Here is a 453,350-nt window from a genome sequence, read left to right on the forward strand (position 1 = left end):
GGAGCCACTGCCGGTGCCGCCAGCCAGGCCGCAGACGACGTGGATGGTGACGCCGGTCTTGCCCTGCGCTTGCAGGTCATGCACACGCTCCTCGATCGCCTTGACGAACTTCGGTGCATTTTGCGCGAAGACCATGCGTCCCAGCTTGCGCCGCTGCGCCGCACCGGCGATACCGGGCTTGACGAAATCGAAGATCGCACGCGGCTCGATCCAGCCTTTCATGCCGGGGAACGAACCGGGATCGTCGAGCACCGGGCGGATATTGCTGGCGGTATTGATGGCCACCTGGCCGCGATCGAGTTCGATATCCTTGCCCAGCACCTTCCACTCATCGCGCTTGTCTAGCTCGTCGCTGGAGGTGTCGATATAAAGAAAATCGAAACGCGCATCGGACACGCTGACGCCATCGGCGTCCTTGTTGCGTTCGATGGTTTTCTTGATCTGGCGAATGATCTTGCCGCCCGTACCGCCGAGACCGACGATCAGATGATTATTTGACATGGGATTCTATGGAATAGGTAATCGAAGTTATTGATGCGACAGCTGAAGCTTCAAGTACAGCCCGTCTTCCTTGCTGGTCAGGTTCTTCACGATATAGGCCGCCACATGGCCACCGGTATCGGGTTGGACATCTTCGCTGAAGACGATCGCTTTCGAAGCATAGCCCTGGCCGCTTGCCGGCACTGCGGCGCACTCGCTGTCCTGGGCAAACACGATGCTCTTGGCGCTGTAGCCGGCATCGGCCAGACGCGGCTGCGACTCATCGACGGTTTTCCATTCGGTGGCGGTAACGGCAGGCTGCGGGCAGGCAGGGCCGGAAGGATTGCTCACGCCGCCGCTGCTGGCCACCAGGTCGGGCTGCATGCCGTCGATCTTCGCCGTGGCAGCAACCTCGAGCGGCTTGGCCGACAGATACACCAGCAATTGCTCGGTGCCCGGCGGCCCTTCGAATTCAAAGGCGCCGCGCGCTGGCAAGAACACCGTGCCCATGGCGTCGATGAAATTATCCTTGCCTGGCTGCGGATAAATCTGCGTCACCTTGCCATCCGGCGCCTGGTTCAACACATAGACGTAGGACGGACGATTGACCTTGACGCCCAACTGGAATTTATCTCCGGTCGAAAATTTGCGGCTGGCCAGCACATCGCGCGTCGTACCGTCGATATTCTTGATACGGATAAAGTAACTGGTGCCGATCTGCGCCGCAGGTTTGGCTTTCGCTGCCGAGGCAACCACAGTCTTCTTGACGGCGGCTTTCTTCTTTGCCGTCTGCACCGGTTCGGCCGGTGCCGGGACCGCAGCCGGCGCCGGGACCGGGGCCGGCGTGCCCGTATTGGCCGTCGAGACGGCGCCGTCTTCGGCGAAAAACAGCGACTTGGCGCTATAGCCCTCCTGGGCCGAAACACCGCTCATCAACAGCGCGAGGGAGAGTGCAATGATGGTTCTTTGCATGATTTGCTTTCCAGGGATGGGCGGGCCGCTCCAGGCGGACCGCTGGGGTTCACAGATACAAATTGTCCTGCTTGACGGGGAAGGTGCTGTACTTGCGTGGCACCTGCTGTTTTTCGCCATCAGTAAGCACAGTGGCCTTGGCGGAGGTAAACTCGCGGGCCCGCTCGAAAGCCGGCTCGATCTCGCCTTGGCTTTGTTCCAGATAAGCAAAGAAAGCCTGCGTGAAGAACGATCCCCTGAGTTTTTGAGAAGGCGCGACCGGGCTGTCGAACACGCCGACATCATGTTTCGGCCCCAGTGCCTCCTGCCCTTCGCTGGTAGCGGTGATCACGGTATAGCCGCTGCGGCTGCGGTCGAGTTTCTGCGGCACGCCCTGGCGTTTCGCCTTGTCGCTGGCGGCCACTTCCTCGGGGCTGAAGACAATTGCCTTGGAGGTAAATTTTTCACCACTCCAGGCTGCCATCGAAATGCCTTCGCTTTCGGGTCGGCCATTGTTGGCTTTCAGAATGAAGGCGGTCGATTCATCCTTGATGTCGTTCAGCATCTCGCCGCTGTAACAGGTGTCGATGAAGACGCGCGTTTCGCGGCTGGACTTTTGTGCCAGTTGCTGTACCAGGGTGTCGGACACCGAGGTTTCCTGCAGATGCAGCAAGTAATCCGTCTTTCCACGCTTGCGGCCATCGACACTGCCTGAATCGACGGCAATAATGGACATGCGTCGCTGATCGATACCGGCCGGCGACGGAACGGGCGGCGTGCCGTGGCTCGATACATAGATGAACAGGCTGTCATTGGCGCGCAGGCTATCGCCCACTTCGGCGATCTTCGATTCGATATTGGCCTTGGTGGCTTGCTCGCCGAACAACGACGTTACCTGGTACCCGGCGCGGCGCAGGCGCTCGGCAACGACTTTCGCATCATCTTCGCCCTGAATCGGCTTCAGGCTGGCGCTGTCGCGGAAAGTATTGATGCCGACCACCAGTGCACGCTTCTGCGGCACCGTCAGCACCGCCAGCTTGCGTGCACTACGTTGCTTGAAGAAATCGTCGCTGGCCTGCCGCGCGTCGATTTCCCAGCGCTTGACCTTGATATTTTCCGGATAGATCGGCGAGGTCGATTTCAAGCCGACGATGGATTGGGCAATGATGAACGCCCGCTCGACTTGCTGTTCATCGTCGTAATTGCCAGCCAAGCGTACCCGGCCAACGCCATCGCGCACCACCGACGCTTGCGTCAATCCATGCTGCTTGAATTTGACCGCAATTTTCTGCAGCAATTCGGGCGGAATATCGTATGAATAATAAACATGCTGATAGCCCGGCAATTGATTGGCGGCACAACCGCTGAGCAACAACACCGCGAGGACCATCAGGCCGCGCCAGATCGATTTCATCATGAAAGTGACTTGAAGAGAGAAATGAACATGGCACACCGGCCACCGCGTCATTTACGGTTCCGGGCGCCACCGATAACATCGAGTTTTTTTCAGATAATTGAGACGGTTTTGGTTGCAGCCACCACCGCAGTGGTTGCGGTTTTGATCTGAATTTCGTAGCGCAGCTGCATGCCAGGCTTGAAATTCGAGCTCAATTCATAATTCACCGTGTCGGTATGCTGCGCCGGTTCAAACGTCTTGGTTTCCGACGGACTGCCGGCAGTAAATGGCATGAGTTCTTCCTTACCATCTTCGATAACGTAGACTTTCCGTACGATTTCTACCTGCATTTCAGCATCATCCGGCGTCAACACATTAAACACCGTATTCATGGGAATACTCGCGGTGCCGCTTTTGACCGACTCGGGCATGTCGATCTTGACGATGCCGGTCACGATGCCCTGGCTCGGCTTGTATTTGGCGTCTTTCTTTGCCTGCGCCAGCGTGGCGGAGCGGGTGATATTGGAAGCAGGAACCCAGCTCGGATTCTTCTTGTAGCAGATATTGGTAGCCTCGTAATAAGCTTTGACGAAACCGATGCCGCCGCCGGCGACCGCACCGAGTGCCGTGGCCTTGATTGCGTCTTTTTTCTTCATGCCGCCAAGGAAGGAGGCCCCCAAACCTGCCAGCGCACCGACTGCGGCGCCCTTGGCCGTTGCCGTCAATTGCTCCGACTGTACGCATGAATTCAGGTCGGCATATGCCGATTCCTGCGCGGACGCATTCGCCGACAGGAGTGCGAGGGCGCATACCATCGCAGCGTTGAGTTTTGACGATGAGAAAATCAGATTCATGATTGTAGATTTCATTTCAAGTAAAAAGACGGGATGGATTTTTCTTGGCCCCGGCAATACAACCGCGGCCCCGCATGAATACTGGCTTGACAGGTAACTCATCAGCGATAGCACGACATTTTTTGAAAAACAATCAAGTGACCAACCCTCGATTGCGGCGATAAATCATCACCGACAATCGGCAGAAAAAATCCCACCATTGAAGATAATCAGAACTCGTGTTTCCATGCGGAATCATTGTAGCTCAATTTCAAATCAATGGAAATATACTTAAACGCCAATTAATAATTATTGACAATAAATTATTTTTTATGAATGAAATAAATTTTATTACCTTGATAATTCAATCGAACTTGTTACTATTGAATAGAATTCAATGAGTGAATTTAATGTAGGAAGATGATGCGGATCGCGGCGGACGGAAAACCAGGAAGTTTCCCTGTCATGGCAGAAGGCATGCGGGACGATGAAGCGCGGGAGCAAAAGAATATCCGACGACGCGGATGGCAGAACAGGCCGACACGATGATGCCCGCGCCGCAGGGCTGCGGCACGAGGAGATGGCAGGTGGCGCCGACGGTGAATGCCGACGCCAGAAAGAAAACTTAGCTGACGGCTGCTTTGACCGACGACAACTGGCTCGCGTGCAAGCGCGCATAGGCGCCGCCGCTGGCCAGCAGGGCCGCATGGCTGCCGGACTCGACCAGTTGCCCGCCCTGCATCACGACAATGCGGTCGGCGCTTTCGATCGTCGACAGCCGGTGGGCGATGACGATGGTGGTGCGGTTGCGCATCAGCACTTCGAGCGCGGCCTGCACCTGCCGTTCCGATTCCGTGTCCAGCGCGCTGGTCGCTTCGTCCAGCAGCAGGATCGGCGCGTCCTTGTACAGCGCGCGCGCGATCGCCAGGCGCTGGCGCTGGCCGCCGGAAAAGCGCGAACCGTTCTGGCCGGCCGGCGTCGCATAACCCTGCGGCATCTGCATGATGAAGTCGTGCGCATAGGCGGCGCGCGCGGCCGCCTCGATGCGCGCCTGGTCGGGCGCCGGGTCGCCATAGGCGATATTGGCCGCCACCGTGTCGTTGAACAGGATCACGTCCTGGCTGACCAGGGCAAACTGCTGGCGCAGGGCCAGCAGCTGGTAATCGCGCAGATCGACGCCGTCGAGCAGGATCTGGCCGCCGCTGACGTCATAGAAGCGCGGCAGCAGGCCCAGCAAGGTGGTCTTGCCGCCACCCGAGCCGCCCACCAGCGCCACCGTTTCACCGGCCCTGATATCGAGCGAAACATGCTTCAATGCGGTCGGCGCATCGGGGTCGTCCGTGTTGTAGCGGAAGTGTACGTTCTGCAGCGACAGATTGCCCTGCACCGCCACCGGTGCGGCCTGGCCCGGATCGGGCTCCAGCTCCGTGTCGATCAGGCCGAATACGGACTCGGCCGCGGCCAGGCCCCGCTGCAGCGGTTCATTGATCTTGGTCAGGTTCTTGATCGGCGACTGCATCGCCATCAGGGCGCCCATGAAGGCAACAAAGGCGCCCGGCGTGATGGCGCCGCTCTGCGCGCGCAGCAACGCAAAATAGATTACCGACGACAAGGTAATACCCACCAGCATCATGATGATGCCGGAGTTCATGGCCGAGGTGGCCGCATGCTTGACGGCCAGCTGGCGGTTGCGCTTGACCACGTCGGCAAAGCGCGCCTGCTCGTAATCCTGTCCGCCAAAAATTTTGACCACGCGCTGGCCGCCGATGCTCTCGTCCAGCACCGAAGTCAGCTCGCCCACCGCCTGCTGCGAACTCTTGCTCAGGTGGCGCATGCGGCGCCCGGCCAGGGTCACGATGACGGCGATGATGGGCATGGTGGCCATGCAGAACAGCGCCAGCTTGACGTCTATGCTGAACAGCAACACCAGGTAGCCGATGGTGGCCACCGAATCGCGCACCGCCACGTTGAGCACGTTCAGACCCGCCTGCGACACCTGGCTGGCGTCGAACGCCACGCGCGACTGCGTCAGGCTGGTGGTGGTGGTGTCAAAGAAACGGCTGGGCAGGCGCATGATGGTGGCGAACATCTGCTCGCGCAAATCGGCCTGCACCCGGCTCGACAGCCAGACGGAACCGTAGTCGCCGGCAAAGCTCGACACCATGCGCATCACCGCCAGGCCCAGGATGGTGGCCGGGATCACCCACAGGTCGACCTGCCCCGCCTGCGCCGGCAGGAAACGGTCGACCCAGCCCTGCAGCAGGCCCATGATGCCGGTGGTGGCCGGCGCCACGTGCTCGCTGGCCGTGGCGCGCATGGCGTCGACCACATTCTGCAACTGGCGTATCAGCAGCACATCGGTGGCCGAGGCCACACCCACGGCCAGCAGGGTGAAGGCGACGATCGCGCCATAACGGCGAAATTGGCTGGCCAGGCGGAAAAACAGTTGGCGGCTTTGCTGCATGTGGATGGGGAAATAAAAGGGAAAGCGTGATTCTAACGCGTGCGGGAGCTTGCCACGGAGAATGCAGCGCCTATCTGCGGCGGTAATTGCTGTTGCAGACAAGAACCCGGGCCTGTGGCGGCCCGGGTCCGGATGAAACGATGGTGCCTGCTTACAGGCTGCCGAACCCTGCGGCCGTGGCCACCACCAGCGCGGTCAGCGCCAGCACGGTCAGGATTTTCTTGGTTGGTGTGTGCATGTTGTACTCCTTGGGGGGGTGAATGAAGACAAACACAGGTAAATCAAACGCGGTGCTCGGGCGCCGTCTGTTGTATTCATTCATTGTACATTTCGTATTGCAAATTGCACGTCCGGTTACGTTTCGTTGTAATCACGCACAAATCACTTTCCGTGAAGCATAATTGCGCCATGTTCAAACTGACTTTTCTCGGCACCTCGTCCGGCGTGCCCACCCGCTACCGCAACGTCACTTCGCTGGCCGTGCAAACCACCCTGGGACGCGACTGGTGGATGGTCGATTGCGGCGAAGCCACCCAGCACCGTTTGCAACGCCTTCCTTTGTCGGTGCATGACCTGGCCGGCATCTGCATCACCCATGTGCATGGCGACCACAGCTATGGCTTGCCGGGCCTGCTGGCCAGCGCCTCGATGACGGGGCGCAAGCGGCCCCTGCTCATTATCGCGCCACCGGCCATCCGCGCCTGGCTGGACGCCACCTTGCTGCATACGGAACTGTTTCTCACCTATCCGCTGATCCATATCGACGTCAACAGCGCGCACGTCGTCCACCAGGAAGCGGGGCTGACGATCACCCGGCACCCGCTGTCGCACCGCGCGGCCAGCGTGGGTTTTCGTTTTGCGCTGGAAACGCATAAATGGAAACTCGACAAGGCGGCGCTGCTGGCCCAGGGCGTGCCGTCCGGCCCCGTCTGGGGGCAGTTGCAAACAGGCCAGGATGTGCTGCTCGACGACGGCCGGCAGCTGCGCAGCGCCGACTTCCGTATCACGAAAACAGACCAGGCCGCCATCGTGGTGGGCGGCGACAACGACACGCCAGCCCTGCTGCAGGAGGCTTGCCAGGGTGCGCAACTGCTGGTGCATGAGGCCACCTACACGGAAGCGATGCTGCAAAAGGCGGGGCCGGGGCCGACCCATAGTTCGGTGCAGCGGGTGGCCCGATTTGCCGCCAGCTGCGGCATGCCGAATTTGATCTTGACGCACTTCAGCGCGCGCTACCACCATCGCGACGGCATGGCCGAGCTGGAAGCGGAAGCGCGCCTGGACTATGCGGGCACCTTGTTTTTGGCGAATGATTTCGACAGCTATGCGCTCGATGCTACTGGCGTGCTGAGCAAGGTCGACGCGCGCAAGCCAGACTGATCAATGATCAGTAGGGATCGCTGCCGTACAGGCCGGCATATTCGGCCGCCAGCGCCCTGGCTTCCTCCAGCTGGGCCGGGGTGAGGATTTCCAGCAACTGGTCGCGGTTCTTGATCGCCTGCTCGTCGCCCGCTGCGGCCGGCATGGCGATCCAGGCATACGCCTCCACATAATCGAGTTCCACACCCTGGCCTTGCGCATACAGCAAGCCGTACTCATTCTGCGCAGACAAGGAACCGGACTGTGCCGCCGTCTTGTACCAGTAGGCGGCCTGCTCGAAATCCTGGGCGATATCGACGCCGCGCCGATACGCCTGGGCCAGGTTGAATTGCGACTGCCCATCGCCGGCCTCGGCCGCCTGGCGTCCAAACACCAGCGCCTGCTGCACGTCTTGCTGCACGCCATCGCCGCTGGCATACATCAGCGCCAGGTTGGCCAGCGATGGCGGATAGCCGGCCTCGCCCGCTTCCGTAAACAGCGCCACCGCCTTCGCCAGGTCTTGCGTCACGCCCTGGCCTTGGTAGTACAGGCTGGCCAGGAAATGCTTGCCGGCCGCGTGGCCGGTGCTGGCCGACGCATGAAACTGCTTGTAGGCCTCGGCGTAGTTGTCATCATTATAGGCGTCGATACCGGCTTCGTTGAGGGATTCTGCGGATAAGGTCATGCAAGCTCCTTGTCTGGTGGCGTTTGGTGGATGGCGACCATTCTAAGACGCAGGCGCGAGGGTTGAGTGTTCTGTTGAAGACGGGTACAGTTGCGCGCATAACAAGCAAGAGACCTCATGACGACACCGACACCATTCCCCATCCTGGTCTCTCAAGCGGCCCTGGCGCAAGACGCCGCCGCCTTTATCACCGTGCGCGGCCAGACCCGGCAAAACGCCGTGTCAGCCGAACGCCTGGCCGAGTTCGGCATTACGGCAGAGTCCTGGGCCGAGCTGATGCGTTCCGGCAAGCTGCCTGGCCATGCCTGCCACGCGAATGGCGTGCTGGCCGGCTATTGTTTTGGCGACCTGGACACGGGCGAAATCATCGTGCTGGCCCTGCTGCCGGAAGTGGAAGGCATGGGTGCCGGCAAGACCTTGCTGGAACTGGTCATGACCGACTTGCGCGCGCATGGACATCAGCGGCTGTTTCTCGGCTGCTCCAGCGATCCCGCCTCGCGCTCGTACGGCTTTTACCGCCACCTGGGCTGGACATCGACCGGCCAGACGGATGCGCATGGCGATGAAGTACTGGAATTTTTCTTCAAGCCGTAATCAGCCGGATCGCTGCGCATCCCACAGCCGCATCAGCTCGCTGATGGCCCCGTCAAACACCCCATGGCCGACGCCATCGCGCGCCATGATGGAGACGCCCGACAAAAAACCGTCGAAGACGGCGCCCAGTGCGCTGGCGTCGGTATCGGCAGGCAACTGCCCTTGCGCCACGCCACGCTCGACGCAGCGCACGAAGCCGGCGCGGGTGCGCGCGCGCGAGGCGGTCAATGGCGCGGCCACGGACGCATGTTCCGCCGTCGGCGCGCTCATGCAGCCCAGCGCCACCATGCAGCCGGGCGGATGCCCCGCGTCGGACTGCATCCGCGCCGACTGGCGCAGGGCCAACTCGACCGCGTCGCGCGGCGCCAGGGCATCATCCCACAGGCAGTGCGTCACCCGCGCATACGTGTCCAGGTAGCATTGCGCCGCTTCGCGGAACAGCGCTTCCTTGGAGCCGAAAGCCGCATAAAAGCTGGGCGCTGAAATGCCGCCGCCGAGGGCCGCCTTGAGCTGGCTCAAGGAAGTCGATTCATACCCCTGCTGCCAGAATAAAAACATGGCTTGCTCGACCGCTGCCTGCCGGTCAAACGTGCGCGGCCTTCCCATTTGTGCCATCTGATCCTCCTGATTTCAACTACATAAATACTACTCGATACAGAAGTCGTTGACAACGCAAGCTGCATTCGCCTATATTTATACCGATCGATATATATGTATCGCCCTTGGCGTGCTTGCACCGCTGCGCCCAACCTGATCAAGGATCCACATGAACTCCCCTGCCGTAACTGCCGCCGCCAGCCCCGTGCTGGACGACCGCCTGCCCGTCTCCGGCCTGCTGGCCCTGGCCATGACGGGCTTTATCTGCATCGTCACCGAAACCTTGCCCGCCGGCTTGTTGCCGCAGATCAGCGCCGGCCTCGCCATCAGCCAGGCCATGGCCGGGCAAATGGTCACCGCCTATGCCCTGGGTTCCCTGCTGGCGGCGATTCCACTGACCATCGCCACGCGCGGCTGGCGGCGCCGCAAGGTACTGCTGCTGACCATAATCGGCTTTCTTGTCTTCAATTCGGTCACGGCCCTGTCTTCCCATTATGGGCTGACCCTGGTGGCGCGTTTCCTGGCCGGCGTCGCGGCAGGCCTGGCGTGGAGCTTGCTGGCCGGCTATGCGCGGCGCATGGTGGCGGAACGGCAGCAGGGCCGCGCGCTGGCATTGGCCATGGTCGGCACGCCGGTCGCCCTGTCGCTGGGGGTACCGCTGGGCACCCTGCTCGGCTCGACGGTCGGCTGGCGCATGGCGTTCTGGATTATTTCCGCACTGACCTTGGTGCTGATCGCCTGGGTGCTGGCGAAAGTGCCCGACTATCCGGGCCAGTCGGCGCATGAACGCATGCCGCTGCGCCGGGTCTTCACCACGCCGGGCGTGCGCCCCGTGCTGGCCGTGGTGATCACCTGGATGCTGGCGCACAATATTCTGTATACCTATATCGCCCCGTTTGTTGCCCCGGCCGGTCTGGCTGCCAGGGTCGACCTGGTGCTGCTGGTGTTTGGCGCGGCGGCGATTGCCGGCATCTGGATCACGGGCAAGCTGGTCGAGCGCCATTTGCGTATCACCGTGCTGGCCAGCCTGGCCGCGTTCGCTGCCACGGCCGTCCTGCTGGGCCTGGGGTCGCAGTTGCCCGCCGTTATCTACCTCGGCATGGCCGTCTGGGGCCTGAGCTTCGGCGGCGCGGCCACCCTGCTGCAAACGGCCCTGGCCGACACGGCCGGCAGCGGCGCCGACGTGGCGCTATCGATGAATGTGGTGGCCTGGAATGGCGCGATTGCGGCGGCAGGCGTGCTTGGGGGAAGCTTGCTGGAAACCTGGGGAACGGGCGCCTTCCCCTGGGCCATGGTCGTTTTGCTGATACTGGCCATGGCGATCGCCTGGTCGGCGCGCACGCACGGCTTCAGGCCGGGCCGCCGCAACGGCAGCACCCCGGTGGCGGGGCATTGACCAACGTCCAATCAGGATAGTGCGGGCACCTCGACCACACGCGGCACATGGCCCGTATGCGCAAGAAAAGCCACCAAAGTGGCATGCGATATCGCCACCGTGGCCGTATTACGCAAGGGATGAGCCTGCACTTGCGGCGCATCCCATACGGCCTGGTCCAGCACCAGTTCCACCGCATGCCCGGTGTCTTGCATCAGGGCCAGCACGCTGACGGAACCCGGCGTCACGCCCAAGTGCCGCAGCAATCGATCGGGTGAAGCAAAACCGAGCCTGCTTGTCTGCAGCAACAGTCCCAGCGCCAGCAGGTCGATGCGTTTATCGCAGGGCACGATCACCAGCACATGCCGCTTGCCTTTGGCGTCACGCACAAAGATGTTCTTGCACATCAGGCCTGGCAAAGCCGGCGCGCACGACAGGGCTTCATCGATAGTGTGCACGGCAGGGTGTTCGGCAAAGTGATAATCGTGGCCGGCTGAGTCCAGCCAGTGCAATAGCGTGGTTTGCATGGGTAGCGAAAGAAAGTTCAGGCGATGTATTGTAACGGCCGCCCGGAACTTCCTGAACTGCCTGTGCCTACGGCGTTTTCTTGGCGTTGTCCTGCTGCTCCGGCGCACTCAGGCCCCATTCATTCCAGCCCTCGCCGAAAAGTTCAATCGGATGCTGGGTACGCTCCGAGCCATTGCCGCAGGCCATGGCGTCCGGTGAGCAATATTTATCGCAACCCCAGCAGATGCGTTCGGGGTTCTTCGGATTGACGGGAAAGGGCTTGGCCATGATGGGGCACCGGGCTGGAGGCGACAGCAATCACTGTAGGCCTGCCGTGGCGCAGGGTCAAACGACGTCTCTTGCTCGCCTTGAGTCAGGTAAAGGATATCAAACTATGCCGGCCTGATGCGGCTCCAGCCACCTGGCGGCCGTCGTCACGATGGCGTCATTGAGCGTCCTGGTCAGCGGCGTCTGGATATTCCAGCGGTGCCAGTACAGGGCCACGTCCACCTGCGTGCCTGGCGCCAGATCGACCAGCCGGCCGTCAGCGAGTTCCTCGCGCACCTGGATCAGGGGCGCCATGCCGTAGCCGAGGCCGGCCTGGATAAAGGCCACGAAGCCTTCCGAGCTGGGAAAGTAGTTGTGCGGCACATTCTCGTCCAGCCCCATCTGCGCCAGGTAGCGCGCGTGCAGGGTGTCGCTGCGGTTGTAGATCACGGCCGGCGCCCTGGCGGCCGACTGCGGGTTCAGTCCTTCCGGAAACCAGCGCCGCGCAAACGCCGGCGTGGCCACGCAGCGGTACGACATGATGCCCAGCGCCACCACCGAGGTGCCGGCCACGGCGTCCGGCGCGCTGGCGATGCAGCCGACCACCCTGCCTTCACGCAGCAGGCGCAAGGTCTGGTCCTGGTCGTCGAGCAGCAATTCCACGCGGCAAGCGGGTTCTTCCAGCACGGACGCCAGCGCTTCCAGCAGCCAGGTGGCGGCGCTGTCGGCATTCGAGGCGATGGCCAGCTGCGGCAGGGCGGCCGGCTCGGGCGCCTCCGCGTCCAAGCCCGCTTCCAGCAGCAGCACCTGCCGGTAATGGGCGATCAGGCGGTGGCCGCGCGCGGTCGCTTGCGGCGGCTGGCTGCGGATCACCAGCAACTCGCCGGTCGCCTCTTCCAGCGCGCGCAAGCGGTGCGACACGGCCGACTGCGTAATCGACAAGGCGACCGCGGCGCGCTCGAAACTGCCTTGCTCCACCACCGCATCGAGGGCCGCCAGGCCCCGGTAATCCAGCACGCTCATCAACACCACCACATGAATTTTTCGAATCAATCACGAATAACATTCATTATACTAATCTACCGTCATCTTCTATGCTGGCATCCTTTTGCAGGGGAACAGCAATGTTGAGCAGCAGTTTTTTCAAGGGCATGGCCATGGGTGGCGGACTCATCATCGCCATCGGCGCGCAGAACGCGTTTTTATTGCGGCAGGGAATACAACGCCGGCACGTGCTGCTGTGCGCCGCCGCCTGCATCGTGGGCGACATCCTGCTGATCGGCCTGGGCGCCGGCAGCGTCGGCCGCCTGGTTGCCTCCACGCCATGGCTGCTGGGCGCGATCCGCATCGGCGGCGCGCTGTTCCTGCTCGAATACGGGCGCCGCGCCGCCTGGTCCGCCTGGCGCGGCCAGGATCAGGTACTGCAGGCGGCCAGCAGCGCCGTCAACGAAGCTGGCCCGGCCCTGCGCGCGGCGATTGCGCTCAGCCTGCTCAATCCCCATGCCTGGCTCGATACCGTGGTGCTGCTGGGAACCATCGGCGCGCAACAGCCCGAACACGGCCGCGCCTGGTTCTCGGCCGGCGCCATGACCGCCTCCCTGCTGTGGTTCAGCGCACTGGCGATGGGCGCGCGCCTGCTGGCGCCCGTGTTTGCCAATCCGCGGGCCTGGCGCGTGCTCGACGGCCTGATCGCCGTCACCATGTGGGCAATCGCCGCCTCGCTTTTCATCCATTAAGGAAAACAATGAACACCGAACTGCACAGCATCACCCTGGAACAGGCGGCGGGCGAATACGCCGTCAGCCGCCTCGACGCCAGCTCCCCCTTCCCTGCCTGGGCCGATGGCGACGGTTTTGTCAGCATCAGCCGGTCACAGCATGAATTGTCGATCGTCTGCGCAGCGGCGCGCGTGCCGCCGGGAACGGTATCGGAAGCGGGATGGAGCTGCTGGCGCTTCGTGGGGCCGTTTGCCTTCGGCGCCACCGGCATCGTGCTGTCGGTGGTGCGGCCCTTGTCGCTGGGCGGCCTGGGCGTGTTCGTGGTCTCCACTTACGATGGCGACCACCTGCTGCTCAAGACGCGGGACCTGCCGGCCGCCGTCCAGCTGCTGAACGACGCCGGCCACGTTTTACTTAACTGATCAGCCGTTCCTGCGAAATTCAACATGCTGGGAGATCACGGCCTGGGTGACAAAATCGGCGTCAAACGGAATCGGCTCGCGAAAGAATGGCTGCTGAAACAGTGGGACGCAGTCGAATTTCTTCGGGCGCGAAAAGCCGCCGTGCTTGCGCATTTCGCTATAGCGCTCACCCTTGAACTGGCGGCCGACCGAGGTAAATGGCAGCAGATTTTCCGCCAGGTCGCCATCATTCAAATCAGGCTGGCGCGCCTTGAATTGCTCGAACACGTCGAACTGATCGCTGCAAATGACCTGGATCGCCGTTTCCGGAAACTGGTAGCGCTCGCTCCACATCACATGCCAGCCGGACTCGATACCGTTGATGAAATCGGCCAGGCGCGGGCTCAAGATATACGCGTCCGATTCGAGATGAATGATCTTGTCGGCGCCCAGCTCCCTGGCCAGGGTTAGCGAATGCAGAAAGCTGCGCCACCAGCCCGGGTAAGCCGACAGGCTTTGCCGCCCCAGGTTATTGTCAAAGCGAACGATCACCTTGTCGTCATTGAACAGCGACAGCGGCGCCATATTGGTCACCGTCTTGATGATGTCCGGCGGCGGCAAATACGGCGAGCCGTCGTCGATCATGATCTTCTTGGCCGCCGCTATCGGGCCATCCTGGTAGTAATCCAGCCAGCGCTGATAGCGCTCCTGCCACGCCTGTTCATTCTTGATATAACTGGTACAAAATAAAATCGATTTCATGGGCTGGGATATGAGGATGTTTTAGTCAGGCAAGCTGACGATTTTATTATATGAGGCAACGGGCAGCCGCCAGGGCCAGTGCGCCACTTGATGGCGGCAATCGTGGTTAAATGGCCCTTCGTCAACACGAAGATCCACTTCCATGATCCGATTTCACCTGATGTTCGCCCTGCCCTGTTTGTTCGTCATCGCGCGTTTCCTGTGGCCGCTGCCATGGTCCCTGCGTACCAGATTGGCCGCTGCCCTTGTCCTGCTGCTCGCCTCGCAATATCACCTGTACAGCCGCCTGTCGTCCGGCAGCGTGTTTTCGCCCGAATTCCCAAGAGAAATAGTTATCGCCTTCAACTGGGCCTTCAGCGCCATTCTGCTGCTGGCCCTGCTGCAACTGGCGCTCGACGTGGTGATGCTCGTCGCCAGCCTGGTACGCTGGCGCCGCCTGTCGATCCCACCCAAGCTGCGCTACGGCCTGGCGGCTGCCGCCATGGCGCTGGCCGCCATCGGCGTGCACCAGGCCATCCGCGTGCCACCGCTGAAGGATGTCGAGATCCATATCGCCAAGCTGCCACCGCAGTTCGACGGCTACCGCATCGTGCAACTGACCGACATTCATATCAGCCGCCTGTTCGACGCGCCCTGGACGCGAGCCGTGGTCGCAAACACCAACGCGCTGGACGCCGACCTGATCGTCGTCACGGGCGACATGATCGATGGCGCCATCAAGGACCGCGCGGCGGACGTGGCGCCGCTGCGCGGCCTGCATGCCAAAGATGGCGTGTATGTGATTCCCGGCAACCACGAATATTTCTTTGGCCACGATGCCTGGATGCAGTATTTTTCCGGCTTGGGCATGACCGCCCTCGACAACAGCCACGCCGTCATCGAACGCGGCGGCGCGCAACTGGTGCTGGCCGGCGTGACCGACGTCACCGCCCCCAACACCGGCTTGCCCGCGCCCGACGTGGCGCAAGCGCTCAAGGGCGCACCAACGAACACGGCGGTAGTATTGCTGGATCATCAACCGAGAAACGCACGCCACGCCGCCACGCTGGGCGCCAGCCTGCAACTGTCCGGCCATACCCACGGCGGCCTGATCGCCGGCCTGGACCGCTTGTTCGCGCTGGCCAACGGCGGCTTCGTGTCCGGGCTGTATGAGGTGGACAGCATGCAGCTCTACGTCAATAACGGCACGGCCTTGTGGCCCGGACTGGCGTTGCGCCTGGGGCGCCCGTCCGAGCTGACGCGCATTACGCTGCGCAAATCCAACTAGCGCGGCCGTGGCCGTTCCAGCAGCTTGATCGCCATCTCTTCGATCTCGTCGCGCATGGCCAGCGGCGCCAGCCAGGCTGGCGGGATCGCTGCCACGCCGTAATATGCGCCGGCGATCTGGCCGGTGATGGCGGCGGTGGTATCGGCATCGTCCCCAAGGTTGGCGGCGCGCAGCACGGCTACTTCAAAACTGTCCGTATTAAAGAAGCACCATAGCGATGCTTCCAGCGAGTCGACGCAGTAGCCGGTGCCGCGGATCTGTGCTTCCTCCTTGGCGATAAAATTGCCGGTGGCCAGCTCTGTCAATTTTGGCTCGCTTGGCTGGTAGCTGATGCTGGCCAGCAGCTCTTGCTTGCTGGTTCCCGCCAGCGCGCTGCACAGCAGGGCCGCAAACAGCTGGCAGCTTTCCACCGCTTCCGGTGCGCCATGGGTGGTGCGGGAGCTGTCGGCGGCCAGACGGATCGCGTCTTCCACATCGGGATAGGCAAACAGCACCACTGGCGCCAGGCGCATCAGCGAGCCGTTGCCGGCCGTGTTCGGCGAGGTGTCGCCGCTATACGGGTTGCCCGTGTCGGCGAATTTGTCGAGCGCGGTGCGCACCGTCATGCCGATGTCGAAGCAGGTGCCGGTCGAGCTCAGGTAACCCCATTGCCACCAGTTCAGGTAGCGCGCCATCTGGTCGGCCGGGTTGAAGGCGTTTTTGGTGATCAGGCTTTCGGCCAGGCACAGGGCCATGGAAGTGTCGTCGGTCCACTGGCCGGGCTTCAAATTGAAAGGGCCGGCGCCGGTCATGGTGGTGACTGGTGGAAAGCTGCCGCGGGGGGAGAATTCGACCGTGGTGCCGAGGGCGTCACCGGTGGCGAGGCCCAGGAGGGTGCCGAGGTAGCGGGATGTCAAGGTCATTTCAGGCATGGCGGGACGTTTCTCAGCGGGAGGAAGCGCCGATTATAAGAGGCCAGAGCAATTGGCAGAGCACGCTTGCTGGCCGATGCTGTGCGCAAGGCAACAGCATCGTCAACCCCATGCGGGAGATAATTTGTGCAACAAAGTTGCCGCAAATTACTTTATGATCATGGCCACCGCCACCGCCGCTGCCAGCGGCGGGCACACGGAGCGCAACGGTTTGGAACAACACGACAAGGAACGCCCGGCACACATCGCGGCGATCGATTACCAGGACTTGCTGATGGACGCCATCTGCTTCGTCGACGTCAATGCCAATTGCATCAAAGTCAGCGGCGCCTGCGAACGGATCTTTGGCTACACGCCGGCAGAAATGGTCGGCAAGAACATGATGGACCTGGTCCATCCGGACGACCTGCAACGCACGCTGGAATCGATCCAGCGTGTCATGGGCGGCTACCAGCAAAGCTATTTCGAGAACCGCTACGTGCGCAAGGATGGCAGCGTGGTGTCGATCAGCTGGTCGGCTGCCTGGTCGGAGCAATACCAGATGCGGGTCGGCGTGGCGCGCGACATCACCCGGCGCGAGCTGGACGACAACGCCCTGGTGGCGCCGCAATTGCTGCCCGAGCCGACGCCCAGCTGGCGCCTGTCGGCTTCGCCGCGCACCCTGCTGGCGCCCGATGGCGTCAGCATCGCGCTGTCGGTGCAGGATCACGCCGTGCTGCAGGCGATGATGCGCGACAGCGGCGTGGTCACGCGCCGCGCCATCATTGAAACCCTGGGCGAAGAATATTTTACCTACGACCAGCGCCGCCTCGACACGCAGATCCGCCGGCTGCGCCGCAAGGTGGCGCAGGCCTGCACGCATCCGCTGCCGGTCAACACCTTGCGCGCGGTCGGCTTCCAGTTTTACCAGAAAGCAACAGTTCAGCGCTGATTCTCAGAATCGCTCAGGAACGGCATGGCGGCGACTTCCTATACTGCTTGCTTTACAGCCACTTCCTTTCGCCATGACACTCGCCAGGCTTGCCGCCCCCCGCTTACACCGCTCCGCGCTCGCGCTGGCAGCCGCCCTGTGCCTGTCGCCAGCGGCATGGGCCGCGCCGGCCGAACCATCGTTCACGGCGATGGTCGGCAAGTTCATGCTGCTGCCGAGCGGCCAGCCGGAAACCGAAACCCTGGCCAAGGCCACTGCCGCCGTGAAATTCATCCAGCGCGGCGAGCTGCCGCAGGCCAGTCGCGCCATCAATGAAGCGCTGCAAATGGCGCCCGGCAATTCGCAACTGCACTTTCTGAACGCCTTTGTCTATCACCTGCAGGCCAAACAGGGTGATACACAAAAGAACGAGATGGCCATAGAGGGCTACCAGCAAGCGCTGCGCATCGATCCGGCCAACTGGATCGCCCGCGAGTTTCTCGGACTCGCCTTTCTCGATCACGGCCGCTACGCCGACGCCAAGGCGCAATTGACGGAAGTGCTGATGATGACGCCGGACAGCCAGGTGGCGATCAATGGCCTGATGACGGCGTCCTACCTGACCGGCGACGCCGTCACGGCCTGCCTGATGGCCGATCAGCTGAGCGCCGGCGCCGCGCCGCCGAACCCCGCCATGCTGCGCTCGGCGGTGGCGGTGTACGCCTCGTGTGGCGCCTTCGACAAGGCGCAGAACGTGCGCGGCAAACTGGCCGCCGCGCCGGCCGAGGCCGACCGGCTCGACCGCCGCGTCGCCCAATGGAAATCGTTTTACGACAAGCAGCCGGCGCTGTCCGGCGGCGCCGTGGTGCAGCACGCCAATCTGGGCGCGGCCAGCGCCAGGGCCGCCATCGTGCCGACCCAGGCGTTCACGATGCCGAAAGTGCCGCCACCGCGGCCGGTCGCGTCGGCGCCGGTGGCGGCTGCCGCGCCAGCCGCAGCGACCGCTCCAGACGACGCGCCGGCCTTCCCGCTTGCCCCGCCGCCCGCCATCGCCGCCGACGCCACCGGTCCGCGCATGGTGTTGGTCGACGTCGTGCTGGTATCCATGCAGGACCAGGTCAGCACCTCGAAAGGGGTGAATCTGCTCAGCGCCCTGACCTTGCAGCTGGGTTCGAGCGCCGGCAACCTGGCGGCGTTTTCGCGCGCCATTTCGTCGGTGGCGACGGGCGGCGCGCCCGGCAGCACCACCACCACGATCACGCGCGCGGTGACGGTGCCGGCGCTGTCGTATTCGCTCAATATCGCCAACGCCAGCAACGCCATCAACGAAGTGCTGGCGCGGCCGACCCTGGCGGCCATCGAAGGGATGCCGTCGGAGTTTTTTTCCGGCACAAATTTGAGCGCAGGCATTGTGTCGGCCAGCACCCAGGGCGGCACCACCATCGTGCCGCTGGAAAAACGCTTCGGCATCAAGCTGGCCGTCACGCCCGTGTTTCTGGCCAACGACAAGGTGCAACTGAAAGTCGAGGCGCAGCGCACCTCGCTGACCGCCTCGATCGACAACCCGAAAGTGGCGTACCAGATCGAGTCCGGCGAAATTACCGCGAACGCCAACGTCGTCATGACGCTGGGCGACACCCTGGTGCTGTCGGGCCTGACCGAAAAATCCTCCACGCAAACGCGCGACGGCGTGCCGGTGCTGCAGGACCTGCCTGGCGTGCAATACCTGTTTTCCAAAAAGCAGAGCAACGACTTGCAGCGCTCGGTATTGATGCTGATTACGCCGCGCACGCCAGCCTACACGGCGAGAAACGGCGTCGAGCAGGCTGCCGGGCTCGACCCTGCCGTCAAGGCCCTGCGCGAAAAATTCGGTTTCAAGGGCGACACGCCGGCCAACACCGACAGCGTGCTCAGCCAATTGAACGGCAACCTCATGTTCCGCGAATTTCGCCAGGGCGATGTCGTCATCGAACGCTGGGAACGCATGGACAGCACCGGCGAGCGCCTGCGCCAGGCGCTGGAATTTTTGTACTACTGAGACAGCAGTCCGATGGCCCGATACGCCAGCCGGAGCGCTGGCGTTTTTCATTGCTGTGCTGTGTTGCAACAGTCGTAGCAAGCTCAGATTTGCTCAGCAACAACATCGTGACGGCTACCTATACTAGTTGCTCACAGTCACTTTCTGCCAAGAACCCGAATGTTATCCATGAAAAAACTGTTATCGATGGCGGCCTTTGCCGTTCTGAATGTCGTGATCCTTGTTCCGCTTGCCAGCGCCGACAACGGGCCGCAAATTTCTCCCACCCTGAAAAAAATGCTGGGCGGCCTGCCGATCGCCGGCATGAAGGATGAAGTCAACCAACTGGTCGGCACCCTGAAAAAAACCGCGTGCGGCAGCGGCCTGAGCGGCTGTTATGCCACCAAGTCCGGCCCCTTGCAGCTGTACTTTTTCACCAGCGGCACCCAGCAACAGACTTTCCTGCTGGTGTTGAATAAAACCATGGCGCTGCCGACCCTGCTCAAACCGAATGTCCAGAAAGTATTTGGCCAGACGGCGGTGAAAGACCCCATCATTTCGATCTCCACCACCGACTACGATCTGGACATCGCCAAGATGCCGGCCGACTTGCAGCAGATCGTGCGCGACAGCTATTTCAATGTGCAAAGCCTGAGCTTTACGGCCGGCGTGCAACTGGCCGCGCGGGCCAACATCGGCGGCGCGCTGATGACCAGCCTGGCCGCGCTCGGTGTGCCGGCCAACCAGCTGACCCTGCGCGCCGGCGTGGTGATGCCGATTCCGACCGACCTGGCCGGCGGCGCCGGCACCGGCGCCGGTCTTGCCAGCGCCCTGCACGATGGCGACACCATGAAAAAGGCCGGCGCCGACGCCCTGCACCCGGGTGCCTTTGTCGAATTGCAGACCGCGCCGGGGATGAAAATCCAGATGCTGGCGCCGGCACTGGTGTTGACCGACGCCACCTACTTCATCGATAACGAACTGGTGTTCGGCTACAAGGGCAACGCCCGCTTCGAAAACACGTCCAAGGACCTCCTGCTGCAATTCCAGACGCCGTTGACGCCCGAAGGCGCCATGGACCTTGTTGACTTTTCTTTCCGCATGGCCACGCCGCAGACACTGAGCCTGCTCGACAACGCCTGGATCGCCATCGACATGATCCTGCCGCAGGCGGCCATCGCCAAATCGGCCACCACCACCGCGCTCGACAGATTCGGCGGCGGCTACGTCAGCAACATCAAGGCCTATGCGCAGCCACTCAAATCGATGTCGAAAGCCTTGTCCGTGTTCCAGCTGAAAAACCCCAACCCGCCCGGTCCGTACCGGTTCGGCGACCCTACCCGCCCCTTCCCGCAAGACGACAAGCCGTTCAATCTGCTGGTGCTGGGCCCACTCGCCGATGGCGGACCGCGCATGTACAGCGCCGGCGAGGTGCGTGTCCTCGGCCAGACCATGGGCCGCATGGAAGTGTCGGTGGGCAAGGCAGGCTTCCAGGGCACGGCGCAGGCGGATCTGTCTCTCAAACTGGGGCCGCTAGGCAACACCAAAATCAAGATGAAGGCCATCGCCGACGTCAGCGACAAGCGCCAGGAAGTGAGCGTCATCGGCAACCTGGCCGGCCAAAAACTGGCGCTGGGCTTGTCCGGCGACACCATGTCGGTGGAGTTTTCAGCCAGTTGCGTCAATCCCTTCGAGATCAAGACCAAGGTATCGATCACGCCGAGCCTGGACATCGCCGACATCCTGAACGGCCAGGGCGGCGTCAGCGTCGATCCGTCGAAACTGGAGAACTGCATCGGCAAGGAACTGGAAAAGGCGCTCAACAAGGTGGCCAACGAATACAAGTCGCTGGAAGGGTTTGGCGCCAAGAACGCGATGGCGGCCCTGAAACAGATCGACGATACCGCCAAGCAAGCCGAAAAAGTCGCCAAGCAGGCGTACGACCAGACCAAGAACACCGCCCGCAAAACCGCCAGCACCGTGTCGAACGGCGCCACGCATGCGTTCAATGATGCCGGCAACGCCTTCAAGGGCATCGGCAAGAAAAAGAAACACAAGAAGGGCCCGGATCCGCACTTCGCTGCCTCCGTGTTCGACTGGGACTTCTATTACGACAACAATCCTGATGTCGTCAAAGCCGGCGTGGACCTGCCCACGCACTGGAAAGACCATGGTTACAAGGAAGGCCGCCAGGGCTCGCCGGAATTTTCCGCCACCTTTTATCGGGCCCGCTATCTCGACGTGCAGCAGCGCTGCGGCGCCGCCGACCTGGACTGCGTGCTGCAACACTGGCTCGACGAGGGCATCGAAGAAGGCCGCCAAGGCAGCGCGCAGGTTGCCGTGTCCAGTTACCTGCAGCGTTACCCCGACCTGCAAAGCGCCTTCGGCAAGGACAACTATCCGGACGCGCTCGACCACTGGCTCAACTCGGGCGAAGGCGAAGGCCGCGATCCAGGCCCGTCTTCCAGCGTGGCAGGGCCCATCTACGGTTCGCAACTTGTGGGCGGCGACGGCGGCGGCGCCTGGAGTGATGGCAATACCTGCAACGGTCAGCACGTCACCGGCTTCCGCCTGAAATGGGGCGACCAGGTCGGCGCCGTGCAGTTCCAGTACGGTGCGAATGGCTGGGCCACCATGCAGGGCAACCATGACAAAGGCTGGCGCAGCGAGGTCATCCTGCCGGGCGACGAATACATCACCCGTGTGGAATATCGTGGCGGCAACGTGGTCGACTCCCTGACCTTCATCAGCAACAAGGGCCGCCGCTTTGGCCCGTACGGTACTGGCGGCGGCGGTGGCGCCGGCAGCTACCAGGCGTCGCCGGGGCAAATGCTCGGTTGCGTGTCGGGACGGGCGGGCAAGCAGATCGACAAGCTGATTTTTTCGTCGACCGGGCCGCGCTGAAGCGGTGTGACGAAAGCGGCGGGCGCGGCAAGCCGGCGCCCGCCATCGATTCTGGCGCGGTGCAATTGAGCGCGCTTATCCGCCAACCCACCTCATCCAATCATCGTGAAGCGAGGGACGGGGCCGCCATTCCGACACGCCTTGGCTGCGCAGTGACCGGCAAAGGCTGAGATCACATATAAATGCTGGATCGGACACCGGCCTTGGAGACGGCCAAGGCTGAGATCGTGTACGAACGACGGTATCTGATCCCGACTTTCCGCACCGTCATGCCGGTATCGAAACAGGTGCTGGTGAAACTCAGGTCACGACTGGGCTTCTAAGTCGGGATGAAGCGCTCATCATAAAAGGCCTGCGCAATCGACTGAGCACGCCAGGCTGCGCGCTTCACGCTCATCGGCTGACACCCCCGATTGCTTTGCGGTAAAAATCCTGGCGGTAACCGAGCAGCGACTGCCGCGATGGTGCCAAGCGCGCGCGCCGGCACGCTGTCGATCACGTCTCGCAGACACGATGGCATCGGCGATATCCTCGGCTTGGCCGCAACGCTACCAAGGTGATCCCCCCAAGCGCCCAAGCGGATAAAGCCAAATGTTTCCCGAAGTCATGATCTTGTCATGCTGAAGAGCAATACTTTCGCTTTGCAACGTCTGCGCTGAACCCGTTCCTCGTATATGACCAGCGTATCCCCGAAAATGATTCGCTTTGGAAAACACATGACCATCCGTCTACGCATCACCTTATTTGTCATCCTCACCTTTTTCTCCATCTCATTGATTGGCGGTTACGCCGTCTATCAATCGCGCAAAGGCGCCGTCGAGGTGCGCCTGGTTACCGAGGGCGTGATGCCGACGGTGCTGGCGTCGTCCGATTTGATGGCCCAGCTCAAACAATTGCAATTGTCGGCCTTGACCATGGTGTACGAGCAGGACCTCGCCATTGCCCAGCAGGACAACGACAAGTTGAAAGTGGCCCAGACCGCGCTGCAGCAGGCACTCGCCTTCCAGATGAAGCGTGTCGATTCTGCCGCCCAGCGCGGCCTGGTCACCCAGGCCACCGAGAGCCTGGATAATTACGTTTCCGCCATCGACGAGACAGTGAAATACAAGCTCGCTGGCAAGAACGACATCGCCCAGGCGACTTTTTTCGGCAACGCCCTGCAGTACCAGGAGGAACTGTCACAAATCGTCGAGACGCTGCGCATCGAAAAAAACCGCAGCAAGGACACGGCAATCACGGTGCTCAACGCCAATCTGGCGACCACCACCCGCATCATCTTGATCGTCACGCTGCTGGCCAGCGCCTTCCTGACAGGCATCGGCTATTTGCTGTATCGCCAGATCGTGGTGCCCATCAGCCGCATGCAGACCACCATGAGCGAGATCGCTTCCAGCCAGGATTTCAGCCGCAACGTCCCGATCGGACGTAACGACGAAATCGGCCAGTCGATCGTTGCCTTCAACGGCATGATCGCCACCATCCAGCGGGCCTCCGGCCAGTTGCAGCAAAAGACCGCCGACATGCAGACCATGCTGCAAAATATCCCGCAGGGCATCCTCACCATCACCGAAGGCAACCGGGTGCACCACGAGTATTCGGCTTTCCTGGAAACCGTGTTCGAGACCCGCGACATCGCCGGGCGCGACGTGATGGAGCTGGTGTTTTCGGGGACCGACCTGGGCGCCGACGCCTTGTCGCAGACGGTCGCCGTGGGTAGCGCCTGCATCGGCGAGGACGTGATGAATTTCACCTTCAACGAGCATCTGATGGTTGGTGAAATCAACAAGACCATGGCCGACGGCAGCACCAAAATCCTCGACCTGAGCTGGTCCCCCATTACCGACGGCGCCGACACCATTTTGCGCCTGATGCTGTGCGTGCGCGACGTGACCGAATTGCGCGCGCTGGCGGCCGAAGCCAACGAGCAAAAGCGCGAGCTGGAGATCATTGGCGAGATCCTGGCCGTGGCCAGCGACAAGTTCCGTGCCTTCCTGGTCGATGCCACCATGCTGCTCAAGGAAAACGAGACGGTGATCCGCCACAACCCGACCATGACGACCTTCGCCATCGGCAAGCTGTTCCGTAACATGCATACCATCAAAGGCAATGCGCGCACCTATGGCTTGCTGCACCTGGCCAACAGCGTGCACGGCGTCGAAGAGCATTACGACGACCTGCGCCATTCCGAGCGCGGCGTCGAATGGGACCAGGCCGCGCTGCTGGCCCAGTTGCTGGCGGCGGAGAGCGTGCTGGAACGCTACCGCCGTATCAACGACGTGACGCTGGGGCGCCAGGCCGGGCCACAGCTTGAGCAAGCCGAACACCAGTTGACCATCGACCGCAAGCACATCCAGGATAGCCTGTCCCGCCTGGAGTCGGTGAACACCGCCAACATCCACGAGCTGGTGGCGGCGCGCAACAGCGTGCGCAAGACGCTACGCTTGCTCGGTACTGAAACAATCGCCACCACGCTCGACAGCATCACGGCTTCCCTGCCTGCGTTGGCGAAGGATTTGGGCAAGCCGATGCCGCACGTCGCGCTGCATGACAACGGTTACGTGGTGCATAGCCAGGCCGCGCCCATGCTCAAGAATGTGTTCATGCATCTGATCCGCAACGCCATGGACCATGGCCTGGAAACGCCGGACGTGCGCCTGGCCAAAGGCAAGGCGGAAGCCGGCACCATACGCCTGGAGATGAGCGTGCTCAACGGCATGCTGCAGTTTGCCCTGTCCGACGACGGCGCCGGCCTGGCGCTGGCGCGCATTCGCGACGTCGCCATCGCGCGCGGCCTGATCGACCCGGCATCGGCCATCAGCGACGAGGCTGCCGCGCAACTGATCTTGCGGCCCGGCTTCTCGACCCGCCAGCAGGTATCGGACGTGTCCGGCCGCGGCGTCGGCATGGATGCGGTGCGCGACTACGTCACGGCCGCCGCCGGCAGCGTCGCCGTGGTCTTCACCGATGCCGCCGAGGGCGCCGATTTCCGCGCCTTCCAGGTGCTTGTCAGCTTTCCGGACACTATGGCGGTGGAAGTCGACGGTATCGACACGCCCTGGACCGCACCGCAGGACAGCGTGGCCGACGACCTGCCGGCGCTGGACAGCCAACCGCAGGTCGCCTGATTGCACCACCCTGGTTGGCCGGCGCCACGCGCCGGCCGTTGATTCCATCTCGATTGAAACGGATGTTATGCCTATCGTTTTTTTTATTTTCGGTGCTGTTTTCTGCGCGCTGCCGTGCGCCTGGATGATACGGCGCTTGCGGCGCCAGCTGGCCGGCATGGTCGACCGGGAGGAGCTGAACGCACTGCAGACCGAATTGCAAGCGCTCGTCGCGGCGCAGCAACGGCAAGAGGACCTGCAAGCCGACCTGCTCCAGCAGGCCAGCCGCACTGGCGATGAGCAATTGCAGGAGTTGCGACACATCACCGAACAACAGATCGCCGAATTGCAGCAACGCATGGCGCAGGACAAGGCCGAGGCGCTCGGCAGTTGCAGCCGTTCCGAGGACACCATCACCAGGCTGATGGGCCTGGTACGCACCTTCGAGCGCTGGCACCATGACATGGCCGTCCTGATCAGGCACAACCGCGACATGCATAGCAAGAACGACGAATTCGCCGTGATCGTCAACCAGATCGTCATCGTCGCCATCAACGCGTCCATCGAAGCGGCGCGCGCCGGCCCGCACGGGCGTGGTTTCGCCGTGGTCGCCGCGGAAGTGCGCGAACTGGCGCAGCGCTCCGACAAACTGTCGAAGAGCTATCGCAGCAGCCTGTACCAGAACGACCTGATCACCACCGCCACCTTCCAGGACTTGCAAGCTGGCGGCAAGATGATCGTCGGCGCGGTGGTCGGCCTTGACCAGATCAATAAACAGTCGCGTCTCGCGCTGGCCGCCTGATGCGGCCCGCCTGCGCCATTCACTGTGTGGACTACCCATGATTAGCGAACCAGCACAAGCTGCGCTCGACCATCTGCTGTCGCGCGCCCTGTTGAGCGGTATCGGCACGGCCGACAATGCCGCAATCGAGGTCGGCGTGGTCGATACCGCGCTGCACTTCCCGGAAACCCACGTGGTGGCGCTGACCATCTCGTCCTATCTGGTCAAGATGATGGTGATGATTTATTTCACGCCGGAACATGCCTCCGAGGATGCGATCGGCGAATCAGCCAACCTGTGTTGCGGCATTCTGAACCGCGATCTGGGGAAGTTCTTTCCGCACCTCGGAATGTCCACGCCGAACATTTTATTCAAGCAAAGCGCCTTGCACCTGCAGTCGCTGCCCTACAACTATTTGCAGCATTTTCGGGTCAGCATGGCGGCCGGCGGAGCGGTTCACGCCAGCCTGTGTGTATTCGCCTATGAAGCAATGGATTTCACTGTCGACCCCGACCAGCAGCCCGAAGAAACGGGCGAGCTGGAGCTGTTTTAACTTATCAATCAGGAACTCACATGGCACAAATTCTGGTAGTGGACGATTCAAGCACCGTACGCAACGAAGTCGGCGATTTTCTGAAAAAGAACGGCCTGGAAGTACTGCTGGCCGTGGACGGCGCCGACGGCCTGGCCAAGCTGAAAAGCGACCGCGGCATCAAGCTGGTGGTGTCGGACGTGAACATGCCAGTCATGGACGGCCTCACCATGGTGGAAAAGATCCGCGGCGAACTGGGCAACACCAGCGTCAGCATCATCATGCTGACCACGGAAAACTCGCCGATCATGAAGGAACGCGGCAAGGCGGCCGGCATCAAGGGCTGGATCGTCAAGCCGTTCAAGGGCGAAGCGGTGCTGGCGACCTTCAAGAAACTGGTGGCCTGACAAGGCAGGCGCTGTCCTGTATCCGGTCAGAATGGTGTTGCAGTGACGGGAACGGCTTGCTGCGAAATAAAGAAATATAAATTGTGTGCCGCGTGAATTTTTTGCCAAGAGTCGGCGAGGTCGCACTGGCTTATTTCTTGCCATTCCGCATTCCGGTCGCCACATCTGGCCATTCGACAGTGACAGGCGGCATTACAATGACCGTGTCGAGGCCGGCGCACCGTAGACCGATGCTGGCGTTAGCGAATAGATCGCTTTTCGAATTTCATGCTGTCGGACCATACACCAAAGTCTGAGATTTCACACATATGGGTGGAAAAATTAGGGACGCCCCTGTTGTTGTACGATTTATTCAACACTATATCCCTTGTCTCACTCGACAAATTTGTGTCCATTTACTAAAAAGGAATGTCATCATCGAACTCATCCTTAGCTGGAGCGGATAAAAATGGACTACCGTCAGCCAAATGAACAGCTGGATTTTCCTCGTCCGTCAGTTGCTTTAACTCTTCAGCCAACTCCATTTGCCAGTCGACCGGATATGAGAGCACTGCACCGATTAAATTCGAACGGACATTCGCGTCGTCGTCGTCCACTGCGGAAACAATTGCCCGAATACACCTTGTTTTCTGAGAAGCTGTACTCATTACTTCCGGCAAATTTCGCATAAAGTATTTTGCCACGTAATGCCTAGCATCAGGATCTTGATCATCTAATCTGCTGATCAGGGCATTCGCTGTTTCTGACCTTGTAGTAAATGCCTTCAAAAAAGTATTCGACCAAGTTGCCAAGGGCTGAGTCGTTTTCCCTGATGCTAATACTTCTCCTTGCCTTATGCCTTGAACAAGTTTGTTTTCGATTCTAAGACGAGGCAACTCTGAAATACTAGGCCAAACCTCAGCCGTGAGCATCTGCAGGGACGTACGGATAGTTGGATCATCTGTAGCTGTGCGCAATTCTTCGGATACTACGTTCAGGTAAGCCGCGAGCTGCGGCGGAGTCAACGCGCTCAATAGAGCTGGGATAAGGTGACGTAGCTTTCTCAGCTCGATCTTCTTGCGCTCGCGGTAAACTTTGATCAAGCAATCTGAAAGGCGAAGCTTCGGCACTTCAGCCACGAGTAATTCGGCGTAGCGAACGGACTCAACAAACTCACTGTCTAGGACGCGAGCTAGGAAGCCGTCGATTGTAAACTCCGCTTTTGACGAATTTAGGCGCTTAATGATATAGCCCAAAAAGTGAATGATCGCGTCTGCGGTCTCTTTGTCATCAGTAGTTTGCTCGTGACTACGAGGATTTCTTATCCCTAAGTAAATCCCTCGCAACATTTGCTCAAATCCCTTCTGCTCGTTTCTTTCGGATTCAGACTGAAAGGCATTTAGTTTTAGCTTCGGATCATCTCCAGCTAGCGCCTGCCCTACTAGAGAAGCCCCATCGCCATCAACGCCAGCGCGCTCGCGGAGAACGCCGCTTATGAGGTATGTGGCCTCCAATATTGCATGAGAGTAATTTTCTGCTTCATAAGCGCTTTGGACTGCGTTCCATAGTGCTGAAGGGATTGTTGGCTGTAGATTCATTGTGAACGTTAACTAGCACCAATGGGATATTGGGATAATGGTGGAGGCTCATAAGCCAAATGGCCGCCCCTGTGGAAGCGGCTCCTTTTTTGCATTAACGTCGCACGGAGGGACGACGCGTTAAATTATGTCTAAGCGTGTCGTATCCTTGCCCGATCCATACCATTTTAATTATCGAGTTGCGTACGCCAAAAAATTTCTTAAATAATACTGAAAAATTCTATTTATTGATAGCAAAAATATCCATGACTAAAATGATTTTACCACCTTATTCGCCGACAGGAACACTTGGTCACCAACCAAATGGTGACGTTTGGCCCACGCCGTTATACACAAGTCCGGGGGGACGAGGGGAACGAGGGAACGAGGGCAGGTCCGCCATTCCCGAGGGAACGAGGGTCAGGTCCGCCATTCCGACATAGCCTCAGCTGTGCAGAAACCGAAAAGGCTGAGATCACATGTAAATGGCGGATCTGACAACGGCCTTGGAAATGGCCAAGGCTGAGATCGTGTACGAATGACGGACCTGACCCCCGATTTCTGGCCCACGACTTCAAATGGTGTAATAGAAGTGAACTCAGTCGAAACCTGATTGGAACCACAAACGCGCGCCCGCGGCGCGCGAAGCTGCCGCGCAGCGGCAGCAGGTGGAGGATTCGGCCGGCGTGCGCCTGCAGGCGTAAGGCCTTCGAATCTCACACGCAGGGCGCGCAGGTTCCCTGCTCGCTTCCGCCAGGCAATAAAGAAACCGCCTCGAAGGCGGTTTCTTTATTGCCTGGCGGAAGCGGTGTAATGCAAATAACTCCGTTACATAGAGCTTTCAAGCAGTATATGAAAAATGTACCTACTAATCTTATATTCGTACAAGTTATAGGCCTGACTAACGACCTTTAGTTTACCCCTGTGCGGCACCGTTTAGAACACGGCAAGGCAATTTCGAGTTCACCGCGCGCCTCATAAAAAGATCACAAACTGGATGCTTCATAGCCTTGCCATATTTTTTCTCAAATTGACACGCAAATCCAAAAAGCATATTTGCCACTCCCATTGTAGCCTGACTAATTTATAGAAATCCACGCCGAAGAAAAATATATAAATTTACTTGTTTTTTTTCATCACAAGCCAATCTTTATATGATAAAAGATCTTCTTGGTCGAGAAAAGGATTGGATACATATCCACAGTATTTTTCAGCCAAACTAAATTTACCTTCTTCCGGCATAAAGTTCACTCCATTCTTCAACAGTATGCTAAATGTATCATCTTGATAAGGGGATTTTATTAAGTTTCTTCTAAACAATTGATATAACAAAATCCAATATTTATCTTTTTCAAAATTACCTTTTTTAAGAATCATCTTTGCAAAATCAACAACAGCATCATTAGCACTGCCGATAAAATGCAGCACACATAAAGCAATGCAATCTTCAGATTCAACAACTTTAGAAACAGCCTCGTCGGTAATTTTTAATTTATGTTTCCATATCAAATACAAAGGCCATGCCATACCATCTGAGCGCTTATTTTTTGCATTTTCAATAATTAAATCATTTATTCTATCTTGATATAACAAAGGATCGATGTCACTTTTCTCCATCATAAAATACAAATATGGAAAAATGGTAGGGAAATGCCAGCACAAATTTATAATATACTCAAGCATTGATGGAAGGGTTTGATCATTAATGCAGGGAAAAATAAGTCCAATAGCATATCTTAATACAGCACCATCCGAAGTGTGCTTATTTAAAACTATAGCAAAATCGAGAAATTGCATTAATTCATGCAAATACATGTCTTTCATTCCACCTTCATCTTTAAAACGATTTGGTAGGGCACTGACAAGTTTTGAAACCCAACCATCATTTGCAGGAGCTGGCAATGCAACAATAGATGTTTTTGCCAAACTTAAATTAAGTTTGTATTTTCTTAGCTCGCCTCCTAAAACTTGAATAAAATTCTTTGAATCATCTTCATTTTTACAAAAACAAACATAATCATCAATATACCTATGAAATTTATAGCCATCATCTAGTAGTTTTTTATCAATCTCCCCAAGGATCAGTTCAACAACAATGCTAGAAGTCGCGGGGCCAATAGCTATACCTAATGTCTCATTCCGTTTAGAACGTCTTATATAGAAATCTAACTTTTCACTCCAATGATTTCCGAAGTCTGGCTTTCCAACACGTTCCTTTGCTGCATCAATTCCTAATATTGCCCAAGATATAGAATGACTATAAATACTGCCAAAACAACCGGATATATCAGTATTTACCCTATAATTACAACCAAAACTTTCTCTAAGTGTTTTAATCACCCTATCTTCTGGAGCGTCATAATTCATAACAAACATTCGTCCATCCAAATAGATACTTGGCTTAATCATGCTTTTTTCATTACGTTCAATTTCTGATATCCTTCCCCAATTTTCAAAAATAATTTTTGCCAATGGTGCGTAAGCCGCAGGATGAATAATTCCTAGTGTTCTAGGTACGTTATTATGCCTAGTAGCATGATATTCAACATGATCATATCCACCACTCCTATCCTTAGGTATAGATCGGGCTGAAAGTATTTCCGCGATCTCAGGAGTAAAACCTCTAGTTGAAAAGCACGGTGGCAATTCTTGGATAATTTTCTGATTTGGAAAATAATTATGTCTTGTCAAGGCTTCATAAGTATGTCGTAAATCTCTATTAATCAATCTCATCCCCTTAGAATATATGCACTTCAATTTCCCAACACTCTATATGGAAAATTAAAAAAAATACAGCATAGATTGATAACATCAGAACAGCACATAGCTACACAACCATGCTGATTGCCAAATTATTCGAATAGCATCACTTCATCACAGAACTAAATCGTGGCGCGGATTCGCGGCAACTTGCCGCACTACTGGCCACGTTGAGTAAGCATGATCTGCTGGGCTGCAATCCGTCTCCGACACACCTTTAAAACAATACGGCCCCTCCCCCGTCACACCATAAGCATCAAAAACCGCTCAAAGTGCGTCAAAATGCGTCAAATCGCATACCCCTCTTTGCCCCGCCCCGCCAGTCCTCATGCGCATTCGGCCTTGGCGCAAATTGAGTCAAAAGCCCCCTATGTAGCGGGCAGGTGTGGAGGGAGGACAACTGCGCGCGCCGGGTCGAAAAGGGGATTTTTCTAGCTTTTGATGCAATCCGCGATGATGGGACGTGAAAAAGCCGCCTCGTGGGCGGCCTGTGGGGTGGCTGGGGCGGCGCGGCTCTGTCGAACTATGCCCGACGGCCCCATCAACTACCGCAGTGTGGTGATCATCCTGAGCGGTCGGCGCGGGTTTTTACCGCCAGCTCTTTTTCGTAATCGTCGCGACACTCGATGTTGCAGAAGCGCAGGCCCGGTGCCAACGGCTCGTCGCAGAAATGGCAGGGCCCATGCTCTTCCAGACCTGTGCCGCGCTGCACGGCTGCCAGGCCTCGCGCCACATTGGCGTAGATGATGCTGTCGGTCTTGTCGATGTGATCGCTCATGCTGCGCCCTCCCCGCTTGTGGCCAGGTCATACGGGGCGAAGCGCACCACTTGCACGCCGGCCCACTCGTTGATGGCCTCGGGACGCGGAAAGACGCGAGGGTCAGGTCCGCCATTCAGACAAGAACTGATGCGAAGGACGCCTTAGAAGCGAGCTCAGTCGAAACCTGATTAGAACCACGAACGCGCGCCCACGGCGCGCGAAGCTGCCGCGCAGCGGCAGCAGGTGGCGGATTCGGGGCGGGCTGGGCAGGTACGCCCAGCCCTTCGAATCTCACACGCAGGGCGCGCAGGCGCCCTGCTCGCTTCCGCCAGGAAATAAAAAAAGCCACCCGAGGGTGGCTAGTTTTTATTTCCTGGCGGAAGCGGTGAGATTCGAACTCACGAACAGTTTAACCCGTCGCTAGTTTTCAAGACTAGTGCCTTCAACCACTCGGCCACGCTTCCAGAGCCTGCATTATACATAAAGCTTGCGGGCTTACCAATGGCTGCGCTGAAGTTGGCGCGATTGTTGCCGTGTTCTTTACAAGTCCCAGTTCAGCCGCAACACGCGCTCGAACTCTTCCGCTGCCAGCGGGCGCGAGAACAGGTAGCCTTGCACTTCGTCGCAGCCCGAACTCTTCAGGAAGGCCATCTGCTCGGCCGTTTCCACGCCTTCCGCGATCACCTTGTGGTGCAGTTGCTGGGCGATGCTGATGATGGTGGTGGCAATCGCGCAGTCGCTGGCGTCCGACGGAATGCCGGTGGTGAAGGATCGGTCGATCTTTAATGTGTCGATCGGGAAGCGTTTCAGGTACGACAGGCTGGAATAGCCGGTGCCGAAGTCGTCCAGCGATAGCGCCACGCCCAGCGCGGTGATGCGGTCCATGATGCCGATCACGCGCTCGATGTTGTGCATCAGGGTGCTTTCGGTGATTTCCAGTTCCAGCCAGGCCGCTTCCAGGCCGTAGCGCTCCAGCATGGCGGCGACTCTGGTCGGCAGGGCCGAGGTGAATTCGCGGGCGGAGACGTTCACCGCAATGCGGATCGGCGGCAGGCCGGCCTGTTTCCATGCTTGCGCCTGGGCGCAGGCCGCTTCCAGTACCCATTCGCCCACTTGCACCACCAGGCCGGTCGATTCGGCCAGCGGGATGAAGTCGGCGGGCGGGATCATGCCGTGCACGGGGTGGCGCCAGCGGACCAGGGCTTCGGCGCCGATCATGCGGCCGCTGCCGAGCTCGTATTTCGGCTGGTAGTGCAGCAGCAATTGATGTTCCGCCAGGGCGTGGCGCAGGCCGGTTTCCAGGCGCATGCGCGCTTGCATGCCCAGGTTCATGTCCTGGCTGTAGAAGGCCACGCTTTCGGCGTCGCCGCCGCCGTCCTGCTTGGCCCGGTACATGGCGATGTCGGCCAGGCGCAGCAGGGTTTCGGCGTCGTGGCCGTCTTGCGGATAGACGCTGATGCCGATGCTGGCGCCCACGCGCAGGTCGTGGCCTTCGATCAGGAACGGCTCCACCAGCGAGGCCAGCAACTTTTGCGCCACCGTGCTCGCTTCGAAATGCTGGCTGATGTCGAACAGGCCGACGGCGAATTCATCGCCGCTCAGGCGGGCCACCAGGTCCTGGTCGCGCAGCACCTGGCGGAAACGCACGGAAACCTGGCGCAGCAGTTCGTCGCCGACGCGCCGGCCCAGGGTGTCGTTGATCAGCTTGAAACGGTTCAGGTCGATGAACAGCATGCAGCCGAGCATTTTGCTGCGCTGGGCTACGGAGAGGGCCTGGTCCACCAGCTTGGTCAGCAGGGTGCGGTTCGGCAGGCTGGTCAGCGCGTCGTAATAGGCCAGGTGGTGCAGCCGCTCTTCGGCCAGCTTGCGTTCGGTGATGTCGGTCAGGTAGGCGATCAGGCCGACCGGGCGCTCGTCCAAATCGCGCAGCGGCGACAGCGACAGGCTGGCCCAGAAGATCTCGCCGGATTTTTTGCGGCGCCGCACTTCCATCAGGCGCCCGCCCTGCTCCAGGAAGGCGTCGTGGAAACCGGTGTCTTCGTCGTCATATAAAAACAGGATGTTGCGCCCCACCGCTTCCACCGACGAGTAGCCGAACAGGCGTTCGGCGCCCTTGTTCCAGCTGGTGATGTAGCCGGTCAGGTCCATCGTCAGCACCGATTCGTGCAGCTGGTCGAGGATCTGCGTCTGCTGTGCCAGCAGGGCTTCCACCTGCGCAAACGCGTGCGTCGAGCGTTGTGCCAGCGAATGCACCTGCAGCACGCCGGCCGTCAATGACGCCAGGCTGGACAGCTGGCGGCGGTCGGTGTCGTCATAGCGATGCTTGCCGGCCACCCGGTAGTGGCCGAAGCAATGGCCGTCGAAACTGATTTCCTGCAGCAGTCCTGAGTCCGCATGGGCGATCAGCGTGTCGCCGCTGGCCGACGGCAGGAACTCGCCGTGCGCGCTGGCCATCACGCTGCCGGCGATGCGGCCCAGTTCCGTCACCAGGGCCGCGCCGCGCAGGCGTACCACGGCGTCGCACAGGGCGGCGCTGTCACTGAGAGAGTCCGACACCGGCAGCATGGTCATGCTAGATGTTCCGGCTGACCGTGATGGCCCACTGGTAGGCTTGCAGCAGGCTGCGCCAATATGTTTCACCGTCGATGCCGGCGCGCGCCAGGCTGGCGGCTGGCGGCGTGGTACCGCTTTCGGCCAGCGCCAGCATGGCGCCCAGTTCGCCGCTGCGGTCCAGCAAGGCGCCGCTGACGGCCGGGTCCAGGTTGAGGGTGGCGATAATGTCGGGCATATCCATGCCCAGCAAGGTGTCGAGCAGGGAAAACACGCCGGTCATGAAGGCCAGGTCCTGCGCCGCGCGGTCGCCGCCGCGCAACTGGCACAGCGACTCCATCTGCGCCGCGCGCACGGCCGCCAGCGGCAGCAGCGGATTGATCTTGCCATCGTCCTGCTGGCGCGCATACAGCAGCAATTGCAGCCAGCGCTGCAGCTGGCGCCGGCCCAGCAGGGTGATGGCCTGGTTAAAACTGGTGATGGTCGCCGTGAAACCGAAGGCGGCCGAGTTGACCAGTTTGAGCAGATGATAGGCCAGCGCCGGATCCTGCTTGAGCGGCACTTCGAGTTCCTGCACGTCGGCGTCGCGCGCCAGCAGGCCCAGCAGCGCCAGCAGGCGGCGGCGCGAGGTGCCCTCTTCCGCTTCGCTGTGGCGGCGCGCGCTGCGCAGCGCGTAGTCGCCGGCAAACCAGCTGGCGCCCAGCGCCGCCACGGCGGCCAGGCTGTCGGTATCGGCAATATTGTAGGCCAGGTGGGGACCGGGCAAGGTCATCAGCTGATGCAGGCCCGGCAGTTCGCCGGCCGCATCGATGCCCAGCGCGCGCGCGTCGACATATGCTGCCGTGACGGGACCGGCGCCCGGGCCGTCGAGCACGATGCGGTAGCCGGCCTCGCGCCAATGCAAGCAGGTTTTCTGGACTTGTTTATTCGCGGCCGCGGCGGCGGGCAGGCGGAAGATGGTGCGCTGTGGCACGAGGTGCGGCAGGAGCTGGGACAGCAACGCTTCGTCCGCGCCATGCGGGTCGCTGACGGGAATGATGCAATCGAGCGGCGCCAGGTGGGCGTAGACATCGGCCACCGCCAGCGCGGCCAGCAGTGCGCCCGTTTGCTGCGGAACATGAAAGCTGACCGCCACCCACTCGTTATGCGCGTTGGCAACTGCTTGTAATCCCACCAAAGGAAACAGGTTTGATTCAGACGTTGACATCGATCATCTCGTAGGGGGTAAGGCAAAAATAGTCAATAAACCTGGTATCGCCGGCAAGCTGGCCAAAGCGGGCATGACAGTTCGACAGCAAGAATCATTCTATCCGAATCTCACGCGCACAACAGTTTAATATTGGCAATAAATGTTCAAAAAAAACATTCTATCAAGAAACTAACCTCGCACGCGCACTGCTCCTGTCACGCCGCACCGGCATCGAATTGCGCGTGCTCGACCGCGTATTTGATCAGTTCGGCCTGTCCTTCGATGCCCAGCTTGCGCTTGATGTTCAGGCGGTGGGTCTCGACCGTGCGCACGCTCAGGTCCAGGTCGCGCGCGATCTGCTTGTTCGACTGGCCGCCCGCGATATGCTGCAGCACCTGCTGTTCGCGCAGGGTCAGGAAAGTGTCTTGCACTTGCGGGCGTGACAGCTGCCTGGCCAGCGCCGCGCTGTAATAAATACCGCCGGACATCACCGTCTCGATGGCGAAGACGATATCCTTGCCGGGCGCATCTTTCAGCACGTAGCCGCGCGCGCCGGCGGCAATCGCCTGCGACACGTATTCGAGCTTGTCGTGCATGGACAGGATCAGCACGGCGATCTGCGGAAACGCCTGCTTGAACAGGCCGGTCGCTTCGATGCCATTGGTGCCGCGCATATTGATGTCCATCAGCACCAGGTCCACCTGGTGCGCGCGCGCCTGCTGCAGCGCTTCGTCCGCGCCGCCGGCCTCGGCCACCACGTCGAAATGCGGCACCGCCTCCAGGCGCGCGCGCAAGCCGTCGCGCACCAGCGGGTGATCGTCGACCAGCAAAATGCGTATGGTTTCAGTCATGAGTCTGTTCAGTCATCGTTGTGGATTGAAGGGCAGGCGCGCCAGCACCACCGTGCCGCCGGGCGCCGAGGCGATATGCAGGCTGCCGCCGATGGCTTCCATGCGTTCCGTCATGTTGCGCAGGCCGATGCCGCGCTGCGGGTGCAGGGCGATGCCGTCGGCGTCGAAGCCGCCGCCATTGTCCTCGATGCGCAGCTCGACCACGCCGTGTGCTTCGCGCAGGCCGACCAGCACTTCGCTGGCATTGGCATGACGCTCGCTGTTGGTCAGCGCTTCCTGGGCGATACGGAACAGCACCGTATTGACCATGTCGGGCAAGCCTTCGCCGGCATCAGGCGGGCTGGCCGCAAAGCTGGCCTGGGCGCTGCTGCTGTCATTGTATTCGTGCACCAGGTGGTCGAGCGCGGCGCCCAGGCCCAGGTCGTCGAGGATGGCCGGGCGCAGATTGTGCGAAATGCGGCGCACTTCGCCGAGCACCTTGTTCAGTTGCTCGGCGGCCCGTTCGAACGTGGCCGGCGCCTTCGCCTGCTGTTCGGCATTGCCGGACAGGCGCGCGATGCCGGCCTCGATCTGCAGCTTGATCGACACCAGCCACTGGCTGATGCCGTCATGCAGATCGCGCGACAGCCGCGCCCGCTCCTCCTCCTGCGACTCGACCACCCGCTGCGCCAGCACTTTCAGCTTGGCGTCGGCCACGCGCAGTTCGCGGATATTGAGCACCAGACCGCAGCCGGCCACCACCAGCGCACCGAGAATGGCGATGGCCGCGATCCACAGCATGGTCGAGCGGATATTGGCGAACTGCTGGGCGCCGACCTTGGCCAGCGCCTGGTCCACATCGTCCATATAGATGCCGGTGCCCATCATCCAGCCCCATTCCGGCATCAGGATCACATAGCCCAGCTTTGGCGCCGACTTATTGCTGGACGGCTTGACCCAGTTGTAGCGCTCGAAGCCGCCGCCGCTCCTGGCACGCTGCAGCAGGCGCTGGATGGTCAGATTGCCGTTCGCGTCGCGCAGCTCCCACAAATTCTGCCCCACCAGTTCGGGCTGGCGCGGATGCATCAGCGAATTGCCTTGCAAATCGTAGATAAAGAAATAGCCGTCGTCGCCATAGCTGAGCGCGGCCAGGATGCGCTTGGCCTCCTCTTGCGTGGCGGCATCCTTGCGGCCCGACTTGACCAGCTTGGCAATCGAGTGGCTGGCCAGGGTCACATAGTGCCGCAGTTCCGACTCCTTGCTGGCCAGGTAGGCCTGCTCGATGGTGGCGCGCTGCTGCTCGGCCAGGATCAAGGCCTGGTGGCGCACCGCAAAGGCGATCGCGCACATGGCCAGGATCAGCGGCGTGATGGCCAGGAAGATGACTTTCTGTCGTAGTTTCATGACCTGGCGCAATGGTGGTGGATGGTAGTGGATTGAAGCGTCGAGACTGCGATTTTACGCGGCTGCCTGCCGCCCGGCCTGCGTAGTAATACTGAGCGTTACTGCGTAGTGCTGCGCTTGCCAGCATTATACGGTTGGTGAATACTCGGCATAAGCTGCGCATACTGAACAAACTGGCAACGACCAGGGCACGACAGGGTAACCAATACAGGGTGCAGCGCCCGTCAAATTTCTGGAGGAAGCATGAACCGCATTTTCAAACAGCTCGGCTGGGCAGCGCTTGCGCTGGCCGGCGCGGCGTCACTGGGCGTGGTCGCCCTGCAACGCGGCGAACCGATCAGCGCCATCTGGATCGTGATCGCCGCCGTCTGCGTCTATCTGATCGCCTACCGTTTCTACAGCCTGTTTATCGCCGACAAGGTCCTCGGCCTGGACGCGCGCCGCATGACCCCGGCCTTCAAGCACAACGATGGCCTGGACCACGTTCCCACCAATAAATACGTGCTGTTTGGCCACCATTTCGCGGCGATTGCCGGCGCCGGCCCGCTGGTCGGCCCGGTGCTGGCCGCGCAAATGGGCTACCTGCCCGGCATGCTGTGGATTTTGGCCGGCGTGGTGTTTGCCGGCGCGGTGCAGGACTTTATCGTGCTGTTCATTTCCATGCGCCGCGACGGCCGCTCGCTGGGCGACCTGATCAAGGCCGAGCTGGGCGAGATTCCCGGCATGATCGCCCTGCTGGGCTGCTTCATGATCATGGTGATTATTTTGGCCGTGCTGGCCCTGATCGTCGTCAAGGCGCTGACCGGCTCGCCATGGGGCAGCTTTACCGTGATGGCGACGATACCGATCGCCCTGTTCATGGGCGTGTACTCACGCTTTATCCGCGTGGGACGTATCGGCGAAGTGTCGATCATCGGTTTCATCCTGCTGATGCTGGCCATTATCGGCGGCCAGTATGTGCAGGAACACGCCGTGCTGGGCGCGATGTTCACCTTTACCGGCACCGAGCTGACCTGGATGCTGATCGGCTACGGCTTTGTCGCTTCCGTGCTGCCCGTGTGGCTGCTGCTGGCGCCGCGCGATTACCTGTCCACTTTCCTGAAAATCGGCACCATCGTCGGCCTGGCGGTCGGCATCATCGTCGTCGCGCCTTACCTGAAAATGCCGGCCATGACCAAGTTCATCGACGGCTCCGGCCCGGTCTGGTCGGGCAATCTGTTCCCCTTCCTGTTCATCACGATTGCTTGCGGCGCCGTGTCCGGCTTCCATGCCCTGATTTCGTCGGGCACCACGCCGAAGATGATTGAAAACGAAAGCCATGCCCGCTTTATCGGCTATGGCGCCATGCTGATGGAATCGTTTGTCGCCATCATGGCCCTGGTGGCCGCCTCGACCATCGAGCCGGGCATCTATTTCGCCATGAACAGCCCGGCCGCGCTGATCGGCACCACCGCCGAGTCGGCCGCGCAGGCGATCTCGCAATGGGGCTTTTATGTGACGCCTGAAATGCTGACGCAAACGGCCAAGGACGTGGGCGAGCACACCATTATCTCGCGCGCCGGCGGCGCACCGACCCTGGCGGTCGGCATGGCGCAGATTCTGTCCGGCGCCATCGGCGGCAAGGCCATGATGGCGTTCTGGTACCACTTCGCCATCCTGTTCGAAGCGCTGTTCATCCTGACCGCCGTCGACGCGGGCACCCGCGCCGGCCGCTTCATGCTGCAGGACTTGCTGGGCAGTTTCGTGCCAGCGCTGAAACAGACGGAAAACGTGATCGCCAACCTGCTGGCCACGGGCCTGTGCGTGGCGGCCTGGGGCTACTTCCTGTACCAGGGCGTGGTCGATCCGCTGGGCGGCATCAACACCTTGTGGCCGCTGTTCGGCATCGCCAACCAGATGCTGGCGGCGATTGCGCTGATCCTCGGTACCTGCGTGCTGTTCAAGATGAAGCGCGGCCAGTACGCATGGGTAACGATTACGCCCACCATCTGGCTGCTGCTGTGCACCCTGACGGCCGGCTGGCAAAAGATTTTCGACGCCAATCCGCGCGTCGGTTTCCTGGCCCATGCCGACAAGTACTCGGCGGCGCTCGATGCGGGTCAGTTGCTGGCGCCGGCCAAGTCGGTGGCGCAGATGCAGCAGATCATCTTCAACGACTACCTGGACGCGGGCCTGGCCGGCTTCTTCGTGATCGTGGTGATCAGCGTGCTGTTCTTCGGCATCCGCACCATCCTGAAGGCGCGCGCCGACAGCAAGCCCAGCACCAGGGAAACGCCGTACCAGGCCATGCCGACGGTGCCATAATGATCGATGAAATCCTCAAGGCAGGCCGCTATCTCGGGCAAAGCATGCGGCTGATGTGCGGCCTGCCCGAGTACGATACCTATGTGGCGCACCGGGAAATCACCCATCCCGGCGAGCCGATGATGACGTACGAGGAATTCTTCCGCGAACGCCAGGAAGCGCGCTACGGCGGCGCTGGCAAGCGCGGCGGTTGTTGCTGATGACGCTACGCTGATCTTTTCTTTATCTCACTCCGCATCAGAAGGCTGGGGTCAGACGGGGACGCCAAGTCCCGACGGGTCTGACCCCTTTTTTTGTTTGGTTCCCCTCCCCTCTGTCCCCTTCCCTATCTTTAGACCCACATCAACATCCGGGTCAGCCATCACGCTTATATTTTTCCTATGGGAATTAATTAAAAAATAGCAATATTGCCCGGAGGATGTCCGTCCCATGTTCAACTTTCAACGCGCCAGCATCAGCCAGAAACTGACCATGATCTCGGTGTTGTCCTCCGGCAGTGCGCTGCTGCTGGTGTTCGTGGCGTTTGCCGCCACGGCCGTGCTCAGCCACAAGGAAGACGAGAGCCGCCAGTTGCTGTCGCTGGCCGGCGTGATCGGCGCGGCCGGCGCGGCGCCCATGCTCGCGGGCAAGACGGGCCAGGCGCAGCAGTTGCTGGCCGCCCTGCAGGCGCGCGACGAGATCGTGCAGGCGGCCCTGTATGACCGCCGCGGCAAGGTGTTTGCCGTGTATCGCGCCGCGCAGCCACGGCTGGAAAGCGCACCGGCCGAGGCGATGGCGCCGGAGCGTTTGTCCGAACTGCTGGCCGCGCCCGTGACGCCCGGTGCGCGCGCCGCGCTGGCGCGCTCGATGCGGCTGTACCGCCCCGTGCTGCACCACGACGAAGTGGTCGGCGCGATCATGATCGAAACCGATCTGTACCAGATGTGGCGCGATATCGTGCGCCACTTGGGCGCCATCAGCGGCGCCACCATGCTGTCGTTCCTGGTGGCGCTGATACTGGCCGGGCGCTTCAAGAGCCTGATCGCCGAGCCGATTACCAAGCTGATCGATACGGCAAAAAAAGTGTCGAGCAGCCAGACCTACAGCCACCGCATCGCCCACCAGCGCAGCGACGAGCTGGGCGTGCTGATCGACAGCTTCAACGACATGCTGGCGCAGATCGACAGCCGCGACAGCACCCTGGCCAGTTACCGCGACCAGTTGGAGCGCCAGGTGAGCGTGCGCACCGAGCAGCTGGAAAAGGCCAAGGACGCGGCCGAGGCCGCCAGCCAGGCGAAAAGCGCATTTCTCGCCACCATGAGCCATGAAATCCGCACCCCCATGAATGGCGTGCTGGGCATGACGGAACTGCTGCTGGCCAGCGCGCTCACGCCGCAGCAGCGCCACTACACCAGCATGGTCCAGCGGTCCGGGCAGAATTTGCTAGTGATCATCAACGACATCCTCGACTTTTCCAAGATCGAGGCGGGCAAGCTCAGCGTCGAATATATCCGCTTCAATTTCCGCGAGCTGCTCGACGATATAGAACATGTGTTCACGCCCCAGGCGGAAGCGAAAAATATCCGCCTGGAATTCGATATCGCCAATGATATTCCGATCGCCATCTGCGGCGACCCGAACCGGCTGCGCCAGATCATCGTCAACCTGCTGGGCAACGCCATCAAGTTCACCGAAACCGGCAAGGTCACGGTGAAGGTGGAAGTGTGCCGCGAGGACAACCCCAGCGTGGGCCTGCGCTTCGAGGTACACGACACGGGCATCGGCGTATCGAGCGAGGCACGCTCGCGCATCTTCGATTCGTTTTCGCAGGCCGACGGTTCCACCACGCGCAAGCATGGCGGCACCGGCCTGGGCCTGACGATTTCGAAGCAGCTGGTGGAGCTGATGGGCGGGAAAATCGGTGTCGATAATGCTTTAACGCAAGGCTCCATCTTCTGGTTCGACGTAAATTTCGATAAGCGGCGCGTCGACAGTGACGATCCATCTTTCAATCTGAACAGCACGCGGGGGATACGCGCCTTGATCGTCGACCACACACCTGCCAGCCGCGCCGTGCTTGAACGCCAGATGGCCAGCTGGCACATCGCCAGCGACAGCGCCAGCTCGGCCGGCGACTGCCTGGCCAGGCTGCGCGCCGCGGTCGATGCCGGCCAACCCTACACGGTGGCCCTGCTCGACATGGAACTGCCGCGCACCAGCGGCCTGGCGCTGGCCGCCACCATCAAGAGCGACCCGCAGCTGGCCGAACTGAAACTGCTGCTGCTGAGCACCGAACGGGGCGCGGCCGACCCGGTCCAGCGGCGCGAAGCGGGGGTCGCCTTCCAGCTGATCAAGCCGGCGCGCGAATGCGACCTGTTCGACTGCATCGTCACCGCGCCGCGCGCCAGCGAAAGCCTGCGCATCCATCCGCCGCATGCTGCCCGGCAAACTAGCCGCCGGCAACGGCGCCGCGTGCTGCTGGCCGAAGACAATCCCGTCAATGTCGAAGTGGCGCTGGCCATGCTCGACAGCCTGGGGCTGGACGTGGTGTGCGCCCACAACGGCGAGGAAGCGCTGCACGCGGCCCGCGCCGAAGAGTTCGACCTGGTGCTGATGGATTGCCAGATGCCGGTGATGGACGGCTTTGCGGCCACCGCGGAAATCCGCCGCCATGAACAGCACGCCAGCCACGCGCGCATGCTGCCGATCGTGGCGATCACCGCCAACGCGCTGCAGGGCGACCGCGAATCGTGCCTGGCGGCCGGCATGGATGATTACCTGAGCAAACCTTTTACCCAGCAGGAACTGGCCAACACCCTGGCGCGCTGGATCGCCCTGCCGCGCGCGGCCACCGTGCACCATGCGGACGAGGTCATCGATACGCCGCCGGCCAGGCCGCAAGCGGTGAACTTGCCTGCGGTGGAACCGTCGGCCGAACTGAATCTGCAGGCGCTGGACAATATCCGCGCCCTGTCCGGCACGGGAGGTGAGGTTTTGCTGGAAAAAGTCATCAACGCATTTACCGGCGACACGCCGCGCCAGCTGGCCAGCTTGCGGGTGGCGATTGCCGCGCAGGATACCGAGGCCATGCGCAGGGTGGCGCACAGCCTCAAGTCCGGCAGCGCCAACGTCGGCGCCGACGCGCTGGCGCTGCAGTGCAAGGAGATGGAAAAACTGGGTCGCGCCGGCAGCACCGACGGCGCGGCCAGGCTGCTGCACAGCATGGATCAGCAATTCCTGGCGGTGCGCGACGCCTTGGGCAGACTCCTCGTGAAGGAACATTGACATGACAGCGCCTATCTCTCCCAAACGCGGCCTGGTGCTGGTGGCCGACGACGACCCCGTGATGCGCCTGCTGATGCGGCAAATGCTGACGCAAGTGGGCCTGGACGTGATCGAAGCCGAAGACGGCGTGCAGGCGCTGGCCAGCTACAAGCTCAAGGGTCCCGACCTGGTCATGCTCGACGTCGACATGCCGGCCATGGACGGCTTTGGCGTGTGCCGCGAAATCCGCCGCCAGGAAGGCAATGTCACCGTGCCCATCATCATGGTCACGGGCGGCGACGAAATCGAGGCCGTCACGCACGCCTATGAAGTGGGCGCCACCGATTTCATTTCCAAGCCGATCAACTGGCCGATCCTGGGCCACCGCGTGCTCTACGTGCTGCGCGCCAGTGACGCCATCGCCCGCCTGCGAATTGCCGACGCACACAACCGCGCCGTGCTGGCGGCGATTCCCGACACCTTCTTTCGCCTGAACCGCGACGGCTATTATCTCGACTACGAACAGGGCCACGACGCCAGCGCAGGCTTTTCCATAGAGAACTGCGTCGGCAGCCATATCAGCGACGTGCTGCCGGCCGAAATCGCCGCGCGCCTGGTCGACCAGATGCACAAGGTGCTGGCGACCCAGCATATCCGCTCGGTCGACTACACACTCACGCATGCCGACAGCACGCGCCACTTCGAGGCGCGGCTGGTGTCGACAGGCCCCGACGAAGTGCTGGGGCTGGTGCGCGATATCAGCGAACGCAAGCGCACGGAAGAACAGATACGGCGCCTGGCGTATTGCGACAGCCTGACCGGCATCCCGAACCGGCAGGCGTTCCTGGAAACCCTGGAACGCGAACTGGTGCGCTCGAAAGAGCACGACAAGAAATTTGCCGTGCTGTTCATGGATCTCGACGCCTTCAAGCGCGTCAATGACACCCTGGGCCATGACGTCGGCGACCATCTGCTGAAAATCGTCTCGGAACGGCTGCGTGAAACCATCCGTCCCAGCGACCTGGTGCTGCGCGCCGAACATGAACTCGACGGCCAGTCGGGCGGCAGCAACCTGGCGCGCCTCGGCGGCGACGAATTCACCATCCTGATCCCCGACCTGGAACGGGTGGAGGACGCGCTGAACGTGGCGCACCGGGTCAAGGAAGCCATGCGCCGGCCCTTCATGATCGCCACGCATGAAATCTTCGTCACCGCCAGCATCGGCATTTCGCTGTACCCGGAAGACGGCGAAGACTGCAATTCCCTGCTGAAATATGCCGACACGGCCATGTACCACGCCAAGAGCTGCGGCAAGAACAACGCCAAGCTCTACAGTTCTTCGCTGACGATGGAAATCATGAGCCACGTCAAGATGGAAGTGGGCCTGAGGAAAGCCCTGCAAAACAACGAGCTGTATTTGCTGTACCAGCCGCAGATCGACGTGCCCAGCACCCAGATCGTCGGCGTGGAAGCGCTGGTGCGCTGGCGCCATCCGGAACGGGGCATCATCTCGCCCACCGAGTTCATTCCGCTGGCCGAGGAAACCGGGCTGATCGTGCCGATCGGCGAATGGGTGCTGCGCACGGCCTGCAGCCAAGCCAAGGCGTGGCAGCGCGGCGGCCAACAGGCGATACGGATGGCGGTCAACCTGTCGGCCAAGCAGTTCAAGGATGAAAACCTGATGCAGATCGTGCTGTCGGCGCTGGCCGATACGGGCCTGGACGCGCGCCTGCTGGAACTGGAATTGACGGAAGGCACGCTGATGGATGACGCGCTCGCCACCATGGTGACCCTGGAGCAACTGCGCGGCATCGGCGTCTACCTGTCGATCGACGACTTCGGCACCGGCTATTCGTCGATGAATTACCTGAAACGCTTCGACGTGCGGGCCTTGAAGATCGACCGCAGCTTTATCGCCGGCCTGCCGCAGGATGCGGAAAACGCGGCCATCACGCGCGCCATCATCGCCATGGCGCATGGCCTGAAAATGGTGGTGGTGGCCGAAGGCGTGGAAACGGACGAGCAGTTGCTGATGCTGGAAGAGTACGGCTGCGACATGGCCCAGGGCTACTTTCTGGGCCACCCGTCGCCGCACGATGCGATCTCGGCCATGCTGGCCCGGCAGGCGCACCCGCCCGCCAGCACGGCTGGCGTTACAAGACTTCGAAGACGAGGAGTTGCGTGACTTGCTGGGGGTTGAAATTATCGTCCGACACCATCACCAGGCTGCGCCGGCCATTGGCCAGGCGCGGCCCCCAGGCGATGCCTTCCAGGTTGTCCACGCGCGGCAAACCGATCTTTTCCAGGTCCAGCAGCAGGCGCTTGCGCGCCGGCACGTACCGCGCCCCTTTCAGTGCCGGCAGGTCCTTGATATCGGTGGCGCCGGCCACATCCATTTCATAGAGACGCACATGATTCGCATACAGGCCGTCGGCATCCTCCACGCCGGCCCGTTCCACGATCAGCAGGCGGTGGTCATCGATGGCCAGGATTTCCGACACGCCATTGTCGGCATTGCGCCCCGGCGCCGGCGTGGATGCGATCGGCTCGATGTCATACGCGTATTGCGCCAGCACCTTGCCTGCACGGTCCAGTTGGGTGATGCGCACCACGGAGCCGCGCTCGGGCGTGGCCAGCGGGCCGTCCTGGTAGATAGGCGCTTCCATGCCCAGCCACAGGCTGTTGCCATCGGCTGAGAACGACAGCCCTTCGAAGGTCATGTTGTTGCGCGAACCGAGTTCCTGCTGGCTGACCTTGAACATGGGGGGCGTGGGCAAGGTCGCCAGAAACCGGCCGTCGCGGCTGGCGTGCGCGACAAACGGATCGAGGCCCACCTTGCGGTTGCCTTCGCTGCCATACCAGAGGCTGCCATCGACCGGATCGACACGGATGGTTTCGATATCGGGTACCTGGTCGCCACGGTCAAGCCTGGCGTGCGCCAGGTTCGGGTAATTGCCGCCAGCGGCCTGCTTGAAGAAATGCACGCTGTTCAGGGTCACGCCGGAAAAACCGTTGCTGTCGTAGTTCAGGCTGGCGCGGTAGAAACGGGCTGGATTGAATTCCGAGCGGTCATCGCTTTCCAGCACCCAGTCGCCGCTGGCCGCATCGTAGTCGATGCCGGACAGGCCGCCGACCAGGGTGCCATTGAACGGCTGCTTCAAGGCGATGCGCTGTTCGCCGATCAGGCGCAGGCTGGTGATAGGACTGTCGGCGGAGACCGTGGCGCAGGCGGAGAGCAATACGATGGCCGATGCCACGGCGGAAATGGCGCGCAAGGGGAGAAAATTCACGATATTCCTAAGTGCGTAGGTCGAATTAGCGTGGCGTAGCCACGCGTAATCCGACAACATTGTTGGCGGTAAATGTCGGATTACGCGCCATGCGCTAATCCGACCTACCATTTCGTTGGTCACACCACGCCATCAGCCTTGAGCCTGGCAATCGCCACCGCATCAAACCCCAGCGACGCCAGCACCTCGTCGTTGTGCTGCCCCAGGGTCGGTCCCAGCCATTGCGTCTTGCCCGGCGTGGCCGACAGCTTCGGCGTGATGGCCGGCAGCTTGACGGGGGTGCCGTCGGCGAACTGGTGCTGTTCGAACATGTCGCGCGCCAGGAATTGCGGGTCGCTCATCATGTCGCGCACGGAATAGATTTTGCCGGCGGGGACATCGGCCGCCTTCAGCACGGCCATTGCGCTATCGATGGTATGGGTGGCGCACCAGGCGCCGATGGCCTCGTCGATTTCCCCGGTGCGCGCGACGCGCCCATCGTTGCGGGCCAGTTGCGGGTCGCCCGCCATGTCGATGCGGCCCATGGCCAGCATCAATCGCTTGAAGATGGCGTCGCCATTGCCTGCGATCACGATATTCTCGCCGTCGCCGGTGGTATAGGTATTCGACGGCACGATGCCGGGCAAGGAGCCGCCCGTGCGTTCGCGCACCACGCCGGCCTGGTCGTATTCGGGCACCAGGGACTCCATCATGTTGAACACGGCTTCATACAGCGCCACGTCGACCATCTGCCCTTCGCCGCTTTCCTTGCCACCGGTGACGTCGCGATGGCGCAGCGCCATCATGGCGCCGATCACGCCATGCAGGGCCGCCACCGAGTCGCCGATTGACACGCCCACGCGCACGGGTGGGCGGTCGGCAAAGCCGGACACATAGCGCAGGCCGCCCATCGATTCGCCGATGGCGCCAAAGCCGGGCAAGTCCTTCATCGGCCCCGTCTGGCCGAAGCCGGACAGGCGCACCATGATCAGGGAGGGTTTGTCTTTCTTCAGTTGCTCGTAGCCGAGATCCCACTTTTCCAGCACGCCGGGGCGGTAGTTCTCGATGATGATGTCCGCTTCCAGCGCCAGCTGGCGCGCGATGGCGCGGCCCTCGGGCGCCTTCAGGTTCAGGGTCAGGCTTTTCTTGTTGCGCGCCTGCACCGACCACCACAGCGAGGTGCCGTCTTTCAGCACGCGCCAGGAACGGATCGGATCACCGCCATCGGGCGACTCGATCTTGATCACATCGGCGCCGAATTCGGCCAGCATGCGGGCGCAGAATGGCCCGGCGATCAAGGTGCCCAGTTCCAGCACCTTGATGCCGGCCAGTGGTCCAGTGGAAGTGGTTTTTTCCATGTCTTAGGTTGCCCTGCGGTCCAGCATCGCGCGCGCAATCGTGCCCGCGTCGACATATTCCAGTTCGCCGCCCACCGGCACGCCGCGCGCCAGGCGGCTCACGCGCAAGCCGCGCGCCTTCAGCATTTCGCTGATGTAATGGGCGGTCGCTTCGCCTTCATTCGTGAAATTGGTGGCCAGCACCACTTCCGTGACCACGCCATCGTTGGCGCGGCCCAGCAGTTTTTCAAGATGGATGTCTTTCGGGCCGATGCCGTCCAGCGGCGAAAGCCGCCCCATCAGCACGAAATACAGGCCCTTGTAGGTCAGCGTCTGCTCGATCATCAGCTGGTCGGCCGGTGTTTCCACCACGCACAGCAGCCGCTTGTCGCGGTCGTCGTCGAGACAGTTCTCGCAAATCTCGTGTTCGGTAAAAGTGTTGCACAGGGCACAGTGATGCACGGCATCAACGGCCTGGAACAGGGCGCGCGACAGCATGGCCGCGCCTTCCCGGTCGTGCTGCAACAAGTGAAACGCCATGCGCTGCGCCGACTTGGGGCCGACGCCGGGCAGGCGCCGCAGTGCCTCGGTCAGGAATTCCAGCGACTTGGACATGGATCAGTCCACTCCGGCCGCGGTGATCGGGCGCATGCGGCAGGTCATCAGAATGGCATTTTGAAGCCGGCTGGCAAGTTCATGCCGCCAGTCAGGCCTGCCATTTTTTCGGCGGAGGTCGCTTCGGCCTTGCGCACGGCGTCGTTGAAGGCGGCGGCCACCAGGTCTTCCAGCATGTCCTTGTCATCGGCCAGCAGCGACGGGTCGATCGACACGCGCTTGACGTCGTTCTTGCAGGTCATGACGATTTTTACCAGGCCGGCGCCGGACTGGCCTTCCACTTCCACCAGCGCCAGTTGTTCCTGGGCTTTTTTCATATTGTCCTGCATTGCTTGTGCCTGCTTCATCAGGCCAGCCAGTTGATTTTTCATCATGGGAAATGCTCCGTATTATTTATCAAGTTAATCAATGCAGGGTCGGCGCAGTGCCGGCCGGTGCAGGTGTAATCGTCCCCGGCACCACGAAGGCGTCGAATGTACGCTTCATATCGAGCACAAAGGGGTCGGTTTCAATGGTTTCTTCGGCTTGCCGCTGGCAGGCCTCGCGGTGGGCCTGCGCTTCGGCGCTGGCCGTGTACCAGACGGCGCCCAATTCCGTATCGACATTGACCTTGCGGCCAAAGCGTTCGGCCAGGGCCGCCGCCAGTTTTTCCACGTTGGCCGGGCTGCGCCAGGTATCGATCGGCACGCGCAGGCGGAAGGTGGTGCTGTGGCCATCGTGCAGGCATTCGATCAGCTCGGCTTGCACGGCCAGCTGCTGGGCCACGCCGCGCAGCGGCAGCACGGCCGCCACGGCCGGCCAGTTGCCGTCCCAGTCCAGGCCCGGCACGGGCGTGATCACATACGGCGCGCTGGGCGCGGCCTGCTTGGGCGCGCGCTGCGGCATCACCACGGCCGGCTGCTCGCCGCTGGCCTGGGCTGGCGCACTCTGCACGGCGGCCGAGGCGCTGTCGTCGGAAAATTCGGTGACCCAGGGCGGCAGGTCGTCGTCAGGCTCGGATTGCGGCGGCGGCGCCTGGCGCGCGGGAGGAGGTACTGGCGCAGCTACCGGCGCCGCCTCGATCACGGCCACGTCCGGGACCGGGCTATCGTCCCACGGCGCGGGCGACCTGGCGGCGGCCGGGGCTGGCGGCGTGGCGCGCACCGGTGCGGGGGCGGCAGGCGCGGCGGCCACCGGCGCTGGTGCAGGTGCCGGCGCTTTCGGTGCCGAAGCCGGCGCCGACGGTGCGCTGCCCGGACGGCCTTTCGAGGCGGCGCGGGCCGCTTCCAGCGCCGCATTGATGGCGGCGCGGGCCGAGCTGACCGGCGCGGCGGAGGCGGCCGGCGCCGGTGCGGGCGCGGCGGCGGTCGGGGGTGGTGGTTCGCTGCGCGCCATGGTCGCGGCGGCGGCGGCCACCACCGCCGGTGGCGGAGTCGGCGTCACGGCCGCATGGCTGGCCACGCTGTGCGCGGCGGCCCGTGCCGGCGGCGCAGGCTGGGCGGCGGGGCGCGCGGCGGCGGGACGGTTCACCGGGGCGCTGGCGGGCGCGGCGGCCGGCAAGCCTTCGGCGCCACCCATGCCGGGACGAAACGCCAGCATGCGCAGCAAGGTCATGGAAAAGCCCGCGTACTCATCGGGCGCCAGGCCCAGTTCATTGCGGCCATGCACGGCGATCTGGTAGAACAGCTGCACTTCCTGCGCGTCAAAGGCGGACGCCAGGCGATTGATGTCGGCGTATTCCGGCAAATCCTGCGGCACGGCGGCCGGCACGCTTTGCGCCAGCGCGATCCGGTGCAGCAAGGTGCCCAGGTCTTGCAGGGCATTGTTGTACGACAGGCTGCGCGAGGCCATCTCGTCGGCCACGGCCAGCAAGTCCGCACCGTCCTGTTTCGCCAGTGCATCCAGCAGGCGCACCAGGTAGGACTGGTCGAGCGCGCCCAGCATGCCTTGCACGGCATCGAGCGTCACTTCGCCGGCCGCATAGGCGATCGCCTGGTCGGTCAGCGACAAGGCATCACGCATGGAGCCGTGCGCACCCTGGGCCAGCAGGCGCAAGGCCGGCTGCTCGAAGGCGATGCCCTCCTGCCCCAGGATATTGTCGAGGTGGCTGATGATATGGCCGGGCGGCATCTGCTTGAGGTTGAACTGCAGGCAGCGCGACAGCACGGTGACGGGAATCTTTTGCGGGTCGGTGGTGGCCAGGATGAACTTCACGTGCTCCGGCGGCTCTTCCAGCGTTTTCAGCATGGAATTGAACGCATGATTGGTCAGCATGTGCACCTCATCGATCATATAGACCTTGAAGCGTGCATTGCTCGGCGCATACACCGCCTGCTCCAGCAGCTGCGCCATTTCATCGACGCCGCGGTTCGACGCCGCATCCATCTCTATATAGTCAACGAAGCGTCCCGCGTCGATCGCCGTGCACGCTTCGCACTGGCCGCAAGGCTGGGCCGTGATGCCGCCCGTGCCATCCGGGCCGATGCAATTGAGCGACTTGGCCAGGATGCGCGACAAGGTGGTCTTGCCGACGCCGCGCGTGCCCGTGAACAGATAGGCGTGATGCAAGCGGCCACTGTGCAGCGCGTGCGTGAGCGCGCGCACGACGTGCTCCTGGCCGACGAGCGTCTCGAAATTCTTGGGGCGGTATTTACGGGCGAGGACTTGATAGGACATGCTGAGATTTTACCATGCGATGTTGCGGTGATCCTGCGCGGCGGGCGCAAGCCTCATGGCCGGGCCAGCCAAGGCGGCAATTGTATCGCATGACCAGAATCCCTCGCCAAAACAAAAAAGCTGCCCTGGGGCAGCTTTGCGATTGTTTCCCGAAGGAGGCGAGCCTGATCTGCGGCACTCATGGTTAATAGCCGTGGCTGCTTCGTTCCCGACCTGACCAGGTTAGCCATGCCACGATGCGCAGGGGCCCGCCGGGGGTAATTATAACCGGTCTGGAGGCAATTGGGGAAGCAAGCTGAAATCCGGGGTCAGCCCCCCTCGCCCGTTCGCTCCAGCCTCAGAGTTTGCGGCATTGAGGGTCTGACCCCAGCCCTTCTACAGCCCCAGTTCCTGCCAGATACCATCCACCCTGGCCTTGACCTCCGGCGTCATGGCGATCACCGTGCCCCACTCGCGCGTGGTTTCACCGGGCCATTTATTGGTGGCATCGATGCCCATCTTGCTGCCCAGGCCGCTGATCGGCGACGCAAAATCAAGGTAGTCGATCGGCGTATTGTCGACCAGCGTCGTGTCGCGGATCGGATCGACGCGGGTGGTAATGGCCCAGATGACCTCCTTCCAGTCACGGATATTGACGTCTTCGTCGACCACCACGATGAACTTGGTATACATGAACTGGCGCAGGAAGCTCCACACGCCGAACATCACGCGCTTGGCGTGGCCCGCGTACTGCTTCTTGATCTGCACCACGGCCATGCGGTAGCTGCAGCCTTCCGGCGGCAAATAGAAATCGGTGATTTCGCTGAACTGCTTTTGCAGCAGCGGCACGAACACTTCGTTCAGCGCCAGGCCCAGCACGGCCGGCTCGTCCGGCGGCTTGCCGGTGTAAGTGGAGTGGTAGATCGGGTCGCGCCGCATGGTGATGCGGTCGATGGTAAATACCGGAAAACTGTCCTGCTCATTATAGTAGCCGGTATGGTCGCCATACGGCCCTTCCAGCGCGTGCTCGTAGCCGCTCGGATGGTTTGCGTCAGGATAGATATGGCCTTCCAGCACGATCTCGGCCGAGGCCGGCACGCGCAGTTCGCTGCCGATGGCTTTTACCAGCTCCGTGCGGCTGCCGCGCAGCAGGCCCGCGAACTGGTATTCGGACAGGCTGTCGGGCACCGGCGTCACCGCTCCTAATATGGTCGCGGGGTCGGCGCCGAGCGCGACGGCGATCGGATACGGCTTGCCACGGGTCTGCAGCGCGTGTTCGCGGAAGTCCAGCGCGCCGCCCCGGTGCGCCAGCCAGCGCATAATGACCTTGTTACGGCCCAACACCTGCTGGCGGTAGATGCCCAGGTTCTGGCGCTTCTTGTTCGGACCCTTGGTGATCACCAGGCCCCAGGTTATCAGGGGCGCGACATCGCCGGGCCAGCAATGCTGGATCGGCAGGCGCGCCAGGTCGACATCATTGCCTTCCCAGACGATTTCCTGGCACTTGGCGCCACGCAGTTCTTTCGGCGACATGTCCCACACCGATTTCACCAGCGAACCCAGGCCCAGCAGATCCTTGAAATCCTTAGGCGGCTCCGGCTCCTTCAGGCGCGCCAGCACATGGCCGATCTTGCGCAATTCGCTGACATCCTCGGCGCCCATGCCGAGTGCCACCCTGCGTGGAGTACCGAACAGATTGGCCAGCACCGGCATGTTATGGTTGGTCGGATGGTTGAACAGCAAGGCCGGTCCGCCCGCGCGCAAAGTGCGGTCGCAGACCTCCGTCATCTCCAAATAGGGGGAAACTGGCGTCGAAATGGCCTTAAGTTCGTCCATTTGTTGCAACTGAGAAATAAAATCTCGCAAATCTGAATATTTCATGTGTTTTTAAATTTTTTTGACGTGGGACGCCGTTGCTGAAGGAACTATGCCAAGTAATTGATTTTATTGGCTTTTGGCACAATGCAAGACAAAAAGTAAGACATAAAAGTAATAAAGAATGAATTCGTTAGTATTGACTTGATATAAAACGGCTCTTACAATTCGCCCAACTTGAACGAGGACGCCGGCCCAGAGCTTGATTTTAGCGTCTCTCATTCATTCACGGAGTCGGGGCTCCACATGACATTTTAAGGAGTGTTTTCAAAAGGCGTCTGCCTTACCCCCGGTAAAAGTTGTATTGCAACTGATCCAATACCACAGGGACCGATCAGCTCAAGCAAGCAATGACGGCGTCTCTCGCGCGCATCCATACGCGGCGACAGACGATGATATTTCTGATGCACGGCATTGGCAGCACCCATCACCGCGAGACAGCGGAGGGACTGCCTGTTGACGCGACATTTCGGGGAAACTCTATGACTCATCGTAGCACTGAAGCAGCCTTGCCTGTTTCAACCGTGGCTGGCCAGCCAGCGTTGGCGCGTTTGCGCGCGCGCGCAACGGCAATCTCGGCACGTGGCGTGCTGACCACCGCCCAGCACACACTGACCGTGTTCGGCATTTCCGCTCTTGCACTGATCGCCTTGCTGATGTTCCGCCCTGACCTGGGCAAGCAACTGACGCACAGCCTGTTCCCGCTGCCAATGACGGAAGCGCAAGCCGTCGAAGCACCGGCCCTGTCGGCACTGATGGCAGCGCCCGCTTCCGTACAGACCGTCACAGCCGCCGACACCGCGCTCACCAAGGAAGAAAAAGCCTTGCTGGGCACGCAAAAGCAGCAGCAGTGGGTCACCACCTGGCTGTCCAAGCGCTACCGCGTGGCCAACGACGCAACCAATATGCTGGTCTCGACGGCCTATCTGACGGCGCGTGAAATCAAGCTCGACCCGCTGTTGATCCTGGCCGTGATGGCCATCGAATCGGGCCTGAACCCGTTCGCGGAAAGCCCGGTCGGCGCGCAAGGCCTGATGCAAGTCATGTCGAAAGTCCATCATGAGCGCTTCCAGGAAATGGGCGGCGTGCAAGCGGCCTTGAATCCGGTCGCCAATATCCGCGTCGGCTCGCTGATCCTGAAGGATTACGTCACCCGTGGCGGTTCGGTCGAAGCCGGCCTGAAAACCTATGTCGGCGCCGCCAACTTCGCCACCGATTCGGGCTACGGCTCGCGCGTGCTGGCCGAATACCGGCGCCTGAAGCAAGTGTCGGCCGGTCAGCGCGTGCCGACCAGCAATGCCGTGATGGCCTCGAATACGCCAGCGCCAGCCAAAGCCGCGACAGCCATGCCTGTCGCGGAAACCGGCAGCCTTACCATCAAAGTAGTACCTCACAACGAGATCGCCGGTCTGTGACCCCTTGAAGGCGCTCCTGGCGCCCTCCAGTAAAAAAGCCACCGGTACTTGCGTACGGTGGCTTTTTTCATGTCCTGCGGCATCAACCGCCGGACATGCACTATATATATAGTGTGCGCGGATTACTTGCGCTTGCTGGCGACTTCGTCCTCGCGGAACTTCGCTGCCAGTTTGTCCAGCACGCCATTGACATACTTGTGGCCGTCGATGCCGCCAAACGACTTGGCCAGCTCCACCGCTTCATTGATGACGACGCGGTAAGGAATCTCCACGTTGTTTTTCAGTTCGAATGCGCCGATCAGCAGGATGCCGTGTTCGATCGGCGACAGTTCGGCGATATTGCGGTCGATCAGCGGCGCCATGCTTTCGCGCAGCGCTTGCGAATCCTTGATGGCGCCGTACAGCAGCACCGTGAAATGATCGCCGTCCGCTTTGTCGAAGCCGTGCGCCGCGCGAATATTGTTCACGACGGTGGTCGCATCTTCATTGTTCAGCAGCCACTGGTACAGCCCCTGCAAGGCAAACTCGCGCGCGCGGTGACGCGGCGTGCGGTTTTTGCTGGGATTGGCGAGCAAATTTTTCTCAGTCATGATTGTTACCTGTTCTAAATACTTCTTACTGCAAATAGTGACGTATACCGCAGGGCATCCTGACAATGCCGCCGCGGCGCAAGCACGATTTAATCTTCGTCTGTGTCTTGCAACTCTTCCAGCGCTTGCGCCAGATTGGCCATTTCCACTGCCACGCGTGCCGCTTCCGCACCCTTGACCAGCATGCGTACTTCGGCCTGCTCGTCGTTTTCGGTCGTCAACACGGCGTTGGCGATCGGGATGCCGTAATCGAGACCGATGCGCGTGATGCCTGCGCCCGATTCGTTCGATACCAGCTCGAAGTGATAGGTTTCACCGCGTATCACGGCGCCCAGTGCGATCAGGGCGTCGAATTGCTCGGTTTCCGCCATCTTCTGCAGAATCAGTGGAATTTCCAGGGCGCCCGGCACGGTCACGTGCAGGATATCTTCATCGGCCACGCCCAGCTTGCTCAACTCTTCCAGGCATGCCGACAGCAAGCCACCACCGACGATTTCATTGAATCGTGCCTGGACGATACCGACGCGCAAACCTTCGCCGGCAAAATTGGTTTCATAAGTTCCTACAGTCATCTTGTGCCTCTTTATCAGTTGGCCGGCGGCGGCGCGATTGCGCCAGGCCGCCGGATGCTTCAATCAGTTCAATCAGGTGCTGCTCTGGCCAGGGTGGCACTGAAAACCCGTTACCTCCAGGTCGAAACCGACCATCGACGGCATCTTGCGCGGGCTGGCCAGCAATTGCATCTTGCTCACGCCCAGGTCGCGCAGGATTTGCGCACCGATGCCGTAGCTGCGCAGATCCATGCTGGCGGCACGGCCTTTCGGCTTGGCTTGCGGCGTGTCGAGCGCGGCGAACTGGGCAAACAGCTCGCCTGACGTTTCGCCACAGTTCAGCAATACCATCACGCCCCGCTCGGACTGCTTGATGGCGGCCATCGAGGCTGCCACGGTCCAGGAGTGGGTGGTCGCTTCGCTTTCCAGCACGTCCAGCAGCGACACCGGCTGGTGCACGCGCACCAGCGTTTCCAGGCCGGCGGCCAGGTCGCCATGCACCAGCGCCAAGTGGGCCGACGCGCTGGGCTTGTCGCGGAAGGCGATCATGCGGAACTCGCCGTGGGCGGTGCGCAAGGTACGCTCGGCAACGCGCTCGACCAGCGATTCGGTCTGGCTGCGGTAATGGATCAGATCGGCAATCGTGCCGATCTTCAGGCCATGCTGCTCGGCAAACACCAGCAGGTCCGGCAGGCGCGCCATGGTGCCGTCATCCTTCATGATTTCGCAGATCACCGACGCGGGCGTCAGGCCGGCCATGGCCGTCAGGTCGCAACCGGCTTCGGTATGGCCTGCGCGCATCAGCACGCCGCCCTTTTGCGCTTTCAGCGGGAAGATATGGCCAGGCTGGACGATATCGGTCGGCTGCGTGCCCTTGTTGACGGCCACCTGGATGGTCCTGGCGCGGTCGGCGGCGGAAATACCGGTGGTCACGCCTTCGGCCGCTTCGATCGACACCGTGAAATTGGTGCCATAGGCGGTGCCGTTGCGCGACGTCATCATCGACAGGTTCAGCTCGTCGCAACGCTCTTCGGTCAGGGTCAGGCACACCAGGCCGCGGGCATGGGTGATCATGAAATTGATTGCTTCAGGCGTCACGAAATCGGCAGCAAGCACCAGATCGCCTTCATTTTCCCGGTCTTCTTCATCGACCAGTATCACCATGCGGCCGGCGCGCAATTCAGCGACGATCTCTTCGGTGCTGGAAATAGACATCTTCATCCTCTTGGTAAACTGAAACATCGAGAGCGAACATTCCACGATTTTCCGGGAATTTTCTTGGAGCCTGCTATTTTAAAGGATTTACGTGTTTCAGACCTGAAATAAGAACAAGCGGCGGCCATCTGCGCCCGCACAACACCCGGTCACATGGCAGGCGACACCCGGCTTGCAAATCACATAAGATCGATGGTGGCCCGCATCAGGGCCGGCAAGCCGCGCAGGCTCCGCCCGCGCATCTCCCCATTTTCTGCACACTCACAGGAGCGTTACCATGAAAACAAGCGGTTCAGCCGTCTGGTCAGGCGGCATCAAGGATGGCAAGGGCGCCATCAGCACCAAAAGCGGCGCGCTGCAAGCGTATCCCTACGGCTTTGCCAGCCGCTTCGAAGGCAAGCCCGGCACCAATCCGGAAGAGTTGATCGGCGCCGCCCACGCGGGCTGCTTCACCATGGCGCTGTCGCTGATCCTCGGCGAAGCGGGTTTGACGGCCGAGCAAATGGACACCACCGCCGAAGTGACCCTGGACAAGCAGGACGACGGCTTTGCGATTACCGCCGTGCACCTGGTGCTGAAAGCGAAGATTCCGGGCGCCGACCAGGCCAAATTCGAGGAACTGACCGCCAAGGCCAAAGCCGGCTGCCCCGTGTCGAAACTGCTGAACGCGCAAATCACCTTGGACGCTACACTCCTGGCTTGATATTTTTAATCGGCGTCACGGGCGCAGCCTGCGTCACGGGCGCCACCAGTGGCCGCTGCGATTCGGCGGCGGTGATTGGCCGCCCCATCAGGCCCGGATTCAAGGCGGCGTTGTTAATGTTATAGGCGGCAATCGCCGCCGCCACCGCCGGATCTTGCGAAGAAGGCTGTTGCACGGCCTGGGCGGCATTCTGCGCCGCCTGCTGCTGGGCTTGCGCATTTTGCTGCGCCTGCTGGGCTTGCGCCGTGGTGACCAGACCCGCATCCAGCTGCACCTGCGCTTCGCGCGCCACGGTTTGCGCGCGCTCGGTCGCTGCCTGGGCCGCCCGCTGCGCTTCGCTGGCGGCCAGTTGCGCCTTCGCCGCGTCGTCGGCCGCCTGTTGCACCTGCTGCTGCAATTGCGCCTGGAGCGTCTGCTCGGTCTGCGCCTCGTCCACGCGCTCGTCTTCCACCCGCGCCGCATCCTGCTGCCGCAGGGCAGTTTCCTGCGCCACCCGCTGCGTTTCCAGGTCTTCGCGCTGGACCCGCTCGGTCTGCAAACGATCCTGCTCGCCATCAAGCTGCTGGGCCGGCACTGCCGGGTTGCCGCGCTGCGCTTGTTGAGCCAGCTGAGTCTGCTGTAATTGCTGGGCCGCCTGCAAGGTGCCCGCCTGGTCCAGCTGCGCCTGGCTGGCCTGGGCCGCTTGCAAGGTGGCATTTTGCTGCAACTGCTGTTGCTGGCGCAGTTCCTGCAAACCCTGGGTCAGGTCTTCCGTTTCCAGCTGCTGCTGCACTTCCAGCTGGCGTTGGGCGAGTTGCTGCTGCTGGACAATCTCCTGCTGCTGGGCCAATGCTTGCGCTTGTTCCGCCTGCTCGGGCTGCACAGCCGGCTCCGGCTGCGCGGCTTGCGCCACGGTGGCGGCATTCAAGTCGGTGGCATTGATATCGGCCGGCACGGCTTGCGGCTGGAAGGCCAACGGGTCCTGGCCTGCCACCTCATCCTGCAAGGGAAAGGCCAAGGGCGTCTGCGCCACGCTTTGTTGGGCTTGTTGCACTTGCTCGGCTTGGGTTTGCGGTGGCAGCGGCGCGTTCAAGTCGTCCACCGCCTGCGCGGTGGCAGGCACGCCCTGCTGCAGGCTCAGCGCGGCGCCCACTTCGGCCAGCACGTCGCTTCCCTGCTGCAAGACGCTCAACGTGCCAACCCGGTCGCTTTCGAAGGCCGCCTGCAGGGCGGCCACGTCGACAGGGCGATTGTTTTGCAGGTCGATGCCGATGCGCGCCAGGTCAGCTTGCGTCAAGGCATCGGTATTTTGCGCCAGCGCCTCGGAAGCGCCCGGGGTGACCTGGCCGCTCAGCAAGGCAAAGCGCTGCGCCAGGTCGTCCTGCGAGCCGGCCGTCATGGCCAGTTGCCCCGCATCTATGCCGCTTGCGCGCAGCTGGGCAAACGAGTCGCTCAACTGCTGGGCCAGCGCCACCAGGGCGTCGTCGGCCACCACCGCCGGGTTGGCCGCACGCGCCGCCTCATCATCGATCCCCTGCAAGACAAGCAATTGCCGGCGCGACAAGGCGACGCCGGACAAATATTGCCCCAGCGGCGAGATATCGACCTGGGTCGACGAAACAAGAGGATTAACGAGCGCCGCATTGGTCAGGATGGCGGCCGAGGCCGGCGTGACCGCAGCGGCGGTGCCGATGCGGGTAGAGGCTGGCACCACATTGGCCAGCGTCGCGGACGAGACGGGATCCATGGCATTCCTTCGCAGCGCAAAGCACCATTATGCGCGCTTGCTGGAAAAGGAACATACGGTTGAGAGCCGCTATTGATTGACAAGTGTCAGAAACAGGATCACACTTCTGACTTGACAGGAGCTTCCGCCATGCAAACCATTGCCAATAAAATATTGAAACATGCGACCAGCTTATCGGAGGGTACCCCTTTGGTGGCGAAGGAGTTGCTGCATTTGGGCGGCAGGGCTGCCATTGACCAGGCACTGTCCCGCCTGGTCAAGCGCGGGCTTTTGCTCAGGGCCTCGCGCGGCATTTACGTCTTGCCAGTCACCAGCCGTTTCGGCACGCGCGCGCCGTCGAGCAGCAAAGTAGCGGAAGGAATCGCGATGTTGCGCGGTGAGACGATCGTGCAGCATGGCGCCGCCGCCGCCAATGCCCTCGGCCTGACGACCCAAGTGCCGATAAAATCGATCTACCTGACGTCCGGCCCCAACCGGCGCCTGCGTCTCGGTGCGCAGACGGTTGAGTTTCGACACGCTCCCGTCTGGCAACTGGCCCTTGCCGGGCGTCCGGCAGGCGAGGTGGTGCGTGCACTGGCCTGGCTTGGACCGACGAAAGCCGGTACGGCATTACGCAAGCTGCGTCCCACACTGCAGTCATCCGAACTGGCGGAAGTCGCATCGATACGCGCGCGCGTTCCTGGCTGGATGGCACGTGAGCTGAGCAGCCTGCTTGTCCATGGCTGAATTTTTTACGCTGCCGCCGGCCGAACGCCTGGAGGCACTCAATACTGCAGCCAGTGCGTCCGGCCGCCAGCCACACCTGCTGGAAAAAGATATCTGGGTCGTCTGGGCATTGCAGCATCTGTTCTCTGGTCCGCACGCAGCGCACCTGGTATTCAAGGGTGGCACTTCCCTGTCGAAGGCATACGGCGTCATTCAGCGATTCTCGGAAGACGTCGACTTGACCTATGACATCAGGGCCATCGCCGCAGATCTGATCGGAACGGCTGAATCGCCTTTACCGGCCAGCAAAAGCCAGGAAAAGAAATGGAGCAAGGAAATCCGTGCACGCCTGGCAGGATGGGTGGCCGGCGAAATCGTCCCCCGCCTCACACTGGAACTGACAAGGCAGTCGCTACCGGCAACCGCCCGAGCTGACGCCGAGAAGGTTTTTATTGACTATATCCCATTGTCCGCCGGCACCGGGTATGTCGCGCCGGCCGTGATGCTGGAATTTGGCGCCCGCTCCACGGGGGAACCAAGTGAGCCACGGCCCGTCACCTGCGATGCGGCTGCCTACTTGCCCATGCTGGCGTTCCCTGAAGCTGTGCCGCAAGTAATGCGTGCCGAACGGACTTTCTGGGAAAAAGCAACCGCCATTCATGTCTTTTGCGCGCAAGGATCCTTCCGTGGTGGCGAGCGGTTCGCCCGGCATTGGCACGACGTGACACGGCTTGACACCGCCGGGCATGTGGACAATGCAATCGCTGACAACGCGCTAGGCCAGGCGGTTGCCGAGCACAAGAGCATTTTCTTCGCCGAGAGGACAGCGCAGGGCGAGGTGATCGATTACCTGGCCGCCGTTTCAGGAAACCTGCAACTGGTACCCGCTGCGGACGCACTGGCCATATTGGCTGCGGACTACCAGCACATGGTCGACGATGGCCTGTTCCTGGATGATGCGGAGTCTTTTGACCTGCTGATGGCGCGCTGCCAGGCCATTCAGGACAAGGCCAACCTGCAGCGGCCGGGGCGCCAAGCAGCACCCCTCCTTTAACGAAATCGTTATTTGGATAGCGACAGCATGCGCTCGACATAGCGCGCGATCAGGTCGATTTCCAGGTTGACCTTGGCGCCCACCGTCAGGTGTTTCAGGGTCGTCATGGCGATGGTGTGGGGAATCAGGTTGATCGAGAAACGGCAGCCGTCGACGGCCCCCGCGCCCAGGTCTTCCACCCGGTTGACCGTCAACGAAACGCCATTGACGACGACGGAGCCCTTGAAGGCCAGGTATTTCGCCAGGTCCTGCCGGGCTTCGATCACCAGCTCCCACGATTCGCCCACGGCTTCGAACTTGCGCACCACGCCCAGGCCGTCGACGTGGCCCGAGACCAGGTGGCCGCCGAGGCGCTCGGCCAGGGTCAGCGCTTTTTCCAGGTTGACTTCGGTAGTGGTGTCCAGGCCCACGGTGCAATTGAGGCTTTCGCGCGAGACGTCGACCACAAAGTCCGTGTCGGATTTTTCCACCACCGTCATGCAGGCGCCGTTGATGGCGATCGAGTCGCCCAGCGCCACGTCGGCCAGCGGTAGGCCGCCCGCGTGGATGGACAGGCGTACGCCTGCGTCGAGGCCGCCTTCGAGTGGCTGCACGGTGTCGATTTTGCCGATGGCGGCAACAATTCCTGTAAACATGATGGACCTGTCAGTAAGTATTAATTAACGTTATTGAAACGGGCGAGGATACGCAGATCGTCGCCCACTTGTTGAATTTCATGGAAGCGCAAGCGATATTGATGATCGAGGTCCAGTAGGGCCGGCAGGCCGAACATGCCTTGCGCGTCGCCGATCAGGGCGGGCGCCAGGTACAGCAGCAATTCGTCGACGCAGCCTTCGCGTATCAGCGAGCCGTTCAGCTTGGAGCCGGCCTCGACATGCAGCTCATTGATCTGCCGCCGGCCCAGTTCCAGCATCAGCGCCGGCAGGTCGACCTTGCCTGCGCTGTTCGGCAGCAGTATCACTTCGGCGCCCAGCGCGCGCAGTTGCGCTTCCTTTTCAGGGTTGGCCACGGCCGCCACGATCCAGGTCCCGCCGCCTTGCAGGATGCGTGCGTCCAGGCTGATCTCGAGCCGGCTGTCGACGACGATGCGGCGCGGCTGGCGCGGCGTGTCGACCGCGCGCACATTCAGTTGCGGGTCGTCCGTCTTCACCGTGCCGATGCCGGTCAGGATGGCGCAGGCGCGCGCGCGCCAGGCGTGGCCGTCGTCGCGCGCCGCCTGCCCCGTGATCCACTGGCTGCGGCCATTGTGCAAGGCCGTCATGCCGTCCAGGCTGGCGGCAGACTTCATGCGCACCCATGGTTTGCCGCGCTCCATGCGCGAGAAAAAGCCGATATTCATTTCACGCGCTTCGCCGGCCAACAGATCAGTGGCGACCTCGATGCCGGCCGCCGCCAGCTTGGCCAGGCCCTGGCCCGCCACCAGCGGGTTCGGGTCGGTCATGGCCGCCACCACGCGGCCCAGGCCGGCGCGCACCAGCGCATCGGAGCACGGTGGCGTGCGGCCGTGGTGGTTGCACGGTTCCAAAGTGACATACGCGGTGGCGCCGCGCACGTCATTGCCGCGCGCGGCGGCATCGGCCAGCGCCTGCACTTCCGCATGGTTCTGGCCGGCCGCCTGGGTCACGCCGGCGCCGATCACCTGGCCGCCGGCGACGATCACGCAGCCGATGCGGGGATTGGGCGAGGTGGTATACAGCCCCTTCTGCGCCCATGCCAGTGCCAGGCGCATGCCGTCTACATCATTGAGTATTTCCACAGGCTTCTACAATTCGATCATGGTTGACGGGAAATCAGGATGCGGCAAACGTCAGCCTTCGCCAACGCCACTGCAATTGACCGTATCGCGCTGCGGATCACACACACGCACGCGGCCCAGCATATTGATTTTAATATGTCGTGCTTGATTTCCCAAAATCAAGGACAGCGTACCCCAGCGCGCCGCCAGGGCATTGGTCGCGCTGCAGCTGCGCCCTGCGCCATTGTAGGCGATATACAAGGGCTTCGCGCCCGAGGTAAAGCCGAAGCGCACCTCGATGCCGCCCGCCAGCGGTCCCTGGCGGAACAACAATTCATCGCCCGCATCGTAGGCCAGATTGCCATTGCTGTCGACAAAGACCAGCCAGCCCAGGCGCCAGTCGAGACCACCGCTGCCGGCCGGCATCAGCAGCACGCGCCGGCCACGCGCCATCGCCAGCGCGCGCGTCAGTTCGATCGCTGAAAACAAGTCGTTCGACGCCGCCAGCAAGCGCTGGCGCGCCAGCATGTCTTGCAAGCTGGGCAAGGCGGCTGCCGCCAGCAGAATGGTGATCGCCAGCACGGCCAGCATTTCGAGCAGGGTATGACCACGCTGCTCATGCAGGCTTTGAGCGGCCATGGCGCGCGCCCTCACGGCCAGCACCGCGCGGCAGGGCCACTGCTGCCACGCTCGCCGGTGCTGCTGAGGGTCAGGGTGCCGCAATCGGCGTCCGTGAAATGCCGGTCGACCCGGGCCGTGCCCGGCCTGGCGCGCAGCAGCACGCATTGCGCCAGCGTCGCCTCCGGGCACGCTGTGGCGTCGATTTCATACGCGCTGCGCACGGCGCCCTCTTCCGCCTCCTCGCCGGACCACCATTGGAACTGCTTGCCCTGCGCGCCTTCCGACGCCGCCGAGAACGCCAGATAGCGGTTGTTTTGCGAGTAATACCGCTCCTGCTGCTGCATCAGCTTCAACAGGGCGGCCTGCCCCTGTACCCGTTTCGCGCGCACGACCTGGCCGTGGTAGACGGGCAAGGCCAGCGCCAGCAGCAGGGCCACAATGACCATGACAGCCATCAGTTCGATCAGGCTGAAGCCGAACGCGCGGCGGCGCATCGATATGCTCACGGACATGGCTAAGCTTTCCTTCCCTTGGCGCGGCTATTTTTTCGCCGCCTCATGCAGTTCTCTCCAGTTCGCCACCTCGCGCCAGCCCAGGCGTTTGGCCGGCAGCGGTCCGCTGGACACCTTGACGGCGGCCGCGCCGACCATGCCGGACTGCACCACGGCAAACTGCTTGCGTCCTTCGGCGCGCCCGGTCGCACCCGCCACACCGACCTGGCTGCCCACTTCCAGCAATTGCGGCGGCGCGCGCGCCAGGCCGTCCAGCAGCTTGCCGGTTTCCTCGCCCGCCTGCACCGTGCCGACGGCATCGGCCGCAAAACCGCTCAGCACATCGAGCACATACAGGCGCGTTGCCGGCCTGCTGCAAGGATCGCGGCCCGGCAGCACGGTATTGAACACCACCTTGCCTGCCGCCAGCACGGCGGCGTGCACGCTGCGCTCGCCGGTTTTTTCCGTGCCGACAAAATCCAGGTACCAGCCATGCCTGGCGCCACCGCCCGTGTAGTGCAATGACTTGCCATCGATGGCCAGGCTGCCGGTGTCCGCCACCACGCCCACCTTGCGGACGGCGAGATCGTCGCGGCCGCGCGTCGGCGTTTGTTCGTTCAGGTCGTCATGCACGGCGTAGAACGATTGCGGCAGCAAGGCGGCCGGCCAGGTGTCCCCGGTTTCCACCAGCTTGCCGGTGCCGAACAGCAGCAGATAGCCGCCGCCCGGCGCATACGCCACCTTCAATTGCTGCGTCACGGCCTGGCGCCGGCCCTGCGCATCGCGTGCGACAAACACCAGCTTGCGCCCCACCTCATCCTTCCAGGGTGGCCCGGTGGCCATGTCGATGCGCCAGATATTGCCTTGCAGGTCGCCCGCATACAGATAGCTCAGCGCGCCGTCATTGCCTGCCACCAAGGCCGGCGGCGCCAAAGCATAGGCTCCCACTGCGCCTTCGTCATCGCGCACGGGTACTTTCAGCCGGTGGTAATTGCTGCCCAGCAGCCACGGCGCGCCGGCCGGCTTGTCCAGCGCCAGCAGGAAGATGGCGGCCACCGGGCTGGCGGCGGACGTATCCTTGCCATCGTCCTGCGTGTTGTTATAGCCACTGGACACCACCACCATGTCGCGGTACGCCGGCCTGCCCTGCTTGCCGCCCATGTTCAGCCGCGCAAAGCCCGGTGGCGCGCGCAAGTTGCCGATGATGGCATCGTCGCGGTCGCCAAATTCCCATAGCGCGCCCTCCTGCGCAAAGCGCGCCGGGTCCGTGATGTCGAGCGCAAACAGGCCTTGCGCGCCGGCGCCCATGCTTGACGCCAGCACGGTTTTCCAGCGGCCCGCCACCAGCACCTCCGCGCTGGCCGCCGCGCCGTCGAGCAAGGGTCCGGCTTCGTCACCGGTGCCGCCGGCCAGCGCCGCCCTGGCCAGCAAGGCTTGCGGCAAATACGCAAACAATTCGCTGCCGCTGCCGGCGTCCACGCCATGCAGCAGGCCGTCACCGGTGCCCAGGTAGAGCATCTTGCGCCGCTGCTGGCCGCGCTGGCGGTGCTGCAAATAATCCAAGCCAGGCAAGCCCAGCGCTGGCGTGCCGACATGGACCAGATTGCCATGCGGGGAAACCGCCAGGCCGCCCGCACGTCGCCGTAAAAAGCCGCCGGGCCGGCCCACCTCGTGCGTGCGCTCGCCCAGCAGATAGTCGAGCCGCGCTGGTCCCAGGCCGTCGCCGCGCGGATCAAACATGCGCCGCTGTTCCGTATCAAGGCGATCCCAGGCCAGCGGCGTCAAGCCGCCCTGCGCATCGAGCGTATGGATGGGCCGATTCGGCACCCTGCCACCGATCTGCCATACCGGCTTGCCGGCCACCACGCCGCCGTCAGCGCCCAAGTGAAAAGCGTTGCGCGACACGCGCATGGCGCCATCGGCCAGGTTGATCTGCGACTGGAACCAGTAGGCCTGCTCCGCGCCATTGGCCAGCGCCATCAGCGACGGCCCGGCAATGGTGGCGGCCTCCGTGGCGCGGCCCGCCTGGACAAAGGCGGCGCGCAACAGCGCGATCAGGGCCTGCGGATCGCCGCCAGGCAGATAGTGGCTGGGCCAGCGGCCATCCACGCTCCATTCGGCGTAAAAGTCGCCCGCCATGGCGCGAAACGGATTGCCATCGCCATTCTCGTCGACAAAGCCGCCATACTTGGCTGCCAGCAGCAGCGGCGACGGAGAAATGTAACCCTCGCCCTTGGCTGCCATGGCCAGCAGCTCGCCCGCATAATGGTCGACCGGCCCGCCTCCCAGCCGCAGCGCGTGGCGATGCGACCAGTAGGCCAGGCCGGCCGCATAAAAGCTGCCACCGTGTACGCCATGATCGAGTCTGTCGAGCGCCGCCAGGCCCGGCAGCGGCTGGGGATTGCCGCCAGCGCCATCGCTTTCCAGTGCCCCGACGGCCCGCGTCCAGGCCATTACATCCAGCGGCGGCGTGACATAGGCATCCACGCCACGCGCACGCTCACTTGAGTTTGCCGCTGGAATATGGCCGGGCACATAGCGGTCCAGGACGGCACCGGCGTCGCCCAACGTCATCACCACTTGGCGCTGGCAACTGGCCTGTTGCGGATCGGTCCACGATGTCGTCCCGGCCGCTGCGCTGGCCTGGCGTCCCTGCAGATAGCGCAGCGATTCGTACAGCAATTCGGCTTGCGGCGCGGCCGCCGCGTACGCACCGAGGTGCGCGTCGTCACTGCGTCCCTGCGTGTTGATATGGGCGATCACTGCGTTGGCGCCCGCATACACGCCCGTCACCGGATGCCACTCGGTATCGGGATTGTCTTGCGGCAGGAAATCGGGCGCCGCCCAGCGTTGCGCGCCAGCATAAGACAGCGGCGCCTGCAGCACGCCGCCATACGCCGCCTCCCCGCTCGCATGGCCGAAAACGCCAACACGCAGGCGGCCACCATGGCGCTGCAGCGCGCCCGCCGGCTTGACATTTTTACCGTAAGCCAGGCACAGGTCGGGGCGCGACAAGCCTTCGGTAACGTCGCATACCTGCACCCGCGCCAGGAAAGCGCCGAGCGCACCGGCCTTGCCAGGCGCATCGCAACTGCCGTCAAGTGGCTGGGCACCGTCGCCGAACAGCAGCTTGTTGCGGCACGAGACGATCGCCAGTTGCCCGACCGTAAACGGCGTGGCCTCGCGCACGCCTGCGCGCAAGATCTTGCGGGGAAAATGATCAGGGTGGGCGTAAAAGTCGACGCCAAACTGGCCGTCCGGCAGATAGGCCCGTTGCAACACCGTCTTGCGCACTTCATCGATCACGCGGTCGCCGCCAGTCAAGGCGTAGCGCACGATATCGAGCAGGCTGGCGCCGGCCCAGTTTAAAAAATTGCCGCTGAAGCTATCGCCACCGCAGCCATGCCGCGCATCGGCCGCCTTGCTCACGGAAAAGTAGGCGGTGGACAAGCGCCAGTCCGGCACAGTGACGCCATCGCTGCTGCGGTAGGGATAGCCGTAGCACATGCGCGCATCGAAATAGCCGGCATAGGCGTAGCCGGGATCGTAATCGCCTTCGTAGGCGGCGCCGGCTGAAGCGTGGGACAAGGAGAGATTGAGCAGCAGGTTAGGCGGTACCCTCGCGCCATGGAGCCCCGTGTCCGCGCGCGACAAATCGACCAGCGGCGATGCGGCAAATACCTGAGCACCGGCCACCAGCCACAGCAGCAGAACAAGCAGGCAGCGCACCATCATGGCGTTTCCCCCGGCGCCTGCTTCCTGTAATAAGTTTGCAGCACCACCTGCGTATCCTCCTGCGCGCCGAAGCCGATGGCGGTGACGCGGTACAGATAACCCGCGCCGGACGGCAGGCCGACCGGTGCGCCAGCGGGCGTGCCGGCCTCTTCGCCGGGCGGGTGAAACGGCAGCAATTCGATCATGTAGCGCGGCTTTTTAAAGGGCAGGAAGCCCTGCCCCGTCTGCATCGCCGCGCCCGTGAACTGGCCGTAGGCCACCGTGCCGGACTCCGCCACGCCCAGGTCGGTACTGAGCCAGACGGGCGGCGCGCCGCTGGCGGCCGGCAGGCACAAGCCTGGTTCGCCCTTGCAAGCGGACGCAAAGCCGGCCGCGCTGCTTGGTGCAAACAGCGTGCTGCGGCCAGGCAGCCCGGGCAAGCCTTCGATATCATGCTGTGCATCCATCAATGCCTCCTCGGCGGCCTGGAAAGCGATATGCCGGTCGCGCTCGCCACGCGCCGCCTTTTCTCCGTGCAAGGCCATCTGCGCGGCCGACACGCCCAGCAGCAAAATGGCGACCAGCAGGCATAGCGCGAACACCAGGGTCGCGCCGCGCTGACGCGCCCAAAAGTATTCAGGCGGGGCCATTGCGCAGCATGATGGTCGCTTGCACCAGCTGGCGCAAACGGCCGCGCTGGGCGGGCGGCAAGCCGGCCGGCACGATGCGTACGCCGGGGTCTTGCGCGCCGTGCGCGTCCGCATACGCCGGGCCGAACAGGTCGAATTGCGCCGGGCCGGATTGCGCGCCCACATTGCCGCCACCGTGCAGCAGCAGGGCCACGCGCACGCTGGCGACACGCTTCCAGTGCGTGCGGCGCTGGAAATCACGCTCGCGCTCGGCTTCGCTGGCGCCCACCAGCACCAGCGCCGCGTCGCGCGCGTCGAGGCTGCTCGCGTTCACATACTGGTTGGCCACGCCATCGGGCGGCGTATCGGTATCGAGGCCGTACAGCACCTGGAAACTGTCGACGCCACGGATCAGCGCGTCGGCGCCCCAGCCACTACCGCTGGCACTGCGATACTTGCAGCGCAGTTCCGCTTCGCCGTCGCCGCCTTCGTCCTGCGCCACATAGAAAATGCTCCAGCCGCGCTGCGCCTCGGTACTCGCAGCGCCGACGCCAAAGCCGGCACAATTGAGCACCGCGCCATCGCCACCTGCTCCCTCGCCGGTGCCGTAAAAACGCAGCGCCAGCACGTCGCTGCCGTTGACGCTGCCCGCCAGGGGCGCGGCGATGCCGTCAGTATTCTTGCCCAGGCCGCGCGCGTCCAGGCCGGCGATATTGGCGCTGTCGTGCGCCGCATGCATCAAGGGTGCGGCGCTGGCGTCCCAGTTCACCCACGCCGTCTGGCGCAGCGCCCGCGCGATGGCGTCAAAGGCATAGCGGCCATTGTCGGCCAGGCGCGCCGACTCCACCTGGTCCATATAGCTGCGGCTGCTTGACAGCAGCACCGCGCTCGAGGCCAGCATCAACATGGCGCCCAGGCCCAGCGCCACCAGCAATTCGACCAGGGTCATGCCGGCCTGGCGCGGCGCATGGTCCCTCATGGCGCACCCGCCGCCAGTTGCATGGCGATTTTCGGCATGGCAGGCTCCTGCGCGGCCCGGCCCTGGGCCTGCCGGCCGCGCCAGCCCAGCTTGATGACGACCGGTGCGCCGCTGCCGCCACTGCAGCTCCATTGCAATCCCTGCGCGGCCGCATCCCAGGCCAGTGCATCGCGGCAGATGCGCAGCCGTGCGCCAGGCAAGTCCTTGCGCAGTTGCTGTTTCCATTCGGCGATATCGAATTGCGCCAGTTGCGCGGCGCTGCAGGCGGTGTCACCGAGACAGGCCGGCGCGCCGCCAGGCTCATCAAGTGACCCCGCCTGGTAGTCGAGGCCCAGGTAGGGATTGTCGGCATCGGGCAATCGCAGCTGGGCGCTGTTGGCGCGCATGCGCTCGGCCATGCTGGCCGCCAGTTGCATGGCCGTCGACAGCAGGGCCGATTCATGGCGCGCGCGCAGGGACGACAATTGCATCGCGCTGCCGCCCAGCAGGCCCACGGCCAGCAGCAACAGCGCGACCAGCACTTCGACCAGGGTAGTGCCTTGGGTATGAACAAGATGGCGCATGCATGCCTCCCGCTTTCAGGGAAAGGAAGAGTAGCGGCCAGGATCAACCGGCCCTGCTACACGATAGGCGTGGCGGCGGGGTCAGGCATGAGACAGCGCAAGGCTGTGCGGGAATAGGGAAAAAGAGGTAAAAAAAGCGGCCACTGGATTGATCAGGCCGCTTGCTGGAAGAAAACAACTGTGGTGCTTGAGCTTGACACTTAAACCTTGCGCGGCTGGCCCACTTCGGCGATCGCATCCTGGAACTCGGCCAGGTCTTCGAAATTCTTGTAGACGGAGGCGAAGCGGATATACGCGATCTTGTCGAGGCGCTTGAGTTCCTGCATCACCAGTTCGCCGATATAGCCGGAATCGACTTCGCGCTTGCCGCTGGTCAGCAGCTTTTCTTCAATGGTGGCGATCGCCATGTCCAGCGAGGCGGCCGCGACGGGGCGCTTGCGCAAGGCCAGCATCAGGCTGCCGCGCAACTTATCCGCAGCGAACTCCGTCCGGCTGCCGTTCTTTTTGACTACGGCCGGCATGATCAGTTCAATCCGTTCATAAGTGGTAAAACGCTTGTCGCATTTGCCGCAACGGCGCCGGCGGCGGATGGCGTCGCCTTCCTCGGATACGCGCGTATCGAGGACCTGGGTCTCGTCATGGTGGCAGAATGGACATTTCATGGGCAGCGGCACAGCCTTTTAGTTCAACAAATGGAGCGCGGGCGCCCGGATACACTCAGGGCGCCCGCGGGCACGGCTGGAATGTGTCATCCAGAATCTTACTCTGGAAGACACATACTGGACAAATAATTATGCAGCGTAGACCGGATTGGCATCGGCCAGCACCTTCACGGCCGCTTTCACGCGCTCGATGGTGGCGGCGTCATGCGGGTTGTCCAGCACGTCGGCGATCAGGTTACCCACTTGCACCGCTTCGGCTTCCTTGAAACCGCGCGTCGTCATCGCCGGGCTGCCCAGGCGAATGCCCGAGGTGACGAATGGTTTTTGCGGGTCGTTCGGGATGCCGTTCTTGTTGCAGGTGATGTGCGCGGAACCGAGGATGGCTTCGGCTTCCTTGCCCGTCAGGTTCTTGGCGCGCAGGTCGACCAGCATCACGTGCGATTCGGTGCCGCCGGACACGATGCGCAGGCCGCGCGAGATCAGCGTCTTGGCCAGCGCGTCGGCGTTCTTCACGACCTGCTTCTGGTATTCGACGAATTCAGGGCTCAGTGCTTCCTTGAAGGCAACCGCCTTGCCGGCGATCACGTGCATCAGCGGGCCGCCCTGGATGCCGGGGAAGATGGCCGAGTTGATGGCTTTTTCGTGCTCGGCCTTCATCAGGATGATGCCGCCGCGTGGGCCGCGCAGCGACTTGTGCGTGGTCGAGGTGACGAAGTCGGCGAACGGCACCGGGTTCGGGTACAGGCCGGCGGCGATCAGGCCGGCGTAGTGGGCCATGTCGACCATGAAGTACGCGCCCACTTCTTTCGCCACTTTCGAGAAGCGTTCGAAGTCGATCTTTTTCGAGAACGCCGAGGCGCCGGCGATGATCAGTTTGGGCTTGCGTTCACGGGCCAGGCGTTCCATGGCTTCGTAGTCGATATCTTCCTCGGCCGTCAGGCCGTAGGAGACCACGTCAAACCATTTGCCGGACATGTTCAGCGGCATGCCGTGGGTCAGGTGGCCGCCTTCGGCCAGCGACATGCCCATGATCAGGTCGCCCGGTTTCAGCATGGCGAAAAACACGCCCTGGTTCGCTTGCGAGCCCGAGTTCGGCTGTACGTTGGCCGCTTCGGCGCCGAACAGTTGCTTGACACGGTCGATGGCCAACTGCTCGGCCACGTCGACGTATTCGCAGCCGCCGTAGTAGCGCTTGCCTGGATAGCCTTCGGCATACTTGTTGGTCAGCTGCGAGCCTTGCGCTTCCATTACGGCTGGCGAGGTGTAGTTCTCGGACGCGATCAGTTCGATATGGTCGTGCTGGCGCGTGTTTTCTTTTTGAATAACGGCGAACAGTTCAGGATCGACGTTGGCGAGGTTGTGATCTTTTGCAAACATGTAAAAACTCCAAAGATGTGGGTGCTTTGTACTGGCAGGGATCGAATGAGGGGAGCCGGCGTTAACTGAATAACAACAACGGAAAGGCAGCCTCTTCGCGCAATTCCATCGGTGGGCTGCCCAGGCGAACGGCTGATGAAATCTCACGTTTCCCGGTGGATGTCCACCTTTCGCCGGCAATGATCGCACCAAAATGGGGATAATTGCAGCTTTTCGCCAGTCACGTGAGACGTAATGGAAGCCAAATTGTAAGTTAAGTACCCAAATTGAGCAAGGAAAGCAGCGCAGCCGCCGCGCTGCGGCTATAATCGCCGCGCATAAAACCGCGACAGCCGATGACAGGCCACTCTGCGGGGAAAAGTTGCTATTGCTTAAGCTGCGCTTAAACCTGGCAAGGCCATGTAAGCGTATGTTACGGGGCTTGTCTTTGTACTCAGGCAACTGGGATTATGCTGCGGTGCAATGTCAAGTACTATTCACATGGCTTTTCGGCAAGCGCTTTCCGTCATGATAAGAAAAATCGCGTAAAATGTTGCTCAATCTTACTACTGGCGCCATGAACATGCCTTCAGTCTTTAACTGGGACGTCCGGGTCTATTATGAAGACACCGACGCCGGTGGCATCGTCTACTACGCCAATTACCTGAAGTTTTTCGAACGCGCGCGCACGGAATGGCTGCGCAGCATCGGCGTTGGCCAGCAAGAATTGCTGGAACAGCACGACGCGCTGTTCGTGGTCAAAAGCGTCAGCGCCGACTATCATGCGCCAGCCAAACTCGATGACACGGTAAGATTGACTTTAAGCATAGCCAAAATGGGACGCGCTTCCATCGTTTTCCTGCAGCAAGCCTGGCGTGGCGAGACCCTGCTCAATACCGCCCAGGTCAAGATCGGCTGCGTCGACTCAAGCATGCGCCCGCGCGCCGTACCTGACGCCGTGGCCGAGCGCATGCGCGCCGCCTGAACCGCCCCGCCACTCCCGGATAATTCACCACAGACTGCCTGCCAATGAACGTTACACAAGATCTTTCTTTCCTCGCGCTCATCACCAATGCCCACCTGATCGTGCAACTGATCATGGCCCTGCTGCTGCTGATCTCCCTGACCAGCTGGACCTATATCTTCCGCAAGATGTTCGCCGTGCGCGCCGCGCGCAAGCAGACCATCGAATTCGAACGCAGCTTCTGGGCCGGCGGCAACCTGCATGCGCTGCACCAGAGCGCCAGCGGCAACCGCGACCAGAGCGGCGCGCTGGCCCGCATCTTTGACGCCGGCATGGGCGAATTCATCAAGGGCAAGGCCTCCTACGGTTCGCGCGAAGCGCTGGACGTCGGCGCCGTGCTCGACGGCGCCCGCCGCGCCATGCGCGCCGCCTTCCAGCGCGAGATGGACGTGCTCGAATCGCACCTGGCCTTTTTGGCGTCGGTCGGTTCCGTCTCGCCCTACATCGGCCTGCTCGGCACCGTCTGGGGCATCATGAACGCCTTCCGCGGGCTGGCCAACGTGCAGCAAGCCACCCTGGCAGCCGTCGCACCGGGGATTGCCGAAGCGCTGATCGCCACCGCCATCGGCCTGTTCGCGGCCATCCCTGCGGTAGTCGCCTACAACCGCTTTTCGCACGATATCGACCGCCTGGCGATCCGCTTCGAAAGCTTCGTCGAAGAATTCTCCAACATCTTGCAGCGCCAGTCGCGCTAACAGGAAGGACTGCTGATGGGTTCCTCATTCAATAGCGGCGGCATGCGGGGCGGCCGCGGCCGCAAGTTCAAGTCGGAAATCAACGTCGTGCCGTATATCGACGTGATGCTGGTGCTCCTGATCATCTTCATGGTGATGCCGTCGTCCAACAACCCCAGCGTGGTGGACTTGCCGAACGCGGAAAAGACCACCAAACCGCCCGATGACTATATCCAGATCGTGCTGAAACCGAACGGTTCGCTGTCGATCGGCGTGATCGGCAAGGAACAGCTGGCGCCGGAAACCGAACCGAACCGCGACGCCCTGCTGCGCAATCTGCGCGGCCTGCATGAAAGCAATCCGGACTATCCGGTGCTGATCGCCGGCGACAAGGAAAGCAAGTATGACGATGTGATCCAGCTGATTTCGGAAGCGAAAAAGATGGGCATCAACCGCGTCGGCCTGGCCACCAAGTAAGCGCAAGCGCAACCACGAACCTGACGTTTTAAAGACCGAACTTTGCAGACGAAACCTACCGACCATGTACTCGGCGTCCCTTACCGGGTGCCGCGCGAACGCAGCCGCTGGCCCTCGCTGGGCCTGGCGCTGGCGATGCATCTTGGCCTGCTCTTTTTCCTGTGGGTCGGCGTACACTGGCAAAATACGGAACCGGTGGCGGTGGAAGCGGAAGTGTGGGACCTGAAAGTGCAGGATGCCGCGCCGCCGCCGGAAGTGACGACGGCCCCCGAGCCGACGCCTGCGCCGACACCAACCCCGCCTCCCGAGCCGGAAGTGGAAACGCCGCCACCACCGCCGCCACCGGTGGCCGCACCCGAGCCGAAGGTCGACCCGCGCGAGGCGGAAATTGCGCTCGAGCGCAAGAAGGCCAAGCTGAAGGAAGAGAAGGAAAAAGCCGCCGCCGAAGAGCGCCGCAAGCAGGAAGCGAAGGAACGCGAGGAAGAAAAACGCGAACTGGACAAACAGAAGCAGAAAGAAAAAGACAAGGCCGAAAAGCTGGAAAAAGAGAAAGAAAAAGAGAAAGCCGACAAGCTGGAAAAGGCGAAGAAGGACAAGGCCGACAAGGAAAAAGCCGAGAAGGCGGAAAAAGCGGCGGAAGAAAAAGCCGAGAAGGAAGCGGCCATTAAAAAGGCCGCGGCCGAAAAAGCGGCCAAGGAAAAGAAAGCGGCGGCTGAAAAAGCCGTGGCCGACAAGGCGCGTGCCGACGAAATGCGCCGCATCACGGGCGCGGCAGGCAATGGCACCACGGGCACGGCCGAGAAAGCGACCGCGCCACGCAAGGACAGCGGCTATGTCGCTGCCCTGACGAGCAAGATCAAGGGCAATATCGCGTACAGCGGTAGCACCGACGTGCCGGGCAACCCGCGCGCCGTGTTCAAGATCGAGCAACTGCCAACTGGGGAAATTATTTCTGTCCGAAAGATCAAGAGCAGCGGACTGCCGGCGTATGACAGCTCGGTGGAAAATGCCATTAAAAAATCGTCTCCCCTGCCGAAGAAAAAAGACGGCACGGTGGAACGCGAAATTGAACTCATATTCGAGATGAAGGAATAGCCAATGATGATCATGAAAAAAATGAGTTACGTGGTGCTGTGCGCCGGCCTGCTGCTGGGAGCGTCAAGCGCCCAGGCCCAGCTGCGCGTGGAAATTACCGGTATCGGCAGCAACCAGATCCCGGTCGCCATCGCCAACTTCGCCAACGAATCGGCGGCGCCGCAATCGCTGTCCGGCATCATCAAGGCCGACCTGGCGCGCAGCGGCGTGTTCAAGATTATCGATGGCGCGGAAATGTCGGAAACGGCGCCCGTCAGCTACGACCAGTGGAAGTCGCGCGGCGCCGACGCGCTGGCGGCCGGCAGCGTGCAGGCCCTGGCCGATGGCCGCCTGGACGTGCGCTACAAGCTGTATGACACAGTCAAGAGCGCCCAGCTGTCGAGCATGAACAATGCGGCCGCGCCGCAGTTCAACCGCTTGCTGGCGCACAAGATCGCCGACGATATCTATGAAAAGCTGACCGGCACCAAGGGCGCCTTCGCCACCCGCATCGCCTACGTGACGCAAACCGGCCGCGAATACCGCCTGGAAGTGGCCGACGCCGACGGCGAAGGCATCCAGGTCGCGCTGCGCTCGAACGAGCCGATCATTTCGCCGTCGTGGTCGCCGGACGGCACCAAGGTCGCCTATGTGTCGTTCGAAAAGAAAAAACCGATCGTCTACGTGCAGAACCTGGTGACGCGCCAGCGCACCATCGTTTCGAATGAAAAAGGCAGCAACTCGGCGCCAAGCTGGAGCCCGGACGGCTCGCGCCTGGCCGTGGCCCTGTCGCGCGACGGCCACACCCAGGTGTACACCGTCAATGCCGATGGCAGCGGCCTGCGCCGCGTCAGCAACAGCAGCGGCATCGATACCGAGCCGCAATTCTCGGCCGATGGCCAGAGCATTTACTTCACCAGCGATCGCAGCGGCGGACCACAGATCTACCGCATGTCGACCAGCGGCGGCGAAGCCAAGCGCGTGACGTTTGGCGGCTCCTACAACATCAGCCCGCGGATCTCGTCCGACGGGAAGACACTTGCTTATATTTCCCGTCGCGACGGCAATTTCCAGCTCTACGCGCTCGACCTGGCTAGTGGCCAGGAACTGCGCCTGTCGGACACCGCCAACGACGAATCACCGAGCTTTTCGCCCAACGGGAAATATATCATGTACGCGACCGAATCCGGACGACGCAAGTCGCTGGCAGTGGTATCGGTGGATGGCCGCGTCAAACAGCGTTTGACTACGCAAGCTGGCAATATCAAGGAGCCCACCTGGGGTCCTTTCATGAAGTAAATGCTGTACAGTTGCACCTTTAACCATTGACCCGGAGAATATAAAAATGAGTAACTTCAAAAGCCTGGCATTCATCGCCGCCGCCGCTACCCTGCTGTCCGCTTGCAGCACCCCAGTGAAACTGGCAGAAACCCCGGTCGTCGAGCGCGCTCCTGAAAAAGCCGCCCCGGCACCAGTTGACACCCGTCAAGTTCAGCCAGTGACGACCGGTTCGGTCGATCCGCTGGACGATCCAAAAGGCGTGCTGGCCAACCGTAGCGTCTACTTCGACTTCGACAAATACGTCGTGCGCGAAGCCGACACCGCCGTGGTACAAAACCACGCCGGCTACCTGGTGAAAACCCCAGCCCGCAAGATCCTGATCCAAGGTAACACCGATGAACGCGGCGGCGCAGAGTACAACCTGGCCCTGGGCCAGAAACGTGCTGAAGCCGTGCGCAAGTCGCTGTCGGCCCTGGGCGTGTCGGAAGGCCAGATGGAAGCCGTATCGCTGGGCAAGGAAAAGCCTAAAGCACAAGGCAGCAACGAAGCAGCATGGGCTGAAAACCGCCGCGCTGACATCGTTTATTGATCGTTTGCCAGCTGACCGGCCAGGCGCGGCAAGCTTGTCGCTTGCCTGGCGCCAGTCACAGGCATAATAATGGGGCGCTGCGCGGAATTCCGCCCGGCGCCCTGTTTGCATGTATGCGTAACTTTTGAAAGCCCGACCCATGATGACATTCTCGAAAGCCGGCCTCGCCGCCGCCTTGATGGCCGCATTCGCCTATCTGCCCCTGCACGCCAACGCAGCCCTGTTCGACGACGACGAAGCCCGCAAGGCCATCCTGGAGCTGCGCAGCAAGGTCGATGCGCTGGCACGTGACCTGACCGAGCGTCTCGACGCCAAGGCCGACAAGACCAGCACCCTGTCCCTGATCAACCAGCACGACCAGACCATGCAGGAGATCGCCCGCCTGCGCGGCCAGATCGAAGTGCTGGGCAATGAACTGGCCAACACGCAAAAACGCCAGAAAGATTTCTATACCGACCTCGACGCCCGCCTGCGCAAGCTCGAGCCGCGCCAGGTCACCATCGACGGCCAGGAAGCGGCCGTCGGCGTGTCCGAGCAAACCTCGTACGACACCGCCTTCGGCGTGTTCAAGTCGGGCGACTACAAGGCTGCCGCCACCGCGCTCGACGCCTTCGTGAAACGCTATCCGGAATCGGCCTACGCGGCCAATGCGCAATACTGGCTGGGCAACGCCTATTACGCCCAGCGCGACTGCAAGAGCGCCATCAGCGCCCAGCAGGTGGTGCTGAAGAACTACCCGGACAGCCCGAAGGCGCCCGACGCCATGCTCAACATCGCCAGCTGCTACACCGAGCTGAAAGACAAGGCCAACGCCACCAAGACCCTGAACGCCCTGATCGCGCGCTACCCCGACTCCAGCGCCGCCCAGACGGCCAAGGAACGCGGCGGCAAGAAGTAAGTTGAGATGCAATCGGGGGAAAAAGTTGCCGGCAGCGTTTGACAGAATCCCGGCCACCCCCTATAATCTTTCTTCTTCGGGTCGTTAGCTCAGCTGGTAGAGCAGCGGACTTTTAATCCGTTGGTCGCAGGTTCGAATCCCGCACGGCCTACCACGAATACGCAGTCCTGATCTGCTTGCAGAAGTTATCGCAAGCATTTTTTTACTGTACAGTGTTACCGAAGTTGTTGTAAAAAGTTTTTGGGTCGTTAGCTCAGCTGGTAGAGCAGCGGACTTTTAATCCGTTGGTCGCAGGTTCGAATCCCGCACGGCCTACCAAATACTACAGAGAAGCCAACCGTTCGCGGTTGGCTTTTTTGTTTTCTGAAGCTGATTTGCAAACGTGGCAGCTTCTCCCACGCTGCCGAAATTTCAAACAGAAAGAATCACAAAATTGCTTGCCTCGTTAACGTGTTGCGATTCTATATAAAAGTGCGAATACTATCGGCAGTCCCGCACATAAGACAATCGCGGACATGATGACAACGATGAGTCCATCACGATCACGCGCCTTCATCAGGCGCCAAAAATATCCGACATCACCACGATGATATCGATCGTCCCTGAGATGCCGATAGTCGATATATCGCGCCACACTCCCCGCAGAAAAAACAACCAGCATTAAAAGTCCGCTATTTTCAAGTATCCAGCTAGCCATGGCTAATCCGTCCAATCCATATTCTGCCATTTGACACCTACGCTCACTCCACCCCCGGTATATCGGTATTGTGGAACTTGCTCATCCCCACCACCCGCGTATTGCTGTCCGAGTAGCTCAGCTCGACCTTGTCGCCGGGCTTGGTCAGCACCAGTTCTTCCGACAAATCCGAGCTGCCGGTAAAGATGGTGCCGAGCGTCTTGTCGCCGGTATTGAGGGTAATGTAGTACATGGTCTGGTTGTTGCGGAATTCGGCGGCGATGCGCACTACCGCGCCTTTCACGGCCACTTCGCGCGCTTCGGTGCCGATGTCGGCGGCGACGCGGTTGCTCGAGCGCTTGGACTGGTAGCTGCGCAGGGTCGCGTTCAGGGTGTCGGCCACGCCGATGATCTGGTTGTTGCGCATGTCGACCATGCCGAAAGCGCGCGAGACGCCCTGGACGTCGCGCAGCGCCATCACGTAGGTCGGTGCGCCGTTGACCAGGAAGGGCAGCGGATTGGTGGCCTTGTAGTGTTTTTCGGGATTGACGTTTTCCACCGCGTGGGCGGCGGTGTCCTGCGACACGGACGGCACCTTGAACCAGCGGACCACCTTGGTGCGCGAGTCGACAAAGTAAAAGCCGGACAGGCCGTTGTTCTTGCCTTTCGAGGTCATGCCGCCGACCCAGTACGGGCGCTGGTCCGAACCGTACACCAGGTCCAGCACGCCATCGACGCGCAGGCGTCCTTCGTTGTTCAGGTTGATATAGCCGTGCACGTATTCGCCGCGGTCCTGCATCTGCTCGAGGATGAATTCCTCTGCCTGGATGCGGTCCACCCAGGCCGGTTCCGCGCCCATCTTGTAGCGCTTGACCTCGCCGCTCACGGCATTGACGGTGATGATGCCGCTCGACTCGCTGCCTGAAAAGCCCACCTTGTGCTCGTACACGGTGCCGACGTAATACGGCACGCCGTTGTCATCGATTTCCGGTTCGAAGTCGGTCAGGCCGACGGTGGTATTGCCCGACAAATAGGCGTGCCGCTCGACGTAGTCGCCGAAATAGGCCGACTGCAGATAGCGTAGCTTCAAGGGCTTGCCATCGAGCTCCATCACCAGCTTCACATCCGCCGGGTCATGCGCCGACACCACCAGGTAGCCCGGCGTGGCGCCATCCGCAAACCATTTGAAGAAGCCGCTGTGTTCGAGGAAGGCCACCCACACCAGCTTGTCTTTCACCAGTTGTTTCACCGGCGTGCCGACCGCGACTTGCGATCCGAGCGAGGCGATTTCCGACAGGCGCTTTTGCATGGCCTGCAAGGCCATGTCCTGCGACACCAGCGGCGCCTGCTCGATATCGATCGGCGGCAAGGCGTCGTGGAAATTGGCCGGCGTTTCCGTGCCCAGCATCTTGTAATAGGCGTTCGCATGCAGGATCGGCGCGCTGGTCAGGAACACGACCGCGCCGAACAGCACGGCCAGGAACAGCCACAGCGCGGCGATACTCTTGCGGCCCATCAGGGCGACCGCCGGCAAGGCCGCGATCAGCACGACGACATAGATGCCGGCAAAGTCGAAGCCCAGGGTCGGCGCCCGGAAATAGCCCAGCACCAGCAGCAGCAACAAGGACAGCACCAGGCCGGCGATGGGGAAGGGACGGACGTATGAAGGGCGACTTCTTGTAATCATTTTTTATCGATGAAGGGGTGATGGAGCGGACTGGCTTGTTGTCTTATTCTACAGCATGGCATCTTGCTCACTATTAACATTAACACCAACATCAACACCAACATCAACCGCAGGCCATGGCCGATTGCGCCAGCTCGGCCAGCAGCCAGTCCTTGAACTGCCGCAGCGCCGCATGCTGCTGCTGGCGTTTCGGATACACCAGGTAGTGGCCCACGTAGCGCACGGAAGTGCTCTGCCCGCGCAAGGGCGCCACCAGCTTGCCGGAAGCGAGTTCGCGCTCGGCCAGCAGGGTCGATTCCAGCACCACGCCCAGGCCGTCAACGGCGGCGGCGATGCACATCGAGGTGCGGTCGAACGCCAGCGCGAAGTCGGCCGGCGTGGCCAGGTTGTTGGCGCTGAACCAGCCGCCCCAGCGCACCGACTGGCCGTCGCTCTGGATCAGCGGATTCGCATACAGGTCCTGCACCGAATGGATACGCTGCGCCAGCGCGGGGCTGCACAAGGGCGTCAGTTCTTCGATGATCAGGGGGATTTTTTCGTGCCGCGCGGAAGCCGGCTCGCCATACACCAAGTCGATGTCGTAGTCGTCGTTGTCGAACTGGGCGTACCTGGTGTCGGCCGACAGGCGCAGGTTGATGCCCGGGTGTTCCGCCACGAAGCGCGCCAGCCTGGGCATCAGCCATTGCGTGGCGAACGACGGCGCCGTGTGCAGCCGCAGGGGTTTGACTGTCTGCTCGGGAAACGCCAGCTGGAAGCCGCGCTGCATTTCCTCGAAGCCGCGCTGCACATGTTCCAGCAGCAAGCGCCCTTCGCGCGTCAGCGCGATGGTGCGCGTGCCGCGTGTAAACAGCGTGATGTCGGCACTCTCCTCGAGCTTGCGGATGGCGTGGCTGACGGCGCTGGGCGACAGGTCCAGCTCGCCGGCGGCGGCGGCAAACGAGCCGGTGCGGCCCGCCGCCTCGAACACCCGCAAGGCCGTCAGGGGCAGCCGGCGCAGCTGCGCTATGGATGAAATAAATTCACCATTTGGTGCAAAAATGCCTTTTGTCGTGGCCATTTATTTGAATGAAAATCGCAGAAGTTTATAGAAGGCGCATACAGGTGAATATTTTGCATCAAAGCGCTACATTTTTCACGGCAATATTGGAGGAGACATGACAGAAGCAGACAGCGGGCAGTTTGCCGCGACCGTTTTCGACACATTACATACCCATGCCTGGCGCGTGCGCCGCTACGCACTGCGCATGGGCGAGGTACAGGGCCAGGGCTACGTGGGCCAGGCACTGGGCTGGGCCGATGTGCTGGCCGTGGCCTATTGCCACGCCATGCAGATCCGCCCCGCCGAACCGGAATGGGAAGGCCGCGACCGTTTCCTGTTGTCGCATGGCCACTACGCCATCGCGCTGTACGCGGCGCTGCTGGAAGCGGGCGTGCTGGCGGAAGACGAGCTGGAAACCTATGGCGCCGACGACAGCCGCCTGCCGATGTCGGGCATGGCCACCTACACGCCCGGCATGGAAATTTCGGGCGGCTCGCTGGGCCAGGGCCTGGCGATCGCCGTCGGCCAGGCACTGGGCCTGCGCATGAAGGGCAGCAGCTCCTTTGTCTACAATTCCATGTCCGATGGCGAACTGGACGAAGGCGCCGTATGGGAAGCGGCCATGTCGGCCTCGCATCATCAGCTCGGCAACCTGATCAACCTGGTCGACATCAACCGCCAGCAGGCCGACGGCCCCTCGCACGAGATCCTGCAGTTCGAACCGCTGGTCGACAAATGGCAGGCGTTCGGCTGGCATGTGCAGCGCGTCGACGGCAATGATTTGCAGGCAGTGATCGCGGCGTTTGACGCGGCCCGCGCCGCGCCCGGCAGCCAGCCACGCGTGATCCTGTTCGATACCCTGATGGGCAAGGGCGTGCCCTTCCTGGAACAGCGCGAAAAAAACCATTTCATACGCGTCGAGGCGGAAGAATGGCAGCAAGCCATCGCCGATCTCGATGCAACTTATGCAGCAGGGAGAGCAGCATGAACAGCAGCACCACCAGCAAACCACGGCTGACCACGTCCTCGATGATGGCCTCGATCGCGGCCGAAGGCCAGCGCACCGAGCCGGCGCCGTTCGGCCACGCGCTGGTCGCGGCGGCCAAGGCGGACCCGCGCATCGTCGGCATGACGGCCGACCTGGGCAAGTACACCGACCTGCATATCTTTGCACGCGAGTATCCGCAGCGCTTCCTGCAGATGGGCATGGCCGAGCAGCTGCTGATGGCGGCCGCCGGCGGCATGGCCAAGGAAGGTTTTATTCCGTTCGCCACCACCTACGCCGTGTTCGCCACGCGCCGCGCATACGACTTCATCCACCAGGTGATCGCCGAAGAAAACCTGAACGTCAAGATCTGCGCCGCCCTGCCCGGCCTGACCACCGGCTACGGTCCCAGCCACCAGGCCACCGAAGACCTGGCCATGATGCGGGCGATTCCCGGCCTGACCGTGATCGACCCGTGCGACGCGCTGGAAACGGCACAGTGCGTGGCGGCCATCGCCCGATTCGACGGCCCGGTCTACATGCGCTTGCCGCGCGGCAGGGTGCCGCTGGTGCTCGACGAGTACGACTACCAGTTCGAGATCGGCAAGGCCAAATTGCTGCGCGACGGCAAGGACGTGCTGATCATTTCCACCGGCCTGATGACCATGCGCGCGCTGGAAGTGGCCGACGCGCTGGTGGCCAGCGATATCGAGGTGGGCGTGCTGCACGTGGCCACCATCAAGCCGCTCGACGTCGACACCATCGTCGCGCAGTGCCGCCGCGAAGGCCGGCTGGTGGTGATCGCCGAAAACCACAGCCAGATCGGCGGCCTCGGCGAAGCGATCGCCATGGCGCTGCTGCAGGCGCGCGTGCAGCCGGTGCTGCGCCACGTCGCCCTGCCCGACCGCTATCTCGATGCGGGCGCCCTGCCAACCTTGCACGACCGCTACGGCATTTCAACCGAGGTCATGGCCGCCAATATCCGGCTGTGGCTGAAGTAAAGCAGTAGCTTGCCATGGCCCCGCCAGGCCATGGCACATAAAAATACCTACACAATACGGAGACAAGCATGGACCACACAGTGGCACTGACACCAAAGCAGGCAATCGGCCAAAGGAAGCGGATCTGGATCTACGTCTTCCTGTTTACGCTGACCCTGATCAACTACGTCGACCGGGTCTCGCTCTCGGTCGCCTCGCACGCCCTCAAGGCGGAGTTCGACATTTCGCCGATCGCCATGGGCTATCTGTTCTCGTCCTTCGTCTGGCTATACTTTATCGCCCTGATCCCGATGGGCTACCTGGTCGGCCGCTACGGCCCCAAGACGGTCAACAGCTACGGCATCGGCGTGTGGTCAATCGCCACCGTCTGCACGGCGTTCAGTACCGGCTTCATTTCGCTGATCAGCTGCCGCCTGATCATGGGCGCCGGCGAAGCCACCACCTACCCGGCGGGCGCGCGCGTGGTGCGCGACTGGATGCCGGTCAAGGAACGCGGCATGGCCACCGCCGTGTTCCATAGCGGCAGCCTGGTCGGGCCGGCCGTGGGCGCCATCGGCTTCGGCTGGCTGATCACCAGTTTCGGCTGGCGCATCGCCTTCGTGGTGGCCGGCGCCATCGGTTTTATCTGGCTGGCGGCATGGCTCAAGTGGTACCAGCATCCATCGAAAGCGCCATGGCTGAGCGCGGCCGAACTGGCGGAAATCACGGCCGACTCAGACGCCGCCAGCGCACGAGCGCCAGCCGTGCCCGCCATGGGCTTTGCCGGCCTGGTTCGTTCGCGCACCATGTGGGCCATCGGCCTGTCGCACGGCTGCGCCGTGTACGCCACCTATTTCTTCCTGACCTGGCTGCCCACTTACCTGCAGACCGAAAAAGGCCTGACGGTAATGACCAGCAGTTTTTATACCGCCATCCCCTACCTGGGCGCGGCCGTGCTGGCCGTGGTGATCGGCCGCTTCAGCGACATGGTGGTGCCGCCGCCGGCCGCCGCCGCCGGCAAGCGCCGCTTCGTGGTCGGCGCCGTGCTGGTGGCCTCGTCCGTGATTTTCCTGGTGCCGCTGCTGTCGGGCACGTGGGCGATTTTGCTGGTGATCACCCTGTCGCTGGCCACCTGCGCCTCGGCCATCTCGCTCAACCTGTCGCTGATCAACGACCTGGTGCGTTCCGGCGAGGACGTCGGCACGGCGGCCGGCTTCATCACGGCGGTCGGCAATCTGTTCGGCCTGCTGGCGCCGATCGCCACCGGCTATTTCGTGGCCAGCACGGGCGGCTTTGCGATGGCCTTTACGGTCGTCGGCGCCCTGCTGATCGTCGGCGCGGTGCTGTCGGTGTTCGGTGCGACCCGCCCGGTGCAATAAGCGCAGCGAGGCAAATTGGTGGGAAGCCGCAAGGTTTCTCTTTACGGGGGAAGCAATTCCCCTTTTTTTGTTGAGAATCGAGTTTCATGAGCACGACACAAAAACAAGCCGCCCTGCCCTGGCGTATCGCGGCGACAGCCTTTCCCTTGTTTATCGGCGCGTTCGCACTGGCCATGGCCTTCGGCGGCATCTGGCTGATCGCCGTCGGCGGCAGCTGGTATTACGGCCTGGCCGGGCTGGCCATGCTGCTGGCGACGGTGCTGCTGCTGCGCCGCAAGCGCGCCGGACAAACCCTGATGGCCGTGGTCTGGGCCGCCTCGCTGGCCTGGGCGCTGTGGGAAGTGGGCTTCGACGGCTGGGGCCTGGTGCCGCGCGTGGTCGGCGTCACCGTGCTGTTCATGCTGGCACTGCTGGTGTCGCCCGTCATCAATGCCGCCACAGGCCGGCGGCGCCGCTTCGATGCGCCGCAGACGGGCGGCCTGGCGCTGTCCGTGCTGACGCTGGTCGGCCTGGGCCTGATCGTCGCCAACGATGCGCCGTCGCAATTCGGACCGATGCCGGCGCCAGACGACGCCGCCAGCGCGACCGGCGCCGGCGCCGACTGGGCGGCCTATGGCGGTGACGACAAGGCCCAGCGCTACACCACCTTGAAGCAGATCACGCCGGCCAATGTCGGCAAGCTCCAACGCGCCTTCGTGTTCCACACGGGCGACCTGCCCAAGCCGGGCGAGCGCTATTCGCCGGCCAACACGCCGCTGAAAATCGGCAACGACCTGATCATGTGCTCGGCGAAGAATATCCTGATCTCGGTCGACGCCGCCACCGGCCGCGAAAAATGGCGCTTCGATCCGAAGGTGCCCAGCGAAGCGATTCCGCACGCGGCCGTCTGCCGCGGCGTGGTCACCTACACCGCGCCGCAGCTGAGCGAGAACGCCGCCTGCAAGACGCGCGTGATCGGCACCACGCTGGACGCGCGCATGGTGGCGGTCGACCTGCGCGACGGCAAGCCGTGCGCGGACTTCGGCGTCAACGGCCAGGTCGACCTGTGGCAGGATATCGGCAAAAAGGTGCCGGGCTGGTACGCCCCCACCAATACGCCGACCCTGGTGCGTGACGTGGTCGTCACCGGCGCGCAAGTGCGCGACGGCCAGCACACCGATGCGCCGTCTGGCGTGATCCGCGGCTTCAACGCCGTCACCGGCCAGATGGCCTGGGCCTGGGACCTGGGCAACCAGGACAATGTGCACGGTCCCAAACCGGGCCAGACCTATACGCGCGGCACGCCGAACATGTGGGCCGCCGCCGTCGGCGACGACAAGCTGGGGCTGGTCTACCTGCCGGTCGCCAACGCCTCGATCGACTATGTCGGTTCGCACCGTACCGAACTGGAGAAGAAATACGCCGACTCGCTGGTGGCGGTCGATGTGAGCACCGGCCGCGACGTCTGGCACTTCCAGGCGCTGCGCCACGACCTGTGGGACTATGACCTGGGCAGCCAGCCGACCCTGCTCGACTACCCGGGCGCGGACGGCAAGCCGGTGGCCGCCATCCTGCTGCCGACCAAGCAGGGCGACATCTACATCTTTGATCGCGCCACCGGCAAGCCATTGACCCCGGTCGGTTCGGTCAATGGCTCGAAGCTCGGTTCGGTGGAACCGGATTTTGTCGCCGCCACCCAGCCGACCTCGGGCTGGCACTCGCTGCGCAAGCGGCCGAAGACCGAAGCCGACATGTGGGGCTTCTCGCCGGTCGACCAGCTGATGTGCCGCATCCAGTTCCGCAACTCGAACTACGACGGCTACCTGACGCCGCCGTCGGTCGACAAACCGTGGATACAGTATCCGGGCTATAACGGCGGTTCGGACTGGGGTTCGGTCGCCATCGACCCGGTGCGCCGCGTGCTGATCGCCAACTACAACGACGTGCCGAACCGCAACCAGCTGGTGCCGCGCGCCCAGGCCGACGCCATGGGCGTGCAACCGATCTACGCCAGCAAGGATGCCAACGCCAAGGCCGCCGGCAAGGGCGAAGGCGGCGCTTCGGTGTATCCGCAGGTCAAGGCCGCCTACGCCATCAGCGTCAACTCGGGCTGGCGCAATATCGGCACCGGCGTGCCGTGCACGGCGCCACCCTACGGCGGCATCCGCGCCATCAACCTCGATACCGGCAAGACCTTGTGGGACGGCCCGCTGGGCACGGCGCGCCGCAACGGCCCGTTCGGCATTGCCTCCGGCATCCCGTTCAATATCGGCCTGCCGAACAACGGCGGCTCGGTGGTGACGGCCGGCGGCCTGGTGTTCATCGCCGCCGCCACCGACAACCTGTTCCGCGCGATCGACATCAAGAGCGGCAAGACGCTGTGGCAGGACGTGCTGCCGGCCGGCGGCCAGGCCAACCCGATTTCGTATGAAATCAATGGCGAGCAGTACGTGCTGATCGCGGCCACCGGCCATGCCTTCATGGAGACCGGCAACAGCGACGCCATCATCGCCTACAAGCTGCGCAAGTAGGTGGCAACAAGGCCAGTCCGACAGGGCTGGCCTTTTTCTTTTACAGCATCCAACAAGGAGCTTCACATGGATTTGGGATTGAACGGAAAACGGGTATTGGTCAGCGGCGGCTCGCGCGGCATCGGGCGCGCCATCGTCGCATGCTTTTTGGCCGAAGGCGCGCAAGTGGCGTTTTGCGCGCGCAACCACGATGGCGTGGCCAGCGCCAGCACCGCTTTTGGCGCAGGCGCGTTCGGTGCCGCCGTCGATGTGACCGATGCGGCGCAGGTCGGCGCATGGGTACAGGAAGCCGCCGGGCGGATGGGCGGGATCGATATCGTCGTGCCGAACGTCAGCGCGCTGGCCGGCGGCGACGACCTGGCCACCTGGCGGCGCGCCTTCGAGACCGACCTGCTGGGCACGGCGGCGATGGTGAAAGCGGCCCTGCCGCTGCTGCGCGCGTCGGACGCGGCCGCCATCGTGCTCATTTCCAGCGTGTCCGGGCGCGAAGTCGACATGTTCGCCGAACCGTATGGCGTGCTCAAGGCGGCCTTGAGCCACTACAGCAAGACCTTGTCGGCGCGCCATGCCGGCGAGGGCATCCGCGTCAATACGGTTTCACCGGGCAATGTCTATTTTGCCGATGGCGTCTGGGGCGATATCGAGCGCAATGATCCCGCGACGTTTGCCGGCTGCCTGGCGGCCAATCCGATGGGCCGCATGGCCACGCCGCAGGAGGTGGCGCGCGCCACCGTGTTCCTGGCCAGCCCCGCCGCCAGTTTTATCACCGGCACCAATCTGCTGATCGACGGCGGCCTGACGCGCGGCGTGCAGTTCTGAGCATTATCCGGCCACCGCCGCCTCGATCGCGGCCACGTCGATCCTGCGCATGCCCATCATCGCCGCGAAGGCGCGCCGGGCGACTTCGCCGCCTTGCGCCATGGCGTCCGTCAGCACGCGCGGCGTGATCTGCCACGATATGCCCCACTTGTCCTTGCACCAGCCGCATTCGCTTTCCGCGCCGCCATGCCCGACGATGGCGTTCCAGTAGCGGTCGGTTTCTTCCTGGTCATCGGTGGCGATCTGGAACGAGAAGGCTTCGTTATGCTTGAAGGCGGCGCCGCCATTGAGGCCGATGCAGGCGACACCGCAGACGGTGAATTCGACCACCAGCGCGGTGCCGGCCTTGCCGCCCGGGTAGTCGGACGGCGCACGGTGGATCGCGCCGACGGCGCTATCTGGAAAGGTGCGGGCGTAAAAGTTCGCGGCCTCTTGCGCGTCATGGTCGTACCAGAGGCAGATCGTGTTCTTTGCCATCATGATTCTCCTTGAAGGTGACCATAATGTACAAGACCAGCGCCGCGCGTGCCTGCACCTTACGGACAAGCAAGCGTGCGCCGTTCAAGCCGCGCTCAAACCGATACCGGCCGCACCAGCACCTTGCCCACCAGCGACTGCACCACCCTGCCCAGCGGCACTTCCACCCGGCGGTGGAAGGCGGCGCCGGCGCCCAGGCTGGCGGCCCAGGCCGTCAGCATGCCCAGCGCCTGCCATTCCGGCTGCAGCGGCGCGAAGCGGATAAACGCCGTGTTGACCAGCAGGCTGACGGGAAAGTGGATCAGGAACACGGCATACGAGATACGGCCCAGGCCATTGATCAGGGGCCAGGCACGTTCGCCGGACGCGACTTGCATGCGCCCGCACAGGAACAGCACGCATGCCACCGCCAATGCCAGTTCGATGCGGCTGCGAAACTCCACCGCCAGCGCCAGCCAGGCCGGCACCACCAGCAGCAGCATCAGCACCAACACGGCGCCGGCCTTGCGGCGCGGGTCGCCGGCCCACCAGGCCAGCATGCCCAGCCCATAGCTGCCGAAGAAATACGGCGCCCAGTTGTCCCAGTCCGCGTCCAGGTTGAAGTACAGCAGCGACGCCGCCACGCCGCAGGCAACGATGGCCGGCACCAGCCATGGCAGGCGCCGCTCGCCGGCAATGCGGCCCGCGCCCCAGAACACCAGCGCGGCCAGCGCATACAGCTGGAAGTCGATCGCCACATACCAGGCGCCGGCCGACAGCGATTCATAACCGAGCACGCCATGCAGCAGCAGCGCATGGGCGACGATCTGGCCGACACTGGCCGGCGCCGAAATCGAATCGTGCAGCATCACGCCGGAGGCGAGCGCATTGGCCAGCGCCGCGATCAGGGTGGCGGCGATAAAGGGCGGCGCCAGCTTGGCATAGCGGCGCCAGATCGCCGACAGGGGCGACGGCGCCAATCCGGGCAAGCCGCCGGGCGCCAATGACTTGGCGGCCAGGAAGCCGCCGATCACCAGGAACACCTGCACGGCGATGCGCGCACTGTCGCCCAGCCAGTCGATCAGCGCCGGCCACATGGGCTGCACCAGATCCGACATCGGTCCGTAAAACGCCAGGTGGTGCAATACGATCAGTTGCGCCGCGCCCGCCTTTAACACATTGATCCAGCCAAACTGCGGACGATGGTCTGGGTCCGCTTGAACTGCCTTTGCTGCCGTCATGCCCTATCCTTGCCTTGCCAGGTACTTCTCGCCGCCAGCCGCGCGAACTGGCGCGGGGACGATGATTTTCCCGAGAGGCCGACATGATAGCCGAGCTGAACGATGAGGTGACGCGCGGTTGCTTGCTGGAACTAATCTTTGCGCGAAAAATCGGCCCACATCAGGGTCTGGATCATGCTGCCGCCCTGCTCGTTGGCACGCACCGCCACCGCCATGCCCTGCATCACGAACACCACGCCCTGCTGCGGCTCCAGGGTGTTGAGCAGCTGTTCGAGCCCGCGCGCCAGCGATGTGGGGCGCTGCAGTTTTTCCGCCAGCTGCGCCGCGCACTTGTCGTCATTGCCGCTGCGGGGCGGACATTGATCGACACGCACGAAGGGGATCTTGCTGTCCTGCAGGCGCGCGGACAATTGCGCGACGATGGCTGCCGGTGGCGCAGTAAGATACAGATGATAGGAAGCCGCGCTGCAGCAATTATTCGACAGCAGCAACAGGCTGACCGGCGCGCCAAAGGCCATGGTGTCCGCTGACGGCACATAGGCAAACGGCGGCGCATGGGCCGCGTCGCTGGAATACGTCTTGCGCAGCTCGGCAGCGCTGGCGGCGCGCCAGCCCGGCAGGCAGGCGGCGTTGGCGGCGGCGAAGCAGGTGCGATAGCCTGACTGCTCATCGATAAACAATTGCTCGACCACCTTGCGCCCGCCCGCCGCGCCGGAGATCATATCCTTGGGCAACACATCCCAGCTGCCGGCACCATTCTTGCGCCAGGCAAGCGCCGTACGCGACCAGGCCCATAACGGTTCGTAGGGGTTGGCTTCCTCGTCGGCTTGCCGGGCCAGGTAAGTCCGCGGCAAGGCTATCGGTTCGCGCCGCTTGCCATCGCCATCGATCACCATCACGACCGATGGCGCGGCTTCATCGTCAACATAGGCAAACGACTTGCCATCGGGCGATACCGACGCCAGCGCACGCAGTTGCAGGCTCTCGCCATCATCGAGCGCACGCGGCAAGACGATGGTCTGGACCGGAAAAGCGCTGACGAGGAAGCCGGGCAACTGCTGGCCGGGAAAGTAGCGGCTGCTTTTCGACCAGGGAAAGCCGTGCGGATACTTTGCGGTGCCCCGGTAGCCGTCTATGGAGGGAGCAATTTTTTCGACCACCGGCTTGCCGTCCCGTTCGCGCACCAGCGCCAGCACGCCGGACTCGTCTTGTAATTTGGCAAAATAGACGGGTATGTGGAAGTCGGTCCAGCGTTCGATGGCGTCGGTATGCTTGACAAGCACTTGCGCGCCATGGATCAGACGCATCGAGTGCTGCTCGGTGGACATCAGCGAGCCGCCGCCCTGGCGGTATTCGATCGACAAGACCGTGAACTCGTCGTACGGCAAGGCCATGGTGACCTTTTCGCCGCGTTCCAGCACATCGGCGTAGCGGCCCGTGGGCGGCTCCGTAAACGGATTGCAGCCGGCCAGGACCAGCAGTGCGGCGCCCCACCAGTACAACCGTGCGCGCATTTTCATGTGGTGTCAGCCTTCGGATGATTGCTGCAGGATCGCCGCCAGCAAGCCCGGAAAGCGGCTGTCCATGTCGGCCCGTCGCAGCTTGTTCATATGGGTGGTGCCGGTGTTTTCGGTCCACACCAGCCCCGCTTCGCGCAGCACCTTGAAGTGATGCGAGACAGTCGACTTGGGCCGGCCGCCGTCGAGGTCGCCACAGGCGGCGGCCTCCACGCAGGCCAGGTGCTGCACGATGCCCAGGCGGATCGAATCGCTGAGCGCGTACAGCACGCGTTCGAGCACGAATTCGCTGGCGGCAGGATGTTTGTGTGGTCGCATGAGCGGAATCATACACCATGCGCTATACTCCTTCCATTCTTCGAAAACTTTCGAAGTACCGAACCACCCAACATTTTTTCGCAAAGGCCACCATGTCCGCCCTGTTCCAGCCCTACCACCTGAAAGATATTACCCTGCGCAACCGTATCGCCGTGCCGCCGATGTGTCAGTACATGGCCATCGACGGCCTGGCCAATGACTGGCATCTGTCACACTACGCCGGCATGGCGCGTGGCGGCGCCGGCCTGGTGATCGTCGAAGCGACGGCCGTCTCGCCGGAAGGCCGCATCACCCCCGGCTGCACCGGCATCTGGAGCGACGCGCTGGCACAAGGTTTTGCGCCGATCGTCAAGGAAATCAAGAAAGCCGGCGCCGTGCCCGGCATCCAGATCGGCCACGCCGGCCGCAAGGCCAGCGCCAACCGCCCATGGGAAGGCGACGACCATATCGCCGAAGGTGATCCGCGCGGCTGGCCAACCATCGCGCCGTCCGCCATCGCGTTTGGCGGCGGCCTGGGCAAGGTGCCGCGCGCCATGACCCTGGACGATATCGCCCGCGTGCGCCAGGACTTCGTCGATGCCGCCCTGCGCGCGCGCGAAGTCGGCTTCGAATGGCTGGAGCTGCATTTCGCCCACGGCTACCTGGGCCAGAGCTTCTTTTCGGCCCATTCCAACCAGCGCGACGACATCTATGGCGGCAGCCTGGAAAACCGCAGCCGCTTCCTGCTCGAAACCCTGAAGGCCGTGCGCGAGGTATGGCCCGAGCACCTGCCGCTGACGATCCGTTTCGGCGTGATCGAATTCGACGGCCGCGACGAGGAAACGCTGCTCGAATCGATAGGCCTGGTGCGCCAGTTCAAGGACGCCGGCATGGACATGATCAGCGTCAGCATGGGCTTCACCATTCCCGACACGACGATCCCCTGGGGCCCGGCCTTCATGGGCCCGATCGCCGAACGCGTGCGCAAGGAAGCCGGCGTACCGGTATCGTCGGCCTGGGGCTTCGGCACGCCGGCCATCGCCGAGCAAGTGGTGAAGGATGAACAGCTGGACGTGGTCATGGTCGGCAAGGCCCACCTGGCCAACCCGCACTGGACGTATTTCGCGGCCAAGGAACTGGGCCTGCCACGCGCCTCGTGGACCATGCCGGCGCCGTACGCGCACTGGCTGGAACGCTACTGACCCTCGTTCGCCTTGCCCTTGGCCTCGAATCCCTCCAGCGGCAATTCCGGCAGGAACAGCAAGGCGAACAGTCCCACCAGCAGCAGCACCGCGCCGGCGCCAAACACGCTGGCGATCGCATGGCGGTACACCTCGACGGTCTGCGCCGCCGCGTGCGCCCCCAGCGCCGACACCGCCTCCACGCCATGCGCATGCAGCTGGCGCGCGAGGATGGCGCCGGACGCCGTCACGCCCAGCAGTCCCCCGAGCGAGCGGAAGAAGGCCAGCATGGCGGTGCCGACCCCGCGCCGCGACAAGGGCAAGGCATTTTGCACCGCAATCGTCATGTTCGGCATCACCAGGCCGAGACCCGCGCCGAGGAAAAAGATGGCCGGCTCGATCACCCAGTAACCCTGCGCCGTTTCCATCGCCCAGGCCAGCACGCCGAAGGCGGCCACCGCCACGCCCAGGCCCACCACCTGCACCATCTTGTACTTGCCCGAACGCGACAGCACGCGGCCGTTCAGCAGCGACGACAGCACCAGCCCCACCATCATCGCCACCGTCATCACGCCCGATTCGGCCGGACTGGTCCCCATCACCAGCTGGAAAAACAGCGGAAAGAACACGCTGGCACCCATCAGGCCCATGAAGGTCATGGCCATGACCAGGCTGGCGATGTTGAAAGTGCGGTTCAGGAACAGATCGGGCGGCAGCACCGGCTCGTCGACCCGGCGCACATGCAGCAGCAGCCAGGCCGCCATCAGCACGGCCAGGCCGGCGCTGAGCTTGACCGCCAGGCCATCCCACGGCCACTCGGTGCCGCCCAGCGCCAGCACCAGCAAGGCGGCCGTGATGGCGCCGGTCAGCAGCACCGAACCCAGGTAATCGATCTTGTGCGCGTGCGCCTTGACCGGTTTGCGCATCGCCTTGGCGATAATATAAAAGGCCACCGCGCCGACCGGCAGGTTCACATAGAAAATCCAGTGCCACGAGAGCGCATCGGTAATCACGCCGCCCAGCACCGGCCCCAGCACGCTGGTGACGGCAAACACGATCGGCACCATGCCCTGCCGCTTGCCCCGCTCGGCCGGCGGCACGATGTCGCCGATAATGATCTGCGCCAGCGGCATGAAGCCGCCCGCCCCCAGGCCCTGGATCGCGCGGAAGATGATCAGTTCGGTCATGTTCTGCGCCAGCCCGCATAGCACGGAACCGAGCAAAAAGGTCAGCAGCGCGGTGAAAATCATGGGACGGCGGCCATACTGGTCGGCCAGCTTGCCATACAGCGGCATGGTGGCGGTCGACGCCAGCACATAGGCAGTCACCACCCACGACAAGTGCGCCATGCCGCCCAGATCATCGACGATGCGCGGCAGGGCCGTAGCAACGATGCTCTGATCCAGCGCGCCCAGGCCCAGCACGGCCATCAGGCCAATGTACACGGCGCGCACTTCGCGCTCGGTGACGGGGGCGGCGGTATGTTTGCTTGTATCGTTCATGGTTGTTCCGATTCGAATAGGCCAGGTTTGGCGGGAAACCTGAAAGCCTCGACAAAGGCCGAAAATGCGGGTGACGCCTGGCGCCGGTTCGGGTAGTACAAATGAAAGCCCTGGAAACGCGGACACCAGTCCGGCAGGATCTCCCGCAGCCGGCCATCGGCCAGGTAGGGCGCGACCAGTTCTTCCGGCACATAGGCCAGGCCGATGCCGTCGAGCGCCGCATTGAGCACATGCATGGTGCTGTTGAACACCAGCTGACCTTCCACTTTCACGCTGAAGGCCTGGCCATCCTTTTCGAATTCCCAGGCGTAGATGGCGCCAGCTGGCCGGTGCCGGATATTCACGCAGGCGTGGCCCGTCAACGCATATGGCGTCGCGGGCGCTCGATTGCGCTCGAAATAGGCCGGCGAGCCGACCACCATCAGGCGCCAGTCAGGGCCGATCCGGGTGGCGATCATGTCCTTGCTGACCGCTTCTCCCATCCGTATGCCGGCGTCGAAGCGCTGCTCGACCACATTCGTAAAACCGTAGTCGACATGGAGCTCCAGCGTGATGTCCGGGTAGTGGTTCAGGAACGCAGCGAGCTTCGGGCGCAAACATAGCTCGATCTGATCGTCGGTACAGGAAACGCGGATGGTGCCGCTGGGCTTGTCGCGCAACTCGCCCAGCGCTTCCAGTTCCGCCGTGATCTGCTCGAACAGCGGCGCAATCGAGCGCATCAACCGCTCGCCTGCCTGCGTCGGCGCCACATTGCGCGTGGTGCGGGCCAGCAGCCGCACCCCCAGCCGCGCTTCCAGCGCACGCATGGCATGGCTGAGCGCGGACGGGCTCACGCCCAGCCGGGCCGCCGCCTTGGTAAAGCTCTGGTCCTGCGCGACCGCCAGGAAGGCTTGCAGATCATGGATTTTGGTAAGCGACATTACTGAATTTTTTTCACAATAACATCCGGATTGTACCTACTAATCAAAGTACATCGATTGCTGCACCATATCGCCCTGAACCTTCAAGGAGTAGCGACAAATGACCGTACAAATTTCCGGCATCGCCGCGAGCGATCACGCCACGGCAGGCGACGCCGTGCAGCAACCGGCCCGATGGAGCGGCATCTTCGCGATGACCCTGTGCGTGTTCGCGCTGGTGGCGTCGGAATTCCTGCCCGTCAGCCTGCTGACGCCGATCGCCGGCGACCTTGGCGTCAGCGAAGGCCTGGCTGGCTACGGCATCGCCATTTCCGGCGCGTTTGCCGTGCTGGCCAGCCTGAGCATTGCCAGGCTGGCCGGCAATATGGACCGCAAGCTGCTGCTGTTGCTGCTGACCGGTTTGATGGGCGTGTCCGGCCTGATCGTGGGCCTGGCGCCCAACTACCCGGCCTACCTGCTCGGGCGCGCGCTGATCGGCGTGGTGGTCGGTGGCTTCTGGTCGATGTCGGCCGCCGTCGCCATGCGGCTGGTGCCAGCGGCGAGCGTGGCCAGGGCGCTGGCGGTGTTCAATGGCGGCAACGCACTGGCGACCGTCGTCGCGGCGCCTCTGGGCAGCTACCTGGGCGGCACCGTCGGCTGGCGCGGCGCCTTTCTGTGCCTGGTACCGGTGTCGCTGCTGGCGCTGGCCTGGCAATGGATCAGCCTGCCAGCCATGAAGACCGCGCCGCGCCCAGCGGCTGGCGGCCAAGTCTTCAGCCTGCTGAAACAGCCCCTGGTGGTCAGCGGCATGCTGGCTGTCGGCATGTTTTTCATGGGGCAGTTCATGCTGTTCACCTATGTGCGCCCATTCCTCGAAACGGTGACGCGCGTCGATTTTTCCACCCTGTCGATGGTGCTGCTGGTGACCGGCATCGCCGGCTTGCTGGGCACCATGCTGATCGGCACTTTGCTGCAATGGAGCATGTACCGCACGCTGGTGCTGACCCCGCTATTGATGGCCGTCATCGCACTGGCGCTGACGGTTGCCGGTGGCTGGCTGCCCGCGGCATTCGTGCTGCTGGGCCTGTGGGGCCTGATGGCGACGGCGGCGCCCACCGGCTGGTGGTCGTGGCTGGCCAAAGCCTTGCCCCGCGACGCGGAGGCAGGCGGCGGGCTGATGGTGGCAACCGTGCAGCTGTGCATTGCGCTCGGCTCCGTCATCGGCGGCATGCTGTTCGACGGCATCGGCTACCGCGCCACCCTGATCGCCAGCGCCGCGCTGTTGCTGCTGGCAGCGCTGCTGGCCTGGCGCACGGCGCGCCTGCAAGCTCGTTGAAGCAGACCCGGCATGCAATCACTGTTTCCACTTGATCGCGCGGCACGGCGATTGCACGCTTCGGCTACAATTTATGCCTCTGCTCTTACTTTTTCCAGGACACACGATGATCGTCTTTATTACCGGCGCCACCGCCGGCTTTGGCGCCGCCATGGCACGCACTTTCGTTCGCAACGGCCACCGGGTGATCATCAGCGGCCGCCGCGCCGACCGTCTGCAGGCGCTGGCCGCCGAACTGGGCGAGGCTGCCTTGCCGCTGCTGCTGGACGTGACCGACAAGGTCTCGATCAACACCGCGCTCGACAGCATTCCCGCCGCCTGGCAAGCCATCGACGTGCTGATCAACAATGCCGGCCTGGCGCTGAACGTGGCGCCGGCGCACGAGGCGTCGCTGGAGGACTGGGACACCATGATCGCCACCAATATCAGCGGCCTGGTCGCCATGACGCGCGCGCTGCTGCCGGCTATGGTGGCGCGCAACAGCGGCACCATCATCAACCTCGGTTCGGTGGCCGGCGACACGCCCTACCCCGGCGGCAATGTGTACGGCGCCACCAAGGCCTTCGTCGAACAGTTCACCCTGAACCTGCGCGCCGACCTGGCCGGCACCGGCGTGCGCGCCACCAACCTGGCGCCGGGCCTGTGCGGCGGCACCGAGTTTTCGAACGTGCGCCTGAAGGGCGACGATGCGGCGGCGGCCAAGGTCTACGAGGGCACCCAGCCCTTGACGGCCGAAGACATCGCCGAAACCGCCTACTGGATCGCCACCCTGCCGCCGCACGTCAATATCAACCGTATCGAGATGATGCCGACCTGCCAGGGCTATGGACCGTTGAATATCAAGCGCACGGTGGCGCCATAAGCGAAGAATTACGCGGCATGCCTTGCAAAATTGCCCGGCGCCGGTCATAATAGCCGCCCTTGGGTCGTTAGCTCAGCTGGTAGAGCAGCGGACTTTTAATCCGTTGGTCGCAGGTTCGAATCCCGCACGGCCTACCAAGAATTTGCTTGATGTAAAAGCCAACCCTCACCGGTTGGCTTTTTGCATTTCAGCACGCATGTTCTATCATGCTGGCATTCAAGTCGAACTCAAGCCCATGCCCTTCACTATCGCCGCCCCCGTCCACAGCGAACTGATCATCAAGAAAAGCCGTTTTATCGGTTGCGTGCAGCCGATGACGGACCGCGCCAGCGCGCAACAGATCGTCAACGGCTTGAAAGCCCGGCATCCGGGCGCGGTGCACGTGTGCTGGGCGCTGCTGGCGGGCGGGCAGTCGGCGGCCGTCGATGATGGCGAACCGAGCGGCACCGCCGGGCGGCCCATGCTGGACGTGCTGCGCCACCAGGACCTGGAAGGGGTGCTGGCGACGGTGGTGCGCTATTGGGGCGGCGTGAAACTGGGCGCGGGCGGGCTGGTGCGGGCCTACACCGACAGCGTGGCGCAGGCGCTGCTGCAGGCGGAAAAGACGGCCATCGTGCGCCAGCGGCGGCTAGCCTGCACGGTGCCGTATGCGATGGAAGGCATGCTGCGGCGCGAACTCGATGCGGCGGGCGCCACCTTGCTGGCGGTGGCGCACAGCGACGCGGTGCTGTTCGATTTCAGCCTGGCCGAGGGCGCCGCCAGCGCCTTGCTGGCGCATCTGGACGAGGCGGGCAACGGGCGCATCGCGTGGCTGGAACAGCAGGACTAAAAAGGCAAGAAAAAGGAATCCAGACTTGCCCGCCTGGTGTTGAATTCGGCAACCTGCTGCGCATCAAGCTTGAGTTCCACCTCGGTCCAGGAGCCTGAAACATCGCTGACATGGCTCCAGATGCGCCGCACCGACAAGGTCGATCCGTGCAAGTCGGCGTCCAGCAGGCTGATCCTGATCGCGCCGTTATCGCGAAACGCATATTTGCCGCTCGGCGCGGTGGACAAGGCGTGCGTCCAGCTTTGCAGTTGCGCGGTCGAGGCTGGCCACAGATCGATCCTGAAGAATGCCCTGATGGTCTCGGTCAGCGGCAGGATGTCGTTCAACAGCTTGTGCACGCGCTCATCGCCGGTATCACGCAGCGCCTTGGAATTGGCGGCGTAACTGAACTCCAGGATGACTTCATGCATGTCGCGGGCGGTGGCGGCCCGGTCGAAATGTTGCGTCAGATAATTGGGTTCGAGCCAGTCCAGTGCATGGACCAGCTCGGCAAGCGAGGCCAGCGTATCGGCAACATTACTCACATTACTGCACCCGCCGCACTTTCGGCGAGTTATTCGTGCCGTCGATCTTCAGGAAGTAGGTGCCGATGACATTACGCTCGACCTTGACCCTGGCATCGGTCATCGGCGACAGCACGGCGGAGCTGCCGTCGACGATGCGCCATACCTGGCCATTGGCCAGCCTGACCAATTCATTGCCGCTCCAGCCATCAAAACGGCCGGCGATGGTCGAGCTGATCGAATTGTCCTGTTCGGGTATGACCGACTTGGGCGCCTTGACGGTCGCCATGCCGAACGCCTGTTCGCGCTGCTGCGGCGTGGGTGCGGCAGCGGCGGCGGCGACAGGGGCGGCCAGCGGCGCGGCCGCGCCGACGGGAATCGCGTCATAGCAGGCCACGCGGGCGGGCACTTCGGCGATCGCCCGGCATTGCAGCATGGCGGCGTCATCCGCCAGGGCGCTACCGGCTACGAACAGCAATACAAACAGAGCTTGCATCGATACTCTTTCAAAATGAAGGGCTTGTGCCTGGTGTGACAGGAACTCGGTGACAAATTATAGCCTCAGCCGCGCGGCCGCCTTGCCTGCAGCAAAATAAAATGCAGCCAGGCCAATGCCGGCAGCACCACCAGCACCAGCGCCAGTCCGGCCGGCATGGCCGGCAGGAAATGCACGCCGGCGGCCAGGAAGCCGGCGACGGCGGCCCAGAAACGCCAGTCGAAGGCATACGCCTTGCGCGCCACGGTGGCCAGCGCGATGCGCCAGAATTCCACCAGCGCCCACAGGCTGGCGGCCAGCAGCAGCGCCGTCACGGTATTGGCTTCGGGCGCGTCCGAATACGTCCGCACCAGGTTGTACAGCAGGACGGGAAAGCCGCCGGCGATGGCGACGGTGGCTGGCCCGGCCGCGACAATGGCTTCCACCAGCCAGCCTTTGGAACGATGATCCATGGCCCGCCCTTACGCGACGACGCCGGAATGGGCGGCGATCACTTGCAGGGAACCATCCACCGCCTGCGCCCACACGCGCGTAAAGCGGAAGTCGCCATGCGTTTCGGCATCGTGGTAAGTGCCTGTCAGCCGCATGCGTACCGAGACCACCGCCACATTGCCCTGGAGGCGGACCTGCTGCTCGGAGACTTGCAGCTCGGTAATCGTCAGCAAGCGCTGTTCATGCGCGGCCAGGTCGGCCTGTTTGCTGAGCAGATGGCCCAGGTGATTGGTGAACAGCAAATCGTCGGCCAGCAGCAGATTCAGTTGCGCCACGTCGGAATCCATCATGGCCAGGCGCAGCCGCTCTTCCGCGTTCAGGACCTGTGCTTCATTCAGTTGGTTCATGTTTTCCTGGTCAAGTAATGTTCCTGTTATGCATCAGGCAAGCGTGCCATGCTGACACAAGTCATGCATCAATGCCCGCATTCTACTATCCACCCGATGGCTTATAACAGGCGCACATATTCATATAGCGTAATATTCGCAGCCGGTTCGGCCAGTACGCCCCCATAGTACGGTAGAGTGCCTGCCCTTCGGCACCAGAGCAGGTGCCATGTTCCATGCAGCAAAGTTCTATAAAATGCCGTAAGTAAATCAAAACCAAGAAAGTCAGGATAAGGCCCCTCTATGGCAATTACCATCATTCTCAATCTGATCGTCGCACTGATCGTGTTCGCCTTCATGTTCCGCCAGCAAAGCCGCCACGCCACGTTTACCGTGCGCGTGTTTACCGGCCTGGGCCTGGGCGTACTGCTGGGCGCGGCCGCGCAAGCCATCTATGGCGCCGATGCGGCGGCCATTGCCGGCACCAATGACTACCTGGCCATCGTCGGCAGCGGCTATGTGAAACTGCTGCAGATGATCATCATGCCGTTGATCATGGTGTCCATCATCTCGGCCATTTTGAAACTCAAGGACGCCAGTTCACTGGGCAAGATCAGCGTGTTGACCATCGGCATCCTGTTGATCACCACCACGGTGGCGGCCGCCATCGGCATCCTGATGGCGAAACTGTTCGGCCTGACCGCCGTCGGGCTCACTTCCAGCGCGGCCGAAGTGGCGCGCGGCGTGCAGCTGCAGGGCTCGCTGGAAACGGCCAAGGCCTTGTCGCTGCCGAAACTGCTGATCAGCTTCGTGCCGGCCAACCCCTTCCTCGACATGACGGGCGCGCGCAAGACCTCGACCATCGCGGTGGTCGTGTTCGCCATCTTCATCGGCATTTCGGCCACCGGCATCGCCGCGAAAAAGCCCGAGATCTTTGCCTCGTTCGAACAGTTCATGAAAGTGGCGCACGCCATCGTCATGCGCATGGTCACGCTGGTGCTGCGCCTGACGCCGTATGGCGTGTTTGCGCTGATGTTCGAGGTGGTATCGAGTTCGAGCTACACCGACATATTGAAACTGATCAATTTCGTGGTGGCCTCGTACAGCGCCCTGATCTTGATGTTCCTGGTGCACCTGGCGATCATCGCCGGCACCGGGCTGAACCCGCTGCGCTTCGTGAAGAAAGTGTTCCCCGTGCTGGCGTTTGCGTTCACCTCGCGCACCAGCGCCGGGTCGATCCCGATGAGCGTGCAGACCCAGACCAAGCGCCTGGGCACGCCGGAAGGCATCGCCAACTTCGCCGCGTCGTTCGGCTCGACCATCGGCCAGAACGGCTGCGCCGGCATTTATCCCGCCATGCTGGCCGTGATGATCGCGCCCACCGTCGGCGTCGATCCGTTTACCGTCAGTTTCCTGCTGCCCTTGCTGGCCATCGTCACCATCGGTTCGATCGGCGTGGCCGGCGTCGGCGGCGGCGCCACCTTTGCCGCGCTGATCGTGCTGTCGGCGATGGACCTGCCGGTGGCCCTGGCCGGCTTGCTGATTTCCGTGGAACCCTTGATCGACATGGGCCGCACCGCGCTCAACGTCAGCGGCTCGATCACGGCCGGCACCGTCACCAGCCGCGTCATGGGGCAGACCGACCTGGCCGTCTACAACAGCGAGACGGCAGCCGACCTGGACGAGGTCGAGCACGCCGTCTGAGCGCCACCGTTTGCCGCTTTCGTCTATATTGATAATTAATTGATATGGATGAAAGAGGCAGGCGATGGAACAGAAATGGCCGCAACAAATCTGGATCGTGCGTCATGGCCAGAGCGCCGGCAACGTGGCGCGCGATACGGCCGAAGCGGAAAAACAGCTGTTGATCAGCATTGCCGAGCGCGATGTCGACGTGCCCCTGTCCACCTTGGGCGAACAGCAGGCCCAGGCGCTGGGCGACTGGTTTGTCTCCCTTCCCCCCGAACAACAACCGACCGTGGTGCTGTATTCGCCGTATGTACGTGCGCGTGAAACGGCGCAGGCGGTGCTGGGCAAACTCGACAAATCCTCGCTCGTCTCGGTGGTGGCCGACGAGCGCCTGCGCGAAAAGGAGTTCGGCATTCTCGACCGGCTCACCGTGCACGGCATCGCCAGCAAATATCCCGAACTGCACGAGCAGCGCCAGCACGTGGGCAAGTTTTATTTCCGCCCACCCGGTGGCGAAAGCTGGTGCGACGTGATCTTGCGCCTGCGCAGCGTGCTCGACACGGTCACGCGCGAATACCGCGGCGAGCGCGTGCTGATCGTCGGCCACCAGGTGATCGTCAACTGCTTCCGCTACCTGCTGGAGCGCTGCGACGAGCAGGCCATCCTGGCGATCGACAAGGCGGCCGACGTGCCCAACTGCGGCGTCACCTCGTATGCCTTCAATGCTGCCTTGGGCAAGCACGGCAAGCTGCAACTGGACCTGTGCAATTTTGTCGCGCCACTGGAAGACTCGGGCACGCCCGTCACCGACCAGCCCGACATGCCGGCCGCGCCCAAGGCCTGACAAGGAGAGCGGATGAACGCCACCGCCATCACCGCCGCCCTGCTGCGCGGCTGGCCGCTGCCGATGCCCACACCCGACGGCGACAAGGAAGTGCGCGGCCACCTCTTGATTATCGGCGGCTCGCGCGAAATGCCGGGCGCCATCTTGCTGGCCGCCACTGCGGCCTTGCGCGCGGGCGCAGGCAAGCTGACCCTGGCCACGGCCGCCAGCGTGGCGCCGCAGGTGGCGATCGCCATGCCGGAAGCGAAGGTGATCGCGCTGGAAGAAACGGCGCACGGCGGTTTCCGGCGCGAAGCGAAAGAGCGGCTGGCGCCGCTGGCCGGCAAGGTCAGCGCGGTGCTGGTCGGACCCGGCATGAGCGATGACGCGGCCAGTTGCGAACTGATGCGCTGCCTCTTGCCCGTGTTTGCCGGCAGCCGCATGATTATCGACGCCTGCGCCATGAAGGTGGTCTGCAACTCCGGCAATTTCCGCTTTGCCCAGCCGGTACTGCTGACGCCGCACGCGGGCGAAATGGCGCACCTGACGCGCCAGTCCAAGGAAGCCATCCTGGCCGACCCGCAAGGCGCGGCGCTGGAGGCGGCGCAGCGCTGGAATGCGGTGGTGGCGCTGAAAGGCGCGCTCACCATCATCGCCACGCCCGGCGGCCAGTGCTGGTCGCATGAAGGCGGCAATGTGGGCCTGGCCATTTCCGGTTCGGGCGACACCCTGGCCGGCATCATCACGGGCCTGGCCGCGCGCGGTGCGCCACTGGAACAAGCATGTTCCTGGGGCATTGCCCTGCATGCGCTGGCCGGCGACCAGCTGGCCTTGCGCTTCGGCCTGCTCGGCTACCTGGCGCGCGAGATTCCGGCCGAAGTGCCGGCGCTATTGCGGCATCTGGCTGCCTGACGTGCGAACGTAAAAACAACAGCATAAGCATATCCGGAAAGAATCGTTAGCCCCGCCGCTGCCCTCCCTTAAGCTTCGATCAACAGTTTCCATATGATCAAGCTTAAAGGACCGCCGTGCCATCTCGCCATTTTTCCGTTCCTTCTACCCCGCTGCGCACCATCGTCATCGCCTGCGCCATGCTGTCAGCACCGGCATGGGCGCAAGATACGACAGACGCCAACCTTGAGACCGCCAGCATCGACCAGGTCACCGTGGTCGGTTCGCGCGTGCGCAACCGCACCGTGTTCGACAGCACGGTGCCGATCGACCGCTTCGGCGCACGCGAAGTGAGCAACGCCCTGTCCACCGGCGATGTCGGCGCGGCCCTGCAAAACCTGTCGCCATCGATCAATTTTCCGCGCATCGAATCGAGCGGCGCGTCGGATTCCGTGCGCGGCATCCAGCTGCGCGGCCTGGCGCCGGACCAGGTGCTGGTGCTGATCAACGGCAAGCGCCGCCATACCAGCGCCGTGCTGGACACGGAAAGCAGCTTTTCGGGCACGGTGCCGGTCGACATCAATGCGATCCCACCGGGCGCGATCGACCATATCGAGATCCTGCGCGACGGCGCCGGCGCCCAGTACGGCAGCGACGCGGTGGCCGGCGTGATCAATATCGTGCTGAAAAAAGCCCGCACGGGCGGTTCGGCCTCGGTCAGCTACGGCGCCAACCATACCAGGTTCGACCCGACGGACCAGACCCTGACGGACGGCCAGACCACCATCGTCAACGCCGACTACGGCGTGCCGCTGGGCGACGCAGGCTATTTCCGCTTCGGCGCGGAAACGCGGCGCCGCTCGCCCACCGAGCGTGCCGGCCCCAGTGACGCGGGCTGGACCTCGTACAATTTCACGCCGGCCGACCAGGCGCTGGACGGCAAGGTGGTATTCAAGTCGGGCGACTCGCGCCAGCACAACAACTATGCCTTCTATAACGCGCTGTTGCCGCTTGAAAATGGCCTGGACCTGTATTCGTTTGCCACCGTCAACGACCGCAAGTCCGACGGCAGCGCCTACTTCCGCTATCCGGGCGACCCGTCGAACGTGCTGGCGCTGTACCCGAACGGCTACCGCCCCGTCACCAATGGCGACAAGCGCGACGTCAGCCTGGTGGCCGGCCTGCGCGGCACCACGGCCAGCTGGAGCTGGGACCTGAGCGCGCGCCACGGCGGCGACCGCTTCGACTACGGCGTCAGCCACTCCGTCAACGCCTCGCTGGGCGCGGCCAGCCCCACCAGTTTCCACCTGGCCAGCTTCGATTTCCGCCAGAACGCGCTGAACCTGGACGCCACGCGCAACATCGAGATCGGCCTGCCGGCCGCCCTGAGCCTGGCCGTCGGCGCCGAATGGATGCGCGAAACCTACCAGAGTTCCGCCGGCGACCCGGCCTCGTATGCGGCAGGCAGCCTCACCGACGCGCCACCGGGTGCGCAAGCGGGCCCGGGCCTGCGTCCGTCCGACACGTATGACGGCAGCCGCCAGATCCGCTCGGTATATCTCGACGCGGAAACCGATCTCACGCCGCGCCTGCTGGTGGGCGCCGCCGCCCGCTATTCCGACTACAGCGACTTCGGCAGCGCCAGCACGGGCAAATTGTCGACGCGTTTTAAAGTCACGGACGACTTCCTGCTGCGCGGTTCGCTGTCGAACAGTTTTCGCGCGCCGGCGCTGGTGCAGACGGGTTTCCGCTTCGCCACCCTGAACTTCAATGCGGACGGCACGGCGCTGCAGACGTCGGCCCTGCTGCCGGCCAGCGACAGCCTGGCCCGCAGCTTCGGCGCGCAGGATCTGAAACCGGAAAAATCGACCAATCTGTCGCTGGGCCTGGCCTGGAAACCGGCCAAGGCCACCAGCCTGACGGTGGACGCCTATGTGATCCGCATCCGCGACCGCATCACGCGTTCCAGCGATTTGCAAAGCGATGCCGTCACCGCCTACCTGGCGCGACAAGGGCGCAGCGATATCCAGTCGGTGGCCTACCTGGCCAACCTGCTCGACACGCGCACCAAAGGCCTGGACGTGGTGCTGAACCATGACCTGGCGGTATCTGGTGGCAAGCTGAACCTGAACGCGGCGCTCAATCTGAACAAGACCAGCCTCGACAAAGTACGCCAGAGTTCCGGCGCGCTGGCCGCCATCGATCCCGAGCTGACCCTGCTGACCGACACCAGCCTGTTCCGCATCAGGAACGCCTCGCCGAAAAGCAAGCTGATCCTGGGCGCCGACTGGCAGGGAGCGAACTGGGGCGTGCAGGCGCGCGCCACCCGTTTTGGCGAGCTGAAGGATTTCTCGTATGACAGCGAGGCACCGCTGATCGACGGCATTCCGGCGCAGCGCTTCGGCGCCGTCTGGTCGCTGGACCTGGAAGGCCAGTTGAAACTTTCCAAACAACTGACGGTGAGCGTGGGCGGCAACAATATCCTGGACCGCTATCCGCAGCGCGTGCGCGAGACCAATAACGCCACCTACGGCGGCGCCCTGCCCTACAATTTCATCAACCCGATCGGCGTGAACGGCGCATACTTTTACGCCAAGCTGAGCTATACGTTTTAACCAGGACTACACATGATCATCAAGAAACTCTCCCGACTCGTCGCCGGCGCCTGCCTGGGCGCGCTGCTGCTGTCCACCCAGGCGCAAGCGGCCACGCCGCTGGTGCTGATGACCGATTTCGGCACCGCCGACGGCGCTGTCTCGGCCATGCATGGCGTGGCCTATGGCGTCGATCCCAAGCTCACCATTTCCGACCTGACGCACCAGATACCCGACTACGATATCTGGCTCGGCGCCTACCGCCTGTACCAGACGGCCAATTACTGGCCCGAGGGCACGGTATTCGTTTCCGTGATCGATCCGGGCGTGGGCACCCAGCGCAAGTCGGTGGTCTTGAAAACGAAAAACGGCCGCTATTTCGTCGGTCCCGACAATGGCTTGTTTACCCTGATCGCCGAGCGCGACGGCGTGGCCGAACTGCGCGAGATCGATGAAAAGGTCAACCGCCTGGCCGGCTCCGCCGAGTCGTATACCTTCCATGGCCGCGACGTCTACGCCTATGTCGGTGCGCGCCTGGCCTCGGGCGCCATCACGTATGAACAGGTGGGCCCGCAGTTGCCGAGCGAGTCGGTGGTGAAGATCGCCTACCAGCACGCCGTACGCGACGGTAATACCATCCGCGGCATCGTGCCGGTGCTGGACGTCAAGTATGGCAATGTGTGGACGAATATCCCGAAAGCACTGCTCGATGAACTGGGCGTCCAACCGCACGACCCGCTGCAAGTGCGCATTTTGCACAAGGGCAAGCAGGTGGCGAAAGTCACGGCGCCGTTCGAACACACGTTTGGCGGCGTGGCCAAGGGCAAGCCACTGGTCTACCTGAACAGCTTGCTGGACGTGGCCGTGGCCATCAGCCAGGGCGACTTTGCGGCCAAACACCATATCGAGTCGGGCGTGGACTGGCAAGTCGAAGTGAGCAAAGTCAATAACAAGTAAGGCCAAACGGCCAGGACGTTCTGTCCTGGCCTTCTGCTTTGAGTCCCGCGCTTGCGCCTCACGCTTGCGTCTCGCGCTTGCGCAGGCGCAAACAAAACTGCCGCCGCTCCCCGGCAATCTGTGTCGATTTGTAAATCGCGTGAACCTGCGGCCGTCTGCCCACTCTAATTTTGGCAAGCGATGCCAGCCTTGTTCTGAACCGGCAAGGAATCCGACAACAGGTTGTTAACCGAAAGGGAAAATCATGACGGCACCACTGATTACCACCAGCAAAATTGTCTTCGGCAGCGCGATTGTGTGCGCGCTGCTGGCCGGCTGCAACAAGCGCGAGGATACGGCGGCCACCACGCCGCCAGCCACCACTGTGACGCCAGCCACGCCGCCGGCCGATACGGCGCCCGCCCCGACCACGCCACCGCCAGACACCACCACCCCGCCACCGGCCGGCACCACCCCACCGGACGGCACGACAACGCCGCCGGGAGGTACCACGCCGCCGGGCGGCACGACGCCACCACCGCCAAGCGGCAGCTAAGCCCGGCGACCGCAAAAAAAAGAGCCTTCCGAAGAAGGCTCCCTGTTTTTCCGTGATTACTTGCAGTAATCAGCTTGCGGTTTACTTGTGCAAGTTGACCGTGGCCGCAGGCGCGCGGCGTCCCATCAGGAACAGCACGGCCAGTTTCAGCATGCGGTAAATGAAGCGGATCAGCAGCAAGGTCAGCACGCACTCGATCAGGGTCAGGATCAGGGCGAACGCCACGTTCATGCGCCCGGCGCGCCAGTGGAACTTGGCCACGGCGCCATCGCGGGAGATCTCGATGCTGTCGTAGAAGGTCGGCACCACCAGCAAGGTCAGAATGGTCGAGGTAATCGTGCCACCGATAATCGCGATCGCCAGCGGACGGTAAAACTCGCCGCCCTCGCCCAGGCCCAGCGCGACCGGGAACATGCCGGCGATCAGGGCAAACGTGGTCATCAGGATAGGACGCAGACGCATGCGTCCGGCCTCCATCAGTGCGTCCTCGCGGCCATAGCCTTCCTCTTCGCGCTTGCGCGCCGCGTCCAGCAGCAGGATGGCGTTCTTGGCGACCAGCCCCATCAGCATGATGATGCCGATAAAGCTCATCAGGTTGAGGGTGTTATTCGTGATCACCAGCGCCACCACCACGCCGATCAAACTGAGCGGCAGCGACATCATCACCGCGATCGGCGCCGTAAAGGAGTTGAACTGCATCACCAGGATCAGATACATCAGGCCGATCCCCATCACCAGCGCGATCACCATCTGGGTAAACAGTTCCTGCTGGTCCTGGCCGGCGCCGCCCAAGGCCAGGCCGTAGCCGGGCGGGAAGTCGATCGACTTGGCCAGGTTCATCGCATCGGTGGTCACTTCGCCGTTCGAACGGCCCTGGGCATTGGCCGAGACGGTAATCGTGCGCTTGCCGTTTTTATGCTCGATGCCGGACGGGCCCTTGCCCATGGTAATGCTGGCGATCTGGTCCAGCGGCACCATCTGGCTGGTCCCCGTCACGCTGATCGGCAGGCGTTCGATATTTTCGGACGCCACGCGGTCGTCGGGGTGCAGGCGCACGGCCACGTCGCGCGTCTCGCCGGTCGGGTCGACCCAGTCGCCCACTTCCACGCCGGCAAACGCCACGCGCAAGGACTGCGCCGCATCGTTGACGGAAATGCCCATCGAGTTGGCCAGGCCTCGGTTCAGTTCGATCTTCAGTTCGTTCTTCGGATCCTGTTCCGACAGGCCCACGTCGACGGCGCCCGGCACCAGGCGCAGCTTGTCCATATAGGCGTTGGTGATTTCCATCAACTTGCGTGAATCGGGTCCCGTGAATTCGACCTGGATCGGCTTCTGCGAGCCATTGCTGAGGTCATCCTGCACCACGTATTCGGCCCCCACCAGGCGCGACATCTTCTCGCGCAGTTCGACCGCCACTTCCTTGGCCGAGCGCTTGCGCGTATTGCGCTTGCCGATATCGACATAGATGCGTCCGCCGGCGGCCGTGACCGAACTGTTGGTGTCCTTGGTTTCCGGCAAGGTACGCGCCAGCACGGCCGCCGCTTCCAGTTTCAGGCGCGAGTATTCGATGCTGCTCGACGACGGCGTGCGCACATTGATCATCAGGTTGCCCGAGTCCGATGCCGGCAGGAAGCTGGTGCCGCCGTGCGTGGCATGCAGGACGATGGCGCCAGTCAGGCTGAGCAAGGCAATAAAGGCCATCCAGCGGCGGTGATGCAGCGCCCAGGCGATCACATTGCCATAGCGGTCAGCCTGGTGATCGAACCAGTGATTGAAACGGTCGAGCACGGCGCTGATGCCTTTTTTCGGCGCCGTATGGTGGTCGGCCGGGTCGCCCCAGTAGGCCGACAGCATCGGGTCGAGCGTAAACGAAATACCGAGGCTGACCAGCACCGAGCACGTCACGGTCAGCGCGAACGGACGGAACCATTCGCCCGAGATGCCGGGCATAAAGGCGACGGGAATAAACACGGCGATGATCGAAAACGTCGTCGCCGCCACCGCCAGGCCGATCTCGGCCGTGCCTTCCAGCGCGGCCTTGCGGCGGTCCTTGCCCATCTGCATGTGGCGCACGATGTTTTCACGCACCACGATGGCGTCATCGATCAGCACGCCGATCGCCAGCGACAAGCCCAGCAGGGTCATGAAGTTCAGGGTAAAGCCGCACAGCCAGACGGCGATAAAGGCCGCGATGACGGAGGTCGGCAAGCTCAGCGCCGTGATCAGGGTCGAACGCCAGGAATTCAAAAAGGCGTAGACGACGAAGATGGTCAGCACGGCGCCCAGCACCAGCGACTCGATCACATTGTTCAGGCTGTGCTGGGCGTTTTCGCCACCGTCGCGCGTCACTTCCAGCTTGGTGCCTTCGGGCAGGGTCTTGTTGATCTCGACCATCATGGCGCGGATCTTGTTGGCCACGCTGACGGTGGACGCGTCGCGCACGCGGGTGATCGAAATGCCCACGTTGGGCTTGCCGCTGCGCACGCTCATGCTGTTGACTTCGGCAAAGCCGTCCTGGATGGTGGCCACTTGCGCCAGGCGCACGATCTCGTCGCCGCGGCGCTTGATCACCACCTGCTCGAAGTCGGACGGCGACTCGATGCGGCCCACCAGGCGGATGCTTTTCTCGTCCAGGCTGCCGCGCACCTTGCCCACCGGCGCATTGGTGTTCTGGTTGCGCAGGGCGGTCACCACGTCGCTGACGGACACATTGTATTCGCGCAGTTTTTCCGCGCGCAGCAGTACCGACAGTTCGCGCTTCAGCGATCCCCCCACATTGACCAGCGCCACGCCATCGACGGCGCGGAAGCGGTCCGACAGCACGTCTTCGGCCAGGCGCGAAATTTCCGCATGGCTTTGCGAACTGGACGACAGCGCCAGCTGCATGATCGGTTCGGCGCCCGGATCGATGCGCTGCAGGATAGGTTCGCGCATTTCCAGCGGCAGCTTGTAGCGCACGGCGGCAATCGCGTTGCGGATATCGTCAGACGCTTCGATCAGGTTGGTCTTGAACGAAAACTGCAAGAAGATACTGGCCGCGCCTTCGTTGGACGAGCTATTGATTTCCGTCACGCCGGAAATGCTTTGCAAGGACTTTTCCAGGCGGTTGACCACTTCGCGCTCGACCGTATCGGGCGAAGCGCCAGGGTAAGGAATGCTGACGACGATAAACGGCACTTCGACGTCCGGGTTCTGGTTGACGCGCAGTTTCGACAGCGCCAGCAGGCCGACGCACATCATCGCCAGGATCAATACGATGGTGGCGGTGGGCCGCTTGATACTGAAATCGGAAAGGAACATGGCTTAGTTTCCTTTGGCGACGACAGGCGTGCTGGCGCTGCTGGCGACGGCGGCCGCCGGCAGTTTCTTCGGCGCCGCCAGTTCCACCTGCTGGCCATCCTTGAAGGTCGAGCCGGGCGTGCGCAGCACGGTGTCGCCGCTGGCCAGGCCGCTTTGCACTTCCCACTGGCCGGTGCGGATATCGCGCGCGCCGATGCGCAGCACGGCCTTGTGCAGCGCCTTGTCCTTCACGGTCCAGGTGTAGGTCTGGTCGCCCGCCTTGACCAGCGCGGAATCGGGGATCATGACGGCGCTGACGCTGTCGGCTTCGATGCGGCCTTCCGCATACAGGCCGGCCACGCGCGGCTGGGTCTTGTCATTGAAATCGACCAGCACCGCCACCTGGCGCGTGACGGCATTGGCGGCCGGATCGACGCGGCGTACCTTGCCCAGGAAATCCTGACCCGGATAGCCATTGATGCGGAAACGCACGGTCTGCCCCACCTTGACCACGCCGATCTTGTCGGCCGATACCAGGCCTTCGAGGCGCATGCTGGTCGGGTCGATCACGCGGATGAGTTCCTTGCCGATCTGCGCCGTGTCGCCGTTGGACACCTTGCGCTCGCTGACGATGCCGTCGAACGGCGCACGCACGAGGGTGCGCTGCAACTGCTGGCGCGCCTGGGCGGCGCGGCTCTTGGCGGCCGACAGGTCGCTCTGCGCATTGTTGCGGCGTATCTCCGTGTCTTCCAGCGCCTGGGTCGAGGTCATGCCCGAGGCGCGCAAGGTCTTCATGCGCTGGAACATGCGTTCGGACTGCTCCAGCACCTGGCTGGCGGCGCGGCTGGCTTCTTCGGCCGAATTGAGGCTGTCGCGGATCGAGGTTTCGTCGAGCTTGACCAGGATGTCGCCGCGTTTCACGGCTTCGCCGTTTTCCTTCAGCACCTGGATCACCACGGCCGACACTTCGGCGCGCAGGTCCGCATTGCGTTCGGGCTGCACCGAGCCGGTAATGACCGGACCCGAGGCCAGCGCATTGCTTTCGATGGTGAGCACGTCTTCGGGGGAAATGATCAGCTTGGCCGCCGCGCCGGCTGTGGTTTTGCCGTCCTTGCCATCCTTGCCGCCCCCCTTGCCAGGATCTTTGGACTCTTTTCCGCAAGCGGCCAGGGCAGAAGCGATGGCCAGGACGAACAGGGTTTTGCGCAACATGGGTAACTCTCCGGATAGAAGGCAGTGCATGTCAATCTGGCAACCGGGTAAGGCGCTGGCGACACGCACGATTATTTTTTTATTAAAACCGCAAGCGCCAGAGTATCCATGAGCGTCTCTGGCGATGTCAATCAGCCGATTCCTGTAATGCCGGAATCGGGGGGTGAAACGTAGTTTTTACGTCCTGAAACGCAAAACCCCGCCGGGCGGCGGGGTTGGATATTGACAGATGAAATAAAACTGATCAGCTGAACAGGGCGTTGACCAGGAAACCGATCGCCACGCCCGTGCACAGGCCGCCGGCGATTTCCACCAGGGTATGGCCCATGCGTTCGCGCAGATGGGTGTGCGCCGCACTGCCCGCCTCCCTGGCCAGGCGGTTGATGGCGGCGGCCTGCTTGCCCACATGCTGGCGCAGGCTGTTGGCGTCGATAATGACGATAAAGGCCAGGGTCACGGCCACGCCAAAGGCCGGATGGCCGATGCCTTCGCGCAAGGCGATCAGGGTCGCCATGCTGGAGACGACGGCACTATGGTTGCTGGGAAAGCCGCCATTGCCCACCAGGCCGAACGCCCATTGGCGCGTGCGGGCGCTGTTGATCAGGAATTTGATCGGGCCGACCAGTATCCAGGTAATCAGGGGCGTGACGAGGTAAGCGATATCCACGGGTGTTCCTTTATTTATATATGTTGGTCAGATGCCGGCGACGGAGTGCCGCAATTATCGCAGATCGCCCCCGCTGACAGAACCGCCATTTTGATGCGCAGTTTCGTGCGTATAAAACGCGGCGCCTGGCGGCAAGTAATATAAAATCATGGCATATACAACAATTGACGTAAAACAACACGTCTCGAATAACACGTAACGGGGTCCCAATGAAGCATTTCAGAATTTCCTTTTTAGTGACCTTTATCCTGATGGCGGTCTCGGGCTGGTGGGGCTATACCCACGGCGGCACCAGCGGCATGTTGCAGGCGCTGTGGATCACGGGCGTGCTGGGCATCATGGAAGTGTCGCTGTCGTTCGACAATGCGGTGGTCAACGCCTCCGTGCTGCGCCACTGGAATGAATTCTGGCAAAAGCTGTTCCTGACGGTCGGCATCCTGGTCGCCGTGTTCGGCATGCGGCTGCTGTTTCCGCTGGTGATCGTTTCGGTCGCCACCGGCCTGGGGCTGGTCGATGTATGGACCATGGCCACCACCACGCCGGATGTGTATGCCAAGCACCTGACCGACAACCACGCGCAGGTGGCGGCCTTTGGCGGCGCCTTTTTGCTGCTGGTGTTCCTGAACTTTTTGTTCGACGACGAGAAGGAATTGCACTGGCTGGGCTGGGCCGAGGAAAAAGTCAACGCGCTGGGCACCGAAAGCCTGGCCGTGCTGATCACCATGGGCGCCGTGGCCGCTTGCGTGGCGATGGGCCCGGCCGATGAAAAATACAGCGTGCTCGCTTCGGGCATCGTCGGCATCGCCGTGTATATCGGCGTGAACTGGATCAGCGGCTTGCTGGAAGAAGGCGAGCCGGACCTGCAGGATGATGAAGAGGGCGACGGCGCCGTGGCGGTGAAGAACGGCAATGGCGAACTGGTGAAAAACGTCGCGCGCGGCAGCATCGGCGGCTTCCTGTACCTGGAAGTGCTCGATGCCTCGTTCAGCTTTGACGGCGTGATCGGCGCGTTTGCCATCACCAACGACGTCGTCATCATCATGCTGGGCCTGGCGATCGGCGCCATGTTCGTGCGTTCGATGACGGTATTCCTGGTGCACAAGGGTACCCTGGACGAATTCGTCTACCTGGAACACGGCGCCCACTATGCGATCGGCATCCTGGCATTGATCATGCTGGGCTCGGTCAAGTACCATATCCCCGAATGGTTCACGGGCCTGTCGGGCGTGGCCTTTATCCTGGTATCGCTGTGGTCATCGCTGCGCTACCGGAAACGGCATGCGGCAAGCGCTTGATATTGGCGCTTTCGTCACCATATGCCCTCCATGGAGCAAGTGCGCGCACTTGATCCATACGGGCATGAAAGTAATCTATTTCTATAAAAGGAGCACCACATGGCAATCAGTTTGCAAAAAGGCGGCAACGTCAACCTGAGCAAGGAAGCACCGAACCTGAAGAAGATCATCATCGGCCTCGGCTGGGATCCTCGCTCAACCGACGGCGCCACCTTCGACCTTGACGGCAGCGCCTTTCTCCTGAAAAACGACGGTAAAGTCCGTGGCGATTCCGACTTTATCTTCTACAACAACCTGAAATCGACCGATGGCTCCGTGGTCCATACGGGCGACAACCAGACCGGCGAAGGCGAAGGCGACGATGAGCGCCTCGAGATCGACCTGTCGCGCGTACCGACCGATATCGAGCGCATCAGCATCACCGTGACGATACACGACGCCGACGCACGCCGCCAGAACTTCGGCATGGTGTCGAAAGCCTTTATCCGCTGCCTGAACGCGGAAGGCGAACGCGAGATCGCCCGCTACGACCTGTCCGAAGACAGCTCGACGGAAACGGCCATGATCTTTGGCGAAATCTACCGCCACAACGGCGAATGGAAATTCAAGGCCATCGGCCAGGGTTTCAACGGCGGCCTGGGTCCCCTCGCACGTTCGTTCGGCGTCAACGCTTAACAGTTTCATGAGCTAAACGCAGCCGCCTGGATAGTCTCAGGCGGCTTTTTTTTGGAGATTTATCATGCCAGTATTTAGTGTCACCGGTGACGTCGATCCCTTCCTGCATGTCAGCATGAAGCAGGGCGAAACCATTTATTGCGAGTCCGATGCGATGGTGATGATGGAAACGGCGCTCGACCTGAAAGGCAAGATGACGGGCGGCCTGGGCAGCGCCATCATGCGCCGCTTCGCCAATGGCGAGTCGTTCTTCCAGCAGCACATCGAAGCGGTGCGCGGCAGCGGCGATTGCCTGCTCTCGCCCACCCTGCCGGGCGCCATCGAAGTGGTCGACGTCGGCGCGCGCCAGTACCTGCTCAATGATGGCGCCTTTGTGGCCGCCACCTCGGGCACCGAAATGAAGGTGCGCACGCAAAGCATCGGCAATGCGCTGTTCGCGCAGTCGGGCGGCTTTTTCGTGATGGAGACGGCCGGCAGCGGCCAGGTGGTGGTGTCGGGCTTCGGCTCCATGTTCCAGCTGGACGTCGAGCCGGGCAAGGATGTGGTGATCGACAATTCGCACGTGGTCTGCTGGGACAACAGCCTGAAATATGAAATTTCGGTGACCACCGGCGGCGGCGCCAGCGGCGGCGGCATCGGCGGTTTCCTCGGCAATATCGTCAACAGCGTGACCAGCGGCGAAGGCATCGTGCTGCGCTTTTCCGGCTCGGGCAAGGTCTTCATCTGCTCGCGCAACCGCGACGCTTTCCTGAAATGGACCGCATCGGGCAAAGCAGGTTAATATTTTGTTGTTTTGCCATAGTTTCTAAGGCCAGGTTAAGTGTGATTGGCTACCATCTCCGCGCGCACGTGCTTCCACGTTGCGCGCGGTTCTTCTTTCGCTTTCTTCACCGGTCCCCGTACATGCATAGAGTCTGGTTCAACAAAACATTTTCCTCGGTCGCCACCGCCATGCGTTTGATACGCGAGGCCGACATTGCCGCCACCGGCGGCCAGCGCCGCTATCACCTGATCTATACCAACCCGAACGAGCATGCCGCGGCCTTTCTGGCGGCCGATGAATACGCGGTCGAGCCGACCGACCTGAAAGGCGAAGACTACCTGGAATGGTGTTTGGCATTCTGCCGAGAACGCGCCATCACGATCTTCTGGCCGGGCCGCGCCGCCGGCAGGATCGCCAGCGCGCGCGCGCGCTTCGAGGCCATCGGCACGCGCGTGCTGAGCGTGGCCACCGAAGAAGTCCTGGTCCTGATGCACGACAAGGCGCGCTTTTGCGCCGGCCTCGATCTGCCGATGGCGCCGGTGGCCGACACGCGCGCCGTCAACACTATCGCCGAATACGACGCGGCGTTTGCCGAACTGCGCCCGCTGCATGCGCGCCTGTGCATCAAGCCGTCCGAGTCCGTGTATGGCCTGGGCTTTGCCGTGCTCGATGAACGCTCGAGCGCCGAACTGCTGCTGGCCGGCGCAGCCTACAAGATCAACACGCAGGAACTGCGCGACGGGCTGGCGCGCATGGAAACCTTCAAGACCCTGCTGCTGATGGAATACCTGGATGGCCATGAATACAGCGCCGACTGCGTGGCCGACCACGGCAAGCTAATATGCGCGATTCCGCGCAAAAAACTGCATGCGCCGGGCAGCGGCCAGCTGATCGAACTGCGCGAGGAACTGCTGGCCGCCTGCGACAAGCTGGCGCGCGACTACCAGTTGAACGGCGTGTTCAATATCCAGTTCCGCGAAGGCGCGAACGGCCTGGCGCTGCTGGAGATCAATCCGCGCATGTCGGGCGGCATCGGCATGGCCTGCGCGGCCGGCCCCAACCTGCCCTACATCGCGCTGGCCGGCTTCGACCAGGGCTATGAAAACGTCACGATTCCCGCCATCCGCGAGGGCATGCGCGTGGCCGAAGCGGCGTATCCGGTGGAACTGCCATGACGCTCGTGCGCCAGACCATGCCGACCGGCGAGCTGACCTTGCAGGTCGACGAGGCGCGCTTTCCACTGGACGAGCTGATCGGCTACGCGGCGCGCGCCAACGCCAAGCGCGGCTTTTTATTCTTGTCGAAGGTGCTGGGCAAGCACTGGCCGGTCACGCCCACCGCGATGCAGGCGATCCACACTGATCTCGCTGCGCAGATTCCTGCGGACTTGCCCGGCCCGGTGGTGTTTATCGCCATGGCGGAAACCGCCGTCGGCCTGGGCCAGGGCGTGTTCGAGGCCTGGCTGCAAGCCCATCCCGGCAGCGAAGGTCTGTTCTTGCACAGCTCGCGCTACCGCGTGGGCGAGATCCCCTTCTTTGAATTCGAAGAGTCGCACAGCCACGCGCCGCGCCAGTTTTTACACCTGTCCGATAACGCCAGCGCCGTGTTCGCGCGCGCGCGCAGCCTGGTGCTGATCGACGATGAGGCATCGACCGGCAACACCTTCGCCAACCTGATCGCCGTCTGCCGCGCGCGCTATCCGCAACTGGAACAACTGCACCTGGGCGTGATCACCAATTTCATGGGCCAGCACGCCAACGCGGGCTTGAGCCAGCGCTTCGGCCTGCCCACCACGGTCGGCGCGGCCTTGTCCGGCCAATACGCTTTCCAGATGGGCGACACGCCGGCGCCCGTGGCTACCAGCGCCCAGCGTTTCGAAGCCAATGCGGAACGGGGCGCCAGCGACGCGTTCGGGCGCATCGGCGTGGACCGCCCATTGATGCCGCCGCAAGCGCTGGCCGCCCGGCTGGCGCAAGACATCGCCGACGGCGAATCGGTGCTGGTGCTGGGCACCGGCGAATTCATGCATCCGTCGTTTTTGCTGGGACGCGAGCTGGAGGTGTTGGGCAAGCATGTGGTGGTGCAGTCGACCACCCGCTCGCCGATCCTGTCGTGGGGCTCGGTCGGCCATATCGTGTCCTGCGACGACAACTATGGCGAAGGCATCGCCAACTATCTGTACAACGTGGCGCCAGGTCAGTACCAGCACGTTTTTATCTGCCATGAAACCCCGGCCAGTCCGGCCCTCATGCAACTCGCCGGCCAGCTTCATGGCCGCCTGTTCCACTTTCAGTCAGAGACCACAATTGAAGAAATTCCTGTTTGTTGACCTGGACGACACACTGTTCCAGACCCCGAAAAAAGTGCCTGGCCAGACCGATCTGCAGCCGGCCGCCTACCTGAAAAATGGCGAGGCCTGCTCATTTACCACGGCGCGCCAGCGCGCGTTTTTTGAATTCGCGCAAAGCGGCATGACACTGATACCGGCCACGGCCAGGAATGGCGACGCGTTTCGCCGCGTCGACCTGCCGTTCACCAGTTATACCGTGCTCGATTACGGCGGCATCGTGCTGCAACCGGGCGGTGAACTCGACACGGGCTGGCTGGCGCTGATGCAGGACGACATGCAGACGGCATTGCCGGGTTTGCGGGACGCCATGCGCATCATCGACGATTTCCAGGCCAAGGCCGGCATGCCGTCGCGCGCGCGCCTGATCGAAGACTACAACACGCCGTTCTACGTCGTGGTGAAAGACCATGAAGCGCGCGGCGAACGCCTGGCCGACATCGAGCAGCAGGTGTTGCTGGACTGGATCGCCAAAGAAGGCACGGACTACTTCATCCACCGCAACGGCAACAACCTGGCCGTGCTGCCCAAGAGCCTGAACAAGGCGCGCGCCGTGGCCTACCTGCGCGCGGAACTGGAAGCCGAACATGGCCCGATCCTGAGCTTCGGCATGGGCGACAGCCGCTCGGACGCGCGCTTCATGGCCGCCTGCGACTATGCCATCATCCCGAACGGCACCCAGCTGGCGGCGCTGACGGTGGGCGCGCTATGAGCATCACCGGCGCCACCACTGTGCAGCATTTCAGCGGCAGCTACCGCCAGGAAGACGTCGAATTCCTGCTCACGCCCATGGCCCTCGAACCGATACGCGACCTGGCCGAGAAAGAACGGCTGATCCAGTCTGGCCAGCGCCACTACAGCGAAATGCTGTCGCCCGAGTCCCTGCCCTCGCCGGCCTACCTGGCGCTGTTCCAGAGCGCGTTCGCCGCCAACCGCCTGCAGATGGCGCGCGACTGTCTGCGCCTGGCCGCGCTGATCGCGGCGCGCCGTGAAGGCGCCATCACGCTGGTGTCGCTGGCGCGCGCCGGCACGCCGGTGGGCGTCATCCTCAAGCACTTGCTGACCCAGGTATTCCAGCGCGAATGCAGCCATTATTCGGTCTCCATCATCCGCGACCGCGGCATCGACACCAACGCCATCAAACATATCCTGACGCACGGCCACGCCGCCGATTCGATCGTGTTTGTCGACGGCTGGACCGGCAAAGGCGTGATCTCGCGCGAGCTGCGCCAGACCGTCAGCGACTATAACGCGCAACATGGCACCAGCATCGACGGCGGCCTGTTCGTGCTGTCGGACCTGGCCGGCACGGCCGCCTGCGCGGCGTCATCAAGCGACTATCTGATCCCGTCGAGCATATTGAACGCCACCGTCTCGGGCCTGGTCAGCCGCTCGGTGCTGAACGAGATGATAGGTCCGGACGACTTCCACGGCTGCGTGTACTACGCGCAGTTCGAGGCGCACGACCAGTCGCGCCAGTTCGCCGATGGCCTGGTGGCCGACGCCATCGCGATTGCCGGCAGCAGCGGCGTGCCACTGGCGGTGGCGACCGACGCGCCGGCCATGGCGGCGCGCTCGCAAGCGTATATGGCGCAGGCGCAAAATGACTACGGCATCAGCGACATCAACCTGATCAAGCCTGGCATCGGCGAAGCGACGCGCGTGCTGCTGCGACGCGTGCCGGAACGCCTGATCGTGCGCGACACGAATGCGCCGGACGTGGCACATTTGCTGCTTCTGGCGCAAGAAAAAGCCATCCCCGTTACCGTACAACCGGCGCTGCCTTACCAGGCGGTCGCCCTTATCAGGAGCGCAGTCGATGGATAACTCCATACACCCACAAAGTGAACACAAGGCGGCACTCGGCGCATCGATGTATGTGCCCACCACGCACAAGGATTTGCTGGCGATCGCCAATGGCGACAAATTCAGCCATCTGCGGTCGGTGATCTTTTGCACGGAAGACGCGATCGCCGAGCGCGATCTCAGTTACGCGCTGTTCAACCTGTCGCTGGCGCTGCAGAACATGAGCGAGACATCCGACACCTTGCGCTTCGTGCGCGTACGCAATGTCGAAGTCATGGCGCGCGTGCTGGCCATGCCGGGCGTGGAAAAACTGGCCGGTTTCGTGCTGCCCAAATCCACGCGCCACAATTTTGCCACCTACTTCGAGCAGGTGCGCCACACGCACCACCTGCTGATGCCGACCCTGGAAACGGCCGAAGTATTCGACGATGAAGAGATGAAGCTGTTCCGCGTCACGCTGGCCGCACCCGAGGTGCGCGCGCGCATCCTGGCGCTGCGCATCGGCGGCAACGACCTGCTGGCGCTTTTGGGCCTGCGCCGCCCGACCACCGGCACCATCTACCAGACCCCGCTGGGCCAGGTGATCGGCCGCCTGGTCACCATCTTCAAGCCGCACGGTTTCGAGCTGACGGCGCCCGTGTTCGAGCACCTGACGCAGGACGACTGGCTGGCCGCCGAAGTGGCGCAGGACATGGCGCACGGCATGATCGCCAAGACCGCCATCCACCCGGACCAGGTGCCGCAGATCGAGCGCCACTACCAGGTGGCGCAGACCGATATCGAACTGGCGCTGCGCATCATCGACCCGGACAGCCCGGCCGTGTTCCGCATGCAGGAATCGATGTGCGAAGTGGCCACGCATTCAAGCTGGGCGCAGCGCATCATCGAGCAGGCGCGCCTGTTCGGCATCCGCCTGGCCGACGGCGCCGCCTTGCCGGGGGCCGCCATCAACCTGAATCCACTCACCATCAATGAAGGGACTGCACGACCATGACCAATTTCACACGCGGACAAAAAGGCAAGCTGGCCGACCTGGGCCTGAACGGTCCCTTTGCAGTCACCCTGGACATCACCTCGGGCTCGATGGAAGTCGACGTCAGCTGCTTCGGCGTCGATGCAGCCGGCAAGCTGTCGGACGACCGCTACATGGTGTTCTACAACCAGAAAAGCGCGCCCGACAACGCCGTCACGGTGGCGCTGAACGGCCCGCGCTCGGTGTTCCAGATCGACCTGGCGCGCCTGCCCCAGTCCATCGACAAGCTGGTGTTCACTGCCGCGACGGAACAGGGCAGCATGCGCGCGCTGGGTGCCTCCAGCCTGGCGCTGGGCTCCGCCGCCACGTTCGCTTTTGCGGGCTCTGATTTCCAGGACGAAAAAGCCGTCATCATCGGCGAACTGTATCGCCGCGACGGCAGCTGGCGTTTCGGCGCCGTCGGCCAGGGTTTTGCCGGTGGCCTGGGCGCGCTACTGAAGCACTTTGGCGGCAGCGAGGCGGGATCGTCCACACCAGCGCCGGCAGCGACGCCAACGCCAGTGCCAGTGCCAGTGCCAACGCCGGCCGCGCCGCCGGCAAATAAAATCTCGCTGTCGAAAATCCGCCTGGAAAAGCGCGGCGACAAGATCTCGCTCGACAAGCGCGACAGCGGCGGCTATGGCCGCATCAAGGTCAACCTGAACTGGAACCAGAATGCCGCGCAAGGGCAGGCGCCGGCGTCGAAACTCGACACGGGCTTCCTCGGCAAGCTGTTCGCCAAGCCGGCCGGCCGCGCCGGTGGCATCGACCTCGATATCGGCTGCCTGTTCGAAATGAGCAACGGCAGCAAGAGCGCGGTGCAGGCGCTGGGCAACAGCTGGGGCGCGTTCGACCGTCCGCCGTACATCCACCTGGAAGGCGACGATCGCACGGGCAGCGTCAGCAGCGGCGAAAACATCTTTATCAACGGTACCCATTTCGACCAGATCAAGCGCGTGCTGGTGTATGCCTTCATCTACGAAGGCGTGCCCAACTGGGCAGCCACCGACGGCGTGGTGACCATCGACGTGCCGGGACAGCCGACCGTCGAAGTGCGCCTCGACAGCGACAGCCAGCACGCCATGTGCGCGATCGCCATGCTGGAAAACCAGGGCGGCAACCTGCAGGTGACAAAACTGGTGGAATACTTCGGCGGCCAAGGTAAAATCACGGCGCACCAGGCGATGGACGAACGCTATAACTTCGGACTCAATTGGAAAGCTGGTCGCAAGGACTGACGCCACCCTTTATAGATAACCACCATGACCCCCACCACCAAAAAAGTCAGCATCGCCCTGATCATCTTCCTGCTGGCAGGCGCCCTGCTGCTGGCGGCCTATACCTGGCTGGCCCTGAGTTTTTCGTACTCCGAAGGCGAACGCGCCGGCCACTTGCTGAAGTTTTCCAAGCGGGGCTGGGTCTGCAAGACCTGGGAGGGCGAGTTGATGCTGACGGCGCTGCCAGGCACGATACCGGAAAAATTCCAGTTCAGCGTGCGCGACGAAGCCGTGGCAAAACAGCTGACGGCCGCCGCCGGCAAGCACGTGCTGATCAGCTACAACCAGCACAAGGGCGTGCCGACGCAATGCTTCGGCGAGACGGAATACTACGCCGACAAGGTCGTGCTGAGCCCTTGAGCCTGATGGCGGTGCGACGACATGGCCGGCCCGTATTCACGGGCCGGCTTTTTTTCAGTCCTCCTGGCGCGCGCGCCAGACGGTGCCCGTCACCGCATTGGTGTGCGTCAGGCGGTCGAGCACTTCGCGCGTCATGCTGGCCGACGTTACCTGTTCGGCCTTGACGCGGGCGGCTGTCAACGCTGCCGAAAACTCGCCCTGCTTTTCACGCAGGCTGGCGCGCAGGTCGGCCAGTTCGCGTTCCTGCTGCTGCGCGCGGCGCATTTCCAGTTCCAGCAGCTGCTGCTTGGCCACCGCCATCGCGCGCGTGGTCTCGGCCGCCTTGCGCTGCACGGCCGCATGCGCCTGGGCGCTGTCGAGCAGGGCTCGCTGGGCTTCGAGTTTTTCCTGGGCCGCCTGGCGGGCGGCCATTTCGGCCTGTTCGCGCAAGCGCATGGCGTCCTGCGCCTGCTCTTCCATCAGTGCGCGCGCTTCGGCCGCCACGGTGGCCTGCTTTTCCGCATCGAGGCGGCCGGCGATGGCTTTCGAGGCGCGTTCCTCGGCGCTGCTGGCCTGGCGCTGCTGCGCCAGCTTTTCATCGATCAGCGCCAGCGATTCGCGCTCGCAGGCGACAAAGGCGCGCTCGGACGCCAGCAATTCTTCGGCGGCGTGCGCCTTGTCGCTTTCCACGCGGGCGCGCTCGCCATGCACCAGGCCCAGTTCCACCGCCAGGCGTGCCTGCGCCTGCACCGCCTGCGCGGCGGCCGCCTTCTGTTCGGCATCAACCAGCGCCTGCTCCAGCAAAATGCGGGTGGCGGCCGCTTCCCGCTCGGCCGCGTCCTTCAAGGCCAACTCCGCGTCCTGCCGGGCGCGCAGCACCTCAAGCTGCGCCTGCTCGGCGGCAGTGCGTTCCTGCGTTGCCTGCAGCGCCAGCGTTTCCGCATCGAGTTTTGCCTTCAGGGCGGCGATGGCGGCCTGCTCGGCGGTGACTCTGTCCTGTTCCTGCGCCGCCAGGCGCTCGGCCTGTAGCGCCTTCTGTTCGGCCAGTTCGGCCGCCTCGCGCTGCGCCGCCAGTTGTGCTTCGGCGCTGGCCAGGGCCTGCTGTTCGGCTGCGTTCTGGCGTTCGGCCAGGTCGCTGGCCGCCTGCGCCGTTTGCGCGCGCTGTTGCGCCAGGCTGGCCGCCTGCTGCTGCGCTTCGAGCTCACGCGCCGCGGCCAGGCTGGCGTCGTGCTCGGCCGCTTCGCGCGCGCGGGTTTCCTGCAGCGCCGCCGTTTCCGCTTCCATGCGGGCGTGGCCGGCGATTTCCGCGTCCTGCTCGGCAGCGATGCGGGCCAGCGCCACGGCGCGCAGCTGGCGGTCCACTTCGATGCGCGCTTCGGTGGCGGCCAGGATGCGCATGTCGGCATCGCGGCGCGCCTGGGCGCTGGCGGCGGCCACCATCTCCAGGCGCTCGCGGTGGACGGCCGCGTCGCGCAGTTCTTTTTCCGTCTGCAGGCGCAGATGCAGCGATTGGGCCGCATGGCGTTCCGATTCGGCCTGCGCCAGCGCGATCGCTTCGCGTTCCTGTTCCAGGTGGGCCAGCGCGCGCGCTTCTTCCAGCGCCCGCACTTCGGCGGCGGCGCGGTTGAAGGCCGATTCCAGCGCGATCTGGTCGGCGCGCTCGCGCTGCACCGTCAGTTCCAGTGCTTCACTTTCCGCTTCGGCCAGCATCTGCGCCGTCTTGCGCGCGCCGTGGGCATGGCGCTCGCGTTCGCGCGCCATCACGGCCACGCGCGCGTCGGCCGAGGCGATGCCGACCATTTCTTCCTTGGCCGCCTGCACGGCGGCGACCCGCTCGACCGCCTGCAGGCGCGCCTGCTCGGTCTGTACCTGCAATTCCTCGGCGGCGCGCGCGGCCTGTTCGGCCAGCTCCGACTGCACCGCCACCTGTTCGCTGGCGCGCAAGCGGTTTTCCTGCTCGGCGCGCGTGCGCTGTTCGGCTGCCAGGCGGATTTCATTGTCGGAGTCGACGCGGGCGCGCAGTTCGGCCGTTTCCAGCTTCACCGCTTCGAGCCGCGCCACGCTGGCCTGGGCGGCGGCGCGCATGGTTTCCAGGCGCTCGCGGTTGGCGGCGATGGCTTCCTCGGCCGCTTGCGCGTTTTGCTGGGCGGCGGCGGCGGCGGCCGCATCGATGGCGGCGCGGTCTTCGGCCAGCGTGCGCACGCGCGCCTCGGCCAGGGCGCGGCTTTCGGCGGCGCAGGTGGCTTTCGCTTCCGCTTCGACCCGGGCAATGGCTTCGTGGATGGCTTTCAGTTCCATCTGCTGGCGGCCGGCGGCCGCATCGGGAGCCACTTCGGCCGTATCGCCGCCGGCATCGGATTCTGCTGCCTGCGACACGGGCACGGCCTTGGCCTGGGCGACGGGGGTGTCGGCTTCCGGGTCGAGATCCTGGAAATCATGCAGCGAGACGATGCTGTCCTGGTCGAACTCGTCGTCGTTGAGGGCGGCGGCTTGCTGATTGTGCTGTGCTGGCATGCGGGTATGCATAATTTCTCGCTGAATCGGATGAATTACAGAATTCCTGTTGGAATTATCGACACCATTATCGCGTGCCCGGGCCTGCATCAGCGCGGCAAGCAGAGGCCTGTTTACCGCGCTTTTCCCTATTTAGCTCAGATCGGCCAGAGCGGCGCTTCGTCCATGAGAGCCACCTGTTCGCGCAATTCGAGGATGCGGTCCTGCCAATAACGTTGCGTGTTAAACCACGGAAAGGCGACCGGAAAGGCCGGGTCGTCCCAGCGGCGCGCCAGCCAGGCCGAATAATGGATCAATCGCAGGGTGCGCAGCGCCTCGACCAGGTACAGCTGGCGCGGCTGGAAATCGCAGAAATCCTCGTAGCCGGCCAGGATATCGCTCATCTGGCGCACCTGGTCGCCGCGCTCGCCCGACAGCATCATCCACAAATCCTGGATGGCGGGACCCATGCGGCTGTCGTCGAAGTCGACAAAATGGGGGCCGGCGTCGGTCCACAGCACATTGCCGCCGTGGCAGTCGCCATGCGTGCGCAACAGCGCCACGTCGCCGGCGCGGTCATAGCAGCGCTTGACGCCGTCGAGCGCCTGCTGCGCCACGCTGGAGTACGCGGCCACCAGTTCGGGCGGCAGGAAGCTGCCCGCCAGCAGGAATTCGCGCGGCTCGACGCCAAAGGTGTGCGGATCGAGCGCCGGGCGCTCCTTGTAGCTGGACAAGGCGCCGACGGCGTGGATGCGGCCGATGAAGCGCCCTGTCCATTCCAGCGTGGCCGGATCGTCCAGCTCGGGCGCGCGGCCGCCATGGCGCGGGAAGACGGCAAAGCGGAAGCCCTGGTACTGATGCAAAGTCGTGCCATTGATGTCCAGCGCCGGCACCACCTGGATTTCGCGCTCGACCAGTTCCGACACGAACGCATGCTCTTCCAGGATGGCGGCGTCGCTCCAGCGCCCGGGGCGGTAGAACTTGGCCACCAGCGGCGCGCTGTCTTCGATGCCGACCTGGTAGACGCGGTTTTCATAGCTGTTCAGCGCCAGCAGCCGGCCGTCGCCATGCAGGCCGACGCTGTCGAGTGCGTCGAGCACGCAGTCGGGGCTCAGTTCGGAATAAGGGTGGACGGGCCTGTCGTCCTCGTGCGGCGGGTTTTCGTTGTGCATAAGCGCCATTGTACGGCGCGCAAGGGCGGCCTGCATAAACACTTGGGCGGCGCGGCCCTGCAAGGCGTATACTGTCCCCTTACTTCAAATTAAGAGCAAGCCATGCAACTCGAACAGCCATTATCAGAAAAAGAATTTGACGAACTAGACCAGTTCCTGTTGTCGGACCGGTGCTCCGAAGACGCCATGACCATGGATATGCTGCACGGCTATCTGACGGCGGTGGCGATCGGCCCGGAACCGATCATGCCGGCCGAGTGGTTGCCGCGCGTGTGGGGCGAGGATATCAAGGACGCGCCCAAGTTCAAGAACAGCAAGGAAGAAGAACGCATCGTCAACCTGATCATGCGCTTCATGAACGAGGTGCTGGTTACGTTCGAAGTGGCGCCGAAAGAATTCGAGCCGCTGTTCGTCGAGCACGAGCATGAAGGCCAGACCCTGATCGACGCCGAAGCCTGGTGCTGGGGCTTCTGGGACGGCATGGAACTGCGCGAAGGTTCGTGGAACGAGATCTGGGACTCGGAAGTGGGCGACCTGATGCAGCCGGTCTACCTGCTGGGCGCCGACGAGATCGAGGAAGAGGAACTGAAACTGGTGGAAGACCCGGTCAAGGCGCACAAGCTGGCGCAGGAACTGGAAGCGAACCTGCCGGCAATCCACCGTTTCTGGGTGCCGCGCCGCAAGCCTGCCGTGCAGACCCTGAAACGCGAAGAGCCGAAAGTGGGCCGCAACGACGACTGCCCTTGCGGCAGCGGCAAGAAGTACAAGAAGTGCTGCGGCGCCGAGCCGGCCGCCGAGCCTGCAGCCGAGTAATACCCTGTAGTACGCCACTGCGCCGCTTCATGCGGCGCTTTTTTTCTAGGTCAGCACATTTAGCTCATCGCACAGTTTCTCCAGTCCCGCCAGATAGTGGGCGGGATCCTTGCGGAAACGATGGCGCTGGCAGCGCGCCTGGCGACGCCGCTCCAGGTCGGCGCGCGTCGCGCGCCATCGGTCTTGCGGTACGGCGGCGAGCATGTCGCGCGTCACCGTGCCGGTCCGGGTAAACAGCGCTGCCGGCATGCGCACACTGCCACTGAGCACCAGTGAAGGCGAGGCCACCTTGCGGCCACTGGCACGCCGTTCGTGGTAGCGCAGGCTGCCGAAGGCCTGCTCCAGCGCATTGTTCGTGCGGGGCAGTCCGGCAATGCGGTAACAATGGAACACATCGCCGCCGTAACTGGCGCTCACCTTGACGAAGTGCGACAGGGCCTTGCGCAAGGTGTCGGGCAGGTCGGGGCACTCCGTGGCGCTGTCCATTTGCGCGAGCCAGTCCCGATAACGCACCATCAGCGCATCCGCCGATAGCCCCTCGTCATTGCGCAGGATCGCACTCGCGCCCTGCACCCAGGCCGCGCCTTGCGCCACCTGCGGCCACCATCGTGCGGTACTGCTCAGGGCGCGCCCGAGCATGCCGGCCAGGCGCTTCACTTCCGTGGGCGCCCCCTTTTTTGCGCGGCGCGCCGCGCGCTGGCATGGATGCCGGAGAGCTGTTCGTGCAAGCGCAAGCCGCCAAAGACCAGCGGTGCGCGCGCGTCATCGGTCAGCGCGCTGCGCACCGCCGCGCAGTATCCCAGGGCGACTTCGCCGGTCGGCCCGGGCCGTTGTTCGGCAACGCGTTCCAGCGGGCGCACACCACGCACCAGTTTCTTGAGCTCTTTCTTGGCATGCCGGTCCGCCTCCCACAAGGGACGCGCCGCTTCCTTCAAGTAGTGAAATTGGCACAGTTGATGCGGCACCCCGGGCAGGGCGGCAGCGACCGCTTGGCGGATACTGTGCTGGCCGTCGGACACGACCGCCACCACGGGCACCGGCAGGGCGGCCGTCACGTCGGCCAGCAGGCATTGCAGCTCGGCACGCGCCGATGACAGCAGGCTGCGCGCGCACAGCACTTGCCCGGACAGCGTGTCGCGTACCACCCACAAGACCTCATGGCCCACATCGGGCTGCAGGCCGTCAATGGCAAGGATCGCGCGTCCCTGGGCAGCCAGTTGCGCGGCGCGTTCGGGCAAGGTGTCGAGTGCCAGGCTGAGCAGAATATCGTACTGCGTCAGCAGGTTCGAGACGCTGCGTTCGGCCAGGTCGACACCTTCCTGGCGCAACTGCTGGAAGATCTCGGGACAAGAGCGATGTTCGCGATAACGCAACTGCCCCACGCGCAGCACCACATCGAAGCTGAATTCCTGCTTGGGTAACGCCCAGCGGCCTTCTTCCTCGGGATGGCAGACTTGATGGAAGCGTGGGCATTGGGCATTCTCGCAGCGGCGGATTTGCAAGCGCAGCTGGATCAGCCCATGCATCGTCACCAGCTTGCGGGTCTTGGTATATGTCGTCGGCATGCGCTGTGCGCATGCGGCGCAGTCGGCGCATTGAAGTGCCAGCGTGTACTGACACTCGGCTTCGCCACGAATAGGACGTCCTGACATGATCGCTCTCCTTGAGGAAGATTCCCATGCGACCTTGGACAGCAACGCGCTTCAATAGTGCCCGCGGGAGAGGTAAGCAGAATGTGCCGCCCTAGTTTTTTTTGCCGGCATTTTGGCCGGTGTTTTGGCTGGCACCACGCACACGTCGCCGGCGCTGTTGGTAGCCGTCGTCAGGGCAATGCCGTACAGCGCGGCCAGCTTGGGCACAGCGGCCATATCGCTGGCGATGTCCGCCACCAGCTGGCCCGAACGCACCAGCAGCAGGCGCTCGAAACCCAGCAGCGCGTGGTTGATGTCGTGCAGGATGGCGACCACCGCGTGGCCGCGCGCGCGGCAAAAATTGGCGATGCTGTCCAGCAGCTCAAACTGCAGGCCCGGATCGAGCGCGGCCAGCGGTTCGTCGACCAGCACCAGCCCGCCTTCCACATCCCACAATTGCGCAAAGATGCGCGCCAGCTGCACCCTGGCCTGCTCGCCGCCCGACATGCTGTCCATGCGCCGGCCCAGCAGATGGCTGGCGTGCGCCAGCGCGGCCGCCTGCTGCACGATGTGATGCAGTTGCGGATCAAACAGGCGCGCCACCCGGCCGAGACCAATCACCAGTTCCGCCTGCAGGCCGAAGGCCACGTTCGATGCCTGCGGCAGCACGGCGCGGCGCAGCGCCAGCTTCATCAGCGGCCATTGTTCCAGCGGGCGGCCGCCGAATGTCACGCGCCCGGCATGCGGGCGGCATTCCCGCGCCATCAATTTGAGCAAGGTGGTCTTGCCGGCGCCGCTGGGGCCAAGGATGGCGACCCGTTCGCCGGCGGCGATGGACAGATTGAAGGGTCCGAAATACTGCTGGCCCAGACGGGTGGTGGCGAAATGCAGTTCCAGTAATGGCATGGCGTTCCTCAGGCGGTGGAATGGCGAAAGCGCCGCAGCAGCATCAGGAAAAATGGCCCTCCCAGCAGGGCCGTGAAAATGCCGACCGGGACCTCGGCGGGAATCGCCACCGTGCGCGCCAGGGTGTCGGCCAACAGCAGCAGCAAGCCGCCCGCCAGCATGCCCAGCGGCAGCACGCGGCGCTGGTCGGCGCCCAGCCAGGTGCGCACCAGGTGCGGCGCGATCAGGCCGATAAAACCGATGCCGCCGCACCAGGCCACGGCAAAGCCGGTCAGCACCGCCACCAATACAATCACCTGGGTGCGCAGGCGGCCCACGTCGACACCGACATGCAGCGCGGCCGCTTCGCCCAGCGCCAGCGCGTTCAGCGCGCGCGTCAAATACCGCGTCGCCCACAGCGCGCCGGCCAGCACCAGCAGCAAGGCGGCCACCTGGCGCCAGCTGCCGGCCGCCAGCGAACCCAGGGTCCAGAATGTCAGGGTGCGCAACTGCTCGTCGCTGGCCAGGTAGATGCACAAGCCCATAACGGCAACCATGATGGCGTTCAGCGCCACGCCCGTCAGCAGCAGGCCGACAATCGAGCCGGGGGTGGCCCAGCGCGCGACACGGTCGAGCAGCACGCAGACAATCATCGCGCCAGCAAAGGCCGCGCCCGGCAGCAGCCACAGACGCAGCTCGGGCACCACCTGCAGGCCGGCCGCAAACACGATGGTGATGGCGCCCGCGCAGGCCGCGCCGCTGCTGATGCCCAGCAGGCTTGGGTCGGCCAGCGGATTACGAAACAAGCCTTGCGTCAGGCCGCCGGCCAGCGCCAGCGCGGCGCCCACCAGCACCGCGAACAGCGCGCGCGGCAGGCGGATATGCCACAGCACATAGGCGCCGCCGGACAAGGGTTCGTCACTGGCACGCAGCGGCGCCAGCCAGTCGGCAAGAGTCACCGGCACGGCGCCGGCCTGCACCGCGAGCGTCAAACCGATGGCCAGCATGGCCACCAGCAGCGCCACGGCACCGGGACGTGGAACATTCCAGGCCCGGCCCGCCGGCGCCAGCGGCATCACGCTCATGCCGTCATGGCTTTGACGAACGCGGTATCGAGCGCCGCCAGCGCCTGCGGCATGCGCGGGCCAAAGCCCAGCAGCAGCATGGCTTCTTGCGAGACGATGCGGTGCTGCTTGCCGGCCGGCGTCTGTGCCAGGCCCGGCAGTTTCAGGATGCCGTCGACCCCGCCCGACGCCTTCAAGCCCTGGTCGGTGACCAGCACGACGTCGGGCCGCGCGGCGATCACGGCTTCCGGCGTCAGCGGTTTGTAGCCGCCAAAACCGGCCGGTCCGCCCATCACATTGATGGCGCCCGCATACGCCAGCATGGCGTCGGCGCCGGTATCCCTGCCACCGACCATCACCTGGTTCGGCGCATGGGCCAGGATAAACAGCACCCGTACCGGGGTGGGCCGCCGCTGCACGCCGGCCAGGGCGCCGCTCCATTGCTGCTGCAAGGTTTGCGCAAGGCGCGTGGCCGGCTCCGCGCGGCCGGTAATCCGGCCCACCTGTTTTACCCGCTCGAGCAGGCCTTCGAAGCGGTTGTTCGCGTTCAGCACATGCACCGTCACGCCCGCGTCGCGCACCTGGCGCAGCACCGTGGCCGGCCCCGCTTCTTCGGTCGCGATCAATTGCGTGGGCGCCAGCGACAGCACGCCTTCGGCCGACAGGGTGCGCGCATAGCCCACCTGCGGCAGCTGCTGCGCGGTGGCCGGGAAAAGCGACGTCGTGTCGACGCCCACCAGTTCGGCCTGGGCATCGAGCGCATACACGATTTCGGTCAGGGCGCCGCCCACGCTGACGATGCGGCGGGTCTTGGCCAGCGGCTTGCCGGCGTCGCTGACGGCGGCCAGCACCTGCATCGGCGCGGCCAGCGCGATGGCACCAGCTCCCATTTTTTTCAGCGCGATACGGCGCGCCACGCTGGCGGCGATCATGCGGCGCATAATTCACCCTCCGACACAACGCGCTCGACCACATTGCGCCATTCGCACAATTCATGGTTGCCCGGTTTGCGCTCGCCAAAGAACATGACGATGGTGTCGCCCTTGGCGTCGAACAGTTCGACCGAGGTGACCAGGCCATCGACGGTGGGCTTTTTCACCACCCAGGCGCTGGCGACATGGTCTTCGCGCAGATGCAGGTTGAAGCGGGCATCGAGGATATTGATCCACGGCCCCGCAACCAAAATCTTGTGCACCGGACCCGAATGGATCTGCATCATGCCGGGGTTGCCGACAAAGGCCATGATGGCGACTTTTTCGCGCGCCGCCTCGTTCAGCAGATCGAGCACGCAGGATGCATCGAGCTGCTGCACGAAGCGCGGCTCGGCCAGGCGCAGCCCCTGCAGGCGCGAGACCGAGTATTTTTTCAGCAAGGCGAAAAAATCATGGGTGTCACGCAGGTCGGCCCAGCCGGCGCGAAAGCCGGCCACGTCGATCCGCGCATCGGGCAATTCCGCCACCGGCGCCGGCGAGGCCGCGACGGTCATGCCCGGCTCCTGGTCGTCATCGGCAAAGCGCGTCACCAGCGCCTCCCAGGCGGCCAGCGCGCTTTGCGGTTGCAAAAAAATCTTGTGCACGGCATGGCCGGCGGCGTCGAAAAACTGCAGGCTGCGCTGCACCGCGTTTTCTTTCAGCTCGCGCACGGCAAAGCCATGCGCCCACTGGCGGTAGAACACGCGCAGGTCGATCTCGCCGCCGAGCACCAGGCCCACGTGATGATTGTGGCTGGCCTGGCGGTAGACGCCGGTTTTTTCATGCACGCAGGAGGCGTTGCGCGTCAGGGCCATCACCTCGCCTACCGGTTCGAGCGCGGCGATGATGGCGGGCCATTGCGCCTGCAGGCGCTCGACGCCCAGCAAGGCGCCGTCGGCCAGCGACAGGCCCGCATGCGCGGCGATCAGCTCGCCTTCGGAAATCTGCAGCTGCTGCGCGATATCGCGGTGGCGCGCATTTTTCTCGCGGCGCAAACGGGCGAACTCTTCGGCGATCTCGATGCTGCGTGATGGGCACGTGGTGGTGGGCACGGTGGTCTCCTTTCAAGGCGAACACTGGCTGGCGGCAAGCTGGCTGGTGGGAAGTAGTAAAATCAATTATAAATGCGAATCATTCGCAATTAAAGATTTATTTGTATTGTGTCCGCACGAAAAATAGCCGCGTCAGAATAGTGACGTTAAGTTATCTCCCCAGGCCACAGAACACCGGCAAACGGATTAAAGCCTGAGTCGCCCGCACAGGCATTCCGGGCCAAGCGAGGCCGAAAAATGCCGAGGGCAAGGCGCAGCGACGAAGACAGTACGAATAGTACGGCGAGGAGCTGCAACGCAGCCATCGGCATTTTCTCGGGCTCGCGTCTCCGGCCCGCCATTTCCAAAGTCAGGCGCTGGCCTGCGCACCCGGCATGACGGCCGGCTTGGCCGCAGGCTTGTGCGCCAGCAACACCACCGCCGCCAGCACCATGGCGCCGCCCAGCAATTGCGTGCCGCTGACCTTTTCGCCCAGCATGCCCACGCCAAACGCCATGGTGATCACCGGTTCGAAGGTGGAAATGATGGACGCGCGGGCCGCGCCGATCTGCGCCACGCCGGCAAAAAACGCCGCGATCGCGATCGCCGTGGAGAACAGGGCGATCGCCGCCACCGCCAGCCAGCCGGTGGCCGTGCCCGGCAGGGACACGCCCTGCCAGACGGCGATCGCGCTGTTGGCCAGGCCGGCCGTGCCGAGTATCACCACGCAGGCGGCCAGCGGGTGGATGATGACCGCGCTTTTCGACAGGCTGTTGCCAAACAGGATATAGACCGCATAGACGCCGGCGGCCATCAGCGCCAGCGCGATGCCGATCGGCTGGCCCTGCAGCTTGCCGCCCAGGGTGACGGCCATGCCGGCAATCGCCAGCACCATCAGCACCAGCATGCGGCGGTCCAGCTTTTCCCAGCCCAGCGCCAGCGCCAGGATCGTCACCAATACCGGATAGGCATACAGCAACATGCCGCACAGGCCGCTGCTGGCATACAGCAAGGCATTGAAATAGCCTTGCGACTGGGCCGTATACATCAAGCCCATCAGCATGTAGCCGGCCAGCAGGCGGCCGCGCGGCAAGCGCCAGCCGCCGAGCCACACCAGCGGCAACAGCAGCATGGCGGCGACCACGAAACGCAGGGCCAGCATGGTCGACGGATTGACCCCGGACGCATACGCCGCCTTGGCAAAAACGGCGGAGCTGCCGAAACCGGCGGCCGACAACAACACCAGCGCAACGGCGCGGCGATCAGACATGACTTACCTCTTCAAATGATGGGAACAAAGCCGATCGCGGATGGCTTTGAAAATATGGGACATGCGTCAATGAATTTGCGGGTGCAATTCACGCATCATTGACATGATAAGTGCTTGCGGAAAATGAAACAAACCAATATTCTTCACGGATAGATTCAATTTGATTAAGGCTCGCATGTCCCGTCACCTGCCCCCGCTCGCCGCCCTGCATGCGTTTGAAGCGGCCGCCCGCCATGAAGGCTTCCAGCGCGCCGGCGAAGAGCTGCATGTCTCGGCCGGCGCCATCGGCCACCATGTCCGGCAGGTCGAGGCCTGGCTGGGGGTGGCGCTGTTCCAGCGCCTGCCGCGCGGCGTGGTGCTGACCGGCGCCGGCCAGCGCTATGCGGCCGCGCTGGGGCCGGTGCTGAACCAGCTGGCCGAAGTGTCGGAGGCGGCGCGGCGCCAGGGCGACGACAAGGTGGTGACGGTGACGGCCACCAGTTCGCTCGTCTCGCGCTGGCTGATGCCGCGCCTGGGCCGGCTGCGCGACCGCCATCCGCAGATCGAGCTGCGCGTGCTGGCCTCGATGCATCCGGTCGACCTGGCGCGGGACGGGGTCGACGTAGCGATACGGCTGGGGCCGGGCCGCTATCCGGGCCTGAAGGTGGATTTGCTGATGGAAGAACGGTTTTCGGCCGTCTGCAGTCCCGGCTTTCGCGCCAGCGCCGCCAAGCTGCGGCGACCTGCCGACCTGCTGCGCTATCCGCTGCTGCACGACGAACCGGAAGTGCACCTGGCCGGTGAGATCGACTGGGGCCGCTGGCTGCACAGCTGCGGCGTCGCCTACAGCGGCAACAGCGGCGCGCGTTTTTCGCACACCTATTTATGCCTGGACGCCGCCGCCAGCGGCCAGGGCGTGGCGATCGCCGCCAGCCCCTTGATCGGCGACGACCTGCGCTCGGGCCGCCTGGTGCGCCTGTTCGAACACCAGGTGCTGGGCCCCCACTGCTACTACCTGCTGCGCTCGCCTCAGGCCGAGACGCGCCCGCTGGTGCATGCCTTCTGCGAATGGCTGATCGCCGAAGCGCGGGCCGACCAGGAAACCGTGTGGCCGGAGGTCGACGCATGAGTACGCGCGAGTTGGCGCGCAGCCGCCATTACATGGTCGAGCATGAATATGAATCGGCCTCGGTGACAGGGCCAAATGGCGTCAGGACGGTGATCGGCGAGTTTTATGGCGATCCGGCGGTGGCGCTGATCGATGCGCAGGAACGATGGTGCGCGGTGGCCGGTGCAGGGCTGATCGTGTGCCGCTTGGCGCCTGCTGGAACTTGCGTGGAATACTACAGACAGCCGGACGAGACCCTGTGGATCACCGGCTTGCGGCAAACGGGGCCGTTTGCGGTGGCACTGCAAGCCGAGGATGGCGGCATGACCATCCTCGACTTCGGCAACGATCTTACAATTTGATGAAATGCTCGCGGTAGTATTTCAGCTCTTCGATCGATTCGAGGATATCGGCCAGCGCCGTATGCTTCTGGTGCTTCTTGAAGCCGGTGGCGATTTCCGGTTTCCAGCGCTTGCACAGCTCTTTCAGGGTCGACACGTCGACGTTGCGATAGTGGAAGAACGCTTCCAGCTTCGGCATGCCGCGCACCATGAAGCGGCGATCCTGGCCGATGGTGTTGCCGCACATCGGCGATTTACCGGCTGGCACGTACTTTTTCAGGAACGCGATCAGTTCCGCTTCCGCCTGCGCTTCCGTCACGGTCGAGGCCTTGACCTTGTCGATCAGGCCCGAGCGGCCATGGGTGCCCTTGTTCCAGGCGTCCATCTTGTTCAGGGTTTCGTCCGACTGGTGGATCACGAACACGGGGCCTTCGGCCAGCAGGTTCAGGTGCATGTCGGTGACGACCACCGCCACTTCGATGATGCGGTCGGTGTCGGGCTCCAGGCCGGTCATTTCCATGTCGACCCAGACCAGGTTCATCTCGTTGGGACGGGCCGGCACGGCCGGTGCGGGGGAGGATGTGGATAAGTCGGTCGCTTGTGACATAATTCTCTCTTGGCCTAATCAACTGAATAATCAGCCATTTTCTCACAGGCACAGAATGTATTCACTCGCGTTTTCGATTTTGTTTGTTTCCATCCTTGTTTTGACCCTGCTGGTGCGCTTCTGGCTCGCCTCGCGGCAGATCCGCCACGTGCTGGCCAACCGCGCCCGTGTACCGGCCGAATTTGCCGAAAAAATCGCCCTCGCCGCACACCAGAAGGCGGCCGACTACACGGTGGCCAGGACCAAGTTCGGCTTGCTGACCCTGCTGGTCGAATCGGCCGTGCTGGTCGCGTTTACCCTGCTCGGCGGCCTGCAATGGCTGGCGCTGCACCTGCAGGAACTGACGGGGCCGGGGATGTCCTACCAGATCGGCCTGATCGTCGCCTTTGTCGCCATCTCGGGGCTGGTCGACCTGCCGTTCGACTACTACCGCCAGTTCGTGCTGGAACAGCGCTTCGGCTTCAACACCATGCGCCGCGGCCTGTTTTTCATGGATATGCTCAAGGGCATGGGCCTGGGCGCCGTGATCGGCCTGCCGCTGCTGTGGGTGGTGCTGGCGCTGATGGACAAGTCCGGCGCCCTGTGGTGGTTCTACGCCTGGTGCGTATGGAGCGGCTTTCAGTTGCTGATGATGGTGCTCTATCCGACCGTGATCGCGCCGCTGTTCAACAAATTCACGCCGCTGGCCGACGAATCGCTGAAAAGCCGCATCGAAGGCCTGATGCAGCGCGTCGGTTTCGCCTCGAAAGGCCTGTTCGTGATGGATGGCTCGAAGCGCAGCGCCCACGGCAACGCGTATTTTTCGGGCTTTGGCGCGAATAAACGCATCGTGTTTTTCGACACCCTGCTGTCGCGCCTGGCGCCGCATGAAATCGAAGCGGTGCTGGCGCACGAACTGGGCCATTTCAAGCTCAAGCATATCGTCAAGCGCATCGCCATGATGTTCGCCGTCTCGCTGGGTTTCCTTGCGCTGCTGGGCTATCTGAAGACCCAGCCCTGGTTCTATGCGGGCCTGGGCATCGATCCGATGGCGCTGGCGCTGACCGGCCAGCCGACGGACGCCATCGCCCTGCTGCTGTTCATGCTGGTGCTGCCGGTATTTACTTTCCTGCTGGGCCCCTTGGCTTCGCTCAGCTCGCGCAAGCATGAATTCGAGGCCGATGCCTTTGCCGCCCGGCATACGCAGGCGGACGACTTGGTGTCGGCGCTGGTGAAAATGTACGAAGACAATGCCTCGACCCTGACACCCGACCCGCTGCACTCGGCCTTTTACGATTCGCACCCGCCGGCCAGCGTCCGCATCCGCCACCTGAAAGGGGCAACCGCATGAACCTGCCACACACCTTCGAAGAACTGACCCTGCAAACTTGCGCCCCGCTGCAGCACGCCCTGAGCGAGGCCGGCATTGCCGCCCTGCTGCCGCTGCTGCCGGAATGGACGCTGCAGGAAGGCAAGCTGTGCCGCAGTTACGACTTCAAGAATTATTACCAGACCCTGGCGTTCGTCAACGCCCTGGCTTATATGACCCATACCCAAGATCATCACCCGGAGCTCATCATCACTTACAAAACCTGCGCCGTGCGCTACGACACGCACTCGGTCAACCAGGGCGCTGGCGGCCTGTCGGAAAACGACTTCATCTGCGCCGCCAGGGCCGATGCCATTTACGCCGGCCGACAGGTGGAAAAATGAGCGATGCCAAGCTGACCGGCATCATCATCGCCGCCCATGGCCGCCACTACCTGGCCGACGTCGAGGGCGCCAAGCTGCAATGCGTCACGCGCGGCAAGAAGACCAATGTGGCCGTCGGCGATATCGTGCACCTGACGCGCACCTCGAACGACCAGGCCGTGATCGACCGCATCGAAGAACGCAAGACCCTGCTGTACCGCTCGGACCAGTACAAATCGAAACTGCTGGCCGCCAACCTGACCCAGCTGTTCATCGTGGTGGCGACCGAACCCGGCTTTGCAGACGACCTGATCTCGCGCTCGCTGGTGGCGGCCGACGCGGCCGGCATCGAGGCGCGCATCATCCTCAACAAGACCGATGTGACGGCGTCGCTGGAGCGCGCCCGCGAACGCCTGCTGCCGTATTCCTCGATGGGCTACCCGGTCGATGAAGTGTCGGCCCGCGCCGAACCGGAACATGCGGTGGCGACGCTGTCGCCGCTGCTGGCGGGCCAGTCGTCGATCCTGATCGGCCAGTCGGGCATGGGCAAGTCCTCGCTGATCAACCTGCTGGTGCCGGACGCCGATATCGCCGTGCGCGAAATTTCGGCCGCGCTCGACACCGGCAAGCACACGACCACCTTTACCCGTTTGTACACCTTGCCGGAACTGGGCCAGCACAGCTCCATCATCGATTCGCCGGGCTTCCAGGAATTCGGCCTGTATCACCTGAGCGAAGGCATGCTGGAGCGCGCTTTCCGCGAATTCCAGCCCTACCTGGGCGGCTGCAAGTTCTACAACTGCCGCCACCTGATCGAGCCGCAATGCGCCATCCTGGACGCCGTGGCCGCAGGCAAGATCGCGAAGATGCGCCACACCCTGTATGGCCAGTTGCTGCATGAGTCGGCGCAGACACTGTACTGATTTTCGAATTTCCCCCTCCTCACGACTCGGCTGGCGAAATTTAATTTCGCTGTCGAGCCTGCTTTCCGGATTTACTTCCAAAACCGTTCAACCTCGGATTTCTGCATTTCATCGCGCCAATCCGGCATTTCGTCGCCTTCAACTGGTTTTCATGCACTGCGCTTGCTACCTTGGCACTGTCCCTGCCAGCGTGGCTGCCGGAGACACCACTGGTCCCACTCCCATCCGCATTTTCGATCACAAGGTGAAAACATGAAAACTTCCTTCCCGCGCACCCTCGCCCTCGGTGCCGTCGTTGCCATCCTCGGCCTGTCCGGTTTCAGCGCCAGCGCACTGGAGTTGGGCGAACAGGATACCGTCAAGGTATCGTCGGGCAAGGCCTACAAGCTGGCACCCCAGGAATTTTCCCAGTACGGCAGCACCTACCGGCTCGATACGGGCGACACGCTGGCGCTGCGCCAGCAGGTTAACCGCTATTTCACGCAGATCAAGGGCCAGCCTGAAGTGGAACTGTTCGGCCGCTCGCCTGGCGTATTTGAAACGGCCAGCGGCACGCGCCTGGAATTTCGCGACAATGCCGACGTGATCGCCATCACCGGCCTGCAGCAGCTGCCGGGCGCCGTCGCCCGCGCCGGCGACAAGCTCGACACCGTGCACTACGCGGCACGCTGAGCGGCGCCGCAATATCTGTCTTTTCAGCCGAACAAAAGCACGCGATTGCAGCTTACAATGCCACCGGTAAGGCCCAGGGCGTGATGGACCGCAGGCCATCGTCCTGGCCACGGTGGAGGTGTTCGGATGGAAATGTTCGCGCTCGATGCTGAGCTGGCGCAATGGGCAACTGCCCTGCCGTCGCTGGACGGCGCGGCGCGCCTGCCCGTGCTGCTGCAGCTGTGCTGGCATCTGCGCCAGCGCGACTGCACGCGCGCGCTGGCGCTGGCCGAAGAGGCGCGCCGGCTGCTGCCGCAATCGGGCCTGAGCCCGGCGGCGCAGCAACTGGTGATGGCGCGATTGCAGCTGGTGCGGGCCGAAGTGCAGTGGCTGCATGGCGCGCTGGACGAGGCCGAAGCACTGGCCCAGGCCACGCATGCCTTGCTGTGCACGCATGGTGAAGGCGCGGCATGCTTTGATGCGCACTGGCTGCTCGCCTCGATCGCGGTCGACCGCGGCGACCATGTACGCAACAGCGACCAACTGCAGACGGCGTCGGACCTGGCACGTCGCGCCGGCGACGCCATGCGCGCCAGCCTGGCCGATGCCGCCACCGCACGCTGGGCCGTGCTGCGCGATGGGCCGGCGGCGCAGGTGCGCTGGCGCGACCACTTCGGCGACGCGCCACTGCCGCTGCCGCTGGCGGCCTGGGTCCACGATTTTCGCGGCGGCATGGCCTTCGTGTCGCACGACCTGGGCGCGGCCGTCGGCCACTACATGCAAGCCTATGAAGCGGCGCTGGCCAGCGGACAGTTGCGTCCGGCCATCACGGCCGCCATCAATATCGGCGACTGCTTCAGCCATCTGAACGACCACCAGGCCGCGCTCGAATGGATGCAGTGCGCACTGGACCTGGCGCGCCCCACCCTGTGGCCGCGCAGCATCGGCGCCTGCCAGACGCATACGGCCGAAACCATGCGCAAGCTGGGCCGCCTGGACGCGGCCGGCGAACTGCTGCGCGAGGCGCTGGCCGTGCTGGCCCCCGTATCGGGCGCGCGCAGCTATGCCAATGCGCTGTTCTATCTCGGCGAGCTGAGCCTGGACCAGGGCGACTACGACATGGCGCTCGACGCCTTCAGCCGCCTGGCACAGCGCGCCGAGGCGCTGGACCAGGCCGATTTCCGCGGCAAGGCCCAGCGCGGCAGCGCCCACGCCCTGTCCTACCTGGACCGTCCCGACGACGCGCTGCTGGCCGCCGAACGCGCGCTGCAGCTGGCCAGCGCGCGCGGCGACGCCGTCAACCAGATGGCGGCGCTGCGCGTGCTGGCCATGCTGCATGCGCGCCACGACCTGCCGGCACCAACCGGCATGGCCGAGCCGAATCCGGCGCTGCACTATCTGCAGCAGGCGCTGCAGGTGGCGACGACAATCGACGGCTACGCGCCGCCGGGCGAGCTGCTCGATGCGCTGGCGCGCGAGTATGCCCATGCGGGCGACCATGCGCGGGCCTACGATATCGCGCTCGACGCGGGCGCCGCGCGCGAGCGCAGCCATACGCAGCAGGCCACCAACCGGGCCATCGCCATGCAGGTGCGTCACCAGACCGAACATGCCCGCTCGCAGGGCGATCATCACCGAGCACTTGCGGCCTCCGAAGCGCGCCGTGCGGCAATCCTGCAGCAGACCAGCGACACGCTGGAACGGCTGTCGGCCATCGGCCAGGAAATCACCACCCATCTCGACGCCGGCGCCGTGTTCCAGGTGCTCGACCGCCATGTGCACGCCTTGTTGCCCGTCAATACCTTCGCCGTCTACATGCTCGACGCGGCCGGCACGGCGCTGCGCCGCGCGCACGGCATGGAGGCCGGCCTGCCGCTGCCGCACAATGCGATTCCGCTGTCGAATCCGCGCGCCTATTCGGTGCGCTGCCTGACCAACCGCAGCGAAGTGTATATCGCGCAAGTCCCCTCCGGGCGCCACGCCTACACCGTGCCCGGCACCCAGCACAACCAGAGCGTGCTGTACGTGCCACTGATGGTCGGCGAGCGCATCCTTGGCGTGATGACGGTGCAAGCCTGCCATGCGCACGCCTATGGCGAGCGCGAACGGCTGATCTTTCGCACCCTGTGCGCGTATGGCGCGATTGCGCTCGACAACGCCAATGCCTATCGCCAGCTGCAGGATGCGCAGGCGCAACTGGTGTCGCAGGAAAAACTGGCAGCCCTGGGCGCGCTGATGGCGGGCGTGGCGCATGAACTCAATACGCCGATCGGCAACAGCCTGCTGATCGCCAGCACCATGCAGCAAAAGACGGACGACGTGGCGCGCCTGATGAACGGCCCCGGCCTGCGCCGCTCGGACCTGGCCGCCTATATCGACGACGCCGGCAAGGCGTCCGCGCTGGTGATGCGGGGCCTGCACAGCGCGGCCGACCTGGTCAACAGCTTCAAGCAGGTGGCCGTCGACCGCACCACCGAGCAGCGCCGCCCGTTCGACCTGCTGCAGGTCAGCCATGAAATCATCGCCACCGTGATGAACCGCATCCGGAGCTCGGGCCACCGGATCGACACCGAGATCGCATTCGGCATCGGCATGGACAGCTATCCGGGGCCGCTGGGCCAGGTGATCACCAACCTGATCAACAACGCCCTGGTACATGCGTTTGGCGAGCCCGGCAGCCTGCCTGGCGGCGGCCTGATGCGCCTGCAGGCCAGCGCCAGCGAGACGCGGGTGCGTATCGTGTTCGAGGACAACGGCGGCGGCATCGCCGAGCAGCATCTGTCGCGCATCTTCGACCCTTTCTTTACCACCAGGCTGGGCCAGGGCGGCAGCGGGCTGGGCTTGTCGATCAGTTACAACATCGTTACGGCCTTGCTGGGCGGCACGATCCAGGTGGCCAGCAGCCCCGCCGGCAGCCGTTTTACCCTCGACCTGCCACTGGTGGCGCCGCAATTCGATGGCGCCACGCCGCCGGCCATCTATTGAAGGCCGGCGTGGCGCGGCCAGCGTGGCCCGCCGAGCGTGGCGTGGCCGGTCTTTCCAATCTAAAAGCAAAACCCTTATAATTGAACGGCTGACGTAGCCGCCATTGCATTATTTACAACATGGCAAACCGCACACAGCAGCGCGCCGGGCAGCAGCGCCCTCCGTACAGTGTCATCGACACGGAGGCAGGCCGGCGGGAAAGGCACGCCGCCGGCGGCCTGCGCATCTTCTAGTGGTCATTTATGTCGACAAAAAAACCGATCAAGCACTACCTCCAGTTCTCCGATTTCACATTGGAAGAGTACGACTATGTGATCGAACGCGCCCACCTGATCAAACGCAAGTTCAAGAACTACGAGATCTACCACCCCCTGATCGACCGCACCCTGGTGATGGTGTTCGAAAAGAACTCGACCCGCACCCGCCTGTCGTTCGAGGCCGGCATGCATCAGCTGGGCGGCGCCGCCATCTACCTCAACACGCGCGACTCGCAGCTGGGCCGCGGCGAACCGGTGGAAGACGCCGGCCAAGTCATGTCGCGCATGTGCGACATCATCATGGTGCGCACCTTCGGCCAGGAAATCATCGAGCGTTTCGCCGCCAATTCGCGCGTGCCGGTGATCAATGGCCTGACCAATGAACACCACCCTTGCCAGGTATTCGCCGACATCTTCACCTATATCGAACACCGCGGCTCGATCACCGGCAAGGTGGTCGCCTGGATCGGCGACGCCAACAACATGCTGTACTCCTGGCTGCAGGCGGCCGAAGTGTTCGGTTTCCACGTCAACGTGTCGACCCCAAAAGGCTATGACATCGACCTGGCGCAAGTCAAAACGGAACGCTACACGTTCTTTGACAACCCGTCCGACGCCTGCGAAGGCGCACACCTGGTCAACACCGACGTGTGGACCAGCATGGGCTACGAAGCGGAAAACGCGGCCCGGATCGCCGCCTTCGACGGCTGGATCGTCGACGGCGCCAAGATGGCCCGCGCCGCGCCCGACGCGCTGTTCATGCACTGCCTGCCCGCCCACCGTGGCGAGGAAGTGGCCGCCGAAGTGATCGACGGCCCGCAATCGGTGGTGTGGGACGAGGCGGAAAACCGCCTGCACGTGCAAAAAGCGCTGATCGAATATCTGTTGCTGGGCAAAATCGCATAAAACAGCAGTACCGAAACAAACACCTCAACGACAACTGGAAGCATTATGAGCGACATTAAAAAAGTGGTCCTGGCCTATTCCGGCGGACTCGACACCTCCGTCATCCTGAAATGGCTGCAAGATAACTACCAGTGCGAAATCGTCACCTTCACGGCCGACCTGGGCCAGGGCGAAGAGCTGGAACCGGCACGCGCCAAGGCGATCAAATTCGGCATCAAGCCGGAAAACATCCATATCGAAGACGTGCGCGAAGAATTCGTGCGCGATTTCGTGTTCCCGATGTTCCGCGCCAATACCGTCTACGAAGGCGAATACCTGCTGGGCACCTCGATCGCCCGTCCATTGATCGCCAAGCGCCTGATCGAAATCGCCAACGCCACCGGCGCCGACGCCATCTCGCACGGCGCCACCGGCAAGGGCAACGACCAGGTGCGTTTCGAACTGGGCGCCTACGCGCTGAAACCGGGCGTGAAGATCATTGCCCCATGGCGTGAATGGGACCTGCTGTCGCGCGAAAAACTGCTGAAATACGCGGAAGAGGCCGGCATCGAGATCGACATGAAGCACAAGAACGGCGGCGCGCCGTACTCGATGGACGCCAACTTGCTGCACATCAGCTTTGAAGGCCGCCACCTGGAAAACCCGAGCGCCGAAGCCGAAGAAACCATGTGGCGCTGGACCGTCAGCCCGGAAAACGCCCCGGACGAAGCGGAATACCTGGACATCGAATACGAGCAGGGCGACATCGTCGCCATCAACGGCGTGCGCATGTCGCCGGCCACCGTGCTGGCCGAACTGAACAAGGTTGGCGGCAAGCATGGCGTGGGACGCCTGGACCTGGTGGAAAACCGCTACGTCGGCATGAAGTCGCGCGGCTGCTACGAAACCCCGGGCGGCACCATCATGCTCAAAGCCCACCGCGCCATCGAATCGATCACCCTGGACCGCGAAGTGGCCCACCTGAAAGACGACCTGATGCCGCGCTACGCGTCGATGATCTACAACGGCTACTGGTGGGCGCCCGAGCGCGTCGCGCTGCAGACCCTGATCGACCATACGCAGCAGACCGTCAACGGCTGGGTACGCATCAAGCTGTACAAGGGCAATGTGATTGTCGTCTCGCGCGATTCGAAGACCGACTCGCTGTTCGACATGAATATCGCCACCTTCGACGAAGACGGCGGCGCCTACAACCAGGCCGACGCGGGCGGCTTCATCAAGCTGAACGCCTTGCGCATGCGCATCGCCGCCATCGCGAAAGAAAAGCGCGGCCAGAAGTAATCCGGGCCTGTTTCGCTCGCCAAAACCGCCTTCGGGCGGTTTTTTTGTATCTGGAACGCACTCGGCAGTCAATTCCCTGCCAGTTGCCGCCACGCAGGCATGCCAGAACGCCCCATTGTGTGCGCCCGCGTGGCAAAATGCTGGAATGCAATGAAGTACAAGCAAGCTGACCTTATCGAACCGGAGCCCCCATGTTCAAAGACCTGAGCATCAAGAATAAACTGTACCTGGGCTTCGGCTCCATCGTGGCGATCATCCTGATCCTGCTGGCCGTGGCCTATAACAGTTTTTCGCGCTTGTCCGAAGCGAATCAGTGGGACCGCCACACGATGGAGGTGCTCAGCGAGATCAACAAGATCCACAATTCCATCCTGCAGATCCAGGTCGAGGCGCGCGGCTACATACTGACCGGCAATGAAGCCTCGCTCAATCCGGAAACCGACGAGATGGCCGTGCTGACCCAGCATACGCAAAAAGCGATCGCCATGACGGTCGACAACAAGCCGCAGGCTGAGCGTTTTCGCAAGATTGACCAATTGACCACCACCTGGGTCAAGGACTGGATCAACCCGCAAATCGAGAAACGCCGCGCGCTGGGCAATGCGCCGGGCGCCACCGAAACCGTGGCGCGCAGCATGCCGGCCAATGGCTACCCGGCCGTGGTGCAGGCCAACAAGCTGCTCGACGAGGCGGCCGCCAACGAAACCACGCTGCTGGCCGAGCGCACCGCCACCTCGGCACGGCTGCAGGAAACCATGATGCTGACCCTGGCGCTGGGCGGCCTGCTGTGCATCGTGCTGGCGCTGGGCATCGCCTACCTGCTGGGCCGCGCCATCCTGGGGCCGCTGAACAACCTGACCGACGCGGTCGGCCGCATCGCCGGCGGCGAGCAGAGCGCGCGCGCCGTGATCCTGTCGCGCGACGAGCTGGGCCAGGTGACGGAAGAATTCAACCGCATGGCGCAAACCATCCAGGACAACCAGGCCAATGAGCTGGCCGCCACCAACAGCTTGCGCGCCAAGGTCGATTCGCTGCTGGAAGTGGTGTCGAAAGCGGCCTCGGGCGACCTGACGGGCAAGGTCAGCATCACCGGCAGCGACGCCATCGGCCAGCTGGGCAACGGCCTGGCGAAGATGTTCGAAAACCTGCGCAGCCTGCTCAACAATGTGCAGAAGGCCGGCATCCAGGTGACCACCTCGGCCACCGAAATCGCCGCCTCGGCGCGCCAGCAGGAAGCGACCGGCATCGAGCAGGCGCAAACCAGCGTCGAGATCCTCAGCACCACCAAGGAAATCTCGGCCAATACCAGCCAGTTGCTGAAAACCATGGAAGACGCCACCGCCGTGGCCGACTACACGACCAACGCCACCGCCGAAGCGCAGAACAACCTCAAGCGCATGGACTCGACCATGCAGCACATGGTCTCGGCCACCGATTCCATCAATGCCAAGCTGGCCGCCCTGTCGGAAAAAGCCAGCAATATCAACAGCGTGCTGATCACCATTACCAAGGTGGCCGACCAGACGAATATCTTGTCGCTGAACGCCGCCATCGAGGCGGAAAAAGCGGGCGAAGCGGGCCGCGGCTTCTCGGTGGTCGCCACCGAGATCCGCCGCCTGGCCGACCAGACCTCGGTGTCGACCTGGGATATCGAACAGATGCTCAAGGAAATGCAGTCGGCCGTGTCGGCCAGCGTGATGGGCATGGACAAGTTTTCGGAAGAGATACGCCGCAGCGTGGGCGAAGTGCGCCAGGTCACCGACCAGCTGTCGGGCGTGATGGACCAGGTGCAAAAACTCGCGCCGCAGTTCGACGCCGTGCTGCAGGGCATGCAGTCGCAGGCGATCGGCGCCTCGCAGATTTCCGACACCATGATGCAGCTGAACGACGCCACCCAGCAGACGGTGGAGTCCCTGAAAGCGACCAGCGAAGCGGTGCACCAGCTGCAATATGCGGCGGGCGACCTGCAGTCGAGCGTGTCGAACTTTGCCGTCGCCGTCTAAGCCATGAAAGTGCTGGTGTTTCACATCGGAGATGACCGCTACGGCTTGCGCCTGACGGCCATCGTGCGCGTACTGCCGCTGCTGGAACTCAAGCAGCTGCCGCTCACGCCCGATTACGTGGCCGGGCTGATGGACCTGCATGGCACTCCGGTGCCGGTGATCGACCTGTCGCGCCTGGCCGGCCTGGCGCCGGCTCCCTTGCAATTCGACACCCGCATCGTGGTCGTCGACTACCGCGCGCCCGATGGCAAAAGCCACGCGCTGGGGCTGATGGCCTCGCGCGTGCGCGGCATCGCCGATGTCCATCAGGAACAGCTGGGCGACAGTGGCGTGGCCACCGCACCGTTCCTGGGCCAGGTGGCCAGCGACGCCGATGGCATGCTGCAGCTGATCGAACTCGAACACCTGTTGCCGGCCGAAGTGCGCGCGCTGCTGTTCCAGCCAGGCGGCGCCTCATGACGCCTGCACAAACGCTGCTGCGCCGCGCCACCGGCCTGACCGTCTCGAAATCGATGGCGGAGCGGGCCGTGCGCCAGCGCATGGAACGCACCGGCCAGGACGACAGCGACGCTTACCTGGCCACTATCACGGCCGAGGAAATGACGCAGCTGGTGGAACTGGTGGTGGTGCCCGAATCATGGCTGTTCCGCGATCCGCAGGCGTTTTACGCCACCGTCGACCTGGTGCGCGAGCGCTGGTCGCGCCGCCGCATCACGCGCATCGCCTCGATTCCGTGCGCCGGCGGCGAGGAGCCGTATTCGATGGCGATGGCGCTGCGCGACGCCAACCTGCCGAAGCAGGCCTTCAGCATCGACGCCTATGACCTGAGCCCGGCCTGCATCGAACGCGCGCAGGCCGGCGTGTATGGCCGCAACGCCTTTCGCGCCCAGGACGTGGCCTTTCGCGAGCGCTATTTCACGCATGTGGCCGACGACGCCTACCGCCTGATCGACGCGCTGCGCACCCAAGTGACGTTCAGGCAGGGCAATCTGCTGCAGTTCGATACCGAGGCACTGGACAAGCACTACGACGTGATCTTTTGCCGCAACCTGCTGATCTATTTCGACAAGCCCACCACGCGCGCGGCGATCGCCAAGCTGTCGGCGCTGCTGACCGACGACGGCATGCTGCTGGCCGGCTATGCCGAAGTACCGTCGTTCTGCCAGAACGGCTTTGCGCCGCTGCAGTACCGCCAGGCGTTTGCGCTGAAAAAGGACGATGGCAAGCCTGCGGCCGTCAATCCGGCAGCGGCGCCGGCGCCGCTGCCGGTGGTAAAAAAACCGGTGCTGCGCAGCGTGCCGCCCTTGCCGCCCGCCACTCCCGCGCCAGCCCGTGCCGTGCCTGCGCATCCTCGCCCGGCGTCCGCAGCGGCGCCCGTTGCCGCGCCGGCGGCCGATCTGCTGGCCGAGGCGCGCAGCCTGGCCGACCGCGGCCTGCTGCGCGAAGCCGGAGATAAATGCCATGCGCACCTGGCGCGCGCGCCCGAGGCGGCCGAGGCGTATTATCTGCTGGGCCTGATCAACGAACTGGCCGGCAAGATGGACCTGGCCGACGACTACTGGCGCCGCTGCATCTACCTGCAGCCCGACCATTACGAAGCGCTGTGCCATTTGGCGCTGCTGGCCGAGCGCAATGGCAACCACACGGCCGCCACCACGCTCAAGTCGCGCGCGGCGCGCATCTACCAGCGCCGCCAGGCCAGCGCGAGCCACTAACATGCGGAAGACACGACCATGACCAGCCCTCCCGTGATCAGCACTCCCGTGACCGCGCTGCGCGACGCCATCAGCGATTGCTGGAACCAGATCGGCGTGGTCGGCGACCAGAGCTGCGACAAGCTGCCGGCCAATATCCATTGCCGCAACTGCGAGGTGTATGCCGACGCCGCCCAGCGCAACCTGCAGCGCCCGGTCGACGCCCAGTACCGCCAGGACTGGGCCGGCCATTTCCGCGCGCGCCAGGCCGATGGCGACGCCAAGGACAGTTCGGTGCTGGTGTTTCGCATCGGCCGCGAATGGCTGGCGCTGCCGACGCGCATCCTCGATTCGGTCGCGCCGCAGGCCACGCCGCACGTGCTGCCGCACCGCAGCGGACGCGGCTTGCTCGGCATCGTCAATATCGGCGGCAAGCTGTATCCCTGCATGTCGCTGGCCAGCCTGCTGGGCATCGATGAACAGGGTGCGCCGGCCGCCAAGGGCCGCCACACGTTTGCGCGCCTGCTGCTGATGCGCTGGGAAGACCAGTCGTTCGCGCTGCCGGTGGCCGACCTGCACGGCATCGTGCGCTACGCCGGCAGCGCGCTGCAAACGCCGGCCGCCACCATCAACAAGGGCCTGTCGCGCTTTCTGCTGGGCGTGATCACCGAAAACGAGATGCGCATCGGCTGCCTGGATACGGCGCTGATCGGCTTTCAACTTGCGAGACTATTACGATGAGCCAGGACCAGCACGGCGACCTGAGCGCCTTTTCCATGCTGGACCTGTTCCGCATGGAGGCGGACAGCCAGACGCAAATCCTCACCGACGGCTTGCTGACCGTGGAGCGCCACGCGGGCGACGCCGCCGCCATCGAGCCGATGATGCGCGCGGCGCACTCGATCAAGGGCGCGGCCGCCATCGTCGGCCTGCAGGTGGTGGTGCAGCTGGCGCACGGCATGGAAGACAGCTTTGTCGCCGCCCAGCACGGCCGATTGAAACTGACGCCGGAACGGGTCGACGTGCTGCTGTCGGGCGTGGACCTGATCGTGCAGTTGTCGCGCCTGGACGACGCCGGCGCCGAAGCGTGGCTGGCCGCCAACGCGGCGCAGATCGACCAGACCCTCAACGCAATCGCCGGCATCGCCGAGCTGCCGGAATTGCCGGCCCTGCCGCCGCTGCCGTCCGCGCCGCGCATGCCGGCGCCGGCGGCCCCTTCCCTGTCCGGCCTGCCCGACGATATCCAGGCTGCGCTGGCCAGCGAGATGGCGGCCCTGCTCGGCTCGCCCCCGCGTGAAGTGCCGGTGGAGGCGCCGGCCATGACGCCGCGCGCCAGCGCCGCCCCCGGCGCCAAGGCGCCGGCGCAGAACTTCGACCGATTGCTGTCGCTGGCCAGCGAATCGCGCATCAATGCGCACCAGATGCATCCGTTTATCGGCGCGCTGCAGCGCTTCAAGCGCAACCAGAGCAGCCTGGTGTCCGCCATCGAGCAGCTGCACGAGGCAATCGCCCGCTCGGGCGACGCCGGCCTGATGGAAAAGTCCTTGCTGGCGCTGCAAAAGACCCAGCCGCTCAAGCAGTTCGTGCTCGAACATATCGCCGACATCGAAAACTACGAGCGGCGCCTGCTGGCCGTCTCGCAAGGCATGGTCGATGAAGTGCTGGCGCTGCGCATGCGTCCTTTCCGCGACGGCATCCACGCGTTTCCGCGCATGGTGCGCGACCTGGCGCGCGGCCTGGGCAAGGAAGTGCAGCTCGAGATCGAGGGCGAAGACACGCTGGTCGACCGCGATATCCTGGCGAAGATCGAAAGCCCGCTGAACCACATGCTGCGCAACGCCATCGACCATGGCATGGAAGGCCCGTACGAACGCATTGATGCGGGCAAACCGGCGCTGGGCACCATCCGCATGGAAGCGCGCCACCGCGCCGGCATGCTGAGCATCGAGATCAGCGACGACGGGCGCGGCGTCGACCTGGAAAAAATCCGCCAGTCGGTGATCACCCGCAAGATGGCCAGCCCGGCCATGGCGGCGGCGCTGTCGACCGGAGAATTGCTGGAATTTTTGTTCCTGCCCGCCTTCAGCCTGAAAGAGAAGGCGAATGAATTGTCGGGGCGCGGCGTGGGCCTGGACATCGTGCACGAAACCATCCGCCAGCAAAACGGCACGGTGCGCCTGGAATCGGAGCCGGGCCGCGGCTTTCGCGCCCTGATCACCCTGCCGCTGACGCAGTCGATCGTGCGCGCGCTGGTGATCGAGATCCAGGGCCAGGCCTACGCGATTCCCATCGTCAAGGTGGAAAGCGTGGTGCGGGTGCCGCAAACGGCCATCCATACGCTGGAAAACAAGCAGTTTTTCGAGCTCAAGGGCGAGCACCTGGGCCTCGTCTCGGCGGCCCAGGTACTCGAACTGGGCGAGGCCGACACCAGCGGCGACGACCTGCCGGTGGTGGTGATCGGGCGCGGCAAGCAGAGCTATGCGCTGGTGGTGGGGGCGATACGCGGCGAGCAGAGTCTGGCGGTGCAGGCGATCGATCCGATCTTCGGCAAGATGCGCGACATTTCCGCCGCCGCCCTGCTCGATGACGGTGAACCGGTGCTGATCCTCGACGTGCCCGACCTGCTGCTGTCGATCGACAAGCTGCTGCACGAAGGCGGTCTGCACCAGCTGGCGCAGGGCGGCCCGGCGCTGCAGCGGCGCGCCAAGCGCATCCTGGTGGTCGACGATTCGCTGACGGTGCGCGAAATGGAACGCAAGCTGCTGCTGGGGCGCGGCTTCGCGGTCGACGTGGCGATCGACGGCATCGACGGCTGGAACATGGTGCGCAGCGGCGAATACGACCTGGTGATCACCGATGTCGACATGCCGCGCATGGACGGCATCGAACTGGTCTCGCTGGTCAAGAAGGATTTGCACCTGCACAAACTGCCGGTGATGATCGTGTCATACAAGGACCGCCCGGAGGACCGCGCGCGCGGCCTGTCCGCCGGCGCCGATTATTACCTGACCAAGGGCAGCTTCCACGACGAGACCCTGCTCGACGCGGTGGCCGACCTGATAGGAGACGCCCGCTTATGAGAGCGAACACATGAAGATAGCCATCGTCAATGACGTGGCGATGGCGGCCGAGGCGCTGCGGCGCGTGGTCGCCAGCACCCAGGAGCACCAGGTGCTGTGGATTGCCCGCACCGGACTCGAAGCGGTCCGCATGTGCGAGGGCAACCGGCCCGACCTGATCCTGATGGACCTGAACATGCCGGAAATGGACGGCGTGGAAGCGACGCGCCAGATCATGGAGCAAAGCCCGTGCGCCATCCTGGTGGTCACCGGTCGGCCGCAGGACAATGTCAACCACGTGTTCCGCGCGCTGGGTGCCGGCGCGCTCGACGTCACCGCCACCCCTGTGCTGCAGGGCAAGGTGGGCGGCGACAGCGAATTGCTGGCCAAGATCAAGACCATCGGCAAGCTGATACGCCACAGCGGCGACACCGCGCCGCCGCCACGCCAGAACCCGGTTGGCGAGCGCGGCGATGGACAGGTGCAGACCCTGGTGGCGATCGGCGCGTCGACCGGTGGCCCGTCGGCGGTGGCCAGGGTGCTGTCGGACTGGACGCCGCCACCCGGCTGCGCCATCGTGGTGGTGCAGCATATCGATGAAACGTTTGCCTCGCATTTCGCCAAATGGCTGGACGACCAGCTGAGCATGCCGGTGCGCGTGATCGGCGAAGGTGACGAACTGGTGGCCGGCACGGTGCTGGTCGCCAAGACCAATGATCACCTGTTGCTGGATCAAAATTATCGTTTGCGTTACGATGCAGCACCACGCGACTATGTCTACCGGCCTTCGGTCGACGTGTTTTTCCATTGCGTGGCGCGGCACTGGCGTGGCGATGCGGTCGGCATCTTGCTGACCGGCATGGGCCGCGATGGTGGCGATGGCCTGCTGGCCATGCGTCTCGCCGGCAAGACGACCATCGCGCAAGACCAGGCCAGCAGTGCGGTCTATGGCATGCCGCGCGCGGCGGCCGAACTCGATGCGGCGCAGCAGATCCTGCCGCTCGACAAGATAGGCGCAAGCTTGCGCAATCGACTGGGTAGCAGGCTCAACAATGGCTGACTACCCTTCCCCAACCTCTGAAAAGACTGCAATGCCCGAATTTTCCACCCGCTTCCTGCCTCCCGATACCGCCCTGACCGAATTCAAGGTCAGCGTCCTGCTGGTGGACGATCAATTGATCATCGCGGAAGCGATCCGGCGCATGATGAGCGACCAGCAGGATATCGAGTTCCACTATGTGACCGATGCCGAACTGGCGCTGGAGACGGCCGTGCGCATGCAGCCGACGGTGATCCTGCAAGACCTGGTGCTGCCGGGCACCGACGGTTTCGCGCTGATCAAGCAGTACCGCGAACACGAGGTGCTGGCGCACGTGCCGGTGATCGTGCTGTCGGCCAGGGATGATCCGAAACTGAAGGCGTACAGCTTTGCCGTGGGCGCCAACGACTATGTCGTCAAGCTGCCCGACAAGCTGGAATTGCTGGCGCGCATACGCTACCATTCGAACGCCCATATCAGCCGCCTGCAGCGCGACCAGGCCTTCCGCTTCCTGCGCGAAAGCCAGAAAAACCTGGCCGAAGCCAATATCGAGCTGCAGAAACTGGCGGCCCTCGACGGCTTGACGGGTATTGCCAACCGCCGCCGCTTCGATGAAACCCTGCAGATCGAATGGCAGCGGGGCCAGCGCGACAAGGCGCCGCTGAGCCTGCTGTTCTGCGATATCGACCTGTTCAAATCCTATAACGACCGCTTCGGCCACCTGGCGGGCGACCTGTGCCTGAAGAAAGTGGCGGCGGTGCTGACCGAACACCTGAAGCGTCCGGCCGACCTGGCGGCCCGCTACGGCGGCGAGGAGTTCGCGCTGGTGCTGCCCGAAACCGACGTCGAGGGCGCCATGCTGATCGCCGAAGCGTGCCGGCGCCACCTGGAAAGCCTGCAGATCGAGCATCCGGTCGCCGCGCTGGGCATCGTCACGGTGTCGATCGGCGTGGCCACCGTGGTGCCGTCGCCACAGTCGACCGTCGAGCAACTGATCAACCGTGCCGACCAGGCCCTGTACGCCGTCAAGCGCAGCGGGCGCAACAGCGTGCTGAAGGCCGAAGACACCACCACCTGATTGTTAACCGCGATTTTTCAACCACCGAGAAGGCAAGCACAAGCATGAGCAACAGCGCACAACTGGACAATGTCAGCGTCGTCAAGAAATCGAATATCTATTTTGATGGCAAGTGCATCTCGCACAATGTCATCTTCGCCGATGGCGCCAAGAAAAGCGTGGGCGTGATTTTCGCGTCCTCGCTGCGCTTCAACACGGGCGCGCCGGAAATCATGGAAATTGTCGGCGGCCTGTGCAAGGTACGCCTGGCCGACGCCAGCGACTGGACCAGCTATGGCGCGGGCCAGCAATTCAGCATCCCGGGCAACAGCCATTTCGATATTGAAACCTTAGAGACGGTCGACTACGTCTGCCATTTTGGTTGATTAGACGAACACCGGCTCCGGCGACAGCAGCACCCCATACTTCGCCTCGACATCCTTGCGGATCGCCTCGGCCAACCCGGTAATGTCCGCGCCACGAGCGCCGCCGTTATTGACCAGGACCAGCGCCTGCCTGGGATACACTCCCGCGGGCCCCAGGTTTTTCCCCTTCCAGCCGCACTGATCGATCAGCCAGCCCGCCGCCAGCTTTTCGGTGCCGTCCGGCTGCGCATGGTGCACCAGCGCCGGATAACGTTCCAGCAACTGTGCGCAATGCTCTCTGGACACCACCGGATTCTTGAAGAAACTGCCGGCATTGCCGATCACGGCCGGGTCCGGCAGCTTGCGCCGGCGGATCGCGATCACCATATCGGCCACCTGCTGCGCCGTTGGGTTTGCCAGTTGCTGTTCCGCCACCGCCTGCGCCAGTTCGGCATAGCGCAGATTCGGCTGCCACTGCGCCGGCAGGGCAAACGTCACTTCCAGCACAATGAGTTCAGCGCCGTCGGCCTGCTTGAAGATGCTGTCGCGGTAGCCGAAGCGGCAAGCCTCGCGGTCCATGTCGAACACGATGCCGCTGCCGGCGTGCATCACGCTGACGCTGTGGAGGACATCCTTGATTTCCACGCCATAGGCGCCGATATTCTGGATCGGCGCCGCACCCACCGTGCCCGGGATCAGCGACAGGTTTTCCAGCCCGCCCACGCCCTGCGCCAGGATCCACTGCACGAAAGCGTGCCAGTTTTCGCCGGCCGCCGCCGTGACCAAAATGGTGTCGAACGATGCTTGCGCCAGGCGCATGCCGCGCGTCGCCATGTGCAGCACGGCGCCGGGAAAGTCGCCGGTCAGCACGATATTGCTGCCGCCGCCCAGCACCAGGCGCGGCATGCCGGCCAGCGCAGGATCTTGCAGGGCCGCTTGCAATTGCAAGGTGGAAGTGATGCGCACATAGGCGGCGGCCTGGGCCGTAATGCCGAAGGTATTGAGCGCTTGCAGGGGATAATTGTGTTCGATGGTGAGCTCTGGAGACATGGGATACCGTTTATTTTGCTCGATTATAGAGTGAATGCGACAAAAAACCAGCGCAAGACAAGGGCAGGCAGGCCGTTGTCCGTTAAAATGTCGCATCTTTAACAGGGCCACGCCACTTGCAACAGCAGGCACCCGGCGCGCCAGGCGCGCACCGCTCCAAACACGAAAGGACTGACCATGCCGTCATTTGATGTAGTTTCCGAAGCCGATATGATCGAAGTGAAAAACGCGGTCGAACAAGCCAACAAGGAAATTTCGACCCGTTTCGACTTCAAGGGCAGCGACGCGCGCGTCGAGCACAAGGAAAATGAACTGACCGCGTTTGCGGATTCCGATTTCCAGCTCAGCCAGGTACGCGACGTGCTGACCAACAAACTGACCAAGCGCAAGGTCGATGTCCGTTTCCTCGACGAGGGCGACATCAAGAAGATCGGCGGCGACAAGGTCAAGCAGATCATCAAGATCAAGAATGGCATCGAAACGGATGATGCGAAAAAAATCGTGCGCGTCATCAAGGATAGCAAGATGAAAGTGCAAGCGAGCATCCAGGGCGAAGCCGTGCGCGTCACGGGCGCCAAGCGCGACGACCTGCAAGCGGCGATGGCCATGCTGCGCAAGGATGTGCCGGACATGCCGCTGGAATTTAATAATTTCCGCGACTAAACTCGGCCCGGCCTGCGTTTGCGGCCCTGTTGCCGCGTCGCCTAAACAAAGTGCGCGCGCCGAAGCGCTTTCCCGCTTGGGGTAGAATTGGGCTTGCGCACAGTAATAACGACGGTAGTCTAAGGATAGCAATGAAACGTGTTGATGATTTCCGCCTGCGATTTGGCGAAAAAGAGTATGTGCCCATCATGATCGGCGGCATGGGCGTGGATATTTCCACGTCGGAGCTGGCGCTGGAAGCGGCCCGGCTCGGTGGTATCGGCCATATCTCCGATGCCATGGTGGAAGACGTGTCGGATCGCCGTTTCGACACCACCTTCGTCAAGGACAAGACGAAACTCTACAAATTCAATATCAATAACAGCGACAAGGCCGTGGTGCAGTTCGACCTGGGCCGCCTGGCCGACGCGCAGCGCCGCCATATCGGCGCCACCATGGAAGCGAAAAAAGGCGATGGCCTGATTTTCGTCAACTGCATGGAAAAGCTGACCATGAACGGCCCGCGTGAAACCTTGCGCGTGCGCCTGAACGCGGCGCTCGACGCCGGCATCGACGGCATCACCCTGTCGGCCGGCCTGCACTTCGGTTCCTTCGCGCTGATGGCCGACCACCCGCGTTTCCGCGATGCCAAGCTGGGCATCATTGTCTCGTCGGTGCGCGCCTTGCAGATTTTCCTGCGCAAGAACGCCAAGCTGAACCGCCTGCCCGACTTCGTCATCGTCGAAGGCCCGCTGGCCGGCGGCCACCTGGGGTTCGGCATGGACTGGGCCAATTACGACCTGCACACGATTACGGCGGAATTGCTGGCCTACCTGAAAGCGGAACAGCTCGACATTCCGCTGATCGCGGCTGGCGGCATTTTCACGGGCAGCGATGCCGTGTCGTTCCTCGAAGCGGGCGCGGCCGGCGTGCAGGTGGCCACGCGCTTTACCGTCACCACCGAATGCGGCCTGCCGGACAAGGTCAAGCAGGAATACTACAAGGCCTCGGAAGAAGACATCATCGTCAACGGCGTCTCGCCGACCGGCTACCCGATGCGCATGCTGAAAAACACGCCGGCCATCGGCGCCGGCATCCGTCCCGGCTGCGAATCGTACGGCTATTTGCTCGATGCGACCGGCAACTGCGCCTACATCAACTCGTACAACCGCGAAGTGGCGGCCCATCCCGAGCTGAAAACCGTGTCGGTGATGGACAAGACCTGCCTGTGCACGCACATGCGCAACTTCAACTGCTGGACCTGCGGCCATTACACCTACCGCCTGAAGGACACCACGCACAAGCTCGACAATGGTGAATACCAGATCCTGTCGGCCGAACACGTCTTCAAGGACTATCAGTTCAGCGTCGACAACCAGATCGCCCTGCCGGAAAAAGAAACCGCAGCCTGACCAGGCTCGGCTTCAAAATAGTGGCGCAGCCTGCGAGGGCTGCGCCATTTTTTATGCCAGCGGCACTGCCGCCAGCGCCTGCTCCAGTTGCGCGAAACGGGGCCGCTGCAAGGGCTGTTCCTGCAAGCAAGCACTCGCCAACGCCTGCAGCGCCGGCAAGGGCGTATCGCAGCGATCCAGCAATTCCTCCAGCAGCACGCCAAAGGCACGCACCTCGATACCCTGCAGTACAGCCGCGATCGCCGCGTCGGGAGCAAACAGCGAGGCACCGCCAAAGTCGCCCAGCAGGCAACGTCCATCCGGGTGGCGCAGGATATTGTGCGCGTACAAGTCGCCGTGCAGAATGCCATGCGCATGCAGTTGCTGCGTCGCCGACGCGATGCCATGGGCAATCGCCAGCACCTGCCGCTCGCTGAAACGCACGGCACTGTCGTACATGTCGCGCGTGCAGGATGCCAGGCTGGGCGGTCCCGCCAGATTGACAAACGCCGGATCGATCAGCGGCATTACCAGCCCCGGCGATCCTTGCGGGTGAGCGCTTACCGTACCGAGGATGGGGATCATGCCGGCATGCGCGCCGGCGCTGACGCAGGCCGCCATTTCGCTGCGCGGCAAGCCATCGCTGGTCATCGCGCCCTTGAACACCTTGACGGCCACCGGCTTGCCGTCCAGTGTCGCCTGCGAAATCACCCCCGAGGCGCCCTCGCCCAGCTGCCGTCCGATCCGCAGGCGCTCCCAGGCTATATGCGCCAGGCCGGCGGCGTCCAGGGCGGCCGTTTCACGCGTCTCATTGAACGGGTTGCCGGCGCAGGCAAGCCAGCTCAGGCGCGGCAGTTCCTGCAGCCAGTCAGGCAAGGCCGGCAGGCGGTTGGCGGAGATACGCAGCAATTCCAGCCGCGTGCAACGCGCCAGCGAGGCCGGCAAGGAGGTCAGGCGGTTACCAGCGAGCATCAGCTTTTGCAGATACACACAGTCGCCGATCTCATCGGGCAGCACGTCGATGGCGTTATCGGTCAGGGTCAGCCAGCGCAGCTTGGGCGGCAGCGACGCGGCCGGTACCTCGCGTATTTGGTTGGCCTTGAAGCCGATCATGCTCAGCTCCGGACAAGCCCCCAACACTGCCGGCAAGGTCGTAAACAGATTGTTTGAACAAAACACGATGCGCAGTTTGCGCAGGCGCGGCAAATCATCGGGCAGCGACGACAGCGCATTGCCCGTCAAGTCGAGAATTTCCAGCGTATCGGCCAGATCGAAGATCTCGGGTGGAAACGAAGTCAGGCCGCAGGACAGGCTCAAACGCTGCGCGCCGGCCAACTGGCCGGCGCGCAATTGTTCCAAAGTAGTGGACAAGGCATGCTTTCAAATCGATAAAATCAAAGTGTAGCAGGCGCCCGTTTTCCACTCAGCATTTTTTGCGCCACATCGGCCAGCAAGGCCAGCACCAACGCGCCGACCGCCGTGACCAGCAACACATGGTAATTGCCGCCGCTATGCGAAAACATCCAGGAGTAGCCATAGCCGGCCAGCGCCTGGAACAGGGCAAACACGGTGGTGGCGCGGCTCCAGGCCGCATTTTGCGCGGCGGCGTCATGCTGCAGCAGCTCATGCAAGCGGCCCAGGGTGATGGGGACGATGCCGGGAGGAAAAGTTCCCACGACAAAGGTCGCCAGCATCAGCACCGCATGTTGCTGCAATACCATCATCACACCCAGCGCCACCGCCTGCAGCAACAGTGCCAGGCGGCTGGTCATGGCCGGGCCGATACGGTCGGCCAGCGCGCCATACAGCATCGGGCCGGCAATCGCGCCCAGTCCATAGATGACCCAGAAAACAGCCGCCTCATGCGCGCCCCAGCCCAAGCCACGGGCCACGTAATCGACCAGGAACACCATCATCGGCACCAAGGCCACGGCCATCAAGGCATATTGCACGAACAGGATATTCAGGGCCAGGGCCATGCCGGGCGGCTGTGCGGCGCCATGTTGTGCGGGGAGCGGCTTGCCGGTCGGCGGCGTGGCCGGCCAGAAGGTCCAGCTGATGATCGCCAGCAATAGCGACAAGCTGCCCAATCCCAGCCAAGCGGCGCGCAGGCCCAGTTGCATCAGCAGCGGCACCAGGGTGCCCGAGGCGGCGACACCGAAGCCGATGCCGACAAAAATCGCCCCTCCCGCCAGCCCCCTGCGGTGCACCGGCACCTGGGGCAAGACGGTCGACGCGACCAGTACCATGATGCTGCCGCCTGCCAGGCCCGACAAAAAGCGCCAGATAAAAAACCAGCTGACCGACAGAGGAAACGCGCAGGCAAAAAAGGCCAGCGAGGCCAATACCATCATGCCGCGCAGGATGAAATGCGCACTGAGACGCCGCGCCATCGGCCGGCCCAGCAAGGCGCCGGCCAGATAGCCGAGCAGATTGGCCGCGCCCAGGTAAATCACGTCGTCCACCGAAAACCAGTGGGCTTCGATCAGCGAGGGGATCAGGGGCGTATATGCAAAGCGGGCCAGGCCGATACCGACCAGGCTGGCGCACAGGCCGGCGGCAATCGCGCGCAAGCTGGCGCCGGTATTGTCCTGGTCGGCGATGGGGGATGTTGCACTCATGAACGTCTTTCGTCAGTGATCATGTTTGACAGAATAGTCAAACTTGACAGTGGTATCAAGAATACCCATAATTCCAATATGGCTGGTAAAAAACAATTCAACGAAGAACAGACCCTCGATCGCGCCATCGGCGTTTTCTGGGAACGCGGCTACGCCGCCACCTCGATGCAGGACCTGGCGCAGGCGACGGGCGTGCTGCGCGGCTCGCTCTACAACGCCTATGGCGACAAGCAGGCCATTTTCTTGCGCGTATTCGAACGCTATCGGCGCACCTTCCTCGACGCGGCGCGCCTGCAACTGGCGGCAGCCGACCCGGCCACCGCCCTGCACGATTTTTTCGCGTACACCATCAATACCATGACCGAGGCCGTGCCGCCGGTCGCACCGTCGCAGGAAACGTCCACCCGTGGTTGCCTGACGACAAAAATCGCCACCGACGAAACCGCCATGGATGAACCGGTGCGCACCGCCTTGCGCGGCATGCTCGATGAACTGGAAGAGATTCTGTTGACGCGCCTGGCGATGGCCGATGCGCGTGCCCGCCTGACCTTGCCACCAGCCGACGCAGCCCGCCTGGCGGCCACCTTGACGCGGGGTATCGTCGTGATGGAGAGGATTTACCATGCGCCGGTGGCGCTGCTGGCGACGGCCGATTCGCTGGTTGAGGTGTTGTTTAATCCAAAGTAAAGGTGTCGCGGCCAACCATGTTGTCGGCTTACGCGCTGCGCGCTAATCCGACCTACGCACGTTCACGGTCCCGTAGGTCGGATGAGGGCCGCAGGCCCGTAATCCGACAACATAGTTGGCATCAACTTTCATCAGACGAAAAAAAACCCGACCATTTCTGATCGGGTTTTCTTCTCCTACTTATAACAAGCCTGACGATAACCTACTTTCACACTGGTTGCAGCACTATCATCGGCGCAAAGTTGTTTCACGGTCCTGTTCGGGATGGGAAGGGGTGGGACCAACTTGCTATGGTCATCAGGCATAACTTGTACTGACGGTTGCTCCCGATGGGGCAGCAGCGTCATGAATCTGGAAGAAGCAAAGATTGGGGTAATGAATGTCGTATCAACACACACGCAACGTTGTACCGTCTTATCCTCTGTACCTGCTAAGGTTATAGGGACAAGCCGTACGGGCAATTAGTACTGGTTAGCTTAATGCATTACTGCACTTCCACACCCAGCCTATCAACGTCCTGGTCTCGAACGACCCTTCAAAGAGCTCAAGGCTCTGGGAAATCTCATCTCAAGGCAAGTTTCCCGCTTAGATGCTTTCAGCGGTTATCTCTTCCGAACTTAGCTACCCGGCAATGCCACTGGCGTGACAACCGGTACACCAGAGGTTCGTCCACTCCGGTCCTCTCGTACTAGGAGCAGCCCCCTTCAAATTTCCAACGCCCACGGCAGATAGGGACCAAACTGTCTCACGACGTTTTAAACCCAGCTCACGTACCACTTTAAATGGCGAACAGCCATACCCTTGGGACCGGCTACAGCCCCAGGATGTGATGAGCCGACATCGAGGTGCCAAACTCCCCCGTCGATATGAACTCTTGGGAGGAATCAGCCTGTTATCCCCAGAGTACCTTTTATCCGTTGAGCGATGGCCCTTCCATACAGAACCACCGGATCACTATGTCCTACTTTCGTACCTGCTCGACTTGTCAGTCTCGCAGTTAAGCACGCTTATGCCATTGCACTATCAACACGATGTCCGACCGTATCTAGCGTACCTTCGAACTCCTCCGTTACACTTTAGGAGGAGACCGCCCCAGTCAAACTGCCTACCATGCACTGTCCCCGATCCGGATAACGGACCAAGGTTAGAACCTCAAACAAACCAGGGTGGTATTTCAAGGTTGGCTCCACGAGAACTAGCGTCCCCGCTTCAAAGCCTCCCACCTATCCTACACAGATTGGTTCAAAGTCCAATGCAAAGCTACAGTAAAGGTTCATGGGGTCTTTCCGTCTAGCCGCGGGTAGATTGCATCATCACAAACATTTCAACTTCGCTGAGTCTCGGGAGGAGACAGTGTGGCCATCGTTACGCCATTCGTGCAGGTCGGAACTTACCCGACAAGGAATTTCGCTACCTTAGGACCGTTATAGTTACGGCCGCCGTTTACTGGGACTTCAATCAAGAGCTTGCACCCCATCATTTAATCTTCCAGCACCGGGCAGGCGTCACACCCTATACGTCCACTTTCGTGTTTGCAGAGTGCTGTGTTTTTATTAAACAGTCGCAGCCACCAGTTTATTGCAACCCTTTCACCCTCATGGAGTAAACCAATCAAGCTACCGGGGCGTACCTTTTCCCGAAGTTACGGTACCAATTTGCCGAGTTCCTTCTCCCGAGTTCTCTCAAGCGCCTTAGAATACTCATCTCGCCCACCTGTGTCGGTTTGCGGTACGGTCTCGTATGACTGAAGCTTAGAGGCTTTTCTTGGAACCACTTCCGATTGCTTCATGAATAAATTCACTCGTCTCAACCCCTTGAATTCCGCACCCGGATTTGCCTAAGTGCCTTCTATGAGCCAAAAACCAACTATTCCAACAGTTGGACAACCTTCCGCGATCCGTCCCCCCATCGCATCATACGACGGTGCAGGAATATTAACCTGCTTCCCATCAGCTACGCATCTCTGCCTCGCCTTAGGGGCCGACTCACCCTGCTCCGATGAACGTTGAACAGGAAACCTTGGGCTTACGGCGTGGAGGCTTTTCACCCCCATTATCGCTACTCATGTCAGCATTCGCACTTCTGATACCTCCAGCATCCTTTACAAGACACCTTCGCAGGCTTACAGAACGCTCTCCTACCATATCTATCTGTGATAAATCACAGAACAATATCCGCAGCTTCGGTGACTGGCTTAGCCCCGTTACATCTTCCGCGCAGGACGACTCGATCAGTGAGCTATTACGCTTTCTTTAAATGATGGCTGCTTCTAAGCCAACATCCTGACTGTTTTAGCCTTCCCACTTCGTTTTCCACTTAGCCAATCTTTGGGACCTTAGCTGGCGGTCTGGGTTGTTTCCCTCTTGACGCCGGACGTTAGCACCCGACGTCTGTCTCCCAAGCTCGCACTCATCGGTATTCGGAGTTTGCAATGGGTTGGTAAGTCGCAATGACCCCCTAGCCATAACAGTGCTCTACCCCCGATGGTGATACTTGAGGCACTACCTAAATAGTTTTCGGAGAGAACCAGCTATTTCCAAGTTTGTTTAGCCTTTCACCCCTAACCACAGCTCATCCCCTAATTTTTCAACATTAGTGGGTTCGGACCTCCAGGGCGTGTTACCGCACCTTCATCCTGGCCATGAGTAGATCACTTGGTTTCGGGTCTACACCCAGCGACTGATCGCCCTATTCGGACTCGATTTCTCTACGGCTTCCCTATCTGGTTAACCTTGCCACTGAATGTAAGTCGCTGACCCATTATACAAAAGGTACGCAGTCACGGAACAAGTCCGCTCCTACTGTTTGTATGCACACGGTTTCAGGATCTATTTCACTCCCCTTCCGGGGTTCTTTTCGCCTTTCCCTCACCGTACTGGTTCACTATCGGTCGATTACGAGTATTTAGCCTTGGAGGATGGTCCCCCCATATTCAGACAGGATGTCACGTGTCCCGCCCTACTTGTCGTACGCTTAGTACCACCGGTCCGATTTCACATACGGGGCTATCACCCACTATGGCTCCTATTTCCAGAGGATTCTGTTATCGGTCCGACTATCACGTACAGGCTCTTCCCATTTCGCTCGCCGCTACTTTGGGAATCTCGGTTGATTTCTTTTCCTGCAGCTACTTAGATGTTTCAGTTCGCCGCGTTCGCCTTGCATACCTATGTATTCAGTATGCAATACCCTAAAAGGGTGGGTTGCCCCATTCGGAAATCTGCGGATCAAAGTGTGTTTGCTCACTCCCCGCAGCTTATCGCAAGCTACTACGTCCTTCATCGCCTGTAATCGCCAAGGCATCCACCATGTGCACTTATTCGCTTGTCCCTATAACGTTAGCCTCTTCATTCTTTCAAACGAAAAGAGCGCTACAGGGATAAGAAAGTACAACGTTGTTGCTTGTTTGTTGATACATACAATCATTACCCATCGATTCACCTTTTACGGCAAACCGATCAATAAATAATCTTTACTTCTTCCAGATTGTTAAAGAACATACAGCACTTGGTCTCTAAAAGACCAAACCTAAATTCAATCACCGATGTGATCAACTTACGTTTGAACTTTTGGTGGAGGATGACGGGATCGAACCGACGACCCCCTGCTTGCAAAGCAGGTGCTCTCCCAGCTGAGCTAATCCCCCTGAGATTTACTACAGAAACTGGTAGGGCTGGTTGGACTCGAACCAACGACCCCCGCGTTATCAACACGGTGCTCTAACCAGCTGAGCTACAGCCCCAAATGCTGTTCTTCTTTATTAACAGCCGATAAGTGTGAACATTTGATGGTGAAGCATTGCTGCCTCGTGCAAACTCTAGAAAGGAGGTGATCCAGCCGCACCTTCCGATACGGCTACCTTGTTACGACTTCACCCCAGTCACGAATCCTACCGTGGTAAGCGCCCTCCTTGCGGTTAAGCTACCTACTTCTGGTAAAACCCGCTCCCATGGTGTGACGGGCGGTGTGTACAAGACCCGGGAACGTATTCACCGCGACATGCTGATCCGCGATTACTAGCGATTCCAACTTCATGCAGTCGAGTTGCAGACTACAATCCGGACTACGATACACTTTCTGCGATTAGCTCCCCCTCGCGGGTTGGCGGCGCTCTGTATGTACCATTGTATGACGTGTGAAGCCCTACCCATAAGGGCCATGGGGACTTGACGTCATCCCCACCTTCCTCCGGTTTGTCACCGGCAGTCTCATTAGAGTGCCCTTTCGTAGCAACTAATGACAAGGGTTGCGCTCGTTGCGGGACTTAACCCAACATCTCACGACACGAGCTGACGACAGCCATGCAGCACCTGTGTACTGGTTCTCTTTCGAGCACTCCCTGATCTCTCAAGGATTCCAGCCATGTCAAGGGTAGGTAAGGTTTTTCGCGTTGCATCGAATTAATCCACATCATCCACCGCTTGTGCGGGTCCCCGTCAATTCCTTTGAGTTTTAATCTTGCGACCGTACTCCCCAGGCGGTCTACTTCACGCGTTAGCTGCGTTACCAAGTCAATTAAGACCCGACAACTAGTAGACATCGTTTAGGGCGTGGACTACCAGGGTATCTAATCCTGTTTGCTCCCCACGCTTTCGTGCATGAGCGTCAATCTTGACCCAGGGGGCTGCCTTCGCCATCGGTGTTCCTCCACATATCTACGCATTTCACTGCTACACGTGGAATTCTACCCCCCTCTGCCAGATTCTAGCCTTGCAGTCTCCAATGCAATTCCCAGGTTGAGCCCGGGGATTTCACATCAGACTTACAAAACCGCCTGCGCACGCTTTACGCCCAGTAATTCCGATTAACGCTTGCACCCTACGTATTACCGCGGCTGCTGGCACGTAGTTAGCCGGTGCTTATTCTTCAGGTACCGTCATTAGCAGGAGATATTAGCTCCCACCGTTTCTTCCCTGACAAAAGAGCTTTACAACCCGAAGGCCTTCTTCACTCACGCGGCATTGCTGGATCAGGCTTGCGCCCATTGTCCAAAATTCCCCACTGCTGCCTCCCGTAGGAGTCTGGACCGTGTCTCAGTTCCAGTGTGGCTGGTCGTCCTCTCAGACCAGCTACTGATCGATGCCTTGGTAGGCTTTTACCCTACCAACTAGCTAATCAGATATCGGCCGCTCCACGAGCATGAGGTCTTGCGATCCCCCACTTTCATCCGTAGATCGTATGCGGTATTAGCGTAACTTTCGCTACGTTATCCCCCACTCCAGGGTACGTTCCGATATATTACTCACCCGTTCGCCACTCGCCACCAGAGCAAGCTCCGTGCTGCCGTTCGACTTGCATGTGTAAGGCATGCCGCCAGCGTTCAATCTGAGCCAGGATCAAACTCTTCAGTTTAATCTCTGTTACTTTGCCCTGTTACAGGCACCGTCATTGCTGACGGGTCGCTCACTCAAAAAACTGACAGGCCACTACTTTCGTAGCGTCCTATTTCATTATTTCTTGTGAACATTTGATATTTTAAGTTTTACGTCAATCCGAAAATCGACGCTGCACTTCATCAAATGCCCACACTTATCGACTGTTAATTGTTAAAGAACGGTATTCGGTACTGCGTGTTTCGCGCTATCGACAAAGCGTTGTGTTTGTCAGCTGCGAAGAAGGAAGATTATGAAGCTTATTCAGCATTTCGTCAACCTTCTTTTCTACCCCCGTTTAACTCTGCAACACTTTGTTTTGTGTGCGTCGTTTTGCGAGGAGGCGAACTATAGCAAAGCCGCCCGATGTCTGCAACATCTATTTTCCTGGATCAACAATACCTGCTTACCGCCCACCCGGCATCCTGTTCACTTCAAGCGCCTTTTTGTGCAGCCTGTCGCAAGCGGCTGGCATGGCTGCCCTGCTTCAGGCACAGTGGCAACATCAGATTTTGACGCGCATCAGCATCAGTTACACTTGCCCACCGCGTCGATTCATTCCTTGCCAAGAAAGCGTCCCATGTTTCCGATTTCCAGCCTGCCCCAATTGCTGAAAACCCTGCTCGCCTGGCTGCAAAAGGCATTCGACGCCACCACGACCTGGGTCACCCAATTATCCTGGTGGAAATTTTTCCTGTTCGCCGCGCTGGCCCTGATCGCCGGCTCCATCCTGCAAGATGAACTGTTTTCGTCCAGCCCCGATGAAGAAGTGGTGATCAAGTCACACAAGCGGGCCAGCAAGAATACCGGCGAGACGAATATCCTGATTGACGATACGGGCATCCACTTCAATCCGCGCAACAGCAAGAGCCGCCGCAATACGGAAAGCACGGGCACCGATGCCACGCCGGCGGACGCCAGCCCGACGGACGCAAGCGCGGACAGCAGCGACACCACGCCTGAAGAGCCGACACCAGCCGTGCCGCCGGTACCGCCCGTCCCACCGGTGGCGCCAGCCAAGCCCAGCTATCCTGTCACCACCAACGCTTCCGGCGAGGAAGTCCATATCGAGCTGCCGCCGCAAATCGGCGAAGAGTTGTCGAACGCCATCGAGGAAGCGGTCGACGATGCTGCAGAACAAAAGGTTTCGCGCTACCACCAGCAAGCCTCGACCTGGTTCAAGAGTTTTGTTTCCTTGCTGGTACTGGCCCTGTTTGCGATGAAGGCCCTGGTCGGAGGCAAGAAGCGGGCGGAAGCGGAAACGGTGACGGCCAATGAGGCAGCCGAGCGCGCCTCCATGCAGCGCCAGCTCAGCGAAGCGAAGATGCAGATGATGCAGGCACAGGTGGAGCCGCACTTCCTGTTCAACACGCTGGCCTCGGTCGAACACCTGATCCAGGTCGATCCGCCGCGCGCGGCCAAGATGCAGCGCAGCCTGATCCAGTATTTGCGCGCCGTGCTGCCGCAAATGCGCGACAACGCCCTGATTACCAATCTGGGCCGCGAGGCGGACATGGTGCAAGCCTATCTGAACCTGCTGAAAATGCGCATGGAAGAGCGGCTGACGGTCGATTTCCAGATTCCCGATGGGCTGCGCAGCGCCGCCTTCCCGCCGATGATGCTGCAGTCGATGGTGGAAAACGCCATCAAGCACGGCCTGGAAGTGAAACCGGAGGGCGGCACCCTGCGCATCGTGGCCGAAGTGGCACACAGCAAGCTGCGCGTGATCGTCACCGATGACGGCCTGGGCTTTGGCGCCGTCCCCAGCGATGGCACGGGACTCGGTTTGCCGACCATCCGCGAACGGCTGAAACTGCTGCATGGCGACCAGGCCAGCCTGACGATTACGCCAAATCAGCCGAGCGGCGTGTGCGCCGTGATCGAAGTGCCGTATCAACTGTCGAAATAAGACCACTCTGTAGTTGATAAAAACGCTAATTCATTGAATAATCAATCTTCGCCAGTTCACACTTGATGACCATGCCTACCGCTATTATTGCCGACGACGAAAGACTGATGCGCGACCAACTGCGCTTGCGACTGGGCCAGGCCTGGCCCGAACTGGAGATCATCGGCGAGGCCAAGAATGGCGACGAGGCGATCGAACTGGTCGATCAGCTGAAACCGGACTTTACGTTCCTCGATATCCGCATGCCGGGCAAGACCGGCATGGAGGCGGCGCAAGTGATCGGCAACAAGAGCCGCATCGTGTTCGTCACCGCCTATGACAGCCACGCCGTCGAAGCGTTCGAACGCGGCGCCGTCGATTATGTGCTGAAGCCGCCCGAGCACGAGCGCCTGTTGATCACGGTGGACCGCCTGAAGACGCACCTGAGCAAACCAGCGCTGGACGTCAACAGCAGCGTGACGGCCATGCTGTCGCAGCTGGCCGAGAAAATCACCGCCAAGCCGACCTACCTGCAATGGATACAGGCCAGCATCGGCCAGGACTTGCGCATGATCCCGGTCGAGGAAATCCTGTTCTTCCGCTCGGACGAGAAATATACCTGCGTGCAGACGGCCAAATATGAAGCGCTGATCCGCAAGCCCGTGCGCGACCTGGCCGAAGAGCTCGACCCTTCGCTGTTCTGGCAGATCCACCGCGCCACGCTGGTCAATGTCAACGCCATCGAAGGCGTGACGCGCGATATCCGCGGCCGCCACCTGGTGCTGATCAAAGGCAAGACCGACAAGCTGGAAGTGAGCCGCAGCTTCTTGCACCTGTTCAAGCAGATGTAAGCGAGCCGCGCAGGCCGCGCCACGCAGACCGGAGCCACGCAGGCCCGGCCTGCGCAAGATCAAGCCCCCCCGCCTCAATCAGCCTACGCTGCATGAAGTCCCGTCCGCACTTCCCCCTGCTCGCCTTTCTTTGATCTGTCGTTGATCCATCCGCAAGGAGCGCCCATGCCCGGCCGTGCAAAAACAGGATTGTTGCGCATGCTGCCGCTGGGCATGGCGGCCGCCGCCACTTATTATCTGTGGCGGCCCTTCAAGGCCAGGCGCCAGGCGGAGCCCACTGCGCCGGCCAGCGAGGCCATGCTGGCGATCGACAGCGAGCAGTCCATCGTGCATGCCAATGCGGCAGCCGCGGCCCTGTTCGGCAGCACGCCGGAGGCCATGCGCGGCATGCCGCTGGGCCACTTCATCTTGCGCGATTTGCGCAGCCTGGACAGTAACTTGCCTTTCCTTGACATCGGCCAGCAACTGCGCCTGACAGGCCGGCGCGCCACCGACGCCACCCTGATGGGCCGCAAGGTCGACGGCGCCATGTTTCCGCTGGAGGGTTCATTAACGGCGAGCACCGGGCACGAGGGCGCCGTCGATACCGTCCTGGTGCGCGACATCAGTGCGCGCAAGCAAGTCCACGAACAACTGGCGCGCTCGTTTGCGCAGCTGCGTGAACTGTCGAGTGCGCTGCAAACCATCCGCGAGGAAGAGCGCAAGCATATCGCGCGCGAGTTGCATGATGACCTGGGCCAGTTGCTGGCCACCTTGCGCGTCGACCTGACATTGGCGCGCCAGCATGCCGACATGACGGCGCCGTTGCTGCGCCTGCTGCACGAAATGGATGGCTTGCTGGTGACGGCGATTTCCTCGCTGCGCCGCATCGCCAGCAATCTGCGCCCGCGCGCCCTCGATGAAGGGGGGCTGTATTTTGCGCTGCAAACCTTGCGCCACGACTTCCTGCTGCGCCAGGCCGTGCATTTCGAACTGATGGCTGACGAGGGCGACCTGGTGCTCGACGACGAGCGCAGCACGGCCATTTACCGCATCGTGCAGGAGGCGCTGACCAACATCGCCCGTCATGCCGAAGCCAGCCATATCACGATCGCCCTGCACCGCATCGATTCCATGCTGTCGATCACGATACAGGATGACGGCAAGGGCATTACCGACCGCGACCTGGAAAAAGCGGCGTCGCTGGGATTGCTGGGCATGCGCGAACGGGTATGGGGCTTGAACGGCAGCATACAGATCGGCGCCGACAGCGAACTGGGCGGCACCCGCATCGACATCATGCTGCCCATGCATGCAATCACATCCTCACCATAAAAAAAAGGCGCTCCACGGAGCGCCTTGCTTCACACCACCATGCTGGTGTTGCTTAGAACTTGTGGGTCATGCCCAGCTGGTACATCGATTTGTCGCTGAACTGGTCGCGGCCGGCGTAGCCGTAGACGGCGGTACGCTTCGACAGCGGATAGTCATAGCCCAGGCCGAAGGCCTTGGCGGTTTCCTTGCCGCTGACCAGGCTGCTGTCCTGTTTCTGTTTCACATAGCTGGCCTTGATCGCGCCACCGCCGATGTCATACGCCAGGCCGATCAGGAAGCTCTTGAATTCGCCGTTGACAGCAACGTCGGTGTCGGCCTTCGAGTAGTCGAACGTGACTTTGGCAGGACCGAATTTGTAGCCGCCGCCCACCAGCCACAGAGTTGGTTCGGCAGTGGCGTTGGCCACCGTCTGCACTTTTTTCTGGTAGCCGGCGTGGGCGCTGGCTGGGCCCATGTCATAGGTGGCGACCACGCTGTAACCCGAATCGGCATCCTTGATTTCGCTGGCGACGACCTGGCCGCTGATGACGAAACCGCTGAAGGTCGGGCTGTTGTAGGTCACGGAATTGCTGACGCGCGAAGCGCCCACCACCGAACCGCCGGCGGCAGGGCCGTTTGGCGACTGGCCGCCGCGCATGACTGGCTCATTGATCTTGCCGATCACGCCGTAGGTGTTGAACGGGTCGACGCGGGCCAGGGTGCCGTCCAGCAGATCCTTGGTACGACCCAGGTACACGGTACCGAAGTTGCCGGTCAAGCCTACCCATGCCTGGCGGTCAAACAGGGTGTTGGCCGTGGCTTGCGCGCCGGTGTCAGCCTTGAATTCGCTTTCCAGGTTGAAAATGGCTTTCAGGCCGTTGCCCAGATCTTCCGTACCCTTGAAGCCGATGCGCGAAGCCTGATTCTCACGTTCCACGATGGACGAACCGCTGGTCTTGGCCAGGCCCAGATCGACCACGCCGTAGACGACGACGTTCGATTGCGCCTGCGCCGTAGCGGCTGCGAAAGAAGCGACGATCAATGCTGCCAGAGTAATTTTTTTCACTTGAGATTCTCTACATTAGGTTGGACAAAATTTGGTGCTGCTCAGCTGCTGAACCGAATCATGCCAAGCAAATGCTTCAACAATATGACATCGGCAATCTGTTGTTTTTTGGCACTCTTTTCCTCAAGACGAAAAAAAACCGCCCGCAGGCGGTTGTATGGCGTGGTGCCGCTTACTTCAGGCGGCAGCTCAGCAGCCAGTAATATTCGAGGCGCTTCATGCGGATCTCGCGCGCGGAATGGGCGAACTTCTTGCGCAGGTGGCTGTCCGATGGGAAATTTTTCAGCACTTCATAGCGCTCGCCCGCGTCCGTCGTGCGGAACTGGTGGGTGTTGCCTTCCAGGTCGGTACGGGCGATGACGGTGCTGCTGCCGTCGACATAGGAATTGTCGATCAGCACCAGCATAATGTCCTTGCCCAGCTTGCTGCGCAACTGTTTCAGGTATTTGTCCTGGTCTTCGCGCTTGACATGCGACCACCAGAAACCGGCGAACACGGCAGTGAATTTGCCCGCCAGGTCGTCCGGCAAGTTGAATGCGTCCAGCTTGGCGAAGGTCACGTTGTCGGGCAAGCCACGGGCCTGGGCCAGCGCCAGCATTTCATCGTTGATGTCGGTCGCCAGCACCGATTCGGCCGCGTCGGCAACCACCTCGGTCCAGTAGCCGGTGCCGCAGGCCAGTTCCAGCACGGTATGGCCTTCCAGCACGTCGGCGACCTTGTCGCGCAACACTTCCAGGTCCTCCTGGCGTTCGGGCTTGTCATAGACGCGCTCGTACTGCTGCGCGATGGTGGCGTAATATTGGGCAAGCTGATCGGTAATCATGTTTCTTCTCTTATCTAGTCAGAACCGGGCACTCGCCCGGCTTGGTGCTGCATTGTTATAGTTCGTAGTGCTCTTTATCGCCGCTCATCGCCTGTTCGATCAATTTCCGGTTCAGGGTGGGGGTCAGCAACTCGATAAAGGTGTAAATGTAGCTGCGCAGATAGGCGCCCTGCTTGACGGCCACGCGCGACACATTCATGCCGAACAGGTGGCCGACAGGGATGGCGCGCAAGCCCCGGTCGCGCTCGGCGTCGAAGGCCATGCCCGCTATGATACCAATCCCCATGCCCAACTCGACATAAGTCTTGATCACGTCGGCGTCGATGGCCTCCAGCAGGATGTCCGGTTTCAGGCCGCGCAGCACGAAAGCGTGGTCGATCTTGTTGCGGCCGGCAAACGCGCTGTCATAGGTAATCAGGGGAAACGCGGCGATTTCCTCCAGCGTGACCGACTTCGATTTGAGCAGCGGATGATCGACCGGCACCACCACCACATGCTCCCATTGATAGCAGGGCAAGGTGATCAGGCCGTCGATGGCGGCGATCGATTCGGTGGCAATGGCGAGATCGGCCTGGTCGCGCTGTACCATCTCGGCGATCTGGCGCGGGTTGCCTTGCAACAAGGACAATCTTACCTTCGGGAACTTGATCATGAACGCCTGCACCACCTTGGGCAAGGTGTAGCGCGCCTGCGTGTGCGTGGTGGCAATGGTAAAACTGCCGCTGTCCTGTGCCGCGTATTCCTTGCCGATGCGCTTCATGCTGTCGATTTCCTGCATCACCAGCTCGACCGATTCGAGCACCAGGCGGCCCGGCTCCGTCAGGCCGCGGATGCGCTTGCCGTGGCGCGTGAAGATGTCGACGCCCAGCTCTTCTTCCAGCTCGATGATGGCTTTCGACACGCCCGGTTGCGAAGTGAACAAGGCCTTGGCCGCGTCCGTCAGATTATAGTTCTGCCGAACCGCTTCGCGCACGAAGCGCAGTTGATGGAGATTCATTGCTGGTTTTGCCTTAAAATGTGCCGCGCTTCCGCCCTACCGATGATTTTACATTCATGCTTATACACATATCGCATATAAGCAAATGCATACTTAGTAGTTTGGAATAAACACTAAGTTTATTACTATTGCGGGTACTTTGGGGGTGCAAGCATGACTTTGTCTTATATAGTCTCAGGATTTGCCGTCGGTTTGCTGGTCGGCATGACCGGTGTCGGTGGCGGCTCGCTGATGACTCCGTTGTTAACATTGCTGTTTGGCGTCTCGCCATCGGTTGCCGTCGGCACCGACCTGGCCTTTGCCTCGATTACCAAGAGCGCCGGCACCCTGACGCACCGCCTGCGTGGCACCGTGCGCTGGGATATCGTCAAGCGCCTGTGCATCGGCGCCTTGCCCGCTGCGGTCGTTTCCACCCTGGCCCTGAAGTCGTTCGGTACCCTGTCGCCGGAAATCGGCCAGATCATCCGCTACTCGATCGCCGGCTCGGTGCTGCTGACCGTGGTTGCCCTGATCTTCAAGGGCCGCATGCTGAACTGGATCAACGCCCATCCTGAAAAACAACTGCAAGGCAACAAACTTGCCGCCGCGACCATTATTTCCGGCGCCGTGCTGGGCGTGCTGGTTACCGTCTCGTCGATCGGCGCCGGCGCCATCGGCGCGACCTTGCTGGTGATGCTGTATCCAAGCATGAGCTCGGCCGAAGTGGCCGGCACCGACATCGCCTATGCCGTGCCCCTGACGGCGATTGCCGCGCTGGGCCACTGGTGGCTCGGTTCCATCCACTGGGAACTGCTGATCTCGCTCTTGATCGGCTCCCTGCCCGGCATCACGCTCGGCTCGTGGGTGGCGCGCTCGGTACCGGAAAAATTCTTGCGCGTACTGCTGGCGATGACCTTGACCACCGTGGCAGTAAAGCTAATCTACTAATTCACATACAATCCCAGGCAATCTTCCAGTACCCCGGCTTATTTAGGACTCGATATGTACCACTACGATCAGTACGACCATCTTATCGTCAAAGAACGCATTGCGCAGTACCGCGACCAGGTTGCGCGCCGGCTCGCCAATGAATTGACGGAAGAAGAATTCATTCCGCTGCGCCTGCAAAACGGCCTGTACATGCAGCGCCACGCCTACATGCTGCGCATCGCCGTGCCGTACGGCCTGCTGTCGTCGAAGCAGATGCGCATGTTTGCCCATATCGCGCGCAAGTACGACCGCGGCTATGGCCACTTCACCACGCGCCAGAACATCCAGTTCAACTGGGTCGAACTGGAACAGACGCCCGATATCCTGACCGACCTGGCCTCGGTGGAGATGCACGCGATCCAGACTTCCGGTAACTGTATCCGGAATACAACGTCGGACCCGTACGCCGGCGTGGCCGCCGATGAAATCATCGATCCGCGCCCGTATGCGGAAGTGTTGCGCCAGTGGAGCACTTTCCACCCCGAGTTCATCGCCCTGCCGCGCAAGTTCAAGGTCGCCATCAATGGCGCCGAACAGGACCGCGCCGCGATCGCCGTGCACGATATCGGCCTGACGGCCGTGCGCAACGAAGCGGGCGAAGTGGGCTTCAAGGTGATGGCCGGTGGCGGCATGGGCCGCACGCCGATCCTGGGCAGCGTGGTGCGCGAATTCCTGCCATGGCAACATCTGCTGACCTACACGCAAGCCATCATGCGCGTGTACAACCTGCACGGCCGCCGCGACAACAAGTACAAGGCGCGCATCAAGATTTTATTGAAAGCCATCGGCGTGGAAGAATTCACGCGCCAGGTGGAAGCGGAATGGGTCGACCTGAAGGACGGCGCGGAAACCCTGACGACCGAGGAAATGCAGCGCGTGGCGGACTTCTTCAATCCGCCGGCCTACCTGGAACTGACGGACGTCGATTACGCCGGCGAACACGCGGACAACAAGGCCTATGCCAACTGGATCCTGCGCAACGTCAAACCGCACCAGCGCCCAGGCTATGTGGCGGTGGTGCTGTCGCTGAAGAAAACTGGCGTGCCGCCGGGCGACGCGACGGCCGAGCAGATCGATTTCGTGGCCGATCTGGCCGACCGCTACAGCTTTGGCGAACTGCGCGTCACGCACGAGCAGAACCTGGTGCTGGCCGACGTCGAGCAGTCGAAACTGTTCAAACTGTGGCAGGAAGCCAAGGCGCATGGCCTGGCCACGCCGAATATCGGCTTGCTGACCGACATGATCTGCTGCCCTGGCGGCGATTTCTGCTCGCTGGCCAATGCGAAATCGCTGCCGATCGCGGCCGCGATTGCCGAGCGGTTCGACAATATCGACTTCCAGCACGATATCGGCGAAATTGAACTCAATATTTCCGGCTGCATCAACGCCTGCGGCCACCATCATGTGGGCAGCATCGGCGTGCTCGGTGTCGACAAGGATGGCAGCGAATGGTATCAGGTGTCGATCGGCGGCGCGCAAGGCAACAACGCCGCCATCGGCAAGATCATCGGACCATCGTTCTCCGCCTTGCAGATGCCGGAAGTTATCGCCCGCCTGCTGCATGTGTATGTACGCGAACGCCATGAAGGCGAACGCTTTGTCGACACGGCACAGCGCCTGGGCCTGCCGCCCTTCAAGGAACATGTGTATGCAACGCCGATCACCGTCGGCAACCTGGTCGGAGAAGACGAATATGTTTGAAGTACGCGAAGAAATCATCAAGAACGCCGCAGTAGTGCCGAATGACTGGGGCCTGCTGCGCCTGGACGAGGGCGACACGCCGGAGTCCGTGGTTGTGCCTGAAGGCAAGGCCATCGTGCCGCTGCTGGTGTGGCAAGCCCAGCGCGAGGCGCTCGCCGCCCGCCTGCCGGACATCGGCGTGTGGCTGGCCGGCGACGAGCGTCCGGAAGAACTCGCCGATGTGATCGCCCAACTGGCCGTGATCGCGATCGACTTTCCGAAATTTACCGATGGCCGCGGCTATTCGATCGCTTTTAATCTGCGCGCCCGCCTCGGCTACAAAGGCGAGCTGCGCGCCATCGGCGACGTGCTGCGCGACCAGCTGTTCTCGATGCACCGCGTGGGCTTTGACGCCTATGCGACGCGACCGGACCGCAGCATCCATGACGCACTGAAAGGACTGTCCGTGTTTTCGGAAACCTACCAGGCCTCGTGGGACCAGAAATCGCCGCTGTTCCGCCGCCACCACCGCGAAGGCCAGAATCCCGACCTCGACAACGCGGCCGGCATCTGAATAAAGGCAACGAAGATCACCATGAGCGACCTCTCTACTTTAATTGACGCCACCCAGCAAACGCTGACACGCATCGCCGCGGATTTTTCGCCGGCCGTGTTCGCCTCTAGCCTGGCAGCCGAAGACATGGTGCTGACCGACATGATCCTCAAAGCGAAGCTGCCGATCGGCATCTTTTCGCTGGAAACGGGCCGGTTGCACCAGGAAACCCTGGCCGTGCTCGGCAAGGTCAAGGACCGTTACGAGCATGACATCACGCTGTACCGTCCGCAGCCGGAAGCCGTGGCGCAGTATGTGGAACAGAACGGCCTGAACGCCTTCTACAACAGCGTCGAGATGCGCCGCGAATGCTGCCGTATCCGCAAGGTCGAGCCCTTGGGCCGCGCCCTGGCCGGCAACAAGGCCTGGGTCACGGGACAGCGCCGTGCACAATCGACCACGCGCGCCGAACTGCATGTGCAGGAAGAGGACGCGGCGCACGCGATGACCAAATTCAACCCGCTGGCCGACTGGTCGGAAGAGGATGTATGGGCGTATATCCGCGCCAACGACGTGCCCTACAATGCGCTGCACGACCAGGGCTATCCGTCGATCGGCTGCGAACCGTGCACCCGCGCGGTCCAGCCCGGCGAAGACGTGCGGGCCGGCCGCTGGTGGTGGGAAAACCCCGATTCCAAGGAATGCGGCCTGCACATGGTGGACGGCAAGTTGATCCGCATTAAATCCGTGGCCGCCTGAACCAGCTAACAGAGAACAAGAAAGCATCCAATATGAGCAATATTTTGAACCAGCGCCATCTCGACAGCCTTGAGTCGGAAGCCATCCACATCATGCGGGAAGTGGCGGCCGAGTCGGCCAACCCCGCGCTGCTGTTTTCGGGCGGCAAGGATTCCGTGGTCCTGCTGCGTTTGGCGGAAAAAGCTTTCCGTCCAGGCAAATTCCCGTTCCCGCTGGTGCATATCGACACCGGCCATAACTTCCCGGAAGTCATTACCTTCCGTGACAAGAAAGTGGCGGAACTGGGCGAACGCCTGATCGTCGGCTCGGTGGAAGATTCCATCCAGCGCGGCACGGTGCGCCTGCGCAACCCGGCGACGGACTCGCGCAATGCGGCGCAAGCCGTGACCCTGCTGGAAACCATCGCCGAACACAAGTTTGACGCCTGCATCGGCGGCGCCCGCCGCGACGAGGAAAAAGCCCGCGCCAAGGAACGCATCTTCTCGTTCCGCGACGAATTCGGCGCCTGGGACCCGAAAGCCCAGCGTCCGGAACTGTGGGATCTGTATAACACCCGCGTCCATCCCGGCGAAAACATGCGCGTGTTCCCGATCTCGAACTGGACCGAGTTGGACGTGTGGCAATATATCGCCCGCGAAAAACTGGAACTGCCGCCGATCTACTTTGCGCACGAGCGCCAGGTGATCCCGCGCAATGGCCTGCTGGTGCCGCTGACCGACCTGACGCCGCCGCGCGAAGGCGAAACGGTGGAAACGCAAGTGGTGCGCTTCCGTACCGTCGGCGATATCTCGTGCACCTGCCCCGTGTCGTCCGATGCGGCCACGGTGGACGCCATCATCGCCGAAACGGCAATCACGCAAATCACGGAGCGCGGCGCCACCCGCATGGACGACCAGACCTCCGAAGCCTCGATGGAAAAACGCAAGAAAGCAGGGTATTTCTGATGAACGCAGCAGTTTTGAACACCACTTCCTCCGACAGCCTGGAGCGCGGCATGCTGCGCTTTATCACGGCCGGTTCCGTCGATGACGGCAAGAGCACCCTGATCGGCCGTTTGCTGTTCGACAGCAAGGGCATCTTCGCCGACCAGCTCGACGCCATGTCGCGCTCCAAGCACAAGCGCACGGTCGGCGACACGGTCGACCTGTCCTTGCTGACGGACGGCCTGGAAGCCGAGCGCGAACAAGGCATCACGATCGACGTCGCCTACCGTTACTTCGCCACCCCGAAACGCAAGTTCATCATCGCCGACACGCCGGGCCACGAGCAATACACGCGCAACATGGTTACCGGCGCTTCGACCGCCGACGCCGTCATCATCCTGATCGACGTGTCGAAAGTCAAACTCGGCGACGACGGCAGCGTGGAATTGCTGATCCAGACCAAGCGCCATTCGACGATTGCCCACCTGCTGCAGATCGAGCACGTGGTGGTCGCCGTCAACAAGATGGACCTGGTCGATTACGACGAAACGGTGTACAACCGCATCGTCGCCGCCTACCGCGAATTCGCCCAGTCGCTGGGCCTGAAGGACATCACGCCGATTCCATTGTCGGCATTGACCGGCGACAACGTGGTCGAGCGCGGCGACAAGCTGGGCTGGTACACCGGCCCGACCCTGATCGAGCTGCTGGAGTCCCTGTCCGTCTACGACGAATCGCACGACGCGCCGTTCCGCTTCCCGGTGCAACTGGTGGCGCGCCACAACGGCCACGAAGCGAACGACTTCCGCGGCTACATGGGCCGCATCGAAGCGGGCAAGGTCAGCATCGGCGACACGCTGGTGGTGCAGCCTTCGGGCCAGACGGCCACCGTCAAGGATATCGTCACCCTGGACGGCTCCTTGCAAAGCGCCGTGGTGGGCCAGTCGGTGACCTTGCTGCTGAACGAATACCTCGATATTTCGCGCGGCGACCTGCTGGCCGGCGCCGACCGTCCTGCCACCTTGCTCAAGCAGGTAGTGGCCGACGTCTGCTGGCTGTCGGAAGACGCGCTCGACCTGCGCCGCAAATACTGGATCAAGCACGGCACGCGCCAGACGGCCGCCAAGGTGACGGCGATCGACACCCTGCTCGACATCAATACGCAGCAGCGCCATCCGGCCGAAGGCCTGAAGCTGAACGATATCGCCCGCATCAGCCTGAACGTGCAGCAGCCGCTGGCGGCCGACGCGTATGCCGATATCCGCGCCACCGGCGCCTTTATCCTGATCGATGAAGTCACCCACCAAACCGTTGCTGCCGGAATGATCCGCATCGACTGAGGAAGGCAAGCATGAACCACTCCACATCTCTCCCGGGCAAGGTCTACCTGATCGGCGCCGGCCCCGGCGCGCAAGACCTGATGACCTTGCGCGGCGCGCGCCTGCTGGCGCAAGCCGACGTGGTGCTGCACGACGCACTCGTGACCAGTGAGATGCTGGAGCTGTGTCCGCAGGCGAAAAAGATCCTGGTCGGCAAGCGCTGCGGCCAGCTGTCGACGGCGCAGGCGTTCATCAACAAGCAGCTGGTCGACCATGCGCGCAAATACGCGGTCGTCGTGCGGCTGAAAGGCGGCGACCCGATGCTGTTCGGCCGTGCCGACGAGGAATTGCGCGCGCTGGAAGAAGCCGGTATCGCCGTGGAAGTGGTGCCCGGCATTACCACCGCGCTGGCCGCCGCCGCCGCCACCCAGCAACCGCTGACCAAACGGGGCGTGTCGCGCAGCGTGGCGTTTTTTACATCCAGCACGGCGCCCGGCGAATCCGAGCAGACGGCGGTGCCGGACTGCGACACCCTGGTGCAATACATGGGCGGACGCGAAGCGATCGCCACCGCGCAACGTTTGCTGGCGCAGGGCCGCAGTGCGACGACACCTGTGGTGGTGATTGAAAACTGCAGCCGGCCGGAACAGCGCATCGCGCGCATGACCCTGTCGCAGCTGGCGCTGGGCCTGGGCGACAAGCACGGCCCCGTGCTGGTGATGCTGGGCGAGGCGATGGCGATGCGCGCGCACCAGGCCAGTGCCCCGGATCTGGGTAGCGCCGTTTTTACCGACTTTAAAGTCAGTAACTATTGATCTGATGCAAAACATGGTAGGATGCTCGGGCCGCAATACCGCGCCACCCCTGCATTCTCTACCCTGTCATCACTCATGAATTTTTCTTCCCTGCGCGAAGCGCTGCAGTCACTCAGCCGCAGCAATGGCGGCCTGTTCGCCACGATTTTGCTGGTCACCGTGGGCCAGATCGGCCTGTGGCTGGTGTTTCCCGCCATCGACAATGAAAACCATCTGCTCGAATGCCTGCAGGCGCTGTGCCTGGCGCTCGCTTGCGTGGTGCACGGGCAAAAGGCGTGGACCGAATCGGACCGCGATTCGCTGCGCTTCCTGATCCACGCCGGCCTGTCGGCGCTGATGTTCGGCTTTTTGCTGCGCGAGCTGGAAATTCGCGAGATGGGCGAGTCGTATGCGTGGAACGTGCTGGAAAAAACCCTGCGCGTGCTGGAACTGCTGGTGTTGCTGCGCCTGCTGGTGTTTTTCGTGCCGCGCGCGCGCGCCGTGTTTGCGAATGTGCGCGCCATCTTCGGCATGCGCGTGACCATCATCACCCTGATCGGCGGCCTGTTCATGGTGGCCGGCTGGCCGTTCGACAAGAAAGTGATCCACGCCTTGCCGGAGATGTATTCGGAGCTGCTGGAAGAGGTATTTGAACTGGACGGCTACCTGCTGCTGTTCCTGGCCGCCATGGCCGATACCAGTGCGGCTGCCCGCATCAAGCTGCGTTTCAGGAAGGCTGGCTGACAGCCTGTTCGAAGCGCGACGGCTGCGGCAGCAACTGCCGCAAGGTCGCCGCCACCCGCGCCAGGCGCGGGTCATCATCCTCTGCCTCGTCGCAGGTATCGTTAATGCAGAAAAACGGCAAGCTGCCGAACCGTTCGCGCAGCTGCGCCAGCCGCGCCGGTGCATCCGCGTCGCCACTGGCGATATGCAGCGGATCGAGCACGTCGCTGCGCGCCAGGCCCTGCTCCACCATCCAGCGCGGCACCAGGTCGGGCAGCAGGGCCGGCGCGCGCCAGGAACGGAACACGGTGGAACGCACCTGGGCAAACAGTTCGGGAGCCTGCCGCTCCAGCGTCTGCATGGCACTTTTCAGCATCGGCCGCGGCGCATGCGCAAACAGGCGCGGCTCGTGGCGATAACCAGGGTCGCGCGCACCCAGCCAGTCGCGCGACAGCACCGCGCAATTGACGGGCGCCGCCACGTCAGCGCGCACTTGCGCCGGCAAACACACCACCGCTTCTTCCAGGTACACGCGCAGGCCGTCGCCAAACCAGTATCCGGCGTCGAACGGCTGGCCCAGGAACACATCGTCATTCAGATATAAAAACCGCTCGGCCAGGCCGGGAATATGATGCAGATACGATTCGATATGGGCCGAGTCGAACACGGGCAAGGCGAACGCCGGCATCAGCTGGCGGTGGTCGATCACGGTCAAGCCAGCGCCGGCGCGCAGCCATGATGGCACTTGCCGGTCGGTCACCAGATACACATGGCCATGATCGGGAAAGAAGCGCTCGAGTGCGCGCAGGTTGTAGCGCAGCTCGCCGTTGTCGCGGTAGCGCCCCGCCACATTGCCATGCAGGGCCAGCTGGCCAGGGTGTTGTATCGCCCACTGCGCATAAGCGGCGCGGTGGCGCGCGCGCCAGGCCGGGTCCTGCCCGTCCACCCACAGGTAGACGATATCGACCGGCCCGTTCAAGATTGGCCGGGGGCGGCCACGCAGTAATCGGCAATCGCCGCCAGCACGCTGGCGTTTTCGCCGACCGCCTCGACCACCTTCAGGCGCAGTTGCGGGTGCGCCTGGCGCAATTCGTCCACCAGCAGCGGCAGGTCGCGCAGCACATGGCCGCCCTGGCCCAGGAACACCGGCACCACGGTGGCGTCCAGTACCGCGCCGTCAGGCAGCTCGGCCAGCAAGGTGGCAATCAGTTCCGGCAGGCGCGGCGTCATCAGTTCAAGAAAGGCCAGCTGCACGGCGGTGCCGGGCATGCGTGCCTGGGTCAGCTCGCGCAGGCGTTCGAACGGTGCGGCCCAGGAAGCGGCGCGCGCGCCATGGGCGAACAGGATCAGCGCCTGCCGTGTCGTTGTCGTCGTCATCAGTGCCGCTCCACCCACCACAGCATGATCAAGGCCGCAAACAGATACAGCACGCTCGGTGCGGCCGCCGTCAGCAGGGCCGGCCAGGTACTGAGCAGGCCCAGGTGCGAGAACAGGGTATTGACCAGCATGAAGCTCACGCCGATCATGATGCCGATGAAAATCTTCAGGCTGACGCCGCCGCTGCGCGTATGCATGTAGGCGAACGGCAGCGCCAGCGCCATCAGCACGAAAATGGCCAGCGGGTCGATCAGCTTTTTCCAGAAGGCGATGCGGAAACGCTCGGTCTCCTGCTTGTTCTCGGCCAGGTGGCGCGTGTACACCGCCAGTTCGCTGGCCGACATGCGCTCGGGGTCCGAGGCCGACACCGTCAGGATCTTCGGCGTCACTTCCGACACCATGTCCTTGGTGGCGCTTTTCACGGTGCGCACCAGGCTGGTTTCCTGGCCATAGTAGTTCTGCAGCTTCGGCTCGTAGCCGGGCGTGGTGGCGGCACTGTTCGAGAACGCCGTTTCCGTCACGTCGGACAAACGCCAGACGTTGTTGCCCTGGTAAATCGCGCTGGCGGCCACCGTCATGGTGCGCAGGCGCATGGTGGTGTCGAATTCGTACAGCTTGACGTTTTTCAGCTGGCCGTCGGGACGCGCTTCGCCGACGTTGAAGAAGCGCGAACCGGTGACGGTGCCCGTCAAGCCGTCGCTCTTGATCATGTCCTTGGTCCACAGGCCCGAGCGGAACTCGCTCGACACGGAAGTGCCGCGCGAAGTCAGTTTCAGGCGCTCGGCCAGCGGCTCGGTATAGGGCGTGACGAATTCGCCGAACAAAAAGGTGATCACCACGAACACCACGCCGATGCGCAGCAGGAAGCCGGCCGCCATCGCGGTCGACATGCTCGACGCGCGCATGATGGTAAATTCCGAGCTGGCGGCAAACTGCGCCATCGTGTAGATGGTGCCGATCAGGGCGGCGATCGGCATCACTTCATACACGTGGCCGGGCACCAGCACCAGCACATAGAAAAAGGCGTACTGGATGGTATAGCCATTGCGGCCGACCTTGGGCAGCTCGCCCGTCAGGTCGATGAAGGCCTGCAGCGCCAGAAAGGCGAGCAGCACGAAGAACACCGCCTGGAATATCGAAACCGCAAAATAGCGCTGCAGGATCTTCATTTGGTGTCCGCCTTACTCTGTTTGCCGGCGCAGCGCGCGCGCTTGAAGGACGCCAGCAGGACCAGCGGATGATAGCGGTGATTCACATTCAGGCGCCAGGCGAACAGCGCCACCACGGCCAGCAGCGCCAGCAGGTGCAGCGGCCACCAGGCCATGCCGAAGCTCAGACGGCCCTGCTTCACGCTTGCCTCGATGACCTTGGTCAGGTTGCTGTAGCTGAAGAAGATCAACAGCGCCACGATCAGGTTGGCCGAACTGCCGGCGCGCGGATTGACGAAGCCCAGCGGAATGGCCAGCAGGATCAGCAGCAGCGCGATCAGCGGCGCGCTGACGCGCCACATCAGTTCGGCCATGGTGAACTGGTTGTTGGCGGCGATCAGCGCCATGGTGCTCATGGCGCGCACGCCCAGGTCGGCGCCCAGTTCCTGCTGCTTGCTTTCGATGCGCATGATGTACTGTTCGAATTCCATGGTCTGGAAGTCGGCCTGGGTCGGGATGCCCTGGTAGCGGCGCCCTTCCTTCAGCACCAGGAAGCGGCTGCCGGCGGCGTCGGTATTGATCACGCCTTCCTTGGCGACCACCACCACCGCGCTGCCCTTGGCGTCGACGGTGTTGACGAACACGTTCTGCACCACGTTTTTCTCGCCGCTGACGCCTTCGACAAAGAAGATGCGGTTGCTGCCGGCCGATTCGCGGAACTGGCCGGGCGTGACTTTCTGCAGGTCTTCGCGCTTTTCAAAGCGCGCCACGTAGGCATCGCTTTTCTGCTGCGCCCACGGCGTGGCGTACAGGCTCAGGGCGCCGATGGCCACCACCAGCGGCAGGCCGAAGCTGAGCACCGGCGCGATCCAGCGCGACAGGCTCAGGCCCGAGGCGAACCACACCACCATTTCGGATTCCTTGTAGCTGCGCGTGACGACCATCAGCACCGAGATGAAACCGGTCAGTATCAAAATGGTGGGCAGCTGCATCAGCGAGGAAAACAGCATCAGCGACATGACGTCGGCCGACGCGACTTTGCCGCCGGCGGCCTTGCCGAGGATACCGATCAGCATCCAGGTGAGCAGGATACTGAATAAAACAGTGAAGGTGGCCCCGGCGGCACTAGCCAATTCACGTCGAAGGGCACGTTGAAAGATCATTCGGAGTTTATAATTCGGGTCAGTTAGTTGAGTAACACGTTACTAGTAAATGAAAACGGAGAACCAAATGGACTTTAGCATAAAAGCATTCGATACCAAGAGCACCCTCGGCACGGCCAAAAGCGGATGCATCGCGGTTGCGGTATTCGAAAACAAAAAACTGTCGCCAGCGGCACAAGCGCTGGACAGCAAGGGTGCCATTTCGGCTGCGCTGAAGTCCGGCGACATCACCGGCAAGCCTGGCAGCACCCTGCTGCTGCGCGCCGTTGACGGCGTCAGCGCCGAGCGCGTGCTGCTGGTCGGCATGGGCGGCGATGAAACCGTCAGCGAAAAAAGCTTCGCCACCGGCGTGCAGGCTGCCTTGAAGGCTTTCGGCGCGCTGGGCGCGGCGGACGCCATTATCGCATTACCGCTGGCCGAAGTGAAAGAGCGCGATGTAAATTGGGCCATCCGTTGCGTGGTGCAAGCGGCGCACGACGGCGAATACCGCTGCGACTCGCAAAAAAGCAAGAAAGATCCGGCCCCTGCCGGCGTGCGCAAGATCGTGCTGTCGGCGCCGGCCACGGCCGCCACGCGCGGCGCGCTGGCGCAAGCCATCGCAATTGCCAACGGCTCGAACTTCACCCGCAACCTGGGCGACCTGCCGGCCAATATCGCCACCCCGACCTACCTGGCCAACACCGCCAAGCAGCTGGCCAAGGACTACAAATTTGAAGTCGAAGTACTGGACCGCAAACAGCTCGAAGCGCTGAAAATGGGCAGCTTCCTGTCGGTCACCAACGGCAGCGAACAGCCACCGAAGTTCATCGTCCTGAAACACATGGGCGGCAAGGCCAAGGATGCGCCGGTGGTCCTGGTCGGCAAGGGCATCACTTTCGACACGGGCGGCATTTCACTCAAGGCCGGCCCCGGCATGGATGAAATGAAGTTCGACATGTGCGGCGCCGCTTCGGTACTGGGCACCTTCCGCGCCATCGGCGAAATGAACCTGAAGCTGAACGTGATCGGCGTGATCGCCGCCTGCGAAAACATGCCGTCGGGCCGCGCCACCAAGCCGGGCGACATCGTCACCTCGATGAACGGTTTGACGATCGAAGTGCTCAACACCGACGCCGAAGGCCGACTGGTGTTGTGCGATGCGCTGACCTACACCGAGCGCTTCAAGCCGGCGGCGGTGGTCGATATCGCCACCCTGACCGGCGCTTGCGTGGTCGCGCTGGGCCACCACAACACCGGCCTGTTCACGCGTTCCGACGCGGCGCATGACCAGCTGGCCAACGAGCTGCTGGCCGCCGGCAAGCAGGCATCGGATACCGCATGGCGCATGCCGATCGAGGAAGCGTACAACGAGCAGCTGAAATCGAACTTCGCCGACCTGGGCAATATCGGTTCGCCAGGCGGCGGCGCCGTCACGGCGGCAGCGTTCCTGGAAAACTTCACCAGGAAGTACACCTGGGCCCACCTCGATATCGCCGGCACGGCCTGGAAATCGGGCGCGGCCAAGGGCGCGACCGGCCGTCCGGTGCCCCTCTTGACCACGTTCCTGCTGAATCGCGTGCAGTAATGCATTCTTTTTAACCCAACCGCGAGGACTGGGGTCGGACGGGGACGCCGAGTCCCTGCGGGTCCGACCCCGGCATTTCGAGGTTGGGGTTAAATAAAAAAAGCCGCCACGGTCATCGACCCTGGCGGCTTTTTTCATGCACGGCCGTTTAATAGACGACCGGATCGGGTATCGGTGATGGCACGGGCTTCGGTGGTGCGGGCGCGGTCGGCGGCATGGTGACGGTGGCGGGCTGCGCGGCGACCGGTGCCACTGCCGGCGCAGGCGGTGCGGGCGGCGCCAGGCGCGCCGGGTCCTGCATGATGACGGTCAGGGTGGACGGGTAGTCATAGGCGGCGCCCGTGTCGCGGTCGACGAAATAGCCGACGCCCAGGGTAAAGATGACATTGCTCCAGGCGCTGCCGCCATTGACGGTGGCGTCAAATTGATTGTCCATCACGACGGCCGGCGAGCCGCTCTTCTTGCAGTCGACCTTGAGCGGGGCCTGGCTCTTGCGGATCATGATGCGGCCCGGCGTGGTGACGAACCACTTGCCCATGTCGTTGCTGAGGATGCAGCCGGCGCCCGCCAGCTGGCGGTTGTCGAAAATGGTTTGCACCAGCACCATCTGCTCGGTCGAACCGGTCATGGTGGCGCAGCCGGCCAGGCCGGAGAACAGCATCATGGCGGCGAGAGGACGGCGCATGGCGGACTCGTTTAACGCAGGGGAATCGGCTGGCTGGCGGGAACCGGCACGGCGGTCACGCTGTTTTTCGGACTGCCATCGATCAGGCGGTCGGAATACACCAGGTAGATCAGCGCATTGCGCTTGGGATCGACCATGCGCACCACGCGCACATGCTTGAAGAAGATCGAGGCGCGCTCGCTGAACACTTCCTCCTGGCGCGGCAGCTTGCCGTTGAATTGCAGCGGCCCCACCTGGCGGCAGGCCACCGAGGCGTCGGCCTTGTCTTCGGCCAGGCCGACGGCGCCCTTGATGCCGCCCGTCTTGGCGCGCGACAGATAGCAGGACACGCCGGTGACACGCGGATCGTCATAGGCTTCGACGACGATCTTGTGGTCGGGGCCGATCAGCTTGAAAACAGTGTCGACCGAGCCGACGGTTTCAGCCCGCGCCGAAGCGCAGGCAAGGGCCAGCAGCGTGGCCGATGCCAGCAGATGACGCATGATGTTACTTGGCATGAAGGTTTCCTGGGCACGTGAGGACACGGCCATCAGTGATCAGTATCAGTTAATGGGAGCAAAGCGCTGCACCATGACGCCCTCGACCTCGATCAGCTGAAAGAACACGTCTTTCGGCCGGGTCCAGATCGAGCCGTCGGCGGCGCGGTAGACGATCATCGGGGTCAGGTCCGATTCCAGCGTGGCTTCGCACACCAGTTCATAGATCCCGCCCTTGTAGTGCCGGTAACGCATCGCCGTCTCCTCAGGCCGTCGAATCTTCGCTCTTGTCGCCGGCCAGCACCTTCTGCTTCTGTTTCAGGCCCTGGATCACTTTCAGGATGCCTTCCATGCCGGCGGCGCCGTCGGCGCTGCTGAAAGCGTCGAGCACCTCATTGAGCACCTTATTGCGCACGGCCGCCTCGTCGGACGACATTTCCAGCGCACGCTGCGCCTTCGCGGCTTTTTCGGCCGCGCTCACGCGCGGTTTCGGCGTCGTCTTGCCATGAGTCAAGGCCGCCTGCCAGATCACCCAGCGCCGCTGGGTTTCGAAAATCAGATATTCGTCCGGCTTGTCTTCTCGTCGCCGAACAATGTGGCCGTCACGCTGCGCCCACGCTTCAAATGCAGTTCGCATTTTCTTCCTTTGCAAATGCTACGCGCAAGTCTCACTATTAAAACTGCAACATTTCCAGATGGTACCATTTCTTAATGAAAAAAAACAATGTTCCCGGAACAGTAACGCAGTTATACAGCAAGACCAGCGGCGCCGAAAACGGAGCTTGTGGTCCGCCTCAGGCGCAATGGTCTGTAATTCAGAATCACGCACGGTGAATTCCGATTATTTCATCTCACGGCTGCCACAGCCTGTATGACATGGCTGTCACAATATGCCATTTTAGTAGTGTTTATCGCGTTTTAGCGAGAAACTTTACACCTTTATCGTGTTTAGCTGCTCTTAAATAACATCAACACAATCAAATTTGGCAAATCAACCATGTGGCTTGATCAATCATACACAAAAACCGAAACCGCATGCGCCACGATTGGTTAAAACTATAGTCTTTTTTGAACCTTATCTTCCCGTAGGGCAAATAAACCACACCCGTCATCTTGCCATGCCGGTACGCCGGCTGGCGCCATGCGGTAAGATTCGCCGCTATCGCCCCCTTAAGGAACCTCTCCCATGAAATTAGCCACCTGGAACGTCAACTCGCTGAAAGTGCGCCTGCCGCAAGTGCTGCAGTGGCTGGCCGACAATCCGGTCGACATCTTGTGCCTGCAAGAAACCAAGCTGACCGACGACAAATTCCCTGCCGCCGAGATCGCGGCGGCCGGCTACCAGGTGGTCTTCAGCGGCCAGAAAACCTATAACGGCGTGGCCATCCTGTCCAAGCTGCCGATCGAGGACGTGGTCAGGAACAATCCCCGCTACGAAGACGCGCAGCAGCGCATCCTGGCCGCCACCATCGGCGGCGTGCGCGTGGTGTGCGCCTATGTGCCGAACGGCCAGAGCGTCGATTCGGACAAGTATGAATACAAGCTGGGCTGGCTGGCCGCCCTGCATGACTGGCTGGCCGACGAAGCGGCCGCGCATCCGCAACTGGCGGTGGTGGGCGACTACAATATCGCGCCGGACGACCGCGACGTGCACGACCCGGTCGCCTGGGCCGGCCAGGTGCTGGTGTCCGACAAGGAACGCGCCGCGCTGCAGCGCCTGTTCGACCTCGGCCTGGTCGATTCCTTCCGCCTGTTCGAGCAGGCCGAAAAAACCTTCAGCTGGTGGGACTACCGCCAGCTGGGCTTCCGCCTGAACAAGGGCCTGCGCATCGACCATATCCTGCTGTCGGCGCCGCTGGCGGGCCGCTGCAGCGCCTGCGTGATCGACCGCGTGCCCCGCAAGTGGGAACAGCCGTCCGATCACGCCCCGGTGATCGCCACCATCGATTAATTCGTTCTTCGTTCGAGCAGTACCTGGGCATTGGACACCGGCATCGGCGCCGAGAACAGATAGCCCTGCGCATAGCGGCAGCCTTTGTCCTGCAGCAGGGCGAACTGCTGCTCCGTCTCCACCCCTTCGGCCACGGTCGACAATTGCAGGCTGTCGGCCAGCGCGATGATGGCCGAGACGATGGCGCGGTCTTCCGCGCTGGTTTCCAGGTCCTTGATGAAGGCGCGGTCGATCTTGATCTTCTTGACGGGAAAGCGCTTCAGGTAGGCCAGGCTGGAGTAACCGGTGCCAAAGTCGTCGATCGACAGGCGCAAGCCCATGGCGTTGATCTGGCGCAGGATCTCCAGGGTCTGCTCGCCCTGCTGCATCAGCGCCGTCTCGGTGATTTCAAACTCCAGCAGACCGGGCGCGATGCCGCTTTCCTCGATGGTGGCGGCGATCGACGCCACCAGGCCCGCATGCATGAACTGGCGCGGCGACAGGTTGACCGCCAGCGGCACCGGCTGCAAGCCCTGGCGCAGCCAGTCCATGCTCTGTTCGCAGGCCTTGCGCATCACCCATTCGCCGACCGGCACGATCATGCCGTTCTCCTCCAGGATGGGAATGAAACGGTCCGGCATCACCAGGCCATGGCCGGGCCGGCGCCAGCGCAGCAGCACCTCCATGCCATGCAGGGTACGCGTGGCGATATCGATCACCGGCTGGTAATACAGCTCGAACTGGTCCTGCGCCAGCGCCGTGCGCAGGCTGCTTTCCAGGTCGAAGTGGATCGCCGCCGCCTGGTTCATCTTCTGCGTGAAGAACTGGTAGTTGTTGCGGCCATTGGCCTTGGCGTGATACATGGCCGCGTCGGCATGGCGCATCAGCGCGTCGACATCGGCGCCGTCGTCCGGATACAGGCAGATGCCGATCGACGGCGTGATGTGCAGCACGTGGCCCTCGAGCGGAAACGCCGGCGTCAGCGACTCGATGATCTTGGCGGCCACCGTGGCCGCTTCTTCGGCGCCGCGGATGCCCGGCACCAGCACCACGAACTCATCGCCGCCCAGGCGCGCCACCGTGTCGCTGGCGCGCACCGCGCGGCACAGCCGGGCCGCCACGTCCTTGAGCAGAATATCGCCCGTCATGTGGCCCAGCGAATCGTTGATGTTCTTGAAGCGGTCCAGGTCGATGAACATCACGGCCAGCTTGCGGCCCGAGCGCTGCGAGGCCAGCATGGCGCGCTCCAGGCGGTCGGCCAGCAGCGCGCGGTTCGGCAGGCCGGTCAGGCTGTCGTGGTAGGCCATGTGGTGCACGCGCGCCTCGGCCTGGCGCCGCTCGGCGATCTCGCCCTGCAGCAGGGCGTTGGCGCCGGCCAGTTCGGCGGTGCGCTCCCGCACCCGCAATTCCAGTTCGTCGCGCGCGCGCAGCACCGCTTCGGCCGCCTCGCGGCGCGCCGTCACGTCGTCGACCAGCCACACCGAGCGGCCATGCGCATGCGCCAGGTCGAACGGGCGTCCTGACAGGCGCGCCCAGAAGCGGCTGCCGTCCTTGCGCACCAGCTGGTATTCCGACATGTGCACGCGGCCGGCCTCGAAGTCGCGCGCCGTCTCGCCGCGCGCCGCCTTCCACGACGCCAGGTCCGGGTACAGCGCCTGCACCGACAGGCCGTTGATCTGCCCGGGACCATAGCCGAACAGCTCTTCCATCTTGCTGTTGGCATGCAGGTTGTAGCCGTTTTCGATCACCGAAATCCCCAGCACGGCGCTGTCGAGGATGGCCTGGTTTTCCAGCAGCGCATTGCGCAGGGACTCTTCGGCGCGCTTCGCTTCCGTGCGGTCTTCGATGATCCAGATGGTGCCGGCCGCCGCATCGTCCGGATTGACGACATAGGCGATCAGCTGGCCCCACAAGGTACTGCCGTCCTTGCGCTGCATTTCCACTTCGGTCTGGAACGGCTTGCCCACCGACAGGAAGGGAAAGGCGGCCGCACCCAGCCTGTCGTAGGCATCCTGCGACAGGTACAGCGCGCGCCCCGGCAGGCCCAGCGCCTCGTCGCCCTTGTAGCCGAACATTTCGGCAAAGCCCAGGTTGTAGCGCGTGATCAGCCGGTTCTTGGTAAACAGGATGCTGACCGAGGCATTGGTCATGATGGCCGCCACTTCCATCTGCGTCTGGCGGCTGGCGCTGACGTCTTCCAGTATCCAGATCGTGCCCTGCTCGCTGCGTTCCTGGTCGACCGCCTTGGCGCGGATGCGGCACCAGAACAGGCTGCCGTCGCGGCGCCGGAACTGCGTTTCTTCCTGCTCGTACGGCAGGCCCTGCCCCAGCAGCGGCGTGGCCAGCGCGCCAAACTCGGCGTAGGCCTCGGGCGAGGGGAACAGCGCCGCAGCCGGCATGCCCGTCATCTCCTGCTGCGCATAGCCGAACATCTCGGCAAAGCGCGGATTGCAGCGCAAGACCTGGCGCGAACGCGAAAACAGGATGCCGACCGACGCGTTGTCGAGGATGGCCTGCTGTTCCACCATGGCCCGGCGCAGCTGGTCTTCATCGCGCCGGTGGTCGCTGATGTCCTCGACGATCCACACCGTGCCGTCCTGCGTATTGAGCGGATCGACGGCGCGCCCGTGCAGCCGGCTCCAGAACAGGCTGCCGTCCAGGCGCCGCAATTGCAGTTCGGTGCTGAAGGAGCGGCCGATAGACAGCAGCGGGCCGGCCTCGCGGCCCAGCGCCTCGTAGTCTTCCTGCGAGCGGTACAGCGCCACGCCGGCCATGCCGGTCAGCTGGTGGCGCGCATAGCCGAGCATTTCGGCGGCGCGGCTATTGCATTCCTCGATCACGCCATCGCGTGAAAACAGGATGCCGACGGCCGCGCTTTCCAGGATGGCCTGCTGTTCCAGCAGCGACTTGCGCAGCGCCTGCTGGTCGCGCTGCTGCACGCTGATGTCGGCGAATACCAGGGTGGCGCCAGCCAGGCCGGCGCCATCAACCGGCAGCAAAGGCCTGGCCCAGACCTGCACCGCGATATGCGCATCGATGCCCTGCAGGCAGCTGTCCCATTCGCGCTCGCGGCCGTTTGGCCCCAGCGCGGCGCGCAGCATGCTGGTGCTGGACGCGCGGTACGCGTCGCTGAAACAATCGGCCAGCAGCCGCCCCGACACATCCATGCCCAGCATCCGCGCCAGCGCGTCATTGGCGGCCACCACCATGCCGCAGGCGTCGCAGGCGCAGGCGGGCAAGGCAATCAGCTGCAAGGCATCGGCAATGAAATCAGGGCTGGTCGGAACGCGGTTCATGGACACCACAAGGTTGAAAAGACGGCAAACGTATGCATTCAGGCAACAAGATGCTGACAGATCATAAACCAGTTTCACCGGATTTTTCCAACTGACGCCAGAGCGGCACGCGCAAGCCATGGCGCGTGCCGGCGATACAACAGACCACTTGCCTGTTTCACCGTCAGACAGCGAAGCAAATGCTTTACAATCGGCCCCATGCGCCGCCCTTCCCTGCCCATGCTGGACCACCGCGACAAGCCCGTCATCTGGACCGTCTCGGTCTCGCGCCTGTTCGACCTGTTCCGCGACATCACCCTCGAATACGACCACCTGGCCACCATCGAGCCGATCAACCTGGGCTTTGACGACGCCGTGCGCCATATCCGCGAACGCATGGCCGTCGAACGCTGCGACGCCGTGATCGCGGCCGGCTCGAACGGCGCCTATCTGAAAGGCCGGCTGTCGGTGCCGGTGATTATCGCCAAGGCCAGCGGCTACGACGTGATGCAGGCGCTGGCGCGCGCGCGCCGCATCTCGCCGCAGATCGGCGTGGTGACCTACCAGGATACGATGCCGGAACTGGCCGAATTCGCATCCACCTTCGGCTTTCGCATCGCGCAGCGCAGCTATGCCACCGAAGAAGACGCGCGCGCGCAGATCAATGAACTCAAGGCGGCCGGCGTGAAAGCCATCGTCGGCGCCGGCCTGGTGACCGACCTGGCCGAAGAGGCCGGGCTGGCGGCCGTGTTCGTGTATTCGGCCACGGCGATCCGGCGCGCCTTCGACGATGCGCTGGAACTGGCGCGCCTGACCCAGCTCGAAGCGAACCGCGGCAAGCGCGCGCCCGCCGGCGAAGTGCAGCGCGCGCGCCATGGCCTGCACGATTTGCGCGGCGAGTCCGACACGATGGAAGCGTTGCGCCAGTCGGTGGTCCTGTTCGGCAAATCGCCGGCGACGGTGCTGATCCAGGGCGAGACGGGCACCGGCAAGGAACTGGTGGCGCAGGCGATCCACCGCGAAAGCCCGCGCAACCTGGGCGTCAACCGGCCGTTTGTCGCCATCAATTGCGGCGCCATCGCCGAATCCCTGCTGGAATCGGAACTGTTCGGCCACGAGGACGGCGCGTTTACGGGCGCGCGCCGCGGCGGCCACGCGGGCCTGTTCGAGGCGGCCAACCACGGCACCCTGTTCCTGGATGAAATCGGCGAAATGCCCCTGCCTTTGCAAACGCGCTTGCTGCGCGTGCTGGAAGAGCGCGAAGTGGTGCGCGTCGGCGGCACGCGGCCGATCCCGATTCACGTGCGCATCATCAGCGCCACCCACTGCGACCTGGAGCAGCGCATCCGCGAAGGACGCTTCCGGGCCGACCTGTTCTACCGCCTGGCCGTGCTGCGTCTGCAGCTGCCGGCGCTGCGCGAGCGCGCGGGCGACATCGCCGGCCTGATGGAGTGGTCGCTGAAAACCGCGCTGGCCGCGCTGGGCGCGCGCCCGCAGCCGAACCTGCATGCCGAGCTGCTGGCCTGCGCGCCGCTGCTGCGCCGCTACGGCTGGCCCGGCAATGTGCGCGAACTGCGCAACCTGGCCGAACGGCTGGCCCTGTTCCTGGCGGCCGAACCGCTGCAGGCGCTGACACCGGCCTTTATGCTGGCCGTGGCGCCGGAGTTGGGCGCGAGCGGCGACAGCGTGCCGCAATCCCCTTCCTTGCCGGCGGCGACGCTGTCCGCGCGCGAAGAAAGCGCGGCCGAAGTGCTGGCCCGCTTCGGCGGCCGGCGCGACGCGGCCGCGCAACACCTGGGCATCAGCCGCACCACCTTGTGGCGTCGGCTGCGCGCGTCGTGATGGAGACGCCATGATGGATGACATGCCATTGCTGCGCAGCCTGTGGCAGCGCAGCGCCGGCCCGGCCGGTGACAAGGGCGCCGCCACGCCGGCGCGGCATCAGCAGGAAGTCAGGGCGCTGTACGCGCGCGGCATCTTCATGGACGATGCGCTGCAGTTCCTGTTCCACCAGCGGCCATCGCTGGACGCATTCCTGGCCTGGACCACGGTGCGCACGCGCGCGCGGCCGGCCCACGCGTTTGACATCGTCGACGACGTGCTGTCCTTCGATGAGCTGCAATTCTGGGAGCGCAACGGCTACGTGGTGCTGCGCGGCGCCGTGCCAAAAACCCAATGCGCGGCGGCGCAGGCCGCGATCTGGGACTACCTGGGCGCCAGCCTCGATGACCGCGCGTCCTGGTACCGGGCGCACCCGGGCAAGGTGGGCTTCATGCTGCAGTTTTCCGACCATCCGGCGCTGGAAACCATCCGCCACCAGCCGCGCATCCGGCGCGCCTACCAGCAACTGTATCGCAGCGAGGCGATTTATCCGACCATCGACAAGGTCAGCTTCAATCCGCCGCAAGCCGCGGACACCTGCTTCACGGGCAGCCCGCTGCACTGGGATACCAGCCTGGCCTTGCCGATCCCGTTCAAGCTGCAAGGCCTGCTGTACCTGGGCGACTGCGCCGCCAGCCATGGCGCGTTTCACTGCGTGCCGGGCTTCCAGCACCGCATCGGCGACTGGCTGGCGACGGTACCGCCCGGCCACAATCCGCGCGAGTGGGCGCTGCAGCAGCTGCGGCCGGTGGCAGTGCCGGGCCAGGCCGGCGACTTCATCATCTGGCACCAGGCCCTGCCCCATTGCGCCACGCCCAACCTCGGCGACGTGCCAAGAATGGTGCAATACCTGAGCTACCATGCCGACGATGGCGTAGACCAGGAGGAGTGGATCTGAGGGCGGCGGCGCCGTTCATCCCGCGGTATCGCCACTCATCACCTGGCAGTAGCCAAGCGCAGCGCGCTTCGCCAAGATCGGCCTGTCGATCACTTACCCGGAGCCTGCCATGACCCTCTTCCTGCTGCGCCGCTGCGCCGCCTTTTTCACCACCCTGGCCATCGCCTGCGCCGCCCAGGCTGCGCCCGTATCCGCCCGCACGGCCTTCCAGGTCGCCGTCACCGGCCAGGGCGCGCCCGTGATCCTGATTCCCGGCCTGGCCTCCTCCGGCGAGGTGTGGCAAGCCACGGTCGCGCGCCTGTGCGGCGACGCTCGCCCGCAGCGCCAGTGCCATGTCCTGACGCTGGCCGGTTTTGCCGGTGTGCCGAAGATCGAAGGAGATTTGCTGGCGCAGGCCGAAACGCAGCTGGCGGCCTATATCCGCGATCATCAACTGGGAAAGCCGGCCATTATCGGCCACAGCCTGGGCGGCTTCCTGGCGCTCAAACTGGCCATCGGCCATCCGCGGCAGGCGGGGAAACTGATCATCGTCGACTCGCTGCCGGCGCTGGGCGCGGCCCAGTTGCCAAGCATCACGCCGGAACAGCTGCAAGGCATGGCCGCGCAGATGCGCAGCGCCATGCGCGCGCAGGATGGCGCCGGCTTTGCCGAAGGCCAGCGCCGTTCGGTCGCCAGCATGGCCGGCAAGCCGGACGACGTGGCGCGCATCCTGGACTGGGGCGCGCGCTCGGACAGGAACACGGTGATCGACACGATGGCCACCCTGATCGGCACGGATTTGCGCCAGGACGTGGCGCGGATCGCCTCGCCCACGCTGGTGCTGGGCACCTGGATCGCCTACAAGGATTATGCGCCGCGCGCCGCCACCGAAGCCGTGTTCCGCAGCCAGTACCAGCAGCTGCCGGGCGTGCGGGTCGTCATGAGCGATGCGGCGCGCCACTTCATCATGTACGATGATCCCGACTGGCTGCATGGCCAGATCGAACAATTCCTGAACTGAGCCGCCTGCCCTTTGCATGAAACATTCGCCGCCCCTGCTCGCCCGCTTGAACTGGTACTGGATCTTCCAGCTGGCGGGCTGGAACATCGCTGCAATGCTGAGTTTGCTGAGCCTGAGCCGCGCGCCTCTGAGCTGGGCCATCCTCGGTGTCTGCTGGTGGGGCGCCGCCAGCGGGCTGCTGCTGTCGATGGCCTGGCGCCGCGTGCTGCAACGGCGCGGCTGGATCCACGGCCGCTTCGCCTGGCAGTATGTGCTGCCCGCCCTGATGCCGCTGGCGCTGGCGCAGTGCGCGCTGGCGGGACTGGGTTACGTGGTGCTGCAGCCGTTCGGCCCGGTCACCAGCCTGAACTGGCTGCCGTCGGCGCTGATTTCCTGGTTCACGACCTTCCTGGTCTGGACCGTGCTGTATTCGATGGTGCAGTCGCTGCGCCGCGCCAGCCGCTTCGAAGCCGAAGCGCTGCGCCTGGAAGTGCTGGCCAAGGACGCCGAGCTGCGCGCGCTGCAGGCCCAGGTCAACCCGCATTTCTTTTTCAATAGCCTCAACAGCGTGCGCGCGCTGGTGTTTGAAAACCAGGCAGCGGCCGCCGGCATGGTCGACCAGCTGGCCGCGCTGATGCGCTACACGCTGCAATCGAACCGGCACGACACCGTGCCGCTGGCCGACGAATGGCAGGCGGTGCAAACCTACCTGGCGATCGAGGCGATCCGCTTCGAAGCGCGGCTGCGCGTGACCCTGGCGTTTGAGGCGGGACTCGCCGCCGTGCGCATCCCGCCGATGGCATTGCAGACGCTGGTGGAAAACGCCGTCAAGCATGGCGTCGAACCGTGTTTGCATGGCAGCGAGATCGCCATCAGCGCCAGGCGCCACCATGACGGCGTCATCATCACGGTGAGCAACACGGGAGTGCTGCGCGCGCCATCGGGTTCGCCTCGTACCGGGCTGGCCAACGTGCGCCAGCGCCTGCATCTGGCGCTGGGCCCTGCGGCCACGCTGTCGCTCGATGAACGCGACGGCGCCGTGCATGCCGTGCTGCTGTTGCCGCAGCCATGAGCCGCTTGCGCGTCCTGCTGGTCGACGACGAACGCCTGGCGCGCGCCGAATTGCGGCGCCTGTTGCAAGCCCATCCCTCGGTGGAGATCGCCGGCGAGGCGGCCAGCGCCTTGGAGGCGATGGCGCAGATCGCGGCGCTGCAACCGGATTTGCTGCTGCTCGACGTGCAGATGCCGGGCGGCTCGGGTTTTGATTTATTGGCCGCGCTCGACCACGCGCCCGACGTGATCTTCTGCACCGCCTACGACCAGTACGCGCTGCAGGCGTTTGAAGTGAGCGCCCTCGACTACCTGCAAAAGCCGGTGCAGGCGCAGCGCCTGGCCACGGCACTGGCGCGCGCCGGTGCCCGAGTTCAGGCGCTGCCGGCATCGGCAGCGCGCAAGATCTTTATCAAGGATGGCGAGCGCTGCTGGTTCGTGGCGCTGGCCGACATCATGCTGTTCACCTCGGAAGGCAATTACGCGCGCGTGCATTTCGGCTCGCAACAGCCACTGATGCCGCGCTCGCTGAACCAGCTCGAAGAACGGCTGGACCCGGCCCAGTTCCTGCGCGCCAACCGGCGCCAGATCGTCAACCTGGCGCACGTGAAACAGGTGACGGCGAATGCGGCCGATGGCCTGGAACTGCTGCTGGCCGACGGCACGCAAGTCGAGGTATCGCGCCGCCGCGCGCAGCAGTTCCGCGCCGCCGCCAGCCTTTAGCGCTTCAGGGCCGGTATCGGCTGCGCCTGGAACTGGCGCAGCGGCTGCTCTTTCAGCTTCCTGGCCAGCATCTCCAAAGCCACTTCCAGCTGGCGGTCGCCGCCATTGAAGGTGGCGTGCGGCGGGTTTTCCACCTCCACGTCCGGCACCACGCCGACGCCTTCGATCAGCCACTGTCCATCGACGCCAAACTGGCCGTTTTCCGCCACGCGCGCCATGCCGTTGTCCAGCAATCGGGTATTGTCGCTGAGCCAGACGCCGGCGCCGGCCGTGCGCTTACCCACCAGCGGCGCCAGTTTCAATGCCTTGATGCCGGCCGCAAAAGTCTCGCCGTCGGAATAGGTCAGCTCGTCGACCAGCACCACCAGGTGGCCACGGAAGGTGTTCTGCATGTTCGACGACGGCTGCACGCCCGGTGGCGCCCAGAAGGCCCAGGCCTTGCGCAGCAGCTTTTCGATGATCCAGCTGTCGATATTGCCGCCGTTATTGCGGCGCACGTCGATGATCAGGCCATCGCGGTTGATATTGGCATAAAAATCGCGCGCGAACGAGGCGATATCGCGCGCCCCCATGGCGCGCAAATGCAGGTAGCCGATGCGCCCTTGCGAGCTGGCCGCCACCTGTTCCGCGCGGCTCAGCTCCCAGTCGCCGTAGCGCAGCGCCGTCTGTTTCGCCATGTCGACCGGCGTGACGATCACGGCGCGTGGCGCGCCGTTGCCCCGTTTCACCTGCAACAGCACCTGCTTGCCGGCCTGGTTCAGCAGCAGGTCGCTGATATCGCGCGCCCCCAGGGCCGGCTTGCCATTGACGGCCGTGATCACGTCGCCTTGCTTGACGTCCACGTCCGGGCGCGACAGTGGCGCGCGCTCGGACGGCAGTTCCGGCTCGCTGCGGTAGATATGCTCGACCACATAGCCGTCCCTGGCGCGCGCGAGGACGGCGCCCAGGCCGGCCGGCGCGCCTTCCTGTTCCGTGCGGCGCAATTCGCCGGGGCGGATCTGCGAATGCAGGGCGCCCACTTCGGCCACCATCATGCCCAGCAGGTCGTTGAGTTCGGCGCGGTCGGTCACGCGCTCGACCAGCGGCGCATATTTGTTGCGTGCGGCCGTCCAGTCGACGCCGCGCATCCTGGCGTCGTACAAAAAGTCGCGGTGCAGACGCCAGGCGTCGTTGAACATCTGCTTCCATTCCAGGCGCGGATTCGACACAAAGGTCCAGTCGTCGACCTTCACCTTGGCTTTCGTCAGGTCGGTCGGCAGCTTGGCGCCCGCCTCGATCACCAGCATGTCGCCGGGTCCGGTCTCCGCCGCAGTACGGTAGTACAGATGTTTCTTGTCCTGCGCCAGGTCGAACTCGCGCACATTTGCCACCAGCAGTTCGGGCTTGGAACCGGTGTTGCCGATCGCCAAGGTCTTCAGGCTGGCCTTGTTGTCCGCGCCGTCGCGGTCCAGGAAATACAGGCGCTTGTCGTCCACCGCCAGCGCCGTGTAGTTGCCGGCCGCCAGCGGCACTTCGTACAGCCGCGCCGCCAGGCCATAGCTGATAATCGCCGGCAAGCTGGCCGGCGCCTTTTTCACGGCCGGCTTGCCACCCGCTTTTTCCAGCGCCTTTTCGGCCGCCAGTTCGGCCGCCTTTTCATCGTCCGTTTCCGCTGGCTTCACGCCTGGGCGGCTCAGCTCGTCGTCGGGCTGGAAAGGAAAACGGTTGCCCGGCTGCAGCGCCAGCGCATACACACCGACCCGCTTGTCGAACACGGGCCCCATGTTGCGGTCGCCCCAGGGCGAGCCATTGGCCAGCTGGAAATTGCGCGCCGACAGAAAATACAGCCAGCGGCCATCGGGCGAAAACATGGGCGAGCCCGAGGTATAGCGGTCGCTGGTAACGAAATGCAATTCCTTGCTGGCCAGGTTGTACAGGCCGATCTGTTCGCGCTGCTCGTTGCTGGCCACCCGCACCAGCGCCAGGTTGCGGCTGTCGGGCGACCATTGCACCTCGTCGTGCTTGTCGACGCCGGCCTTGCCCGCGTCGTCGATCAGCTGATTGGCCTTGGTCGCCAGGTCCAGCAGCCAGAAGCGGCCCTTCTTGTCGCTGTGCGCCAGATAGCGCCCGTCCGGCGACGGATACAGCTTCCAGCGGTGGCTGTCGCCCTCGGTGGTCAGGCGTTCGCCGGGACCGGAACCGTCGGCCGCATAGCGCCAGATCTCGTTTTCGCCGCTGGTGTCGACGATGGCGTAGACGAATTTTTCATCGCTGCTGAAGACGGCGTCGCGCGCGCGGGCGCCTTCGGGAATCGCGATATCGACCCGGCGCTGGCTGCCGGTGCCGGCGATGCTGACCCGTCCGCGCGCGGTGAGGATAATCCGCTCATCCTTGCCGGACAGCTGCACATTCGACAGCGTATCCAATGGCGAACGCACCTGGCGCGCGCGCTGCTGGTCGAAGTCCGAGACCAGGCTGATCGGCAATGGCGGCGAGTCCGTGCCCGCCGCCAGATCCAGCACCTGCAAGTCCGCGCCCAGCTGATACACGATCTTGCCGTCGCCCAGCGAGGCATTGCGCACGTCCCACTGCGTGTGGCCGGTGATCGCGCGGCGGTCCGAGCCGTCCGGCAGCATGCTCCACAGATTGTCGCTGCCGCTCTCGTCGCTGATGTAATAGACCCTGCCCTGCCACCACATGGGGCGCTTGTTGTTGCCGTCACGTACAGCGGCGTCCGCATGCAGGGGCACCGCCTCGTTCTTGCCGTCCAGCTCATAGCGCCACAGCTGGGCATGCGCGCCACCGCGGTAGTTGCGCACATTGTCGTTGGTCATGGCGAGACCGAAGCGCGTGAAGAACAGCGTCTTGCCCGCATCGTCGAGCACGGCGTCGTTGGCGTCGGCGACCGGGAACACGCGCCGCGTGAGCTTGACGGGATCGATGGCGGCGACGATGCGCCGCGAGGCGGGGCCATCGGTATTTTGCGTGCTGATCAGCACTTCGCCCTGCGCCGTCCAGCCCAGCACCAGCACGCCGCCATTGTCATACGAGATGCGGCGCGGCAAGCCGCCCGCCAACGGCATCACATAGGCGTCCTGCGCCCCTTCGTACGAGGCGGAAAACGCCAGCCACTGGCCGTCGCGCGAGATGGCCGCATTGGTTTCATAGCCGGGATGGGTGGTCAGGCGCTGGGCAGGGCCGCCGCGCACGTTGCTTTTCCACAGATCGCCTTCGGCGGTAAACACCACGGTGTCGCCGCGCACGGCAGGAAAGCGGAAATAACTGGCGGCGGAGGCAGCTTGCGCGGCGGCGCTGCCCAGCAGGCCGGCGGACAACAGCAGCAGGGTGAGACGATGGGAAAGATTCATGTGGGCATCCAGGTGGCGGTCAGGGCTGCGGCATGGACATCATGTCGATACCGGACAGCAATTCTGGCATAAAGCGCCCCGAAGAAAACCTTCTTTATTAGCCATATGAACGTAAAAAAACCCGCGCCACTTGCGTGGGCGGGTTTTTTGAAGTGCCAGGGACCTATTCGACTTCAACCGTTTCCGGTGCTGCCGTCGGCGCCGCATCAGGCGGTTCCGGGAATTCCAGCAGGACCTGGTCCTTGTCGTCGAGGTCGACCGTGACCTTGCCGCCAGACACCAGGCGGCCGAACAGCAGTTCGTCGGCCAGCGCCTTGCGGATCATGTCCTGGATCAACCGCGACATCGGCCGCGCGCCCATCAGCGGATCGAACCCTTTCTTGCCCAGGAAGGCACGCAGCTTCTCGGTAAACACGGCTTCGACTTTTTTCTCGTGCAACTGCTCTTCCAGCTGCATCAGGAACTTGTCGACCACGCGCAGGATGATTTCCTGGTCCAGCGCGCGGAAGCTGATAGTGGCATCGATACGGTTGCGGAACTCCGGCGTGAACATGCGCTTGATGTCGGCCATCTCGTCGCCTGCCTGCTTGGAATTCGTGAAGCCGATCGAGGCCTTCTGCAAACTCTCCGCGCCCGCATTGGTGGTCATGATAATGATCACATTGCGGAAGTCGGCCTTGCGACCGTTGTTGTCCGTCAAGGTGCCATGGTCCATCACTTGCAGCAGGATATTGAAAATGTCCGGATGGGCTTTTTCAATTTCATCGAGCAGCAACACCGCGTGCGGCTTCTTGGTGATCGCTTCGGTCAGCAGACCGCCCTGGTCGAAACCGACATAGCCCGGTGGCGCGCCGATCAGGCGGCTGACGGCATGACGCTCCATGTATTCCGACATGTCGAAACGGATCAGCTCGATACCGAGGATAAACGCCAGTTGCTTGGCCACCTCGGTCTTGCCGACGCCGGTAGGACCGGAGAACAGGAAGGAACCGATCGGCTTGTCCGTCTTGCCGAGGCCAGCGCGCGCCATCTTGATGGCCGAGGCCAGCGCATCGATGGCCGGGTCTTGCCCGAACACCACGTTGCGCAGGTCGCGGTCTATGGTTTGCAGCTTGCTGCGGTCGTCCTGGTTGACCGTTTGCGGCGGAATACGGGCGATCTTGGCGATGATGTCCTCGATCTCGGCCTTGCCGATGGTTTTCTTCTGCTTCGACTTCGGCAGGATGCGTTGCGCCGCGCCCGCTTCATCGATGACGTCGATCGCCTTGTCGGGCAGATGGCGGTCGTTGATGAAGCGCGCCGCCAGTTCGGCCGCCGTCGACAGGGCCGACGCCGAGTATTTCACGCCGTGATGTTCCTCGAAGCGCGATTTCAGGCCGCGCAGGATCTGCACGGTCTGCTCGACGGTCGGCTCGTTGACGTCCACCTTCTGGAAGCGGCGCGAGAGCGCATGGTCTTTTTCGAACACGCCACGGAATTCCGTGTAGGTGGTCGCGCCGATGCACTTCAGCTGGCCGTTGGCCAGTGCCGGTTTCAGCAGGTTGGACGCGTCCAGCGTGCCGCCCGAGGCCGAGCCCGCACCGATGATGGTGTGGATCTCGTCGATGAACAGGATGCCGTTCGGATTGTCCTTCAGCTGTTTCAGCACGGCTTTCAGGCGCTGCTCGAAGTCACCGCGGTATTTGGTACCGGCCAGCAAGGCTCCCATGTCCAGCGAATACACGACGGCATTTTGCAGGATTTCCGGCACATCGCTTTGCGTGATGCGGTAGGCCAGGCCTTCGGCGATGGCCGTCTTGCCCACGCCCGCCTCGCCGACCAGCAGCGGATTGTTCTTGCGGCGGCGGCACAGGATCTGGATCACGCGGTCGACTTCGTCCTCGCGCCCGATCAGCGGGTCGATCTTGCCTTCGGCAGCGGCCTTGTTCAGGTTTTGCGTGAACTGGTCGAGCGGACTTTCCTTCGGTTGCCCTTCGGCCGGCGCCTCTTCCACGCCTTCCGACGCTTTCGCGCTTTCGGTCGACTGGTCCTTGCGTACGCCGTGGGAAATGAAATTGACCACGTCCAGGCGGGTCACGCCCTGCTGGTGCAGGTAGTAGACCGCGTGCGAATCCTTTTCGCCGAAGATCGCCACCAGCACATTGGCGCCGGTGACTTCCTTCTTGCCATTCGATGCCGATTGAACGTGCATGATGGCGCGCTGGATCACGCGCTGGAAACCAAGCGTCGGCTGGGTATCGACCTCGCCCGTGCCAGGCACGGTCGGCGTGTTATCGCCGATGAAGTTGGTGAGGGTCTTGCGCAGGTCGTCGATATTGACCGCGCAGGCCCGCAATACCTCGGCCGCGGAGGGATTGTCCAGCAGTGCCAGCAGCAGATGCTCCACCGTGATGAATTCGTGCCGTGCCTGCCGAGCTTCGACAAACGCCATGTGCAAACTTACTTCTAATTCCTGCGCAATCATACTTCCTCCATCACGCACTGCAGGGGATGCCCCGCCTTGCGCGCATGCGTTAAAACGAACTCCACTTTGGTACACGCTATATCTTTAGAGAACACGCCGCACACTCCTTTGCCGTAGCGGTGAACACTGAGCATGATTTGCGTCGCCGTTTCACGGTCCTTGTTGAAATACTCCTGAATGATGGCCACCACGAATTCCATCGGGGTATAGTCGTCATTGAGCAAGGCTACCTGATAGAGCGGCGGCGGCTTGAGGGCTTGCCGCTCCAGCAGGGCTTCTGTGTCGTGCTTGGTTGCCATACGCTTATTCTAATGCTTTCACAGTGGTTGTCATGCGCAATATCTGCGCGTTTCCAATTGTTTTCAATCTTACGCGTTTTCTCACTACAGCGCAGATGGCGTCCCTGTCGCCAAAATCAAGAGTTGCTTTTTTGGTGCTCGTGAAGAATTTGGCAAGATCAGTGGAAAAGCGCTTGACTTCAATATTTATTCCGCCAACAATGCGGTATCGACTGTTGCAGTAATATGTACAGCTTGATAAGAAGTGAGACGTCGAGGAGGGGGCAAGAAGCTTCTTGCTTTTATGGCTCGTGTGATTTGTTTTAATTTTGAAAGTTCTTTTTATGGCAACAGGTACAGTTAAGTGGTTCAATGATTCCAAAGGCTTTGGCTTCATCACTCCAGATGATGGCGGCGAAGATTTGTTTGCTCATTTCTCCGCAATCAACATGAACGGTTTCAAGACCCTCAAAGAAGGTCAAAAAGTTCAATTCGAAGTCACGCAAGGCCCTAAAGGCAAGCAAGCTTCCAACATCCAGTCCGCCTAAGCTTCTTTCGGCCCTCAGATGTGAAAAACCCCGTTTTCGAACGGGGTTTTTTTTCGTCCGGCCGCTTTACATCTGCTCGACCATCACCGCGCCAAAGCCCGAGCACGACACTTGCGTCGCGTCTTCCATCAGGCGCGCGAAATCATAGGTCACGCGTTTCAGGGCGATCGACTTCTGCATCGCCGCGATGATCAGGTCCGCCGCCTCGACCCAGCCCATGTGGCGCAACATCATTTCCGCCGACAAAATCAGCGAACCGGGATTCACCACATCCTTGCCCGCGTATTTCGGCGCCGTGCCGTGCGTCGCTTCGAACATGGCCACCGAATCGGACAGGTTGCCGCCCGGCGCGATGCCGATGCCGCCCACCTGGGCCGCCAGCGCGTCGGAAATATAGTCACCATTCAGGTTCAGGGTGGCGATCACGCTGTATTCCACCGGGCGCATCAGGATTTGTTGCAGGAAAGCGTCGGCGATCGAATCCTTGACCGTGATGTCGCGCCCGGTTTTCGGATTCTTGAACTTGCACCACGGGCCGCCATCGATCAGTTCGGCGCCAAATTCCTTTTGCGCCAGCGCATACGCCCAGTCGCGGAAACCGCCTTCCGTGTATTTCATGATGTTGCCTTTGTGCACGATCGTCACGGAAGGCTTGTCATTGTCGATCGCATATTGCAGCGCCTTGCGCACCAGGCGCTCGGTTCCCTCCACCGACACCGGCTTGATGCCGATGCCCGAGGTTTCCGGGAAACGAATCTTCGTGACACCCATTTCCTTTACCAGGAAATCGATCAGTTTCTTTGCATCATCGGTACCCTGCGCGTATTCGATGCCGGCATAGATATCTTCCGAGTTTTCGCGGAAAATCACCATATCGGTTTTTTCCGGCGCTTTCAGTGGCGACGGCACGCCCTTGAAATAGCGCACCGGACGCAGACAAACGTACAGGTCGAGCTGCTGGCGCAGGGCCACGTTGAGCGAACGCATGCCGCCACCGACCGGGGTGGTCAAAGGCCCCTTGATCGACACCACATAGTCTTTCAGCACGGCCAGCGTTTCCGCCGGCAGCCAGCTGTCGGCGCCATACACGCGCGTGGCTTTTTCGCCGGCAAAGATTTCCATCCAGCTGATCTTGCGCGCACCGCCGTAGGCCTTGGCCACCGCCGCGTCGACCACCTTGATCATCACCGGCGTGATATCGCTGCCGGTGCCATCGCCCTCGATAAAGGGAATGATGGGCTGGTCGGGCACGTTCAGCGAAAAGTCGGCGTTGACGGTGATTTTTTGTCCGTCAGCAGGTACTGTAATATGTTGGTACATCAAAATCTCCGAAGGGGATTGCGTCACAAAACAAATCAGGGGCAGAGAAAGGCATCAAAAGGTCTTCTATAAGATATAAGACGACTGCGTTTCTCATTATGCACCACTATAGTACACGGCGCCACGCCTCACCGGCGGCAACGCCTTCTTTTGCATCAAGATAACACCATGCCACTCATACTTTTTAACAAGCCGTTCCAGGTCCTGTGCCAGTTCTCGCCACAGGATGGCCGCCTCACCCTGGCCGACCACCTTGATATCCCCGGCATCTACCCGGCCGGCCGGCTCGACGCCGACAGCGAAGGCCTGCTGCTGCTGACCGACGACGGCCGCCTGCAGCACGCCATCAGCCACCCCGACCGCAAGGAGGCGAAGACCTACCTGGTGCAGGTCGACGGCGTGCCCGATGCGGCCAGCCTGGCGCGCCTGCAAGCGCCGCTGGATCTGGGCGACTTCGTCACCAAGCCGTGCCAGGCCGTGCGGATTGCCGAGCCAGACTGGTTGTGGCCGCGCCATCCACCGATCCGCACGCGCCTTGACCACCCTACCTCGTGGCTGGCGATCACCTTGAAAGAAGGAAAAAACCGCCAGGTGCGGCGCATGACGGCCGCCGTCGGCCTGCCGACCCTGCGCCTGGTGCGCAGCAGCATCGGGCCGTTCTCGCTGGCCAGCCACCCCTTGATGCCGGGCGAATGGTGCGAAGTGCCCGGCGACGCCATCAGCAACGGATGACGCCGGCTTGACGGCTGGCGCGCCAGCATGGCTTAATCGCCGCTTCCACCGCTAACGTCTTGCACATGAAAACTTTTCTGATTTGCAGCAGCCTGGCCTTTGCGATGGCGGCGCCGGCCCCGGATTCCCGGGCGCAAAACCCGCCTTTGACGACGGTGCAGCTGCTGGCCGGCAAGCATGCGATCGTGGCCGAGGTGGCCGCCACGGAAAACCAGCGCGAACTGGGCCTGATGTACCGCGACAGCATGGCCGTCAATGGCGGCATGCTGTTCGTGTTCGGCGCGCCGGCCGCGCAATGCATGTGGATGCGCAATACGGCACTGCCGCTGTCGGTGGCCTTTCTCGATGCGTCCGGCAAGATCATCAATATCGAAGACATGCAGCCGCATACGCTCGACAGCCATTGCTCGACGAAAGCCATGCCGGCGCGCTATGCGCTGGAAATGAACCTGGGCTGGTTTCGGCTACGCAATATCAAGCCGGGCATGGTGATCGCCAACCTGCCAGCATCAAAATAGACGGCATCAGCCGGCGATGAACGCGAAAAAACCCGCCAGAACAAGTCTGCGGGTTTTTGCTTTTCATCCAACGCCAGCGAACTGGCGAAAGGGCGAATATTAAGCGGACAGTGCTTTCAAAGCAGCTGCCAGACGGCTCTTGTGGCGAGCTGCCTTGTTTTTGTGGATGATCTTCTTGTCAGCGATACGGTCGATGGTCGACACGGAAGCCTGGAAGATTGCAGCAGCAGCTGCCTTGTCGCCGCCCTGGATCGCTTTGCGAGCAGCTTTGATAGCTGTGCGCAAGGTCGAACGCTGGGACGAATTGTGTGCGTTTTGCTTAACTGCTTGACGAGCGCGTTTGCGCGCTTGTGCGGTATTTGCCATGGAATTTCCTAAAACAGGGTCAAAGTGCGTTTGCAAACATTAGTGTTTGCCAACCGGTGCGTTCTGTGCGTCTGCCGAACCATGTGTGCCAAACCAGTGCCTGTCAAACATTAGTGTCTGCGTAACAGAATTCTGTACAGCCTTCGATTATAACGAGATTTTCCGGCGAGGGCAATTCAAAAAAGCCGCTATCGACATCAAAAGGGCGAAAAACGGCGGCACCCGGGGCCGGAAAGCGCTGATTATTACAGCATGTTAACCGTTTGCACAGGCCGCGCCCAGCTATAATCTGCCCCCATGAACTTGCTCAGAACCCTCGCCGCCATTTCCAGCATGACCATGCTGTCCCGAGTCACCGGTTTGTTGCGCGAAAGCCTGTTCGCGCGCGCCTTTGGCGCCGGCGCCTACACCGACGCCTTTATCGTGGCCTTCCGCATTCCCAACCTGCTGCGGCGCCTGTTTGCCGAAGGCGCGTTCTCGCAAGCCTTCGTGCCGATCTTGTCGGAGTATAAAAACCAGCATGGCCAGGAGGCCAGCAAGCAGTTGGCCGACCATGTGGCCACCACCCTGGTGTGGGCCACCTTGCTGGTGTCCGCCATCGGCATCCTCGGCGCGCCATGGTTCGTGTATGTGATCGCCACCGGCCTGAACAAGGACCCCGGCGCTTTCGACGCGGCCGTCTGGATGACGCGCCTGATGTTCCCTTATATCAGTTGCATGTCGTTCGTGGCGCTGGCCGGCGGCATCCTGAACACCTGGCGCGAATTCAAGATTCCCGCGTTTACACCGGTGCTGCTGAACCTGTCCTTTATCGCCGCCTCCCTCTTTTTGGCGCCGCACCTGGCGCAGCCGATCTACGCCATGGCGATTGCCGTGTTTGTCGGCGGCCTGCTGCAGGTGGCGATCCAGATCCCTGCCCTGATCAAGATCGGCATGCTGCCGCGCCTGTCGATCAACCCGGCCATCGGCCTGTCGGACGGCGGCGTGCGGCGCGTGCTGAAAAAAATGGGACCGGCCGTGTTTGCCGTGTCGGCCGCGCAGATCAGCCTGATGATCAACACCAGCATCGCCTCGCGCCTGGCCGAAGGCAGCATTTCCTGGCTGTCCTACGCGGACCGCCTGATGGAGTTCCCGACCGCCATGCTGGGTGTGGCCCTGGGCACCATCTTGCTGCCCAGCCTGTCGAAAGCCAATGTCGATGGCGACAAGACGGAATACTCGTCCTTGCTGGACTGGGGCTTGCGCCTGACCTTTTTGCTGGCCTTGCCGGCGGCCGTCGGCATGGCCACCCTGGCCACGCCGCTGATCGCCACCCTTTTTCATTATGGTAAATTTTCGGCCGAATCGGTGGCCATGTCGACCGAGCCGCTGGTGGCCTACAGCCTGGGTTTGCTGGGCATCATCCTGGTGAAAACCCTGGCGCCGGCGTTTTATGCGCGCCAGGATATCCGCACGCCCGTCAAGATCGCCATCGGCGTGCTGATCGCCACGCAGCTGATGAACTGGCTGTTCGTGCCCTACCTGGCCGTTGCCGGGCTGGCCCTGTCGATCGGCCTGGGCGCCTGCCTGAACGCCACTTTCCTGTACTGGGGCTTGCGCCGCCGCGGCATCTACACGCCGAAACCGGGCTGGCTGACATTCTTCCTGCGCCTGCTGCCGGCCCTGGCCGTGATGGGTGGCGTGGCCGCCTATGGCGCGACCCGCATCGACTGGATCGCCATGCAAGCCCATCCATTGCTGCGGGCCGGCACCCTGGGCCTGCTGATCTGCCTGTGCGGCGTGGCCTATTTCGGCACATTACTGCTGGCCGGCTTCCGCTTCCGCGATTTCAAGCGCACCGCATAAGCAAATGTCCAGGGCATTGTTGCCTGCGCCTCGCCGTGCTGGCGCACTGTCTTCGTCTTGGCGCCTAGCCCTGAACGTTTGCCAGTGCCAGACAAAAAAACCCGCCTCGGCGGGTTTTTCATTTTGCACCAGCACTATCAGGCAGATTTCTTGACGCGGCGGCGAGCCACGGCGCCCACCAGCGCCAGGCCGGCCAGCATCATGGCGTAGGTTTCCGGCTCCGGTACCGGCAGGGCCGCGACGGTCGCGATATATTGCGAGCGGTCAATAGCGGTCACGCCTGAAATGTCCACGCGGTAGTTACCGGCGGCCAAAGGACCGGCCCAGCTCAGGTTCTGGTTCGAACCACCGGCCACATTGGTCAGCGCACCATAGTAGGTATTCGTGCCGACACCGAACAGCGATCCCGCAAAATTGGTGATCGCGCCTTCGGCCACCGAGAACGTTTGCAACGCACCGAAGGAAGTCGACGAGGGCGTCAGCAGCTGGAAGAACCAGCTGTCACTGATGGCCGTGCCGGCGTCAAGAAACTTGTCCGACTTGTCGGACAAGGTATCCGAACCGGCCGGGTCCAGGATCCCCAGCAGATGATCGGTCGCGGAAGCGCTGAACGATGCCGCCGCCAGGATACCAGCAGCAATCAATTTCAATTTCATGTTGTATCTCCTTCAAAATGAATTTATGGCTGCTGTACGCTGGCCACCCAAAGTACATGAAATACTGATAATAATGGTAGCATAATTACACGGAATAAATTATAAATATTTTATTTAAAGTTTCACTTTGGAAATTATTATTCTCATGAAATAGTTGCCTGCTTTACGCAGTTTCCAAGCGTAAATGTCAGCGAGGTGGCCAGGAGGCTCGCCATGGCGAGCCTGCAACACCCTGCGGGAATTATGAAAGCAGACTCGACACTGAACAGAAAAATATGATATATTTCCTACAAATAAGTTTAATTCCTGATAAGGACTAAACAAGACGCAGTACACACAGGTTCAGGCCTCATCCATGCCTGGCCTTGAAAAGCACGCCTTTCCCCGCACACAACGGTCACAGGGATGGGTGGCTGCAATATGCGCAATCAACGTCACCAGCGACGCGGCGCACCTGCTTTTTGAGAGAACTATCATGTCCAAATCGATTTTTGCCTGCTTGACAGCGCGCCCTTTGCTGCTGGCCGCCGCCATCATGGCGTTCGGCGGCAGCGCCCATGCGCAAACCCAAGCCCAGCCGCGCGACAATCAGAAAAGCTGCCAGGCCAGCACCAACAACGCAAATGGCGACGCCAAGGATGCCAACCTCGACGGCACCTACAGCGCCTGCAGCCTGGCGGACGGCTTTATCAGTGGCGGCACGCGCGCCAATGACGGCAAGCAACCGACGCCGGACTTTACCGGCGTGGTCTCGGACCAGGAGTTGCGCAAGTTCGATTCCAGCGACAGCACCCACCGCCTGGCGATCAATGGCATGCCTGGCAATGATGCGGTCATACCTGGCGGCAAGATCCTGACGACCGATGACAACCAGTTTCGCTTCCGCACCCGTGATTTCGTGGCCAACGAGGAAGTGTATCCACTCGACGAGACCCCGGCCTATGGCGCGGCGGGCCGTGCGCTGAATCGCAGCCGCAGCGGCAGCGCCGACAACCAGGCGCCATTGGTGGTGGCGTCGTCGCTCAGTGAAAACCTGCCCGCCGCCACTGGCGGTTCAAGCGGCGTGGGCGGCGGCGGCGCGGCCGGCGGCCTCAATACCGGCGGCGGCCTGATCCCGGCCACGCCGGAAGTGCCGGCCGTGCCGGAACCGGAAACCTGGGCCATGCTGCTGGCCGGCCTGGCCCTGGTGGCCTTCGCGGGACGGCGCAAGCGGGCCGCAACAGCGTAAATAAAAGTGTAAACCAAGAGCAAAAAGGCCCGCGAGGGCCTTTTTTTCGTCTGGAAAACTGCTGACACTCAGCGCCGGAAGCGCGCGTACGGCGCGGCCAAGGGGTCGCCGATAAACAGGCCTTGCGCAGGCCATGCCACGCTGCCCCAGTAGGCTTCGAGCGCGGTGCTGCCCGACAGGTAGCGGCGCAGCAGCACGCTGGGCTGTGGAAACTTTTGCCAGTAGCTGCACGGTTCGCTGACGGTGCCATAACTGGCCGTCGCACCTGCTTCCAGCCAGCGCTGGCTGCTCATCTGCTGGGTACCTTGCAGGTCGCCACCAAACGAGGTCAGGTGATCGGCCAGCGCACCGGGCAGGAAGCGCAGGGTGTCGAGCTTGGCCACCTTGGCCATGCCCGTCTGGTAGACCATGATGTCCTGCGCCCCTTCCAGGCTGTCCGCCTTCAGGTGCTTGATGGCCAGCTTGCGCGGGGCCAGCATGCCCGGCGGCGGAAACAGCGGCGCGCGGCTGTTGCGCGCGGCATCCGACGTCGTCAGATAATACGCGCTGGCGGCCGGCGGCGAAAAGCCGCTGACGGCGCCACGGTCGGCCACGGCCTTGGCCTCGTCGACAAAATCGATGGGCAGCAGCATCGCCAGGCGCAAGCCCAGCTGGGTATACGGTTGGGCCACATTGCTGTTGAAATACGGGCTGGCCTTGCCGGGATCGCAGGTCTTGGTGCACTGCCCCGCGTCGTAGCCCAGCGTAAATGCCGAGGTGATGGAATTGCACTCGACGGCATACGGCGCGCTCCACACCATCAGCACGGCCTGGATGCCGGGTTTCAGCTGGGCGTCGATGCGTTCCTTGAGCTGGGCGAACTGGTCCATGCTCAGCTTGCGGGGCCGGTTCGGAATCGTGACGTGGGCGACATTGGCGGCGGGAATACCATGCACCTGCCGGTAGTATTCGCCCACTTCGACGCTGTTCGGTTCGGCGTCGTTGATGATGATGGCCAGCTGCGACGGCTGCAGGCCGGCGGCGGCGGGCGGTGCATCGGCACTGGCGCTGCTGGCAGCGCTGGCGGCCAGCGCCAGGGAAAGATAAAGGAATATACGCAAGGTCAGGTCGCCGCCGTCAGGTTGGGAGTGCGGGCAGCCGGAGCCGCCCGCCCGGCGACGATTATAGCGCCCTATGCGCGCTGGCAGGCTTTATGGCTTTACGCTCGCTGGTAGACATCTTCCAGCCGCACGATATCGTCCTCGCCCAGATAACTGCCCGACTGCACTTCGATCAGGTGCAGCGGCAGCTTGCCCGGGTTTTCCAGGCGGTGCGTCATGCCGATCGGAATATAGGTCGATTCGTTTTCCGTCAGCAAGGTCACCTTCTCGCCACACGTCACCCTGGCCGTGCCGCTGACCACGACCCAGTGCTCGGCCCGGTGATGGTGCATCTGCAGCGACAGCTTGCCGCCCGGATTGACGGTGATGCGCTTGACCTGGAAGCGCTGGCCCAGGTCGATGCCTTCGTAGCTGCCCCAGGGGCGGTACACCTTGCGGTGCTGCACGTGTTCGCTGCGGCCCTGCTGCTTCAGATGGTCGACCACCTGCTTGACCCGCTGCACCTGGTCCTTGTGGGCCACCAGCACGGCGTCATCGGTTTCCACCACCACCAGGTCGCGCACGCCCAGCACGGCCACCAGGCGGCGCTCGGCGCGCACCAGGCAGTTGCTGACGCCATCGAGATACACGTCGCCGCGCACCACATTGCCGCTGGCGTCCCCCTGCTGCACTTCCCACAGGGCCGACCAGGAACCGACATCGCTCCAGCCTATGCTGGCCGGCAGCACCACCGCATGCGCCGTCCGTTCCATCACGGCATAGTCGATCGAATCGGACGGGCTGCCGGTAAATGCCTTTTCATCGAGGCGGCAGAAATCGAGGTCGCGGTAGCCGTCGCGCACGGCCGCCATGCAAGCGTCCAGCATGGCGGGCTGGAACTGGCCCAGTTCGCTCAGATAGCGCTCGGCGCGGAACAAAAACATGCCGCTGTTCCAGAAATAATTTCCGGCCGCGACAAAACCCTGCGCCGTCGCCAGGTCCGGCTTTTCCACGAAACGCTCGACCTGGCAAGCGCCCTGCCCTGCCTCGGCGCCCACCGGCGCGCCGGCGCGGATATAGCCATAGCCCGTTTCCGGTGCGGTGGGCACGATGCCGAAGGTGGCCAGCGCACCATCGGACGCCAGCTTTGCTGCGGCAATGATGGCCTGGTGGAAGGCCGGCACGTCGGTGATCACATGGTCGGCCGGCAACACCAGCATCAAGGCCTCGGGGTCGATCGCCAGCAGGTACTGCGCCGCCACCGCCACCGCCGGCGCCGTATTGCGGCCCACCGGTTCAAGCAGGATGCCTAGGGGGTCCAGCTTGATTTCGCGCAGCTGCTCGGCCACCATGAAGCGGTGTTCATTGCCGCAGACCACCAGCGGCGGCATCACCTGGCAAACCCCGTCCGGCAGGCTGTGCACACGCAGCGCCGTTTCCTGCAGCATGGTCCGGTCCGTGACCAGCGCCAGCAGTTGCTTGGGCAGCACGGCGCGCGACAGCGGCCACAAACGGGTGCCGGAACCGCCCGACAGGATCACTGGATATATCTTCATGGCTGTTGTCCCGATCTTATTTATTCACTTGCAGCGCCGGCGCGGCGGCGGGAAACAGGCGCGCGTAGGCGGCCAGCAATTTCGGCGCCTCGTACTCCCATTCCAGCTCGTTGATCACGCGGTGGCGGCCAAATGCGCCCATCTGTTCACGCCGCGCCGGGTCGTCGAGCAGCTCGACGATCTTGCGCGCCATGTCGACCGGATCGTTCTTCATGGCATACAGCGACGCGTCCTGGGCCGAGACCTTGCCCTCGACCAGGTCGAACTGCACGATCGGTTTGCCCAGCGCCATGTATTCCATGATCTTGTTCATGGTCGACTTGTCGTTCATGTCGTTGGCCACGTCCGGGTTCACGCACACGTCCGAAGTATTGAGCATTTCCAGCAGTTGCTGGTCCGGCACGCGCCCCGTGAACGTCACGTAATCGGCGATGCCCATGTCCTGCGCCATCTGTTTCATCTGTTCCAGCGAGGTGCCGCCGCCGACCAGGCCGAACTGCACGTCCTGGCGCCCCAGGGTCTGCACGATATACTGGGCCGCCTGCAGCAGCAGGTCGATGCCTTCCTGGGCTCCCATCACGCCGACATAGCCGACCAGGTAGCTGCGGCCTTGCTTCAATTCCGGCACCGGCGGCAGCACCCGCAGGCGGTCCAGCTTGGGACCGCTGCGCACCACATACACGTCTTCGGGCTTCATGCCGCCGCGTTCGATGGCGATCTTCTTGTACGACTCGTTGGTGGCGATCGACACGTCGGCGCTCTGGAACGACCAGCGCTCGAACAGCACCATCAGCTTGTAGAAAAAGTCGCGCCGGCCGAACTTGGCTTCGTACAGTTCCGGGTTGATGTCGTGATGGTCGAACAGGAAGCGCTTGCCCATCGTCAGCTTGAAAAAGCCGCCAATCAAAAACAGCAGGTCGGGCGGATTGCAGGCGTGGATGACATCGAAGCCGCGCGCGAAATGCACCTTCCACGCCAGGCGGAAGGTGTGGAACAGCGCCAGCGAGTATTCCACCAGGTAACCCTTGGCGCCTTCGGCTTCCAGCGGCAGGTGGTAGCGGTAGATATGGATACCGTCGATCGCCTCGTAGCGCGATTCATACCCCTTGCCGGTGGGGCAGATGATCGACACCTCGTAACCGTTCGCATGCAGGGTGGTCGCTTCCTGCCACACGCGCCGGTCGAACGGCGACGGCAGGTTTTCCACCAGGATCAATACCCGACGGGCCTTACCAGCAGATGCCGTCATATTGCTCTCCACTTTGTTCCTTGCTGATGCGCACCAGGTCGACGATATGCTGGTGCGGCTTGAGGCTGCCCGGCACGGTCTTGAATTCGGCCGCGCCGTTGCCGATCACGATGGTGTCGGCAAAATCGAGCACGTCCTGCATGGTGGTCACCATCAATTTGGAGATGTGCGGAATATGGTTCAGGATGTAATCCTGGTTGGCGCCCGTCAGCGCGGCCAGGTTGACATTCTTGTCGTACAGTTTCAGCTCGTAGCCCTTGCCCAGCAGATATTCGATCACGTCGACCAGCGGCGACTCGCGCAGGTCGTCGGTACCGGCCTTGAACGAGAAGCCCAAAATACCCACCTTGCGCGCGCCCTTGTCGGCGATCATCTTGATGCCTTTCTCCACCTGCTTCTGGTTCGACGGCAGGATCGAATTGAGCAGCGGCAAATCGAGATCCAGGGTGCGCGCCTTGTAGGTCAGCGCGCGCACGTCTTTCGGCAGGCAGGAGCCGCCGAACGCGAAGCCCGGCTTCATGTAATACGGTGACAGGTTCAGCTTGGTATCCTGGCAGAAGATCTCCATCACCTTGTGGCCATCGATGCCGACCGCCTTGCAGATATTGCCGATCTCGTTGGCGAACGCCACTTTCACGGCGTGCCAGGTGTTGTCGGTGTACTTGACCATCTCGGCCGTTTCCACATCGGTGCGCACCAGCGGCGCATCCATTTTTTCATACAGCTGCACCAGCAGGGCGCCAGCCTTTTCGTCGGACTCGCCAATCACGGTTTTCGGCGGATTGTAGTAGTCGTGGACGGCCGTGCCTTCGCGCAGGAATTCCGGGTTGTTGCAGACGCCAAAATCGACGCCGGCCACCTTGCCGGACGCCGCTTCCAGGGTCGGGATCACCAGCGAGCGCATCGAGCCGGGCAGCATGGTCGAGCGCGCCACCACCACATGGAAAGAATCTTTTTCGGCGATCGCCGCGCCGATTTCCTGGCATACCTTGCGCACATGGCTGAGGTCCAGGTTGCCGTTCAGCTGCGAGGGCGTGCCGACGCAGATCAGCGACATGTCGGAACCGAACACCGCATCGCGCACGTCCGCCGTGGCGCGCAGATGGCCGCTTTTCACGGTGGCGGCGATCATCTCGCCGATATCTTTTTCGATGATGGGCGTGGTGCCCTGGTTGATCAGCTCGACCTTGGTCTTGTTCGGGTCCACGCCGATCACTTCGTGGCCGTCGCTGGCCAGGCAACCGGCGGAGACGGCGCCCACATAACCCAAGCCAAATATACTAATTTTCATGTTTTTTCCTCGTCAATTTCTACAGATCAGATGTCATCAAGTGTAATGTGGTACGCAGCCTGGTCCCGCCGTCGAGCCGCGCGCGCCAGGCCAAAGTGGGCGCAGCCTGTTTTTCATCAAAGCGATGCGCAATCCAGCCCAGCACCGGCTGCTCGCCGCCCCGCACCAGCGCCATGGTGGCGCCGGGCACGTCGGGCAAGTGCATGGCGATCTCGCATTGCTTGCCACGAATATGCAGCACGCCACCGTCGAGCCTGACCGCGCATTGCGGATCGATATGCCAGAACAGCTCGACCTCGTGCGTGCCTTTGCATTCAAGCACATCTTCCACCACGATCCGCCGTGCGCCAGGCGCCACGCTGACCTCGCGCCGGTGCAGCACCGGATCAGGCAAGGCCAGGTAGCCGTCGTGGCTGGCGCTCCAGAACTGGCCGTCACTGTCGTCGCGCCACGCCAGGCACTGTGCCCTGGCCTTGCGCAGCCACAAGAAGTTGCCGCCCGATTCGGACTGGTCCCGGCCATCGATGCGCAGCGTGTTGTGCGCGCTGGTGCCGCGAAAATAATCGCGCCACTGTTTCTGCGTGTGATAGGCATAGGTGCCCGGATCGACCAGCACCGCCTGGCCCGCCACCGACAGGGTCAAGGCCAGCGCGTCGGCATGGCCGTGGGCGGCAATGCCCAGGTAGCCGAGGGGACCGGCGTCCGCGATCAGCCGCACCTCAAGCGGTGTATCAATATTTGCGCCCATGATCCAGTAGCCGCCGTCGGCGAAACTGCGCGGCAAGCGCGTCTGCGTTGCGACCGGCAAGCCGTCGAAAGCCTGCCGGCCCGCCTCGCCCAGCAGCCAGGCGCTCTTGTCGTCAAACCGTCCCGCCTTGAACTTGAAATCGCTGCGCCCGAACAGCGCCGCGCCGCTGGCCAGCAATGAGCGGTAGACATTGACGCCGGGCGACTTGTCCCAGCTGGCAAGCTGCGCGTCGTCGGCGTCGCCGATCATCGGCACCTCGCCCGCCACGTTCATCATGGCGGCGATAAATTCCAGCATGGTTTCCAGTCGCTGCAAAAAGGCGGCGGAACGGGGCCGGCCATTGGCGCGGCCCGCCAGCACGCACAGCAGCATCTCGTCGGCCACGGTGTGCTGGTAATAGATCGCCTGCTCGCGGTTGACGCCATCCGCGCCGTTCTGCAGCAAGGCCTGCTGTTCCAGTTCGCGTTCCGTCTGCGCCAGCCAGGCCGCGCTGTCCGGCCAGCACGGCCAGGTCAGCGCCGCCACGTGCAAGCCCGTCAATTCGCCAAACAGATGGTTGTTGGCCGACGAGTGGCGCGAAAAATGGCCGGCAATAAAATGGCAGTGCTGGTAGATGCTGGCCAGCCAGCGCTGCAAAAACGCCTGGCCGCCGCTTCCCTGGAACAGCGGGCTCTCCATGCCGCCCAGCAAGTTCCAGGCATGCGACCAGCTGACCAGGCGCAAGGCCAGTTCCAGCGCGCTGCTCCAGTTCGGCCCCAGCGTATACGGGCACTGCCGCCACCACGATTCGAGCAGGATTTGCACGCCCTGCGCATATTTCAGCTCGCCACTGAGGCGATACGCCATCGCGAGATCACTGATCATCAGGTGGCGGTTCGGTTCCCACAGGCATTTGATATCGCCGACCACCGCCTCGTCGCGGTAATTGAGGGTCTTGCCGAAGCTGACCGGGGCCACGGTACCTGTCTTCGGGTCGCGGTTCCACTCGGGCGGAAAACCGAGTTCCACATCGCGCAGCGCGAATACATCAAAGCGGCCGGCCAGGATGCGTTCGGCCGCCGCCAGGTGCGGCGCCGGGTCGGACGACAGTCCCAGCCAAGGCTGGCCGAAGCGCGCCAGCGACGCCGGCGGCGGCACAGGTACCAGACCGATGCCGCGCGCCTGCAGGCGCTGCTGCACCGCGTCGCGCACGCGGTGCGCCACTTCGGGTGCGCCCATGGCGCGCAAACGGTTCAGTTTCCAGGACAAATTAGCCAGCATGGTCCGCGCTCACAGATACTGGCGATGCCAGATTTCCAGGGTCAGCAAGCTCCACAGCAGCTTCTCGTGGTTTTGCCGCCCTTTCACGTGCTCGGCCAGCACCTGCTGCAGCGCTTGCGCATGGTAGTAGTGGCGCGTGCGCGACGAGGCGCCCGTCAGGTGCTCGTACAGATACTCTTTCATGGGGCCGCGGAACCATTCGTTGACAGGCACGCGAAAGCCCACTTTCGGCCGTTCCAGGATCGCCGTCGGCAGCAGCTGCTTCATCGCTTCGCGAAGGATCCACTTGGTGGCGCGCCCGCGCACGCGGTAATCGTCGGGCAGGGTCGACACATAGGCGGCCAGCTCGTGGTCCATGAAGGGCATGCGCGCTTCGAGCGAGGCGGCCATGGTCATGCGGTCACCCCGTTCCAGCAGATTGTCGGGTAGCCAGCTTTTTTGATCGAAGCACAGGATGCGGCGCAGCGCGCTGTTGTCGCCGCCGCCACAGCCGAGACCCGCCTCCTGCGTGCGCCGTGGCGCGGGCATGGCGACCAGGCGCGCCCTTTCCTGGTCCGACATCATGCCGAACCAGCGCGGCATGCGCTCGTCGAACGCTTCCAGGCCCAGGTTGACGATGGCCGTCTTGGCGCGGCGAAAACGATACGGCAAGGCGCCGATGGCCGGCTCGATCAGGCCGCGCCGCAGCACGCCGGGCAATTGCTGGTAGCTGCCCGCATAGCGCTCGTACACATGCTTGGGGTAGCCCCCCAGGATTTCATCGGAACCTTCGCCCGTCAGCACCATCTTGACCGTCTTGCGCGATTCCTTCGCCAGCAAATAGATGGGAATATCGGACGGCTCGGCCACCGGCGCGTCGCGAAAGCGCACCAGGTCGGGCAGCAATTCGATCACCTGGTCGACCGACACTTCCAGCTCATGGTGATCGGTGGAAAACTGGCGCGCGATATCGGCCGCATACGCCAGCTCGCTGAAACCGCCCTCCTTGAAACCGACCGAAAAAGTTTTCACAGGCACGCCGGCATGGCGCGACATCAGCGCCACCACCGCCGAGGAATCGATGCCGCCCGACAGAAACGCGCCGAAGGGCACGTCCGAGATCATGCGGATGCGCACGGATTCGTCGAGTTTTTCCAGGAAAGTGGCGACCGGATCGGCTGGCAAGTTGCTTGCCACGCGCGGCCGGCTGTCGGGCGGCGTGTAATACACGCTCTCGCGCAGCACGCCGTTTTCCCACGTGGCGGTGGAACCGGGCGCCAGCTTCCTGATGCCCTGGAACAGGGTGGCGGGACCGGGCACATAACGGTAGGCGAAATAATCCCAAATCGCGTCCTCATTGGCGTGCGCGGCCACGCCGGGCAAGGCCAGCAGCGCCTTGATTTCCGAACCGAAGGCCAGCCGCCCTTCGTGCTGCCACAGGAACAGCGGCTTCTTGCCGAACGGGTCGCGCGCCATGAACAGGCGGTTATGGCGCGCATCCCAGATGGCAAACGCGAACATGCCGCGGAAGTGGCGCACGCACTCCTCGCCCCACTGCACGTAGGCGTGGACGATGGTTTCCGTGTCGGAAGCGGTACGGAAGCGGTGGCCCAGCGCAATCAGTTCCTCGCGCAGCAGCTGGTAATTATAGATTTCGCCATTGAAGATGATCTGCACGTCACCCGTCTCGTTGCCCAGCGGCTGGTGGCCGGTGGCAATATCGATAATCGACAGGCGCCGGTGCAGCAGGCCCACCTGCCAGGCACCGTCGGCGGTAGTGGCCTGCAGCACGCCGGTGTCATCGGGGCCGCGGTGCGCGATGGCGCGCCCCATGGACTCGAGCGCGGCCAGCTGGCCGGCGTCGGACGAGGGAAAGATCAAACCGGCAATACCGCACATAATATCTCGCTTGAAAAAACTATTCTGACGCTGGCGGCGCCAGCAAGGCGCGATAGACGCGCCGGAAATCGTGCGCCAGGCGCTCGACCGCGTAGTGACTATCGATGCGCTCGCGGCAGGCCTGGCCCATGCGCCGCAACAGGGCCCGGTCGCGATCGAGGCGCACGATGGCGTCGGCCAGCGCCTGCGGATCGCGCGGCGGCACGAACAGGCCGTGCACGCCATCTTGCACCACGTCCGGAATCGCGCCCACCGGGCAGATCAGCACCGGCGTGCGCGCGGCCATGCTTTCCAGCAAAGCATACGGCAATCCTTCGTGATGCGTGGGAAAACCGAACACATCGGCGCCGCGCCACAAGGCGTTCTTGGCCGCGCCAAACACGGGGCCCAGGAAGCTGACCTGCCCCTCCAGCCGCAAGGCAGCCACGCGCGCACGCAAGGCCGCTTGCGCCGGGCCGCTGCCGGCCAGCGCCAGCGTGGCCGTGCTGCCCGCCGCGCGCGCCAGCGCCAGCGCCTCGACCAGTTCGAACAAGCCCTTGCTTGCGGCCAGGCGCCCCACGTACACCAGCGACAGCGGCGATTGCGGCGATTGCGGCTTCTCGCCCGCGTCCTGCCCCGCGTCGATGGCGTTCGGGATCACCTCCAGCGGCAAGCTGGCATCGAAACTGCGGTAGCCGCGCAACTCGCATTGCGCCAGCAGCACCACCGCGTCGGGCAAATGCAGCACGCGGCGCAGCAGCCCCGTCAACAAAGGTTTGCCGCCAAAAAACACCTGCGGCAAGGCGCCGCCATGCACCTGGTACAGCACGCGCTTGCCCATGGCCTTGGCCACTAGCAAATAGGCCAGGTCGCGCCAGTAACTTTTCTGCTCCATCGACGTATTGATATGCACGATCTGCGGCTGCTGCACGCGCAAGGCCTGCAGGAACTGGAATGGGCTCCAGGCGAAGCGCAGCAGTTTGTGCAGGCGCGACTCGCGCCGCCCCTCGCTGCCCACCTGGAAATGCACCAGTTGAAAGTCGCGCGCCAGCGAACAATGAAACAATTGATTCAAATGCGTCGTCACGCCGCTGACGGCATCGAGGGCAGGTCCCAGCAGCATTACAGTAGTCATATTTGCATTATATGTTATAGATTTGCAATTGTGCGCAAGGCGCCGTTATTTCGCGCTCACGATGCAACAGTACCCGCCAGGCGGTGGTAACACGCCGCCAGTTCGCGCGCCAGCACGCGATAGCTGCGCTGCGCGTCGATATACGCGGCGCCGCCCTGCGCACGCGCGCGCGCGGCCGGCACGTCGCGCAAGATGTCGACCATCGCGCCGGCCATCGCGGCCGGATCGCTGCTGGTGAGCCAGCCGCAATCGCTGCCCGAGAGTACCTGCACCTGGTCCGGGCTGTCATTGCCGACGGCCGGCATGCGCAGCGCCAGGTATTCGAGCAGCTTGGTGGGCGAGCTGACGTCGTACAGCGCGCCGCGCGGGATATACGACAGGGCCGCGTCGGCGCCGGCCAGCAGCGGCCAGGCCTGGCTGGACGGCAGCCAGCCCGTCACGCGCACGCAGTCGGCCAGGCCGGCGCGCCGCGCATGGTCCAGCAGTTCATCGACGTCGGACGGCGTGTCGGAGGCGCCGATCAGCAGCAGACAGGCGCCGGGCACGTCACGGCGCACGATCTGCAGAGCGTCGAGCAGGCGTTCGAGCTGGCGCGACTGGTCCAGCGTGCCCAGGTAGGCCAGCAGCGGCACGCCGTGCCAGCCGTCGGGCCGCACGGGCTCGATGGCTTGCTGGCCCAGCACTTCCATGTCGACCCCCATCGGCACGGCGCTCAGCCGCCCTGCGGCGACACCCTTGCCGCGCATCATCTGCAGCATCGCCTCGCTCTGCACGAAGACGTGGTCGGCGCGCGGCAGCAGCACCCGATACAGCAGCCACTGCTCGACCAGGCCCTTGCACAGCACCAGGCGTCCGCGCAAGGTCGCTCGCTGCGCCAGGCCGGAGCGCGCGCGTTCGATGCGCCCTTCGCTGATCAGGTAGGAAACCCAGTAATAAAAGGGAATGCCCTTCAGGCGGGCGATCAGCAGCGCCAGCAGGCCGGTCGGCACCATGTCGCGCACCTGGACCGCGTCGCAATCGGCGCGGCGCGCGCCACACAAGGCGCGCAGACAGCCGAGTTGAAAAGCCAGTTCGCGCCGCAGCCGGCTGGCGTGAAAGCGCGGAGTGCGCACCGAGCGAAAGCCCTGCGCCTGCGGCGCCTGCGGCGACGGCATGCCGACGATATCGCAAGCGACGCCGTGGCGCGGCAGGTATTTGCCGAACAGTACCGCCACATCGGGACGAAAGGTGGGCAGGCTTTCCGGCACCAGTTGCAAGATCTTCAGGGACATAGGCAGAAGCAATCAGCTTGCGCGGCAGTGGAAAACGGGGCACGGCCACTGCCGGCATCAGGCTATGCCCATATGAAACGATCAATCATCTTACCCGAACAGCATGGTTTTAGCGGCACGCCAGAGCCGAAAAAAAAAGCAATACCAGGCGGTATTGCTTTTTTCGGCCTGGGGTGCCGCGATTACTTTGGCAATGGCAGTGTCAACGTTTGCGTGCCGACCACGACCTTGCGCAGGCCGCCGCTGGTGTCGAGCCTGACGGCCGTGCCCTTGCAACCGACGTCGAGCACCGTCAGGAATTCGCCGCTGGTGGCGGCGGCGGCCTTGACGAACACGCCGTGGTCTTCATAGGTGCCGCTTTGCGGCGGCGGGCCGACGCGGCGCTCGAAACGCTGGTCGCTGGTGGCCAGCGGCACCAGGCACACCTTGCGGCCCTGGTTGGTGATGGAGATATTGCCGGCCGCATCGGCGTCGATAGGCGCATAGCCATGGAAGTTCCACTCGAAGACGCGTGGCGTGGCCGACGCGTACTGGTCGAGGATGACGGCGGTGTCGGTGCCGCGCACATACCAGATCTTGCGCGTGGCCGATTTCAGCAGGCCGGCATAGGCCGGCGTGGCGTCGCCTTCGACGTAGTCGACGGCAGGCGTGGTGGAAAACGCGTTGATGCGGCCATTGCGCGACAGCGGCTCTTCATAACCCTCCACCACTTGCCCGATGCCGCCGTCGAAGGTCAGCGCATTGTGCGACTTCGACTGGCGGTACCAGGAATTCCACAGCGGCGAATCGTACCAGTCGTACCAGCCGGTTTCCGTCAGCAGCGGCACGCCGCCGCTGAACAGCACGAAACCGTTCTGGTCGCCATGGCTGTGATTGAAGGAACCGTAAGGGCTGGCCTTGAAGTACAGCGAGGTGCGGCCACTGTCGGCCAGGTTGCTGTGCATGGCGGTCCAGCCGATGCTCGGATAGTAGGCGGCATTGGCCGGCGGCGTGGCGGCCGCGGCGGCAACGGTCGCGACCGGCATCGGATACGGCGCCTGCAAGGTAGCCAGCACGTCGTCCGGACGGGTCAGGTTTTTCACATACCAGGCCGCCTGCGGCGTGGCGTAGCGCGAGGCGAAGCCCTTCATGAAACGGTATTCGGGCGCCGTCTCGTGGCCGTCGCCAAACACGTGGGTCTGCTGGCCGGGCGGCACGAAATGCATCAGGAACTGCGCGTAGCCGCGCGACCAGGGCTTGTCGAACATGTTGACGCCGGTCGCCTGCGCCAGCGCGGGCCAGATCTGCAGCGCGAAGTCGGCTTCGTATTCCGCATACGCGGTACCGTTGGCAAAGCCGCCCTCCGGGCCGCTCCAGACGCTGAACGAGCTGACGAAGGCGCGGAACGAGAAATCGAACCAGTCGGCCGCGGCGGGAATATCGCCCAGCGCCAGGGTCGAGGTCAGGGTCAGGTAAGCCATGCTGGTGGCCGCGTGCGAATCGTAGGGCAGCTGGTCGAGACGGCCGCCGCCGGCCGACAGGTCGGCGTACAGCGCGCTGGTGCGCGCCGCCACCACCGACAGCCACTTGTCGCGGCGCGTGGTGTCGCCATTGACCACCAGCGCGCCGGCCAGCATGTCGATCGCTTTCATCAGGCTTTGCGCGATCACGCGGCTGCCCATGTCCTGGTTGGCAAAACTGGTCGGACCGTTCACGTCCAGCGCGGCGAACTGGTCGCCGCGGCGGATCGCTTCATCGAGGTAGGCTTGCTGGCCGGTCAGGCGGTACAAGGTCGCCGCACCCTCCAGCTGGCGCGCATTCGGATTGACGCGCTGCATGATGTTCGATTGCTGCGCCACCAGCGCCGCCGTGCGGATCTTGCTTCCCGGCAGCGGCCACTCGCTGTCGGACACGGTTTTCAGCGACGAGACGTAGTAGTTCACTTCGTTCGTCAGGCCCGTCAGCGCCTGCTGGCGGTCGGCGCGCATGGCGGCGCTCCATGACGAGAAAGGCTTCAGGCCGCTGGGCAGCGCGCGCGGGCGCGCCTTGCGCGTGACGGCATTGCGCAGCGCCAGGTTTTCAGCCACCTCGAACAACTGCGAGTTACTGGCAATCACGAAGCTGCGCGGGGTCGACCACTCCTGCGAGGTCGATGGCCGCACGCGCCAGGTATAGTTACCAACAGGCAATGCTCGCGGTGGCAAATACCAGTTGCGGGTGCTCTTGAAAGTACGGTTCAGCACGCCATTCAGATACACTTGGACCACGTATTCCGGCGGCGCCGAAGGATGGCGCGACCACGAGAAAGTCGGCGGGTTCTGCGCCTGGGTCTGCATGTTGTCCGGCAGTGGTCGGATGGCCAGCGGATCGGTCGCCTGTACCCAGTCTGCCCGGGCGGCGCCGCACAAAGGCAACAGCAATAGCAAAGCGGAACGCAACAGGGGGCGGTTGCTTGATTTCATGGAGGCAATTCCTTCGGCGGGTGTCAGGTTGGGCATGGATCCGGGGTGACCATCGACATTGCGCGACGCTACCGTAACGCAAGGGGGACGGTCTTTTGATGCAAAAGCAAGAGGTGATTTTTTAACCAAGAAGAACTTGGGCAATTCCCTCAATTATACCGAAATGCCCATCGGCAACGACTATATTAAGCGGCGATGCGTGATTTTCGCCACAACGACCAGCGCCTGGTCATGGCCGGTGTAAACAGCAGGCACATGATGGCCGTGCTGCACCAGTGGCGCGTGACGCCGTTGCGCATGGCGCGCCCCATTTCGGCCAGCGCCGCGCCGCGGCGGCCCGCTTCGAGCAGTTCGCGCGCCACCACCACGCGCGCATTCGACACCAGCAGCAAGGCCGGCCGGCGCGCCGGATCGCTGGCCGGCCAGCCGCGGGCGCGCTGTTCCAGCCGGGCAAACACGGGCAGCACCACGTCACGCCCGGAGATGGCGCTCAGGCTGCCGCCCACGTCCAGCCGGTAGGCCACCAGCGGCAGCGCCGTCTGCACCAGGCGGTGGCGTTCGGCCAGGCGGAACCACAGGTCCAGGTCTTCGCCGAACTGCTCGCCCTCGGGAAAACACGGCTGCAAAGCCAACAGCGCGCTGCGCCTGGCGGCGACCGAGCCGGTAAAGAAGGAGAGCCATTGCCGATTGCAGCGCGCAAAGAAATCATCAACGACTTCCACCTGCTGCGGCGGCAAGGCGGGCGCATCGGCCAGGCGCACATCGCCGCCCGGCGTGACGCCCTTGAAGCCGGTGGCGAAATAGGACTCGGCGGGATAGGCCAGCGCCATGCCGGCCTGCGTGCGCAGGTAGTCGGGCGCGTACCAGTCATCGGCATCGAGGAAACACACCAGTTCGCCACGCGCTTCCGCGATCCCGCGGTTGCGCGCGCGCGACACGCCGCCGTTGGCCTGGCGCACCAGCCGCACGCGCGGATCAAGGCAGGCCTGCACGCGCGCCGGCCCGTCGTCGGTCGAGCCATCGTCGACCACCACCACTTCCCAGTCGGCATGGGTTTGCGCCAGCACCGAAGCCAGGGTGGCCTCGATATACGCCGCCTTGTTGTACAGCGGAATAACAACCGAACACAGCATCACGCCATCCCCGGTATGCGCGCCCTGCGCGCCCTGACGGCCTCTTTGTCGGCCACCGGATAATTCGCCGTGATAATGATCAGCAGCAGCACATGGGTCAGGGCTTCGGCGGCAAAGCCGGACAGCGACAGCGGCACCTCGCTGAAGGAGCGGCTGGCGATCAGCACGAACAGTGCCATCGACAGGCCCTGGCTGGCCCTGGCGGTGCGCGCCGAAGCGTACAGCAGCACCAGCGCATATAGCACCAGGCCGATTACGCCGATGGTGCCGGCACTGGCCAGGCTCTGGTAAAACTGGCTGTGCGCATGCGTGGCATATGGCATGCCGATGCTGGCGCGAAAAGCATCATCCCACAAGGGCAGGCCATAGCCGAAAATCGGACTCTTGTACCACTCCTGCACCGCCACCTGCCAGATCACGTCGCGGCCCGTCAGGCTCATCAGTTCAAAACCTTCGTCGCTCGAGGCGAAACGCGCCAGCTTGGCATCGAGGCTGCCGAACATCACTAACAGCATGCCCATCGTGCACAGCAGGATAAAGCAGAAGATGGCGATGATCGACAACTGCGGCCGGCGGTAATCGAACAGGCGTTCCTTGATCTGCTCGCGAAAGCCGAAATACGCGATACAGGCAAAGCACAGGATGCAGGCGATCCAGTTGGTTTTCGATTGCGACAGCAGCAGGCTGGCAATGCCCACGACCCAGGCGAACAGGTTCAGCGGACGCCAGGCAAACGGCTTGCGCCACAGGCACAGCAGATACACCACCACCATCGGCCCCAGCACGTTGGCATGGCTGGCCAGCCCCGCATAGCGTACGTTGAGGAAAGGCAGCAGGCCATGGTAGTTCTTGACGATGACCATGTTCGGCTTCCAGGCCAGCATGCCCGCGCTGAGCACCAGGAACAGCAAGTTGGCATTGCGCATGGAAACGATGCTCAAGTCCACTTCCCTGGGCTTCATCAGCATGGCGGCACAGCCGGCCAGGAACATGTACAGGTATTCATGCGACACTTCCATATGGCGGCCAAACAGGGCCGGGCTGACGATATTGCTGAGGAAATACAGCACGAAAGCCCAGAACAGCAGCAGCGGCATGGCCTGCGCCTTCTCGCGCGACGTCATGCGGTGCAGGAAGCGTTCGCCGCAGGCGAAAATCACGAACAGCGAGGTTAACCGGCCAAGCCAGACGGTGGCCGGATGGCGCACCACCGCCTTGACGCCCAACAAGATCTCGCTCAGCGAAAAATCGCGGTTCGACAGCATGGCGGTAACGGCGATCGACAACATCACCGGGTAAAACACATACGGCACCAGGCCGGTTGCGCGCTTGCTGCCCCAATGAATGCTCAAGGCAATGACGAACACCACCACCAGCGCGGCGACCAGAGCAAACAGGCCAAACAGTATTTCACTCATGTAGTTCTCGCGGTTCGATTAAATGGTTGCCGGCGCCGCAGCGCTCGCGCAGATAGCGGATGACGCCGGCCGGCACGGGCGGACTGAAACGCCCCAGCATGCCGACCACGCGCAGGCCCAGCAACGGCGGCCAGGCCAGCACGGCGGCCAGCAGCAGCGCGCCGCCCAGCAAGGCTCCGCCCAGGAAAGCGGCCAGCGGATGGCCGCTCGCCATGCCGCCCAGCACGGTGCCGCCCCAGCTGCCGGCGCCGGCCAGCAGCGCCATGGCGACGCCGCGCGACGCCAGCGGCGCCAGGTCGCGCAGGCCCACGTGCAGGCGCAGGCAGGCGGCCGTGCCCACCACCAGCGCGCGCGCCAGCAAGGTGCCGGCGGCGATCAGCGCCACGGTGGCCGCGCCCTGCCCCGCAAACCAAAACAGCATGGCACCGGCTGCCACGATCAGCGGCAGCTGCAGCAGGCTTTCCAGGTGCTTGCCACCGGTATTCCACAAGATGGGGGTCGACATGCCCCAGGTGATATAGGCCGGCATGGCCAGCGCCAGGATGGCCAGCACGATGCCGGACTCTTGCCAGACGGTGCCGTACAGCACGCCGATCAGGGCCGGCGCCGTCACCGCCAGCAGCACGAACAGCGGCAGGATCACGATCCAGATGGTCGCCAGCACCGACACATACATGTCGCGCAGGCGCGGCATGTCGTCCTGCAACTTGGCGCCGGTGGCGAGAAACGCCGGCTGCAGCGCGTTCAGGAACAGTCCGTTGGGCGTATTGGCCAGGTTGTAGCCGACCGCATACACGCCGACCGCGTGGGCGGTGAGAAAGCGGCCCAGGAAAACCCGGTCCAGGTTGTTCAGGAACCAGTTGCACAGATTGGTCACGAACACCGTCAGGCCCACATGCGTCGAGCGGCGCGCGCCCTCGTACCACAGCAGCGGGCGCAGAGAAAAGCGCGTGCGCGCATAGGTCAGCAGCAGCGCCGTGGCCGACTGGCCCAGCCAGGCGCACACCAGGGTCCACACGCCGGCGCCGGCATACGCCATCGACAGGCCGATCATCAGGTAGCCGACGATATAGCTGGTCAGCTGGATGATGTTGAGCGCGCGGAAATCGAGCTGGCGGCGCAGCAGGCCACTGCCGGTGGCCGTCAGCGCATTGAGCACACAGGTCAGGCTCATCCAGGCGATCACCGGCGCGATGCGCGGTTCCTTGAAATACACGGCAACCCACGGTGCGATAAAGAACAGCAAGGCCATCGCCGCCAGCCCGGTGATGGCCTGCCAGGTCACCGTGAAGCGCACGTCTTCCTCGTTCAGGGTCTGGTTTTGCACCAGGCCCCAGGAAAAGCCGAAATCGGCGAGGAAATTGCTGAACGTCATGACGAGCAAGCCCATCGCGAACAAGCCGTAGCTTTCCGGACCCAGCAGGCGCGCCAGCAGCACTTGCGTGACCAGTTGCAGGCCGAACATGGCGACCGTGCCCATCGCCGCCCACTTGACGGCGCTGACGCTTTTTTGATTGATATCGCTGCCCATGATTCTCACTGTCTGCCACGGCGACGGGCGCCGTGGGCGCGCATCAGCCCGGTGGTGTGCCGATCAGCCGGCTACGCTCGGCCGCCGGCATGCTGGCCAGCAGGCTGTTGACGAAATTGGCCTGCAACTGATACGAGTGCGGCAAGTCGGTGTCGATATTGGAAACGCGAAACAGCATGGCGTCGGCGACGGTGCCGGTCAGCCCGTAGCGCAATTGCTCGAGCCGCTGCTGCAGGCCGACCTTGCTGATCTTGTTGCCAACCGTGATCCAGTAGGTGATCGGTTCGCTGCGGTTGCCCGTCACCGCCAGCAGGCGCTTGACGGGCAGCTTGCCGTACGACGTAGCGAGCTCGCCGTATTCGTCGCGCTCGACCTGGAAGCCTTGCGCGGCGTAGCAGACCTCGGGCTTGTGCACGCTCATGTTGTCGCTCTGGTCGCCGCCATAGGCGATCGACAGCATCACCCGTTCGCCGCGCGGATTGACATAGGTGCGCGACAGGGTCTGGTTATAGATCTTGTTCAGGCGCGACTGGGTTTCCGGATCGACCTGCAGCGGCACCAGGGTGTTGTCGAGGCGCCATTCGCCAAACGCCTGCGGTATCGCCGTTTCCAGCGAAAAACTGGGGCGCTGGTCAGACATTTTCACGCCGGGCGCCACCGCGCGGCTGAGGATGGCGGCGCCCAGCAGCAAGGCGCCCAGCAGCAAGTTCATGCGTAACGAGGCAGTCATGGCGCCACTCCCGCGGCCGGTGCGCCAGCACCGCCGCGCTTGCGCACGATCCATTGCAGCAAGGAATCAACGGCAAGAATCAGCAGCAGCGCGCTGATGAACAGCACCATGCCGGCAAAGCCGTGCAAAAAGCCCTGGCCGGCCGCGTCGCCGAAATAATAGGTGATCAGGGTCAATGTCATCACGCGGATGACATTGGCGGTAAATGAAATCGGCACGATCAGCAGCGCCAGCACGATATTGCGGAACGGCGAGGTGTGGCGCACCAGGTTAAGGTAGAACAGGCCCAGCGCTTCGAGCGTGAGCAGGGTCTGCAGGCCGGCGCAGGCGTCGGCCACCAGCAGCTGGTATTGGCCGATCTGCAGGATCACGCCGGTGCGCGCGATCGGATAGCCGGCCAGGAACAGCAGGTGTTCGGTGACATACGATACGGCCATCTTCATCGGCATGGTCAGGGTGGTGACCAGCGGCAGCGGCAGCGGCACCATGAACAGCATGAAAAAGAAGGGGAACCACAGCACGCGCGCGGCAGGACGGCCGCGCTTGAGCAGCAGCAGCGCCAGGCCGGTGCCGATCAGGGCCAGGATTTCCAGCGACAATATCTGCTGCGAACAGCCCAGCACGTACAGCAGCAAGGACGCCACCAGCAGCGGCCAGCCGGCGCGGCTGGACGGGGCGCCGGCGCTGGCCGCCAGCATCTCGGGCCACTTGCGGTAGATCAGCCACAGCGACAGGACCAGGATGATGGGACCGTGCGCCTGCTCTTCGGTGGACCAGATGCCGCGAAACAGGCCGACCAGGCTGGGCAGCAGCATGGCCAGGAAGCCCAGCGCCAGCGGCAGCCAGTCGGGCAGCGCAAAGCGGCCGGTACGGGCCGGCGGAATGGCGTGGCCGTGCGCAGCCATCAAAAATCAACCATCACGGAACCGACCACCTGGGCTCCGCTTTGCGTCATCTGCTCGGACATGGCGGCCACGTCCGCCATCGGCGTCTTGTTCTTGCGCGCCACCAGCAGCACGCCGCCGGCGCGCGCGGCCACCGCGATCGCGTCGGAACCGGTGGTGTAGGCCGGCACGTCGTACAGCACCGCGTCGTAGCGGCTTTCCAGCTGCTTGTTGAGCGTGACAAAGGAACTGCGGCTGAGCAATTCCTGTGGATTCGGCGGCAAGGTGCCCGCCGCCAGCACCGACAGGGCGACAAACGACTCCACCTTGGCGATGATGTCGAGTTCGGCACGTCCGGCCAGCACGTCGGACAGGCCCTGGCGTGTCTTCAGGTCGAAGATTTCATGCTGGCGCGGCTTGCGCAGGTTGGCGTCGACCAGCAAGGTGTGCTCGCCCAGCTGGGAAAACACCACCGCCAGGTTGGCCGTAAACAGGCTGGCGCCATCGCCCGGTTCCATGCCCAGCACCACCAGCGACTTGCTGCCGCGGGCAAACCAGCGCAGCATCAGCTGGCTGCGCACGGCGCGCAGGATTTCCACCTGCGAGCTGAAAGGCTGATAGGCCGCCACCAGTTCCTGCGGATACTTGCCGGCGCCCGGCTGCAGATAGGGATAGTCGAACTGGCGCGCCAGCACTTGCTGGATGTCCGCTTCCGTGATCAGGCCCAGGCGCTGCGCCGCTTCGCCGAAGCGGATGCCCAGTTCCTTCTGCATGCGCAGCACGCGCTCGGCGTTTTCCGGCGTGATCTTGCCCGATTCGAGCAGCAGGCCGCCGATGCTGGAGTCGGCGCCGCGCGGCTGCGGCGTACTATTCAATACATGTGCACTTGATGTCATGTCAGTTCCATCTCAATTGAGTCGCAGGCGGCGCGGCAGCAAGCCACGCAGGCCGCGCATGCGGCGCTGTTTCGGTTTCCAGTCGACCACGCCGAACACCGGAATCTGCAGCACGTCGCTCAGGTCCTGGTCGGAACGGATGCGGCGGTCCAGCAATTCGGCCAGCAGGGCGATGCCGCAGCCCAGCATGATACCGACGAAAATCGACAGCAGCACGTTGCGCGGAATATTCGGGCTGTCCGGCTGGATCGGCGCCACGGCCGGATTGAGCATGGCGATGTCGGACTGCTCGGCCTGGCCTTCGATGCGCGTTTGCGACAGGCGCTGCGACGTCACGTCGAAGGCGCGCTGGGCGCTTTCCACGTCCTTGCTCATGACGCCTATTTCATCGCGCGTGCGGTTCAGTTCCAGTACCTTGGCCTTTTGCGCGGCCAGGGCGGCGCGGATCGACGCCTCGCGCTGTTGCAAAATCTGCGCATTGTTGCCCACGCTCTGAGAGGTGGCGCGGGTCTGCTCGGCCAGGTCGCGGCGCAGCTTGTCGACTTCGGCCTTGGCGCTCTGGTATTGCGGGTGATTGCGGTCCAGGCGCTGGCCCAGCTCGGCCAGCTTGCCTTCGGCATTGCCCAGGCCCAATTTGAGGCTCTGGATCAGCGGGTTCGAGGCCACGTCGGGCGATTCGGAAGTATTGCCGCCGGATGCCATGCGCTGGCGCGAGGTCGCTTCCATCGACTGGCCCTGGGCGATGACCAGCTGCGCCGACAGGTCGTTCAGGCGGTTCGATTCCACGTCGAGGCGGTTGTCGAGACTGACGATGCCATTGTCCTGCTGGTATTTCGACAAGCGGCTTTGCGCCTGTTCCACGTTGTCGCGCAGCAGCTTGGTCTGGTCGTCGAAATAGGTGGTCGCCTTGCGCATCGGATCGACCTTCAGCTGGATGCTGACCTTCTGGTATTGCTCGGCGAACGCATTCGACACGGCCGCCACGAATTGCGGGTCGGCGCCCTTGAAGCTGATGTCGACCACGCTGCTTTCGCGCGAGGGCATCACTTCGAGTTTTTTCAGCAGCAGGTCGGCCAGCCAGTCGCGCACCGTGCCCTTGCCTTTCGCCGCCTCGTTGAACTGGGCGATGACGGCCGGGCTGCGGGCCAGCTCAAGCTGGTCAACCACGCGCAGCGCGACGTTCTTGCTGCCGATGATGTCGACCTGGGTCGCCATGTAGCCGGGCAGCAGCTGGCCCGGCAGCGTCACGCCGGTCAGGGGGTCGATGCCCTTGTAGTTCATCAGCAAGGTGCTGGTGGCCTTGTAGGTCTTCGGCAAGACCAGGCTGACGCCCAGCGCCAGCGCGACGGTGATCAGGAGGGTCAGCAAGACGATGGTCTTGCGCGCCCGCAGGATCAGCAACAGTTGGGAGAGATTCATGATGAGACTTTCAATACTTGACGATGAGGCGCGGGTACGCGCTTAGAACAGGCTTTCCTGGACATACACGACATCGTCGACCAGCAGCAGGTCGTCGTGCTTGGCCTGGATCACTTCGACCTGGCCGGCCGCATTGCGGCGCTTGATGCGCACGCCGCGTTCGGTGCCGCGCTGTGTCAGGCCGCCGCCGACGGCCAGGGCTTGCACCACGGTCATGTTGCGTTCCAGGCGGAACGCGCCGGGGCGCTGGACTTCGCCATAGATGTAGAAGCGCGGCGCGCGCTCGACGTAGATGATGTCGTTGCCCGACACGTCCATGTCGCCCTTCAGGTCGCCATTGCGCACGATGTCGAGGATCTCGATCACGTCACGCGAGGTGCTGCCGGCGCGCTTGCGGATCAGGCTGACCTGGTCCGATCCTTCGGGATTCATGCCGCCGGCCATGGCCAGCATGTCCATCACGGTGCGCTTGCCTTCCAGCGGATAGCGGCCCGGGCGGTTGACTTGTCCCAGCACCGAGGCCTGCTGGCTTTGCAGGCTGGTGACGATGATGTTCACCTGCGCCTTGCGCAGGTAGCCGCCGCTTTCGAGCAGGCCGCCGAGTTTCTTTTCCGCCGCCGAGGCCGACAGGCCGCCGATATCGACCGCACCCACCAGCGGGAAGGTGATCTGGCCCGCCTCGCTCACGCGCGTCTCCAGGCCCAGGTCCGGGTTGCCGTAGACGGAGATTTTCAGGACGTCACCGGCGCCGAGCGGCACATCGGCGGCGCCGGCCATGCCCGCGGCCAGGAACAAAAAGGCCGCCATCATCCAGTTTGCGAGTCGTTTCATGATTACTGATACCCCTAGGTTAGTGCTGATGTTGAATTACGTAATGGCCGCACTTACTTCAAGCCGGCCACGCCACGCTCATTGGCTTCATTGCTGCTGCCCGCCGGAGCTGCCGGCGTGCCAGCCGGCGCCGGGACGGCTGCGGCGGCCGGGGCCGCGTCCTTGTTGAAATACTCGATCTTGGCGCTGGTGCGCAGGCGTTTCAGCTCGGCGTCGGCGGCATCCTTGCTTTTCTTGTTGGCGAGGAATTGTTCGATCTGCGGCGTAGCCGCGTCCAGGCCGACCGGGCTGTCCTTCACGTCGGCCAGCGACACCAGCAGGCTGCGCTCGCCTTCGCGCACGATGAACAACTGCCCTTTCGTCATCGCCGCCAGCTTGCTGCTCAGTTCCGGCGCCAGGTCGGCGCTGGTGCGCGACACCTGGCTGCGGGCGTAGGCGACCTTGTGGCCATCGAGCCATTGCGCCACGTCTTCGAGCGACTTGGCGCCATCGATCACGGCCTTCAGTTCATCGTTGAGCGCGCTGGTCGGCAGGATCAGCTGGCGCATGTCGAATTGCTTGCGCTGGGTGAAAAACTGCGGATTCTGCGTGAAATAGGCCTCGACTTCCGGCTTGCTCGGGCGCACGGCGGCGCCGATGCGCTTCTGCATGTAGGCCTGCGCCAGGATCAGGGCCTTGGCACGCTCGATCGCCTGCATGACTTTCGGATCGCGATCGACTTTTTCCTTCTCCGCTTCATTTTGCAGCAACTGGCGGTCGATCAGCGACTCGAGCAGCTGCTTGCTGGCGGCCGCCTGCTGGGACGACTGCACGCCGGCCCGCTGCAGCTCTTCATTGAGCTGCAGGATGGTGATTTCCTTGCCATTGACGCTGGCCAGCGACTGGCCAGGCTTCTTGTCCTTGTCGCCGCAGGCGGACAGGCCGGCCGCGGCCAGCAGGACCAGCGCGGCGCACAGCAGGCGTGGCGCACGAGGGGCGTAAGCGGAGTGGGTAAAATGATTCAAGCGTGCTCCTTAGCAATAACCGGCAGGAAGATGCATACCTCGGCGGGAAAATCGGCGAACGGCCCGGCGCTGGTGTGCGGCACGGTCATCGCCCGATGTTTTCCCCAAGACATGGATATGCATCAAACAATTAACAATCTTGTAAATATAATACAGCTGACACATCTCAACAAGCGAAATATTTGCCTAAATATCTACTAACAAGATAAAAAAACAACTTTTTCCAACGTCTTCTTGATTGCAAATAATTATGCATCAGACGCGGCGATAATGCTTGTTGATGATGAGTCGCGTTGCCTTGCAAGCTACCAGTAACGGTAACGCAACGCCGGCAGGGGCAAGGCCGGGAGAGGGAGAACATGATCGCAGCCTTTCCAGGAGGAAGGCAAACCACCGCAACACGCGGACCGGCAATCACGCGCTTGACGCGCCTGTCACCATGGGACGGCGCACTCGGCAGCACGATGCGCCATTTTAACGCGGTTTAATCCCGCACAACGTTTATTCAAACGCTATTTTTAACAGTGGCGTCATCCTGCAACGACCCGGGCGCACGTCAATGCGCATTTTCACGCGCCAGCACCACTTTCACGGTGCGTATGATAATCCACAAATCGAGCCAGAGCGACCAGTTGCGCAGGTAATCGAGGTCGAAATGGATGCGCGCCTCCATCTTGTCGAGCGTTTCGGTCTCGCCGCGCAAACCGTTCACCTGCGCCCAGCCGGTAATGCCGGGCTTGACCTTGTGGCGCAGCATGTAGCCTTTGATCAACTTGCGGTATTGCTCGTTATGCACCACCGCATGCGGGCGCGGCCCGACGATGCTCATGCGGCCTTGCAGCACGTTGAAAAACTGCGGCAATTCGTCGAGCGAACTGCGGCGCAGGAATGCGCCGACCTTGGTCACCCGCTGGTCGTTCCTGGTGGCCTGCACCACCTTGTCGCCATCCTCGCCCACCGTCATGGAACGGAACTTGTAGACCACGATCTCTTCGCCGTACAGGCCGTAGCGGCGCTGGCGGAAAATCACCGGGCCTTTCGAACTGAGCTTGACGGCAATGGCGATGACCAGCATTACCGGCAGCAACAAAATCTGGATCAGCAAGCCCAGCACGATATCGCTGCCGCGCTTGATCATGCTGTTATAGCCTGTAAACGGCGACTCGCGGATGGCGATCACGGGCATGCCGCCCACATTGTCGAAACGCGCCTGCATCAAGTCGAAGATATAAATATCGGGCAAAAAATACACCGACGCCGTCGTGTCTTCAAGGTCGTCGAGCATCTTGCGGATGCGCGGCTGGGCCGAAATGGGCTGGCTGATGAAGATCATCTTGATATGGTGTTCGCGCACATAGGCGGCGATATCGTTCATGCGTCCCAGCATCGGCTCGCGCATCTTCTCGGGCCAGCGGTCATCGGTGCGGTCGTCGAAAAAGCCGCGCACGCTCATGAACAGGTTGGGATTGCGCGCGATCGTGGCGGCAAACTTCAGGCTGGCGTCATTGGCGCCGATGATCACCACCGAGCGCACCTCGCTTTCGCCATCGGGACGCAGGCTGAACTTGCGCGCCGCCAGATGACAGGCGAGCAAGACGAACGGCGTCAGGACCAGCCAGGCCAGTACCACATCGGTATCGAAATGATAGGCCAGGCCGGTGGCCGAGCCGAGGAAGACCAGGATCAGGGCCGTGATGCCCCAGCCGATCAGGATGTCGCGCGCATACGCCAGCATGCGCCCGCTGCGCCAGGTGCGGTAGGGGTCGACATGATGGAACACGGTCGACGAAATGAAGATGGCCAGTATCATCAGCACCAGCGTATAGCCGGTAAAAGGCGAGCCGGAAGCGAACGCCAGCAGGTAAAGCAGCCCCATGATGACCAGGGGATCGAGGACCCGTTGAAAGAAGGAAATCAGGGGAATATCGTTGACCGTCATGTTCATTGTTTAAAACTGTACACTGCCATTGAAAGAAACGCCTTTGGCGCGGTAGTTGCCGCTATCGATGATGGACGCGCCGGTGCGCCGCTCGTGGAACACGCGCGCGCCCAGTTGCACCTTGGGATGCGGCGCATAGGTCAGGCCCAGCGAGGCGGTGCTGGTGGTGTCGCGGCCGTCGCCGGGCAAGGTCAGGCCGCTGACGGCGGAAAAATCGCGCCGTACGCGGCGCAGCTGCGCTTCGGCGCGCACCTTGGCCGAGATGGTCCAGACGCTGCCCAGGCTGGCGCCCGTATTCAGGCTGCTGGTGACCAGGGAATTGTCGACCGAACCGAATTCACGCCAGACCATGCCCGTGAAACGCACCTTGCCCAGCGGCTGCCAGTACACGCTGAGGCGGCCATTGCTGCCGCTGCTGTCGCGGCCCGCCAGCATCTTGTTGCGGTGGCGTACCCAGCCGCCGAGAAACTCGATCTGAGTGATGCCGCTCAGTTCCCAATAGATATTCGCCTTGGCCTCGTCCTGGCGATAGCCATTGCCATACACCGCCGAGGCGTCGCCGAGGCGGTTCGGATAGCTGCCGTCGAGGTGGCGCAACTGCAGGCCGATGCGGCTGCCACTGGGCGCCAGGTAGTCCAGCCCCAGTTCCGTCGCGTCTTCGCTCCAGTTCGAAAACGCCTGCGCCGGCAGGTCGTAGGAATAGCGCTCGCGCGTGATGCCGCTGCGCACGCGCCAGCTGGGATGAAAGCGCCAGGCGCCGTCGACATACTCGCGCCGCTCGGTGCGCAGGTTGCGCACATTGCTCTGGAAGTCGCTGAACGGCGTCAGGGTTTGCGAATAACTGGCGCCCGCATGGCCTTCCAGATGATTGCCGACATGCCATTCCAGATCGGCCAGGAAATCCTTGCCGTCGTAATCGAATTGATTGAAGCGGTTGAAACTGACCTTCGACCACTTGGCCTGGCCCGTCAATATCTGCCGCCCGATCGGGCGATTGAACAGGAAACCGGCTTGCAGCAGGCGCGACGTATCCGAGCGCGGCCCGTCAAAGCCCGCCACCACATCGGGCAAGCGCATCAGGTTATCGTCGTAGGAATACGACGCGGCGGCGAACGGCTTGATGGTGTCGCTGATATCGGCCAGTGCGCAGGGACTGGCCAGGGTGCCGAACAGCAGCACCACGGCGCCCAGACCAGGGGGCGCCGAGATGGCGCTGGCAATTGCTTTTTTATGCAAAAAATTCAACATGGATTTAGTCTTTGACAAGTCAATCAGTTGACAAACAATACTACCAGTAATTCCAGTGCCCACCAGAAATTATCCAGAGCCCCAACACGCCATTTGTCACGCCGTGCGCCAGGATGGGCGACCACAAGGACCCGCTGCGCATGTACAAGACGGTATAGGCGGCACCGGCCACCATGCCGGCCAGCCATAAATTGTGTTCAATGCCAAACAGCAACACGCTCACGACGAAGGCCCTGGCGCTGGCCAGGCGCGGCGCGCGCGCCAGGAAATCGGCCGCATCGAGCCAGCGCAGCAGGAAGGAACGCCAGAACAACTCTTCCATGACAGGCACCACCAGCGCGGCGCCGGCGATCCGCAGCAACACCAGGCTCCATTCGATCCGGCCATCGTTACGCGGATCGAAACCGTCCGCCTTGCCGATGCTCATCCAGTCCGTGTCCAGGCAAATCCACAGCAAAAAAACAACAGTCCCGGTCAGCAAGGCGACGGCGATCGCGCGCGCACCGAGCGCAAACGAGGCCAGTTCCGTGTAACTGCGGCGCCAATACAACAGCAGGCCCAGCACGACACCGATCTTCAGCGCGTACAGCCAGCGCAATTCGTGCGGCGCATGGCCCAGGCGGCCCAGCATATCGGCGAGAAAGATGAAGAACAGGTAGGCCAGGAAAGGCGCCACCCGCTGCAAGGTGGCGCGCTCAACCATGCCGGCGCACGCAGGGTGGCGTCAGACGCGCCAGGCGCGCTGGCGCGGGTGGTGCAGGTGGCGTGTTTTTAATTGCAAACATGCATCCCTCGATGTAAAAAATATAATTATATCAAGCACGATCGAGCGATGGCAAAGAATCGTGCTTTTAATTACAACAAGGGATAAAAAACTGTTAACTGTTTGTGCGCGCTTCGATCTGCTCCCATTTTTCGAGGGCGTCGAGCAATTCGCTTTCAATCTCGGCCACGCGCGCGTTCAGGCGCTTGCCTTCCGCCGGCGTCTTCTTGTAGAAGTCGGGATGCGACAATTCGGCCGCCAGCACCGACTGCTCGTCTTCCAGCTTGGCGATCAGCTTCGGCAATTCGTCCAGTTCGCGCTGCTCCTTGTAGCTGAGTTTTTTCTTGGCGGCAGGCGCCGCCGCAGCCTCGGCCTTGGCGGCAGGCTTGCTGGCCGGCGCGGTGGCCGCCGGCAAGGTGCGCACGCGCTCCCAGTCCGTGTAGCCGCCGACGAATTCGCGCCACTTGCCGGCGCCTTCGGCCACCACCACCTGGGTCACCACGTTGTCGAGGAAGGTGCGGTCGTGGCTGACCAGGAACACGGTGCCCTTGTAGTCTTCCAGCAACTCTTCCAGCAGCTCCAGCGTGTCGATGTCCAGATCGTTGGTCGGCTCATCGAGCACCAGGCAGTTGGCCGGCTTGGCGAACAGGCGCGCCAGCAGCAAGCGGTTGCGCTCGCCACCGGACAGCGTCTTGACGGGCGAGCGTGCACGCTCGGGCGAGAACAGGAAATCGTTCAGGTAGCTCATCGAGTGCTTGCGCTGGCCATTGATCTCGACCCAGTCGCTGCCCGGCGAAATGGTTTCGATCAGGCTCGCTTCTTCATTGAGCTGGGTGCGCATCTGGTCGAAGTACGCCACCTGCAGCTTGGTGCCCAGCTTGGCGGTTCCCGTATCGGGCGCCAGTTCGCCGAGGATCATCTTGAGCAAGGTGGTCTTGCCGGCGCCGTTGGCGCCGATCAGGCCGACCTTGTCGCCGCGCAGGATGGTGCCGCTGAAGTTGTCGATGATCACGCGGTCGCCAAAGCGCTTGCTGACATTTTCCAGCTCGGCCACGATCTTGCCCGAGCGTTCGCTCGAACCGACTTCCAGCTTGACCTGGCCCTGCTGGTCACGGCGCGCATTGCGCGTCAGGCGCAGCGCTTCGAGGCGGCGCACGCGGCCTTCGTCACGCACGCGGCGTGCCTTGACACCTTTGCGTATCCACACTTCCTCCTGCGCCAGGAATTTGTCGAACTTGGCGTTTTCCACCTCTTCGTTTTCCAGCTGCTCGGCCTTGCGGGTCTGGTAGGTGGTGAAGTTGCCCGGGTACGACAGCAGGCGGCCGCGGTCGAGTTCGATAATCCGCGTGGACACATTGTCGAGGAAGGAGCGATCGTGGGTAATGAACAGCACGCTGCCCTTGAAGTCGCGCAGCAGGCCTTCCAGCCACAAAATCGAGGTGAAATCCAGATGGTTGGTCGGCTCGTCGAGCAGCAGCACATCGGGCGCCGAGACCAGCGCGCGCGCCAGCGCGACGCGCTTCTGCATCCCGCCCGACAGGGTTTTCATCAGCATGTCGCCGGTCAGGTTCAAGCGGTCGAGCACGGTTTCCACCTTGTTCGGCAAGCTCCAGGCGTCAGCCGCATCGAGCTTGACCTGGATGTCATGCATGCGCTCCATCAATTCGTCGTCATTGCCCTGGCCAAACTGGCCCGTCAGCTCGTCGTATTCCTTCAGCCACGCCTGCGATTCGCCCATGCCGGACGCCACCGCATTAAACACCGACATCTCGGGATCGAACTGCGGTTCCTGCTCCACATAGGCGATCTTGATGCCTTGCTGCATCACCAACAAGCCATCGTCGAGCTTGAACTTGCCCGAGATGACCTTCAACAGCGAGGATTTGCCGGTGCCGTTGCGGCCGATCAGGCCGACCCGCTCCGAGGTTTCCAGTGAAAATTCCGCGTGATCGAGCAGCGCGACGTGACCGAACGCAAGTTGCGCCGATGAAAGAGAAATGACAGCCATAATGAGTAAAGGTGCTCGGGCGCTGCGTATTGCGACCGCCTGGGCGTGCAAGACAGCTGCCGATTGAATGAATGAAGCACGCATTGTACCGATAACCGGGGCCTCGGTTGCGGGCGATCAGAAATTTGCCGCTGGCAAGGAACAGGCTGCCGAGGTGCGTTGCGTGATGGTTGGTGTCGCCAGCAGGAATCGAACCTGCATTTAAGTCTTAGGAGGACCTTGTACTATCCATTGTACGATGGCGACACACGAAGCGGCATTATACAGCCTGCCGCACTACATTGACAGCCTGCTGCCCGCGCTGACGCCCAACAATGGCAACAATTGTTGCGCCGCCAGGCCATGCGCCACCTTGTTCCAATGGCCGTCCATCGGCGCAAAGTCCAGCCGTTCGCGTTGCGCCGCCCAGTGCCGGGCAAATACGGGCTGCATGTCGAGCACCGGAAAGCCGTGCCGCTCCAGCTGCGCGATCAGGAACTGCCGGTTGTCATCCTGCCAGGAGGGCTTGCCGCGGCGCGCATCGTAGAGCAGGCCGCGCTCGCCATCGATGACGAAGATATAGCGCATGCCCGCACTGCCCTGCACCGCCTTCAGTTGCGACAGGTAATACTCGAGCACGCGCGCGCGCGCGGCATGCGTAGCCTGCAGGTCCGGCGCGGGCGCCGGCAAGGACTTGCCGGCGGTACGCCAACTCGACGCGATCCAGTCCGGCAGCTTCAGGTTGTAGTACACATAGCGTACCAGCGCGGAGCGCGACACCAGCTGTTTCAGCCGGGATTCGACATAGGCATTGTGCATCACGCGCACGCCGCCCGCGCTCTCTTCGAACTGGCTGTGGCCGCGCGTCGTTGGCTGCAGCAAGTGATTCATGCTGCCCGAGTCGATCAGCAGCACCACCGTGCGCGGGTGCAGGAGCGGCACATGATAGCGGGCCATCTCCAGCGTGTCGGCCAGGGTATTGCCGGAACTGGCGGCGGCCAGCACGGCGCCGTCCAGGGACCGCGACAGTTGCCCCTGCAAGCTGTCGCGCCGGTCGAGCATCAGGCTTTCCACGAAGCTGTTGCCCAACACCAGCACCTCGGGCCGCTCGCTGAAATCGGTCGAATTGGCGTAGCCTTGCCGGTTGGTGACGCCATGGCGTGCATTGTCGAGCCCCCAGCCATACGAATACACATAGTCCTGCCGCGGCAGGTAGCGGCTCAAGGGCATGCGCGCATCACTGGGCTGCAAGCGCAGGCCGTCGGCCACCGGCAGGCATTGCAGCACGAGTTCCAGCAGCAAGGCCATGGCCAGTGCGCCGAGTCCGATAAAGAAAGAAGTACGCATATGAGCCGACGCCAGATCAGAAATTAAAGTACAGGAATTCGGATACGCCGCGCGTCTCGCTGATCGACAGTAACAGCATGCACAGCAACAGCATGGCGCCCAGCAACAAGCTGCCGCGCCGGCCTTCCAGCCGGTGCTCCTGCTCCAGGCGCAAGCCGCGGCCCAGCAGCTGGTAGGCATTCGGCAGGCAAAATGCCGTCACCGCACACGCCGCCAGCCAGGCCAGGCAGGATGACAGTTGCATGATGCGGTTGATGCCCAGCACGGCGGCTGCCATGTCCTCGGTGAGGGTGCCGCCCGCCATCGCCCTGAGCACGTCGACGGCGACGGCGACCGAACTGGCGCGAAAGAAAACCCAGGCCAGCACCACCGCCAGGAAAGTCGCCGCCGCACCGGCCAGCCTGAGCGCCAGGTTGCTGCGCTGCCCCAGCACATGGCGCAGCGCATGGTTGACGATCAGGTAGGCGCCATGCAGCATGCCCCACACGACAAAGGTCCAGTTCGCGCCATGCCACAAGCCGCCCAGCAACATGGTCAGGAACAGGTTGCGGTAGCGCTGGAAAGCGCCGTGGCGGTTGCCGCCCAGCGCGATATACAAATAGTCGCGCAGGAAGCTCGACAGCGTGATGTGCCAGCGGCGCCAGAAGTCGATGATCGAGGTGGCTTTGTAGGGCGAGTTGAAATTGATCGGCAAGATAATGCCAAACATGTAGGACAAGCCATAGGCCATGTCGGAATAGGCCGAAAAATCGAAATACAGCTGGAAGGTGTAGGCCAGCGCCCCGGCCCAGGCTTCGAGCATGCTCAAGTGCTGGTGATGCTGGTCGAACACGGGGCCGACAAAGCGCGCCACGCCATCGGCAAGGATGACCTTCTTGAACAGGCCGATGGTAAAGAAAGCCAGCCCCACCACCAGCCGGCCACGGTGAAACACATGCGAGGCCGGCTGCGAAAACTGCGGCATCATCTCCTTGTGATGCAGGATGGGACCGGCGATCAGGTGCGGAAAATAGGTGACGAACAGGCCATAGCTTTCCGGCTGATAATCCTTGACCTTGCCGGCGTGGCAGTCGACCAGGTAGGCAATCTGGGTAAAGGTGAAAAACGATATGCCGATAGGCAGGACGACGCCCAGCGGCGCGATGGACGCGCCCGTCACGGCCGCCACATTGCCGAGCAAAAAATCGGCATATTTGAAAAATACCAGCAGCGACAGATTGAAGACCAGGCCGGCCACCAGCCAGCCCTTGGCCGCCTTCAGGCGGCCCTGTCCATGGCGCAGCGAAATGCTGCGGCCGACGGCAAAGTTGGCGCAGATCGACAAGGCCAGCAGCGGCAGGAAGGCGATATCCCAATAACAATAAAAGGCGACCGAGGAAAACAGCAGGAAAATGATCGACATCCGCAGTGAATAGCGGGAAAGAACAAAGTATCCAAGCAGGGCCAGCGGCAAGAAAACCAGGAAAAACGCAAAAGAATTAAATAGCACTGAACGTTCCTGGCGAGGATGGATCGGCAAGCGCGCCGCGCTTGCGCGCATGCAGGCCACCCAGCAGGAGCAGGCCCGCCAGCAGCATGCCGAAGGTCGCCGGTTCCGGCACCGCGCTGATGCTGTACACCTGCAGCGCGCCGAAGGTCAGGGCCGACGCATTGGCCGAACCGTCCACCAGGCTCAGGCCCGACGACGGCTGGCCGGCAGGGCTGTATGTATACAGGTAAGAATAGCCGCCGGAGGTCAGGTCGCGCGGCACATACAGGTCATGGCCGATGCCGAAGGTCGGACCGAAATCGCTGTCGTTGTAGGTCTGGCCGCTGCCGGTGCTGTCGCCGCTGAAATACTGCTTGAGCTGCGGCAGCATCAGCCCGGACGTCAGGTTGAACAGGAATGCCGTGCGCTCGCTGTCGGCCATGGTGACGTGCAGGCCCGCGCTGGCATTCCAGCTCTGCGGGTTGTAGCCGCCGACCAGCCAGGTCTGGCCCGCTGTGTTGCTGGCTTCCATCACCGAAAATGTGCGTCCCTTGCCATCGGCCGCCGCGTGGAAGTCGAGCGAGGTATCGCCCGCCGCCTTGGTGTAGATGGGCGTGAGCGCCAGCGGGCCTTCGCCCAGCCACGATGACAGCTGCGCCGTATCCTGCTGAGACAACAGGGACGGCGTGGCCGCAGCCTGCGCGCCCGCGCAAAACACCAGGCTGGCCAAGGCCGGCAGCCACCTGTTGATGGTCGTGAAATGATTTTGCATACCTGGCTCACCCATGTCTGTTCTATATACCGATGTATTATAGGGTTGCCAAACAAAACATGCTTGATAATATTTTCATATGCCTTTGCGCAAGGTTTTCAGGCCTTGCCGGCGAGGCTGGCCAACAACATCGTCAGGCGATATCGGCATGCCGGCGCAGCCGCCGCGCCTGGTGCACCGTGCTGCGCGCCAGGGTGGCGAGCGCCTGCCGCAGCGCCGCGTCATCGAGCGCCGGCGCCTGCAGCACGGCGGCCAGGCCGTCGGCCGCGCCATACAGGCCCAGGGTAGTGCAGCCCAGGTGCAGGCGTTCGACCTGCTGGCGCGCCTGGGCCGGCTCGCCGCGCGCCTGCAGCGCTTCGATATGGCTGGCGCTGGCGGCGGCCTGCTCCTGGAAGCCGGCCAGGTAGGCCAGCAGGCGTTCGGCATCGACGCCCAGCCGCTGCAGGGTCAGGCCGGGCGCTTCGGCCAGCGGCGCCTCAGCGGCGGCGGCAAGACAGGCATCGAGATGCTCGCGCACCTGTTCCTGCTGGAACGGCTTGACGATATAGCCGGCGGCCCCGGCCCGCACCGCGTCGCGCACGGTGGCCTGGTCGTTGGCCGACGACACCAGCACCAGCGGCATGGCGTCGAGCCCACTGTCGGCGCGCACTTTTTGCAGCAGCTCCATGCCGGACAGGCGCGGCATGCGCAGGTCGCAGAAACACAGGGCCGGGCGCAGCCCGCCTTCGAGCTGCTCCCAGGCGGCGGCGCCGTCCTCCGCTTCCACAATATCGTGCACGCCGCAACTGTCGATCAGGTGCATCAGCACCATGCGCGAGACCACATCATCATCGACCACCAGTACTTTCATTGCCGCCTCCCTCACTGGCGCCTGCAGCGCGCCTGGACCTTATTCTACCGAACTTCGCCGCCGGCGCCGCACCAATTGTCTTTTATATACCGGCCTCACCTTGCGCCGATGTCGGCCAGCAAGGCGTGCAGGCGCGGCAGCTCCAGCGCCACGCGCGCCCAGTGTCCGCCATCGGCCGCCTCTTCCAGTTCGGTGCACAGCAGGTGCAGGGCGGCTTCGTCGAGATAGGCGGCGCTGCCCTTGAAACCATGCAGCAGGCGCCCGGCACCATCGCTGTCGCGCGCGGCCATGGCCGCATCGAGTTCGGCCAGCCGGCCGGCCAGGTCCAGCGCAAAGGCGCTGCGCAGGCGGCGCTGCAAGTCCTCGCCACGCGCGCCCTGTCCCGCCGCCAGGCCGGCGGCGGCCGGCGCCACGCCGAACAGCGCATCGAGTTCGGCCTGGCCGCGCGCCAGCATGCGGGGCGGCTCGGATGGCAGGCACGGCAGCAGATGGCCGCGCGCCAGCTGGCGCTCGATCGCGCGCCCCAGCAGGCAATGCAGCGCCGTCTCGTCGATCGGCTTGCTGAGGAAGTCGTCCATGCCGGCGCCCAGGTAGCGGCTGCGGTCTTCCTCGCTGGCGTTGGCCGTCAGTGCGACGATCATCACCTGCTGGTCGCAGACCGGCTGGTCCGGCAGGCCGCCGGCGCGGATCAGGCGCGTGGCCGTGGCGCCGTCCATCTCGGGCATGCGCCCGTCCATCAGCACCAGGTCGTAGCGCGTCTGGGTGCAGGCGGCCACCGCCAGCGCGCCGTTGGCGACCACGTCGACCCGGTGCCCGAGGTCTTCCAGCATCACGCGGATGATGATCTGGTTGGTCGGGAAATCCTCGGCGCACAGCACGCGCAGCTGGTGGCTGTGCGGCGCCAGCGCCACCTGCGGCGCCAGCGGCGGCGCCACGCCGTCGGCCAGCGGCACGGTAAACATGAAGGTGCTGCCCTGCCCCGGTGCGCTGGCCACGGCGATCTCGCCGCCCATCAGCTCGACCAGCTGGCGGCAGATCGCCAGGCCCAGCCCCGTGCCGCCATAGCGGCGCGTGGTGCTGGCGTCGGCCTGCTCGAATTTCTGGAACAGGCGCTCCATCGCATCGGCCTCGATGCCGATGCCGCTGTCGCTGACGGTGAAGCGGATCAGGTTGACCTGGCCCGTGCCATGGCCGGCCGGCGCCGGCGCCAGGCCGGCCCGCTCGACGCGCACGCGCACGCCGCCGCGCTGGGTGAACTTGAAGGCGTTGCCGACCAGGTTGACCAGCACCTGGCGCAGGCGCGTCGGGTCGCCCACCACGAAGTCGGGCAGATCTGGCGCCAGGTCGATGGCAAAGCCGATGCTGCGCGCGGCCGCCTGCTCCTCGAACAGGCTGACCACGTTTTCGATGGCCGCGCCGAGCGCGAAGTCGATGTTTTCCGTGGACAGCTTGCCCGCTTCGATCTTGGAGAAATCGAGCAGGTCGTTGATGATCGCCAGCAGCGACTGGGCATTGGCCTGGCCGCGCAGGATCTGTTCGCGCGTCGCCGCATGCAGCTGGCTGTCGCGCAGGGCAAAGCCCAGCATGCCGATCACGCCGGCCAGCGGGGTGCGCATCTCGTGGCTCATGTTGGCCAGGAATTCCGATTTCTGGCGCGTCGCGTCTTCCGCCTTGCGCTTGGCCAGGCGCAGGCTTTCCTCGTTCTGCGTCAGGCTGGCATTGGCCAGCGCCAGCTCGTCGGCCTGGGCCCGCACCTCGATTTCCTTGCCTTGCAGTTCGCGGTTTTTTTGCGATACTTCGGCCGTGCGCGCGCTGACCAGTTTTTCCAGCCTGGCCTGCTGGCGCCGCACCGTGCGCATGCGCTGGCGGTAGGCGCCGTAGATGGCGCCCAGCAGCAGCGCCAGGGCCAGGCTGCGGAACCACCAGGTCTTCCACATCGGCGGCAGGATGGTGATGGCCAGGGTGGTGCCGGCCTCGTTCCAGATGCCGTCCTTGTTGGCCGCCTTGACGCGGAACACGTATTCGCCCGGATCGAGATTGGTGTAGGTGGCAAAGCGCCGGCCGGCGTCCGTCATGACCCAGTCCTGGTCGAAGCCTTCGAGCCGGTAGGCGAACATATTGCGCTGCGGCGCGGCGAAATGCAGGGCCGCGAACTCCAGCGAAAACACGCTGTCGCGGCTGGTCAGGGTCAGGCTGCGCGCATGGTTGATGGCCGTGCGCAGCAGGTGGGCAAACTCGCCGCGCCCCACCGCCACCGGCTTGTTGAAGACCTGCAGCTCGGTGATGGCCACCAGCGGCGGCACGCGGTTGTCGTGGATCTCGGCCGGCACGAAGGCCGTCATGCCGTTGAAGCCGCCGAAGTACATGGTGCCGTCATCGGCGCGCAGCGCGGCGCCGTCGAAGTACGACCCCTCGGCGGTGCCGTCGGCGCTGTCGTAATTGCGGAACTGCCCGCTGCGCATGTCGAGCCGGGTGATGCCGCTGTTGGTGCTCAGCCACAGCTGGTCGCGGTCGTCGCCGAGGATGCTGGCGATCGCATCGTCGGCCATGCCGTCCTTGCGCAGGAAGCGGCGAAAGCGGATGTCGCCCTGCTGGTCGACATCCATGCGGTTCAGGCCATTGGCCGTGCCGACCCACAGCACGCCGCGCTTGTCTTCATGCAGGTAATGCACTTCGTCGTGGCTGAGGCTGGACGCGTCCTTCGCATCGTGGCGGTAATGGCGGAAGGTGCCGCTGGCGCGGTCGAACAGGTCCAGGCCGTGGAAGGTGCCTATCCACAGCCGGCCCTGGCGGTCTTCCAGCACCGGGCGCACGGTATTGTCGGACAGGCTGTCGGGATTGGCCGGATCGTGACGGTAGGTGGTGAACTTGCCGCTGGCGGGATCGAAACGGTGCACGCCGCCGCGCGTCGAGACCCACAGCATGCCGCTGCGCTCGCCCGCCACGTTGCGGATGGTGTTGCTGTTCGGGTCGCCGACGCCGAAGCGGGTGGTGGAAAAGCGCCGCGTGGCCAGGTCGAAGCGGTGCAGGCCCGAGCTGCCGCCCACCCACAGCGCGCCATCGCCGCGCCCATACAGCGACGTGACCTGCTCGTCGCGCGACACGCCGGGCGTGGACTGGAAACCGAACAGCTCGGTGGTGCCGTCGCGCGTGTCATACAGCTTCAGGCCACGGCTGGTGGCCAGCCACAGCTTGCCGTCGCCCGCGTCGGCCAGCGCGCGCACTTTTTTATCGGCCAGCGCGGCCGTGTCGTCGGGCGCACGCACCATGCGCGAAAAGCCGCCGCTGCCCAGGTCGACCCGGCTCACGCCGTTGTACCAGGTGCCCACCCACAAGGTGCCGGCGCGGTCGCGGAACAGGGAGGCAAGCTGGTTGTCGGCCACGCTGACCTTGTCGCCCGTCTGGTGGCGGAACTGCAAGAAAGTGTCGCTCTTGCGCTGCCAGCGCAGCAGGCCGTCGGCATTGCTGCCCAGCCAGACGGTGCCCTCGACGTCCTGGTACAGGCTCGCCACGCGCAGGGCCGAAAATCCCTGCTGCGGTCCCAGGCGCTGGCGCAGGACGGGCGGCTGGCCCTTGGCGCCCAGGCGCCAGCGCTCGGCGCCGGCGCGCGTGCCGATCCACAGGTTCTGCTCGCGGTCGACCATCAGCGCATGGATCAAATTGTATTTCGAGGCCGGCGACGGATCGATCATGAAGTGCTCGAAGCGCGCGCTGCCCGCCCGGTCCGCCTGGCCGGGCGCCAGCATGTCGAGTCCCGTCACCGTGCCGATCCACAGGCGGCCTTCGGCGTCGAGCGCCAGGCTCTTGATTTCGTTGTCGACCAGGCTGTCGGGATTGTCCGCCTCATGGTGCCAGCTGCGGAAGGCGCCGCTGGCGCGGTCGAAATGCTGCAGGCCGTCATTGGTGGCGATCCAGAATCCCTGCGCGCCATCGTCGAGGATGGCGTTGACATGACGGCTGCCGTTGCCGCGCTTGCCCTTGCCCTGGGGGCGGTAGTGGATGAAGGTCTGGCTGGCCGAATCGAAACGGTCCAGGCCATTGTCGGTGCCGACCCACAACTGGCCGTCGCGGTCGACATGCAGCACGCCGACCCAGTTGTCGGTCAGGCTGCTGGCGTCGCCTTCGATATTCTTGTAGACCACCACCCGGTAGCCGTCGAAGCGGCTCAGGCCCGACTGGCTGCCGAACCACATGAAACCCTGCGCGTCCTGGGCGATCGCCAGCACCGATTCCTGCGCCAGGCCGTGTTCGACGCTGAGCTGGTCGAAGCGCAAGGTGCGCGCCGGCGCCGCCTGCGCCGCCTGCGCCCAGGCGCCCACCAGCAGGCTCAAACACCACGCTACAGCCCATACCCGTCGAAATACCCGCACGATCGTCCAGTCAAAAAAAACGCGCCACTTGCGCGTCAGGCGGCGAAAAACGCCAGTACATCGTCTTTGCGGGCCTGCGTGTCGCGCTGTCCAAGACGAATCAGCTCGTTAGTATACGTCGATTCGAACAGTAAATACGACGCCAGCGCCGCCCCCCTCGCTTCGGCCGCGCCGATGCCCGACAACATGGTGCGTATCGGCCGCGGCAGGCTGCCGATATGGCGGCTGGCGATGGCGTCGAGGCGCTCGGACGGCGCGATCACCAGCAGTTCCACCGGCCGCAAGGCGGTTTTGCCCAGCAATTCGGGCGGCAGCATCGACAAGGTGAGGTTGATGCGGTTCAGGCGTTCGATGTCGACCGCCAGGCCGTCGAGGAAGATCGACGACAGCGCATGGCCGGCGATCTGCGCCAGGCTCGGGTAGCGCGCCGATTCGGCCTTGCTGGGCGCCGGCTCCGTCATGCGCCCGGCGCCCACCACCAGCACCTTGTTCGCGCCCAGGTGGATGGCCGGCGAAATCGGCGCCAGCTGGCGCATCGACCCGTCGCCGCAATACTCGCGCTGGCCGCCGATAAACAAGGGCACGGCGGGAAAGATGAAGGGAATCGCGGCCGACGCCAGCAGGTGCTCGACGCCGATCTGCTCCTGCAGCGCCAGGCGCTGGGTACGCACCCACGGCGCGATCTCGGCGCCGGTCTGGTAGAACGTCATGTGCCGGCTGCCCGAATACGACGATGCGGTGACGGCCAGCGCATGCAGGCGGCCATCGGCCAGCGCCGCGTCCAGGCGCGGCAGGTCGAGCATGCGGTGCAGCAGGCTGACCAGCGGGGTATTGTCGAGCAGCGAAGTCGGTGGCGAAGCATGCCATTGGCGCAACAGCCAGCCAAACGACAACAAGGAGAGCCAGCGCGCGCCCGAGCGGATCACGCCCAGCGAATCGGCGCGGTAGACCTGCTCGACCTCGATATGCTGCCACACGTCGAGCAGCTTTTGCACGCCTTCGCCGAAATGGTCGGCGCGGCAGGCCAGCGCGGTGGCGTTGATGGCGCCGGCCGAGGTGCCGCAGATGATGTCGAAGGGGTTGCGCTCGGGCGCCCATCCCGCTTCCAGCAGGATCGCCGAAATCGATTGCAGCACCCCCACCTGGTAGGCCGCGCGCGCCCCGCCGCCGCTCAGTATCAAGCCTGTTTTATTGTTTTCCGTTCCCATGCCGGCAGATTAGCAGGGTCAAGATGCTTTGTGGAATTTTATCTCAGTCACCCCGGACCATGCCTTCGCGTCGCGGATCGGCACCACCGAACCAGAAATCCTGGCCGTGCGCGTTCAGGCGCATGATGCCCTGCAGGCCGGAATTCTGCTCGCTCACGCGCACCTCGTGGCCCATTGCGCGCAGCGCATCGACTTGCGCGGCCGGGATGCGGCCCTGTTCCAGCTCGGTCGGGCCGTTGCGGCTGCCGAAGTTCGGCAGGCTGATCGCCTGCTGCACGTTCAGGCCCCAGTCCATGGTGGCGACCAGTACCTTGGCCACGTAATTGATGATGGACGAGCCGCCCGGCGAGCCGGTGGCCAGCATCAGTTTCTGCGTGCCTTTTTCAAACACCAGGGTCGGCGACATGGCGCTGCGCGGGCGCTTGCCCGCTTCGACCCGGTTGGCGATGGGGCCGTTCGCATCGCGCGCATCGAACGAGAAATCGGTCAACTGGTTATTCAGCAGGAAGCCGTCGACCATCTGGCGCGCGCCAAACGCGTCTTCCACGCTGGTGGTCATCGACAGGCCACCGCCGAACGCATCGACCGCCACCAGGTGCGAGGTGGACGGGCGCTGCAAGGCGTTGTCCTGGCCCCACGCCACCTGCATGCCCGGTGGCGTGCCGGCCACGGCGCGGCCCATCGAGCGCTCGCCGATCAGCGCGGCGCGCTGCGCCAGGTAGCCTTTGTCGAGCAGCGCGGCAATGCCGGCGCCCGGCAGTGGCACGAAGTCGGTATCGGCCACATAGCGGTTGCGGTCAGCATACGCCAGGCGCCCCGCCTCCGTGAACAGATGGATGGCGCGCGCGTCGGGCACGCCGTCGACGGGCGGATACGCGCCGATGTCTTTCGTTTCCAGCATGCCCAGCATCTGCGCGATCGCGATGCCGCCCGACGACGGCGGCGGCATGCCGCAGACGGTCCAGGCCTTGTAGTCGCTGCAGACCGGCTCGCGCACCCTGGCGCGGTAGCCGGCGATATCGTGCGCCGTCAGCTTGCCCGGATTGCCAGGGTGCGAGGCCACCTTGGCGGCGATATCGCGCGTGATGCGTCCGTTATAAAAGGCGTCGGCGCCGCCACGGGCGATCTCGCGCAGGGTACGCGCCAAGGCAGGGTTTTTGAGCACATGGCCGACCGGCCAGGGCTGGCCATCTTTATCATAGAAATAGGCGGCGGCGACCGGGTCGCGTTTCAGGGCCTGGTCCCATGTCAGCAGGCCGTTAAGGCGCTGGCTGACCGGAAAGCCACCCTGCGACAGCTGGATGGCCGGGCCGAACAGGGTGGCCCAGGCCAGCTTGCCGTGTTCCTTGTGCGCCAGTTCCAGCATGCGCAGCACGCCGGGCGCGCCCACGGAACGCCCGCCGACCACGCCGGTGGCGCGCGACACGGGGCTGCCGTCGGGATTCTGGAACAGGGTGTCGTCGGCGGCGGCCGGCGCCGTTTCACGCCCGTCAAACGCCTGCACCTGCTTGCCGTCGGCGTACAGCAGAAAGGCGCCGCCGCCGATGCCCGACGATTGCGGCTCGACCAGGGTCAGCACCAGCTGGGTGGCGATGGCCGCGTCGATCGCGCTGCCGCCCTGCTTGAGCATGCGGTAGCCGGCGTCGGCCGCCAGCGGATTGGCGGCCGCCACCATGAACTTCTGCGCCGCCCAGCCCGGCTTTTCCGCATACGCGGTGGCGATCTCGGGCGCCTTTGGCGGCACTTCGGCAACAGCAGGGCCGGCGCACAAGGCCCCCAACAATACAAAAGGCAGGACCAGCGGCTTGAAACTGTTCATGGAGACTCCGATAACAAACACGGAGGTATCCTACAGCAATAGACCAGCCGGCAAGTTACCGCTTATTTTGGCTGCATGCGAATCGCGCCATCGAGGCGGATCGTTTCGCCATTGAGCATGACGTTTTCGACAATCGCTTTCACCAGCTGCGCGTACTCGCCCGGCTTGCCCAGGCGCGAAGGGAACGGCACCATCTTGCCCAGCGCATCCTGCACTTCGGCCGGCATGCCGAGCAGCATCGGTGTTTCGAAAATGCCGGGCGCCACCGTCATCACGCGGATGCCGCTGCGCGACAGGTCGCGCGCCATCGGCAGGGTCAGGCCCGCCACCGCCGCCTTGGACGAGGCGTACGCGGCCTGGCCGATCTGGCCGTCAAAGGCCGCCACCGAGGCCGTATTGATGATGATGCCGCGCTCGCCTTCCGCCGTGGCGTCCAGCTTGCCCATGGCGTCGGCCGCCAGCCGGCACATATTGAAGGTGCCCACCAGGTTGATATTGACCACCTTCTGGAACAGCGCCAGCGGATGCGGGCCGTCCTTGCCGACGGTTTTCACGGCCGGTGCCACGCCGGCGCAGTTGACCAGGCCACGCAGGGTACCGAGCGCGGTCGCCGCCGCCACCACCGCCAGGCCGTCTTCTTCCGAGGTGACGTCGCAGCGCACGAACACACCGTTCAATTCGGCCGCCAGCGCCTGGCCCGCTTCGACCTGCACGTCGGCCAGCACGACCTTGCCGCCGGCAGCGGTCAGCATGCGCGCCGTGGCCGCGCCCAGTCCCGAGGCGCCGCCGGTGATGATGAATACATTGTCCTGAATTTGCATGAAGTCTCCTGATAGGTTTGATGATCGCATCGACCTTTACGTTTACGTAAACGTCATGTCAGCGCCAATTGTAGCCATTTTTTGCGCCGTGACCAGCATTACCGTCGGGCTGGCCAGGAAAAATCAGCGCGACAGCATGAAAGCGCCCGCCGTGATCAAGATGATGCCGGCCATTTTCGGCAGCGTCAGCGCCTCGTTCAGCACCACGCAGCCCAGCACGGTAACGAGGGCCATGGTGATGGCCGTCATGGCCGGATAGGCCAGGCTGATCTGCAGTTTTTCCAGCGCCACCGCATAGCAGATAAAGCCCAGGGCGTAGGCGCCGCCGGCGCCGCCCAGCCAGGCCAGGCGCTGCAGGTCGATGCCGCTGCCATGCTGGCTGGACAGCTTGATCAACAAGGTGGCGGCGGCGCTGGCGACGGCGGCCAGCGCGCACCATAGATATCCTGCGTAAACAGTATTCATGAGTGATCAGTCAGGTGAGTGCTTACAGGCTGGCGCCGACGGCCAGTGCCAGACAGGCGGCGATAATCGCCAGGCTGGTGCGATCCTTGCTGACATACAGCACCGGATCTTCATTGACCTGGCCACGAAACGACAAGGTCCACAGGCGTCCCAGCCAGAATACCAGCAGGGGCACGATGCCCAGCAATAAGTATGGGCGCGCATACAGCACCAGGATATTCTGCGAATTGAAGTACAACATGAAGACCAGCAGCGCGATAAAGCCGCTGTTGATGCCCATGATGCCAATCGGAATTTTATCGCTGGTGCTGTAGCTGCGCCCGCGCGTCTTTTGCTTGCCCTGGCGTTCCAGGTTGAACAGTTCGCTGTAGCGCTTGAGCAAGGCCAGGCTGAGGAAAATGAAAAAGGAGAACGCCAGCAACCAGAACGACGGCTCGATATGGGTCGCCGCGCCGCCGCCGAGGATGCGCAGTGTGTACAGCATGGCCAGGGTGACGATGTCGACCATCAGCAGGCGTTTCAGCAGCATCGAGTAAGCCAGGGTGCTGGCAAAATAGATCGCCACTACCAGCAGCAGCCGCGGATCAAACAGCGCGCACAGCAGCAGCGCGGCCAGCGCCAGCAGCGGGCTGGCCAGCATGGCGACGGATAGCGGCAAGCTGCCGGCGGCGATCGGCCGCAGGCATTTGACGGGATGGCGCCGGTCATCGGGCGCATCGAGGGCGTCATTGAGCAGGTAGGCGCTCGAGGCGCACAGGGAAAAGGCGGCAAACGCCACCAGCGATTGCACCAGGGTATCGAGGTTCAGCGCATGGCCGGCCAGCATCGGCACGAATACCAGCAGGTTTTTCAGCCACTGGCGCGGCCGCATGGCCTTGAGCAGGGGCACGACCCAGCCGCCGCGCGGCGTGCCGGCCGAACGCGTGCGCCAGCCGCTGGCCAGGCGAAATGGCTTGCGCGTGACGGAAAACGCATCGTTGCTGGCATTCCAGACCGCGATATCGACGCTGGCGTTGCCGATATAGTCGAAACCCCTGGCGCCGTAGACGGCCGTCAGTTGCCTGGCCTTGTGGTGCGAAGTGAGGTTGACGCCGCCTTCGGTGGCCAGCACATGGCCGAACAGGCCCAGATGGGCGGCAATCAGGTCGGCGAAACGGCGCTGCGCGCCCGTCGCCAGCACGATCAGCCGGCCTTGCGCCTGCTGCCGCGCCAGGTCGGCCAGCAGGACCCTGTCGTAGGGCAAGGCCTCAGGATCAAGCTCGACCGAGGAAGCCATTTTTTCCTTGAAACCGGCCTTGCCCAGCAACAGCCAGAAAGGCAAGCGCCACGCCTGGAAAAAATACGACTTGATGAAGAGCAGGATCGATTCCCACAGCAGGTCGGAATGAATCAGCGTGCCGTCGAGATCGACCACCAGCGGCACATTGGCGGTCTTGCGCACCCGGTGCTGGCTCATGCCTTGCCTTCCGGCGTGCCTGCCAGGAAGGTGGCCGCGCGCCAGCCGCCGCCACCGGCCGGCAAGCGGACGGCGGCGGCGCCCAGGCGGGCATTCAGCGCACACAGCATCAATGCCATGGCGACCGGAATAAAGGCGTCGAACTGGCGCGACTCGTTGAATTGCCCCACCACCGCCGTCATCACGAACAGACAAGGCAGGATGATGACGCAGCGGCGCAGCAATGCCGGCGCATGGCGCCAGCCGGTGGCGGCCAGCGCATACCACAGCAGCAAGGGGCCCAGGCTGTACAGCAGCAGGCGCGGCTCGTCCTGCAGCAAGTGCAGATTGAACATCAGCTTGCCGCCTTCCCAGGCCTGCTGCGCCGGCAGCAGAGAAAACAGCAGCAGGCGCACCAGGCCATACAGGGCCAGTTGCACGGCAAGCAAGCCGGCCAGCGTGCGCCAGGGCATGGTGCCGAGCAACATGACGGCGCTGGTCACGATCAGGAACAGCGTGATCTCATGATTGAAGGTGCCCACCGCCAGCATCAGCAGATAAGGCAGCCATTCGCGCCGCAACAAATGGTAGAGGCAGAAGGCAAACACGAAGATGATGCCGATATCATAAAAGGTGTAGTAATTGAGGGTCGGCGCCCACATGCACAGCGCCAGCGCCTGGCCGACAAAGGCCAGGTCGCTGCGGATGAACAGGCCGGCCAGGCGGCGTACCGCCCACAGCATCAGCACCACGGCCAGCAGCTGCGACCAGAGATAGCTCTGGATGACGCCCAGTTGCGGCATGGCGTATTGCATCAGCTGCGCCGGGAAAATGAACAGCACGCGATGCTGGAACGGCGGCCGGCCCTCATACGCCATGATCTGGTCGATCCGGTACCAGCTTTCCTCGGTGCCGAAGTACGCCAGGAAGCCGAGGAAGGCCGCCGCATACAGGGCGAAGATCAGGTAATCGAGCCAGTCGCTGCCCGGCCCGGGCGGCCGCCTCAGGCGATGCAGGGCCAGCGCGGCAGTCGCGGTAAAGACCAGCCACAACATCAGACCAAAGGCCAGCAGCGTGTGCAGCTTGTCGAGGTAAAAATCGAGGGGATGCCTGCCGGCGTGCGACAGCAAGCGGTTCAGGGCCGGCAGCGAGTGGCCCTGGTAGGCCTGGTCCAGCAACGCGGCGCCGCCCAGGAAGGACGCGGCCAGCAGCACCGCCACGCACAGGGAGAAAAACAGGAAGTGCCAGCGAAGGCGGTCGAGATTCATGGAGTATGCCGGGCGGTTGTGTATCGCGAGATTATAAAATTTGCATTTTAATTGTCTCATGATATACACAAACAAACAATAAAATTGCCCGGTGTCGTACTTGAACCTCCTTTAAAAACACTGCAGGAAAGCACCGTTGCGATGGCAGACGCGGCCATTCGCATCGAGGGTGGCGTTGCCGACGCCGCCGTCGTGGCGCATGCCCGAGGCATCGCGGCAGCCGCCGCTGTCGCAGGAATTGACTGGCAGCGGCATGCTGGGCACCGGCGCGTGCGTGGCTGGCGGCACGGTTTGAGCATGGATCACGGGCGGCGGCATCCGGGTGGCCGGCATGCGGCCGATCACCTGCGGCACGGCGCGCCGCGCCGCTACCGGCGGCGCGGTGGCGCAGGGCTCGACGGCAAGTTTCGTGTTGTCTTGCGGATCGAGACGGCAGACGGGCAGCGGTTCGGCCGGCGCCTGGGCCGCCTGCTGGCCGCCGGCCCAGGCGGCGCTACCGGCGAACAACAACAGTAATAGCGAGGATTTCATACGGTACTCCCGCAAGCGCGCATGCCTGCATTATTGGCCTGGATGGCGGCAGATACCAGCCAAGGTAACGCTTTTTTACGTTTGCCGGCGCGGGCCTGCCTGCTGCCGTACGAAATGGCAGCATATGAAAACCTGCAACGTCGTTTTTATTTTTTTACATGCACTTTCTTTCTTGCCAGCTTGGCATTACAATGTGAACGATTCTTATTCGCATTCATTGAATGCGGCAATATCTCATCCCTCGATCTCCGAGCCACCCGCAGGCAGCCAGGAATAACCCCCTCCTGGAAAGTTTGCATATGCTCAAGCGCAGTACCGTTTTGCCTTCCGCACGTTGTTCCGCACCTGCTCTCACCCTGCTGCCCTGCCTGCTGTCGCTGGCCGTCGGCAGCGCCTGGGCCGAAGGCGCACCCGCCGCCCTGGAGCCCACCTTGGCCACGGTGGTGGTCACCGCCTCGGGCACGGCCATCGATATCAAGGATGCGCCGGCCAGCATCAGCGTCATCACGCGCGAGGAAATCGAACGCCAGCCGGTGATCGACCTGAACACCCTGCTGCGCCGCATCCCCGGCGTGACGGGCGGCACCAGCCCGGTCGGCGAAGAGTCGAAAATCAAGCTGCGCGGCCTGCCCGACAAATACACCCTGATCCTGGTCGACGGCAAGCGCATGGGCAGTTCGGCCGACACCGCCTACCGCCCCGACCTGGGACGCCAGGACCTGAACTGGATTTCGCCCGAGATGATCGAGCGCATCGAGGTGGTGCGCGGCCCCATGTCCTCGCTGTACGGTTCGGATGCGATGGGCGGCGTGATCAATATCATCACGCGCAAGGTGCCGGGGAAATGGAACGGTTCGGCCACCGCCAACTACATCGAACCGCAGGACAGCGGCCGCGGCGCGGCGCACCAGCTGGGCCTGAACCTGGCCGGCCCGCTGTCGGACACCATCGGCATGCGCATCGGTGTGGCGCAATCGAAACAGAACGCGGACGAAAAAATCGTCAGGAACGCGGGCGGCATCGGCGGCGAGCGCAACCAGAGCATCACGGGCCAGCTGAACTGGGCCCTGAACAAGCAACACAGCCTGTCGCTGGACGCCAGTTACGGCCGCCAGGAAGCGAGCGATTCGCCCGCGCTGGACGCCGACGGCGAGCCGCTGTTCTATGCCTGGGGCGCCAGCAAGCTGATACGCAAGAGCATCAGCCTCGGCTATGAAGGCAAGCTGGAGTTCGGCAAGGCGCGGGTCAATCTGTACCACAACGACTACGACAACCAGGTCACCGGCGTGGTTGCAAAATCGAAGGACAGCACGCTCGACGCCACCCTGGAGAAACGCTTGGGCTGGGGTGTCGAGCAGTTGCTGGTAATGGGCGGCCAGTGGAAGCACCAGCAACTGACCAATACCGACACCATCGGCACCATTCCGCTGGACTACCTGGGCAATCCGGTGACGGGCGCCTCCCTGTCGGGCACCACCTCGGCGCTGTTCGCCGAAGACCAGCTGTTCCTGCGTGACGACCTGACGGCCACGGCCGGCCTGCGGCTCGATCACCACAGCAAGTTCGGCAACCACTACAGCCCGCGCCTGTACCTGGTATACCACCCGCTTCCTGCCTGGACCGTCAAGGGCGGCGTGTCGCAAGGCTTTCGCGCCCCCAGCCTGAAGGAAAACTCGCCGTCGGCGGCCACCAATTCGGGCGGGCGCGGCTGCACCAGCCTGCGTCCGCTGGGCTATATCAGCGGTACCTGCTACATGGCCGGCAATGCCGAGTTGAAACCGGAAACCAGCACCGCCGGCGAAATCGGCGTGGCGTATGAAAACAGCGGCTGGGATATGGGCCTGACGTATTTCCACACCGACTTCAAGAACAAGATCGACTATGCGCCGCTGGGCAAGTTCCAGGGCATCTGGTGGACCCGCATGACGAATATCCAGAAGGCGCGCACCAGCGGCCTGGAAGCGACCCTGACGGCGCCATTGACGAAAAACCTCAGCTGGCGCAACAACCTCACCTACATGGCGGAAGCGAAAAACCTGACCACCGGCGTCAACCTGCTGGCAACGCCGAAAGTGTCGCTGTATTCCGCGCTGGGCTGGCAGCTGAACGACCAGTTGTACGCCGAAGTGTCGGCCCAATACACGGGCAAGGAACTCGATGCGCAAACGCGCGCGTCGACGTCGCGCAAGCCGAACCGGGCCTATACCATCGTCGACACGGTCGTGTCATACAAGCTGACGCCCAACTGGACCATGCGCGGCGGGGTGGAGAATCTGTTCAGGAAAGGTCCTGCCGCGGACGGCCTGGTCGAGTATTACGTGCCCAGCCGGCGCCTGTTCGCGGGCCTGACCTCGCGCTTCTGATCGCCATTGCGCCATGCAGCCTGCCCGACCCGGGTAGGCTGGCGCCAGCTGGGCTTGCAATATTCATGCAGGAACAATAATATTGCATTTGAGAATTACTTACCCATCTGGAAATACAATATGAATGTCATGCATGATCTGACAACCTATTACGGCTGGATACCGTTTCTTCTTTTTGCGGGCGTCTTTTTCCTGATTTACCGGCACAACGCCAGAAAGGCCAGCAAGAATTTTGACTGGTACAAGCGCCAGCACCCGCAATGCGTCAGGGATGGCCGCGTGAAATGCCACAAGTGCGGCAGCGGCCACATGGGTACCGAGCGCCTGATGAACCATTCCTACCTGCGCGGCCATATCTGCCGCCAGTGCGGCACCACGCTGTATTACTCGCGCGAGGGCCGCTGATCCGCCTGTTTTATTGCGCCGGCAGGGCGGGCGGCGTGGCCGGCGTCAGGATCGGCGGCTGGCTGGCCGTCACCGGCGCCGGCGCACTGACCGCCAGCCAGCCGGTGGCCGGCAGCAGCGGCACCAGCAGCAGCGCCACGATATTGATGATCTTGATCAGGGGATTGACGGCCGGGCCAGCCGTGTCCTTGTAGGGGTCGCCCACGGTATCGCCGGTCACGGCCGCCTTGTGCGCCTCGGACCCCTTGCCGCCGAAATGGCCATCCTCGATATATTTCTTGGCATTGTCCCAGGCGCCACCGCCGGTGGTCATGGAAATGGCCACGAACAGGCCGGTCACAATCGTCCCCATCAGCAGGCCGCCGAGCGCCGCCGGTCCCAGCAGCATGCCGACCACCACCGGCACCACCACTGGCAGTAAAGAAGGCACGATCATCTCGCGGATCGCCGAGGCCGTCAGCATGTCGACCGCCTTGTCGTATTCGGGCTTGGCCGTGCCTTCCATGATGCCCTTGATGTCGCGGAACTGGCGCCGCACTTCCACCACCACGGCGCCGGCCGCGCGGCCCACCGCTTCCATCGCCATCGCGCCGAACAGATACGGTATCAGGCCACCGATGAACAGCCCCACGATCACCATCGGGTTCGACAGGTCGAAGGTGATGTGCTGGCCCACCGATTCGAGCGCATGGGTGTAGTCGGCAAACAGCACCAGCGCGGCCAGGCCGGCCGAGCCGATGGCATAGCCCTTGGTGACGGCCTTGGTGGTATTGCCGACAGCGTCCAATGGGTCGGTAATCGCGCGCACCGAGTCGGGCAGGCCCGACATTTCCGCAATGCCGCCCGCGTTGTCGGTGATGGGGCCGTAGGCGTCGAGCGCGACGATAATGCCGGCCATCGACAGCATGGCGGTGGCCGCAATCGCGATGCCGTACAGGCCGGCCAGCTGGTACGACACCAAAATTGCGACGCAGACGGCCAGCACCGGATAGGCGGTCGACTTCATCGACACGCCCAGGCCGGCGATGATATTGGTGCCGTGGCCGGTGGTCGACGCTTCGGCGATATGGCGCACCGGCTTGAAATCGGTGCCCGTGTAGTACTCGGTGATATACACCATCAGCCCCGTCAGCACGATGCCGACCACGCTGGCTCCCATCATCTTGTAGCGCATCGCGTCGTCCGGCCACAGCAGCCAGGTGACCACCGCAAAGCCCACCAGCGACAGGCCGGCGGCCCACCACAGGCCCGTGTAGAGTGCCGACATGATTTTCTTGCCGGGCGCGGTCTTTACCATCGAGCAGCCGACGATCGACGCCAGGATGGACACCGCCCCCAGCAGCAGCGGATAGACGATGGCGGTGCGGGAGGCATCCCCAAGCAACAGGGCACCGAGCAGCATGGTGGCGATCAGGGTCACCACATAGGTTTCGAACAGGTCGGCCGCCATGCCGGCGCAGTCGCCCACGTTGTCGCCGACATTGTCGGCAATCACGGCCGGGTTGCGCGGATCGTCCTCGGGGATGCCCGCCTCCACCTTGCCGACCAGGTCCGCGCCCACGTCGGCGCCCTTGGTAAAGATGCCGCCGCCCAGCCGCGCGAAAATCGAGATCAGCGAGGCGCCGAAGGCCAGCCCGATCAACGGCTTGATCAGGTCATGCTGCGACAGGCCGGCCGCGCCGGTCGACGCCAGCAGCCAGTAGAACAGGGTCACGCCCAGGAGGCCCAGGCCGACCACCAGCATGCCGGTGATCGCGCCGCCCTTGAAGGCCACGTTCAGCGCCTGGTTGATGCCCAGGGTGGCCGCCTGCGCCGTGCGCACATTGGCGCGCACCGAGACGTTCATGCCGATAAAGCCGCAGGCGCCCGACAGCACGGCGCCGATCAGGAAACCCAGGGCCGTATGCACGCCCAGCAAGGCATAGATGGCGATCAGGAGCACCACGCCCACCAACGCGATGGTGCGGTACTGGCGCGCCAGGTAGGCGGCCGCGCCCTGCTGGATGGCCAGCGCGATTTCCTGCATGCGCGCGTTGCCCGGGTCCTGGCGCAGGATCCAGCTGCGCGAGAGCAAACCGTAAATGACTGCGACCACGCCGCAGGCCACCGCAAACCACAGACTGGCTGCCATATCGTCTCCTTCTGTTTTTATACGACGTTATTGCCTACAGCTGCGGGCGAGACCCGCAGCCAGGAAAACACGAGCTGCAAAAAAACACTGCTGAAACGGGATGGCAGCCATTGAAGCCAGATGAAAAAAGCGGACACTCGTGTCCGCTTTTTGTGCTGCCTTATTCCGCCAGGGCGGCAAATGCGCTGTCGCGGATCTGCTCGACCGGGCCGACGCCGGCGATGCGGCGGTATTTCGGTGCGCCCGGCAGGCCGGACTGCGCCCACTCGTTGTAATAGCCGAGCAGGACCTTGGTCTGGTTGTGGTACACGTCCAGGCGTTTTTTCACCGTTTCGGCCTTGTCGTCGTCGCGCTGTATCAGCGCTTCGCCGGTGACGTCATCGACGCCGTCGACCTTCGGCGGATTGAACTTGATGTGGTAGACGCGGCCCGAACCCGGGTGGCTGCGGCGGCCATCCATGCGCTCGATGATGGACTCGTCCGGCACGTCGATTTCCAGCACGTAGTCGACATTGATGCCGGCGTCTTTCATGGCGTCCGCTTGCGCGATGGTGCGCGGGAAGCCGTCGAACAGATAGCCATTGGCGCAATCGGCGTCCTGCAGGCGGTTCTTGACCAGGCCGATCATGATGTCGTCCGACACCAGGCCGCCCGCATCCATGACTTTTTTCGCAGCCAGGCCCAGTTCGGTGCCGGCCTTGATCGCCGCGCGCAGCATGTCGCCCGTGGAGATTTGCGGAATATTGTATTTTTCTTTGATGAAGTTAGCTTGGGTGCCCTTGCCGGCACCGGGTGCTCCTAACAGTATGAGACGCATTGAAGTTCCTAAAAAACAGATTTTGGATGGGTATGTGTAATTATTTTTAGATGGTGCAGTCTTGACTATCTTTCCCTACGAAACTTACCACAAAAAATCGCCGGAACGCCAGTTTGGTGTCGATTTGGCATGGGCCGATTGATCAAAGCCAGCAATTATGAAAGCTGGCGTTTGAAAATGTGGTATTTGTCGCAAACGCACAAATTATATTTGCGCGCCGACCGTTTTGCGGGTAATGCTTACGTAGTCTGGTAGTGCGCCCGCACCCGCGCCAGGTCTTGCGGCGTATCGACCCCGGCCGCCGGCGCAGTGTCCGTCACATGGACGGCAATCGCATGGCCGTGCCACAGCACGCGCAGTTGCTCCAGCGCTTCGATCTGTTCCAGCGGCGACGCTTCCAGCGTGGGATATTCCTGCAAAAAGGCATTGCTGTAGGCGTACAGGCCGATATGGCGCAGCGGCACGTAGCCTGGCGGTACGCTGTCACGCGACTGCGCAAAGCCGTCGCGGTGCCATGGGATCGTCGCACGCGAAAAGTACAGCGCGCGGCCGTGCCTGTCGAGCACCACCTTCACCACGTTCGGGTTGAAAGCGTCCGCCATGTCATGCAGCGGATGGGCGCAGGTGGCCATCGGCACCGTGGCGCCGATGCGCGCGGCGCAGGCGGCCAGCAGGGATGGATCGATCAGCGGTTCGTCGCCCTGCAGATTGACCACCACGGCATCCATCGGCAACGCCAGCGCGCGCGCCACTTCGGCGATGCGGTCGGTGCCCGACGGATGGTCGGCCCGCGTCATGCACGCCTCCACCCCATGCGCGGCGCAGGCGGCGCGGATGTCCTCATGGTCGGTGGCGACGATCACGCGCGAGGCGCCCGACAGCAGCGCCTGCTCGGCCACGCGCACCACCATCGGTTTGCCGCCCAGGTCGGCCAGCGGCTTGTCGGGCAGGCGCGTCGACGCCAGGCGGGCCGGAATGATGACGATGAACGACATCGCTTATTCCACGGCGTCTTGCAGGGTGCGCGCTTCGTCGGCCCACATGATGGGGATGCCGTCACGAATCGGATAGGCAAGGCGGTCAGGGCGGCAGATCAGTTCCTGCGCCTTTTTATCGTGTTCAAGCGGGCCCTTGCAAACAGGGCAGACCAGGATATCAAGCAGTCGAGCGTCCACGACATTTCTCCACAATTTGTTGGGCCAGCGCGCTGTCTATGTGGGCGCTGACCGGGACGACCCACAGTCTCGGGTCATCTTTGAGATATTCAATTTGCGCACATTTTACTGCATCCTTCTCGGTGATCAAGATCACATCCGTGTCGAGCGCGGCAAAGGGCTGGTCGAGGAAATCATGATGGTCGGGCAAGGGCAGCTCGTCGAAGCGCAATCCCGCGCCGCGCAGCATGCTGAAAAAGCGCTGCGGGTTGCCGATGCCGGCGGCCGCCACGATGCGCTGCCCCTTCGCCGCCAACTGTTCCAGCGGCACTTGTTCGCGACGGTCGGCCAGCCGTTCGGCCACGCCGCCGGCCAGGCGCATTTGCACCACCAGGCCCTTGCCGGGAGCGACGGTGGCGGCCAGCGCCGGTGCGATCTCGGCCGCGTTGATCACCGTCACGTCGCGGCGCCGGCGCGGCGGTTCGCGCAAGGGGCCGGCCGGCAGCAGCCAGCCATTGCCCACGCCACGGCCGTCGAACAGCACGATCTCCACGTCGCGTTTCAAGGCGTAATGCTGCAGGCCGTCGTCGGTGACCAGCACATCGACTTCCGGGTGCGCCGCCAGCAGCGCCCGGCCCGCTTGCGCGCGGTCGCGGCCCACCATCACCGGGCAGCCGCCGTGCTGGAAGATCAGCAGCGGCTCGTCGCCCACCTGCTGCGGCGTCGAGCTGGCGCTGACGGCGCGCGGCGCGCGGTCGGCGCTGCCATGGCCGCGCGAAATCACGCCCGGCCGCATGCCGGCCGCGCGCAAGGCCTGCACCAGCCAGATCGTCAGCGGCGTCTTGCCGGTGCCGCCGATAAAGATATTGCCGACCACGACGACGGGCACCGGCAGGCGTTCCGATTTCAGGAGATTGGCGCGGTACATGCCGCGCCGCACGGCGCTCATGGTGCCGAACAGCAGCGAGACGGGCCACAGGGCGCAGGCCAGCGGGCCGCGTTTGAGCCAGGCGCGGGTGAGTGTGGTTTCGAGCTGGGGGGAGGATGTGGGCATGAAGAAAAGCGTGAAAGTGGTGTAGGTCGGATTAGCTGTGCCGCCAGGCGCAGCGTAATCCGACATGTGCAGCCAACGGTGTTGTCGGGTTACGCCGTGCCGGCTAACCCGACCTACGTTATTTGGTTCCGCCAGCCTGCGCCGCAAAGGTCAGCTTTTCATAGCCGGCCAGGCGCGCCGCTTCCATCACGTGGATCACCATCTGGTGCATGGCGAGCTGGTCGGCGTTGACCACCACCACCGGCGTCTGCGCGGGCGGCTTGCCGCCATTGGCGGCCTTGGCGGCATCCTGCAACGCGTCGGCCAGGCCGGCCACGTCGCGGAACGACACCGGCTGCAGGTTGACCGTGTAGTTGCCCTTGGCGTCGATGGTGACGTCGATCTGCTGCGGCTTGTCCTTGGCCTGCTCGGCGTTGGCCGTCGGCAAGGTGATCTGCAGTTCCGTAAACTTGCTGTAGGTGGTGCTGACCATCAGGAAGATCAGGATCACCAGCAGCACGTCGATAAAGGGGATCAGATTGATTTCGGGGTCTTCCCTCCCCTTGCCTTTACGAAAGTTCATTGGCGGCCACTGTGGACGAGGTCGACGAACTTGACCGCCTGCTGCTCCATGTCGATGACAAAACTGTCGACCAGGGCGCGGAAGTGGCGGTAGAAGATCAGCGCCGGCATGGCGATCGCCAGGCCGAATGCGGTGTTATACAGGGCCACGGAAATGCCGTGCGACAAGGCCGAGTTCGAGGCGGTGGCACCCGGCGAAGCAAAGATCTCGATCATGCCGATCACCGTGCCGAACAGGCCCATCAGCGGCGCCAGGGTGGCGATCGTGCCCAGGGTGGTGAGGAAGCGTTCCAGCGTGTGCGCCACGCCGCTGCCGGCTTCCTCGATCGATTCCTTCATCACCTCGCGCGGCGCGTCGACATTGCGCAGCGCGGCGGCCAGCACCACGCCCAGCGGCGAATTGGCTTCCAGCTTGGCGATCGTGTCAGGGGTAATCTTGCCGCCGCGATACACCTGCACCACTTCATCGAACAGCTTGCGCGGCAGGATGCGCGGACGGCGCAGGTACAGCAATCGCTCGATGATCAGGGCCAGCGCGACGATGGAAGCGATCAACAACAGCCAGACAGGCCAGCCGGCGGCTTGGAATATAGCGAGCAAAGGAACTCCCGGAATAATGAAAAGGCGAAACGCCTACGACGAATGGCGCAATGTAGCGCGTTGCAGCGCCGGCGGCAAGTGGTGCTCGCCGCATCCCCGCCAGCCACCCGGGCGGCACGTCACCGACCAACTGCTCGGGTTTTGCACAATTTGTGTGGATAAGATTGTGCGCAAGCCATTCCAATTAAATGCAAGCAATTGATTTCATTGACTATTTTACCCATGCGCAAAATACAGGCACGGCAACTGTTCACAGCGTTTCAATATAAAAAAAGCAAATAAATCAAAGTTCTGCACATTTACTGTGGACAAGATTGTGCGCAAAGGCCGCAATTACCATCAAGCCATTGATTTCAAAGGGAAAGTTTTCCATGCACAAAAATGTGGCAGATCCTGACACCAAAGGCCAATTCATCAGCAATAAGTTCTGCACACAATCTGTGGACAAGATTGTGTGCAAGCACAAAAATAGAAGCCAAGTACTTTGATTTATATCGTTTTTATGTCGCTGATTAAAATTCAGGCAGACGGCAGAAAGGCCGGTTTTGGCGGCCTGAAAAGGAGGATAAGCTGCCGTTTTCCACACGCAAGGCAGTTCCACACAAAAAATGTGGATAAGATTGTGAGCAAGCGTCTTGACTCCATACAAGTACATTGATTTTAAAGGATTTTTTATGACTGCTCAAAAATAGTGCAGTCAATTTCCACTGTGCAACGGCAAAAAATTGCCATCTGCATGAAAACGATTTATCCAGTTCTCCCCATATTCTGTGGATAAGATTGTGCGCAAGCCGATGGCCCTGTTTTTATGTCCTTGTTTTGTAAGACTATTCTTACATTGCGCAAAAAGCAGGCAGGAACAAACCAGCGGGCGCTGGTGGATAAAATGGGCAACGCGCCCAAGTTCTGCACATTTTTTGTGGATAAGATTGTGTGCAAGGCCAGGCATGGCAGTGCAAGCCCTTGATTTATAATGATTTTGTGTTCATGCGCAAAAATACGGCAGCGGCGCTTTTTCCATGCCGCAGTGGTATTTATCCCCAGCAAATAGTTCCGCACAATTTCTGTGGATAACTTTGTGCGTAAGTGCCGCCCGTATTGCTGATGTACTTGATCCATAAGGACTTTTTCCTGCTGCACGCAAATCAGGCATGGTTAAAACCACCATCAAATCAATGACTTGGAAATAAAACTTGTTGTTTTGCCTGATATATGACATAAGCATGACCTCGCCGATAATATGTGGACAGCTATCCTTTCTTCCACCTGTGGACCGCCCGATATGACCGACATGATGAACGACACTGCTCCAGACAGCGGCTTTGCCGCCCCGCCCGTGCTCACCGTGACAGCCCTGAATCAGGCCGTCGCGCGCCTGCTCGAGCGCTCGTTTCCGCTGACCTGGATCGCCGGCGAGATTTCCAACTTCACGCGCGCCAGTTCCGGCCACTGGTATTTCACGCTAAAGGATGACGCGGCCCAGGTGCGCGCCGTGATGTTCCGCGGCCGCGCCCAGTACGCCGGTTTCACGCCGCGCGAAGGCGACAAGGTCGAAGTGCGCGCCCTGGTCACCCTGTACGGCGCGCGCGGCGACTACCAGATCAATGTGGAGGCGATCCGCCGCGCCGGCGTGGGTGCCCTGTACGAAGCGTTCCAGCGCCTGAAAGACAAATTGTCGGCGCAAGGCCTGTTCGACGCGGAGCGCAAGCGCGCCATCCCGATGTTCGCGCGCACCATCGGCATCGTCACCAGCCCCCAGGCGGCGGCCCTGCGCGACGTGCTGACGGCCTTGCAGCGGCGCGCGCCGCACGTATCGATCATCCTGTATCCGACCCCGGTGCAGGGCCAGCAGGCGCCGGAAAAGATCGCGCAGGCCATCCGCACCGCCTCGCAGCGGACCGAATGCGACGTGCTGCTGGTGTGCCGTGGCGGCGGCAGCATCGAGGATTTATGGTCGTTCAACGACGAAGCCGTCGCCCACGCGATCGCCGACTGCAGCATGCCGGTGATCAGCGGCGTCGGACACGAAACGGATTTCACGATTGCCGACTTCGCGGCCGACCTGCGCGCCGCCACGCCGACGGCCGCCGCCGAACTGGCCGCCACGCCGCGCGCCGACTGGCTGGCCTCCCTGCGCGCCGACGCCACCGACCTGCGCCGCGCCATGCGCCGCCGCCTGGACGACGCGGCGCAGACCCTGGACCGCCACAGCCGCCGCCTGCTCAATCCGAAGGCGCAATTGCAGCAGCAGCGCCTGCAACTGCTGGCCCTGTCGACCGCCATGACGCACGCCACGCGCGCGCCGCTGAACCAGTCTATCCATGCGCTGGACCGCCTGCGCCACCGCTGGGCCGCCCTGCGCCCCGACGTGACGGTGCCGCGCGCCCGCCTGCTCGAGTCGCAGCGCAGAAGCGGCGCGGCCATGACGCAGCTGCTGGCGCGGCGCCGCCATCAGCTGGACGCGCTGGCGGCCCAGCTGGAACTGCTGAACCCCCAGCGCACCCTGGAGCGCGGCTACGCCATCGTGCGCGACGAAAAAGGCCATATCGTGCGCTCGCCGGCGCAACTGCAGGCGCGCCAGAATATCCATGTGCGGCTGGCCGAAGGCAGCGCCGAGGTCGGCATCGCCAGCGTGCAGACCACGCTGGAATAAAAAAGGCCGGGTGTCGCCACCCGGCCAAAACATGCTACTGGGACCTTCCTGCCCTGCTGCTTAAAACTTCATCGATACCCGTGCGCCAAACGTGCGCGGCGCGTTGTAGAAGGCGCCGTAGATCTGCTGCGTCGGCTGGCACGGCATGCCCACATCGGTGCAGATCTCGTTGACGTCGAGCTTGACCGCCTTGTCGGTGGCGTTCTGCACGAACGCTTCCACCGTATAGGCCTTGTTGACCGGCTGGTAGCGCAGGCTCAGGTCCAGGGTGGTGTAGGCTTCCTGGCGCTTGACGCCGGCGTGGCCCGGCACGTCGCCGTTGAACGCCCCCGCGCCCACATAGCTCATGGTTTCGTAATGCACCGATGCGCGCGGCGTCAGCTGGCCGCCGGCGACCGTGAAATCGTGCTCGTACTGCACCGTGGTGGAAAACTTCGGCGCGTGCTTCATGGTGCTGCCGCCCACGTTCACCAGCGGTGCCGTGCTGCCGCAAGCCTGGCCATTGGCGCGCGCCGCGTCGACGTCGCACGACATAAAATCGTCATACACGGCTTTCAGCCAGGTGGCGTTGCCGGTCAGGCGATCGACCGCCGTTGGCCGCCAGACCCATTCCGCCTCCAGGCCCTTGACGGTGGCGCCGGCCGCATTGAAGTTGGCCAGCACGCTGTTGACCACCTGCGATTCGAGCTTGTCCTTGTATTTCATCAAAAAGGCGTCGAGGTTCAGGGTCAGCTGGCGGTTCAGCAAATCGGACTTGAAACCGATTTCATAGCTGGTCAATTTTTCAGGCTTGGTGGTGGCGCCGCCGTCGCCGATGGCCGGCGAGTGGAAACCCGTGGTCACGGAACCGAACAGCAGGATATCGGGCCGCAGCTTGTACTCGATGCGGCCCAGCCAGGTGGCCTGGCCGTAGCGCAGGTCGGCCGAATTGTCGCCCGGCGTATTGCCGCAGGACGCCGCCGTGATCGCGCCGCCCGGCCCGATATTGTGCGTATTGGCCAGGCCTGTTCCCGGCTTGACCAGTTGCGCCAGCTGGTCGGGCGTGAGCACGGTGGTGCCCAGCGGCGTGTTGGCGGGCCAGTTCGGGCAAGCCCAGTTCTGGCCGCCGATATCGAATTTATGGTCCTTGGTATAGCGCGCGCCGGCCGTCAGCTTGATCTGATCCGTGACCTGCTGGCTGACCTGGCCGAACACGGCTTTCGATTTCAGCTGGCGGTTGCCCTGGATAAAGGACATCGACGAGGCATACTGGCCGACGGTCGGCTGCACGAAGATCACGGCGCCGTTGGCGATGTCCTGCTGCACCGCCGCCTGCGAGATCTGGCTGCGGTCGATATCGAAGCGCACCTTGTTCTTTTCATTGAACAGGAACACGCCGGCCACCCACTGGAACGGCGCCTCGTCGTCCGAGCGCGCCTGCAGCTCATGCGAATAACTGTCGAACTGCGCCCAGTCGGTGCGGTTTTCCGACTTGAAGCCGGGGAACAGGCCCGCGTCGGCATCGTTGCTGTTCTGGCGCTTGTAGCGGCTCCAGCTGCCCAGGTACGTGAAATCCAGCGAATCGGTCGGCTTGTAATTGAGCTTGCCCTTGTAGGTCAGGATCGACTGGTCCAGCGTGCCCGGAGTGTCGATCAGGGCCGAGCGCAGCTTTTCGCCCGGTTTCGGTTCGGCCGCCAAATAGACATTGCCGGAACCCTGGTCCAGGAAATAGTCGGCGATAAAGGTGCCGCGCAAGTGTGGCGTGATCTTCCACAGCAGGGACGCGCGCGCGCCCATCTGGTCGCCGGCGCCATACTTGGCCGCACCCGGCATCACGTTCGAGCCGCGGCGAAAGTCCACCGTGCCGTCGTGGCTGTCCTTGATGGCGGCGATCCGCAGGGCCACGTCGTCGGACAGCGGGATATTGATCATGCCCTGCGTCTGCAGGTGGCGATAGTCGCCCACGGTGATGCCGGCCGAGCCCATGAACTTGGTGGTATTCGGCGCGGCGGACACCAGGTTGACGGCGCCGGCGGTCGAATTGCGGCCGTTCAGGGTGCCCTGCGGGCCGCGCGCCACCTCCACGTGGCTGAGGTCATACATCAGCGCGGTGGCGCCCTGCGGACGTGGCGAATACACGCCGTCGACATAGAACGCCACGGCCGGGTCGCCCAGTTCCGTGTGGTTGGCCGAGCCCACGCCGCGCATGTAGACGTGCACGCCGCCCGAGTCGCCATGCTGCTCGACCACCAGGCTCGGTACCATGGTCGCCAGCGAGGCCAGGTCCTTGACCTGGTTGTTTTGCAGGGTGTCCTGGTTGAAGGCCGTGACGGCCAGCGGCGTGTCCTGCACAAAGGTATTGCGGCGCGTGGCCGTGACGACGATGCGGTCCATCTGGCCGGCCGCCGGCGCCGGTGCTTCCTTGGCCGCTTCTTCCACGGGCGTGGCCTGCTGCGCCATGGCGGCGCCGCTGCCCAACAGGATCAGCTGGGCGAATGTGACGTGGGCCAGGCTGCTGGCGATGGTGTTGCGTGCTGGTTGTTTCATGATGTGTCTCCTCTACCTGCCACTGGTTGGATAATGATGGCATGGCTCTGCGGCCATTGCCTTTCTTTTCAAAGCCGCTACTCAGCTTGAATTCATGACGCCTCCATCGCTTCAGTGCCGGGCCACGGCACGGCCGCCGGCATCGAACAGAAAGGCGTGACCCTCTTCCGGCGCAAAGCCGATGCTGCTGCCGGGCGCCAGCGCATGCCGCGTCTCGCCATGCAGCTTGATGGCCAGCGCATGCCCGGTGCCCTCGACCCTGGCGTGGACGATCTGGGCGTCGCCCAGCTGCTCGATCAGGGTGACGGTGGCGCCATAGCCTTCGCCGCGTGCAAGCAGGCGCAGATGCTCGGGGCGGATGCCGACCAGCATTCCAGCCTCGCCTCCCAGCTGCGCAGCAAGGGCCGGCAGGGTCGCACACGGCAGGAAGTTCATGCGCAGCGCGCCGATAAAGCCGGCCACGAACTGGCTGGCCGGCTGGCGGTACAGTTCCAGGGGCGCACCCACCTGCTCCAGGTGGCCGCCATGGAATACGGCCACCCGGTCGCCCAGGGTCATCGCCTCGACCTGGTCATGGGTGACATAGATCATCGTCGTGCCCAGTTCCTGGTGCAGCTTGGCCAGCTCGATGCGGGTCTGCACGCGCAAAGACGCATCGAGGTTGGACAGCGGTTCGTCGAACAGGAATACCTTGGGCTGGCGCACGATGGAGCGGCCGATCGCCACGCGCTGGCGCTCGCCGCCCGACAGGGCCTTCGGTTTGCGCTCGAGCAGATGCGTAATCTGCAGGATCTCCGCCACCTTGCCGACGGCGGCGCGCACTTCGCCGTCCGGCTTGCCGGCCAGTTTCAGGGCAAAACCCATGTTCTCGCGCGCCGTCATGTGCGGGTACAGCGCATAGCTCTGGAACACCATGGCGATGCCGCGTTCGGCCGGCGGCACGTCGTTGGCCAGCATGTCGCCGATGCGCAGCTGGCCCGCGCTGATGTCTTCCAGGCCCGCGATCATGCGCAGCAGGGTCGACTTGCCGCAGCCGGACGGCCCCACGAAGACCATGAATTCGCCGTCGTGGATATCGAGGTCGAGGCCCTTGACGATTTCCGGGCCGTCGCCATACGTCTTGCGGATGCCGCGCAGCGAGATGGCGGCCATCTCAGCGCCCTCCTGCCGTCGCCAGCTGCGGCGCATCGGCATGCAGCGCGCGCTGGGCGGCGATAAAGTCGCGGTACCACAGGGCGCTGTCCTTCAGGCTGCGCTGCTGGGTGGCGTAATCGACATACACCATGCCGAAGCGCTTGGCATAGCCCGAATTCCACTCGAAATTGTCCATCAGGCTCCAGTAAAAATAGCCGCGCACGTCGATGCCCTGGGCGATCACGGCGCGCAAGGCGTCCAGATGCAGCTGCACATACTCGATGCGCGGCTGGTCGTGGACCTTGCCGCCATCGAGCCTGTCAGCGACCGCCATGCCGTTCTCGGTGATATACACGGGCGGCAGCGGATATTCGCGGTGCAGGCCCACCAGCAGTTCCGTCAGCCCCTGCGGATAGGTTTCCCAGCCCATGTCGTTCACGCCCAGTTTGCATTCGGGCTTGCGCGGTGGCGTCTCGCCGCTGACAAAGGCGCGCGTGTAATAGTTCACGCCGAGGAAATCGATGGGCTGCCTGATCTCTGTGAAATCGTTTTCAAGAATGATTAAAGCTGAAGCGTCGGCATGTTTCAGGGCCAGCGCCGGATAGCGGCCCTTGAAGATGGCGTCCATATACCACTGCACCGAGCGCGCATATTCGAGTTCGGCCAGCTCCTTGTCACGGGCGCTGTCGGTGGCCGGCGTGGCCGTCCACTGATTGAGCACGATGCCGAGTTTTGCCGACGGCGCCACGGCGCGCATGGCCTGCATCGCCAGGCCGTGCGACAGCAGCAGATGGTGCGACACCTGCACCGCGGCGGCCGGATCGGCCATGCCGGGCGCGAACTGGCCCGTGCCGTGACCCAGCACCGCCGTGCACCATGGCTCGTTATGGGTGGCGATGCTGGCCACGCGGTGGCCGAAGCGGCGCGCCACTTCGGCGGCGTAGGCGGCAAAGTGATAGCAGGTGGCGCGATCGAGCCAGCCGCCTTCGTCCTGCAAGGCTTGCGGCAGGTCCCAGTGGTACAGGGTCAGGTGCGCGTCCAGCCCCTTGGTAGCCAGCGCGTCGAGCAGGCGTGCATAAAAATCGAAGCCGGCCTCGTTCCAGGCGCCCGAACCGGTGGGCTGCACGCGCGACCAGGACATCGAAAAGCGGTAGGCATTGACGCCCAGGTTGGCGATCAGTTCGACGTCGTCGGCATAGCGGTGGTAGTGGTCGCAGGCCACGTCGCCATTGCTGCCGTCGGTGACCTTGCCCTCGGTGTGGCTGAAGGTGTCCCAGATCGACGGCCCGCGGCCATCGATGGCGGCCGCGCCTTCGATCTGGTAGGCGCTGGTGGCCACGCCCCAGGTAAAGGTGGCCGGGAAGTTGGTATCTAAGTCGTCGTTATGCATGGTCATGTATGTTGGTGAAAAAGGTTAATAAAACAAAGGTTCAACCCTTGACGGCGCCCTGGGTCAGTCCTTCAATCAAACGTTTTGAAGCGACAAAGAACATCAGCAGCAGCGGCAGCACGGCGATCGCCGCGCCCGTCATCAGGGCGCCCCACTCCGTGTTGTTCGGCGCCTGCATGCTGCGCAGCGCCAGCGGGATCGTGTAGTTCTCGACCGAGCGCATGACCACCAGCGGCGTGATGAAGTTGTTCCAGGAATTGATAAAGGTAATCAATCCCAGGGTGCCCATGGCCGGCCCGATCAGCGGCAGCACCACGCGCCAGTAGATGGCGAACTCGCCGCAGCCGTCGATGCGCGCCGCCTCGATCAGGTCCTTCGGGATCGCCGTGCCGATATACTGGCGCATCAGGAATATCCCCAGCGCGCCGGCCGCACCCGGCACATACAGGGCGCGCGGCTGGTCCAGCCAGCCGAGGAAATCCATCAGCATGAAGGTCGGGATCATGTTCATGAAGGACGGGATGATCATCGACGCCATCACCAGCGTGAACAGCGGGCGCTTGAAGCGGAACTCGTACATGGCAAACGCATAGCCGCCCAGCGAACAGAAAAACAGCGTCAGCGCGGTCGTCATCAGCGCCACGTACAGGCTGATGCCGATATTGCGCCAGAACGGCAGGCGCTCCTGCAGCAGTTCCAGGTTGTTCAGCAGCGCCGTGCCGAACCAGCGCGGCGGCGGCAGGCTGTAGATCTCGGCGCTGGTATGCGTGGCGAACACGAACATGAAGTAGAACGGCGCGACCATGATCAGGGCGCCGATCGCCACCATGGCATAGGCCGACCAGCGCGCGCCTGCTGCCGTCGCGGAAGTACTGTTTGCGCTCATCGGTTTGCCTCTTTACGTTCATTGCGGCTGAAGATGCGGTTGTTGACCCAGGTGGTGCTGGCGATAATCAGGAACAGCAGCCAGGAAATCGCCGACGCGGTGCCGAAGTCGCCCGAGGAAAACGCCGTCTTGTAGACAAAAATGGCGGTCGTCATTACCGACTGGCTAACGCCACTCGATTCGGCCACCAGCACGAACGGTTCCTCGAACAGCTGCAGGTTGCCCATGATGGTCAGGGTCACGGCCAGGTAGATCATCGGTTTCAACTGTGGCAAGGTGATGTACCAGAACTGCTGGCGTTTCGAGGCGCCGTCAATCGTCGCCGCCTCGTACAGGTCCTTCGGGATCACCTGCAGCGCCGACAGATACAGCACCAGGTTCCAGCCCAGATAGCGCCAGAAAATCACGAAGGCGACGGCCGGCTTGATAAACAGCGAGCTGCCCAGCCAGTCGATCGATTCGGCAGGGAACAAACCACCGACCAGCGGCAGGCTGGCGCACCATTGAATCAGCACATTGATCTGACCGTAGTCGCGCGAGAACAGGGTATTGAACACCATGGCAATGGCCACGCTGGAGGTAATGAATGGTAAAAAGTAAATCCCGATCACCAGGTTGCGCGAGCGCTTGAAGCTGTTATGGATGAAGGCCGCCAGCGGAATGGCCACCAGGTGCTGCGGCACGCCCGAGGCCAGCGCCAGCCACACGGTATTGCCCAGCGAGCGCAGGAACCACGGATCGCTCAGCGCATATTTGTAGTTGTCCAGGCCCACCCATTCCATCGCCTCGACACCGCTGGCTGCCTCCCACTGGTTGAACGACAGGTAGATGGAAAACAGCAGCGGAAACAGGCTGAAGACGGCGAACAGGATGAAGAAGGGGCTGATGAACACATACGGCGCCCACTTTTTCATGTTGAAGCGTTTGCGCTGCGGCCGTGCCGCCGGTGCGCTCTGCGCCGGCATGGCCGAGGAAGTCGGGAGATTCATGACGGCTCCTAGCGGCGCGCGCGGTGCGTGATCAGGGCCTTGGCATCGGCCAGCGCGGTCTTGATATCCTTGTTCTGCGCCAGCACGCTTTCCAGCTCCATGTTGACGATATCGCGCGCCACGGCGTCGAACTTGTCGACCCGGATCACGGGAATTTTCGCCGCCGTCTCGCGCGCCAGCAGCCGCGTTTTCTGGCCGCCGAAGTAGGCTTGCGGTTCGTCCATCATCGGGTCCGCATAGGCCGCCTTCAGGGCGGGAAACGCGCCGATCTCTTTCAGGGAATGCAGCTGGATATCCTTGTTGACGGTCATGAACTTGATGAACTCCCAGGCCTGGGTCTTGTTCGCGGCTTTTTTCGGGATGCCGTAGAACGAGCCGCCATAGGACGCCAGCGCACCGGCCGGCAAATTCGCCGCGCGCCACTGCCCTTTCGAATCGGGCGCCAGCCACTTGGCCAGGTGGCCGCTGAGCCAGGAACCCATCATCTGGCTGGCCACCTTGTCGCGCTTGAAACCTTCGGCCCACTCGCCGGTCCAGGCCACGGTGCGCGCGTCGATGCCGGCCACCCGCGCCGCCTTCGCCAGTTCGAACGCTTTCACGAAGCGGGGCGAGTCGACCAGCACCTGGCCCTTGTCGCCAAAATAAATCCCTTCGCCGTCTTTCAGGTTGGCGCGGATAACGATGTCCGCCAGGTCGCTGGCGCCGGCCAGCAGATAGGTGCCGGTGGCGGCCTTGAGTTTTTTTCCTGCCGCGATGTACGACTCCCACGATTGCGTCAGGTCGGCTTCCTTGATGCCGGCCTTGTCCATCAGGTCCTTGCGGTAGAACAAGGTGCCCGGTCCCAGGTCGGCCGGCATGGCGCCCAGGGTACCGCGCGAACTGGTCGCCTGCACGAAGGTGAACGGCACGAACTGGGCGCGGTACTGGCCTGCCCCGTACGGTGGCTGCAACAGGTCTTCCATGCCTTTCGATTCGGCGAAGCTGCCCACGTAGCGAAAGTCGATCGCCATCACGTCGGGCAGGCGCGCGCCGGCCGCCAGCGCCGTCGTCATCGAATTGTGGTGGTCGTCGATCTGCAGGCTGACCAGTTTTACTTTTACCTGCGGGTACAGCTTTTCCCACAGCGGCAAGGCGGTTTTCACGGCCCGGTCCAGGTCGGGAAACGAGGCGACGGTGATGGTGGCGGGTGCGAGCGCGGGCGCCAGCGCAGGGACAGCAGCCGCCGGCGTTGCCGCGATGGCGCACGTGGCCGACAGTGACGCGGCCAGCACGGCCACGCCAAGGGTGATTGACTTCATTATTTCGTCTCCGTTTATTGAGCGTCTTCTATCTTGAAAACGTTTTCACAACATGCATCCATTTAACACCGCAAAGAAAATGAAGTCAACCGAAAAAGTTGTCAATTATTTCAAGGCGCACGATTTACATGCTGCCGACAGGTCGCCTTTCCCTATGAAAGACTGCTAAAACAGCGTTTTAAATTCTGTGGTTTTTTATGAAAACGTTTTCAAAAAAATGAGAGCGCAGGTCGGATTAGCGCGCAAGCGCGTAATCCGACAACATTGTTGACGCATTTGTCGGGTTACGCCCTCTGGGCTAACCCGACCTACGGTCAGACGGCCGTTTATGGTAACCTTTCGTTGAAAAGGTTTTCAAACATTGGAAATCCGCCGTTTTTTTCACTTCAGGAACGACCTTGAACGACACCCACCACGCCGCCCCTCCCTCCACCCTGCTCGACGTGGCGCGCCAGGCCGGCGTGTCGCCCAGCACCGTCTCGCGCATCCTGAACGGCACGGCCAGGGTCTCGGACGACAAGCGCGACGCGGTGCTGGCGGCGATCGCGCACATGAAGTTCGCCCCCAACCAGATGGCGCAGGGCCTGAAAAAGGGCCGTTCGATGACGATCGGCATCGTGGTGCAGGATATCTCGAGCCCGTTCTTCGACGAGAGCCTGCGCGGCGTCGACGATGGCCTGAAAGGCACCGGCTACGCCTCGGTGATCGTCAGCGGCCACTGGAATGCACAGGAAGAGGCGGACCGCATCCGCCTGCTGCTGGCAAGGAAGGTTGACGGCATCATCCTGTTGTCGGGCCGTATCTCGGACCAGAGCGTGCTCGATTTTGCCCAGCAGCGCCCGATCGTTTCGACCGGCCGCCAGATCGCCACGCACAATGCGATCGGCTTCAAGCTCGACAACGAATACGGCGCCTGGCTGGCGGTGCGCCACCTGATCGAACTGGGCCACCGCCGCATCGCCTTTGTGTCGGGCCCGGCCAACAACAGCGACGCCGCCGAACGCCTGACCGGCTACACCAGGGCGTTGCGCGAAGCCGATATCGCACTCGACCCGAAACTGATGGCCGAAGGCGATTTCCACGAAGCGAGCGGCATGCTGGCGGTGAACCACCTGTTCGACACGCAGCAGCAATTCACGGCCGTCTTCGCCGCCAACGACCTGTCCGCCTATGGCGTGCGCCTGTGCCTGTACCGCAAGGGCATCCGCGTGCCCGACGATATCTCGCTGGTCGGTTTCGATGACCTGCCGGGATCGTCGTACACCACGCCGCCTTTGACCACCATCCGCCAGCCGCTGTACGACATCGGCCGCATCGCCACCGAGTCGCTGCTGGGCCTGATCAACGGCGAAGCCGTGCGGGCAACCCTTCCGCCGCTCGAACTGGTGGTGCGCGAAACCACGCGCCGGGTGCGCTGACACACGTTTACCACATCGCCGGCAGCAGCAAAGGCGCATCCGCTTTACAATAGTGGTTCGTTCAGCAAGAATAACCGGCTCGACTGTCCGGCTCCGGCCGGATACCCCGAACAACCACCATAAAGGACATCACATGGAACATACCCTGCCACCACTGCCGTACGCAATGGACGCCCTGGCGCCGCACATTTCGAAAGAAACGCTGGAATACCACTATGCCAAGCACCACCAGGCGTATGTCACCAACTTGAACAACCTGATCAAGGGTACCGAGTTCGAGAACCTGTCGCTGGAAGAGATCATCAAGAAATCGTCGGGCGGCATCTTCAACAATGCGGCGCAAGTATGGAACCACACGTTCTACTGGAACGGCATGAAGCCGGCCGGCGGCGGCGCACCTACCGGTGCCGTGGCTGACGCGATCAACGCAAAATGGTCGTCGTTCGACAAATTCAAGGAAGAATTCACCAAGTCCTGCGTCGGCAACTTCGGTTCCGGCTGGACCTGGCTGGTGCAAAAAGCCGACGGCTCGGTCGACATCGTCAACACCTCGAACGCCGGCTGCCCATTGACCACCGGCGACAAGCCACTGCTGACCTGCGACGTGTGGGAACATGCCTACTATATCGACTACCGCAACCTGCGCGCCAAATACGTGGAAACGTTCTGGGGCCTGGTCAACTGGGAATTCGTTGCCGGCAACTTCGCGTAAGCGAGCGTTCCTGTCAACGTAAAACGACGCTTGACCCAGTAAGCTGACACGAAGCCGCAGAGAGATTGTCTGCGATTTCCAAAAAAAGAAGTCTTTGCCCCGGCACTGGCTTCTTTTTTTATTTCAGCCCGGCTTGTTGAACTCTGCCCGCACGCCGCTTTCTCCAAGACGCGCAAAACTGTCTTCGTAGTAGGATTTCCCCCAGTCGATAAACGCTTCCGCGTCCATCTGCACCATGCCCAGCAGCCAGGATGAGCCATCGTCGATGTCTTCAGGGATAACCGCATTGCCGGCCTGCCACGACAGCCCGTCCACGCTCCAGCAGCAGAATGTGACGTGCTCGTGTTCGACCGCTTCGTCCTGCAGCCAGCGCCACAGCTCTGGCGGCAGGCCATCGTAGATTCCGGGCCAGATGCCGTACTCTTCGCGGGCATGGGGGCTGACCGCCGATTCGTGATCAAAGCCCTTGAGCACGACTTTTCCATCCGCGCCAAAGAAGCCGACGACGTGATCGCCAGCGCCATTGTCATATCTGGCCATCGCCACGCCGTGGGCCCAGTCCGGTTCATGCCAGAACGCCCGCAGCCAGTCTTCCGACGTGACGGCCGCGTCGCAGCGGGCCGCGCATTGCCACGCACGCTGGAGTCGGGATGGCGATAGTGTTGGCAGTTTCATTGATTGAGCATCCTTGAAAGTTACAGACAAATACGCGCCAGGCAGGCCGGCACCCGGATCAGCGAAACTGGCCGGCGCGGTAGCCCATCGGCGTCAGGAAGGCTTGCGCAGCAGCTTGTCGATCAACTGCAGCATGCCGTAAAACAGCGCCGCATAGACAGCGGCGGCTATGCCCCAGACGATCAAGGCCGTCAGGAGATCGACCCAGATCCAGGTGACGATAAACAAAATGGGACTGGTCAGTAGCGTCATGTAGCCGCTGGCAAACAGGAAAATACCGTTCGCGCCCTGAAAGCCGTTGCGCGCCCCGCTCACCTCCATATAGCTGACAAGCAAAAGAAGGCCAACGACTACGCAAGCCCAGATGGTCCAGAACAGCGGCATGTTTCTTCCTTGTATGGTTGGCCGGGCGCACACATCGGGCACCTTGTCATCCATACATGATATTGCGATATATCAATGCGGACAAGCCCCTGCCCGCTTCCTGTTCCACCTGACCGCCACCTTGTTACTCGTCTATAATCATTTTCCAGCCCAACCGCTTTCCACTCCTGCGTCCACTCCATGCTTTTTCGCTTGCCGCGCCGCCTGCTCGCCGTTTCCCTGGCGGCGCTCCATCTGTCCTGCGTGGCGGCCGCGCCGGCGCCTGCGCCGCTGCTGTCCGACTACAGCCATAGCGCCTGGGGCGCGGTGCAGGGTGCGCCGGTCGATGTGCTGAAATTTGCGCAGGGCCAGGACGGCTGGCTGTGGATCGCCACCGCGACCGGCTTGTACCGCTACGATGGCGTGCATTTCGAACGCAGCGACAGCGTCTACGGCCACCGCCTGCCCTCGTCGAATGTGCTGGGCCTGGCGGCAACGCCTGATGGCGCGATCTGGGTCGGCTACCGCCTGGGCGGCTTGACGGTGTTTCGGGAGAAAGGCGCGCGCACCTACGGCGAGGCCGACGGCTTGCCGACGGGCGCCGTGTTCCATATCGAGCAGGCGCCCGATGGCGCCATCTGGGTCGGCACGCGCGATGGCGCGGCGCGGCTGGCGCCGGGGGCGCAGCGCTTCGAGGCGCAAGGCGAGAACGTGGGGCTGCCGACGCGGCGCGTGTACCAGGTGCTGTTCGGCCGCGACGGCACGCAGTGGATGGGCACCATGCATGGCGTGTTTTTCCGCCAGCCGGGCCAGGCGCGCTTTTCCCACGCCTGGCCGCGCACCATGCTCACCAGCATGGGCGAAGCGCCCGATGGCGCGATCTGGGCGGTCGACAACCAGAACCGGTATTTCCGCGTGCGCACCACCGAACCGCCAGGCAAGGGGCCGCTCAAGCCCGACGCCCTCGGCAACGGCATCCGTTTCGACCGCGCCGGCACCATGTGGCTGTTCAACCCGGACGGCATCGAGCGCAAGTTCGTGCCTGGCGGCCCCAGCCTGCCGGCGCAGCGCCTGACGCGGCAGAACGGCATCAGCGGCCCGCTGCCGCAATCGAGCTTCCAGGACCGCGAAGGCAATCTGTGGTTCGGCACCTCGGCCGGGCTGGACCGTTTGCGGCCGAACCGCCTGAAGACCTTGCCGGTCGACGTGCCGTTCGACCATCCCGGCATGCTGCCGGGGCCGAACGGCGATGTCTGGATCGGCGACTATGTGGGCGACATCCGCAGCTTTACGGCCGATGGCGTCAAAAAAGTCGAGTTGAAGGGGCAACTGGCGGCCAGCCACTGGGCGCCCGATGGCACTTTATGGCTGGGCAATGAGCTGGGCCTGCATCACCGCGCCGTGAATGGCGCTTTCACGCCGGTGGCGCTGCCGCCGGGTGTCGCCGGCCTCGACCCGCAGGCGCTGCAGCAGGACCGCGCGGGCAACTTGTGGGCCTCGTTCTCGGGCGGCGGGCTGTTTCGCCGCACCAGCGGCACATGGATCAAGGATGGCGGCCTGTCCGGCCTGCCCGCGGCGCTGGCCACGGCCATGGCAATGGACGGGCAAGGCACGGTCTGGCTGGGCCACGCCGACAACAGCATCAGCCTGGTCGGCGACGGCCAGCATGCGGGCGCCGTCAGGCGCCTCGGTGAAGCCGACGGCTTGCAAGTGGGCACGGTGCTGCAGCTGTACCGCGATGGCGACGCCATGTGGGCCGGCGGCGAGCATGGCGTGGCGCTGTACCGCGGCGGCCGTTTCCATGCGCTGCGCGGCGCGCATGGCGAACCGTTTCGCGGCGTGTCGGGCATGGTGCGCCTGCCTGGCGGCGACCTGTGGCTGCATGGCGCGGACGGCATCGACCATATCGGCGCCGCCAGCCTGACCGCCTGGATCAAGGACGGCACGGCGGTCGAGGCCGAACGCTTCAACGCGCTCGACGGCCTGCAGGGCCATGCCGCGCAACTGCGCCCGGTGCCCACGCTGATCCGCGCGCCCGACGGCAAGCTGTGGTTCTCCACCGCCGCCACCATCGCCATCCTCGACCCGGCGCAGATCCGCCGCAACCCCCTGCCGCCGCCGGTGCAGATCGTTACCGTGCAGGCCGACGGCGCGCCCTACCGGCCCGATGCAGGCAAGCCCTTGCACCTGCCGCAGGGCAGCAAGAACCTGCAGATCGGCTTTACGGCCTTGAGCCTGTCCATGCCCGAGCGCGTGCGTTTGCGCTACCGCTTGACCGGCGTGGACGCCGGCTGGCAGGAGCCAATCGGCCGGCGCGAAGCGTATTACACCAACCTGGCGCCGGGCAGCTACCGCTTCGAGGTGACGGCGGCCAACGAAGATGGCGTCTGGAACACGCAAGCGGCAACGCTCGATATCGTGATCGCGCCCACCTTTGTGCAGACGCCGTGGTTCAAGGTGCTGCTGGCGCTGGGCGGCGCGCTGCTGCTGTATGGCCTGTATGTGCTGCGCATCCGCCGCCTGAAACGCGGCATGCACGAACGGCTGCAGGAGCGCTTGCAGGAACGCCTGGCCGAACGCTCGCGCATCGCCCGCTCGCTGCACGACACCCTGCTGCAAAGCGTGCAGGGCCTGATCCTGTCGTTCCATGCGCACGCGCACATGCTGCCGCAGGGCACGCGCGAACGGGCGCGCCTGGACGGCACCCTGAACCTGGCCGACCAGCTGCTGATCGAGGGGCGCGACCAGATCATGGACTTGCGCGCCGTGGCGCCGCCCGACGAACTGCCGCTGGCGCTGCAGGAATTCGGCAAGGGGCTGGCCCAGCACCGCGCGCACGCATTCACGGTGCGCGTGAGCGGTGTTTGCCGGCGCTTGCTTCCCTGCGTGCACGATGAAATCTATGCGATCGCGCGCGAAGCGCTGTTCAACGCCTCGCGCTATGCCGAAGCGGCGCATATCGTGCTGGAGCTCGATTATGCCGAGCAGGCGTTCACCTTGCGCGTGCGCGACGATGGCTGCGGCCTCGATGACGCCGTGGCGCAGGCGGGACGGCCCGGCCACTGGGGCCTGGTCGGCATGCGCGAGCGCGCCGCCAGCATCGGCGCCACCCTGAACCTCGGCAGCCGGCCCGGCGCCGGCACCGAGATCGAAGTGATCGTGCCGGGCCAGCTGGCCTATTGAAGCCTGCGCGCAAGCGTGCACGGCGGAAACGAAGCATGTTGTAGGATACGCAAGAGCCAGCTTTGCTCGCCGCCACCGTCCCTCACCTTGTGAAAGAACGCCATGAAAAAATTCATGCTCGCCTTGCTGCTGTGTGCTTCCGGCTCCGCCTTCGCCAACTCCGCCTGCGATACGCCGCGCAACGATTTCGACGGCCTGTATTGCCTGAACAAGGTGTACCAGGAAGCGGACAAGGAGCTGAACGCCAACTACAAGAAACTGGCCGCGAAACTCGACGCCAACGGCAAGCAGACCCTGAAGTCGGGCCAGCTGTCGTGGATCAACGAGCGCAACCAGAGCTGCTCGAAAAAGGACGGCACGGGTTTCTATGTGAACCTCGATTGCGCCACCAATACCACCATCCAGCGCGCGCAATTCCTGCAGGACCGCTTCCGCGAGTGTTCGAGCTCGGGCTGCCAGAACAGCAAGCTGCAGTAATCCCGCTCCAGTTCAACCTGGCAGGCGCGCCGCCTTGAAGCGCCGCCAGGCCTGCCGCATGCCGCGCGCATCGGCCAGTCGTTCGTGGGCGCGCGCCGCCAGGTAGCCGCGCACGAACGACGCTGGCGCCTGCAGCGTCGACTGCTCTTCGGCCAATTGCCGCAGCAAGCCGTCGGCCACCTGCAAGTCATTCAAGCCACCCAGCACATCCTGCAAGCCCGACAATGGTTTGACATACGCACGCACCTTGCCGTCGCTGAACAACGAGGCAAAGAACTCGGCCGCGTAGCGCGTCTTCTTGGCGGCGATCCTGATCTGATGGCGTTCATCGGGCGTGCCGCTGAGCAGCAGCTTGCCGCGCTTGCGCAGGCGGCGCTGGCGCTGGCGCAAGGCCTGTTTTGCAAAGCGCGGCAAGGGTTGCTCCAGTGCCCGGCGCTGACGCGGCGTGCTGCCCTCGCGCCAGCCACACGTGAGCAGCCAGCGCTGCAGGCCCAGCATCAGCCGCGTGTAGCGCACATCGGCCAGCGCTTCGGCCGCCTGCGCGTGGGCGGCGCGGGCTTCCTCGCGCGCGGCCTCGCTCAAGGGCGCCAGGGTGTCGGCATCGACCTCGCCCTCGCAAGGCGCCAGGGTGTCCAGGACCAGCACATCCCAGTCGCGCGCGGCGCCCAGCTTGGCCACCAGCCAGTCCAGGTCGGCCTGCAGGTCTTCGGGCAAGGCCAGCAGTGGCTTGAACAGCGACAAGACCGAGCGCAGCCGGCGCAAGCCGACGCGCATCTGGTGCAGGCTTTCCACATCCTCGCTGCTTGCCACGCCGTCCTGGTTGGCGCTGACCTGTTCCAGGCAATTGGCGGCGATGGCCAGGAAACCCTGCTGCACCGACAGCTTGTCTTTCAATATCAAAGGCTGCGCCTTGACGGCTTTCACCGGCAAGCCGGCGGCGAGGCGATAGCCGCGTTCGGCCTTGCTGGCCTGGCCTATCCACAGCGGCACCTCTTGCAGCAGCGCCAGCGCGATGTCGAACAGGGCGGCCTGGCGGCCCGCCTTCAGTTCCAGTTCCACCTCGCTGACCGGCACGCTGCGCATGCTGTCTGCGCTGCCGTGTTCGATCACGCCCTGGTCCAGCACGCACTCGACCAGGTCGCCCTGCGGCGTGGCCAGTTGCCACACCGTGCGCTCGATGCGCGTGCCAAACACCGTTTGCAGATTGGCGCGGACGGCGTCCTGGCGCAGCAGCGCGCGCACCGGCTGCTTGCCTTTGATCAGCGCGTCGAGCGCGTCGAGGTCCGGCGCCGCTCCCGCCACTGCACTCTCCCATTCGTAACGGCTGTGCAGGCCGCCGCGCACGCTGCCGCCCGCCTTCAGGGTCTGCACCCAGGCGCCATCGATGTGGCGCACGCGCAGGCCGGCCTGATGGCGGCACAGCTGCAGGTCGGGCGTATCGACATACACGTCGTGCATGGCCAGCAGCACCGGTTCCTGGGTCGCATGGTGCGCCAGCAAGGGATGCTCGCGCAGCCGCGCGGCATGCTGCGGATCGAGCAGGAGTTTGAGTTCGACTTCCATGGCGTGCTCCGGGGACGGGAAAAGAATCATTGTAAGGCTGGCGACGCCTGCGCACGCTTGCCGGATTTGCGCGAGAATAAGCGCTTCACCACCAGAGGAGACACCATGACCTATCACGCCGCCGAGAACCGCTATGAACAGATGCAATATCGCACCTGCGGGCGCAGCGGACTGAAACTGCCGCTGCTGTCGCTGGGCCTGTGGCACAACTTCGGCGACAGCACCAGCCTGGCCGTGCAGCGCGACATGCTGCGCACGGCGTTTGACCTGGGCATTACCCATTTCGACCTGGCCAACAATTACGGCCCGCCGTATGGCAGCGCGGAAAGCAATTTCGGCAAGCTGCTGCGCGACGATTTTCTGCCGTACCGCGATGAGCTGATCATTTCCACCAAGGCCGGCTGGGACATGTGGCCCGGCCCGTATGGCCAGGGCGGCGGCTCGCGCAAATACGTGCTGGCCAGCCTGGACCAGAGCCTGAAGCGCCTGGGCCTGGACTATGTCGACATCTTTTATTCGCACCGCTACGACGCCGACACGCCGCTGGAAGAAACCATGGGCGCGCTGGCCACCGCCGTACAGCAGGGCAAGGCGCTGTATGTGGGCCTGTCCTCGTATTCGCCGCAGAAGACGGCCGAAGCGGCGGCCTTGCTGCGCGACTGGAAAGTACCGTGTTTGATCCACCAGCCGTCGTACAACATGCTCAACCGCTGGATCGAGGACGACGGCCTGCTCGACACGCTTGAACAGGAAGGCATGGGCTGCATCACCTTCACGGCGCTGGCGCAAGGCCTGCTGAGCGACAAATACCTGGACGGCGTGCCGCAGGATGCGCGCATCAACCGCCCCGGCGGCGGCTCGATGACCAAGGAACACCTGAGCGCGGAAAACCTGGCCAGGGTGCGCGGCCTGAACCAGATCGCCGCCGCACGCGGCCAGAGCCTGGCGCAGATGGCGCTGGCCTGGGTGCTGCGCGACCCGCGCGTGACCACCACCCTGATCGGCGCGAGCAGCAGCGCGCAGATCCGCGAAAACGTGGCGGCGCTGCAGCAGCTGGGCTTTACGGAAGAAGAGCTGCGCGCCATCGATGTGCAGGCGCGCGAGGGGCATATCAATCTGTGGGAGGGGCCGTCAAAGGCCAAATAAAGAAGTAACGCAGTAACGCAGTGAAAAAAATGGGCGCCGAATCGGCGCCCATTTTTTTACGATCCCAGATGCACCAGCGCATGGCCCACATGCTGCCACCAGTGCTCGCGCGACTTGATCTGCTTCAGGCAAGCCGTGTCGATTTCAGTCGGAAACACGCGGTCCTGGCAGGCTTTTGTCTGCAGGGCGTAGCGCTGGTTTTCCGCCGCCGCCAGGGCCAGCACCAGCCAGATGGCCAGCGCACATAGCAGGATCAGCAAGCTCCACGGCAAATGATTGGTGGTACTTTTTTCGCCAAAAAATTCGCGCGGCCGCGTCTCGCGGTACATCGACATCAAGTCTTTTTGTTTGTCTTGCGTCATTTGCATGTGCTTCCCTGGTGTGCTGTGCCGGCCGGCACCAGCCACCATTTTACGCTGCCCGCAGGGCGCCGCGCAAAATGGTCACACGGTGTCAGACAGGGTGGTCCAGCTCTTCGTCGCCTTCGACGTCGTCGATGGAGCGGCCGGGCACCATGCGCTCGATGTGATCGACATCGATATCGCCGCCGTCGGGCGCCGCGTTTTCAGGTTCCACGCCGGCCCGTTCGCCGGTGCCGGCGGCATCGCTGTCGCTGTCCAGGCTTTCCTGGTCCTGGCCCGGAATGCCCTGCACATCGCTGCCGCTGTCGGAATTGTCGCTGGGGCCCAGTGCGCCCTTGCCATGGCCCGTGCCAAGCACGCGGTCCGGCAGGCCGGGCAGGTTGTCTGGATCGAGGCTGCTTGCGCTCATGCTGTTCTCCTGTTAATAAAATATTACTGTACTCCGCCTGCGGCAACCATGTCGCACGGCTGCGGTGCACACTATTTGAAAATAATACTTCACAAATGTACTATTCATTGCTATAGTTCATTCAAGTAAGCACGCTTCTGATCCAGAAACATGTTTCATCGGCAGCAAGGCGCCACCCGCGCCCTGCCGCCGAACCGACCGGTACGTGGCGATCCGGCCCATCCACCCAGCCATGCCCAAACAGGAGTTCATCATGCAAGCCAAATCACTCGCAGCAGTATTGCTGGCCGTCGCCGCCTCGTCGGCTTTTGCCCAAAGCGCAGCGCCAGCCGCCAGCACCCAACTGACACGCGCCGACGTCACGGCCGAATATATCCGTGCTCGCAACGCCGGCGAAATCGCCACCAGCGAAGCCGACTATCCTAAAACCCCTGCCACCGCCGCCAGCACCGTGACGCGCGAACAGGTCATGAACGAGTTCTACGCCGCCCGCAAGGCTGGCCAGATCCCGCAGACGGAAGCCGATTTCGATATCGCGCAGACGCGTCACCATGTCGTCAAATAAAAACCAGTCAGCCGGTTTTTAGCACTACCCCGTTGCGGCGCAGCATGGCCAGGCCACTCCTGGCAAGCTCACCGCGGCGAGCTTTATTACATTGTTTACCGATTACTTTCCGTGGAGTTCCCGCATGTCATTGTCCCGCCGTCTGCTGGCCGCCAGCCTGGCCCTTGCCCTTGGCGCTTGCGCCGACATGGGCCATATCGCGCCGCAAGCGGTGCTGGCGGACGCGCACGTTCTCGATGGCGGCAGGACGAATGAGGCGGCCAGCGCCGCCATAGACTGGCCGCGCGCCGAATGGTGGCAAGCGCTGCGGGACCCGCAGCTGGACCGCCTGATGCAGCAGGCGCTGGCCGACAGCCCCACCCTGCGCGGCGCCCAGGCGCGCGTGCGCCAGGCCGAAGCGCTGGCCGGCGCGGCCGAGGACAAGACCCGGCCACAGGCGGACGCCAGCGTGTCGATCAACCGCGAACTGTATTCGCAGCATGGCAGTACGCCGGCCCCGCTGGCCGGCAACTATGCCTGGCGCAACCAGGCCACCGTCACCGCCTCCTATGACCTGGACCTGTGGGGCCGCAACCGCGCCGCGCTGGCCGCCGCCCTGGGCGACGTGCAACTGGCCTCGGCCGAATCGCAGATGGCCCGCCTCGCCCTGGAAACAGCCCTGGTGCGCACCTATATCCAGCTGTCGTACGAATTCACCTTGCAGGACGTGATACAAAACAGCCTGGCGCAGCGCGCGCGCATTCTCGACATTACCAAGCGCCGCCGCCAGGCCGGCATCGGCACCGAGATCGACGTGGCGCAGATCGAAACCACCCTGCCGGCCGGCCTGCGCCAGCTGGAGCAGGCCAATGAATCGCTGGCCCTGCTGCGCAACCAGCTGGCGGCGCTGTCGGGCAAGGGCCCGTCGGCCGGTAGCGCGCTCACGCGCCCGGTGCTGCGGCTGGATCACCCGCTGGCGATACCCGCGGCCCTGCCGGCCGACCTGATCGGCCGCCGTCCCGATATCGCCGCCCAGCGCTGGCGGGTGGAAGCGGCCGCCAAGCGCATCGACGCGGCCAAGGCCGAGTTTTATCCGAACGTCAACCTGGTGGCGTTTGCCGGTTTCCAGGCCTTCGGTTTCAGCCATTTCCTGGACGCCAATTCGCAGGTGCGCGGCGCCTCGCCGGCGCTGAGCCTGCCGATCTTTGCCGGCGCCCGTCTGCGCGCCCAGCTGGGCAGCCAGACGGCCGTGTATGACGGCGCCGTCGAGCAGTACAACGCCACCGTGATCAACGCCATGGCGGACGTCGCCAACGCCGTGACGAAAGCGCAGTCGCTGCAAAAGCAGCACGCCTTGACGCAGCAGGCGCTGGCCACGGCGCAGCGCGCGCGCGACCTGGCCGAACAGGCCTACAAGGCCGGCATGAGCGACGCCATCAACATGCTCAACACGCAAGTGGCGCTGCTGGCGGAACAACAGCAGCAGGCACAGAACGGCGCCAGCGAACTCGACCTCTATGTTTCCCTGATGAATGCACTCGGAGGCGGAATTTAGGCCAAAGGAGCGTGACTCAAAGATTCGCGTTGCCATAAGACTACAAGATACAATCAGCGCTTTATTCATACGCAAAGGAACACGACATGACAGCATTTGATGCCACCTCGAAGCGGCTGCAACATATCCGCACGCGCATGCCGGCGTTCCCCCTGGAACTGATGCGCCTGCTGCGCATGACGTATCACATCCAGAAAGGCATGAAGGACCTGACCAATGCGGCGTTGAGAAAGCATGACCTGGTCGATGCCAGCTACATGGTGCTGGCCGTGCTGTACGGCACGGAAGACGAAACGTCGAGCGCCGCCGTGCTGGGCATGGCCTGCCATGAAAAGCCGGCCAACCTGACGCGCGTGTGCAATGACCTGGAAACGCGCGGGCTGATCCACCGTGGCACGCGCCCCGGCGACCGTCGCTCGGTGATGATTTCGCTGACCGACCAGGGCCGCGCCCTGATCGAGACGGCGCTGCCGGACGTGTATGCGGAAACCTCGACGCTGTATGAAGGCTTTACCGAAGAAGAGCTGCAAGTGCTCGACAAGCTGTACGTGCGCCAGTTGCGCAACCTGAACAATATCAACAACCCTGCCTGAGTTCCTTTTATCGATGACGCCAGCCACAGCACCTTTGCATACAGGCCCCCTGCCGCGGGCCGCACGTTGGCTGGCGCAAGCGCTGCAGGACTGGCGCGTGACCGAAGGCGAACGCTGGATCTATGTCGCCAAGACCCTCACGGCCGCCTTCTGCGCGCTGTGGCTGGCCTACCGCCTGGGCCTCGATTCGCCCAGCACGGCCATGACCACCACCATTATCCTGGCCCTGCCCAGCAGCGGCATGGTGCTGGAAAAAAGCTTTTACCGCCTGTGCGGCACCCTTCTCGGCTGCACCGCCGCGCTGTGCCTGATCGGCTTTTTCCCGCAGCAGCCGGTGCTGCTGTTCGCCGGCCTGGCGCTGTGGGTGGGCCTGTGCACCAGCGGCGCCGCGCTGCACCGCAACGCCCAGTCCTATGTGTATGTGCTGTCCGGCTATACCGCCTGCATGATCGTGCTGCCCGCCATCGAGCAGCCGATGCAGGTGTTCGCGCTGGCCGTCACGCGCGTGGCGGAAGTGAGCCTGGGCATCATCTGTTCGGCGGTGGTCTCCAGCGTGCTGCTGCCGCGCCACCAGGGCACGCAGGTGATGCGCTCGGTGGAAGCGCGCTACGCCAAATTCCTCGGCTTCTGCCAGGACGTGCTGCAGCAAAAACTGTCGGCCTCCGAGGTCGAAGTGACGCATCTGCGCTTCGCGGCCGACGTCGCCGCGCTGGAACTGGGCCGCTCGGCCGCCCTGTTCGAAGTGAGCGACGCCGTCAGCCATGTGCGCGCGCAAAACCGCAAGCTGCACGCGTTTAACAGCACCTTCATGACGGCGCTGACCACCTTCTATACCTTTCACCGCCTGTTCGAGCGCCTGCAGCGCGACGGCCAGACCCGGGTCGTCGAGGCCTGCGCGCCGCTGTTCGACATCATCGCCGAAGCGCTGCGCTCGCGCCCGTCGCAGGACTCGCTCGACACCATGCAGCTGCACCTGCAGGCGGCGCTGGCGCAGGCCCGTGCGCAGATCGACGGCGCGGATGTCGAACACGTGCAGCGCATCGATTTCGACACCGTCTGCGAACTGCTGGAACGCTTCGCGCGCGACATGAGCCGCTTCCATGAAGTCTATTTCAGCCTGGCGCACGACACGCCGCTGGATGTCAGCGCGCCGCAGGCCTATGCGCCGAAAACCCCGCCGGCGCTGGTGATCGCAAGCGGCGCGCGCGCCGCCATCAGCCTGGCCCTGCTGGCGCTGGGCGCGTATTTCCTGGCCTGGCCGTATGCCAGCACGGCCATGCTGATGGCGGCCGTGTTCTGCGCGCTGGCCTCGTCGGTGCCGCGCCCGATCGCGATGATACGGCAGGTGCTGACGGGCTTCCTGATCGCCATGCCGCTGGCGCTGGTGTGCGTATATTTCGTGCTGGTGCACGGCGACGGCTTTCCGATGCTGGTGCTGAGCTTTGCGCCCTTCCTGGCGGTCGGCCTGTACCTGATGAGCAATCCGGCCAAGCTGGGCATCGGCCTGGGCGTGGGCACCTTCATGACGCAGATGGCGCCGACCAACCTGATGCACGTCGACGGCGCCGCCTTTCTCAATACCGGCATGGCGCTGATCGTCGGCCTGATGCTGGCAGGCGTGGTATTTGCCGTGATCCTGCCCGAGCACACCATGGGCCACAAGGACCATGTGGGGCCGGCCCTGTGGCGCGAGACGCTGCGCGCCTGCACCGCGCGCCTGGCGCAAGGGTCCGCCAACAAGCACCGCTACGACAACCGCATGCGCGACCTGCTCAGCCAACTCAATGCGGCGGCCGGCCCGGCGCCGGGGGCAGAGGCGCGCGCCGTGGTGCGCCAGGCCCTGACCCTGCTGGAAATCGGTCACTCGGTGATCGAAGTGCGCGAACTGGTCGCCACGTCCAGGGCGCCCGGCGTCGCCACCCAGGCGCTGGGCCGCTGCGTGGACGGTATCGCCGCCTGGCTGCGCACGCGCGGCGATGTCGAACTGCAGGCGGCGATTGCCGCCACCCTGCGGGCCGGCGCCTGCGTGCGTGAAGCGCAGCTCGGCGCCGGCGCCGAACGTGCGCTGCGGCTGCAGACGGCGCTGGCCGACCTGCATTCCCTGTACACATCCTTGCTCGACCATATGGCGCCTGCCGCCGGAGACTCCCATGCCGCGTGAATTCGCCCTGTTCGGGGTATTGCTGCCCACCCTGCTGCCCCTGTTCATCCTCAGCATCGCGCTGCAGACCGCGCTGGACCGCGTGTTCGGCTGGCTCGGCGTGTACCGGATGGTCTGGCATCCGTCGCTGGCGCGGCTGTGCATCTTTGTCGCCATCTTCGGCGCGCTGTCCCTGTCGCTCTACAAATAAAAAAAACCGTTCAACCTGATCAAGGAAGGGATACCGCGATGGTAACCAAACTGACCCGCTACGCAATCACGCTGCTGCTGCTCGCCGCCGCCCTCTGGATCGGCAAGACCGTCTGGGATCGCTACATGGAATCGCCATGGACGCGCGACGGCCGCATCAAGGCCGACGTGATCAATATCAGCGCCGACGTGGCCGGCACCGTCACGCAGGTACTGGTGCGCGACAACCAGGTGGTGCACAAGGGCGACGTGCTGTTCGTGGTCGACAAGGAACGCTATGCGAGCGCGCTGGCCCAGGCCGAGGCCGCGCTGGCCGCGCAGCGCACGGAACAGGGCCGCCGCGGCAAGGAAGCGCAGCGCCGCGCCAGCCTGGACGCCAGCATCGTCTCGACCGAAAGCCGCGAAACGGCGGCGTTTGCCGCCAGCTCGGCCACTTCGCAGGTGCAGGGCGCGCTGGCCGCACGCAGCCTGGCGCAACTGAACCTGGAGCGCACCACCGTGCGCGCCCCGGTTGATGGCTATGTCACCAATCTGAACGTGCACACCGGCGACTTTGCCGCCGTCGGCGCGCCCAAGCTGGCGGTGATCGACAGCGCCTCGTACTACGTCGTGGGCTACTTCGAAGAGACCAAGCTGGCCATGCTGGCGCAGGACGACAAGGCGGAAATGAAGCTGATGAGCGGCGGCACCCTGCACGGCCATATCGAGAGCATCGCGCGCGGCATCACCGACCGCGACGCCGCCACCGGCCGCGAACTGCTGGCCGACGTGAACCCCACCTTCAACTGGGTGCGCCTGGCCCAGCGCGTGCCGGTGCGCATCCATATCGACCAGCTGCCGGCAAATCAGGTACTGGTGGCCGGCACCACCTGCACCGTGGTGATCACGCCGCATTCGGCGCCGGCGCCGGCGCCGCAAAAAGCCAAAGCCTAGCGCCCGCCGGCGACGTCCAGGAACACTCCCGTCACATAGCTGGCGGCAGGACTGAGCAGGTACAAGATGCCTTCGGCCACTTCCTCGGGCTGGCCGCCGCGCTGCATCGGCACGCCAGCCTCCAGCCGCGCCACCCGGCCCGGCTCGCCGCCCGAAGCGTGGATCTCGGTGAAGATCAGGCCGGGCCGCACGCAGTTGACGCGGATGCCTTCCGGCGCCACCTCTTTCGCCAGGCCGATGGTCAGCGTGTCGACCGCGCCTTTCGAGGCCGCATAGTCGACATATTCGGCGCTGCCGCCCAGGCGCGAGGCCACCGACGACACATTGACGATGCGCCCGCCCTGCCCGCCGTTAGCGGTCGACATGCGCCGCACGGCCTGCTGGCAGCACAGGAAATAACTGATCACATTGGTGCGCAGCACGCGCTCCATGCGCTGCACCGAAATATCGACCAGCCGGCACTTCTGCTCCAGCACGCCCACATTGTTGACCAGCGCGGTGATCGTGCCCAGGCGCGCATCGACTTCGCGAAACAGCCGTTCCACGTCCGCTTCCTGGCCGACGTCGGCCTGCACCGCGATCGCTTCAAAGCCTTCGGCGCGTATCTGCGCGCACAGCGCCTCCGCCGCCTGCGCGTCGCGCACATAGTTGATGCAGACCGCATAGCCCTGGCGCGCGGCCAGCAGGGCGGTGGCCGCGCCGATGCCGCGGCTGCTGCCGGTGATCAGGATGACTTCTTTCATCGTTGCTCCATGATGTTAAAAAGCCCGCACTGGGCGGGCTGGTGGGGTACTGCTGCGGCGATCAAGGCCGCACGTGTGTCATCGCATACGCCAGGTGCTGCCACCAGTGCGCGCGCGACTGCGCGGCCGCCAGGCACCGCGCGTCGGCTTCGGCGCAGGCCTTGCTGGCCAGCGCGTTGCGCTGGTTTTCCACATTGACGACGGCCAGCGCCAGCCAGGCGACGAGCGCCAGGGCGACTGCGCACAAGGTCCAGGGCAGCTGTTTCATGGCTTATTTCTTCGCCGGCGCGGGTGCGCCACCGCGCTCTTTCAGGGTGCGCGCCACCAGTTCATCCATCACGCGCAAGGTCGCTTCCTGGGTCTGGCGCTCGGACTGGCCCGGACGCGACAGCTGTGCCGGCGAGGTCACGAAACGGCCATCGATGACGATGGTCGGCGCGCTGTCGATCTTGCTGGCGGTGATCAGCTGCTCGTTGCGTTTGAGCTTGGTCTGGACGCCGAACGAGTTGAACATTTCCAGGTATTTCGCCTTGTCGATGCCGTTCTTGACCAGCAGGTCGAGGATGGCGCCGTCGGTCATCAGGCGGTTGCGCTCGACGTGGATGGCGCGGAAGATCTTGTCGTGGTACTGCTCCAGCACGCCCATGGTTTCCAGGGTGGCGTAGGCATGCGCCTGCGGATCTTTCGGGCCCGAGAAAGCCAGATGGACGCGGCGGAAGGCGATCTTGTCGCCCTGTTTCTTGACCCAGTCATGCATCAGCGGATCGAGCACATTGCAGTGCGGGCACGAGTACATGAAGAACTCGACCACTTCCACTTTCTTGCCGGTGTCGCTGCGCTGCGGCGTGGCCAGCGTGGTAAAGCCCGTATCGGCGGCGATTGCGCCACCGCTGGCGGCGAGGAGAAAAGTAGCGGCAAGCACGGGGCTCAACAGGGAACGCAGGAAGCGCGGGAAACGCATGGTCATATCCTTCATCATAGTGGTCGTGAACAGTGCGAGGTTACCATTTTTTGCGCGCTTGCATCGAGGGCCGATGTCAAAAAAGGCCAGTGGCGGCCCGCGCGCCATGCCGCTTAAGCCCTGTTTAAGTACCGGGGCGGGCCGGACTCAGAACTGGTAGCGCGCCGACAGGCGCAACTGGCGCGTATCGTTCTGGTAAATGCTCGAGCGGCAGGCCCGCGCATCGCCATAATGGCGGCGGTCGGTCAGGTTGCTGGCCGCCAGTTCCAGCTGCCAGGCGCCGGCCTTGTAGGCATAGTGGCCGTCAACCGTGGCAAACGCCGGCACCTGCGCCAGGCAGCTGTTGTCGAAGTCATTGCCATAGCGCAGGGCGCGCAGCCACTGCACGCCCAGGTCGGCACTGCTGCGGCCTGGCGGCGTCCAGTACAGGCGGGCCGTGGCCAGCGTCTTGGGCACCAGCGCGATATCGGCGCCGTCGTACGGATAGTCATCATAGCGGGCATGCGCCTGCTGCAGTTGGCCCTCGATGCGCCAGGCCGGCGACAGCGCCATGCTGGCCTCGATCGCCAGGCCGTCGCGCCGGGCCGGCTCCAGGTTGCCCGCAAAACCCTGCTGGTTCAGTTCCACCAGGCTCTGGTCGAACACGATCCTGGTCACCAGGCGCTCGCTGAACAGGCGCAGCGATGCGCTGCGCTCCTTGCCGCTCCAGTTCAATCCCACTTCACGCTGGTAGCGCAGCTGGCCCGCCAGCGGCCGGTAGCCGGCGCTGGTATAGCCATCGTCATCGATACGGTAGCTGCGCGCCGTCTTGGCATACACGCTGGTGTCGGGACGCAGCAAAAAGCTGGCCTGCAGGTCCCAGGCGCGCTGGTTTTCCCAGTCGCTGCCGCCGGCCGGCAAGTCCGACGGGTCGAGGTGAAACTGTTCACGGCGCAGGCCGAGCAGCAGGCGCGGCGCATGCACGCCGCCAAACGCCAGTTCTTCGCGCAGCAGCAGCGCGCGCGCATGCTGGCGGCGCGTCAGGTCGCTGGCGCTGTCTTCGGTCGAGCGCGCCGTGCGGCGCTCCCATTGCATCAGGTCGACGCCAAGTTCGGTATCGGTGCCGACCGTGCCCAGCTTGCCATAGTGGCGCAGGCGCGGTGCCAGTTGCAGCTGGCGGCTGCGGTATGACGACACATCGCTGCCGGTGTCGCCGGCGTAGGTGGCTTGCGCGCGCTTTTCGCGCAAGGTCGCTTCCACGCCGAGCTCCAAGTTGCCGACATAGCGCTGCACGAAAGCGCTGGCGCGCGCCACGTCGTAGCGGTAGCGGTCGTCCGGCCAGGCGGCCAGCGGCCAGGCAAGCGCCTTGAGCGCGGTGAATGGCGCGGGGTAGCGGGTTTCCTGCTCGACCTTGTCGGCACTGAAGCCGAACCGGCCCTGGCGCGACTTCCATTCCGCGCCGAGGCTGGCGCTACGCTCCAGAAACACGCTGCCATCGAGGTAATTGCCATTGCGCACCACGTCCAGCGCGGCATCGAGCGACCAGCCCTGCTGGTCGCGCGCCACGCTGGCATGTCCGCTGCGCTGGCCATTCCCGCCCACCTCGGCCGACAATTCGCCCGAGGTGACAGGCACAGCCGGCGCGCCCTCCTGCCGCGCCTGCTGTGCCAGCGCCGGCATGGCCAGGCCGCACAACAGCACGGTGCGGACGGCGATCATCAGGGTGGACAGGGCAGGCATCATGGCGGCGGGCTGGATAGTATGCGGCGCCGAACGATACGGCAAAGGCGCCTTATTATACTCAGGGCTTGCAACATGACAACCTATGCAACCACCCTCAGCCACCCAGCCGCCCTTCTTCGGCCAGGAAATCGATAAAGGTGCGCACCTTCGACGACAGGTAGCGGCGGCTGGTGTAGACGGCATGCACCTTGCCGCCGACCAGGGTGTAATCGCCGAACAGGCGCACCAGGCGGCCGGCCGCCAGGTCGGCATCGGCCTGCCACGAGGGCAGCAGCGCGATGCCCATCGCGTCCAGCGCGGCCGCATGCAGCAGGCTTTCATTATTCGATTGCAGGACCGGCTGGAATTTGACCTTGAGGGTGCCCTGCGGGCCGTCGAAGGGCAGTTCATTGCCTGTCGCCATCAAGGAATAACTGATCATGGCGTGCGCGGCCAATTCCTGCGGCAGGCGCGGCGTGCCAAAACGGGCCAGGTAGGCCGGCGCGGCCACCAGATAAAACATCACCTTGCCGACCGGGCGCGCGATCAGGGCCGGCGACGGCGCCTGGCTGACGCGCAGGGCCAGGTCGAAACCTTCTTCCACCAGGTTCACCACCCGGCCGCTCAGGTCGATATCGAAGGTCACTTCCGGAAAACGCTCGCGGTAGGCGGCCAGCGTGCGCGTAAAAATCGGGTTGGCGAACCAGACCGGCGCGCTCAGGCGCAGCATGCCGCGCGGCACCACCGTCGTGCGGCCCACGGTCGCTTCGACTTCATCGAGATTGTCGAGCATGTCGCGGCACTGCTCGAAATACACCTTGCCGATTTCCGTCAGGCTCAGGTGGCGGCTGCTACGGTTGAGCAACCTGGCATCGAGGTGGCGCTCCAGGTGCATCACATGCTTGCTGACCATGGCCGGCGACAGCCCCAGGCGCTCGCTGGCGCGCACGAAACTGTCCAGTTCCACCACGGCGCGAAACACGCGCATGCTGCGCAAGGTATCCATCGGATTCCATCATCAACAAAACGGCAATGATATATCAATATTTGGCGTCTTGATCAACTTCTGGCGCATGACTATAGTAGGAGCATTCCCAGCCATCCACCATCGGAGCCGCCATGTCCAGCCCTGCCTTCCCTACCTATTTCCTGTCGCACGGCGGCGGCCCGTGGCCGTTCATGAAAGACCAGTTCGGCGGCCGCTACGATGTGCTCGAAGCCTCGCTGCAGGATATTCCGCGCCAGATCGGCGCGCGCCCCAAAGCCGTGCTGGTGGTGACGGCCCACTGGGAAGGGCCGCAATTCCTGGTCTCGGCCAGCCCGCAGCCCGGCATGATCTACGATTACTCGGGTTTTCCGCCGCACACCTATCAGATCCGGTATCCGGCGCCCGGCGCGCCCGAGCTGGCGGCACACGTGAAAACCCTGCTCGACGCGGCCGGCCACCCTGCCCGCCTCGACCATGAACGGGGTTTTGACCACGGCACTTTCAGCGCCCTGTTCCCGATCTACCCGCAGGCCGACATGCCGCTGGTGCAACTGTCGCTGAAGCACGGCTACGATGCGCTGACCCACGTCGAGGTGGGCCGCGCCTTGGCCAGCCTGCGCCGGCAGGGCGTGCTGATACTGGGCAGTGGTCTGTCCTACCATAACCTGCGCCAGTTCGGCCAGCCCGGCGCCGTCGCCTCGCACCAGTTCGACGCCTGGCTGCGCCACGCCATGGCCCTGCCGCCGGCCGAGCGCCTGGCGCAGCTGCTGGCCTGGGACCAGGCACCGGGCGCACGCCAGGCCCACCCGCAGGAAGACCATCTGCTGCCCCTGATGGTGGCGCTGGGCGCGGCCGAGCAGGAGGCGGCGCAGGTGGTGTACCACGAGGATGATTTTTTTGGCGCGCTGGCGGTGAGCAGTTTCCGGTTCGGCGCCGCCGCCGCATAAAAAAAGCGCCGCGACATGCAATGTTCGCGGCGCTTTTTTACTTCAACGGCAGATTACGTTCCGCGCTTGCCGCGCGCCGCATTTTTCGCCTTTTCAGCCGCGATCGCTGCCGCAACCGCGGCTTTTTCCGCCATCTCGGCAGCATGCTGTGCCAGCAGCGCCGCGCGCGTGTCGGGTGTTTCCAGCGAGATGCGTCCCAGGATGCCGCTGCGGTAGTCGAGCAGCAAGGTGTGCGAGGCTTTCTCGAAGTCGTAGTCGCCGCCCTTGATGCGGAAGCCGCGTTTGGCGGCGATGCCTTCGACCACGCCGATGGCGTCCACTTCGCCGGTCTTGGTGCCGTAGCGCGTGGCCAGCAGCTCAGGATAGCGCTTCAATAATTCCTCGGCCAGGAACACGGCCACTTCTTCCTCGATCAGCGCATTCGAGCCGATCGCATGGCTGGCCGCCAGCATCAGGCCGTCGCTGGGGATGGCGATCTTCGGCCACAGCATGCCGGGCGTGTCGACCAGGATGGTGTTCTTGTCGAGGTACAGCTTTTGCTGCATTTTCGTCACGGCCGGCTCGTCGCCCACTTTCGCCACCCGCTTTTTCAGCAGCGCATTCATCAGGGTCGACTTGCCCACGTTGGGGATGCCCATGATCATGATGCGCAGCGGTTTCGTCGGTACGCCACGGTGCGGCGCCAGCGACTTGGCCAGCTCGGGAATGCGCGCCACGTCGCCCGGTTTCTTGGTCGTCATCGCATATGCGGTCACGCCTTCCTGGGCATTGAAGTACGCCACCCAGGCGGCGGTCGCGGCCGGGTCGGCCAGGTCGGTCTTGTTGAGGATCTTCAGGCAGGGGCGCTGGCGAAACAGGCGCAGCTCGTCCACCATGGGATTGCAGCTGGCTGCCGGCAGGCGCGCGTCGACCACTTCAATCACCAGGTCGGTGTTTTCCATGGTCTCGGCCGCTTTCTTGCGGGCCGCGTTCATATGTCCTGGGTACCATTGTATCGCCATGCTCTTGCCTTCAAAATCGTTCAGTCAATCCGCTATTTTACGTGGTTGACGGCGCAGCGTCCTGTTTACCGGCGCCGACGCACGCCGTTCGTCGCCGAACGAGACAATTGGTGATAATTCCATGCTAACCATGATGCTAACATCCGCGCTCCTGCGCCTGCGCCCACCGTCCCCGACCCCGACCGCCCCATGCCATTTGCCCGCCTGTCCCTGCTTGCCCTGCTGGCCTGCTGCCTGTCACCCGCCCAGGCGCAAGACGCCGGCGCGCCGCTGGACAGCCACGCCGAACAGATCGTCGACGTGCGCGGCACGGCGGACCCCGACCTGCAGCCGTATCGCACCATGCTCAAGGGACTCGACGCGTATGCCGATCATCAACGCCTGGCGCCCACCGCGCCGCTGCGCTTCAAGCTGCTGGCCGCCACGCCCGCCGTCTCGATGACGGGCGCCACCCTGCGCCTGGAAGCGGACAATCTGTCGATCGCGATTCCGCTGGCCAACGACGGCACGTTCGCCCTGGCGCGTGACAAGACGGCGTTTGACGCGAACGCCGACCTGGTCAGCAACAGGAAGCGCAGCTCGGTGCGCTGGCGCCCCAGCATCGTCACGCCGGGCCTGCCGGCCAATGTGCGCCGCCTGGGCGACTTGCGCCTGGAATGCGAGGTGCGCTGGGCGGTGGAGCAGGACGCCCTGCCGTTCATGCGCCGCAACCTGTTCAAGCTGGCCGGCGGCCCCTGCCATTCGGCCATGATCAGCGTGCCGTATCCGGTCGGCCGCACCCTGGCCGGGGTACTGCTGCGCTCGGGCGAACGCAGCGTGCGCCTGCCCTTGAGCGACGACCGCAACCGCTACACGCCGCCGCTGCACGACAGCAGCTGGAATGACGATACCTTGCTGACCTTCAGCTACGCCGACGAAGAACATGCCGCCACGCCAGCGCTTAAAACCATGTAAATATTGCCGAAAGGATTTTAATATTTACTTTTAGCAATAAAAATGTGTTTTAATATCGCCTCTTGAATGAAAGGTAATTGTTTCAATTTAACAATAGTATATTGAAGCAAGCGAAGGGTATGAGCATCATGATGAGGGAAGACACGGGCCGGCAATCGCCATTGCATGTCGCCGCGCTGGAAGAGCGTTTGAAACGCCAGAGCGCCGATACGGCCGGCCTGCAGGCGCTGTACGACCAGCTGGTCAATGAAATCAAGCACCACCGCGACATGCTGCACCTGGACAGCTTCGACGCCGACAAGTCGGCCGCCGTCTACTCGCAGGCCTGGCGCGCCTTCATGGCCGGCGACGCCTGCGATTTCCAGACCCACCGCCACCTGAATACCAGCACCCGCCTGTCCATCTTTTAAAGCTCCGCCAGCGCCTTGACATGGGCCGCCACGCTGCGCCCCAGCGACGACAGGTTGTAGCCGCCCTCCAGGCAACTGACGATGCGCCCTTCGCCATACTGCTTGGCCACCGCCATCATCTGCTGCGTCAGCCAGCTGTAATCCGCCTCGACCAGGCCCATGCCGCCCACGTCGTCTTCGCGGTGGGCGTCGAAACCGGCGGAAATGAACACCATCTGCGGCCGCTGGCGGTGCAGCGCCGGCAGCCAGTGGTCCAGCACCAGCTGGCGCACCACGTCGCCTTTCGAGCGGGCCGGCACCGGCACGTTGACCCGCGTGTCGGTATATGACTCGACATCGCTGTAGGGATAAAACGGGTGCTGGAAAAAACTGACCATCAGGATGCGCGGATCGTGCGCCACCGATTCGGCCGTGCCATTGCCATGGTGCACGTCGAAGTCGACGATGGCGACCCGCTCCAGGCCGCGCACGTCGAGCGCATGCTTGGCGGCGATGGCGATATTGTTGAACAGGCAGAAACCCATCGGTTCGCTGGGCCGCGCATGGTGGCCGGGCGGACGGATGGCGCAGAACGCATTGGCGATCTCGCCATCGATCACGGCGTCGGTGGCGGAAATGGCGGAACCGGCCGCCGCCAGCGCCGCCTGGTAGCTGTGCGCGTTGAGCAGGGTATCGCCGTCGAGCGGATAGTAGTCGCCCGGTGGCGGCACATTGTCGCGCACCAGGCCGATGGCCGTCGCGCTGTGGTTGCGTTCGATATCGGACAGCTGCGCGCAGGCGCCCGTGCGGTGTTCGACCAGGTCGCTGATATGGGCCAGGATCAGCTGGTCGCTGATGGCCTGCAAACGGGCCGGTGATTCGGGATGCCAGTCGCCCATTTCATGGCGCTGGCAATCGGGATGGGTATAAATAGCTGTGCTCATTCTTTGTACTTGTTCGCTTTGTCTCTGTCCACGCAGGTAAAATCACAGGCTGGCCCGCGCCGTCATGGTCTCCATCGCATAATCTACCACGGACACGCTGCCCGCGGGCGCGGTGGCAGGCGCAGGATTTGACCGGCGCTAGCGATTGCACATTAAATAATTGCCAGTACCACGACAAGGGTTCCATGTTTTCAACATTACACCAGGCCGCGCGCCAGGTCGGCGAGGTGATCGTCGGCAAGGATGTGCAGATACGCCAGGCCCTGGCCTGCCTGCTGGCCGGCGGCCATCTGCTGATCGAGGACGTGCCCGGCGTGGGCAAGACCACGCTGGCCCACGCGCTGGCCATGTCGCTGGGGCTGCAATGGAAGCGCCAGCAATTTACCAGCGACCTGCTGCCGGCCGACGTGGCCGGCATGTCGGTCTACGATCGCGCCAGCGCCAGCTTCGTGTTCCACCCCGGCCCGCTGTTTACGCAAGTGCTGCTGGCCGACGAGATCAACCGCGCCACGCCAAAGACGCAGTCGGGCCTGCTCGAAGCGATGGAGGAGCGGCAGGTCAGCCTGGACGGCGTCACCCATGCGCTGCCGCAACCGTTCTTCGTGATCGCCACGCAGAACTGCCAGCACCAGGCCGGCACCTTTCCGCTGCCCGAATCGCAGCTGGACCGTTTCCTGATGTGCATCACCCTCGGCTACCCGGACCCGGCCGCCGAGCGGGCGCTGCTGCTGGGACTGGACCGGCGCGCCATGCTGCAAACACTGGCGCCCGTGCTGCAGGCGGGGCAATTGCTGGCAATGCAGGCGGCGCTGCGGCAACTTCACGTCGCCGGCGTGCTGGCCGACTATGTGCTGGCGCTGGTGCACGCCACCCGCAGCGGCGAGCTGTTTGCCGAAGGCCTGAGCCCGCGCGCCGCGCTGGCCCTGCTGCAGGCATCGCGCGCCTGGGCCGCGCTGGCCGGGCGCGACCACGTCACGCCCGACGATGTGCAGGCCGTGTTGCTGCCGGTCTGCGCGCACCGGCTGCGTCCACGGCAAGGCGGCCAGAGCAGCGCCGCACTGCTGCGGCAATTGCTGCTGGCCACGCCTGCCTGACCCATGCGGCGCGCCTCCCTGCTGCCCGCGCGCCCCTGGCTGGGCGCGCACCGCGTGCATATCCGGCCCTCGCGCGCCGGCCTGGCGTTCGCCTTGCTGCTGCTGGCGCTGTGGATCGCCGCCGTCAATTACCAGCTGGCCCTGGGCCATGCGCTGACCTGGTTCGCCGTCGCCTGCGCCATCACCGACATGCTGTTTGCCAGCCGCAACCTGGCCGGGCTGGCGCTGTCGGCCACGCCGGGCACCATGGTGGCCGCCGGCGGCAAGGCCCGCTTCGAGCTGCGCCTGATCAACCGCAGCACCCGCCCGCGCCATGCGATCGCCGTGCTGGCGGCCCTGCCGCAGGCGGCGCCGGAACTGGTCGACGTGGACGCTGGCGGCGCCGCCAGCGTCCACGTGCTGGTACCTGCCCGTGAACGGGGCTGGCTGGCGGCCCCCGCCGTGCGGCTGTCGAGCAACTTCCCGCTGGGCCTGTTCCACGCCTGGTGCCACTGGCAGCCGGAAGCGCGGGTGCTGGTCTATCCCTGCCCGGAAGAAGCGGCGCCTGCCCTGCCTGCGAGCATTACTGCGCCCCACCCGCAACAACCGGAACTGGCGGGCGTCGCCGCCTACCAGAGCGGCGACCCGCTGCGGCGCCTGGCCTGGCGCCATATCGCCCGCCACGACGATGACCATTTATACAGCAAGCAATTCCAGGATATCGGTGGCGGCCAGTACCAGGACGACTTGCTGCTCGACTACGCCGCCCTGCCGCCGCAACTGGGCGTGGAAGCGCGGCTGTCGCGCCTGTGCGCCTGGGTTCTGGCGGCCGAGCGCTTGCATCTGCCATATGGCTTGCGCCTGGAGCAGATGCTGATCGCGCCAGGCCAGGGCCGGTTGCACCTGGACGCCTGCCTGCGCGCGCTGGCGCTGCATGGCTTGCCGCAGGCAGCACCATGATGGGCTGGCTGCGTGAGATGCCGCGCGAGCGGGCCGATATCTTGCTGTTGCTCCTGGCGGTGGCCATGGTGCTGGCGCCGCACGCCGGGCATTTTCCGCCATGGCTGTCGGTGGCCGCCGCCGTGCCGCTGCTGTGGCGCGCCGCACTCACCGTGCGCGGTGGGCGCCAGCCGCCGCTGGGCTGGCTGATGCTGCTGGCCATGCTGGGCATCAGCGGCGTGCATATCAGCTTCGGCACCTTGCTCGGGCGCGATCCCGGCGTGGCCATGCTGGCCCTGCTGCTGTCGCTGAAATCGCTGGAAATGCATGGCCGGCGCGATGTCTTCGTGCTGGTCTTCATCTGCTTTTTTTTGCTAATGGCCAATTTCTTCCATGCCCAGGGCCTGCTCAGCGCGGCCTGGATGCTGGCCACCGTGATCGTGCTGCTGGCGGCCCTGCTGTCGTTTCACTATGGCCCCGCACAGCCGCGCTGGCCGGCGCGCTGGCGCCTGCTGGGCCGCATGCTGGCGCTGGCCCTGCCGCTGTCGGCGCTGCTGTTTTTCATGATGCCGCGCCTGGCCGACCCGCTGTGGGGTGGGGCCGGCATGGGCGCGCACGGCACGACGGGATTGTCCGACAGCATGCAACCGGGCGCGATCGCGCAACTGGCCCTGTCCGACGATCCCGTCTTCACCGCGCATTTCACGACTGCGCTGCCGCCGCAAACCGCGCTGTACTGGCGCGGCGTGGTGCTGGGCAACTACGACGGCGCCAGCTGGACCCGCAGCGCCGCGCCCGAGACGCAGGGCAAGATCGATATCGCGCTGGCCGGCGAACGCCTCGACTACCAGGTCGATCTGCTGCCCAGCGGCCAGCGGCGCATCTTTGCGCTGGACTTGCCGCGCAGCATAGAGCGCCTGCCCGGCAACCCCTATGTGGTGTCGCCGGCGCTGGAAGTGCTGACCGTCCAGCCCATCGCCACCGCCGTGCGCTACCGCGCCAGTTCACAAATCCGCTACCGGCTGCAGGCCCAGCTGACGCCGCAACAAAAGCAGCCATGGCTGGCGCTGCCGCCCGGCGCCAATCCGCGCAGCCTGGCCTGGGCGCGGCAAATGCGCGCAGGCCAACCCACGCAGCAGGCGGCGATCGCCGCCGTGCTGGCCCATTTCAGCGCGGCGCCGTTCCGCTACACCTTGCAGCCACCGCTGCTGGGCAAGGACGGCGTCGACGACTTTCTGTTCCGCACCCGGGCCGGCTTTTGCGAACACTATGCGGGCAGCTTTGTCGTGCTGATGCGCGCCATGGCCATCCCCGCGCGCGTGGTGACCGGCTACCAGGGCGGCTTGCGCGACGAGGCGGCAGGATCGGTCACGGTGCGCCAGTCCGACGCCCATGCCTGGAGCGAAGTCTGGCTGCCCGATCAAGGCTGGATACGCATCGACCCAACCAGCCAGGTGGCGCCGATGCGCACCGAGCGCAACCTGGACGCGGCATTGCCGCCCGTGCCGGCGCGGGCCGGTAGCTGGCAGGCACTGGACACCTTGGGCCATGCCTGGCAGCGGGCCGAACAGGGCTGGCAACGCTGGGTGCTCGATTACACGCCCGAGCGCCAGCGCGCCATGGTCGACGCCGTGCTGGCGCTGCCGGCCAGGCAGGTCGCGATCGCTTGCGCCCTGCTGGCCGCGCTGGCGGCGCTGGCCGGCGCCCTGTTCTGGTGGCGCCAGCGCCCGGGCCGGCATCCGGGCGCCGCGCTCGACCAGTTATATGCGCGTTTTTGCCGCCAGCAGGCGCGTCGCGGACACAGCCGTGCGCCGCACGAAGGGCCGCACGGTTATGCTGCACGGCTGGCGGCCAGCCCGGCGTCGCCGCGCGCGCACGACGCGATGGCGCGCTTTCTGGCTATCTATGCCGCGATGAAGTATGGTAATGCCAACCCAGACGAACACACCCGTGCGCGGCGCACCTTGCGCCGCCTGTTAACACTATGCCGATGAGACGCTTCTTGCCTACCACTACCTCGACCACCTCCGCTTTCTTGATGTCCCTGCTGCTGGCCGGCTCCTCCATGACGCACGCCGCGGAAAACAGCCAGATTTCCGCCGCCGACCGTGCCCGGGCGGTCAAGGCCGCGAAACAGGGCACCAGACAGGACGCAAATAAGCCCGCCGCCAAAAAGGCGCCCGCCAAGTTTGACTTCGAAGGCGAATTCGTCAACTACGCCAGCTGGAGCGAGGTGCGCGCCTTTCTCGATGACATGGCCGCCAAGCACGGTTTTGACCGCGCCGAACTCGATGTGCTGATCGGCAAGGTGCGCTACGTGGACACTACGGTGCAACTGATGAAACCCGCGCCACCGGGCAAGCCGAAGAACTGGCAGGCCTACAGCGCCCGCTTTATCGAACCGGTGCGCATCAATGCGGGCGTGAAGTTCTGGAACGAGAACGCCGAGGCGCTGGCGCGCGCCGAACGCGACTATGGCGTGCCGGCCAATATCATCGTCGGCATTATCGGCGTGGAAACCGTGTATGGCCGCAATACGGGGCGCTTCCGCGTGCTCGACGCGCTGACCACGCTGGCGTTTTCCTATCCCGAAAGCCCGAACCGCACGGCCCGCATGGCCTTCTTCAAGGGCGAACTGGAAAACGCGCTGCTGTTCGCGCGCAAGGACGGCATCGATCCGCTGACACTGCTGGGGTCGTATGCGGGCGCCATCGGCCTGCCCCAGTTCATGCCCAGCAGCATCATGAAATATGCGGTGGACTTCGATGGTGATAGTCACATCGACCTGCGCAACTCGACCGCCGACGCGATCGGCAGCGTGGCCCATTTCCTGGTTGAGCATGGCTGGAAACGCGACGATCCGGCCACCAGCGTGTATCCCGTGACGGTGTCGCCGAACCGTGTTTGGGAAAAATTCCTCGGCCAGGGACTGGAAGCAAAATTCCCTCTGGCAGAGCTGCAGCAGGCCGGCGTGAGCAGCGTGGCGGCACCGCCACAGAATATGTTGTACGGTTTGATCGACTTGCAAAATGGCTCAGAAGCAACAGAGTACAGCTTGGCAAGCAATAACTTCTTTGCTATAACTCAGTACAACAGAAGTTACTTCTATGCTATGTCTGTCATCGATCTGGGCAAGGCTGTCAGCGAAGCGCGCGCTCGCTAACCGGAAGTCGGTGTAAAGTTATAATGTTACTTGTAAGAAAGCGTAAGCGCGATTGTAGCGGCTCAGGAACATGTTTATGGTGCACTGATCAGCATCGCGCTCGCTGAACTCGCGAGCGATCCGACAGCATCAAAATTGGAAATGGTTTTTCACTTAACTTTTGTCAAAGTACAATTTTTGGTCTATCATGTAAATGGTAAAGAATACATGGCTGTTGCAGCAAGACAACAAAAATCAGGGGTGTCACACGATTGTCACACTTTCTAACCTGAAACTAAATCCTGCTGTACAATTGTGTATATATTATGAAAAACTGTATCCCGGATCGTACCATGTGTGAATTCGTTCCTTTTAGTAAAGAATGAACATGAACGCAGCAAGAGCGAGCTCCGAGTGTTTTTACTTTGCAGTGCAACTACAGAAGGAACAAACAACATCATGACAAATCAAGTCGGCATTGATATGAACAGCGATTCGGACTCCGACGATCTGTTGCAATACAACCCCAACAGATTACTCGACACCCTGATCGAAAACCTGCGCCTGAAAAATGACGCAGCCCTGTCGCGCGCACTCGAAGTGGCGCCGCCAGTCATCAGCAAAATCCGCCACCACCGCCTGCCGGTCGGCGCTTCGCTGTTGATCCGCATGCACGAAGTCAGCGATCTGAGCATTCGTGACCTGCGTTACCTGATGGGTGACCGTCGCAACAAATTCCGCATCAGCGACAAGCAATTCAAGCCAAAAGAAGGCGAAACGCCACAAGGCTGATCCTGCCGCTTACGCAGGTTTTCCCTCCCCGCCATGGGGAGGGGGTAGTTACCGTCTTTCCCAGGCCGTTCTGGCCACCCTCAGTTCCATCTTGATTTACGCAGGAAAAACCCCGGTAGAAAGATAGCGGTCGCCGCGGTCGCAGACCACGAACACGATGGTCGCATTCTCGACGGTTTGCGAAATGCGCAGCGCGATTTCGCAGGCGCCGGCCGCTGAAATACCGCAGAACAAGCCCTCTTCCGCCGCCAGGCTGCGCGCCATGCGTTCGGCCACGCCCTGGCTCACGTATTCGATCTGGTCGACGCGCGTCTTGTCGTAGATTTTCGGCAAATACGCTTCCGGCCATTTGCGGATGCCGGGAATTTGCGAACCCTCTTCCGGCTGCGCGCCGATGACCTGGATCGCCGGATTCTGTTCCTTCAGATACCGCGAGACGCCCATGATGGTGCCGGTAGTGCCCATGGCGCTGACAAAATGCGTGACCCGCCCTTCGGTGTCGCGCCAGATTTCCGGCCCCGTGCTTTCATAGTGGGCGCGCGAATTGTCTTCATTGCCGAACTGGTCGAGGATGATGCCGCGGCCGTCCTTCTGCATCTGCTCGGCCAGGTCGCGCGCATATTCCATGCCGCCGGTCTTGGGCGTGAGCAAGATATCGGCGCCATACGCGGCCATGCTCTGGCGCCGCTCGACGCTCAGATTGTCGGGCATCAGCAGCAGCATCTTGTAGCCGCGCAGGGCGGCGGCCATGGCCAGCGCGATGCCGGTATTGCCGCTGGTCGCTTCGATCAGGGTGTCGCCCGGCTTGATCTGGCCGCGCTCTTCGGCACGCTTGAGCATGGACATGGCGGCGCGGTCCTTGACGGAGCCGGCCGGATTATTGCCTTCCAGCTTGCCGAGAATGACGTTGTTGCGCGCAAGCGCATCCGCGCCCGGCAAACGTGTCAGCCGTACCAGCGGAGTATTGCCTATCGTATCTTCAAGTGTCTTGTAAGCCATCGTGTCGCTTCGCGTAAATTCAACAAAGACCCATTCTAATATGAGAAGCAGGGCCGCGTGTCGCCGATGGCGGCGGCTGACCAGCAGCGCAGCGCCATCCACGCTCGCCGCGCCAGGCCGCATGAATGCTTGCTCACAGCGATTTTTCGCTGCCGCACAGCAGGCTTTTGGCACGCGGCGCGGGCTTGCGCTAGACTGGCCGGCATCAGTTATTTTTCTTATTTGCTTATTCACTTGCCACCAGACGGATCAGCCATGCACAGCAGCGCACCCGAATTCATTCCCGAAGCCACGCCGGACGATCCGCTCCAGGCCAATACCCTCGACCTGCGCGGCCGCAGCCACCAGATTTCGCCGGTCTTCAACGACGCCGAACTCGAACGCCTGCAGCGCTACGGCAAGGTCAGGCATTTTGCCGATGGCGACACCTTGTTTCAGGCGGGCAACAGCAGCTTCGGCATGCTGGTCATTTTGTCGGGCCGGGTCGCCGTCACGCGCCATGAGGTCATGGGCCAGGATACGCTGCTGCGCGAGGTGGGCCGGGGCCACTTCATCGCCGAAGTGGCGCAGCTGTCGGGCCGGCCCACCTTGGTCAACGGCGCGGCCGTGGGCGCGGTGGAATTGCTGGAGGTCAGTTCGGAATCCTTGCGCGCCCTGCTGGTGGCGGAAGCGGAAATGGGCGAGCGCATCGTGCGCGCGCTGATCTTGCGCCGCGTGGGACTGATCGAGTCCAACTCGGGCGGGCCGGTGCTGGTGGGACCGCGCGGCAATGCGAATATGTTCCAGCTGCAAAGCTTCTTGACCAGCAACGGCCATCCGCACACCGTGCTCGATCCGGCCAGCGACCCGGCCGCGGCCGCGCTGCGCACGCGCTACCAGCCGACGGCGCAGGAATGGCCGCTGGTGGTCTGCCCGGACGGCAAGATCATGAAGAATCCGGACAACGCCGACCTGGGCCGCTGCCTGGGCATGCTGCCCGACCTGTCCGGCGACAAGATTGTCGACGTGCTGGTGGTGGGCGCGGGCCCGGCCGGCCTGGCCACCGCCGTGTATGCGGCTTCGGAAGGCTTGTCGGTGCTGGCGCTCGAGCAGCGCGCCTATGGCGGCCAGGCCGGCGCCAGCGCCCGCATCGAAAACTACCTCGGTTTTCCAACCGGCATCTCCGGCCGCGCGCTGGCCGGGCGCGCCTATGTGCAGGCACAGAAATTCGGCGTCGAAGTGGCCACTCCCGCCAATGCCGCCAGGCTCGAATGCGACGGCTGGCCGCTGCGCCTGACCTTGTCCGATGGCGTCACCGTGCGCGCCCGCACCGTGGTGCTGTCGTGCGGCGCACGCTACCGCCGGCCCTCGCTGGCGAACCTGAAAACGTATGAAGGGCGCGGCATCTATTACTGGGCCTCGCCGATCGAAGCCAAGCTGTGCCGCCAGGAAGAGATCATCCTGGTGGGCGGCGGCAATTCGGCCGGCCAGGCGGCCGTGTTCCTGTCCGGCCATGCCGCCAAAGTCCATATGGTGATCCGTGGCGCCGGGCTGGCCGCCAGCATGTCGACTTACCTGATCGAGCGCATCGCCGCCACGCCGAATATCACCTTGCACACGCACACGGAAATCATCGCGCTCGAAGGCGACGACGATGGCTTGAGCGAGGTGCGCTGGCGCAACAATCAAACGGGCGAAGAAGCCGATTGCGCCGTGCGCCGCGTGTTCCTGTTCGTCGGCGCCGACCCGAATACCGACTGGCTGCACGGCTGCGCCGTGGCGGTCGACGCCCAGGGGTTTATCCGCACCGGCTTCGACGTTACACGCGCCGAATGCAGCAAGCTCGGCGACAAGCCCATCTCGCCGGCCGAGCTGCCGGACCGCGCCGCGCTGGAAACCAGCGTGCCGGGCGTGTTCGCGATCGGCGACGTGCGCGCCGGCTCGACCAAGCGGGTGGCGGCCGCCGTCGGCGAAGGCGCGGCCGTGGTGTCGCAGATCCACAGCTTTCTGGCCAGGCTGCCGGCCGACGCCGTCAAATGATCAGCGCAGCGGCGTCGGGTAGCTTGCCACGCTGACATTGCCGTCGCGGTCGATCGCCTGCACGCCAAAGAAGTAATTATCTTTCGACAGCGCCAGTCTCGCTTCCGTGACATTGCCGACGTCCTGCGCGCCCTGCCACTGGTCGGCCGTGGTGGCGCGCCAGACCACGCGGTAGCCGGCCAGGTCCGGTTCCGTGTTCGGCTGCCACACCAGCGTGGTGGCGTTTTCCAGCTTGGCCGTGCGCACCTGCACCCGGGCCGGCGCGGCTGGCGCCAATGCCAGCGAGGCCAGCGCGGCGGCGTTGACGCGCGTTACCTTGGCCACGTAATCGTAGTCGACGAATTGCGGCAGGTCGCCGTACTGCACCCCGTTTTCCACCCGCACATCCTGGTGCTGGTGCGCGAAATCCTCGTTCGGCTCGGTAAAGCGCAGCGCCGCATAGCCTTGCGCCAGGAACGGCATATGGTCGCCACCGCGCAGGTAGCGGTCGGCGCGCTGGATCACGTTGACCTTGAAACCCGGCACATAGCGTTCGCCCACCTGTTTTACATGGCGCGCCAGCTGGCGCGAGATGGAATCATTTTCGCCACCGGTGGCCACCAGGCCGCGCACGCCGTCGCTCATTTCCTTCACCGCCGGGATGCCCTCGGCAAACAGGCGCACCTGGCCGCCGTCGACCGTGCCGTCGTCGGCGCGCGAACTGCCGATGATGTCATTGTTGAGCATGCCGGCGATATTAAGCTGCTTCAATTTTGCCTGCTGCGCCCAGTGGCCGGAGCCCAGCAGGCCCTGCTATTCGGCCGCCACCGCCATGAACACCAGCGTCGCGTCGAACTGCTGGCGCGCCATCACGCACGCCATTTCGATCACGGCGGCCGTGCCGGAAGCATCGTCGTTGGCGCCCGGCGCATTGCCGCTGGCGTCCATCACGTCGGTGGCGCGCGAATCATAGTGGCCGCTGACCACATAGATGCGCTGCGCCGACTGCGGGTCGCTGCCGGGCAGGGTCGCCACCACGTTGACGATTTCGGTCGGGCGCGAGATGCGCTTCGACACCGGCGTCACATGGCTGTCGAACGCCACCTGCAGCCGCCCGCCCGCCTGCGCGCCGCAACGCTCGAGTTCGGCCTTGATCCAGCGCCGCGCCGCGCCGATGCCCTGCGTGTCGGACACCGTATCGGACATGGTATGGCGCGTCTGGAAGCTGACCAGCTTGCGCACATGGGCTTCGATGCGCTGCGGCGAAATGCCGGCCACCAGTTGCACGATGGCCGGCTGCAGCCGGTCCTCGGCAACCTGTTGCACTGGCGCCGCCGATACGCCGGCGGCCGCCATCCAGCTTGACAGCAGGCCCGCCGTCACACCCGTCAACATCCTGATCATCTTGCCCGTCTCCGAAAAATAGTCGTGGCAGGCATTCTCGCATTCTTCACGGCCAGCGTGGCCGGCCTACACAAAACTTAACATGATCATTATTACCATTAAAATAATTGTTGTTTTCAAGACATGGCATGCGCGTTTCTGGTCCAGGCTGCCATAATCTGGTCAACAAGACATAATAGTTGTCTTAGATATACAAGATTAGCAGGACCGGCCGCAAGGCCGCGACACCAACGTTGGCCAAAAAGCTTGCCGACAGTCTGTACTCCCCCCTGTCTCTACTGGAGCTTTTTGATGCGCAATATTACTGTGATGCTGGCGCTGGCCGCCGCTACCCTGATCAGCACGACCGCCGCACAGGCACAAACCAACCTTGTCAAGAACGGCGATTTCGAGCTGACCAGCAATGGCACCTCGAAGCAGATCAATGAAGGCACGACCGCCCGCGCCGACCGCACCTACCTGACCGACTGGACCAGCAAGGGCTACAACTTCGTCCTGAACGGCAGCAATATCGACAGCACCACCGCGCAGACGGCGCTGGCCCTGTGGGGTCCGAATTCCTACGGTGGCCGCGACGCGACATCGCAGAACGGCCTGGGCGTGAGCCCGACCGGCGGCAATGTGCTGGCGGCCGACTGGGATTATTTTGCCGGTCCTGTCTCGCAGCAGATCAGCGGCCTGGTGGCCGGCCAGGCTTACACCCTGAGCTTTTCCTACGGTGCGGCGCAGCAAGTCGGCTACAGCGGCGCCAACGCGATCAACTACTGGGATGTGTCGCTGGGCGGCAGCACGCAGCAGACCGCTTCCCTGTCCAACGCCAGCCACGGTTTCACCGGCTGGCAGCAGGCCAGCATGACGTTTACCGTCACCAGCAGCAGCGAATTGCTGTCGTTTATGGCCAAGGGCGGCCCATCGGGCGCGCCGCCATTCATGCTGCTCGACGGCGTCGCGCTGGTCTCGGCCGTGCCGGAACCGTCGACCTGGGGCATGCTGCTGGGCGGCCTGGGCCTGCTGGCCTTCATGGCACGCCGCCGCAAGGCCGCCGCCGTCTAAGGGGCGCTGGCGCAGACTAATCCGGACCGGCCTTGCCCGTCCGGATTTTTTGCTTTGATTCCACTTTTCACATCTCGCCATGAGCTCGCTGCAAGCCATCCTCTCCCATTTGCCCGGCCTGGCCGTCGACGTGCTGCGCCTGGGCATCTGGCTGCTCGCCTTGACCATGCTGTTCGTGCCGCTGGAACGTTTTTTTGGCCAGCGCCACGCCGGCCGCAGCAAGCGGGAACTGGCCGGCGACCTGGGCTTTTATTTTCTCAGCAGCCTGCTGCCGGCCCTGCTGCTGGCGGCCCCGCTGGCGCTGGTCGCGGTAGCCGGACAGCGGCTGCTGCCCGATGCCGTGCCCGCCGCGCTGGGCGCGCTGCCGCTATGGGCCAAGGTGGCGCTGGGCTTGCTGATCGGCGAAGTCGGTACTTACTGGGGGCACAGGCTCAGCCATGAAATACCATGGTTGTGGCGTTTTCATGCCGTGCACCACAGCACCAGTCACATGTATTTCCTGGCCAATACCCGTACGCACCCGGTCGACATGGTGGTCACGCGTTTGTTCGGCATGACGCCCTTGTATCTGCTGGGCCTGGCAGGTCCAGGCGCCGCCGGCAGCGCCGCGCCCGTGGCGCTGCTGCTGGTGGGCACCGTGTGGGGCTTTTTTATCCACGCCAACCTGCGCTGGCGTTTCGGCCCGCTGGAATGGCTGGTCGCCACGCCCGCCTTCCACCACTGGCATCACAGCAAGTTCGACCATATCAACCGCAACTACGCCTCGACCCTGCCTTTCCTGGACCGCGTGTTCGGCACCCATTACCTGCCGCGCGCGTGGCCCGAGGCGGTCGGCATCGAGGCCGCCATGCCGGTCAGCCTGGGCGGGCAGTTGATGGCGCCGCTGCGCCGTGCCGCCGCCAGCCCGCCAGCAGCAGCGCCAGGGTCAGCAGACTAAGCCCGCACAACAGCCACAGCGCGGCACGGAAACCGGCCTGGAAGTGCGCCGCGCCGCCGGCCGCCTGGAAGACCATGCTGGCGATCGTCAGGCCCAGCGCCGCGCCAAGATTGTGCAAGGTCCACGAGGCGCCCATCGCCACGCTGGCCAGCGCAGGCGGCACGCACGCGAGCGCGGCCACGGTGGCCGGCCCCAGGATGCAGCCCCAGCCGATACCCATGACAGCCAGCGCCGCGATCACCCACGTCCAGCCGGAGTCGCTTGTAAAACTGGCCTGCATGGCGGCCGACAGCGCCAGGAAAGCAAAACCCGTCACCAGCAGCGGCGCCGTGCCATGGCGATCGGCGGCGCGCCCGGCCAGCGGCGACACGCAAGCCATCACGGCAGTCACCGGCAACAGCAGCCAGCCGATGGCGGCACTGCCCTGGCCGCGCACTTCGCTCAGGTACAAGGGCAGCAGGAAAAACGCGGCGCAATAGAAAAACGCCAGCGAAAAGTTGGCCAGCGCGGCCAGCAGGAAACGCCCGTTGACGAACAGGCCCGGCTGCAGCAGCGGTGATACCACCTTGCGCTCGACCAGCACGAATACCAGCAGCAATGCCAGGCCCGCGCCCGCCGTGCCCAGCGTCAAGCTCGACCACCAGCCCCAGGCGCCGCCTTGGGCGATCGCCAGCAGCAGGCAGGGCAAGGCCACGGCCAGCAGCACAAAGCCCGCCACGTCGAAACGTGCACGCACGCCGCGCGATGCGTCCACCCGGCCCAGGCACAGCAGGAAGGCCAGCGCGATCAGCGGCACGTTGAGCAGGAACACCGAGCGCCAGCCGAGGCTGGCCACCAGCAGGCCACCGGCGACGGGCCCGATCGCCAGCCCCAGCCCATTGGCCGCGAACAGCAGCCCCAGCGCCCTGCCCCGCTCGCTGTCGGGAAAGGCATGGGCGACGATGGCGGCCGAGGTCGTGTACAGCGCCGCGCAGGCCACGCCCTGCAGCAGCCGGCAGGCGATCAGCGCCGCCATCGACTGCGCCAGCCCAGCGCCCAGCGAGGCCGCGCCAAACACCAGCATGCCCGCGTACAGCAAACGGCGCCGGCCCAGCAGGTCGGCCAGGCGGCCGGCGGCCACCATGCAGGCCGACAGGGCCATCACGAAAATGGTGACGATCCATTGCGCCTGTTCCACATCGGCCTGCAGGCTGTGCTGGATCGCGGGCATGGCGGTATTGACGATGGTGAAATCGATACAGCCGAGAAAACTGGCAATGGCGATGCCCGCCAAGGCCAGCCAGCGGCGGCGATTGCTTGAAGTGTTGTTCATGGAGTTCCTTGCCTGGTTCGGCCCATGATTTTATTGGCGACGGCAAGGCGGCAGTCTGGCCACTCATTCGCATGATTTGATACCATGACGATCGAATCAATTACAAGGCACCGCATGATTTCCAATGAACGCTTTGCCGGCATCCGCGCCTTTGTGCAAGCCGTCGAGGCCGGCAGCTTCAGCCGCGCCGCACAGCAGCTGGGCCTGTCGCCATCGAGCGTGGGCAAGGCCGTCGCGCGGCTGGAACAACGGCTGGATGTGCGCCTATTTCACCGCACCACGCGCAGCCTGTCGCTGACCGACGAAGGCCTGGCCTTCCACGACAGCTGCGTGCGGGCGCTGGCGGAACTGGAACAGGCGGAAAATGCGCTGGCCGAGCGCCGTATGCAGCCTGCGGGCCGCCTGCGCATCGCCGTGCCGGTGCTGCTGGGGCGCGACTGGGTCATGCCGCTGCTGCTCAAGCTGGCCGGGGATTACCCGGCGCTGGAAATCGAGGCGCGCTTTTCCAACCAGCCGGTCGACTTTGCCGAGCAAGGCTGCGACCTGGCCGTGCGCATCGGCCTGCTCGACGACAGTGCCAGCCTGGCGGCGCGCCAGCTGGGCATGCAAAAGCTGGTGGTGTGCGCGGCGCCGGCCTACCTGGCGCGGCATGGCGCGCCAGCGACGCCTGGCGCCTTGAACGGCCATGCCTGCATCGGCATGCTGCGTGATGAGCAGCTGGAAGCCTGGCAACTGCGCGAGGCCAACGGGAGCATCAGCGTGCACCTCAGCATGAAAATCAGCGCACGCCTGCGCCTGGGCAATCTGGAAGCGGTCAAGCAGGCGGCGCTGGCCGGCCATGGCCTGGCGCAGCTGCCGCGCTGGCTGGTGGAGCAAGAACTGGCCAGCGGGCAATTGCAAGCGGTGCTGGAAGCGTACGCGGGACCGGGCCTGCCCCTGTACGCCGCCTGGCCCGCCTCGCGCGCCATGACGGCGCGGCTGCGGCTGGTGATCGATACCTTGCGCGGCAATGTGCCGGCCGGCTTGCAAGGAACTGCCGACTGAACGCTTATTTTTTCTCGGCCACTTTCACCGCCGGCTTGACCGCCCCGGCCTTGCCCTGGCCATTGACCTGCAAGCCCGCTTCGGACAGCTTGACGGCGCTTTTCGGGCCGATGCCCTTGACCCGGGTTTCAAAGTCGGACCAGTCCTTGTACGGTCCCTTGGCGCGTTCATCGATGATGGCTTTCGAGGTCGCCGGGCCGATACCCTTGACGCTGTCGAGCGCCGCCTGGTCGGCCTTGTTGACGTCCACCTGGGCCATGGCCAGGCCCATTGTCGCGGCAAGGGTAGCCACGGCCAATACAAGTTGTTTAAACATGGGAAAGTCTCCGTAGTGTGGTTGAAGAACACTGAAACGGCAGACAAGACAGCGCCTGGCCGTCATCGAAGTTTAGCGGACGCGGCATGGGCCGGCGGAGGTGGCGCAGCGGAAGGCCTGCGCCAGATCAAGCGAACTGGCGCAGGCGGTACGGAAGATTTATTGCGGGAACAGTTCCGCGCGCGTGACGGTGGCCGTGCCCAATTTGCCAACCACGATGCCGCCGGCGCGGTTGGCCGTGCGTACGGCGTCGCCCAGGCCCATGCCGGCGCCCAGCATGGCGGCCATGGTGGCGATCACCGTGTCGCCGGCGCCGGACACATCGAACACTTCGCGCGCGTCGGTCGGCATGTGCAGCACCTCATCGGCCGTGTACAAGCTCATGCCCTCTTCCGAACGGGTCAGCAGCAAGGCGTCCAGGCCCAGCTGCGAGCGCATCTGCTGGGCACGCTCGGTCAGCTGCTCTTCCGTGCTCCAGTTGCCGATAATGCGGCGCAGTTCCGACTTGTTCGGCGTCAGCACTGACGCGCCCGCGTAGCGCGAAAAATCGTCGCCTTTCGGATCGACCATCACGATCTTGCCGGCCGCGCGCGCCGCCTTGATCATGTCGGCCACATTCACCAGGCTGCCCTTGGCATAGTCGGACAAAATCACCACGTCGCAGTCGGGCAGCAGGGTATTGAACTGCTTGAGCTTGTCGCGCAGCACCGTATCGCTGGGCGCATCCTCGAAATCGATGCGCAGCATCTGCTGCTGGCGGCCGATCACGCGCAGCTTGATGATGGTGGAAATGGCGGCATCGCGCTGCAGGTGGCTGCGGATGCCGTCCTCGCCCAGCAGGCGCTCGACCTGGCTGCCCGCCTCGTCGTCGCCGACCACGCCCAGCAAACTGGTCTTCGCGCCCAGCGCGGCCGCATTGCGCGCCACGTTGGCCGCACCGCCCAGGCGCTCTTCGCGCCTCTCGATGCGCACGATGGGCACCGGCGCTTCCGGCGAAATACGGCTGACGTCGCCAAACCAGTAACGGTCCAGCATCACGTCGCCCACCACCAGCAGGCGTACCCTGGCCAGGCTGTCTGGCGCCGTCAAGCTTGCCACCTCGTGCGCGCTCATGCCGGCACCTTGATCGAGCGGCCGATGCCGTGGTATTCGATACCATGCATGGCCATGCTGTCCGGCTCGTACAGGTTGCGGCCGTCAAAAATCACCGGCTGTTTCAAGCGCTTCTTGATCAGCTCGAAGTCGGGGCTGCGGAACGCTTTCCACTCGGTCACGATCACCAGCGCATCGGCATCGACCAGGGCGTCGGACGGGCTGTCGGCATAGCGGATGTTCGCCAGTTGCCCTGATGTGAGGTCCAGCGGCAGCACGCGCTGCGCTTCCGCCATTGCCACCGGGTCATATACGGCCACCGTGGCGCCGCGCGACAACAAATCGGCCAGCAGCACGCGCGCCGACGCTTCGCGCATATCGTCCGTGTTCGGCTTGAAAGCCAGCCCCCAGATGGCGAAGTGGCGTCCGGCCAGGTCATTGCCGAAGCGTGTGATCACCTTGCCGCCCAGGATATGCTTTTGCCGGTCGTTCACCGCTTCGACGGCGCGCAGTATCAGCAACTCCTGGTCGTGGCCACGGGCCGTGCGTTCCAGCGCCTGCACGTCTTTCGGGAAGCACGAGCCGCCATAGCCGCAGCCGGCGTACAAAAAGCTGTAGCCGATGCGCGGATCGGAACCGACGCCGCGGCGCACCGCTTCGATATCGACGCCGACCTTGTCGGCCAGGTTGGCCAGTTCATTCATGAACGAGATGCGCGTGGCCAGCATGGCGTTGGCCGCGTACTTGGTGAACTCGGCCGAGCGCACGTCCATCCAGTAGGTGCGCTCGCGGTTGCGGTTGAACGGCGCGTACAGGCTGCGCAGCAGGTCGCGCGCGCGCTCGCCTTCCGGTGTCGTATCGACGCCGATCACGATGCGGTCGGGCCGCATGAAGTCTTCCACGGCCGCGCCTTCCTTGAGGAACTCGGGGTTCGAGGCGACAGAAAACGTGGCATAGGTGGCGCGCAGGTCCAGTTCGGCCTGGATGGCGGCACGCACTTTTTCGGCCGTGCCGACCGGTACCGTCGACTTGTCGACGATAACCTTGTATTCGTTCATGTACTTGCCGATGCCACGCGCGGCGGCCAGCACGTATTGCAGGTCGGCCGAGCCGTCTTCGTCGGGTGGCGTGCCGACGGCGATGAACTGCAGCACGCCATGATGGGCGGCCGCTTCCACGTCAGTGGAAAAGGTCAGGCGGCCGGCGGCGCGGTTGCGCGACACGACTTCTTCCAGGCCAGGTTCATGGATGGGGATGCCGCCGCTGTTGAGCAGTTCGACTTTTTTCGCGTCGAGGTCAAGGCAAAAGACGTCATTGCCCAGCTCGGCCAGGCAGGCGCCCGTGACGAGGCCGACATAGCCGGTGCCGATAATGGTGATTTTCATGGTTGTACCGTATGGATAAAAAGCAGGTCTTACATAGAAGTACACGCCACATTGCCCGAGGCAAGGTGACGTGTACGAATCAGTTCATGACGTTGAGTTCTTCGGTGCGGCGCGGTGGGTAGGTTTCCCACTTGTTGCAGCCGGGGCAGTGCCAGTAGAACTGGCGCGCCTTGAAGCCGCAGTGGCTGCACTGGTAGCGGGCCAGTTTTTGCGTGTAGCCGTGCACCAGGTTTTTCACCATCGACAATTCGGACCAGATCGCCGCCGGCGCGTCCATCATGCGCGCTTCGAGCAGCTTGTCCAGGCCCAGCAGGGTCGGCGTGCGGCGCAGCTCGGCGCTGACCAGCTGCTTGGCGGCGTCGACGCCGTCCAGGTCCAGCACCGCCTTGAACACCACTTCGATCAAATCGATCGACGACGCTTCCTCCAGGTAGGAACGCAGCAGGTTGATGCCTTCCTGCGGGCGGCCCAGCTTGCTGTATCCATCCATCAGGCGCTGCGCCACCAGCGCCACGTGCGGCACGCTTTGCTGCTCGACGCGACGCCAGGTCATGATCGCTTCTTCCACGTCGCCGCGCGCCAGCAGCACATCGCCCGTCAATATCGTGGCGCGCACGCTCTTGCGGTCGGTCTGCAGCGCTTTTTCCAGCAGCGGCATGGCTTCGTCGGGTTTCAGATGCACCAGCGCGTCATGCGCCAGCTCGCAATAGAACTGCGCGATTTCCTTCTGGCGCGCGCCGGCACCCGATTCCTGCAAGCCCAGCGCCGCTTCGATGGCGCGTGGCCACTCCTTTTCGCGCTGGAAGATTTCCAGCAGCGCCCGGCGTGCCTGCACCGCATATTGCGTCTCGACCAGGCCATTGAAGGTTTCTTCGGCACGGTCCAGCAGGCCCGCTTTCAGGTAATCCATGCCCAGCTCATAAGCGGCGTGCACCTGCTGTTCCTGCGGCAGGTCCGGGCGCGCCAGCAGGTTTTGATGGACGCGGATGGCGCGTTCCGTCTCGCCGCGGCGGCGGAACAGGTTACCCAGCGCGAAGTGCATATCGGCCGATTCGGGATCGAGCTTGACGATTTCGATAAACGAGTCGATGGCCTTGTCATGCTGTTCGGTGAGCAGGAAATTCAGGCCCTTGAAGTAATTGCGCGGCAGGCTGCGCGATTCCGACACCAGCTGATGGATGTCGACGCGCGCGGCGATCCAGCCCAGTGCAAAAAACAGGGGGATGCCCAGGAACCACCAGAATTCAAATTCCATGCGATAGTTTTTATTCGTATAAGAGAAAAAAGAAAGACCGCAGCATCAAGGCTGGGTACTGACGCCGTCCGGTTGCGGCTGCACATTCGGCGACACGCCGACGGTCTGCAGCGCGGCGATCGTGGTTTTTTGCCGGGTCGCTTCACGGCGGTGGCGGAACACGGTCGGTGTCAGGGCCAGTACGCCCAGGCTGGCGCCGGCGACAAAAAAGCCCAGCAGCATCAGGACCAGCGGACCACGGATTTCATAATTGAGGAAGACATGCAGGTCGACCACCTGCGCATTCTTCAGCGCAAAGCCGAAGAACAGGACGAAAAGAACACAGCCAACGATGGTGGAGATGATTTTCATCGATAGGTCCAGACCAAGAAAAACGGCAATACAAAGGGGGTTCGTGCCACACGGCACAAAGCTTCGCCATATTAACAAAAAAAAGCGGCATCCAAGGACGCCGCTCTTTGTTTTCCGCCTTCCAGCAGACGATTAATCCTCGATGATCGGTTGTCCGACCATCGCGTCCACGCGCTCGCGCAACTGTTTGCCCGGCTTGAAGTGAGGCACCCGTTTTTCAGGCACCATCACCTTGTCGCCCGACTTCGGGTTGCGGCCGATGCGCGGTGGCCGGCTGTTCAGGGCAAAACTGCCAAAACCGCGGATCTCGATGCGCTGGCCGGTCGCCAGGGCGTTGGTCATCGCATCGAGAATGGTCTTGACGGCATACTCCGCATCTTTCGCCACCAGCTGAGAATAACGCTCAGCGAGGCGGTTGATCAGCTCGGATTTTGTCATCTGCCAGTATCCGCAGTCTTAGTTCTTGTTATCGAACTTGGCTTTCAACAAGGCGCCCAGGCTGGTGGTGCCCGAAGCTGCGTTGTTGTCGGTAGCGGCCATCTTCTGCATGGCTTCCTGGGTTTCAACATTGTCTTTCGCTTTGATCGACAGTTGGATACCACGGGCTTTGCGGTCGATGTTCAGCACCATTGCTTCAACGGTGTCGCCGACTTTCAGGTGCGTACCAGCATCTTCAACGCGGTCGCGCGAGATTTCGGAAGCGCGCAGGTAGCCTTCAACTTCTTCGGACAGTTGGATCACGGCGCCTTTAGGCTCAACCGATTTAACGGTACCGGTTACCAGCGAGCCTTTGTCGTTCATGGCTGCGAAGTTGTTGAATGGGTCACCTTCCAGTTGCTTGACGCCCAGGGAAACGCGCTCGCGCTCAACGTCGATGGCCAGAACGATGGCTTCCAGTTCGTCACCTTTCTTGAAGCGACGCACGGCTTCTTCGCCGGTTTCGGTCCAGGACAGGTCGGACAGGTGCACCAGACCGTCGATGTTGCCGGCCAGGCCGATGAACACGCCGAAGTCGGTGATCGATTTGATCGCGCCGCGGACTTTGTCACCTTTCTTATGGGTAACACCGAAGTCGTCCCATGGATTGGCTTTGCACTGTTTCATGCCCAGCGAAATACGACGACGCTCTTCGTCGATTTCCAGAACCATTACTTCTACTTCGTCGCCCAGTTGGACAACTTTGTTAGGAGCAACGTTTTTGTTCGTCCAGTCCATTTCGGAAACGTGTACCAGACCTTCGATACCTTGTTCCACTTCAACGAATGCGCCGTAGTCGGTCAGGTTCGTTACTTTACCGAACAGACGGGTGCTTTGTGGGTAACGACGGGACAGACCGGTCCAAGGATCGTCGCCCAGTTGTTTCACGCCCAGCGAAACACGGTTTTTCTCTTGATCGTATTTCAGGACTTTGGCGGTGATTTCCTGGCCAACCGTCAGGACTTCCGACGGGTGACGTACACGGCGCCATGCCAGGTCGGTGATGTGCAGCAGGCCATCGATACCGCCCAGATCCACGAACGCGCCGTAGTCGGTGATATTTTTGACGACGCCGGTCACGACCGTGCCTTCTTTCAGCGTTTCCATCAGTTTCTGACGCTCTTCGCCCATCGAAGCTTCGATGACGGCGCGACGCGACAGAACCACGTTGTTACGCTTGCGGTCCAGTTTGATGACCTTGAATTCGAGGGTCTTGCCTTCGAATGGGGTGGTATCTTTCACTGGGCGGGTGTCAACCAGCGAACCCGGCAGGAATGCGCGGATGCCGTTGGTCAGGACGGTCAGGCCGCCTTTGACTTTGCCATTGACGGTACCGACGACGATTTCGCCCGATTCCATCGCTTTTTCCAGGGCCAGCCACGAAGCCAGACGCTTGGCTTTATCGCGCGACAGGATGGTATCGCCGAAACCGTTTTCCAGCGATTCGATCGCCACGGAAACGAAGTCACCAACTTTGACTTCCAGTTCGCCGTGGTCGTTCTTGAATTCTTCGACAGGGATGAATGCTTCGGATTTGAGGCCGGCGTTAACGATCACGAAATTGTGGTCGAGGCGCACGACTTCAGCGGAAATAACTTCGCCGGAGCGCATATCTTGACGCGACAACGATTCCTCGAAGAGCGCAGCAAAACTTTCCATACCGGTAGATTCGTTAGTTGTAACAGTAGACATAGGGTTCACACAGGTTATCCAGCAGAGATCGCACGATGCGACTTAAACTGGGTTAGGTTTTTGACACACCCGGACAGGCCAGGAGCCGTCAACGGGCACCACATAGCTCACGCTATTTCATTGCAGCTGCATGCCATTTCAACACGGTTTCGACGGCTTCATCAGCCGTCATCGCCGAGGTATCAAGGACATGCGCCCCTTCCGCGGGGACCAGCGGCGCAATCGCACGGTGAGTATCACGTTCGTCCCGCGCCTGCAAATCCATCAGAAGGTCTTCCATATTAGCAGAAAAACCCTTGTCTATCAATTGCTTGTAGCGCCGTTGCGCGCGCGCCTCGACGCTGGCCGTCAAAAACACTTTCAACTGGGCATGCGGAAAGATCACCGTGCCCATGTCGCGCCCGTCGGCCACCAGGCCCGGCGTCTTGCGAAAACCCAGCTGCAGGCTGACCAGCGCATGGCGCACGGTTGGCAGCACGGCAATCTTCGAGGCCGTGTTGCCGACCTCTTCCGCGCGGATCTGCTCGGTGACGTTTTCATGTGCCAGCAGGATCTCGCCATTGGCAAAGTGACAAGGCAGATGCTCGGCCAGCTTGGCCAGCGCGTGCTCGTCGCGCAGGTCGGTGCCGCGGCGCAGGGCCGTCAGCGCCGTCAGCCGGTACAGCGCGCCCGAATCGAGGTAATGAAAGCCGAGCTTGTCGGCCACGCGGTGCGCCACCGTGCCCTTGCCGGAAGCGGTGGGGCCGTCGATGGCGATGACCGGGATATGGGTTGTGGACATGGTTGGCTTTATCGATTAAATCAAAGTGTCTTTGGCAATCCCCGCAAACGCGGCGAAATACTCGGGGAAGGTCTTGGCCACGCATTTCGGGTCATTGATGCGCATTTCATTGCCACGACGGGCGGCGCCGTCCAGCGAGGCCAGCGAAAAGCACATCGCCATGCGGTGGTCGTCATAGGTGTCGATGGTGGCGGCAGAGATCTCGGCCGGCGGCGTCACGCGCAGGTAGTCCGCGCCCTCTTCCACGTCGGCGCCCAGCTTGCGCAATTCGGTCGCCATCGCCGCCAGGCGGTCGGTTTCCTTCACCCTCCAGCTGGCGATATTGCGCAAGGTACTGGTGCCGTCCGCATACAGCGCCGCCACCGCGATCGTCATGGCCGCGTCGGGAATATGGTTGAAGTCCATGTCGACCGCCTTCAGGGGGCCGTTCGAGCGCGCCTCGATCCAGTTCTCGCCCATGGTAATGGTCGCGCCCATCTGCTGCAGGGCTTCGACGAAACGCACGTCGCCCTGGATGCTGTCGCGCCCCACGCCTTCCACCCGCACCGGGCCGCCGCCGATCGCGCCGGCCGCCAGGAAGTAGGATGCCGACGACGCGTCGCCTTCGACGTGGATGGTGCCCGGGCTTTGATACTGCTGGCCAGGCTGCACCGTGAACGACTGCCAGCCGTCATGTTCGACCGTCACGCCGAAGCGCTGCATCAGGTTCAGCGTGATTTCGATATACGGCTTCGAGATCAGTTCTCCCGTCACGTCGATGGTCACCGCATGGTCGCGCGCCATCAAAGGCGCCACCATCAGGAGGGCCGTCAGGAACTGGCTCGACACATTGCCGCGCACGGCGATGCGCTGGGCATGGATATGGCCGCGGCGGATGCGCAGCGGCGGAAAGCCGTGCTCGCCCGTGTATTCGATCTGCGTGCCGACCGCGTTCAGCGCGTCGACCAGGTCGCCGATCGGACGCTCGTGCATGCGCGATACGCCGTGCAGCGTGTAATCGCCACCGATCACGGCCAGAGCCGCCGTCAGCGGGCGGATCGCCGTGCCGGCATTGCCCATGAACAGATCCGCTTCGTGATTCGGCAACACGCCGCCGCAGCCTTCCACATGGTGCACCTGGTGCAAGCTGGCGGCATCCGCATTCAGGTCGAGTTCATCCTGGGTCCACTTCACGCCCAGCGAGGTCAGCGCGGTCAGCATGACGAAAGTGTCGTCCGAGGCCAGCAGGTCGACGATCTTGGTCGTGCCCTTGGCCAGCGCGGCCAGCAGCAGCACGCGGTTCGAGATGCTTTTCGAGCCGGGCAGGCGCACCGTGCCTTCGGCGTGGATCACCGGCTTCAGATCGATATGGTGGGGGTAGTGCTTGGTCTGGGTCATGCTCAATCCTTCAAAAATTTTAGGTAGGCGCCGGTGTTTCCGCCGTTTCAATCGCCTCTATCCATTGCTGCCGCGCGTGCTGTGCGTTGACGTAGACATGTTCAATCGCCGCGCCATCCTTGGCCGCCAGGTGCGCGCGCAAGGCGCTCAGCTGCGCCATATAGGAATCGAGCTCGGCCAGCAGCGCCGGCTGGTTGGCCAGGCTGATATCGCGCCACATTTCGGGCGACGAGCCGGCAATCCGCGTAAAGTCGCGAAAACCGCTGGCCGCATATTGAAACAGCAGGCCGGCATGGGGCTTGTTGGCGATATCGTCGACCAGCGCAAAGGCCAGCAAGTGCGGCAGATGGCTGACGGCGGCAAATACCTTGTCGTGTTCTTCGGGGCTCAAGGTATGCAAAATGGCGCCGCAGGCGCGCCAGGCGGCAGCCACTTTCTCCACATCGGCTTCAGCGTTTTCCGCCAAGGGCGTCAGCACCACTTTCTTGCCCTGGTACAGATCGATAATGGCCGCATCCGGCCCGTTGGTTTCGCGGCCCGCGATCGGGTGGCCGGGCACGAACTGCGCCACCTTGTCTTTCAACGCCTCGCGCGCCGCCAGCACCACATCGGACTTGGTGCTGCCCGCATCGGTGACGATGGTACCCGGCCGCAGATGCGGCGCGATCGCCGCCAGGATGGCGCCGGTCTGCGCCACGGGCGCCGCCAGCAGCACCAGGTCGGCGCCGTTCAAGGCTTCGGCCATGTCGCCGCCTATCTCGTCGATGATGCCGAGTTCCAAAGCGCGCGCCATCGACGCCTGCGAGCGGCCCATGCCGACCACGTTGTGGACCGCGCCCGCATGCTTCAGGGCGCGCGCAAACGAGCCGCCGATCAGGCCCGCGCCAAAGATGACAACCTTGTTCAATCCAGGCGTCATCATGGGATCAAGCCAGCGCTTTCGTCAGCGCGGCGATAAAGATGGCGTTTTCCTGCGGCAGGCCGATGGAAATGCGCAGCCATTGCGGCAAGCCATAGCTGCCGACCGGACGCACGATCACGCCCTGTTTCAGCAATGCCAGGTTGACGCGCGCACCGGCTTCGTCGTCATCGCCCACTTTCACCAGCACGAAGTTGCCGTGCGACGGCACATATTCCAGGCCCAGCGCCTCGAATGCTTCCGTGAACTGCTGGTAGCCGGCCGCGTTGTTGCGCGCGCTTTTTTCCAGGAATTCCTTGTCGTTCAGGGCGGCGATCGCGGCTGCCTGCGCCATCGAGTTCACATTGAACGGCTGGCGGATACGGTTCATCAGGTCCGTCAGCACCGGCTGGGCGATGGCAAAGCCCACGCGCAGTCCGGCCAGGCCATACGCCTTCGACAGGGTGCGCGACACCACCAGGTTCGGATACTGGCGCACCCAGTCGGTCGACTCGTACTGGTCGTCGGCCGACAGGAATTCGTTATAGGCTTCGTCCAGCACGACGACGACATGCTGCGGCACTTTCTGCAGAAACGCTTCGATCTGCGCGGCCGACAAAAAGGTGCCGGTCGGGTTGTTCGGATTGGCGATAAACAGCAGGCGCGTGTCGTCGGTAATGGCCGCGGCCATCGCGTCGAGGTCATGGCCATAGGCCTGCGCCGGCACCACCAGGTGGCGCGCGCCCAGGCCCTGCGTGGCCAGTGCATACACGGCAAAGGAATACTGCGAATACACGACCGCCTGGCCGTGCTGCACGAACGCGTGCGCGGCAATTTCCAGGATATCGTTGCTGCCGTTGCCCAGGGTGATCCAGTCGGCCGGCACGTCATAGCGCTGCGACAGCACGGCTTTCAGGTCGAAACCGTTGGCGTCCGGGTAGCGGCCCAGGTCATCGATGGCGGCGATCATCGCCTGCTTGGCCGAGTCCGGCATGCCGTACGGGTTTTCATTCGAGGCCAGCTTGACGATGGAGGCTTCGTCGAGACCGAATTCACGCGCAACTTCCGCGATCGGTTTGCCGCTCTGGTAAGGAGCGATGGCGCGGACGTATTCAGGACCGATATTTTTAGACATGGTGTGCTTTAAAAGTTGGTAATTGATTGGGCTGGTGGCTGTTGTTGGGTTACGCTGCGCTAACCCAACCTACGGCTCATTGTAGGTCGGATTAGGCCGCAGGCCGTAATCCGACACCACCGTTGGCGTCACAGGCTGACCGGATACGACCCCAGCACCTTGAAGAACGCCGCATTGCCCTGCAGTTCAGCCAGCGCCTGCGCCACGGCAGGGTTGTGCACGTGGCCTTCCACGTCGACATAGAAATAATACTCCCAGCTGCCCATGCGGGCCGGGCGCGACTCGAAGCGCGTCATCGACACGCCGTGCTTGGCCAGCGGCGCCAGCAACTGATACACGGCGCCGGCCTTGTTCGGCACGGCCAGTACCAGCGAGGTCTGGTCCTTGCCCGACGGCGCCGTTTGCAGCGTTCCCACCACGGCAAAGCGGGTACGGTTGTGCGGGTCGTCCTGGATATGGCCCTTGACCACGCCCAGCTTGTACTGGGCGCCGGCCAGTTCGCTGGCAATCGCCGCGACCGCACCGTCTTCGCCGGCCAGGCGCGCCGCTTCCGCGTTCGAGGCCACGGCGTGGCGCGCGATATTCGGGTAGTGCTGGTTCAGCCATACCTGGCACTGGGCCAGCGCCTGCGAGTGGGCGCAGATCGAGGTCACGCCGTCCATATTGCCGCTCTTCGTCATCAGGCTGTGATGCACGGCGATCGACACTTCGCCACTGATGATCAGGCTCGTTTGCAGCATCAGGTCCAGCGTGCGGTTGACGGCGCCTTCCGAGGAATTCTCGATCGGCACCACGCCAAAGTCCGCCGTGCCCGCTTCGGCCGAGCGGAACACTTCATCGATGGAGGCGCACGGCAGGCCTTCGACGGCGCTGCCGAACTGCTGGTACACGGCCTGCTCGCTGAAGGTGCCGGCCGGGCCCAGGTAGGCGACGGTGACGCGCTTTTCCAGCGAGCGGCAGGACGACATGATTTCGCGGAAGATGGTCTGCACTTCGCGGTCGCCCATCGGGCCGGGGTTGCGCTCGGCCACGCCACGCAGTACCTGCGCTTCACGCTCGGGGCGGAACACGGGCGCCTGGGTTTCGGCCTTCACATGGCCCACTTCCTGCGCGATCAGCGCGCGGCGGTTCAGCAGGTCGAGGATTTGCGCGTCGATCGCATCGATCTGTTCGCGCAGGGGTTTCAATTTATCGGTCATGGTGTTGTTTCGTCAGCTGTACTTCAATCATGGCCGCACGGCCTGCGCCGGCGGCGGCCGGCGCTCGTCGATGCGACGTCAGCGTCCGGCAAACTCGTTCAAATAATCGACCAGGGCTTGCACGCCTTCGATCGGCATCGCGTTATAGATCGATGCGCGCATGCCGCCGACGGACTTGTGGCCCTTCAGTTGCAGCAGGCCGCGCTGCTTCGCGCCGGCCAGGAAGGCGTCGTTCAGGCTTTCGTCGCGCAGGTAGAACGGGATCGTCATGCGCGAACGGTATGGTGGTGCGACACGGTTCTGGTAGAAGTCGTCCGCGTCCAGCGCCGCGTATAGCAGCGCCGCTTTCTCAATATTACGCTGTTCCATGGCCGCCACGCCACCTTGCTTTTTCAGCCACTGGAATACCAGGCCGGCGATATAGATGCCATAGGTGGGCGGCGTGTTGTACATCGACTCGTGTTCGGCCACGTTGGCCCAGTCGAAGGCCGACGGGCAAATCGGCAGCGCATGGCCCAGAAGGTCGTCGCGCACGATCACCACCGTCAGGCCGGCCGGGCCGATATTCTTCTGCGCGCCACCGAAGATCACGCCGTACTGCGACACGTCGACCACCCGCGACAAAATATGCGAGGACATGTCGGCGACGATGGTGGTGCCGGCGGGGACTTGCGGCGCCTGCTGGAACTCGACGCCGTCGATGGTTTCGTTGGTGCAGATATGCAGGTAGGCGGCGCCCGGCGTCAGCTTCCATTCATCGACTGGCGGCACACCAGTGAAACCGGCCGCCTGCGACGAAGCGGCCACATTCACCTTGGCATATTTGGCCGCTTCCTTGATGGATTTGCCGGACCACGAACCCGTCTGCACGAAGTCGATGGTGGCCGGCTGGTTTGCCGCCAGGCCCACCAGGTTCATCGGGATAATGGCGTTTTCGCCCAGGCCACCACCCTGCAGGAACAGGATCTTGTAGTTGTCGGGTACGGCCAGCAGCTCGCGCAGGTCGGCCACGGCCTGCTTGTAGATGGAAATGAATTCGGGGCCGCGGTGGCTCATTTCCATCACCGACATGCCGCTGCCATGCCAGTCCAGCATTTCGGCTGCGGCTTGCGCCAGCACTTCCTTGGGCAGCACGGCGGGGCCGGCGGAGAAGTTATAAATCGGGTTGACGACAGCTTGGGTCACGATGCATTCCTCAGATTGTTAATGCGGCGGCTGCGTGGCCGCCCGCAGGACTTGTTCCAGCACGGCGTTGACGCGGGGAATCAGCACGCGCTGGCTGATCGCCATCGACTCGGCCGACAGTTGCGGCATGGTGGCCAGCATCTTGCGGCCCAGCGGCGTCTGGTAGAACGCCGTCAGTTGCTCGATTTCCTGCACCGTGTAATAGCGTGCGTACAAGGGCACCATTTCGGCGCCCAATTCGTCGATCAGGCTCTGGTCGCCCAGCACCTGGGTCAGGGTGGCCACGGCCAGCGGAATCTCCTCTTCCGCATTGGCCAGCGCGCGCGCCTTGCGCTCTTCCGTGAGCTCGGCGTTGCCGCTGATATTCTGCACGGCGGCCTGGCGCATCATGGCCGGCACCGATTGCAGCATCTGGTCGAAAATCTGCCGCGTCAGCGCGGGGAACTGCATCGCGTCCAGCATGCGGCGCACGGCCACCTTCATGGCCGGGCTGGGCGCGATCTGGCGCGCGGGCGCCGCCTGGGTGCTCTGGGCCAGGGCCGGCAGGGTGGCAAGAAAGGCCAGCGAAAAGGCGGCAAAAAAAGTGGCGACGATTTTTCTCATGGCGGTTCAGTATTGAATAGGGTAAAAAGCGCGCGCAATAGCAATTGGGGCTCCCGAAAGAGCCCCAATCATCTTACTCCGGCTGCGCCGGGTCCGTCTCGTCGCTCGCCGGGTCGGCCGGATCGACGCTCGCCACCGGTGCCGCAGCGGCCTCCGTCGTCAGCTCGACTTCGTCGATATCGGTTTCGACCACGCGTTGCAGGCCAGACAGCTTGGTGCCGTCTTCCACCGCGATCAGGGTCACGCCTTGCGTGGCGCGGCCCATTTCGCGGATCTCCGACACGCGGGTGCGGATCAATACGCCACCAGTGGTGATCAGCATGATTTCGTCGGTCGTGTTGACCAGGGTGGCGGCAACCACTTTACCGTTGCGCTCGCTGGTCTGGATCGCGATCATGCCTTTCGTGCCACGGCCATGGCGCGTGTACTCGAGGATAGGCGTACGCTTGCCGTAACCGTTTTCGGTGGCCGTCAGCACCGACTGCTGCTCGTTCTCGGCCACCAGCAGCGCGATCACGTGCTGGCCTTCTTCCAGGTTCATGCCGCGCACGCCGCGCGCCGTGCGGCCCATCGGACGCACATCGTTTTCGTCGAAGCGCACTGCCTTGCCCGAATCCGAGAACAGCATCACGTCGTGCTTGCCGTCGGTCAGCGCCGCGCCGATCAGGAAGTCGCCGTCGTCCAGGTCGACCGCGATGATGCCGGCCTTGCGTGGATTGCTGAAGTCCTTCAAAGGCGTTTTCTTGACGGTACCCAGGCTGGTCGACATGAACACATAATGGTCTTCCGGGAACGTGCGGTTCTCGCCCGACAATGGCAGGATCACGGTGATCTTTTCGTTGTCCTGCAGCGGGAACATGTTGACGATCGGCTTGCCGCGCGAATTGCGCGAGCCTTGCGGCACTTCCCATACCTTCAGCCAGTACATGCGGCCACGGTCCGAGAAGCACAGGATGTAATCGTGGGTGTTCGCAATGAACAGCTGGTCGATCCAGTCTTCCTCTTTGGTCGCCATCGCCTGCTTGCCGCGTCCGCCGCGCTTCTGCGCGCGGTATTCGCTAATTGGCTGCGCCTTCATGTAGCCGGTGTGCGACAGGGTCACCACCATGTCCTGCGGGGTGATCAGGTCTTCGGTTTCCAGGTCGGTCGCGTTCAGTTCGATCTGCGAGCGGCGCACGTCCTTCTTGCCGGCGCCGTATTCGTTCATCGCCAGGGTCATTTCGTCGGTGATGATGACGGTCACGCGTTCCGGTTTGGCCAGGATGTCGAGCAAGTCGGCGATATGTTCCATCACTTCCTTGTACTCGTTGACGATCTTGTCCTGCTCCAGGCCGGTCAGGCGTTGCAGACGCATCTGCAGAATCTCTTGCGCCTGGTCGTCCGACAGCTTGTACAGGCCGTCGGCCTGCATGCCGTAGTGCTTCGGCAGGTTTTCAGGACGATACGCATCCACGCCGCCCGGCGTATTGCCGTCGCCGGTGCGGGCCAGCATTTCGCGCACCACGGACGAATCCCATGGACGCGCCATCAGCTCGACCTTGGCGATCGGCGGCGTCGGCGCGGCCTTGATGATGGCGATGAAGTCATCGATATTGGCCAGCGCGACGGCCAGGCCTTCGAGCACATGGCCGCGTTCGCGCGCCTTGCGCAGTTCGAACACGGTGCGGCGCGTGACCACTTCGCGGCGGTGCGACAGGAAGCATTGCAGCATCTGCTTCAGGTTCAGCAGCTTCGGCTGGCCATCGACCAGCGCCACCATGTTCATGCCGAAGGTGTCCTGCAACTGGGTCTGCTTGTACAGATTGTTCAGCACCACTTCCGGCACTTCGCCGCGTTTCAGCTCGATCACCACGCGCATGCCCGATTTGTCGGACTCGTCGCGGATGTCGGAAATGCCTTCCAGCTTCTTGTCGCGCACGTTTTCGGCGATGCGTTCCAGCAGGGATTTCTTGTTGACCTGGAATGGCAGCTCGTCGACGATGATGGCGATGCGCCCGCCGTCCTTGCCGTATTCCTCGAAGTGGGTCTTGGCGCGCATCACCACGCGGCCACGGCCGGTACGGTAGCCGTCGCGCACGCCCGAGACGCCATAGATGATGCCGGCGGTCGGGAAGTCCGGCGCGGGGATCAGTTCGATCAGTTCATCGATCGTGCAGTCCGGATTGCGCAGCACGTGCAGCGCGCCGTTGATCACTTCGGTGATGTTGTGTGGCGGAATATTGGTCGCCATGCCGACGGCGATACCGGACGAACCGTTGATCAGCAGATTCGGAATGCGGGTCGGCAGGACCGACGGTTCCTTTTCCTTGCCATCGTAGTTGGGCACGAAGTCGACGGTGTCCTTGTCGATGTCGGCCAGCAGTTCGCCGGCGATCTTGTCCAGGCGGCACTCGGTGTAACGCATGGCGGCGGCGGCGTCGCCGTCGACGGAGCCGAAGTTACCCTGGCCATCGACGAGCATGTAGCGCAGCGAAAAATCTTGCGCCATGCGCACCAAGGTGTCGTAGATCGACGCATCGCCGTGGGGGTGGTACTTACCCATGGTTTCGCCGACCACGCGGGCGCACTTGACGTAAGGGCGATTCCACACGTTGTTCATTTCATGCATCGCGAACAGGACGCGGCGGTGCACTGGCTTCAAGCCATCACGCGCGTCAGGCAAGGCCCGACCGACGATCACGCTCATGGCGTAATCGAGGTAGCTCTTGCGCATCTCTTCTTCGAGGGAAATAGGGATTGTTTCTTTTGCGAATTGATCCATTGGCGGTTCGACTGATCTCAGGCTGTGGTTAACTTATCTGCTACGCAATGTATGACGCAATACTGCATATCCTGGGCGGCTGTTGTCGTGGAGTGGCTGGCAAAAGGGGCGGGACGGTTGCAGGAGAGCAGCGCCGCCATCGGCTTTTTGTCAGGCACGCCCAACAGTCAAGCGTACGATTTTAGCATGCGCGCCCTGCCGCAAGTGCAAATTGCCAGGCGTGCCGCAAATTCCAAAGCCATGCCAGGCGCGCACCGGCACTGTGCATGATTGCTTGACAATAGTGCATATCAGCAATATCAGTTCAAGTACTCTGCCCACAAAACAGGCACAAAATGTAACCGGATGTCACGGGCGCGTCATAATCGGGCATTTTCGTTGCGTAGTTACAACATGCAGTCTAAAATCGCGGAAGCTTTGATTTGCCCACGGTCGTGCGCTACGGATGCGTGTGGCAAAATGAAGTAGAAGTTAATTGCTAGTTTCGCAATCTGAACGAGCGTTGTGGTCGACATGATAAAATCCCGGCATGTATGACCAGTAGCGCCGTGTTGTTCTGCGGATATCACCCCCCGAAAGGAAAAAAGAATGAATAAATTTGTAACGCTGTTTTTCGCTGCATCCGCAGTGATTGCTGGCTCGGCTTCGGCTCAAACCCCAACCTCGCCACCATTCGCTCCAGTGACCACCGACATCAAAGCACCAACGCCAAAGAGCGCCTATGTGCAAGATGCCCGCGGCGTAATCGTGCGTGACCCATTCGGCCTGTGCTGGCGTACCGGCTACTGGACACCTGCTGACGCGGTGCCAGGTTGCGACGTGCCACTGTGCGTAGAACCAGAAACCCTGCAAAACGGCAAATGCGTGGCACCTCCGCCACCAGCAGCACCAGCGCCTGCTCCAGCACCAGCGCCAGTGGTTGTGCCAGTACCAGCAGCTCCGACCTCGGAAAAAGTCAGCTTCGCCGCTGATGCCTTCTTCGACTTCGACAAAGCCACCCTGAAACCAGAAGGCAAGTCGAAACTGGATCAGCTGACCACCCAACTGGGCGGCATCAACCTGGAAGTCATCATCGCCGTCGGTCACACTGACTCGGTCGGTACCGATGCTTACAACCAGAAACTGTCGGTACGTCGTGCTGATGCTGTCAAAGCCTACCTGGTTTCCAAAGGCGTTGAAAGCAACCGCGTGTACACCGAAGGCAAAGGCGAGAAACAGCCAGTTGCTGACAACAAAACCGCCGAAGGCCGTGCGAAAAACCGTCGCGTGGAAATCGAAGTTGTTGGTACCCGCAAGTAATTGCCCCGCCGGCTGCGCCTGATCTGTCCATCAGATCAAGCGCAATCGATAAAAACCCCGCCACGGCGGGGTTTTTTTTCGTCCGTGGCTGCCCGTTTCGAAAAATGCCGCTATCATTCCACCCATGAACGCCGACCCTCTTGAAATCCAAAAATTCAGTGAGCTGGCCCACCGCTGGTGGGACCCCACTTCCGAGTTTCGTCCCCTGCACGAAATTAACCCCCTGCGCCTGGAATGGATCAACGCGAAAGTGCCGCTGGCCGGCAAGCGCGTGATCGACATCGGCTGCGGCGGCGGCATCCTGGCCGAATCGATGGCCCGCAAGGGCGCCAGCGTGACGGGCATCGACCTGTCCGAAAAAGCCCTGAAAGTGGCCGATTTGCACAGCCTGGAGTCCGGCGTCAATGTCCGCTACAAGCTGATCGCCGCCGAAGCCATGGCCGCCGAAGAAGCAGGCCAGTACGACGTGGTGACCTGCATGGAAATGCTCGAGCACGTGCCCGACCCGGCCGCCATCGTGCAAGCCTGCGCCGCGCTGGTCAAGCCCGGTGGCCATATCTTCATGTCGACCCTGAACCGCAACCCGAAAGCGTATCTGTTCGCCGTGCTGGGCGCCGAATACATCCTGCGCCTGCTGCCGAAAGGCACGCACGACTACGACAAATTCATCACCCCGGCCGAACTGTCGCAATTTGCGCGCAGCGCCGGCCTGGACGTGAACAGCATGCGCGGCATGGGCTACAATCCACTGACCAAGATCTACTCGCTGAACAACGATACCAGCGTCAACTACCTGGTGGCCTGCACCCGGCCTTTGTAAGCCAAAAGCAACAATCAAGGCGGCTGCGGCCGCCATTTTTCATTTTCACCCACTTTTACCGAGTCCGCGCCCGCCATGACCACCGACCACCTGCCCGCCCCGCGCGCCATCCTGTTCGACCTCGACGGTACCCTGGCCGACACCGCACCCGACCTGGCGGCCGCCATCAACCTGATGCGCTCGCGCGCCGGCCTGGCGCCCACGCCCTACGAAGTGCTGCGCCCCACGGCCTCGGCCGGCGCGCGCGGCATGATAGGCGCGTCCTACGGCATCGCCCCCGGCGAGAGCGGCTACGAGCCCCTGAAGAACGGTTTTCTGGACAACTACGAAGCGGCCCTCGCGGTGGAAAGCCGTTTATTTGACGGCATCCCCGCGCTGCTGGACGGCTTGACGTCGCTGGGCCTGCCCTGGGGCGTGGTCACCAACAAGGCGGCCCGCTTTACCGACCCGCTGGTCGGCCAGATTGGCCTCTCCGCCGCCGGCTGCGTGATCTCGGGCGACACCATGCCCCACCCGAAACCCCACCCCGCCCCCCTGCTGGAAGCGGCCCCCCGCCTGGACCTGGCGCCGGAATCCTGCTGGTACGTCGGCGACGACCTGCGCGACATCCAGGCCGGCCGCGCCGCCGGCATGCGCACCATCGCCTGCGCCTGGGGCTACTGCGGCCCGGTCGAACCTTTATCGTGGAATGCGGATTATCTGCTGGAGACGCCGGCTGCGTTGCTGGAGCTGGTCAGTGGGGTAGTACTGGCGGAGCGGGAAAGGCAGTTGGCGGCTTGATCCGGCATCTGCCGTGAGTGATGTTCACTACTGCAAATGCATCATGCAAGACTATGAACTTTGCGCTGCAATGAAGGTGTTGTGGGGACGACCTGGCTTCGACGTGGGTTGCAAAGCAGCGCAGGGGATACCGAGGGCGGGCTACCTCGTCAATACAACCTGAAAAAGCGTAACTGCCATCGATCACTCTACGCACTGGCAGCTTCATCGCTGTTAGCTCTGGAACACCTCGTCCCTGGGGTGGGCCGTCAAAAGCTCCTGAGTCACCACAGGGCTGGTCGTATGCTGGGTTACTTGGCGTCCGGATAAATAACAGGTAACGCGCTTGCCCATCACGGCGCAGCAGGGAATTCTCGCCGCATGCGGCGAGCCTGCGTAGCGGCTGGGCGCCTGCTGGCGCCCAGCCTTCCCACATCTTCCAGAGGCACGTACGAATGCATCATGCAAGACTATGAACTTTGCGCCTCAACGAAGGCTCTATGGGGACGACCTGGTTTCGACGTGGGTTGCAAAGCAGCGCACGGCATACCGAGGGCGGGCTATCTCGTCAATCCACCCAGAACAACTTAACTGCCATCGATCACACAACGCACTGGCAGCTTCATCGCTGTTAGCTCTGGAACACCTCGTCCTTGGGGTGGGCCGTCAAAAGCTCCTGAGTCACCACAGGGCTGGTCGTATGCTGGGTTACTTGGCGTCCGGCTAAATAACAGGTAACTCGCTTGCCCATCACGGCGAAGCAGGGAATTCTCGCCGCATGCGGCGAGCCTGCGTAGCGGCTGGGCGCCTGCTGGCGCCCAGCCTCCCCACATCGTCAAATAGCAGGCACGAATGCATCATGCAAGAGTGTGAAGTTTGCGCTACAATGAAGGTTCTGTGGGGACGACCTGGTTTCGACGTGGGTTGCAAAGCAGCGCAGGGCATACCGAGGGCGGGCTACCTCGTAAATACAACCTGAAAAAACTTAACTGCAAACGATAACTCGTACGCACTGGCAGCTTAATCGCTGTTAGCTCTAGAACACCTCGTCCTTGGGGTGGGCCGTCAAAAGCTCTAGAGTCATTTACAGGGACTCGTCGTATGCTGGGTTACTTAGCGTCCGACTAAATAATAGGTAACTCGCTTGCCCATAACGTGCACATCCGTGCTGGCTGAGTTAAATTAAATGATAGTGCTAAGTATGTAGAACTGTCTGTAGAGTGCTTGCGGACGCGGGTTCGATTCCCGCCGTCTCCACCACTGGATAAAAAATAATGGCCCCCGAGCGCAAGCGACGGGGCCATTATTTTTTATCCAACGACGAAACAGCCGAGAACCGAATCCGCGTCCGGCACGGACGCGGGGCGTAGCGGGGAATTCGCCTCGCATGCGAGGCGCCCGCGAAGCGACGTTGCGCTGCAGCGCAACGGCTCCCCGATTCTTCTGACTAAAAAAGCACCAACGGCGTCTTCCCCATCTCCCACCACTGGATAAAAAAGTAAGGTCTCCATAGGTAATCGACAACACGCTACTCTTTATCCGATCACAATAATAGGCTGATATAGAATACGCACCTTAACTCTTGCGAATTTTTTTGGAAATCGGAAATATTACTTGGAGCTGGATTAGCTCCTTGATCATATTGCAGCAACTATTTTTTTCCTCCTTTTAGGTATCGATTGCACCACATCAGTCACCCCTAAATTTTCTATTGCAGCTACTTTTTTTGCATGCCTTTTCTTGAGAGGAGGAATTTTTTGTGTAGCTATAGGACCAACTATCGTAGCTTGGGTACTTTTCTCAATATAAGGAATTGAATATATTGAAAAGTATGCATCTTGAAATTCTTTACTATCGCAAAAATTATAAAATAAAGGCCACTGATGATAGGAAAGCTGCTCTATTAGCTCACCTTTCTTACCAATACTGACCATTATTTCACATGCTTTTTTCGAATCATTTCTCAATACAGCATCAGCCAACTTAAATTCACGAATACAAGCCGACCAATCAAATTTCTCAAGCAAAGAAAAAGTTTCCTTTTCCTTTTTTAGATTTGACAAGGCAATTGAAGTATTTACAACCCTAATCCTAACATCCATTTCTCTGCAATTAGCAATGAAAATCTGACTCAATGCGAAGCGCCCAAATTCAGCAGCTAAAGCCCAGTTTTTAATTTTCAGTAAATCATATATATTAGCATTCATTGATCGATTAGCGATCTCTGACTGTTTTGGGGCGATTTTTCGCCATAACGTATGAACTAACATAAATGCAACTTTACTTAGAAGATTAATAGAGCGTTCAAAATATGGCTGCCCAAGTCCCAATTTTGAGCCTATGATTGGCCGCTCTTTGAATTGGTAACCTTCTCTCTCGCATAATATAATATATTGTTCGCTAACTATCCCACCTGTATGCGTCATTAAATTTCTTCGCTGCCCGAGCTCAACAAACTCCGACCATTCTTCAAATTTCCTAAGTGGCAAAGCGAATTTCTTCTCAAGCATTCCAAATTGTTCGATGTAACTTTCACGCTTAAAAGAATCAATCTCCTTATCAAGCAAATCATTTTTAACCGCCATCAATGATTCAAACTCCAATAAATCACTTAGCGAAATTTCACGCGAAATGCTCTTATAAAGCTCTGGCTTAATAGAATATAGAGCTCTAAGTAAGGAGCCGATAAATACATCATACTGCCCAAACAGGCCCACAAAAAGACTTCGCTCCAATACTTCCAATGCATTTGATTTTGCGATGCGTGAATAGTTTTCAATAGCGCTAAGCATTTTGCTAGCACCATGAGGGTCTGACACAGGAAATATTATTTTTCCGCTAGAGTCCTCATATTTTGCTATTTCCTTTTCCAATTTTTCAATTTCTGAGCTGTGCCTTTTCCCGATTGAAGGAATAGAAATATAGATTGCCTCTCTTAAATCATTCATCCCATCAAGAAAATCACTCAAAATAATCGATAGCAAGTTTTCTTTTTTATTTTCAGCCTCAAGCATATCAGAAAAACTCGATGACATTTCAGCATCAACCATAGCTTCTTTAATTTCATCAGCCTGCTCCACATCAGAATTATTCATTATTACTCTTTCGAAATATAAATAAAAACAAAGTATACTTAAGACAAAAAAATTAAATCTTGAAAATTTCAATAAAAATTACCTGAAATGAAAATTCACGCACGACATAAATTTTGAAATTTTTTAAAAATATTTTCCATAAAATTCTTATAATATCACAATTTTATTTATATAAATACATTGCAGGCAATAAATTTTTATATATCACAACCCTACAACATTACTAGGATCTACTTCATCTTATTTCGAAACCATCTTACCCAACCATTAGAATTTTCATACAAACTAATTAATCATCAAGCATTCAACCAGTACCCTAGAAATCCTAATTAAAAATTCTATCACGTTCCAATCCTCTAAAAATGCGGAGTGGTATCTTTATGGCAGTGTCGGCCGAGTAGGTTCTGTAAACCAACAAGCAATAATACTCTTTAAGCACATCATGGGAACAAATCCCCATTACGACACGGTCTTATAAGGCTGGGGGCGCCATTCGTACACAATCTCAGCTTGGAGGCCGTCTCCGGCATGCAGGTCAAGGCGTACAGGCACGGGATCAGGTGCGCCAAACGACACGGTCTCAGCAATACCAATGTCTTGACCTACAGTTGTCTGTCGAGTAATGCAGCCATTGCTGAATTCTAGTGAGCAGACGTTACCTTAGAAGGCTTCTCCCAAAACTACCCCCATCCTTGTCCACCCACAACACCCCCAATACGCTCCAGCCTCACCATCACCCAGCACACACCACTCACGTTCTGGGGGCGCAAAATGGACCACAGCTACTTTCACGCCGCTGCCTTGCAGCGCAAGCAAAAAATAGGCGATGGAGACTGTGTCACCCTGATCAAGGAATTCACTTCTGCTGGCCCAACCATGCGCTGGCGCGCTGGTGCTGAGGTTCTGAACAATCCGGCGATCAGGCCAGGAACGGCGATTGCCACTTTCGTCAAAGGACGTTATCCCAATCACCCAACCGGCAATCACGCAGCATTTTTTCTGCGGCATGGCGTTGACGGATTCTGGGTCATCGACCAATACAAAGGCCGACCATTGATACAGTCGCGTTTCATCAGTACCAAGAACCTGACAACAAATGGTGCTTTCATCGATCCCAGCAATAACGCCAGAGCATTTTCGGTAATCGAGGCACCATGACGTCACCATCCCCTTACCGCTCGACATCAAGTTGCGTTGCAATTTGCACTGCGGCCTGCGTGCTATCGTGCAATACCGTTGTACATGCCTCCAGCATCACCATCCTGTGTCCTGCTGAATTTCCTGTGCAAGCAATCAACTTCGGCACACCACCTCAGGGCTGGATGCCTTTCGCGCCCTCCTCGCTGCGGGTCGGCAGTGGTGAACTGATGTACGGGCCACCTTCGAGCTACCAGTCAGCAAAGCCCTCAAGCTACCGGGAAGAACGCAGCCGTAATATCGCAATCTGGACGCTGAGCGAATTGACAAAGGAAGAGAAATGGCTCAGCTGCGGTTATGGCATGGCGGCCGAATTGACACTGTCGCAGCAATTGCCGAGAAATTTATCCGAGTGTACGATTACCACCAACAAAGACAGCCATCGGAATGTGACTGCCGTGCATGCGACTTGTACGTTATCGGAGGTAAAAACGCCTGCTACAAAGAAGAAGTAGCAAGGCTTGGCGGTGGGCGGGTGCGGTTTTTAATCGGCCACGACGACCATCTTCATATTGAAATCCGGGAGCATTGATGAATCTCCGTTTGCTGATACTTGCAACGCTCTTGCTCCACATCACCTCCGTCATGGCGGCCGATACGTCCCCACCAAGCACACCCAAGCCCTTGCGTGGCGACTATCAACTCTATGGCGGTACCTTGTCGGAAATGCTGCCGCCCACGCCCAGCGACAAGAAGGTGGCGTTCATGGTGACGGGGGCCGCCGCGAAAGACCTGTTCCTGCAGATCGGGCCGGATGTCGCCAAGGAAAATGCGTGCAGTGAGGCAAAGGACTACCGGGAGCGCCGACGCGGGGATTTATCGTGCGTGCACATGAAAGGCGCAGAATATAGCTGCTATTTCGGACTCGACCTCAAGACCGGAAAAGGCATACATGGTGCCATCTGCTAGCAATAAGCCGCTCCGCCTTTTCACGAGACCGGGGTCACGGCGATGGTCTTCATCTACCAGTCACGGAGCCCAGGGTCAGGTCCGCCATTCGTACACGATCTCAGCCCATGAAGTCTCCGGCATGAAGGTCACGGCTCGGAGTAAGTTCAGTCACAGGGCACGTAGTCACGAGATCAGTTCCGCCATGACAACACGGTCTCAGCAATACCAATGTCCGGACCAAAAATCACTGCGCTATCTCAGTGTCAATGTAAATAGCTCAGGTATGGTCCTCCATACACGATTGCTATTCGGCAGTGCAGCCGCTCCCAACCACCATACAGATTGACGGAACCCCAGCATGCTGGAAATTCAACCCAGAGATAAACGCGGCTATTTCATGCTTCCGCAGGCGCCAGAGGATGCCGGCTACTACGTCTACGGCACGCCAGTCGACGGTGCTGGCCAATATGCTGACCCTGTATTGCTCTCGGTAATTTTCTTTGTGGAACGTCACTGGCAAACCACGGAGAAGAGGAAATTCGGCGTTGGCAATATCAGCCAGGCCGGCGGCGGCAGCTACAGCAAACATAGCAGCCACAAGAACGGCTTGCAAATGGATATACGTGCACTACGCGCGGATGGTCTTCATCTGCCAGTCACGCGATTTGATCACCAATACGATCAAAAAGCAACAAAAAGACTAATAGAGATTTTTTATTCACATCCAGCCGTCAAGAATATTCTGTTCAATGACAAGGATATTCCTCGCGTGCAGCACTGGTTAAATCACGACGATCACTTCCACGTCGATATAAGGGCAACACCAAAATGAAGCCGCTGCTCCTGATTATCTTCCTCTCCACCCTGCTCCACACAGTTCACGCCGCCGACCTGCCCATGCAACCCGCCAGAATCAAATCACTGAAGGCCGAGTACACGATCTATTCCGGAGAGCTGGGCAACGAGCACGCGCCAAGCAAGAACGACCGGAAGCTGGCGATCGAAATCAGCGGTCCGGCGGCGAAAGATATCTTCGACTCCCTCTATCCAGACGCCAAAGTCACGTGCAGCGGTGAGCAAGGCGAACGCTTGCGCAGCAAGGGAAACCTGTGGTGCTCGTTTCTTCCCACTACAGGGTACCGCTGCTTCCTCGGTTATGACCTGAGAGCAGGCAAGGACATTCCTGGCGCAAGCTGTTAAACCAGCTATTTTCGCTGAACATCAGATGCCTGCGCAGCAAGCGCGATGTCTGGTGCATCTGCCAGCCGCCCAATCAATACCGCTGCTTCCTGGGCTTTGATCTGCGCACCGGCAACAGTATCGCTGGCGCCAGCTGCTGACTGATCCCAGCCACAGCCGAGCCAGCCCATTCCCCATCCACCCCGCCAAAATCGCAGCCCATCGCACCCCGCTGGCATCGCCACCCTATATTCCCTATCGTCCCTAACACACCGGCCCAGGCAATCACGCCGCCGATCCACCTCGAACAGGGAGGCCTCATGCTGAACCTTTCCACGCTCCGCCTCGCCACAGCACCGCTGCTGACACTGCTGCTGGTCCTGTACTCCTCCGCCAGTCAAGCCCAGGATCACACCCTGGCCACCCGCATCGACAACGCCATCGCTCCCCTGTTCAAAGCTGGCGAGCCCGGCGCCACCATCATCGTCACCAAAGCCGGTCGCCCCGTGTTTCGCAAGGCCTACGGCATGGCCGATATCGCCAGGGGCAGGCCGATGACACCGGAGGCGCTCATGCGCATCGCCTCGGTCACCAAGCAATTCACCGCCACCGCCGTCCTGATGCTGGCCGACGAAGGCAAGCTGGCCCTGGACGACGATATCACCCGGTTCCTGCCCGACTACCCGACCGGTGGCAAGCGCATCACCATCAAGCAGTTGCTGACGCATACCTCGGGCATCGCCAACTTTACCAGCAAGCCCGGCTTTGAAGCCGGCGTGGCGAAAGACATGACGCCGGGCCAGATGATCGACACCTTCAAGAACGATCCGCTGCAATTCGAGCCGGGCACCCGCTACGCGTACAGCAACTCGGGCTACTTCCTGCTGGGGGCGATCATTGAAAAAGTCTCGGGCCTGTCGTATGCCCAATTTGTCGAGCAGCGCATCTTCGTGCCGCTAGGCATGAGCAACAGCGCCTACGATGGGCACGAACGCGGCAGTGCAGTGCGCGCGCAGGGTTATACCCGCGGCAACGCCGGCGCCAGCTTCGAGTACGGCAAGGTCGCCAGCATGACGCAGCCGTATGCGGCCGGCGGTTTGGTGTCGACGGTGGACGACCTGGCGCGCTGGGATGCGGCTGTCAGTGCCGGCACGCTGTTTAAGCCGGCCAGCCAGCAAAAAGCGCTGACCGCCCATATCTTGCCCGATGGGAAAAGCGTGCCATATGGCTACGGCTGGAGCATCGGCAAACTGCGCGGCATGACGATGCAGTCGCATGGGGGCGGCATCTACGGCTACTCTTCCTACGCCTTGCGGCTGCCCGCGCAACAGCTGTACGTTGCCGTGCTGACCAATGCCGACAACGGCATCCCGGCCGCCGAAATGATCGCGATGAAGGCGGCAGCGATCGCGGCCGGCAACCCCTTCCCGGAGCACACGGCGATCACGCTGGACGCCAAGGTGCTGGAGGCCTATCAGGGCAGCTACAGAATCGATGACAGCAATACACGCAATTTCCGCAGTGAAGGCGGAAAACTGGTGATGGATCGCAATGGCCGCAACAAAGTGGTGCTGACGGCTTTTTCCGACACGGGTTTCTTGATTCCCAACTCGGTGGCCTACGTGGAGTTCGGGCGCGATGCCGAAGGCGCGGTAAGCAAGGTCACATTCCATGGCCCTGGCGAGCCGGTGGTGCATGCGCGGATAGGCGCGCTGGCGCCGTAGCACCATGTGCCGGGATCAGGACACGATCCCGGCATGCAGTATCTCTCGCTACGATCCTGCCATCAAATACCTGATCGCCCGTCCATATTTTTCGATCCGCTCCAGATCCTTCTGCGACGGCTCGGCAATCCTCGACAAATCACTATTCTCCATCAGATCCGCCAACTTGACCTTTTTACCCACCGGATCGAGCGCCGCGCGCGCCACGAAGTCCTCGTACGACTCGCCCTCCACCTTGGTCACCGCGCGCAAGCCATTGATCACCTCGGCAGAAAACCCTTCCCGCTCCAGGTCCTCGAACGTGACCTCGCTATCCTCCACCACATCATGCAGCACGGCCACGATCTGCTGTGCGCCCGGCGCCACGCGCAGCATCACGCGCAAGGGGTGCAGGATGTAGGGCGCGCCGCCCTTGTCGACCTGGCCGGCATGCGTGCGCGCGGCAATCTCGATTGCGCGCTCCAGCGTTCCCTGTCCCGAAATATCCTTCATCTTCACTCCTTGACGAGCACGGCCTTGCGCCAGCCGCGGCGCTGCAGATGGCAGACGCTCGTGCACAGCACGGCGGGCAACAATAAATTCAGTACCGGAATCAACATCAGCAGGCACAGCAACAATCCCAGGAAAACGATCGCCGGACGCTGCTGGCGGCGCAAGGCCCGCTGCTGCTCCTTGTCGAGCACGCCTTCGGCCACCGCGCCGTAGATGAACCACACATTACAGGCCAGCAGCCAGACAATCAGCACGCACATGGCCCAGATGGGGATCAGCAGCGACAAGACCAGCAGGATGCGCCACAGCCAGCGCGGACGGGTAGCCGACGACGCCAGGTCAGCTGGCGCCTGCCACAAGGCGTAGCGGCGCGCCACCACCTCTTTGGCGCGGGCAAGAAACAGCCAGCGCAGCGGCAAGCGGGCCGTGCCGATGGAGGCGACGACAAACACCAGTACATAGAAAAAAGTGGCCAGCGCCAGCAGCACCAGCGCGATCTGGGCGATTGACAGCAGGGCCTGGCCGACACTGCCGAGGCTGCCGACGACATTGCTCATTTGCGAGACCGTGGCCGGGCCGGTGGCAATCGGCGCCACGCCTTGCATCACGCCCAAGCCCATCAGGCCGCTGACGGACAGCATCGCCAACATCGCGCTCAGCTCCAGGAAAAAGCGCCCGAAATGCAGGTACAAGGCCAGCCACAGGCTCACCACGATCATGCACCACAGTGCGGAACGCCACCACAGTCCGGCATGGCGCGTGTCGCGCAAGCCCAGGCCGATGCAGGTCGACGCTTCGCGCAGGGACTGCGACCAGGTTTGCAATGTCTGTTTCACGATGGGGCATCCGGTATCAAGGGCGGATGCGGCGATCCGTATGTTGCCGATTGTACAGGCGAGGCAGCCGCGCACGGCTGGTGGCGTGTGCCGTACAAGTTGAAAAAAGCGCTATGATTTCATTGCCTGGCAGCAGAAACGGCCGGCAAGCCTTCCTCTGATCACGCCCCCCTGGTGGAGGATACGATGAAAAATGACAGTGCAGTAAAGCAGATCCGGCAAGCCCCGCCGCGCAAGCCGCTGGCCAAGGACGTGGTGGTGGTCGGTGCATCGGCCGGCGGCTTGCAGGCGCTGGCCCGGCTGGTCGGGCAGTTCGACACGGACTTTCCCGCCGCCATGCTGATCGTCCAGCATATGGCGGCCACGGCCTCGTCCGAGCCGCTGCTGCATCTGTTGCAAAGAACGGGGACACTGCCCTGCAAGATCGCCACCGATGGCGAAAAAATCCTGGCCGGCCATGTCTACCTGGCCCAGCCCGATCACCATCTGATGATCTCGGGCGAGCGCATCGCCATCACCAAGGGCGCACGCGAGAACAGGGCGCGGCCAGCCATCGATTCGCTGTTCCGTTCGGCCGCCGTGGCGTTCGGCAACCGCGTGGTGGCCGTGGTGCTGACCGGCTACCTGGACGACGGCAGCGAAGGACTGGTGGCCGTCAAGCGCTGCGGCGGCACCTGCGTGGTGCAGGATCCCGACGATTGCGCCTATCCGGACATGCCGCAAAATGCGCTGCGGCTGGCCAAGGTCGACCATTGCCTGCCGATTGCGCAGATGGGCGTGCTGCTGGCGAGCCTGGTCAAGCGGCGCAAACGCAAGCAGGCCGCGATTCCCGACGATATCGCGGTCGAGGCCACCATCGCACACCGCGTGCTGAGTGACCTGGAATCGGTGGAGGAACTGGGCGAGCAGGTGCCGTTCAATTGCCCGGGCTGCGGCGGCGTGCTGTGGCAGATGAAGAAGGGAAAACTGTTGCGCTACCGCTGCCATACGGGGCACTCCTATACGGCCGCGACGCTGATGGCGGAACAGAAGGCGAAGATGGAAGAAACCCTGTGGATCGCGCTGCGCATGTTCGAGGAGAACCGCAACCTGCTGATACGCATGGGGGCGCAGGGCGAGGCCGGCCCCTCCCACGCCGAGCGCATCGGACAAGCCCAGGTGCATATCGACCGCATCCGCGCCATGTTGAAGTCGGAGACGGCCACGGCCTGATCTGCTACCCTCCCCATGCTCAGGGAGAGGGTCCATCGAACGTCAAAAATCCACGTTCGCCGACAACCACAATCTGCGGCCATCCATATTGTTCACATAGCGGCTGCTGTAGGTCAGCGCCGGGCCGGACGTGGCGCGGTATGGCTGGTAGTCGATAAAGTCCTTGTTGAGCAGGTTGTACACGGCCGCGTTCAGGGTGATCTTTGGCGTGACCTGATAGCTGGCGCCCAGGTGCAGCATGGTGTAACCCTTGTAGTCGCCCAGTGCGGCCTTGGCGGCGCGGGTGGAGGCCGAGGTGCCGGGGTCGCGGAAGCGGTCGCTACGGTATTCGGCGCGCAGCCAGCTCTTCCATTCACGCGTGATATCCCACGTCAGGCGCGCGTTGACGGCGTGTTTCGGCGTGTCGCCCAGCGGCTGGCCGGCGTTGCTGCCGCTCTTCTGTTCGCTTTCCGTATAGGTGTAGTTGGCGCTGGCGGCAATCGTCTTGCTCAGCTGGAAGCGGGTGTTCATTTCCACGCCGCGCGTGACGGCTTCGTCGACGTTGATCGACTGGCCAAACGCATCGACCCTGGGCCAGTTGCCGAAGCTCACGCATCCCGGGCGATTCGGCGACAGGCTGTAGGTGCAATTGATCAGGCCGGTGCCGGTGGTGATCTTGTCCTTGAATTCATTGTTGAACACGGCAAAGCTGGCGGTCCAGCCGGCCAGGTTGTCGAAGTAGGCGCCCAGCTCGGTGGTGGTGCTGGTTTCCGGTTTCAGGCCGGGGCTGCCGACCAGCGGGATCGTGCCCTGGCCGCCGAAGCCGTTGATGCCGGGCGACAGTTGCTCGACGCGCGGCGTCTTGTAACCCTTGCTGAGGCCGCCTTTGACGGTCCAGTTCGGCGTCGCGTTCCACACCGCATAGCCGCGCGGGCTGGTCTGGCCGCCGAAGATGCTGTGATCGTCATAGCGGGCGCCCAGGGTCAGCGCGAAACTTTCCAGCAAGCGCCATTCGTCTTCCGCGAACAGGGCTTTTTGCGTGAACTCGAATACTGTCGGCGCCACGCCGTCGGTCATCTCGGCCTTCCACCACTGCGCGCCGATGGTCGACATGTGATTGCCCCAAGGCAGCACCAATTTGGTGTCGAAGACCTTGCTTTCCACTTCCAGCGTGCGCGCGCTGCCGGCCACGGCGCCTGGCGTACCCGGCGGTATGGTGCGGCCCAGGGTTTCCGTCTTGTTCACCATATAGCTGCTGTCGAGCGTGCCGAAGCCCAGGCGGCCCGTGTGCGACAGGGTCCACTGGTCGCGGTTGTATTTCTGCTTGGTGGCATAGCCACCCGTGCCCAGGGTGCCGAGCTGGCCGCGCGAGTTGTCATAGGTCTGGCGGCCCGCTTCGGCGTCCAGGGTGATGGTATGGAAACGGTTCGGCGTGAATGCCAAGCGGCCGCCGAAGTTTTCCACGTCCGAGCGCACGGGGTTGGCGCCCATTCTTGCGGGCTCGTCCACGCCGGGCAGCGTTTCATAGCTGATGTCGGCCGCATCGCGGCGCTGCTTGCTGCCGCGCAGCGACAGGCTCAGCGTATCGGCGACGATCGGGCCGCTCAGGTAAAACTTGCCGGCCTTGACGTCGCCGAACGACGATTCTTCCTGCAAGGTGTAGTCGGCGCCGACCGAGCCTATCCACTTCTTGCCCACCTTGCGCGTGATGATATTGATCACGCCGCCCATCGCGTCGGAACCGTACAGGGTCGACATCGGGCCACGGATGATCTCGATGCGCTCGATGGCGGCAAGGGGCGGCATAAAGCTGGTCTGCGTGCCGCCGAAGCCGTTCGGCGTGACATTGCCGGCAGCGTTCTGGCGGCGGCCATCGATCAATACCAGCGTGTAGTCGCTGGGCATGCCACGGATGCTAATGTTCATGCCACCCGTCTTGTCGCCGGCCGCGCCGACGTCGATGCCTTCCACGCTCTCCAGCGCCTGTGTCAGGTTGCCGAAGCGCTCGCGCGACAGTTCATCGCGCGTCAGCACGGTGATCGAGGCGGGCGCCTGCTTGATGTCCTGCTCGAAACCGGCGGCCGAGACCACCACTTCGGGCATGGTGTCGGCGGACGTCTCCTGGGCAAAGGCGGGGGTGCTGGACAGGGCTGCCAGGCTCAGCGCGAGCGTGGTCAGACGCGGCATGGTGCGGGTGCGATGAAACATTCAATCTCCGGGGGTGATGTTTATACAGTTTAAGAATAGGAATCATTTACAATTGATGGTGCAAAGAAGTTCTTAAGAGGTTCTTAACAAGTTGTATTGAAGACACATGCGCATATTGCTGACAGAAGACGACCCGCAACTGGGCCGCGCCACCCAGATCGGCCTGGAACAGAACGGCTATGCGGTCGACTGGGTGACCTCGGCCGAGCAGGCCCACACGGCGGTGCGCCTGCACGACTACGGCTGCATCCTGCTCGACCTGGGCTTGCCGGGACAGGACGGCATGGCGGCGCTCGAGGTGTTGCGCACGCGCGGCTACCAGGGCGCCATTTTGATCGTCACGGCGCGCGACCATGTGGCCGGGCGCATCGCCGGGCTCGATGGCGGCGCCGACGACTTTATCGCCAAGCCCTTCGACCTCGACGAGCTGGCGGCACGCATCCGCAGCAGCAGCCGGCGCGCAGCCGGCAGGGTGCGCGAACAGCTCGTGCATGGCGAGCTGCTGCTCGATATCGCCGAGCGGCAAGTCACGCAGGCCGGGCGCGCCGTGGCGCTGACGGTCAAGGAATTCCGTATTCTGCAGATGCTGGTCGAGCAGAGCGGGCGCATCCTGAGCCGCGAACAGCTGGAAAAGAATTTATATAGCTGGGGCGAGGAAGTGGAAAGCAATGCCATCCAGGTGCATATCCACCACTTGCGCAAGAAGCTGGGGCGCGGCCTGATCCGCACCGTGCATGCGATAGGCTATTGCTGCGACAAACCGTTGTCGGCCGCCGCCGCGTGAACCACGTCAACAGCTGGTCGCTGCGGCGCACCCTGCTGGCGGTGCTGCTGGGGCTGACGGTGCTGCTGTGGGGCAGCAGCGCGGCCATCGTGTATGTGGAAGCGCAGCAGGAAAGCGCCGAACTGTTCGACCAGTCGCTGGTGGAAACCGGGCATCTGCTGCTCTCCCTGGTGGAGAATGATTTGCGCAGCCGGAGCAGGCAGGCCACCATCGACCTGCCGCTGCGCGGCTATCCGAACCCGCATCACTACCTGCGCTTCAAGGTGCGCGACGCGCAGCAGAACGTGCTGTACCGCAATGATGGCGCCCTGACCACCTCGATCTCCCACAGCGCGCCGGACGGCCTGTCGTGGACCACCATCGACGGCCAGCAATGGCGGCTGTTCGTGCTGTGGGATGCGCCGCGCCAGCTGCAACTGCTGGTGGCCGAACCCACCAGCCACCGCGATGATATCAGCAGCCGCTTTTTCTACAAGATCGCCGTGCTCGGCGCGCTGCTGGTGGCGCTGGCGACTATCGTTATCTGGTGGAGCATCAACCGCGTGTTTCGCGTGCTGCGCCATTCGGCCAGTGAAGTGGCGGCGCGCACGCCGAACGACCTGGGCGATGTCAGCCTGCACGGCGTGCCCAGCGAAGTGCACCCGCTGCTGCTGGCGATCAACCGCTTGTTCGGCCGGGTGCGCCACACCATGGAATACGAGCAGCGTTTTACTGCCGATGCGGCGCACGAGTTGCGCACGCCGCTGGCCGCCATCAAGACCAATCTGCAAGTGCTGCAGCGCGCCCGCAGCCCGCTTGAACGCGATGAATTTATCGCCGGGCTGGGGCTCAGCGTCGAGCGCGCCAGCCGGCTGGTCGATCAGTTGTTGACCCTGGCGCGGCTCGATCCGCAAGCGGGCGCCAGCGCAGCACCGCAAAAAATGGACCTTGCCGGCCTGCTGGCGGAACAGGTCGCGCCATGGCAGGAGCAATGTGCGCAGCGGGGACTGGCCTTGACCGTGGACCTGCGGGCGGCGCCGTGCCTGCTGGAACCAGACAGCATGCGCATGCTGCTGCGCAACCTGCTCGACAACGCCATGCGCTATACGCCGGCGCCAGGGCGGATCGACGTCAGTTGCGGCCAGCAGGATGGCTTGACGTTCCTGCGCGTGCGGGACACCGGCCCCGGCATTCCCGAAGCCATGCGCGAGCGCGTGTTCGAGCGCTTCTTTCGCCTGGCCGGCGCGCACCTGCCGGGCAGCGGACTGGGACTGTCGATCGTGCGGCGCATCGCCGACAGCCACCAGGCGCAGATCACGCTCGATGCGGGGCTGGACGAAAAGGGGCTGGCGGTGACGGTGTCATTTCCGCCAGCCTGAGGGGTCAGGAGATATTCTGCCGCCGCGCCAGCGGCACATATTCGCCAGGCAGGCCGGCCGTTTCCAGCGCGTCGGCAAACGCCAGCAGGAACTTGGCCGGGCCGTGTTCCGATACCAGCAGCGAGGCTCCCTTGTGGCGCAGCAGTTTCAATACCTCCTGCTGGTGCGTCTGGTACTCCTGCGAATGGCCGTAAAAGGTCTGGTACATTTCCAGCGTTTCCATGGCCTTGGCGGCCAGGATGAATTCGGGTTTGTCCATGATGTCTCCTCGTGGTGAGTGGAAAAAAACCGCAAAAAAGCTGTCACTGCCGATGTCATCATACGCTTGAATGCGTCGCTTGCGGTGCACGCTCAGGTAACATGCCAGCTTCGCCCCACAGGACTGCTTATGCCCCATTTATTTACCGCCCTGCCCTGGCTGCGCGTGCTTGCGCTGGCCCTGCCGCTCGCCTCACTGTCCGCCTGCGCCAGCCCGCCCGCCCCCGAAACCCTGTTCGTCGCCAGCGCGCTGACGGCGCCGCACTCGTTCACCAAGGGCATCGAAGGCCCGGCCGTCGATGCGGATGGCAATATCTACGCCGTCAACTACGCGCGCCAGCAGACCATCGGCAAGGTCACGCCCGGCGGCCAGGGCGAAGTGTTCCTTACGCTGCCCGGCGCCAGCATCGCCAACGGCATCCGCTTCGGCAGCCGTGGCCAGATGTATTTGGCCGACTATATCGAGCATACGATCTACGTGGTGGAGCCAGGCACGCGCACCGTCGCCATCCACGCGCGCGACGCCCGCATGACGCAGCCCAACGATATCGCCATCACGCAGGACGACGTGCTGTATGCGAGCGATCCGAACTGGAAGGAAAACACGGGCCGCGTGTGGCGCATCGCGCGCGACGGCACCGTCACCCTGGCGCTCGACATCATGGGTACGGCCAATGGCATCGAGGTCAGCCCCGATGGCAAGATTCTGTACGTGAATGAAAGCGTGCAGCGCAATATCTGGGCCTACGATATCGGCGCCGATGGCAGCTTGAGCGGCAAGCGCCTGTTCCAGCGCTTCGACGACTTCGGCATGGACGGCATGCGCGTCGACGTCGACGGCAACCTGTATGTCACGCGCTACAGCAAGGGCACGGTGGTCAAGCTGTCACCGCAGGGCAAGTTGCTGCGCGAGATCAGCGTGCCGGGCGCGAAACCCAGCAATATCAGCTTCGGCGGCCCGGACGGCCGCACCGCGTATGTGACGGAAGTGGTGCAAGGGCGGCTGCTGCAGTTCCGCGTCGACCGGCCGGGGCTGGAGTGGCAGCGGGGGCAGGAGAGCAAGGCGCATCCGTTGGCGGTGCCGCCGATAAAGTAACGCCGGCCGGGTGGACGTAGATACTGTTATCCCCGTCAAGCGTTGTGCAAGGTCGGATCAAATATTTTTCCAGACCTGAGCACACCGAATGCCACATGCACCAGCTTGCGCATCATGGCGCCGATGATCAGCTTCGGCGCCTTCCCAGCTGCGTTAAGCCGTTGACCGAAACGCTTACCCCACGCGGTTCTGTGTACGGCCACCATAGCCGGCATATACAGGGCTTTGCGCAGGAAGCTATGGCCGATCTTCGACATGCGCGGCTTACCACGAACGCTCGATCCTGACTCGTGCTGGCGTGGATCGAGGCCGGCAAACGCCACGGCTTGCTTGGCGTTATCGAAGCGTTCCGTGTCGGCGTAGTACGACAGCAGGACGGGAATCGTACGCTCTCCCAGGCCAGGAATGCTGTCAAGCAGCTCGCGCTTGTCGCGTAAATCCGGATCATCGTCGATATGGCGCTTGATGGCGCGAATGAGTTCCTTGATTTGCCTATCGAGCCACGCAATGTGGTCTTCGATACCTTGGCGTACCGCTTCACGCGCGACATCGAGACGGTTCGTCTCCTGCAGTCGCATCGCTTGCAGCGCCTCCAGGCGCAGCACCATGGCGCGCAGTGCTTGTGCAGCGGGCGATGGCGCTGTCCACGGCTGCGGTTGGCGCTCATGGGCAAAGTCGGCAATCAACTGCGCGTCGACCTTGTCGGTCTTGGTGCGTACCATGCGCGAGGCGCCAAAGGCCTTCATCTGTGCCGGATTGATGACACTGACCACCATGCCAAGTCCGGCCAGATATTCGGCAACCCCTTCCCAGTAAGTGCCAGTCGCTTCCATACATACTCTCGGGTTGCCGGCATCATGCTTGAGCAGCCATTCGCTCAGTGCAGCAAATCCTTTGTGATTGTTCTCTACTACCTTGTTACGGTGCTTGCCATTGGGCAGGCGCAGTGCGCAGTCCAGCTTGGCCTTGGCAACGTCGATTCCTAAATTAAACATGCTGTGGTCCTCTTGCGATCTACCTTGTGAATGCGGGCTACCGGCGTGCCGGTGCCAAAGATACTGTCCGATCTTGACATGGAGGGTGGGTAACTGGTGCGAGATCTACATCGCTGGCTTTGAGCCTAAGGGCGGATACGGCATCCAGTTACCCGGTCTTGATATGCCTACCAAGAATTTTGACAGCGGTCGATGTTGTTCGCAACACCACCAACCGCATGAGAGGAATAATACAAGGTCGGATTACGCGCTACGCGCTAATCCGACCTACGCGACCTGTCTGCGCCCTTTTAAGACGGTATCACCCGCTCCGCCTTCAAGCGGTCAAACAACGTGAAAAACGCCTCCGGCGTATCCTGGTAATCGAGGAAACCCGCCTTGCGGCTCTTGCTCATGTCGGTCATCACTTCCATCGGCCGGCCCAGGTCGGCGTCGGTATGCCACCATGAAGCCAGGCGCCCCACATCCGCCTCCACCAGGCCATGCTGCTGCGCGATGGCGCGCCATTGTTCGGCTGCGCCGTCCATGCGGCCGGCCAGTGGCGAGATGGTATCGGGCAGCTCGGCCGCTTCCACGCCAAAGTACGCCGCCAGGCGCGGCCACAGCCACTTCCAGCGGAACACGTCGCCATTGACGATATTGAAGTCCTGGTTGGCTGCCGCCGGACTCTGCGCCGCCCACGCCAGCTGGCGCGCGATCTGGCCCGCGTCGGTCATGTCGGACAGGCCGTTCCACTGCGCCGACGAACCCGGAAACACGAACGGCTGGCCGCTGGCCTTGCACAGAGTCGCATACACGGCCAGCGTCAACCCCATGTTCATGGCGTTGCCCAGCGCGTAGCCGATAATGGTGTGCGGGCGATGCACGCTCCAGTTAAAACCATATTTTTCGGCCGCCTCGAACAGGCGGTCTTCCTGCTCGTAGTAGAAATTCTCGACATCCTGGCGGCCCTGCTCTTCGCGGAACGGCGTGACGGGCACACTGCCTTTGCCATACGCGTCGAACGGTCCCAGGTAGTGCTTCAGGCCCGTCACCAGCGCGGCGTGACGCAGGTGCCCATGCGGCCCCAAGGCGGCCAGTACATTGGCGACCATGGCGCCGTTGACGCGGATATTTTCCTTTTCATTTTCCTGGCGCGCCCAGGCCGTGAAGAACACATGACTGGCGTCGATACCGGCCAGGCCACTTGCCACGGCCGCCGCATCGGTGGCGTCCAGCTGCAGGGAAACGCAACCGCTTGGTACGGGTGTGCGGCCGCGCGAGACGCCGGTCACTTTCCAGCCTTGCGCCAGCAGGTGTGTCGCCAGGTTGCTGCCGATAACGCCGCTGGCGCCGATAATCAATGCATGCTTGTTCATAACGCTCTCCAGAATAAAAATCCATCATATATCGGACAGAATTTCTTATCCGCGATAGTATTTCAGCTTATTCATGAAAAATATTCTGCAATCATGTCCGACCATCTGAAAGGCATCGCTCCTTTTCTTGCCACCGCCGACGCCGGCAGTTTTACCAAAGCCGCCGAGCGGCTGCACCTGACCAGCTCGGCCGTCAGCAAGAGTGTGGCGCGGCTGGAGGAACGGCTGGGCGTGATCCTGTTCGAGCGCAGCACGCGGCGTTTGAAGCTGAGCAGCGCGGGCCACGCCTATTACGCCACCTGCAAGCGCGTGCTGCAGGAACTGGCCGACGCGGAAAACGTGCTGGCCGAGCAGGAAGGCGAACTGGCGGGCACGGTGCGCATCGGCGTGCCGGCGTCCTACGGGCGCATGCGCGTGATGCCGGCGCTGATCGACCTGTGCGAAAAATATCCGCGGCTGCAGCCGTCGATCGCCTTCAGCGACCGCTTTGTCGACCTGTTCGAAGAGCGCATCGATATCGCCGTGCGCATCGGCGCACCAGGCCAGTGGCCGGCCGCGCTGGGCCAGATGCAGCTGGGCGAGGAACGGCTGATCTTTTGCGCGGCGCCCGCCTACCTGGCGCGGCGTGGCACGCCGAAAGATATACAGGAACTGGAACAGCATGACTGCATCGCCTACGGCCGTGGTGACGGCACGGCGGCGCCGTGGCTGTTTGTGGAAGAAACTGGCGTGGAGCGGCGCGTGGTAACGCCGCGTTTGATCGTGGGCGACGCCGAAGCGCAGACGGCCGCCGTACTGGCAGGCCTGGGCATCGCGCAGCAGGCGACGTGGCTGGTGCAGGAGCATTTGGCCAGCGGCGCCATCGTCGAAGTACTGCCTGATTACGCCACGCCAGGCTTGCCGCTCTACCTGGCGTGGCCGCTGGCGCGCCAGCTGACCATCAAGACCGGCACGCTGCTGCAGGAACTGAAGCAGCGTTTGCACATCAGCTGAAGATCAATACAGCACGTTCTTCGCTTCCGGCAGGTCGACATTGGCCTTGGTGACGATCACCACGCCGGTGTTGACGAACGGGTCGACCTTCTTGCCTTCGATCAGGCTGACGATGGTTTTCACGCCCAGCGCGCCCATCGAGTAGGAGCCCTGCACGGCGGTCGCATACAGGGTGCCGTCCTTGACGAAGTTTTTCAGGTCTTCATTGCCGTCAAAGCCCACGCCGATCACCTTGCCGGCCTTGCCCGCCTGCGCAAGCGCGCGGCCCATGCCGACGGCCGTCGGTTCGTTGGCGCCGAAGATGCCTTTCAGGTCAGGATTCGAGGCCAGCACGTCGGTGGTCTGGTTCAGCGCGGTGGCCATCTGCGATTGCGAATAATAGGTGCCGACGATCTGCAGCTGCGAGTTCTTTTCGATATAGCGCTTGAAGCCGCCCACGCGGCCCGTCTCGGAACCGGCGCCGGCCACATACGACATCACGGCGATCTTGCCGGTCTTGCCCACTTGCGAAATCAGCGCCTTGGCGCTGGCCTCGCCGGCCGCTTCATTGTCGGTCGACAGGAACGATTGGTAGTAACGCTTGCCGCTGTCGGCCACCAGGGAATCGATCAGCACCACGGGAATCTTCGCTTCCCACGCTTTTTTCAGGGCCGGCACCAGCGCGTCCGGGTCCGATGCGGCCAGCACGATGCCGGCCACTTTGCGGGTGACGGCGTTTTCCACCATGCTGACCTGGTCGGCAATGGCGGACTCCGAGGCCGGACCCTGGAAGGTCAGGCTGTAGCCCTTGGCGTCGGCCGCGCTGGCGGTTGCGCCCTTTTTGACGTTCTGCCAGTAGTTCGAGTTCGTCGTCTTGACGATCACGGCGATCTCTTTCGGCGCGGCCAATGCGGCGCTGGTGCTCAGGGCAAATGCTGCGGTCACCAGACCGAGCGACATGGCTTTGATGGTTTTCATTGTCGTCCTCGTTTAATTATAGATTTAATGGATATGACTTCAGGTCTCACTAACTCACTAACTCACTAACAGTGCTGCTTCAGGCGCGGTTGCGCTTCTGATCGATCCAGACGGTCAGCAGAATGACCAGTCCGATAATGATTTGCTGGATAAAACTCGATACGCCATTCATGTTCAGGCCATTGCGCAAAATGCCGATCACGAAGGAGCCGATGACGGTGCCGGAAATGGTGCCGATGCCGCCGATCAGCGAAGCGCCGCCGATCACCGCGCTGGCGATCGCATCGAGTTCATACATCACGCCTTCGTTCGGCTGCGCCGTCACCAGGCGCGACATCAGCACGCAGCCGGTCAGGCCCGACAAGGCGCCGGACAGGGTGTACACCAGCAGGGTCACGCGGCCTACTTTCACGCCCGACAGGCGCGCCGCTTCGGCGTTGGAACCGACGGCGTAGATATGGCGGCCAAAGGTGGTGCGGCTGAGCATGATGGAGACGGCGACGGCGATCACCACCATCAGCACCACCGGATACGGAATACCGGGGAAGACGACTTCGGGAAAGGTGCCGCCCGTATCGCGCTCGATGCGCCACAACACGCCGTTACCGAGTTCGCCGAACGATTCGCCCAGGCCCGAAATGGCGCGCGCACCGGTCACCTGCAAGGCCAGGCCACGGGCGATCAGCATCATGCCCAGGGTGGCGATAAACGGCGGCAGTTTGAGTTGCGTGATGCAGAAACCGTTGACGGCGCCGCACATGGCGCCCACCACGATGCCGCCCAACATGGCGACCGGCACCGGGATGCCGCTCTTGACCAGCATGGCGGCGGCCACGCCGGCCAGCGCCAGCACAGAGCCGGAACTGAGGTCGATGCCGCCGGTGATGATGACGCAGGTGGCGGCGATACCGAGATACGCAATCGAGGTCACCTGCAGCGCCACGCTCATGCCATTGCTGACCGAGAAAAAGGCATCGCTGGTCAGCGAAAACACCAGCAGCAGCAAGGACAGGCTGCCCAGCGCGGCAAATTTTTGGATCAGTTCTTTGTTCATTTTTTTGTCCAGCTTTCTGATTAATGGAGTGCTGCCTGTCCCGCAGTGGGGCTTGCCACGCGGCCCGATGCGAGATGCATGATCTCTTCCTGCGACGACTCGCGCGTGTTGACGATGCCGCTGATGCGCCCTTCATGGAACACGGCGACCCTGTCCGTCATGCCCATGATCTCGGGCAGCTCGGAGGTGATCAGGACCACGCCGATGCCCTCCGAGGCCAGCTTGTCGAGCAGCTGGTAGATGGCGAACTTGGCGCCCACGTCGATGCCGCGCGTCGGTTCGTCGAAGAAGATGATTTTCGATTCGCGGTACAGCCACTTGCTGATGACGATCTTCTGCTGGTTGCCGCCCGACAGATTGCGCGCGATCTGCTTCGAGGTCGGCGTCTTGATGCCCAGCGCCGCGATATACTTTTTGGCGACCGCTTCTTCCTTGGCAAAGTCGATAAAACCGAAGCGGTTGGACAATGCCGACACATTGGTCAAGGTCAGGTTGGCCGCCACCGACATGCGGATCGCCAGGCCATGGCTCTTGCGGTCTTCGGACAGGTAGGCGATGCCGTGGTCGATGGCGTCGATCGGCGAGTCGATCACGACTTCCGTGTCGCCCAGGTGGATCGCGCCGCTGGTGAGCGGATCGGCACCGAAGATGGCGCGCGCCACTTCCGTGCGCCCCGCTCCCATCAGCCCCGAAAAACCGAGGATCTCGCCGCGCCGCAAGTCAAAGCTGAGCGGGCCGAATACATCCTTGCGGTGCAAATCCGTCACGCGCAGCAGCACGTCATCGGTCGGTGTCGACACGCGCTCGGGAAATTTTTCATCGAGGGTGCGGCCGACCATTTTTGCCACGATGGCGTCGAGCGAGATCGCATGAAAGTCGTCGGTGCTGACGAATTTACCGTCGCGCAGCACCGTCACGCGGTCGATAATGTGCTGCATTTCTTCCAGCCGGTGCGAGATATACACCACGCTCACGCCATTGCGTTTCAGTTCATTGATGATCTCGAACAGCTGGCCCGTTTCGCTTTCCGTCAGCGAGGACGTGGGCTCGTCCATGATCAGCACTTCCGTGTTCAGCGACAGGGCCTTGGCGATTTCCACCATCTGCTGCTGCGCACACGACAGGTTTTTCACCAGCTGGCGCGGATCGATGCGCAGCTTCAGGCGGTCCAGCAGGGCCTGCGCATCAAGGCGCATCTTCTTGCGGTCGATGAAAAAGCCGCGCACCGGTTCACGCGCCAGGAAAATATTCTCGGCCACGCTCAGGTGCGGGATCAAATTGAGTTCCTGGTGGATGATGGCGATGCCGGCCGCTTCCGCGTCGACGCTGCTGCCAAAGCTGCACACCTTGCCCTTGTAGACCAGTTCTCCCTCGTCGGCCTGGTACACGCCGCTCATCACTTTCATGAGGGTGGACTTGCCGGCGCCGTTTTCGCCGCACAGCGCATGCGCTTCGCCCTTGCGCAAACTGAAGCTGACGTTATCGAGCGCCAGCACGCCGGGAAAGCGTTTGCTGACGCTATTGAGCGCCAATATCTCTTCGGATTGATTCATGGTGTGTCTCCTCCACTCCACTGCTATAAGCCGGCGCGCCGATGTCTAGGCATTCTTGGTGGCGCGCCAGTCAGGTACTGCGGTATCAGCCGTCGATCAGTTCCGGATTCCACGCATGTACGGTCTGCTGCTGTTCACCGAGGCCGGTAATCCCCAGGCGCATGGTGTCGCCCGGCTTCAGATACACGGCCGACGGTTTCTGGCCCATGCCCACGCCCGGCGGCGTGCCGGTGCTGATGATGTCGCCCGGGTACAGGGTCATGAAGCGGCTGATATAGCTGACCAGGTTGGCCACGCCGAACACCATGGTTCTGGTATTGCCGTCCTGGACGCGCTTGCCGTTCACTTCCAGCCACAGGCCCAGGTTCTGCGGGTCCGCCACTTCGTCGGCGGTCACCAGCCACGGGCCGATCGGGCCGAAGGTATCGCAGCCCTTGCCCTTGTCCCACTGGCCGCCGCGCTCCAGCTGGTATTCGCGTTCGGACAGATCGTTCACCACGCAATAGCCGGCCACGTGCGACAGCGCGTCCGCTTCCGACACATAGCGCGCGGTGGTGCCGATCACCACGCCCAGTTCCACTTCCCAGTCGCTCTTCTTCGAGTCCTGCGGCATCACCACCGCGTCGTTGGCGCCGATCACGGCGCTGGTGGCCTTCATGAACAGCACCGGTTCGGCTGGCACGGCCATGCCCGATTCGGCCGCATGGTCGGCGTAGTTCAGGCCCACGCACAGGAACTTGCCCACGCCCTGCCATGGCGGCGCGATACGGCCCGGATTTTCAACCACCGGCAGGCTGGCGATATCCACGGCAGCCAGCGTGGCGAGATTGTCTTTGCTCAGTGTGGCGCCGGTAATATCGGGCAGCACGCCGGACAGGTCGCGCACGGCGCCATTCGCATCGATCAGTGCCGGTTTTTCAGCGCCCTTGGCGCCATAACGCATCAGTTTCATGATTAAGCTTTCAAGTAAATATCAAACAACATAAACAAGTTCGGGGGCAATCAGGCCCGCGCCTTCACGACACCCGACAAAACCGTAGCGAGCGGAAGGGAGATGTGGCCGAGAAGCGCAGCTGTACGAATGTACAGTGAGCATCGCAAGCCGCATATCGCGACGCGCAGTAGGTTTGGTCGGGTGTCCTTAGTTAGACCAACCGCCGTCGATGACGTGCGTCATGCCGGTGGTGAAAGCCGATTCGTCGGAGGCCAGGTAGACGGCCAGCGCGGCGATTTCATCGGCCTTGCCGACCCTGCCCATCGGCTGGCGCGCGACAAAGGCGGCCTGCACTTCATCGATGCTCACGCCCGTCGCTGCGGCCTGCGCGGCAATGCGGTCCTTCAGCGATGGCGACTCGATGGTGCCGGGGCAGATGGCGTTGCAGCGGATGCCGCGCGTGACAAAGTCGGCCGCCACCGATTTGGTCATGCCCACCACGGCTGCCTTCGAGGTGCCGTAGATAAAACGGTTCGGTGCGCCTTTGACGCTGGACGCCACCGACGACATATTGACGATGGAGCCGGCGCCTTTTTCCAGCATGCCGGGCAGCACGGCGCGCATCAAGCGGTACATGGAGCGCGCGTTGATCTCGAAGGAGCGGTCCCAGGCTGCGTCGTCGCACTCGAGAATGGTGCCGCCGTCGACGAAGCCGGCGCAGTTGAACAGGATATCGACGGGGCCGATCTCGTTCACCAGCGCGGTGATGGCGGCGCCGTCAGTGACGTCCAGCAGGCGCACGGTGCAGCCGGTGGATTCCTTCAGCGCATCGAGCTGGGCCTGGTTGATATCGGTGGCGATCACGGTCGCGCCTTCGCGCACGAAGGCTTCGGCGGTGGCGCGGCCGATGCCCTGGCCGGCGGCGGTGAGCAGTGCGGTTTTGCCTTGTAGTCTGTCGGTCATTTCTGTCTCCTATTTTTTTTGGGGCTTATGCCATATGAAATACGTGTTCCATCATCGCCCAGTGTTCCCCCTCGGCGCGCGAGGCCAGCGGCAGCTGGCACGGGGCGCAAAAGGTCCACCAGCGCTGCGTCTCGGGGTCCTCGGCAATCGCGGCCATGTCGCCAGCGAAATCGCTGCCGTGGTATTCCCAGTAACCGAACAACAGGTTTTCCGGCTCGCGCAGGAAAATCGAATAATTCTTGATGTGTGCGTGCGCCAGCCTTTCCAGTACCTGTGGCCAGACGGCTGCGTGCAAGGTCTTGTACTCAGCGATGCGGTCCGGCGCGATGCCGATGACCATGCCCATTCTTTGCATGACGGTTCCTAAGCGAGACTGTAAAAGCGGCGTGCATTGAGACCGAAAATATCGTTGCGGTCCTGCTGCCCCAGGTGCGCCAGCAAGGTTACGCTGGCGGCCAGCCAGGCGCCATAGCCGCCGGACAGGTCCACCACGGGCCAGTCGCTGCCCCAGATCACGCGCTGGGCGCCAAAGACATTCAGCACATGATCGACATACGGACGCAGGTCCTCGACCGTCCAATCGGCTTTGGCTTCCGTCACCAGTCCCGACAGCTTGCAATGCACGTTCGGCAGCGCGGCCAGCTGCGCCATATGTTCGCGCCATTGGCCAAAGGCGGCGTCGGCTATCGGCGGCTTGGCCGCATGGTCGATCACGATGGCCAGCCCCGGCCAAGCACGCGCGCATTGCAGCAGCGCGGGCAGATGGGGCGGCAGCACCAGCGCGTCAAGACGCAAGCCGTGTTCGACCATGGCCGATAAGGCCGGCGCCAGCGCGGGGTTGGTGATCCACCGGTCGTCGTCCAGATCCTGCAGCATCGGCCGCAGGCCTTTCAGCTTCTTGTGCAACGCCAGGCGGGCAATCGCCACCGGCGCATCAAGCGCCAGCAGATCGGTCCAGCCCACCACGGCACGGATAAAATCGGCGCGGTCGGCCAACGCCAGCAGCCACTGCGTATCGTCTTCCGATGGCAGGGACTGCACCAGCACCGTGCCCTGCACGCCATGTTCGGCCAGCAGCGGTGCCAGGTCGGCGGGCGCAAAATCGCGATAAATCGCTGCCAGCGATGGGGGCGGCCAGCCACCGGCGCGCGCGGCCAGCTGCCAGAAATGCTGATGGGCGTCGATGCGCATCATGCGGCTCCCTTTGGCACCGGTGCGCGCGCATCGATCAGGCCCGCGCCCTGCAATGCCGTCCACAGGGCGGCGGGCAGAGGCGTGGCGAACCAGTCCAGGTTCTGCCGCAGCTGCGCCAGGTCCTGGCCGCCGGGTATGCAGGACGCCACGGCCGGATGGGCCAGCGGGAACTGCAGTGCGGCCGCCGGCAAAGGCACCTTGAATTCGCGGCAGATGGCGTCCAGCTGCGCCACGCGCTGCAGGATCTCGGACGGCGCATCGGCGTAATTGAACTTGCCATTGCCTGCCAGGACGCCCGAATTGAACGGGCCGCCTATCACGATGGCGTTGCCGCGTTCCACGCACAGGTCCAGCAGCGGCGACAGCGAGGCCTGCTCCAATAAGGTATAGCGGCCGGCCAGCAGGGTGCAGTCGAGGTCGAATTCACCCATCGCGCGCAGCACGATCTCGCATTCGTTGACGCCGAGGCCCACGGCTTTGACCTGGCCGCTGCTGCGCAACTGGTCCAGCGCGCGAAAGCCGCCGCCGCTGGTCAGCTGGCGCCAGTAATGATCATCGCGTTCGCCATGCGTCACACTGCCGATATCGTGCACGAACAGGATATCGATGCGTGCCAGCCCGAGGCGCTGCAGGCTGTCGTCGTGCGAGCGCAGCACGCCGTCATAGGTGTAGTCGTACTGCGGGCGAAACGGCAGCGGTGAACAAAAGCCGTCGTCGCCAGGGCGCACGGTGGCGTCGGGACGCAGCAGCCGGCCCACCTTGGTGCTGACCACGAAATCATCGCGGGGACGCTCGCGCAGCGCCGCACCGAGGCGGTGTTCGGACTGGGTATAGCCATAGTAGGGCGCCGTGTCGAAAAAGCGCACGCCGGCATCCCAGGCGCCATCGAGGGTACTGCGCGCCTGCGCGTCGCTGACCGGCTGGTACAGGCCACCGAGCGGTGCGCAGCCCATGCCGATGCAGGGTAGCGAAAGCCCGCCGCGCGGCAGCATACGGTGTTGAGTGACATCCATGAACTCAGCCCTCAGGCAGCGCGCAATGGGAAACAGCCTGGCCCCACCGCGTCGAATTGTTTATAGGTCAGCACGAATTCCTGGTGGCCCAGGTCTTCCGAGCGGCTCGGTGCGCCGTTGGCCACGTCCAGCACGGCGGCGACGATTTCGGCGCCCACTTCTTCCAGGCTCGCTTCGCCCGTCAGTATCTTGCCCGCATTGACATCCATGTCGTCGGACAGGCGTTCGAAGGTTTGCGGATTGGCGCACACCTTGATCACCGGCGAAATCGCCGAGCCGACCACCGAACCGCGGCCGGTAGTAAACAAGGTGATATGGGCGCCGCAGGAAATCAGTTCGACGATCTCCGCGTTGTCGGACACGTTCGGAAAGCCGAAGCGCGGCTCGCCGTCCGGCACCACGTCGAGCAGGTACAGGCCGCCGCCGGCCGGCTGGTCGCCCGGTTTCAATATGCCGACGATGGGCGAGGACCCGCTCTTGGCGTAGGCGCCCAGCGACTTTTCCTCTTGCGTGGTCAGGCCGCCATCGGCGTTCCCGGGCGAGAAGCTGCCGTGGCCCATGATGGTGTAGTAGCGCGCGGCCTTGGCCACGGTTTCGACGATGGCGTTGCCCAGGGCCGGGCTGACGGCGCGCCGCTGCATATGGTATTCGCAGCCCACCAGTTCGCCCGTCTCCTCAAAGATGCAGGGGCTGCCGGCCGCGATCAGTGTATCGAACGCCACGCCGACGGCCGGGTTGGCGCTGATGCCGCTGGTGCTGTCGGAGCCGCCGCAGATGGTGGCCACCACCAGTTCATCGATGCCCATCGGCACGCGCACCTGCTGCGCCAGATGTTCCAGCGCCCAGCCGATCCACTCGACGCCGCTGGCGACGCTGGGGCGGGTGCCGCTGTTTTCCTGGATGGTAATCGTGTGCACGGGACGGTCGCTGTCGGCCACCGCGCTCGACAGCCCATATTTGTTGAAGCCTTCGCAGCCGAGCGACACCAGCAGCACGGCGCCCACGTTCGGGTGCGTCAGCAGGCGGCGCATCACCTGGTCCGCGTATTCGTTCGGGAAGCAGCCCGTAAAGCCGATCAGGTGCACCGGCTGGCCGGGAAAGGCGTTGACCATCAGGCGCGCCACATGGTGGGCGCATTCGACCATATAAGCCACCACCACGATATTGCGGATGCCCTTGCGGCCGTCGGCGCGCAGGTAGCCTGACAAGGCGGGAATTGTCGTTGGAGCGTTCATTGTTTGGCGTCCTTGTCCAGGAAATGGTGGCCGTCCTGGCCCAGGGTAAACGTGGGGATGTAGTCGCTTTCCAGGTTGTGAGTATGGATATGCTCACCGATGGCGACGGGGGCCGTGATGCTGCCGATCAGCGCGCCATAGCGCAGCACCTTGTCGCCGACGGCCAGCGCGCGGCGCGCCACCTTGTGGCCGATCAGGATGGCTTGCGTCAAGGTGACCGGCACGCCGTCGATGGTGACGATATCGCCCTGGGCCAGCGCGGTGCGCGCGATCATGCAGTTGTCCTCGGGCGACATCAGCAGCAGGCTGGAGACTGGAGTAGCGTGGCTCATTGCGCGCCCTCCCCGGCATTGATGCTTACGACTGCGTCAGTTTTTCGCGCGTGCCGATCGACGACAGCATGGTGCTGCGCGAGGAATTGAGGTGCGACTTCATGCACTCGAGCGCCTTCGGTATGTCGTGCTCGGCCAGGGCCCGCAAAATCGCCAGGTGTTCCTGCACCGCGTACTGGTTGCGGCCCTTTTCCTCGCCCTTGTCCCACTGGTAGTGATAGTGAAACACGAACGAGACGATATCGTAGAAGCCCTGCGCGAAGCGGTTGTTCAACAGGCCGATCAAAAAGGTGTGGAACTCGCGGTCCAGCGCCGGAAAGGCATTGTGGCGCGTGTCGATCTTGGCCGCCAGCTTCTCGTGCTGTTTGATCAGCCGCGCCAGTTCCGCATACGCCGGATCGCCGTGCGGCAAGTGGGCAAAATGCTCCACGGCCGCCATCTCGAACATGCGCCGCATGTCCGCCAGCTCGGTGGCGAAGGATCTGTCGAAGGCGCACAGGCGCCAGCCGCCGCGCGGCTTCTTTTCGATCAGGCCGAAGCGCGAAAAACCGATCAGGAATTCGCGCACGCTGACGGTACTGGCGCCCGCCTCGCGCGCCAGCTCCGCTTCCGAAAACTCGGCGCCCGGCGGCATGTCGCGCTGGTAGACGCGCTCCATCAGCACCTGCTGGATGCGCTCCGCGCCCGATTGCAGCTCGGCGATATCGAAGTAATCGCCCGGTATCGGCTTCCTCAGCAGCCGCCGTTCGGCCGGACTGCTGATCAGCCGCCGCGTCGACAGATACGCAATCGCGCTGCGGATCGCCGTGCGGCTGCCCTGGCAGATGGTGGTCAGAAACTGCTCCGTCGGCAGCATCTCGCCCACTGCGACATTCTCGGCGAGAAATTGCAACAGCAGATTGGTACTGCGCTTGAAGACGGTGGCCGGTTTTGACATGGATGGGGGTGCTCGCTATGTCGGCGACAGGGAAAGTGGGAGAGTGGGCCATTTTAGTCGATATCGGGTTGGGTCGGCAGGCGGACGGGATCATCATTGTTGGACTCCCGTCGCCAGCAAGGCGCGCAGCTGCGGCTGGGCCAGCGTCGGGCACAGCTGCTGCGCCAGCGTCACCACGGGCGCCATGCGGCGGCGGATTTTCTCGCCATGGTTCTGCGCGATATCGGCCAGGCGGTGCGCCAGGAAGGGGTTATTGAAGCGTTCTTTCACCTGTTCCAGGTAAGCAGCGGCGGCCTCGCCTTCGCGCGCGCCCATGGCGGCAAACACGGGCAGCACTTCGTCCTGCCACAGCGCGTCGAGCGCGGCCAGCATGGCGCCATCCTGCATCGCTTCCCGTACCGTCATCGACGCCGGACTGCCCCTATCCAGCCACAGCTGCGCCAGGTAGGTATGGCCCAGGTTCAGCAGGAATAACTTGCGCTGCTCGTACTCGCGCAGGCTGGCGGTGACCACCAGTTGCGGGTGGCTGCACGGCAGCACCATGCCCGGTTGCGCTTCGATGGCCCACAGCGCATACGGTTCGGCCACGGCGCCGATCGGCTCTATCGGTTCCGAGACGATGCGGTCGACCAGGGAATTGATCCACACGCAGCCCGTCTCCAGGTAGGCGATAAAGGCGGCGGCCAGCTGCCACTGGCGCGCCAGACTGACGAGCAGTTCGCGCAGCACGGTGCCATTGTCGACCACCAGTTCGCACGGGTAAATCGTGATGGGCGCCGCGCCGGCCAGATAGCGGCCATGCAGCAGCACCAGCAACTTGGCGGGAAAGCTGTGCGGCGCCACCTCGCCATCGAGCAGGCCGGCATGGTCGGATTCGGATAATTGGTAGCCCGTGTCGCCCGTATTGGACAGGATCACGCGCGCGGCCACGGCCGCCGCACGCACTTGCGGCCAGTCGCTGCCAGTCTGCCAGGCTTGCGTGACGGCGTGCACGCGGCGCTCGTCGTCGACTTCGGCGCCGTCCTGCCAGCCGCGGATGCGCACCGGATAGCCGCCGGCCTGGCGAAACGCCGCCACCCGCGCCGCGCCCTGCGCGCTGTTCGTCGTTTGCACGATGGTGATATTGCCCAGTGCCTGGTCAGCTTGCGCCGCCTCGCTGACAAACAGGTCGGCATGCGCCTGCAGGAAGCGGCTGGTGCCGAACTGCAGGATGGGATTGTGTTGGAGAGTCGGGTTAGCTGTCATCTCAGACCTCGACGATGGCCTTGATGACGCCCGCCGACGGCTGCATCCAGTCTTCCAGCACGTTCGTGAATTCGTCGAGCGTGGTGCGGTGCGTATTGAGCAGCGCGGTCGGTACTTTGCCCGCCTTCATGGCCGCCACCACTTCCTCGAAATCATCGACGGTGGCGTTGCGGCTGCCCAGCAAGGTGGTTTCGCGCTTGTGGAATTCGGGGTCGGAAAACGACAGGCGGTCGCGCACGATGGACACCAGTACATACGATCCGCCGTGGGCGACGAATTCCAGCCCCCGTTCCATGGCGGCGATATTGCCGGTGGCGTCGAATACCACGTCAAAGAACTCGCCCTCGGTGGCGTTCGACATTTGCTCCTTGTCGCCGTCGCCCAGCTGCACCGTGCGCGTGATGCCCAGCGCGTCGCGGCAGAACTGCAGGCGGTCGGCGCGCCCATCGAGCACCGTCACCTCGGCCCCTTTCAAGGACGAAAACAGCATCACGGCCATGCCGATCGGGCCGGCGCCCACCACCAGCACGCGCTTGTTGGCGTCGACCGCGCCGCGCTTGACGGCGTGCGCGCCGATGGCGAGGAACTCGATCATGGCCGCGTCGTCGAGCGAAATGCCTTCGGTCTTGAAGACAAAGCGTTCCGGCAGCGCCAGGTATTCGGTCATGCCGCCGTCGCGGTGCACGCCCAGCACTTCGATGCGGGTGCAGCAGTTGGTCTTGCCCTGGCGGCAGGCCACGCAGGTGCCGCAGGACAGGTAGGGCATCACGTAGACCTGGTCGCCGGCGGCGAGGCGCGAACCAGCTGGCGCGCTTTCAATATGGCCGGACAATTCATGGCCCATCACGCGCGGATAGCTGAGGAAGGGCTGGGTGCCGCGGAAGATATGCATGTCGGTGCCGCAGATGCCGATGCGGCGTATGCGCACCAGTACTTCGTCGCCGGCGGGGACAGGCACGGGCCGCTGCTCCATGCGCAAGCTGCCCGGCGTATCGCAAACGATACTTTTCATCATGGTCGTCTCTCTCGCCATCCGGTCGTTGCCGGTGGCATATTATATTTAACGTACAAACCAACTGTAAAAAAAATCCGTCTGTGCGGATTGTCTTTCCAGTCCTGCCGATGGCGCTTCTTGCTGCGCCGCACAACGATTGTTCCGTAATGCCATGTGGCCCGAACGCGCCTGTCGTACTGCAGCCGTTGTTCGGTTTTATAAATATACCGTACAAAAAAATGAAGGTCAACGGATTCTTTTTTGCAGTTTTTTTTCGTCCTCTGCTACATTCCTGCTTGACCCTGACGTAGCGTCAGGCGCCATCGTGGATATACGCAACGAAGACCAGGAGAAGACGATGCTGTTGAAAATAGGCGAGCTGGCCAGGCTGACCGGCCTGACCGTGCGCACCCTGCACCACTACGACAGCATCGGCCTGCTCTCGCCTTCGGCGCGCACGCAGGCTGGCTACCGCCTGTACCAGCATGGCGACATGGACCGGCTGCACCGGATCATGGCGCTGCGCCGGTTCGGGCTGTCGCTGGCCGAGATCGCAAACTCACTGGCCAGGTCCGACCTGCCCCTGTCCGGCATCGTGGCCAGGCAGATCGCCATGCTGGACCAGCAACTGGCGCAGGCCAGCAGCCTGCGCACGCGCCTGCTGGTGCTGCAAGCGCAGCTGGAACAGGGACAGGAACCGGAACTGGCCGAATGGCTGACCACGATGGAGCAGATGAACATGATCGACAAATACTTTACGCAGGAAGAAGTGCGGCAAATGCCGATGCTGTCCGACACGGCAGTGGAACAGGAATGGCAGGCGCTGGTGGCGCGCGTGCGGGCGCTGATGGACGCGGGTGCGGCATCCGCCTCGCTTGACGCGCAGGCGCTGGGCACCGAATGGATGGTCAAGCTGGTGCGTGACACCAGCGCCCACCCCGGCCTGTTTGCGCGCTTGAATACCATGCACGGGCAGGAGCCGGGCATGCAGGCCAGAACCGGCATCGATGCGGAACTGATGCGGTTCGTGACGGGGGCGTTTGGCGCCTCGCGCATCGCGCTGTACCGCCCCTTTCTCGACGACGCCGAATACGCGTATTTGCAGGCCAACTACGGCCAGCGGTCCGGTGAATGGCCGGCCCTGATCGCCGCCGTGCGCGCGGCCATGGATGGACAGACACCGGCCGACGATCCGGCGGTGCTGGCACTGGCGCGGCAATGGAGAGAACTGTTCCAGTCGTATGCGGGCAAGGACCCCGCCACGCAGCTGAAATTTCGCCAGGCGCACCAGCAGGAACCGCGCCTGCTGCAAGGCAGCTTTGTCACGCCGCAGATGATCGCCTACCTGGCGCCGGCGATGGCCAGGGTGGCGCAAGAGTAAGGAGCAAGTCGGTGCGGCCATTGTAGAATCCCCCATCTTCTTCGATGGAACAAGCGATGCGCCGACTGACTTTTTTACTCGCCTGCCTGCCCGCACTGGCGCAGGCAGGCACACCTGCCGACAACGGCCAGCTGGCCGGCGTCTGGCAGGGCAAGCTGGGGAACACCGAAATCACCGCCTGCTTCAACCTGCCCAGCAAGTTCGACAACCGGGGCAATTACTACTACGCGCGCCACAAGACGCCGATCGGCCTGCTGCAGACCAGGGGCGAGACGCCGTGGATGGAAGTGACGGACGGCGACGACAAGACAGGCAGCTGGCAACTGGCGCCGGCAAAGGACGGCCAGCTGGCCGGCACCTGGCGCCATCCCAAAAACGGCAAGACCATGCCGCTCCAGCTGCGGCTGGTACGCCCGCCGGCCGGCGAAGAGCAGCCCTGCGCCAGCAGCGCCTACAACGCCGCGCTGGAAGATTTTCCCAAGTTGGTCACCAGCCGCGCCATGCTGTTCAAGGACCGCAAGGACCGCACCTTCCGCAGCCTGCGCCTGGCCGACCAGGTCACGGTCGAACTGCTGACGCCAACCGCGCCGGCAATCGCCAGCGTCAATCGCCAGCTGCGCGCGCTCCTGCCAAAGAACAAGGCGAACCTGGCCGAGTACTTCGAGCAGCGCCGCAATTTTCTCGGCATGGATGGCCGCGTGATGGAAGACGAGGTGCATGCGGAACCGACCTTCTGGTCCGCGCGCCATGTGACGGTCAGCTTTTACCGCTGGGCCGCCGGCATGGGCCGCAATGGCATCAGCAACCAGTTCCGCACCTGGGATCTGCAGACGGGCAAGGAGGTCGATGTGTGGCAATGGTTCGGCGGCAAATCGGACGCCGGCAGCCACGACATGAGCGCCCTGCCGGCCAAGCTGAAAACCATGTTGTTCAAGGATGCGGCGATCGACCAGGAGTGCAAGGGCGACTACCAGGGCCACGGCTACTATCACCTGAGCCTGACGGACACGGGCGTGCGCTTCTGGGAAGAAGCCTATGGCAGTGGCTGCGAGCAGGATTTCAAGGTGCCGTATGCGAAGGTGGCGCCGTTCCTGACGCCGCAGGGACGCGCCGCGCTCGGCGACTCCATGCCATAGAGCGCTGTGCCGTGGCTTTCAGTCCAGGCTTCAGTCCAGGTCCGCGTCGATGCGCACGATCAGGCCGGCGGCGCCGGTGCGTATCCTGAGCATGCCGGTCTCGTGGCCGAAGTCACCGGTGAAATCGACGCGGGCGATGGCGGCGGCATCGTCCAGCCGCTCCAGCGACACCAGCCTGGTGCTGGTGTGATAGCCCACGAAAAACCGCTCGATATAGCGGCGTATGCCATCGGCGCCGGCAAAGGCGTCTCCCACCGACACATCGTCGATGACCGCATCGGCTTCAAACAGGGCCAGCACGCCATCGACGTCGAAGGCGTTCGCGCGCTGGATAAAGGCATCGACGAGCTGTTCCATGTTCCCCTCCTCAGATATCGACGATGGTGGTGTCGGCGATGGTCTCGGCAAAGCCGTTGCCGAACAACATGGCAGGCGTCTGGAAGCCCGGGCGATGTTCGCCGGCCAGCACGCGCCGGCCCGCCTCGGCGGCGGCCGTCGCCGTGAACGTGTAGCCGTTGACCGTATCGAGTACCGAGCGCACGACGGCGCTGTCAGAACTGGTGACCTCTGCCACGGCCTGGTAGCGGTTGGCCAGCCGTTCCTGTTCATCGGGGCCGTCCGGCAGCGCCGACAGGTCGCCTTGTGGAAAGCCCTCGCCGGTCACGTGGACATATGCTTCGATGCCAGGCACGCCGGTGGCGCGCCAGATCGTGACGAGATCGGGCAGCGTCACCTGGAAGCAGTCAACGGGCCCCTTGCCAAAGTCCAGCTGCCGGATCGCTCCGGGCGCTTGGGCGACCAGCGCCCCATAGGCGCGCGCCAGGGTTTCGGCGGTGACGCTGGCCATGGCGCTGACGGCCGAACCGCGCGACAGGCCACCGGTGACATGCATGGCCACCCGGATGCTGGCCGGATGGCTGGTGCGCGCCACGGTGTGGCCGGCCAGGCAGCCGAGCATGGCGACGCTGCCGCCGCTGCCCGGCAACAGCATCACCCCTGCGGCCGTGGCGTCGGCATCGAGCGATTCGGCCAGGCGATAGCCGTCCAGTTCCGCGGCGACGTCGAGATAATGCACGCCATGGCGGATGCTGGCACGCATCAGGATACCGGCGGTGCTGGCAAACGGCCCCGCGCAGTTGAGGAGAACGGCGACGCCATGCAGCGAGCGCTCGATCGCGGCCTGGTCGTCGAGCGAAAAGACCCGGTATTCCACACCCAGGCTGGCGGCCAGCGATGCCAGCGCCGCCTCGTTGCGCCCGGCGAGTATCAGCGGCGTACCCGCTGCCGCGGCGTGCTGCGCCGCCATGCGGCCGGTATAGCCCGTCGCGCCATAGATCATCAGTTTTTTCATATAGCTTCCGGTATGTTCAGTGAGGACGATGATAGGACTGGCGCCTGCAGCGCACCCACCCGATCCTGCCTGAAACCTGCCTGTTCCTGCTTTTGCATTGCAGGCCTGGTTCGCTGACGGTGCCGGAACTACGCGTAAAAACAGTCATCGAGCAGCATGTCTTCAAAGAAGGCCCCATACGACAGGGTCGGATGGCGCAGATGGATTTCCAGTATCCAGCGCATGGCTGACGGTGTCGTTTTCAGCTCCGCCAGCGCGCCGGCGTAAATGGTCGCGTGGGGAAAATCCGACACGCGGTGGCCGCCCAGGTCGAAGTTCAGTTCCCAGCCCAGCTTGCGTGCTTCTTCTTCCGCCCAGGCATACAAGGCCTGGCCGGTCAGGCGCTCTCGCTGCCAGATTGCGCGCACGGCATGGAACAGCGCTTCGGCGTCGCGAGCGCAGCGGGCGTGGTCAGCACCCTGACCCACCGTAAACGTGGCGCCGCCATCACCCTCCCAGGCTTGCACGCGCGGGGCGATATCGATAAAGAAGATGTCGTTTTCCTTGAGGATCACGCCAGGCTCGGACGCGCGCTTCATGGCCTTGGTGGTGTTCGCGCCAAAGCGCACGCGCGTGGGGTGCCAGCTCAGCGCCAGGCCCATGTCGGCCAGTACTTGTTTGGCCATGGCGACGGCGTCTTCCTCGACCATGCCGGGTTCGACGCGCGCGGCGATGGCGGCGATGGCCTCGCGGGTCTTGCGGCGCGCCAGCAGCATGCCGTCTTCCGTAAAAGCGGGGCCGACTCGTTCGGCGGCCAGGGCGATTTCTTCCATTGTTGATCCTTGTCAGCGGCGCTGCCACGGTGGCGCGCCTGCAAGGAAAGTATAGGTTTGCACGCCCCTGCCATGGGGTGCCGGCTGGCGCGCTTTCCGGACAGCCTACCGCGCATTCCGGCCATCGCGCCGCGTCAGGCGCCGCGGCTGGAAAAATTCAGGCGGTACTGCGTGGCGGACACGCCCAGGCGGCGCCGGAACACCGTGCGCAGCTGGTCGGCGCTGCCCAGGCCGCAGCGCCAGGCGATGGTCTTCAGCGGTTCATCGGAAGCCTCCAGCAGCGCGCGCGCCGCGTCCAGCCTGGCGCTTTCGATAAAGTGCGCCGGCGTGACACCGAGCTCGCGCACGAAGACGCGGGCAAAATTGCGCGCGCTCATGGCCACCTGCCGGGCCAGGGTGTCCACGCTGAGATCGTCCGCCAGGTGATCAAGCACGTATTGGCGCGCCTGCGCCACCGGCGAGGCGGCGTCCGGCATCGGCGTCAGGTACGGACTGAATTGCGACTGGCCGCCCTGGCGCTGCGTGTAGACCACCAGCCGGCGCGCCACCTGCAGCGCCAGCGCGGCGCCGCCATCGATGGCCAGCAAGGACAGCGACAGGTCGATGCCGGCCATCACGCCGGCCGAGCTGACCAATGTCCCATCGTGCAGGTACAGGCTGTCCGCATCGACCCGCGCCAGCGGAAAACAGGCGGCCAGCGCGGCCGCGTCGTTCCAGTGGGTGGCCACTTTCTTACCGTCGAGCAGGCCCGCATGGCCGAGCAGGAAAGCGCCATTGCAGATCGAGCCATGGCGCCGTGCCTTGGCCGCCGCCTGCGCCAGCCAGTCGCTCAGGGCCGCGTCCCGGGGCTGCGCGGGCAGGCCCGGTCCGCCGGCCACCAGCAGCAGATCATGGGCATCCAGGGCCTGCGCATAATGACGGTGCGCGGCCAGCGGCAAGCCGTTCGAGCAGCGCATCAGGCCATCCTGCGTGCCCAATACCTCGATGCTGTACTGCCGTTCGGGTGGCAAAAAACTGTTCGCTTCGGCAAACACGTCCATCGGCCCCGTCACGTCGAGCGCCTGCACGCCGGGGAAGATCAGGATGGCGACGGTCGGCATTTACGAGCGTGCCTGCGCCGTGACCGCATCGCCGACCATTTCGGCCGTCGCCGCCGCCAGGGTCCAGCCCAGGTGGCCGTGTCCCGTGTTGTAGAACACGCCCGGCGCCAGGCCCGCGCCCACCTTCGGCAGCATGGCCGGCAGCATCGGGCGCAGTCCCGCCCACGGGATCACGCGCCGCGTGTGCACCTGCGGAAAATGCCGCTCGACCCAGCGCAGCAAAGGCGCCACGCGGTCGGCGCGGATATCGCGGTTTTCGCCATTGAATTCGGCCGTGCCGGCCACGCGCAGCCGGTCTGCCCCCAGGCGGCTGCTCACCAGTTTGGTGGCGTCGTCGAGCAGGCTGACGCTGGGCGCCCCCGCGCGGCTGGCCGCATCGTCCAGGTGCACGGTGATGGAATAGCCTTTGACGGGATACACATTCACATGGTCGCCCAGCATGGCGGCCATGGCGCGGCTGGCGGTGCCGGCGCAGATCACGGTCGCATCGAACACGCTGCTGTCGGCATCGGTGGTGACGCGCACGCGGCCGTTTTCAGGTTTCAGGGAGGTGATGGACTGGCCGTAGCGGCAGGCCACGCCACGGCGCGCGCAGGCGTCGGCGAGGCCCGAGGTGAACTTGTGGATGTCGCCGGTGGAATCGCTGTCCGTGTAGTAGCCGCCAAAGAATTCCCCGGCCAGCGCGGGTTCGATGGCGCGCATGTCGTCCGGCGTGACGGCGCGGCGAACCAGTCCTCCTTTTGCCAGCAGGCGCGACACGCCGGCCGCGCGCTCGAAACCGGCGCGCTCGCGATAGACGTGCAGGATGCCGGCGCGGCGGTGATCGAAATCGATGGCCTCGTCGGCCGCCCATGCAAACAAATGTTCGCGCGCGTCGATCGCCATGCGCGCGGTGGCGATGGTATTGCGCTCGTAGTGCGGCATGGCGGCCAAAAATTCGGCAAACCACGACAGCTTGTGCCAGCCGGGACGCGGGTGCAGCAGCAGCGGCGCGTCGCGCCTGGCCATCCATTTCAGGGCGTTCAGGATCGTGTATTTGTGGTTCCACACTTCCGCGTGCGAGGCCGACAACTGGCCGCCATTGGCGAACGAGGTTTCCATGGCCGCATAGCGGTGCCGCTCGATCAGGGTCACGTCCACGCCCCGTTTGGCCAGCGCATAGGCGGTGGTCACGCCCGTGATGCCGCCGCCGATCACGGCCACTTTCGTCATGGCCGCACCTTGCGCACCTGCGTGTCGCTCGCTTGCAGCACCCTGCCATCTTTGCTGACGACCTGCATGGTTGGCAGCGCCGCGCCGCCGTGCTTTTCCAGCAGGCTCGAATGGGCTTCGCCGGGAGCGAACAGCTGTGCTTCGCTCCACTGGCGCAAGCCCACCACCACCGGGAACAGCGCCAAGCCCCTGGGCGTGAGCACATATTCCTGGTAGGCGGTGCCGTCCGACGCGGGCGCGATGGTAAAGATGCCCTCTTCCACCAGCCCCTGCAGGCGGTCGGCCAGGATATTGCGCGCCACGCCCAGGCTCTTTTGAAATTCGCCGAAGCGGCGCATGCCGTCGAAGGCATCGCGCACGATCAGCAGCGCCCAGCGCTCGCCGACCACGTCGAGCGCGCGCGCCACCGGGCAGGGATCGGACCGCAAACTCTTGCGCTTGGCCATCAGGGGTCTCCAGGAATCAGTGGTTGCATTTTAAAACTTGCCGGCATAAACTCCAACTGGTTTTAATTTGCAACCACTCATCTGAAAGAATCACGATGCGCGATACGTCTCCTCCCGCCGCTACATTGGCACCTGCATTGGCGCCCTCCCTGGTCTGGCTGTTTGCCGCGGCGGCCGGCCTGTGCGTGGCCAATGTCTACTACGCCCAGCCGTTGCTGGCGACCTTGGCGCACGAGTTCGGCATGACGGATGCGGGCAGCGGCATGGTGATCACGGCCACGCAGACCGGCTGCGCGCTGGCGCTGCTGCTGGTGGTGCCGCTGGGCGACATGCTGAACCGGCGCAGGCTGACCCTGGTCCAGTTGGTGCTGCTGGGCGCCAGCCTGGCGGTGCTGGCCTGTGCCACCTCGACCGCCGCCCTGCTGGCCGGCATGCTGCTGGCGGGCTTGCTGGGCACGGCGATGACGCAGGGGCTGATCGCCTATGCGGCCAGCGTGGCGCCCAGGCATGAGCGGGGCCGCGTGGTCGGCACGGCCCAGGGCGGCGTGGTGATCGGCCTGCTGCTGGCGCGCACCTTGTCGGGCGTGGTGACGGACCTGGCCGGCTGGCGCGCCGTGTATCTGCTGTCCGCCGTGCTGTCGCTGGCCTTGCTGTTGCTGCTGTGGCGCATGCTGCCGCCGCCTGCTCCCGTCATGAAACGGCTGTCGTATGGCGCCCTGCTGGCGTCGATGCTGGATCTGCTGAAAACCAATCGTGTGCTGCAAGTGCGCGGCGTGCTGGCGCTGCTGCTGTTTGCGGTGTTCAATATTTTCTGGAGCGCGCTGGTATTTCCCCTGAGCGCGCAAGGCTACAGCCATGCGGCCATCGGCGCCTTCGGGCTGGTGGGCGTGGCGGGAGCGCTGGGCGCGGCGCGCGCGGGAGCACTGGCCGACCGTGGCCACGCGCAATGGACTACTGGCGCGGCGCTGTTGCTGCTGCTCGTGTCGTGGCTGCCGTTGGCGTTTGCCGGCAGCGCGTTGTGGCCTTTGATCGTCGGCATTATCGCGCTGGACCTGGCGGGCCAGGCGATTCACGTCACCAATCAGAGCCTGATCTTCAAGGACGACAGCGATGCGCACAGCCGGCTGGTGGCCTGCTACATGCTGTTTTATGCGGTGGGGAGTGGACTGGGTGCGATTGCCGCCACCAGCGTGTATGCGCTGGCGGGCTGGCATGGGGTATGCGCGCTGGGCGCGGCGGTCAGCTTGCTTGCCTTGCTGTTCTGGCGGCTGACCTTGCCGGCTGAACAAGCCTGAAACAAGACTTAATTCAGCAGCGCCGTGGTCGAACCGTGACGGTAGGTTTTCAAGGCATCGGGCTGGATCTGGATCAGCGAGCCGCTGACCTTGATCAGGTGCAGGTCGGTCAGCTGGTGCAGCACGCGCGACAGGGTGGCCGGCGCCAGGTTCAGGAACGACGCCAGCAGGCTCTTTTTCAGGTCCAGCTTGACTTCGTTCGAGCGCTGCTGGTCCGACGCCTGCAGCAGGTATTCGACCACGCGCTGGGTGGCGTTCTGCACCGAGCAGCGTTCCACATTGCGGATGAAACCCATCAGGTGGTGCGACAGGCTGTTCATCATCTGGCGCGCGATGCGCGGCGACTGGTCCAGCAGGCGCAGAAGCGCGTGTGGCGGAATGCGCAGCAACAGGCAGTGTTCGAGCGCTTCGGCGCAGAAAGGATAGGGTTCGTCGAGAAAGATCATGGCTTCGCCGAAACTCTGGCCAGGGCGGATCAGTTCCAGGACCTTGTCGGTGCCTTCCATCGAAAACACGCTCAGCTTGACCAGGCCGAAGACGACCACATAAGCGCCTTCCGCCACTTCCCCCTTGCGGAACAGGACCTTGCCTTTTTCTACTTCGACACGCACCACATCCTGGCGCAATTGTTCCAGCTGCGAAGGGGAAATATGGCGAAACAGAGCTTGGCTCGACAACAAGCCGTCGACGTTGACCTTATGCATGACACTCTCTTCATTTGATTAGCGAATAACTAAGTGTAATGGGAGGGCAGCGTCAAGACCATACGTCAAAGGGAGTAGGGGCCAACTAGCCAAAAGCGGCATGCAGATCAATTTTTCCAGGGTTGCCTGGCGGTTTTACTTGCCCAGGTTGCGTTCCACCGCATACACGGCGATCTGCACGCGGCTGCTCAGCTTGAGCTTTTTCAGGATATTTTGCACATGGATCTTGACGGTGCTTTCGGCCACGTCCAGCTGGCGCGCGATTTCCTTGTTGCTCATGCCTTGCGCCAGGCAGGCCATCGCTTCGCGTTCGCGCGGCGTAAGCTTGTCATAGTCGGCCTCGGGCGCGCTTTGCCCGCTGCGGAACTGCGACACCAGCTTGGCCGTCATGGCATCGGCGATCACCGATTCGCCGGCGGCGGCGCGCAGTATCGCCTGGCCCAGCTGCTCGGCCTCGATGTTTTTCAGCAGGTAGCCGCGCGCGCCCGCACGCAGGGCCGCGCCCAGGTCGGCCGCGTTTTCGGACACCGTCAGCATCAGCACCACCATCTCGGGCCACTCGAGCAGGATCTGCTGCAGCGCTTCCACGCCGGACAGGCCGGGCATGTTCAGGTCCATCAGCACCACGTCGGGCTGCAGCTGGCCCGCCAGCGCCACGCCATCGAGTCCGTTGGCGGCCTCGCCCACCACCTGGAATTGCGGATTGCGCTGCAACAGCAGCTTGACCCCGCTGCGCAGCAAGGTATGGTCGTCGACCAGCAGGATGGTGATGGGTGCGTTGATTGATTCGTTCACTGTAATGAGTTACCTGGTTATCTGTTAGGCGGTCTGGCGCCGTGCTTCCGGCAAGGCCAGCGAGATCGTCGTGCCTTCCCCTGGCGTGCTGTCGATGGCAAACCGGGCGCCGAGCCGCTCGGCCCGTTCCTGCATGATGCGCAGGCCGATCTGCACCTCGGTTTTCTGGTCGCGCAGGTTGGCCGCAAAGCCGTTGCCGTCGTCGCGCACCTGCAGCAAAAAATCGCGGCCGTTGTCGACCGTCACCTGCACCGCGCCCGCTTGCGCATGCTTGCGGATATTCGACAGCGCTTCCTGCACGATGAACAGCACCTGCAACTGCTGTTCCGGCGCCAGCGGCGCGCCATTGCCCGTCATGAGCAAGGCGCTGGCAATCCCGGTCTGCAGTTCGAACTTGTCGAGCACTTCGGCCAGCTTGCCTTCCAGATCGCTGCCATGCCAGCGCGTGCGGAAATTGACCAGCAATTCACGCACATCCTGGTAGCTCTGCTCGACCCCCATGCGCATCAGCGGCAGCACTTCGGCCGCTTCACCGAGCTCGCCGCGGCGCACCGAATCGTCGAGCATCTGCACTTGCAGGCTGATGAAATTGAGGCTTTGCGCGATGCTGTCGTGCAGGCCTTCGGCCAGCAGGCTGCGTTCGCGCGCGATGGCAAATTCTTTTTCGCGCGCGATCAGGCGCTGGTTGTCGATCGCGATGCCCAGGCTGTGACCCAGGGTTGCCAGCCAGCCATGCTGCTGCTCTCCCAGCACGGTGGTTTTCACAAAGTGCAGGGAAAAACTGCCGATCGGCTTCTCGCGCACCACGATGGGAAACACGGCGATCGCGCTGAAGCCTTCTTCGTGGCAGCGGAAGCGCTCCGGCGCGTCCAGATTGAGCAAATTCACCTTGCGAAAGTCGCGGATCTGGATCACGCCCTGCGCCACCGCCGCGCCGCACAGGCAGTCGTTGTTGCGCATGCAGTGCTCTTCCTCGATCATCGCGTCCGAGATGCCTTCATGGACGACGATATGCACCGTATCGTTGAGCGGATCGAGGATGCGCACGGTGCCGCCCACGGCGCTGGAAAAATCCATCACATGGCGCAGGAAGCCGCGGCACAGTTCATCGATGGCGTGCTGGCCCGCCAGCAAGGTGGAGATATCCTGCAAGGTCGCCAGCTGCCGCTCCTGCGCGGCGCTCAGGCCGGCCGGCAGCTGCGCCTGGCGGCGCTGGCGCCAGCGCGAGGCGGGCAATTGTTTGCGGGTGGGATGGCTACGCGGCACATGCATGACAGAATCGACTCTTCCAAAAAGTCCCGGCGTGGCGGCACGGCGGGACGCACAACATTACAGGCGGATCTCGGTGCCGAGCAGCTTGACGAACTGCGCCAGCCAGGCCGGATGCGCGGGCCAGGCCGGCGCCGTGACGAACTGGCCGTCCGTCACCGCATCGGTGACGGCGATGTCGGCATACTCGCCACCGGCCAGCTTGACTTCCGGCGCGCAGGCCGGATAGGCGGAAATGCGCTTGCCGCGGATCACATCGGCGGCGGCCAGCAACTGCGCGCCGTGGCAGACGGCGGCCACCGGCTTGCCGGCTTCGGCAAAATGGCGCACGCAGGCGATGACCTTGTCGTTCAGGCGCAGGTATTCGGGCGCGCGTCCGCCGGCGATCATCAGCGCGTCGTAATCGGCTGGCGACACTTCGTCGAAGCTGGCGTTGAGCGCAAACAGGTGGCCCGGCTTTTCGGTGTAGGTCTGGTCGCCCTCGAAATCGTGGATGGCCGTCTTGATGGTGTCGCCGCTTTTCTTGCCGGGACAGACGGCGTGCACGGTGTGGCCCAGCATCAGCAGGGCCTGGAAAGGCACCATCGTTTCATAATCTTCTGCAAAGTCGCCGGTCAAAAACAGAATTTTTTTCGCTGCCATTTGCTTCTCCCATGAAAAAATCGTCAATAAACCATGCACCACAAACGTGCGCCTGCCCATATCTTACTGCGATCAAGGCCGCTTGCCTGTCTTTTCCCGACATTATCAAACAATTACATTGCACTGCACAACAGGCAGTCGCCGCCCTGCCCGCGCAAAGGGCGGCAAGTTATGGCACCATCGAGCTCCCTCAATCTTTCAGTGGAAACGCCATGATTTTTGAAATTGCCCATATCCAGGTCAAGACCGGCAGCCACGCCGCCTTCGAAGCGGCCGTCACCCAGGCCGTGCCGCTGTTCCAGGGCGCGCAGGGCTGCGAGTCGATGCGCCTGGAACGCTCGATCGAGAATACGGATGCCTATCGCCTGGTGGTGGGCTGGACCACCCTGGAAGACCATACCGTGCATTTCCGCGGCAGCGAGGCGTTCCAGTCCTGGCGCGCGCTGGTCGGCGAATTCTTTGCCGCGCCACCACAGGTCGAACATATGGAAACTGTCGTGACGGGCTTTTAAAGAAACTCAAACGGCAGGATGGTGAAACACCTGCCGCAGGTAGGCTAAAAACGTTTCGTCCTTGCACAGCGTCTTGCCCGGCGAGTCCGACAATTTCGCCACCGACTGGCCATTACAGCGCACCAGCTTCATGACGATATTGAGCGGTGTCAAACCCACATCGTTGGTGAGGTTGGTGCCGATGCCGAAGCCCGTCATGATGCGGTCGGCAAAGTGCTGGTACAGCGCGATGGCTTTTTCCAGGTCCAGGCCGTCGGAAAACACCAGGCGCTTGGTATTGGCGTCGATGCGCAGGGCGGCGTAATGGGCCAGCGCTTTTTCGCCCCATTCGACCGGGTCGCCCGAATCGTGGCGCAGGCCGTCGAACAGTTTGGCGAAATACAGGTCGAAGTCGGCCAGGAAAGCGTCCATGCCGACCACGTCGGTCAGGGCGATGCCCAGGTCGCCACGGTATTCCTGGACCCAGTCCTCGAGCGCGGCCTTTTGAAAGTCGCGCAGGCGCACGCCAAACGACTGGAACGACTGCATGTATTCATGCGCCATGGTGCCGATCGGCACGATGCCCAGCTGCTTGGCCAGGTAGACGTTCGAGGTGCCCTTGAAATACTCGGGCACTTCGCGCGCCAGGCGCTGCACCACTTCGTCGTGCCAGGCGCCGGAAAAGCGGCGGCGCACGCCGAAGTCGGAAAACTCGAACGGGTGCTTGCGGCGCGGCACTTTGCCGAATTCCTTCAGCGCCGCCACCTTGGCGCTCAGGCGCGCGCGCCCTTCGGTCAGTGCGTCATCGAGATTGAAGCGGCGGAAATACAGCTCGTTGACGATGTACAGCACGAAGATTTCAAAGCCCATCACATGCACTTGCGGACCGGCCGCATGCACGACCAGCTGGTCGCCTTCGGTGCTGACGTCGATGAATTTGCGCTGGAAGCGGAACACCGTCAGGAAGTCGACAAAGTCGCTTTTCATGAAGCGCAGGGTGCGCAGGTAGGCCAGCTCGTCGTCGGCAAACGACATCGAGCACAGGTGATCGAGCTGCTCTTCGACTTCCTGTTTCAGTTCGGCCAGCGGAAAGGCCGGGGTATTCCTGCAAACGAATTCGTATTCGGTATGGGTGTTCGGATGACCATGCAGCAAGGCTTGCCACATCGTGAATTTGTACAGATCGGTTTCCAGCAAACTGCGTACTATCGGGGTCATGTAGGGTTTCTCCACTTTACTGTAGCCAGAATAGTACGCCTTTGCCGCGATTTCGGTTGCGTGCGCTTGCGCGGCCGCTCAGGCCGCCTGGTTGGCCAACAGCTCGGGCAGGATTTCCGTGGACGTCGCCAGCCGCGCGCCGCGCGCCAGCATCGCAGCAATAAACGCTTCCTGCTGCGCTTCAAAGCCGGTAACCGGGCTCATGCAGTCGGTCAGCAGCACCAGCTTCGCCAGCGCTTCCCTGCCCTGCTGCGCCTGCAGATAATCGGCGATATGTTCGGTGCTGGCTTTCACGCAATGGCTGCCGGCCTCGCCGCAAATATAAATCCGGTCGGCCGACACCAGGCTGTCGAGAAAAGGAATGTTGAGCTGGGTGGCGGGGTCCTGCGGGTCGGGCACTTCGGCCATCACGGCCGAATAATGCTCGGTCCACGGGTTGGAGCCCTTGGACAGCTTGGCCACCACTTGCAGCTGCGCCGCTTCCCACGCGTTGTAGGCGGCGCGCACGGCGCCATGGATATTCTGGCCCCAGGAACCGATCTCGCAATGCACGGGCCACACCATCAGCTGGTAGCGCCCGGCGCTTTCCAGCGCGTCGAGATAGTGCTGGGCGCGCGGCAAGGCGCCGGCCGCGGCGGGCACAAAGGCCCCCTCGCGCAGCTGCTGCGCGCTGATCTGGGTAAACGGGGCAACCGCGCCGCCATCACCCGTGCGCCAGAAGGTCGGGTGGGCGATATCGTAGTGGTGGTGGGCGTCGAGCGTGACGCTGATCTGCGTGAGGCCGGCGCCGCCGTCGCGGATCAACTGCGCCACGCGCAGCATGTCCTGGTGCGCGCCCGTGACGGGCAGGCTGGGCGCAAAGCCGCTGGGCAGCGACTCGGCGGGCAAGTCGCAAAAATCGTTTTGCGGGTCGATAATGAGCAGGTGCAGCTGGCGTTTCATGGCGATCCTCGTGCGTGGCGGGAATGTCCATCATAATGGCAACTTCGCCACCACGCCAACGCACGCCCGCCGATGAAGCTGCCAGCCCGCAATCCCCTGAACGCCAACAAGCTGCTGCACAGCAAATGGACGGCCGCCGCGCCCCTCGACAAGGAAAAGCATTTTATCGTCATCAAGGTGGTCGAGCCGGAGTCGCCTGACGCACCAGTGACGCACGTGCAGCTGCAGGCCGTGCATACGCAGCGCGTGCAGATCCTGCCGTGGCGCGCGCTGCGGGACGCCAGCGTGTGGCGCCAAGGCTGGGTGTGATCAGGCGCCGGTGACATACCTGCGCTGGCGCGACTCGACCAGCGTCTGCGCCGCGTCCGCCGCCTGCTCCTGCGCTTCCGCTTCGGTGGCAAACAGGTGATCGGCCCTGACCCGCTGCTTGCTCGTCACATTGTAGCGGTGCATGGGATTGGGCGACTGCGTGAAGATGGCGACATATGCGCCCCAGGTACCGCAGCCACGCAAGCGTTCGGCGGTGTAATCAATTTCATAACAACCAACATATTTGATCGGCACGAGGTTTGCTCCATAAAAGAAAGATGGATTAATTCCGGTCGCGCTCACGCAGGAAATTTACGGAAAATCAAGGGTATATAAAATATATCACTTTTGCGGCGCAGCAAAGGGGTTGCACGGCACGAATGTGCATTTACTTGATCTCATGACGTGAAATGCAAAACAGCCGCCAGAACAGGCGGCACAAAAGAAAAACGGCGCCGTGATCACGGCGCCGCAAGGGGGAGACAAGGGAAATGCGGAATCAGGCGGCCAGCGCTTCGATCGTGCCGCGGCCTTTGGCCAGGGTGGCGGCCACCGCTTCTTCGCCCAGCGCCACGCCTTCGGCTTGCACGAAGGTGATGTCGGTAATGCCGATAAAGCCCAGCGCCGTGCGCAAATAGGTGCTCAGGTAGTCATACGCGGCGCCCGCGCCTTCGCTGTACACGCCGCCGCTGGCAGTGAAGATATAGGCTTTCTTGCCGGTGGCCAGGCCGACCGGGCCGGTGGCCGTGTACTGGAAGGTGCGGCCAGCGCGCGCCACGTGGTCGATCCACGCCTTGACGGTCGATGGCACGGAAAAATTGTACATCGGCGCGGCCAGCACCAGGATATCGGCGGCCAGCAGCTCGTCGACCAGGGTGTCGGAGATTTGCACGGTGGCCGCCGCTTGCGCGCTGCGCTGCTCGGCCGGCGTGAAGAAGGCGCCCATCATCTCTTCGGTCAGGTGCGGCACCGGCTGCGCAGCCAGGTCGCGCGTGACGATGGTGTTGCCTTGCGCGGCCAGCTTGGCGACCAGTTCGCCCGACAACTGGCGCGACAAGGAACCGTTGTTGCGCACACTGCTATTGATGTGGAGTACGTTTGCCATGATGAATTCCTTTAAAACGGTGACGGGATGCGCTGCTGCGCTTGCACTTATCTTAGTCCGCATCTACTATCGATGAAACCGTGTAAATTTCTATTCTTATTATCGATTTTATGGATGTGGATCAGTCATGAGAGAGCCGGGCCAACCATCGCTGGACCAGTTGCGGGTATTTGTCGCCGTGATCGACGCGGGCGGCTTCGCCCATGCGGCGCGCCAGCTGCACCGCACGCAATCGGTGATCAGCTACACCATCGCCAACCTGGAAGAGCAGCTCAATGTGGTATTGCTCGACCGCAGCAAGCGCAAACCGACCCTGACCGACGCCGGCAAGGCCCTGCTGGCCGATGCGCGCACGGTGGCGCTGAAGGTGGACGCCATGCGTGCGCGCGCCAAGGCGCTGGCCGGCGGGCTGGAAGCGGAAGTGTCGGTGGTGGTCGATGTGATGTTTCCCACCTGCGTGCTGGTGCGCATGCTGGAAGCATTCCAGGCGCAGTTTCCCACCGTCGCCCTGCGCCTGCGCATCGAGGGCATGGGCATGGTCACGCAGCTGGTGATGGACGGCAGCTGCCACCTGGGCGTGGGCGGCTGGATGTCGTCCAGCGCCGACGCCTTCGAGCGTCTGGCGGTGGGCTATGTGCGCCTGATCCCGGTGGCCGCGCCGGCGCATGCGCTGGCGCAGATGGCGGGACCGATCCTGCCGGCGGTGGCGCGCGAACACGTGCAGCTGGTGCTCAGCGACCATAGCAGCCTGACCGCGGGCCAGGATTTCGGCGTGCTGGGCCTGCGCAACTGGCGCCTGGGCGACCTCGGCTCCAAGCACGCTCTGCTGCGCGCGGGCCTGGGCTGGGGCAATATGCCCGAATCCATGGTGCGCGAGGACCTGGCCGCCGGCCGCCTGGTGCCGCTGCATTTGTCGGTCGACAGCGGCGAGGATTATCCGATCTACCTGATACAGCGCGCCGACACGCCGCCGGGACAGGCGGGCAAGTGGCTGATGGAGCGGTTTGCGGAGCAGTTGCCGCTGTTGCTGGAACGGGGGTTTTAAGACGGCGCAGCCAGCGGTATGATGCGGCACTCACCTCAACAAGGAATCACCATGGCCGGCATCGACGATTTCGTTAACAAGCAAAAACCAGGCGCGCGCTTTGTCATCACGGCGCCGATGCTGCGCATGACGCCGCAGCAGTTCGACAGCGTGGCGCAGGAATGGATGGAAGACGGCGGACCCGGCTTCGATATCGCCGGCATTCCGCACCGGGTGGTGATCGACGGCCAGTTTTATATCGCCCGCATCACCGTGCAGCGGCACGCCGAAGACGCGTAGCTACTCGACGCCCAGCACATGCAGGCGACGCCGCAGGCGCGCCACTTCTTCCGACAAATCGACCACCAGCGCCGCCAGTTCGGCGTTGGCGTCGAACACCGATTCGATTTCGCGCAGATGGCGCGCGCGCGCCAGGTCGATGCTGGTAAAACGCCAGCCGGTGGCCTGCACGGGCGGCGGGCCGCCATGCAGCAGCACCCCCGTCTGCACGCGCTGCACCACCCAGTCGGGTTCGACGGCGCAGGCGCGCGCCAGTTCTTCCAGGCTCAGGGCCGAGTCTTCCAGCAGTACGCCGATCACATTATTTGTCATGATTATGCTCCCAGCTTCTGGCGCGGATTGAAGGCCATCTCGCGCGCCATGGTTTCATACAGTGCGCGCGCCTTGTCGTCATGCGCGGGCGGCAGCACCACTTCCAGCAGCAGATACAAATCGCCGGCCTGGGCGGCGGGAATGCCGCGTCCTTTCAGGCGCAGCTTGCGCCCCGTCTGCGAATCGGGCGGCACCGTCACAGACACCGTGCCCGATGGCGTCGGCACGTCGATCGAACCGCCGAGCGCCGCTTCCCATGGCGCCACCGGCACGGTTTCAAATACGTCGCGCCCTTCCACGCGGTAGCGCGCATCCTGCTCGAAACGGATTTCCAGGTACAGGTCGCCGGCCGGCGCGCCGCCGCTGCCGGGATTACCCTGGCCTTTCATGCGCAGCTGCTGGCCTTCCGTCACGCCTTTCGGTATCGTCACTTCCAGGGTGCGCTCGCGCGTGACGACACGGCCCTGCGCATCGGCTTCGGGCACGCGCATGACGATGGTGCGCGTGGCGCCATGGTAGCTATCGCGCAGCGCGATGGTGATCGCCGCATGGCTGTCGTCGCCCTGCATCTGGAAGTTGCTGTTGGCGCGGCGCCGTCCGCCCACATGGGCGAACAGGTCGGCAAAGAAATCGTTGTCGTCGGTGCTCGAGGATTCGAAGCCGGCGCCCCAGTCGGGCGGCGGACGGAAACCGCCACCAGGCCCGCCCTGGGCGCTTTGCTGGCGGCCAAGGTCGTCATAGGCGGCGCGCTTTTCCGCGTCACCGAGCACGCCATAGGCTTCGTTCAGGGCCTTGGTGCGCTGGTCGGCATCGGCTTCCTTGCTGACGTCGGGATGGTATTTGCGCACCAGCTTGCGGTACGCCTTCTTGATGTCGGCCTCGCTGGCCGATTTCTCGACCCCGAGTTCCTTGTAGTAGTCCTTGTAATCCACCGTGCATGCTCCCCATGGTTGAACCGCTTGCTGGAAAGATTACACGAATTGAAGCGGGCATGCAGTGCGTTTGCATGCCCGCTTCAGCGGCAAGTCAAGGATTGTTAACGAGCGCGGCGAATCGAGGAAATCTTGCGGTCCAGGCCACCGTCGATGCGGTTGTAGCTGCCCGGCCCCATCACCACGCAGCGGCCGCGGAAGTTGGCATCGGCGCAGAATTCCCAGCGGCCGTAGTTGACGACGATGGACTGGGCGCGGTCATTGAAGCGGTAGCGGTTCAGGTCATTGACTTCGTTATCGAGGCGCACCGGCTGGCCACGCATGCCGGCGTCGGGGAACAGCAGCACGGCGCCATTGTTGTCCGGACGGCCAGGACGGTTGCCGCCATGGCCACCATCGTGGCCACCGCCGCCGCGGCGCACTTCGCGCACCGACGAGATGGAATCGTTCATGCCCGGCAGGCTGGCGTAGCGGCCCGGCTGCAGCACGCGGCAGCTGTTGCGGAAATTGGAGTCCTTGCACACCTCCCAGCTGCCCGAGCGCACGACGATGCTCGAGGCCTTGTCGTTGAAGTCCAGGCGCAACAGGTCATTGACATCGTTGCGCACATTGACCGAGCGGCCGCGGAAATGATCATCCTGGAACAGGGTCATTTCGCCTGCCTGCACGGCGGCGTGGGCCAATACGGTGGTGGCGCACAGCAGCGCGTACTGGATCGTTTTCATTTTTATCGTATGTGACATGGTCGACTCCCTTGATTGCATGAGCACCAGTGTAGTCTGGCACAGCGGCGGCGAGTGTAACAAATGGCAAGCAAATGTCAGCGCACGGCTGGCACAAGAAAAAGCCGCCTGGCAGGCGGCTTCACGTGCAAGCGTCGCGCCTGCGATCAGCGCACGCGGCGCAGCGACGAAATCTTGTTATCGAGCGCGTTCAGGCGCGCGTATTGTCCCGGCCCGATCACTTCGCAGCGGCCGCGAAAATTCGAATCGCTGCACACTTCCCACTGTCCTTCGTTGACGACGATGGAGCCGGCGCGGTCGTTGAAGTTTTGGCGTACCAGGTCTTCGGTATTGCGGTCCAGCGCCAAAGGTTCGCCGCGCATGTCCGCATCGGGGAACAGCAGGATGGCGCCGCGCTGCTGGTACTGCTGCTGCGGATATTGCTGGTACTGGTTCTGCGGATATTGCTGATACTGGTTCTGCTGGTACTGCTGCTGTTCATACTGCTGCTGGCGCCGCGCTTCGCGCTCGTCGACCATGCGCGCCGACGACACTTTTCCGTCGAGGCCGCGTCCCAGATCGTCATGGCGGCCCGGCCCGAAGATGCGGCAGGTGCCCTGGTAGTTGGCGTCGCTGCACAGCTGCCAGTAACCGTTGCCGATCACGATGCTGGTGGTACGGTCGTTGAAGCCGATGGTGACGAAGTTATCATTGTCGCGGTCCAGGCGTGCCGAACCGCCGTTCTGGCCGGCGCCGGAATACACTTCCAGCGACGCGCGCCGGCCGTCATTGCCATGACCCCAGTCGCGGTCCGGGCGGTGGCCGTCGCCACGGCCGTCGTAGCGTCCAACTTCGCGCACCGAGGAAATGGCGTCGTTCATGCCCGGCATCGAACGGTATTCGCCCGGCGTCAAGGTCTTGCAGTTACCGCGAAAGCCGGAGTCGGTACACACGTCCCACGTACCCGAACGCACCATGATGCTCGACACCTTGTCATTGAAGCCCATGCGCGACAGATCGTCGGTGGTCTCGCGCACGGTCACGGCGCGGCCACGGAAGTTATCGTCTTCGAACAGAGTCAGTTCGCCGGCATGCGCGCCGAGGTGGGTCAACAAGGCGGCTGCACACAGCAGGGCGTGGGTAAGCGGGCGGTTCATGGGGGTGTCTCCAGTGGTTGTCAATGCGACTATTCACCAGTGTAGCCGCCCGGCGAAAAAACGGTGTAACAAAGTATGAGAAAAACACAATAAATTGTTACCAAAGGAAATAGACATCGAGACAAGCCGCCCGGACAATCCCCCGAATTATCAGTAGAATCGCAGCTTCGACCCAGCCAGCATCCGCTTTTACCCATGCCCCACACTACATCGTTTACCGTCCCCGCCATCCGCCAGGAAGTTTCCTCCCTCTGGAGGCTGGCCTGGCCCATCCTGATCGGCCAACTGGCCACGGTCGGCATGGGCGCGGCCGACGTGGCGATGACGGGCCATACCACGCCCGATGAACTGGCGGCGGTGTCGCTGGGCGCGGCCATCTGGTCGATCGTGCTGGTCACCGTCAGCGGCATCATGATGGCGATCAATACGCTGGTGGCGCATGAAATCGGCGCCGCGCGCCACGACAGGGTGCCGCATATCGTGCGCCAGTCGCTGTGGAAGGCGCTGGCGGTCGGCCTGGTGGCCTGCCTCTTGACGAATATGGCGGCGCTGGTGTTCGACCACCTGATGCTCGAACCGCATGTGGCCGCGAAGGCCAAGCTGTTCGTGCACATCATCAGCTGCGCGCTGCCGGCGTTTGCCGCCTACCGCGCCCTGTACGGCTACAGCACCAGCATCAACCAGACCAAGCCGGTGATGGTGATCGCGCTGGCCGCGCTGGCGCTCAATATCTTCGTCAACTACCTGCTGATCTACGGCCACTGGGGCATGCCCAAGCTGGGCGGCATCGGCTGCGCGGTGGCCACCACCTGCTGCGTGTGGATGATGCTGCTGGCGATGCTGGCCTGGATCAAGTATGCGCCGGCCTACCGCGCCACTTATCCGTTCACGCACTGGGAGTGGCCGCAAGCGTCGGCCATCGGCCCCATGCTGCGCCTGGGCCTGCCGATCGGCGTGACCTATTTCGCCGAGGTCAGCGCCTTTGGCGTGATCAGCCTCTTGGTGGCGCGCTTTGGCGTGGTGCAGGTATCGGCGCACCAGATCGCCCTCAATTTCTCGTCCGTCGTGTTCATGGTGCCGCTCACCTTCGGCATCGCGCTGGTCACGCGCGTCGGCCATGCGGTGGGCGAAGCCAATTTGCGGCGCGCGCGCTTCATTTCCTGGGTCGGCGTGGCGATGTCGCTGACGGCGGCCATCGTCTCGGCCGCCGGCATCACCATCTTCCGCCACCAGATCGCGCAAGCCTATACGTCGGACCCGCAGGTGCAGGCGCTGTGTGCGCAGTTGCTGTTGTTTGCCGCCCTGTTCCAGCTGTCCGACGCGACCCAGGTCGCCACCTCGTGCGCGATCCGCGGCTACAAGGTGACGCGCCAGCCGATGCTGATCCAGCTGCTGGCGTTCTGGGGCTTTTCGCTGCCCATCGGTTATGTGCTGGGCCTGGCGCCGCAGGGCTTCATCTGGTCACCAGACGCGCCGATGGCGGCCGCCGGTTTCTGGATCGGCCTGGTGACGGGCCTGACGGTGGCGGCCGTGCTGCTGACCTGGTATCTGAACCGGCTGTCGCTGGAAAGGCTGCGCGCAGCCATATAAAACACGGAGTTTTCCCGGGATATGCCGAAGGAAAGCCGGCAATCCGTGGCGTATTCCGTGGCCTGCCCTATCGCATTGCTTGTCACGCTCTGGTATTGTTTGCCGTCAAGAATTCACTTGACCTCTTTCACATCACCGAGACATCCATGCGTTTTATTCTCTGTTTTCTGGCCGCCATGGCCAGCGTTCCCGCATCGGCCGAAAAGCTGACGCTCGAACGCATCCACGCCGATCCGGCGCTGGCCGGCCCCGGCGTGCGCAACCTGAAGGTATCGCCCGACGGCGAGCGCGTCACGTTCCTGCGCGGTCGCGCCGACAACCAGTTCCAGCTCGACCTGTGGGAATTCAAGCTGAAAGACAAGAGCACGCACCGCCTGGTCGATTCCAAGGCGCTGGTGCCGAATGAAACCATTTCGCCGGCCGAACAGGCGCGCCGCGAACGCGAACGCACGGCCAGCCTGGCCGGCATCCTCAGTTACAGCTGGTCGCCGGACGGCAAACAGCTGCTGGTGCCGCTGGCCGGCAATCTGTACCTGGTCGACGCGGCCCATCCGGACAAGGCGCGCCTGGTCGCCAAGGGCAATGTGCTCGACCCGAAAATTTCGCCGAAAGGCCGTTATTTATCTTTCGTGCGCGAGCAGAACCTGTATGTGATCGACCTGAAGACGGGCCAGGAACGCCAGCTGACCAGCGACGGCAAGGACACCATCCATAACGGCGAAGCCGAATTCGTGGCGCAGGAAGAAATGAAACAGCGCACCGGCTACTACTGGGCGCCCGACGACAGCGCGATCGCCTACAAGCGCTACGATGAAGCGCCGGTGCCGGTGGTGCGCCGCTTCGAGATCTTCGCCGACCGCACCGACGTGGTCGAGCAGCGCTACCCGGCCGCCGGCGACGCCAACGTGCTGGTGCAGCTGAAGATCGTCTCGCCGGAAACCGGCGTGCAGCGCCAGGTCGACCTGGGCGCCAACCCGGATATCTACCTGGTGCGCGCCGACTGGAGCACGGACAGTAAAGCCTTGCTGTACCAGCGCCAGTCGCGCGACCAGAAAACCCTGGAACTGATTGCCGTCGATGCCGCCACCCTGGCGCAGCGCACGGTGCTGACCGAAACATCGAAAACCTGGGTCAGCATCCACGACGACCTGCGCTTCCTGGCCGACGGCAAATCGTTTTTATGGTCGTCCGAACGCACGGGCCGCAATCATCTGTACCTGTACGACATGAGCGGCAAGCTGCTGCATCCGGTCACGTCCGGCGAGTGGGGCATCGACAGCCTGCTGGCCGTGAATGAAAAAACCGGCAAGGTATATGTATCGTCGAACCGCGACGCCGTGATCGACAAGCAGACCTACGCGCTGGCGCTCGATGGCAGCACCGCCGACAAGCCGCAGCGCGTGACAAAAGCCGACGGCTGGCACGACACCACGTTCGCCCGCAATGGCGCCGTGTTTGTCGACACGTATTCCGACCCGGCCACGCCGCCGCAGGTCAGCATCCGCCGTCCCGATGGCGCGATGGTGGGCTGGCTGGAAGAAAACGCCCTGAACGCCAGCCACCCGTATGGCAAGTTCAAGGCCGATCATTTGCCGACCGAATACGGCACGATCAAGTCTGACGACGGCCAGACGCTTTATTACTCGCTGGTCAAGCCGTCGAACTTCGATGCGTCGAAACGCTATCCGGTCTTCCTGTCGACCTACGGCGGCCCGCACTCGCAGCACGTGGCTCGCCGCTGGGGCAACAACTTCGACCAGTACATGGCGCAGCAGGGCTTTGTCGTGTTCCGCCTCGATAACCGGGGTTCGTCGCGCCGCGAGCGCGCGTTTACCGACGCGATCTACCATAACCTGGGCAAGGCCGAAGTGGCCGACCAGCTGGCCGGCATCGCCTGGCTAGGCCAGCAAAGCTTTGTCGACGCCAGGCGCATCGGCGTGTTCGGCTGGAGCTATGGCGGTTTCATGAGCTTGCGCCTGCTGTCGGCCGCATCCGACAAGATCGCCGCCGGCGTGTCGGTGGCGCCCGTGACCGACTGGTCGCTGTACGACACCCACTACACGGAGCAATTCCTTGGCATGCCGAAGGAAAACGTGGAAGGCTACCAGGACAGCACCGTGTTTGCGCATATCGACGGCCTGAAGTCGCCGCTGCTGCTGGTGCATGGCATGGCCGACGATAACGTCCTGTTCTCGAACAGCACCCGCCTGATCGACGCACTGGTCAACCGTGGCGTGCAGTTCGACCTGATGACCTATCCGGGCGCCAAGCACGGCATCTCGTCGCGCGCCGGCCAGCGCCATGTGTACGCAAAAATCGCCGCCTTCTTCAAGAAGAACCTGAAAGTGGACGACGCGAAATAATATTTCGCCGCACAATTGAAAACCGCCGCCTGTCTTGCGACAGGCGGCGGTTTTTTTATGCTGGATCGCCGCGCTGGGCGGCGAATAGCAAAACCTTACGGTTTGCGAGTAACAGTTTCAACGGCGTCTTTGACGTCGCCAACTTTCTTCTGCACTTGGCCTTCGACCTGGTTTGCCAGGCCCTTGGCTTGCTGTTCTTCGCTGCCGACGACTTTGCCAGCTGTTTCCTGGATTTTACCGCCAACTTCTTTCAGTTTACCTTCGACTTGATCTTTGTTCATGATAGCTCCTCGATGTAGTTGATTAGCCAGCCCAGGGGCCGGTACTGCGGCTCACACGCTGCTGTTTGGCTTGCTGCGTGTCGATGAGTTCATACTACGCCTGGAGCGGCAAAAACTATGTACGGTTCCTAACACATGGGAAAATATTGCTATCTTTCACCATCCTTGCGCCAGACAGTGGCCAGCCACGGCTGCTGCTCGCGCGGCAGACCGGGCGGGCGGTAGTAGTGGTCGAGCAAGGTAAAACCGGCCGCCTGTACGTGCGCGGTCCAGGTGTCGAGGTCGTAATAACTGCCATAGCGGGCGCCGCTCCAGCCTTCCTGGTTCTGGCCGCGCGGATTCGAGCTGAACAGCACCCCTCCCTCTTTCAGGCAGCCATGCAGGGCGCGCAGCACGCCGGCCAAGGCGCTGCTGGGCACATGGAACAGCACGGCATTGGCAAATACGCCGTCAAACGCGCTGGCGGGCAAATCGAGATCGAGAAAATCCTGCTGCCAGACGGTGCAGCCGCTCCAGGCGCGCGCCATCTCGACAAAGCGGGCCGAACCGTCGACACCGGTGGCATGGTGGCCCAGCTCCGTGAAAGCCTTCAGGTCGCGCCCCGGCCCGCAGCCCAGGTCGAGGATCTCGAGCGGTGCGGCACCACCGATGGCGGACAGCAGCGCGGCCATGTTCTGGCGCACGTCGTGCTCGCGCGTGCCTTCGAAAAACTGTTCGGCGCTGGCGTCGTAATGATCCAGGGTGCGGCGGGTAATGGCATGCAGGGGGTCTTGCGGGGTGTCGGTCATGGTGGCGCTTCCGTAAAAGATGCCGCCATTTTAGACGCAAGCGAGCATGCATGCGGGTTTGCGGGCGGTTCGAGGGAACCTGAAAATTATTTTGAATTATTTTCAAAAAAACCCTCAAGTTCTGGCTGAGGCCGCCGTTAATCTAGACAAGCGTAAAACCATTGATAAAAATACAGGTGTGCTCATGAACTCCAACGACGTGCTTTCGATGTATGAAAATATTGCCGGTTTGACCAATCAGATGGTCGTGGCCACACGTTCGGAGGACTGGGAAAGCTTGAGCGCGCTGGAAAATCAATGCGCCAGCGCAGCGAGCGCCACCCTGGTCGGCGCCGTGCCGGCCCTGTCCGGCTCACCGCGAGTGCGCAAGTTCGACCTGATCAAGCAGATCCTGGCCAATGACCGCGCCATCCGCAATATCACCGAACCCTGGATGGCGCAGCTGTCCAAGACCATGCCGGCGCCGCGCGCGCACAGATAACCCGTTTTACCAGAAGAGAAGACGACGGCGCCTGCGGGCGCTTTTTTTACGTCCAACGCAGGCAACCTTGCGCCCCTCAGCGCGAAAAAGGCTCGGGCTCCGGCGCCAAAGCCGGCTCATCGCGCTCAGGCACAGTATCGCCAGGCGATACCACCGGCGCCGGCTTGCGGCGAAACGGCTTGCGCAGCAAGACCCAGTATTTCGATGGCGGCCTGGGCCCTGCCTCCGCACGCCCCTTGCGCTTGCGCAGGATATACACGATGACAGCCGTCACCAGCAGGAACAGCACGGTGCCCAGGCCCAGCCACCACAGGCCATTGCCACTGCCTTTCTTTTCCGCCACCGCTGGCTTGGCCTTGGCATGCGGCGCCACGGCGGTGGCTGGAGCAGAGGGAGCAAGGGCGGCAGGTGCGGCCAGCGCCTGCTGCAGCGCCGAGACCTTGCCTTCCAGCACACCAATCTTTTCATTCAAGGCCGTGTTTTGCCGGTCCAGCGCCACGCACGCCGCGGCCGGCACACCGGCCGCTTGCGGCGCGCAGGCGGCCACCGGCGCCGGCGCCGGCGCGCGGCGCAGCGGTGGCGGCGAAACCGGCACGAAGGCCGGCTTGGACGCCACCGGCGGCGCGACAAACACGGCCGGCGGGCGCAGCATGCCTTCGGCGCGGGCGCGCGCCGCCAAGGCGGCTGCGTCCGGTACCGCGATCGGCTTCGAGACAAGGACCGGCACGGGGGCTTGCGGCACGACCTTGGGCACGGGTGCTGGAACGACCACTGGCACCGTCGGCACCGGCGGCGCAGGCGTCAGCCAGACGGTGGCCAGGCGCACGATGCCGCGATTGCCATTGCCCAGCACCAAATACACATGCACATGGCCGGCATTGATGGCTTGCCGCGTGCTGAGGTGGACAAAGCGCCGGCCGTCGCGCTCCACTTGGCTAATCGTCAGGGTTTGCAGGGAGGCGTCCATGCTGATGCCGCCGCCTTCGTAGACATTGCCGGAGGCCAGGCGTACCGGCAGGCCCTGCAGCTCATCGGGCGCCAGCGCCGTCAATTCGATATCGGCCGACAAGGGCTGGCCCACGTGCGACTGCACGCTGATATCGCCCAGCTCGGCCGCAAACACGGCCGGCATGGCCAGGCAGGCGGTGGCGCACAGGGTCGCGGTCCAGCGGGAAAAGACTATGCTCGGCATGAAATAATCGCTTTGACAACAGGAACAAGGGATAACGTATCTTGTTAACGGCAGGAAATTGAAAAAATATAGGCGCCAGCAGGTGCGCTGTGCGTTTTCGGCGCCTGGAGTACACTCGGTCCACCAACACAGATGAAAGGGATGCCATGAGCAGCAGAATCGAACGCGACAGTTTCGGCCCGATCGACGTACCCGCCGGTCAATTATGGGGAGCGCAGACCCAGCGCTCGCTCGAGCACTTCCATATTTCCACGGAAAAGATGCCGCCCGAACTGATCGCCGCGCTGGCCACCGTCAAGCGCGCGGCCGCCCACGTCAACCTGGGCCTCGGCTTGCTCGGCGGCGACAAGGCCGTCGCCATCACCCAGGCGGCCGACGAAGTACTGGCCGGCCAGCATGCGACCGAATTTCCGCTGGCCGTCTGGCAGACGGGCTCTGGCACGCAAAGCAATATGAACATGAATGAAGTGCTGGCCAACCGGGGTTCCGAACTGATGGGCGGACTGCGTGGCGCCGAGCGCCTGCTGCACCCGAACGACGACGTCAACCTGGGCCAGTCCTCGAACGATATCTTCCCCACCGCCATCCACGTGGCCGCCGCGCTGGCAGTCGCCAACACGGTATTGCCGCCGCTGCGCCAGCTGCGCGCGACATTGGAAGCCAAATCCGCCGCCTTTGCCGACATCGTCAAGATCGGCCGTACGCACTTGCAGGACGCCACGCCATTGACCCTGGGCCAGGAATTCTCGGGCTACGCGGCTCAGCTGGAGTTTGCCGAACACATCATCGAGGCGTCGCTGCCGCCGCTGCTGCAACTGGCGGCCGGCGGCACGGCGGTGGGCACGGGCCTGAACGCCCATGCCGAATTTGCCGACCGCATCGCCGCCGAGCTGGCGCAGCTGACGGGCCAGCCATTTGCCAGCGCCGGCAACAAGTTTGCCGCCCTCGCCGCCCACGACGCGCTGGTGGCCGCCCATGGCGCGCTGAAAACCCTGGCCACGGCGCTGATGAAGATCGCCAACGACGTGCGCTGGATGGCGTCCGGCCCCCGCTCGGGCCTCGGTGAAATCACGATCCCCGAAAACGAACCGGGCAGCTCCATCATGCCGGGCAAGGTCAATCCGACCCAGTGCGAAGCGCTGACCATGCTGTGCTGCCAGGTGTTCGGCAACGACGTGGCCATCACGGTGGGCGGCGCCTCGGGCAATTTCGAGCTGAACGTGTTCAAGCCGCTGATCGCGCACAATTTCCTGCAAAGCGCGCGCCTGCTCGGCGACGGCATGCGCAGCTTTGACGAGCATTGTGCGCACGGCATCGAACCGAACCGCGAACGCATCGCCGAACTGATGGAACGTTCGCTGATGCTGGTCACGGCGCTGGCGCCGCATATCGGCTACGACCGCGCGGCGCAGATCGCCAAGCAGGCGCAGCACGAAGGTACGACGCTGAAGGAAGCGGCACTGGGCCTGGGTTTCGTAACGGAAGAGCAATTTGCCGAGTGGATCGTGCCACTGGACATGACGCGCCCGAACAAAAGTTAAGGCCACTTCCGCATGCCCGCTTGCAACCATGTAAACTAGCTGTTTGGCTCGGCAAACCGGGCTGCACAGTGTTGAAAACACATTATTGCGATTGAGGATAGAATGCAAAAAACAAGCTTTGATTTGACATCCGAGTTCGTCGAGCTGAACCAGCTGCTCAAGCTGGTCGGCTTGTGCGACAGCGGCGGCGCGGGCAAGGTCATGGTCGACAGCGGCGTGGTCAAGGTCGACGGCAAGAAGGAATTGCGCAAGACGGCCAAGATCCGTGCCGGCCAGGTGGTCAGCGTGGCCGATATCCGCATTACCGTGGTGGCACCCGCCTGAGGCCGCTTTAACGCGCTCCTGTGTCAGATCAAAACCCGCCCGGCTGGTTTGCCTATGTTTATATTATTGCCATATATTCATCAACAAGCGGAAAGGATAGCCATGGACAATGCCGAACACGGCACGCGCAGCCAGGAGCGATTGATCGCCGACTTGCGCCAGGTCATCGAGAATGCGGAAGACCTGCTGCGCACCACCGATAAATACACCAGCACCTTGTACCAGGGCGCGCGCGCCAAGCTGGAGGTGGCCCTGGTGGCGGCCACCGCCGAACTGGCGCATTTCGAAGACGAACAACTGGCGCGCATGATGGAAGCGACCCTGGCGGCCAACGCCGTGTGCCACGACCAGACCGGCGAAGCGCGCATCCTGCGCGCGTTTCAATAGCCTTATTCGATGAGCATGGCCGTCAGCACGGCATGCTCCAGCCACAGGCGCAGCTGCCCACCGAGATCGAACTGCGCGTCGATCCCGAAGGCGGCGTCCAGCGCCACGCCAAAACTTTTACCTTGCATCAGCAGCAGCAGTGCCGCATGGGCGGCCGCATCCAGCGCCAGCGCCTGTGCCTGCCACTGCGGCCGGCACACGAGGGCGTGACTGGCGGCAGCCATCTGCTGTGGAAATGCCGCATGTTCGTGCTGGTGCGCCTGCCATAGCGCCACCACCTGCCAGTCGGAATGGATCAGCGCGCACGCCGGATGCAGGGTGAAGCGGCATGCTTCCAACTGCTCCGGCGCCAGGCTGGCCAGCGCGTCCGCCGCCAAACCCGCCGCATCCGGCGCGTAATGGGCCAGGTGCAGCGCCCATTCCAGGCGCGCCATGTCCGGCAGGTACGGCAATTGCGCCGCAGGCGGAAAAGTGGCGAGGAAGGCGGCAAAGCCGTCACCGAACTGGTTCAGGTCGGCATCCTGCGAAGGATGCCGACGGCCGTATTCACGCGCCAGGCCCGCAAAAAATTCCTCGCCCACCAGCGCCAGCACTACCGGATACGCCTGGCCCAGCACACGGCGCCAGGTGGCGCTCAGATTGCCGCGGTACAAACCCAGCCGTTCCTCGACCAGCGCACCCCGAAACAGATTCACGGCGCCGGCCGCCTGCTCCATGTCGACCAGCGCGTCGGCAAATGCCTGCTGGGTACGCGCCAGTTGCCGGCCCGACGGCGACGCCATGACAGGGTGGATCGCACCGCGCCATGGCGCAGCTTCATGATGACGCCGCTGCATGGCGCGGGCCCGGTCGGCCTCGCCCAGCAACACAGCCAGTTCCGGCACGTCGGTATCCCATTCGACCAGGGTTGCTACCTGGCCAAAGCGTTGCAAGGCGGCCTGGTACAAAGCCCAGACGGGCTCGGCCACGGCAGCGCCGTGGTGGTCGATCACCGCGCGCGGCGTGACCAGATGGCCGCCCAGGTGCAGTTCGCCAACGATACCGGCGGGAATGTCCAGCAAGGCGGCCAGCGCGTCTTCGCCGTGGTTGCACTGGTTCACATACAAATTATTGACGTCGAGCAGCAGGCCACAGCCGCTGCGGCGCGCCAGTTCGGCCAAGAACTGCGCTTCGCTCATGGCATCCGCGTGAAAACGCAGGGTAGTCGACACATTTTCCAACAGAATGGGCCGGCGCAAGGCATCCTGCACCCTTGCCACCCTGGCGCACAGCAAGTCCAGCGCGGCCTGGTCCAGCGTCAGCGGCAACAGATCGTTGAGCTGCCGCCCCGCCACCGCGCCCCAGCACAGATGCTCGGATATCAGCGCCGGTTCGATGCGCCCGGCCAGCAGCCGCACCCGCTCCAGGTGCGCTTCGGAAAAACCGCGCGCCGACCCCAGGCCCAAGCCCACGCCGTGCAGGCTCAGGGGATAATCCTGGCGCACGGCCCGCAGCACCTGCCAGTCGCGGCCGGAACACGCCAGGTAATTTTCGGTATGCACTTCCAGCCAGTCGACGCGGGGCCGGCCTTCAAGGAAATCGCGGTAATGCGCGGCGCGCAGGCCGACGCCCACGCCGGCCAGCGCATGGGCGGGCTGCGCCATAGCTGGCCGGTTTATGACTGCTTGGCTGGCGCGGCTTGCTTGCCCGCCTTGACAGGCTTCAAGGTGCCGCCCGCCTGTTCGCACGTGCCCTTGGCAACATACGTCCATTCGGTCGGCAGATTGTCGCTGGCGGCCTGGCCGGCGCAGGAATGCGCGCCATCGGACGAGGCGCAGTCATTCTGGCCTGCCTTGGCGACGCCATAGCATTTTTCCTTGTCGCCGGCAGTGGCTGCAGCATGGTCTGCGGCGCTGGCGGCCGAAGTGGCGCAAAGGCCGGCCAGGGCGGCGGCAACGAGAGCGTGACGTTGGTTCATGGAAGTCTTTCGTAAAATAAGCGGTAGCCGATTTTACGCTGTCGCGGAAAAAGAAGGGAAGACCCTTCATGCAAACGAACGCCGCGGCCAGATCGGCGGCGGCGTGAGCAGGCCCGGCCTGGCAGGAATCAGGCCGTCGTATTGATGCGGTTGCCCAGGTGCGAAGGCAGGTTGGGCGCGGCCGGCACGGGCGGCAAGGCCTCGATCAGGGCGGTCGCGGTCGAGCTCTGGATGTCCTGGGCTTTCTTCAGGACGGCCATGCCCACGGCTTGACGATTGCCGGTCTCGGCCATCGTGGTTGACAGTTGTGCGATGCTTCCGACGTCCATAAGTCTCTCCATCCATTAAAGGTCTACCAGGATTAACGGCCGGCCGGCGCAATACTTTAGCGCTATTTTTCAAGCCGCTTTGCCAGCCGCTGCAGCAACCAGCTTAGCACGCCTGCGCGATCATTCAAGTCCAGCCAGGCCACGCCGGCGCGCAAATCGGGCGGCGCCGGCGCGTCCGACGCCACGGCGATCACGGTCACGTCATGCGGGTACAACGGCGCTTGCCCCACTTCCGGGCGAAACACTTCCAGCTTGGCGATGGGATCGGTCTTGAAGCCTTCCACCAGGGTCAGGTCGGCCGGGCCCATGCGCGCCAGTTGCTGCGACAAGGTCGGTTCGGGCGCGCCGCGCAACTCATGGACGATGGCAAAACGATACGGCGACGCCACCAGCACTTCGGCCGCGCCGGCCATGCGCAGGCGGGCGCTGTCCTTTTGTGGCGGCTCCAGCGCCAGGTCATGGTGGCTGTGCTTGATCAGGTTGACGCGCAGGCCGCGCGCCGCCATTTGTTGCACCACATATTCCAGCAAGGTGGTCTTGCCGCTGCCGGAACGGCCGACCACGCCCAGTACCGGGTGGGCAGGCGCGAACGCGGATGTCGCATGGTCCATCGTGGGCTTTCTTCCGTGAGATAGCCGCATTATACCGGCCATCCCACGTGCAACCAGGCAACGATGACGACCTGCTTGATGCAGGCAAAGCCCCTCAACCGTCGCGCAGGCCGTCGCCCGCGTCCATCGGCCAGGCATGGTGATCGGGATGGTGATCCTTGCGCCTGCGGCGCGAGATCGATTGCGGCGCCTTGCTGCCATGGGTCGCCAGCGCATTGCGGGCGCTGCGGGCCAGGTGGCGGTGCGCGGCCACCGCGCCGGCCTCCTCGTCCGGCATGGCCATGGCCGGCCCTGCCGCCGCCGCGCTGTCGAGGGCGCGCAATTCGTCTTCCCAGCGCCTGCGCTGCTCGTGCACGCTGGCCGGCAGCGCGGGCGCCGGCCGCAGCTGGGCCAGGTCCAGCGCCACGCCCAATCCGCTGGCGGCGGCCACGCGCGCGCCCATGGCGGGCAAGGCGCCGTCGGCGCCACGGCAAAAGCGCTGCAGGATGGTCTTCAGGATCGAGGTGTGGTCGAACAGCTGGTGGCAGACACTGCCGGGGCCGACCAGCGGCGACACCAGCAGCATCGGCACGCGCACCCCATACTGGCGAAAAGCGGCGTCATCGTCGACGGCGGCCGGTGGCGGCACATGGTCGAAAAAGCCGCCATGCTCGTCATAGCTGATCACGAGCAAGGTGCGCTCCCAGGCCGGCCCGCGCGACAGCGCCTGGTAGACCTGGGCCACCAGCGCCTGGCCGGCGCGCACATCGGCCGGCGGATGATCGTCGTTGGCAAAGAAGTGCGGGTCGATCCAGCTGACCGACGGCAGGGCGCCGGCCAGCGCATCGCCGACAAAGCCATAGCGCCGCCCTTGGGCGCCGAACGGTTCGTAGAATTCGGACGAACGGTAATGCTCGTCCGTCAGGGCCAGGGTCCATGGCTTCCAGAAAGAATAGAATTTCCAGCTGACCATATTGCGCTCAAGGTGGCGCACGAACGATTTGTTGGCATACAGGGGCACGCGCTTGCTGTCCTTGCTGCCGGCCGCGCGCCCGCTGACGGCGTACAGCCGGTTCGGCCAGGTGGCGCCCGGCACCGAACTGTGACAACGGTCGCAGACGCAGAACTGGCGCGCCAGGAAATCATACATGGGCAGGTCGGCGCCGTTGTAATAGCCCATCACCAGGCCGGGATCGGCATCGCCGGGATGCGTCAGCGCATAATCGCCGACAAAACCGCCGTTATTATCCTGCAACTGGCGCGCCACCGAAGCGCCCGTATGGCCGGGATTCTGTCCGGGGTGCAAGGCGGTGGACTGCAGATGGTGAGCAAAATAGGCCTTGCCCGCATGCAGGTTGACATGCTCGCTGCGCAAGCCGTCGATATCGCCGCGCCCGCCTTCCAGACTCAGATAGCCGAGCATATGGTCGAAGGAACGGTTTTCCATCATCAGCACGACGATATGGTCGATGCGGTCGAGCTTGTTAATTGTCATGCATCCTCCGGCTGGCGGCCACCCTGGCGCCTCCCAGTTTCGACCGGCACCATGCCAGCGGGTTCAGGCGCTCACGGCATTGCTTGACATGCAACAATCAGCGGCTGGTCCTCAGTACGGCACGCGGTAGCGGTAGCCCTTGAAACTGAAGATGGCCGCCTTGGGCTGCAGTTTTTCCAGCACCAGCCCCGGCGCCACTTCCTCGCCCTCGTGGCGCAGCACCTTGTCGATCAGCAGCAGGCGGTCGGCCGGATCCTTTGAATAAATATAGCCGCCCAGGGCAACCGGCGGAATCTGCCGCTGTATCGGTTCGGGCAGGTCGCGCAAGCCGGGCGTGACTTCTTCGGACGGCGCCGGGACCGGTACGGGGGCCGGAACCGGGACCGGGACCGGCGTGACGGCCTTGATCACCGGTGCAGGTGCTGGTGCAGGGGCAGGCGGCGCGGCCTTGACGGCCACCGGCACCGGCATGGGTGCTGGCGCTGGCGCGATGACCGGCGCAGGGGCCTGAACAGGGACCGGAGCAGCCGCTACCGGCGCCGGCGCCACGCTGGTCTGCGCCGGCCACCACCACCAGGCGGCGGCCACGGCGCAGGCGGCGCCCACGCCGAGCCACAACGGCAAGCGCCGCTTGCCGCTGGTATCCGGCGCCGGCTGCAGCTGCACTTGCGGCGCATGGATGGACGGCAATTCACCGAGCTGGCGTTCGGCTTGCGATTTTTTCAGTGCTTCAAGAATATACGACATTTATTTCCCCGCCACGGTGGCCGCAACAACAGGCAGGGCCACGGCTAGAGCGGCGCGCGACAGGCGCGGCTCCGTGTTGTCGCCCAGCTGCATCAGGCGCATGAATGTTTTCGGTCCCGCCAGGCCATCGGCCTTCAGGTTCTGGCTGCGCTGGAACTCGCGCAGCAAACGCTGCATGTCCGCGTCCAGCGGCAGGTTGCCGGAAGGCAGAGGCATGCCATGCAGCTGCGCCAGGCGCGCCGCCAGCCAGTCCACGTCCGGGCCGCGCGCGCCCACCGGCACTTCATCGCGCCAGTTGCGCGGCGCGCGCCAGAAGGTGACGAAATCGCCATCGCCGCGCTGCGCCAGCTCCGGCACGGGCATGGTGACGGGCTTGCCATCGATCTGCACGCTGGCGGTATCGCCCTGCACGCCGGACAGCAGCGCCAGCTGTTCGCCGGCGCCGTCCTTGCCGCGCAAGACCAGCATGGCGGGACGGTCCAGCACACGCAATTCGGCCACGCCGCCCCGGCTTTGCAGGCAGCGCAGGCCGGCGCGGGCGGCAGCCTGGCAAGCGTCACCGGCGGGCAAATGCTCGCCCCACAGGGCGGCCAACTGGCGCAGCACGGCATCACGGTCCAATGTTACGGCGGCCGGAACCGGGACCGGGGCCGGCGTCGATGCACTCGCAACAACCGGCTTGACCGGGGCCAAGGCCGCTACCGGCGCGACCACCTTGTTCAAGGGCATGAAATACCAGGCCAACGCCCCCGTTATCACAGCGCCGGCCAGCACGCCGCCGGCCAGCTGCTGCCAGCGCAATCCGCTGCCGGCGGCTGGCGCGGCGCCGCCCGCTTCGGCAAACACTTCGGCGGCCGCGCGGCGCAGGATCTGGCGCGTCACCTGCGGCTGGTTTTCCACATAGGCGCCCAGCAGCGCGCGGTCGCACAGCAGGTTGATGCGGCGCGGCACGCCATGGCTGAGCTTGTGGATCTGCGCCATCAGGCGCGGCCCGAACGGCGCGCGCGCCGTGCTGCCGGCCACGGCCAGGCGATGGTGGATATAGCTGGCCGTTTCCGGTTCCGACAGCGAACCCAGGTGATAACGCGCGATCACGCGCTGCGCCAGCTGCTCCAGCTCGGGCCGGGCCAGCATGGCGCGCAGTTCGGGCTGGCCGATCAGGATGATCTGCAGCAGCTTGCGTTCGCTCGTTTCCAGGTTGGTCAGCAGGCGCAGCTGCTCCAGCACGGCGGCCGACAAGTTTTGCGCCTCGTCGATGATCAGCACATTGTTCTTGCCCTGCGCGTGGCTGGCCAGCAGATGCACATTGATGGCGTCGACATAGCTTTTCACGCTGCCCGCACCGGCCGGCGGCGCGATGCGGAATTCCTCGCAGATCGACAGCAGCAATTCCTCGACCGACAGCTTGGGATTGAAGATATAGGCCAGCTGGCAATTCTCGGGAATCTGCTCCATGAAGCAGCGGCAGACGGTGGTCTTGCCGGCGCCGATCTCGCCCGTCAGCAACACAAAGCCGCCGCCGCTGCCCACGCCATACAGCAGGTGGGCCAGCGCTTCGCGGTGGCGCTCGCTCATGAACAGGTAGCGGGGATCGGGGGCGATCGAAAACGGCGATTGCTTGAGCTGGAAATATTGCGTGTACATGGAGACCCTGCGGTGGGACGATCAAAACGCGCCAAAACGATTGCACACGGCCATGCCTAGCGGGTTTGTGCCGGCGGCAATGGCTTGTACTTGGCGCAATAGACTTTGGCCTTGGTGCGAAAGTAGACGATTTTACTGCCAGGCATGGCGCCACGGACAGGAAAAGCGGAATAATCGAGTTTGTCGAAGCGCAGGCCCGACGCGGCGCGGATGGCCGGTTCGAGCTTTTCCGGCGTGGTATCGGCCACCACGCCCATGAAGACCAGCGGGCTGGTGTCGTCGCTGACGATCACGTCGGTCACCGGCGCGCCCCACAGCACGGCGTCGGTGCGGAACCAGTAGGCGCCGCCCTCGTGCTTGTAGGCCGGGCCGAAGGCCGTCAGCAGATATGCATAAAACGACTTGTTGTCGATCTGGTCCAGGCACAGCACGGCGTTGCCCACCACCTGCCCGAAGGTCGATGGCGGCGGCTTGGGCTGCGCCTGCGCCAGCATGGCCGGCAACAGCAGCGCCAGCACGGCCAGCGGCCGCCAGGCACAGAGCAGGCGGTGCGCGCGCATGGTCAGCGCTTGCGCTCTTCTTTCTTGACCTTCTTCGCTTCCTTTTTTTCCTTCATGGATTTAGCCGGTTCCTTCTTGGCTTCCTTCTTGCTGTCCTGTGCCTTGCTCATGGTGTGCTCCGTACGTGGGCGGGGATGCCTCGGGCATTATGACACCGCGCCGCGGAAATCGCCGTGTAAAAAACAAGCGGCCGCGCAAGGCGGCCGGTTCGATCAGTGCAGGCAGAGGCGGCGCTTGGTCTTTTCGATCAGCGCCGTATCGTAGGGATACAGGTTTTCGATAAAGAACAGTTCCGTTTCCGCCTCGTCTTCCAGGCACATCGCGATCATCACTTCGCCATCGCTTTCGCGGCCCAGGAAATCCTTGGGCCAGCGGTTCTTGCGATGCGTGCGCATCAGTTCCATGCCCAGCGCCGCCAGGGGCTTCGAGACGCCGGCGGCCAGCGCCGCTTGCTGCCAGTCATCCCAATAATCGCTTTTTGCTGCCTTGTCGTTCATGTGCTATTCCAGCTTCAGGTGTAAAAGGCGGACTGTACTCCGGACAGCCCGCGCTGCCAAGCAGGTATTTGTACGGCGCGGGCGGCAGCTGGCTTGCCGTGCTGGAAATTGGACTTGAACAAGTCCACATCAATACCATTTTTCGCCACACCACAATCCTTTTATAAACAATGACTTATATCGAATAACCAGAAAGTCCCAGCTACCACATACAATACCACTTAAATACCTGTTGACAGCGCCGCGCGCCAACCCTATAGTGCTTTCAGCTTTTTCGCCGCCCGCAAAACAACAGGGGCCGGCGCCATCCACCATGGCTGGACCACACATGATCGAATACATAATCGGCGTCGACGGCGGCGGCAGCGGTACCCGGGTACGCCTGGCGCGGCCCGACGGGCAAGAACTGGCGCAGGGACACAGCGGGCCGTCCGGCCTGGCGCACGGCATCGCCCACGCATGGACGGCGGTGGCGCAGGCCGTTGAACTGGCGTTTGTCGAGGCGGGCCTGGCGCAGCCGCCCCTGCAACGCATGGCCATCGGCCTGGGCCTGGCCGGCGTGCACAACAAACAGTGGGCCGCCAGCTTTATCGAACACCATCCCGGCTATGCCCACGTGGCGCTGGAATCGGACGCCCTGACCACCCTGCTGGGCGCCCATGGCGGCCAGGCGGGCGCCATCGTGGCGATCGGCACCGGCAGCGTGGGCGAAGTGCTGCATGCCGACGGCAGCCGCCGGGAAGTGGGCGGCTGGGGCTTTCCTTCCGGCGACGAAGCGGGCGGCGCCTGGATCGGCATGCGCGCCGTCAACCATGCGCAGCAAGCGGTCGACGGCCGCGTACCCGCCAGCGGCTTTTCCACGGCCATCGTCAATGCCTGCGGCGGTGATCGCGACGCCATGCAGGCCTGGCTGGCGGCGGCCACGCAAACCACCTATGCGCAACTGGCGCGCGTGGTGCTCGACCACGCCGCCAGCGACGCCATGGCGCATGGCCTGCTGACGGAAGCGGGCCGCCAGGTCGCGCTGATCGCCAGCGCGCTCGACCCGCACGGCGGCTTGCCGGTGGCACTGTGCGGCGGCCTGGCCGCGCCCTTGCGCGCCTGGCTGCCCGACGCGCTGCTGCAAAAAGTGGTGCCGGCGCAGGGCGATTCGGCGGCCGGCGCCTTGCGCCTGGTGCGCCAGCGCCTGGAAGGCCTACCATCATGATGAGCACCCTGGCGGCCTTCAAGCCGGAACCGGACAGCGACACGCCGCTGTATCTGCAGCTGGCGAACATGCTGTCGGACGGCATCGCCGGCGGCGAGTGGCGCGCCAACCAGGCGCTGCCTTCCGAACGCGTGCTGTCGGACATGGTGGCCGTGTCGCGCGTCACGGCGCGCAAGGCGATCGACATGCTGTGCGAGCGCGGCATGCTGACCAGGAAGCGCGGCTCGGGCACCTATATCACGCCCAAGCTGGAACAGCCGCTGTCGCGCCTGACCAGTTTTTCGGAAGAGCTGCGCCAGCGCGGCTTCACGGCCGGTTCGCGCTGGCTGCAGCGCGACATCGGCGCGGCCGCGCCGCTGGAACTGCTATCGCTGGGCCTGTCGCCGCATATGCCGGTGGCGCGCCTGCGCCGTTTGCGCACGGCCGACGACGTGGTGATGGCGATCGAAACGACCACCATCCCGCTGCAGTACATGCCCGATCCGCAGCAGGTGAACGACAGCCTGTACGGCTACCTGGAAGCGCGCGGCGCGATCCCGATGCGCGCGCTGCAGCATATCCGCGCCGTCAACGCCAGCGCGGAACAGGCCAGGCTGGCGCAAATCAAGGAGGGTGAGGCCATGCTGCACATCACCCGTGTCAGTTATCTCGACAATGGCGCGGCGGTGGAACTGACCCACTCTTATTGCCGCAGTGATTATTATGAATTCGTAGCGGAGTCACGCAGATGAGCAGTACTACTATCCAAGGCAATATCCTGACCCCGGCCGGCTGGGTCCACGGCGCCATCGCCTTCGGCGAACGCGTGACCGCAGTCAACGGCGCCTCCAGCCACCCGTCGCAGAACGGCGACGACTATATCCTGCCCGGCTTTATCGACCTGCACGTCCATGGCGGCGGCGGCCACGACATCATGGAAGGCGGCGACGCGGTGCATGCGATCGCCGCCATCCATGCGCGCCACGGCACCACCAGCCTGTTGGCCACCACCATGACGGCGCCGCCCGAAGACATCGACATGGCATTGACCGCCATCGGCGCGGCGGCCAGACAGCGCCGCCCGAACGCGGCGCGCGTGCTGGGCGCCCACCTGGAAGGCCCCTATATCAATTCGGGCAAGCTGGGCGCGCAGCCGAACTACGCGCGCGCCGCCACCCTGGCCGAAATCGAACGGCTGGAAACCCTGGCGCAGCTGCGCGTGATCACGGTGGCGCCGGAAATCGCCGGCCACCTGGACCTGGTGCGCCAACTGGCCGACCGTGGCGTGCGCGTGCAGATCGGCCACACCCTGGGCTCGTATGAAGACGGCGTGGCCGCGCTCGAACACGGCGCGTCGGGTTTTACCCACCTGTTCAACGCCATGAGCGGCCTGCATCACCGCGAACCGGGCATGGTGGGCGCCGCCCTGGCCCATGCGCAGTACGCGGAACTGATTCCCGACCTGCTGCACGTGCACCCGGGCGCCATCAAGACGGCGCTGCGCGCGATTCCCCATTTGTACTGCGTGACCGATTCGACCGCCGCCACCGGCATGCCGGACGGCGAATACATGCTGGGCCGCCACGCCGTGCAAAAGTGCATGGGCGGCGTGCGCCTGCCCGACGGCACCCTGGCGGGCAGCACCCTGACGCTCGACCAGGCGCTGCGCAACCTGGTGGGACTGGGACTGGACCTGGCCGACGCCTCGCGCCGCGTCTCCACCAATGCCGCCGATTACCTGGGCCTGCAAGAACGCGGCCGGCTGGCCCCCGGCACTTACGCCGATCTGGTCGTGCTCGACCGCGATCTCAACCTCAAAGCTGTTTATATAGAAGGAGAACTCTGTGACCTCAATGATGCTTGAAGAAGCCGTTTCCGCCGCCGAATGCGTCGCCCTGCAACTGGCCAGCGACGGCGACCGCTACGCGGAACTGGGCCGCAAATTGAGGAGCACGCAGTTTTCCACCACGCTGACGATCGCGCGCGGCAGCTCCGACCACGCCTGCAGCTACCTCGCCTACCTGATCATGGCGCGCCTGGGCCGCGTCGTGGCCTCGCTGCCGATGTCGCTGGTGACGCTCAATAAATCGCCGTTGAAGACGCGCGACACCCTGGCCATCTCGATCTCGCAATCGGGCCAGAGCCCGGACGTGGTCGAACCGATCAAGTACTTCCGCGACGGCGGCGCCACCACCGTGGCGCTGGTCAACGATATCGACTCGCCGCTGGCGCACGCCGCCGAATGGGCGATGCCGCTGCGCGCCGGCAAGGAGAAAAGCGTGGCCGCCACCAAGAGCTTCATCACCAGCCTGGTGGCCGGCGCGCGCATGGTGGCGCAGTGGCAGAACGACCCGGAACTGCTGGCGGGCCTCGAAGCGCTGCCCGAAGCCCTGCTGGGCGCCACCCGCATCGACTGGTCGCCGGCCGTGGACGTGCTGGCGCCGGCCCGCAACATCATGGTGGTCGGACGCGGCATCAGCTTCCCGGTGGCGCTGGAATCGGCGCTGAAATTCAAGGAAACCTCGGCCCTGCAGGCCGAAGCGTTCAGCGGCGCCGAGATCAAGCACGGCCCGATGGCACTGATCGAGGACGGCTATCCGCTGTTGATCTTCGCCACGCGCGGCCCGACCCAGGCCAGCCTGCTGCAGCTGGCGACAGAGATGCGCGGCCGCGGCGCGAAAGTGCTGCTGGCGGCGCCCGACGATGTGGCCGAACGCGACCTGACCCTGCCGGTATCGGCCACGCCGGATCTCGATCCCATCGTCGCCATCCAGTCCTTCTACGTGATGGCAGCCCAGCTGGCGGCCGCGCGCGGCATGGATCCGGATGCGCCACGGCACCTGAGCAAAGTCACCAAGACCAACTAAGCCATACCTTTCATGGACCCGGACGCAGAGCCGGGCCATGGGCAGCGCACAGCGCGGGATAATAAAAATGATCAAGAGACTGCTGGCGGCACTCGCATGCGCGGCCCTGATGCCGTGCGTCCACGCCGTGGAAAACATCGAATTCTGGACCTTCAGCATGAAGCCCAGGTTCACGCCGTATTTCACGGACGCCGTGGCGCGCTACGAGGCGCAGAACCCTGGCGTGAAGATCGAGTGGATCGATTTTCCATGGGACGTGATCCAGACCAAGCTGGTCACGCGCATCGTGGCCGGCACGCCGCCGGCGCTGGTCAGCCTGAACGTACCCTGGGCCGATGAATATGCGCGCGACGGCCTGCTGATCCCCGTCGATGGTTTGATGGGCGAGGCGCGCGCCAGCTACTTGCCGTCCGCCCTGGCCGACCTGCGTTTCAATGGCCGCACCTATGGTTTTCCGCTGTACAGCAATGTGGCGATGATCGCCTTCAATACCGCCATCTTCAAACGGGCAGGGCTCACGCGCGGCCCCGCCAGCCTGGACGAACAGTTGGCCTTTGCGCGCCAGATCGCGCAAAAGACGGGCAAGGCGGGCCTGGCGCCGGCGCTGTCGAAAATCGACGGCCTGTTCATGCAGCAGGGCCTGGCCGTGATCGACAATCACCGCGCCGTGTTCAACTCGCCGCGGCATGTGGCGCTGGTACAAAAACTGGCCGACACCTATAAAGTGGGCGGCCTGCTGAAAGAAAGCCTGTTTGCCGAAGATAACTTCCCGGCCGTGATCGACGCGTATAAAGGTGGCCGGCTGGGCATGCTGCTGGCGCCGCCGACGGCCATGCAGCGCATCCGCAGCGACGCGAAAGACATCTACGCCATCACCGACGTGGCGCCAGCGCCCCTGGGCCCGACCGGCATCGCCGACGGCGGCTGGCTGGTGCATTTCGCCATCCCGAAAGGCGTGCCCGCGCGCCTGCTGCCGGCGGTCGGCAAGTTCGCCCGTTTTCTCACCAGCGACGACAAGCAGCTGGCCTTCGCGCGCCAGGCCGGCGTGTTTCCCACCACCGTGAAAGCGGCAAGCGATCCGTTTTTCCTGGCCACCCCGGCCAACGCCGGCGCCGCCGAAAAAGCGGTGGCCGCCGGCGCCCTGTCGATGCCCCACTCGCGCACCCTGTACGTGGCCGGCATCGACGACTACGACGAATTGCGCCGCTCGCTGGTAAAAGCCGTGGAAGCCGGCGTCACCGGCAAGCAGGATGTACGGCAGGCACTGGACCAGGCGGTCGCCATCTGGAACCGCAAGCTGGCCACCCTGCCCCGCCACGGAGAGCCGCGATGACACCAAGCCACCGCCGCACGCTGCAAGCCTGGCTGTTTCTCGCGCCGGCCCTGCTGCTGCTGGCGGCCTTTTCCTTCTGGCCGGTCGGCTACGGTTCGGTACTGGCGTTTACCGATTACAGCCTGATCCGCGAGACGCGCTTCGTCGGCCTCGACAACTTCCGCTACATCTTCAATAACGAGATGTTCGTCACCGGCCTGCAGAACTCCGTGGTGTTTTTGCTGATGGTGCCCTTCGTGCAGGTGGGCGCCATGGTGCTGGCCGTGCTGGTGAATAACCGTCTGCCCGGCATCCGCCTGTTCCGTGCCGCCTTCTATGTGCCGGTGGTAACCACGGTGTCGGTGGTCGGCATCATGTGGGGCTTCATGTTCCACGAACAGGGCGCGCTCAACTACGTGATGATGACGTTAAGGCTGGTGAGCGCGCCGGTGGGCTGGCTCAGCAACGACAGCCTGGCGCTGTTTGCCGTCATGTTCGTCACGCTGTGGCGCGGCCTGGGCTGGTATATGGTGATGTACCTGGCGGCCCTGCAGTCTATCCCGTCGGAGATGCAGGAAGCGGCCATCCTCGATGGCGCCAACCGCTGGCAGCGCTTCTGGAAGATCACCGTGCCCATGCTGCGCCCCACCATCATGCTGTGCACGATATTGTCGGTGCTGGCGGCATTGAAAGCCTACCAGGAAGTCGACGTGCTGACCCAGGGCGGGCCGATGAATTCGACGTTTACAGCCCTGTACTACGCCTACGACCAGGGCTTGAAACACCTGAAGCTGCCGCGCGCGCTGGCGGCCAGCTTTGTCGTGTCGCTGCTGTGCATCGGCATCGCGCTGGTCTGCCTGCGCTATCTGAAACCGAAGCACCGCTGAGATGGGAGCGATCTTGAAAAAACGTTTGCAACTGTTGGGCCACTACGGCGTGCTGTGCGCGATCGCCGTCGTCTGCGTGTTTCCGTTCTGGTGGACCCTGGTGACCGCCATTTCCACCGAGGGCAATATCTTCGCGTTTCCACCGACCTTCTGGCCGCAATCGCCGTCACTGGATAATTTTATCGAGGTGTTCCGGGCGATTCCGGTCTGGTCCTTCTTCAGGAACTCGGTGCTGATCGCGGCGTTCACGGTGCTCTGGAAACTGGCGCTGTGTTCGATGGCCGCCTATCCGCTGGCGCGGTTGAAATTTCGTGGCCGCAAGCTGGTGTTCGGCCTGATCCTGGCCACCCTGGTGCTGCCGTCCGAGGTCAATTTCCTGGTCAACTTCATCACCATCACACGTTTGAATCTGGTCGATACCTATACCGGCGTGATCCTGCCCAATGTGGTGACAGCGGTGGCCATTCTGCTGCTCAAGCAGGCCTTCGAGGAAGTGCCGCAAGACCTGATCGACGCGGCCAGGGTCGACGGCGCGTCCGAGTGGATCATCTTCAGCCGCATCATGCTGCCCTTGATCACGCCGTGGCTGGCGACGGTCGGCATATTGACGGCGGTCGAATCGTGGAATGACTATATCTGGCCGTCGATCGTGATGAGCAAGCCCGACGAATTCCCGCTGTCGGTGGGCGTGCTGTATTTGCGCGGCACCTTCGGCAGCAGCACGCGCGTGATCGCCGCCGGCACCCTGATCACCATCGTGCCGACCCTGCTGGCATTCCTGTTCACCCAGCGCTTCTTCATGCGCGGCATGGACGGCGCCGTCAAATGAAATCCTTGCATACCACCTCCCTCGAAAGGCACGACTCCATGAATGACAAAGCCGCACGCAGTCCGATCAGCTGGGTACCCACGCTGTACTTTGCCCAGGGACTGCCGTTCTATGCGGTGGCGCTGGTGGCCGGCCTGATGTTCAAGAGCATGGGCGTGCCGAACGATCAGATCGCGCGCTGGACCGGGGCGATCGGCCTGGCCTGGGTCTTCAAGCCGCTGTGGAGCCCTTTCCTGGAACTGGCCGCCAGCAAGAAGACCATGGTGGTGCTGTTCCAGTGCCTCGGTGGCCTGAGCCTGGGCATGATTGCGCTGGCCTTGCAGACGCCGGTCTGGTTTGCCGCCTGCGTGGCCGTGCTGGCGGTGGCGGCGCTGGCCTCGTCGACCCACGATATCGTCTGCGACGGCCTGTATATCGCCAGCCTGTCGCCGAAACAGCAGGCCGCCTATGCCGGCTGGCAGGGGGCGTTTTTCAATGCCGGCAAATTCATTTCGCTGGGCGGCCTGGTGATCCTGGCCGGCTACTTGGAAAAGCATATCGGCGTCAAGCCGGCATGGTCGGTGATCTTCCTGATCATCGGTGCCATGATGCTGGCGCTGGCCCTGTACCACAGCTGGTCGCTGCCGCAGGTACGTAACGTTGTCGTGGCCGACAGGAGCATGGCCGGCATAGGCGGCACGCTGTGGGACGTGTTCATCGACTTCCTGAAGAAACCCGGCATCTGGGGCATGATCGCCTTTATCATTTTGTTTCGCGCCGGCGAAGCGCAGGTGCAGACCATCGGCCCGCTGTTCCTGCGCGAAGCGCGCGAACTGGGCGGCCTGGGCCTGTCGACCACCGAAGTGGGCGCCGTGTATGGCACGGCCGGCACGGTGGCGTTTTTGCTGGGCAGCATAGGCGGCGGCTACTTCACGTCGGCGCTGGGACTCAAGCGCGCGATGCCGCTCCTGATCCTGGCGATGAATCTGCCCAACCTGGTGTTTTATTACCTGAGCCACAGCATGCCGACCGACCTGGCCCTGATCACGGCCGCGCTCAGTGCCGAGATGTTCGGCTACGGCTTCGGCTTTGTCGGCCTGATCCTGTTCATGATGCAGGTGGTCTCGGTCGGCAAATACCAGACCGCCCATTACGCGTTCGCCACCGGCGTGATGCAGCTGGGCTTCGTGCTGTTCAAGATGGTCAGCGGCGACATCCAGACGGCGCTGGGCTACAAGACGTTTTTCCTGTGGGTGCTGGTGTCGGCGCTTCCCGTGCTGGTGATGTCGCGCTTCATGCGCATCGCGCCAAAAGATGATGGAGCAAAGGCATAGCATGGCAGCGGTCACCCTCAACAATATCGTCAAGCGCTACGGCGAGCACGCCGTCATCCACGGCATCGACCTGGAGATACGCGACGGCGAATTCATCGTCTTCGTCGGGCCGTCCGGCTGCGGCAAGTCGACCCTGCTGCGCATGATCGCCGGCCTGGAAGACATCAGCGGCGGCGAGCTGCATATCGCCGGCAAGCTGGCCAACGATATCGCGCCGGCAGAACGGGGCCTGGCGATGGTGTTCCAGAGCTATGCGCTGTATCCGCACATGACGGTGTACGAGAACATGGCATTTGCCTTGAGCCTGGCCGGCCACAAGAAGGCCGAGGTGCGCGCGGCCGTCGAGCACGCCGCCGACATCTTGCAGATCACGCCGCTGCTGCAGCGTAAACCAAAAGACCTGTCCGGCGGCCAGCGCCAGCGCGTGGCGATCGGCCGCGCCATCGTGCGCAAACCGCAGCTATTTTTGTTCGACGAACCGCTGTCGAACCTGGACGCCTCGCTGCGCGTGCAGATGCGCATGGAACTGTCGCGTTTGCACCAGGCGCTGCAAACGACCATGATCTATGTCACCCACGACCAGGTCGAGGCGATGACCCTGGGCCAGCGCATCGTCGTCTTCAACGGCGGGCGCATCGAGCAGGTCGGCACGCCGCATGCGCTGTACAACCACCCCGCCACCTTGTTCGTGGCCGGCTTTCTCGGCGCACCCAAAATGAATTTGCTGGCCTGCGTGGCGGTTGCCACCGATGCCGCCACGGTGACGGTGCGCCTGCCTGGCGGCGCCCTGCTGGCGGTGGCGGCCGATGGCGGCGGCGTGACGGCCGGCGACAGCCTGAGCCTGGGCGTGCGCGCCGAGCATATCGCCACCGCCGGCAGTGCCGGCAGCAACCTGGTCGAGGCCGCCGTCAGCCATGTGGAATACCTGGGCGACATGGCCATCGTGCATGCCAGCGTACAGGGCGTCACGCAAACGCTGTCCATCAGGCAAGCTGTGGAAGGCGGCTTGCCGCAGGCCGGCCAGGCCCTGCGCCTGCATTTTCCGGCCCACCATTGCCTGTTGTTCGATGCCCAGGGCAAGGCCCTGCCGCGCACGCCAGGCGCCCCGCCCGCCCCGTTTATGTGACAATAGACCATGTTGATCATGCTGCCGCTCTTGGCCTTGCGCTTGCGGAGTGGCAGAATGCCTGTTTTTCCAATTATTCCTGCCCCAGGCATGGCCGCCGCGCGATCCGCGGCAGAGCGTGCCGGAGCGTCTTTTTGTTATTGATTGAAGGATAACCCATGTCCCAATTCCGTCTTGCCCGTATCAGCCTGCTCCTGGCCGCCATCGGTCTCAATGTCCTGCCTGCCCTGTCGCACGCCCAGGACGCCAAGCCAGCCGCCGCAGGTGCGCCTGCCGCCGCGCCGGCCGACACGGTACGCCCTGAAATCTTCAAGCTGCTCGATCCGGCCGCCGTCAAGGCGTCGATGGATGCCAAGAACTACGCCGATGTGCAAAGCCGCATCGACCAGGCCGCCGCCACGCCGGCCCTGACGCCATATGAAACCTTCGTCATCAACCGCCTGCGCGTGGCGCTGGGTTCGACCACCAACAATGCGGCGATGGCCATGCCTGCGCTGGAAGCGGTGATCGAGTCGGGCAAGCTGGACAAAAAATCGCAAGGCGACTTCATCCAGGCGCTGGCCAACTACCACTACAACGCCAAGGATTATCCGAACGCGATCAAATGGTTCACGCGCTACCAGACGGAAACCGGCGACGTCGCCAGCGTGCGTCCTTACATTATCCGCGCCTATTATTTCGGCAACGACTTCGCCCGCGCCAAGCAGGAATTGCTGAGCGACATCACCGCCAAGCAGCAGGCCGGCCAGACGCCGACCCTGGAAGAACTGCAACTGCTGGCCAACACGGGCTCGAAAAGCAAGGAACCGGCGACCTACCTGATCGCCATGGAAAACCTGGTGCGCTACTACCCGTCGGATGACTACTGGACCGACCTGCTGGGCCGCGTGCAAAGCAAGGCCGGCTATTCGGACCGCTTTGCGCTGGACGTGCTGCGCCTGCAATTCAAGGCCGTCGGCACCATGCCGGAACGCGACTACAGCGACATGGCGGAAATCGCCCTGGCCAACGCCTTCCCGACCGAAGCGAAAAAAGTCCTCGACGCCGGCTACGCCAAAGGCCTGCTGGGCACGGGCGCGAACGCCGCCAAGCACAAGCGTCTGCGCGACCAGGCCAACAAAGGCGCAGCCGACGATGCGAAAAGCATCGCCACCGGTGAAGCGGCCGCCAACAAGAGCAAGGACGGCACCGGCCTGATCAACCTGGGCTACGCCTATGTGACGATGGACCAGTTCGACAAAGGTATCGACCTGATCCAGAAAGGCATCGCCAAGGGCGGCCTGAAGCGCCCCGAAGACGCCAAGCTGCGCCTCGGTTCCTCGCTGGCCATGGCTGGCAAGAAAGACGAAGCCATCAAGGTACTGGAAACAGTCCAAGGCGGCGAAGGCGTGAGCGACCTGGCCCGCTACTGGATCTTCTGGCTGAACCGCCCTGCCACGGCAGCGGCAGCAGCACCTGCAGCCCAGTAAGTTTCAGGCATCAGCTACAACAAAGCGGCCCCGGTTAATACCGGTGCCGCTTTTTTCCATGTCTTTTGTTTGACCAATAAAAGATTGGATACACTTGGCTTGGGCGGACATGATCTATGGAGCTGCGGTTGTCGGCCAAGAGTGGACATTGCCAAACTTGTACATCGGCTCGCGGTTTTTCTCCACGCTTCCTCCCCACGGTCGGTCCCACGGTCGGTCGCCCTTCCGCAGTTGTGCTTCACTTCGTTCGTTATGGCCAGCTCACGGCAGGACTTGCACAAGCAAGAATACGCCCATGCTGGACGCACATAGAAAAGCCACCAGCACAGTTATGCGGCAGGCAGCGAAACCTAGCGTGCCGGGCAAGGAGAACCAAAGCGAAATGTTGGACTTATTACGATATAATCAAATTATTATTTAAATAACCAAATCCAACGATGACACAAGACGAAATGAATAACCTGTTACTCGAGAATGTGGCTTTGATCTCGGACGTTGTCGCGTCGTTAGGCGAGACGATTAACGAGCAGGCGCAGTCTGTAGCCGCGCTTGAAGCGAGACTAGAGGCACGTAGCGCACTGCCTGATCTATTTTCTCTAGCCCTTTTTAATCAGCTGTCATCCACTTTCCCTGAGTTGCCAGACGAGTTGCTGCGCGTTCTGCGAAACTTTTCCGAGCAGCCGGAAATCAGTTCGGAATGGAAGGAAACGGCAACGGCCCTCATCAAGATCGTTGAGACCAACACGAATAACGGTGAACCAGACCAATCGGCGCGGAACCTTACGCTAGTCTATAGCAGCGAAAAAACATAGTCTTTCTCGATAAGGATCTAAAGCGCCGGAAATCTTGAATATCCGCTTGATGGCTATTGTGTTGAAAAACGCGGGTACGTTGACGTTTAGATAGAAAGCCTGCCAGCCTAGACTGGCCGAACCGCCGCTATTGAAAGATCAGCGACTGCTTGGAGGTCTGAAACCTCCCGAAATTGTTGCCGTTCGACTTCTTCAATACAATAGTGCGTAACCTGCCATTCAGCGATGGACCATACAGCTTTCCTGCTCCATGAGCAAACCAGCAAAATATGTCACGACCAAAGTCGCCAGCCCAGGCTCTCCGGGCCAAGCGGGCCTGAAAAATGTCGAGGGCAAGGCGCGGCGACGCAGACAGTACGCATGTACGGCAAGGAGCCGCAACGCCGCCATCGGCATTTTCTCGGGCCCGCGTCTCCGGCCCGCTGTTTTTAAGTTTTTAAGCTTCAGGCATGACGGCTGCTTACCCCGGCTTGCAACCATCGAACCATAAAAAAAGACAGGCACCCATTACAGGAACCTGCCTTGAAAAACAACCGGCAGCAAGAACGCGGTGCCGCGCGCCCCTATCTGCCTTGAAAACTACTACAACTTACAGCTTGCCGCGCACGCCGAGGTAAAAGGTCCGGCCATTGCTGTAGAAAGCGCGTGGCTGATCCTTGTTCTCCGCATACATCTTGATGGTCGTATTGGTCAGGTTCAGCGCATCGAACGTGATGGTGAAATGCTCGTTGATCTTGTAATTGATCGAACCGGCCAGTCCACCACTGCCTTCCACATGCTGGCTGGCGCCACGGTCCACGCCCGCCTTGTAGGCCGAACGATAGTTATAGGCCAGGCGCGCGGACAGCGCATTGGCTTCGTAGAACGCCGTCAGGTTGTAGGTGTTGCGCGACGCGTTGACCAGTTCGTCACCGTTGTCGAGCTTGCCATCGGCATAGGTGTAGTTGGCCAGGATGCCGAAGTCGCCAAACAGCGGCTGCTGGTAGCTGAACTCCGCGCCCTTGTTCTTGCCGCTGGTATTGAATGGCGACGTGATCAGGTAGACGGCGTTGGCATTGCGCTTGCTGTTGAAATACGTGGCGCTGACGGTACCGTTCGACACCACCGATTTCAGGTCCATGTAGAACAGGCCCACCGAGAAGGCCGACTTCGGTGCGAAATACCATTCGGCGCTCACTTCGGCGTTGTCCGACTTGACCGGATTCAGGTTGACGTTGCCGCCGCTGCCGCTCAGTGCATCGTCGTTCAGCGAGACCGAACCGCCCAGCGCGCTGTAGTCGGGACGGGCGATGGTGCGGGCAATCGCTGCGCGCACCACCACGTCGTTGCGCACGTCGAACTTGATGTTGGCGCTAGGCAGGTAGTCGTTATAGGTACGCTCGTACAACTTTTGCGAATACGGGCCCCAGTCGGAACCGGTGATCGTGCCGCCGGCCTGGTTGACCAGGGTCGACTGCTTGGTATGCACGGCGCGCAGGCCGAAGTTGCCGCTCCAGTTGTCGCCGGTCAGGTTGGCCATGGCGTAGACGGCCGAGGTTTTTTCCTGCAGGCGGAATTCGTCGGTCCAGTTGTGGCGGCGCACATAGTCGAACAGACGGTTGCCGTTGGCCGCGCCCCAGGCGCCCAGGGCCGCGCCGTCATACTTGAAGTAGTTCGACGACAGGTTGCCGCCCAGGTTGTTGGCGAAGTCGCTCGGGTACATGCTGCCGGTCCACACCGGGCCCGGGTTGGTGAAGCCCAGCGCGCCCGGACGGGTTTCGAACGGATGCTCGGCATCGCGCTTGTGGTCGGTCATGCGGCCACCGAACTTGATGCTGTCCCACACGCCGCTCGAGATGCGCAGTTCGGCGTCGAGCTGGGCGTATTTTTCCTGGTCGACCGAACGCGATTCGCCACCGCCGGCCCAGGCCGTCGAACCTGGCTTGGTGGTGGTGCCGCCCGGATACGAGACGCTGGCCGGGCTCATGCCGTTCAGCTGGTAGACCATGCCGCCGTCGACATTGTTCTGGTAGTACACATCGTCGCGGTCATAGCCGACGCCGTGGGTCTTGCCCACTTTGCCGCTCAGGGTCAGGTCCTTGGTGGCGCGGTACTTGAAGTTGAAATCGAGGTAGTACGATTCGCCGCCCGCGTCGGGACGGTAGATATTGTCGACTTCGCCCGAGTTGGTGCCGAAGGTGGCGCCCGTCAAGGTGCCATTCTTGACCGTGTAGTTGGTCGGCACCTGGTTGGCGCTGTTGATCGAGTTGGCCGGCGCGGCCAGCCAGTTGGTGTTCTGGTGCGGGGCTTTCAGTTCCGAATAGAAACCGTTCAGGTCCAAGGTCAGATCCTTGCTCGGCTTGAATTCGATGTCGAAGGCGCCACCGGCGCGGGTTTTCTTTTGCTCGAACAGGCTGGCGCCGATAAAGGTCGGCACTTTCACGCCGGCCAGTTCAGGGTGGGCCTTGGCGGCAGCGCTGTCGGCGGCGATCGGCGTATAGCCGAGGATTTCCTGGCCATCGCGGCGCACCGACGATTTTTGCGAGAAGCCCTGCACCATGATGCCCAGGGTATTGCTGTCGTTCTTCCAGTTCACCAGGCCCGAGAACTGCGGTTCGGTCTTGCCGGCCAGGTCATTGTAGAAGCCCTGGATCGAGCCTTCGGCCGTCACCTGGTTCTTGAATTCCAGCGGACGGCGGGTGATCACGTCGATCACGCCCGACACGCCGCCTTCCGGCAGGTCGGCGGTGGCGCTCTTGTGCACCACCACGGAACTGACCAGTTCGGACGGCAGCAGGGAAAAACTGCTGCTGCGGCCGACATTGCCGCCGAACTGGTTCAGCACGAACCAGTCGCCGGTGCTGATGGCATGGCCGTTGAACAGGGTTTGCTGGAAGCTGGGGCTGGTGCCGCGCAGGCTGACGCGGTCGTTTTCGCCGAAGCCGCCTTCGCCGCCGGCCGACGATTGCGTATTGACACCTGGCAGGCGCTGGATCGCGTCGGCCACGTTACGGTCAGGCATCTTGCCGATATCTTCGGCGGTCACCACTTCGACCACGGAATCGGCATTGCGTTTTTGCTTGAGCGACTTTTCCAGCGAGGCGCGCACGCCCGTGACGGTCACCACGGTGACGTCTTCGGCCGGCGCTTCCTGCGCTTGGGCCGAAAACGCCAGACCGGCGGCCAGCACGGCCACCGCCGTGGCGATCGGCGTGCGGCGGCGCGATCCGGATGTCACAACGACGGCTGCAGGTGTCAAATTGCGTTTCATGTACTCCCCCTTGATGGCGGTTCCAGGATGGAACCTGTTCATTTTTTAATATGGATCCTGTTGATGTTGCGGACCCTTCTGTCAACCACTTACAAAACCAATTTAACGCCAATATACTACTATCCAATACCAGAACACTACCAGTTAAACCATTTTTTTTATAACGTTGTGACAATCACACAGACCACTTGGGGCTGTTTCAGGGCGCTGCCGTATGGGGAGACAGCCATACCAGAAGGAAAAAAGTGGCATGACGGGGAAGAAAACGAGGTGGGGTGAATTGGTTTTGCCGTGGTCTTCTTTGGTATTATCCATTCGCGCATCAGCGCCAACCCAGCAGCCACAGAGCGCGTCCGCAACGCGCCGCACCGGAGACCGACAGCACATGACCACCCTGGCTGACATCATGCAAGACCTGGGGCAAAGCAGCAGCCTGCCCCTGTACCAGCAATTGCAGCGCGCGCTGCGCCTGGCGATCGACAAGCGCATCCTGGGCCCGGACGAAGCGCTGCCGGCCGAGCGCCAACTGGCCAGCGATCTGTCGGTCTCGCGCATTACCGTGCGCAAGGCCATCGATGGCCTGGTGGGCGAAGGCCTGCTGGTAAAGCGCCCCGGCTCGGGCAACTTCATCAATACCCGCATCGAGAAGAATTTTGCCAAGCTGACCTCGTTTTCGGAAGACATGCGCGCGCGCGGACGAACGCCGCGCAGCGTGTGGCTCAAGCGCTCGGAAGGCACGGTGACGCCGGAGGAAGCGCTGCGGCTGCGGCTGTCGCCAGGCGCGCCCGTGTACCGTTTTCACCGCATCCGCTATGCGGACGACCTGCCGATGTGCCTGGAATACGCCACCATCGCGGCGGGCTGCCTGCCGTCGCTCGAGTCGGTCGACATTTCCATGTATGACGCGCTCGAGCAGGCGGGCAATCGCCCGGTGCGGGCCTTGCAGCGCCTGAGCGCGCTGCTGCTGACGGGCGAACAGGCGGTGCTGCTGCAGGCGCGCGAAGGCGATGCCGGCCTGTCGGTCGAGCGCCTGGGATTTTTGCGCGATGGCCGCGCGGTGGAGTTTTGCCGCTCCTACTTTCGCGGCGACATGTATGATTTTGTGGCGGAACTGAGCACCAGCTGAGGCCGGCATCGCGATTCAAGGAGAAGCACATGAAGGAACCGCTGCTGCCGCCCTGCCGGCATCCGCTGGTCGAGATCCGCAGCCTGCTGCCAGCCGACATTCCCGATTGGTATGCCTACCTGCGCGAACCCGAGGTCATCCAGCACACCAGCTGGAACTTGCGCGATATTAACGACCTGTACGCGCTGTACAACGATTACCAGTGCGAGGGACCCGAAACGCCGCTGCGGTTTGCCATCGCCGAGCGCGCCACCGGACGCCTGGTCGGCACCCTGGGCTTCAACCATCGCTCGCTGCAGCATCGCCATGCCGAAATCGCCTATGATCTTGCGCCGGCATGGTGGGGACGCGGCATCGCCACCGCGCTGTGCCTGGACGCCAGCGAGTGGGCGCTGCGGTCGCAGCACTGGCTGCGGGTGCAGGCGGTGGTGCTCGACACGAATGCCGCGTCGATACGGGTACTGGAAAAAGCGGGATTTGAACGCGAGGGCTGGCTGCGCGCCTATCGCGTGGTGCGCGGCGTACCGGGCAATTTTTTCATGTATGCGCGCGTGGCGTCTGGCGCCGCCCTCTAGTGCCCCTGGCGGGACACTGACGGCAGGTAAACACTTACTTCTCTTCCTTGGGCGGCAGGAAGCAGGCTTCGACGATCTGCAGGTCGTTGTCCTTGGCAAACTCGCGCACGAAGTGGAAGGCCATCGGTTCGATCTCGCGCAGCTTGGTGTTGACCACCACCGACTTGACGCCGTTGACGATGGTCGGGCGAACGTAGGGAGAGTATTGCAGGTGCGCATTGCGCCCGCCACCCTCGGGATTGAAACAGGACATCACTCCGCACAGGCGTTCGGCCCAATCACTGGGGCGAAATTGCTTGCCATTGCTGGTGAGACCAAGGATGAAGAACTCGTCTGAGAGTTTTCCGTTGTTTTGAGATAACTCGGCCATGTGGCTTGTCGGGACTGGATTGCGTGAATGGCCCCGGCGGGTAAACCGGGCTGGTAGTTCAGTGCGTCTTGCGGACAGTCAGTATTATATCTTATAGAAGACTTGGGTTCTACCTCGATCTGTCCTGATCTGCCGGCCAGATGCAAAAGGGGCCGGCACACTTGCGGCGCCAGCCCCTTATTCTAATCGAATTGCACTTGCCACACGACGTGCATCAACCGAGGAAGATCGCACCTGACAACAGCAGCAGCAGCAGCATCCACAGCAGCAAGGCGCGCCAGACCAGGCCCACCGTGCTTTGCAAGGCGCGCACGCCGGGCTCGTCGCCGGGCAGGATATCGCTTTCGCTGTCGCTGTCGTCGATCGCCACGTCGAGCGTGATCACCACGCGCGCCGCGGTCTCCGCCGGCGTGCCCAGGCGTACGCCCATGGCGCCGCCGCCGGCCGTCAGGATGATGCCGATCGCCTCGTCGTACCAGCGATGGGCGAAATTGCGCCAGGCGTAGATGGCGTCTTCGAAGTTGCCGACCACGGCAAAGGCGACCGCCGTCAGGCGCACGGGAATCCAGTCGATCCAGTAAAAGGCGCGCGCGGCAAACAGGCCAAATGCTTCATTGCGCATGTGTTCGGGTTCATTCCAGGCGCGCGCCAGGTATTCGGCCACGCGGTACATCACGGCGCCGGCCGGCCCGAACGGCATCATGAACCAGAAGAAGACGCCGAACACATTGCGATGCGTGGTGATCAGGGCTTTTTCGACGGCGATGCGGGAAATTTCATTGGTCTCCATGCCCACCGTGTCGAGCTTGGTCCATTCGGCCAGCAAGGTGCGCGCGGCCGGCTCGTCGCCGGCGCTCAGGGCCAGCTGTATCGACGTGAAGTAATGGCTGTAGTGGCGAAAACCCAGGGTCAGGTAGACGATCAGCACGTTCCAGGCAAACATCACCAGGGTCAGCTCGTAATACTTCAACGCCCAGTAGATCCCGGCGGTGGGGATCATCAGCATGCCCATCATCAAAAACCAGCCCATGCGGCCGTGGCTGGCGTGGCCAGCGTTGAACCAGGTCTCCATGCGCATCGCCATGCTCTTGATCTCGGCGTAGATCATATTATCCGCACGCAAGGGCTTGAGCTGCTCGATCAGTAGTGCGCAAAGTATGGAGAAAAATGTCATCGATGGTCCTTTTTGTCTTTTACAGCAATACCGCAATGCCCGCTACGATAACGCAGTGCAGTGCCGGAATCAAACTTATTACAATTGAAGCTGATATTTGGACAATTGTCTAAGTAATCTTCAGGAAAATATTGTGAGTTTATGACGAACAGAACCGGATGCTATGCAAGGCGTTCGCTGCGACGCAGTGCGAGCACTGCTAGCAGCGGACAACGCCGCAGAGCGCCGGTTATGGAAGTCAGAAATCACAAGAATTTATTGGATGTTACGTTAGGCGCGCAAGAGGTGGAACAAGTTGCGCAACATGCCGGCGGTCGCGCCCCAAATGTAAAACCGCTCATACGGCATGGCGTAGAAGGAGCGGCGCCCGCCCGGCAATTCCACGGACAAACGCTGGTGATTCAAGCCATCCATCAGAAAGGCCAGCGGCACTTCGAATATTTCCGCCACTTCCGACGGATCGGCGCGCAGCTCGAACGGCGGCGTAACCAGGCCCACCACGGGCGTGACGCGGTAGCCGGTGCCGGTCAGGTAATCGGGCAGCTGGCCCAGCACTTCCACGTGGCTGCGCGCCAGGCCCACTTCTTCTTCCGTTTCGCGCAGCGCCGTGGCAATCGCCGAGGCGTCATACGCTTCGCTGCGGCCACCGGGAAAGCTGACCTGCCCGGCATGGCTGCTCAGGTGATCGGTGCGCATGGTCAGCAGGATCGTCAAGCCTTCGGGGCGCAGCACCAGCGGGATCAGCACGGCGGCCGGCACCGGTTCGGCGCGGGCGGACAGGAAATCCTGGGTGATCTCGGGCTGCCATGCCGGCGGCGATGACAGGCGCTGGCGCAAGGCCTCGGGCGTCATGCGCGCGGCATCGAGCGCCGCTTCGCCGGCAATCGAATCGACAGCCAGTTTTTTCGGGTCAAACGCGATAGTTGCCATGCTAACAGCCTCCAGCTCCAGAAATAAAAAGGGGGCACCCATAGGCACCCCCTCTTCCAAACGCAGACGCTGGTATTACGCGCTTGCTTTCGCCACAACGCGGCGGTTTGGCAATTTTTCTTTGATACGCGCCGATTTACCCGAACGCTCACGCAGATAGTACAGCTTGGCGCGGCGAACATCACCACGGCGTTTCACTTCGATCGAAGCGATCAGCGGCGAGTACAGTTGGAACGTACGCTCGACGCCTTCGCCGGACGAGATCTTGCGAACGATGAAGTTCGAGTTCAGGCCACGGTTACGACGGGAGATAACGACGCCTTCGTAAGCCTGGGCGCGCTTGCGCGTACCTTCGACCACGTTGACGCTGACGATGACGGTATCGCCTGGTGCGAAGTCAGGAATCGATTTACCCAGACGGGCGATCTCTTCTTGCTCTAATTGTTGAATCAGATCCATTTTTAACACTCCGAAAGCCATCATGCCGGCGCACTGTGGATAGCTGACTATCCGCCCGGTAGAGGATGGGTACTGCACTAATTGGGCAACATGCCCGGCACTGCAAGGCCACCCTGCTTGTTCTCAGAAGAAAACTTACAGGCTGGCCAGGAATTGTTCGTCGGCCTTGCTGAGCAAGCCGGCGGCGCGCGCGCTGATCAACAGATCAGGACGCTTCTTCGCGGTCGCTTCCAGCATGCGCTGGCGGCGCCACTTGACGATCTCGGCATGGTTGCCACCCATCAGGACGGGTGGCACGCTCGTGCCTTCATACGTTTCCGGCCGCGTATAGTGCGGCGAATCGAGCAAGCCATTGACAAAGCTGTCTTCGACCGCCGACGCCTCGGTGTTCAACACACCAGGCAACAGCCGGATCACCGCGTCCATCAGCGCCATGGCGGGCAACTCACCGCCCGACAACACGAAGTCACCGACGCTGATTTCCTCGTCGACACAACGGTCAAGCAGGCGCTGGTCCACGGCTTCATAGCGGCCACACAAAATCACCAGGCCGGGTTCGGCCTTCAGTTGCGTGACGCGCTCATGCGTCAGGGCGCGGCCTTGCGGCGACATGAACACCACGCGCGGCGCGGCCAGACCGAGGTCCTGCTGGCGCTGCTTTGCTGCATGGATGGTCGCCTCCAGCGGCTTGGCCATCATCACCATGCCAGGGCCGCCGCCATACGGGCGGTCATCCACGGTACGGTGATTGTCGCTCGTGAAATCACGGGGATTCCACAAGGACAAGCCACATTTCTGCTGCTCGAAGGCACGCCGGGTCACACCCGACTGCGTCAGCGCGGCAAACATTTCCGGGAACAGGGTCACGACATCAAATTGCATCGCAGCCCCATACAGAAAGTTTGCCCGTCGCGATCAGCGCAGGCGGCTTAATAATCGAGGCCCCAGTCGACCGTGATCTTGCCGGCGACCTTGTCAACATTGATGACAAACTGGCCGACAAACGGGATCAGGCGCTCGGGCGCCTTTTCAGCTGACTCATCGGCAGTGGCGACAGGGGTGACGCGCAAGATCGACTGCGGACCATTGCTCATCATGTCGTGCACTGTGCCGAGGCACTCGCCTTGCAAATTCTCAACTGTCAGCCCGATCAGATCGGACCAATAAAACTCATCGGCATCCAGCGTCGGGAAATGGCTACGCGGAATTTGCACGGAGACGCCTTTCAGCGCTTCCGCGGCATCCCGCCCGACCACACCCACCAGCTGGGCCACGACGTCGCCGCCGTGTAACTTCGCCTGCCTGACTTGAACGTCATGCAAGGTCGGTTTATCAAGCCACCAGGTTTTAACGCTTAACAATGCATCCGCATCGTCGGAGAAAGGAGTGATCCTGACCCCGCCAGCGATGCCATAGGCACCGGAGACATAGCCTACCTGTACCAGGTCATCGGGGACTTTCACCCCGGATGCAGTCTTGACCGTCAAACCAGTGATCTGAATTAAGCTGCTGCTTTGTTGTTGCTGGCTACCAGGCGAGCAACGGTTGGCGACAATTGTGCGCCAACGCCTTGCCAGTAGGCCAGACGGTCTGCGGTGATACGCAGTGGAACTTCGCCACCTTGCGCCATCGGGTTGTAAAAACCGATACGCTCAATGAAGCGACCATCGCGGCGATTGCGCGAGTCAGTAGCGACGATGTTGAAGAACGGGCGCTTCTTGGCGCCTCCACGAGCTAAACGAATAACGACCATAATATTTCCAAAAAGTGTGCTGAGGCGGAAAAAGCCGCAAATTATAGCGCGCTTTACCGCCAGGCAGCAAGCGTTATGATGACGGGCGTGTAATTTGGGCTAATCAAACATTATGACCAGTCAGCGCCAAAGACGCAATAGGCGCGTGCGTTTATGGCCCGTCGCTGACCCGTCGCACCACACCGCAAGACTGTTTTAATCACCACAAACGGCCCGCTTTGACCGATACTACCTCTTCCCTATCGCTGCGCAACCGGAACGCCATGACCACCACGACGATCTTGCAACATTCGCACAAGAACAAGGCTTTTACCTCGCTGCTGGCCTTCCTGCTGGGCATGCTGGGCGCGCACCGTTTCTACCTGCATGGCGCCACCGACCGCTGGGGCTGGCTGCACCTGGCCGCCCTGCCCGCCAGCCTGGCGCTGCGCCAGCTGCTGCCCGAGGCCGACTGGTTCTACCAGCTGCTGCCGTTGACCATTTCGGCGCTGATCGGCTTCCTGGAAGCGCTGGTGCTGGGCCTGATGCCCGATGACAAATGGGATGCGCGCTATAACGCCGGCTCGGGGCGGACCTCGGACACGGGCTGGCCGCTGGCCGTGGTGCTGGTGGCCACCCTGATGCTGGGCGCGGGCACCCTGATCGCCACCATGGCGCGCCTGTTTGACCTGCTGTACACGGGCGGCGCCTACGGCTGAAAGCCGGCAAAACCCGCGCACGGCTGTGTTGGCAAGCAATTATGCTTTTCCTCTATACTGTACCCACCACCAGCATCGCTGGTCGCTTATTGGAGAAGATCATGATTCGTCGCCCTACTATTATTATTGCCATGACATTGGCCGGCCTGCTCGGCACGCCCGCCTTTGCACAGAACCTGTCGCCCAAGGCGCAATACGCCTACGACAGCAAGCAGGCCAATACCCGCTATGCGGATGACAAAAAATTGTGCGCCGAGGAAACCTCGTCGAAAGCGCGCATGCAGTGCCTGCGCGACGCCAAGACCGAATACGACCAGGCCATCATCAACGCCAAGGCCGCGCAAAAAGCCGGCAATGCCTACGCCAGCCAGCCGGCCAAACAGCAGCAGCAAGTATGCGCCGATTGCGGCAAGGTGCTGTCAGTCAATGTCACCGAGAAAGCCGGTGAAGGCGGTGCGCTGGGCATGATAGGCGGCGGCGTGGCCGGCGCCCTGCTGGGACGCCAGGTCGGCAGCGGCCGCGGCAAGGACCTGGCCACCCTGGCCGGCGCCGCCGGTGGCGCCTATGCGGGCAAGCAGGTCGAAGGCCATGTGAAAAATTCCAAGGTATGGACCGTGACGGTGCAATACGAAACGGGCGCACGCGCCGATTTCGCGTTCGACCAGGACCCGGGCCTGCAGTCGGGTGACCTGGTGCGCAATTCCGGTAACGGCATTACGCGCCGTTAAGAAGAGCAACAACAGCCCGAGCCGCTAAAATAGGCCCGAGTCCTGAACCAAGGCGCTCGGGCCTAGCGGGCGCGTCTCCGGCCCGCCATTTTTCAGATTTAAACCATCAAAACTGCTCTTCGGACAACGCCATCACGCCGGCGCTGCCGTCAATGATCGTGGCACGCAAGCCCGGCGCCTGCGACAGGATATGGTCGGCAAAGAAACGCGCGGTGGAAATCTTGGCTTTGTAGAAGGCCGCGTCGCCGCTGCCTTCGCCCAGTTTCTGCTGCGCCGCCACGGCCGCGCGCGCCATCTGCCAGCCGCCCAGCACGATGCCGGCCAGTTTCAGGTACGGCACGCTGCCGGCGAACACGGCCTTGATATCCGTCTTCATGTTGGCCACCACATATTCCACCACGGCTTCGAGCGCCGCGCTGCCTTCGGCCAGGTGCCGCTGCATGGCCTGGAAGTCGGCGCCCGTGAACTCACCCAGCTGGGCTTCCGTGGCGCGCACCTGGGCGATGATGGCCTTCGCTACCGCGCCGCCGTCGCGCACCGTCTTGCGGCCCACCAGGTCATTCGCCTGGATCGCCGTCGTGCCTTCGTAGATGGTGAGAATTTTTGCATCGCGGTAATGCTGGGCGGCGCCCGTCTCTTCGATAAAACCCATGCCGCCGTGCACTTGCACGCCGTCGCGCGCCACGTCCTGCGACATTTCCGTCGACCAGCCCTTGATGATGGGCACCAGGTATTCATAGGTGGCCAGGCTTTCCGTGCGCACCTGCGCGTCCGGATGGTGATGGGCGACGTCGCTGATGGCCGCGCCCACATAGGCCAGCGCGCGCGCCGCCTCGGTTTGCGAGCGCATCGACATCAGCATGCGGCGCACGTCCGGATGGTGGATGATGGAGACCGGACCGCTGGAACCGGCCAGGTCGCGCGACTGCACGCGGTCCTTGGCAAACGCCACCGCCTGCTGGTAGGCGCGCTCGGCCAGGCCGATGCCCTGCAGGCCCACGCCGAAGCGGGCCGCATTCATCATGATGAACATGTATTCCAGGCCACGGTTTTCCTCGCCCACCAGGGTGCCGATGGCGCCGCCGTGGTCGCCGAACTGCAGCACCGCCGTCGGACTGGCCTTGATGCCCAGCTTGTGCTCGATCGACACGCAGTGCGCGTCGTTGCGCTCGCCCAGGCTGCCGTCCGCATGGACGAGGAACTTCGGCACGATAAACAGCGAAATGCCTTTCACGCCCGGCGGCGCATCGGGCGTGCGGGCCAGCACCAGGTGGACGATGTTTTCGGCCAGGTCGTGCTCGCCATAGGTGATGAAAATCTTGGTGCCGAACACTTTGTAGGTGCCGTCGCCCTGCGGCACGGCGCGCGTGCGCACGGCGGCGAGATCAGAGCCGGCCTGCGGCTCGGTCAGATTCATGGTGCCGGTCCACTGGCCCGACACCAGTTTTTCCAGGTATATGCTTTTTTGTTCGTCGCTGCCGGCCGTCAGCAGCGCTTCGATGGCGCCGTCGGACAACAGCGCCACCAGCGCGAACGAGATGCTGGCCGCATTGAGCATTTCGATGCACGGCGTGGCCAGCAATTTGGGCAAGCCCTGGCCGCCGAATTCGGTTGGATGCTGGACGCCCTGCCAGCCCGCTTCACCATATGCCTTGAAGGCTTCCTTGAAACCCTTCGAGGTGGTTACTTGCCCGTCGTGAAAGAAGCTGGGCTCCTTGTCGCTGGGGCCGTTCAGCGGGGCCACCACGCCGCCGCAGAATTTGGCGTTCTCTTCCAGCACGGCCTCGGCCGTATCGGGCGTGGCGTCCTCGCAGCCGGGCAAGGTGTGGATCTCGGCCAGGCCGGCCAGTTCGTTCATGACGAACAACATGTCTTTCAGCGGGGCTTGATAGCTCATCTTCTTATCTCCAAGAAAAAAGCCACGCGGCTCGCCGTGTGGGGCGGGCCGGCGTGGCTTTGCAATTCACAAAACCGGGTTGGGCTTATTTAGCCCAATTCTTTGACCAGTTGCGGCACGATCTCGAACAGATCGCCCACGATGCCGTAGTCGGCCACGGCAAAGATCGGCGCTTCCGGATCCTTGTTGATGGCGACGATGGTTTTCGAGTCCTTCATGCCGGCCAGGTGCTGGATCGCGCCGGAAATACCGACAGCGATGTACAGCGACGGCGCGACGATCTTGCCGGTCTGGCCCACTTGCCAGTCGTTCGGCACGAAGCCGGCGTCGACGGCGGCGCGCGAAGCACCCATGGCGGCGCCCAGCTTGTCGGCCAGCGGCTCGAGGATCTGGAAGTTCTCGGCCGAACCCAAGCCACGGCCACCGGAGACGATGATTTTCGCGGCGGTCAGCTCAGGGCGGTCGGACTTGGCCAGTTCGCGGCCCACAAACGCCGATTTGCCGCTGTCGGCCACGGCCGTGATGGTCTCGGTGACGGCCGAACCGCCGGTGGCGGCGGCCGAATCGAAACCGGTGGTGCGCACGGTGATGACCTTGACCTTGTCACCCGACTGCACGGTGGCAATCGCGTTGCCGGCGTAGATCGGACGCTCGAAGGTGTCAGGTGTATCGACCTTGGTGATTTCCGAGATCTGCGCCACGTCCAGCTTGGCGGCCACGCGCGGCAGGATGTTCTTGCCGTAGGCGGTGGCTGGCGCCAGGATGTGGCTGTAGTCGCCGGCGATCGCCAGCACCTGCTCGGCCACGTTTTCGGCCAGGCCGTCGGCAAAATAGGCCGCGTCGGCGACGATGACCTTGGCCACGCCGGCGATTTGCGCGGCGGCGGCAGCGGCGGCCGACGCGTTCGAACCGGCGATCAGCACGTGCACGTCGCCGCCGCACTGGACGGCTGCGGTGACGGTGTGGTGGGTGCTACCTTTCAAGGTAGCGTTGTCGTGTTCAGCAATAACTAATGCGACCATGATATGTCCTGTAATTGTTCTGGAGAGGCGGCGAGCCGCTTAGATGACTTTGGCTTCGGTACGCAGCTTGGCGACCAGCGTGGCCACGTCCGGCACCTTGATGCCGGCCGAGCGCTTGGCTGGCTCCGCCACTTTCAAGGTTTTCAGGCGCGGGGTGACGTCGACGCCCAGGTCTTCCGGCTTGACGGTTTCCAGCGGTTTTTTCTTGGCCTTCATGATGTTCGGCAAGGTCACATAGCGCGGCTCGTTCAGGCGCAGGTCGGTGGTGACGATGGCCGGCAGGGTCAGGGCCAGGGTTTCCAGGCCGCCGTCGACTTCGCGCGTGACGGTCACTTTGCCGTCTTCCAGCACGACTTTCGAGGCGAAGGTGGCTTGTGGCCAACCGAGCAGGGCCGCCAGCATCTGGCCGGTCTGGTTGCTGTCGTCGTCGATCGCCTGTTTGCCCAGGATGATCAGTTGTGGCTGTTCCTTGTCGGCCAGTGCCTTGACCAGCTTGGCGACGGCCAGCGGTTCGAGTTCGGTGGTGGTTTCGACCAGGATGCCGCGGTCGGCGCCGATGGCCATGGCCGTGCGCAGGGTTTCCTGGCACTGGGTCACGCCGCAGGAAATGGCAACCACTTCGGTGACCTTGCCCGCTTCTTTCAGGCGCATGGCTTCTTCGAGAGCGATCTCATCGAAGGGATTCATCGACATTTTGACGTTGGCGGTATCGACGCCAGTGCCGTCACTCTTGACGCGGACTTTGACGTTGTAGTCGACCACGCGTTTGACGGGTACCAAGACTTTCATAGCTATGCCTTTGGGAAATTATAAAAATGACGGATCAAGTGCTGATTGTGAGGTCGATTATAAGAGAAATTTGAATCTCGAACCGAATTTAAGCACGATCGTGCGATTTTTAGTTAGAGCAAACCATCTAAACTGACTAGGATGGCTGCGAATGAGGGAATCTGGCGCTACGCTGCGGGGCAGCAAACTAGCACCCGCCAGCGCCGGTGAAGCATTACTTGCGCTGCATCAGGAACACAAACTCGGTACCCGTCTGCACGTGCGACAGCAAGGCATTGCCGGTCTGCTTGGCGAAGGCCTGGAAGTCGCGCACGGAACCGGGATCGGTTGCCATGATGCGCAGCACTTCACCGCTTTGCAGCTCTGACAATGCCTTTTTTGCTTTCAGAATCGGCAACGGGCAATTCAAGCCCCGCGCGTCGAGTTCTTTATGAAATTCCATAATCTCGGTATCAAGTAGTGTGTCGCTCATCAATATCCCACCATTGTTTTGTTGTACTGATTTTCGACATACTACTCTAATTCAGGGCCAATGACGCGCTGCACCAAAATAGTTCACCGGCTGTTGTGGGGTCACAACGAGATGCTCCAAAGCAAAACGGCCCGCAAACCGGATTTGCGGGCCGCTTTACAGCGCATGCGGGGCTCGCACCCCGCATGGATGCAGCGTTGCGGCTTATTTCACCTTGTCGCCGACCCAGGCCGGCACGCCGGCCAGGGCGTTCGGCAAACCGCTGGCGTCGGTGCCGCCGGCCTGCGCCATATCGGGGCGTCCGCCGCCTTTGCCGCCCACTTGCTGTGCAACGAAGTTCACCAGTTCGCCCGCTTTCACGCGCGAAGTGGCGTCCGCCGTCACGCCGGCGATCAGGCTGACCTTGCCGTCCGTCACGCTGGCCAGCACGATGGCGGCCGTCTTCAGCTTGTCCTTCAGCTTGTCCATCGTTTCGCGCAGGCGCGCCACGTCGGCGCCTTCCAGCACGGCCGCCAGCACCTTGATGCCGTTCACGTCGACCGCCTGGGTGACCAGTTCATCGCCCTGGCCCGACGCCAGTTTCGATTTCAGGGCCGCCAGTTCCTTCTCCAGCGCCTTGACATGGTCCTGTACCTGGCCGATGCGCGCCGTCAGCTCTTCCGGATTCGACTTCAGCGCGGCGGCCGCGTCGAGCAGGCGGCGGTTGATGGTTTGCACCAGCGCCAGCGCGCCTTCGCCCGTCACCGCTTCGACGCGGCGGATGCCGGCCGCCACGCCGCTTTCGGCGATGATCTTGAACAGGCCGATGTCGCCCGTGCGCTGCACGTGCACGCCGCCGCACAGTTCTTTCGAGCTGCCGATATCGAGCACGCGCACTTCGTCGCCGTATTTTTCGCCGAACAGCGCCATCGCGCCATGTTTCACCGCGTCGTCGAACGACATGTGGTGCGACTGCACCGCATGGTTTTCCAGGATCTCCTTGTTGACGATGGTTTCCACCGCCGCGATCTGTTCCGCCGTCATCGGCGCATTGTGGCTGAAGTCGAAACGGGTTTTATCCGGGTCGACCAGCGAGCCCTTTTGCGCCACATGGCTGCCCAGCACTTCGCGCAAGGCCTTGTGCATCAAGTGGGTGGCCGAGTGGTTGCGGATGGTGCGGCCGCGCTTGGCCGTGTCGACATCGGCCGAGACCGTATCGCCGACCTTCAGGGCGCCTGATTCCAGCACGCCATGGTGGCCGAATACGTCAGCCTGGATCTTCAGGGTGTCGTCGACCTTGAACGACGCGCTGCCCGCCGTGATCACGCCCTGGTCGCCCACCTGGCCGCCCGATTCGGCGTAGAACGGCGTGGTGTCGAGCACCACGATGCCGGCCTGGCCCGCCGTCAGTTCCTGCACAGGGGTGCCGGCAGCGTACAGGGCGATGACCTTGCTGCCAAAGCTCAGCTGCTCGTAGCCGACGAATTTGTTTTTCTCGCCCGCGTATTCGACCTTGCTGTCCTTGTGCGACTTGCCGCCCTTGCGCGACAGCTCCTGGCTTTCTTTCAGGGCCGCGTCGTAGCCTTCCTGGTCGAACGCGATATTGCGTTCGCGGCAGATATCGGCCGTCAGGTCCGGCGGGAAGCCGTAGGTTTCGTACAGCGTAAATGCGGTGGCGCCGTCGATGCCGGTGGCGTCCTTGGCCAGCTGGGCTTCCAGCACTTTCATGCCGGTTTCCAGGGTTTCGCCGAAACGCTCTTCCTCGGCTTTCAACATGTTGGCGACGTTGACCTTGGCTTCTTCCAGCTCCGGGTAAGCGGCGCCCATCTCGATAGCCAGGTCCTCGACCAGCTTGTAGAAGAACGGTTTCGTCTGGCCCAGCTTGTGGCCGTGGCGCAGCGCGCGGCGGATAATGCGGCGCAGCACATAGGCGCGGCCTTCGCTGCCCGGAATGACGCCGTCGACGATCATGAAGGCGGCGGCGCGGATATGGTCGGCGATCACGCGCAGCGATTTGTTTTCCAAATCCGTCGCGCCGGTTTCGCGGGCGGCCGCCTTGATCAGGTGCTGGAACAGGTCGATTTCATAGTTCGAATGCACGTGCTGCAGCACGGCGGCCAGGCGCTCCATGCCCATGCCGGTGTCGACGCACGGTTTCGGCAGCTTGTGCATGACGCCCGCTTCGTCGCGGTTGAACTGCATGAACACCAGGTTCCAGATTTCGATGAAGCGGTCGCCGTCTTCGTCAGGCGAGCCCGGTGGGCCGCCAGGAATGTCGGCGCCGTGGTCGTAGAAGATCTCGGTGCACGGGCCGCAAGGGCCGGTATCGGCCATCTGCCAGAAATTGTCCGAAGCGTAGCGCGCGCCCTTGTTGTCGCCGATGCGGATGATGCGCTCGGTTGGCACGCCGATTTCTTTTGCCCAGATATCGTAGGCTTCGTCATCTTCGATGTAGACCGTGACCGTCAGTTTTTCGACCGGCAGGCCGTACACCTTGGTCAGCAGTTCCCACGCGAAGTGGATCGCATCGCGCTTGAAATAGTCGCCGAAGCTGAAGTTGCCCAGCATTTCAAAGAAGGTGTGGTGGCGCGCCGTGTAGCCGACGTTTTCCAGGTCGTTATGCTTGCCGCCGGCGCGCACGCAGCGCTGCACGGACGTGGCGCGTGTATACGGGCGGCTGTCGGTGCCCGTAAACACATCCTTGAATTGCACCATGCCGCTGTTGGTCAGCAGCAGGGTCGGATCGTTGCCTGGCACCAGGGAACTGGAACGGACGATGGAATGGCCCTTGGACTCGAAAAACTTGAGGAACTTGTCGCGGATTTCAGATGATTTCATGTTTTTTTGGCAAAAAGTGGCGGCAGCTTTAAAGGGAAGATTATACGTGATATGGCTGCCTGCAATTAAGGCACAATCAAGACAAACCAGGGCCGGTGCGGCGAGTGTTGCGCGCACGCCCAGCCCAGATACGGCTCAGGTGTGGTCGGCGCAGCCGTGCGGCGCGGGACTGGCGGAAACCGCCACCCCGCCGGCCGCATTGCAATCGGCGCAGCGGCCATACAGGGTCAGCTCATGGCGCTCGACCACGAAGCCCTGCGGCGCCATCCGCTTCAGGTCGCCGGGGCAATCATGCACGTCGAACACGCGCTGGCAGCTGGTGCACTGGAAGTGATGGTGATGATGATTGGCCACCGTGTTCGATTCATAGCGCGGGTTTTCACCGGGCAAGGTAACCACATGCACCTTCTCTTCCAGCACCAGCGATTTCAGGTTGCGGTAGACGGTGGCAATGCCCAGCTGCGTCACCTGCAGGCTGGCTTCTTCAAGGATTTCCTGCGCCGACAGCGGGCGCCGGGCCGACTCGATGGCGGTTTGTATAGCGGTTTTTTGACGTGTTGTGCGTTCCATAGCCGACAGAATACACCATGGGGATGCTCAAGCCGTAGCATCTGGCGGTTCACACATTAATGATAATGGTTTATCATTATCAAATTAACGCTTGCCCAGCCCCTGCAAACACCGTCACACAACAAGGAATTGAACCATGACCGCACCGCACTCTTTACATCGCCCCACCCCGCTGGCCCTGGCCCTGATGCTGGCATTTGCCGCGCCCGCCAGCGCACTGGCCCAGCAAGCACCCACCTTGCCGGCCGTGACCGTTTCAGCCAGCGCCCTGTCGCTGGGCAGCGACGACATGAGCACGCCGGTGACCGTGCTTGAAGGCGATGAACTGGTGCGCACCCGCGAAGCGACCCTCGGTGAAACCCTGGCCGGCCAGCCCGGCATTACCTCCAGCCATTTCGGCGCCGGCGCCAGTCGCCCCATCATCCGCGGCATGGATGGCCCGCGCGTGAAAGTATTGTCCGATGGCGCCGAAGTGCAGGATGCCTCGACCATCAGCCCCGACCATGCGGTGGCGTCCGAACCGATGCTGGCAGAACAGGTCGAAGTGCTGCGCGGACCGTCGGCACTGGCCTATGGCGGCGGCGCCGTCGGCGGCGTGGTCAATGTGATCGACAAGAAAATCCCGACGAAAGTACCTGCCAAGGGTTTCGAAGGCAGCGCGGAAGTGCGCGCCAACTCGGCCGCGCGTGAAAAAGCGGGCGCCTTCGAGGTGACCGGCGGCTCCGGCAATTTTGCCTTCCACGCGGAAGGCGTGAAACGCGACGCGAAAGAATACAAGGTCGGCAGCGGCTGGGAAGGCGGCTCCAAAGTGGCCGGCAGCTACAACGAAACCGATACCGGCAGCGTCGGCGCCTCGTGGGTGGGATCGCGCGGCTTTTTGGGACTGGCATTTACCAGCCAGCGCGCCGAATACGGCCTGCCCGGCCACAACCACGAATTCGAAAGCTGCCACCCGCACGGCACCCATCTGCATTGCGGCGAGCACGAGGAAGAGGAAGGCAGCGACCACGATCACGAGCACGAAGAAGGCGGCGCCGTACCCTACGTGAAACTGAAAAGCGAGCGCTGGGACGTGCGCGGCGAACTGCGCGATCCGGTCCCCGGCTTTACCCGCCTGCGCCTGCGCGCCGCGTTTACCGATTACAAGCACGATGAGATCGAGGGCACGGAAGTGGCCACCACTTTCAAGAACAAGGGCCACGACGCACGGCTGGAAATGGAACACGTGCCGCTCGGTGGCTGGCGCGGCGTGGTCGGCCTCCAAACGACGAAACGCGATTTCTCGGCCCTGGGCGAAGAAGCGTACGTGGCGCCGACCCTCACCAGGAAACACGCGGCTTTCCTGGTCGAGGAATACAACCTCGCGCAATGGCGCTTCGAAGCGGGCCTGCGCCACGAATGGCAGGATATCGATGTCGACAGCACGACGCTGAAAGACCACAGCGCCAGCGGCACCTCCGTCTCGCTGGGCGCCGTGTGGAAATTCGCGCCGCAGTATTCGCTCGGCTCGACCATCTCGCGCACCCACCGCCTGCCGAGCGCCGAAGAGCTGTACGCCAACGGCGTGCACATGGCCACCGCCACCTATGAGCTGGGCAATGAAAACCTGGGCAAGGAAACCTCGAACAATATCGACCTGACCCTGCGCAAATACGCGGGCGCCACCACCTTTTCGCTGAGCGCCTACCGCAACAAGATCGACAACTATATTTTCGGCTCCACCCTGGACAGCCATGAAGGCTTCCAGCTGATCGAATACGCCCAGCGCGACGCCACGTTTACCGGCATCGAAGGCCAGATCCGCCAGCAGATCAATCCTGTTTTCGGCGCCAGCGTGTTCGGCGACCATGTACGCGCCAAGCTGGCCGATGGCGGCGGCAATCTGCCGCGTATCCCGGCCCAGCGCCTGGGCGTGAAATTCGACGCCAACTGGCAGAACTGGAACGGCGTGGCCGAGTTCTACCGCGTCGGCAAACAGGACAAGGTGGCCGCCTTCGAGACGGACACGCCTGGCTACAATATGCTGAACCTCTCGGCCAGCTACAACACCCGCTTAGCCGGCACGCCGACCCAGTTTTACCTGAAGGCGAATAATCTGACGAACGAGCTGGCGTACAGCCACACCTCGTTTATCAAGAATGCGGCGCCGTTGACGGGGCGTAATCTGACGACGGGGGTAAGGGTGACGTTTTAATTGTTAACCCAAACGCAAGGATTGAGGTCAGACCCTGAGGGTCTGACCCCGGATGTTGTTTTGGGGTTCGGTTTATCCAGCCGCAATGATATCTATCCTGTCCGTACAAAACCCATCCACGCCCCACGTAAATAACTCGCTGGCCCTTTCCGGCGTATTGACGGTATAGCAGAACACACCCAGCCCTTCCGCTTTGATCGCTTGCACCTGCTCAGGTGTCAGCACCTTGTGATCACAATGCATGGCCACCACGCCCAGCTTGCTTGCCTGCGCCAGCCAGTCATGCGGCAATTCATCGACCAGCCATCCCCGCGCCAGTTCCGGCGCCGCCTCGCGCGCCGCTTCCAGCGCTTCCATGCTGAACGACGACAGCAAGGGCAATAGTCCGCCAGCGGCAAAATGCTGGCGCGTGGCCCGCGCCACCACGGCTCCCGTCTGCCGTTCAAACCCCGGCGCCGGCTTGATCTCGATATTCATCCAGATGCCGTGCGCCTGGCAATACGCCACCACCGCGTCAAAACCCGGCACGCCCTCGCCCGCAAACTCGGGGCCGAACCAGCTGCCCGCATCCATCGCCGCCAGCTGCGCCGCCGTGTAATCGGGAATGGCGCCGCTGCCGGCCACCGTACGGCCCAGTTCCACGTCATGCACGACAACCGGCACGCCGTCTTTGGCCAGCATGACGTCGAATTCGACGGCGTGGTAGCCGTGCGCCAGCCCGCAGCGCAAGGCGGCAATCGTGTTTTCAGGGGCCAGCGTACCGCCGCCGCGGTGTGCCAAGGTGCGTGGATAGGGCCACATGGTGATCCTTGCTGGTTGGTGATGGACTTGCCATCATAAATGAAAGCACGAAAACACAAGGGGGCATGCAGCGATTGGCGCCGTGTCAGCCCCGTTTCGTCGCACCGGCGTTGCGCTGGCCGCGCACAAGCCACACAATGTCTTATCGACCACTTAACAGAGCGCATATGTTCAAGCCGACCATCCCTCCGGACCAGCCAGCCAGACCGCGCCGTTCGCGCTACTACCGCATGCTGCCCGACATCCGCTATGCGCTGGCCATCAATGTGCTGTGCGCGCTGGTGATTACCTATATCTTGAATCCGGGCAGCCACCTGGGCCAGAACCTGATTGCCGCCATGTGCATCGGCAGCATCGCCTTCGTGTTGATCGACGGTGCGCGCCTGACCCTGTGGCACGAGGGCCAGCGGCCGAAAGCGCTGCCCTTCATCGCCATCATCCTGGTGTCCGTGCCGGTGGCGCAATGGCTGGGCATGCATCTGTTTGTATGGCTGACCGACGTGAAGGTCAAGGCATTGACCACCCTTGATGCCGGCGAAGTGACGGCCAACCTGGTCTTTACGCTGGCCGTAACGGGCGCCGCCATCCTGTTCTTTTCCAGCCGCGAAAAAATCTCGCGCCTGCAGACGGCGGCGGCGCAGGAAAAAGCGCGCGCCGAATCGGTGGCGCGCCAGGCCATGCAGGCGCAATTGCAGCTGCTGCAGGCACAGATCGAGCCGCACATGCTGTTCAATACCCTGGCCAACCTGCAGGGGCTGATCAGCTTTGATCCGGACCGCGCCCAGCTCCTGCTGGACCAGCTGATCCAGTACCTGCGCGCCACCCTCAGTTCCTCGCGCGTGGAGACCACCACCTTGGGCCAGGAATTCGACCTGATGCAAGCCTACCTGGGCCTGATGGCCGTGCGCATGGGTGCGCGCCTGGCCTATACGCTGGACCTGCCCGACGACTTGCGCCAGGTGAAACTGCCGCCGATGCTGCTGCAGCCGCTGGTGGAAAACGCCATCCAGCACGGCCTGGAGCCGAAGATCGACGGCGGCCATATCGCCGTGCGCGCCAGCCTGGACGGCGGCATGCTGACGCTGATCGTGGCCGACGACGGCCTGGGCCTCGACCATCCGGGCCAGACCAAAGGGACCCGGCTAGGCGTGGCGAATATCCGCGAACGGCTGCAGGTCATGCACGGCGATGCGGCCAGCCTATCGCTCAATGCCAATCCGGGCAGTGGCGTGACCGCCCGCCTGACCCTGCCACTTCAACCTTCCGAATCTTCCATTTGAGCACGACGCCATGACAGACCTGACCAGCACCGCCGCCCCAGTACGCGCCCTGATCGCCGAAGACGAACCGATCCTGGCCGCCGCCCTCGCCCACGCCCTGCGCCGCCTGTGGCCCGAACTGCAGCTTGTCGCCACCTGCGCCAATGGCGTGGAAGCCTTGCAGCAGGGCCTGGCCCTGCGCCCGGACATCCTGTTCCTGGACATCAAGATGCCGGGCAAGACAGGCCTGGAAGCGGCCGAGGAACTGGCCGAGCAATGGCAGGACGACAACGACGGCATGCCCTTCCCGCAGATCGTGTTCGTCACCGCCTATGACGACTATGCGCTGGCCGCCTTCGATCAGGCGGCCGCCGACTATGTGCTGAAACCCGTCAACGATGCGCGCCTGGGCAAGACGGTGGAACGCTTGAAACAAAGGCTGCAAACCGCGCCGATAGCGCCGGCCGCCGCCGCGCAAGCCGTCACCGCGGCACCGGCCGACGACAACCTGGCCCGTTTGCTGACCCAGTTGCAAGCGATGACGCCGCCGGCGCCGCGCCTGCAGATGATACGGGCCGCCGTCGGCAGCAGCGTGCGCATGATCCCCATGGCCGACGTGGTCTACTTCGAAGCGATGGACAAATACATCAACGTGGTCTGCCGCGACGGCGAAGCGCTGATACGCACCAGCCTGAAGGAATTGCTGCCGCAACTGGACCCCCAGCAATTCTGGCAAATCCACCGCGGCACCATCGTCAATGCCGGCGCCATCGCCAGCGCCGTGCGCGACGAGGCCGGCAAGCTGTCACTGACCCTGCGCCAGCATCCGGCGCAGCTGCGCGTCAGCCCGCTGTACGCCCACCTGTTCCGCCAGATGTAATGGATCAATGCAGCTGGTGTTTCAGGTCCGACAGTTCATCGTGGACCTTCAGCACCGCTTGTTTCATTTCCGGCGTCAGCTTGGCCGCCGTGCCGCAGGCCTTCTTGGCGCGGTCGCCCAGCGATTCCATATTGTCGACCGCCTGGCGGATGCGCGCGTCATCGTGCGAGTCGATCGCCTGGCGCACCGACGCTTTCTGCTGATCCAGCTGATTGAGGCAATCTTTCAGGTCCATCGGCATTTCCTGCGCGCTGCCGCACAGCTGCGCCGCCTGGCCGATGGCCTGTTCGATGGCGCCAAAGCGCCGTGCCACTTCATTTGCTTGCAACATGATTCCTCCTGTGTCGATTCCATGTCGAGAACATAGTTGGATCACAGGCACCATGCAAGGTTCCCCTGGCTGTGATCAGCCGGCCGCTTCGCGCGCCCCCAGCGGCTGCAGATGGCGCAGCTTCAGGGCGATCAGCACGCCGCCGCCGAGGCACAAGCCCAGCATGGCGACCACGCCGGTCCAGCCGTCGAAGCCCCACATCATGCCCGAGGCGGAACCGATCAGGCTCGATCCCAGGTAATAGAACAGCAGGTAGAAGGCGGACGCCAGCGCCTGCGGCGCGCGGGCGCGGCGGCTGACCCAGCTGCTGGCAATCGAGTGCGAGGCAAAGAAGCCGAAGGTGGCCAGCGCCATGCCGGCCACGATCAGCGGCAACGAGTCGAACAGGGTAAGGAAAATACCGGTCAGCATGATCGACAGCATGATCCACAGCACGCCGCGCCGGCCCAGGCGGTCCACCAGGCGGCCGGCCCAGACCGAGCTGAAGATGCCGATCAGATACAGGAACGCCAGCAGGCCGACCGTGCTCTGGCGCAAGCCGAACGGCGCGGCCAGCAGCCGGTAGCCGATATAGTTATACAGGCTGACAAAACAGCCCATCAGCACGAACGCCAGGCAGAACAGCCAAGGCAGGCCCTGGTCGGAGAAATGCTGCTTGATGGCATGCGGCAGCGCCTGCCAGCCGCGGGTAGAAGGCACGAAGTTTTTCGAGGCCGGCAAGCTGCGCCAGAACTCCGCCGCCGCCAGCACCCCGGCCACGCCCAGCACGCCGAGCGCCCAGCGCCACGACATGAAGTCGCTCAACATCGAGGCGATCAAGCGCCCCGACATGCCGCCAAACGCGCTGCCGGCAATATACAGGCCCATCGACAGGCCCAGCGACGGGCCTTCGATTTCCTCGCCCAGATAGGCCATGGCGACGGCCGGCATGCCGCCCAGGGCTATCCCCAGCGCGGCGCGAATCGCCAGCAGCTGCGCGTAGTCCTGCGCAAAGGCGGACAAAATGGTCAGTATCGCGGCGGAAAACATCGACGCCACCATCAAGGGCTTGCGCCCCACGCGGTCCGAGACGGCACTGAGCAGCACCAGCGAGATGGCCAGCAGGCCGCTCGATACCGACAGCGACCAGCTGCTTTGGGCCGGCGTCAGGTGAAACTGCTGCGACAACAACGGAAACAGGGGCTGGATACAGTACAGCAGGCTGAAAGTGGAAAAACCGCCAAAAAACAGCGCGCGGTTGCTGCGCTTGAAGGCGGGCGTGCCCTTGGCAATCGCGCTGCGCGGCGCGGGAGTCGCAGGCGTGGTGGGCGCGATGACAGTGGAAGAGGCGGCAAAAGCAAGCGGTGAATCAGACATGACGGTGTTCATAGAGAGGCGAGATTTCATCATAGGATTGCCAACTCATATCGTCCAATATATATTTTAGGGTCAACTCATACTTTAAAACGATTACTGGAACCCATATGGAACTGCGCCACCTGCGCTATTTTGTCGCCGTCGCCGAGGAACTGCACTTCACGCGCGCGGCCGAACGCCTGCATATCGGCCAGCCGCCGCTGAGCCAGCAGATCCAGGCGCTGGAGGCGGACGTGGGGGCGCAGTTGTTCGAGCGCAACAAGCGCTCGGTGCGGCTGACGGAGGCGGGCCGATTGTTCCTCGACGACGCGCGCCGCATCCTGGCGCTGTCAGAACAGGCGGGCGCGACGGCGCGCCGGGCGCAGCGCGGCGAAGCGGGCGAACTGCGCATCGGCTTTACCTTTTCGACGCCGTTTACCCCCTATTTCGCCACCGTCATCAACCGCTACCGCCAGCAGTTCCCGCACGTAACATTAACCTTGCACGAGATGGCGACCCTGCATCAGCTGGAAGCGATTTCCGCGCGCGGCATGGACCTGGGCTTCGTGCGCCCGCCGGAGCTGGCCTATCCCGACGACATCAAGCTCACGCAGCTGCGCCAGGACCCGCTGTTCCTGGTGCTGCCGGTGGCGCACCGGCTGGCGGCCAAGTCCTCGATTGCGATTGCCGACATGGCCGGCGAAGGTTTCGTGATGTACCCGAAAGACGCCGGCACCGGCATCTACCCGCAGATTTTCAGGCTGTGCAAGGCGGCCGGCTTCGTGCCGGATGTGGTGCAGGAGGCGGGCGAGGCGTCGACCATTATCGGCCTGGTGGCGGCCGGCTGCGGCATCTCGGTGCTGCCGTCCTCGTTCGACCGCATCCGCATGGACGGCGTATGCTACCGGCCCATCGCCGATCCGCAGGCGACCACCAGTTTGCTGCTGGCGCAGCGCGAGGAAGAGACCTCGCCGATGGTGGCGGCGTTTGTCAAATTGGCTGAAGCAGCGGCGCTGGAAGGCGGCTCCTAGCCACCGCCGCCGCCCAGGCGCAGTTCGATCAGCTCCAGCATGCCCTGCGCCGCCACCGACAAGGTGCGCGGCATGGCCAGCAGGATGGGCCGCTCCGGCTGGCCGGCTGCCAGCGGCACCGCCACCAGGTCGAGTTTTTTGAACTGGAACAGGGTCAGGGCCGGCACCAGCGCCACGCCCAGGCCATGCTCGATCAGGCCGGCCACGGTGGCCAGGTGTTCCACTTCCAGCCCGCTGTCGCGCACGGCCACGCCTTGCGTCAGCAGCTCCACATGCTGGCGCACGCTGGTCGATTTCGCCAGGTGGATCAATTCGCAGCCGGCCAGGTCGGCCAGTTGCACGCGGCGCTTGCGGGCCAGCGCATGGTCGCGCCGGCACACCAGATAGAACGGATCGCTGCACAGCACGCGCGTGTCGAATTCGGCCAGCCGGGCGCTGGGCGCCGTGATCGCCAGGTCGACTTTCCCCTGGCGCAGCAGGTGCAAACACTGGTCGGACAAGGCGTCGTGCAAGCGCACACTGATGCCGGGATAGCTGGCGCGGTATTCGGCGATCACGGCCGGCAGGCCATTGGCCGCCAGCGAGGGCAAGGCCGCTATCGCCACCCTTCCCTTGCGCCGCGCCACGTAGTCGCTCATGTTGCCGAACGCCGCCTCCATGTCGGCCAGCAGGCCGCGCGCCACCTCGACAAACATCTCGCCTTCCACCGTCAGCATCACATTGCGCGTGTCGCGCTCGACCAGCCTGGCGCCCAGCGCCGTTTCCAGTTTCTGGATCACGGCGCTGAAGGCCGATTGCGACAAATGGCAGCGCTCGGCCGCGCGCGTGAAATGGCGGCAGTCGGCCAGCGCGACAAACGCCTGCAGCAGCTTGCTGGAGATATTCGGCAACATCTTGATTCACTCGAAAAACAGGATAATCATCCTGAAAAATCGATTTTACAATATAAAGGGAGCGCCGCAGAATGGCCTCAGATCCCGCACAAGACGGGCACCAAACAACTCAGGAGACAAACCCATGCTGGCCCTGCTCGGACTGTGCACCATCGCCATTTTATTGGCCGCCATCCTCACCAAGAAAATGTCGCCGCTGGTGGCATTGATCACCATTCCCATCATCGCCGCCCTGATCGGCGGCTTCGGCATGGAAACCTCGAAATTCATTGTTTCCGGCATTACCAATATCGCGCCGGTGGCCGGCATGTTCGTGTTCGCCATCCTGTTCTTCGGCATCGTCACCGACGCCGGCATGCTGGACCCCGTCATCAGCGGCATCTTGCGCGTGGTGGGCAGCCGGCCCAGCCGCATCGTGCCCGGCACGGCCCTGCTGGCGCTGCTGATCCACCTCGATGGTTCGGGCGCCGTCACCTTCCTGGTCACCATCCCCGCCATGCTGCCGCTTTACACGCGGCTCGGCATCGACCGCCGCATCCTGGCCTGCGTGGCCTCGCTGGCGGCCGGCGTGAACTTTTTGCCATGGACCGGCCCCATGATCCGCGCCTCGGCGGCGCTGCATATTCCCGTCAGCGACATTTTCATGCCGCTGATTCCGGTGCAGCTGATCGGCCTGGCCTTTGTGTTCGGCGTGGCGTATTACCTGGGCCGCAAGGAAGAAATCCGCCTGGGCCTCACCGCCGGCGCGCCGGCCGGCTTCGTGCAGATGCATGAGCTGACGGAGGCGGAACAATCGATCCGCCGGCCGAAGAATTTCTGGATCAATATCGTGCTGACGGTGATCGTGCTGGGCGTGATGATCAGCGGTAAGGTCGATCCGGTGGTGATGTTCATGATCGGCGTGGTGCTGGCGCTGATGATCAATTATCCGAACGCCGACATGCAGCGCGCCCGCATCGATGCGCATGCCAAGGCGGCGCTGCTGATGGCCAGCATCCTGTTTGCCGCCGGCGTCTTCACCGGCATCATGAACAAGTCCGGCATGCTGTCGGCCATGGCCAAGACGGCCGTCGGCTTCGTGCCGCCCGAGATGGCCTCGCATATCCCGGCCGTGCTGGGCGTATTGTCGATGCCGCTGTCGATGCTGTTCGATCCCGACTCCTTCTACTTCGGCGTGCTGCCGGTGGTGGCGGAAGTAAGCAAGATGCTGGGCGTGGAGCCGATACAGGTGGCGCAGGCGGCGCTGCTGGGACAGATGACGACGGGCTTTCCCGTCAGCCCGCTGACACCGGCCACCTTCCTGGTCGCCGGCCTGGCCGGCATCGACCTGGCCGACCACCAGAAATACACCTTCAAATACCTGTTTGCCGCGTCGATCGTGATGACCATCAGCTGCATCGTGCTGGGCATCTTTCCGCTGTAAGCAACTCGATAACAGGAGCACACCATGAAAACCATCCGCATCGGCGCCGGTGCCGGCTATTCCGGCGACCGCATCGAGCCGGCCGTGGAACTGGCCGAGCGCGGCCAGCTCGATTACCTGATCTTCGAATGCCTGGCCGAGCGCACCATCGCGCTGGCCCAGCAAGCGAAGCTGAAAGATCCAACCCAGGGCTACGATCCGCTGCTGATGGAGCGCATGCGCGCCGTGCTGCGCCCCTGCCGCGAAAACGGCGTGCGCATCCTGACCAATATGGGCGCGGCCAATCCGCTGGCCGCAGCAGAGACCATCCGCGCCATCGCGCACGAACTGGGCCTGCCCGATATCAAGGTGGCGGCCATCACCGGCGACGATGTGCTGGCGCTGGTGACCGGCGGCGACTACCTGGACGACACCGGCGCACCCGTCACGCAGCTGCAGGACCGGCTGCTGTCGGCCAACGCCTATCTGGGCGCGCAACCGCTGGTCGACGCGCTGGCGCAAGGCGCGGACGTGATCGTCACCGGCCGCGTGGCCGATCCGGCGCTGGTGCTGGCGCCCCTGATCCACGCATTCGGCTGGGCCATGGACGACTGGCACAAGCTGGGCCAGGGCACCCTGGTCGGTCATCTGCTCGAATGCGCGGGCCAGGTCAGCGGCGGCTATTTTGCCGATCCCGGCTACAAGGATGTGGCCAACCTGGCGCGCCTGGGGTTTCCCATCGGCGAAGTCAGCGAGGACGGCAGCGTCATCATCACCAAGGTGGAAGGCTCCGGCGGCTGCGTGACGGTGGCCACCTGCACCGAACAGCTGCTGTATGAAATCCACGACCCGGCCGCCTACCTGACGCCGGACGTGGTGGCCGATTTTTCAAAAGTCTCCATGCAGCAGGCCGGGCCCGACCGGGTGGCGATCACCGGCGCCACCGGCCACCCGAAAAGCGGCCTGCTGAAAGTGACCCTGGGCTACCTGGACAGCCATATCGGCGAAGGCCAGATTTCGTATGCAGGCCCGGGCGCGCTGGCGCGGGCACGGCTGGCGCAAGCCATCGTTGCCGAACGCCTGGACCTGTGCGGCGTGCGGACGCAGGAACTGCGTTTCGACCTGATCGGCGTCAACGCCATCCATGGCGCGCAGCTCTCCAGCGCGCATGCGGAACCGTACGAAGTGCGGCTGCGCGTGACGGGCCGCACGGCCAGCCTCAGGGAGGCTACGCGCATCGGCAATGAAGTCGAAACCCTGTACACCTGCGGACCGTCGGGTGGCGGCGGCGCGACCAAATCGGCGCGCGCCGTGGTGGCGGTGCGCGCCACCCTGCTGGACGAAAAATTGGTAACAGCCACCATCCATTTCGGGAGCGCTGAATGACGACCGTAAACACCATCAAATTGCGCGAGCTGGCGCACGCACGGGCCGGCGACAAGGGCGATATTTCCAATCTGTCGCTGATCGCTTATGACACAAAAGACTATGCACTCTTGCTGCGCGAGGTGACGCCGGAACGCGTGCGCACGCATTTCGAGGGCGTGGTCAAAGGCAGCGTCACGCGCTACGAACTGCCGCAACTGGGCGCGCTGAACTTCGTGATGCAGCAGGCGCTGGGCGGCGGCGTGACGCGCTCGCTGGCGCTGGACGCGCATGGCAAATGCCTGGGCGCGGCCTTGCTGGGGATGGGGATCACTGTGCCTGCAAGCTGATCTGCCGCTGCGCCACCGCCCGCGCAATCTCGGCATCATGCGTCACCAGCAGCACGGCGCAGCCGCTGTCGGCGGCCGCTTCCAGCAGCAGGCTCAAGGTCTCCTGCTGGGTGATGGGATCGAGGCGCGAAGTCGGTTCGTCGGCGAAGATGAGAGCGGGTTTGAGCAGCAGCACGCGCGCCAGCGCAAAGCGCTGCAGCTCGCCACCCGAGACCTGCGACGGCAGGCGGTCCAGCAGCTGTTCACCGAGCCGCAAGCGCGCCAGCAGCGGCGCCACAGCATCCCAGCGCAAGCCATGCAGCGCCAGTACGTCACGCAGCGCGGTACGCAGACTTAGCCCGGGCGCAAAGGCGGCCGCCGGGTCCTGGTACAGCTTTTGAAACGCCGTGCGCGGCAGGCCCGTCGCACGCACGACCTTGCCCGCATCTGGCCTTAATAATCCCAGCAGCAGATTGCCGAACGTGGTTTTCCCGGCGCCGCTCTCGCCGGTGACAGCCACCACTTCGCCACGGCGAATTTCAACGCTGATGCCGGAGAACAGGCAACGCTTGCCAAACGACTTGGCGACCTTTTCCACGCTGGCGATGATCTCGCCTGGCGCACGCACCGCAGGCCGCGCCGGCCAGGCCGCCGGATCGGCCGCCAGCAGCGCGCGCACATACGCATGCACGGGCTGCGCCAGCAGTTGCGCCGCATTCCCCTGCTCGATGACAAAGCCGTCCAGCATCACGGCAATCTCGCCGCCCAATGCGCGCGCCAGCCAGACGTCGTGGGTAATGCACAGCACCGCCATGCCCTCCGCTTGCGCGGCGCGCAGCATGGCGAGGATCTCGCCCCGCTTGCCGCTGTCAAGGCCCTTGGTCGGTTCATCGACGATCAACAGCCGTGCACCGGCCGCATGGGTGGCCAAAAAGGCGACGCGCTGGGCCATGCCGCCCGAGATCTGGTGCGGATACAGACGCGCCGCATCGTCCATGCCCAGCTGCCGCAGGTCGCGCAGCGCCGCCTCGCGCGATGCGCCGGCGCTCCTGCCGGCCACCAGTTCATGGGTTTCCGCGATCTGATGCAGCACGCGCATGGTGGGGTCCAGCGCCAGCCACGGCTCCTGCGGCAGCAACGCCACTTCGCGTCCCCACAGGCGCTGCCGCGATGGCTGGTCGGCCGCATCGAAACGCTGGCCGCCGATGGTGATCACGCCTTCGGCCCGCAATCCTGGCGCCAGGGTGCCCATGATGGCTTGCGCCAGCAGGGATTTTCCCGAGCCGCTCTCGCCCAGCAGGGTCAGGACGCCGCCGGCCGCCACGCAGAGTTCCACGCCACCGACGATGGCCTTGCCGCTGGCGGCGTCAAACACGCGCAGGCCCGCCACGTCGAGGAAAAACTCACTCATGGGCGTCCCCGATCAACATCAACCCCAGCATCGTGAAAAACAGCAGCGCCACCGGCGCGCCCACCAGCCATGGCGCTTCGCTGTAATAGGGCAGCAGTTCGATCATCATCACGCCCAGTTCCGGCGTGGGCGGCTGCAGGCCGACGCCGATAAAGCCCAGCGCCGCCATCGCCAGCACGGCGCCGCCAAAGCCGAAGCGCATCAGGGTGGCCAGGCGCGGCAGCAGCACCGGCGCCAGGTGGCGGCGCACGATGTACAGCGGGCCAAAGCCCAGCAAGCGCGACGCTTCCACCTGCGGCCCGGCCAGGAGCAGCGCGCTAGCGCTGCGCGTGACGCGAAAATACTCGACCCACAGCGCCAGCGAAATGCCCACATACAAAGGCCAGAACTGGCCCGGCGCGAACGCCGCCAGCAGCAGCACCAGCAACAGGCCGGGCAAAGCCAGCACGGCGTCGGCCAGCGCGCTCAAGCCACGCTCCAGCCATCCCCCGCGCCAGGCCGCCAGCACGCCCAGCACCGTGCCCGGCACGGCCGCGCTCAGCACACTCAGCACCGCCATCGACAGGGACAGCTGCGCGCCATGGGCCAGGCGCGCCAGCATGCTGCGGCCCAGGTGATCGAGACCCAAGGGATGGGCCAGGCTGGGCGCTTCCAGGAAGCGAGAAAGGGTCTGGCTGGCCGGATCGATGCCGACCAGCGCCGGACCAAACAAGGCAAAGCCGGTGATCGCCAGCAGCAGCACAATACCGAAGCGCTTCATGCGCGCCTCGCGCGTGGGTCGAGCGCCGCGCAGGCCAGGTCGACCACGCAGTTGAACAGCACGAACAGCAATCCCAGCACCAGCGCCGTGCCCTGGATCATGGTCACGTCGCGCGCGAAGATGGCGTGCACCAGCGCGTGGCCGATGCCGGGCCAGGCAAAGATGGTTTCCACCAGCACCACGCCTTCGACCAGGTACACCAGCTGCACGGCGGTATACGCCACCACCGGCGTGGCGACGTTGCGCGCGCCATGGCGCAGCAGGGCGTCGCTGGCGCGCAGGCCTTTGCTCAAGGCGAACGCATAATAGCTTGACGCGCGCACGTCCCGCATGGCGTCGCGCGCCACCCGCGACGACACGGCAGCCAGGCCCAGCGCCAGGGTCAATGCGGGCAGCATCAGACTGCCATGGTCGGCGTGTCCCGCCGCCGGCAGCGCCTGCATCTGCACCGCAAACACCAGTACCAGCAGCAGTGCCAGCACGAACGGCGGCAAGGCGCGCAGCAATACCGACAGCGCCAGGTTGACCTTGTCGAACCAGCCGCCTGGACGCAGGCCGGCCAGCACGCCGGGCAAGGGCCCCAGCGGCAGCGACAGCAGCACCGCCATCAAGGACAGGCGCAAGGTCTGGCCCAGCTGCAAACGGATTTCATCGATCACCGGTTGCGCGGTCACCAGCGACACGCCCAGGTCGAAACGCAGCAGCCTGCCCCACCAGTCAGCCAGGGCGGCCAGCGGCGCGCGGTCCAGTCCCAGTTCGATGCGCACGGCCTGCGCGGCGGCCGCGTCGACCATGTCGTAGCCATAGCGGCCAGCCGCGATGCGGTAGGCCGTGTCACCGGGCAGCATGCGCGTCATGAAAAAACACAGGGTCCCGACCAGCAGCGCCACCAGCAGCGCTTGCACCAGGGCTTTGAATATCGTCTTCATGCGGCCTTCCAGGTCAATGCCGAAATACGGTAGCTGCGCTCGAACGGGTCGATGCTGGCGCCCGCCAGGCGGCGCGAGACGGCCATGGTCTGGCGGTACCAGACGACGGGAATCACGGGCAGGCCCTGCTGCAGTTCGCGCGCCACCTGTGCGCGCAGCCGCGCAGCTTCAGGACTGTCCGCCGGCACGCCGCCATTCGACAGCCGCGCCAGCGCGTCGCTCAATGGTGCGCTATGCCAGCCCATGGCGCCCCAGTCTCCGCCTTGGGTGCCGTAATCCTCGGCCAGGGTGGCGACCGGGTCGGGCAGGCTGCCGAAATTGCGCGCCACCAGGCCAATCTGCAGCGCGCCGCTGCGGTGGCCGGCCGGGATATCGCTGGAATTGCCCACCACGACTTTCACGGCGATGCCGACCTGGCGCAGTTCTTCCTGCACCGCGGTGGCGATCAGCGGCAGCTCGGGACGGTCGACAAAGGTGGTGAGAATAATCTCGAAACGTGTTCCGGCGCGCCGGACGATGCCGTCCGCGCCAGGTACAAAGCCGGCCTGGCGCAGCAGCGCTCTAGCCGCCGCCGGATCGCCGCGCAATGGCGCCAGCGCCGGCTGGTGCCACAGGGCCATCGCCGGGGGAAACAGCTGGCTGGCGCCCAGGTCATCGTCGCGCAGCAGCGCGCGTGCGATGCCGTCGCGATCGAGCGCCAGGCTGATCGCTTGCCGTACGCGCACGTCATTGAGCAAGGGATGGCCGGCGTTCAGTTTCAAAAAGGTGGTGCGCGGCAGCGGCGCGCTGACCAGCTGCACGTTCTGGTGTTTCAGCAGGCGGCGGATGCTGGGCGGGTCGAGTGTAAAGGCCAGGTCGGCCTGGCCGCTTTGCACCATCAGGGTACGGGTTTCCGCGCGCGAAACGCTGATATAGCGCGCGCGGCGCACCGCAGGCGGTTCGCCGCGCCACTGCTCGAAAAACGCCACGTCGAACTGCTGCGGCAAGGAGATCGCCGTGATGCGATACGGGCCGCTGCCGACGATGCGCAGCACGCGGCCGTCCGCGCCATACGACGACGGCGCGAGGATCTGGGTGCCGGAGTGGGTGAACAAAAAGGGGAGCGGCGCATACGGCTGCGCCAGGGTGACCACGATGGCGCCGCGCGACACCGTCATGCTGCGGATGCGCGCCAGCCGCAATACGCCCGGCGCGGCCAGCGCGCGCTTGAGGGACGCCAGCACGGTGCCGGCCGTCAGCGGCGAGCCGTCGTGGAATAATTTTCCCTGTTCGATGAAGAAGCGCCACTCCAGGCCATCGTTCGACACTTCCCACTCGCTGGCCACCGCCGGCAGCAGGCGGCCCCGGTCGTCCGCGTCGAGCAGGGTCTGCACTACTTCCATGCGGGTAAACATATAGCCGCCGCGCGACGGTTCCAGCCCTGTCAATTCCCACGGCCCGACCACGGTCAGCGTATCGCGGCTGGCCGGCGCGATGGCCGCATGGTCGCTGAGCGGACCATCATGCGCCTGCGATGCGGGCAGATGCAAGGCAGCACCAGTTGCCAGCAGTCGCGACAAGCGTACGAGTGCACGGCGGCGCGGCGCCAGGCGCCTGCAGTGCTCTGTCATATAAAATGAAGTCCCGAATAGTTGAAACAGACCGGAGCGACCGCATGATCTTTATTTTTCACCTGACCGACAAACCCGACAGCGGCCAACTGCGCGCCAGCGTGCGCCCCGAACATAAAGCCTACCTGGGCCTGCAGGCCGAGCGCATGGCGTTTGCGGGACCGCTGACCAGCGACGACGGCGCGACCATGATCGGCAGCCTGCTGGCCATCGATTTCGCCGACCGCGCGGCGGCCGAAAGCTGGCTTGCGAATGAGCCGTTTACCAAAGCCGGCTTGTATGGCGAGGTGAAGATCCATGCTTTTAATAATTTGTGGCCGCAGAAGGTGGGGTTTCCGGCGTGATGCAGCGAAATCCAAACCCGCGTAGGTCGGATTAGCGGCGAAGCCGCGTAATCCGACGCCACCACGGTCACGGCCAACAATGTTGTCGGATTACGGCCTGCGGCCTAATCCGACCTACGAATAATCCGCATCCAGCTCCGACCCGGCATAGTTCTCCAGGTCCTCGAACAGGCTTTTCATGCTGGCGCGCGTGAGGATTTTATGCACCACGGTGCAACTGCGGCGGTACGAGGCGATGCGGTCCAGCAGCACCGGATGGTGCTGCACCGGCACCTTGGCCACCAGCGCCGCCCAGCCCTCTTCGAAGTCCGGCTTGTTCTTGCGCACCGAACGCACGAAACGCTCGAACTCCTTTTGGCCCGTGCGCGCCATGATGCGGCCGCCGCCTTCGATGGCGAAGATGATGGCCAGCGCGATCACCCCCTCGGCATTGAGGTCGCTGTCGCTGACGGGGCCATTGTCGTGATGGCGGCGCAACCAGCCGGCCAGGCGCACCACGGCCTGGACTTCCTTGCGCTGCTGCAGCTGCACCGCATACTTTTCATGGCCGGCCCAGTTCTGGTTCGGGTCGGCCTGGCAGATGTCGATGAACAGTTCGCGCAGGCGGCGCGCCATGTAGACCGGGTCCTGGTCGTACTCGCCGACCAGCGCATCTTCGGGCAATTGCGACAATTCCTTGATCAGGCGAAAACCCACCTGGAAGGCGTGTTCGGCGCCATGCTCGACCAGGAAATCGAGCGCGGCCTGGTCGTTTTCCAGGTGCAGCGCGTTTTCCAGGCCCAGCGAGACGCAGCCCACGGTCAGGTACAGCGCCTTCTGGATGCCGTCGGCCGTGCGCTCATTGGTGAACTTCTCGGCCACCATGGCCGTGATGCCCGTCAGTTCGTCGGCCAGGTTCAGCGCCGCGTCTTCGCGCGGGTCCCCCGGCAACAGCTTGATGGCGCGCACCAGGCGCGGCAGGTTCTCTACAACTATTGCTGGCAGCATCAATGATTCCTAGCCTTGGTCAAGAAAAAATACCGGTGCCGA

Annotated in this window: 411 protein-coding genes, 7 tRNA genes, 3 rRNA genes, 2 other RNA genes, 1 pseudogene and 1 riboswitch (2 of these 425 only partly in view); of the genes and pseudogenes, 177 read left to right on the forward strand and 247 right to left on the reverse strand. The window is 63.1% G+C overall.

The annotated features are described in order from the left end of the window. The 6 genes from Q8L25_RS26995 to Q8L25_RS27020 form a co-directional block, all read right to left on the reverse strand. Positions 1 to 501 carry the 5' end (the start) of a tubulin-like doman-containing protein gene (locus Q8L25_RS26995; RefSeq protein WP_308922314.1) on the reverse strand. It extends 2,484 nt beyond the left edge of the window, so only the first 501 of its 2,985 coding nucleotides appear in the window; it begins with the start codon at positions 499 to 501; the stop codon falls past the left edge of the window. 27 nt (positions 502 to 528) lie between these two features. Next, complete coding sequence (locus tag Q8L25_RS27000) at positions 529 to 1,452, reverse strand: DUF4384 domain-containing protein (RefSeq protein WP_308922315.1); 924 nt, start codon at positions 1,450 to 1,452, stop codon at positions 529 to 531. A gap of 49 nt (positions 1,453 to 1,501) precedes the next feature. Beyond that, positions 1,502 to 2,848 (reverse strand): caspase family protein, encoded by a 1,347-nt coding sequence (locus Q8L25_RS27005; protein ID WP_308922316.1) that lies wholly within the window; start codon positions 2,846 to 2,848, stop codon positions 1,502 to 1,504. An 89-nt stretch (positions 2,849 to 2,937) separates the two neighbouring features. Further along, entirely contained in the window at positions 2,938 to 3,681 is a 744-nt protein-coding gene (locus tag Q8L25_RS27010) for a hypothetical protein (protein WP_308922317.1), read from the reverse strand. A gap of 604 nt (positions 3,682 to 4,285) precedes the next feature. Continuing rightward, entirely contained in the window at positions 4,286 to 6,124 is a 1,839-nt protein-coding gene (gene msbA, locus Q8L25_RS27015) for a lipid A export permease/ATP-binding protein MsbA (protein ID WP_308922318.1), read from the reverse strand. Positions 6,125 to 6,275: 151 nt separating this feature from the next. Then, positions 6,276 to 6,446: a hypothetical protein gene (locus tag Q8L25_RS27020; protein ID WP_308922319.1), complete on the reverse strand. Its 171-nt coding sequence runs from the start codon at positions 6,444 to 6,446 to the stop codon at positions 6,276 to 6,278. A gap of 86 nt (positions 6,447 to 6,532) precedes the next feature. Here Q8L25_RS27020 and Q8L25_RS27025 point away from each other — a divergent pair, with 86 nt between their 5' ends. Further along, positions 6,533 to 7,504 carry a ribonuclease Z gene (locus tag Q8L25_RS27025; protein WP_308922320.1) on the forward strand — a complete coding sequence of 324 codons (972 nt, stop codon included), beginning with the start codon at positions 6,533 to 6,535 and terminating at the stop codon, positions 7,502 to 7,504. Positions 7,505 to 7,511: 7 nt separating this feature from the next. Here the strand turns inward: Q8L25_RS27025 and Q8L25_RS27030 are convergent, their stop codons facing one another. Beyond that, positions 7,512 to 8,168 (reverse strand): tetratricopeptide repeat protein, encoded by a 657-nt coding sequence (locus tag Q8L25_RS27030; RefSeq protein ID WP_308922321.1) that lies wholly within the window; start codon positions 8,166 to 8,168, stop codon positions 7,512 to 7,514. A 117-nt stretch (positions 8,169 to 8,285) separates the two neighbouring features. On the opposite strand from Q8L25_RS27030, the gene Q8L25_RS27035 reads away from it, so the two are divergent. Then, entirely contained in the window at positions 8,286 to 8,762 is a 477-nt protein-coding gene (locus Q8L25_RS27035) for a GNAT family N-acetyltransferase (RefSeq protein ID WP_308922322.1), read from the forward strand. Here the strand turns inward: Q8L25_RS27035 and Q8L25_RS27040 are convergent, their stop codons facing one another. Then, positions 8,763 to 9,377, reverse strand: a complete 615-nt coding sequence (locus Q8L25_RS27040) for a TetR/AcrR family transcriptional regulator (protein ID WP_308922323.1) — start codon at positions 9,375 to 9,377, stop codon at positions 8,763 to 8,765. 151 nt (positions 9,378 to 9,528) lie between these two features. Here Q8L25_RS27040 and Q8L25_RS27045 point away from each other — a divergent pair, with 151 nt between their 5' ends. Next, a complete protein-coding gene (locus Q8L25_RS27045; RefSeq protein WP_308922324.1) occupies positions 9,529 to 10,755 on the forward strand; it encodes an MFS transporter in 1,227 nt (408 codons plus the stop codon). A gap of 11 nt (positions 10,756 to 10,766) precedes the next feature. Here the strand turns inward: Q8L25_RS27045 and Q8L25_RS27050 are convergent, their stop codons facing one another. The 3 genes from Q8L25_RS27050 to Q8L25_RS27060 form a co-directional block, all read right to left on the reverse strand. Beyond that, a complete protein-coding gene (locus Q8L25_RS27050) occupies positions 10,767 to 11,261 on the reverse strand; it encodes a prolyl-tRNA synthetase associated domain-containing protein (RefSeq protein WP_308922325.1) in 495 nt (164 codons plus the stop codon). A 67-nt stretch (positions 11,262 to 11,328) separates the two neighbouring features. Continuing rightward, positions 11,329 to 11,529 (reverse strand): DUF3079 domain-containing protein, encoded by a 201-nt coding sequence (locus tag Q8L25_RS27055; RefSeq protein WP_308922326.1) that lies wholly within the window; start codon positions 11,527 to 11,529, stop codon positions 11,329 to 11,331. A gap of 99 nt (positions 11,530 to 11,628) precedes the next feature. Next, positions 11,629 to 12,531, reverse strand: coding sequence for a LysR family transcriptional regulator ArgP (locus Q8L25_RS27060; protein WP_308922327.1), 903 nt, complete (start codon positions 12,529 to 12,531; stop codon positions 11,629 to 11,631). Between the two features lie 101 nt (positions 12,532 to 12,632). On the opposite strand from Q8L25_RS27060, the gene Q8L25_RS27065 reads away from it, so the two are divergent. Next, on the forward strand, positions 12,633 to 13,244 hold the full coding sequence (locus Q8L25_RS27065) for a LysE/ArgO family amino acid transporter (protein ID WP_308922328.1): 612 nt from the start codon (positions 12,633 to 12,635) through the stop codon (positions 13,242 to 13,244). A gap of 8 nt (positions 13,245 to 13,252) precedes the next feature. Beyond that, complete coding sequence (locus tag Q8L25_RS27070) at positions 13,253 to 13,648, forward strand: ACT domain-containing protein (RefSeq protein ID WP_308922329.1); 396 nt, start codon at positions 13,253 to 13,255, stop codon at positions 13,646 to 13,648. Here Q8L25_RS27070 and Q8L25_RS27075 read toward each other — a convergent pair whose 3' ends face one another. Then, positions 13,649 to 14,389: a hypothetical protein gene (locus tag Q8L25_RS27075; RefSeq protein ID WP_308922330.1), complete on the reverse strand. Its 741-nt coding sequence runs from the start codon at positions 14,387 to 14,389 to the stop codon at positions 13,649 to 13,651. Between the two features lie 142 nt (positions 14,390 to 14,531). Here Q8L25_RS27075 and Q8L25_RS27080 point away from each other — a divergent pair, with 142 nt between their 5' ends. Beyond that, positions 14,532 to 15,656, forward strand: coding sequence for a metallophosphoesterase (locus tag Q8L25_RS27080; protein WP_308922331.1), 1,125 nt, complete (start codon positions 14,532 to 14,534; stop codon positions 15,654 to 15,656). On the opposite strand, the gene Q8L25_RS27085 is transcribed toward Q8L25_RS27080, so the two are convergent. Next, positions 15,653 to 16,567, reverse strand: coding sequence for an ADP-ribosylglycohydrolase family protein (locus Q8L25_RS27085; RefSeq protein WP_308922332.1), 915 nt, complete (start codon positions 16,565 to 16,567; stop codon positions 15,653 to 15,655). The genes Q8L25_RS27080 and Q8L25_RS27085 overlap by 4 nt on opposite strands. A 154-nt stretch (positions 16,568 to 16,721) precedes the next feature. Here Q8L25_RS27085 and Q8L25_RS27090 point away from each other — a divergent pair, with 154 nt between their 5' ends. From Q8L25_RS27090 to Q8L25_RS27120, 7 genes are all read left to right on the forward strand, one after another. Further along, positions 16,722 to 17,498 (forward strand): PAS domain S-box protein, encoded by a 777-nt coding sequence (locus Q8L25_RS27090; protein WP_308922333.1) that lies wholly within the window; start codon positions 16,722 to 16,724, stop codon positions 17,496 to 17,498. A 73-nt stretch (positions 17,499 to 17,571) separates the two neighbouring features. Further along, positions 17,572 to 19,515, forward strand: coding sequence for a secretion protein (locus Q8L25_RS27095; RefSeq protein WP_308922334.1), 1,944 nt, complete (start codon positions 17,572 to 17,574; stop codon positions 19,513 to 19,515). A gap of 168 nt (positions 19,516 to 19,683) precedes the next feature. After that, entirely contained in the window at positions 19,684 to 22,398 is a 2,715-nt protein-coding gene (locus Q8L25_RS27100; RefSeq protein WP_308922335.1) for a jacalin-like lectin, read from the forward strand. A gap of 716 nt (positions 22,399 to 23,114) precedes the next feature. Next, positions 23,115 to 25,523, forward strand: a complete 2,409-nt coding sequence (locus Q8L25_RS27105; protein ID WP_308922336.1) for a HAMP domain-containing protein — start codon at positions 23,115 to 23,117, stop codon at positions 25,521 to 25,523. Positions 25,524 to 25,590: 67 nt separating this feature from the next. After that, a complete protein-coding gene (locus Q8L25_RS27110) occupies positions 25,591 to 26,304 on the forward strand; it encodes a methyl-accepting chemotaxis protein (RefSeq protein WP_308922337.1) in 714 nt (237 codons plus the stop codon). A gap of 37 nt (positions 26,305 to 26,341) precedes the next feature. After that, positions 26,342 to 26,836, forward strand: a complete 495-nt coding sequence (locus tag Q8L25_RS27115; RefSeq protein ID WP_308922338.1) for a hypothetical protein — start codon at positions 26,342 to 26,344, stop codon at positions 26,834 to 26,836. A gap of 20 nt (positions 26,837 to 26,856) precedes the next feature. After that, complete coding sequence (locus Q8L25_RS27120; protein ID WP_308922339.1) at positions 26,857 to 27,222, forward strand: response regulator; 366 nt, start codon at positions 26,857 to 26,859, stop codon at positions 27,220 to 27,222. A gap of 398 nt (positions 27,223 to 27,620) precedes the next feature. On the opposite strand, the gene Q8L25_RS27125 is transcribed toward Q8L25_RS27120, so the two are convergent. The 8 genes from Q8L25_RS27125 to Q8L25_RS27160 form a co-directional block, all read right to left on the reverse strand. Then, on the reverse strand, positions 27,621 to 28,799 hold the full coding sequence (locus tag Q8L25_RS27125) for a TIGR02391 family protein (RefSeq protein WP_308922340.1): 1,179 nt from the start codon (positions 28,797 to 28,799) through the stop codon (positions 27,621 to 27,623). Between the two features lie 1,098 nt (positions 28,800 to 29,897). Then, positions 29,898 to 31,505 (reverse strand): antiviral reverse transcriptase Drt4, encoded by a 1,608-nt coding sequence (drt4, locus tag Q8L25_RS27130; protein WP_308922341.1) that lies wholly within the window; start codon positions 31,503 to 31,505, stop codon positions 29,898 to 29,900. A 595-nt stretch (positions 31,506 to 32,100) separates the two neighbouring features. Beyond that, on the reverse strand, positions 32,101 to 32,316 hold the full coding sequence (locus Q8L25_RS27135; protein ID WP_308922342.1) for a hypothetical protein: 216 nt from the start codon (positions 32,314 to 32,316) through the stop codon (positions 32,101 to 32,103). A 356-nt stretch (positions 32,317 to 32,672) separates the two neighbouring features. Beyond that, positions 32,673 to 32,762 (reverse strand) — tRNA-Ser (locus Q8L25_RS27140). Between the two features lie 76 nt (positions 32,763 to 32,838). After that, complete coding sequence (locus Q8L25_RS27145) at positions 32,839 to 34,869, reverse strand: EAL domain-containing protein (protein WP_308922343.1); 2,031 nt, start codon at positions 34,867 to 34,869, stop codon at positions 32,839 to 32,841. A gap of 1 nt (position 34,870) precedes the next feature. Next, a complete protein-coding gene (locus Q8L25_RS27150) occupies positions 34,871 to 36,055 on the reverse strand; it encodes an HDOD domain-containing protein (protein WP_308922344.1) in 1,185 nt (394 codons plus the stop codon). Between the two features lie 197 nt (positions 36,056 to 36,252). Further along, the gene (locus Q8L25_RS27155; RefSeq protein ID WP_308922345.1) at positions 36,253 to 36,888 is read right to left on the reverse strand and encodes a response regulator transcription factor; all 636 of its coding nucleotides are present in this window, start codon (positions 36,886 to 36,888) and stop codon (positions 36,253 to 36,255) included. Between the two features lie 12 nt (positions 36,889 to 36,900). Beyond that, the gene (locus Q8L25_RS27160; RefSeq protein WP_308922346.1) at positions 36,901 to 38,271 is read right to left on the reverse strand and encodes a cache domain-containing protein; all 1,371 of its coding nucleotides are present in this window, start codon (positions 38,269 to 38,271) and stop codon (positions 36,901 to 36,903) included. 243 nt (positions 38,272 to 38,514) lie between these two features. Here Q8L25_RS27160 and Q8L25_RS27165 point away from each other — a divergent pair, with 243 nt between their 5' ends. The 4 genes from Q8L25_RS27165 to Q8L25_RS27180 all read left to right on the forward strand — a co-directional run bounded on the left by Q8L25_RS27165 (position 38,515) and on the right by Q8L25_RS27180 (position 46,003). Then, positions 38,515 to 40,575, forward strand: a complete 2,061-nt coding sequence (locus Q8L25_RS27165) for a carbon starvation CstA family protein (RefSeq protein ID WP_308922347.1) — start codon at positions 38,515 to 38,517, stop codon at positions 40,573 to 40,575. Beyond that, the gene (locus Q8L25_RS27170) at positions 40,575 to 40,775 is read left to right on the forward strand and encodes a YbdD/YjiX family protein (RefSeq protein ID WP_308922348.1); all 201 of its coding nucleotides are present in this window, start codon (positions 40,575 to 40,577) and stop codon (positions 40,773 to 40,775) included. Before Q8L25_RS27165 ends, Q8L25_RS27170 begins: the two co-directional genes overlap by 1 nt. A 229-nt stretch (positions 40,776 to 41,004) precedes the next feature. Continuing rightward, positions 41,005 to 43,839, forward strand: a complete 2,835-nt coding sequence (locus Q8L25_RS27175; protein WP_308922349.1) for a response regulator — start codon at positions 41,005 to 41,007, stop codon at positions 43,837 to 43,839. Position 43,840: 1 nt separating this feature from the next. Continuing rightward, positions 43,841 to 46,003 (forward strand): EAL domain-containing protein, encoded by a 2,163-nt coding sequence (locus Q8L25_RS27180; RefSeq protein ID WP_308922350.1) that lies wholly within the window; start codon positions 43,841 to 43,843, stop codon positions 46,001 to 46,003. Here the strand turns inward: Q8L25_RS27180 and Q8L25_RS27185 are convergent. The 7 genes from Q8L25_RS27185 to ubiD all read right to left on the reverse strand — a co-directional run bounded on the left by Q8L25_RS27185 (position 45,972) and on the right by ubiD (position 53,554). Then, a complete protein-coding gene (locus Q8L25_RS27185; protein ID WP_308922351.1) occupies positions 45,972 to 47,108 on the reverse strand; it encodes an esterase-like activity of phytase family protein in 1,137 nt (378 codons plus the stop codon). The two genes, Q8L25_RS27180 and Q8L25_RS27185, sit on opposite strands and share 32 nt — an antisense overlap. Before the next feature lie 119 nt (positions 47,109 to 47,227). Next, positions 47,228 to 48,445 (reverse strand): CaiB/BaiF CoA-transferase family protein, encoded by a 1,218-nt coding sequence (locus tag Q8L25_RS27190; RefSeq protein WP_308922352.1) that lies wholly within the window; start codon positions 48,443 to 48,445, stop codon positions 47,228 to 47,230. Between the two features lie 3 nt (positions 48,446 to 48,448). After that, positions 48,449 to 49,039: a recombination mediator RecR gene (recR, locus tag Q8L25_RS27195; protein WP_308922353.1), complete on the reverse strand. Its 591-nt coding sequence runs from the start codon at positions 49,037 to 49,039 to the stop codon at positions 48,449 to 48,451. Positions 49,040 to 49,086: 47 nt separating this feature from the next. Continuing rightward, positions 49,087 to 49,413 carry a YbaB/EbfC family nucleoid-associated protein gene (locus Q8L25_RS27200; protein WP_034759121.1) on the reverse strand — a complete coding sequence of 109 codons (327 nt, stop codon included), beginning with the start codon at positions 49,411 to 49,413 and terminating at the stop codon, positions 49,087 to 49,089. Positions 49,414 to 49,444: 31 nt separating this feature from the next. After that, positions 49,445 to 51,694 carry a DNA polymerase III subunit gamma/tau gene (locus tag Q8L25_RS27205; protein ID WP_308922354.1) on the reverse strand — a complete coding sequence of 750 codons (2,250 nt, stop codon included), beginning with the start codon at positions 51,692 to 51,694 and terminating at the stop codon, positions 49,445 to 49,447. 154 nt (positions 51,695 to 51,848) lie between these two features. Next, positions 51,849 to 51,947, reverse strand: an RNA gene (ffs, locus tag Q8L25_RS27210) — signal recognition particle sRNA small type. 122 nt (positions 51,948 to 52,069) lie between these two features. Then, positions 52,070 to 53,554, reverse strand: coding sequence for a 4-hydroxy-3-polyprenylbenzoate decarboxylase (gene ubiD, locus Q8L25_RS27215; RefSeq protein ID WP_308922355.1), 1,485 nt, complete (start codon positions 53,552 to 53,554; stop codon positions 52,070 to 52,072). 476 nt (positions 53,555 to 54,030) lie between these two features. Here ubiD and Q8L25_RS27220 point away from each other — a divergent pair, with 476 nt between their 5' ends. Continuing rightward, positions 54,031 to 54,963 carry a transglycosylase SLT domain-containing protein gene (locus tag Q8L25_RS27220; RefSeq protein ID WP_374694209.1) on the forward strand — a complete coding sequence of 311 codons (933 nt, stop codon included), beginning with the start codon at positions 54,031 to 54,033 and terminating at the stop codon, positions 54,961 to 54,963. Between the two features lie 122 nt (positions 54,964 to 55,085). Here Q8L25_RS27220 and nusB read toward each other — a convergent pair whose 3' ends face one another. From nusB to ribBA, 3 genes are all read right to left on the reverse strand, one after another. Next, positions 55,086 to 55,553 (reverse strand): transcription antitermination factor NusB, encoded by a 468-nt coding sequence (gene nusB / locus Q8L25_RS27225; protein WP_308922356.1) that lies wholly within the window; start codon positions 55,551 to 55,553, stop codon positions 55,086 to 55,088. 89 nt (positions 55,554 to 55,642) lie between these two features. Next, positions 55,643 to 56,125, reverse strand: a complete 483-nt coding sequence (gene ribH / locus Q8L25_RS27230; protein ID WP_094445951.1) for a 6,7-dimethyl-8-ribityllumazine synthase — start codon at positions 56,123 to 56,125, stop codon at positions 55,643 to 55,645. Between the two features lie 72 nt (positions 56,126 to 56,197). After that, positions 56,198 to 57,319: a bifunctional 3,4-dihydroxy-2-butanone-4-phosphate synthase/GTP cyclohydrolase II gene (gene ribBA, locus Q8L25_RS27235; protein WP_308922357.1), complete on the reverse strand. Its 1,122-nt coding sequence runs from the start codon at positions 57,317 to 57,319 to the stop codon at positions 56,198 to 56,200. Positions 57,320 to 57,596: 277 nt separating this feature from the next. On the opposite strand from ribBA, the gene Q8L25_RS27240 reads away from it, so the two are divergent. Then, positions 57,597 to 58,022, forward strand: a complete 426-nt coding sequence (locus Q8L25_RS27240; RefSeq protein ID WP_308922358.1) for an OsmC family protein — start codon at positions 57,597 to 57,599, stop codon at positions 58,020 to 58,022. Here the strand turns inward: Q8L25_RS27240 and Q8L25_RS27245 are convergent. Beyond that, complete coding sequence (locus Q8L25_RS27245) at positions 58,006 to 59,748, reverse strand: hypothetical protein (RefSeq protein WP_308922359.1); 1,743 nt, start codon at positions 59,746 to 59,748, stop codon at positions 58,006 to 58,008. The two genes, Q8L25_RS27240 and Q8L25_RS27245, sit on opposite strands and share 17 nt — an antisense overlap. 129 nt (positions 59,749 to 59,877) lie before the next feature. Between Q8L25_RS27245 and Q8L25_RS27250 the strand changes: the two genes are divergently transcribed. Continuing rightward, complete coding sequence (locus tag Q8L25_RS27250; RefSeq protein WP_308922360.1) at positions 59,878 to 60,474, forward strand: DUF6088 family protein; 597 nt, start codon at positions 59,878 to 59,880, stop codon at positions 60,472 to 60,474. Continuing rightward, positions 60,467 to 61,507, forward strand: a complete 1,041-nt coding sequence (locus Q8L25_RS27255) for a nucleotidyl transferase AbiEii/AbiGii toxin family protein (RefSeq protein ID WP_308922361.1) — start codon at positions 60,467 to 60,469, stop codon at positions 61,505 to 61,507. The genes Q8L25_RS27250 and Q8L25_RS27255 overlap by 8 nt, the downstream gene beginning before the upstream one ends. A gap of 8 nt (positions 61,508 to 61,515) precedes the next feature. On the opposite strand, the gene Q8L25_RS27260 is transcribed toward Q8L25_RS27255, so the two are convergent. The 10 genes from Q8L25_RS27260 to glyA form a co-directional block, all read right to left on the reverse strand. Beyond that, positions 61,516 to 62,142 (reverse strand): riboflavin synthase, encoded by a 627-nt coding sequence (locus Q8L25_RS27260; protein WP_308922362.1) that lies wholly within the window; start codon positions 62,140 to 62,142, stop codon positions 61,516 to 61,518. A 20-nt stretch (positions 62,143 to 62,162) separates the two neighbouring features. Further along, on the reverse strand, positions 62,163 to 63,236 hold the full coding sequence (ribD, locus tag Q8L25_RS27265) for a bifunctional diaminohydroxyphosphoribosylaminopyrimidine deaminase/5-amino-6-(5-phosphoribosylamino)uracil reductase RibD (protein WP_308922363.1): 1,074 nt from the start codon (positions 63,234 to 63,236) through the stop codon (positions 62,163 to 62,165). Between the two features lie 78 nt (positions 63,237 to 63,314). Next, the gene (locus tag Q8L25_RS27270; RefSeq protein WP_308922364.1) at positions 63,315 to 63,881 is read right to left on the reverse strand and encodes a GspH/FimT family pseudopilin; all 567 of its coding nucleotides are present in this window, start codon (positions 63,879 to 63,881) and stop codon (positions 63,315 to 63,317) included. A gap of 11 nt (positions 63,882 to 63,892) precedes the next feature. Continuing rightward, entirely contained in the window at positions 63,893 to 64,375 is a 483-nt protein-coding gene (locus Q8L25_RS27275) for a type IV pilin protein (RefSeq protein WP_308922365.1), read from the reverse strand. A gap of 27 nt (positions 64,376 to 64,402) precedes the next feature. After that, the gene (locus Q8L25_RS27280; protein WP_308922366.1) at positions 64,403 to 68,089 is read right to left on the reverse strand and encodes a PilC/PilY family type IV pilus protein; all 3,687 of its coding nucleotides are present in this window, start codon (positions 68,087 to 68,089) and stop codon (positions 64,403 to 64,405) included. Further along, positions 68,086 to 68,718, reverse strand: coding sequence for a PilX N-terminal domain-containing pilus assembly protein (locus Q8L25_RS27285; RefSeq protein ID WP_308922367.1), 633 nt, complete (start codon positions 68,716 to 68,718; stop codon positions 68,086 to 68,088). Before Q8L25_RS27285 ends, Q8L25_RS27280 begins: the two co-directional genes overlap by 4 nt. After that, a complete protein-coding gene (locus Q8L25_RS27290; protein WP_308922368.1) occupies positions 68,705 to 69,676 on the reverse strand; it encodes a PilW family protein in 972 nt (323 codons plus the stop codon). Before Q8L25_RS27290 ends, Q8L25_RS27285 begins: the two co-directional genes overlap by 14 nt. Then, complete coding sequence (pilV, locus tag Q8L25_RS27295; protein WP_308922369.1) at positions 69,673 to 70,239, reverse strand: type IV pilus modification protein PilV; 567 nt, start codon at positions 70,237 to 70,239, stop codon at positions 69,673 to 69,675. Before pilV ends, Q8L25_RS27290 begins: the two co-directional genes overlap by 4 nt. A 200-nt stretch (positions 70,240 to 70,439) precedes the next feature. After that, a complete protein-coding gene (gene nrdR, locus Q8L25_RS27300; protein WP_308922370.1) occupies positions 70,440 to 70,901 on the reverse strand; it encodes a transcriptional regulator NrdR in 462 nt (153 codons plus the stop codon). Between the two features lie 129 nt (positions 70,902 to 71,030). Then, entirely contained in the window at positions 71,031 to 72,278 is a 1,248-nt protein-coding gene (glyA, locus tag Q8L25_RS27305; protein ID WP_308922371.1) for a serine hydroxymethyltransferase, read from the reverse strand. A 111-nt stretch (positions 72,279 to 72,389) separates the two neighbouring features. Then, a riboswitch (ZMP/ZTP riboswitch) is annotated at positions 72,390 to 72,512 on the reverse strand. A gap of 328 nt (positions 72,513 to 72,840) precedes the next feature. Here glyA and ybgC point away from each other — a divergent pair. From ybgC to Q8L25_RS27350, 9 genes are all read left to right on the forward strand, one after another. Next, the gene (gene ybgC, locus Q8L25_RS27310; protein WP_308922372.1) at positions 72,841 to 73,242 is read left to right on the forward strand and encodes a tol-pal system-associated acyl-CoA thioesterase; all 402 of its coding nucleotides are present in this window, start codon (positions 72,841 to 72,843) and stop codon (positions 73,240 to 73,242) included. 44 nt (positions 73,243 to 73,286) lie between these two features. Then, entirely contained in the window at positions 73,287 to 73,976 is a 690-nt protein-coding gene (tolQ, locus tag Q8L25_RS27315) for a protein TolQ (RefSeq protein WP_308922373.1), read from the forward strand. Positions 73,977 to 73,991: 15 nt separating this feature from the next. Further along, the gene (locus Q8L25_RS27320; protein WP_308922374.1) at positions 73,992 to 74,432 is read left to right on the forward strand and encodes an ExbD/TolR family protein; all 441 of its coding nucleotides are present in this window, start codon (positions 73,992 to 73,994) and stop codon (positions 74,430 to 74,432) included. Between the two features lie 42 nt (positions 74,433 to 74,474). Then, positions 74,475 to 75,527: a cell envelope integrity protein TolA gene (tolA, locus tag Q8L25_RS27325; protein ID WP_308922375.1), complete on the forward strand. Its 1,053-nt coding sequence runs from the start codon at positions 74,475 to 74,477 to the stop codon at positions 75,525 to 75,527. Positions 75,528 to 75,530: 3 nt separating this feature from the next. After that, entirely contained in the window at positions 75,531 to 76,805 is a 1,275-nt protein-coding gene (gene tolB, locus Q8L25_RS27330; RefSeq protein WP_308922376.1) for a Tol-Pal system beta propeller repeat protein TolB, read from the forward strand. Positions 76,806 to 76,851: 46 nt separating this feature from the next. Continuing rightward, positions 76,852 to 77,376, forward strand: coding sequence for a peptidoglycan-associated lipoprotein Pal (gene pal, locus Q8L25_RS27335; protein ID WP_308922377.1), 525 nt, complete (start codon positions 76,852 to 76,854; stop codon positions 77,374 to 77,376). 139 nt (positions 77,377 to 77,515) lie between these two features. Then, positions 77,516 to 78,274 carry a tol-pal system protein YbgF gene (ybgF, locus tag Q8L25_RS27340; protein ID WP_308922378.1) on the forward strand — a complete coding sequence of 253 codons (759 nt, stop codon included), beginning with the start codon at positions 77,516 to 77,518 and terminating at the stop codon, positions 78,272 to 78,274. Positions 78,275 to 78,352: 78 nt separating this feature from the next. Then, a tRNA-Lys gene (locus Q8L25_RS27345) sits at positions 78,353 to 78,428 on the forward strand. 88 nt (positions 78,429 to 78,516) lie between these two features. Next, a tRNA-Lys gene (locus Q8L25_RS27350) sits at positions 78,517 to 78,592 on the forward strand. A gap of 127 nt (positions 78,593 to 78,719) precedes the next feature. Here Q8L25_RS27350 and Q8L25_RS27355 read toward each other — a convergent pair. From Q8L25_RS27355 to Q8L25_RS27365, 3 genes are all read right to left on the reverse strand, one after another. Beyond that, positions 78,720 to 79,001, reverse strand: a complete 282-nt coding sequence (locus tag Q8L25_RS27355; RefSeq protein ID WP_308922379.1) for a hypothetical protein — start codon at positions 78,999 to 79,001, stop codon at positions 78,720 to 78,722. A gap of 13 nt (positions 79,002 to 79,014) precedes the next feature. After that, positions 79,015 to 80,637, reverse strand: a complete 1,623-nt coding sequence (locus Q8L25_RS27360) for a hypothetical protein (protein WP_308922380.1) — start codon at positions 80,635 to 80,637, stop codon at positions 79,015 to 79,017. Between the two features lie 103 nt (positions 80,638 to 80,740). Then, positions 80,741 to 81,694 (reverse strand): LysR substrate-binding domain-containing protein, encoded by a 954-nt coding sequence (locus Q8L25_RS27365; RefSeq protein ID WP_308922381.1) that lies wholly within the window; start codon positions 81,692 to 81,694, stop codon positions 80,741 to 80,743. A 97-nt stretch (positions 81,695 to 81,791) separates the two neighbouring features. On the opposite strand from Q8L25_RS27365, the gene Q8L25_RS27370 reads away from it, so the two are divergent. The 5 genes from Q8L25_RS27370 to Q8L25_RS27390 all read left to right on the forward strand — a co-directional run bounded on the left by Q8L25_RS27370 (position 81,792) and on the right by Q8L25_RS27390 (position 88,349). Further along, positions 81,792 to 82,664, forward strand: a complete 873-nt coding sequence (locus tag Q8L25_RS27370) for a transketolase (protein ID WP_308922382.1) — start codon at positions 81,792 to 81,794, stop codon at positions 82,662 to 82,664. Continuing rightward, positions 82,661 to 83,662, forward strand: coding sequence for a transketolase C-terminal domain-containing protein (locus tag Q8L25_RS27375; RefSeq protein WP_308922383.1), 1,002 nt, complete (start codon positions 82,661 to 82,663; stop codon positions 83,660 to 83,662). Before Q8L25_RS27370 ends, Q8L25_RS27375 begins: the two co-directional genes overlap by 4 nt. A 68-nt stretch (positions 83,663 to 83,730) precedes the next feature. Next, positions 83,731 to 85,020, forward strand: coding sequence for an MFS transporter (locus Q8L25_RS27380; protein ID WP_308922384.1), 1,290 nt, complete (start codon positions 83,731 to 83,733; stop codon positions 85,018 to 85,020). An 86-nt stretch (positions 85,021 to 85,106) separates the two neighbouring features. Further along, on the forward strand, positions 85,107 to 87,530 hold the full coding sequence (locus Q8L25_RS27385) for a membrane-bound PQQ-dependent dehydrogenase, glucose/quinate/shikimate family (protein WP_308922385.1): 2,424 nt from the start codon (positions 85,107 to 85,109) through the stop codon (positions 87,528 to 87,530). A gap of 66 nt (positions 87,531 to 87,596) precedes the next feature. Further along, positions 87,597 to 88,349, forward strand: a complete 753-nt coding sequence (locus tag Q8L25_RS27390; RefSeq protein WP_308922386.1) for an SDR family oxidoreductase — start codon at positions 87,597 to 87,599, stop codon at positions 88,347 to 88,349. Between the two features lie 3 nt (positions 88,350 to 88,352). Here Q8L25_RS27390 and Q8L25_RS27395 read toward each other — a convergent pair whose 3' ends face one another. The 4 genes from Q8L25_RS27395 to Q8L25_RS27410 form a co-directional block, all read right to left on the reverse strand. Further along, positions 88,353 to 88,829, reverse strand: coding sequence for a VOC family protein (locus tag Q8L25_RS27395; RefSeq protein WP_308922387.1), 477 nt, complete (start codon positions 88,827 to 88,829; stop codon positions 88,353 to 88,355). 92 nt (positions 88,830 to 88,921) lie between these two features. Then, the gene (locus Q8L25_RS27400) at positions 88,922 to 90,046 is read right to left on the reverse strand and encodes an acyltransferase (RefSeq protein WP_308922388.1); all 1,125 of its coding nucleotides are present in this window, start codon (positions 90,044 to 90,046) and stop codon (positions 88,922 to 88,924) included. 131 nt (positions 90,047 to 90,177) lie between these two features. Then, entirely contained in the window at positions 90,178 to 91,566 is a 1,389-nt protein-coding gene (locus tag Q8L25_RS27405) for a hypothetical protein (RefSeq protein WP_308922389.1), read from the reverse strand. 6 nt (positions 91,567 to 91,572) lie between these two features. Beyond that, positions 91,573 to 91,881, reverse strand: a complete 309-nt coding sequence (locus tag Q8L25_RS27410) for a helix-turn-helix domain-containing protein (protein ID WP_308922390.1) — start codon at positions 91,879 to 91,881, stop codon at positions 91,573 to 91,575. A 92-nt stretch (positions 91,882 to 91,973) separates the two neighbouring features. Between Q8L25_RS27410 and Q8L25_RS27415 the strand changes: the two genes are divergently transcribed. Further along, positions 91,974 to 93,062: an NADH:flavin oxidoreductase/NADH oxidase gene (locus Q8L25_RS27415; RefSeq protein ID WP_308922391.1), complete on the forward strand. Its 1,089-nt coding sequence runs from the start codon at positions 91,974 to 91,976 to the stop codon at positions 93,060 to 93,062. Here Q8L25_RS27415 and Q8L25_RS27420 read toward each other — a convergent pair. Continuing rightward, the gene (locus Q8L25_RS27420) at positions 93,056 to 94,543 is read right to left on the reverse strand and encodes an MDR family MFS transporter (RefSeq protein WP_308922392.1); all 1,488 of its coding nucleotides are present in this window, start codon (positions 94,541 to 94,543) and stop codon (positions 93,056 to 93,058) included. The genes Q8L25_RS27415 and Q8L25_RS27420 overlap by 7 nt on opposite strands. Continuing rightward, entirely contained in the window at positions 94,540 to 95,463 is a 924-nt protein-coding gene (locus Q8L25_RS27425) for a LysR family transcriptional regulator (protein ID WP_308922393.1), read from the reverse strand. Before Q8L25_RS27425 ends, Q8L25_RS27420 begins: the two co-directional genes overlap by 4 nt. Before the next feature lie 100 nt (positions 95,464 to 95,563). Here Q8L25_RS27425 and Q8L25_RS27430 point away from each other — a divergent pair, with 100 nt between their 5' ends. The 4 genes from Q8L25_RS27430 to Q8L25_RS27445 all read left to right on the forward strand — a co-directional run bounded on the left by Q8L25_RS27430 (position 95,564) and on the right by Q8L25_RS27445 (position 98,469). Next, entirely contained in the window at positions 95,564 to 96,778 is a 1,215-nt protein-coding gene (locus tag Q8L25_RS27430; protein WP_374694210.1) for an MFS transporter, read from the forward strand. A gap of 106 nt (positions 96,779 to 96,884) precedes the next feature. After that, on the forward strand, positions 96,885 to 97,640 hold the full coding sequence (locus Q8L25_RS27435) for an SDR family NAD(P)-dependent oxidoreductase (RefSeq protein ID WP_308922394.1): 756 nt from the start codon (positions 96,885 to 96,887) through the stop codon (positions 97,638 to 97,640). A gap of 61 nt (positions 97,641 to 97,701) precedes the next feature. Further along, a tRNA-Lys gene (locus Q8L25_RS27440) sits at positions 97,702 to 97,777 on the forward strand. A 98-nt stretch (positions 97,778 to 97,875) separates the two neighbouring features. Beyond that, a complete protein-coding gene (locus tag Q8L25_RS27445; RefSeq protein WP_308922395.1) occupies positions 97,876 to 98,469 on the forward strand; it encodes a YigZ family protein in 594 nt (197 codons plus the stop codon). Here the strand turns inward: Q8L25_RS27445 and Q8L25_RS27450 are convergent. The 4 genes from Q8L25_RS27450 to Q8L25_RS27465 all read right to left on the reverse strand — a co-directional run bounded on the left by Q8L25_RS27450 (position 98,466) and on the right by Q8L25_RS27465 (position 100,307). Further along, positions 98,466 to 98,993 carry a hypothetical protein gene (locus Q8L25_RS27450; RefSeq protein ID WP_308922396.1) on the reverse strand — a complete coding sequence of 176 codons (528 nt, stop codon included), beginning with the start codon at positions 98,991 to 98,993 and terminating at the stop codon, positions 98,466 to 98,468. The genes Q8L25_RS27445 and Q8L25_RS27450 overlap by 4 nt on opposite strands. Position 98,994: 1 nt before the next feature. Beyond that, on the reverse strand, positions 98,995 to 99,468 hold the full coding sequence (locus tag Q8L25_RS27455) for a hypothetical protein (RefSeq protein WP_308922397.1): 474 nt from the start codon (positions 99,466 to 99,468) through the stop codon (positions 98,995 to 98,997). Between the two features lie 65 nt (positions 99,469 to 99,533). Continuing rightward, the gene (locus Q8L25_RS27460; RefSeq protein ID WP_308922398.1) at positions 99,534 to 99,920 is read right to left on the reverse strand and encodes a hypothetical protein; all 387 of its coding nucleotides are present in this window, start codon (positions 99,918 to 99,920) and stop codon (positions 99,534 to 99,536) included. Between the two features lie 9 nt (positions 99,921 to 99,929). After that, complete coding sequence (locus Q8L25_RS27465; protein ID WP_308922399.1) at positions 99,930 to 100,307, reverse strand: nuclear transport factor 2 family protein; 378 nt, start codon at positions 100,305 to 100,307, stop codon at positions 99,930 to 99,932. Between the two features lie 282 nt (positions 100,308 to 100,589). Between Q8L25_RS27465 and Q8L25_RS27470 the strand changes: the two genes are divergently transcribed. The 6 genes from Q8L25_RS27470 to Q8L25_RS27495 all read left to right on the forward strand — a co-directional run bounded on the left by Q8L25_RS27470 (position 100,590) and on the right by Q8L25_RS27495 (position 107,775). Next, complete coding sequence (locus Q8L25_RS27470; RefSeq protein WP_308922400.1) at positions 100,590 to 101,990, forward strand: cation:dicarboxylate symporter family transporter; 1,401 nt, start codon at positions 100,590 to 100,592, stop codon at positions 101,988 to 101,990. Between the two features lie 64 nt (positions 101,991 to 102,054). Further along, complete coding sequence (locus tag Q8L25_RS27475) at positions 102,055 to 102,819, forward strand: histidine phosphatase family protein (RefSeq protein WP_308922401.1); 765 nt, start codon at positions 102,055 to 102,057, stop codon at positions 102,817 to 102,819. 12 nt (positions 102,820 to 102,831) lie between these two features. Continuing rightward, positions 102,832 to 103,710 (forward strand): NAD(P)H-hydrate dehydratase, encoded by an 879-nt coding sequence (locus tag Q8L25_RS27480; RefSeq protein ID WP_308922402.1) that lies wholly within the window; start codon positions 102,832 to 102,834, stop codon positions 103,708 to 103,710. Positions 103,711 to 103,826: 116 nt separating this feature from the next. After that, positions 103,827 to 106,304, forward strand: coding sequence for a TonB-dependent receptor (locus Q8L25_RS27485; RefSeq protein ID WP_308922403.1), 2,478 nt, complete (start codon positions 103,827 to 103,829; stop codon positions 106,302 to 106,304). Between the two features lie 12 nt (positions 106,305 to 106,316). Further along, complete coding sequence (locus Q8L25_RS27490) at positions 106,317 to 107,240, forward strand: S-adenosyl-l-methionine hydroxide adenosyltransferase family protein (RefSeq protein ID WP_308922404.1); 924 nt, start codon at positions 106,317 to 106,319, stop codon at positions 107,238 to 107,240. 244 nt (positions 107,241 to 107,484) lie between these two features. Further along, positions 107,485 to 107,775, forward strand: coding sequence for a hypothetical protein (locus Q8L25_RS27495; protein WP_308922405.1), 291 nt, complete (start codon positions 107,485 to 107,487; stop codon positions 107,773 to 107,775). A gap of 81 nt (positions 107,776 to 107,856) precedes the next feature. On the opposite strand, the gene Q8L25_RS27500 is transcribed toward Q8L25_RS27495, so the two are convergent. From Q8L25_RS27500 to Q8L25_RS27510, 3 genes are all read right to left on the reverse strand, one after another. Continuing rightward, on the reverse strand, positions 107,857 to 111,075 hold the full coding sequence (locus tag Q8L25_RS27500) for an efflux RND transporter permease subunit (RefSeq protein ID WP_308922406.1): 3,219 nt from the start codon (positions 111,073 to 111,075) through the stop codon (positions 107,857 to 107,859). Between the two features lie 3 nt (positions 111,076 to 111,078). Then, positions 111,079 to 112,266, reverse strand: coding sequence for an efflux RND transporter periplasmic adaptor subunit (locus tag Q8L25_RS27505; RefSeq protein ID WP_308922407.1), 1,188 nt, complete (start codon positions 112,264 to 112,266; stop codon positions 111,079 to 111,081). Between the two features lie 244 nt (positions 112,267 to 112,510). Further along, entirely contained in the window at positions 112,511 to 112,933 is a 423-nt protein-coding gene (locus Q8L25_RS27510) for a divergent PAP2 family protein (protein WP_308922408.1), read from the reverse strand. A gap of 209 nt (positions 112,934 to 113,142) precedes the next feature. On the opposite strand from Q8L25_RS27510, the gene Q8L25_RS27515 reads away from it, so the two are divergent. From Q8L25_RS27515 to Q8L25_RS27560, 10 genes are all read left to right on the forward strand, one after another. Continuing rightward, a complete protein-coding gene (locus Q8L25_RS27515; protein WP_308922409.1) occupies positions 113,143 to 114,228 on the forward strand; it encodes a DUF475 domain-containing protein in 1,086 nt (361 codons plus the stop codon). A 99-nt stretch (positions 114,229 to 114,327) separates the two neighbouring features. Continuing rightward, positions 114,328 to 114,903, forward strand: coding sequence for a TerD family protein (locus tag Q8L25_RS27520; RefSeq protein WP_308922410.1), 576 nt, complete (start codon positions 114,328 to 114,330; stop codon positions 114,901 to 114,903). A 64-nt stretch (positions 114,904 to 114,967) separates the two neighbouring features. Further along, positions 114,968 to 115,684 carry a TIGR00266 family protein gene (locus tag Q8L25_RS27525; protein ID WP_308922411.1) on the forward strand — a complete coding sequence of 239 codons (717 nt, stop codon included), beginning with the start codon at positions 114,968 to 114,970 and terminating at the stop codon, positions 115,682 to 115,684. Between the two features lie 122 nt (positions 115,685 to 115,806). Then, positions 115,807 to 116,841 (forward strand): ATP-grasp domain-containing protein, encoded by a 1,035-nt coding sequence (locus Q8L25_RS27530; protein ID WP_308922412.1) that lies wholly within the window; start codon positions 115,807 to 115,809, stop codon positions 116,839 to 116,841. Further along, positions 116,838 to 117,995, forward strand: a complete 1,158-nt coding sequence (locus Q8L25_RS27535) for a phosphoribosyltransferase domain-containing protein (protein WP_308922413.1) — start codon at positions 116,838 to 116,840, stop codon at positions 117,993 to 117,995. The genes Q8L25_RS27530 and Q8L25_RS27535 overlap by 4 nt, the downstream gene beginning before the upstream one ends. Continuing rightward, a complete protein-coding gene (locus Q8L25_RS27540) occupies positions 117,973 to 118,725 on the forward strand; it encodes an HAD family hydrolase (protein ID WP_308922414.1) in 753 nt (250 codons plus the stop codon). The genes Q8L25_RS27535 and Q8L25_RS27540 overlap by 23 nt, the downstream gene beginning before the upstream one ends. Continuing rightward, the gene (locus Q8L25_RS27545; RefSeq protein WP_308922415.1) at positions 118,722 to 119,840 is read left to right on the forward strand and encodes a cysteine protease StiP family protein; all 1,119 of its coding nucleotides are present in this window, start codon (positions 118,722 to 118,724) and stop codon (positions 119,838 to 119,840) included. Before Q8L25_RS27540 ends, Q8L25_RS27545 begins: the two co-directional genes overlap by 4 nt. Beyond that, positions 119,833 to 120,813 (forward strand): HpcH/HpaI aldolase/citrate lyase family protein, encoded by a 981-nt coding sequence (locus tag Q8L25_RS27550; protein WP_308922416.1) that lies wholly within the window; start codon positions 119,833 to 119,835, stop codon positions 120,811 to 120,813. The genes Q8L25_RS27545 and Q8L25_RS27550 overlap by 8 nt, the downstream gene beginning before the upstream one ends. Beyond that, on the forward strand, positions 120,810 to 122,069 hold the full coding sequence (locus Q8L25_RS27555) for a TerD family protein (RefSeq protein ID WP_308922417.1): 1,260 nt from the start codon (positions 120,810 to 120,812) through the stop codon (positions 122,067 to 122,069). Before Q8L25_RS27550 ends, Q8L25_RS27555 begins: the two co-directional genes overlap by 4 nt. Positions 122,070 to 122,093: 24 nt before the next feature. Beyond that, positions 122,094 to 122,468, forward strand: coding sequence for a hypothetical protein (locus Q8L25_RS27560; RefSeq protein ID WP_308922418.1), 375 nt, complete (start codon positions 122,094 to 122,096; stop codon positions 122,466 to 122,468). Positions 122,469 to 122,522: 54 nt separating this feature from the next. Here Q8L25_RS27560 and Q8L25_RS27565 read toward each other — a convergent pair whose 3' ends face one another. Next, the gene (locus Q8L25_RS27565; RefSeq protein WP_308922419.1) at positions 122,523 to 124,961 is read right to left on the reverse strand and encodes a hypothetical protein; all 2,439 of its coding nucleotides are present in this window, start codon (positions 124,959 to 124,961) and stop codon (positions 122,523 to 122,525) included. 137 nt (positions 124,962 to 125,098) lie between these two features. After that, complete coding sequence (locus Q8L25_RS27570; protein WP_308922420.1) at positions 125,099 to 126,112, reverse strand: serine/threonine protein kinase; 1,014 nt, start codon at positions 126,110 to 126,112, stop codon at positions 125,099 to 125,101. A gap of 102 nt (positions 126,113 to 126,214) precedes the next feature. Between Q8L25_RS27570 and Q8L25_RS27575 the strand changes: the two genes are divergently transcribed. Continuing rightward, a complete protein-coding gene (locus tag Q8L25_RS27575; RefSeq protein ID WP_308922421.1) occupies positions 126,215 to 126,925 on the forward strand; it encodes a UPF0149 family protein in 711 nt (236 codons plus the stop codon). Positions 126,926 to 126,970: 45 nt separating this feature from the next. Here Q8L25_RS27575 and Q8L25_RS27580 read toward each other — a convergent pair. The 6 genes from Q8L25_RS27580 to Q8L25_RS27605 all read right to left on the reverse strand — a co-directional run bounded on the left by Q8L25_RS27580 (position 126,971) and on the right by Q8L25_RS27605 (position 133,777). Beyond that, positions 126,971 to 128,490, reverse strand: a protein-coding gene (locus tag Q8L25_RS27580) for an ISNCY family transposase (RefSeq protein ID WP_308925651.1) whose coding sequence is annotated in 2 segments (ribosomal slippage) — positions 126,971 to 127,584 and positions 127,584 to 128,490 — 1,521 coding nt in all. Because the reading frame shifts where the segments join, the coding sequence is not laid out codon by codon here. A 138-nt stretch (positions 128,491 to 128,628) separates the two neighbouring features. Next, entirely contained in the window at positions 128,629 to 129,462 is an 834-nt protein-coding gene (locus tag Q8L25_RS27585) for an ATP-binding cassette domain-containing protein (protein ID WP_308922422.1), read from the reverse strand. A gap of 8 nt (positions 129,463 to 129,470) precedes the next feature. Next, positions 129,471 to 130,526: an iron ABC transporter permease gene (locus tag Q8L25_RS27590; protein WP_308922423.1), complete on the reverse strand. Its 1,056-nt coding sequence runs from the start codon at positions 130,524 to 130,526 to the stop codon at positions 129,471 to 129,473. Continuing rightward, positions 130,523 to 131,446, reverse strand: coding sequence for an ABC transporter substrate-binding protein (locus Q8L25_RS27595; protein ID WP_308922424.1), 924 nt, complete (start codon positions 131,444 to 131,446; stop codon positions 130,523 to 130,525). The genes Q8L25_RS27590 and Q8L25_RS27595 overlap by 4 nt, the downstream gene beginning before the upstream one ends. After that, a complete protein-coding gene (locus Q8L25_RS27600) occupies positions 131,434 to 132,528 on the reverse strand; it encodes a ChuX/HutX family heme-like substrate-binding protein (protein WP_308922425.1) in 1,095 nt (364 codons plus the stop codon). Before Q8L25_RS27600 ends, Q8L25_RS27595 begins: the two co-directional genes overlap by 13 nt. Positions 132,529 to 132,877: 349 nt before the next feature. Next, positions 132,878 to 133,777 (reverse strand): DMT family transporter, encoded by a 900-nt coding sequence (locus Q8L25_RS27605; protein ID WP_308922426.1) that lies wholly within the window; start codon positions 133,775 to 133,777, stop codon positions 132,878 to 132,880. 175 nt (positions 133,778 to 133,952) lie between these two features. On the opposite strand from Q8L25_RS27605, the gene gcvA reads away from it, so the two are divergent. After that, a complete protein-coding gene (gene gcvA, locus Q8L25_RS27610; RefSeq protein WP_308922427.1) occupies positions 133,953 to 134,885 on the forward strand; it encodes a transcriptional regulator GcvA in 933 nt (310 codons plus the stop codon). After that, the gene (locus Q8L25_RS27615; RefSeq protein ID WP_308922428.1) at positions 134,882 to 135,226 is read left to right on the forward strand and encodes a hypothetical protein; all 345 of its coding nucleotides are present in this window, start codon (positions 134,882 to 134,884) and stop codon (positions 135,224 to 135,226) included. The genes gcvA and Q8L25_RS27615 overlap by 4 nt, the downstream gene beginning before the upstream one ends. On the opposite strand, the gene orn is transcribed toward Q8L25_RS27615, so the two are convergent. Continuing rightward, positions 135,216 to 135,812, reverse strand: a complete 597-nt coding sequence (orn, locus tag Q8L25_RS27620; RefSeq protein WP_308922429.1) for an oligoribonuclease — start codon at positions 135,810 to 135,812, stop codon at positions 135,216 to 135,218. The two genes, Q8L25_RS27615 and orn, sit on opposite strands and share 11 nt — an antisense overlap. Positions 135,813 to 135,867: 55 nt before the next feature. Between orn and Q8L25_RS27625 the strand changes: the two genes are divergently transcribed. The 15 genes from Q8L25_RS27625 (at position 135,868) to Q8L25_RS27695 (ending at position 153,724) form a co-directional block, all read left to right on the forward strand. After that, positions 135,868 to 137,142, forward strand: a complete 1,275-nt coding sequence (locus Q8L25_RS27625; protein WP_308922430.1) for a M48 family metallopeptidase — start codon at positions 135,868 to 135,870, stop codon at positions 137,140 to 137,142. Continuing rightward, positions 137,139 to 137,504 (forward strand): 4a-hydroxytetrahydrobiopterin dehydratase, encoded by a 366-nt coding sequence (locus Q8L25_RS27630; RefSeq protein ID WP_308922431.1) that lies wholly within the window; start codon positions 137,139 to 137,141, stop codon positions 137,502 to 137,504. Before Q8L25_RS27625 ends, Q8L25_RS27630 begins: the two co-directional genes overlap by 4 nt. Further along, the gene (gene rsgA, locus Q8L25_RS27635) at positions 137,501 to 138,406 is read left to right on the forward strand and encodes a ribosome small subunit-dependent GTPase A (RefSeq protein WP_308922432.1); all 906 of its coding nucleotides are present in this window, start codon (positions 137,501 to 137,503) and stop codon (positions 138,404 to 138,406) included. The genes Q8L25_RS27630 and rsgA overlap by 4 nt, the downstream gene beginning before the upstream one ends. A gap of 252 nt (positions 138,407 to 138,658) precedes the next feature. Beyond that, positions 138,659 to 139,078, forward strand: coding sequence for a hypothetical protein (locus Q8L25_RS27640; RefSeq protein WP_308922433.1), 420 nt, complete (start codon positions 138,659 to 138,661; stop codon positions 139,076 to 139,078). Positions 139,079 to 139,204: 126 nt separating this feature from the next. Further along, positions 139,205 to 142,042 (forward strand): ATP-binding protein, encoded by a 2,838-nt coding sequence (locus Q8L25_RS27645; RefSeq protein WP_308922434.1) that lies wholly within the window; start codon positions 139,205 to 139,207, stop codon positions 142,040 to 142,042. Positions 142,043 to 142,284: 242 nt separating this feature from the next. After that, positions 142,285 to 143,205 carry an ornithine carbamoyltransferase gene (gene argF, locus Q8L25_RS27650; protein WP_308922435.1) on the forward strand — a complete coding sequence of 307 codons (921 nt, stop codon included), beginning with the start codon at positions 142,285 to 142,287 and terminating at the stop codon, positions 143,203 to 143,205. Positions 143,206 to 143,250: 45 nt separating this feature from the next. Continuing rightward, entirely contained in the window at positions 143,251 to 144,486 is a 1,236-nt protein-coding gene (locus Q8L25_RS27655) for an argininosuccinate synthase (RefSeq protein WP_308922436.1), read from the forward strand. Between the two features lie 191 nt (positions 144,487 to 144,677). Continuing rightward, the gene (locus tag Q8L25_RS27660; protein WP_308922437.1) at positions 144,678 to 146,489 is read left to right on the forward strand and encodes a methyl-accepting chemotaxis protein; all 1,812 of its coding nucleotides are present in this window, start codon (positions 144,678 to 144,680) and stop codon (positions 146,487 to 146,489) included. A gap of 15 nt (positions 146,490 to 146,504) precedes the next feature. Beyond that, on the forward strand, positions 146,505 to 146,948 hold the full coding sequence (locus Q8L25_RS27665; RefSeq protein WP_308922438.1) for a chemotaxis protein CheW: 444 nt from the start codon (positions 146,505 to 146,507) through the stop codon (positions 146,946 to 146,948). Next, on the forward strand, positions 146,945 to 148,204 hold the full coding sequence (locus tag Q8L25_RS27670) for a CheR family methyltransferase (protein ID WP_308922439.1): 1,260 nt from the start codon (positions 146,945 to 146,947) through the stop codon (positions 148,202 to 148,204). The genes Q8L25_RS27665 and Q8L25_RS27670 overlap by 4 nt, the downstream gene beginning before the upstream one ends. A gap of 18 nt (positions 148,205 to 148,222) precedes the next feature. Beyond that, complete coding sequence (locus Q8L25_RS27675) at positions 148,223 to 148,924, forward strand: chemotaxis protein CheW (RefSeq protein WP_308922440.1); 702 nt, start codon at positions 148,223 to 148,225, stop codon at positions 148,922 to 148,924. Beyond that, entirely contained in the window at positions 148,921 to 151,263 is a 2,343-nt protein-coding gene (locus Q8L25_RS27680) for a hybrid sensor histidine kinase/response regulator (protein WP_308922441.1), read from the forward strand. The genes Q8L25_RS27675 and Q8L25_RS27680 overlap by 4 nt, the downstream gene beginning before the upstream one ends. A 10-nt stretch (positions 151,264 to 151,273) precedes the next feature. Beyond that, positions 151,274 to 152,302: a chemotaxis-specific protein-glutamate methyltransferase CheB gene (gene cheB, locus Q8L25_RS27685; RefSeq protein WP_308922442.1), complete on the forward strand. Its 1,029-nt coding sequence runs from the start codon at positions 151,274 to 151,276 to the stop codon at positions 152,300 to 152,302. A gap of 31 nt (positions 152,303 to 152,333) precedes the next feature. Further along, positions 152,334 to 153,359, forward strand: coding sequence for a diguanylate cyclase (locus tag Q8L25_RS27690; protein WP_308922443.1), 1,026 nt, complete (start codon positions 152,334 to 152,336; stop codon positions 153,357 to 153,359). Positions 153,360 to 153,403: 44 nt separating this feature from the next. After that, positions 153,404 to 153,724 (forward strand): pyrimidine/purine nucleoside phosphorylase, encoded by a 321-nt coding sequence (locus Q8L25_RS27695; protein WP_308922444.1) that lies wholly within the window; start codon positions 153,404 to 153,406, stop codon positions 153,722 to 153,724. Here Q8L25_RS27695 and murB read toward each other — a convergent pair whose 3' ends face one another. Then, the gene (gene murB / locus Q8L25_RS27700; protein ID WP_308922445.1) at positions 153,725 to 154,753 is read right to left on the reverse strand and encodes a UDP-N-acetylmuramate dehydrogenase; all 1,029 of its coding nucleotides are present in this window, start codon (positions 154,751 to 154,753) and stop codon (positions 153,725 to 153,727) included. It lies immediately after the preceding gene. 177 nt (positions 154,754 to 154,930) lie between these two features. Here murB and Q8L25_RS27705 point away from each other — a divergent pair, with 177 nt between their 5' ends. Then, the gene (locus Q8L25_RS27705) at positions 154,931 to 155,416 is read left to right on the forward strand and encodes a YajQ family cyclic di-GMP-binding protein (protein ID WP_065306321.1); all 486 of its coding nucleotides are present in this window, start codon (positions 154,931 to 154,933) and stop codon (positions 155,414 to 155,416) included. A gap of 131 nt (positions 155,417 to 155,547) precedes the next feature. Then, complete coding sequence (locus tag Q8L25_RS27710) at positions 155,548 to 156,807, forward strand: nitronate monooxygenase (protein ID WP_308922446.1); 1,260 nt, start codon at positions 155,548 to 155,550, stop codon at positions 156,805 to 156,807. 51 nt (positions 156,808 to 156,858) lie between these two features. Here Q8L25_RS27710 and Q8L25_RS27715 read toward each other — a convergent pair whose 3' ends face one another. Both Q8L25_RS27715 and Q8L25_RS27720 read right to left on the reverse strand, forming a co-directional pair. Next, positions 156,859 to 158,157, reverse strand: coding sequence for a leucine-rich repeat-containing protein kinase family protein (locus tag Q8L25_RS27715; protein ID WP_308922447.1), 1,299 nt, complete (start codon positions 158,155 to 158,157; stop codon positions 156,859 to 156,861). Between the two features lie 23 nt (positions 158,158 to 158,180). Beyond that, complete coding sequence (locus Q8L25_RS27720; protein ID WP_308922448.1) at positions 158,181 to 159,407, reverse strand: YbfB/YjiJ family MFS transporter; 1,227 nt, start codon at positions 159,405 to 159,407, stop codon at positions 158,181 to 158,183. A 78-nt stretch (positions 159,408 to 159,485) separates the two neighbouring features. Here Q8L25_RS27720 and Q8L25_RS27725 point away from each other — a divergent pair, with 78 nt between their 5' ends. After that, positions 159,486 to 160,094 carry a helix-turn-helix domain-containing protein gene (locus tag Q8L25_RS27725; protein WP_308922449.1) on the forward strand — a complete coding sequence of 203 codons (609 nt, stop codon included), beginning with the start codon at positions 159,486 to 159,488 and terminating at the stop codon, positions 160,092 to 160,094. A 189-nt stretch (positions 160,095 to 160,283) separates the two neighbouring features. Here Q8L25_RS27725 and rrf read toward each other — a convergent pair. The 5 genes from rrf to Q8L25_RS27750 form a co-directional block, all read right to left on the reverse strand. Continuing rightward, a 5S ribosomal RNA gene (gene rrf / locus Q8L25_RS27730) occupies positions 160,284 to 160,396 on the reverse strand. A 138-nt stretch (positions 160,397 to 160,534) separates the two neighbouring features. Then, positions 160,535 to 163,424: ribosomal RNA gene (locus Q8L25_RS27735) — 23S ribosomal RNA — on the reverse strand. A gap of 240 nt (positions 163,425 to 163,664) precedes the next feature. Then, positions 163,665 to 163,740 (reverse strand) — tRNA-Ala (locus tag Q8L25_RS27740). 19 nt (positions 163,741 to 163,759) lie between these two features. Continuing rightward, positions 163,760 to 163,836: transfer RNA gene (locus Q8L25_RS27745), tRNA-Ile, on the reverse strand. A gap of 79 nt (positions 163,837 to 163,915) precedes the next feature. Further along, positions 163,916 to 165,446 (reverse strand): 16S ribosomal RNA (locus Q8L25_RS27750). The 16S, 23S and 5S rRNA genes sit together here with 2 tRNA genes alongside, the layout of an rRNA operon. 600 nt (positions 165,447 to 166,046) lie before the next feature. Here Q8L25_RS27750 and Q8L25_RS27755 point away from each other — a divergent pair. From Q8L25_RS27755 to Q8L25_RS27765, 3 genes are all read left to right on the forward strand, one after another. Next, a complete protein-coding gene (locus tag Q8L25_RS27755; protein ID WP_308922450.1) occupies positions 166,047 to 167,375 on the forward strand; it encodes a histidine kinase in 1,329 nt (442 codons plus the stop codon). A 71-nt stretch (positions 167,376 to 167,446) separates the two neighbouring features. Continuing rightward, positions 167,447 to 168,205, forward strand: a complete 759-nt coding sequence (locus tag Q8L25_RS27760) for a LytTR family DNA-binding domain-containing protein (RefSeq protein ID WP_308922451.1) — start codon at positions 167,447 to 167,449, stop codon at positions 168,203 to 168,205. A gap of 165 nt (positions 168,206 to 168,370) precedes the next feature. Beyond that, positions 168,371 to 169,519: a PAS domain-containing sensor histidine kinase gene (locus Q8L25_RS27765; protein ID WP_308922452.1), complete on the forward strand. Its 1,149-nt coding sequence runs from the start codon at positions 168,371 to 168,373 to the stop codon at positions 169,517 to 169,519. Between the two features lie 52 nt (positions 169,520 to 169,571). On the opposite strand, the gene Q8L25_RS27770 is transcribed toward Q8L25_RS27765, so the two are convergent. The 3 genes from Q8L25_RS27770 to Q8L25_RS27780 form a co-directional block, all read right to left on the reverse strand. Further along, a complete protein-coding gene (locus tag Q8L25_RS27770) occupies positions 169,572 to 170,564 on the reverse strand; it encodes a porin (RefSeq protein ID WP_308922453.1) in 993 nt (330 codons plus the stop codon). A 172-nt stretch (positions 170,565 to 170,736) separates the two neighbouring features. Further along, positions 170,737 to 171,387 (reverse strand): class I SAM-dependent methyltransferase, encoded by a 651-nt coding sequence (locus Q8L25_RS27775; RefSeq protein WP_308922454.1) that lies wholly within the window; start codon positions 171,385 to 171,387, stop codon positions 170,737 to 170,739. Between the two features lie 55 nt (positions 171,388 to 171,442). After that, positions 171,443 to 172,384, reverse strand: coding sequence for a CysB family HTH-type transcriptional regulator (locus Q8L25_RS27780; RefSeq protein WP_065306706.1), 942 nt, complete (start codon positions 172,382 to 172,384; stop codon positions 171,443 to 171,445). Positions 172,385 to 172,537: 153 nt separating this feature from the next. On the opposite strand from Q8L25_RS27780, the gene Q8L25_RS27785 reads away from it, so the two are divergent. From Q8L25_RS27785 to Q8L25_RS27820, 8 genes are all read left to right on the forward strand, one after another. Further along, complete coding sequence (locus tag Q8L25_RS27785) at positions 172,538 to 173,311, forward strand: sulfite exporter TauE/SafE family protein (protein ID WP_308922455.1); 774 nt, start codon at positions 172,538 to 172,540, stop codon at positions 173,309 to 173,311. Positions 173,312 to 173,365: 54 nt separating this feature from the next. Then, entirely contained in the window at positions 173,366 to 175,054 is a 1,689-nt protein-coding gene (locus Q8L25_RS27790; RefSeq protein WP_308922456.1) for a nitrite/sulfite reductase, read from the forward strand. After that, positions 175,047 to 175,607: a DUF934 domain-containing protein gene (locus tag Q8L25_RS27795; RefSeq protein WP_308922457.1), complete on the forward strand. Its 561-nt coding sequence runs from the start codon at positions 175,047 to 175,049 to the stop codon at positions 175,605 to 175,607. Before Q8L25_RS27790 ends, Q8L25_RS27795 begins: the two co-directional genes overlap by 8 nt. Before the next feature lie 21 nt (positions 175,608 to 175,628). Next, on the forward strand, positions 175,629 to 176,345 hold the full coding sequence (locus tag Q8L25_RS27800; RefSeq protein ID WP_308922458.1) for a phosphoadenylyl-sulfate reductase: 717 nt from the start codon (positions 175,629 to 175,631) through the stop codon (positions 176,343 to 176,345). 32 nt (positions 176,346 to 176,377) lie between these two features. Then, positions 176,378 to 177,289, forward strand: a complete 912-nt coding sequence (cysD, locus tag Q8L25_RS27805) for a sulfate adenylyltransferase subunit CysD (protein WP_133993663.1) — start codon at positions 176,378 to 176,380, stop codon at positions 177,287 to 177,289. Then, positions 177,289 to 178,608: a GTP-binding protein gene (locus Q8L25_RS27810; RefSeq protein ID WP_308922459.1), complete on the forward strand. Its 1,320-nt coding sequence runs from the start codon at positions 177,289 to 177,291 to the stop codon at positions 178,606 to 178,608. The genes cysD and Q8L25_RS27810 overlap by 1 nt, the downstream gene beginning before the upstream one ends. Positions 178,609 to 178,619: 11 nt before the next feature. Beyond that, the gene (gene cobA, locus Q8L25_RS27815) at positions 178,620 to 179,402 is read left to right on the forward strand and encodes a uroporphyrinogen-III C-methyltransferase (protein WP_308922460.1); all 783 of its coding nucleotides are present in this window, start codon (positions 178,620 to 178,622) and stop codon (positions 179,400 to 179,402) included. A gap of 75 nt (positions 179,403 to 179,477) precedes the next feature. Further along, entirely contained in the window at positions 179,478 to 180,125 is a 648-nt protein-coding gene (locus Q8L25_RS27820; RefSeq protein WP_308922461.1) for a hypothetical protein, read from the forward strand. Here the strand turns inward: Q8L25_RS27820 and Q8L25_RS27825 are convergent. From Q8L25_RS27825 to lptF, 4 genes are read right to left on the reverse strand one after another with little or no spacing between them, the layout of a single operon-like run. After that, positions 180,109 to 181,083 (reverse strand): Stealth CR1 domain-containing protein, encoded by a 975-nt coding sequence (locus Q8L25_RS27825; RefSeq protein ID WP_308922462.1) that lies wholly within the window; start codon positions 181,081 to 181,083, stop codon positions 180,109 to 180,111. The genes Q8L25_RS27820 and Q8L25_RS27825 overlap by 17 nt on opposite strands. Then, the gene (locus Q8L25_RS27830; protein WP_308922463.1) at positions 181,080 to 181,481 is read right to left on the reverse strand and encodes a CbiX/SirB N-terminal domain-containing protein; all 402 of its coding nucleotides are present in this window, start codon (positions 181,479 to 181,481) and stop codon (positions 181,080 to 181,082) included. Before Q8L25_RS27830 ends, Q8L25_RS27825 begins: the two co-directional genes overlap by 4 nt. Next, positions 181,481 to 182,650 carry an LPS export ABC transporter permease LptG gene (gene lptG / locus Q8L25_RS27835; RefSeq protein ID WP_308922464.1) on the reverse strand — a complete coding sequence of 390 codons (1,170 nt, stop codon included), beginning with the start codon at positions 182,648 to 182,650 and terminating at the stop codon, positions 181,481 to 181,483. The genes Q8L25_RS27830 and lptG overlap by 1 nt, the downstream gene beginning before the upstream one ends. Next, positions 182,647 to 183,792 (reverse strand): LPS export ABC transporter permease LptF, encoded by a 1,146-nt coding sequence (lptF, locus tag Q8L25_RS27840; RefSeq protein WP_308922465.1) that lies wholly within the window; start codon positions 183,790 to 183,792, stop codon positions 182,647 to 182,649. Before lptF ends, lptG begins: the two co-directional genes overlap by 4 nt. A gap of 67 nt (positions 183,793 to 183,859) precedes the next feature. Between lptF and Q8L25_RS27845 the strand changes: the two genes are divergently transcribed. Continuing rightward, a complete protein-coding gene (locus Q8L25_RS27845) occupies positions 183,860 to 185,356 on the forward strand; it encodes a leucyl aminopeptidase (RefSeq protein WP_308922466.1) in 1,497 nt (498 codons plus the stop codon). Positions 185,357 to 185,504: 148 nt separating this feature from the next. Here the strand turns inward: Q8L25_RS27845 and Q8L25_RS27850 are convergent, their stop codons facing one another. From Q8L25_RS27850 to Q8L25_RS27865, 4 genes are read right to left on the reverse strand one after another with little or no spacing between them, the layout of a single operon-like run. After that, entirely contained in the window at positions 185,505 to 186,041 is a 537-nt protein-coding gene (locus Q8L25_RS27850; protein WP_308922467.1) for a hypothetical protein, read from the reverse strand. Between the two features lie 11 nt (positions 186,042 to 186,052). Then, the gene (locus Q8L25_RS27855) at positions 186,053 to 186,538 is read right to left on the reverse strand and encodes a CreA family protein (RefSeq protein ID WP_374694211.1); all 486 of its coding nucleotides are present in this window, start codon (positions 186,536 to 186,538) and stop codon (positions 186,053 to 186,055) included. Between the two features lie 45 nt (positions 186,539 to 186,583). After that, entirely contained in the window at positions 186,584 to 186,772 is a 189-nt protein-coding gene (locus Q8L25_RS27860; RefSeq protein ID WP_065306721.1) for a DUF1653 domain-containing protein, read from the reverse strand. Positions 186,773 to 186,782: 10 nt separating this feature from the next. Further along, entirely contained in the window at positions 186,783 to 187,154 is a 372-nt protein-coding gene (locus Q8L25_RS27865) for a hypothetical protein (protein ID WP_308922468.1), read from the reverse strand. Positions 187,155 to 187,703: 549 nt separating this feature from the next. Here Q8L25_RS27865 and xth point away from each other — a divergent pair. After that, positions 187,704 to 188,468, forward strand: coding sequence for an exodeoxyribonuclease III (gene xth, locus Q8L25_RS27870; RefSeq protein WP_308922469.1), 765 nt, complete (start codon positions 187,704 to 187,706; stop codon positions 188,466 to 188,468). On the opposite strand, the gene Q8L25_RS27875 is transcribed toward xth, so the two are convergent. Further along, on the reverse strand, positions 188,465 to 191,743 hold the full coding sequence (locus Q8L25_RS27875) for an EAL domain-containing protein (RefSeq protein ID WP_308922470.1): 3,279 nt from the start codon (positions 191,741 to 191,743) through the stop codon (positions 188,465 to 188,467). The two genes, xth and Q8L25_RS27875, sit on opposite strands and share 4 nt — an antisense overlap. 198 nt (positions 191,744 to 191,941) lie before the next feature. Between Q8L25_RS27875 and prpR the strand changes: the two genes are divergently transcribed. The 5 genes from prpR (at position 191,942) to Q8L25_RS27900 (ending at position 197,253) form a co-directional block, all read left to right on the forward strand. Then, positions 191,942 to 193,564 carry a propionate catabolism operon regulatory protein PrpR gene (gene prpR / locus Q8L25_RS27880; protein WP_308922471.1) on the forward strand — a complete coding sequence of 541 codons (1,623 nt, stop codon included), beginning with the start codon at positions 191,942 to 191,944 and terminating at the stop codon, positions 193,562 to 193,564. A gap of 10 nt (positions 193,565 to 193,574) precedes the next feature. Beyond that, on the forward strand, positions 193,575 to 194,501 hold the full coding sequence (locus Q8L25_RS27885) for a phytanoyl-CoA dioxygenase family protein (protein WP_308922472.1): 927 nt from the start codon (positions 193,575 to 193,577) through the stop codon (positions 194,499 to 194,501). 109 nt (positions 194,502 to 194,610) lie between these two features. Beyond that, on the forward strand, positions 194,611 to 195,501 hold the full coding sequence (locus tag Q8L25_RS27890; RefSeq protein WP_308922473.1) for an alpha/beta hydrolase: 891 nt from the start codon (positions 194,611 to 194,613) through the stop codon (positions 195,499 to 195,501). A 16-nt stretch (positions 195,502 to 195,517) separates the two neighbouring features. Then, positions 195,518 to 196,552, forward strand: coding sequence for a histidine kinase (locus Q8L25_RS27895; protein ID WP_308922474.1), 1,035 nt, complete (start codon positions 195,518 to 195,520; stop codon positions 196,550 to 196,552). Further along, positions 196,549 to 197,253 carry a LytTR family DNA-binding domain-containing protein gene (locus Q8L25_RS27900; protein WP_308922475.1) on the forward strand — a complete coding sequence of 235 codons (705 nt, stop codon included), beginning with the start codon at positions 196,549 to 196,551 and terminating at the stop codon, positions 197,251 to 197,253. Before Q8L25_RS27895 ends, Q8L25_RS27900 begins: the two co-directional genes overlap by 4 nt. Here the strand turns inward: Q8L25_RS27900 and Q8L25_RS27905 are convergent. The 3 genes from Q8L25_RS27905 to clpS all read right to left on the reverse strand — a co-directional run bounded on the left by Q8L25_RS27905 (position 197,250) and on the right by clpS (position 203,363). Beyond that, positions 197,250 to 200,600 (reverse strand): S41 family peptidase, encoded by a 3,351-nt coding sequence (locus tag Q8L25_RS27905; protein WP_308922476.1) that lies wholly within the window; start codon positions 200,598 to 200,600, stop codon positions 197,250 to 197,252. The two genes, Q8L25_RS27900 and Q8L25_RS27905, sit on opposite strands and share 4 nt — an antisense overlap. A 163-nt stretch (positions 200,601 to 200,763) precedes the next feature. Then, positions 200,764 to 203,064, reverse strand: coding sequence for an ATP-dependent Clp protease ATP-binding subunit ClpA (gene clpA, locus Q8L25_RS27910; protein ID WP_308922477.1), 2,301 nt, complete (start codon positions 203,062 to 203,064; stop codon positions 200,764 to 200,766). Continuing rightward, complete coding sequence (clpS, locus tag Q8L25_RS27915) at positions 203,061 to 203,363, reverse strand: ATP-dependent Clp protease adapter ClpS (protein WP_308922478.1); 303 nt, start codon at positions 203,361 to 203,363, stop codon at positions 203,061 to 203,063. Before clpS ends, clpA begins: the two co-directional genes overlap by 4 nt. Positions 203,364 to 203,686: 323 nt before the next feature. On the opposite strand from clpS, the gene Q8L25_RS27920 reads away from it, so the two are divergent. Further along, the gene (locus tag Q8L25_RS27920) at positions 203,687 to 203,890 is read left to right on the forward strand and encodes a cold-shock protein (RefSeq protein ID WP_008446468.1); all 204 of its coding nucleotides are present in this window, start codon (positions 203,687 to 203,689) and stop codon (positions 203,888 to 203,890) included. 66 nt (positions 203,891 to 203,956) lie between these two features. Here Q8L25_RS27920 and icd read toward each other — a convergent pair whose 3' ends face one another. After that, the gene (gene icd, locus Q8L25_RS27925; RefSeq protein WP_308922479.1) at positions 203,957 to 205,210 is read right to left on the reverse strand and encodes an NADP-dependent isocitrate dehydrogenase; all 1,254 of its coding nucleotides are present in this window, start codon (positions 205,208 to 205,210) and stop codon (positions 203,957 to 203,959) included. A gap of 168 nt (positions 205,211 to 205,378) precedes the next feature. On the opposite strand from icd, the gene Q8L25_RS27930 reads away from it, so the two are divergent. Together Q8L25_RS27930 and Q8L25_RS27935 are read left to right on the forward strand one after the other, a co-directional pair. Further along, entirely contained in the window at positions 205,379 to 205,942 is a 564-nt protein-coding gene (locus tag Q8L25_RS27930; protein ID WP_308922480.1) for a pseudouridine synthase, read from the forward strand. Positions 205,943 to 206,007: 65 nt separating this feature from the next. Further along, a complete protein-coding gene (locus Q8L25_RS27935; RefSeq protein ID WP_308922481.1) occupies positions 206,008 to 206,460 on the forward strand; it encodes a DUF192 domain-containing protein in 453 nt (150 codons plus the stop codon). A gap of 99 nt (positions 206,461 to 206,559) precedes the next feature. On the opposite strand, the gene rpsT is transcribed toward Q8L25_RS27935, so the two are convergent. Beyond that, positions 206,560 to 206,826, reverse strand: coding sequence for a 30S ribosomal protein S20 (gene rpsT, locus Q8L25_RS27940; protein ID WP_010395935.1), 267 nt, complete (start codon positions 206,824 to 206,826; stop codon positions 206,560 to 206,562). Between the two features lie 297 nt (positions 206,827 to 207,123). Between rpsT and murJ the strand changes: the two genes are divergently transcribed. After that, a complete protein-coding gene (gene murJ, locus Q8L25_RS27945; RefSeq protein ID WP_308922482.1) occupies positions 207,124 to 208,671 on the forward strand; it encodes a murein biosynthesis integral membrane protein MurJ in 1,548 nt (515 codons plus the stop codon). A gap of 137 nt (positions 208,672 to 208,808) precedes the next feature. Here murJ and Q8L25_RS27950 read toward each other — a convergent pair whose 3' ends face one another. Beyond that, positions 208,809 to 209,327, reverse strand: a complete 519-nt coding sequence (locus tag Q8L25_RS27950) for an FxDxF family PEP-CTERM protein (protein ID WP_308922483.1) — start codon at positions 209,325 to 209,327, stop codon at positions 208,809 to 208,811. A 475-nt stretch (positions 209,328 to 209,802) separates the two neighbouring features. Between Q8L25_RS27950 and Q8L25_RS27955 the strand changes: the two genes are divergently transcribed. Then, entirely contained in the window at positions 209,803 to 210,555 is a 753-nt protein-coding gene (locus tag Q8L25_RS27955; RefSeq protein WP_308922484.1) for a PEPxxWA-CTERM sorting domain-containing protein, read from the forward strand. Between the two features lie 68 nt (positions 210,556 to 210,623). Here the strand turns inward: Q8L25_RS27955 and Q8L25_RS27960 are convergent, their stop codons facing one another. From Q8L25_RS27960 to Q8L25_RS28130, 35 genes are all read right to left on the reverse strand, one after another. Continuing rightward, a complete protein-coding gene (locus Q8L25_RS27960; RefSeq protein ID WP_308922485.1) occupies positions 210,624 to 211,655 on the reverse strand; it encodes a TIGR03790 family protein in 1,032 nt (343 codons plus the stop codon). A gap of 98 nt (positions 211,656 to 211,753) precedes the next feature. Continuing rightward, positions 211,754 to 213,190 carry a mannose-1-phosphate guanylyltransferase/mannose-6-phosphate isomerase gene (locus tag Q8L25_RS27965; protein WP_308922486.1) on the reverse strand — a complete coding sequence of 479 codons (1,437 nt, stop codon included), beginning with the start codon at positions 213,188 to 213,190 and terminating at the stop codon, positions 211,754 to 211,756. A 16-nt stretch (positions 213,191 to 213,206) separates the two neighbouring features. Beyond that, complete coding sequence (locus Q8L25_RS27970) at positions 213,207 to 214,439, reverse strand: glycosyltransferase family 4 protein (protein WP_308922487.1); 1,233 nt, start codon at positions 214,437 to 214,439, stop codon at positions 213,207 to 213,209. Continuing rightward, positions 214,420 to 215,730 carry a UDP-glucose/GDP-mannose dehydrogenase family protein gene (locus Q8L25_RS27975; protein ID WP_308922488.1) on the reverse strand — a complete coding sequence of 437 codons (1,311 nt, stop codon included), beginning with the start codon at positions 215,728 to 215,730 and terminating at the stop codon, positions 214,420 to 214,422. Before Q8L25_RS27975 ends, Q8L25_RS27970 begins: the two co-directional genes overlap by 20 nt. 19 nt (positions 215,731 to 215,749) lie before the next feature. After that, on the reverse strand, positions 215,750 to 217,738 hold the full coding sequence (locus Q8L25_RS27980) for an alginate lyase family protein (protein WP_308922489.1): 1,989 nt from the start codon (positions 217,736 to 217,738) through the stop codon (positions 215,750 to 215,752). A gap of 9 nt (positions 217,739 to 217,747) precedes the next feature. Beyond that, a complete protein-coding gene (gene asnB, locus Q8L25_RS27985) occupies positions 217,748 to 219,616 on the reverse strand; it encodes an asparagine synthase (glutamine-hydrolyzing) (RefSeq protein ID WP_308922490.1) in 1,869 nt (622 codons plus the stop codon). A gap of 19 nt (positions 219,617 to 219,635) precedes the next feature. Beyond that, positions 219,636 to 220,730, reverse strand: a complete 1,095-nt coding sequence (locus Q8L25_RS27990; protein ID WP_308922491.1) for a glycosyltransferase family 4 protein — start codon at positions 220,728 to 220,730, stop codon at positions 219,636 to 219,638. Between the two features lie 56 nt (positions 220,731 to 220,786). Continuing rightward, positions 220,787 to 222,001 carry a glycosyltransferase gene (locus Q8L25_RS27995; protein WP_308922492.1) on the reverse strand — a complete coding sequence of 405 codons (1,215 nt, stop codon included), beginning with the start codon at positions 221,999 to 222,001 and terminating at the stop codon, positions 220,787 to 220,789. A 182-nt stretch (positions 222,002 to 222,183) separates the two neighbouring features. Next, positions 222,184 to 224,442: a heparinase II/III family protein gene (locus Q8L25_RS28000; RefSeq protein WP_308922493.1), complete on the reverse strand. Its 2,259-nt coding sequence runs from the start codon at positions 224,440 to 224,442 to the stop codon at positions 222,184 to 222,186. Positions 224,443 to 224,627: 185 nt separating this feature from the next. Next, positions 224,628 to 225,575, reverse strand: a complete 948-nt coding sequence (locus tag Q8L25_RS28005; RefSeq protein ID WP_308922494.1) for a glycosyltransferase family A protein — start codon at positions 225,573 to 225,575, stop codon at positions 224,628 to 224,630. Further along, on the reverse strand, positions 225,575 to 226,993 hold the full coding sequence (locus Q8L25_RS28010) for an O-antigen ligase family protein (protein WP_308922495.1): 1,419 nt from the start codon (positions 226,991 to 226,993) through the stop codon (positions 225,575 to 225,577). Before Q8L25_RS28010 ends, Q8L25_RS28005 begins: the two co-directional genes overlap by 1 nt. Next, the gene (locus tag Q8L25_RS28015; RefSeq protein WP_308922496.1) at positions 226,986 to 228,524 is read right to left on the reverse strand and encodes a lipopolysaccharide biosynthesis protein; all 1,539 of its coding nucleotides are present in this window, start codon (positions 228,522 to 228,524) and stop codon (positions 226,986 to 226,988) included. Before Q8L25_RS28015 ends, Q8L25_RS28010 begins: the two co-directional genes overlap by 8 nt. A gap of 43 nt (positions 228,525 to 228,567) precedes the next feature. Next, positions 228,568 to 229,254 (reverse strand): exosortase-associated protein EpsI, B-type, encoded by a 687-nt coding sequence (epsI, locus tag Q8L25_RS28020; protein WP_308922497.1) that lies wholly within the window; start codon positions 229,252 to 229,254, stop codon positions 228,568 to 228,570. After that, entirely contained in the window at positions 229,251 to 230,159 is a 909-nt protein-coding gene (gene xrtB / locus Q8L25_RS28025) for an exosortase B (protein ID WP_308922498.1), read from the reverse strand. Before xrtB ends, epsI begins: the two co-directional genes overlap by 4 nt. Continuing rightward, a complete protein-coding gene (gene epsG / locus Q8L25_RS28030; RefSeq protein ID WP_308922499.1) occupies positions 230,159 to 231,034 on the reverse strand; it encodes a chain length determinant protein tyrosine kinase EpsG in 876 nt (291 codons plus the stop codon). The genes xrtB and epsG overlap by 1 nt, the downstream gene beginning before the upstream one ends. 12 nt (positions 231,035 to 231,046) lie before the next feature. Beyond that, positions 231,047 to 232,453, reverse strand: a complete 1,407-nt coding sequence (gene epsF, locus Q8L25_RS28035) for a chain length determinant protein EpsF (RefSeq protein ID WP_308922500.1) — start codon at positions 232,451 to 232,453, stop codon at positions 231,047 to 231,049. Between the two features lie 42 nt (positions 232,454 to 232,495). After that, the gene (gene epsE, locus Q8L25_RS28040) at positions 232,496 to 233,284 is read right to left on the reverse strand and encodes a polysaccharide export protein EpsE (protein WP_308922501.1); all 789 of its coding nucleotides are present in this window, start codon (positions 233,282 to 233,284) and stop codon (positions 232,496 to 232,498) included. Positions 233,285 to 233,337: 53 nt separating this feature from the next. Then, a complete protein-coding gene (locus Q8L25_RS28045) occupies positions 233,338 to 234,288 on the reverse strand; it encodes an EpsD family peptidyl-prolyl cis-trans isomerase (protein WP_308922502.1) in 951 nt (316 codons plus the stop codon). A gap of 556 nt (positions 234,289 to 234,844) precedes the next feature. Next, positions 234,845 to 236,227, reverse strand: a complete 1,383-nt coding sequence (locus Q8L25_RS28050) for an undecaprenyl-phosphate glucose phosphotransferase (RefSeq protein ID WP_308922503.1) — start codon at positions 236,225 to 236,227, stop codon at positions 234,845 to 234,847. Between the two features lie 9 nt (positions 236,228 to 236,236). After that, on the reverse strand, positions 236,237 to 237,475 hold the full coding sequence (gene epsL / locus Q8L25_RS28055) for an XrtB/PEP-CTERM-associated polysaccharide biosynthesis outer membrane protein EpsL (protein WP_308922504.1): 1,239 nt from the start codon (positions 237,473 to 237,475) through the stop codon (positions 236,237 to 236,239). Between the two features lie 40 nt (positions 237,476 to 237,515). Beyond that, positions 237,516 to 238,178 (reverse strand): CAAX prenyl protease-related protein, encoded by a 663-nt coding sequence (locus tag Q8L25_RS28060; RefSeq protein ID WP_308922505.1) that lies wholly within the window; start codon positions 238,176 to 238,178, stop codon positions 237,516 to 237,518. Positions 238,179 to 238,353: 175 nt separating this feature from the next. Beyond that, positions 238,354 to 240,246 (reverse strand): ATP-binding cassette domain-containing protein, encoded by a 1,893-nt coding sequence (locus tag Q8L25_RS28065; RefSeq protein ID WP_308922506.1) that lies wholly within the window; start codon positions 240,244 to 240,246, stop codon positions 238,354 to 238,356. Positions 240,247 to 240,417: 171 nt separating this feature from the next. Beyond that, positions 240,418 to 240,492, reverse strand: a tRNA-Arg gene (locus Q8L25_RS28070). 30 nt (positions 240,493 to 240,522) lie between these two features. Further along, on the reverse strand, positions 240,523 to 241,572 hold the full coding sequence (locus tag Q8L25_RS28075; protein ID WP_308922507.1) for a hypothetical protein: 1,050 nt from the start codon (positions 241,570 to 241,572) through the stop codon (positions 240,523 to 240,525). 16 nt (positions 241,573 to 241,588) lie between these two features. Then, positions 241,589 to 242,974 (reverse strand): MBOAT family O-acyltransferase, encoded by a 1,386-nt coding sequence (locus Q8L25_RS28080; protein WP_308922508.1) that lies wholly within the window; start codon positions 242,972 to 242,974, stop codon positions 241,589 to 241,591. A 76-nt stretch (positions 242,975 to 243,050) separates the two neighbouring features. Further along, entirely contained in the window at positions 243,051 to 243,812 is a 762-nt protein-coding gene (locus tag Q8L25_RS28085) for a PEP_CTERM-anchored TLD domain-containing protein (protein ID WP_308922509.1), read from the reverse strand. A gap of 133 nt (positions 243,813 to 243,945) precedes the next feature. Beyond that, entirely contained in the window at positions 243,946 to 244,662 is a 717-nt protein-coding gene (locus Q8L25_RS28090; RefSeq protein WP_308922510.1) for a response regulator, read from the reverse strand. A gap of 95 nt (positions 244,663 to 244,757) precedes the next feature. Then, the gene (locus Q8L25_RS28095; RefSeq protein ID WP_308922511.1) at positions 244,758 to 248,993 is read right to left on the reverse strand and encodes a two-component regulator propeller domain-containing protein; all 4,236 of its coding nucleotides are present in this window, start codon (positions 248,991 to 248,993) and stop codon (positions 244,758 to 244,760) included. Positions 248,994 to 249,067: 74 nt separating this feature from the next. Further along, positions 249,068 to 250,240 carry a patatin-like phospholipase family protein gene (locus Q8L25_RS28100; protein WP_308922512.1) on the reverse strand — a complete coding sequence of 391 codons (1,173 nt, stop codon included), beginning with the start codon at positions 250,238 to 250,240 and terminating at the stop codon, positions 249,068 to 249,070. A 43-nt stretch (positions 250,241 to 250,283) separates the two neighbouring features. Next, positions 250,284 to 252,059, reverse strand: a complete 1,776-nt coding sequence (ggt, locus tag Q8L25_RS28105; protein WP_308922513.1) for a gamma-glutamyltransferase — start codon at positions 252,057 to 252,059, stop codon at positions 250,284 to 250,286. 62 nt (positions 252,060 to 252,121) lie between these two features. Next, on the reverse strand, positions 252,122 to 252,880 hold the full coding sequence (locus Q8L25_RS28110) for a 3-hydroxyacyl-CoA dehydrogenase (RefSeq protein WP_308922514.1): 759 nt from the start codon (positions 252,878 to 252,880) through the stop codon (positions 252,122 to 252,124). 123 nt (positions 252,881 to 253,003) lie between these two features. Next, positions 253,004 to 253,345 (reverse strand): SMR family transporter, encoded by a 342-nt coding sequence (locus Q8L25_RS28115; protein WP_308922515.1) that lies wholly within the window; start codon positions 253,343 to 253,345, stop codon positions 253,004 to 253,006. Between the two features lie 22 nt (positions 253,346 to 253,367). Further along, on the reverse strand, positions 253,368 to 254,801 hold the full coding sequence (locus Q8L25_RS28120) for a UbiA family prenyltransferase (protein WP_308922516.1): 1,434 nt from the start codon (positions 254,799 to 254,801) through the stop codon (positions 253,368 to 253,370). Continuing rightward, positions 254,798 to 256,048 (reverse strand): hypothetical protein, encoded by a 1,251-nt coding sequence (locus Q8L25_RS28125; RefSeq protein WP_308922517.1) that lies wholly within the window; start codon positions 256,046 to 256,048, stop codon positions 254,798 to 254,800. Before Q8L25_RS28125 ends, Q8L25_RS28120 begins: the two co-directional genes overlap by 4 nt. A 111-nt stretch (positions 256,049 to 256,159) precedes the next feature. Next, positions 256,160 to 256,579 carry a hypothetical protein gene (locus tag Q8L25_RS28130; protein ID WP_308922518.1) on the reverse strand — a complete coding sequence of 140 codons (420 nt, stop codon included), beginning with the start codon at positions 256,577 to 256,579 and terminating at the stop codon, positions 256,160 to 256,162. Between the two features lie 299 nt (positions 256,580 to 256,878). Between Q8L25_RS28130 and Q8L25_RS28135 the strand changes: the two genes are divergently transcribed. Together Q8L25_RS28135 and Q8L25_RS28140 are read left to right on the forward strand one after the other, a co-directional pair. Continuing rightward, positions 256,879 to 258,942, forward strand: a complete 2,064-nt coding sequence (locus Q8L25_RS28135) for a TonB-dependent receptor domain-containing protein (protein ID WP_308922519.1) — start codon at positions 256,879 to 256,881, stop codon at positions 258,940 to 258,942. A 129-nt stretch (positions 258,943 to 259,071) separates the two neighbouring features. Beyond that, the gene (locus Q8L25_RS28140; protein ID WP_308922520.1) at positions 259,072 to 259,347 is read left to right on the forward strand and encodes a hypothetical protein; all 276 of its coding nucleotides are present in this window, start codon (positions 259,072 to 259,074) and stop codon (positions 259,345 to 259,347) included. Positions 259,348 to 259,357: 10 nt separating this feature from the next. On the opposite strand, the gene Q8L25_RS28145 is transcribed toward Q8L25_RS28140, so the two are convergent. The 8 genes from Q8L25_RS28145 to Q8L25_RS28180 all read right to left on the reverse strand — a co-directional run bounded on the left by Q8L25_RS28145 (position 259,358) and on the right by Q8L25_RS28180 (position 266,889). Continuing rightward, positions 259,358 to 261,478, reverse strand: coding sequence for a sodium-translocating pyrophosphatase (locus tag Q8L25_RS28145; protein ID WP_308922521.1), 2,121 nt, complete (start codon positions 261,476 to 261,478; stop codon positions 259,358 to 259,360). A gap of 160 nt (positions 261,479 to 261,638) precedes the next feature. Next, the gene (gene adk, locus Q8L25_RS28150; RefSeq protein ID WP_308922522.1) at positions 261,639 to 262,295 is read right to left on the reverse strand and encodes an adenylate kinase; all 657 of its coding nucleotides are present in this window, start codon (positions 262,293 to 262,295) and stop codon (positions 261,639 to 261,641) included. A gap of 239 nt (positions 262,296 to 262,534) precedes the next feature. Further along, entirely contained in the window at positions 262,535 to 263,290 is a 756-nt protein-coding gene (gene kdsB, locus Q8L25_RS28155) for a 3-deoxy-manno-octulosonate cytidylyltransferase (RefSeq protein WP_308922523.1), read from the reverse strand. A gap of 3 nt (positions 263,291 to 263,293) precedes the next feature. After that, the gene (locus tag Q8L25_RS28160; RefSeq protein WP_082988760.1) at positions 263,294 to 263,470 is read right to left on the reverse strand and encodes a Trm112 family protein; all 177 of its coding nucleotides are present in this window, start codon (positions 263,468 to 263,470) and stop codon (positions 263,294 to 263,296) included. Beyond that, on the reverse strand, positions 263,451 to 264,503 hold the full coding sequence (gene lpxK, locus Q8L25_RS28165; protein WP_308922524.1) for a tetraacyldisaccharide 4'-kinase: 1,053 nt from the start codon (positions 264,501 to 264,503) through the stop codon (positions 263,451 to 263,453). The genes Q8L25_RS28160 and lpxK overlap by 20 nt, the downstream gene beginning before the upstream one ends. A gap of 118 nt (positions 264,504 to 264,621) precedes the next feature. After that, positions 264,622 to 265,065, reverse strand: coding sequence for a biopolymer transporter ExbD (locus Q8L25_RS28170; RefSeq protein ID WP_308922525.1), 444 nt, complete (start codon positions 265,063 to 265,065; stop codon positions 264,622 to 264,624). Continuing rightward, the gene (locus Q8L25_RS28175) at positions 265,062 to 265,664 is read right to left on the reverse strand and encodes a MotA/TolQ/ExbB proton channel family protein (RefSeq protein WP_308922526.1); all 603 of its coding nucleotides are present in this window, start codon (positions 265,662 to 265,664) and stop codon (positions 265,062 to 265,064) included. The genes Q8L25_RS28170 and Q8L25_RS28175 overlap by 4 nt, the downstream gene beginning before the upstream one ends. A gap of 985 nt (positions 265,665 to 266,649) precedes the next feature. Further along, a complete protein-coding gene (locus Q8L25_RS28180) occupies positions 266,650 to 266,889 on the reverse strand; it encodes a hypothetical protein (protein WP_308922527.1) in 240 nt (79 codons plus the stop codon). A gap of 66 nt (positions 266,890 to 266,955) precedes the next feature. On the opposite strand from Q8L25_RS28180, the gene xseA reads away from it, so the two are divergent. Further along, the gene (xseA, locus tag Q8L25_RS28185; protein ID WP_308922528.1) at positions 266,956 to 268,317 is read left to right on the forward strand and encodes an exodeoxyribonuclease VII large subunit; all 1,362 of its coding nucleotides are present in this window, start codon (positions 266,956 to 266,958) and stop codon (positions 268,315 to 268,317) included. 60 nt (positions 268,318 to 268,377) lie between these two features. Here xseA and Q8L25_RS28190 read toward each other — a convergent pair whose 3' ends face one another. The 6 genes from Q8L25_RS28190 to Q8L25_RS28215 all read right to left on the reverse strand — a co-directional run bounded on the left by Q8L25_RS28190 (position 268,378) and on the right by Q8L25_RS28215 (position 276,540). Next, positions 268,378 to 270,843, reverse strand: coding sequence for a TonB-dependent receptor domain-containing protein (locus tag Q8L25_RS28190; RefSeq protein ID WP_308922529.1), 2,466 nt, complete (start codon positions 270,841 to 270,843; stop codon positions 268,378 to 268,380). Between the two features lie 111 nt (positions 270,844 to 270,954). Next, on the reverse strand, positions 270,955 to 271,995 hold the full coding sequence (locus Q8L25_RS28195; RefSeq protein WP_308922530.1) for an ATP-binding cassette domain-containing protein: 1,041 nt from the start codon (positions 271,993 to 271,995) through the stop codon (positions 270,955 to 270,957). A 1-nt stretch (position 271,996) separates the two neighbouring features. Then, the gene (locus Q8L25_RS28200) at positions 271,997 to 273,373 is read right to left on the reverse strand and encodes a GH1 family beta-glucosidase (RefSeq protein ID WP_308922531.1); all 1,377 of its coding nucleotides are present in this window, start codon (positions 273,371 to 273,373) and stop codon (positions 271,997 to 271,999) included. 34 nt (positions 273,374 to 273,407) lie between these two features. Next, the gene (locus Q8L25_RS28205) at positions 273,408 to 274,253 is read right to left on the reverse strand and encodes a carbohydrate ABC transporter permease (protein ID WP_308922532.1); all 846 of its coding nucleotides are present in this window, start codon (positions 274,251 to 274,253) and stop codon (positions 273,408 to 273,410) included. Next, the gene (locus tag Q8L25_RS28210; protein ID WP_308922533.1) at positions 274,250 to 275,242 is read right to left on the reverse strand and encodes a sugar ABC transporter permease; all 993 of its coding nucleotides are present in this window, start codon (positions 275,240 to 275,242) and stop codon (positions 274,250 to 274,252) included. Before Q8L25_RS28210 ends, Q8L25_RS28205 begins: the two co-directional genes overlap by 4 nt. 8 nt (positions 275,243 to 275,250) lie before the next feature. After that, the gene (locus Q8L25_RS28215) at positions 275,251 to 276,540 is read right to left on the reverse strand and encodes an extracellular solute-binding protein (RefSeq protein ID WP_308922534.1); all 1,290 of its coding nucleotides are present in this window, start codon (positions 276,538 to 276,540) and stop codon (positions 275,251 to 275,253) included. A gap of 398 nt (positions 276,541 to 276,938) precedes the next feature. Here Q8L25_RS28215 and Q8L25_RS28220 point away from each other — a divergent pair, with 398 nt between their 5' ends. Next, entirely contained in the window at positions 276,939 to 277,958 is a 1,020-nt protein-coding gene (locus Q8L25_RS28220; RefSeq protein ID WP_308922535.1) for a substrate-binding domain-containing protein, read from the forward strand. Positions 277,959 to 278,091: 133 nt separating this feature from the next. Next, positions 278,092 to 278,670, forward strand: coding sequence for a superoxide dismutase [Fe] (gene sodB, locus Q8L25_RS28225; RefSeq protein ID WP_065306773.1), 579 nt, complete (start codon positions 278,092 to 278,094; stop codon positions 278,668 to 278,670). A gap of 123 nt (positions 278,671 to 278,793) precedes the next feature. Here sodB and Q8L25_RS28230 read toward each other — a convergent pair whose 3' ends face one another. Both Q8L25_RS28230 and Q8L25_RS28235 read right to left on the reverse strand, forming a co-directional pair. Beyond that, a complete protein-coding gene (locus tag Q8L25_RS28230) occupies positions 278,794 to 279,345 on the reverse strand; it encodes a hypothetical protein (RefSeq protein WP_308922536.1) in 552 nt (183 codons plus the stop codon). Between the two features lie 93 nt (positions 279,346 to 279,438). Beyond that, a complete protein-coding gene (locus tag Q8L25_RS28235) occupies positions 279,439 to 279,729 on the reverse strand; it encodes a hypothetical protein (protein ID WP_308922537.1) in 291 nt (96 codons plus the stop codon). Between the two features lie 180 nt (positions 279,730 to 279,909). Between Q8L25_RS28235 and Q8L25_RS28240 the strand changes: the two genes are divergently transcribed. Beyond that, positions 279,910 to 282,891 carry a triple tyrosine motif-containing protein gene (locus Q8L25_RS28240; RefSeq protein WP_308922538.1) on the forward strand — a complete coding sequence of 994 codons (2,982 nt, stop codon included), beginning with the start codon at positions 279,910 to 279,912 and terminating at the stop codon, positions 282,889 to 282,891. Positions 282,892 to 282,993: 102 nt separating this feature from the next. Continuing rightward, positions 282,994 to 283,368 (forward strand): lysozyme inhibitor LprI family protein, encoded by a 375-nt coding sequence (locus Q8L25_RS28245; protein WP_308922539.1) that lies wholly within the window; start codon positions 282,994 to 282,996, stop codon positions 283,366 to 283,368. 12 nt (positions 283,369 to 283,380) lie between these two features. On the opposite strand, the gene Q8L25_RS28250 is transcribed toward Q8L25_RS28245, so the two are convergent. Next, positions 283,381 to 284,931, reverse strand: a complete 1,551-nt coding sequence (locus tag Q8L25_RS28250) for a CHAD domain-containing protein (protein WP_308922540.1) — start codon at positions 284,929 to 284,931, stop codon at positions 283,381 to 283,383. A gap of 105 nt (positions 284,932 to 285,036) precedes the next feature. Between Q8L25_RS28250 and mgrA the strand changes: the two genes are divergently transcribed. Continuing rightward, positions 285,037 to 286,077, forward strand: coding sequence for an L-glyceraldehyde 3-phosphate reductase (gene mgrA / locus Q8L25_RS28255; RefSeq protein WP_308922541.1), 1,041 nt, complete (start codon positions 285,037 to 285,039; stop codon positions 286,075 to 286,077). Between the two features lie 56 nt (positions 286,078 to 286,133). On the opposite strand, the gene Q8L25_RS28260 is transcribed toward mgrA, so the two are convergent. Then, entirely contained in the window at positions 286,134 to 286,445 is a 312-nt protein-coding gene (locus Q8L25_RS28260) for a hypothetical protein (RefSeq protein ID WP_308922542.1), read from the reverse strand. Positions 286,446 to 286,530: 85 nt separating this feature from the next. Beyond that, on the reverse strand, positions 286,531 to 286,848 hold the full coding sequence (locus Q8L25_RS28265; RefSeq protein ID WP_308922543.1) for a hypothetical protein: 318 nt from the start codon (positions 286,846 to 286,848) through the stop codon (positions 286,531 to 286,533). Positions 286,849 to 287,101: 253 nt separating this feature from the next. Between Q8L25_RS28265 and Q8L25_RS28270 the strand changes: the two genes are divergently transcribed. The 6 genes from Q8L25_RS28270 (at position 287,102) to Q8L25_RS28295 (ending at position 292,823) form a co-directional block, all read left to right on the forward strand. Next, positions 287,102 to 287,413, forward strand: coding sequence for a DUF4148 domain-containing protein (locus tag Q8L25_RS28270; RefSeq protein ID WP_308922544.1), 312 nt, complete (start codon positions 287,102 to 287,104; stop codon positions 287,411 to 287,413). A 124-nt stretch (positions 287,414 to 287,537) separates the two neighbouring features. Continuing rightward, entirely contained in the window at positions 287,538 to 288,947 is a 1,410-nt protein-coding gene (locus Q8L25_RS28275) for an efflux transporter outer membrane subunit (RefSeq protein WP_308922545.1), read from the forward strand. A gap of 86 nt (positions 288,948 to 289,033) precedes the next feature. Then, positions 289,034 to 289,540 (forward strand): MarR family transcriptional regulator, encoded by a 507-nt coding sequence (locus tag Q8L25_RS28280; RefSeq protein WP_308922546.1) that lies wholly within the window; start codon positions 289,034 to 289,036, stop codon positions 289,538 to 289,540. Between the two features lie 34 nt (positions 289,541 to 289,574). After that, entirely contained in the window at positions 289,575 to 291,701 is a 2,127-nt protein-coding gene (locus Q8L25_RS28285) for an FUSC family protein (RefSeq protein ID WP_308922547.1), read from the forward strand. Further along, positions 291,691 to 291,891, forward strand: a complete 201-nt coding sequence (locus tag Q8L25_RS28290; protein ID WP_308922548.1) for a DUF1656 domain-containing protein — start codon at positions 291,691 to 291,693, stop codon at positions 291,889 to 291,891. Before Q8L25_RS28285 ends, Q8L25_RS28290 begins: the two co-directional genes overlap by 11 nt. Positions 291,892 to 291,929: 38 nt before the next feature. Next, positions 291,930 to 292,823 carry an efflux RND transporter periplasmic adaptor subunit gene (locus Q8L25_RS28295; protein ID WP_308922549.1) on the forward strand — a complete coding sequence of 298 codons (894 nt, stop codon included), beginning with the start codon at positions 291,930 to 291,932 and terminating at the stop codon, positions 292,821 to 292,823. On the opposite strand, the gene Q8L25_RS28300 is transcribed toward Q8L25_RS28295, so the two are convergent. The 5 genes from Q8L25_RS28300 to Q8L25_RS28320 all read right to left on the reverse strand — a co-directional run bounded on the left by Q8L25_RS28300 (position 292,820) and on the right by Q8L25_RS28320 (position 297,234). Further along, positions 292,820 to 293,566 (reverse strand): SDR family oxidoreductase, encoded by a 747-nt coding sequence (locus Q8L25_RS28300; protein ID WP_308922550.1) that lies wholly within the window; start codon positions 293,564 to 293,566, stop codon positions 292,820 to 292,822. The genes Q8L25_RS28295 and Q8L25_RS28300 overlap by 4 nt on opposite strands. Before the next feature lie 61 nt (positions 293,567 to 293,627). Continuing rightward, entirely contained in the window at positions 293,628 to 293,834 is a 207-nt protein-coding gene (locus tag Q8L25_RS28305) for a hypothetical protein (protein ID WP_308922551.1), read from the reverse strand. Positions 293,835 to 293,837: 3 nt separating this feature from the next. Then, positions 293,838 to 294,527, reverse strand: a complete 690-nt coding sequence (locus Q8L25_RS28310; protein ID WP_308922552.1) for a thiol:disulfide interchange protein DsbA/DsbL — start codon at positions 294,525 to 294,527, stop codon at positions 293,838 to 293,840. 147 nt (positions 294,528 to 294,674) lie between these two features. Beyond that, on the reverse strand, positions 294,675 to 296,249 hold the full coding sequence (locus tag Q8L25_RS28315; RefSeq protein WP_308922553.1) for a TonB-dependent receptor: 1,575 nt from the start codon (positions 296,247 to 296,249) through the stop codon (positions 294,675 to 294,677). Between the two features lie 94 nt (positions 296,250 to 296,343). Then, complete coding sequence (locus tag Q8L25_RS28320) at positions 296,344 to 297,234, reverse strand: LysR family transcriptional regulator (RefSeq protein ID WP_308922554.1); 891 nt, start codon at positions 297,232 to 297,234, stop codon at positions 296,344 to 296,346. 113 nt (positions 297,235 to 297,347) lie between these two features. Here Q8L25_RS28320 and Q8L25_RS28325 point away from each other — a divergent pair, with 113 nt between their 5' ends. Next, positions 297,348 to 298,163 (forward strand): class III extradiol ring-cleavage dioxygenase, encoded by an 816-nt coding sequence (locus tag Q8L25_RS28325; protein ID WP_308922555.1) that lies wholly within the window; start codon positions 297,348 to 297,350, stop codon positions 298,161 to 298,163. A gap of 53 nt (positions 298,164 to 298,216) precedes the next feature. Here Q8L25_RS28325 and ylqF read toward each other — a convergent pair whose 3' ends face one another. After that, positions 298,217 to 299,137, reverse strand: a complete 921-nt coding sequence (ylqF, locus tag Q8L25_RS28330; RefSeq protein ID WP_374694212.1) for a ribosome biogenesis GTPase YlqF — start codon at positions 299,135 to 299,137, stop codon at positions 298,217 to 298,219. A gap of 216 nt (positions 299,138 to 299,353) precedes the next feature. On the opposite strand from ylqF, the gene Q8L25_RS28335 reads away from it, so the two are divergent. Together Q8L25_RS28335 and Q8L25_RS28340 are read left to right on the forward strand one after the other, a co-directional pair. Further along, positions 299,354 to 300,118: a hypothetical protein gene (locus Q8L25_RS28335; protein ID WP_308922557.1), complete on the forward strand. Its 765-nt coding sequence runs from the start codon at positions 299,354 to 299,356 to the stop codon at positions 300,116 to 300,118. Positions 300,119 to 300,237: 119 nt separating this feature from the next. Beyond that, positions 300,238 to 300,528 carry a hypothetical protein gene (locus Q8L25_RS28340; RefSeq protein WP_308922558.1) on the forward strand — a complete coding sequence of 97 codons (291 nt, stop codon included), beginning with the start codon at positions 300,238 to 300,240 and terminating at the stop codon, positions 300,526 to 300,528. Here the strand turns inward: Q8L25_RS28340 and Q8L25_RS28345 are convergent. Then, positions 300,525 to 301,451 (reverse strand): histone deacetylase family protein, encoded by a 927-nt coding sequence (locus Q8L25_RS28345; RefSeq protein WP_308922559.1) that lies wholly within the window; start codon positions 301,449 to 301,451, stop codon positions 300,525 to 300,527. The two genes, Q8L25_RS28340 and Q8L25_RS28345, sit on opposite strands and share 4 nt — an antisense overlap. Before the next feature lie 185 nt (positions 301,452 to 301,636). On the opposite strand from Q8L25_RS28345, the gene Q8L25_RS28350 reads away from it, so the two are divergent. From Q8L25_RS28350 to Q8L25_RS28370, 5 genes are all read left to right on the forward strand, one after another. Beyond that, positions 301,637 to 302,545: a MoxR family ATPase gene (locus tag Q8L25_RS28350; RefSeq protein WP_308922560.1), complete on the forward strand. Its 909-nt coding sequence runs from the start codon at positions 301,637 to 301,639 to the stop codon at positions 302,543 to 302,545. A gap of 3 nt (positions 302,546 to 302,548) precedes the next feature. Then, on the forward strand, positions 302,549 to 303,484 hold the full coding sequence (locus Q8L25_RS28355) for a DUF58 domain-containing protein (RefSeq protein WP_308922561.1): 936 nt from the start codon (positions 302,549 to 302,551) through the stop codon (positions 303,482 to 303,484). After that, positions 303,481 to 305,457, forward strand: coding sequence for a DUF3488 and transglutaminase-like domain-containing protein (locus Q8L25_RS28360; protein WP_308922562.1), 1,977 nt, complete (start codon positions 303,481 to 303,483; stop codon positions 305,455 to 305,457). The genes Q8L25_RS28355 and Q8L25_RS28360 overlap by 4 nt, the downstream gene beginning before the upstream one ends. Beyond that, on the forward strand, positions 305,454 to 306,626 hold the full coding sequence (mltB, locus tag Q8L25_RS28365; RefSeq protein ID WP_374694213.1) for a lytic murein transglycosylase B: 1,173 nt from the start codon (positions 305,454 to 305,456) through the stop codon (positions 306,624 to 306,626). Before Q8L25_RS28360 ends, mltB begins: the two co-directional genes overlap by 4 nt. A gap of 438 nt (positions 306,627 to 307,064) precedes the next feature. Then, on the forward strand, positions 307,065 to 307,397 hold the full coding sequence (locus tag Q8L25_RS28370; protein WP_034751784.1) for a hypothetical protein: 333 nt from the start codon (positions 307,065 to 307,067) through the stop codon (positions 307,395 to 307,397). Positions 307,398 to 307,493: 96 nt separating this feature from the next. Here the strand turns inward: Q8L25_RS28370 and cysM are convergent, their stop codons facing one another. Continuing rightward, positions 307,494 to 308,396 (reverse strand): cysteine synthase CysM, encoded by a 903-nt coding sequence (cysM, locus tag Q8L25_RS28375; RefSeq protein ID WP_308922564.1) that lies wholly within the window; start codon positions 308,394 to 308,396, stop codon positions 307,494 to 307,496. A 255-nt stretch (positions 308,397 to 308,651) separates the two neighbouring features. Between cysM and Q8L25_RS28380 the strand changes: the two genes are divergently transcribed. Further along, positions 308,652 to 310,415 (forward strand): FAD-dependent oxidoreductase, encoded by a 1,764-nt coding sequence (locus Q8L25_RS28380; protein WP_308922565.1) that lies wholly within the window; start codon positions 308,652 to 308,654, stop codon positions 310,413 to 310,415. On the opposite strand, the pseudogene Q8L25_RS28385 reads toward Q8L25_RS28380, so the two are convergent. Beyond that, a pseudogene (locus Q8L25_RS28385) lies at positions 310,416 to 311,798 on the reverse strand (M28 family peptidase). A 291-nt stretch (positions 311,799 to 312,089) separates the two neighbouring features. Between Q8L25_RS28385 and Q8L25_RS28390 the strand changes: the two are divergent. Next, complete coding sequence (locus Q8L25_RS28390) at positions 312,090 to 312,851, forward strand: PEP-CTERM sorting domain-containing protein (protein ID WP_308922566.1); 762 nt, start codon at positions 312,090 to 312,092, stop codon at positions 312,849 to 312,851. 79 nt (positions 312,852 to 312,930) lie between these two features. Next, on the forward strand, positions 312,931 to 313,788 hold the full coding sequence (locus tag Q8L25_RS28395; protein ID WP_308922567.1) for a sterol desaturase family protein: 858 nt from the start codon (positions 312,931 to 312,933) through the stop codon (positions 313,786 to 313,788). Here the strand turns inward: Q8L25_RS28395 and Q8L25_RS28400 are convergent. Next, the gene (locus Q8L25_RS28400; protein ID WP_308922568.1) at positions 313,706 to 315,100 is read right to left on the reverse strand and encodes an MFS transporter; all 1,395 of its coding nucleotides are present in this window, start codon (positions 315,098 to 315,100) and stop codon (positions 313,706 to 313,708) included. The genes Q8L25_RS28395 and Q8L25_RS28400 overlap by 83 nt on opposite strands. 114 nt (positions 315,101 to 315,214) lie before the next feature. Between Q8L25_RS28400 and Q8L25_RS28405 the strand changes: the two genes are divergently transcribed. Next, the gene (locus tag Q8L25_RS28405) at positions 315,215 to 316,144 is read left to right on the forward strand and encodes a LysR family transcriptional regulator (RefSeq protein WP_308922569.1); all 930 of its coding nucleotides are present in this window, start codon (positions 315,215 to 315,217) and stop codon (positions 316,142 to 316,144) included. A 4-nt stretch (positions 316,145 to 316,148) separates the two neighbouring features. Here Q8L25_RS28405 and Q8L25_RS28410 read toward each other — a convergent pair whose 3' ends face one another. From Q8L25_RS28410 to gyrA, 15 genes are all read right to left on the reverse strand, one after another. After that, positions 316,149 to 316,460: a helix-hairpin-helix domain-containing protein gene (locus Q8L25_RS28410; protein ID WP_308922570.1), complete on the reverse strand. Its 312-nt coding sequence runs from the start codon at positions 316,458 to 316,460 to the stop codon at positions 316,149 to 316,151. Between the two features lie 159 nt (positions 316,461 to 316,619). Continuing rightward, positions 316,620 to 317,573, reverse strand: a complete 954-nt coding sequence (gene rfaE1, locus Q8L25_RS28415; protein ID WP_308922571.1) for a D-glycero-beta-D-manno-heptose-7-phosphate kinase — start codon at positions 317,571 to 317,573, stop codon at positions 316,620 to 316,622. Beyond that, positions 317,570 to 318,937, reverse strand: coding sequence for a UDP-glucose/GDP-mannose dehydrogenase family protein (locus Q8L25_RS28420; RefSeq protein WP_308922572.1), 1,368 nt, complete (start codon positions 318,935 to 318,937; stop codon positions 317,570 to 317,572). Before Q8L25_RS28420 ends, rfaE1 begins: the two co-directional genes overlap by 4 nt. A 79-nt stretch (positions 318,938 to 319,016) precedes the next feature. Further along, positions 319,017 to 320,192 (reverse strand): lipopolysaccharide assembly protein LapB, encoded by a 1,176-nt coding sequence (gene lapB / locus Q8L25_RS28425; protein ID WP_308922573.1) that lies wholly within the window; start codon positions 320,190 to 320,192, stop codon positions 319,017 to 319,019. 45 nt (positions 320,193 to 320,237) lie between these two features. Further along, a complete protein-coding gene (locus Q8L25_RS28430; RefSeq protein WP_308922574.1) occupies positions 320,238 to 320,543 on the reverse strand; it encodes a LapA family protein in 306 nt (101 codons plus the stop codon). Between the two features lie 132 nt (positions 320,544 to 320,675). Next, complete coding sequence (locus Q8L25_RS28435; RefSeq protein ID WP_008446215.1) at positions 320,676 to 320,981, reverse strand: integration host factor subunit beta; 306 nt, start codon at positions 320,979 to 320,981, stop codon at positions 320,676 to 320,678. An 18-nt stretch (positions 320,982 to 320,999) separates the two neighbouring features. After that, positions 321,000 to 322,679, reverse strand: a complete 1,680-nt coding sequence (gene rpsA / locus Q8L25_RS28440) for a 30S ribosomal protein S1 (RefSeq protein ID WP_034751798.1) — start codon at positions 322,677 to 322,679, stop codon at positions 321,000 to 321,002. 145 nt (positions 322,680 to 322,824) lie between these two features. Then, entirely contained in the window at positions 322,825 to 323,493 is a 669-nt protein-coding gene (cmk, locus tag Q8L25_RS28445) for a (d)CMP kinase (protein WP_308922575.1), read from the reverse strand. A 15-nt stretch (positions 323,494 to 323,508) separates the two neighbouring features. Continuing rightward, entirely contained in the window at positions 323,509 to 324,870 is a 1,362-nt protein-coding gene (gene aroA / locus Q8L25_RS28450) for a 3-phosphoshikimate 1-carboxyvinyltransferase (protein ID WP_308922576.1), read from the reverse strand. Positions 324,871 to 324,889: 19 nt separating this feature from the next. Then, positions 324,890 to 325,792: a prephenate dehydrogenase/arogenate dehydrogenase family protein gene (locus tag Q8L25_RS28455; RefSeq protein WP_308922577.1), complete on the reverse strand. Its 903-nt coding sequence runs from the start codon at positions 325,790 to 325,792 to the stop codon at positions 324,890 to 324,892. A 4-nt stretch (positions 325,793 to 325,796) separates the two neighbouring features. Continuing rightward, positions 325,797 to 326,903 (reverse strand): histidinol-phosphate transaminase, encoded by a 1,107-nt coding sequence (hisC, locus tag Q8L25_RS28460; RefSeq protein WP_308922578.1) that lies wholly within the window; start codon positions 326,901 to 326,903, stop codon positions 325,797 to 325,799. Between the two features lie 128 nt (positions 326,904 to 327,031). After that, positions 327,032 to 328,102, reverse strand: coding sequence for a prephenate dehydratase (gene pheA, locus Q8L25_RS28465; RefSeq protein WP_308922579.1), 1,071 nt, complete (start codon positions 328,100 to 328,102; stop codon positions 327,032 to 327,034). 78 nt (positions 328,103 to 328,180) lie between these two features. Next, entirely contained in the window at positions 328,181 to 329,290 is a 1,110-nt protein-coding gene (gene serC / locus Q8L25_RS28470) for a 3-phosphoserine/phosphohydroxythreonine transaminase (RefSeq protein WP_308925819.1), read from the reverse strand. 15 nt (positions 329,291 to 329,305) lie between these two features. After that, entirely contained in the window at positions 329,306 to 329,890 is a 585-nt protein-coding gene (locus Q8L25_RS28475) for a DUF2059 domain-containing protein (RefSeq protein WP_308922580.1), read from the reverse strand. Between the two features lie 73 nt (positions 329,891 to 329,963). After that, complete coding sequence (gyrA, locus tag Q8L25_RS28480; RefSeq protein ID WP_308922581.1) at positions 329,964 to 332,651, reverse strand: DNA gyrase subunit A; 2,688 nt, start codon at positions 332,649 to 332,651, stop codon at positions 329,964 to 329,966. Between the two features lie 588 nt (positions 332,652 to 333,239). Here gyrA and ompA point away from each other — a divergent pair. The 4 genes from ompA (at position 333,240) to ssrA (ending at position 336,789) form a co-directional block, all read left to right on the forward strand. After that, positions 333,240 to 333,950 carry an outer membrane protein OmpA gene (ompA, locus tag Q8L25_RS28485; protein WP_308922582.1) on the forward strand — a complete coding sequence of 237 codons (711 nt, stop codon included), beginning with the start codon at positions 333,240 to 333,242 and terminating at the stop codon, positions 333,948 to 333,950. Positions 333,951 to 334,074: 124 nt separating this feature from the next. Further along, positions 334,075 to 334,770, forward strand: coding sequence for a bifunctional 2-polyprenyl-6-hydroxyphenol methylase/3-demethylubiquinol 3-O-methyltransferase UbiG (gene ubiG, locus Q8L25_RS28490; RefSeq protein ID WP_308922583.1), 696 nt, complete (start codon positions 334,075 to 334,077; stop codon positions 334,768 to 334,770). Positions 334,771 to 334,845: 75 nt separating this feature from the next. Beyond that, positions 334,846 to 335,550, forward strand: a complete 705-nt coding sequence (locus Q8L25_RS28495) for an HAD-IA family hydrolase (protein WP_308922584.1) — start codon at positions 334,846 to 334,848, stop codon at positions 335,548 to 335,550. Positions 335,551 to 336,428: 878 nt separating this feature from the next. Continuing rightward, positions 336,429 to 336,789: a transfer-messenger RNA gene (ssrA, locus tag Q8L25_RS28500) on the forward strand. Positions 336,790 to 337,166: 377 nt separating this feature from the next. On the opposite strand, the gene Q8L25_RS28505 is transcribed toward ssrA, so the two are convergent. Then, a complete protein-coding gene (locus tag Q8L25_RS28505; protein ID WP_308922585.1) occupies positions 337,167 to 338,624 on the reverse strand; it encodes a hypothetical protein in 1,458 nt (485 codons plus the stop codon). 771 nt (positions 338,625 to 339,395) lie between these two features. On the opposite strand from Q8L25_RS28505, the gene Q8L25_RS28510 reads away from it, so the two are divergent. The 5 genes from Q8L25_RS28510 to Q8L25_RS28530 all read left to right on the forward strand — a co-directional run bounded on the left by Q8L25_RS28510 (position 339,396) and on the right by Q8L25_RS28530 (position 341,912). Next, positions 339,396 to 339,782, forward strand: a complete 387-nt coding sequence (locus Q8L25_RS28510) for a BPSL0067 family protein (RefSeq protein ID WP_308922586.1) — start codon at positions 339,396 to 339,398, stop codon at positions 339,780 to 339,782. Then, the gene (locus Q8L25_RS28515; RefSeq protein ID WP_308922587.1) at positions 339,779 to 340,276 is read left to right on the forward strand and encodes an STY0301 family protein; all 498 of its coding nucleotides are present in this window, start codon (positions 339,779 to 339,781) and stop codon (positions 340,274 to 340,276) included. Before Q8L25_RS28510 ends, Q8L25_RS28515 begins: the two co-directional genes overlap by 4 nt. A 76-nt stretch (positions 340,277 to 340,352) precedes the next feature. Further along, positions 340,353 to 340,730, forward strand: a complete 378-nt coding sequence (locus Q8L25_RS28520; RefSeq protein WP_308922588.1) for a hypothetical protein — start codon at positions 340,353 to 340,355, stop codon at positions 340,728 to 340,730. Between the two features lie 340 nt (positions 340,731 to 341,070). Then, positions 341,071 to 341,544: a penicillin-insensitive murein endopeptidase gene (locus Q8L25_RS28525; RefSeq protein WP_308922589.1), complete on the forward strand. Its 474-nt coding sequence runs from the start codon at positions 341,071 to 341,073 to the stop codon at positions 341,542 to 341,544. Beyond that, complete coding sequence (locus Q8L25_RS28530) at positions 341,541 to 341,912, forward strand: hypothetical protein (RefSeq protein WP_308922590.1); 372 nt, start codon at positions 341,541 to 341,543, stop codon at positions 341,910 to 341,912. The genes Q8L25_RS28525 and Q8L25_RS28530 overlap by 4 nt, the downstream gene beginning before the upstream one ends. A gap of 5 nt (positions 341,913 to 341,917) precedes the next feature. Here the strand turns inward: Q8L25_RS28530 and Q8L25_RS28535 are convergent, their stop codons facing one another. Further along, positions 341,918 to 342,082, reverse strand: a complete 165-nt coding sequence (locus tag Q8L25_RS28535; RefSeq protein ID WP_308922591.1) for a hypothetical protein — start codon at positions 342,080 to 342,082, stop codon at positions 341,918 to 341,920. A 129-nt stretch (positions 342,083 to 342,211) separates the two neighbouring features. On the opposite strand from Q8L25_RS28535, the gene Q8L25_RS28540 reads away from it, so the two are divergent. Next, a complete protein-coding gene (locus Q8L25_RS28540) occupies positions 342,212 to 343,615 on the forward strand; it encodes a serine hydrolase (RefSeq protein WP_308922592.1) in 1,404 nt (467 codons plus the stop codon). Positions 343,616 to 343,663: 48 nt separating this feature from the next. On the opposite strand, the gene Q8L25_RS28545 is transcribed toward Q8L25_RS28540, so the two are convergent. Together Q8L25_RS28545 and Q8L25_RS28550 are read right to left on the reverse strand one after the other, a co-directional pair. Continuing rightward, complete coding sequence (locus Q8L25_RS28545; protein ID WP_308922593.1) at positions 343,664 to 344,107, reverse strand: GTP pyrophosphokinase; 444 nt, start codon at positions 344,105 to 344,107, stop codon at positions 343,664 to 343,666. A 2-nt stretch (positions 344,108 to 344,109) separates the two neighbouring features. Next, entirely contained in the window at positions 344,110 to 344,943 is an 834-nt protein-coding gene (locus Q8L25_RS28550) for an EI24 domain-containing protein (protein WP_308922594.1), read from the reverse strand. 186 nt (positions 344,944 to 345,129) lie between these two features. On the opposite strand from Q8L25_RS28550, the gene Q8L25_RS28555 reads away from it, so the two are divergent. Next, positions 345,130 to 346,155 carry a chemotaxis protein CheB gene (locus Q8L25_RS28555; protein ID WP_308922595.1) on the forward strand — a complete coding sequence of 342 codons (1,026 nt, stop codon included), beginning with the start codon at positions 345,130 to 345,132 and terminating at the stop codon, positions 346,153 to 346,155. Between the two features lie 42 nt (positions 346,156 to 346,197). On the opposite strand, the gene Q8L25_RS28560 is transcribed toward Q8L25_RS28555, so the two are convergent. Continuing rightward, a complete protein-coding gene (locus Q8L25_RS28560) occupies positions 346,198 to 348,342 on the reverse strand; it encodes a TonB-dependent receptor domain-containing protein (protein WP_308922596.1) in 2,145 nt (714 codons plus the stop codon). A 106-nt stretch (positions 348,343 to 348,448) separates the two neighbouring features. Here Q8L25_RS28560 and Q8L25_RS28565 point away from each other — a divergent pair, with 106 nt between their 5' ends. Continuing rightward, on the forward strand, positions 348,449 to 349,126 hold the full coding sequence (locus tag Q8L25_RS28565) for a response regulator (protein WP_308922597.1): 678 nt from the start codon (positions 348,449 to 348,451) through the stop codon (positions 349,124 to 349,126). Continuing rightward, positions 349,123 to 350,484, forward strand: coding sequence for an ATP-binding protein (locus Q8L25_RS28570; protein WP_308922598.1), 1,362 nt, complete (start codon positions 349,123 to 349,125; stop codon positions 350,482 to 350,484). The genes Q8L25_RS28565 and Q8L25_RS28570 overlap by 4 nt, the downstream gene beginning before the upstream one ends. Positions 350,485 to 350,488: 4 nt before the next feature. Here Q8L25_RS28570 and Q8L25_RS28575 read toward each other — a convergent pair whose 3' ends face one another. Beyond that, complete coding sequence (locus Q8L25_RS28575) at positions 350,489 to 350,743, reverse strand: hypothetical protein (protein WP_308922599.1); 255 nt, start codon at positions 350,741 to 350,743, stop codon at positions 350,489 to 350,491. Positions 350,744 to 350,872: 129 nt separating this feature from the next. Between Q8L25_RS28575 and Q8L25_RS28580 the strand changes: the two genes are divergently transcribed. Beyond that, entirely contained in the window at positions 350,873 to 351,838 is a 966-nt protein-coding gene (locus tag Q8L25_RS28580) for an SMP-30/gluconolactonase/LRE family protein (RefSeq protein WP_308922600.1), read from the forward strand. Positions 351,839 to 351,873: 35 nt separating this feature from the next. Here the strand turns inward: Q8L25_RS28580 and Q8L25_RS28585 are convergent, their stop codons facing one another. Both Q8L25_RS28585 and Q8L25_RS28590 read right to left on the reverse strand, forming a co-directional pair. Further along, complete coding sequence (locus Q8L25_RS28585) at positions 351,874 to 352,833, reverse strand: IS110 family transposase (protein WP_308922601.1); 960 nt, start codon at positions 352,831 to 352,833, stop codon at positions 351,874 to 351,876. Positions 352,834 to 353,123: 290 nt separating this feature from the next. Next, the gene (locus tag Q8L25_RS28590) at positions 353,124 to 354,191 is read right to left on the reverse strand and encodes an SDR family oxidoreductase (protein ID WP_308922602.1); all 1,068 of its coding nucleotides are present in this window, start codon (positions 354,189 to 354,191) and stop codon (positions 353,124 to 353,126) included. Positions 354,192 to 354,284: 93 nt separating this feature from the next. Here Q8L25_RS28590 and Q8L25_RS28595 point away from each other — a divergent pair, with 93 nt between their 5' ends. Continuing rightward, on the forward strand, positions 354,285 to 355,184 hold the full coding sequence (locus Q8L25_RS28595) for a LysR family transcriptional regulator (RefSeq protein ID WP_308922603.1): 900 nt from the start codon (positions 354,285 to 354,287) through the stop codon (positions 355,182 to 355,184). 3 nt (positions 355,185 to 355,187) lie between these two features. Here Q8L25_RS28595 and Q8L25_RS28600 read toward each other — a convergent pair whose 3' ends face one another. From Q8L25_RS28600 to Q8L25_RS28660, 13 genes are all read right to left on the reverse strand, one after another. Beyond that, positions 355,188 to 356,123 (reverse strand): ABC transporter substrate-binding protein, encoded by a 936-nt coding sequence (locus Q8L25_RS28600; protein WP_374694330.1) that lies wholly within the window; start codon positions 356,121 to 356,123, stop codon positions 355,188 to 355,190. Between the two features lie 97 nt (positions 356,124 to 356,220). Further along, positions 356,221 to 357,195 carry an ABC transporter permease gene (locus tag Q8L25_RS28605; RefSeq protein ID WP_308922605.1) on the reverse strand — a complete coding sequence of 325 codons (975 nt, stop codon included), beginning with the start codon at positions 357,193 to 357,195 and terminating at the stop codon, positions 356,221 to 356,223. Between the two features lie 20 nt (positions 357,196 to 357,215). Further along, the gene (locus Q8L25_RS28610; protein WP_308922606.1) at positions 357,216 to 358,748 is read right to left on the reverse strand and encodes an ATP-binding cassette domain-containing protein; all 1,533 of its coding nucleotides are present in this window, start codon (positions 358,746 to 358,748) and stop codon (positions 357,216 to 357,218) included. Between the two features lie 85 nt (positions 358,749 to 358,833). Next, positions 358,834 to 359,700, reverse strand: a complete 867-nt coding sequence (locus Q8L25_RS28615; RefSeq protein WP_308922607.1) for a fumarylacetoacetate hydrolase family protein — start codon at positions 359,698 to 359,700, stop codon at positions 358,834 to 358,836. A gap of 189 nt (positions 359,701 to 359,889) precedes the next feature. Then, positions 359,890 to 360,645 carry an SDR family oxidoreductase gene (locus tag Q8L25_RS28620; RefSeq protein ID WP_308922608.1) on the reverse strand — a complete coding sequence of 252 codons (756 nt, stop codon included), beginning with the start codon at positions 360,643 to 360,645 and terminating at the stop codon, positions 359,890 to 359,892. A 25-nt stretch (positions 360,646 to 360,670) separates the two neighbouring features. Continuing rightward, positions 360,671 to 361,000, reverse strand: a complete 330-nt coding sequence (locus tag Q8L25_RS28625; RefSeq protein ID WP_308922609.1) for an L-rhamnose mutarotase — start codon at positions 360,998 to 361,000, stop codon at positions 360,671 to 360,673. Positions 361,001 to 361,008: 8 nt separating this feature from the next. Next, complete coding sequence (locus tag Q8L25_RS28630) at positions 361,009 to 361,839, reverse strand: amidohydrolase family protein (protein ID WP_308922610.1); 831 nt, start codon at positions 361,837 to 361,839, stop codon at positions 361,009 to 361,011. Then, positions 361,836 to 362,852, reverse strand: coding sequence for an aldo/keto reductase (locus tag Q8L25_RS28635; RefSeq protein WP_308922611.1), 1,017 nt, complete (start codon positions 362,850 to 362,852; stop codon positions 361,836 to 361,838). The genes Q8L25_RS28630 and Q8L25_RS28635 overlap by 4 nt, the downstream gene beginning before the upstream one ends. An 11-nt stretch (positions 362,853 to 362,863) precedes the next feature. Beyond that, positions 362,864 to 364,087, reverse strand: coding sequence for a UxaA family hydrolase (locus Q8L25_RS28640; RefSeq protein ID WP_308922612.1), 1,224 nt, complete (start codon positions 364,085 to 364,087; stop codon positions 362,864 to 362,866). After that, positions 364,084 to 364,419, reverse strand: coding sequence for a UxaA family hydrolase (locus tag Q8L25_RS28645; RefSeq protein WP_308922613.1), 336 nt, complete (start codon positions 364,417 to 364,419; stop codon positions 364,084 to 364,086). The genes Q8L25_RS28640 and Q8L25_RS28645 overlap by 4 nt, the downstream gene beginning before the upstream one ends. Positions 364,420 to 364,444: 25 nt before the next feature. Further along, positions 364,445 to 365,356: a GntR family transcriptional regulator gene (locus Q8L25_RS28650; RefSeq protein ID WP_308922614.1), complete on the reverse strand. Its 912-nt coding sequence runs from the start codon at positions 365,354 to 365,356 to the stop codon at positions 364,445 to 364,447. Between the two features lie 93 nt (positions 365,357 to 365,449). After that, positions 365,450 to 366,601 carry a mannitol dehydrogenase family protein gene (locus Q8L25_RS28655; protein ID WP_308922615.1) on the reverse strand — a complete coding sequence of 384 codons (1,152 nt, stop codon included), beginning with the start codon at positions 366,599 to 366,601 and terminating at the stop codon, positions 365,450 to 365,452. A gap of 1 nt (position 366,602) precedes the next feature. Continuing rightward, the gene (locus Q8L25_RS28660) at positions 366,603 to 367,613 is read right to left on the reverse strand and encodes a zinc-binding alcohol dehydrogenase family protein (protein WP_308925820.1); all 1,011 of its coding nucleotides are present in this window, start codon (positions 367,611 to 367,613) and stop codon (positions 366,603 to 366,605) included. Positions 367,614 to 367,953: 340 nt separating this feature from the next. Here Q8L25_RS28660 and Q8L25_RS28665 point away from each other — a divergent pair, with 340 nt between their 5' ends. Further along, entirely contained in the window at positions 367,954 to 368,976 is a 1,023-nt protein-coding gene (locus Q8L25_RS28665; protein WP_308922616.1) for a MerR family transcriptional regulator, read from the forward strand. Positions 368,977 to 369,032: 56 nt separating this feature from the next. Further along, positions 369,033 to 370,112, forward strand: a complete 1,080-nt coding sequence (locus Q8L25_RS28670; protein WP_308922617.1) for a hypothetical protein — start codon at positions 369,033 to 369,035, stop codon at positions 370,110 to 370,112. 30 nt (positions 370,113 to 370,142) lie between these two features. Here the strand turns inward: Q8L25_RS28670 and Q8L25_RS28675 are convergent, their stop codons facing one another. From Q8L25_RS28675 to Q8L25_RS28700, 6 genes are all read right to left on the reverse strand, one after another. Then, entirely contained in the window at positions 370,143 to 370,469 is a 327-nt protein-coding gene (locus Q8L25_RS28675) for a nuclear transport factor 2 family protein (protein ID WP_308922618.1), read from the reverse strand. A 10-nt stretch (positions 370,470 to 370,479) separates the two neighbouring features. Beyond that, on the reverse strand, positions 370,480 to 371,463 hold the full coding sequence (locus Q8L25_RS28680) for a saccharopine dehydrogenase NADP-binding domain-containing protein (protein ID WP_308922619.1): 984 nt from the start codon (positions 371,461 to 371,463) through the stop codon (positions 370,480 to 370,482). A 128-nt stretch (positions 371,464 to 371,591) separates the two neighbouring features. Beyond that, positions 371,592 to 372,275 carry a M24 family metallopeptidase gene (locus tag Q8L25_RS28685; protein ID WP_308922620.1) on the reverse strand — a complete coding sequence of 228 codons (684 nt, stop codon included), beginning with the start codon at positions 372,273 to 372,275 and terminating at the stop codon, positions 371,592 to 371,594. 134 nt (positions 372,276 to 372,409) lie between these two features. Then, entirely contained in the window at positions 372,410 to 373,375 is a 966-nt protein-coding gene (locus Q8L25_RS28690; RefSeq protein WP_308922621.1) for a helix-turn-helix domain-containing protein, read from the reverse strand. Next, positions 373,376 to 374,587, reverse strand: a complete 1,212-nt coding sequence (locus Q8L25_RS28695; RefSeq protein ID WP_308922622.1) for a D-amino acid dehydrogenase — start codon at positions 374,585 to 374,587, stop codon at positions 373,376 to 373,378. Continuing rightward, the gene (locus tag Q8L25_RS28700) at positions 374,584 to 375,033 is read right to left on the reverse strand and encodes a helix-turn-helix domain-containing protein (RefSeq protein ID WP_308922623.1); all 450 of its coding nucleotides are present in this window, start codon (positions 375,031 to 375,033) and stop codon (positions 374,584 to 374,586) included. The genes Q8L25_RS28695 and Q8L25_RS28700 overlap by 4 nt, the downstream gene beginning before the upstream one ends. 95 nt (positions 375,034 to 375,128) lie before the next feature. Here Q8L25_RS28700 and Q8L25_RS28705 point away from each other — a divergent pair, with 95 nt between their 5' ends. Further along, positions 375,129 to 376,328: an MFS transporter gene (locus tag Q8L25_RS28705; RefSeq protein ID WP_308922624.1), complete on the forward strand. Its 1,200-nt coding sequence runs from the start codon at positions 375,129 to 375,131 to the stop codon at positions 376,326 to 376,328. A gap of 8 nt (positions 376,329 to 376,336) precedes the next feature. Here Q8L25_RS28705 and Q8L25_RS28710 read toward each other — a convergent pair whose 3' ends face one another. The 4 genes from Q8L25_RS28710 to Q8L25_RS28725 all read right to left on the reverse strand — a co-directional run bounded on the left by Q8L25_RS28710 (position 376,337) and on the right by Q8L25_RS28725 (position 379,738). After that, positions 376,337 to 377,032: a Crp/Fnr family transcriptional regulator gene (locus Q8L25_RS28710; protein ID WP_308922625.1), complete on the reverse strand. Its 696-nt coding sequence runs from the start codon at positions 377,030 to 377,032 to the stop codon at positions 376,337 to 376,339. A gap of 135 nt (positions 377,033 to 377,167) precedes the next feature. Next, positions 377,168 to 377,827 (reverse strand): response regulator, encoded by a 660-nt coding sequence (locus Q8L25_RS28715; protein WP_308922626.1) that lies wholly within the window; start codon positions 377,825 to 377,827, stop codon positions 377,168 to 377,170. Between the two features lie 24 nt (positions 377,828 to 377,851). Continuing rightward, entirely contained in the window at positions 377,852 to 379,099 is a 1,248-nt protein-coding gene (locus Q8L25_RS28720; protein WP_308922627.1) for an ATP-binding protein, read from the reverse strand. Between the two features lie 57 nt (positions 379,100 to 379,156). After that, positions 379,157 to 379,738: a DJ-1/PfpI family protein gene (locus tag Q8L25_RS28725; RefSeq protein WP_308922628.1), complete on the reverse strand. Its 582-nt coding sequence runs from the start codon at positions 379,736 to 379,738 to the stop codon at positions 379,157 to 379,159. Between the two features lie 212 nt (positions 379,739 to 379,950). Here Q8L25_RS28725 and Q8L25_RS28730 point away from each other — a divergent pair, with 212 nt between their 5' ends. Continuing rightward, entirely contained in the window at positions 379,951 to 380,250 is a 300-nt protein-coding gene (locus tag Q8L25_RS28730; protein ID WP_308922629.1) for an antibiotic biosynthesis monooxygenase family protein, read from the forward strand. Positions 380,251 to 380,256: 6 nt separating this feature from the next. Here Q8L25_RS28730 and pncB read toward each other — a convergent pair whose 3' ends face one another. Together pncB and Q8L25_RS28740 are read right to left on the reverse strand one after the other, a co-directional pair. Next, complete coding sequence (pncB, locus tag Q8L25_RS28735) at positions 380,257 to 381,447, reverse strand: nicotinate phosphoribosyltransferase (RefSeq protein WP_308922630.1); 1,191 nt, start codon at positions 381,445 to 381,447, stop codon at positions 380,257 to 380,259. Between the two features lie 78 nt (positions 381,448 to 381,525). Continuing rightward, positions 381,526 to 382,389: a cysteine hydrolase gene (locus Q8L25_RS28740; RefSeq protein WP_308922631.1), complete on the reverse strand. Its 864-nt coding sequence runs from the start codon at positions 382,387 to 382,389 to the stop codon at positions 381,526 to 381,528. A 72-nt stretch (positions 382,390 to 382,461) separates the two neighbouring features. On the opposite strand from Q8L25_RS28740, the gene Q8L25_RS28745 reads away from it, so the two are divergent. Beyond that, the gene (locus Q8L25_RS28745; protein ID WP_308922632.1) at positions 382,462 to 382,698 is read left to right on the forward strand and encodes a TIGR02450 family Trp-rich protein; all 237 of its coding nucleotides are present in this window, start codon (positions 382,462 to 382,464) and stop codon (positions 382,696 to 382,698) included. Here Q8L25_RS28745 and Q8L25_RS28750 read toward each other — a convergent pair whose 3' ends face one another. Then, the gene (locus tag Q8L25_RS28750) at positions 382,699 to 382,953 is read right to left on the reverse strand and encodes a hypothetical protein (RefSeq protein WP_308922633.1); all 255 of its coding nucleotides are present in this window, start codon (positions 382,951 to 382,953) and stop codon (positions 382,699 to 382,701) included. Positions 382,954 to 383,197: 244 nt separating this feature from the next. Next, positions 383,198 to 383,803: an FMN-dependent NADH-azoreductase gene (locus Q8L25_RS28755; protein WP_308922634.1), complete on the reverse strand. Its 606-nt coding sequence runs from the start codon at positions 383,801 to 383,803 to the stop codon at positions 383,198 to 383,200. A gap of 127 nt (positions 383,804 to 383,930) precedes the next feature. Here Q8L25_RS28755 and Q8L25_RS28760 point away from each other — a divergent pair, with 127 nt between their 5' ends. Both Q8L25_RS28760 and Q8L25_RS28765 read left to right on the forward strand, forming a co-directional pair. Beyond that, complete coding sequence (locus Q8L25_RS28760) at positions 383,931 to 384,848, forward strand: LysR family transcriptional regulator (protein ID WP_308922635.1); 918 nt, start codon at positions 383,931 to 383,933, stop codon at positions 384,846 to 384,848. A gap of 51 nt (positions 384,849 to 384,899) precedes the next feature. Next, entirely contained in the window at positions 384,900 to 385,127 is a 228-nt protein-coding gene (locus Q8L25_RS28765) for a hypothetical protein (protein WP_308922636.1), read from the forward strand. On the opposite strand, the gene Q8L25_RS28770 is transcribed toward Q8L25_RS28765, so the two are convergent. The 4 genes from Q8L25_RS28770 to Q8L25_RS28785 form a co-directional block, all read right to left on the reverse strand. After that, positions 385,128 to 385,439 (reverse strand): MerR family transcriptional regulator, encoded by a 312-nt coding sequence (locus Q8L25_RS28770; RefSeq protein ID WP_308922637.1) that lies wholly within the window; start codon positions 385,437 to 385,439, stop codon positions 385,128 to 385,130. Positions 385,440 to 385,441: 2 nt separating this feature from the next. After that, positions 385,442 to 386,371, reverse strand: coding sequence for a DnaJ C-terminal domain-containing protein (locus Q8L25_RS28775; RefSeq protein WP_308922638.1), 930 nt, complete (start codon positions 386,369 to 386,371; stop codon positions 385,442 to 385,444). A 104-nt stretch (positions 386,372 to 386,475) separates the two neighbouring features. Next, positions 386,476 to 387,114 carry a beta/gamma crystallin-related protein gene (locus tag Q8L25_RS28780; protein ID WP_308922639.1) on the reverse strand — a complete coding sequence of 213 codons (639 nt, stop codon included), beginning with the start codon at positions 387,112 to 387,114 and terminating at the stop codon, positions 386,476 to 386,478. A gap of 146 nt (positions 387,115 to 387,260) precedes the next feature. Next, positions 387,261 to 388,250 (reverse strand): beta/gamma crystallin-related protein, encoded by a 990-nt coding sequence (locus Q8L25_RS28785; RefSeq protein ID WP_308922640.1) that lies wholly within the window; start codon positions 388,248 to 388,250, stop codon positions 387,261 to 387,263. A 195-nt stretch (positions 388,251 to 388,445) separates the two neighbouring features. Here Q8L25_RS28785 and Q8L25_RS28790 point away from each other — a divergent pair, with 195 nt between their 5' ends. Both Q8L25_RS28790 and Q8L25_RS28795 read left to right on the forward strand, forming a co-directional pair. Beyond that, on the forward strand, positions 388,446 to 389,840 hold the full coding sequence (locus tag Q8L25_RS28790) for an MATE family efflux transporter (RefSeq protein ID WP_308922641.1): 1,395 nt from the start codon (positions 388,446 to 388,448) through the stop codon (positions 389,838 to 389,840). Positions 389,841 to 389,986: 146 nt separating this feature from the next. Continuing rightward, entirely contained in the window at positions 389,987 to 392,203 is a 2,217-nt protein-coding gene (locus Q8L25_RS28795) for a S9 family peptidase (RefSeq protein WP_308922642.1), read from the forward strand. A 95-nt stretch (positions 392,204 to 392,298) separates the two neighbouring features. Here Q8L25_RS28795 and Q8L25_RS28800 read toward each other — a convergent pair whose 3' ends face one another. Together Q8L25_RS28800 and Q8L25_RS28805 are read right to left on the reverse strand one after the other, a co-directional pair. Further along, positions 392,299 to 392,484, reverse strand: a complete 186-nt coding sequence (locus tag Q8L25_RS28800; protein WP_308922643.1) for a CsbD family protein — start codon at positions 392,482 to 392,484, stop codon at positions 392,299 to 392,301. A 149-nt stretch (positions 392,485 to 392,633) separates the two neighbouring features. Further along, on the reverse strand, positions 392,634 to 393,272 hold the full coding sequence (locus tag Q8L25_RS28805) for a class I SAM-dependent methyltransferase (RefSeq protein ID WP_308922644.1): 639 nt from the start codon (positions 393,270 to 393,272) through the stop codon (positions 392,634 to 392,636). 46 nt (positions 393,273 to 393,318) lie between these two features. Here Q8L25_RS28805 and Q8L25_RS28810 point away from each other — a divergent pair, with 46 nt between their 5' ends. Continuing rightward, entirely contained in the window at positions 393,319 to 393,753 is a 435-nt protein-coding gene (locus Q8L25_RS28810) for a flagellar protein FliT (RefSeq protein ID WP_308922645.1), read from the forward strand. Positions 393,754 to 393,829: 76 nt separating this feature from the next. Here the strand turns inward: Q8L25_RS28810 and Q8L25_RS28815 are convergent, their stop codons facing one another. Beyond that, complete coding sequence (locus Q8L25_RS28815) at positions 393,830 to 394,945, reverse strand: hypothetical protein (protein WP_308922646.1); 1,116 nt, start codon at positions 394,943 to 394,945, stop codon at positions 393,830 to 393,832. A gap of 146 nt (positions 394,946 to 395,091) precedes the next feature. On the opposite strand from Q8L25_RS28815, the gene fumC reads away from it, so the two are divergent. The 3 genes from fumC to Q8L25_RS28830 all read left to right on the forward strand — a co-directional run bounded on the left by fumC (position 395,092) and on the right by Q8L25_RS28830 (position 397,197). Then, positions 395,092 to 396,486, forward strand: a complete 1,395-nt coding sequence (gene fumC / locus Q8L25_RS28820) for a class II fumarate hydratase (RefSeq protein WP_308922647.1) — start codon at positions 395,092 to 395,094, stop codon at positions 396,484 to 396,486. Between the two features lie 102 nt (positions 396,487 to 396,588). Next, positions 396,589 to 396,810, forward strand: coding sequence for an RNA-binding S4 domain-containing protein (locus Q8L25_RS28825; RefSeq protein WP_308922648.1), 222 nt, complete (start codon positions 396,589 to 396,591; stop codon positions 396,808 to 396,810). 102 nt (positions 396,811 to 396,912) lie between these two features. Further along, positions 396,913 to 397,197, forward strand: coding sequence for a hypothetical protein (locus Q8L25_RS28830; protein ID WP_308922649.1), 285 nt, complete (start codon positions 396,913 to 396,915; stop codon positions 397,195 to 397,197). Between the two features lie 2 nt (positions 397,198 to 397,199). Here Q8L25_RS28830 and Q8L25_RS28835 read toward each other — a convergent pair whose 3' ends face one another. The 9 genes from Q8L25_RS28835 to Q8L25_RS28875 form a co-directional block, all read right to left on the reverse strand. Further along, the gene (locus tag Q8L25_RS28835) at positions 397,200 to 398,840 is read right to left on the reverse strand and encodes a DUF692 family multinuclear iron-containing protein (RefSeq protein ID WP_308922650.1); all 1,641 of its coding nucleotides are present in this window, start codon (positions 398,838 to 398,840) and stop codon (positions 397,200 to 397,202) included. An 11-nt stretch (positions 398,841 to 398,851) separates the two neighbouring features. Beyond that, entirely contained in the window at positions 398,852 to 399,154 is a 303-nt protein-coding gene (locus tag Q8L25_RS28840; protein WP_308922651.1) for a DUF2282 domain-containing protein, read from the reverse strand. A gap of 128 nt (positions 399,155 to 399,282) precedes the next feature. Next, positions 399,283 to 399,483, reverse strand: coding sequence for a YjfB family protein (locus Q8L25_RS28845; RefSeq protein ID WP_308922652.1), 201 nt, complete (start codon positions 399,481 to 399,483; stop codon positions 399,283 to 399,285). 62 nt (positions 399,484 to 399,545) lie between these two features. Further along, a complete protein-coding gene (gene mobB / locus Q8L25_RS28850) occupies positions 399,546 to 400,094 on the reverse strand; it encodes a molybdopterin-guanine dinucleotide biosynthesis protein B (protein WP_308922653.1) in 549 nt (182 codons plus the stop codon). A 94-nt stretch (positions 400,095 to 400,188) separates the two neighbouring features. After that, positions 400,189 to 401,568 carry an alkaline phosphatase family protein gene (locus Q8L25_RS28855; RefSeq protein ID WP_308922654.1) on the reverse strand — a complete coding sequence of 460 codons (1,380 nt, stop codon included), beginning with the start codon at positions 401,566 to 401,568 and terminating at the stop codon, positions 400,189 to 400,191. A 111-nt stretch (positions 401,569 to 401,679) separates the two neighbouring features. Beyond that, a complete protein-coding gene (locus Q8L25_RS28860) occupies positions 401,680 to 402,315 on the reverse strand; it encodes a general secretion pathway protein GspB (RefSeq protein WP_308922655.1) in 636 nt (211 codons plus the stop codon). Further along, complete coding sequence (locus Q8L25_RS28865; RefSeq protein ID WP_308922656.1) at positions 402,316 to 403,959, reverse strand: AAA family ATPase; 1,644 nt, start codon at positions 403,957 to 403,959, stop codon at positions 402,316 to 402,318. It abuts the gene before it with no gap. A 56-nt stretch (positions 403,960 to 404,015) separates the two neighbouring features. After that, a complete protein-coding gene (locus Q8L25_RS28870) occupies positions 404,016 to 404,519 on the reverse strand; it encodes a hypothetical protein (protein WP_308922657.1) in 504 nt (167 codons plus the stop codon). A gap of 212 nt (positions 404,520 to 404,731) precedes the next feature. After that, positions 404,732 to 405,016 (reverse strand): hypothetical protein, encoded by a 285-nt coding sequence (locus Q8L25_RS28875; protein WP_308922658.1) that lies wholly within the window; start codon positions 405,014 to 405,016, stop codon positions 404,732 to 404,734. A gap of 328 nt (positions 405,017 to 405,344) precedes the next feature. Here Q8L25_RS28875 and Q8L25_RS28880 point away from each other — a divergent pair, with 328 nt between their 5' ends. The 11 genes from Q8L25_RS28880 (at position 405,345) to Q8L25_RS28930 (ending at position 416,817) form a co-directional block, all read left to right on the forward strand. Further along, positions 405,345 to 406,223, forward strand: a complete 879-nt coding sequence (locus tag Q8L25_RS28880) for a BadF/BadG/BcrA/BcrD ATPase family protein (RefSeq protein ID WP_308922659.1) — start codon at positions 405,345 to 405,347, stop codon at positions 406,221 to 406,223. Further along, positions 406,220 to 406,954: a GntR family transcriptional regulator gene (locus tag Q8L25_RS28885; protein ID WP_308922660.1), complete on the forward strand. Its 735-nt coding sequence runs from the start codon at positions 406,220 to 406,222 to the stop codon at positions 406,952 to 406,954. Before Q8L25_RS28880 ends, Q8L25_RS28885 begins: the two co-directional genes overlap by 4 nt. After that, positions 406,951 to 408,066, forward strand: a complete 1,116-nt coding sequence (gene nagA, locus Q8L25_RS28890) for an N-acetylglucosamine-6-phosphate deacetylase (protein ID WP_308922661.1) — start codon at positions 406,951 to 406,953, stop codon at positions 408,064 to 408,066. Before Q8L25_RS28885 ends, nagA begins: the two co-directional genes overlap by 4 nt. Then, positions 408,056 to 409,069, forward strand: coding sequence for an SIS domain-containing protein (locus Q8L25_RS28895; protein WP_308922662.1), 1,014 nt, complete (start codon positions 408,056 to 408,058; stop codon positions 409,067 to 409,069). Before nagA ends, Q8L25_RS28895 begins: the two co-directional genes overlap by 11 nt. 67 nt (positions 409,070 to 409,136) lie before the next feature. Continuing rightward, a complete protein-coding gene (locus Q8L25_RS28900; RefSeq protein WP_308922663.1) occupies positions 409,137 to 410,402 on the forward strand; it encodes an extracellular solute-binding protein in 1,266 nt (421 codons plus the stop codon). Continuing rightward, complete coding sequence (locus tag Q8L25_RS28905) at positions 410,399 to 411,268, forward strand: sugar ABC transporter permease (protein WP_308922664.1); 870 nt, start codon at positions 410,399 to 410,401, stop codon at positions 411,266 to 411,268. Before Q8L25_RS28900 ends, Q8L25_RS28905 begins: the two co-directional genes overlap by 4 nt. Before the next feature lie 13 nt (positions 411,269 to 411,281). Next, positions 411,282 to 412,097 carry a carbohydrate ABC transporter permease gene (locus tag Q8L25_RS28910; RefSeq protein ID WP_308922665.1) on the forward strand — a complete coding sequence of 272 codons (816 nt, stop codon included), beginning with the start codon at positions 411,282 to 411,284 and terminating at the stop codon, positions 412,095 to 412,097. Between the two features lie 38 nt (positions 412,098 to 412,135). Further along, entirely contained in the window at positions 412,136 to 413,410 is a 1,275-nt protein-coding gene (locus tag Q8L25_RS28915; RefSeq protein WP_308922666.1) for an MFS transporter, read from the forward strand. Position 413,411: 1 nt separating this feature from the next. Then, positions 413,412 to 414,536 carry a sn-glycerol-3-phosphate ABC transporter ATP-binding protein UgpC gene (locus Q8L25_RS28920; protein WP_308922667.1) on the forward strand — a complete coding sequence of 375 codons (1,125 nt, stop codon included), beginning with the start codon at positions 413,412 to 413,414 and terminating at the stop codon, positions 414,534 to 414,536. 158 nt (positions 414,537 to 414,694) lie between these two features. Next, positions 414,695 to 416,005 (forward strand): hypothetical protein, encoded by a 1,311-nt coding sequence (locus tag Q8L25_RS28925; RefSeq protein WP_308922668.1) that lies wholly within the window; start codon positions 414,695 to 414,697, stop codon positions 416,003 to 416,005. A gap of 452 nt (positions 416,006 to 416,457) precedes the next feature. Then, positions 416,458 to 416,817 (forward strand): hypothetical protein, encoded by a 360-nt coding sequence (locus tag Q8L25_RS28930; RefSeq protein ID WP_308922669.1) that lies wholly within the window; start codon positions 416,458 to 416,460, stop codon positions 416,815 to 416,817. A 589-nt stretch (positions 416,818 to 417,406) separates the two neighbouring features. Here the strand turns inward: Q8L25_RS28930 and Q8L25_RS28935 are convergent. Beyond that, positions 417,407 to 420,067, reverse strand: coding sequence for a TonB-dependent receptor (locus Q8L25_RS28935; protein ID WP_308922670.1), 2,661 nt, complete (start codon positions 420,065 to 420,067; stop codon positions 417,407 to 417,409). A 385-nt stretch (positions 420,068 to 420,452) separates the two neighbouring features. Here Q8L25_RS28935 and Q8L25_RS28940 point away from each other — a divergent pair, with 385 nt between their 5' ends. Beyond that, positions 420,453 to 421,193 carry a GntR family transcriptional regulator gene (locus Q8L25_RS28940; RefSeq protein ID WP_308922671.1) on the forward strand — a complete coding sequence of 247 codons (741 nt, stop codon included), beginning with the start codon at positions 420,453 to 420,455 and terminating at the stop codon, positions 421,191 to 421,193. 29 nt (positions 421,194 to 421,222) lie between these two features. Continuing rightward, the gene (locus Q8L25_RS28945) at positions 421,223 to 421,768 is read left to right on the forward strand and encodes a GNAT family N-acetyltransferase (protein WP_308922672.1); all 546 of its coding nucleotides are present in this window, start codon (positions 421,223 to 421,225) and stop codon (positions 421,766 to 421,768) included. Positions 421,769 to 421,802: 34 nt separating this feature from the next. Here the strand turns inward: Q8L25_RS28945 and Q8L25_RS28950 are convergent, their stop codons facing one another. The 7 genes from Q8L25_RS28950 to rpsP all read right to left on the reverse strand — a co-directional run bounded on the left by Q8L25_RS28950 (position 421,803) and on the right by rpsP (position 426,454). Further along, positions 421,803 to 422,138, reverse strand: coding sequence for a DUF3579 domain-containing protein (locus tag Q8L25_RS28950; protein ID WP_308922673.1), 336 nt, complete (start codon positions 422,136 to 422,138; stop codon positions 421,803 to 421,805). Between the two features lie 214 nt (positions 422,139 to 422,352). Continuing rightward, the gene (locus Q8L25_RS28955; protein ID WP_308922674.1) at positions 422,353 to 423,312 is read right to left on the reverse strand and encodes a CobD/CbiB family protein; all 960 of its coding nucleotides are present in this window, start codon (positions 423,310 to 423,312) and stop codon (positions 422,353 to 422,355) included. 270 nt (positions 423,313 to 423,582) lie between these two features. Next, on the reverse strand, positions 423,583 to 424,242 hold the full coding sequence (locus tag Q8L25_RS28960) for a CoA pyrophosphatase (protein WP_308922675.1): 660 nt from the start codon (positions 424,240 to 424,242) through the stop codon (positions 423,583 to 423,585). 75 nt (positions 424,243 to 424,317) lie between these two features. Continuing rightward, complete coding sequence (gene rplS, locus Q8L25_RS28965; protein ID WP_035825414.1) at positions 424,318 to 424,701, reverse strand: 50S ribosomal protein L19; 384 nt, start codon at positions 424,699 to 424,701, stop codon at positions 424,318 to 424,320. 135 nt (positions 424,702 to 424,836) lie between these two features. Beyond that, complete coding sequence (trmD, locus tag Q8L25_RS28970; protein WP_308922676.1) at positions 424,837 to 425,583, reverse strand: tRNA (guanosine(37)-N1)-methyltransferase TrmD; 747 nt, start codon at positions 425,581 to 425,583, stop codon at positions 424,837 to 424,839. A gap of 47 nt (positions 425,584 to 425,630) precedes the next feature. Continuing rightward, on the reverse strand, positions 425,631 to 426,188 hold the full coding sequence (gene rimM / locus Q8L25_RS28975) for a ribosome maturation factor RimM (RefSeq protein ID WP_308922677.1): 558 nt from the start codon (positions 426,186 to 426,188) through the stop codon (positions 425,631 to 425,633). Positions 426,189 to 426,202: 14 nt separating this feature from the next. Next, entirely contained in the window at positions 426,203 to 426,454 is a 252-nt protein-coding gene (gene rpsP, locus Q8L25_RS28980; protein ID WP_010395524.1) for a 30S ribosomal protein S16, read from the reverse strand. A 263-nt stretch (positions 426,455 to 426,717) separates the two neighbouring features. Between rpsP and Q8L25_RS28985 the strand changes: the two genes are divergently transcribed. Continuing rightward, complete coding sequence (locus Q8L25_RS28985; protein ID WP_308922678.1) at positions 426,718 to 427,152, forward strand: NINE protein; 435 nt, start codon at positions 426,718 to 426,720, stop codon at positions 427,150 to 427,152. A gap of 101 nt (positions 427,153 to 427,253) precedes the next feature. Then, on the forward strand, positions 427,254 to 427,880 hold the full coding sequence (locus tag Q8L25_RS28990; protein WP_308922679.1) for a glycine zipper 2TM domain-containing protein: 627 nt from the start codon (positions 427,254 to 427,256) through the stop codon (positions 427,878 to 427,880). 106 nt (positions 427,881 to 427,986) lie between these two features. Here Q8L25_RS28990 and Q8L25_RS28995 read toward each other — a convergent pair whose 3' ends face one another. The 6 genes from Q8L25_RS28995 to Q8L25_RS29020 all read right to left on the reverse strand — a co-directional run bounded on the left by Q8L25_RS28995 (position 427,987) and on the right by Q8L25_RS29020 (position 435,447). Further along, complete coding sequence (locus Q8L25_RS28995; protein WP_308922680.1) at positions 427,987 to 429,777, reverse strand: acyl-CoA dehydrogenase; 1,791 nt, start codon at positions 429,775 to 429,777, stop codon at positions 427,987 to 427,989. A gap of 89 nt (positions 429,778 to 429,866) precedes the next feature. Continuing rightward, on the reverse strand, positions 429,867 to 430,799 hold the full coding sequence (locus Q8L25_RS29000) for an FAD-binding protein (protein WP_308922681.1): 933 nt from the start codon (positions 430,797 to 430,799) through the stop codon (positions 429,867 to 429,869). A gap of 39 nt (positions 430,800 to 430,838) precedes the next feature. Beyond that, a complete protein-coding gene (locus tag Q8L25_RS29005; RefSeq protein ID WP_308922682.1) occupies positions 430,839 to 431,588 on the reverse strand; it encodes an electron transfer flavoprotein subunit beta/FixA family protein in 750 nt (249 codons plus the stop codon). Between the two features lie 214 nt (positions 431,589 to 431,802). Continuing rightward, positions 431,803 to 432,030 carry a sulfurtransferase TusA family protein gene (locus Q8L25_RS29010; RefSeq protein WP_010395510.1) on the reverse strand — a complete coding sequence of 76 codons (228 nt, stop codon included), beginning with the start codon at positions 432,028 to 432,030 and terminating at the stop codon, positions 431,803 to 431,805. 234 nt (positions 432,031 to 432,264) lie between these two features. After that, positions 432,265 to 434,877 carry an alanine--tRNA ligase gene (gene alaS / locus Q8L25_RS29015; protein WP_308922683.1) on the reverse strand — a complete coding sequence of 871 codons (2,613 nt, stop codon included), beginning with the start codon at positions 434,875 to 434,877 and terminating at the stop codon, positions 432,265 to 432,267. A 135-nt stretch (positions 434,878 to 435,012) separates the two neighbouring features. After that, on the reverse strand, positions 435,013 to 435,447 hold the full coding sequence (locus Q8L25_RS29020) for a transcriptional repressor (RefSeq protein ID WP_308922684.1): 435 nt from the start codon (positions 435,445 to 435,447) through the stop codon (positions 435,013 to 435,015). Positions 435,448 to 435,583: 136 nt separating this feature from the next. On the opposite strand from Q8L25_RS29020, the gene Q8L25_RS29025 reads away from it, so the two are divergent. Then, a complete protein-coding gene (locus Q8L25_RS29025) occupies positions 435,584 to 437,641 on the forward strand; it encodes a TonB-dependent receptor domain-containing protein (RefSeq protein WP_308922685.1) in 2,058 nt (685 codons plus the stop codon). A gap of 72 nt (positions 437,642 to 437,713) precedes the next feature. Here the strand turns inward: Q8L25_RS29025 and ugpQ are convergent, their stop codons facing one another. Further along, positions 437,714 to 438,442 (reverse strand): glycerophosphodiester phosphodiesterase, encoded by a 729-nt coding sequence (gene ugpQ, locus Q8L25_RS29030; protein WP_308922686.1) that lies wholly within the window; start codon positions 438,440 to 438,442, stop codon positions 437,714 to 437,716. Between the two features lie 167 nt (positions 438,443 to 438,609). Here ugpQ and Q8L25_RS29035 point away from each other — a divergent pair, with 167 nt between their 5' ends. Further along, complete coding sequence (locus Q8L25_RS29035) at positions 438,610 to 439,722, forward strand: histidine kinase (RefSeq protein ID WP_308922687.1); 1,113 nt, start codon at positions 438,610 to 438,612, stop codon at positions 439,720 to 439,722. 10 nt (positions 439,723 to 439,732) lie between these two features. Next, positions 439,733 to 440,581: a LytTR family DNA-binding domain-containing protein gene (locus tag Q8L25_RS29040; protein ID WP_308922688.1), complete on the forward strand. Its 849-nt coding sequence runs from the start codon at positions 439,733 to 439,735 to the stop codon at positions 440,579 to 440,581. A 4-nt stretch (positions 440,582 to 440,585) separates the two neighbouring features. Here the strand turns inward: Q8L25_RS29040 and Q8L25_RS29045 are convergent, their stop codons facing one another. Together Q8L25_RS29045 and Q8L25_RS29050 are read right to left on the reverse strand one after the other, a co-directional pair. Further along, a complete protein-coding gene (locus Q8L25_RS29045) occupies positions 440,586 to 440,912 on the reverse strand; it encodes a hypothetical protein (protein ID WP_308922689.1) in 327 nt (108 codons plus the stop codon). A gap of 75 nt (positions 440,913 to 440,987) precedes the next feature. After that, positions 440,988 to 442,268: an MFS transporter gene (locus Q8L25_RS29050; protein ID WP_308922690.1), complete on the reverse strand. Its 1,281-nt coding sequence runs from the start codon at positions 442,266 to 442,268 to the stop codon at positions 440,988 to 440,990. A gap of 107 nt (positions 442,269 to 442,375) precedes the next feature. On the opposite strand from Q8L25_RS29050, the gene Q8L25_RS29055 reads away from it, so the two are divergent. Continuing rightward, positions 442,376 to 443,278 carry a LysR substrate-binding domain-containing protein gene (locus tag Q8L25_RS29055; protein WP_308922691.1) on the forward strand — a complete coding sequence of 301 codons (903 nt, stop codon included), beginning with the start codon at positions 442,376 to 442,378 and terminating at the stop codon, positions 443,276 to 443,278. Here the strand turns inward: Q8L25_RS29055 and Q8L25_RS29060 are convergent. Beyond that, positions 443,275 to 444,171: a LysR family transcriptional regulator gene (locus Q8L25_RS29060; protein ID WP_308922692.1), complete on the reverse strand. Its 897-nt coding sequence runs from the start codon at positions 444,169 to 444,171 to the stop codon at positions 443,275 to 443,277. The two genes, Q8L25_RS29055 and Q8L25_RS29060, sit on opposite strands and share 4 nt — an antisense overlap. Before the next feature lie 124 nt (positions 444,172 to 444,295). Between Q8L25_RS29060 and Q8L25_RS29065 the strand changes: the two genes are divergently transcribed. From Q8L25_RS29065 to Q8L25_RS29075, 3 genes are read left to right on the forward strand one after another with little or no spacing between them, the layout of a single operon-like run. Next, complete coding sequence (locus tag Q8L25_RS29065; protein ID WP_308922693.1) at positions 444,296 to 445,594, forward strand: citrate:proton symporter; 1,299 nt, start codon at positions 444,296 to 444,298, stop codon at positions 445,592 to 445,594. A 24-nt stretch (positions 445,595 to 445,618) separates the two neighbouring features. Next, positions 445,619 to 446,959: an acyclic terpene utilization AtuA family protein gene (locus tag Q8L25_RS29070; protein WP_308922694.1), complete on the forward strand. Its 1,341-nt coding sequence runs from the start codon at positions 445,619 to 445,621 to the stop codon at positions 446,957 to 446,959. 14 nt (positions 446,960 to 446,973) lie between these two features. After that, complete coding sequence (locus tag Q8L25_RS29075; protein WP_308925821.1) at positions 446,974 to 447,288, forward strand: hypothetical protein; 315 nt, start codon at positions 446,974 to 446,976, stop codon at positions 447,286 to 447,288. Here the strand turns inward: Q8L25_RS29075 and Q8L25_RS29080 are convergent. Genes Q8L25_RS29080 through Q8L25_RS29095 form a run of 4 tightly spaced genes read right to left on the reverse strand, consistent with a single transcriptional unit; the run spans position 447,269 to position 451,977 of the window. Next, positions 447,269 to 448,678: an ATP-binding cassette domain-containing protein gene (locus Q8L25_RS29080; RefSeq protein WP_308922695.1), complete on the reverse strand. Its 1,410-nt coding sequence runs from the start codon at positions 448,676 to 448,678 to the stop codon at positions 447,269 to 447,271. The genes Q8L25_RS29075 and Q8L25_RS29080 overlap by 20 nt on opposite strands. Then, positions 448,671 to 449,438 (reverse strand): ABC transporter permease, encoded by a 768-nt coding sequence (locus tag Q8L25_RS29085; RefSeq protein WP_308922696.1) that lies wholly within the window; start codon positions 449,436 to 449,438, stop codon positions 448,671 to 448,673. The genes Q8L25_RS29080 and Q8L25_RS29085 overlap by 8 nt, the downstream gene beginning before the upstream one ends. Continuing rightward, positions 449,435 to 450,367 carry an ABC transporter permease gene (locus tag Q8L25_RS29090; protein WP_308922697.1) on the reverse strand — a complete coding sequence of 311 codons (933 nt, stop codon included), beginning with the start codon at positions 450,365 to 450,367 and terminating at the stop codon, positions 449,435 to 449,437. Before Q8L25_RS29090 ends, Q8L25_RS29085 begins: the two co-directional genes overlap by 4 nt. After that, positions 450,364 to 451,977 carry an ABC transporter substrate-binding protein gene (locus Q8L25_RS29095; RefSeq protein WP_374694214.1) on the reverse strand — a complete coding sequence of 538 codons (1,614 nt, stop codon included), beginning with the start codon at positions 451,975 to 451,977 and terminating at the stop codon, positions 450,364 to 450,366. Before Q8L25_RS29095 ends, Q8L25_RS29090 begins: the two co-directional genes overlap by 4 nt. 44 nt (positions 451,978 to 452,021) lie before the next feature. On the opposite strand from Q8L25_RS29095, the gene Q8L25_RS29100 reads away from it, so the two are divergent. After that, positions 452,022 to 452,321: a YciI family protein gene (locus Q8L25_RS29100; RefSeq protein WP_308922699.1), complete on the forward strand. Its 300-nt coding sequence runs from the start codon at positions 452,022 to 452,024 to the stop codon at positions 452,319 to 452,321. A gap of 114 nt (positions 452,322 to 452,435) precedes the next feature. On the opposite strand, the gene Q8L25_RS29105 is transcribed toward Q8L25_RS29100, so the two are convergent. Together Q8L25_RS29105 and Q8L25_RS29110 are read right to left on the reverse strand one after the other, a co-directional pair. Beyond that, entirely contained in the window at positions 452,436 to 453,308 is an 873-nt protein-coding gene (locus Q8L25_RS29105) for a hypothetical protein (protein WP_308922700.1), read from the reverse strand. Positions 453,309 to 453,327: 19 nt separating this feature from the next. Further along, on the reverse strand, positions 453,328 to 453,350 hold the 3' end of the coding sequence (locus Q8L25_RS29110) for a hypothetical protein (protein ID WP_308922701.1). The gene runs 766 nt beyond the window's last position; the window shows 23 of its 789 coding nt (coding positions 767-789); the start codon falls outside the window, past its right edge; its stop codon occupies positions 453,328 to 453,330.

The sequence above is a fragment of the Janthinobacterium sp. J1-1 genome, assembly GCF_030944405.1.
GTDB lineage: Bacteria > Pseudomonadota > Gammaproteobacteria > Burkholderiales > Burkholderiaceae_D > Janthinobacterium.

Excerpts from the sequence above, each read along its gene's own strand:
- Q8L25_RS28005 (WP_308922494.1), bottom strand. The coding sequence starts at position 225,575 with ATGCTGTGTTCGGTTGTTATTCCGCTGTACAACAAGGCGGCGTATATC.
- cmk (WP_308922575.1), bottom strand. The coding sequence starts at position 323,493 with ATGTCCACAACCCATATCCCGGTCATCGCCATCGACGGCCCCACCGCT.
- Q8L25_RS27460 (WP_308922398.1), bottom strand. The coding sequence starts at position 99,920 with ATGGATCATCGTTCCAAAGGCTGGCTGGTGGAAGCCATTGTCGCGGCC.
- Q8L25_RS27205 (WP_308922354.1), bottom strand. The coding sequence starts at position 51,694 with ATGTCCTATCAAGTCCTCGCCCGTAAATACCGCCCCAAGAATTTCGAG.
- Q8L25_RS28390 (WP_308922566.1), top strand. The coding sequence starts at position 312,090 with ATGCGCAATATTACTGTGATGCTGGCGCTGGCCGCCGCTACCCTGATC.
- Q8L25_RS28125 (WP_308922517.1), bottom strand. The coding sequence starts at position 256,048 with ATGAATCTCGACCGCCTTCGCTGGCACTTCCTGTTTTTCTCCCTGTGC.
- ribH (WP_094445951.1), bottom strand. The coding sequence starts at position 56,125 with ATGACTGTAGGAACTTATGAAACCAATTTTGCCGGCGAAGGTTTGCGC.
- Q8L25_RS28170 (WP_308922525.1), bottom strand. The coding sequence starts at position 265,065 with ATGAACTTTCGTAAAGGCAAGGGGAGGGAAGACCCCGAAATCAATCTG.
- Q8L25_RS27270 (WP_308922364.1), bottom strand. The coding sequence starts at position 63,881 with ATGGCCGCTCAAAGCCTGCATGAGCAGCGTGGTCATACCCTGCTCGAA.
- Q8L25_RS27755 (WP_308922450.1), top strand. The coding sequence starts at position 166,047 with ATGTTTCCGATTTCCAGCCTGCCCCAATTGCTGAAAACCCTGCTCGCC.
- Q8L25_RS27760 (WP_308922451.1), top strand. The coding sequence starts at position 167,447 with ATGCCTACCGCTATTATTGCCGACGACGAAAGACTGATGCGCGACCAA.
- Q8L25_RS27435 (WP_308922394.1), top strand. The coding sequence starts at position 96,885 with ATGATCGTCTTTATTACCGGCGCCACCGCCGGCTTTGGCGCCGCCATG.
- Q8L25_RS28685 (WP_308922620.1), bottom strand. The coding sequence starts at position 372,275 with ATGGAAGAAATCGCCCTGGCCGCCGAACGAGTCGGCCCCGCTTTTACG.
- Q8L25_RS28615 (WP_308922607.1), bottom strand. The coding sequence starts at position 359,700 with ATGAAACTGATGCGTTATGGCGCCAAGGGCGCTGAAAAACCGGCACTG.
- ompA (WP_308922582.1), top strand. The coding sequence starts at position 333,240 with ATGAATAAATTTGTAACGCTGTTTTTCGCTGCATCCGCAGTGATTGCT.
- nagA (WP_308922661.1), top strand. The coding sequence starts at position 406,951 with ATGAGCAGTACTACTATCCAAGGCAATATCCTGACCCCGGCCGGCTGG.
- Q8L25_RS27820 (WP_308922461.1), top strand. The coding sequence starts at position 179,478 with ATGAATTTTTCTTCCCTGCGCGAAGCGCTGCAGTCACTCAGCCGCAGC.
- Q8L25_RS27190 (WP_308922352.1), bottom strand. The coding sequence starts at position 48,445 with ATGGAAAAAACCACTTCCACTGGACCACTGGCCGGCATCAAGGTGCTG.
- Q8L25_RS29100 (WP_308922699.1), top strand. The coding sequence starts at position 452,022 with ATGATCTTTATTTTTCACCTGACCGACAAACCCGACAGCGGCCAACTG.
- Q8L25_RS27780 (WP_065306706.1), bottom strand. The coding sequence starts at position 172,384 with ATGAATCTCCATCAACTGCGCTTCGTGCGCGAAGCGGTTCGGCAGAAC.
- Q8L25_RS28915 (WP_308922666.1), top strand. The coding sequence starts at position 412,136 with ATGAATGACAAAGCCGCACGCAGTCCGATCAGCTGGGTACCCACGCTG.
- Q8L25_RS28725 (WP_308922628.1), bottom strand. The coding sequence starts at position 379,738 with ATGGCAGCGAAAAAAATTCTGTTTTTGACCGGCGACTTTGCAGAAGAT.
- Q8L25_RS29060 (WP_308922692.1), bottom strand. The coding sequence starts at position 444,171 with ATGTTGCCGAATATCTCCAGCAAGCTGCTGCAGGCGTTTGTCGCGCTG.
- Q8L25_RS27150 (WP_308922344.1), bottom strand. The coding sequence starts at position 36,055 with ATGTCAACGTCTGAATCAAACCTGTTTCCTTTGGTGGGATTACAAGCA.
- Q8L25_RS28320 (WP_308922554.1), bottom strand. The coding sequence starts at position 297,234 with ATGGATACCTTGCGCAGCATGCGCGTGTTTCGCGCCGTGGTGGAACTG.
- Q8L25_RS27170 (WP_308922348.1), top strand. The coding sequence starts at position 40,575 with ATGATCGATGAAATCCTCAAGGCAGGCCGCTATCTCGGGCAAAGCATG.
- Q8L25_RS28765 (WP_308922636.1), top strand. The coding sequence starts at position 384,900 with ATGGCCGGCATCGACGATTTCGTTAACAAGCAAAAACCAGGCGCGCGC.
- Q8L25_RS28190 (WP_308922529.1), bottom strand. The coding sequence starts at position 270,843 with ATGAAACAACCAGCACGCAACACCATCGCCAGCAGCCTGGCCCACGTC.
- Q8L25_RS27285 (WP_308922367.1), bottom strand. The coding sequence starts at position 68,718 with ATGGCCCCGCCTGAATACTTTTGGGCGCGTCAGCGCGGCGCGACCCTG.
- Q8L25_RS27055 (WP_308922326.1), bottom strand. The coding sequence starts at position 11,529 with ATGGCCAAGCCCTTTCCCGTCAATCCGAAGAACCCCGAACGCATCTGC.
- ugpQ (WP_308922686.1), bottom strand. The coding sequence starts at position 438,442 with ATGTGGCCCTATCCACGCACCTTGGCACACCGCGGCGGCGGTACGCTG.
- Q8L25_RS27135 (WP_308922342.1), bottom strand. The coding sequence starts at position 32,316 with ATGAGCGATCACATCGACAAGACCGACAGCATCATCTACGCCAATGTG.
- Q8L25_RS27425 (WP_308922393.1), bottom strand. The coding sequence starts at position 95,463 with ATGTCGCTTACCAAAATCCATGATCTGCAAGCCTTCCTGGCGGTCGCG.
- cysM (WP_308922564.1), bottom strand. The coding sequence starts at position 308,396 with ATGGCTTACAAGACACTTGAAGATACGATAGGCAATACTCCGCTGGTA.
- Q8L25_RS28595 (WP_308922603.1), top strand. The coding sequence starts at position 354,285 with ATGTCCGACCATCTGAAAGGCATCGCTCCTTTTCTTGCCACCGCCGAC.
- mobB (WP_308922653.1), bottom strand. The coding sequence starts at position 400,094 with ATGGACCATGCGACATCCGCGTTCGCGCCTGCCCACCCGGTACTGGGC.
- Q8L25_RS28835 (WP_308922650.1), bottom strand. The coding sequence starts at position 398,840 with ATGGCGCAGCCCGCCCATGCGCTGGCCGGCGTGGGCGTCGGCCTGCGC.
- murB (WP_308922445.1), bottom strand. The coding sequence starts at position 154,753 with ATGTCTCCAGAGCTCACCATCGAACACAATTATCCCCTGCAAGCGCTC.
- pheA (WP_308922579.1), bottom strand. The coding sequence starts at position 328,102 with ATGACCGATAAATTGAAACCCCTGCGCGAACAGATCGATGCGATCGAC.
- lpxK (WP_308922524.1), bottom strand. The coding sequence starts at position 264,503 with ATGCCCACATCCTCCCCCCAGCTCGAAACCACACTCACCCGCGCCTGG.
- Q8L25_RS27765 (WP_308922452.1), top strand. The coding sequence starts at position 168,371 with ATGCCCGGCCGTGCAAAAACAGGATTGTTGCGCATGCTGCCGCTGGGC.
- Q8L25_RS27705 (WP_065306321.1), top strand. The coding sequence starts at position 154,931 with ATGCCGTCATTTGATGTAGTTTCCGAAGCCGATATGATCGAAGTGAAA.
- Q8L25_RS27255 (WP_308922361.1), top strand. The coding sequence starts at position 60,467 with ATGGCTGAATTTTTTACGCTGCCGCCGGCCGAACGCCTGGAGGCACTC.
- Q8L25_RS28540 (WP_308922592.1), top strand. The coding sequence starts at position 342,212 with ATGCTGAACCTTTCCACGCTCCGCCTCGCCACAGCACCGCTGCTGACA.
- Q8L25_RS27930 (WP_308922480.1), top strand. The coding sequence starts at position 205,379 with ATGCCACTCATACTTTTTAACAAGCCGTTCCAGGTCCTGTGCCAGTTC.
- rpsA (WP_034751798.1), bottom strand. The coding sequence starts at position 322,679 with ATGGAAAGTTTTGCTGCGCTCTTCGAGGAATCGTTGTCGCGTCAAGAT.
- xseA (WP_308922528.1), top strand. The coding sequence starts at position 266,956 with ATGATGAACGACACTGCTCCAGACAGCGGCTTTGCCGCCCCGCCCGTG.
- Q8L25_RS27695 (WP_308922444.1), top strand. The coding sequence starts at position 153,404 with ATGAGCAACAGCGCACAACTGGACAATGTCAGCGTCGTCAAGAAATCG.
- Q8L25_RS27465 (WP_308922399.1), bottom strand. The coding sequence starts at position 100,307 with ATGAACCAACTGAATGAAGCACAGGTCCTGAACGCGGAAGAGCGGCTG.
- Q8L25_RS28920 (WP_308922667.1), top strand. The coding sequence starts at position 413,412 with ATGGCAGCGGTCACCCTCAACAATATCGTCAAGCGCTACGGCGAGCAC.
- Q8L25_RS27400 (WP_308922388.1), bottom strand. The coding sequence starts at position 90,046 with ATGACGGCAGCAAAGGCAGTTCAAGCGGACCCAGACCATCGTCCGCAG.
- Q8L25_RS29005 (WP_308922682.1), bottom strand. The coding sequence starts at position 431,588 with ATGAAAGTCTTGGTACCCGTCAAACGCGTGGTCGACTACAACGTCAAA.
- Q8L25_RS29035 (WP_308922687.1), top strand. The coding sequence starts at position 438,610 with ATGTTCAAGCCGACCATCCCTCCGGACCAGCCAGCCAGACCGCGCCGT.
- Q8L25_RS27970 (WP_308922487.1), bottom strand. The coding sequence starts at position 214,439 with ATGACGGCATCTGCTGGTAAGGCCCGTCGGGTATTGATCCTGGTGGAA.
- Q8L25_RS27430 (WP_374694210.1), top strand. The coding sequence starts at position 95,564 with ATGACCGTACAAATTTCCGGCATCGCCGCGAGCGATCACGCCACGGCA.
- Q8L25_RS28690 (WP_308922621.1), bottom strand. The coding sequence starts at position 373,375 with ATGCCGACCGTCGCCATCCTGATCTTCCCCGGCGTGCAGGCGCTCGAC.
- clpA (WP_308922477.1), bottom strand. The coding sequence starts at position 203,064 with ATGATTGCGCAGGAATTAGAAGTAAGTTTGCACATGGCGTTTGTCGAA.
- Q8L25_RS28780 (WP_308922639.1), bottom strand. The coding sequence starts at position 387,114 with ATGTCACATACGATAAAAATGAAAACGATCCAGTACGCGCTGCTGTGC.
- Q8L25_RS28655 (WP_308922615.1), bottom strand. The coding sequence starts at position 366,601 with ATGACAGCTAACCCGACTCTCCAACACAATCCCATCCTGCAGTTCGGC.
- nusB (WP_308922356.1), bottom strand. The coding sequence starts at position 55,553 with ATGACTGAGAAAAATTTGCTCGCCAATCCCAGCAAAAACCGCACGCCG.
- Q8L25_RS28260 (WP_308922542.1), bottom strand. The coding sequence starts at position 286,445 with ATGCAAATGACGCAAGACAAACAAAAAGACTTGATGTCGATGTACCGC.
- Q8L25_RS27570 (WP_308922420.1), bottom strand. The coding sequence starts at position 126,112 with ATGCACAACGAAAACCCGCCGCACGAGGACGACAGGCCCGTCCACCCT.
- cobA (WP_308922460.1), top strand. The coding sequence starts at position 178,620 with ATGAACCACTCCACATCTCTCCCGGGCAAGGTCTACCTGATCGGCGCC.
- Q8L25_RS28535 (WP_308922591.1), bottom strand. The coding sequence starts at position 342,082 with ATGGGCTGGCTCGGCTGTGGCTGGGATCAGTCAGCAGCTGGCGCCAGC.
- Q8L25_RS28420 (WP_308922572.1), bottom strand. The coding sequence starts at position 318,937 with ATGAAAATCACCATTATCGGCACCGGCTATGTCGGCCTCGTCACGGGC.
- Q8L25_RS27545 (WP_308922415.1), top strand. The coding sequence starts at position 118,722 with ATGAGCATCACCGGCGCCACCACTGTGCAGCATTTCAGCGGCAGCTAC.
- Q8L25_RS28640 (WP_308922612.1), bottom strand. The coding sequence starts at position 364,087 with ATGAACGCTCCAACGACAATTCCCGCCTTGTCAGGCTACCTGCGCGCC.
- Q8L25_RS29045 (WP_308922689.1), bottom strand. The coding sequence starts at position 440,912 with ATGTTGCAAGCAAATGAAGTGGCACGGCGCTTTGGCGCCATCGAACAG.
- asnB (WP_308922490.1), bottom strand. The coding sequence starts at position 219,616 with ATGTGCGGTATTGCCGGTTTGATCTTTCCCTCGTCCGACGCCGGCCAG.
- Q8L25_RS27790 (WP_308922456.1), top strand. The coding sequence starts at position 173,366 with ATGTACCACTACGATCAGTACGACCATCTTATCGTCAAAGAACGCATT.
- glyA (WP_308922371.1), bottom strand. The coding sequence starts at position 72,278 with ATGTTTGCAAAAGATCACAACCTCGCCAACGTCGATCCTGAACTGTTC.
- Q8L25_RS28300 (WP_308922550.1), bottom strand. The coding sequence starts at position 293,566 with ATGAAAGAAGTCATCCTGATCACCGGCAGCAGCCGCGGCATCGGCGCG.
- Q8L25_RS28650 (WP_308922614.1), bottom strand. The coding sequence starts at position 365,356 with ATGTCAAAACCGGCCACCGTCTTCAAGCGCAGTACCAATCTGCTGTTG.
- Q8L25_RS29020 (WP_308922684.1), bottom strand. The coding sequence starts at position 435,447 with ATGGAACGCACAACACGTCAAAAAACCGCTATACAAACCGCCATCGAG.
- Q8L25_RS28410 (WP_308922570.1), bottom strand. The coding sequence starts at position 316,460 with ATGTTTAAACAACTTGTATTGGCCGTGGCTACCCTTGCCGCGACAATG.
- tolQ (WP_308922373.1), top strand. The coding sequence starts at position 73,287 with ATGAACGTTACACAAGATCTTTCTTTCCTCGCGCTCATCACCAATGCC.
- Q8L25_RS28810 (WP_308922645.1), top strand. The coding sequence starts at position 393,319 with ATGCATGCGGGTTTGCGGGCGGTTCGAGGGAACCTGAAAATTATTTTG.
- Q8L25_RS27155 (WP_308922345.1), bottom strand. The coding sequence starts at position 36,888 with ATGACTGAAACCATACGCATTTTGCTGGTCGACGATCACCCGCTGGTG.
- Q8L25_RS27500 (WP_308922406.1), bottom strand. The coding sequence starts at position 111,075 with ATGTTCCTTTCCGATTTCAGTATCAAGCGGCCCACCGCCACCATCGTA.
- Q8L25_RS27050 (WP_308922325.1), bottom strand. The coding sequence starts at position 11,261 with ATGCAAACCACGCTATTGCACTGGCTGGACTCAGCCGGCCACGATTAT.
- Q8L25_RS28525 (WP_308922589.1), top strand. The coding sequence starts at position 341,071 with ATGCTGGAAATTCAACCCAGAGATAAACGCGGCTATTTCATGCTTCCG.
- Q8L25_RS27420 (WP_308922392.1), bottom strand. The coding sequence starts at position 94,543 with ATGAACGATACAAGCAAACATACCGCCGCCCCCGTCACCGAGCGCGAA.
- Q8L25_RS28305 (WP_308922551.1), bottom strand. The coding sequence starts at position 293,834 with ATGAAACAGCTGCCCTGGACCTTGTGCGCAGTCGCCCTGGCGCTCGTC.
- Q8L25_RS28090 (WP_308922510.1), bottom strand. The coding sequence starts at position 244,662 with ATGAAAGTACTGGTGGTCGATGATGATGTGGTCTCGCGCATGGTGCTG.
- ybgC (WP_308922372.1), top strand. The coding sequence starts at position 72,841 with ATGCCTTCAGTCTTTAACTGGGACGTCCGGGTCTATTATGAAGACACC.
- gcvA (WP_308922427.1), top strand. The coding sequence starts at position 133,953 with ATGTCCCGTCACCTGCCCCCGCTCGCCGCCCTGCATGCGTTTGAAGCG.
- Q8L25_RS27860 (WP_065306721.1), bottom strand. The coding sequence starts at position 186,772 with ATGCGTTACCGGCACTACAAGGGCGGGATCTATGAACTGGTGTGCGAA.
- mltB (WP_374694213.1), top strand. The coding sequence starts at position 305,454 with ATGAGACGCTTCTTGCCTACCACTACCTCGACCACCTCCGCTTTCTTG.
- Q8L25_RS28370 (WP_034751784.1), top strand. The coding sequence starts at position 307,065 with ATGACAAATCAAGTCGGCATTGATATGAACAGCGATTCGGACTCCGAC.
- Q8L25_RS27360 (WP_308922380.1), bottom strand. The coding sequence starts at position 80,637 with ATGATTACAAGAAGTCGCCCTTCATACGTCCGTCCCTTCCCCATCGCC.
- Q8L25_RS28270 (WP_308922544.1), top strand. The coding sequence starts at position 287,102 with ATGCAAGCCAAATCACTCGCAGCAGTATTGCTGGCCGTCGCCGCCTCG.
- Q8L25_RS28115 (WP_308922515.1), bottom strand. The coding sequence starts at position 253,345 with ATGAATACTGTTTACGCAGGATATCTATGGTGCGCGCTGGCCGCCGTC.
- Q8L25_RS27660 (WP_308922437.1), top strand. The coding sequence starts at position 144,678 with ATGTTCAAAGACCTGAGCATCAAGAATAAACTGTACCTGGGCTTCGGC.
- recR (WP_308922353.1), bottom strand. The coding sequence starts at position 49,039 with ATGTCCAAGTCGCTGGAATTCCTGACCGAGGCACTGCGGCGCCTGCCC.
- Q8L25_RS28210 (WP_308922533.1), bottom strand. The coding sequence starts at position 275,242 with ATGAATCTCCCGACTTCCTCGGCCATGCCGGCGCAGAGCGCACCGGCG.
- Q8L25_RS27115 (WP_308922338.1), top strand. The coding sequence starts at position 26,342 with ATGATTAGCGAACCAGCACAAGCTGCGCTCGACCATCTGCTGTCGCGC.
- Q8L25_RS28625 (WP_308922609.1), bottom strand. The coding sequence starts at position 361,000 with ATGCAAAGAATGGGCATGGTCATCGGCATCGCGCCGGACCGCATCGCT.
- Q8L25_RS27785 (WP_308922455.1), top strand. The coding sequence starts at position 172,538 with ATGACTTTGTCTTATATAGTCTCAGGATTTGCCGTCGGTTTGCTGGTC.
- Q8L25_RS27165 (WP_308922347.1), top strand. The coding sequence starts at position 38,515 with ATGAACCGCATTTTCAAACAGCTCGGCTGGGCAGCGCTTGCGCTGGCC.
- Q8L25_RS28380 (WP_308922565.1), top strand. The coding sequence starts at position 308,652 with ATGCACAGCAGCGCACCCGAATTCATTCCCGAAGCCACGCCGGACGAT.
- ggt (WP_308922513.1), bottom strand. The coding sequence starts at position 252,059 with ATGAACAGTTTCAAGCCGCTGGTCCTGCCTTTTGTATTGTTGGGGGCC.
- Q8L25_RS28145 (WP_308922521.1), bottom strand. The coding sequence starts at position 261,478 with ATGGCAGCCAGTCTGTGGTTTGCGGTGGCCTGCGGCGTGGTCGCAGTC.
- Q8L25_RS28705 (WP_308922624.1), top strand. The coding sequence starts at position 375,129 with ATGCGCGATACGTCTCCTCCCGCCGCTACATTGGCACCTGCATTGGCG.
- Q8L25_RS27975 (WP_308922488.1), bottom strand. The coding sequence starts at position 215,730 with ATGAAAATTAGTATATTTGGCTTGGGTTATGTGGGCGCCGTCTCCGCC.
- Q8L25_RS28745 (WP_308922632.1), top strand. The coding sequence starts at position 382,462 with ATGAAGCTGCCAGCCCGCAATCCCCTGAACGCCAACAAGCTGCTGCAC.
- Q8L25_RS28435 (WP_008446215.1), bottom strand. The coding sequence starts at position 320,981 with ATGACAAAATCCGAGCTGATCAACCGCCTCGCTGAGCGTTATTCTCAG.
- Q8L25_RS28290 (WP_308922548.1), top strand. The coding sequence starts at position 291,691 with ATGCCGCGTGAATTCGCCCTGTTCGGGGTATTGCTGCCCACCCTGCTG.
- epsL (WP_308922504.1), bottom strand. The coding sequence starts at position 237,475 with ATGTTGAATTTTTTGCATAAAAAAGCAATTGCCAGCGCCATCTCGGCG.
- Q8L25_RS28740 (WP_308922631.1), bottom strand. The coding sequence starts at position 382,389 with ATGAAACGCCAGCTGCACCTGCTCATTATCGACCCGCAAAACGATTTT.
- Q8L25_RS28620 (WP_308922608.1), bottom strand. The coding sequence starts at position 360,645 with ATGACCGACAGACTACAAGGCAAAACCGCACTGCTCACCGCCGCCGGC.
- Q8L25_RS27085 (WP_308922332.1), bottom strand. The coding sequence starts at position 16,567 with ATGCCTGAAATGACCTTGACATCCCGCTACCTCGGCACCCTCCTGGGC.
- Q8L25_RS27275 (WP_308922365.1), bottom strand. The coding sequence starts at position 64,375 with ATGTCCGTGAGCATATCGATGCGCCGCCGCGCGTTCGGCTTCAGCCTG.
- Q8L25_RS27220 (WP_374694209.1), top strand. The coding sequence starts at position 54,031 with ATGACTCATCGTAGCACTGAAGCAGCCTTGCCTGTTTCAACCGTGGCT.
- Q8L25_RS28660 (WP_308925820.1), bottom strand. The coding sequence starts at position 367,613 with ATGAAAAGTATCGTTTGCGATACGCCGGGCAGCTTGCGCATGGAGCAG.
- Q8L25_RS28140 (WP_308922520.1), top strand. The coding sequence starts at position 259,072 with ATGCATGATCTGACAACCTATTACGGCTGGATACCGTTTCTTCTTTTT.
- orn (WP_308922429.1), bottom strand. The coding sequence starts at position 135,812 with ATGTCACAAGCGACCGACTTATCCACATCCTCCCCCGCACCGGCCGTG.
- Q8L25_RS27245 (WP_308922359.1), bottom strand. The coding sequence starts at position 59,748 with ATGGATCCCGTCTCGTCCGCGACGCTGGCCAATGTGGTGCCAGCCTCT.
- Q8L25_RS27260 (WP_308922362.1), bottom strand. The coding sequence starts at position 62,142 with ATGTTTACAGGAATTGTTGCCGCCATCGGCAAAATCGACACCGTGCAG.
- Q8L25_RS27595 (WP_308922424.1), bottom strand. The coding sequence starts at position 131,446 with ATGCGCCGCATGATCGCCGCCAGCGTGGCGCGCCGTATCGCGCTGAAA.
- Q8L25_RS29080 (WP_308922695.1), bottom strand. The coding sequence starts at position 448,678 with ATGAGTGAGTTTTTCCTCGACGTGGCGGGCCTGCGCGTGTTTGACGCC.
- tolB (WP_308922376.1), top strand. The coding sequence starts at position 75,531 with ATGATGATCATGAAAAAAATGAGTTACGTGGTGCTGTGCGCCGGCCTG.
- Q8L25_RS27105 (WP_308922336.1), top strand. The coding sequence starts at position 23,115 with ATGACCATCCGTCTACGCATCACCTTATTTGTCATCCTCACCTTTTTC.
- hisC (WP_308922578.1), bottom strand. The coding sequence starts at position 326,903 with ATGTCTAAAAATATCGGTCCTGAATACGTCCGCGCCATCGCTCCTTAC.
- Q8L25_RS28895 (WP_308922662.1), top strand. The coding sequence starts at position 408,056 with ATGATGCTTGAAGAAGCCGTTTCCGCCGCCGAATGCGTCGCCCTGCAA.
- prpR (WP_308922471.1), top strand. The coding sequence starts at position 191,942 with ATGCGCCGCCCTTCCCTGCCCATGCTGGACCACCGCGACAAGCCCGTC.
- Q8L25_RS27885 (WP_308922472.1), top strand. The coding sequence starts at position 193,575 with ATGATGGATGACATGCCATTGCTGCGCAGCCTGTGGCAGCGCAGCGCC.
- Q8L25_RS28120 (WP_308922516.1), bottom strand. The coding sequence starts at position 254,801 with ATGAGCCAGCACCGGGTGCGCAAGACCGCCAATGTGCCGCTGGTGGTC.
- Q8L25_RS28755 (WP_308922634.1), bottom strand. The coding sequence starts at position 383,803 with ATGGCAAACGTACTCCACATCAATAGCAGTGTGCGCAACAACGGTTCC.
- Q8L25_RS27555 (WP_308922417.1), top strand. The coding sequence starts at position 120,810 with ATGACCAATTTCACACGCGGACAAAAAGGCAAGCTGGCCGACCTGGGC.
- Q8L25_RS27365 (WP_308922381.1), bottom strand. The coding sequence starts at position 81,694 with ATGGCCACGACAAAAGGCATTTTTGCACCAAATGGTGAATTTATTTCA.
- Q8L25_RS29090 (WP_308922697.1), bottom strand. The coding sequence starts at position 450,367 with ATGAAGACGATATTCAAAGCCCTGGTGCAAGCGCTGCTGGTGGCGCTG.
- Q8L25_RS27875 (WP_308922470.1), bottom strand. The coding sequence starts at position 191,743 with ATGAACCGCGTTCCGACCAGCCCTGATTTCATTGCCGATGCCTTGCAG.
- Q8L25_RS27125 (WP_308922340.1), bottom strand. The coding sequence starts at position 28,799 with ATGAATCTACAGCCAACAATCCCTTCAGCACTATGGAACGCAGTCCAA.
- Q8L25_RS28605 (WP_308922605.1), bottom strand. The coding sequence starts at position 357,195 with ATGAACAAAGAACTGATCCAAAAATTTGCCGCGCTGGGCAGCCTGTCC.
- Q8L25_RS27955 (WP_308922484.1), top strand. The coding sequence starts at position 209,803 with ATGTCCAAATCGATTTTTGCCTGCTTGACAGCGCGCCCTTTGCTGCTG.
- Q8L25_RS27865 (WP_308922468.1), bottom strand. The coding sequence starts at position 187,154 with ATGCGAACTGCATTTGAAGCGTGGGCGCAGCGTGACGGCCACATTGTT.
- Q8L25_RS27405 (WP_308922389.1), bottom strand. The coding sequence starts at position 91,566 with ATGAAAATGCGCGCACGGTTGTACTGGTGGGGCGCCGCACTGCTGGTC.
- Q8L25_RS27585 (WP_308922422.1), bottom strand. The coding sequence starts at position 129,462 with ATGCCATTACTGGAACTGCATTTCGCCACCACCCGTCTGGGCCAGCAG.
- Q8L25_RS28200 (WP_308922531.1), bottom strand. The coding sequence starts at position 273,373 with ATGACCATGCATAACGACGACTTAGATACCAACTTCCCGGCCACCTTT.
- Q8L25_RS27070 (WP_308922329.1), top strand. The coding sequence starts at position 13,253 with ATGAACACCGAACTGCACAGCATCACCCTGGAACAGGCGGCGGGCGAA.
- Q8L25_RS28815 (WP_308922646.1), bottom strand. The coding sequence starts at position 394,945 with ATGCCGAGCATAGTCTTTTCCCGCTGGACCGCGACCCTGTGCGCCACC.
- Q8L25_RS28345 (WP_308922559.1), bottom strand. The coding sequence starts at position 301,451 with ATGAGCACAGCTATTTATACCCATCCCGATTGCCAGCGCCATGAAATG.
- Q8L25_RS27035 (WP_308922322.1), top strand. The coding sequence starts at position 8,286 with ATGACGACACCGACACCATTCCCCATCCTGGTCTCTCAAGCGGCCCTG.
- Q8L25_RS27080 (WP_308922331.1), top strand. The coding sequence starts at position 14,532 with ATGATCCGATTTCACCTGATGTTCGCCCTGCCCTGTTTGTTCGTCATC.
- Q8L25_RS27120 (WP_308922339.1), top strand. The coding sequence starts at position 26,857 with ATGGCACAAATTCTGGTAGTGGACGATTCAAGCACCGTACGCAACGAA.
- Q8L25_RS27895 (WP_308922474.1), top strand. The coding sequence starts at position 195,518 with ATGAAACATTCGCCGCCCCTGCTCGCCCGCTTGAACTGGTACTGGATC.
- Q8L25_RS28325 (WP_308922555.1), top strand. The coding sequence starts at position 297,348 with ATGTCCAGCCCTGCCTTCCCTACCTATTTCCTGTCGCACGGCGGCGGC.
- Q8L25_RS28940 (WP_308922671.1), top strand. The coding sequence starts at position 420,453 with ATGACCACCCTGGCTGACATCATGCAAGACCTGGGGCAAAGCAGCAGC.
- Q8L25_RS28700 (WP_308922623.1), bottom strand. The coding sequence starts at position 375,033 with ATGGCCAAGCGCAAGAGTTTGCGGTCCGATCCCTGCCCGGTGGCGCGC.
- epsG (WP_308922499.1), bottom strand. The coding sequence starts at position 231,034 with ATGACATCAAGTGCACATGTATTGAATAGTACGCCGCAGCCGCGCGGC.
- Q8L25_RS27160 (WP_308922346.1), bottom strand. The coding sequence starts at position 38,271 with ATGAAACTACGACAGAAAGTCATCTTCCTGGCCATCACGCCGCTGATC.
- ybgF (WP_308922378.1), top strand. The coding sequence starts at position 77,516 with ATGATGACATTCTCGAAAGCCGGCCTCGCCGCCGCCTTGATGGCCGCA.
- Q8L25_RS28665 (WP_308922616.1), top strand. The coding sequence starts at position 367,954 with ATGCTGTTGAAAATAGGCGAGCTGGCCAGGCTGACCGGCCTGACCGTG.
- Q8L25_RS28295 (WP_308922549.1), top strand. The coding sequence starts at position 291,930 with ATGGTAACCAAACTGACCCGCTACGCAATCACGCTGCTGCTGCTCGCC.
- Q8L25_RS29065 (WP_308922693.1), top strand. The coding sequence starts at position 444,296 with ATGCTGGCCCTGCTCGGACTGTGCACCATCGCCATTTTATTGGCCGCC.
- Q8L25_RS27175 (WP_308922349.1), top strand. The coding sequence starts at position 41,005 with ATGTTCAACTTTCAACGCGCCAGCATCAGCCAGAAACTGACCATGATC.
- Q8L25_RS28840 (WP_308922651.1), bottom strand. The coding sequence starts at position 399,154 with ATGAACCAACGTCACGCTCTCGTTGCCGCCGCCCTGGCCGGCCTTTGC.
- Q8L25_RS28710 (WP_308922625.1), bottom strand. The coding sequence starts at position 377,032 with ATGCATAAGGTCAACGTCGACGGCTTGTTGTCGAGCCAAGCTCTGTTT.
- rpsT (WP_010395935.1), bottom strand. The coding sequence starts at position 206,826 with ATGGCAAATACCGCACAAGCGCGCAAACGCGCTCGTCAAGCAGTTAAG.
- pilV (WP_308922369.1), bottom strand. The coding sequence starts at position 70,239 with ATGCGCCATCTTGTTCATACCCAAGGCACTACCCTGGTCGAAGTGCTG.
- epsI (WP_308922497.1), bottom strand. The coding sequence starts at position 229,254 with ATGACTGCCTCGTTACGCATGAACTTGCTGCTGGGCGCCTTGCTGCTG.
- Q8L25_RS28495 (WP_308922584.1), top strand. The coding sequence starts at position 334,846 with ATGACCACCGACCACCTGCCCGCCCCGCGCGCCATCCTGTTCGACCTC.
- ribD (WP_308922363.1), bottom strand. The coding sequence starts at position 63,236 with ATGCGCCTGGCACTGGCATGGGCGCAGAAGGGGCTGTATACCACCTCG.
- Q8L25_RS27775 (WP_308922454.1), bottom strand. The coding sequence starts at position 171,387 with ATGATTACCGATCAGCTTGCCCAATATTACGCCACCATCGCGCAGCAG.
- Q8L25_RS27040 (WP_308922323.1), bottom strand. The coding sequence starts at position 9,377 with ATGGCACAAATGGGAAGGCCGCGCACGTTTGACCGGCAGGCAGCGGTC.
- kdsB (WP_308922523.1), bottom strand. The coding sequence starts at position 263,290 with ATGTCGTTCATCGTCATCATTCCGGCCCGCCTGGCGTCGACGCGCCTG.
- Q8L25_RS28800 (WP_308922643.1), bottom strand. The coding sequence starts at position 392,484 with ATGAACAAAGATCAAGTCGAAGGTAAACTGAAAGAAGTTGGCGGTAAA.
- Q8L25_RS28050 (WP_308922503.1), bottom strand. The coding sequence starts at position 236,227 with ATGACGGTCAACGATATTCCCCTGATTTCCTTCTTTCAACGGGTCCTC.
- msbA (WP_308922318.1), bottom strand. The coding sequence starts at position 6,124 with ATGCAGCAAAGCCGCCAACTGTTTTTCCGCCTGGCCAGCCAATTTCGC.
- Q8L25_RS28520 (WP_308922588.1), top strand. The coding sequence starts at position 340,353 with ATGAATCTCCGTTTGCTGATACTTGCAACGCTCTTGCTCCACATCACC.
- Q8L25_RS29095 (WP_374694214.1), bottom strand. The coding sequence starts at position 451,977 with ATGACAGAGCACTGCAGGCGCCTGGCGCCGCGCCGCCGTGCACTCGTA.
- cheB (WP_308922442.1), top strand. The coding sequence starts at position 151,274 with ATGAAGATAGCCATCGTCAATGACGTGGCGATGGCGGCCGAGGCGCTG.
- lapB (WP_308922573.1), bottom strand. The coding sequence starts at position 320,192 with ATGGAATTTGAATTCTGGTGGTTCCTGGGCATCCCCCTGTTTTTTGCA.
- Q8L25_RS27010 (WP_308922317.1), bottom strand. The coding sequence starts at position 3,681 with ATGAATCTGATTTTCTCATCGTCAAAACTCAACGCTGCGATGGTATGC.
- Q8L25_RS27850 (WP_308922467.1), bottom strand. The coding sequence starts at position 186,041 with ATGCGCCGTCCTCTCGCCGCCATGATGCTGTTCTCCGGCCTGGCCGGC.
- Q8L25_RS28880 (WP_308922659.1), top strand. The coding sequence starts at position 405,345 with ATGATCGAATACATAATCGGCGTCGACGGCGGCGGCAGCGGTACCCGG.
- Q8L25_RS28515 (WP_308922587.1), top strand. The coding sequence starts at position 339,779 with ATGACGTCACCATCCCCTTACCGCTCGACATCAAGTTGCGTTGCAATT.
- Q8L25_RS29025 (WP_308922685.1), top strand. The coding sequence starts at position 435,584 with ATGACCGCACCGCACTCTTTACATCGCCCCACCCCGCTGGCCCTGGCC.
- Q8L25_RS28645 (WP_308922613.1), bottom strand. The coding sequence starts at position 364,419 with ATGAGCCACGCTACTCCAGTCTCCAGCCTGCTGCTGATGTCGCCCGAG.
- alaS (WP_308922683.1), bottom strand. The coding sequence starts at position 434,877 with ATGAAATCATCTGAAATCCGCGACAAGTTCCTCAAGTTTTTCGAGTCC.
- Q8L25_RS28590 (WP_308922602.1), bottom strand. The coding sequence starts at position 354,191 with ATGAACAAGCATGCATTGATTATCGGCGCCAGCGGCGTTATCGGCAGC.
- cysD (WP_133993663.1), top strand. The coding sequence starts at position 176,378 with ATGAGCAATATTTTGAACCAGCGCCATCTCGACAGCCTTGAGTCGGAA.
- Q8L25_RS29070 (WP_308922694.1), top strand. The coding sequence starts at position 445,619 with ATGAAAACCATCCGCATCGGCGCCGGTGCCGGCTATTCCGGCGACCGC.
- rsgA (WP_308922432.1), top strand. The coding sequence starts at position 137,501 with ATGAGCGATGCCAAGCTGACCGGCATCATCATCGCCGCCCATGGCCGC.
- Q8L25_RS27990 (WP_308922491.1), bottom strand. The coding sequence starts at position 220,730 with ATGACTACTGTAATGCTGCTGGGACCTGCCCTCGATGCCGTCAGCGGC.
- ubiD (WP_308922355.1), bottom strand. The coding sequence starts at position 53,554 with ATGAAATATTCAGATTTGCGAGATTTTATTTCTCAGTTGCAACAAATG.
- Q8L25_RS28950 (WP_308922673.1), bottom strand. The coding sequence starts at position 422,138 with ATGGCCGAGTTATCTCAAAACAACGGAAAACTCTCAGACGAGTTCTTC.
- Q8L25_RS27855 (WP_374694211.1), bottom strand. The coding sequence starts at position 186,538 with ATGCCAAGTAACATCATGCGTCATCTGCTGGCATCGGCCACGCTGCTG.
- Q8L25_RS27550 (WP_308922416.1), top strand. The coding sequence starts at position 119,833 with ATGGATAACTCCATACACCCACAAAGTGAACACAAGGCGGCACTCGGC.
- Q8L25_RS28240 (WP_308922538.1), top strand. The coding sequence starts at position 279,910 with ATGCTTTTTCGCTTGCCGCGCCGCCTGCTCGCCGTTTCCCTGGCGGCG.
- Q8L25_RS28885 (WP_308922660.1), top strand. The coding sequence starts at position 406,220 with ATGATGAGCACCCTGGCGGCCTTCAAGCCGGAACCGGACAGCGACACG.
- Q8L25_RS28670 (WP_308922617.1), top strand. The coding sequence starts at position 369,033 with ATGCGCCGACTGACTTTTTTACTCGCCTGCCTGCCCGCACTGGCGCAG.
- aroA (WP_308922576.1), bottom strand. The coding sequence starts at position 324,870 with ATGACCCAGACCAAGCACTACCCCCACCATATCGATCTGAAGCCGGTG.
- Q8L25_RS28110 (WP_308922514.1), bottom strand. The coding sequence starts at position 252,880 with ATGCAAATTCAGGACAATGTATTCATCATCACCGGCGGCGCCTCGGGA.
- Q8L25_RS27490 (WP_308922404.1), top strand. The coding sequence starts at position 106,317 with ATGATCATCAAGAAACTCTCCCGACTCGTCGCCGGCGCCTGCCTGGGC.
- Q8L25_RS27630 (WP_308922431.1), top strand. The coding sequence starts at position 137,139 with ATGAACCTGCCACACACCTTCGAAGAACTGACCCTGCAAACTTGCGCC.
- Q8L25_RS28075 (WP_308922507.1), bottom strand. The coding sequence starts at position 241,572 with ATGCGTACTTCTTTCTTTATCGGACTCGGCGCACTGGCCATGGCCTTG.
- Q8L25_RS29050 (WP_308922690.1), bottom strand. The coding sequence starts at position 442,268 with ATGTCTGATTCACCGCTTGCTTTTGCCGCCTCTTCCACTGTCATCGCG.
- ubiG (WP_308922583.1), top strand. The coding sequence starts at position 334,075 with ATGAACGCCGACCCTCTTGAAATCCAAAAATTCAGTGAGCTGGCCCAC.
- Q8L25_RS27180 (WP_308922350.1), top strand. The coding sequence starts at position 43,841 with ATGACAGCGCCTATCTCTCCCAAACGCGGCCTGGTGCTGGTGGCCGAC.
- Q8L25_RS27385 (WP_308922385.1), top strand. The coding sequence starts at position 85,107 with ATGAGCACGACACAAAAACAAGCCGCCCTGCCCTGGCGTATCGCGGCG.
- xrtB (WP_308922498.1), bottom strand. The coding sequence starts at position 230,159 with ATGGCTGCGCACGGCCACGCCATTCCGCCGGCCCGTACCGGCCGCTTT.
- pal (WP_308922377.1), top strand. The coding sequence starts at position 76,852 with ATGAGTAACTTCAAAAGCCTGGCATTCATCGCCGCCGCCGCTACCCTG.
- Q8L25_RS28585 (WP_308922601.1), bottom strand. The coding sequence starts at position 352,833 with ATGTTTAATTTAGGAATCGACGTTGCCAAGGCCAAGCTGGACTGCGCA.
- Q8L25_RS27065 (WP_308922328.1), top strand. The coding sequence starts at position 12,633 with ATGTTGAGCAGCAGTTTTTTCAAGGGCATGGCCATGGGTGGCGGACTC.
- Q8L25_RS28680 (WP_308922619.1), bottom strand. The coding sequence starts at position 371,463 with ATGAAAAAACTGATGATCTATGGCGCGACGGGCTATACCGGCCGCATG.
- Q8L25_RS28015 (WP_308922496.1), bottom strand. The coding sequence starts at position 228,524 with ATGGGCAGCGATATCAATCAAAAAAGCGTCAGCGCCGTCAAGTGGGCG.
- Q8L25_RS27615 (WP_308922428.1), top strand. The coding sequence starts at position 134,882 with ATGAGTACGCGCGAGTTGGCGCGCAGCCGCCATTACATGGTCGAGCAT.
- Q8L25_RS27575 (WP_308922421.1), top strand. The coding sequence starts at position 126,215 with ATGCAACTCGAACAGCCATTATCAGAAAAAGAATTTGACGAACTAGAC.
- Q8L25_RS28600 (WP_374694330.1), bottom strand. The coding sequence starts at position 356,123 with ATGTCGCTCGGTCTGGTGACCGCAGCATTTGCCCTGAGCACCAGCGCC.
- Q8L25_RS28825 (WP_308922648.1), top strand. The coding sequence starts at position 396,589 with ATGCAAAAAACAAGCTTTGATTTGACATCCGAGTTCGTCGAGCTGAAC.
- Q8L25_RS27645 (WP_308922434.1), top strand. The coding sequence starts at position 139,205 with ATGGAAATGTTCGCGCTCGATGCTGAGCTGGCGCAATGGGCAACTGCC.
- rpsP (WP_010395524.1), bottom strand. The coding sequence starts at position 426,454 with ATGGTCGTTATTCGTTTAGCTCGTGGAGGCGCCAAGAAGCGCCCGTTC.
- Q8L25_RS27890 (WP_308922473.1), top strand. The coding sequence starts at position 194,611 with ATGACCCTCTTCCTGCTGCGCCGCTGCGCCGCCTTTTTCACCACCCTG.
- Q8L25_RS27590 (WP_308922423.1), bottom strand. The coding sequence starts at position 130,526 with ATGAGCGTGATGCCGCTGGCGCCGGCGGGCCGGGCCTGGAATGTTCCA.
- Q8L25_RS27355 (WP_308922379.1), bottom strand. The coding sequence starts at position 79,001 with ATGGCAGAATATGGATTGGACGGATTAGCCATGGCTAGCTGGATACTT.
- Q8L25_RS27655 (WP_308922436.1), top strand. The coding sequence starts at position 143,251 with ATGAGCGACATTAAAAAAGTGGTCCTGGCCTATTCCGGCGGACTCGAC.
- Q8L25_RS28565 (WP_308922597.1), top strand. The coding sequence starts at position 348,449 with ATGCGCATATTGCTGACAGAAGACGACCCGCAACTGGGCCGCGCCACC.
- Q8L25_RS28790 (WP_308922641.1), top strand. The coding sequence starts at position 388,446 with ATGCCCCACACTACATCGTTTACCGTCCCCGCCATCCGCCAGGAAGTT.
- Q8L25_RS28575 (WP_308922599.1), bottom strand. The coding sequence starts at position 350,743 with ATGGACAAACCCGAATTCATCCTGGCCGCCAAGGCCATGGAAACGCTG.
- Q8L25_RS27415 (WP_308922391.1), top strand. The coding sequence starts at position 91,974 with ATGTCCGCCCTGTTCCAGCCCTACCACCTGAAAGATATTACCCTGCGC.
- Q8L25_RS27395 (WP_308922387.1), bottom strand. The coding sequence starts at position 88,829 with ATGATGGCAAAGAACACGATCTGCCTCTGGTACGACCATGACGCGCAA.
- Q8L25_RS27565 (WP_308922419.1), bottom strand. The coding sequence starts at position 124,961 with ATGCCAGCACAGCACAATCAGCAAGCCGCCGCCCTCAACGACGACGAG.
- Q8L25_RS29105 (WP_308922700.1), bottom strand. The coding sequence starts at position 453,308 with ATGCTGCCAGCAATAGTTGTAGAGAACCTGCCGCGCCTGGTGCGCGCC.
- Q8L25_RS27020 (WP_308922319.1), bottom strand. The coding sequence starts at position 6,446 with ATGAATGAATACAACAGACGGCGCCCGAGCACCGCGTTTGATTTACCT.
- Q8L25_RS27810 (WP_308922459.1), top strand. The coding sequence starts at position 177,289 with ATGAACGCAGCAGTTTTGAACACCACTTCCTCCGACAGCCTGGAGCGC.
- Q8L25_RS29040 (WP_308922688.1), top strand. The coding sequence starts at position 439,733 with ATGACAGACCTGACCAGCACCGCCGCCCCAGTACGCGCCCTGATCGCC.
- Q8L25_RS27480 (WP_308922402.1), top strand. The coding sequence starts at position 102,832 with ATGAACGCCACCGCCATCACCGCCGCCCTGCTGCGCGGCTGGCCGCTG.
- Q8L25_RS27370 (WP_308922382.1), top strand. The coding sequence starts at position 81,792 with ATGACAGAAGCAGACAGCGGGCAGTTTGCCGCGACCGTTTTCGACACA.
- Q8L25_RS28360 (WP_308922562.1), top strand. The coding sequence starts at position 303,481 with ATGATGGGCTGGCTGCGTGAGATGCCGCGCGAGCGGGCCGATATCTTG.
- Q8L25_RS28935 (WP_308922670.1), bottom strand. The coding sequence starts at position 420,067 with ATGAAACGCAATTTGACACCTGCAGCCGTCGTTGTGACATCCGGATCG.
- Q8L25_RS27535 (WP_308922413.1), top strand. The coding sequence starts at position 116,838 with ATGACGCTCGTGCGCCAGACCATGCCGACCGGCGAGCTGACCTTGCAG.
- Q8L25_RS27095 (WP_308922334.1), top strand. The coding sequence starts at position 17,572 with ATGACACTCGCCAGGCTTGCCGCCCCCCGCTTACACCGCTCCGCGCTC.
- Q8L25_RS27965 (WP_308922486.1), bottom strand. The coding sequence starts at position 213,190 with ATGAAGATATATCCAGTGATCCTGTCGGGCGGTTCCGGCACCCGTTTG.
- Q8L25_RS28215 (WP_308922534.1), bottom strand. The coding sequence starts at position 276,540 with ATGAAGTCAATCACCCTTGGCGTGGCCGTGCTGGCCGCGTCACTGTCG.
- Q8L25_RS28610 (WP_308922606.1), bottom strand. The coding sequence starts at position 358,748 with ATGAATCAATCCGAAGAGATATTGGCGCTCAATAGCGTCAGCAAACGC.
- epsF (WP_308922500.1), bottom strand. The coding sequence starts at position 232,453 with ATGAATCTCTCCCAACTGTTGCTGATCCTGCGGGCGCGCAAGACCATC.
- Q8L25_RS28475 (WP_308922580.1), bottom strand. The coding sequence starts at position 329,890 with ATGAGAAAAATCGTCGCCACTTTTTTTGCCGCCTTTTCGCTGGCCTTT.
- Q8L25_RS28180 (WP_308922527.1), bottom strand. The coding sequence starts at position 266,889 with ATGCTTATGTCATATATCAGGCAAAACAACAAGTTTTATTTCCAAGTC.
- Q8L25_RS28130 (WP_308922518.1), bottom strand. The coding sequence starts at position 256,579 with ATGAAATCCTCGCTATTACTGTTGTTGTTCGCCGGTAGCGCCGCCTGG.
- Q8L25_RS27100 (WP_308922335.1), top strand. The coding sequence starts at position 19,684 with ATGAAAAAACTGTTATCGATGGCGGCCTTTGCCGTTCTGAATGTCGTG.
- rfaE1 (WP_308922571.1), bottom strand. The coding sequence starts at position 317,573 with ATGAGCGCGCACGAGGTGGCAAGCTTGACGGCGCCAGACAGCCTGGCC.
- Q8L25_RS27515 (WP_308922409.1), top strand. The coding sequence starts at position 113,143 with ATGAAGCATTTCAGAATTTCCTTTTTAGTGACCTTTATCCTGATGGCG.
- Q8L25_RS27495 (WP_308922405.1), top strand. The coding sequence starts at position 107,485 with ATGACGGCACCACTGATTACCACCAGCAAAATTGTCTTCGGCAGCGCG.
- fumC (WP_308922647.1), top strand. The coding sequence starts at position 395,092 with ATGAGCAGCAGAATCGAACGCGACAGTTTCGGCCCGATCGACGTACCC.
- Q8L25_RS27845 (WP_308922466.1), top strand. The coding sequence starts at position 183,860 with ATGGACTTTAGCATAAAAGCATTCGATACCAAGAGCACCCTCGGCACG.
- Q8L25_RS28430 (WP_308922574.1), bottom strand. The coding sequence starts at position 320,543 with ATGAAAATCATCTCCACCATCGTTGGCTGTGTTCTTTTCGTCCTGTTC.
- adk (WP_308922522.1), bottom strand. The coding sequence starts at position 262,295 with ATGCGTCTCATACTGTTAGGAGCACCCGGTGCCGGCAAGGGCACCCAA.
- Q8L25_RS28405 (WP_308922569.1), top strand. The coding sequence starts at position 315,215 with ATGATTTCCAATGAACGCTTTGCCGGCATCCGCGCCTTTGTGCAAGCC.
- Q8L25_RS28080 (WP_308922508.1), bottom strand. The coding sequence starts at position 242,974 with ATGTCGATCATTTTCCTGCTGTTTTCCTCGGTCGCCTTTTATTGTTAT.
- Q8L25_RS27725 (WP_308922449.1), top strand. The coding sequence starts at position 159,486 with ATGGCTGGTAAAAAACAATTCAACGAAGAACAGACCCTCGATCGCGCC.
- Q8L25_RS27950 (WP_308922483.1), bottom strand. The coding sequence starts at position 209,327 with ATGAAATTGAAATTGATTGCTGCTGGTATCCTGGCGGCGGCATCGTTC.
- Q8L25_RS29010 (WP_010395510.1), bottom strand. The coding sequence starts at position 432,030 with ATGGAATTTCATAAAGAACTCGACGCGCGGGGCTTGAATTGCCCGTTG.
- Q8L25_RS28275 (WP_308922545.1), top strand. The coding sequence starts at position 287,538 with ATGTCATTGTCCCGCCGTCTGCTGGCCGCCAGCCTGGCCCTTGCCCTT.
- Q8L25_RS27025 (WP_308922320.1), top strand. The coding sequence starts at position 6,533 with ATGTTCAAACTGACTTTTCTCGGCACCTCGTCCGGCGTGCCCACCCGC.
- Q8L25_RS27905 (WP_308922476.1), bottom strand. The coding sequence starts at position 200,600 with ATGAATCTTTCCCATCGTCTCACCCTGCTGCTGTTGTCCGCCGGCCTG.
- Q8L25_RS27690 (WP_308922443.1), top strand. The coding sequence starts at position 152,334 with ATGCCCGAATTTTCCACCCGCTTCCTGCCTCCCGATACCGCCCTGACC.
- Q8L25_RS27710 (WP_308922446.1), top strand. The coding sequence starts at position 155,548 with ATGAAACGTGTTGATGATTTCCGCCTGCGATTTGGCGAAAAAGAGTAT.
- Q8L25_RS28985 (WP_308922678.1), top strand. The coding sequence starts at position 426,718 with ATGACCACCACGACGATCTTGCAACATTCGCACAAGAACAAGGCTTTT.
- Q8L25_RS27005 (WP_308922316.1), bottom strand. The coding sequence starts at position 2,848 with ATGATGAAATCGATCTGGCGCGGCCTGATGGTCCTCGCGGTGTTGTTG.
- Q8L25_RS28455 (WP_308922577.1), bottom strand. The coding sequence starts at position 325,792 with ATGATGACGCCTGGATTGAACAAGGTTGTCATCTTTGGCGCGGGCCTG.
- Q8L25_RS28695 (WP_308922622.1), bottom strand. The coding sequence starts at position 374,587 with ATGACGAAAGTGGCCGTGATCGGCGGCGGCATCACGGGCGTGACCACC.
- Q8L25_RS27530 (WP_308922412.1), top strand. The coding sequence starts at position 115,807 with ATGCATAGAGTCTGGTTCAACAAAACATTTTCCTCGGTCGCCACCGCC.
- Q8L25_RS27280 (WP_308922366.1), bottom strand. The coding sequence starts at position 68,089 with ATGATGGTGCGCTGCCTGCTTGTTCTGCTGCTGTGGCTGGTGGCCGGT.
- Q8L25_RS28400 (WP_308922568.1), bottom strand. The coding sequence starts at position 315,100 with ATGAACAACACTTCAAGCAATCGCCGCCGCTGGCTGGCCTTGGCGGGC.
- pncB (WP_308922630.1), bottom strand. The coding sequence starts at position 381,447 with ATGACCCCGATAGTACGCAGTTTGCTGGAAACCGATCTGTACAAATTC.
- Q8L25_RS28205 (WP_308922532.1), bottom strand. The coding sequence starts at position 274,253 with ATGAGCGCAAACAGTACTTCCGCGACGGCAGCAGGCGCGCGCTGGTCG.
- Q8L25_RS28945 (WP_308922672.1), top strand. The coding sequence starts at position 421,223 with ATGAAGGAACCGCTGCTGCCGCCCTGCCGGCATCCGCTGGTCGAGATC.
- lptF (WP_308922465.1), bottom strand. The coding sequence starts at position 183,792 with ATGATCTTTCAACGTGCCCTTCGACGTGAATTGGCTAGTGCCGCCGGG.
- xth (WP_308922469.1), top strand. The coding sequence starts at position 187,704 with ATGAAATTAGCCACCTGGAACGTCAACTCGCTGAAAGTGCGCCTGCCG.
- Q8L25_RS28100 (WP_308922512.1), bottom strand. The coding sequence starts at position 250,240 with ATGGGAACGGAAAACAATAAAACAGGCTTGATACTGAGCGGCGGCGGG.
- Q8L25_RS28000 (WP_308922493.1), bottom strand. The coding sequence starts at position 224,442 with ATGAAATCAAGCAACCGCCCCCTGTTGCGTTCCGCTTTGCTATTGCTG.
- Q8L25_RS27455 (WP_308922397.1), bottom strand. The coding sequence starts at position 99,468 with ATGCAAGCTCTGTTTGTATTGCTGTTCGTAGCCGGTAGCGCCCTGGCG.
- Q8L25_RS27900 (WP_308922475.1), top strand. The coding sequence starts at position 196,549 with ATGAGCCGCTTGCGCGTCCTGCTGGTCGACGACGAACGCCTGGCGCGC.
- Q8L25_RS28855 (WP_308922654.1), bottom strand. The coding sequence starts at position 401,568 with ATGACAATTAACAAGCTCGACCGCATCGACCATATCGTCGTGCTGATG.
- Q8L25_RS27470 (WP_308922400.1), top strand. The coding sequence starts at position 100,590 with ATGGCAATTACCATCATTCTCAATCTGATCGTCGCACTGATCGTGTTC.
- ribBA (WP_308922357.1), bottom strand. The coding sequence starts at position 57,319 with ATGTCTATTTCCAGCACCGAAGAGATCGTCGCTGAATTGCGCGCCGGC.
- murJ (WP_308922482.1), top strand. The coding sequence starts at position 207,124 with ATGAACTTGCTCAGAACCCTCGCCGCCATTTCCAGCATGACCATGCTG.
- Q8L25_RS27320 (WP_308922374.1), top strand. The coding sequence starts at position 73,992 with ATGGGTTCCTCATTCAATAGCGGCGGCATGCGGGGCGGCCGCGGCCGC.
- Q8L25_RS27250 (WP_308922360.1), top strand. The coding sequence starts at position 59,878 with ATGCAAACCATTGCCAATAAAATATTGAAACATGCGACCAGCTTATCG.
- Q8L25_RS28865 (WP_308922656.1), bottom strand. The coding sequence starts at position 403,959 with ATGTACACGCAATATTTCCAGCTCAAGCAATCGCCGTTTTCGATCGCC.
- Q8L25_RS28730 (WP_308922629.1), top strand. The coding sequence starts at position 379,951 with ATGATTTTTGAAATTGCCCATATCCAGGTCAAGACCGGCAGCCACGCC.
- Q8L25_RS28675 (WP_308922618.1), bottom strand. The coding sequence starts at position 370,469 with ATGGAACAGCTCGTCGATGCCTTTATCCAGCGCGCGAACGCCTTCGAC.
- Q8L25_RS28930 (WP_308922669.1), top strand. The coding sequence starts at position 416,458 with ATGAATAACCTGTTACTCGAGAATGTGGCTTTGATCTCGGACGTTGTC.
- Q8L25_RS28630 (WP_308922610.1), bottom strand. The coding sequence starts at position 361,839 with ATGATGCGCATCGACGCCCATCAGCATTTCTGGCAGCTGGCCGCGCGC.
- Q8L25_RS28530 (WP_308922590.1), top strand. The coding sequence starts at position 341,541 with ATGAAGCCGCTGCTCCTGATTATCTTCCTCTCCACCCTGCTCCACACA.
- Q8L25_RS27375 (WP_308922383.1), top strand. The coding sequence starts at position 82,661 with ATGAACAGCAGCACCACCAGCAAACCACGGCTGACCACGTCCTCGATG.
- Q8L25_RS28720 (WP_308922627.1), bottom strand. The coding sequence starts at position 379,099 with ATGCATGTGCCGCGTAGCCATCCCACCCGCAAACAATTGCCCGCCTCG.
- nrdR (WP_308922370.1), bottom strand. The coding sequence starts at position 70,901 with ATGAAATGTCCATTCTGCCACCATGACGAGACCCAGGTCCTCGATACG.
- Q8L25_RS27475 (WP_308922401.1), top strand. The coding sequence starts at position 102,055 with ATGGAACAGAAATGGCCGCAACAAATCTGGATCGTGCGTCATGGCCAG.
- Q8L25_RS28860 (WP_308922655.1), bottom strand. The coding sequence starts at position 402,315 with ATGTCGTATATTCTTGAAGCACTGAAAAAATCGCAAGCCGAACGCCAG.
- Q8L25_RS27980 (WP_308922489.1), bottom strand. The coding sequence starts at position 217,738 with ATGCTGGCTAATTTGTCCTGGAAACTGAACCGTTTGCGCGCCATGGGC.
- Q8L25_RS27560 (WP_308922418.1), top strand. The coding sequence starts at position 122,094 with ATGACCCCCACCACCAAAAAAGTCAGCATCGCCCTGATCATCTTCCTG.
- Q8L25_RS28265 (WP_308922543.1), bottom strand. The coding sequence starts at position 286,848 with ATGAGCGCAAGCAGCCTCGATCCAGACAACCTGCCCGGCCTGCCGGAC.
- Q8L25_RS27520 (WP_308922410.1), top strand. The coding sequence starts at position 114,328 with ATGGCAATCAGTTTGCAAAAAGGCGGCAACGTCAACCTGAGCAAGGAA.
- Q8L25_RS29000 (WP_308922681.1), bottom strand. The coding sequence starts at position 430,799 with ATGGTCGCATTAGTTATTGCTGAACACGACAACGCTACCTTGAAAGGT.
- Q8L25_RS28230 (WP_308922536.1), bottom strand. The coding sequence starts at position 279,345 with ATGAAACTGCCAACACTATCGCCATCCCGACTCCAGCGTGCGTGGCAA.
- argF (WP_308922435.1), top strand. The coding sequence starts at position 142,285 with ATGTCGACAAAAAAACCGATCAAGCACTACCTCCAGTTCTCCGATTTC.
- Q8L25_RS28990 (WP_308922679.1), top strand. The coding sequence starts at position 427,254 with ATGATTCGTCGCCCTACTATTATTATTGCCATGACATTGGCCGGCCTG.
- Q8L25_RS28135 (WP_308922519.1), top strand. The coding sequence starts at position 256,879 with ATGCTCAAGCGCAGTACCGTTTTGCCTTCCGCACGTTGTTCCGCACCT.
- Q8L25_RS28395 (WP_308922567.1), top strand. The coding sequence starts at position 312,931 with ATGAGCTCGCTGCAAGCCATCCTCTCCCATTTGCCCGGCCTGGCCGTC.
- Q8L25_RS28955 (WP_308922674.1), bottom strand. The coding sequence starts at position 423,312 with ATGACATTTTTCTCCATACTTTGCGCACTACTGATCGAGCAGCTCAAG.
- Q8L25_RS27240 (WP_308922358.1), top strand. The coding sequence starts at position 57,597 with ATGAAAACAAGCGGTTCAGCCGTCTGGTCAGGCGGCATCAAGGATGGC.
- Q8L25_RS27995 (WP_308922492.1), bottom strand. The coding sequence starts at position 222,001 with ATGTCCCTGAAGATCTTGCAACTGGTGCCGGAAAGCCTGCCCACCTTT.
- Q8L25_RS27390 (WP_308922386.1), top strand. The coding sequence starts at position 87,597 with ATGGATTTGGGATTGAACGGAAAACGGGTATTGGTCAGCGGCGGCTCG.
- Q8L25_RS27410 (WP_308922390.1), bottom strand. The coding sequence starts at position 91,881 with ATGCGACCACACAAACATCCTGCCGCCAGCGAATTCGTGCTCGAACGC.
- Q8L25_RS29055 (WP_308922691.1), top strand. The coding sequence starts at position 442,376 with ATGGAACTGCGCCACCTGCGCTATTTTGTCGCCGTCGCCGAGGAACTG.
- Q8L25_RS28510 (WP_308922586.1), top strand. The coding sequence starts at position 339,396 with ATGGACCACAGCTACTTTCACGCCGCTGCCTTGCAGCGCAAGCAAAAA.
- Q8L25_RS28350 (WP_308922560.1), top strand. The coding sequence starts at position 301,637 with ATGTTTTCAACATTACACCAGGCCGCGCGCCAGGTCGGCGAGGTGATC.
- Q8L25_RS27720 (WP_308922448.1), bottom strand. The coding sequence starts at position 159,407 with ATGAGTGCAACATCCCCCATCGCCGACCAGGACAATACCGGCGCCAGC.
- mgrA (WP_308922541.1), top strand. The coding sequence starts at position 285,037 with ATGACCTATCACGCCGCCGAGAACCGCTATGAACAGATGCAATATCGC.
- Q8L25_RS29085 (WP_308922696.1), bottom strand. The coding sequence starts at position 449,438 with ATGAAGCGCTTCGGTATTGTGCTGCTGCTGGCGATCACCGGCTTTGCC.
- Q8L25_RS27640 (WP_308922433.1), top strand. The coding sequence starts at position 138,659 with ATGAAAACTTCCTTCCCGCGCACCCTCGCCCTCGGTGCCGTCGTTGCC.
- clpS (WP_308922478.1), bottom strand. The coding sequence starts at position 203,363 with ATGGCAACCAAGCACGACACAGAAGCCCTGCTGGAGCGGCAAGCCCTC.
- Q8L25_RS27830 (WP_308922463.1), bottom strand. The coding sequence starts at position 181,481 with ATGACGACGACAACGACACGGCAGGCGCTGATCCTGTTCGCCCATGGC.
- Q8L25_RS28555 (WP_308922595.1), top strand. The coding sequence starts at position 345,130 with ATGAAAAATGACAGTGCAGTAAAGCAGATCCGGCAAGCCCCGCCGCGC.
- Q8L25_RS28995 (WP_308922680.1), bottom strand. The coding sequence starts at position 429,777 with ATGAGCTATCAAGCCCCGCTGAAAGACATGTTGTTCGTCATGAACGAA.
- Q8L25_RS28875 (WP_308922658.1), bottom strand. The coding sequence starts at position 405,016 with ATGAACGACAAGGCAGCAAAAAGCGATTATTGGGATGACTGGCAGCAA.
- Q8L25_RS28900 (WP_308922663.1), top strand. The coding sequence starts at position 409,137 with ATGATCAAGAGACTGCTGGCGGCACTCGCATGCGCGGCCCTGATGCCG.
- Q8L25_RS28340 (WP_308922558.1), top strand. The coding sequence starts at position 300,238 with ATGAGCATCATGATGAGGGAAGACACGGGCCGGCAATCGCCATTGCAT.
- Q8L25_RS28355 (WP_308922561.1), top strand. The coding sequence starts at position 302,549 with ATGCGGCGCGCCTCCCTGCTGCCCGCGCGCCCCTGGCTGGGCGCGCAC.
- Q8L25_RS27675 (WP_308922440.1), top strand. The coding sequence starts at position 148,223 with ATGACCAGCCCTCCCGTGATCAGCACTCCCGTGACCGCGCTGCGCGAC.
- Q8L25_RS27800 (WP_308922458.1), top strand. The coding sequence starts at position 175,629 with ATGAGCGACCTCTCTACTTTAATTGACGCCACCCAGCAAACGCTGACA.
- lptG (WP_308922464.1), bottom strand. The coding sequence starts at position 182,650 with ATGAAGATCCTGCAGCGCTATTTTGCGGTTTCGATATTCCAGGCGGTG.
- Q8L25_RS28545 (WP_308922593.1), bottom strand. The coding sequence starts at position 344,107 with ATGAAGGATATTTCGGGACAGGGAACGCTGGAGCGCGCAATCGAGATT.
- Q8L25_RS27145 (WP_308922343.1), bottom strand. The coding sequence starts at position 34,869 with ATGACCATGCTGCCGGTGTCGGACTCTCTCAGTGACAGCGCCGCCCTG.
- Q8L25_RS27045 (WP_308922324.1), top strand. The coding sequence starts at position 9,529 with ATGAACTCCCCTGCCGTAACTGCCGCCGCCAGCCCCGTGCTGGACGAC.
- Q8L25_RS28905 (WP_308922664.1), top strand. The coding sequence starts at position 410,399 with ATGACACCAAGCCACCGCCGCACGCTGCAAGCCTGGCTGTTTCTCGCG.
- Q8L25_RS27795 (WP_308922457.1), top strand. The coding sequence starts at position 175,047 with ATGTTTGAAGTACGCGAAGAAATCATCAAGAACGCCGCAGTAGTGCCG.
- Q8L25_RS28315 (WP_308922553.1), bottom strand. The coding sequence starts at position 296,249 with ATGATGCCTGCCCTGTCCACCCTGATGATCGCCGTCCGCACCGTGCTG.
- Q8L25_RS27605 (WP_308922426.1), bottom strand. The coding sequence starts at position 133,777 with ATGTCTGATCGCCGCGCCGTTGCGCTGGTGTTGTTGTCGGCCGCCGGT.
- Q8L25_RS27075 (WP_308922330.1), bottom strand. The coding sequence starts at position 14,389 with ATGAAATCGATTTTATTTTGTACCAGTTATATCAAGAATGAACAGGCG.
- Q8L25_RS28280 (WP_308922546.1), top strand. The coding sequence starts at position 289,034 with ATGACAGCATTTGATGCCACCTCGAAGCGGCTGCAACATATCCGCACG.
- Q8L25_RS28335 (WP_308922557.1), top strand. The coding sequence starts at position 299,354 with ATGCCATTTGCCCGCCTGTCCCTGCTTGCCCTGCTGGCCTGCTGCCTG.
- Q8L25_RS28505 (WP_308922585.1), bottom strand. The coding sequence starts at position 338,624 with ATGAATAATTCTGATGTGGAGCAGGCTGATGAAATTAAAGAAGCTATG.
- ylqF (WP_374694212.1), bottom strand. The coding sequence starts at position 299,137 with ATGAACGCGGCCCGCAAGAAAGCGGCCGAGACCATGGAAAACACCGAC.
- Q8L25_RS27000 (WP_308922315.1), bottom strand. The coding sequence starts at position 1,452 with ATGCAAAGAACCATCATTGCACTCTCCCTCGCGCTGTTGATGAGCGGT.
- sodB (WP_065306773.1), top strand. The coding sequence starts at position 278,092 with ATGGAACATACCCTGCCACCACTGCCGTACGCAATGGACGCCCTGGCG.
- Q8L25_RS28805 (WP_308922644.1), bottom strand. The coding sequence starts at position 393,272 with ATGACCGACACCCCGCAAGACCCCCTGCATGCCATTACCCGCCGCACC.
- Q8L25_RS27505 (WP_308922407.1), bottom strand. The coding sequence starts at position 112,266 with ATGTTGCGCAAAACCCTGTTCGTCCTGGCCATCGCTTCTGCCCTGGCC.
- Q8L25_RS27200 (WP_034759121.1), bottom strand. The coding sequence starts at position 49,413 with ATGATGAAAAATCAACTGGCTGGCCTGATGAAGCAGGCACAAGCAATG.
- Q8L25_RS27090 (WP_308922333.1), top strand. The coding sequence starts at position 16,722 with ATGATCATGGCCACCGCCACCGCCGCTGCCAGCGGCGGGCACACGGAG.
- trmD (WP_308922676.1), bottom strand. The coding sequence starts at position 425,583 with ATGCAATTTGATGTCGTGACCCTGTTCCCGGAAATGTTTGCCGCGCTG.
- Q8L25_RS28760 (WP_308922635.1), top strand. The coding sequence starts at position 383,931 with ATGAGAGAGCCGGGCCAACCATCGCTGGACCAGTTGCGGGTATTTGTC.
- Q8L25_RS27030 (WP_308922321.1), bottom strand. The coding sequence starts at position 8,168 with ATGACCTTATCCGCAGAATCCCTCAACGAAGCCGGTATCGACGCCTAT.
- Q8L25_RS28845 (WP_308922652.1), bottom strand. The coding sequence starts at position 399,483 with ATGGACGTCGGAAGCATCGCACAACTGTCAACCACGATGGCCGAGACC.
- Q8L25_RS28830 (WP_308922649.1), top strand. The coding sequence starts at position 396,913 with ATGGACAATGCCGAACACGGCACGCGCAGCCAGGAGCGATTGATCGCC.
- Q8L25_RS28250 (WP_308922540.1), bottom strand. The coding sequence starts at position 284,931 with ATGGAAGTCGAACTCAAACTCCTGCTCGATCCGCAGCATGCCGCGCGG.
- Q8L25_RS28065 (WP_308922506.1), bottom strand. The coding sequence starts at position 240,246 with ATGGCTGTCATTTCTCTTTCATCGGCGCAACTTGCGTTCGGTCACGTC.
- Q8L25_RS28795 (WP_308922642.1), top strand. The coding sequence starts at position 389,987 with ATGCGTTTTATTCTCTGTTTTCTGGCCGCCATGGCCAGCGTTCCCGCA.
- rplS (WP_035825414.1), bottom strand. The coding sequence starts at position 424,701 with ATGGATCTGATTCAACAATTAGAGCAAGAAGAGATCGCCCGTCTGGGT.
- Q8L25_RS28085 (WP_308922509.1), bottom strand. The coding sequence starts at position 243,812 with ATGCAAAATCATTTCACGACCATCAACAGGTGGCTGCCGGCCTTGGCC.
- Q8L25_RS27060 (WP_308922327.1), bottom strand. The coding sequence starts at position 12,531 with ATGAGCGTGCTGGATTACCGGGGCCTGGCGGCCCTCGATGCGGTGGTG.
- Q8L25_RS27290 (WP_308922368.1), bottom strand. The coding sequence starts at position 69,676 with ATGAGGGACCATGCGCCGCGCCAGGCCGGCATGACCCTGGTCGAATTG.
- Q8L25_RS27920 (WP_008446468.1), top strand. The coding sequence starts at position 203,687 with ATGGCAACAGGTACAGTTAAGTGGTTCAATGATTCCAAAGGCTTTGGC.
- Q8L25_RS28560 (WP_308922596.1), bottom strand. The coding sequence starts at position 348,342 with ATGTTTCATCGCACCCGCACCATGCCGCGTCTGACCACGCTCGCGCTG.
- Q8L25_RS28235 (WP_308922537.1), bottom strand. The coding sequence starts at position 279,729 with ATGCCGCTGTTCTGGACCATCTGGGCTTGCGTAGTCGTTGGCCTTCTT.
- epsE (WP_308922501.1), bottom strand. The coding sequence starts at position 233,284 with ATGAAACGACTCGCAAACTGGATGATGGCGGCCTTTTTGTTCCTGGCC.
- Q8L25_RS28770 (WP_308922637.1), bottom strand. The coding sequence starts at position 385,439 with ATGACAAATAATGTGATCGGCGTACTGCTGGAAGACTCGGCCCTGAGC.
- icd (WP_308922479.1), bottom strand. The coding sequence starts at position 205,210 with ATGTACCAACATATTACAGTACCTGCTGACGGACAAAAAATCACCGTC.
- Q8L25_RS28010 (WP_308922495.1), bottom strand. The coding sequence starts at position 226,993 with ATGAGTGAAATACTGTTTGGCCTGTTTGCTCTGGTCGCCGCGCTGGTG.
- Q8L25_RS27445 (WP_308922395.1), top strand. The coding sequence starts at position 97,876 with ATGCCCTTCACTATCGCCGCCCCCGTCCACAGCGAACTGATCATCAAG.
- Q8L25_RS28310 (WP_308922552.1), bottom strand. The coding sequence starts at position 294,527 with ATGCGTTTCCCGCGCTTCCTGCGTTCCCTGTTGAGCCCCGTGCTTGCC.
- Q8L25_RS27670 (WP_308922439.1), top strand. The coding sequence starts at position 146,945 with ATGACGCCTGCACAAACGCTGCTGCGCCGCGCCACCGGCCTGACCGTC.
- Q8L25_RS27380 (WP_308922384.1), top strand. The coding sequence starts at position 83,731 with ATGGACCACACAGTGGCACTGACACCAAAGCAGGCAATCGGCCAAAGG.
- Q8L25_RS28635 (WP_308922611.1), bottom strand. The coding sequence starts at position 362,852 with ATGGATGTCACTCAACACCGTATGCTGCCGCGCGGCGGGCTTTCGCTA.
- Q8L25_RS27525 (WP_308922411.1), top strand. The coding sequence starts at position 114,968 with ATGCCAGTATTTAGTGTCACCGGTGACGTCGATCCCTTCCTGCATGTC.
- Q8L25_RS28925 (WP_308922668.1), top strand. The coding sequence starts at position 414,695 with ATGTCCCAATTCCGTCTTGCCCGTATCAGCCTGCTCCTGGCCGCCATC.
- Q8L25_RS28580 (WP_308922600.1), top strand. The coding sequence starts at position 350,873 with ATGCCCCATTTATTTACCGCCCTGCCCTGGCTGCGCGTGCTTGCGCTG.
- Q8L25_RS28960 (WP_308922675.1), bottom strand. The coding sequence starts at position 424,242 with ATGGCAACTATCGCGTTTGACCCGAAAAAACTGGCTGTCGATTCGATT.
- Q8L25_RS28245 (WP_308922539.1), top strand. The coding sequence starts at position 282,994 with ATGAAAAAATTCATGCTCGCCTTGCTGCTGTGTGCTTCCGGCTCCGCC.
- Q8L25_RS27110 (WP_308922337.1), top strand. The coding sequence starts at position 25,591 with ATGCCTATCGTTTTTTTTATTTTCGGTGCTGTTTTCTGCGCGCTGCCG.
- gyrA (WP_308922581.1), bottom strand. The coding sequence starts at position 332,651 with ATGGATCAATTCGCAAAAGAAACAATCCCTATTTCCCTCGAAGAAGAG.
- Q8L25_RS28195 (WP_308922530.1), bottom strand. The coding sequence starts at position 271,995 with ATGGCCGCCATCTCGCTGCGCGGCATCCGCAAGACGTATGGCGACGGC.
- Q8L25_RS28870 (WP_308922657.1), bottom strand. The coding sequence starts at position 404,519 with ATGCGCGCGCACCGCCTGCTCTGTGCCTGGCGGCCGCTGGCCGTGCTG.
- Q8L25_RS28785 (WP_308922640.1), bottom strand. The coding sequence starts at position 388,250 with ATGAACCGCCCGCTTACCCACGCCCTGCTGTGTGCAGCCGCCTTGTTG.
- Q8L25_RS28060 (WP_308922505.1), bottom strand. The coding sequence starts at position 238,178 with ATGGTTGAGCGCGCCACCTTGCAGCGGGTGGCGCCTTTCCTGGCCTAC.
- Q8L25_RS27680 (WP_308922441.1), top strand. The coding sequence starts at position 148,921 with ATGAGCCAGGACCAGCACGGCGACCTGAGCGCCTTTTCCATGCTGGAC.
- Q8L25_RS27935 (WP_308922481.1), top strand. The coding sequence starts at position 206,008 with ATGAAAACTTTTCTGATTTGCAGCAGCCTGGCCTTTGCGATGGCGGCG.
- Q8L25_RS27625 (WP_308922430.1), top strand. The coding sequence starts at position 135,868 with ATGTATTCACTCGCGTTTTCGATTTTGTTTGTTTCCATCCTTGTTTTG.